We start from the raw sequence: 461373 nt of genomic DNA, 5'->3' as shown, positions 1-461373 counted from the left end.
GCATCCTAGGCACCCTGGCTCGCCGCCTGCAAGAATCAAACCAGCGCTGGGGCGTTGCCGCGATCTGCATTGGTGTCGGACAGGGTCTGGCCGTCGTGCTGGAAAACCCCAACGCAGCCTAATGCCCGCTAGGGGATGTGAACCCCTATCGCCCTGACCCCTTAGATTTAGGAGAGAACCACCGATGGCACCACGCATCGCCACCACGGCCGCAGAGGCAGTGGCCAACATCCACGATTCAGCCACCATCCTGATTGGCGGCTTCGGCAACGCCGGCCAGCCCATGGAGCTCATTGACGCGCTCATGGACTGCGGCGCCAAGGACCTCACGGTCATCAACAACAATGCTGGTCAGGCAGATGCCGGACTGGCCCTGTTGATCAAGGAACGTCGAGTCAAGAAGATCATCTGTTCCTTCCCGCGCCAGTCCGACTCCTGGCACTTTGATGAGGCCTACCGCGCCGGAGAAATCGAGCTGGAGCTTGTCCCACAGGGCAACCTGGCCGAGCGCATTCGCGCCGCGGGCGCCGGCATCGGTGGCTTCTTCACGCCCACCGGCTACGGCACGCTGCTGGCCGAGGGCAAGGAAACTCGCGTCATCGATGGCAAGGGCTATGTGCTCGAAAGCCCGATCAGCGCCGACTTCGCCTTGGTCAAGGCGCTGCGCGCGGATACGCACGGCAACCTGATCTACCGCAAGACCGCCCGGAACTTCGGTCCGATCATGGCTGCCGCGGCCAAGTCGGCCATCGTGCAGGTAGATGACATTGTTCAAACCGGACAGCTTGATCCGGAGGTCGTCGTGACCCCCGGAATCTACGTCGACACCCTTGTGGCACTCGGAGGAAAAAACTAATGAGCACCTTCACCACCACCGAAGCGGCATTGAACCGCGACGAAATGGCCAAGATCGTCGCCGCCGACATTCCGGCCGGCGCCTTCGTCAACCTGGGCATCGGACAGCCGACCAACGTGTCCAACTTCCTCACCGCCCAGCAGGGGGTCACCTTGCACACCGAAAACGGCATGCTGGGCATGGGCCCGGTCGCCACCGGGGATGATATTGATGAGGACCTCATCAACGCCGGCAAGATCCCGGTCACCGAGCTCCCCGGAGCCAGCTACTTCCACCACGCCGACTCGTTCGCGATGATGCGCGGTGGGCACCTGGATGTCTGTGTACTCGGAGCCTTCCAAGTCTCCGAAGCCGGGGATCTGGCCAACTGGCACACCGGCGCTCCGGGAGCCATCCCGGCCGTGGGTGGAGCCATGGACCTGGCCATCGGCGCCAAGGCCACCTGGGTCATGATGGGCTTGTTCACCAAGACCGGTGAGTCGAAGCTGGTCGAGGCACTGTCCTACCCGGTCACCGGGCTGGGCTGCGTATCGCGGATCTACACCGAATCGGCGATCTTCGATCTGTCCGGCGGCACCGTCACCGTGCGCTCGACTCACGGCATCAGCTTCGAGGAGTTGGCGCAGCGCCTGCCGATTGACCTGGCCAAGGCCGCCTAGGCAGTAGATTGGTGGGGTGCGGTCCGCGGGTTTTGAACCCTGGATCGCACCCCGTGGCTCGCGCACACACAACGGCGCGGGCCATTTCATTTTTGTCAATAAATCTCGGTAGGAGTCGGGCACGATGATTCAGGAAACCAGAACCCCGGCGGCGGGTGGATCCACCTCGGTCCAGTCACTGGCCCGCGGACTGGACGTCATCTGCGCCTTTGACGCCGAGCACCCCTCGATGACGCTCAGCGAGGTGGCCAAGCGCACCGATCTGTCCCGCGCCACCGCGCGGCGCTTCCTGCTGACCCTGCAGGAGCTGGGCTACGTCCGCGGGGACGGGAAATTCTTCGAACTCACCTCCAAGGTCCTGCAGCTGGGGTACTCCTATCTCTCCAGCGCTACCCTGCCCCAACTCATGGAACCGGTTCTGGAGGAGCTGTCCTCACAGGTGCACGAATCGGCCTCCGCCTCGGTGCTCGAGGGCAGCGAGATTCTCTACATCGCCCGGGTACACACCCGTTCGATCATGCGCGTCGGCATTTCGGTGGGCACACGTTTCCCGGCGGCCAACACCTCGATGGGTCGGGTGCTGTTGGCCTATCAGGCACCCGGTGTTCTGGAGCAGTTGCTGGCCGCGGGCATCAGCGCCCCGACCGGCCATGGGATCGGCACCGTTGAAGAATTGCGCGCGGAATTGGAGCGCGTACGTGCCCAGGGCTACGCGATTGTTGACCAGGAACTCGAGATCGGGCTGCGCTCGGTCGCCGTTCCGGTGTTCGCCTCCGACGGTTCGGTGGTCGCCGCCATGAACGTGTCCATGAGTGTGGGGCCAGCGTCACCGCTGAGCGCTCAGGATGCGGCGCGCGATATCTTGCCAGCACTGCAAAAGGCCGCCGCGCAGGTGCAGGACGCGTTGGCCGCGAGCCGCTAAGACGTCAGCTTTTCTACCACCTGGCGCCGTTGGCTAAAGGTTGAGCTTGCGATCTTGCGGCGTGCGGAGAATTTGGCAGGTGCCTTGCCACTTCCGTCGGCGAGATCGGCCAAGATGCGGCCGATGACTGGAGTGAACTTAAATCCGTGGCCGGAGAACCCGGCACCGATCACCAGTGGGCCGATCCGATCGAGGATGAAGTCCTCATCCTCGGTGTTGGTATAGGTGCAGCTGACGGCCGTGAACGAATCGGCATCAACACCGGGGAGCCAGATGCGGGCGTAGTCCTGCAGCGCCTGAACCTGCCGTTGCTCGGCGGCAAAGGTCCGGTGATCCGGATGCGTCACTACCCCTGTTCCGTGCCAGCCGGCCTTGATACCCTCACCGGGGGTGAGCATGCCGTAGACGGGGGAGTAGGCGTTTTCGAAACCCGGGGAGCCGGGCACCAACGTGTGGTTAAATCCTGGCCAGATCGCCGAGGCATCACGCTGGGCAAAGTGCAGGGGCTGCTCCTGCGTCACGGTTAGCGTGGGAAGTTCCACCGAGGAACCGAGCAGGTGCTCGGTCCACGCGCCGGCGGTGATCACCACGCGGCGAGCCTCAACTATTTCTTCACCGGATGCCGATTCAAGGACCAGACGCACTGTGTTTTCATCGAGGACCGTAAGTTCGCGAACCGTCACGCCGTGACGAATCTGGGCACCATGTGCCGCTGCCACCTTCTGAAAGCTGGGCAGGGCAAGATCCGGGTTCAGCTGCCCGCCATCGGGTAGATGTAACGCAGGACCGTTAAAACGCAGCCCGCTCCAGCGCTCGGCGGCTTCATTGGCAGAAACTTCTTCGGCTCGAATTCCAGCGCCCTTCAACGCTTGTAGGGTCAAGGCCTGGGTTTTCGGATCGCCGTGATTAACGGTGCCGGTGCGGGCGATCTGTTCTGTACCGCTTTGGGCGCTGAGCTTGTCCCATAACGTGAGGGATTCGGAAAGCATCCGGATGTAGGTTGGGTCCAGGTAACCCAGATTAAGATTTCGCGTGGTTCCATGCGATGCGCCCTGGGTGTGGCCGGGCGCAAACTGCTCCAGGAGAGTCACCTCACGGCCGCGTTGTGCCAGCTCCCACGCGGTGGCCGAGCCCATGGCTCCGCCTCCAATAACTACCGTGTCCAACCGTTCAACCATGTTCCGTGTCCTTCCCGACGACCTATTCCGATTTTAGGCCCGTCGGCTCTAAACACCGTGGTCATCTGTTACTTCACGAAACGTTGGTGCTGTGCGGGGGCAATTTTTGAGTCTAAATAGCGGCGTGATGCGCAGAAGCATTCCAGCAATCGGGGCTCTGACCATGCGCGAGACTCTGTTGAAATCCAGAGCTTAACTTGCGGTTCATCTCGGGGTGGTCGGCTGGTTGCTCTCGGAAGGGAACGTGGAGGGGTACCGACCACCACAGCGAGGGATCCCCCATGAAGTTTCGAACCATCACGCTTGGAACCTTGAGCTTGTGCATGCTTGCCAGCCTCTCCGCGCCGGCCGTGGCAGCGCCGGTTGCCGTTAATCAGGACGATACAGCGATCTTGATCGGGCACCGCGGTGCCGCCGGTGTTGCCCCGGAGAACACCTTGTCCGCGGTCATGGCAGGCAGCCAGTCAGGCGCAGACTTTGTCGAGATTGACGTGCAGCTGAGCCGCGATGGGGTGCCGTTTATTTTCCACGACGATACGCCGGCCCGCACCACCAACGTCGAAGATATTTTTCCCGAACGAGCGAATGACCCCATTACCTCGTTCAGCTGGGAGGAACTGCAGCAGCTGGATGCCGGTTCGTACTTCTCCGAGGCTTTCACCGGACAACGGATCCCGCACTTTGACGCGGTTGCCGATTCCTTGACCGGAAATACCGGTGTTTTCATCGAAATCAAGTCCCCGGCTAAGTCCCCGGGTGTCGAAAAGGTTGTTGCCGACGCACTGGTCCAAGACGCGGAATGGAACGCGCTGTTGCGCGGCGGCAAGATTGAAGTCCTCGGCTTTGATGCGAACTCCAATAAGCGATTCGCCGCGCTCGCCCCGGAGGTTCCGTTGCAGCAGCTGACCGGTTCAGTACCCAGCGCCGAGGTCCTCACCGACTACGCCAGCTACGCAGATTCCTTTGGTACTAGCTACCGGACGCTGACCGAAGAGGGTGCCGAACGGGTCAAGGCCGCGGGTCTGGGCCTGGGCGTCTACACCGTGAACTCCACCGAAGCCGTCGACGTATCGCTAGAGCTGGGTGCAGAACGTCTCACCGGGGACTTCCCGCAGCAGATCAACCGTCATTTGAAAGGACAAAAGGTGTTCCCGTCGAACAATGGTGTGATCATCTCCAACGCCGTGAATGACGTACCGGGCAACGACCTTCAGCCGGAAACCGGTGAGCACGTCATCCTGAAAAACACCGGTAACCGCGTCATCGACGTCAGCGGCTATGTCTTGCGCGATGCAGCGAACAACGTCATGCACATTGGTGATGGCTTTAAGCTGACACCCGGTGCCGAACTTCGGGTCTACTCCGGTGCAGGAACCGAAAGCGCCGAGGCGTTCTACCTGGGTGGTTCGGTGGCAGTGCTGAACAACGGCGGCGATTCATTGGCCCTCTGGAACGCCGAGGGCAAGTTGAGCGACACCTTCGCCAACTGATTCCGGCAGCATTTCCCGCCGGCCCACGACGGCCGTGCCCACCCCTATTCGCTCTACGGGTGGGCACGGTCTTTTGTGCTGTTTACAGCTCCCGAACATCGCGCCGGATCGGGTGGTTCTCGGGAACCTGGACAACAACGATCCGCGTCCCGTCTGGATCGTGGATCCACCCTTCGATCAGGCCCCAAGGCTCGGTGCGAGCCTCGCGAACGACGTCGACGCCGAGATCGGCCAGACGTCTTAGCTCAGCGTGCACGTCGCGGACCTGTATCCACAGCACCAGCGTCGAGGCGGTATCCGGTTCCCGGGTACCGGAAACCTCAAGCATTCCGTTGCCCAGGAAGAACACCACACCACGGTGCTCCCCGGAACCGAACTCGCGTGAGACGGCTAGGCCCAGCACGTCTCGGTAAAACGTTTGGGTTGCGGCCAGTTTCACGGGCCGCAACAACACCCTGCTTGAGAGAACCTCCATGCCGCCCAATCTACCCGTTGGCGCGGTACCTAGCGCCAGGTAATCTCGCTGGCCATGGTCTGGCCCTCGGCCACATAGTCAGCCATCTCGGCGGCCGGCACCATGGAACCACCCGTTGACCAGATGATGTGCGTGGCGTTGGCCAGGGCTGCTTCATCGAGTCCAAACGCCGCGCGGTAGCTCTCATCCTTGAGAATGCGCCACGGTCCGGCGAACCCTGCCGCGGCGGAGGGCTCCACATCGATGTTTTCGGTATCGTGCAGCAAGCCAACAAACGCCTTCATCCGTTCATCGGTGATAGTTACATATCCGTCGATCAGCTGCTGCAGGTGCTCGCCGACCAGCCGGGAGGGCCTACCCACCGCCAGACCATCGGCGGCGGTGAGCCCGCTCAGCCCAATGTCTGCCACGGAGATTCCATCGTGCAACCCGGTGCGCACGCCGAGCGACATGCAGGGTGAATTAACCGGTTCGGCAAAGACACAGTGCACGGCGTCTCCGAAGGCAGCCTTGAGCCCGAACGTCACGCCGCCAGGTCCGCCACCCACACCGCAGGGTAGGTGCACGATCAGCGGGTGGTGCGCATCAACGGTGATGTCCAACGCGGTCAGCTGGTCGGCCAATCGGGATCCGGCGACCGAATAACCGGCAAACAAACTCAGTGAGGCCTCGTCGTCAACAAACCAAACGCTCGGGTCGGCCTCGGCGGTGCGGCGCCCGGCGGCCACGGCATCGGAGAAGTTCCCCTCATGCTCCACGACGTTAACTCCACGGGCGCGCAACAGCTCCTTCTTCCAAGTACGGGCATCGAGGGACATGTGCACGGTGGTGTTAAAGCCGAGCTCGGAAGCGACGATTCCGATGGACAGGCCCAGATTCCCGGTGGAGCCGACGGCGATGCCGTGGGCCGATAGCAGCTGGCGCACCTCGGGGGCATCCAGTACCCGGGCATCATCACCAGGAGCCATCAGGCCGGCTGCGATGGCAAGTCGTTCGGCGACCTCGAGCACCTCGTGGATGCCCCCGCGCGCCTTGATGGAACCACTGACCGGCAGAGAGTCGTCGCGCTTGAGCCACAGCTTGCCGGGCAAGACGGCACCAAATCGACGTCCCAGTTCCGCCTGCATCGCGGGGATGTTGACCAGCGGGGATTCAAGGATGCCGTCGGTGGCCAGGGTGTCGGCAAAATGCTGCGCGAACCAGAGGGCGAAACGGCCAAAGCGTGCCCGGGCGTCCTCGATGATCGCTGGGTCGATGCCCGAAGCGTCGAGGCCCGCCGCGGTGTCGGTCGGCTTGGCGGCGAACCACGCGGTTTCCTCGGCCCGGGCCAGTGCCGCGACGATGGGGTCGGTGAGGAGTTGCTTTAGGTCGAAGGCTTGGTTCATAGTCGCTGGATTCTCCATGATTGCGGGCGGTCTGCTCCCCAATGTAGGGCACCGGATTGTCGGCGGCGAATCGGCGCTTCTCGGACCCGGCCGGAAGGATGTTCGTAAGGTCCCTGAGTGACGGGCGGACGAACCGGTGGGAACGACCGTGGAATTCTTAAGTGACAGCCGATAGCCTGAGTCCCGTGAAGAGTTTGCCCATCCAGCAGGAAGAAGGCACAACATGCGCGCGATAGTTTTCGAGGAATGGAAGCAGTTTCCGGCTCTCAAGGAAGTCCAAAAGCCCGAGCCAGGTCCCGGAGAAGTCCTGCTCAAGGTCGCAGGTGCCGGGGCATGCCATTCGGACGTGAGCATTTTCCAGGATTTCACGGCAGAGATTCCGGGCAACATGAAAGCGGGATTCACGCTCGGGCATGAAAACTCCGGGTGGGTGGAGTCAGTCGGCGAGGGTGTCAGCGGTATCAACATTGGCGACGCCTATTTGGTTTATGGACCCGTGGGCTGTGGCAGGTGCAAGGCATGTTCGCGCGGCCAAGACACGTACTGCGAAAACGCCGCGACCAATCCATATGCCGGGATCGGGCTGGGACGTGATGGCGGTATGGCCGAGTATGTCACCGTGCCTGCTCGCAACCTGATCCCGCTGGGCGATGCCGATCCGGTTGCCGCCGCACCGCTCGCGGACGCGGCTCTGACCCCCTACCACGCGATCAAGGGGGCACTGCCGCACCTGAACGCGGGCGGAAGATTTGCGTTGGTCGTGGGTCTGGGAGGACTGGGCCAGATCGCCGTGCAGATACTCAAAGCGCTCACCGGCGCCACCATCATCGCCACGGACACGAAGCCCGAGGCCATGGCCAAGGCCGAGGAGGCCGGAGCAATCACCGTTCCTTCCGGACCCGAACAAGTCCAGAAGATCCGAGAGATCACCGGCGGTCGAGGGGTTGACGCGGCGTTCGATTTCGTGGGTGTCACGCCCACCTTGGCGACCGCCACGGCTTCAATGGCGCAAGGTGGCAAGCTCGTTGTTGTCGGGATCGCCGGTGGCGTGCATGAGTGGAGTTTTTTCACCACTCCGTATGAGTCGGTCATTACCAACACCTACTGGGGAACCATTGAGGAGCTCCACGAGGTTGTCGATATGTATCGGGCGGGGCAGATCACTCCGGAAATCGAGACCTACTCGTTGGAGGACGGGCTGGAGGCCTACAGGAAAATGGTGGCTGGCAAGCTGAATGCCCGGGCGGTCATCGTTCCGCACCAGAATTAACGAATCGATGCCCCGTCGCTGACTGCGGAAGCTGCGACGGGGCATCCGTCATGGGGTCGTCGTTGATGCATGCCGCGCCAACGTGGCCCGGGCATGGCGCAACAGCGGCTCATCCACCATCTGCCCCTCAAACGTGAACACTCCGGCTGCATCCTTCGCCGCGGCAAGAATACGTGTGGCGCGCTCGACCTGCTCGGCCGAGGGCAAGAACGCCTGGCGGATCACGGGCATCTGGCCCGGGTGGATTGACGCTTTGGCCCCGAACCCGGAGGCCTGGGCGTCGATGGATTCGGCCAGCAGCCCTTCGTGGTCGGGAATGTTGATGTACACCGAATCAATGGCGAGCTTCCCGAAGGCACCGGCGGCCAGCAGTACCTGGGAGCGGGCGTGCAGCGCTACATCGCGGTAGTCGCCGGAATCGTGGCGCGAGGAGGAACCGCCTAAAGAAGCGACCAGGTCCTCTGCACCCCACATCAGGGCCACAACGTTGGGTGCTGCGGCAAGCTGCGGGGCATTAATGACACCCAGCGCCGTCTCGCACAACGCCACGACGTTGAAATCGCTGACCGCGGCCAAGTCGTCAAGGGTCTCGGTCTTGGCCAGCATGATGGTGCGGTACGCGGTCTGCCGGACCGCTGTCAGATCCGCGGCGAAATCTTCGGTGCCCGCCGGATTGACCCGCACGATGGTGCGTTGTGGATCCAGTGGGTTCGCCAGTAGTGCCTGCCGCGCTGTTTCCTTGTCGCCCGCGGCCACAGCATCTTCGAGATCGATGATCACGGCGTCGGCGCGTTGAAGCGCCTTGGCGTAGCGGTCGGGCCGGTCGGCGGGGCAAAAGAGGATGGCGGGTCCCATGCTAAAGCTCATCATGATGCCTCTGCTTCCGCGGTGTAGTCGAGGGTGGCGACGACCTGATTGGCCTTCACCAAGTCACCCACGCGCAATCGCCCGATGCTCACGGTACCCGCGCCGGGGGAGAACATGGGGTGCTCCATCTTCATGGCCTCGATCGTCACCAAGATTTCTCCGGCCCGGACCAACTGCCCATCGCTGACGCCCACCGCGATCACCGTGCCGGGCATCGGAGAGCGGACCTCCGGGGGCGCTTCTCCGGGAATCAGTGTGCGGTTAGCCAGTTCCCGGTGCAACAGTTCCCGCTGATCCAGGCTGCGCACTGCTCCGGCCCAGCCGTCGCGGCCGATCCAGAGGGTTGAATCATCACCAAATGCCGTGATCTGCTGCTCCTGCACTCCATTAATTGCGAAGTTGCCCCCGGGTAGCTGGGTCACCTCGAAGTCCTGCCCTTCCAGCGTGAAGCGTCGTCCGCCGGCGGTAGGCACCGAGGTCAGGGTCCAAAGCCTGCCCTCAACTTCGAGGGTGGTGGTCATGGCGGTGCGTGCTCCCAGCCGCCAGGAGTCACGGCTCCGCCAGGTTCCGCCACTCCCGGGAGACCGAGCGATAAACATGGCTGCCGCCAGCACCAGTTCGGTATGGGTAATGCTCCTAAAGATCATGTCCGGCATCTTGCGTTCGATCAGGGTGGTATCCAAATTTCCGGCCCGCACCTCCGGATCAATGAGTAACAGCCGCAGGTATTCGATGTTGCTCAGCACTCCCAGGATTTCGGTGCTGGCCAGCGCCCGATCAAGACGCGCCAAGGCACTGTCCCGGTCATCGCCCCAGGCGATGAGCTTCGCCAACATCGGGTCGTAGTGGGGGGAGATTTCCAAGCCTTCGACCAGCGATGAGTCCACACGCACGTGTTCACCGCCGGGTTCAAGAACGCGCAGCAGTCGCCCGGTGGAGGGCATGAAGTCGTGGGCCGGGTCCTCGGCGTACACACGGGCCTCGATGGCGTGACCGTGTAAGGAGACCTGGTCCTGGGTGAAACCCAGGGGTTCGCCGGCGGCAATGCGCACCTGCGCCGCCACCAGGTCCAGGCGCTCGCCGGCAACCCGCACCACTTCCTCGGTGACCGGATGCTCCACCTGCAGGCGAGTGTTCATTTCCATGAAGAAGAATTCGCCCGGGGCCTCGTCGGAAACCAAGAATTCCACGGTCCCGGCTCCCACATAGTTCACCGACTCCGCTGCGGCCACCGCAGCGGCGCCCAGCTGGGCACGGATGGAAGAACCGTCCTTGAGGTTTTCCAGCAGGGGAGCCGGTGCCTCCTCGATGACCTTTTGATGCCTGCGTTGCAGCGAACATTCACGTTCACCCAGATGTACGGTATTGCCGTGGGTGTCGGCCAAGATCTGCACCTCGATGTGCCGCGGGCTCCGCACCAGACGCTCGAGGAACAGCGTGTCATCACCAAAGGAACTCAACGCGGTACGCCTGGCGCTGAGTAGGGCAGCTGGGAGTTTCTCGGGCGAATCAACGGCCACCATGCCCTTGCCGCCGCCACCGGCCGATGGCTTGATCAGCACCGGGAACCCGATCGACTCGGCCGCGTCGATGAGTTCCTCGTCGCTGAGCTCGGGCTCGGCGATGCCGGGTGTCACCGGGACATCGTGGGCGGCCACGTGGTTCTTGGAGCGAATCTTGTCACCCATCAGCAGCAGGGCATCAATATTCGGTCCGATGAAGGTGATTCCCGCGTCCTTAAGCGCTCGGGCAAAGGCGATGTTTTCGGAGAGGAACCCGTACCCCGGATGCACCGCCCGGGCGCCGGATTGTCGGCACGCCTCGAGCACGTTGGTGATGTTCAGATAGCTATCGGGGGCTGCCGCCGAGCCGATCCTGATCGCCTGATCGGCCTCGCGCACGTGCCTGGCCCCCGCATCAGCATCGGAGTACACGGCCACGGATTTGATGCCCATGGCGCGCAGCGTACGGATGATTCGCACCGCGATTTCCCCGCGGTTGGCCACCAGCACGGTGGTAAAGAGTGTGTTTTTCATGGTGCATCACATCCTGAAGAGTCCGAAGGAAGTCTCCGGGAGTGGTTGGGTGGCACAGACATCCAGGGCCAGACCAAGGACCCTGCGTGTGTCGAGGGGATCGATGACACCGTCGTCCCAGAGTCGGGCCGTGGAGTAATACGGATTGCCCTGGTGCTCATATTGGGCCTTGAGTGGTTCCTTGAAGGCGGCTTCCTCTTCGGTGCTCCACGTGGAACCCGCGGCTTCGAGGGCATCGCGCTTGACGGTAGCCAGGACGGAGGAAGCCTGGGCCCCGCCCATGACCGAGATTCGGGCGGCCGGCCACATCCATAGGAAACGCGGCGAGTAGGCCCGCCCACACATGGAATAGTTGCCCGCGCCGAAGGATCCGCCGATGATCACGGTGAGCTTGGGGACCCGTGCCGTGGCAACGGCGGTGACCATCTTGGCGCCATGTTTGGCGATGCCGCCGGCCTCGTAGTCCCGACCGACCATAAAACCGGCGAGGTTCTGCAGGAAGATCAGCGGTACGCCGCGTTGATCGCAGAGCTCAATGAAGTGGGCTCCCTTGAGTGCGGATTCGGAGAAGAGCACCCCGTTATTCGCCACGATGCCGACCTTGTGACCGTGGATGCGGGCGAAACCCGTGACGAGCGTGGTGCCGTAGTTGGCCTTAAACTCGTGGAACTCGCTGCCGTCAACGATCCGCGCGATGACCTCGCGCACGTCGTAGTAGGCGTTCACATCGGTGGGAACAGCACCGTACAGTTCGCTGGGTTCCTGAAGTGGCGACGGATTATCGGTCAGGACGTCCCACACCGGTTGCGGGGTGGAGGGCAGGGTATCGATGATGTCGCGGAGAATCGAGATGGCGTGGGCATCGTTTTCGGCCAGGTGATCAACCACCCCGGAGGTCTTGGCATGCAGATCCCCGCCGCCGAGTTCCTCGGCGCTGACAATTTCGCCAATGGCCGCCTTCACCAGTGGGGGTCCGCCCAAAAAGATCGTGCCCTGGTTGCGGACGATCACCGTCTCGTCGCTCATCGCCGGAACGTAGGCACCTCCTGCGGTGCAGGAGCCCAGAACCGCGGCAAGCTGCGGAATCTTGGCGGCAGACAGGTTGGCCTGGTTGTAGAAGATCCTCCCGAAGTGATCGCGGTCCGGGAAAACCTCGTCCTGCATGGGCAAAAAGGCGCCGCCCGAATCAACGAGGTATACGCAGGGCAGGCCGTTCTCGAGCGCAATTTCCTGGGCCCTCAGGTGCTTTTTTACGGTCATCGGGAAGTACGTCCCGCCCTTGACCGTTGGATCATTGCAGACGACCATCACAAAACGATCGTGGACCAGACCGATACCGGTGATCAGCCCGGCGCCCGGGCACTGTCCGTCATACATATCTTCCGCGGCCAGTGGCGCGATTTCTAGAAACGGTGAACCCTCGTCCAGGAGTGCTTCGACGCGATCACGCGGCAGAAGCTTTCCTCGATCCACGTGCCGTTGTCGGGTTTTCTCCGATCCGCCGCGGGCTGCGGTGGCCAGACGGTTCTTGAGCTCGTTGACCAGCAGGTTTTGCTCGGCTGCATTTTTCAAGTAACCGGGGCTGGTGATGTCGAGTGTGCTGTCTAGCGCTTCCATGGATCCTCTTTCGAAGCAAAAACGGGGGAGGGAATGTCCTGTCAATCGGTGGATTAGGTGTTAACTCCCGGCGGCTCGCTGCCCAGCAGCACGGGCGGATCAATGAAGTCCACTCCCATCAGAGTGGAGGGATCGGCGGAGAGGATCTTGCAGGCCATGTCCACAAAGTTGTGCTGGACCTCGGAGAGCGTAAGTCGGCCATCGGGTCTATACCAATGGGCAACGCCCGTCCCCATTTCCATCAGCGCAAGACGGGCCATGGTGGAGTCAATGGTGGAAAAATCGCCGACGCGGATTCCGCGTTCAACAACCTGGGCGAAGAGGGCTTCGTAGTCATCGCGGAGCTGTTGCATCGCCGATCGATTTTCGGGTGCCAGTGCGCGCATTTCGTATTCGGCAACGCGGGCGGTCAGCGGGTTGGAGGCAGTAAAGCCAACATGGGATGAAACCAACGCCGCCAATTGGATGGTCGGTTCGGAGCTGTTGCGAAGCGCGGCCGAGCCCGAAGTGATCATGGATTCTAGGCAACCGCGCATGATCGCCACCAACAGCTGTTCCTTGCTGCCGGTGTAGTGATAGATCGTGGCGGAGTTGATGCCGACCGCCGCCCCCAGCTCTCGGATGCCGGTTGCGGCAAACCCCTGGCGGGCAAAGAGCAGAACAGCAGCCTGCTGGACTTTGACGATGTTCACCCGGGACTCCAATGTCTACTGAAAGTATCCGAGCCAATCAATCGATTGGTTCGGATACTCCAGCAAACACCGTGACGCCGGTCACTGTCAATCGTTTGATTGGAAATGATGCGGCCATCGCGATTAGGCGGCGACGGTCTGCTCTACCTCGGAAATCTTGGCATCCTCGTCGGCCAGGAGGGTCTTGCGATCACTCCACGTGTGGGTGAGGATCATCAGTGCGACACCGGCGATGAGCCATAGTCCCAATTTTAGGATGTCGAGACCGATTCCCTGACTCGGGAAGTAGGTCAGCGTTTGGACTGCGTGAAGCCACGCTGCGCCGTTCCAGAAGGCGTTGAGTGCAGCGAACAGGCCTGGCTGCACTTCTGGCATGAAGATGCCTCCCGAGCTGGTGAAGTTCAGTGCAACAAAGCAGAGCGTCAAGGTGGCCGTTGTCCAATGGCGCAAGATGGGGTGCAATCCCATGCCGATCGTTGTGATGGCGGTGGCGTATAGCCAGGAGATGAGCCAGATGGCAGCAAGGTTGTGGGTGAGGACCCCGTAGATGGGGCCGCTGATCGCCAGGGCGATCGTTGAAACCACCGCGCCGGATGCGGCAGCCATGACAAAGCGCGTGGGCAGTTTGACCTTTCCCATGAATCCGGAAAGCGGAACGGATCCCGCGTAGCCGCCAATGCTCAAGGCCACCAGAAGGAAGAAAATGCCCTGCCCGGTGCTGTCGTGTTCACCGGTGGGAACAACGTCTTCGACCTGGAAGGGCAAATGTTGGGCGTAGGCGATGGGCATGAAGATTTTTTGCGTGATGCCGGCGTTTGTCTCCGACGCGGCACTTGAGATAAATAGTGTTGCCGAGGATTTCTCCATGCTGAAGGCGGCGGCCACCTCACGGTCGGCTACCAATGCGCGGGCGGCGTCCGGCGTGGCAATCGTGCGCACGGACAGGGAGTCGCCGGCCTCATCCTTGAGGGATTGAGCGAACACCTTGGTCGCGGCCGTATCTCCAACGATGGCGACCTGCAGGTTGTGCGGTGCCGGCTGATGGAAGGCGCCCAAGTAGGCCAGACCCATGACCGTCACCAGAAAAAACGGAATCAGCATGGTGAGGCACAGCTTGCCCCAGCCGAGGCGTGGCTTCTGTTGGGGCGAGGATTTCTTGTGCGCGGATTTGGAGGGGCCCGAAGTTGGTGGGGCGATACTGGGTTTGGTGTTGGTGGAAGTCATCAACTTCCATCGTACGCTCAGTGTTGCATTATGCAACATTGAAAGTTGTTTGATGCAACACGGACTACAATCGACGCCATGGGAACAGACCAACGTGACGCGGACATTCAAGCGGTCTACAACCACATGCAGGTGATCACGCGCCGTGCGAATGCGCGATCGCGTCACCTCGCCGAGCCGCTGACCTTCGTGGAGCATTCGTTGCTGCGTTTCATCGCAGATACCCCGGGGGTACGCGCCATCGACATCGCCGAAGCGTTCTCGCTGAACCGATCAACGGTGTCGCGGCAGGTGGCTACGCTGATCGAACTGGGGTTAGCCAACTACGACGAGACCGATGCTGGACGCGGTCGCGTCTTGGTCCTGACCGACCACGGACATCAGCAGCTGGCGACGTCGGCGCAGGTGCACCGCGAGGTTGTCACCGACCGACTAACCGGCTGGAGTAATGCGGAGATCGCCTCATTTGCCGCAGCCTTAATTCGCTACAACGACGCCGACTCAAAATAGGTCGTTTGGCCCCGGTCGGGCGAGCTGACCTTTTCCAAGAGGCATTTACGACGCGAGGGCGCATCGCCATGTTCAAGACATCGACGACACGCCCTCGCGGGAGAGAACCGGCGGCTGTGCCGCCTATCTGGAGTTAGACGGCGCGCAGCACCACGGCACTACCCTGGCCGCCGCCGCCGCAGATGCCCGTGGCGCCAACGGAGCCGGACCCCAGTTCTGCTAGCTGGCGGGCGAGAGTACCAATGATGCGGGCACCCGAGGCACCGATGGGGTGGCCCAGCGCAATGGCACCGCCCTTGGTATTCACGATCTCCGCATCGATGCCCAGCTTGGCCACCGACTGCACGCCAACTGCGGCAAACGCCTCGTTGATTTCCACGGCCTTCAGGTCGGCTGCGGAGATTCCGGTGCCTTCCAATGCGGCAAGGATGGCGTTGGCGGGCTGCTCATGCAGCGAGACATCCGGGCCGGCAACCAGCGCGTGGGAAACGATTTCCGCGATCGGGGTCAAGCCCAGGCGATCGGCGGCAGCCTTGCTGACCAAGACAAGCGCGGCCGCACCATCGGTGATCTGTGAGGCATTGCCCGCGGTGATGGTGCCTTCTTTGCTAAAGGAAGGACGCAGCTTGGACAGCGACTCGGCCGTGGTGTCGGCACGGATGCCGTCATCGCTCGACACGACAACATCCCCGCGTCGCGAAGAAATGGTGAACGGCGCGATCTCAGCGGCGTGGAAGTCTGCCGCGGCAGCTGCCAATCGATGCGAACGGGCGGAGAATTCATCCTGTGCCACACGGGTGATGCCGTGGGTGGTGTTGCCATCCTCGGTGGAGGAACCCATCGAGCGCTTTTCAAAGGCGTCGGTCAGGCCGTCGTATTCCAAGGTGTCAATCAACTCAATGGCACCGTACTTGGTGCCGGCCCGGGCTCGCTGCACATGGGGTGCCAGTGACATGGATTCCTGGCCGATGGCCACCACCACGTCAACCTCACCGGCGGAAATCATTCGTTCGCCAGCGACCACTGCCTCGGTGCCCGAGAGGCAGACGGCGTTCAGCGTCATGGCCGGGACGCCATAGCCGATTCCGGCGCCGATCGCCGACTGGCGTGCGGGGTTCTGGCCGGCACCACCTTGCAAAACTTGTCCGGCGAAGACGCGCTGGACCTCTGCCGGATCGAGGCCGGCGCGTTCCATGGCTGCCGCTGCCGCGTGAGCACCAAGGGCAGTGCCCGGAACCGTGGCGAAGGCGCCGTTGAAGCGGGCGAAGGGAGTGCGGGCGTACCCGACGATTAATGCGCTCATGCTGCGTTTACTTCCTCAATCTCAATCGTGAATGGCGCGCCAGTTGCCTCGCGCAGATCTTCCATGGTGACACCAGGTGCCACGGAGCGCAGCACCAAAGCCTTGTTGATGACGTCAAATACCGCGCGGTCGGTGATGATCCTATCCACCACGCCGACTCCGGTCAGTGGCAGGTCGCAGGTCTCAACAATCTTGGGTGTGCCGTCCTTGGCCACGTGGTCGGTGATGACAATGACGCGCGGCGTTCCGGCAACCAGGTCCATGGCTCCACCCATGCCCTTAACTAACTTGCCGGGGATGGTCCAGTTGGCAAGGTCGCCATTGGCCGCCACCTGCAAGGCGCCGAGAATCGCGGTGGCCACGTGTCCGCCGCGGATCATGCCGAAGGAGGTGGCCGAGTCGAAGTAGCTTCCGCCGGGCAGCAACGTCACCGTTTGTTTGCCGGCATTGATCAAATCGGCGTCCTCTTCCCCTTCAAAGGGGAAGGGACCCATGCCCAGCAGACCGTTTTCGCTCTGAAGGGTGACGTTGACGCCCTCGGGTAGGTTGTTGGCCACCAGCGTGGGGATACCAATGCCGAGGTTCACGTATTGGCCGTCGGTGAGTTCGGAAGCGGCAATGGCTGCCATTTCATCGCGTGTCCACATGATTTATGCCTCCGTTCGGACGCGTACGGTCCGCTGTTCGATGTCTTTGACGCCATCCGTTGCTACAACGTGGTGTACAAAAATGCCCGGTGTGTCGACAAGTGATGGATCTAGGTAACCAGCGTGGATCACCTCGGCCTCGGCGAAGGTGAGGCGGCCCGCGGTGGCGACCAGCGGGTTGAAGTTCCGCGCTGTCATTCGGTAGCGCAGGTTTCCCTCCGGGTCGGCTTCAAAGGCTCGGACCAAGGATATGTCGGCGACGATGCCGCGTTCTAAGATGGCGGGGCGTCCGTTGAACTCCATGACTTCCTTCCCCTCGGCGACGGGAGTTCCCACACCGGTGGGGGTGAAGAATGCGGGAATGCCCGCGCCTCCTGCTCGCAGCCGTTCGGCCAACGTGCCCTGCGGGACGAACTCCACCTCGAGCTCCTTGTTGAGGAACTGCTGGGCGAACAGCTTGTTCTCACCCACATAGGATGCCAAGACCTTGGCCACCTGCTTGTTTTCCAGCAGGACCCCCAGACCCTTGCCGTCGACGCCCATATTGTTGGAAACGATGGTTAAGCCGGTGGCGCCGGAATCGCGCAAAGCGGTGATCAGGCGATTGGGAATGCCGCTGAGGCCGAAGCCGCCCACCGCGATGATCATCCCATCGCGTACGCTTTCGGCCAACGCCTCGGCGGCGTCGGCTATGACTTTCGTTGCCATGATGCTCCTTTGTGCGTCCACGATGTGGATAACGTCTTTGTTCTCCCTTGACGGTAGCTAATTGGCGTATTCACGGTCAATGAATACAGAAAACTTTCCCAATACTGACCGAGAGATGACCGAATGGCGATCAATAGTCCATAATGTGGTCATGACTTCTTCGTTTCCCGGAGCCCAGGTCGTGGGCCGTATGGCAGCCGTGTTGCGCGCTGTGAGCACCGCGATGCCCAGAGGCGCGTCGACCGCCGACATCGCCCGCGCCACCACGCTGGCCCGGCCCACCGTGCACCGTCTGCTCGCGGCACTGACGGCCGAGGGCTTTTGTGACCACGACAATAGTGAGGGACTGTGGCTGTTGGGTCCGGAAATGTATCTGCTGGGTACGGTGGCGGCGGAACGATACGACATCACCGAGATTGCGCGTGACCATGTTGCCGCTTTGGCCGAGGCCACCGGCGAAAGCGCCTTCCTCTCGGTACGACGAGGAGACGAGAGTGTATGTCTGCTGCGCGCGGACGGTGCCTTCCCCATCCGTTCCTTTGTGCTTTACGAAGGCAAAAGATTCCCACTCGGAGTGGCATCGGCGGGCCTTGTTATGCTCGCATTCCTACCCGAGACTGCCGTCGACAGGTATCTAGCTGAGAACGACTTGGTGCCCGAGCATGGAAGCGAACACAGCGTCGAGGCCCTGCGCGAACGTATTGCTCAGACACGCGAACGTGGCTGGGCAATCAATCCGGGGCTGATCGTCCAAGGAAGTTGGGGGATGGGTTCGGCGGTGTTCGATAAAGCGGGGCAACCAGCCTGGGCCCTGAGCCTGACTGGAATCGAATCCAGATTCGCTCCTGAGCGGCATAAGGAAATGGGCGATTTGTTGTTGCATCATGCCCATGAGCTGTCTAAGAAGTTGCGCGGCGAGACGGCATTGCCACTTCGCTAATTCCGGGTTGCTGCATGCTGCGGCAGATTGAGAGGGCCGTCCGGCCCGACACGGCCACCATGAAAAGAATCACTGAGGCGCTCAAAAGAGATGGAAGAAAGGTGCGCAGCAGGAATCACGTTGGGCGCAAAGCCTCTGCTAGAGGCTTGGCCGCAGCTTGCGAGGCGCTGGAGCTCAACTGCTGTGTACGAACCTTCCAGTGGATGGAGAACTCTGGCCAGGATGACCGGATATGGCGTTCCATAAGGCGCGTTCCGGCTGCGGAGGGATGTTTCACGCCGCAGTCTTTTCAGTATGGTGGCCCGGTAGCGATCGTCTCGAAGATGCGTCACGGGTGTTCATACCGAAAATGGAATTTCCCGGTTTTCTGCGTCATGAACCACAACTTCGGGAGTCTCTTCGTATGCCGCGAAAGCGGAAACTCAAGGGTTTTGTTCATGAAACACTCAGTTTCCATGCGGAGACTGCTCAAGCGACGTGGTGTTAAACGCCAATCGACGATAGCAAGCAACGACGAGAGGACAAGCGTGAATTTCACAGAACAGGGAATTTTCCCATGTGCCTCAGCGACGCTGTCTGTAAGGGACATCCAGAAGGTTTCCTCCGATTCGCTGAAACTAACTAATACAAGCAGCACTGCTGGGGAGTTACTTTGAGCGTCGTTGCAGTTGTTGCCATCGTCATCGTGGGATGGCTCCTGGTGGGCGCCATCTTGGCCTTTGCGCTCGGACGAACTGTTCAGCTACGCGAAAAGTATGAGACGCCCACTGCTGGTGTTCGTGACATCGCGCATGAAAAAGATCTGCGGGTCACGGGTGGCTCCGGAATCGACCGGGACAACGTTGTTTATGTTGGCGCCTCCGAGCAGAAACGATGCAGCTGAGCCGTTCGCTGCTAGCGGCTTGAAGGCGTCCCGTCGCTTCGAAGTGCCGCCGCTTGGGCATGCACCCTGGCTATCTGCGCACCGGCAGCGCGCATTCGAGTTTCATCCGTGGCGATAAGAACCTGAGCGAAGGCATCTTGCGGTGCATCCTCGGTGAGCGATCCGACCACCGCATAGATAGGTACGGATCCGCTGCGGGCCATGATCACCGAGATGATCTTGCCCTGCAGGGTTTGGGAATCTAAGCGACCCTCGCCGACTACCACCGCATCCGCATCCGAAACGGCAGCCTCGAAGTCCATGGCATCAAGTACGTAGTCCGCGCCGGAGGACAGGTGCGCATCGAATTGCGCCCAGAGTCCGCCGCTGAAACCGCCGGCCGCACCCGTGGCGGGAACGCCGCGAGGGTCCTTCGGCAGGGTGGCAGCGATCTTATGCAGACGTTCGGTCAGTAGCGTGACCTCATCTGGACGGGCACCCTTTTGGGGGCCGAAGACGACTGCAGCATCCTCGAAGGGGGTGGTGACGTCGCTGAGAATCGTGATCATAGCTCCACGAAGTCCCCCATTGTCGGTGATGGCCATGATGGCGCCCGCCCCGCCATCCGTGGTCGCCGATCCGCCCGCCGCAACCACCACTTGCTTGGCGCCGCGGGAGATTGCGTCAACCATGATCAGCCCGGTGCCATAGGTGTCGGCGGTGAGGGGATTGCGTCCACCCGGAGCGGGCAGCGTGATGCCGCTAGCTGCGGCAAGGTTGATGTAGGCGGTACCGTCACTCGTCAACGAATAAGAGGCGGAGACTGGATCTCGCCATGGGCCAACCGTAGGTACAAAGATCCTGGCGGCACCCAACGCGGCGCCGAGGATTTCCTCGGTGCCTTCGCCCCCATCGGCTACCGGCATTTCCTCTGCGCTCGCACCGGTGGAGCGGATGCCGCCGGCGATGGCGGCAGCAACTTCGGCTGCAGTAAAGGTGCCCTTGAAGCTGTCGGGAACTACCAGGATCTTCATGGTGCCTTTCTAGAAATTGACGTTTGCGCGGCCCTTGAGCGCCAGCATTTCGCGGGCCTCATCGGGGGTGGCGACCTCGAAGTTCAGGGCCTCGAGAATGGTGCGAGCTCGGGTGACCTGCTCGGCGTTAGACACCGCCAGCTGGCCGGGACCAATCCACAGCGAGTCTTCGAGCCCGACCCGAACGTGCGAACCCATGGCCGCACCGATGGTGGCCAGCGGCATCTGATTCTTACCGGCACCCAGGATCGACCATTCGTAGCTCTCACCGAAGAGTCGGTCAGCGGTGCGACGCATGTGCATCAAGTCCTCGGGGTGCGCGCCGATTCCGCCGAGCAGGCCGAAGACGGACTGGACAAAGAGCGGGCCGCGGGCCAGCCCACGTGCCTGGAAATGTGCCAGGTTGTTCAAATGAGAGATGTCGTAGCACTCGAACTCGAAGCGGGTATCGTTCTTGTTGCCAATTTCCAAGATCTTCTGGATGTCGGCGAAGGTGTTCTTAAAGACCAAATCGCGTGAGTTTTCCAGTCCCTCACGCTCCCATTCGTGCTCGAAATCCTTAAAGCGATCCAGCATGGGGTAAAGGCCGAAGTTCATGGAGCCCATATTCAGTGAGGCGAGCTCGGGGGCGAATTCGATCACTGGACGCATGCGTTCTTCCACACTCATATGCGGTGAACCGCCGGTGGTGATATTGATGATCGCGTCGGTGTTGGCCTTGAGCTTTTGCAGGATGGGCTCGAAGTGGGCGGGGTCCTGTGAAGGGCGCCCGTCCTCGGGATCCCGGGCGTGCATGTGAACGATCGAGGCACCGGCTTCGGCCGCGCCAATGGCTGCCTCGGCGATCTCGTCGGCGGTGACCGGAAGATGCGGAGACATGGTTGGGGTGTGGATCGCGCCGGTGACGGCGGAGGTGATGATGACCTTGCGTGTATTTGCCATGATGGTGTCGAATTCCTTAGTAGAGCTTTTCGGTATTGCCGTCGACGGCCATTGCTTGGCCGTTGATGCTGCGTGCCATGGAGCTGGCCAGGAAGATGGCCATGTCGGCAATGTCCCCGGCCTCGACGAGCCGATTCAGCGACGACTGTCGGTGGTAGAGATCCGAGACCTCCGCCAGCGGGCGGCCGAGCATCTCGGCCTTGGCTTCGATGACTGCCTCGATGCGAGGACCATTTACCGCTCCTGGGCAGATGGCATTAACGCGGATGCGCTCGTCACCCAGCTCGATGGCCAGGGTCTTGGTCAGTCCGATCACTGCCCACTTGGACGCCGAGTAGGCGCTACGGCCAGCCATACCCAGTCGCCCCGCGGCCGAGGACAGATTGATGATCGAGGCGTCACTGGCCTCGCGCAGCAGCGGCAACAGATGTTTGATGCAGTGGAACTGACCGTGGACGTTCACATCGAAGGTGGTGCGCCACGCCACGGTGTCCAGGGTGTCGATGGGCCCGGTGGGGCCCGCGATCCCTGCGTTGTTGACCAAGACATCCAGCCCGCCAAATTCGCGACGGATGGCTGCGGCAAGTTCGATGACCTGAGCTTCATCCGATACGTCATTCACCAGCGCGGTGAAACCGGCTTCGCTAGCTGCAGCAACGGCGTCGGGGTTGATGTCGGTGACAAAAACCTTGGCCCCGAGATCTTTGAAGGCCGTGGCGATGGCCAGGCCGATGCCGGCTGCTCCTGCGGTGACCAAAACGGAGCGGTTAGTGAAGTCGAGTTTTGGGGTTCCCATTGTGAGAATCTTTCCGATCGTAGGCGGGTTTAGTGGGCGGCGACGGAGGACTTAGAGGGGTCCTCGGTGCCGCGCTTGAGCTTTCGAGTCAGCAGTGCGCCGATGGCGCACATCGCAACGATGAACCAGAGGCCCGAGAGCTTGCTGCCGGTGGTTTCCTCCATGAATCCCATGACGTACGGGCCGAGGAATCCTCCGAAGAGGCCCACGGTGTTCACGAAGGCGATGCCGCCGGCCAGCGCAGCACCGGAGAGTCGGGTGGCCGGGTAGGTGAAGAGGATCGGCTGCAGCGCAAAGAAGTTGAATGCCGCCAAGCAGAACCCGATCATGCCTAGGATCGGTCCGCCCACGGCCCCGAGCGTGAAGCCGGCGACAATGCCGACCATCGTCGAGGTGGCGATCAGGCGGGAGCGCGATGCGTTGGTGGCCAGGCGCGGCAGCAGTAGGGCACCTGCCGCAGAGAAGATCCACGGGATGGAGGTTAGTAGACCGATCTGGATGGTGTTCAGGGTTCCATAGCTGCCGATGATCGAGGGAAGGAAGAAGCTCAGCGCGTAGACGGCGATTTGGTGGGTGAAGTAGATGGCCACCACCAGCAGGATCTGCTTGTCCTTCAGTACATGGCGCAGTTTCGAGTTGCCCGAAGCTTTTGCCCCGGCGGTCTCCTCGGCGAGGATGCGGGCCTCGAGATCTTCGGCTTCCGCTTTAGTGAGGAACGTGGAATCGGTGGGCTTGTTGGGCAGGTACTTCCAGATGAAGAAGGCCAGGAAGCACGCGGGGATGCCTTCGATGATGAACATCCACTGCCAGCCGTGCAGGCCGCCGAGACCATCGAGGGTCAGCAGCACGCCACCGAGCGGAGCTCCGACGATGTTGGCGATGGAGACTCCGAGCAGGAACATGCCGTTGGCCTTGGCCCGATGCTTAATAACAAACCACTGGGTGATGAAGTAGATGACTCCGGGGAACAGTCCGGCCTCGGCGATGCCGAGCAACATCCGCAAGATATAGAAGGACCATTCGCCCTGCACCAGAGCCATACACGCGGAGAGGATGCCCCAGGTGATCATGATCCTCATGATCCAGAAGCGGGCACCGACCTTGTGCATGATCAGGTTCGAAGGAATCTCGGAGAAGGCATAGGTGAGGAAGAATAGCCCGGCGCCGATGCCGTAGGCGGTGGCGGAGATCCCCAGATCAATCTCCATCCTGTCCTTGGCCATGCCGATATTGGTGCGATCGATGAAGGCCATGACGTATGCGGCAATCAGCAGCGGCATGACGCGGCGGAAGATGAGCTTGTTGACGACTTCGGGTGACCTCATCGTCGTTTGGTGCGAAGTGGCTGACATGTCTTTGCCTTTATTTGGGGGCGTAGCAACGGGAAGGCGCGTCGGCCCCTGGCTGCTGAAATGATGGAGGTAGTGCTTAGTGGGCGGAGCCCGGAACGCACCCGCAGGTCCGTCCAATGTGGATCCGATGCGTACACACCGAATGCGCGTAGGTAGTTCGTGGGTGGGTGATTTGGTCCAAGAGAAGTTCGAAGGAGCGCTCGGCCATCTCCTTGACCGGCTGGACGATCGTGGTCAAACCGATCAGTAGTGAACGGCTTCGCGGTAGACCGTCGCTGCCGACGACAGCCACATCCTCGGGAATTCGTAGTCCCAGGGACAGGGCGTGTTCCACGACGCCGATGGCTATCTCATCGGATCCGCAGACGATGGCCCGCGGGGGATGGGCGGAACCGAGGAGTTTTTCCGCGGCCACCCGTCCGCCATCGGAGTTCAGCCGAGTGCTGATTTTTCGCTCCCCGGTGATCACCACTCCCGCGGCGCTTGCGGTGCGGACAAATGCCTGCTCGCGTGCCATCGAAGCGGTGGAGAAGCGTGGCCCAATGACCGTGGCGATTTCCCGGTAGCCGTGTTCAAGGATGTGGCCCATGAGTTCGGCCGCCGCTGCATCGTCATCGATTCCCACAAAGTCCCCGGGCAAGTGGTCCGAGCGCCTCGAAAGGTAGACATACGGGATGCGCTTTTGGCGCAGGGTCCGTAGTGCCCGCGAATCTTCGCGCAGTGCGGCGGCAATGATGACGCCGTCGACATTGCGAGCAGCCAGTGTGCTGGCGACCTGGGCTAGAGATTCCGGGTCGTCTTGGGTTGTTGCGACGAAGACTTCGAAGCCCTCCGCCGCAGTCGCGTTAATAATGTGTTGCGCCCAACCGGTGTACATCTGATTAACGATGTTCGGAAGGATGAGGCCCACCACGCGGGTCAGTAGCGGGTCGCGGCCCGCCGAGTTCCCCGAGGGACGGAAGCCCATTTCGTTGGCGATCTTCACGACGTGCCGACGAGTTTCGGTGGACGCCCCGGGTCGACCATTCATGATGTAGCTGACCGTTGCTGCGGAGACACCCGATGCTCGCGCGACCGCCGCGGCGGAAACCCGGGTGGGTCGATCCGTCGGGGTGTTCAGGGTGCTCGGCATCTTTGCCTCCTTCGCGGTGTTGGTCCATGACTGGCAGATCGTTGGCGTGTGATCACCATTACAGTCCACGCTAGGGTGTTAAGCAACGTTAAGTGCGCCCGCTCATCGCCAGTGAACACTTCCGTTGGTGACTGGTCGTGCTCAGTGGCGGACGGGGTTGACCGCGCTCAAGCTGCTGGCCTATAGCGCTCAGTGCTGAATGGTCAAAGCGTCAAACTCTATCCGGGCGCGAAAGGGCCATTTTTGGTTTCGCTCTTAGTTTTTGGCGCAACGGAGTTCGGCGCTGATCGCTGAAATGATCCTCGGGTGATGGTGATTCACTTGACCTTCCGCTGCCTCACCTCGACCGGAGCTTCGCCTGTGGGCGAGGGAAGGATCTATTTGGTCTGCACCTCGGTGTGGCCCAGACGGGGGGGGCTCAGCTATTGAGGTCCGAGGCTTGTTCAATCTCAGCCGCCAGCAGTTCCCGCGCCTGAGCCAGGTGCTCATCGAGGGCGATGGCTGCACCTTCTGGATCTCCGGCCGCGATCCGTTCCAGAATCGTGGCGTGTTCGCTAGCGATTTTTGCGGAATCGAGCAGCTCTAGAGACTGTACCCGCGTCATGCAAAGGCGGACCTCCCCGAGCAGGGACCTGTACATGGCGCTGGTCCGCGTATTGTCCATGGCATCAACAAGGGCCGTGTGAAAATCCATGTCGGGGCCGATAATTGTCGTAGCCGGCAGCGAAATGCGGGCGCTAATTTCGGCATTCGCGTGCACTGCCGCCGCCGGGACTGACTTGGTGGTTGCCAATCGACGCACCACCTCTGATTCGAGGTAGGCCCGGGCAAAATAAATGTCCCTGACCGAATCGGCGCCCAAGGTCTTCACGCGCGCCGTTTTGTGAGCACCGCGCTCGAGAAGTGAATCCGCAACCAGTCGTTCGATGGCTGCCTTGGCCGTCGGGCGGGCAACCTCATAGGTGCTGGCGACTTCGGCTTCGGTTAGTGCTGTTCCCTGTGCAATGTCGCCCTCGTAAATGCGCCGGCGCAAATCCTGGACGATTGCGTCAATGATGGAAAGCGCTGTAACGCGATGGCTCATGGCGACGGGGTCCTTTGGCTGGCGGGCAGACGGAAATCAATCTTGACAGATTTTCTTCAAGCTATCTTGAAAGACATGTGTACTTGCTAGACAATCATAGTGTTGGTATGTTGTGGGTCTCAAGACCTTAAAGAGCTTGCCGACATCTTCATGCTTGATGAAACGGATGAGATGACCTTGATTTCCGCACTACGCGGCGCGATGAGCACCGATGACCAGCTCACTGATCGTGCCATCGACCTCCATGCTTATGCCAACGACGCGTCCCACTTTCTGCTGACACCGCAGGCCGTGGCGATTCCCAACAACGCGGCAGAAGTTGGTGCCTTGCTCAAGGCCAGCGCCGAGCTCAACATGCCGCTGACCTTCCGTTCGGGCGGAACCTCGCTCTCGGGCCAGGGCGTCACCGACTCGTTGCTGGTTGACGTGCGAAAAAACTTCAAAGACATCGAGGTCATGGACAACGGCGCACGAGTGCGGGTTCAACCCGGTGTCACCGTGCGAGCGCTGAACGCACGGTTGGCACTCTACGGGCGCAAGTTCGGGCCCGACCCGGCCTCCGAGGCGGCCTGCACCATTGGCGGTGTGGTGGCCAACAATTCCTCCGGCATGCATTGCGGCACGGTGGACAACGTGTACCGGACCTTGGAGTCCCTAGTCATCGTGCTCACCAGCGGCACCGTAATCGACACCGGTACCCCTGACGCCAATGAAAAACTTCGCACCCTTGAACCCGCCATCTTTGCCGGCCTCGAGGCCCTGACCAAGCGGGTGCGTTCAAACCCGGCCTCGGTGGCGATAATCAAGCACCAGTTCTCCATGAAGAACACCATGGGCTACGGACTGAACTCATTTGTGGACTACGAAGATCCCGCGCAGGTCCTGGCCCACCTCATTATCGGTTCCGAGGGCACCCTCGGGTTCGTGGCCGAGGCAACGTTTAGAACCGTGCCGGTCTACAAGCATGTCACCACATCCTTGTTGGTCTTTGATGACCTGTTCACGGCCAACGAGTCGCTCGAGGCGTTGGTGGGATCCGGGGCGGCAACCGTTGAACTGATGGATTCACTCTCGTTGAAGGTGGGCCAAACCCTGCAGGGAACTCCGCAGCTCATCACCGACCTCAACGTGCAATCACATGCCGCATTCTTGGTCGAATACACGGCCTCGAGCGCCGAAGAGTTGGCGAATCGTCAGGAACAAGGACTAGCGCTGACCAAGTCGCTGAAGCTCAGCGCCCCTGCGCAGTTCAGCCCGGATGCAAAGGTCCGTGCCCAGTTGTGGAAACTGCGCAAGGGCCTCTATGCCTCCGTGGCCGGTGCCCGAACTCAGGGAACCACGGCGTTGCTCGAAGACATCGTGGTTCCGGTTTCGGCCCTGGCTCGGACCTGCGCCGAGCTGTCGGTGCTCTTTGAGAGGTACGAATACGAGAACTCCGTGATCTTCGGGCACGCCAAGGACGGGAACGTCCATTTCATGCTCACCGACGGCTTTAACACTGAAGCCCAACTGAAGCGTTACTCGGCCTTCACCGAAGACATGGTGGATCTGGTGCTCGGTGAAGGTGGATCACTGAAGGCAGAGCATGGCACGGGGCGAGTTATGGCACCATACGTGCGCCGCCAATATGGTGACGAGCTGTACGGCGTGATGCGCGAACTCAAGTTGTTGTTGGACCCGGCCGGCTTGCTGAACCCCGGAGTCATCCTGGATGAAGACCCCACGGCCCACCTGAACAACATCAAGGTCACCCCGGCCGTGGATCCGGAAGTCGACCGTTGTGTGGCCTGCGGATACTGCGAGCCAGTCTGCCCCTCGCGGAACCTGACCCTGACTCCGCGTCAACGCATCGTCACGCTGCGCGCCATCGAAACGGCTCGGCTGGCCGGGGATACCAAGCTGGTGGCCGAACTCGAAAAGGACTACTCCTACGAATCGGTGGATACCTGCGCGGTGGACGGCATGTGCCAGACCGCTTGCCCGGTGGATATCAACACAGGCACCCTGGTGAAAAAACTGCGGGCCAAAAACGTGAACAAGGTTGAAGGTGTGGTGTGGGATGCCGCCGCACAGCATTGGTCGGCGGTGACCCAGGGTGCGGGCAAGCTCCTGAGTGTGGCCGATAAGGTGCCGCTTCACCTGGTGCTCGGCGCCAACAAGGTTGGGCGCGCAGTCTTGGGCGCGGACACGCTACCGCTCTATTCGGCGGAATTGCCCGCCGGAGGGCGCAAGCGTGCCCGTCCTGCACCGGCAAAAACACCAGTCGCGGTGTATTTCCCCGCCTGCGTGAACACCATGTTCGGCCCGGCAGACCCGCACCAAGCGGGAATCCAGGAGAGTTTTAGCGCCCTGGCCAAACGCGTGGGTGTGGAGCTGCTGGTGCCAGAGGGCATCGATTCGCTGTGCTGTGGCACCCCGTGGTCTTCCAAGGGCATGGCCAAGGGTCGCGAGACCATGGGGGAGCGTACCGTCGCCGCCCTGCGTGCCGCCAGCAACAATGGCGAGTTGCCGATTCTCTGTGACGCTTCCTCGTGCACCGAAGGGCTGCTCCACAGCATTGAAAACGAAGTGGTTCCCGCCGGAGCCAAACCGTTGCGGATCATCGACGTGGTTCAATACACCGCCGAGCACATCCTGCCGTTGCTGCCCGCTGGGCATAAGGTGGCCAGCCTGGCCCTGCACCCCACGTGTTCCTCCACGCGGATGGGCATGAACCCGGCGCTGCAGGCAGTCGCCGAGGCAGTTGCCGATACGGTGCAGGTTCCTGAAAGCTGGGGCTGCTGTGCCTTTGCCGGGGATCGCGGCATGCTGCACCCCGAGCTCACCGCCTCCGCTACCGAGGCGCAGGCGGCCGAAGTGCGCGAGTTCGGTGCGAGCACTCATGCCTCATGCAATAGGACGTGCGAACTGGGCATGAGCCGGGCGACCGAGCAGCCCTACGAGCATGTGCTCGAACTCCTGGAGCGCACCACCCGGGACTGATGCGATGCCGATGCTTGCGCTCACGCTGCAGGCATCGGCACTAACTGTCGTCGCGATCGGCAGATCATGGGCGGCACGCCAACCGTGGCAGATCATCGGATTGACGCGTTGGTCTTTCGCCGAGTTCCTCCGGGTTCTACGCTGGGTACATGTCGCAGGAAGACCCGTCCTCCGCGGACATCGAAACGACCGACAGGCAGGCCGCCACCCGTACGACGCCACCGAACGCGGGGCATCGCACGTTTCTGCATGTGCTGGTTAATACGGCCCTGGCCAATATCACCACCAGTTTCCTCTGGTTTGCCCTGACCTTCTGGGTGTATCTGGAGACCCGTTCGGTGCTCGCCACCGGACTCATTGGCGGAACGTACATGTTGCTGGTCGCCTTCTTCGGGCTGTTCTTCGGCGTGTTGGTGGACAGGTACCGCAAACACGCGGTGATGGTGGGTTCCACGCTGTTCACCGTGGCCTGCTTCTTGGTGGCAGCGGCCATGTTCTTGATGGTTCCCGAGGCCGAATTGATGAGCCTGAAAGGAGTATGGTTCTGGCTTTTTGCCCTCGTGATTCTCATCGGATCGGTAATCGAGCAGCTGCGCAACATTGCCTTGTCCACCACCGTCACGCTGCTGGTGCCAGCAGATCGCAGGGTCAACGCCAATGGACTGGTGGGCACCGTGCAGGGCCTCGCATTTATGATCACCTCTGTTTTCAGTGGCCTTTCCATCGGGTTTTTGGGCATGGGTGGAACGCTCCTCATTGCGCTGGTGGCCTGTGTGGCGGTGTTGGTGCACCTATTAGTCCTGCGCATCCCCGAGCCCAAGATCATCCGGGCGGAAGGACGCGAGAATTTCGCCGAACTCCGTGCCGGCATCGCTGCGGTTCGTGCGACGCAGGGGTTATTTGCGTTGATCCTGTTCACCACGTTTAACAACCTCACCGGCGGGGTCTTCATGGCGCTGATGGATCCTTACGGTCTGACGATTTTCCCGGTTCAGGCCTGGGGTGTGGTGCTCGGGGTGACGGCCACCGGATTCCTGATCGGTGGGGGATTGGTGGCCAAGTTCGGGCTGGGCAAGAACCCGATTCGCACCATGCTGATTCTGGTTGCCTGCACCGGGGTGCTGGGTGCATCCTTCACGATCCGCGAGTGGTGGTGGCTCTACGCGGTGGGCATCTGGATCTACATGATGCTCATCCCCGCGGTGGAGGCCGCGGAGCAGACGGTGATCCAGAAGGTCGTTCCCTACAAGGTGCAGGGGCGGGTGTTCGGCTTTGCCATGACCTTCGAGGCGGCGGCGGCTCCGATCACCGCTTTCATGATCGCGCCGCTGGCTGAGTTCTGGATCATCCCGTACATGAACTCCCAACCCGGGCAGCAAAGTTGGGGCTGGTTGCTGGGGGAAGGAAACGCCCGCGGGATCGCACTGGTATTCCTGGTTTCCGGAATCGCCTCGATCATCTTGGGTCTTGTGGCGCTGACTACTCGTTCCTACCGGCGGCTCTCGGTTGCCTATGCCACGGCGCCGGAGAGCTCGCCGGAGCCATGACCGCGCAGCGATCGCCAACCCGGATCCGGTGCGTCGCTGGTAGGAAGACCCGCCGCTTAACGAACCCGACGCCTCCATCTTCGAGACCGAGGGGCCGCCGAGTCCACCGACTTACCCGTTCATCCAGAACTAGACGGGACTCCGCCGGGGCGCTACCTGCTTAGCGATTGCACAAAGGCGAGGCTCGTAGCCGAAATTTCGGTGCGAGCGTCGTCGCGGGAAAGCGTTGGCTCGCCGTCCCCGGATTGCGTCCCGTAGTCACCAAAGTTTGCATGCACACCGCCTTCGATTTCCGTGAAGGTGGTGTCCTTCGGAAGCATGGCACGTGAGGCCTTGATTTTTTCCGGGGTGGTCAAGGCGTCATTGGATGCTGAGATCGAAAGCATGGGCACCTGTAGGGAGCTGATGTCCGAGGCTGGATAAGAGGCAAAGAACAGTACCCCGGCCACGGGTTTGCCGGGGTCCTTGGCGGCGGACTGCGCGTCGATCGCTGCCACGACCCCGCCGAGTGAATGCCCACCGAGCACCCACCGGTCGACCGGGCGATGCTCGGTGCGTGCGGTGTTGAAGGCCCTCGTGGACAGGAAGGCAATGCCAAGGGGCTGTTTCGGGATGACGACGATGTGGCCGCTCTCGGCCAGCGGCCGCAAGACCGCGGCATAGGCCCGGGCGTCAACTAGGGCTCCGGGCTGAAAAAACACCCCGACGTCACTGGGCGTGCCGGTAGGTGTCATCAGAATTTGCGTTGGGGACTCCGTGACGGTGATCGTGCCGTCGGAGACCATGGCCGAGCGTGCCGCGGGTTCCGCGCTGTACGGCACGAGCCAGCCGGCCAGGGCAAGAACCCCGCAGGAGACCAGCAGGCCGAGGACGCGCAGCACCTTGAATCTTCGGTGCCCGGGCGTGTGCCGTCGCCAGGAACGGATGGCGACCACCGTGCACACGATGAAAAGCAGCCCGAGCAGGACCGAGTACGCCGGGTGCCCGTGCAAGAGCATGTCACCTGTGGCGATTGCCGCCCAGATTACGGCAACCACACCGAGGGTCGAGACCAGACGTACTGCCCAGAACAGAATCGCATCGGTGTGGTTCGTTGCCCGGCGGCGACTCGCGGCAGGCTCTTTATCTGCGTTCGGTTCCACGGTGGTCATCTTTCGTTCAGAACTTGCGATCCATACTGGTTTTTTCGTACGTGCGTGCGCTCCTCGGAGCCACAAAAATCATTCCATAGATCCTTCCATGGTGGAACTATATAAGAGTAGTGTGGCACACGTGGAAGCAAACAACGAGCGATACCGCAGGCTGCGCTGGTTTGGACTGGGCGCCATCAGCCTCTCGGTGGCACTGATCATCATGGACAGCACCATCGTTGCGGTGGCGGTCCCGGCGATCATCAACGACCTGGCTCTGAGCACCACCCAGGTGCAATGGATCCAGGAGATCTACACCCTGGTGTTCGCCGCGTTGCTGCTGGTCTGGGGCAGGGTGGCGGACCGGGTTGGCCGGCGCCGGATCCTAGTGTTGGGATTGCTGATCTTCTTGGCCAGCTCTGCCCTGTGTGCACTGGCCCCCGAGGGCGGCTGGCTGATCGCCGCACGTGCGGTGCAGGGGGTCGGTGGCTCGATGATTCTTCCTGCAACCCTCTCGTTGCTCAATGCGACCTTCCGCGGCAAGGAACGTACCATCGCTTTTGCCGTGTGGGGCTCGACCATCGGTGGCATGGCCGCCGTTGGACCGATTGTCGGCGGATGGCTGACCTCCTCCTACTCATGGAACTGGGCGTTCTTGATCAATATCCCGCTGGGGCTGATCGCGGCAGGAGGTGTCCTGTACTTCGTGGCCGGCTCCAGGGAGAGCAACACCGTGAAACTCGATGACTACCTCGGTGCCCTGCTTTCCGTGGTCGGCTTTGGATCCTTGGCCTTTGGCCTGATCGAAGGGCGCCACTATGGGTGGTGGGGCGCCACCACCGATGCGCCCTTCTCCGTCTTTGGGTTTTCCCCGGCACCGGTGGCCTTTGCGCTGTCGGTCCTGGCGCTGGGCGGATTCATTCTCTTGGAGCGTTCGCGGTCGCAGGCCAAGCGCAGTGTCTTGCTCGATCTTTCCCTGTTCAACATCTCATCCTTCTCGCGCGGAAACGTCACCGCCTTGACGGTGAGCCTGGGCGAGTTCGGTTTGATCCTTTCCCTCCCGTTGTGGTTCCAAAACGTCTTGGGACTCAGCGCGCTTCAAGCAGGGGTGGCGTTGGTGCCCTTGGCAGCGGGATCCTTCGTGGCCTCAGGGTCGATATCCGCGCTGTCCAAGTCGCTACCCGCGGTGCGCATGGTGCAGCTGGGTGTTGGACTGGAGATTGTTTCGGTGGCAACCCTGGCCCTGTTGATCCGCCCCGATTCCTCCACCTGGATGACCTCGGCCATCCTGTTTGTCTATGGAATCGGGGTGGGGTTCGCCACCGCCCAACTGACCCAGGTGGTGCTGGCCGATGTCCCGGTGCAACAATCGGGACAGGCGGCCTCCACCCAGTCAACAGCGCGGCAAGTCGGTTCAGCCCTGGGAATCGCAATCCTGGGCACCGCGCTGTTCACCACCTTGAAGAACTCCACCGAGTCCCAGGTCTCGGGGTTGGTGGCCCAGTTCCCGCAGCTCCAGGGTGCCGTGGATTCGGTGACCCACAGTTCGGGCGGCACAATCTCAGCCTTGTCCCAAAATCCGCAAACCGCAGCCATCGCCGACGCGGCACGCAATGCATTAACACAGGGTGTCTCCGTGGCCGCATGGATTGCGGCCGGCGCCTTGGCCCTCGGTCTGCTGACCAGCCTCAGGCTAAAGCCTGCGGTGCCGCCCCACGAAGAGCCGCCGACTGCCGAGGAAGCCAAGAAAAAATAAGCCGCGGTACGCCAAGGTCGCCCGGCCTATCGTGTCCCCCAGCCCGTCGCACCGGGCAAGGGACTAAAACACCCCAGATCCTTAGACGGGAACCTCGGGCACCACCAAACGCCCATCAGGTGCTGAGCCATTGAGCGCACAGTAGCGTTTATTTTCCGGTGGTTGCCTTGGCTAGGGCTGCCCGCAATTGACTGCGCCCAGCACCCTCCCGCAGGGATTGGCCCAGCGAATGCAGCTCGTCGCGGGTGTCCTGCGGAAGCGACAGCATGGCACCCAGAGCATGCCGGAGCTCTTGGACGGTGGCGGTGTTGGGTGCCAGTGCGGCACCAAAGCCGATGTTCTCCAGGGCAGCGGCGCCGGCGAACTGGTCCGTGGAAAACGGCAGTACGACGGTAGGAACCCCGAAGGTCAGGGATTCGGTGACCGAGTTGTTTCCTCCGTGGGTCACCGCGGCCGCGGCGGAACCCAATAGCGTGACCTGGGGCAGGAATTCGCCAACGAGCCAGTTTTCGGGGACTTCGCCCAGGGACTCGGCGCCAGCGGAGCCATAGGCCACTGCGGCACGAATATTTGATTCTTTCAAGGCCGTGACAACTTTGTTCAGCACATCCCCGCGCACCGAGAGGAAGCTGCCGAAGCTGACATAGACAAATGGTTCGTCGCTCTCGGAGATCCATGCTTGGACGTGGTCCTCAGCCGCTTCGGCGCGAACCGATGACCCAATGAAGACATGCGGGGGAAGATGCCCGGCACGTTCTTCGCTCATGAGTTCACCGGGGTAGTTGAAGACCAGCACGTCCCCGTGTTCGGCAAAGGCATCGGGGGAGGGCTCAAGCTCGGGTGCCAACTGAGCCAGGACCGAATTCCACTCGGAGGTAAAGGATTCGGACACCCTGGTGCACAGATTCCGCAGCTCCTCCATTTCCTGGTCCTCCGGGGAGAAAGCCGCCGGCCACGCCGGGGGAAGGCCGTACACTTCGGCTGCTGCCGGAAGTGGGAGGGCAGTGGGGTGGCCCAACACCACGTCGATGTGTTCGATCCCGGCGGCCACCATGCCCAGGCGGGCGCTGAAGGCCAGGTGGTCCACGATGATCGTGTCCGGTGCGATCTCATCGATGATTTGCTGCACGGCCCTTGCGGTCTTCACCGGTTCCCACATGAGGTCATTCATGCGTTCCTCGGCCTGGAAAGCCAGCGTCTGGACCATGCCCAGGCGGGTGGCGGCAAAGAATCCACGCAAGGCGTCGTCCTCACCCTCGGGCTGTTCCTCTGCACGGATCACCCCCGGGTTCGACCCCCGGCTCAATTGCAGGTGGACATGTTCGAATCCAAAGGAATCCACGATTGACGCGGTCGTCTCGCCGGTGGCAACCACCACTCTTTCGCCCGCTTCAAGCCAGTTGGTGCCCAGCGCGGCCAACGGATAAAGGTGGGAGGCATAGTCGGGACTGATGATCAGCAACGTCATGGGGCGGAAACCAGCTCTCGTTGAAGTTCCACGTCTGCGTGGTGTACATCGGAATATACCTTGGCCAGGGCACGAGCCATGGCTTGGACCGTGTAATCGGCCTCAACAACGGAGCGCGAATACAAGGCACGCTCCTGGCTGATTTCGACCGCTGCGGACTCCAGCGCCTCGAGGATGGCGGCGCGCAGCCGAGCGGTGTCCCAGGTGGCGGTGAGGAACCCGGTGTGTCCATGCTCGAGGTAGGTCGCCGGCCCTCCGGAATCCGGGGCCACCACCAGCAGGCCCGAGGCCATGGCCTCGAGCAGGGCTATCCCGAATTCTTCCTTGAGGCTGCCGCAGACATAAACCCCGGAACCTGCGGCAAGGCCGGGAACCCCGGTGCGTGCCGCGGCGACCCAGCGGGCCACAGTGTCGTTGGGCTGGTGCCCGGACAGGATCAGTCCGCTCGGTTCCCGGGATCCGGGATCAATCAGCGCGTTGATCCTCTCGAGCTGTTCGAGTTCGTCGGGGGAGGGATGGCGCAGGTTCCCGCCGACCAGCAGCAGGTTGGCCCGCTGCTGCAACTCCGAACCGGCCCAGGCCTCCACGATGGTGGCCATGCCCTTGACGCGGTGGAACCGGCCCACGCTGATGAGCAGCGGCTTCCCGCGGCGTTCGGCGGGAAGCCGCGCCAACAGTTCGCGCAGCTGCACCAGCGGTTCAGTGGCCGGGTGCCCGGCGGCATGCTCTTGAGCTTCGTTCACGGCCCGGTCGACGACCTGCAGATCGATGCCCTCGGGGATAACGGTGTGACGCTCGGGCTCCAGGCTCATGTCCAGGCCCACCAGTTCCTTCATGTCCTGGGCAAGTTCCGGGCGCGGGAAGAACACGGTGTGTGCTGCCGTGGCTGCCATGCGCTGGACCAGACGCGCACGGAACCAGAAATGCTCGACCTCGTCGATGTTCCCGAAGTTCTCCCGCGTCAATTGTCCGGAAAGATCCATGGAGTTGATCACCGCGTGCGGGTCCGGTGCCACGGTGAATACGACAGGGATTTCGAGGTTGCGGGCGACGTCGAACGCGGCCAGGCTTCCTACGTCGGCCATGCGTAGGTGCAGTGCGTCGACCCGTCCCATGGACGAGAGGATGCGGTGGATGCCGCGGCGTGCTGCCACCCGCAACGGCCATGCCGTCGCGGACGGCATGGGGCCCTGCAACAGGGGAACGCGGCCGTAGACGTGGCCGGTGGCGGTCTGACGAAGGGCGTCCAGGCTCCGCACCGCTTCGTCCAGTCCCCCTCGGGAAAGCGTTACCACGCGGCTGACCGTGGAACTGCGGTCCGCCTCGGGCCCCGCGGTGCCGGCCGTCGGGTTGTCCCCGTGGCCGTGGACCAGCGCATCGCCCAAGCGCACCAGCAGGGTGGCGATCCCGCCGGTGTCCCCGCTGCCGGCGTGGCTCAGGTCCGCGTCAATGTCCGCATGCAGGAACAGCTGGGCGATCGTGAGCCCCTGCCCGGGAGCCCCGGGCGCGGGCCGCGGGGTGAGGGATGAGGCGAGGTCCGCCAGGGTGAGCCGGGCAGCCTGGCCCAGTAGGTCGTTTTCCTCCGCGATCGCTTCAAGGTAGGTCTTGGTGTCCTCGGAGCACGGGTGCTGGCCCAGGGCAATGACCGCAGCCACCCGGATAGTTTCAGCCTCGTGGGTGTCCCGCGCGATGCGTTCAAGCAGAAGGATGGCCGTCTCGTGCCCCACCAAGCCCAGCGTTTCGGCCAGCCGATAGCGTCCCGCCTCGTCAGTGACGCCCAGCAGGGCGCCCTCGAGCCCCACGGTGATCATTTCCGGCACGGTGGCCGCCCAGTCTTCGAGGGTTCGCTGCGCGAGCATCCCGGCGAACCCACCGGTGTGCACCAGGCCGATGAGTCGGCCCACGGATTTACTACGCGGGGTCCGGGAATCGTGGGCCCAGGCGGCATGTTCGCGGATGAACCCTTGGTCGCTGGAGAGCAGTTCGGCCAGGTGTTGGTCGGCTTCCTCGTCGCTGACCTGGGCGAGGGCGTGGATGGCGGCGATCGCCGTGACTTGGTCGGGTCCGGAGATGGTGCTGCGCAGCAGACGCAGGTTTCGCACCCCGCCGTCCCTGCCGGCTTCCACGGCCAGTTCGTCGGCCAGCCGCAACGCATCGACCAACCGGTCGGCCTTCTTTATGGCATCAAGACAACTTTGGATCCGCATGCATACACCTCGTCCAGGAATGGTCCACTTGGCACGGCTTGTGACCCGCGATTCCCACCCTACACAATCCCTAACCAAGCTAGCTATCTGTGTTGCGACCTTGGCATCCTTCACGCGGGACGCCGAGGACGCGGCAGCTCCGATCACCGCCTTCGTGATCGCGCCGCTGGTCACGTGCTGGATCACTGCCTCTATGAACTTCCAACCCGGGAAGCAACGTTGGGGTTGGTTTCTGGGGGAGGGAAAAGCCGGGGGGTGCACTTCTATTCCTGTATCTCCGGCATCGCCTCGATCTTCCGAGGGCTCTTTGCGCTAATGACCCGCTCCTAGTGGCGACTCTCGGCCGCCTGCGCCACGGCGCCGGAAAGCGCGCCGGCGGATGCCGCCGAGCTGGATCCCCATGAGTGGGGCTCGACGGGAGGGTGGCAGTCGAATCATCGGATCCGGCCGACCTGGTGCCATTGACGGGGCGGGGCCTCAGGCCGGCGATGTGGCCTTGGCGGCCCCGATGATCTGCCGCACGCCGGCCAAGAAGATCTCCCGGTGATCGAGGGCGAGGATCTCCTCGCGCAGCGAGGCAACGAGCGGGTGGCGCGAGGGGTCGGCAAATAGCGGTCCAGTGAACCACTCGTGGGAATCGGAGTCGGCCGATTCCGCATGGTCCCTAGCCAACCCGGCCGCACTGGCCAGTACGTAGGCGCCGAAGATCGCATACTGCTCGGCCAGGGCGCGTCCCTCCAGTCCGGCTTCGGAGAAGCAGGCAAGCATGAGTTCGATGCTGTCGAGTTCCCCTTGCCCCCTGGTGGTCAGCGAGGTCGCCGTCACGGCGATGGCCGGGTACTCAAGGAAGGTGTCGAGTGTTGCGCCGGCAAACTCCGTCAGGCAGTCTTCCCATTGCGCGGTGGGGGTTGTCATTCTGGCGTGGGCCATCTTGTAGAGCCGGTCGAGCAGCTCTTCCATGAGGCTTTCCTTGCTTTGGAAATGCCGGTAGATCGCCGTCGGGTCGACCCCCACTTCCTTGCCGAGATCGCGGTAGGTCAGGGTCAGCGTATGTGGGCGTGAAGCCAAGCGAAACGCCGCTTCGACGAAGACCTCACGATCCAGCGGCGCCTTCGCGGGCTTGCCGGTGGATGATTTGCCTGACACGCGGGCCTCCGTTCTACCCGCCGGGGCGGGAATTGTTGGTTTCTCCGTTCATCCTACATTCGATGGTGACAACGTCTATGTCAACACCATTGACAGCATGGTTGACTCGACCTAGTGTCATAGCTAGCCCTCAAAAGAGACGGGGGTCACAAGGTTGGCGATTCCGGGATGGGGCGCTTCGGACGGGGAAATCCCCGGCGATTCGCGGCAACGCGACGATGGGTCATTCAGATGCCATGGGTGGTCTTTGGACCCGCTTCCCGGAAGGTGTCCGTTGCGGCTGCCGGCCTCGGGCGGAACCCGCCGCAGGAGATGGGTGGCCCACTCATTGCCGTGTAGATCGTCGTGCTGTTTCCACCTGAACTAGGAGCCTGAAAATGAGAAACAAGTCCCTACGGCTTGCGCTGGCGGCAAGCGCCGTTTTGGCGCTTGCCGCCTGCTCTGCCTCGCCGAATGAGGGTGGGGCTGCCGCGACGCCGAGCTATGAGGTGACGGCGAATACTGCTGAGCCATCGGGCGAGCTGGACAAGCTGACGTGGTCCACCTACGCCGAGCCGTTTTCACTCGACTACGTCTACGCCTTCGACTACGCGGATAACCAGATCCTTTCCAACGTGTGTGAATCCCTGGTTCGCCTGGAGGATGACATGTCGATTTCCCCCGGCCTGGCCACGAAATACGAGAATCCGACACCCAAGACCTGGGTCTACACCATCCGCGAGGGAGTAAAATTCCACGACGGCACCACGCTGACCGCGGACGATGTGGTGGCATCCCTCAACCGGCACCTTGACCCGGCCGTGGGATCGTTCTGGTACTCGGTGTACCAGAACGTTGAAAGCATCAAGAGGACCGGAGCGAACCAGGTCACCGTGACGTCGAAGACGCCAGATGCGCTCTTCAACGAGTCAATGTCCGGAGCCGCGGGCGTCATCGCCAGTGCCGCGAGTATGAAGAAGCTCGGTGCCGAATACGGCAATTCCTCCGGCGGGGTGAACTGCACCGGTCCGTTCGAGCTGAAGAAGTGGCAGAGCGGCGAAAAGCTGTCCCTGACGCGCTTTGAGGACTATTGGGACGAGGGGCTGAGAGCCAAGGCCAAGGAACTCGACTTCGTGATCATGACCGATCCGGTGGCCCGCGTCAATGCGATGAAGTCGGGCGAGGTCGACGGTGGCTGGTTAGTTCCCACCAATGCCGTGGGAGAACTGAAGGCCTCGGGCGCAGGCCAAGTATTCTTCGGCATGAACACCGCAGTGCAGTCGCTGGTCGTCTCAAACCCCGAGGGTCCGCTCGGCAAGCCGGAAGTCCGCAAGGCACTGTTGATGGCCATCGACCGCAACGGACTGGTTCAGGCCGCGGCATCGGGGTACGGCAAGCGAACCAACTCGCTGACCGCCGAGTCGGTGTGGAGCCATGCCGATCCGGCTACCCGGGAGGCCGCCTTCAAGGATCTTGCGGACTACCCCTATGACGTGGCGGCGGCGGCCGAGATCATCAAGGAACAGGGTGTCGAGGGCCAAGAAATCACCATTACCACTGCGCCCATCAGCCATGACTTCGCCGTGATATCCCAAGCGACGGCGGCGGCCGCCGAATCGATCGGCCTCAAGGCCAAGATCAACACCGTAACTCCCAGCGCCTACACGGCGCTCTTCTCGGATCCGGAAGCCCGTAAGGGGACCGATCTGTACTTCACCAGCTGGTATCTTTCCGTGGCCGACCCGCAGGAGATGTTCTCCATCCTGCGCACCGAGGACTTCTCCAACTATGGCAGCTGGTCGAGTCCGCCATTCGACAAGTCCGTCAACGAAGCGGTGCAAACGATGGACCAGGATGAACGCTTCACTAGGTCCCTCGAGGCGCAGAAGATCGCCAATGCTGAGATCCCGTGGCTACCGCTCTATGAAAGCCCAAATCTGCTGTGGATGAACGACAAGATCACCGGAGCGTCGCCGTCGATCAACTTCATGTACTACCCCTGGGCGGCAAGAATCGGAGCCAAGTGACAGTACGTCAAAGTGGGCCCAGGTAGCGGCCCGGCAGGACGGCCTGCTGCTCGAGAGATTCTCGGGCAGCAGGCCTTCTTGTCGGCGGGTCACGGGTCGTGTTTTGCGCGCGGGGCGGGAGTATGGCGCAGAGGCCCCGCGCGTCATGCGGCGGGCTGCCTGGGCATTGGAGGTGAAGAGGGTCCGGAATGTTGAGCCTTTTCTTTCGCTGCGGCAACGATTTGCCCAACGCCTGCGAGGAAGATTTTCCTTTGTTCAAGGGCCAGGATGTGGTCGCGGCTCGAAGTTGCCAACGGGTGGCGTGTGGGCTCTGCCAGCATGGGTCCGGCAAACCAAGCGTAGGAACCGTCGCCCGCCGGGTCGGCCAGATCTCTGGCTAGCCCGGCGGCACCGGCGAGAGTGTAGGAGGCGAAGACCGCGTACTGTTCGACGAGGTCTCTGCCGTGCAGGCCGGCCTCCCAGAAACAATCGAGTGCCAGTTCCATGCTTGCCAGTTCGCCCGGCCCGCCGGTGGTCAGGGACGTGGCCGTCACGGCGATGCCGGGGTACTCCAGGAACGTATCAAGGGTCGAGGCCGCAAGCTCGATCAGGCGGTCTTCCCATGGTGCCGTGGGGTGTGCCGCCCTGGTGTGGGCCATCTGAAAGACCCTGTCCAGCAGCTCCCGCATGAAGCTTTCCTTGCCGTGGAAGTGTCGGTAGATCGCCGTGGGATCAACGCCGAGTTCCTGCCCGAGGTCGCGGTAGGTCAATGACAGGGTGCGTGTTTGCGAACAAATGCGCAGCCCTGCCGCAATAAAGGCATCCCGGTCCAGGGGAGCCTTGTGGCCCTTCGACTTCGAGGTTTCCGCTGCCATCCGTTCTCCATTCTTCCCGCGGTGGGCGGGGGCTGGTGCTGCGTCCATCAACCCTACAATTCTCGATGACAACATATCTGTCAACAGCATTGACAGGCCCGTTGACCTCCCTTACTGTTCTATCAGGCAGACTATGGAGACGAGGGTCACATGCAGGACATTTTGGAGATCGCATTCCGCGGGGGCAGTGTTTTTACCGGTTCCGGGGAACCGCTTACGGGGCAGGCCGTGCTTGTGCGCGACGGCCGCATCGCGGCCATCGTTCCCGAGGAGGAACTCGAATCACACGTGGGCTCCGACGCCGAGATCGTCGAGCTTGACGGCGCACTACTGGTTCCCGGATTCCAGGATTCGCACATCCACCCGACCGGTGGAGGGACCGAATTGCTCCAGTGCAATTTGTCGGAAGCCGGCAATGCCGAGGAGGCTGTCGCTCTCATCGCTGCCTATGCCGTGGCAAACCCCGAGGTCCCATGGATTCAAGGTGGCGGTTGGTCCATGGACCACTACGCGGGTGGAGCGCCCCTGGCCTCGTTGATTGACGCCGTGGTTCCCGACCGCCCCGTCTCGTTGGCCAGCCGCGACCACCACTCCATGTGGGCCAACAGTGCCGCCTTCCGCGCCGCAGACGTTGACGCCAACACCCCCGACCCCGCCGACGGGCGCATCGAGCGCCTGGTCGACGGATCGCCCGCGGGCACCCTGCATGAGGGAGCCATGGGCCTGATCGAAGCCCATGCCCCGGCCGCGACCGTCGAGCTACTGGTGGCCGGTCTTGCCCGTGCCCAGGACGAGCTGATCGCCCAGGGGATTACCGGCTGGCAAGATGCCATGGTTGGAGCAGGTTCCGCCATCCCCGATCCCAAGGACGCCTACTACCGCTTGATTGCCGAGGGCCGGTTGAAGGTCCGCGTCCGCGGGGCGCAGTGGTGGAAGCGTGAGGCGGGCCTGGAACAGGTCGATGCGATGATCGCCACGCGTGCCGAAGCCGAGGCGCTGGGACTTCCCGACCACTTCAACCTGGGCACCGTGAAGATCATGGTGGATGGCATCGCCGAGAACTTCACCGCTTCGATGATCGAGCCCTACCGTGACAAGTGCGGGCACAATACCCACAACAACGGACTGTCCTTCATCTCCGCCGCGGATCTGGCCACCTACGTGACCGCCCTCGATGCAGCGGGATTCCAAGTGCACTTCCACGCACTGGGTGACCGTGCGGTACGCGATGCGCTGGACGCCCTCGAGGCGGCCCGCGCAGCGAATGGACCCAGCACGCTGCGCCACCATCTGGCTCACCTTCAGGTCGTCTCCGCGAGCGACGCGGCGCGCTTTGCCGAACTCAACGCCGTGGCCAACCTGCAACCGCTGTGGGCCTGCCACGAGGAGCAGCTTGATACGCTCACCCTGCCGTTCATGCCCGAATCCGCCCAGGACCGGCAATACCCGTTCGGAGACCTGTTCAACTCCGGCGCCAGGCTGGCCGCAGGCAGCGACTGGCCCGTCTCCAGCGCGGACCCCATCGCCGGCTCGCACATCGCCGTGAACCGCATCTCCCCGGAAACGGAGAACGTGCCGCTGGGCGGCGACAAACAGCGCCTGGACCTGGCCACGATCCTGGCCGCCTACACCTCCGGAACCGCCTATGTGAACCACCGCGACGATGCCACCGGCAGCATAGCCCCGGGCTACTTCGCCGATTTCGCCGTGGTGTCCCCGAACCCGTTTGAGGTTGCGGCCCGGGACATCTTCCGCAGCCGTGTGATCTCCACCTGGATCGACGGAAAGTGCGTTTACGCAGCCACCGACGTTCCCGTTGCATCCAAGTAAGGCCCGGGAAGATGATGAATAAGCCCCTAAAACTTGCGCTCGCCGCGGGAGCCGTGCTGGCCCTTGCCTCCTGCGCGGTGACCCCGAGCGAGGACAGCGCCAGCGCCGCGAAGCCCAGCTTCGACCTCACGGTCAACACCGCGGCACCGTCGGGGGAACTCGACAAGCTGAGCTGGTCGCTGTACGCCGAACCGAGCTCGCTGGACTACGCCTACGCCTTCGACTTCTCCGACAACCAGGTCCTAGCCAACGTCTGCGAGTCGCTGCTGCGCCTGAACGCGGACATGAGCGTTGGCCCCGGCCTGGCCTCCAAGTTCGAGAACCCGAACCCGACCACCTGGGTCTACACCATTCGCGAGGGCGTCACGTTCCACGACGGAAGCACGCTGAGCGCGGACGATGTGGTGTTCTCCATGAACCGCCACCTGGATCCGGCCGTGGGCTCGTTCTGGTACTCGGCCTACGCCAATGTTAATGACATCAAGAAGACAGGAACCCACGAGGTCACCGTGACCACCAAGGTCCCGGACGCCCTGTTCAACGAGTCGCTCTCGGGTGCCCCGGGCGTCATCGAATCGGCTGCAACCCTGCAGGCTGCCGGCGGCGACTACGGAAACTCCACCGGCGGGGTGAATTGCACCGGGCCGTTTGAACTCAAGAGCTGGCAAAGCGGCGAGAAAATCAACCTCACCCGCTTCGACGGCTACTGGGACAAGAAACTTCTGGCCAAGGCCCAGGAAGTTGAATTCGTCATCCAGTCCGACCCCGTGGCACGGGTGAACGCCCTGAAGTCCGGCGAGATCGACGGCGGCTGGATGCTTCCCTCCAACGCCATCGGCGAATTGAAGGCCTCGGGCGCCGGCGATGTCTTCTTCGGGCTGAACTCGGCCGTCAATAGCCTGGTCGTGTCCAACCCCGAGGGCCCGCTGGGAAACGCCGAGGTCCGCAAGGCGTTGTTGATGGCCATTGACCGCAACGGCCTGGTGCAGGCCGCCGAGGCCGGTTTCGCCACCCGGACCAACTCGCTGACCACCGAGTCGGTGTGGGGATCGGCCGATGCCGCAACCAAGGCTTCAGCCTTCAAGGACCTCATCGACTACCCGTACGATATCGAGGCCGCAGCCAAGATCATCGAGGAACAGGGCGTGGCCGGTGCGGAGATCACCATCACCACCGCACCCATGGGCAACAACTTCGCGGTGACGGCCCAGGCCACCGCCGCCGCAGCCGAATCGATCGGCCTGAAGGCCAAGATCAACACGGTGACCCCAAATGCGTACTCCGCGCTCTTCTCGGATCCGGCGGCCCGGGAGGGGACCGACCTGTTCTACACCAACTGGTACCTGTCCGCCGGCAACCCGCTGGAGATGTTCTCGATCCTTCGCACGGGAGACTTCTCCAACTACGGCAGCTGGTCCAACACGGAATTCGACAAGGCAACGAATGCCAGCTTGCACACAAAGGATTCCGTCAAGAGCCTTTCCTTAGCCGTGGAATCGCAGAAAATCCTCAACAAGGAACTTCCCTGGTTGCCGCTCTATGAGAGCCCGACCAATCTGTGGATGAACAACAAGATCACGGGTGCTTCACCGTCGGTGAACTACCTGTACTACCCCTGGGCGGCCCACATTGGCGCAAAGTAACCTCGCCGCAGCAACCCCGCCGGCACCGGGGGCCGCCAAAGCCCCGCGGCAGGCGGCTACGGCACTGAAACTGGCGGCCGGCAAGATCGGCGCCTTCCTCTTCACCGTGTTCGTTTCCTCGGTGATCGTGTTCTTCTCCCGCTGGCTGGTGCCGGGGGACCCGATCAACTTCCTGCTGCGCGGGCGAAGCCCCAACCCCGAGGCCATCGCCGAGGTCACGGCCATCTACGGCCTGGACAGGCCGCCGCTGGAACAGTACTGGAACTGGATCACCGGGGTGGTGCAGGGCGATTTCGGCCGCTCCCTGCAGTACCGCCAGGACGTCACCGAGGTGATTCTGGGCCGCCTGCCCGTCACCCTGGGACTGGTGGTCATGGCAGGTGTGATGATCGCGATCCTCGGCCTGGCTGCGGGAATCGCGGCGTCACTGCTGCGCGGTACTTTCGCGGACCGGGCGATCGTGGCCTCCATGTCCGGGCTGGCAGCCATCCCGTCCTTCGTCGGCGCCATCGTGCTGATTGCGATCTTTGCGGTGCAGCTTGGCCTCTTCCCCTCCTTCGGGTCGGGAAACGGATTCGCGGACATGCTCTACCACCTGGTTCTTCCCTCCCTGGCCCTGGCACTGTCCTTCATTGCCGTGGTGGGCCGGGTGACCCGTTCGGCCATGGTCGAGCAGTTCGCCCGCGAACACGTCGAGGTGGCCCGTTCCCGCGGCATCACCCCGGTGGCCGTGGTGATCCGCCACGTGCTGCGCAACGCCACCGGCCCGATCCTCACGGTCTCCGGACTTCTGGTTGCGGGCCTGCTGGTGTCCTCCGCGATTGTGGAACAGGCCTTCGGCCTGGCCGGGCTGGGTTCGTTGCTGGTTTCCTCCGTGGACCGTTTGGATTTCCCGGTGGTGCAGGCCATCGTGCTGATCGTCGTCACCGCCTTCGTGGCCATCAACACCCTGGTCGATCTCCTGGGTCCCGTCATCGATCCACGCCTCAAGGCGGGGGAGGGAGCACGATGAGCATTCAAGCCGCTTCGCGCTTGCCACTGAAACACCTGTCCCTGAAAAACCGCAGGTGGGGGCTGATCTTCTCCACGAGCTTTTTGGCGCTGATCCTGTTGGCGGCGGTCCTCGCCCCGCTCATCGCCCCCTACCCGCCGGCCACCGTCGATTTGCTGCGGGTCAATTCGGGACCGACGGCCCAGCACTGGCTGGGCACCGACGCCCTGGGGCGTGACATCTTTTCACGCATGATCCACGGTTCGCGCACCGCTCTGGCCGGTCCGGCCTTCGTGGTGCTGCTCTCCACCATCCTGGGCCTGCTGTGTGGTTTGTGGGCGGGCTGGTCCGGCGGCAGGATCGATGCCGTCATCTCCCGCGCCTTCGACATCGTGCTGGCGTTCCCCGCGCTGCTGCTGGCGATCCTCGCCGTGGCACTGTTCGGCAAGGGCCTCATCGCCCCGGTGCTAGCCATGTCCATCGCCTACACCCCGTACATCGGGCGCCTGACCCGCCAACTGGTGGCCACGGAAAAGAACCGGCAATACGTCTCGGCCTACGCGGTGCAGGGGTTCTCCGCACCGTGGATCGCCACCCGCGCCGTGATGCCCAACGTGTTGGGCGTGGTCGGATCGCAGACCACGCAGAACTTCGGGTACGTGCTCGTCGAGCTTGCCGCCCTCTCCTTCCTGGGACTGGGCATCCAGGCGCCGCAGGCCGACTGGGGCAACATGATCAACGAGGGCCAATCCGCATTGGTCAGCGGCAACTTCCTGCCCGCCCTCATCCCGTCGGTGGCCGTGGTGCTCGTCGTTGTGGCTGTGAACACCGTGGGCGGTTGGCTTTCCGACAAGCTGGGAGATCCCTTCGCATGAAAATTCTCGACATCAAGGAACTGAGCATCCGGGTCGCTGCGGCCGCAGCGCCCCCGCTGCAGCTGCTGGAGAAGGTATCGATGCATATCGAGCGCGGGGAAACCGTCGCGCTGGTGGGCGAATCGGGATCCGGAAAGTCGTTGACCGCCCGCGCGGTGCTGGGCCTGTTGCCCTCCGCGGCCCAGGTCACCGGCGACATCGACCTCGGCGGCCTTGCGGTGCTCAAGGCCTCCGGTGCCCAGCTGCGCGCCATGCGCCGCGGTCGGGCAGCCATGGTCTTCCAGGACCCGCGCTCCTCCATCAACCCGGTGCGTACCCTGGGGGCCCACCTCATCGAGCCGATGATGCAGGTGCCCGGCGCTAACAAGGCGATGCTTGAGGCCCGCGCCGTGGAGCTGCTCGCCTCGATGGGGCTTAGCAACCCCGAGGCCCGCATGAAGCAGTACCCGCACGAGCTCTCCGGGGGCATGTTGCAGCGCGTCATGATTGCCGGCGCCCTGATGAACGATCCGGAGCTGCTGATCTGCGACGAGTCGACGACCGCGCTGGATGTCACCACCCAGGCGGCGGTGATCCGGTTGCTCTCGCGGGCCGTGTCCGAGCGCTCCATGGGCATGCTGTTCATCACCCACGATCTGGCTCTGGCCGCGTCGATCGCCGACCGCACCTATGTGCTGCGCCACGGCGTGCTCCAGGAGCACGGCGTGACCCGCCAGGTCTTCGAGCGGCCCGTCTCGGAATATACCCAACAACTTGTCGCGGCGACCCCCGGCATGCGCAGCGCGCCGCGGTCAGGCTCGCAGCCCAGCGGATCCGCCGGGGCCCCGGTGCTGAGCGTGGAGAACGTCTCCAAGACCTATCAGCTGCGGGGCCAACCGCCGGTTCGGGCGCTGAAATCCGTGTCGCTGGCCATCCCTGCCGGCGGCGGCTTGGCGATCGTCGGGGAGTCGGGATCGGGCAAGTCGACCCTGGGACGCATCGTTGCCGGTCTGGAACACGCCGACAGCGGGGAGATCACCCTGGCCGGCGGCGCGATCACCGGCGGTAGCGCCAGGGAACGCCGGCTGAAAACGGCCTCGCGCGTCCAGATGGTGTTTCAGGATCCCTACCAGTCTCTGGATTCGCGGCTCACCCCGGCCAAGGCTCTGGCGGCGGTCCTGAAACTGCACTACCGGCTCGACGCCAAGGCCATGAGGGCGCGCATCGGGCAATTGCTTGAATCCGTGGGTCTGGAGGAAAGGCACGCGAACCTCTACCCGCGCAAGCTCTCGGGCGGCCAGCGGCAGCGCGTCGCGATCGCCAAGGCCATGGCCCTGAACCCGCGACTGCTGGTGCTCGACGAGGCCACCAGCGCACTGGATGTCTCGGTGCAGGCGCAGGTGCTAGAGCTGGTCAACAAGCTGCGCAAGGACAGTGGGGTCGCGGTGCTGTTCATCAGCCACGACCTGGCCATCGTCGGGGAAATCTGCGACGAGCTGCTGGTGGTCCAGGACGGCGCCATCGTGGAGAGCGGCCCGACTCGGGCCGTGCTGGGTAATCCGCAACACCCCTACACCCAGACCCTGCTGGCCTCGGTGCCGCGCCCGCGGTGGGAAACCGACCCCGGCGCCGGCACCGATCCAGATCCCCGCCACGGGGACCTGGAACCCGCACGGAACAACAGATCCTAGAGAAAAAGGCCATGACAATTTCAACGCCGACGTTCTTCGAGAACGCCGAAAAGACCATCGACCCGGCGCTGTGCGCCGCTGCCCTGCGCGACACCAAGCGGGCCGTGTACTGGCTCGATTCTCCGCTGCGCCCCGGCATCCACGAACCGCTGCGCGACCGGATCGAGGCCGACCTGCTGGTGGTCGGCGGCGGCTACACCGGGTTGTGGACGGCGCTGCAGGCCAAGGAGCGCAACCCCGAAACCACGATGGTGATCCTGGAGGCCGGTTGGATCGCCTCCGAGGCATCGGGGCGCAACGGCGGCTTTTGCGAGGCCTCGCTGGTGCACGGCGAGTCCAACGGAGAGGCGCACCTGCCGAAGGAAAACGCGCGGCTGACCGAGCTCGGCATCGAAAACCTGGCCGAGCTGGTTCAGACGATCGAACGCTACGGCATCGACTGCGACCTGTACCGCGAGGGCGCGCTGGCCGTGGCGACCGAACCGCACCAGGATTCCTGGCTGCGCGAGGAATCCGATGGCGGGGACGCGCTCTACCTGGACCGCGAAGACACGTCCAAGATGATCAAGTCCGAGGCCTTCATCTCGGGCTCGTGGAGTCGCGGCGACACCGTCCTGGTGAACCCGGCGAAGCTCGCCTGGGGCCTGCTGGCGGCCTGCGAAGGCCTTGGTGTGCGCATCTTCGAGCAGTCGAAGGTCACCGGCATCGAGGAGGCAGAGGGTTCAATCGTGGCGAAAACCGCCACCGGGCAGGTTCTCGCCTCGAGGGTCGCGCTGGCCACGAACGTGTTCCCGTCCCTACTCAAGCGCAACGCGCTGATGACCGTCCCGGTTTACGACTACGTGCTGGTCACCGAACCGCTGACCGCGGCGCAGCGCGCGGCGATCGGCTGGGAAACTTTGCACGGGCTGGTGGATTTGAACAACCGCTTTCACTACTCGCGCCCGATTCTCGACGAGAACGGGGATTTCCGCATCCTCTACGGCGGCTTTGATGCGATCTACCGCTTCGGCGGCAAGGTTAACCCGGAGTTCTACGACAACGAGAGCACTTACAGGAAGCTTGCCGCGCACTTCTTCGCGACCTTCCCGGACCTGCGGGACCTGAAGTTCTCCCACGCCTGGGGCGGGGCGATTGACTCCTGCAGCCGCTTCTTCTCCTTCTTCGACCTGGCCTACGGAGGCAAGGTCGCCTCTTGCGCCGGCTTCACCGGCCTGGGTGTCGGGGCTTCCCGCTTCGGTGCGAAGGTCATGCTGGATCTGCTCGAGGGCAAGGACAACGAGCTCACCAACCTGCAGATGGTCACGAAGAAGCCGCTGCCCTTCCCTCCGGAGCCTGCCGCCTGGCTCGGCGTGAAGCTGATGACCGGTGCCCTGGCCCGTGCGGATCGCCGCGCGGGCCAGCGCGGACTCTTCCTCAAAACCATGGATGCCGTGGGCATGGGGTTCGACTCGTGAGCGGGGCCAGTAACCCGCAACCGGCCACGCTCGTCAGGCGCCCGCGTCGCACCGTGAACGCCCCGGAGGTCAGGCTCGAACACGAGTCGGTCCCGGCCGTGCAGGTCTTGGCGGGGAACCCGAGCACCGCAGCGAAGCGTCTGGGCGAGGTCTTCGGCGTCGAGTTCGGGCTCTGGGAAATGAGCGCCGGTTCCATGAGTGACGTGGAGGCCGAGGAACTCTTCATCGTGCTCAGCGGTTCGGCCACCGTACAGATCCACGCGCGGAACGGCTTCGAGGCCGCAGAGCTTCGCCTGCTTCCGGGCACCGTGTGCCACTTATCCGAGGGCATGCACACCAGCTGGACGCTGGATGGGCCACTGCGCAAGATGTACCTGGCCCCGGCCGGGTAGCGGCAGGGAAGCCAGAGCGCCCGGCCACTGTGTGGCACGGCAAGGTCCCTTCGTGGGGATCAGGTGAGAATCCGCCGTGGCCTTCTTTGGGAATGAACGACGCCGCCCCCGTCATGCGGGGGCGGCGTCCGATACATCGATTCTCGTGCCGGTATGGCGGCGGTCGACTTCGCACGCCGCACGACGGTTTCCCTAGAACGTCCGGGAACCAGCGGCCCGAGAACTCGGGACAGCAACCGAAGGTTACTTGTTCCCTGCGACGAACATTGATGGGTCCAATGGCGTCACGGTCAGTTTCTTCAGCTGTGCACTCCCGCCTTCGGCGAACAATTCCATCTTGTCTGCCCCGGCATTCGGGAAGACCTGATCGGTGATGGTCCGCAAACCATTTTGGGCGAAGACCTCCACCGAGGAGTGATCAAGATAGATCCGCATGGTGACGTTGCCGTCCTTGTCTAGGGCGATCGGGGCATCTTCAATGGAGGCGAAGGCGGAGTGGAATGCCGTGTTGCCGGAGTTTCTGCGATCAACAAACATCTTCCCCGTGGTGGAGTCGTAGCCGATGACCGTGGAGGATTTTTCATCACCCAGCACGGTGATGCCGGATTTTGTGGCGGTCCCGGGGTTGAAGGTGATGTCTACCTGTTGGACCTGGCCGTTGGTGGACGCCGGAAGGGGAGTACTTCCCTCCCGGATGACACTGGCTTTTTTGCTCGAATAGCTCGGCTTCTGTGCCAGCTTGTTGGTTTGTTGTACTGCGCTTTGTGTCAGTCGAGGCCCGTCGAGAGTTTGCGTGAGCTTTACTTGGCGCGGCAGTGCCATGGCACTGCGCCACGGGTTGGTAGGGATGTCATTGGCGTAGTCCCAGTTGTTCATCCAGCCCAGCATGACGCGTTTGTCATCTGGCATGTTGGCGAAGGAGACGGAGGCGTAGTAGTCCCGGCCGTAATCCAGCCAATCGTAGGTATCCAGTGCCGAGACCACGGGTTGGTCGGACAGCATGAATTCATCGGCGAGGATGTGTCCCCAGCCGTCCCTATTATTGTCCACGATGGTGATCTGTGCCTGCTGTCCGGCGAATTCCTTAACGTTCCAAGAGGCCAAATCGAGGGCTTCGCTATTGGCGCCGGTGGTCGTGCGGACGACCTTTCCGGCAACTTCTAGATTGACCGTTGTTTCATCCGAACGGAGAATTGCCGGGGCATCGGTCTGCATCAGGTGATCGAGGGTGAGGTGTCCCCAACCGCCGGTGGCTGCATCCACGATTCGCACTTGCGCAGGCTGGCCTTCGAATTCCGCCACATCCCAGGATTTCCAGTTCATCGCGCCCATATTGTCGCCGGTCACCGAACGGACAACCTTGCCGTCGATGAGCAGCTGAACTTCTAGACTCTGCGTGGGGTCATTGGTGCGGTGACCTCCACCGATGAGCATGCTGAGATTGTCCTTATTGATGGTGAACGTTGGTGAGGTGAGTGTGCCCTGTCGGTCATCCCCTCCACCGTTGGTTTCAAAGGTGTTGATCAGGTGGCTACCGATGGCTTGGTTGCCGCCTCCGCCAAAGGGCTGGTACTTCGATGCCAGATCTTCTGTTCCGGTCCATCCGGAGTCGGCCAGAGTTGTTCCGGCAGGCACTTCGAACCCGTCGAACAGCAGCTCTCCCTCGGGCGGAGTGTTATCCAATTTGTTTGATGTCCTTGGGTGTTTGCCGCCTCCGATGAGGAAGTTGATGTAGTCCTGCGAAATGGTGAAGGCAGGGGACTTCATGGTGCCCGTTGGCCAGTCTCCACCGTTAAACGAGTTGACTAGCCCCTCGCCGGTGTAGCCGGTGACGCCCTGCTGTCCGGGAAGAGCTCCGGATGCGGGAGCAGTACCAAACGGTCCTTTAGCCTCGTTGCCCGTTTCATTGTTCACGGTCCAGTCGGCGTAGTTGCCGTCGTTAAATCCTTCAAGGACGGTTCCGGCAGGAAGCTCGGGGACGGGTTTGGTGGTATCCGAGGTGAAGGTCTTGCCATCGAAGTCGCCGACAAAGTATTGTCCGGCCGAGCCGCCGGCGATGCCGCCCGGGTTGATGTTCACGACCATGACCCACTTGACGTTGTTCTTGTCTCCGTCCACGGCCAAGGGGAACAGGTCGGGGCATTCCCATATCCCGCCGGTCGCGTTGGCTGGCCCAAATTCGCTCAGGGCACTCCACTTCTTGAGGTCGGTTGACTTGTAGAGCACCACCTTGTGCTCGAGGGCTTCCACCGCGGTCATCACCCAGTAGTCGGCACCGGCGGGATTGTCATACCGGAACACCTTGGGATCACGGAAGTTGGCAGAGTTGCGGTTCAGGACGGGATTGCCGGAGTACTTTTTCCAGGTTTGTCCGGCGTCCACACTATAAGCTAGCGACTGCGCCTGCAGGCCACGATGCTCGGAAGCTTCCTTATAGGCGCTGGTGTAAATGGCGATTAAGGGTGGGTTCTTGGCCGTACCAAGTCCTGAGCTATTGGTTGAATCCACGACAACACTGCCGGAGAACACGTCTTCCTCATCGTCCGTGGAGATGGCCAGCGGCTGCTCTTCCCAGTGCAGAAGGTCCTTGGATGTTGCGTGTCCCCAGGACATGTTGCCCCAGGTGTTTCCGGAGGGGTTGTGCTGGTAGTACAGGTGGTAGACACCCTTGTAAAAGACCATCCCGTTGGGGTCGTTCATCCAGTTCTTTTCCGGCGTGTAGTGATAAGCCGGTCGGTGTTGTTCGTCCCCCAGTGTCACGGCCGAGGCGGGTACGGAACCTGCGAATGCTGCTGCCAGAGACAGGCTGGCCAGTGTTAAAACGGCGGCGCCTCGTGTCCGATACATCGTGGATTTTTTCAATTTTCGCTCTCACCCTTCATCGCGTGTGTCAGATAAATAGACAACGTTGTCAGTCAGTGCGTTGGACTCTAGGAGATGTCCGTCGGACAAGTCAATGACTTTAAAGGGACGAATTGTGCCGGGGCTATTTTCGCTCCGAGAGCAGAGCGCACCCCTGACCCCGCACCAGTTTGGGGCGGGGTCAGGGGGTCAAAAATTCAATGTTGGAGAACGCTCAAACGTCTCGGTGCCGGCAGGGGGAGCAATTACTGCAGCGGCGTCAGCCAGGTCAGTTGGGAGGCTGGCTCTTCGATATGCAGGGCCAGTTCTTCGTTAAATCGCGCGCCATAGGCGGCAGTGATGTGTTCCTGGAAGGCGGCGTCATCCCGGTAGACCTCAAAAACGAAGTATTTGCGGGGTTCTTCCTCACGCAGATACGGCAGGAACAGCTCGTTCCCGGGTTCTTGCCGCACGAGTTGGGTTAATTCGAGCATCATCTCGGCAACACGGGTTTCGCTGCCTTCCTTGACGGTGAACTCGGCAAATAACGTCTTGGTCATGGTGGTCCTTTCGAGGTACGAAGGTGAGAATAATGGAGGTTTTTTGGGCTAAGCCGGAGGGCGGATTTCGCCGGATCCGCGCTGAATCAGCTCGGAGGGGACAACATAGGTGCGCGGTGGTTCCTGATCGCCATCAATCCGTGCCAGCAGTCTTTCGGCCGTTCGGACGCCGATGCGATCGGGATGTTGGGCAATGACCGTCACGCCGGGATCCATCATGTCGGCGAGGGTGAAATCATCGAATCCGACCAGTGCCACCTCCCGGTTTTTGCCCAGTTCCTTCAGTGCGCGCATCGTTCCGAACGTCACGAGGTTCTGACTGGAGAAGATCGCGGTGGGAGGGTTTTCGGAGGTCAGAAGCTCAATTGCTGCCTGCCTGGCCGTTTCCTCGTCGTGCAGGTTTTCACGGATGGGCACCGAGGAGGAAGGAATTCCGGCTCGGCCGATTTCTTCGAGGAACCCTCGTTTACGTTCCCGGGCCGTTTGGATATCGGTGCGGTCGCCAAGATAGGCGATTTTGGTGTGTCCGTGGGCCAATAGGTGGGCGGCGGCCTTTGCGGCGCCAATGGCGTTGTCGGTGACTACCGCATCTGCATCCACACCCACGGGCTCGCGGTCAATGAAAACCATGGGCAAATCTCGGGAGTGCTCGGGGATTGTGTACGACTGGTTTTTGGCTATAGGCGTCAGCACCAACCCGTCGACGCGACGGCCGAGAAATGCCGCAATGATGGACTGCTCGCGCTGTGGGTCATCATCCAGGCTGGCAGCAAAAACTGCGATGCCCCGAGCGCTGAGTGCATCTTCGAGCGCCCTGTTGATCTCGCCGCTGAACGGGTTGGAAACGCTCGGCAGGAGCAACCCGACGGAGAGAGTTCGTCGTCCGGCGCGACGCAGGGACCCGGCCGTGACATCCAACTGGTAGTTCAGTTGGCGGGAGGCTTCTAATACTTTGGTGCGGGTTGCCTCCGATACGCCCGCCTCCTCATTCATCACCCGTGACACCGTTTTGATCCCGACGCCGGCAAGCGTTGCCACGTGACGCATGGTCGGCCGATTCGGGGATAGCGGTGGCTGGTAACGATTAGACATCGTTGTCAAAGAAATCGCTCCTTCAGTTTGAACCCTATTGACATTGTGGATGTGATCCTGCTTACATCGTACCTGACATCGTTGTCGAGGCCAGTCCGGCCGCAAACATCAGGAGATCGAATGTTGAGTTCCAAAGCCCCCTTTTCAAAGTCCACACGAGTTCTAGCTGCAGGCGCAGCTTTGACCTTCGCAGCGTTGAGCCTCTCGGCCTGTGGCTCAACGTCCGACGCTGCGGGTGCCAGCGACGGCGCTTCGGAAGAAAAAGTGGGGGTTTCGTTGATCGTCAAGACCACCACCAACCCCTTCTTCGTTTCCATGCAGGACGGAGCCAAGAAGGCTGCGGATACCGGCAACGTAGATTTGACGCTTGCCGCAGGAAAGGCCGATGGGGACGAAGAAACCCAAATTCAAGCCATCGAGAACGCCATCTCCAAGGGTGACAAGGGAATCCTGATCACACCCAACGGCCCATCGGTTGTTGACGCGTTGAAAAAGGCCAAGGACGCCGGACTCTTTGTGATCGCACTGGACACTCCTCCGGATCCGGCGGACGCCGCCGACATCACCTTTGCCACAGACAACTTCGCCGCCGGCGAGCTCATCGGCAAGTGGACTGCCGCACAGCTGGAAGGCCAAAAAGCCACCATCGCCATGGTTGACCTCTTCGACGACAAGATCGTCTCCGTGGACTACAACCGCGACCAAGGATTCCTCACGGGACTTGGAATCGACACCGCCGACGCCAAAAAGAATGGCGATGAGGCCAAGACCGGTAAATACACCGGCGGCAAGGGTGGGGACTACGAAATCGTCGGCAACCAGGCATCTCAGGGCGCCGAAGACGGCGGCCGAACGGCCATGGAAACCCTCTTGTCCATCAACCCGGACATCAACGTGGTGTACACCATCAATGAACCTGCCGCGGCTGGAGCCTTCGAGGCCCTGAAGTCGGCAGGCAAAGACAAGGACGTTCTGGTCGTTTCGGTTGACGGCGGCTGCACCGGCGTCAACAACGTCAAGGACGGCGTCATCGGCGCCACCGCCCAGCAGTACCCGGTGAAGATGGCCGAACTCGGTGTTGAGGCAATTGTTGAATTGGCGGCCACGGGCAAAAAGCCTGCCAATTCCGAGGGCCTGGACTTCTACAACACCGGTGTTGAACTTGTCACCGACAAGCCGGCCGACGGCATCAAGAGCATCGATACCACCGCGGCCGCAGATATCTGCTGGGGAAAATAACTCTCCCACTCCGCTTCCCGTGCTAGCTACGCGCTAGCAACCATCTTCGAAGATCAGGATCCATCGTGACTCAGCAACAGACCGCCGGCCCGCCCACCACAGGGCAAGCCGATCTGGCCGAGGAATTCCTTGACCGCCAGACCCCACTTAACCGGGTACGCAATGTATTGCACCGTTATCCAGCCGTCAGCCCCGCCCTGGTACTGCTCATTGCGGTGATCGTTTTTGGTCTCCTCAATGACAGGTTCCTTCGGGTGGAAAACCTCTCGCTGATTACTCAGCAAGTTTCGGTGGTTGGCACCCTGGCCATTGCTCAGACGCTCATTATTCTCACCGCGGGCATCGACCTGTCCGTGGGCGCGATCATGATCCTCTCCTCGATGGTGACGGCCCAACTCGCGGTCAACAACGGACTTCCCGCGGCTATGGCGTTGCTGGTGGGGCTGTTGGTTGGACTCGCGACTGGAGCCCTGAACGGACTGTTGGTGACCCGACTGAAGCTTCCCCCCTTCATCGTCACCCTGGGCACGCTGAACATCTTCATTGCACTCACGCTGCTCTACTCCAACGGAGCTACGGTGCGCGGTACCTCCATGCCGGGCCTGCTGACCTGGACTGGCACGACCTTCCCGGTGGGTCCGGTACGGATCTCCGTCGGTGTGGTCGTGATGATTCTGCTCTACGTTTTGATCGCGTTTATCCTTGGCAAGACCGCCTGGGGTCGCCACGTTTATGCCGTGGGTGATGACAAGGAAGCGGCACGTTTGGCCGGCATCGCCGTTAACAAGGTGCTCATGAGCGTCTACCTGGCAGCCGGCGCCGTACTGGCGGTCGGAGCCTGGATTCAGATCGGTCGCACCAATGCGGCCAGCCCCAACGGCGGAGTTGACCTGAACCTGGATTCGATCACCGCCGTGGTGATCGGCGGAACTAGCCTCTTTGGTGGCCGCGGATCCGTCTGGGGCACCCTGCTGGGCGCGCTGATTGTTGGCGTCTTCCGCAACGGCCTGTCGCTGGCCGGTCTAGACGTGCTCTACCAGACCCTTGCGGTAGGCGTTCTTATCATCCTCGCTGTGTCCATCGACCAGTGGATCCGAAAGGCGAAATCATGACCGAGACCCAATACCAGAGCGCTCACACAGAGACCCGCCAACCCATCATGCAGGCCCGAAACCTCGTCAAGACCTTTGGTCGCGTCGTGGGCCTGGATGGAGTGAGCCTTGATCTGTACCCCGGCGAAGTCTTGGCCATCATTGGCGATAACGGCGCGGGAAAATCCACGCTGATCAAATGCTTGACCGGTGCCGAGATCCCGGACTCGGGAGAGTTGAGAGTCTCGGGACAACTCGTCAACTTCAAACGCCCACAGGATGCCCGTGCCCACGGGATCGAAACCGTGTACCAAAACCTCGCCGTCTCACCGGCACTCGACGTGGCCTCCAACCTATTTCTGGGACGTGAAGAACGACTTCCCGGTCCGCTAGGAAAGTACTTCCGCGTGCTGGACACCAAGGGAATGCGACGCAAGGCCAAGCAGGAATTAACCACGCTGGGCATCTCCACGCTGCAGGATGTCACGGTCCCGGTTGAGAACCTGTCGGGCGGACAGCGCCAGGCTGTTGCCGTGGCCCGCGCGGCGGCCTTTGGCTCCAAGGTCGTGGTTCTGGATGAACCGACGGCGGCGCTGGGCGTGCGGGAATCCAATCAGGTTCTGCAGCTAGTCAGGGATCTGCGTGATCGCGGCCTGCCGGTGATTCTGATCAGCCACAACATGCCCCACGTGTTTGATGTGGCCGACAGGATTCACATTCAGCGCCTGGGCAAGTGCGCCGCCACCATCACGCCGCAGTCACACAGCATGACCGACGCCGTGGCAATCATGACCGGTGCTGCCACCGCCTAAACGCGGCATCGGCAGCACCAACATCCGACAGATACCGTCCGCGGGCCAGTAGTAGGCCCGCGGACGGACCCGTGAAAGGCCCCTCCTCATGTCCAAGCTTCCATCCACTGATCCTTCCGCCTCGATTCCAGAGGTGATCGTGATCGGCGAAGCACTGACCGATATTGTTGTTTCGCCCACGGGCACGGTGGGGCATCCGGGCGGATCACCGATGAACGTTGCCTATGGGCTGGGCAGGCTCGGTGTTGCTACGGCGTTGCTGACCAGTATCGGTGATGATGAGCGCGGCCTGGCCATCGAAAACCACCTGGGCGGCGTCGGCGTCGGGCTCTTAAGTGGTTCCAAGACGCCGGGGAAAACGTCCTCGGCCGTGGCATCGCTGGCAGCCGACGGTTCGGCGAGTTATGAGTTTGACGTCCGCTGGACATTGGAGCCGACGGCGCTCGAAACTCTGCCAAAGCTGATCCATACCGGATCGATAGCTACCTTCTTGGCTCCGGGTGCCACCACGGTGCGAACCCTTTTGCAGCAGGCGAATGGCCAATGTGTCGTGACGTACGATCCGAATATCAGGCCGGCACTTTTGGGTTCGCAGGCCGAGGCTTGCTCGATCTTCGAGGACCTCGTGCCGCTGACGGACGTGGTCAAGCTCAGTGATGAGGATGCCGCGTGGTTGTACCCAACGTTGGATGCCCAAGGCGTTGCCGCACGAATTCTGCGACTCGGCGCCGAACTGGTGGTGGTGACAATGGGCGCGCAGGGGTCACTTCTCGCCACCACCGCTGCCGAACTACATGTTCCAGCGGTTAGCTCAGTGGTTGCCGACACCATTGGTGCAGGGGATTCCTACATGGCCGCGCTGATTCATGGGCTGCTTGACCGCGGGAGGAGAGAACTTAGTAACGAGGCACTGGCAACCCTGGGTCGCGCGGCATCTGCGGCCGCAGCCACCACGGTGCGTCGTCATGGGGCTAACCCGCCCACCCTGCATGAGCTCAGCGAGATGCTCGTCTAGGATAGCCCGCATATATCGGGGAGCCGCGAGGCAGAGGCACTAGGAGATTCGGTTGCCTCGTGTCCAAAATTAGCCCTCAGCCTGCGCTCGAAAATTCCAAGTATCTCGTTGCCAGATATTGGCCGTTTGTCAGAATAATTCAATGCACAGATCCTCTTGAGCGCGCTTAAACGGCAACCCGCTGGAGGTCCAGTGGAAGCTCCTCCGCGGTGTCCATGTACCCCAAATAGGTAGCGGTGCGGCGGGAGAAATGGTCGTGGACCAACAACGATCGATCGCAACCCGCGCAGTCCGCCAACTGTCCGATACCAGCGGTGGTCAGGGTGATGGTGGTGCAGTGAGGGCAGTAAACGCGGCGATTTTCGGCCTCGGTGACACGCAAAAGCAACTCCGATTCGACGGCACCAAACTCGATGGCCACAGCACGTGCAGCAAAAACATCTGACTCCGGGCCGGCCAGCACGATGTGTACCGAGCCCGTGGCTCCGGCCAGCGAGGTGCGCAAGGCCCCAAGAGCCGAAGGATGTGCAGCAGGGATTGCGCTGAGGACGGCTGGTACGCCGTCGGCAGTCTCGGTCATAAATTGTTCTGCCGCGTTGAGCCCTTTGGTTCCAAAGGCCATGACCAGATAAGAGGTAGCGTCTTGGTGTTCTCCGCTGGCTGAGGGGCGCTGGATGCTGGAGAACTTTGAGACTGCCGATGTCGTTTTCATGTTTCCTTCGGGTGGATCACTAACGTATTTCTATCCTGCTAGAGGGTGACGCCCGGTGGGTTACCCCTTCGCTAAGACCTCGTTTCATTCTTATTAACCGCCCTTCGGTAGGGCCTTCGCGCAGGTCCTGCGCGCGATGCGGACCAGCTGAGTCAGCGAAAAAGGGCCGGTTGGCTGGTCACGAATAATGAGTTCGGGACCAACCAACCGGCCCTTGACCGAGCTACGAGGCAGGAAGAAATCGGAGACGAGACTCCGACAAATTCCTTCTCCGTTTCGGCCTCGGTTTCTTCGAGCTCAACCGGGGGAACTGCGTGGTGCATCAGCACCGGGATCTCGGTGCGAACCGGCTTGATCTTGTCGATGATAAAGACCAGTACCTAAGGAGATTGCTCCCCAGATGCCGAAGGCCAGCAGGTGGTGTCCCACGACGTCGCCATCAAAATAGCGGACCGAGCGGCTCGACTCCACAGCGGCAGGCATAGGCAGGAAGCCGAGCAGCCACGCGAAGAACGCCGGTTCCATGTGGATGGGCAGCACACCGTTGGACGCGGGAACACCCAGGAACATCATGATCTGTTGGTTGGTGATCTTGCTGCGACAGTGAACTGAAAGACCATGTTTTGTATTATTCTTTGTGGCACTGTTGATGCTTTTTTGTGGAACTACCCAGAGCGAATCGTCCTTGAATGGGGCTCAGGCCCACGCGCTTTCGCCGAGGCACGGACTGCGTGAAAACCCCACCGTAGTTCCCTTCTCAAGAGCTGTAGATATCAGCCGTCAACGCGTCGAATTCGACTAGATAACGTTCGGTAGCTCCGCCACGCTGCCCAAGACCCAGTCGTGCGGGTGCTCTTCAAGCTGTTCGCGGCTCAGGGCACCGGTGAGCACACCCAAGGTGTGCACGCCGGCATGATGTCCGGCGAGCAAATCGACCACCGTGTCTCCGCCGGCCACCACGGAGCGAACATCATGGACGCCGGTGGCTTCCATGACGCGGTGAATCATGTAAGGCGCAGGACGCCCGGCGGCGACCTCGTCGCTGGTAACGACGGCATCAAGCAGCTGGCCCTCGCCGATGCCCCAGCCCAGGGTCTCAAGGATTGGCGCAGCAACATCCCGGGAGAACCCGGTGGTCAACCCGATCTGGATGCCGCGAGCCTTCAGGGTCTTTAGTGCTTCTTCAACACCAGGGAGCGCTTCGGGAGGTGTTTTCGCGTAAAACGCCGCCAAAATTTCGCGGAAGAGGGCAAACTGCTTTTCCACTAATTCCGGGGTGGGGGTGATCCCACCAAGCTCCAAGAGCGCCGCGATGGCTTCGGTCTTATCCGCGCCCATCCAGCGCTGCAGGTCCTCGGTCTTCACCGTTGCACCGGTGGCCGTGACCGAACCTTCCAGCGCCTTGTACACGTCTCCGTGTTCATCCACGGTGGTGCCTGCCATATCCAATACAACTAACTTGATCATGTGATTTTCCTGTTCGATAAAGGGGTTGGGGGCGTCTTTATGACTGGTGATAAGTGATGGAGTTTCGCAGGATGCGCCCGGCCGGCGGAAGCATCAGCGTGCCGAGCTCGGCTGCCGGCTTCGGGGCCGCCACCAAGAATGCCCAGTCGTGGGTGAGGTTGGTGGCGGCGAGGAAGTCCATGGCTGCTTGCAGATGCCGGGGCTCATAGTTGTGCACCCCGGTGATACTCAGCAGCGAGCGGACCATGCGTTCGGGATCCAGGGCCATGGCGGGTCCCGGTGATACCGATCCGGCAAGGATCAGCGACCCGCCGATGTCCAGTGACTCAAAGGCAGCAACCACGGCTGGCTGTGCACCGGAGAGCTCCACAGCAATATCGAAGCTCTCGGCCGCGTTCTGGCCGCCGGCCACCGCGGTGGCGGTGGCCCCGAACTCGCGGGCAAGCGCCAAACGTTCCGGGTTTAGATCCCTGACCTCTACCGCCGCGGCTCCGCGATAAGCGGCCACGGCGCAGGCAACGATGCCCAGCATCCCCGCACCACTGACCAACACGCGTTTTCCCGCAACGTCTCCCGCGGCCTCAAATACGGCCATGACCGTGGCGGTGGCACAGGCTGCGGGGGCGGCCACGGCATCGGAGATCGAATCGGGAACCGAGACCAGAGTGATGCCCCGGGGCAGATGGATATGCGATGCATAGCCACCCGAGATACCCCAGCGCCCATCCAAGGGTTCGTGTCCGGTTTTGAGCAGGGACCGACATTTGGCGCTACGGCCGGCGAGACAGCGATCGCAGCTCCCACAGGCCACCGTGACGCTCCAAATGACACGGTCACCGGTATTCAGCGCCGTTCCGGTGAAATCCGTCAGGGTTCCGGGGCCGATGTCCTGAAGACGTCCCACGGCCTCATGCCCCAGGATGGAGGGGAAGGGGCCGGACCTGCGTCCGGACACGGTGTGGATATCGGATCCACACACGGTGGCTAAATCGATGGCTGCGATGGCCTCCCCGGCACCCGGTTCGGGTAGCTGAAGGGTGCGCGTGTCGAAGTCAGATCCGCCGTTCCACAACTCGGCGCTCAGACTCAGGCGACGTGTTTGCGTATCCACGCGGAGATCCTTTCGATCATAAAGACGATGGCAAAGATGAGCAGGATGATGGTTCCCGCCAGATTAAAGTTCAGCGTTCGTATGGATTCCATCAGCAGGAATCCGATGCCACCGGCGCCCACCACGCCCAGCACCGTGGAGGTCCGGATGTTCACATCCAGCATGTACATCCAGTGACCAATCAGTTGCGGTAGTGCCTGCGGGATGACCGCATTGCATAGTTGGTCCCACCAGCTGCCGCCCACGGCGCGCACCGCTTCGAGCGGGCCCACGGGGATTTCCTCGATGGAATCGGCCACTAGTTTGCCCAAAAAGCCAATGGTTTCCACGGCCAGAGCCATGGCACCGGCCATGGGGCCCAGCCCGATTGCGGCGACAAAGACTACCGCGAGGATCAGCTCGGGGATGGCGCGAACCACCAGAATCAGCATCCGTGCCGCGGCAAAAATGGGCCGCGCAGGCGAGATGTTTGATGCCGCCAGGATGCCCACGGGTATGGCAAGCAGTGCTCCGATAACGGTGGCAACCAAGCCAATGGCCAGGGTTTCCACGACGGCCGGAAGTAAGAGTTCCTCGGCACCACTTATGGAGGGCGGGAAGAGTCGGCCAAAGACGGCTGCCAACTCACCAAAGCTGGTGATCGGCACCAAGGGATTGATCCGTAGGTGAATCAGGGAATAGATGACGGCGCCGAGGAGTAGGAAGCCGGCGATGGTGCGCGTTCGCCTGTCCCCGCTCCACGGTGGCAGCAGGGCAGAGGAAACATCCGGCACGCGGGGTGCAGGTCCGGCGCTGATCGGATTCAGTAGGGTGCGGCGCAGCGCGATGGAAGCAATCTCCATAGCGGCGATCGCCACCAAGATGATCAGCACGATCCCCATGGCGCTTTCATACATCAGCCCGCGCAGAGAATCCTGCAAGGCAAAACCAATGCCACCGGCGCCCACAAAGCCGAGCACCACCGAGGTCCGCAGGTTGATGTCGATGCGATAAATGCAGGTTCCCAGCCAGGCGGCGATGACCTGGGGAAGTACTCCCATGATCAGTTCGCCCATGCGACCGGCACCGGTGGCTCGCACTGCCTCGCGCGGACCTGCCTCACTTTGTTCGATGGCGTCGGCAAAAAGCTTGGCCATCATGCCCACCGAGTGTAGGCCAAGAGCCAGGATTCCGGGCAGGACTCCAATGCCCAAGGCGCGGACGAAGAGCACCGCGAAGACCAGATCGGGGACAGCGCGGCACATGGTGATGAGCATGCGGGCGCCGCGGTGTACCAGCGGGTGCGGGGTGGTATTTGCTGCGGCCAAGAAGGCCAACGGAACCGAGATGATGGTGGCAAGGACGGTTCCTAGCAGTGCCATCATGAGTGTTTCAAGCAGTAGTTCAAAGACTCGGGGTGGGTCGTTGACTTCCGGTGGGAGCATGCGCGCCAAAAGGTTGGCCACGTCCCCGAACCCGCCGCCAAGCGCTCGCAGATCAAATTCGATGTGTTCGGCGCTGGCCAGGGTCAGTGGAATCAGTGCCGCGAGGATGATCCAGAGCGTCACCTTTTCGCGGGTGGGCCGTGGAATCAGAGATTCCGGGGTGCGCGGTGAGGTGGTGATTTTGCTGGGTTCCGGGTGGGCCTTGGTGAGCATCATGAGGTGGTGATTTCGGCATCGGGGTCCAGCTGCTGGTAGACCTCAAGCACCCGTTCCTTGCTCAGGCTGGCGGTGGACTCATCCAAGACCTTTTCGCCGCTGCGCAGTCCGACGATGCGGTTCGCCCATTGCAGGGCAAGATCCACCTGATGCAGCGTGCACACCACGGTGATTCCGTCTTCCCGACAGACTTGGAAGAGTAGATCCATGACGTTGGCTGCGTTCTGCGGGTCGAGGGAAGCGACCGGCTCATCGGCGAGGATCAGCTCGGGCTTCTGCATCAGGGCGCGGGCGATAGCCACGCGTTGTTGCTGTCCACCGGAGAGTGAATCTGCCCGCTGGAAGGCTAAATCTCCGAGTCCCACGCGTTCTAGATGTCCCAGTGCTTCACGGCGTTGGGCCTTGGTGTAGCTGAGCAGTCCGTAGCGGGGTCCGCGGATCCTGCCCGCGGCACCGATCAACACGTTTTCCAGACAGGTCAGGCGGTTCACCAGATTAAAGTGCTGGAAGATGAAGCCCACGCGTGAGCGCAAGGCGCGCAGCTTGCGGGCCTTGGCCACGTGTACCGCTTCGCCCAGGACCGTAACTTCACCGCTGGTGAGCTGATGCAAGCCATTGAGGCAACGCAACAAGGTGGACTTGCCCGAGCCGGAGAGCCCCAGCAGGACGGTCATTTCGCCCTTGGCCACCTTCAGGTCAACGCCCTTCAGTGCGTGGGTGGAACCGAAGCTTTTGTGCAGAGCGGTAGCCTCGATGGCGATGTCAGCCTGGATATTCCTGCTGTGGTGAGAGTCGATGTCAGCGTCAGCCTCAGTATTGGTGATTTGGATCAGGCTCATGATTCACACTTCTCGGACTTGGTGGAGGCGCAGACGCTACGGATACCGTCGTAGTCGGCATCCGTCGCTGGCACCACGCCCCACGCGTGTTCGCCGGTGATCAAGCAGTCTTCACCCGAGCAGTAGCCCTGGGATTCGAAGTAGTCGGCGTTGGCCTTTTCACTGAACAGGGTGGTGAGCTTGTTGGTGGTGTCTTCACCGACTGAGTTACGTACCGCGAAGACCGAGCCCGGAATCAGTTCCGAGGTCCATACCGATTTCAGCTCACCCTCTGCCACTTCACCCTTGGCCGGCAGCGTCTGCTCGACCATGGACTGCATCGCGAAACCGACCTCACAGTCACCGTTCTTGACCGAGAGAGCCGACGCGTCGTGTCCACCGGCGTAGATCGGCTTGAGGCCAGCGCTGATGTCAGATTCCTTGCCGCTGGTGACCACGCCGGCCTCGATCAGGCCCGCCGAGGGGTAGAGGAATCCGGAGGTGGAACCCGGGTCAACAAAGCAGGTGTCCTTGCCGGCGAAGTCCTTGATGCTGTTCACCGCGGTGTTCTTGCCCTGGGTGATTCCCAGTGCGTGGTAGCCGGAGGGCTCGCCCTTTTCTCCTGCCAGCGCGCCGAGCGGTTTGATGTCTGCCTGATTGGTGGTGGCGATGACGTAGGAGAAGGGGCCGAGGAAGGCGATATCAACGCGGTCGGCGATCATGCCTTCCACGATGCCCGCATAGTCGCTGGCTTGCTGCAGCTTGACCTTGGAACCGGTTTCGGCTTCGAGCATCTTGATTAGCGGTTCGTAGGTGCCGGTGAGGTCCGAGGAGTTTTCGTTGGGAATGGCACCAATGACAATTTCGGCAGGGAAACCCGCGGCAGTGGTTTCGGCTTCGGCCGGGGCACAGGCGGTGAGGAGGGCTGCTGCTGCGATGGCAGCGGTGAAGGCGAGTGTTTTGCGTTTCATGGGGGAGTACCTGTCTGCGTTGCGAGTGGTTTGGTGGCGCTTCGAAGTCGGGCTTCGGGACGCTCGTTCCTATTCAGCATGACCGGGGGGAAGTGAATTTGTCTAGACAGATTATGGTCGTTTGTTGATTGTTCATCTAAGGTTTGTTACCAGTATTCATAAGGAATTTTTGGGAAACTGAGTTAGGATCGGAAGATGCAAGCAGAAGCCACCTATCTCAAGCTGTCCCAACAGATCTTGGAGCAATATGCGGATCTCCCGCTACAGCGCCCACTGCCGTCCGAACATGAACTTGGCGCCCTCTTTGGGGTTAACCGCCAAACCATTAGGGCTGCTTTAGAGGAGCTGGAACGTCGCTGGTTGATTCGGCGCGTCAAGGGCAGTGGAACATTCCGCACGCGTCGCTATGAATACAGAATTGGGCCAGACATTGCCCCCTCCTTCACCGCGACGGTTCGAGCATCCGGTGGTGATCCGCGCACCGAAAACGCCAAACCTGTAACGCGCCCTGCCAATGCCAGCGAGCGAGAAATCCTGGGGCTGCCCGCCAACGCTCAGGTGACGGTGCTGGAACGTGTTCGCTTCATTGATGGGGCAGCGGTGAGCACCGCAACCTCGGTATTGCCATCGGCACGTGTGCCTCGCCTGGCCGCAGTCATCGCACCCGATGACTCGCTGGATGCGGTGCTGCGTAGACACTATGGCTATACCCCGGTGCGGCAATGGAGCCAGAGTCGGCTGGCATCTCCACCTGCCCAGATCGCTGAGGTGCTGCGCTTGCGCGGCCGACCCCCACAGATTCTGCTGCGAGGGCTTGTGTCCTGCTCCGAGACCGGGCAGAAACTCGAATACGTGGAAAGTTTTCTGCGCCCGGACGTCTTTGACGTCGTGACAGAGGTCGGAAAATGGTAACCACCTACATCCTGGGCCATGTTCGGGTGCTCAAGGATGAGCGGATGCTCGAAGACCAGATGATCAGCGTCGTTGATGGTCTGATTCAGGAGATCCGTCCGCACCGAGCTGGCCTCGGCGCAGATATCGACGGTGCTGGGAAACTCTGCCTACCGGGCATCGTTGATCTGCACAGTGACGCATTGGCGCGTGAATATCGGCCGCGCCCCGGTGCCTGCATGCCAGTGGACCTAGCCATGCAAGCGGCCGAGGGAAATCTCATGGCAGCGGGGGTCACCACCGCTTTTCATGCGGTGTCGTTCCAAACCAAGTCGGCCGTGGGGATCCCCATCGGTTCACCCCAGGCGCCCGATGTTCATCACGCCATCAGTCATTATGAAGAACCACGGATGGACCACCGGGTGTTGCATCGCCTCGATGTGCGCTGTCCCGACGGGGTTCACATGTTGCGCGATCATCTCGGTGGGGCAGAGGTTCCCCTGGTTTCCTATGAGGATCACACCCCCGGCCAGGGGCAATATCGCGACCGCACGGTGATGGAGCGATGGCTGCGCGAAGCCCAGCACATGGATCCCACACAAGCCGCCGAACATGTGGACAGATTGATTGCCGAACGCGATCAGCAGCTGACGTTTAAGCAACAAACATTGGGGTGGCTTGCCGAATTGGCCGCAACCGGAACCATCCGCCTCATGGGCCACGATCCGGTGACACCACAAGAAATTGATGAGCTCATCGCCCGCCATGCCGTGATCGCCGAATTCCCCACGACGTTGGAGGCGGCTCAGTGGGCCCACCTGAAGGGAGTATCCACCGTGGCAGGGGCGCCCAATGTACTGCTCGGAGGATCACATTCGGGCAATGTCTCGGCCTTGGAACTCGCTCAAGCGAAAGTGCTGAACATCTTGGCATCTGATTACCTGCCCTCGAGTCTGCTGTCCGCGGCTTTTGAGCTCGCACGGTTGGGCTACGCCACACTGTCCGAAGCCATCAATATGATCACCAAGAACCCGGCGGTCGCCGCGGGACTCAATGATCGAGGGATCTTGGCTCCGGGCTACCGTGCGGATTTGGTTCTCTGCTCGGATACCTTGTCGCGCCCACGCGTGCTCCAAACCCTGACGGCTGCACGCTAGACGGAGCTTGGGTGCTGTCGGTGCGCTGTAGCCTTGCACGCATGACACCAAGCCAAATCACCCTCGGAGCCATCAACCTCGAAGCCCGGAACCCGGCAGACCTCGTTGCCTTCTGGGCACAGGTCACCGGCGCGGAACCCGCAGCCGGCGGCGATAGCTACTACCTTCCGCCGAATGGTCCGAGCGGCTTCGGGATGTTTTTCCAGCCCGAAAGCGAACCGCGCGCCGCACGCCAGATGGCCCACTGGGACCTCACCGTGCCATGGGGCTCACGCGCCGCCGAAGTTGAACGCCTGATCTCACTGGGTGCCACCCACAAATGGGATGTCCTTGAGGAAGTAGCCCACGTTCGGTGGACCACCCTGGCGGATCCGGAAGGCAACCTCTTCTGCATCGCCGAACACCCGCCGTTGGACCAGCAACGCTGAGAACACGGCCTGCGCTCGCGGGCGGAAGGGACGTCATTTCTCGACATCATGGAATAGGGCATGAAGCGCTGAGGTTGGCACTCGTGGCGGCACCACCTTGCCGCAGCACGAATCGATCATCATCAACAAGGAGTGCGCATGAGTATCCTCGGAACCTCAAACCTCGATGTCTTTCCCCTCAACCTCGGAGGTAATACCTTCGGTTGGACCTCCGACGAAGCCACCTCACACCAGGTGCTGGATGCTTTCGTTCAGGCCGGCGGCAACTTCGTGGATAGCGCCGATGTCTATTCGGTGTGGGCACCGGGGAATTCGGGTGGCGAATCTGAGGCCATCATTGGCTCCTGGTTGGCCAAGGGGCAGCGCGAACGCCTCATTGTGGCCACCAAGGTATCGCAGCACCCAGAATTCCCCGGGCTCTCGGCGACCAACATCGCTGCCGCGGCAGCTGCCTCACTGCAGCGCTTGGGTACCGATTACATTGATCTGTACTACGCCCACCAACCCGATGACAACACCCCGGTCGCCGAAAGCGCTGCAGCATTTGACGCCCTAGTGCGCGCGGGAAAGATCCGACACATTGGGCTCTCCAACTTCTCGGCCGAGCAGATTGATGAATGGTTTGCGGTTGCCAACGAGCATGGTTTTGTCACCCCGGTGGCACTGCAGCCGCAGTACAATCTGGTGGCCCGTGCGGAGTTTGAAAACGAGTTGGCCGCGGTTTCGGCACGCCACCAGCTGGCGGTGCTGCCGTACTTCTCGCTGGCCAGTGGATTCTTGACCGGCAAGTACCGTTCTGAAGCCGATTTTGAGGGCAAGGCGCGCGCTGGCATGGCCGGCCGCTACCTCAACGAGCATGGACTGAGTGTCGTGGACACCCTGGTTTCGGTCGCGGCGGAGCTGAAGGTGGAACCCGCCACCGTGGCGCTGGCCTGGTTGCGCAGCCGCGAGAGCATCGTGGCCCCGATCGCCAGCGCTAGTTCTGTGGATCAGTTGCCGGCGCTCATGGACTCGGCCACCTTGGAGCTTTCCGGTGAGCAGCTGGAGATCTTGGATGCCGCCTCGGAGCCGGTACAAGTCAGCTAGCACCGAACGCCGGTGGCCAGTCGGTGTTCAACCTCATGAGAGCGAAAACCAACTGGCCACGGAGCGCAGTGAGTGAGGGAATGATGCGCTCAGTGTTCCGCCTCACCTTGGGTGCCCCGCGGGGAATACCTGAGTCGGAGGAGCGGTTAGCCCAACCAAGACACCTCTCCCCAACCCCCAGGAGTATGTTCCACCATGGACCTGTTTTCCCCACTCACCCTCGGTGACCTTCAGCTTTCCAACCGTGTCATCATGGCGCCACTGACTCGTTCGCGCTCCCGTATAGACGGCGTGCCTAACGACGATGTGGTTGAGTACTACCGCCAGCGTGCATCGATGGGCCTGATTGTCAGTGAAGGTGTTTACCCCAGTGCGGTCGGTCAGGGCTTTGTCCGCCAGCCGGGACTTGTCACCGACGAACAGATCGCCGGATGGAAGCGCGTCACCGACGCCGTCCATGCCGAAGGCGGACTCATTGTTGCTCAGGTGATGCACGCCGGCCGAGTCACCCACACCGAAACCACCGGGCAAGACATCGTGGTGGGCCCCAGTGCCATCGCGGTGGACGGTGTCACCCGCACCTACACCGGCAAGTACGACTACCCGGTTCCGCACGCACTCACCGAGGCGGAACTGCCGGGCATTATCGAAGAGTTTGTGCAAGGATCTCGCAACGCGATCGCCGCAGGGTTTGACGGTGTTGAACTGCACGGCGCCAACGGTTACCTGCTGCACGAATTCCTGGCCCCCAGCTCCAACACCCGCACCGACGGATATGGTGGATCCCCGCAGAACCGGGCGCGTCTGGTGATCGAGGTGGTCACCGCCGTGGCTGAAGCTATTGGCGCAGGAAAAACGGGCTTGCGCATCTCCCCGCAGCACAATATTCAGAGTGCGCTGGAAACCGATACCGCGGATGCTGCCGCCACGTACGGTGCTCTCATCGATGGGATCGCACCTCTGGGTCTGGCCGCACTGAGCATCCTGAACGCCGATCCGGCCGGGGAACTCGTCCAGGATCTGCGCTCGAGGTTCGGTGGACCGGTACTGCTGAACACCGGTTTCCAGAGCATCACCACACTTGAGGAAGCGGAGGCTGTTGCCGCCAATGGTTGGGGCGAAGCCGTGGTGGTCGGCCGTCCGGCCATCGCCAACCCCGACCTCGTGCGCCGCTGGAAGGAAGAATTGCCACTGAATGTTCCCGACGCCTCCACCTTCTACACCGAGGGCGCCGTCGGTTACACCGACTACCCGTTCTGGGCGAACTAACCCCCTAGGTTGATGGCTGCCATACACCTGATGGGTGTGCGGCAGCCGAAGCCTGTGCGGATCGTCCCCGTGGGTCGGTCGCAATGTTGCGAGGCTGAGTTAGGACCGGGTGCGCTTTCCGGCGCGCAGCGAAAACTCGTCCAGGGCTTCGATGACGGCCGGTGCGATCCATATTCTGCGGCCCTTGATGTGGCTGCTGGCTTTGAGTACACCGATGGACTCCAGGACAGTGATGTTGCGGTAGGCGGAGCTTGAGGATTGGCCCGTCATCTCAATGAGAGATTCTGCGCTCAGTGCTGGTTCCCGTACTAGACAGCGAATGCTTGCGCGCATGCTGTCGCTGGGCTTCTGCGGAAGTGCGGCATGAATGTCGAACTGGATTTGGTTGATACTTGCGGCCAGGAGTCTGCCATTCTCCGTGGCAGCAAAAGTTGATTCGGCGAACATTTCGGCGATCGGTTCAGGGTCTCCCTGTTGGTACGCGCCCAGAGCCTCGAAGTATGAAGCGGTGTTGGCCAGCAGCCCGGATGAGACGGGGATGGTGACTTTCTGGGTCACTCCCTTGTTTCTCAACAGCGCGCCGACCAGGGCCCTGCCGGTCCGACCGTTACCGTCAGCGAAGGGGTGGATTGTCTCGAAGTGAGCGTGGGCGATGGCGACCTGAGTCAAGATCGGCAGGTCATCGCGGCGCATGAAGTCGACCAGATCCACCAAGGCGGTTTCGATCCCTTCGTGGCGTGGTGGAACGAAGCTGGCGGTGTGCGGGGAATTGCCGCCAATCCACACCGGTGCTTTGCGCAATTCACCGGCGATCTGCGGGTGCGAGGACTGAAGCAGGGCTCGGTGCATGGACAGAATATTGGGCAGGGACAGGTCGTCGGACAGTGTTATGGCAGCGTTCATGGCCGAGACATTGGAGGCGATCAGTGATGCGTTTGCGCTGGATCGGTCTCCCAGTTGGGCCAGCGCGATTTTCTTGGCTCCCGCGGTGAGATTCTCGATTTCGGAGCTGGCTACGGACTCGCTACGCAGTAGCAGTGCCGCGAAGGGGGCGGCGCTCTCGCCCAGATCCCGGTCGAAACGGACCATGTCAATAGTTGCTTCCTCGGCCAGAGCGAGGACCCGGGTGCTGATGACGGGGCTGGCGTCCGCGATTGGCGGCACGATGGCAGCTTGGTATGGACCGCGGGCCCGAAGCCGCTGACGACGGGAAGCGCTGGCGTCGGCGGGCGCATCCCATTGGACTTCCTCGAAATGGATCGAGGGCCAAGCGGTGCTGTTGATGCTCATGGGTGCCTCTGGTGGTCCCGGTTATGTGGTTCGGTCCCGGAGGATGCTGGGAAACTAGAACCCCTGATTTCCCAATAGTATCCGATACTGGGAAAATGGGGCACTCCATTTGTCGCTGGATGCATATGGGGGCGACAGCGTTAGCAGGTTGCAAGGTCGGCACTTCGCAGTGTTCGGATCACCGGTGTGGGTTGAACGCGGCTGGACCACTTGGTGTGGCCACGTTGAGCATCCTGAACGCCGATCCGGCCGGGGAACTCGTCCAGGATCTGCGCTCGAGGTTTTATGAACGTTCCCGACGCCTGCACCTTCTACACCGAGGGCGCCGTCGGTTACACCGACTACCCGTTCTGGGCGAATTAAGTCTGAGGCTTTCCGGGCTAGCGGGCAATGAGGATCTTGACTCCCGCTGCCCGGAAAGCCTCCAGCTGAGCATCACTCGCCGCGGCGTCGGTGATCAGCGTCCACGCCTCGGGCAGTCTGGCCCAGGCGTGGAAGGGGGTGTGGTTTAGTTTGGAAGAATCGGCCAACACATACACGGTGTTGGCACGCGAACACATCACTTCCTTCAAACGCGTCTGGACCATGTCCGCCTCGCAAATCGCCTCGGGGGTGACCCCGTCGGCGCCCAAGAAGACGGTATCAAAGCTCATTCGTTCCAGGCAGTACTCGGCCAACGGTCCAACAAAGGCCGCGCTGCTGTGCCGCAACGTGCCACCGATGCATTCAACGTGAATCTCCTGGGCCTCGGCGAGTTCATCGAGCACCACTAGTGAGGTGGTGGCGAGCTTAAGCTCGCTGGCATCGCGCAGTTCGTGGGCCAGCGCCGCGACGGTGGATCCCGAGTCGAGCAGGATTGATTGCCCCGGTTTTACCAGGGCGCGGGCCCGTCGCCCGATGGCGCGTTTAGCAGCGGTGCTTTGCTTATTGCGCTGCCGGAAGGTTGACTCGACCACCTGCCCATTCAGGGCCATGGCCCCGCCGTAGGTGCGAGCGATCTTGCCCTCGGAGGTCAATCGGGTGAGATCACGCCGGATCGTTGAGGCTGTCACGTCAAAGCGTTCGGAGAGTTCCTCGACGCTTGCCAGACCGCTGGTGTGCGCGAGCTCAAGGATCTGTCCCTGGCGCACCCTGGCACTTGTTGACATGTTGACCTCCTTTAATGTTGTTGAGTTGCTCTTCGCCGAGTGTATCGGTGAAGCAATCAGAGTGCTGGAACCGAGGCCAGATTGACCGCCTGCGTCAGTGCCTCAATCATGCTGCCAACCTCCACCACGCCGGTGCCGGCGATGTCGAAGGCGGTGCCATGGTCAACCGAGGTCCGGATCACCGGTAGTCCCACGGTGATATTCACTCCGGCCTCGATGCCCAAAACCTTCACCGGTCCGTGGCCCTGATCGTGGTACATCGCCACAATCAAATCGTAGTCCCCGCGCCCGGCGAGGAAGAACGCGGTGTCTGCAGGAAGCGGACCTACCGCATTGATACCGTCGGCACGCAATTTTTCCAGCGCGGGAATGATCTTGGTTTCCTCTTCGCCGTACCCAAAGAGACCGTTTTCTCCGGCGTGCGGATTGATGGCGCACACACCGATCTTGGGGTTGGCATTTCCGGCCCGGACCAATGCGTCGTGCCCGCGGCGCACCGTGCGCTCCACTAGCCCCGGTTCGATCTTGTTGATGGCGTCAATGAGCCCGATGTGGGTGGTCACGTGGATGACCTTGACCTTGGGGGTGGAGAGCATCATGGAGACCTCCTCGATGCCCATGAAGTGGGCCAGCAGTTCGGTGTGGCCGGGGTAGATGTGCCCAGCGCTGTGCAGCGCCGCCTTGTTTAGCGGTGCGGTACAGATGCCCTGCACCTCACCCTTCATGCCCAGCTCGCAGGCAATACGGATGTAGTGGTAAGCGGCGTTTCCCGCCTCCGCCGATTCCTTGCCCCAGGGCAGGTCGGGGGACAGCAGATGCGGGTCGATGACATTGATGCGTCCCGGGATGAAGATGGCCTCGGAGATCGCCTCGATTTCCACGATCTCCACCGTGGCGCCGAGTGCAGTGGCGCCCAGACGCAGCCGATAGGCATCCCCGATAACCACCGGACGGCTGGTGGCGTAGGCACGTTCATCGATGAGAGCTCCGACGGTCACCTCGGGGCCAACCCCGGCGCCGTCGCCCATGGTCACGGCGATGTAGGGGCGGGTGTCCTGCAATGTTTTGGTCATGGGATCGTGCTCCTGGGGTGTGGTGGTGCGCAGTTCGCGCAGAGTTTTCAGGGATTGGGTCAGGATGCCGGTGCTGCCGAAGGTGCCGGGTTTGGTGCCGACGAGTCGCCCCGCCGGGGTGCGGCAGATGACTACACCGGGTTCGAGTTGAAGCAGGGGATACAGGATGTCGATGTTCTGGTCATCAAGGATGGCCCTGGCGGTTTCACCACCGGTGAGGAAAAGATCCGCGGACGGCTGGTCTTCCAGGAGCAGGGCAGCGTTGTGACGCAGCGTGGTGAGAGTCGCCGCGGGATCGCCCGGCGTCGCGGGGGCCGCGAGAATGGCGGGGTTTCCATCCAGCAGTTCGGCCGCTAGATCAGATGCATTTTCCCTGACCCTTAGTCCGGCCTTGCGAGCATGGGCAAGTTGTTCTCCGCTGCGGCCGGAGGCGGAACCGACCACTGCGAAGAGTTGGTGCTGCCCGCGGGCAGGTACTGAGGTTGACTTTGATATCGTCTTCTCGCTCTCGTTGGCATCGGGAACGAAGAGGGCGGCATACGCCGTGGCGATCGCTGCGTTCAGCGCACCGGTGCCCACCAGTGCAATGGGAGTGGATGCCGATGGCAGGCGCTGGAGACAAGAGGAGGCGATCGTGGCCAGATCCGACTCGGTTTCGCAGTCAATGATGATGACCTGGGCGTTGTTGAGGCCCGCGTCCAATTGTGTTTCCCACTGCTGGTCGTTGGTGCCGGGCATTGGGAGGTGCCTAGTGGAAAGACCAACAAGTAGATCACTGACGAGCACAGGCGGCGCCGCCGTTTCGATGTTCCACGCGTCCGTCGCCGCCAGAGGGATGCCCTGAATTAGCAGTGCACCGTCCCTGACCGAACGGTGAAGGTGCGGCAGTGCCCCGGCAATGACCAAACGATAACCCGACTTGACCAGCGCCAAAAGCTCGGCAGGAATATTGCCGCGCCAGAGAGAATCGATCTTTTTGATCAGCAGTCCCGTGGGCACATGTGAAGCCAATATCGAACGTGTGATGGTTGCGGCCTGCGTGGAAGGTAATCCGCGGGTATCGGTGTCGATGATATGAACCCGCGTGGTGCGGACCGCGCTGGCATCTAGTGTGATCGCCGCACCGTATCCGAGTGATTTCCAGGGCAGGGCCACCTCGCAGGCACCGGTGAAGTCATCGGCCAAGATAAGTACTTGTTGGTTCTCCGGGGACATTGCTGTTGTCGGTGGATCACTAGCGATTGGCTGCATGGCTGAATTTTCACCTCCTAGGTGGGGTCTAAGAAGGCCATGGACCTTCGACTGATGTCTTCATCATGACACAGTTGCGCGAAACGCGCTATTGGTATTGCGCATTACGCGCAATCGTGACAGAGTGACCTGAGTTACAAATGCTCAGGAGAGCAAGGTGCCCCAATGGGTTGGGTCAACGATGCTCCAATACGACGAATCGAGAGGTCAATCATGACCGCATCATTCCCTGGCCACGACATGTCGCGTCGGCAATTGCTGCGACTTGCCGGAGCGGCAGGACTCTTCGCGGGGATCGGATTAAGCGCCAGCGCCTGCGCAGGTCCCACCGGCCTGCCCGGTGAAGACACCCTGACCCTGGCACTGAACCGTTCGCTTGTCTCGCTGGATAACAAGCTGAATCAATTTGATGCGGCAGTCACGGTACAGCGCGCGGTGCGTGAAGGCTTGACGGCCATCGGGCCGGAGATCACTCCTATCCCCATGCTGGCCGAATCCTTTGTGATGCTTTCTCCGACGCGCTGGAAGGCCACACTGCGCAAGGGGGTCACTTACTCCGACGGTCGACCGGTAGAAATCAAAGACGTTTCCACCGCGCTGCAAATGTACCGCGAGGTCCAAGGTTCCTTTGTTGCAGGCTTCTTCCCAGAATTCCCGAGGATCACCGCCCTGGACGAACGCAGCTTCTATCTTGACTCCAAGGCACCGATCCCCATCCTTGACGCCCTCATGGCGCTGATCTTGATCACTCCGGCGGCGGATAACAAGCCTGAAGAGCTGCAGACCGGTGTCGGCACCGGTCCCTATACCGTTGAATCCTTTAACCGCGGCGCTGGCACCTACCAGCTGCTGCGCAACGAAACGTATTGGGGAACGGCCCCGGCCGTCCAGCGCGTGAATGTGCGCTTCCTACCCGAAGAATCCTCCCGCGTGATCGCTCTGCGCAGCGGTGAGGTCGACGTCATCGACTCGATCTCCCCAAACTCCATGGAACAACTCAGCGGTCTGCCGGGTGTCACCATCGAGACGGCGTCCTCTCTGCGTATGAATCAGATCTTCTACAATTTCCGCAAGCCTTCCTCCCACCCGCTCAGCGATGTGCGGGTCCGCGAGGCGTTATCCTTTGCCATTGATGGCCAAGCGCTGGTGCATGACGTGCTGATCGATTCTGTCGAACAGGCTCAAGGCGTCACGCCCGCCAGCCTCTTTGGCCACGCCAAGACCGGTGACTTTGTTTATGACCCGGCCAAGGCCAAGTCACTGCTCAAAGATTTGGGTGTCAGCGACCTAAAACTCAAGATCATTTGGGAAACCGGAGAGTTCCCCTCCGATACCGCCATCATGGAGGCGTTGGTGCAAATGTTCTGGGACATCGGCGTGCGCACCGAGTTGCAGCAATTTGAACCCGGCGGAAACATCCTGCAATGGCGACAGGGCAAAGAAGGCGACTGGGATTTGCTCGGAAACGGCTTCTCCAGCCCCACCGGATTGGCCATCACCATGCTGCAGGGCATGTATGCCGGAACCCCGGAAAAGGAAAAGACCCGCGACACCTACCAGGGCTACGTCAATAAGGCGGTTGCCGCGAAGATCGGTCTTGCCGCAGCGGAAGTTGATGAGGCCAAACGCGAGGTATACCTCAAGGATGCCCAACAGGGAGCCTGGGACACCTGGCCCTGTGCTTGGGCCTTTGTGCCCAAATCGATCCTGGCCCGGCGCAACCGGGTCCAGACACTCTCTCTGTCAGCGGCCAACTCATACCCGTTGTCCCACATCGGATTGGAAGCCTGAGAATGCTCACCTATCTCCCCAAACGACTGGGCCAGGGACTGCTGACCGTCTTCTTGACGGTCTCGGTGGTCTTCCTGCTCATCCGCCTCGCACCCGGTGACCCCGCTGCGGCCTTCGCCGGCCCGCTGGCCACCAGCGAAGAGTTGGCCGCGGTACGCGAACAATTCGGCCTCGACGCCCCGATCTTCCAGCAATACCTGATCTTCATTGGCCAACTTTTCACCGGCAATCTCGGCACCTCTTACTCCTTCCAGGCTCCCGCGATGACCGTGGTCATGGAACGCCTGCCGTACACGCTGACCCTGGCCACTTCCTCGATCCTGCTGGCCGCGCTGGTCGCGATCCCGCTGGGCATGTGGATGGCCCGCCGTGCCGACACCGGTGGCGAGGTCGGAGTCAATGTACTGACAGTTGCCGGGCAGTCCATGCCCGACTTCTGGACCGGCATCATGCTACTGACCGCCTTCTCGGTGGTCCTGCCGATCTTCCCCGCTTCCGGCTTCACAACCTGGGGTGGGTTGGTCCTGCCCACCATTACGGTGGCGATTCTGCAGGTCGCATTAATCTCGCGCATGGTGCGCCGGGAAATGGTCAACAACTTCAATTCTCCCTATCTCACCATCGCCCGCTCCCGCGGTGTCTCTGAACGCTTGCTGACCTGGCGTTACGCCCTGGGCAACGCCGGCATCCCAGTATTCACCGCCCTGGGTACACGCTTTGCCGCGATGCTCAACGGTGTGGTCGTGGTGGAAGTCGTTTTCGGTTGGCCGGGGGTTGGCTCGTTGATTGTCCGAGCCTTGGAAACCCGGGACTACCCGCTGATCCAGGCTACGGTGCTCATTACCGCTCTGCTGGCCGTCGCGGTTCAGCTGCTCATTGACCTGGCTTACCCCTTGCTTGATCCCCGCGTTCGACTCGGAAAGGCGGCATCGGTATGAGCACCGCAACGCACATCACTCAGGCACCTGCAACATCCAGCGCACCCTCGGCGGTGACCGCGAAGGCGCTCAAGGCTTCGGCTTCGGCTAGGCGCGCACGCTCCGCAAAAATCAAGCTCTGGGCAGGTGCCATCCTGACCCTCTTGGTTTTCCTACCGATCGTGCTGGCCAACTTCTTGCCGCTGGCCGATCCAAACGCTCAGAACTTGGGCGCACGGCGCCTGCCGCCGCTGAGCGACGGTTATCTCTTCGGCACCGACCAATTGGGCCGCGATCTGCTCTCGCGAATTTTGTTCGGTGGGCAGACCTCGCTGATGATCGGTGTGTTGGCCGTGGTGGTCTCCGGCGCCATCGGTGTGATCCTCGGATCGATCGCCGGCTTCTACGGACGCTGGGCAGATGTGCTGATCTCTCGCGTCTTAGAAGCCCAGATGTCGCTGCCGCTGCTGATGATGCTCCTGCTGGTCGTAGCCCTCTTTGGCCCATCCATCCCGGTGATCACCGGTGTCATCGCCATAGCGCAATGGCCTGAGGTCGCTCGGCTGACCCGCTCCCTGGTGTTGGTGGAACGCGAAAAGCCCTATGTGGATGCCGCCAAGACCCTGGGTCTGCACAAGATCTCCATCCTCATCAAGCACGTAATCCCCAACGTCTTCAAGCAGGCGAGCCTGGTGATCCTGCTGTTGTTGGCCCAGGCCGTACTGCTCGAAAGCGCGCTCTCCTTCCTGGGTGCCGGACCGCAGCGTCCCTTCGCCACCTGGGGCCGACTGATCTCCGACGGTCAGGACTACATCACCACCTCCTGGTGGATGGTGACCCTGCCCGGCCTAGTCATCGTGGCTCTGGTGGTCGGCGTCAACCTCCTCGGAGATGCCCTGCGTGATGGTCGTCCCCGCCGCAAGAACCGGAAGGAAGCCTGAACATGAGCACCCTTACCCACAACGAAGCGCCGCCGTATACCGCGGTGCTTGAGGTCAAGAATCTCAGCGTCGAATTGATGACCGACAACGGAGTCTTCAAGGCGGTTGATAACGTCAGTTTCAGCATCGGGCGCGGCGAAACCGTCACCATTATCGGTGAATCCGGTTCGGGCAAATCCACCACTGCCATGGCGCTGTTGCAGCTGCTTCCACGAGATCTGGCGGTGCTATCGGGTGCGGTCCGGATCAAGGGCAAGGACGTGTTGAGCGACCACCAAACCATAAAAAAGTTCCGCGGCCGTGGTCTGGCCCTGATCCCGCAGGATCCGATGACAGCTTTGAGTCCGGTGCTTTCGATTGGTTCGCAATTGCGCGAAGCCATCAAGATCACCGGCAAGGTCAAGGGCAAGGAAGCCATCCATGCCAAGGCCATGGAACTGCTTGGCCAGGTGCGCATTCCATTGGTGGAAGAGCAACTGAAGAAGTTTCCACACCAGCTCTCCGGTGGCATGCTGCAACGCGTCCTGATCGCCATCGCGTTGGCGAGTGAACCCGAGCTGCTGGTGGCCGATGAGCCCACCAGCGCCCTGGATGTCACGGTGCAAGCCGGAATTTTGGATCTGATGTTGGAAATCCAAGAAACTCGGGGCACCGCAATCTTGATGATCACCCACGATATCGGGGTGGCTCGATTGGTCTCCGACACCATCCATGTGATGCAGCGCGGGCGTTTTGTTGAATCTGGCGACGCCCGCCAGGTGGTTGAAGAACCATCCGAAGAATATACCCGCAAGCTCCTGGCGGCAGTGCCGCGTCTGGGAGACTGGGACGAATCGATGCCAGTGGAGGAATCCCATGTCTGAGACAACCAGCACGGCTGCCCCGTTCCTCTCGGTGAAGAATCTGGTGGTGGAGTACTCCACCCGCACCGGACCCTATCGCGCGGTGAATGATGTGTCATTTGATGTGGCTCGCGGCTCGACACTGGCGATCGTGGGTGAATCGGGTTGCGGCAAATCAACCGTGGCCAAATCGATCATGCGCCTGCTCAAGCCCACCAGCGGATCCATCCATTTGGACGGCACCGATCTGTTGACACTGTCCGAATCCGAGCTGCGCCCGCTGCGCAAGAAATTCCAGATGGTCTTCCAAGATCCCTACGGTTCCCTTGACCCTCGCCAAACGGCCGAGGAGATCATTACGGAGCCATTAAAGATCCAGAAGATGGCCTCGGCCGCCGAGCGAACCCAGGAGGCTAAACGCCTGTTGGATCGGGTGGGTCTTCCCGCCAGTGCGCTGTACCGCCGGCCCAACGAGTTCTCCGGCGGCCAGCGCCAACGCATCGGCATTGCCCGGGCGCTGGCTTCCAAGCCGGAGCTGCTGGTCTGCGACGAAGCTACCAGTGCGCTGGATGTTTCGGTGCAGGCCCAGGTGCTGCAGCTGTTGGCCGAGATTCAGGCGGAGACGGGGATTTCGTATCTCTTCATCTCGCACAATCTGGGTGTGGTCCAGGAGATCAGCGAGCAGATTGTGGTGATGCGCCGCGGTGAGTTGGTTGAGTCGGGGCCAACCCGCCAGGTGCTTTGTTCTCCGTCCGCCGACTACACTCGCTCGTTGCGCCGGGCGGCTCTGGATCCCAGCCGCATGCAGGGGATCAAACCGCGCCACCTGCTCGCCGGGCTCGCCGGTTAACAACCCTCGCGCCACCCCACTTCACCGCCACCTCACAAAGGAAGAACATGAGCACCACAACGTCAGCGGCCAATCTGGTCCTGGGAACGATGACCTTTGGCGATACCGCCGATGCCGCCACTAGCGCGCAGATCCTGCGGACCGCACTGGATGCCGGGATCCGGCACATCGACACGGCCAATGCCTACGTTGGTGGGGTGACCGAAGAATTGTTGGCCACACTGCTCGAGGGCAAGCGTGATGAAGTCTTCTTGGCTTCCAAGGCAGGCATGCCGCACGCGGATGCGGGGGACGATGCCCTGCTATCCCCGGCGGCGCTGCGACGCAGTGTGGAAGGGTCGCTGAAAAGGTTGAATACCGACAGGCTTGACCTGTTTTACCTGCACCAGCCGGACTACAGCACGCCGTTGGAAGAGACTCTCGCCGAGGTAGCCAAGCTGCATACCGAGGGCAAGATCTTGGCCCTGGGTGTATCAAACTTTGCCGCGTGGCAGATCGCCCAAATTCAACAGGTGGCTCACGCAGTCGGTGCACCCCAGCCGATCGTCGCCCAGCAGCTTTACAACTTGGTTGGCCGCCGGATCGAAACCGAGTACCTGCCCTTTGCCGCAGCTACCGGGGTGGAGACCATGGTCTACAACCCGCTGGGCGGTGGACTGCTCACGGGTCAGCACTCCTTCACGCAGCGGCCCACCGGTGGACGCTTCGGGGATTCACGTCTGGCCGAAATGTACACTCAGCGCTACTGGGACGCCGACCTCTTTGCCGCCATCGACAAGCTTTCGGCCATTGCCGCCGAGGCGGATATTTCCCTGATAGAGCTTTCGCTGCGCTGGTTGGCTTACCACCGTCAGGTGGACTCGCTCTTGCTCGGCGGATCAAAGGTTCAGCAGCTGCAAGCCAATCTGGTGGCGATTGCTGCCGGACCACTTGACCCCGAACTCGCCGACGCCGCGAGCGCTGCGTCTGCCTCCCTGCACGGCCCCATGCCGGCGTACAACCGCTAATAGCCGTTCCCTCAGCTTCGATAGAAAGAGAAACTCATCATGACCTCCGCAGTTGCCACCGAATTTGCCCGTAAAATCCGTGAGCGTGAACGCGCCATTGGCTACTGGGTTGTCCTTGACTCACCGGTCTCAACCGAACGCATTGCCCGTTTGGGTTACGACTATGTGGCACTAGATGCGCAGCACGGACTAATCGGATACTCCGGCATGCTGCATGGACTGCTGGCCATCGACGCCTCGGCCCAGGCCGCCGGTGTGGTCCGAGTGGAAGCCAACAATGCCACGGCCATTGGCAAGGCCCTGGATGCCGGAGCCGTGGCCATCATCGTTCCGCTGGTCAATAATGCCCAGGACGCGGCCGATGCCGTCCGCTATGCCAAGTACCCACCGCACGGAATCCGTTCCTACGGGCCCATGCGCTCGGCCCTGCGTGTGGGACCGGTGCCGGCCGAAGCCGACGCGACCACGCTGGTTTTTGCCATGATTGAAACACCGGGCGGATTGGACAACGTCGAAGAGATCGCGGCGGTGCCGGGCCTTGACGGACTGTACGTGGGCCCGAGCGATTTGGCCTTGGCTATTGGTGCGGCGTTCCCTGGCGACCCGGCCATCAAGGAGGAATTCGAGGCTGCCTTGGTGCGCGTCTCCGACGCAGCGCAGGCTGCGGGAATCGCCGCGGGTATCCACAACGCCAGCGGCGAGCTGGCCCACGGCCGATTGAACGAGGGTTATACCTTTGCCACCGTCGCCTCAGATCTCACGCACTTGGAAGCTACCGCTGCCGCGCATTTGCGATCGGCACGCACCACGATCGACGCCAAGTAGTCCAGAATTTCGCAGTCCTCCCAGCCTCACCGATTCTTCGAAGGATAAAGGTTTATGACTTCCGCAGCATTCTCCACCATCGCCACCGACGGGCTTGTTCAGCAGGACGGAGAAGTGAACTACGCCTATCTTCCGGCGCCCACCGTGCAGTCGCATGCTGCGAACCTGATGACGCTGGGGGATGGGGGGTTGGGCTGTGTGTGGTTTGGTGGCACCCAGGAAGGGGTGGCTGATATCAGCATCTACTTCTCCTCGTTGGAAAAGCTGGAAAACGGCGAATGGGCAGATCACTGGTCCGAGCCACTGCAACTGTCCTTTGACTCCACCCGTTCGGAACAAAACCCGATCCTTTTCCCCTATGGGGAAGAGCTCTGGCTTTTGTACACGGCCCAACATGCCGGAAACCAGGACACCTCGGAGGTGCGCCGTCGGATTTCACGCGATCACGGGCGCTCCTTCTCCGAAGCCGAGACGCTTTTTGCTGCTACGGAGCACGGCGGGGTGTTTGTTCGCCAGCCACCGGTTGTGGTCGGGGAGAACATCCTGGTTCCTGTCTTCCGTTGTGCCACGGTTCCCGGGGAGAAATGGGTGGGGGACGCCGATGATTCGGCCCTGATGGTTTCCGCCGATGGTGGCACAACGTGGCAGGAGCAGCTGGTTCCCGGATCCATCGGGTGTGTTCATATGAACCTTGCACCACTGAAAGATGGCGGGCTGTTGGCTCTGTACCGCAGCCGCTGGGCGGATTCGATCTATTCGTCGCGCTCGCAGGATGCTGGAGTGACCTGGTCCGAGCCGGTGCCCACCGAGCTGCCAAACAACAACTCCTCGATCCAATTCACCGCATTGGATGACGGGCGCCTGGCCCTGATCTACAACCACTCCCGCGCGACCGCAGAAACCGAACGCCGACTCTCGCTCTATGACGAGATTGATGATGAAGGTCTGGACGAGGCGGTGGATGGACCGGTGGCCTTTGAGCCCCTGATCGGTCGGGATCCCAACGAACGCAAGGCATTCTGGGGTACCCCGCGGGCACCACTCACCGTCGCCATTTCCGAGGATGAGGGTCACAGTTGGCCGGTGCGGCGCAATCTGGAAGTTGGCGACGGCTACTGCCTGTCCAACAACTCACGTGAAGGATTAAATCGCGAGTTCTCCTACCCCTCGATTCATCAGGGTGAGGATGGGGCGCTGCACCTGGCCTACACCTACTTCCGCCAGGCCATCAAGTACGTCCGGGTGGACCCGTCCTGGGTCTACAAGGGGGACACGGAGTAAATGAAAAGCGCACTTGTTACGGGTGTCAGCTCCGGCATTGGGGCAGCGATCGCTCTGGAATTGCTTGGTGCTGGTTACCATGTCACCGGACTGAGCCGGCGTCAACCGGAGATCCCCGAAGCACATTCCGCGTCTTTCCAGTGGGTGCAATCTGATCTGGGTGATCTGGAGACCTTGGAAGAAGTAGCCCTGGGCTTGGAGGCTCCGCAGGTATTTGTGCACGCGGCCGGCTTTATGCAGACCGGTGCACTGGGCGAGCTGGAGGCGGGGAACTTGGCGGGGATGTTTGCTGTGCATGTGCAGGCTCCGGCGGTGCTGCTTAATGCGTTGGCACCGTCCATGGAACCAGGTTCCCGCGTGGTGCTCATCGGCAGTCGCACCATGACCGGGGTGGCTGGAAAGAGCCAGTATTCGGCGACCAAATCGGCACTGAGTGGGCTCTCGCGCAGCTGGGCGATTGAATTGGCGGAGCGTTCAATCACCTGCAACGTGGTGGCTCCCGGTCCCACCGATACCCCGATGATGATCGATCCGCGCCGGGCCGGCGTGCCACCGCAAGTGCCGCCGTTGGGCGCGTTGGTGGACCCAAAGGATGTCGCCGCGCTGGTTGGTTTCCTCGCTGGTGAAAATGGGAAGTCAATTACCGGCCAGGTGCTGACTGTCTGTGGAGGGGCGTCACTGCGGGGCTGAAATACAAGGCCCCATAACAAACACTCCTTATTGCGCCTCGCCTAGGCGAGTGACAGAACCGGGCCGGCAGCGTCTCCGCTGCCGGCCCGTTCCCGTGGCTAGACCTTTTCGGGTGCTGCCGTATCCGAGGAAACTTCCTCGGCCTGAGGTGTTGCGTTGTCCGTATACCAGTCGGTGAGGGCGGGATCGTCGCTCTCGAAGTCCGCGCCTGCGCCATCCTGCTCCGCAACCTGCGAGGTGCCGAACACGAAGTCGTCACCGTGTTCATCGATGCCCATGCGTACGCCGCGCCTGATGGCCTCTTGCGCGTACCTGCGTCGAATCATCAGCGGATCGTTGCGCAGGTCCCTGGCCCAGGAGACCATAACGCCGATCAGGATGATGGTGAATGGCAAGGCGCAGGTCACCATGATCGACTGCAAGCCCGAGAGGGCGTTGCGGCCGCCAGCCAGCAACAGGAACATGGCAATCAACCCGAGCGCCGCTGCCCACGTGATGGTCACCGACTTCGAAGGCACGGGTCGGCCCGACTGCGACATCGAGCCCATGACGTTGCTGGCCGAGTCGGCGGCGGTGACAAAGAAGACCACGATGGCCAGCAAGCAAATGATCGACGTGACGTTGCTGAAAGGAAGGTTGCCCAGCAAATCGAACATGACGTTCTCGCCGGCGCCCTCCACGGTCATGGCCTTGCCGTTCATGTTCATCCAGATCGCGTTGCCTCCGAAGACCGTGAACCAGCCGATGGAGATCGCAGAGGGGACAAAGACAACAACCGTGACAAATTCGCGCAGGGTGCGGCCCTTGGAAATCTTGGCGATGAACATGCCAACAAACGGGGACCACGAGATCCACCAAGCCCAGTACAGGGTAGTCCAATTGGTCAGGTAATCCTGTTGGGCCGTGCCCTGGCTGGCAAAGACGGTGAGCATGTCCGGCAGATTGTCGACAAAGGCGATGAGCGAGGCCGGCAGCAGGTCCAGCAGGAAGAACGTTGGACCGGCCAGCAGCGCGAAGACCGCCAGCGCAATGACCAGAGCCATGTTGGCATTGGACAGCAACCGGATGCCGGTCTTGATGCCCGCCACGGCGGAGATCGTGAAGACGATGGTCAGCACGCTGATGACCACGACGACAAATCCATTGCCCAGCTCCTGGCCAGTGATGATCGAAGTTCCGGTGCGAATCTGCAGGGCCCCGATGCCCAGCGAGGTTGCTGTGCCGAACAACGTGACCAGGACGGCAAAGACATCGATGATCTTGCCCAAGATTCGGTTGTTGCCATCGGGGAAGACCGGCTCGAACAAAGAGGAGATCAGCGGTAGCCGCCCGCGCCGGTACGAGGCGTAGGCCAGCGCGCCGCCGACCAAGGCGTAGATGCACCAGGCGAAGGTGGCCTGGTGCAAGAAGGCGTCGGTCATGGCCGGCAGGACCGCAGCGGTGGTCCCGGCCTCGGCATCCGTGGACGGAGGCGGGGACAGGAAATGGGTGAGCGGTTCGAGCGGCCCGTAGAAGACCAGCCCGATGCCCAGGCCCGCGGCGAACAGCATGGAGATCCACGAAAGAGTGGAGTACTCCGGGGTGCTGTCATCGGCTCCGAGGCGGATCTTGCCGGTGGGGCCAAAGCCGACCACTAGCATGAACCCCACGATGGCGACCACGGTGGCGTTGAACAGCCATCCGAAGTGTGTGACCACCCAGCTCTGCATGGTGGTGCCGACCTCGTTGAGGTTAGCCGGGGCGAGGATGGCCCAGCCGAGGACCGCCATCGTGAGGGCCAGCGCTACGACAAACACGCTGCGCCGGGTGGGGAACTTCGCTCCGGTGTCTTCGACACTGATACCCGGAACCAAGCCGGGGTGGATGCCGAACGCCGGTTCCCTGGCGGCATGGCGCAGTGCGTTTCGCACGCGGCCACCGGGCCGACCCGGAGTTGATCCGTGCTCCCGGGGCCCGGCTACGGGTGCCCCGTCGGTACTTACAGTGGCTTGTTTTGGACGTGACGGTGGAGAATCCATAACATTCAACTTTAGTGGAAAGGGCCTCATGGCTCCGGGGTTCAGGCGGTTGTGGGGGTCTCGGGCGTGCAGCCGAGGGCGTGTTTTGTGTCGCAATCAGCACCGGATCCACGAAGGGTGAAAAACCGAGTTGTCGGTCAAAGCCGGGCCGTGAATCGCGGCTCCATCGCCCAGATTCGTCGAACCGGGATGGAGCGCGTGAAATAGCAGTCAAAGCCGGGGATTTGAGGGTTATCGCAATGCGCCCGGCGAGACCGAACGCCCCGAGCCGGCAGTCGCGTAAGGCGCGTGGTTGCGCGGCGCACAGCGTGTTGTTGGCTATTGGTGGTGCTGCTCGCACACTTGGACCGGACCTGTTGCTCAGGGGGAGCCGTCGTCGCATCAAAACCGATTGATGAACGGCTTGAGCGTATCCGCAGAGCAATGTTTCCAGCAAGGGATACTCCGTGGTGTGGGCAGGAGAATCAGCGGCGTTTCGAAAGCCTGCGGGCGAACACTACGGCAGAAAATGTGCGAACGGTGTACATCCGGGTGTGTCGGGCGCGGAACGCGGCGCCCAAGTTGGTGGAAACCGGAGTAGCTACTCCGTTGGTGCATCAACGCTGAGGCGCAGACCCAATCGCAAGCCCTAAGAGTCGGTGCCCGTTGGCGATTCTTGGAGGATATTCATCGGTAGCTGCGTGTCTTGCATCTGGGCTTGCCCGGATCCGCTTCGGCCCAGCACCGAGGCAAGCAGTTAACTACTATTGCACCTCGCGCAGGCATTCCATGAAGGCCTCTGCCGCCGGGTTCGCCGAACCGCGCGCCATGTACAAGATGCTTTGCGGGTTGGAGATGATGGGTCTGAAGGCAACGCCGGGCATTTGGAAGCGGGCGACCGAGGCGGGCAAAATCGACATGCCCAGCCCCGCTGCGACCAGCCCCAGAATGGTCTCTTGGTGGATGGCCTGCTCAACAATCTTCGGCTGTCCGTGACCATCGAAGAGTGAGTGAACCACGGAGAAGAACCCGCTCATGTGCTTATAGGGGAAGAGAATGAATTTTTCCCTTGCGAAGTCGTCAACCGATACCTTGGTCAGCGCCGCCAGTGGATGAGCTTCGGGCAGCACGAGGACCAAGGGTTCGGTATGGATCTGTTCCAGATTCATACCGGGTAGGCGCATCGGGTCGCGCAGGATACCGATGTCCAGTCGACCCTCAACCAGCAGGTCGACCTGTTCGTCGGTGGTGACGGGATTCAGTGCCAGCTCCACCAGCGGGCGACGTTCGCGGAAAAGACGCACCGCTTCGGGTATGACCGTATAGCTGGCCGAGCTGACAAAGCCGATGGTCAGCTTGCCACGGATTCCGGTGTTAACCTCCGAGACCTCGGAAACCACGCGACCCAAATCGGCGAGAACCGGCGTCAGTCCGTCGCGGAACATCTGCCCGGCCGCGGTCAGCTTCACGCTGCGGGTCGAGCGGTCAAAAAGGAGCACGTTAAGTTCTTTTTCCAGCTTTTTTACCGCCACCGTCAGTGGGGGTTGAGACATCGAGAGCAGTTCGGCGGCCCGGCCAAAGTGAAGCTCGTCCGCCACCACAAGGAAGTACTGCAATTGTCGAAGTTCCATGGCCTCATTCTTTCACGATCGCGAACAATATCCATGCAAATGATATTGGACGCAGACATGAATCTTGTGGATTACTTGAACCTAGGAGCGGCAAACGAGCTAGCCGCACAGTGATCCCAGGAGTTTTCATGAGCCAGCAGACACCACGTGAAACATCGGAATACGTCGTCATCGGGGCGGGTCTAGCCGGTTCCGCCGCAGCATGGAAGCTGGCTCAGCGCGGATATGAGGTCACGCTGCTGGAGCGCACCACCCCTGCCAATGCCACGAGCAGCTCCCACGGCTCGGCGCGCATTTTCCGCTACGCCTACCCCGAGCCGTTCTACGCGGATCTGGTGAAACAGGCGAAATCTGGCTGGGACGAACTGGAATCGATCGTAGGCACCCAGCTGATCAACCCCGTGGGGGCCGTTGACTACGGACCGACCCGCGATCCTCGCAATCTGGCCAACATTTTAGAGCAGGTCGGTATCGAACATGAGCTGTTGGGGGCTGCCGAGGCACGCGAACGATTTGCCGGCATAGCGTTTGATACCGAGGTTTTGTGGCAGCCGGGGGCCGGTGTCATCGACGCCGAGGCGTCGGTCTTGGCGATGGTTGCTCAGGCCAAAAAGCATGGAGCACGCGTGGAAAACAACTGGCCGGTGAAAAGTATCGAATCCACCGCCACGGGGTACCGGATCCACGCAGAAGACGGACGAACCCAAGACTGCGCCAAGGTCGTCGTTGCCGCCGGTGGCTGGTTGCCGCGGTTGTTGGGTAACCTGTCGCTGCCCAGCGGGTTTGTCTCGGGAATTCCCTCCTTTGAGGTCTTCCAAGAGCAGGCGTTCCACTTCCCCTATGCAGATTCCGTCCCGGAATCCATGGGTGCATGGCCCACTTACATCCATAAGGCAGCCGAGTTCCAGTCCTATGGACTGCCGGGAGGCCGTGACGCAGACTTCCGTGGACAGAAGGTTGCCGAATACAAGGGTGGACGCATTATGAAGGACGCCTCGGAACAGGATGGTGTGGTCAGCGCAGCTAACCGCGAGCGCGTGATCAATTACGTGAAGACCTTCCTCCCGGGTCTGATTCCGGTGCCCTATGCGGAGACTACCTGTATCTTCACCAGCACACCCACCGAAGATTTCATCCTTGATGAAACCAACGGCATCACCATCATGTCCCCATGCTCGGGGCACGGTGCCAAGTTTGCCCCGCTGCTCGGTGATCTGGCAGCAGATCTGGCCACCGGAGCTGCGGGTGTGCCGCAGGTCTTCCGTCCGGGTTCACGGGCCGCAAGCCTGCTGGTCTAACCAAGTAATCGCTCACCGCAGCCTTGCTCAATATCACCATCCCGGGAGAATTCATGCAGCAGTCAAACACCACCACGCTGAGTACCGTTACCGGGCTCATGAGCCAGATAGCGGAAACGGGTCGAGACACACTTCGCGGGGGATACACCCGCCCCGTTTACTCTCACGCGGAGATCGAGTTACGACAGTGGTTTATCGAACAGGCACAGAGCCGTGGTCTTAGTGTGGAGCAAGATGGCAATGGTGCACTGTGGGCTTGGTGGGATCTTCCAACGGGGGACCGCACCGATGCCGTGGTCACCGGTAGCCATCTGGATTCGGTTCCAGGAGGCGGACCCTTCGACGGACCGCTCGGTGTTGCCAGCGCACTGACCGCCCTGGACATGCTCAAGTCCCGGGTGCAAGAACGCACCAGAGCGCTCGCAATTGTGGTTTTCCCGGAAGAAGAAGGATCGCGCTTTGGCGTGGCCTGTCTCGGGACACGAATGATGACCGGTGCCATCAGTCTGGAGAAGGCGCTGAACCTACGGGATCAAGATGGCACCACTTTTGCCGATGTGGCGCGGAGCAACGGACTCGATACGCGTCTCATGGGACCTGACCCCACACGTCTGGCTCACATCGGCGCTTTTGTTGAGTTGCACGTGGAACAAGGACTCGGGCTGGGGGAGCTGGATCACCCGGTGGCCATTGGCGGTTCGATCCTGGGCCACGGTCGCTGGCGCCTAAGCGTCACCGGGCAAGGAAACCATGCCGGAACGACGCTCATGGCGGGGCGCCGGGACCCAATGGTGGCAGCAGCCCAAATGGTGGTGGCCATTCGAAACATCGCCCGCGAGCAGCCTCACGCCCGGGCCACGGTAGGACGAATCGAACCCGTACCCGGCGGCACCAACGTGATTGCCTCCGCCGTGAACTTCTGGCTCGATGTCCGCCACCCGGATGATGCGATCACCGCAGCACTGATCCAACGCATCCACGACACCGCCCTAGATCTTGCAGCATCCGAAGGATGCGAACTGAGCCTGAACCAGGAATCACTGAGCCCCACCGTCACCTTTGATGCAACCCTGACCTCACGCCTGCAAGGACCGCTGACAAACGCTCCGGTACTGGACACCGGAGCCGGCCACGACGCAGGAGTGCTTGCAGCCCACGTACCCAGTGCCATGATCTTCGTGCGCAACCCCAGCGGCATCTCGCATTCCCCTGAGGAATACGTCGAGGACGCTGACGCCGAGATCGGGGCGGCTGCGCTCGCCGATGCCCTGGCCGGGATGCTGAATTAGCCTCGGGTTGACGGTGGAATTTACGGAAGGGACAGTCGACTGAGCGACTGACTCTTGCTTCTTTTTGACCAGCGTAGTTCCTACCGGTGCAGGGGTTGACGCCCATGGGAGTCCGGAAATTTTCGGAGGAAAATCCGATGCACAGTTGCTGTGGCAAGAGCCAAGCCCCCATCGAGCTCAAGCTCGATGGGGGCTTCTCAAGTTAATGGGGTGAACCTATTTCTTGAGCTCAACCTTGGTCGTGGTTCCAAGCGCGGTAACTTTGTAGCTGATGGTTTCGCCATCATAGGTAAATTCTTTGGTGTCATCATTAGATGCTAGAAGTGCTGATTCGGTGGCTTTCACATCCCGCTTGGATGACCACACATAGGGCGCTGCCGCGTCCGTCGGAGCTTTAAATGTTCCGATCCAATACGTAGAGGTCGTATCGCCACCATCGGAAACCCACTCCACAGTGATCGTGTCGTCGGTGATCGTGGCGTGCTGGTAGGAATCTTCGCTGGCGGAGTTACTCTGCTTCCATTTGCCAGCCAGATTGGGAATCGTTTGTGTCTCCTCGGCGGGTTTGGCATCCGTAGTAACGGTCGGCGTGGCAGTTGTTCCGCCGCAAGCAGTCAGGGTGAGTGCAAAAGCGAGAACGAGTGGCGTGAGGATTCTTTTCATAATCGAATCTTGGCACACGCTTACGACGCAAAGTTATTTGTGGTTGTTCGACCAATACAAATATGACGGGGTATATGTTCGAAGGTCTCGTATAAGGCAATTGGCCACCAACAACAAAGTTGATCCCGGAATACTCGGGGGTGCTTCGCCGATGGATCACGGGGGATGTCCTTTCGGCGGCCGCATGCCAACTAATGGTCGAGTCGACTGAAAAGCACGAAGGGCTCGTGCACCACACCACGGGATGCACGAACCCTTCGAATATGTGGGGGACTACGCCATGACCGGTGCTGCCCAGAGGTTTAGCACCTGACCAATGTCCTTCTCTTCGGCGGTGCGGTACAGCTCGGTGGCCCAGGCGACGTCTTCGGTCGGCATGCCGCCGACCGAGTAGAGGATGATCTCCTCGTCGTTACGGCGGGCGGGAATGGCGCCGGTGGCAACGTCTGCGATTTCCTCGAGCTTGGATTCATCAAGCTTGCCCGCACGCATCAGGTCGTGGAAGTGAGTGCCGGGAATGCCCAACAGCTGGTAGGCCTCGGCCTGGTACTCCTCGGCCCACGCGTTGTAGAGGCCGCGGGCATCAAGGATCAGGCGGGCGTCGTTGATGATGAAGTCATCATCGAAGCGTGCCGCTGCCGGCAGCAGCAACAAAGCGCCGGGCTTGATTGCGTGCTTGGGGAAGTACGGGAAGGCATCGGAGCCGGCGATGTCTGTTGTGGTGGTCGCGATGACAATGTCCGCGTTGGCGATGGCAGCCTCAATGGAGTCGGCAATCTCGACGGTGGTGATCTGCGGGTACTTGTCCTTGACATACGCGGCGAAGGTTTCGGCACCGGAGGTGCTGCGTCCCTTGATCGTTACGGTGTGGATGCCCGGGCGCAGCGTCAGCGTTGCATCGATGACGGACTTGGCAATGACACCGGGGCCAACCACTGCAACAACTTTGGAGTCTTCCCTGGCCAGGTGCTTCACGCCAACACCCGGGACGGCACCGGTGCGGTAGGCGGAGAGCAGGTTGGCACTCATGATCGCCAGCGGGGCACCGGAATCGGTGTCATTCAGGGTGAAGAGGTGAATGGAGCGAGGCAACCCCTTCTTGCGGTTTTCGGCGTTGGAGCCGTACCACTTCACGCCGGTGGTGTTGAAGCGTCCACCGAGGTAGGCGGGCATGGCCATGAATCGACGGTCCGGACCATCCTCCGGCATACCTGCATGCTGCGGGACCTGCGGGAAGGTGATCATGGCACCGTGGGAATTGCCGTTCTCACCGGCCATCATGTAATCGCCCTTGCGCATCAGCACGAGGGTTTCTTCCATAACATCAACGCAACGGGCGATGTCCGTGACGCCAGCTTCGATCATGTCTGCTTCGCTCAAGTAGCGGAAGTCGATGTTGGTCATGATGGGGGTCCTTTCTCAAGACACGTAGCAAATCTGGCCCGTGGCTGGGCCGGTGATGATGAAAAGTTTTGGTGCTGCTGCGGCGGCCAATCGGTTTGGCGCAACCGGCGCGCCGCCGCAGCAGGAATGTGGGGGATGGAACCTAGATTGCTGCTTCGCCTTCTTCGCCGGTGCGAACGCGCACCACACGTTCAACCGGCGTGACCCAGACCTTGCCGTCACCGATCGCTCCGGCGTCTCCGGTGCGGGCATTGGCAACAATGACGTCGATGGCCTTGTCGACGTCTTTCTCGGCGACCAGGAGCTCGATGCACATCTTGGTGCGGAACTCGACGGCGAAGGCTTGGCCGCGGTAGTACTCCATGCGTCCGGCCTGGGCGCCGCGGCCCTGCATCTCGCTGACGCTCAATCCGGTGAAGCCGGCCTTTTCCAGTTCCTTGGATACGGTTTCCACCCGGATGGGCTTGATGATTGCGGTAATGAGTTTCATGATTTGATGTCTCTCACTCGGTGTTCGATGCTGCGGGTGGGATTTTAGAAGGTGCGGCCTTCATAGGCCGTTTCGACATGGAGGGCTCGGTCAAGACCAAGTTCCTCTTCTTCAACGCTGACACGGATGGGAACAATCTTGTTCATGGTCCACGCAATCGCGTAGGTCATGGCGAAGCTGTAAACCATGGTGACAATCAGGGCCAGGCCTTCACGCCACAGCAGATCCATCTCGCCGCCGCGCAGGATGCCGCTGAATCCGGCAGGTGCCGCAGCGTTGGCTAGGAAGACCGCGAAGAGTGAACCGGTGATGCCGGCAATGCCGTGGATGGCGAAGACGTCCAGTGCATCATCGATCTTGTGGCGGCGCTTCCACGTGATGGCCCAAGCAGCTGCGGCCGAGGCGAGGAAGCCGACAAAGAGTGCGCCGACCGGTCCAACGGCGTCGGCCACTGGCGTGATGCCTACCAAACCCGCGATGGCGCCGGTTCCGGCTCCAAGCATGGTGGCATGTCCATCACGGATCCGTTCAATCGCGATGAAGCCGAGGATGCCACCAGCCAGTGACAGGATCGAGGTCAACACGACGTACTGGGCCAGGAAGTTGGCGCCACCGGCGGTGCCACCGTTGAACCCGATCCAACCGGTGGCGATCAGGGCAACGCCCACGAGCATCAGTGGGAGGTTGTGTGGACGCCCGGCGGGAGCATTGCGGCGGCCAAGGACCATGGCCAGCGCCAAGCCTGCGGCGCCAGCGTTGAGGTGAATGGCGGTGCCGCCGGCGAAGTCGTGCAATTTGAGCTGGTTGCGCATCCAGCCGCCAACAACTCCTGTTTCTTCATTCGAGAAAGCGAACACCCAGTGGCCGAGCGGCCCGTAAACGAGCACCACCCACAGGGCCACAAACACGAGCCAGGAGCCGAACTTCATGCGGCCGGCGGCGCCGGAAGCGACCAACGCGACGCTGATTCCTGCGAAAAGAATGTAGAAGGCGCCCCAAAGCGGTCCGCCGCTTCCGTCATCTTCCATGAAGGAGGTGAAGAACGAGTACTCGAAGGGGTTGCCGATGATCCCGGCGCCTCCTACCGAGTCACCCAAAACTAGACCGTGACCGATGATCACGTAGACAACTGCGGTGACTGCCAGCGAGCTCATGACCATCAAGACCATGTTCAGTACGTTGCGTCCGTTAAGCATTCCGCCGTAGAGCATGGCGAGGCCGGGGAACATGAGTAGAACTAAGGCGATGGCTGTCAGTATCCAGGCGATATCTGCGGGTTCCATGTGTTGCTCCCTTCCCAAGAAATTCTGTGCGAGTAAGAACAACTTATCGAGGCCGGATGCCGCGCGTCTTTCCGATTTGTTTCGTGCAGAATAATCAGCACGGAAAGTTCTGATGATTATTTCTGGAATGTAAATTCATCGACATCCGAAGAGCGACTCGTGAATTTCGGTTGACGGTTCGAGGGTGGTTCGCGTAGTTGCACGCAGCGCGTGGGCTTCAGCTGATCGCGTGGTAGGCGTTTTTGTTTGGCACACGGCTTTTCCCCGGATCGAGCGGCAACTCGTCGAGGATTCTGATGCCCGTGAGGTTTCTTGGTGAACTGCGCTTTGCCAAGTCAAATGGCGCTGATGTTCGAATAGATTGCTCGTCTTGGGGATCCGAGTTACTGCCAAAGGAGCGGTGCGAGGGTAGGCACTGCGCCCTCGTTCGAAGTAGTGCGCGTCATTTCTCATTCTTAGCGGATTGCTAATTGTAGCGACACAGAAAGTATTGGACGCGAATATGTGGTTGACGATTTACTGGTGGTAATGATGCGCCTCGTGGTTCGATGGCGAGGCGGCTTGGGTGACTATGATGCCGTAGGTTGATTTCAACTATGCGTGACGAAACGTTAAATAAATCTCACAAACATTGCGTTGAATTTTGCGCCATTCTCTATTTTTGCAGAGTGTTGATCTCACAGTTCGCCGGGCAACGCTCATCGAAAAGCGAGAGAGTTGCGCCGGCCTACCGGTTGTTAAGGAGGCTCCGGGTACTGAGACTGTTATTCCCGAACGCACATCAGCAAAGATCCGGGAGGTGCCTCAATCCCCGAGACCATGTCACTAGGTCGAATTCCTAACCGGGAACATCCCACCCGCACCAACACACTCAGGTGCACCGGATGGGCCTCTGCACGTCTTCAGCGCAATAGTCGCATCGCACATCCACGAGCACGGCCGCATGCGCCCTGCATGAAAAGTGAAGGCTGCCCCGCAGATGAGCAATGACCTTCCTGCAAAGTTGTTTGAGCGCCCTTTGGGAAGCCCACAGAAATCAGGTCACCACGCCGCGGGTGGCTCTGCCGTTCTCATCCAACAGCCACCCCACGCGCTTCGGGTACGCCAACGCCACGGCACTCTCGGCAAACCGAATTTCCGGAATGCGCTCGGAGATCGCCAGCTCGACGTCCATAACCTCCGCCACGGAGCGAAGCCAGAGGACAAACGTGAAATTTGTCGTCCCGGTGGTGGAAGCGCAAAGACGCAGATTCCGGAAGGACCGCAAGATCTCCGCTGCCTGTTGATGTTGTCCCGGCGGGACCACAGCGAACCATTGGCAACTAACCGGAAAGGCGGAATCCAACTGCGACAACTCGCAGCGAAACGACAACACGCCACTGGCCAGAATGCGGTTCAACCGCCTACTCACCGTTGTGGGGTGCATTCCGATCTCGCGCGCGATCTGAGTGGAACTGGCCCGACCATCGCGAATCAGGCATTTCACCATGCCCTCATCGGAGGCGGTGAGCACATACGGCGGCCCCGTGATGGGCGCGGCCAGCGACTCCAGTTGGGCCTGTTGGCTTCTATTCAAAGCGTCGAGGCGCCAAATGTGACCCTCGGAATGCACCCGGGTGCAGATGGAGGCCTCGTACTTGGTGATTCCCGGGATTCGAGTCAGCATCGGCACGATCTTGCGCCCCAACTCGGCGAGGTTCGCGGTTTGCACCTTCAACAGCAGATCGCGGTTGCTAGCGGATTCAAGGATCGATACCACCTCGGGTATGGCGCACAGCTCATCGATGGCCGAGTGACGTTCGGTCACCGTGCATTCGACGTCGAAGAGGGAAAACGTCGACTCCATGGAGGTGCTGATGGCATTGGCCGTGACCCAGGCCAGCCCCGCGGCCTGAAGCCGTTGCCAACGCGCGGCCAACGTCGTCGGATGCGAATCAAGCACCCGTGCAGCGTCGATCCAGCTGACCCGAGGCGCAATTTGCAGCGCGTGGATCAGCATCAGATCCTCTTCCGATACGTCCGATGTCATGTACGACCTGCACCATTCTTCGATATTTCACGGTAGTTGCGCAGGATTCCAGCGACTCGGAGGCCCGCAAGCATCCAACATATACGCTCATCCGAAAGTAGATCTACAGCACGCAAAGGAAATCCATGTCACATCTGCACAATGCGCGCCAGTTGGAACCCGAGTTGATTCGGCTCCGCCATGCACTACATCAGGAACCCGAGATCGGGCTCGACCTGCCACGAACCCAAGAGCGGGTCCTGAGCGAACTCGAGGACTTGCCGCTGGAAATCACCCTCGGCCGACAGCTGAGTTCAATCGGTGGTGTGTTGCGCGGAACGGCGGATGCTGCCGGAACCCACACCTCCGATCGACCCGTGGTGTTGCTGCGCGGAGACATGGACGGCTTGCCGGTCCAAGAACGCACCAATGTGCAGTATTCCTCGCGCATCGACGGTGCCATGCATGCCTGCGGACACGATCTCCACACCGCCATGCTCGCCGGTGCCGCCCGGCTGCTCGCCGAGCGCCAGAGTCAACTGCCGGGCGACGTGGTGTTCATGTTCCAGCCCGGCGAGGAAGGCTGCAACGGAGCCGGCATCATGATCGATGAGGGGATCCTGGATCTTGCCGGTCGCCGCGTGGACGCTGCTTTCGGCATGCACGTCTTCTCCGGCCAGACCGACCACGGAAACTTCCTCACTCGTCCCGGCATCATGATGTCTGCCTCGGACACGTTGATCGTCACCGTTCAGGGAACCGGTGGCCACGGTTCTGCACCGTACAAGGCCCAGGACCCCATCGCGGTGGTCACGGAGATGATCTCTGCCCTGCAGGTGGCAGTCACTCGGCAGTTCGACATCTTCGACCCCGTAGTCATCACCGTTGGCTTGCTCCGGGCGGGGACCGCGTCAAACATCATTCCCGATTCGGCCTACTTCGAGGCCAGCGTACGCACCTTCTCCGAAGCCAGCCGAGATCGACTCAAGCGTCTTGCCCCGCAGCTGCTCGGCGGGATCGCCCGCGCCCACGGGCTGGACGCCGATGTCGAATTCCGGCCCCGATATCCAGCCACCGTCAACAATGACGCCGAGGCACAGGTTGTCATGGACACCGCGGCCGAATTATTCGGCACCGAGCGCATTATCCAGATGAAGCAGCCGTTGGCCGCCTCCGAGGACTTCTCTCGGGTGCTCAACCAGGTTCCGGGCGCATTTGTCGGACTGGGTGCAGCGGCTCCCGGCGTTGATCCGAATTCGGTTCAATTCAACCATTCCCCATTTGCGTCCTTCGACGACGGGGTCTTGGCCGAGGGTGCTGCACTTTATGCTCAGCTAGCGGAGAACCGGCTTCAGCAGCTGGCCCACGAACGCCGCGTTGTGGCGACCGCAGTGGAGGTCCATCAATGAGCACTCTGACCAAGCAACGCCCTACGAAGGTGATGGACAGGTTCCTGACCGGCGTGGAGAAGGTGGGCAATAAGCTGCCCGATCCTTTTATGCTCTTCCTGATTCTTTTCACCATTACGGCGGTTCTCTCCACCGTGATGGCCTGGATGCAGGTCAGTGTTCAGCTCCCGGGCAGCGCGGATGCCACGGCGATTCGGGGACTTTTCACTCCCGAGGGGTTGAGCTGGCTCACCGCCAACATTGGAACCAACTACCTCGGCTTTCCGCCTCTGGCCACGGTGCTTCCCATCCTGTTGGCCGTGGGCGTTGCCGAGAAGTCGGGCATGCTTGCGGCGATGATCCGCAAGGCCTTTGGCTCTGCACCACGGTGGGCGTTGCCCTACGCCGTGGGTGTTGTCGGGGTGGTCGGGTCCATCATGGCGGACGCGGCATTTGTCATCATTCCGCCGCTGGCGGCACTCGTTTTCAAGGCGGCGGGACGCCACCCCGTGGCGGGATTGTTGGGCGGCTTCGCCGCCGCCGGTGCCGGTTATTCCACGAACTTCCTGGTCACCAGCCTTGACGCCCTTTTTGCCGGCATTACCACCGCCGTCACCGACACCATGCCCAACGCCGGGGCGGCTGTCACTCCGGTCTCCAACCTCTTCTTCAACATCGTTTCCTCCTTTGTGCTGATGCTCTTGGCCGGATTTATCATCGACAAAGTTCTTGAGCCGCGGTTGACCCGTCAGGGTGTGCCGACGGTGGCGACCGATTCGGAAGGGAGTGAGGTCGAAGCGGCCGAGACGCTTAACCCGGAACTGACCCCGAGCGAAGCACGGGCGCTGAAATTCTCGGTGGCCGCTGGTGTTGGACTGGCCGCGCTGATGTTGGTCGCCGTCTTGTTGCCGGATTCGCCCTGGCGTAACGAGGACGGCGGTTTCCTGCCCAAGTCACCCCTGCTGAGCTCGATCGTTTTCATTGTGTTTTCCATGTTCATGATTCCGGGCTTGGTTTACGGAAAATTGGTCGGCATCATTCAGCGTGGAAGTGATGTCCCGAAGGTCATGGGTGAGTCCATCCGGGACATGGCTGGATTCTTGGTCCTGGCGTTTATCCTGGGTCAGTTCATCGCACTGTTCAACTGGTCGGGAATCGGACAGTGGATCGCCGTGACCGGTGCCACCGGCCTGGAAGCCATTGGCCTGACCGGTTACCCGGCCATCCTCGCCTTTATTGTGCTGGCCTCGTTACTGAACCTTTTCATTATCTCCGGCTCGGCGATGTGGACGCTGATGGCGTCCGTATTCGTACCATTGTTTGTACTACTGGGCTACGAACCAGCCTTCATCCAGGGCGCATTCCGAGTGGGTGACTCGGCAACTCAGGTCATCACCCCGCTGAACCCCTACATGATCGTTCTACTCACCATGTTGCGTAGGTACGAACCTCAGGCAGGGCTGGGGACCCTCATTGCCCGCATGCTGCCCTTTGTGGTCCCGTTCTGGCTGGCGTGGGTTGGCATCCTGAGTGTCTTCTTCTTCCTAGATCTGCCGCTTGGTCCGGGCAATGGCATCTTCCTGGAGCCATAATTACGTTCTTGGTCGAGCGTTCCGACCTGACATTTCGATTGCTCCGTAATGCACCCGGTGGGGTCGGTACGAACACAACGTGTTCCTATTGACCGCACGGGGTGCATTTTTGTGAGCATCTCATAGTTGGTCACCGAAGAATGGGAAAGGGGAGTGAAGCTACGCCCTTGACGGTGTTTCGGTTATTCCCAAGAGTCTTTGAACCCCGGCGGCAGGCAGCTGGTGATCTGGGGCGCGTGCGAGTTCAGCACTGCCACCAGGTCAGCGATTCGCTCCTCGGTCATGTAAACGCTGGGTGCGGACACCGAGATTGAGGCGACCGGCTGTCCACTCAGATCCGGAATGGGGATGGCCACGCAGATGATGCCGAGCTCATTTTCCTGGTTATCCAGCGAGTAGCCGCGTTCACGAACCAGGGTTAACTCGCGGTCAAAGTCCTCCACGGTTTTGAGCGAGAAATCGGTGATGGTGGCGGTGGGGTCAAAATGCGTCAGCGCCTCCGCACGCGGTCGGAAGGACAGAATCATCTTGCCCATCGCGGTGTTCTGAGCGCGCAATCGCCCGCCGGGTCGCGAGGCCATTTCTATGCCGCGACTGCCGCGGGCCTTAGCCAGGTAGAGGACGTCGTCGGCCTCCAGAATGCCCAGGTGTGTGGTGTCGCGGGTGGCGTCGGCGATTTCTGCCAGCCTGGACTGGATTTCCTCGGGCAAGTTCAGGCTGCGCTGGGTCTGGGCACCGAGTTCCATGAGTTTGAGACCGAGCCGATAGCGGTTATCCGGGCCCAGGGAGAGGTAACGCCCGGCCACCAAAGAGGTCAGCATGCGGTGAGTCGAGGAGCGGCTCAGTCCCGCCGCAGCGGCGATGTCGTCCAGCCGATCGACGCCGGCTGCCACGTGATCCAGCAGATCAAGGCCGCGCTCGAGGGTCTTGGCTCCGGTCGGTTTTTCCATGCAATAAGTCTTGCATGACTTCGGCGCTCACCTGCCGCAATACAAGATCGTGTGACGTGGGTTGCATTCGGAGGTGTGATGTGGCTTATAGTTGATTTATTGAAAGTGGGACGTCATCCCGATAATAGGTATGACTCAATTCTTTGGATTGGTAACTATGAACGAGAACAACGGAGTTCCCGCCGGCGGAACAGTGACGGCTGGCGCACAGCCAGCCGCGACGACGGCACGGCACGACCAGAAGAATGTCCGCCGGGCCGCTTGGGCGGGACTGGTCGGTACGGCGCTTGAACAGTACGACTTCGTGATCTACGGAACCGCGTCGGCGATCATCTTCAATACGATCTTCTTCCCCAACGTCAGCCCCGCGGTCGGCATCATCGCATCCTTCGGCGCCTATGCCGTCGGCTTTGGCGCACGTCCGCTCGGCGGACTGTTCTTCTCCCGCTACGGGGACCGGCTCGGACGCAAGTGGGTGCTGGTCTGTACCTTGATGCTCATGGGCGTTGCCACGTTCGCGATCGGCCTGCTGCCGACCTACGCTCAGGCCGGTGTCTGGGCGCCGATCCTGCTGGTGGCCTGCCGCTTCCTGCAGGGCTTCGGTGCCGGCGCCGAACAGGCTGGCGGCGTGGTGCTGCTGACCGAGCTCGCCGCCAAGGGCAAGCGCGGACGCTTCGCCTCGCTGGTCTTTGTGGGTGCCGCCGCAGGTACCGCCATGGGTGCCGTCGTTTGGATGCTGGTACAGCTAATGCCGCGCGAAGCTCTGCTGTCCTACGGCTGGCGTCTGGTCTTCTTCTCCTCGATCTTCGTTACCATTGCGGCCTGGTTAATCCGCCGCAATCTCAAGGAATCCCCGGTCATGGCGGAGCTCAAGGCAGAGGTCGGCATGGCCGAACGCCAGGCAACTCCCGCCGCCGACGTTTTCAAGAACGGTCGCCGCGGCCTGTTCAGTGTCTTCTTCATGAATGTGGGCGCCAACGCCCACTCCTACATCTTCCAGACCTTCATGGGCTCCTACCTGATCACCTACCTGGCCGTGGATTCCACCTTCATTCCCAAGGTCCTGTTCATCGGCGCCATGTTCGCCTGTGTCTCAGCCTGGATCGCCGGCAACCTCTCCGATAAGTTCGGACGCCGACCGCTCTACCTGAGCATCACCGGATTCCTGTTGCTCTTCCCGTTCCCCGCCTTCATGCTGCTGAACACCGGCAGCTTGTTCTGGATCGGCGTGGTCATCGTGCTCGGCTTCATCTTCGCCGCGCAGGGCACCGTTGGTGTGCAGGCAGCCTACTTCCCGGAGCTCTTCGGATCCCGCTACCGCTATGCGGGCGTGGCCCTTGGCCGCGAATTCTCCTCGGTCTTCGGTGGCGGTATCGCCCCGCTGATCTGCTCCGCCCTCGTCACCTGGGCCTCCGGATCCTGGATCCCGGTGGCCATCTACATGACCCTGATGATGGCTATCACCTTCATCGCCGCACTCAAGGCTCCCGAAACCCGGGACCGCGACCTACTCACGGAAGAAGACGCCCACAAATGAGCATCCGTATCTTGATCACCGACTGCGACCACGACTCGATCGCCGTCGAGCAGGAAGTCGCAGCAGCGGCAGGGATCGAACTGGTCCTGGCCCAGTGCCACACCGAGGAAGAAGTCATCGCAGCAGCAGCCGACTTCGATGGCATCGTGGTGCAGTACGCACCGATCACCGCACGCGTCATGGACGCCCTGCCCCAGCTCAAGGCCATTGGCCGCTACGGCGTGGGCGTTGACACCCTTGACATCGAGGCAGCCACCGCACGCGGCATTGTTGTCTCCAACGTCCCGGACTACGGCACCGAGGACGTCTCGGACCACTCGATCTGCCTGGCCGCCACCCTGGCCCGCGGGATCACCCGCCTGGACCGCGAACTGCGCGCCGGCTCCTTCTCCCTGGAATCGGTCAAGCCGCTGCGCCGCATCCGCGGACGCGTCTTTGGTGTGATCGGTCTGGGCCTGATCGGCGCCGCCACCGGACGCAAGGCCAAGGGCTTGGGCTACCAGGTCATTGGTTCTGATCCGGCCCGCGAAACCGGCACCAGAACCGAAGATGGCATCGAGGTGTTCACCATGGAGCAGGTGCTCGAGCAGGCAGATGTCATCTCCCTGCACGTGCCGCTGAACGCGCACACCCACCACTTGGTCAACGACGACTTCCTGGCCAAGGTCAAGGACGGCGCGGTACTGATCAACACCTGCCGTGGCGGGGTCGTCGAATCCGCAGCCGTGGTCCGCGCCCTGCGCAGCGGCAAGCTCTACGGAGCCGGTCTTGACGTCTTCGAGGAAGAACCACTGCCGGTGGATTCGGACCTGCTCACCGAGCCCAATGCGGTATTAACCCCGCACGCGGCCTGGTACTCCGAGGAGTCCTACACCGAACTGAAGTCACGCGCCCTGCAAAATGTCATTGACGTTTGTGCGGGCAAGGAACCACGCAACATTTACAACCCCGCAGCACTCGCTGCTTCTCGCTAGGAGCTCTACCGTGTCCACCAACACGACCCAGACCGGGGGAGTCTTTGACATCACCGGTCGCACCGCAGTGATCACGGGAGCCTCCCGCGGCATTGGACTGCATATTGCCGCAGGACTCATGCGCCAGGGCGCGAATGTCATCACCCTGCAGCGCGGGGAGCTGGCACCGGAACTTGAGCAGTTGGCCAAGGAAACCGGGCGCACCGCACAGGCCATCGCCGTAGATTTGAGCGATGAGGCCTCGGTCGCCAGCGCAGCCGCGCAGGCGCTGGCCCTGGGCCAGGTGGACATCCTGGTGAACAACGCAGGAACCCAGATCCGCCACGACGCCGTGGAATTCCCGCTGGTGGACTTCGATACCGTGATGAACGTGAACATCCGCGCGGTGTTCCAGCTCTGCCAGCTCTTTGGCGCACCGATGCTCGAACGCGGCAACGGCAAGATCATCAACCTAGCCTCGATGCTCACCTTCCAGGGAGGCTTCCGGGTTCCGGCCTATGCTGCCTCCAAGGGCGCTGTGGCGCAGCTGACCAAGGCCCTGTGCAACGAATGGGCAGGGCGTGGAGTGAACGTGAACGCTGTGGCCCCCGGCTACATCGCCACCGACATGAACGAAGCACTGCTGGCCGACGAAGCGCGCAACGAACAAATCCTGATGCGTATCCCGGCCGGACGCTGGGGCAACCCGGATGATCTGGCGGGAGCCGTGCTCTTCCTGGCCAGCGGTACTGCCGACTACATCCACGGCACGGTCCTCGCGGTGGACGGCGGGTGGCTGTCGCGATGAGCAAGAATACTAATCGCCCGGCCCCCGGTGCGCTGCTGCGTGAAACCCCGATCGTGGCCGTGCTGCGTGCCAAACACGCGAGTGAATACGCGCCGGTCATCGACGCGCTGGTCGCCGGAGGCGTCACCAGCATCGAGCTGACGCTGAGCACAGCAGGCGTCTTTGAGGAGCTACCCGTGCTGCGCGGCCGCTACGGAGCAAACGCAGATATCGGAGTTGGCACCATCACCACGGTTGAAGATGCCGAGGCCGCCATCGCCGGTGGCGCAGGTTTTATTGTCACGCCGATTACCGACCCACAAATCGTTGCCACCGCTGTAGCGGCCGGCATCCCGGTTTATCCGGGTGGCATGACGCCCACCGAGCTGTTCGCCGGATGGAAGGCCGGGGCCACTGCGGTGAAGATCTTCCCCGCATCCCAGGTAGGTCCCGGTTTCCTCAAGGACCTGCGCGGTCCCTTCCCGGACATCCAGGCGGTTCCTTCGGGAGGCGTCGATGTTGCCGAGGCAGTTGAATGGATCCGTGCCGGCGCGCTTGCGGTGAGCGTGGGTGGCCCACTGCTCGGAGATGCGTTTAAGGGTGGGGACTTAGCGGAGCTCACCGTCAGGGCGAAGGCTTTGGTGAACGCCGTGGCCGAGGCCAAGGACGGAGTAAAGGTATGAGTGACATCAAGTTCACCGATGTGGTGACTCTTGGGGAGACCATGGCGTTGATGCGCGGCACCAGTGCCGGTCCGCTGGCCCACGCCTCCACCCTGGGACTGGGCATGGGCGGCTCAGAGACGAACTTCGCCATTGCCCTGCGCCGTCTGGGCACCTCCGTTTCGTGGATCGGGCGCTTGGGAGCAGATGGCCTGGGCGATCTAGTGCAACGCGAGCTCCGAGCCGAAGACGTGAACACCGTGGTGGTTCGCGACGTATCAGCTCCTACGGGCCTGATGATCAAGGAACGCCGCACCGAAACCCACCAAAAAGTCTGGTATTACAGGTCTGGCTCCGCAGGGTCCAAGCTATCCGCCGCAGACCTTCCGGTTTCCTTGATCTCCCGGGCCCGACTGCTTCACCTGACCGGGATCACCCCCGCGCTTTCGGCCGAGGCCGCCGATGCGGTGGAGACCGCCATCGCGATCGCACACGCCGCCGGAGTATTGGTGTCCTTCGATCTGAACTACCGAGCGGCGCTGTGGAGCGAGCAAGAAGCGGGGAAGGCCTACCGAGGCATCCTGTCCAAGGCCAATGTGGTGTTTGCCGGGGATGAGGAAGCTGCCATTGCCGTGGGTCCAAGCGAGGACCCCATGGAGCTGGCTCGTTGCATTGCAGAGCTGGGTCCGCGCCAGGTCATCATCAAGCTGGGGGACGCAGGCGCCGTGGCATTGATTGACGGTAACGAATACCGTCGAGATGCGATCAAGGTGCCGGTGGTTGACACCGTCGGTGCCGGGGATGCCTTTGTTGCCGGCTACATCGCCGAACTGCTCAACGGTCTGGATCCGCACCAGCGGTTGGAAACGGCGGTGCGCACCGGGGCATTTGCCTGCATGGTTCCCGGAGATTGGGAAGGTATGCCGCGCCGCCACGAGCTCGGGATGCTCGAGCAAAGCGAGCCAGTGGCTCGCTAAGAAGTCCAGGCAAGGGCCAACGGGCAAGCCTAGATAGACATCAACTAAGGAGTTGTAGTGAAGGCAGTAGTGGTGCACGGACCCAAAGATCTGCGCGTGGAAGACGTGCAGGAATCCCCTCTTGGCCCAGGGGAGGTGGCCGTGGATATCGCCTATGGCGGGATCTGCGGCTCCGACCTTCACTATTGGCAACACGGCAGCAATGGCTCCTTCGAGGTTAAGGAACCGTTGGTCCTGGGCCATGAAGTGGTCGGAAAAGTACGCGAGCTCGGCGAGGGCGTCACCGGCTGGAGCATCGGGGATGCCGTGGCGATCCACCCGGCAAGTCCCTGCCCTGAACCAGGTGCCGAACCGGCCGGTATGCACCTGATCCAAGGGGGCACCTACCTGGGAAGTGCGAGCACTACGCCGCACACCCATGGTGGCTTGGCTGAGGTGTTGAACGTCCAGTCGCGACAGCTGCGCCGATTGCCCGAAGGCTTGGACCTGCGCACTGCCGCTCTGGCCGAACCTCTGGCGATTGCCTTGCACGGAATCGACCGAGCTGCAGGTCGCATAGAGGGCGCTCGTTGCTTCGTCAGTGGTGCCGGGCCGATCGGCCTGCTGGCAGCGGCAATCTTGAAGATTCGAGGTGCGGTATCGGTGGCAATTGCCGATTTGCAGCCTCGCGCTCTGGAAGTGGCTCGTTCCATGGGTGTTGACGAGACCTTCAACATCCTGCAAGGCGAAGGTCCTGAAGCACTCGGCTATGACGTGAGCGTGGAAGCGGCCGGTGCCGCTGCGAGCCTGCAGACCGTGTTGGATGCGACCCGTCGTGGCGGCACGGCGGTTCAGTTGGGGATCTTGCCCAAGGAAAAGGTGTCGATCTCGCTCTCGGAGCTGGGTCTGCGCGAGTTAACGGTGTTTGGTTCGCAGCGTTTTGAAACGGAGCTGGATGAAGCCGTTGAGTTGTTGGCTGAGCACCCGTTCCTGGGGAAGGTTATCAGCCATGACTACTTGATGGCCGAAGCCGAGAAAGCCTTCGCCATGGCCCTGGATTCGGCCGCGTCCTCGAAGGTTTTGATCAGGGTCGGCGATTTCGAGATGTAAATGCCGACGGCCCCTCGTTTTGCACGGGGGCATCATATGTTCTGAGTTCCCTAATGCCCGCCTTCGGAACAACAGTGCTCCTTAGTCCCGCACGCCGAGGAAGGTCTCATCGTCGCGCAGGTGATGCATGCTGGCCGTGTCACCCTCCCCGAGACCACCGGGCAGGGACAGATCGTGGCACCGAGGACCATCGCTGTGGACGGCGTTTCCAGGACCGACACTGACAAGCACGCCTACCCCGTCCCGTACGCCCTCGGGACGTATGAGCTGCCGAGCATCGTCGAGGAGTTCGTGAGCGGATTCCGCAATGCGATGGCCGCCGGCTTTGACGGCGTTGAACCGCAAGGCGCCAACGGCTACCTGCTGCACGAATTCCTAGCCTCCAACGCAAAAACCTGCACCGACGCCTACGGTGGGTCCCCGGAAATTCGGGCGCACTTGGTCATCGAGGTTGTCACCGCCGTGGCTGCAGCCATTGGTGCGGGAAGGCGGGCCTGCGCATTTCGCCGCAGCACAACGTTCAGGGTGCACTGGAAACTGATCCGGCCGATGTTGCCGCCACTTACTCGGCACTCATCGACGGGATCGCACCGCTTGGTCTGGCGGCGCTGAGCATCCTGCATGCCGACCCGGCCGGGGGAAATCGTCCAGGATCTGCGTTCTAGGTTCGGTGGACCAGTCCTGCTGAACACCGGTTTCCGGAGCATCACCACATTGGACGATTCGGTGGCGGTTGCCGCCAAGGATTGGGGCGAGGCCGTAGTGGTGGGCCATCCGGCCATCGCCAACCACGACCTGGTGCACCGTTGGCAAGAGGGCCTGCCGCTGAATAAACCCGATGCCTCCACCCTCTGCACCGGGGGAGCGGCCGGATATACCGACTACCCGTTTTGACAGAACTAGCGGAAGTTCTTATTTGTGTTTGGCGGTGGTCTCGTTGAGACTCAGTACAGCCGAAACCAGGCTGTGAGTGTGGGCAAACGTAGTATCCACCGCTTTCAGGTATTCGAATCCATCATCCGCGTGGCCTGGCAGGACGCCCTTACTTGAAAAGTTGTTCATCGCCCTTTCCGTTGGCATGGGCCAATCGAAATGCCCGGACTGAGATTTGCCGATTCCGATGATCAGATCTGGCGCTTGTATGCTTTCGGGCCACCCACTATGACCGCGTTCTCGCTCGGATGGCTGGAATGCGGCATAGATTTCCCCCAAAGTCGGCGACCTGTTGAGTCGTCCCCATTCCGCAGGTTCGGTCCAGCGTTTGAAGGGGCTCGAAGTATTGATGTGAGTGAAGATCAAATAGTTGTCACCAGAGAGCACCTCAATTCCAATCGTCTCGGAGACGTTGAAATAAGTTCCACTCTTCTTCAGTATTGTGATCGCTTCCTCGGCCTCATCCGGAAGTTCAAACAAGCTTCCCGTACCCCTATACAGGTGAGATCGCGTATCGTGCCATGCGGTGCGCATTTCCGTGAGCTGGTAGAAGGCGGTACAAAAAGCTGCTTCAACCGGTAGTGACAGCGCATGCGCATCTGCGCTTTTACTTATTGGTCTTAACCAGTGTCTTGATTCCATCTCACTCATTTCTTGATTATCTTTTTCGACGTAGCACCCTGCGTTGCTCGTGGGGAAGACTGTGTCGGCTCTGGCCCGGCCGCAGGTCCTGGCTGACCGAACCAGTCCTCGGGGCCCAATGCGAACGACGCTTTGGAAGTCTCGCCTATAAGGTGGTGCTTTCCGTGCCTATCAGCTTCTGCGCAGCAGACGAAAAGAGCGCGTATTCAAGACGATCTGCCCTCGGCACTGGATCAAATAGGCGACGGGTCTCGTCCATCACGGCCAAGTAGTCCTCGTATTCCGCGGTGCTCCACCAGGTCTTGGCGGGCCACCCAATGGCCTTGGCGATCCTCTGGTCCAGGATCAGGGGATGCCCGTTGTGGTCGGTTGTGGGTTCCCTGGCTGCGAAGTAGAGCAACTTGGTGAAGAATGCAGGCCCGAGCCCTGTCAAATAGGCGGTATCTGTACTTCTGAAAGCGTCATACCCCGCGATGGCGGATCCGCCTGGCCCCTGAAGTTTCTTGATCCCGCGCAGCAGGCGCTTTCCCGCATCCGGGTGCCTTAAGGGGGCGACACGTCGGTATACATCCCTGGCCTTGTTTCCCACTCCCCATGAGCAAACAGCAACATAGAACTCGATGGCGTCGGCGGCAGTATTGATTCTTTGCCCGAGAATGAACAGGTCTTCACGGGTGAGCCGTTTACGTCCGCGAGCGTCCAGCCCTACGCTTTCGAGTATCGGGGGGATCTGTGGCATGTGTGGACCGTCCCATTTCGAGAGCCAATGACGCGGGTAAAAACTAAACCCTTGGGAGCGGACGGCTTCCTCAGTGGGGAGGGGGCCGCTGGCGAAGAGGAGCTCTGCGATCTGTCCGGCGGTCTTGCGGGTTCTGGCCACGTAGTAGCTCCTGGAGGTTTCGTTGGGGCGTTGCGGGGAGAGCGCTCTGGACGTCGTTGTCAGAACGCGCTATCGGCGACCACCCAAAGTGTGGTTAATGGGATGAGCGCACGCCAACGTTCTGGAAGGCGCGCGTAGTGTTCGAGTACGAGCGAGACTATGTCTTCACCGGTTAGCAGGCGGATGCCTGGTCGTTGGCGTTCAAGGGCGAGAGCTTCGCGGCTGTAGGCGCCCAGGGTGACGAAGAGGGCGAGGTCCCCGGGTCCCTGGGTGCCGCTAAGCTGTTGGACGTCTGGCGCACCGATCGTGCCGGAGGTGTGTTTGCACTGCACCTTGATCAACGGCGGCTCCACGCCGAGGGGGTCACGGTGGGCGATCACATCCACGCCGCCGTCCTGGGAATACTGGGTGACCCTGGCTTGGTATCCGAGTGCACGCAGTAGGTCGGCGGTGAACTCCTCGAACTGGCGATGGGAGATCTTTTCCTGAAGTGCCTCGAGCACGAAATCGCGGGTGTGCCTCTCAATGCGTGAGGCACGGGGTTCCGCGGTGGATTCCTCGTAGACCGCATTCTTTGCGGCGACTTCTTCGACGACCTGTGTCACTTCTTCGACGGACTCGGCCCGAGTGGAAAGGGCTGCAAGGAATTCATGGTCATGGTTGCGAACACGAAACATGGTGAGCGCCGACCCGATCTCGTAGAGCGCGGGTTGAGTGAACACGGTTCGCGATAAACCGACCTTTTTCCATTTCACGCGGCGCCGATGCCGATGCGTGGGTTCGGAGGCGACGTATTCGTAGTTGCCGGAGACCACGCCAATATTGATGGTGCTATTTGGCTTGTACGGGGCGACGATCACGTCTCCCGGCTGGATCTCATCACGAAACCGTAGAAGGACGCCGGCCCATCCCGGGATCGCTTTGTAGTCCTCTTCGGAAACCTTGTCTGCAAGTGCCCGCTTCAGCCCCTCCCGACCATCAGAAATCAGGGTGAGGTCACCCATCATGTCCCATCCAATGCTGACGAAACTTTCATCGACCAGTTCAGTGGTCAACGTGTCATTGTGAATACCCCAAACGCGCACTTCACACGCCCTTCAGTTGTTTGCGAGATTTTTTCATTCTAGAGCCGGGGACCCACAAGTAAGCTCTCCATTGAAGTTCGTTACCACGCTTCGAGCATCGCAATTCGCGCCGTTTCTATCGACAGTAAACTCCTGGTCTCACCTATGACAATGAAACGCGTCGTAGTACAAACGAACGCAGCTACGATGTTGCAGACATCAGACTGTTCGAATGGGGCCAACGATGACTGGTCAGGCATCGGGCTCAGTTGGGGTTATTGCGGTTTCACCGTAGCCAAGAGCTTGGCGACGCTTTGCACGGAATTCAACGTTTTATCATGGGGCCCTGGTTTTTCCTTTAGCTCAGCGAGCGTGAGTTGTGCTAGTTCATCTTGGCCGAACATTGCCGTCATCTTATGACTGCTGACCGTGTTTCTCCGGCGACTGTCAGGGACGCGACATACATCTGCTTCGAGGATTTTGGCTGGGAAGGCTTGGCATGTGGAAGAATTCCATTTTCCATTCACGCTGAAGAAGATATCGACTTTGTCGCACGAAATGAGCCCTCGAACACGATCGATACCGTTCTCATCCGGTGAGTATGCGATGTATAAAGGCCTTGAAAGGTAATTGTCGCTGTTCTTGAATCCGGGTTTACGTTCGAGAATCAGTTCCTTGCTGGGCTTAGCCATGATCTCTTTTTCGGTTAAACCCATGTAGCGACCACCACGAAGGTTGCCGATGGACTTTTGGAACTTGAACGCCTTCTTTGCGTCTGCCCACGTGGCGTTCGGATTCGGCATCATTGCTGTTAGCTCCTTCGGGCTGAGTGGAGTAGTTGCTAAACGTAAGAATAGATGGAGCCGGCATAACCGGCCGGAAGGCCCCTTCCAGAAGCCCAACTCATGAGAATCTGTACGGCTTCCGCAGGGCTGAGCTCTTGCAATAACGTTGCCACTTCGTCTGGTCTGTTGGGTTCGCTTATGGCAGCCACACCTTTGCCGACGCGAAGGTTCAAAGCGCCGTTTGGCAAAAACATTGCGAGTTCGACGGTAAACTTTCCATTTTCCAATCGCATGGATTGTGCGTATCTGGTTTCAGGGTCGTCATCTTGGACAACCATGAAATCCTGATCTTCGGGTAAACCGTTGATGAGCTGTGCCAGATGGCTGATTCCTTGTAGTTCTTGCCATTCGGTGGCCTGGCCATTGATTGACTCGTACCAAAATAACGGTCGCTCCGGCTGCGGGTCTTCAAGCAATGCATTCCATGCCAGTGCATCGATCAGCGTGCCGTGTTCAAGTGTTGAGATGCTCTCCAAAGTAGTCATATCGTCACTTTATGGATTGCCGCCTACAGTTTGAAAAGTTTTCGAGTTGGAATTATCTGGTTCATCGAATTTTGGCTACGACGCCGTTCATCCGAAAAGTCGGCGAAGCGAACCGTCCAACAGCGCAGGTTGCCCCGATTCTGCAAGTCGGCCCTCACTGTTGGCAAGATATTGACTTCGTGACGAGCCCGGAAAAGAAGTTAGACAGACTTCCCGCAAATGAAGCTTGTGGAAACCCATCCAACAAACTTTTCGGTGACGGCAAGAAGGCGTCGCGCTTGGATTTGACCCGGAATCTAAGGCGCCGGACGATTTCTCAACGAAGTTTTGGAAATCGATGGACTCATAAGGTTCAACTGCAACACACCCATGAAAAGATCAACATAACGCTAAAGTTTGATCACGTGCATGCAGAACACAAAGGGGATTGATCCGGTGGGCGGAACGATGACAGCAACAACGGACCGTCCGGGTTCAGTGACAGGAACACAAGATTACCAATCCTTCTCGCGGGCTTCTGTGCCGGAAGCCTGCATCCCGGCCGTACGGGAAGAATTCATCCTTTGGTTGGGCACGAAAGGCATTGAGACGCCCGATTCGCCCAAGCCTGTAGGGGGCGGGAGCAGCAAGGCTTCCGTGGAGCTCCTACAAGACGGCAATCATGAACTCTTGTTGTGTCGCCTAATTGAAGAAACAAAGACCGGGCGATTCACGACAGAGATATACACGTCGTCGGAGGGCTGGATCAATATTTCAGTCCGAAGCAGTTCAGGCCAATTCGTAAGCGTGCCCCGCATTGCAAAGGCGTTGATGCGCAGGCTCGACCTCTTCGACGCCTCACTTCAACTCATTGACGAGCCAAAGGTCTGGGATGTCGACAAGGTCGGCGACCTGGTGAAGTTGCTTGAGGACTCTGATCGGCACGGTCTGGTGTTTGTCGCCGGCAGCCGGAAGGAAGAGCAAGCGCTCTTTGATCCGTTTGTGAATGTACTTCCCAAATGGGCACGAGAAGTGTATGGGCTGGCGCAAACCATCGCATTGACACCGGAAGCAACCCTGGAGCTCGGATCCCGGGTTGGCCACTACGGCGTTGGCCCGTGGAATCTGAGGACATACTTTCCCGGAGTCGACCATGAGAGCCCGGTCGACTCCGTACGCCACCGTTATCTCAAGACGGATAGGTTGGGCCGGCAACATCCCGCCAAGGTTTCCAAGTTTTTGGGCCAGGCAGCTCGAAAGCATGCGGCGACGCGGGCTGAACCCTTGGAGCTACTGCATGCCCGACGAGCCTTTACTCGCGCTGCTACGCGTCGACTCATCGATGGAATTGAACAATCCAAGTCTGTGGCGCTGCCCGCTGCAGTTACCGACGAAGCGCCACCGTCTGTAGTCAAGAGCCCGGTACCGCACACCAGAGAACCGGATGTTGTCAGTCCGAAGACCGAGAACGTTGACAAGCCTCCGACTACTTCAACGCCTCAGCCGGACCCAGCACTTACGGATATTCAGAGCCAGTTGGATCTCGTTCGGATCGTCTTGGGGATCCAGAACCTGAACGAGCAATCGATTCGTGATGCCGCAAGCAAGCTGACATCTGCTTCCGAAGCGCTAAACGACGAGGCAGCCGAGCTGATTGAAACGCAGCTGGTCCAAATTGAGCAGTTGGAGGACGACGCCAGGCAGCGCGCCGACGTCCTTGTCGACATGGAATTCGAGCAAGCCGAATACCAAGAAGACATCCAGAAACATCAATCCGAGATTCGTTGGCTGCGCGAGAAACTTCGGGAGGCTGACGACCACGCAAGCGCCAATGACTTGGCACCGGTCGACGAAGATTGGCAACGTCCGGAGTCTTGTCGCGAAGTATTGGAGAATCTCGATCCTGCGTCCGCGGTGGTGTTCACGGGCAGCTACGACCATGCTGATTACGTGGACAATCGGGACCAGCTGGGCCGAGCAGCATTCAACTTGATTCATGTGTGCTGGGCGTTGGATCGCTACGCAAGGCTAAAACTTGCTGGTAGCTTCACGGGGACAGTGGACGACTATTTGCGGAACCATCAGGATGGACGGGCATCGATCGGTGCTGATAAACACGCGATGAGTGAATCAAAGGTGACCATGGATAGATGGGGAAATGAGCGCATGTTCAAAGTGCCGAGAAATGTTGCTCCCGAGGGGAGCGTAGCCATGAAAGCTCACTTCCGGCTCACTCGAGCGGGAATGGGCAGCGCAAGGATGCACTATTTCGATGATGTTCAAGGAAGTGGCAAGGTCTACATCGGCTATGTAGGTGCCCACCTAACCAACACACAAAGCAACTAGACGGTACTCAAGCTGGGGGTGTACGGGCCTGGCGACTTCCAACAGCCTGTACGCGGGCAAAGTTCTGCCATGGAAATAGCGGTTGCTGTCAGGTGTTGTAGGCCCGGTGCATTAGATTCAAAGAAGGTTACTAAGGCTCACTTGCCGTGGGGTCGCTACGTTTTTGGGGGATGGAATATTGAGGTCCAGTCGGAGTTTTGTCGGATCAGCCGTCGAGGTCATGTCAGAGGCATTGGGCGGCTACATAGAGACGTACCTCGAAGGCCGCATCGCAACCGATGATTGGACCAGGTTGCTCGCTGCTCACGATGCGAACAACGGCAGACCGGCCTACCCCATAAAGAAGACAGACCTTGCGGCACAGCTTCGGATCATTACAACACCGTTCGGCAGCCGTGGCCACCTGTTTGACTTGTCCCGCCCCCAACAGCGTCTAGTTGGCGAACTCCGTGACTTACGGAATGCGTGGGCGCACGGGGGCGATTTCGATGCTGCCGATTTGTTCCGCGCATTGGATACTTGCCTTCGACTTCTGAAGTCCCTTGACCTTGCAGATGCGGCTGCCGCGATCGTGGGGCTTATCCAAGAGTCACGAGCTTCGGCTCTTCAAGCTGGAGAATCAGGAAGTGCTGGACCTACTGATCCCATTCAGGTTCCGGAACTTGGTACGACGATGCCTGCTGGTATCGCAACACCTGCAAGTTCCACAACGAGTCAACATGACCCCTCTGAAATTGTCCTGTCCATGGAGGGAAAAACGAGTAACATTGCGCTGACGGTTTCGCACAGCACTTCCATTAACTACGCAACGGTGCAAGCGCGCTTCCCAATTCTTGACCGTGTTGAACTTGACTACACGGGTGCTGCGCCGATTTCTGTCCTGGTGGATGCGTCGCTTACGAGCGATGGCACAGCAGTTTCTACCATCGCTGAACGTCGCATGGATCTTATTCCTGGTAAGACGCCGCTTCATGATTTCGAACTTGAATTGGACCCGGAAGTCTTCTCCAAGATTGATTCCAGGCGGAGGGGCAAACTCGTTGTTCGAGTCCGGAAGGGGGATGAAGAACTTGCGGTATCCGCTTCCCCCGTAGACCTCCTACCTGGAACGCATTGGTCTGGAGCCGGGACACAAGCAGATGCAGAGCTCTTGGCCGCTTTCGTGCAGCCCCAACATCCACAAATCTCCAAGATTCTGTCCGACACCAGTGACTTGCTGCTTGACCGCACTGGCGATTCTGCGCTGGACGGCCATCAAGCTGGCCCACAGCGTGTCGATGCGATCGTTGAAGCGGTATTCGAAGTTCTCAGCAGCCGCGAAATCAGGTATAGCAACCCTCCTGCAAGTTGGGAACTAGCGCATCTGGGCGGCCAGCATGTCAGGTCCGCAGAAGAAGTCCTGAACGAGCGTTTCGGAACATGTCTAGATACTTCGGTCCTGTTCGCTGCCGTTCTGGAGCAGATAGACATCAACACCACCCTGTGGCTTGTCCCGGGACACGCCTTTATCGCCTATTGGCGATTTGGAGATCGACCGTTGCCAAGCACGAGCCTCGACGGCGAAGCAGCCGGAACCCTTTTCAATATGGTCAATGCGGATATCCTGCGCATCGTTGAAACCACTGCCCTGACCAACGAGAAGCGAGCAACCATTGAGGCTGCATCCGACGGGACCAAGCGCAAGCACGCCCAAGGCACGGAAGCCGCGGCGGCACTGGAGTTTGTCATTGATGTCATGCAAGCTCGCCGCAGTGGTATTTTCCCGCTGCCTGTACGAAGCCTGGGGGAATCCGGCGATGTCACGGTGGTGGAATACCGCCCTGCCGCTTCGCAGACGCTGGCAGATTTTTTCAAGGAAAAATCGGCACGCCCGATTGCGGCACCTACGGGCACAGGTGATGTTGTTCCGCCTCGGGTGGTTCAGTGGAAAAACGGGCTGCTGGACCTCTCGCTGCGCAACAGGCTTTTGAACTTTACTCCTGGCGCCCGTTTCCCTCTCGCGATCCCTGACAGCGCCGTGGCTGGCTGCGAAGACCTCATCAACGATGGCAAAGCCATTGAGTTGTTGCCGGGAGATGCCATCGGCGCGGTGGATCTGGAACGTTACAAGACCGGCGGCTTGCTGCCGATCGAACGCCGAGTGGAAATGCTGCTTTCCAAAGGCCAAGCTTTCACCCAGGTTTCAGCCGCGACCTACAAGACCAAGCTCCGAAAGATGGCCGCTGACGCCAAGACCATCGTGGACCAGAGCGGGGCAAACAACATGTACCTGGCCATGGGAACGCTGTCGTGGTCTATGGACGGCAAGGAACTCAGATCTCCACTGATCTTGATTCCGGTGTCCCTGCAGCCGGCCGGCCGAGGTGGGCATTTCCGAGTGGTTCGTGATGAATCGGGTACCTCGACTCCGAACTATTGCCTCGCCGAGAAGCTGCGTGAACAATTCAGCCTGAGCATTCCTGCCTTTGAGAACCCGGAGCTGGACTCCTCGGGAATTGATCTTGAAAAGACGTTCGCCGCGGTCACCCAGGCGATCATGGCTGCGGATTTGCCGTTCCACGTGGAACAGACGATTGATCTTGCAATCCTTCAATTTGCGAAGTTCCGCATGTGGAAGGACCTTGACGAAAACTGGAGTACCTTTCTCAAGGCCCCGCTGGTCAAGCACCTTGTGGAGACGCCAACGAGCGGGTTTGCCGATCCAGTCAGCAGCGACGAACTTGATGAAGCTACGGATCTCGACGACCTGGCATCCCGTCTGCCGGTAGCCGCGGACGCCTCCCAGCTTGAAGCTGTGGCATCGGCCGAACGCGGGCGGACATTTGTGTTGGAAGGCCCTCCGGGAACCGGAAAGTCGCAGACCATTACCAATTTGTTGGCGCACGCCATGTCATCCGGGAAAAAGGTACTCTTTGTTGCCGAAAAGCGGGCGGCCCTGGAAGTGGTCCGCAAACGTCTCAACGACGTCGGGCTTGGGGCCTACGCGCTTGATCTTCATGACAAGGGATCAAGACCAAACGCGGTGCGCAAGCAGATCAAGGATTCCATCGATCATCTCGTTTTCGCAGACGATCAAGGCATGCAACTGGTAAAGAGCGATCTGCGCGCAGCCAGGCGAAAGCTAGCTTTCTACGCCTCGCAAGTACACGAGGAGAACGCCGCCGGTTACTCCGCCTATAGTGCCAACAACAGCATCCTCGTCGTTGATGACGATATTCCTGCGCTACCCGTGACTGAACGCTTCGCATCGGAAACGGATATTGCCGTCATTTCCGCAGTCCGTGATGCCATGAGCGAATTGCTGGAGACTGCGGAGTTTGCCCACCCCCAGAAACACCATCCCTGGGGATTCATCGATGCGCCGGTGGACATGGATGCCCAGACCGCCGTTCTGCAGGCAAATGTCGTCCTTGGTTCTACGCTGTCCAATGCCCAGTACCTGCTGGGAAACGAATCCGCGGGCAAGCTACTGTCATCCGCCACAGAGCCGCATCAGCTCCGTCTTTCCGCCCACTTGATCGGTGCACAGATGCCGGTGGCCATCTTGGATGAGGTATGTAGCGACGGCTGGAACCGGCGACTCGATGCCCTGCAAGCCGGAGCCGCAAACTTGGTCGGGACCATGGCGTGGATTCCTGTGACGGTGGATCCAAGCGTGTTGCTCGTCGACCACACCGTCGCCCGTGATGCCGCCGCCGAAGTGGAATCCTCAGGATTCTTTGGGCTCGGGCGCAACAAACGACGACTGCAGGTAATCGCAGAGCACTTTGGTGATGCCTGGCGTGGCAGCGAAGAGGACGTCAAAAACCTCGTATCCATTGTCGGCGGTCTGTCGGAGGCCAGAGCCAAGTGTGCTGAGCTCGTCGCCGGGCTCAATGAAGTCGCAGGAATCGAACTGCACGCCGCATGGAACCCATTCAATGTCCACGACCTTGAAAGCCTTGCTGTACGCCGTGCTGAACTCACGGAGCTGGCGTCAACGCTTCCCCGCGGTGCATCGAAAGAAGCTACCACCACGCAGCTTGAGGTCCTGCGCGCTGTTCTCGCGGAACCGCTGCAGGACGCACAACATGTAGCAAAGGAACTCTCCGCGATAGCCACTGCTTGGGAGGATCTCAACACGTTGCTTCCCGGCAATGCAAACGGAACACAGACTTGGGCTGGCGAGCAGGGCTTCCTGGACCGTTTCGCTGCGACACGTGCCGAACGCGAAGTCGCCGGTGTGGCGCTTCGGGGACTCAACCGGTGGGTGGCGTTCATTTCGGCCTTGGAGATCCTCCGGGAACACGGATTGTTCGGTGCCCGTGAGGCCCTCCTGAAGGGGGAATACCCGGCAGAGGACGCCTTGCGCGGATTCATGCGGGGAACTGGAGAGGCAGCATTGCGTGAGCGCTTGGGTGCCAGCGCCCTGGATGATTTCAGCGAAAGCGCGCACCTTCGGAACATTTCCCGGTTCACGACTGCATCGAAGGATATTCGCGGCCACTTGGTCAGCGCACTACCGGCCCAAATCTCAGAGCGTCGAGCTCCATTGCTGCGCAAGGCAGACATCCGGATGGGCGAATTGCAGCGGCAGCTCAATCGCCGCAGCGGCGGCCAAACGGTGCGCCAACTCATGACCAACTACGGGGACCTGATCACTACCATCATGCCGTGCGTATTGGTGAGCCCGGATTCCGCGTCAAGGTTCTTCCCACCGCGTGCGGGACAGTTTGACGTGGTGGTTTTCGATGAGGCCTCACAAATAAGTGTGGCAGATGCGATTGGCACCCTGGGTCGCGCCAATTCCGCGGTGGTGGTGGGGGACAGCAAGCAAATGCCGCCCACGTCGTTCGGCGGCACTGCGTTCGACACGGAATCCGCGGACGACGATGTTCCCGTAATAGCTGATGAAGAGTCCATCCTCAGTGAATGCGTCCAGGCCCGCGTACCGAGACAGTGGCTCTCCTGGCACTACCGCTCACAAGACGAGTCACTGATTGCCTTCAGCAACCAGCAATACTACGAGGGCAAACTCTCGTCCTTCCCTGCACCCCGCAATGGCCAATCCGGGGCAGGAAAGAGCGGTTATGGCATTAGCCTCGTGCGCGTAGACGGAAAGTTCCATCGCTCAGGTGCCGGGGCTCTGTTGCGGACCAATCCGATTGAGGCCGAGGCAATCGTGGCGGAAGTAAAACGTCGATTCGACAAGTCGCCGGGGGAGAACCCCTCCATCGGAGTCGTGACGTTCAACGTCCAACAAAGAAACTACATCGAAGGCCTCATTCGGGACCTTGCCGATGACCGGCTAACGGAAGCATTGGACACTGACGGAGAGGGCCTGTTCGTAAAGAACCTTGAGAATGTCCAGGGGGACGAACGCGACGTGATTCTGTTCTCGACAGCGTTCAGTGTCAATGAGGCCGGAAAGCTGCCATTGAACTTCGGTCCGCTCAACAACTCCGGCGGCGAAAGGCGACTTAATGTCGCCGTGACGCGGGCCCGGCGCCAGGTCATCGTGTTCTCCAGTTTCAACCCCGAAGACTTGCGAGCCGAGAACTCGACGTCTATCGGCATCAAGCATTTGCGTGCTTATCTTGATCTTGCTGCCCAGGGTACACGGATCCTCAACGACGGATCGCGCCGAGCGCTGGCGGAAGACCGCTATCGGGACCAGATCGCCGGGCAGCTCCAGGACCAGGACCATATCGTTGAAACTAACGTGGGGCTTTCGGAGTTCAAGATCGACCTTACGCTCTCGACCAAGGAGCGTCCTGGGGAGCCACTAGTGGCTATTCTTTTGGACAACGAGCCGTGGGCAGAACGTAAGACGGTAGGGGACCGTGACGGCCTTCCGGAGGAAGTCCTGCGCAACCTTCTGGGTTGGCGGTCCGTGGTGAGAATTTGGCTGCCTGCCTGGCTACAGGATTGTGCTGCGGTCCTGGAACGCGTCACCCAAGAAGTCCAGCGTGCCGACAAGGAACGAACAGCCGCGGAATTGCAACGAGAGCAAGAAGAAGAGGCCGAAAGCCAGCTCCATGGGGCCGGTGGTGAATCCGAAGCGGGCGTCGTGGAAGAAGTCGACCAGCCAGCGCCACAGAGGATCGACACCGAACCGGTTGAACCATCGATTGATATCGATCCGGCGGGAACTATCGTTGTGACCGACCCGGACACTTTGCTGGAAGAACCCATTCAGCTGGGCTCGGGTGGATTCAGATCGAATACCGCGGTGGTGGAGGTCGAGGACTTGGCTCCGGCCATAGAGGCAAAGGTACGTCCCCACAGCGCATGGAATCAGCGAAATGTGGGTACCCTTGACGAACTCGACGAACTTGAAACCCGCCGTGCACGAATGAAAGCTTCGGAGCTGCTGAGCGAAATTGCTGCCGCGGAGTGGCCTCTGCCTGTGAAGCGGCTGTCGAAATTGGCCAATGGCTCGTATGGGCTTTCTAAGGTCTTGGCTGCACGTGAACAAGCAATGGTCGTTTGCTTGGACCGTTCGACATACGTTGTGGACACCGATGGATTCGTCTGGCCGATGTCTATTGAACAAGTCGAGTGGATGGGTTGCCGGACCGGTTTCGCGGACAATGGGTTGGCCGTGACTGACGTCAGCCCGCGAGAAGTTTCGAATGCGATGTGTGAGCTGGTCGCGAAAAATGCCGGCCTTGATAGCGAGGGCCTCAAGAGGGAAACGATGGCCTTCTTCGGCTACAAGCGTTTCACCACGGGTATTTCCACGTGGCTGCAACAGGGTCTGGAGCTAGCCGTTCGGGAGGGCCGCCTGAGGACGGTTAACGGCCAAATCCTTCCGGGTTGAGTTCAAGCCCCGGCACAAGGTTGCCGTCCTCCAAAAATGGGGGACGGCAATCTTGTGCCGGGTGCCCGGGGATAAGCCCTCGAACGGAGAGTTTGCCAAGTCTGCCTTGGTTGGAATCCGCCGGTCAATGAAGCTTGCAGCCGAAGACCGGCCGGTACATGATAAGAAGTTTTGGGTAGGGAAATGTCGGAAGAAACCACATTAGTTGAATCGGTAATGGCCTTGGCTGCCGGAGCCCTGAGCGAGCATGTCGGCGAGTACCTCACGGGGGATCGGCACTCCGCCGAGTGGCATGAGCTCTCTGAAGCGCTCTTGTCTGACGAAGAATGGTCGAGTCAACCGACAGAGCTATACGATGTTCACGGTCTGCTCGCCCTTTTCTCCCTGGAGGTGCCTGGATACGGTCAGATCTTCGAAGTGTCCGGTGGCCAGCTAAGAAGAATCGAATCTGTCGGAGCCATGCTGCGGGGCTGGAATGGTTCTTACAACTTGATGGATGCTTCCGACGTCGATGTTCTTTGTGAACAGCTGGGGGACCTGCTGCTGAGCTTCAACTTGAAAAATGCGGCGTCGGAGCTGCGGACGTTGATCGCCGAGGAAGCCGTCAGGTCGGCAATTACCTCGAATGAGTCGTTTGAAAGAACGCCCGGAATAAATGACCTCGGGGTGGCTGGGCTCGGTACGCCGCCAGATCCGTCCTCAATTCGGATTGACATTCATGCCAGCAACGTCCTGACTCCAGAAACTCTCAGGAGCTCGGAAAACAAATTTAGCGCGAAGCACATGGTCGAGTGCGTGGAAATTCGAAGCCTTGAATGGTCGGGTTCCGCAACTCTGGGCATCAGCTACGTTGCAGGTGGGCGAATGATATCGGAGCCCCTCGAACGCGTTATCCAGGTGGAATACGGTGTAACTCGGGTGGACGGGTTTGCCATCGAATTTGATCCCAGAGAACTCGACGATATGGCTCCAAGCTTAGACGGCCAGTTGGTTGTACAACTCAGGCATGGATCATTGGTGGTCGCGGAATCGCGGCAATCGGTCCAGACTCTCGCTCCATCCCGGTGGCAAGGGGCGAGCGACACTATCGGTGCGGAGAGCCTGGCTGCGTTCGTTCTGCCGCAGGATCCGGAAATTCAAAAGTTGTTGGAGTCTGCGAATGCCATATTCACGCAACAGACAAATTCATCGATTTTCGATTTCTACTCCGCCGTGGATGCAAAAAGCGCTGCCGAACGAGTCGACCGGATCGTGGAGTGCATTTACGAGTCGGTCGCGCGGACTGACATCAGCTTGATCGATTCAAGTCCATCCTGGAGTGGTACGCCGTCGGAGGGAATCCCCATGGGGACCCCGACGGACGTTCTCGTTGGACGTCGGGGGACCCGGATGGACATAGTCCTCACTCTGGCCGCCGCTCTTGAGGCCGCTGGAATTAATTCCGCTCTCTTCCTGGATTCCAGTCGAGTATTTGTGGGTTATTTCCGAAACACAAGTCGTTTACGATTGGCTTCAGGTTTCGATTTCAGCGAGGCATTGGCAAAAATGCACAACGACTCCCTGAGAATCATTGATCCAGTGGGAATGACGTCGAGTGCCAGAGCCTCAATCATGGACGGTGCCGCTCAGGTCCGCTGGGAGATCGCGACGGCCGGATCGCAGACGCAACCCCAAGACACCAGGGTTGTCTTGGATCTTCAGGCGGCGCGACTGGCTGGCATATTCCCCGCGGCAGGGGTGGTGGCGAATGGTCGAAACGCGAATCGAGTAGCCAGTTACACGTCGATGCAACAGAACTTGCTAGGCAAACCGCAAATCACCGTGGCCTTCAACAACGCTCCCATTAAGATGCCCACACTTGCCAAGACGGCTTCGCGATTGGGTACAGCGCGGGCCGTAGGAGGCGTCGGTCAGGCATCACGGGTGGAGCAATGGAAGAAACAATTACTTGACCTGACATTTCGAAACAAACTCCTCAATTTCGCTCCGCGTGCGAGATTCCCATTGGCTGTCCCGGGCGATGCCTTGGCTGACTTCATTGAACTCTTGGAGAACGACAAACCATTTGCGTTGGTTCCGTCAGATCAACTCGATTCTGGCTCGACTGCTGAAAAGTGTGTAACCGTTTCTCAACCGCACGCCAGGCGCAGACAGTCACTGGTTAATGCGCGACGGATACAAGTGCCACTGGCCGAAGAAAAGTACGTCCGACAGCTGCGCAGCATTCAGGGGGCTGCCCAATCAGAAGCTCAAGAGGCCGGGGCGAATAGCCTGTTCTTGGCGGTTGGGACCTTGCGATGGATCTTGGGCTCGAGCACGTATGTATCGCCATTGATACTGGTTCCGGCTGCCTTGTCGACGTCGAGCGATGAGCAATTCAAGATAGAAATTGACTCTGCGGGCACCGTGCAACCGAATCTATGTCTCATGGAAAAGCTCCGGTTGGAGTTTGGCATCGAGACGCGTGAGTTGACGGAAGCCTCAACAGGCTCCGAGGGCTTTGACATCGAGGGCTTTTTTGCCGTATTCCGTGGAAAACTGAGTGCGGCTGGAGTGCAATTTGAGATTGAACGAACCGTAGACCTGGCCAATCTGCAGTTTGCGAAATTTAGAATGTGGAAGGACCTCGACGAACACTGGACGCAGATATCTAGAAACACGGTGGTCAGCCACCTGATGCAGGGAAAAGCCAGACCTTTCGCCGGTGATCGGCGCAATCGATTGAAGCAGCAAATCGTCGATCTTGATGTGCTGGCGGAAAATTGCCCGCTGCCGGCAGACTCGACGCAGCTGACGGCGATCTCTCGAGCTGTGAATGGTGAAACCTTTATTCTGGAGGGCCCTCCAGGAACCGGTAAGTCGCAGACCATCACCAATATGATTGCCGTCGCCATGGCGCAAGGTAAAAGTGTTCTCTTCGTGGCAGAAAAGCGGGCAGCTCTCGACGTCGTCAAGCGTAGATTGGAAGCCGCCGGACTCGACAAATACACGCTGGATCTTCACGACAAGCATGCCAGGATTTCGCACGTACGACGACAAATAAGGGTCGCCCTGGAACACAAGGGAGAAGGCACTGCAGGAATCGACGCGGGGCTTCCGGAGCAACTGCAACAGGTTCGGAGTGAACTGGCTACGTATGCCAAGAAACTCCACGAACCGAATTCCCTTGGTTTTTCGCTGTACAGCGCGCGGACGCAGCAACTAGCTATCAACGATACGGTTGTGGCGTTGCCGATCCCTGAACAATTCGTTCGGCAGCGTGGCGCACAAAGTGTTCAACGGCTGCGCCAGCAGCTAGACGATCTCGCCACGACCGCGGCGCCTGCAAAACCGGCTGTAAGACACCCCTGGGGCTTCCTTGGCACGTCCGTTCCCGACAGCTCGCTCTCAGGGATTTTCAAGGCTGCCGAAGCCTATTCCAAATCACTGGAAGACATCGTCTCCAGCGTTTCAGACCCTGATGTCGTTCAAATCGTCGAATTAAGTGTCACTCCGGGGAACTTCCGGTTGATTGCCAAAGTCTTGCGCGCCGGAGTGCCGATTCGGTTACTGGACAAAGTTTCGATTCCGAACTGGCAGGAAAAAACGCATTCATACCTATTGCGCTTCGAAGAAATCCTGGGTATGTCTTCCCCCATGTATGAAATCTTTACACACGAGATCCTTGACCTTGATCTCGACAGGCTCGTCTCAGACGCTGAAACGGCAGTCCAGAGCGGTTTCATGGGGATCGGCCGCAAAAAGAACGTGCGCGCGGTCATCGAATCGTTGGGAAATGCCTGGAGGGGGATGCACACGGATGAGGCCACCATTGTTGTGTCCTTGCGCAAGGCACAGACGTTGCATCGGAAGATCCAAGACCTGCGTCGTGACATCAACGCACACAGCGGATTGGAACTACCCGACGATTGGAGCCCCTTGGACGCCCAACACTTGGGCGATCTGAAAGGACGAGTTGAGAGCCTCACGGAGAGCTCAAGAACCTGGCAGGCGTTGAAGAAGTCTGAGAAGCTCTCAGTACTTGCACCAGTCGATCGACTCGTAGACAAGAGCAACGCTCGGCATCGGGCAGCTGATGATTTGCTTGCATTTGCCGCGAAGTGGCAGGACCTTCTCGAGCAGATCCCGGGCACGCAGGATGCTGTAGATGTGTGGGCAGCGGGACGTCCGTTGGCAACTAGCTGGTTCAAGACCGACTGGGAACGGCGCACCGATTGGAGTGGTGAACGTGACCTGCGAGCCTGGAATACCTTCCAACATGCACTGAAGCCGATCCATGACGCGGGGCTCGAACAGGCAGCCGATCTCTTGCGCACCGGGCGTTACCCGTTAGAGAACGCCGTAGTGGGTTTCGACAAGGGGCTCGCAAATGCCTTGGTCGCCGAGCGCCTAGGTGCGACCGAACTGAAAAGGTTCAATCCCGTGGATCACGAACGGAAGGTCCAGGCCTTCAACCAACGATCCAAGGAAATGCGCCAGCAATTGCGCAGAACTATTCCCGAGGCAATCATACGGAACAGGAACATCGCCTCGGCAGACCACAAGAGCCGGGCAAAACTGTTGAGGCAGGCGATCAAACCCGCGGGTATGGGCACCAGAGAGCTGATGGTTACCTTTCCCGACGTAATCACTCGCGTAATGCCCTGTACTTTGGTGAGTCCCGACTCCGTTGCCCGGTTTTTTCCTGCCGAGGCTGGAATGTTCGACTTGGTCATTTTCGACGAAGCTTCACAAATCCGTGTGGCGGATGCATTGGGAGCCATGGGACGAGCAAAGGCTGTTGTGGTCGTTGGTGACAGCCAGCAGATGCCACCGACATCCGTCGCGATGTCCTCTCTTCAAGACGAGAATGAGGGACTTGATGAGGTCGTCATGGACGAGGAATCAATCCTGCGCGAATGTGAGCAGTCCGGAATCCCCAGGCTTTGGTTGTCGGGTCACTATCGAAGCCAGTCTGAATCGCTCATTGCGTTCAGTAACCAACACTTCTATGAAAACCGACTGACAACGTTTCCGGCACCACGCGTTGATGGGGGCGAAGAGCAGGAAGCCGGATACGGTATTAGCTTGGTCAAGGTGGACGGACGCTTCTACCGGAGCAATGATTCCGGCATCGACGCCAAGCTCAAGCGCACCAACCCCGTCGAAGCGCGTGCCATCGTGAACGCCGTTAAGCTGCGGTTTGCAAAGTCTCGGAACGATGTGCCGTCCTTGGGCGTCATCACCTTCAACGCCCAGCAGCGTGACCTCATTGAAGGCATGCTCCGGGACGATGAAAATAGCCGACTGGAAGCGGCGCTCGAGGGTGATAACGGGCTGTTCGTCAAGAATCTTGAAAATGTGCAGGGCGACGAACGCGACACCATCTTCTTCTCGACAGCTTTCAGCCCCGATGAAAAAGGGATCCTGCCCCTGAACTTTGGGCCGTTGAACCACGCGGGTGGAGAACGGCGACTCAATGTTGCGGTAACCAGGGCCCGCAAGGAAGTGATCGTGTTTTCGAGTTTTGCCCCGGAACAGTTGCGTGCCGAGAACTCCGAATCGGTGGGTATCAAGAGATTGCGTGACTATCTCGACGTGGCGCAAAAGGGAACCAAGATATTGTCGAGCAATACACAGAGCGCCCACCGGGTCGACCGACATCGGGAGCAAATTGCGGAGCAATTGCGGGCGCGAGGATTCTTCGTTAAGACGTCAGTGGGATTATCGAATTTCAAGATTGATCTCGTAGTTTCTTCACCTGAACGACCGGACAAGCCGCTCGTTGCGATCCTGCTGGACGGAGAAGACTGGGCGGAACGAAAAACCGTCGGAGACAGGGACGGACTTCCTCAACAGGTCCTGGAGGGTGTTCTAGGCTGGCCCGCTACCATGCGCATATGGATGCCGGACTGGCACAGCAACGCCAACGCTGTGTCCAACCGGGTTCGTTCCAAGGTAGCTACCGCATTGCGCGAGGTTGGGCGCAAAGAAGTTCAACAGAGGCGGTCGGAAGAGGGCGTCTCCGTCGAGCCGTCTCCAGTCGAGAAGCGCGTCGAAGTCCTAGACGACGTGGACGTGAACCGTCAGCATCCTTTGACTAGGGAACAGAGACGGATTCCCGCCGGAATGGAGCCGCTCTTCTCCGAAGATCTTCTCGCCGGCGGAGGGCCTTCAAAGGGTATTGAATCCAGACCGGATGCCGTCCTGAACGTGCAGGAGCAGATGCACGAGCGAAAAGATGCCGCCGTGAGCGCATTCGAACCATGGCGACCAAGAATTGCTGGTAGTCGAGCAGAACTTGATGAGCTTTCGAGTAGAAAAGTCGCGGGCCGTGCCTGTGCGCTGCTCGGTGAGATCGTCGATGCTGAATGGCCAATCAATTCCAGCCGGCTCGGCACACTCGCCAACCGGGCATTCGGTCTGTCCAAGGTTTCAATGGCGCGCGAGCTAGCGATCGTTCGACTTCTGGACCGTACCAAATACAAACGCGATTCAGAAGGTTTTGTGTGGCCCAAAAGCATCGACTTTGGCCGGTGGCGGGGATACCGGACAGGTACGGTTTTGTGGCCTGACATGTCATTGGTCCAGATCAGCCCCACGGAAATCGCGAATGCAATGGAGGCGATTTTAACTGTCAATGGCCCAATGGCTAGGGATGATCTGTTTAGAGCGACGGCGCTTGAGTTTGGTGGCAGACGTCTGCCAACAAGCTGGAGTGCAACTTGGGTAGATAAAGGACTCGACGTCGCACGACAGCGGAAATCTATTCGACTCACTAACGGCTTCTACCAACTGGTGCAGTAAATGCGGTTCCGCTCCTCCGGCTTCTCATTCCCCCACCGCGATGGAAGAACACTCCTGCAACGAATGCCCTGGTATCTACGGCGCATTTATGGTTCAAAGTTGGGCAAACGGAAACGGGCGAACTGGTGATCTTATACGGCTGGAGTGAATTTCACTCATAGCGCGATTCATTTAGCGCGGCATGCAGTCAATGGTCGAAGGTTCAACCAGCCCCTGGCCTAGTATCTATAAGGGGGGCGATGCTGGAATTGCATGAGATTTCGCCTCTGTACATCGGCTAGATATTTATGGGGGAACCATGCCAGCAAGCGCGGTCGGGTTGAATATTGCACCAGGATCCGTAGTCCGGGTTCGGGATGAAGAATGGCTGGTAACAGCGACCGAACCTTCGGTGGACGGAACCCTGGTGAGGGTTCAAGGCCTGACGGAGCTGGTCCGCGATACGACCGCAGCTTTCTATTCGGCCCTCGACACGATTCATGTCGTTGACCCACGCATGTCCACTGTTGTGGCCGACGACAGCCCCGGGTACCGCAAGGCGCGGCTCTTTTTGGAGACCACGCTGCGCAAGACACCGACCCCGCAATTTGATGAGCACCTGACAGTATCCACCGGCATGCTCGCCAACCAGCTCAGGTACCAGCACCTGGCAGTACAGAAGGCGCTGGATCCAAAAAACATCCGTCCTCGCATCCTGATCGCGGACGCAGTGGGCCTGGGCAAGACGCTGGAGATCGGGATGATCCTCAGCGAATTGGTCAAGCGCGGACGCGGCGAGCGAATCTTGATTGTCACGCCCCGCCACGTGCTGGAGCAGATGCAGCATGAGATGTGGTGCCGCTTCGCGCTTCCGTTTGTACGGCTGGATTCTGCAGGCATCCAAAAGGTGCGGCAAAAGCTGCCGGCAACACGCAACCCGTTCACCTACTACAAGCGTGCAATCATCTCGATCGACACCCTCAAGAGCGCCCGATACCGCGCGCACTTGAGCAAATTGCGTTGGGACGCGGTCGTCATCGACGAAGCCCATAACGTCACCAACGTGGGTGTGCAAAATAACGAGCTTGCTCGTCTCTTGGCTCCCAACACGGAAGCTCTCATCCTTGCATCTGCCACTCCGCACAACGGCAAGAACGATTCGTTCGCAGAGCTCCTGCGTTTGCTTGATCCCACGGTGGTCCGCCCGGATGGTTCCTTCGAGGCCAAGGACGTTGAACGTCTGATCATTCGCCGCCACAGGCACAGCCCCGAAGTTGCGCAGGAAGTTGGTGCCGACTGGGCAGAGCGGAGCGAACCCGACAATCGCCTGATCCCTGCCTCCGGACCGGAAAACTCCGTTGCACAGGAGCTCTCGGCAACCTGGCTCTACCCCGAGCACGGTGCATCGCCCTATTCTGGAAACACCCCTGGACTCTTCGGCTGGACATTGGCCAAGGCCTTCCTCTCCAGCCCTGCCGCGCTAGCGGAAACCGTCAAGGAACGACTGAAGAAGCTGGATGGGAACCTAGCCTCGGAGGCCCGAGAGGTCGAAGCCCTCAAAGGGCTGCAGCGTCTTGCCGAAGCCTCGAACACTGGCGAATCAGCGAAGTACAACGAGCTCGTTGCTTACTTGAAGAGCATCGGGGTGAAGAAGTCGTCACCGATGCGCGCGGTTGTCTTCGCCGAGCGTGTGGCCACCCTCAAATGGCTCAAAGAGAGTCTCCCAAAGGCACTCGGGCTCAAGGCCGAGAACATCGAGATGTTGCATGGTGGTCTTAGTGATGTCGAGCAACAAGACATCGTCGATAAATTCAAGCGCGGTAACTCCGAGTTGCGTGTCTTGGTGACCGGCGACGTTGCTTCAGAAGGTGTGAACCTGCATTCCCAGTGCCACCACCTCATTCACTTCGATATCCCGTGGAGCCTGATCCGCATCGAGCAGCGTAACGGTCGTATTGACCGTTACGGGCAGAAGCACAGCCCGCAGATCACCACGCTCCTGCTGGATCCAAACGACTCACAATTCTCCGGTGACCTCAAGGTCATCGCCAGGCTCATGGAACGTGAGAACGAAGCTCATTCCGTACTTCAGGACGTCGCTTCGCTCATGGGCAAGCATTCAGTGTCCCAGGAAGAAGATGCCATCCGTGAGGTATTGCTTGGCCAGAAGAAATTCGAGGAAGTCGTCCACGAACCAGACGAGGTCGAAGGCTTGGACGCCTGGTTCAACGAATTCGACGTGGAAACGGAAGCAACGGAGCTGACCGCCGTCGGGGTCCCCGTCGCGACGCCCCTTGGCCTCTACAAATCGGACCTAGACTTCCTCGACGAGGCACTCACCCAGGCCTTCGCCGATCCGGCCAAGAAGATCGGATGGCAGGTCCACAAGGCCCACAGCATCGCGGAGTTGACGCCTCCGCGGGACCTCCAACACCGGCTCGGTCACCTACCGCAGGACTACCTTGGTGAACGCAACGTCACGGAGACGCTCAAGCTCGCCACATCGATTGACGCCGGTCAGCGGGAGCTAGACCGTGCGCGGGAATCCCAGGACAGCATGTGGCCCGAAGCCCACTTCCTGGGTCCATTGCACCCGGTCCTGGACTGGGCCAGCGATCGGGCCCTGGCGGAAATATCCCGCAGCCAGGTTCTCATCGTGCGTGGTGAAGTTGATGCCCCACAAGTACTGCTCATGGGGACGCTGATGAACAAGCGCGGCCAGGTGATTTCCAAGGCCTTCTACACAGTGGACTTCCCGAACCCGGCCAATCCGGACTTCCGGATCCCGACGCCGCTTCCGGACTTGGGAGCGCATCTGGCCGAGATCGGCCTTAGCGCCAGGGCCGCCAACCCCGGCCCCGTCGCCGACCTCAATGGTCTGCAAGCACTGATCCCGCTGGCAGTGGACAGCAGTGCCCAAGCCATGGAGCTGACGTTTGCGGCGGCTGAAGAAGCGGCTAATGCACGTCTCGACACCTGGCGCCAACGTGCACAAGGTTGGGAACAGCTATCCCTGGACCTGGCGCAGACCAACTCGGTTAAAACCCAACGAAAGCGGGTGTCCGATGAACAGAAGATCGTGGAGTCACTCGTGCCCGCGCAGCGGCTGATACGCCCGCTGCTGGTGATCGTCCCTCGCAACACTCCGGCCGCTGGCCTTTCGGAAGGAACCAACTAATATGCCGTCCTTTGACTCGATCATCGTCGGTGAAGACTGGATCAGCGAACATTATTTCACCACCGACTCCACGAAGGAATCCTTCCAGGGCGAGGTGCTCAAGCGCCGTAAAATATGGGATGAAGGTGGCAAGGCCGGTCATGAGACGGCATTGACCAGGTTCTCCCAGCACCGGGGAGAGCTGCAGGTCCGCCTGGCCGAGCTGGCCGAGGATCCAACAGGTGCCCATGACGCATACAAACTGCTGCGGACCGCGCTCGGATTCAACGGCGTCGTCTCGGCAATCACCGCACAGCGCAGCGGCACGGAGACCGTGGTTCCGTTTGTTTGGAACGGGGCCGGGGGAGAGATCCTGCTCCTTGAATCCGCGCCTGCGGATTCGATCGAGGACTTCCTGGGCGCTAGCAAGCCGCTCGGACGTGTCGTCGCCGACGGCAAGGAAGATACCGAACGGACGACTGCAAAGCTCATCTCCGAGCTCTACCTCGCCGACACGCCGCCAAAGTACATCGTTGCCATGGCCGGGAAGTGGCTGGTGCTCACCGAACAAGAACGCTGGGCAGAAGGACGGTACCTTGCAGCCGATGTGTTGTTGGTGGCGGACCGCAACGACGGGAAGAAGGGCCAAGAGATTGACCGCTTCCTGGCAGCCCTCGGCCGAGACGCGCTAATGCCCTCCCCTGACGGGACCATCTGGTGGGATGAAATTCTCGAGAGCTCCGTGAAGCACACGGTGGGTGTGTCAAAGGACCTGCGCGAAGGCATTCGCCGCTCCATTGAAATCATCGCCAACGATGTCCTCGCCCGACGTGCCCTAACAGATACCCAGCTCGAAGCAATCGACGGTCAAATGCTAGCGCGCCAGTCGCTGCGCTTCCTCTACCGCATCCTGTTCCTGCTCTACGCGGAGGCTTCGCCCGAGCTTGGAGTGCTGCCGGTGGGAGCCGGCGAATACAACGAGGGCTATGGCCTTGACCGACTGCGAGAACTGACGCTGGTTGAGATCCATGAGGACAGTTCGCTGCGCGGAACGCACATTTTCGAGTCCCTGAACGGTCTGTTTGAGCTCGTGGATAGCGGACACGACCCCGTTGCCGGTCTGGATGAGGGAACAGATACATCTGCCAATGAAGGACTGAGATTCGATGCGCTAAAGGCCGACCTCTTCGACCCAAAGGCCACATCGCTGATCAATGAGACCAAGCTCAGCAACTCGGAACTTCAGAGCGTGCTGCAGTACCTGCTGCTGAGCAAGGAATCACGGGGCAAAGACCGTGGCTTCATCTCCTACGCGGAGCTGGGTATCAACCAGCTGGGCGCCGTGTACGAGGGACTGATGTCCTACACGGGCTTCATCGCCGAAGCTGACCTGCATGAGGTCGCCAAGGATGGTGATGCTTCTAAGGGGTCATGGGTGGTCCCCACCGATCGGTCCGAATCGATCGAGTCCAAGCATTTCATCAAGGAACGAAATGAACGTACCGGTGAGCTTGAAACCGTCGTGCACCCGAAGGGCTCGTTCGTTTTCCGCCTCGCTGGCCGCGAACGTCAGCAGTCCGCGTCCTACTACACTCCCGAGGTCCTTACGACGTTCGTCGTGTCCCAGGCCATTGAGGAACTCTTGGACCAAAATGGAACGCCGACGTCGGCTGATGATATTCTGAAGCTCACCGTTTGTGAGCCTGCACTTGGATCCGGCGCGTTCGCGATCGAAGCGGTGCGTCAGCTTGCCGGGGAATACCTGAAGCGCAAGCAGGATGAGATAGATGTCAAGATCCCTGCCGACGAATACCCACAGGAACTTCAAAAGGTCAAGGCGCAGATCGCCTTGCACCAAGTGCACGGTGTCGACCTCAACTCGACGGCGGTTGAACTTGCAGAAGTCTCGCTGTGGCTCGACACCATGGCGAAAGACCTGCAGGCGCCGTGGTTTGGACTTCGACTTCGCCGTGGCAATTCACTCATTGGTGCCCGCCGGGCGACTTATTCGGTGGACGCGGTGAGGTCAAAAAGCCACCTCACCGATGAACCTCAAGCTAATCCGCTCAAGGGGCTTGTTGAAGCGCTTGAAAACGATTCTGTAGATTCTTCTGTCGACGGACGGATTCACCACTTCTTGCTACCGGGTGAGGGGTGGGGCGCTGCGTCCGATGCCAAAGAGGTCAAGGATCTCGCTGCTGAGGAGCAGAAAGCTCTCAAAACGTGGGCCAAGAGCACACGCGTGGCGCTGAAGAAGCCGCAGATCGAGCGGCTAAAGTCGCTGTCTGAGCGTGTTGAGGTGCTGTGGAAAGTCGCGCTTCGTCGACTTCAGATAGCTGAATCGCAGGCGAAACGATTCGTGGACTACTGGCCACACGAGCGCGCTGAGGAATCAACAACTGTCACGCGTGCCGAGATCGAGTCTGCGTTGAGCGATCCGAACGGCGCCTATCAGCGGCTCAAACGGGTCATGAATGCATGGAATGCACTGTGGTTCTGGCCGCTGACAGAAAGCGTCGTTGAACCACCCTGCATGGACGAATGGATCGATGCGCTCGAAGCCATCCTAGGTAAACCGATCGCGGAGTCGGCCAAGGGACCACGCAAGTTTGGTCAGAGTGCGGGGCAGACGAGCGTACTTTCTGCAGCTGGATGGAACGACTTGGCAATGTTTGAAGTCTACGATTTCCCGCTGGCCGGTATGAAGGACTCGGAAGAACTCGTCGAGTCCTTCCCATGGCTTGTTGTGTGCGATCGAATTGCCGAAGAACAGGGGTTCTTCCACTGGGAATTAGAGTTCGCTTCGGTGTTTGGCCGCGGTGGCTTTGATCTGCAGGTCGGTAATCCGCCGTGGGTTCGTCCGCGTTCTGATGAAGCCGCACTGCTGGCTGAGCACGATGCCTGGTGGCAGCTGGTGGAGAAGCCAACCCAGGCCGTCATCCGAAAGAAGCGCGAAGAGACTCTCGCGCTGCCAGGTGCCAAACGAGACTATATCGATGCCGCCGTGCCCACACCTGTCCTCGCCGAATTCCTGGGCGCGGCCTCGCAGTATCCCGTATTGTCAGGATTGCAGCCCGACCTGTATCGGTCATTCATGGCGAGAACATGGATGAGCGCTTCACCGGATGGCGTGGTTGCACTGATCCATCCGGAATCGCACTTTACGGAGAAGAAGGCCCATAATCTGCGGGCCGCAACATATCGCAGGCTGCGCCGTCACTGGCAGTTCCGCAATGCAATGCTACTTTTTGAGGTCCACGACAGTGTTTATTACGGTGTCCATGTTTATGGAGCGAGTCGGGAGAATCCGCATTTTCAGATGGCAGCATCGCTGTATCACCCGGATACGGTCGCGCGGTCGTTGGCCCATGAGGGCGGAACTGAAGTCCCAGGCCTGAAGACAGCTGAGGGTAAGTGGGATACCCGCCCGCATCCCGAACGAATCGTCAACGTCGACCTTGACGTCCTGAAGGTATGGGCCGACATCCTCGACGAGCCGGGGACATCGCCATTGCAGGCACGCATGGTCTATCCGGTCAATCGGGCCAGCATGAACGTACTGGAGAAGCTCAGCAAGGCACCACGCGTGCGCGAGCTGGGCCTTCAATACTCCCGGGGGTGGGACGAATCAATTGACCGTAAGAAGGGATACTTCGAAGTCGGGTCCAAGATTAATAACTCGTGGGACGACGTGATCCTTCAGGGTCCACACTTCACCGTAGCGAACCCGTTTTATAAAGAGCCGAATCCGACGATGAAAAGCAACCAGGACTACATCGAGGTTGACTTGGAAGCGCTCCCCGAGGATTTCATTCCGCGTACCAGCTACCAGCCGGTGCGTGATGGCAGCGTGAACTACGATCGTGACTATACGACCTGGGAGTTCGAGGGGGAAAAAAGGTCGGCTCGGGACCACTTCCGAATTAGTTGGCGTCTTATGGCAGCAACTTCAAATGTTCGTACGTTCTATCCGAGCATAGTGCCGCCTGGCACCGCTCACGTAAATGGTGTCATTTCAGGATATGGGACTGTCTTTGATAACAGTGCAACTATGCTGGAATGTGCCGGGCTTTTGGGATCGATAGTGGTGGACTTCTTGGCGAAAGCTGGTTCATTGGGTCACTTCTACGGCTCAGTTGTGGATGGTCTGCCTATTAAGCTCGGAGGTTTGCTTCAGCAACAGATCGTTAGCAGAACCGCCGCTCTTATTTGTTTGACGGACGCTTATGCGCATATCTGGAACGGTTCCATGGACAAGCCTTGGCGGCCGGAAATGGCTGTTCGTGTAGCTGCGCAACGTCGTCATCTGCAAGTTGAACTTGACGCTCTGGCGGCGATAACGCTCGAATTGACAGTCGACGAGCTCTGCACGATTTATCGCACCCAGTTCCCAGTGTTGCGTGGGTATGAACAAAATGATCTCTACGACGCCAACGGGCGCAAAGTGCCGGGCGAGATCAACAAGCTTTATCGACAGCGCGGAGAGAGTCTTAGCGTCGAAGAACGTAGCTGGGCCCACCCGCATAGCGGCGTCGAATACGTCTTTGAGTTCCCATTCCGAGGTTTTGATCGGGAAGAAGACATGCGAACGGCCTATGCGCACTTCGAACAGCTACTTGCAGAGAAGCAGATCGAGGAGCTCGTGAAGTGACCGAACTTCTGCCCACCTTCCAGGCTGCGGATCTGCGCCGTGGACTGTCAGACTATCTGGCAACCACGTTTGCGTTGACGGACGGCACAGCCCAGTCTGCGATCAAGGGCTTCCTGGGACATCCCGAGGACGGCTTATTCAAGGGACCCTATATTCGGTTGCGTCTGCCGTTCGAGCCGGCTCAAGTTGGATGGCGCGATTGCCTTGATTGGTACCAGGGATATGATCCCTATGGACATCAAGCGCGGGCCTTCGAACGGCTAAGCAGTAAGAGCTCGGAGGCAGGCGCTCGCCGTCCGCAGCCGACTTTGGTCACCACCGGGACCGGCTCGGGAAAGACCGAAGCATTCCTGTACCCGATCCTTGACCATGTCTTGCGTGCCAAGAAAGACGGCGTCACGGGAACCAAAGCGCTGATTCTGTACCCCATGAATGCGCTGGCGAATGACCAAGCAAACCGTCTGGCAGCGCTGTTGACGACTCACCCAGAGCTCTCGGGTATTACTGCAGGCATCTACACCGGCCAAATGGATTCAACACGGACCAGGGTGTCCGCGGACGGGCTGATCAACGACCGTGATGTGTTCCGTGAGGATCCGCCTGACATCCTGCTGACCAACTACAAGATGCTGGACATGCTCTTGTTGCGCCACCAGGACGCACCTATTTGGCAAAAATCCGCTACGAGCCTTCAATACGTGGTCCTGGACGAATTCCACACATACGACGGCGCCCAAGGCACCGATGTTGCGATGCTGCTGCGCCGACTCGGAATCACGCTCAAGAGCCACTGGCCACAGAATCTCGATGGCCATCGCTGCTTGACGGAATCCGATCTCCAACGCCCGCTGGGAATGATTACTCCCGTGGCAACTTCGGCCACTCTTGGTAGCAAGGGCGATCCTGAGGCAATGCTTCGTTTCGCCGAAACCGTGTTTGGTGAAACGTTCGACGACGCGGCTGTGATTACTGAATCCAGGATGGATGTCGCTACGTGGAGTTCGCTGGCAAACGTATCGGCGTCACCACGAACCCTGCGTGAGATCAACCAAAACCTTCTCGAACGCGTTCACGAAATTGCTGAGCTCATCGAAGCCACCGGGGATCTGCACTCGGCGCTGCCTACCATCGTCGGGCATCTATTCGCGACGGAACCAACCAACCTGCTCGATGGGCTGCGCCAGCACCCACTGATCTTGGCGCTTCTTGAGCATGCGAGCCAAGCCATCAGTCTCCCAGATCTGGCAGAGAAGGTCTTCCCCTCTCGCGCGCTGGCGCAGGGGACACGCCCCGAAGATGCCCAGGAATTTATCTCCCACGTCCTGGCCCATATCAGCCACGTGCGGACCGAGGAGGGGCGCATAGCCCCAACCGTGGAAACCCATCTGTGGATCCGAGAAATGTCGCGCGTCGATGCGGCAGTGGACCCGGCACCACGCTTCCGTTGGTCGGATGACGGTGTGGACCAGTCCGAAGATAGATTCTTCCCAGCCCTGTACTGTCGCCACTGCGGCCGAAACGGATGGGCGGTACTGCTGGCACCCACCGGAACCGATCTGGATCTGGATGACGCCAAGATCCGAACCGCTCGTCTGTCCAACAATGGCAGGTTCCGGGCCCTGATCTCAGCCGCCAACGAGGCGGACATGATCGAATACGGCAAGGAAGGCTCGGAAGCTGTTCAGGGACTGCGTTGGCTACATACCGTCAACCGCACCCTCTTGAAAGAGACACCTGCAGAGGATAATCCTGATCTCAGTGAGGGCCGGATCATGCCCGTGCTTATGCTCGACGGGCCAGACGCCGACGATTTGTCGATGCAAGACACATGTCCGTCTTGTTTGAATAAGGACGGCATTGCGTTCATCGGTAGCGCCGTGGCGACCATGCTTTCGGTCACTATTTCCAATCTCTTTGGGGCCGAAGCACTGGCAGACGGTGAGAAGAAGGCGCTGGTCTTCACAGACAGCGTCCAGGACGCTGCCCACCGCGCTGGATTCGTCCAGTCCCGTTCCCACACCATGACTTTGCGCACCGCTCTGCGCCGAGCCCTGGGCGACGGACCTGCGACGCTGGCAGAACTCGTAGACAGCGCAATTTCCAGTGCGGTGACACCAACTGATCGCTACCAAATCATTGCGCCTGAGTTTGTGGACCGCGATCTCTTCCGTCCTTTCTGGGATCCCCAGGCCAAGCCGGCTGCGCAGCTACCTGCCCGCCGCGCAGCCAAGAAGAGATTGCTCTTCGACGCATCACTGGAATTCGGCCTGCAATCACGCACCGGACGCACTCTGGAACTGACCGGCAGCGTGGTCGTGGAAACAGACGCCGGGAGTGCTGCACGCATCACCGCACTCGCCCGTCGTGCTTATGAATCCACCGCCCACCAGGTTGCACTCGACTACACGCCACCCACCGACGCGGAGCTCATCCATTGGGTCCGCGGCACACTGGAGCGTATCCGCATCCGCGGAGGAATCGCGCACCGGTGGCTGGCCAGGTACATCGCCACCGATGGAAAACGCTTTCAGATCTGGGGAGGCCGCCCTAAACACGAGGGCATGCCCGCTTTCCCGTCCGGACGGCCCGCCCCGGCTTTCCCACGCATGGGTAAGGCCGAAGCAGCGACCGAAAACCTGGACCCGGTAACCTCATCCGCCAGCTGGTACGCACGCTGGACCGAACGGTGCCTGCACGCCAGCCGCGCCGACAGCGGCTACATGGCCAAGGCCTTGATCCTGGCCCTGGCGGAAGACGGCGTGCTCGGCAGCTCGACTACGGATTCGGGTGCCGCCGCTTACTGGTTGGACCCGGAGAAGATCGTATTGAGCTCACCCGGCACTGCCGCCCTCGCCACGGGAAAGCACCTGCTGGCATGCAACACCTGCAAGGCGATCACGCCCGGCAGCGCTGCGGTCATCGACCAACTTGATGGTGCACCCTGCCTTCTCGTTCGCTGCTCCGGGACTCTGGCACGCAAGAACGGCGAGGTTCGCAACTACTACCGCGACCTCTATGCCTCGACGGACAGCAAACGCGTTGTTGCCCGGGAACACACCTCCCTATTGGATGACACGAAGCGGCTGCAGTACGAGCGAGAGTTCCGTGATGGCGCCGAGAATCCGGACGCTCCCAACGTCCTGGTGGCCACCCCCACCTTGGAGATGGGTATCGATATCGGTGACCTTTCCTGCGTCATGCTTGCCTCCCTACCGACGTCAGTTTCTTCCTATCTGCAGCGTGTCGGCCGTGCCGGTCGTCTGACCGGTAATTCGCTGGTCTTGGCATTTGTTCGCGGGCGCGGCGAGCACCTGCCGAAGCTGCACGATCCGCTTTCGGTCATCAATGGGGAAGTCCGCCCGCCTGCGACGTTCCTTGATGCCGAGGAGATCCTACAGCGACAATACGTGGCACACCTCGTGGACCGGTTTGCTCGGCGCAGCGACCGCCCGCACCCCAAAGATGCCATCCAGGCACTCGGCAAGGTTGATCCTGGCACTTTCATCGGGGACCTGATCGAGGACGCTACCGAAAATTCGAGCGTGTACCTTGCGGAGTTCTTCACCCAATTCTCCGGGCACCTCGCCCAGGAAAGCCTGGACCTACTCACCGGGTGGGCCACGGAACGAACCGACGGGGAACCTAGCGGGCTTTCACGCCACCTGATCCGGGCCTCGGGACTGTGGGTCGCGGACGTCGCTGAGTTGGTGGAACGCCGTAAGCAGATCGAGGCGGCACTGCCTGAACTAGAGGCAGCAATTGCCCGGACCCAGCAACTGGGAGACGACGAACGCGACGATCTCCAGGCATTGCGCACCGCCAAGGCGACGCTGGGCATGATCGGAGGACAGCTCAAGGAACTGCGCGGAGGCTACTGGATTTCCGTTCTCGAGGCCTACGGCATCTTGCCCAACTACACCCTGCTGGATGACACCGTCACCCTGGACGTCGGCCTCTCCTGGAAGGACGCTGACACCAATGAATTCCAGACCGATTCGCTAAGCTACAGCCGCGGGGCGTCCATTGCCCTGTCCGAGCTGGCGCCCGGCGCCACCTTCTATGCCCAAGGCATGGAAGTCTTGATCGACGCGGTGGACCTGGGTCCGCAGAACAGCCACATCGAGAAGTGGCAGCTGTGCCCAAATTGTGGCTGGGCCAAAACCGACGTGGCAACCAGCGCATCCGCTTCCACTTGCCTGCGCTGCGGCAGCGCAGGGATTGCGGACATGAGCCAGGTCCTGGACGTGGTGGTCATGAAGAAGGTCTCCGCCGAGGTCAGGCGCGATGAGGCTGCCATTGGCGACCGCCGGGAAAACCGTATCCGCGAACGCTTCAACATCCTGGCCGCAGCGGACATCGACCCACAACACATTCAGCGGACCTGGTTCCTCGAAGGCTACGATTTTGGTGCCGAATACCTCAACCGTGTCGATATCCGCTGGATCAATGCGGGCAAGTCGGTGGCGTCCGGTGGCACCCGGACCATTGCCGGTGAGGAAATCAAGGCTCCCTTGTTCAGGCTTTGCTCTCACTGCGGGCAGCTGGATCAATCAGCCAAGGAAAACAAACCCACCGAACACCGTTTCTGGTGCAAGTACCGCAAGGCCGAGCAGGAAAGTGTCCAAGAAGTTGCCCTGGCCAGGACACTGGGGACCCAGGGAGTGGTGCTGCACCTGCCGCTGGATGCCACGTTGGGAGATGACTTCTCTGTCCCGAGCCTGCAGGCTTCGATCCTTCTCGGCCTTCAAAAAGTGATCGGCGGTGCGCCGGACCATCTTGACGTCATCCGCATTAGTGACCCGTCGTTCGACGGCGGCCGGCTCGCCCTATTGCTACACGACAAGGTGCCCGGCGGCACCGGATATTTGGCGCGCTTTGGCGACCCGTACCGCGTCTGGGAACTTCTCGAAGCGGCCTGGCAAACAGTGGCCAATTGCTCTTGCCAGCACGAGGAAAGGCTGGCATGTCACAACTGCCTGCTACCGTTCGCCGATCCCTGGAACGTCGACAGGATTGCCCGGGCCACGGCGGAGCGCCTGCTGGGCAGGATCCTGCGTGCAGGCAAACAAGCTGTTGAAGGTGGCACGCTGCCTTCCTACGCTGTGGATTGGACGGTCACGGAGGATGCACCTGTCCACATCACCAACATTGAGTCGCTTTTGGAGCAGCGGTTCCGTCAGGCGTTCGTGAAGCGGCTCAAGGACTCCGGTGCGTTCCACAAGATCATCCCGGGGGCCGGGGCTGACACCATCAACTTCCGCATCCCCGGCCAGCCCTTTACTTGGCAGCTGCTCCCGCAGGTGGACCTGCACGGTACCCGGCCCGATTTCTTGCTCAAGGCACCGGACCCGAACATCCCGGACCTAGCGATCTACACGGACGGATACCAATTCCATGCCTCGCCGGAGCACAACCGGCTGGCCGACGATGCCCGCAAGCGCGACATTCTGCGTGCGCACGGAGTCATTCCGTGGGCAGTGACGTGGCAGGACGTTGAAGCATTCAGCTCCCCGGATTCGGTCAGCGCGCCGCCAGCCTGGGCAAATGCCCAGCTGAACATGAAGCTCCAGGCGAAGTTTTCACCCTCAGCTTCCCTCATGGCATTGCTCGGGCGCGACGCGATGACTCAACTGTGGCACTGGATCCATGAGCCGGATTCATACGCATGGGGGAAGTTCTCCGAGCTCGTACCGTTCATGCTGCGCACGACAGCCGGAGGGAACACCGATCCGGACGCCGTACCGCACTTGGCGCAGGAGCTGGCTCGAGGTGGTTCTCCAACCCTTCCGGCCGGTGCCGCCGTCTTCTGGACCAGGCAACTGGGCAGTGTGGCATTCGCTTGTGCGGCACCGGGCCAGTCGCCATCAACCTTCTCGGTGGGATTGAGCCTTGATGACCGAACCGAGACCGTGGAACGCGACAGCTTCGATGAGTCGTGGCGCGAGTGGCTCCGTCTGTCCAACCTCATGGCCTTCAAAACCATCGGTCTGTCGATTTCCACCGTTGGGTTGGAGATCGCGGAGAGCTCGATCGACGAAGCATCAACCCGCAAGGGACACGTGGATCTTCCATCAGGGTGGGAGGGACTGTTGGAGGAAGCCCTGGAGGACGAACGCGTGCTGCTCGTTGCGCTGGCGAACGCCGGGGTCGACACTCCACCGGACCTCGGCCTGGAATCAGTATCTGGGTATGTTTTGTCGCTGGCATGGCTGGATCGAAAGATTGGTGTGCTTCTGGATGACGATTCCGATGCACGCGAATCCCTGGAAGCCGAGGGGTGGACCATCATTGGTCCGGACGTTGCTGCCATCTTGCGAACTCTCGGAACCAAAAAAAACGATCCAGGCAGTGAGACAGACATTCTGCTCCCGGCCGGCTGGAAAGCTCTGCTGGTCGATGCCCTGGATGATGAACGTGACCTGATGCTGGAGCTTGCCGCGGCAGGGCTGGACCCCATGCCTGTCATGGGGATCGAGATCGGCGACGGGTATCCAATGCTCTTGGCCTGGCCAGAATCGAAAATGGCCGTGGCCTATGACGGCGACGAAGATCACGGCGATCTAGTGTCGGCGGGATGGACCATAGTGGGACCAAAGGCACAACAAATTCTTGACATGGTGAATGGGAAAGGACGATAGCAATGCCTGGAATAGTCTTCGCAAAAACTAAGGACAAGCTCGACAACTCGGTGAAATCGTTGGTCATGAACTTCCTTGAGAAGCTTCAGTCTGACGATACAACCCACGGGCTAAACATCGAGCCACTTAAGAACGTCTCGGACCCTCGAGTGCGCACCGGCCGTGTTAATGACATGTGGCGTGCCGTTTTGTTCAAGTTGAACACCGCTTCGGCCCCGACTTACGTCTATTACGGAACGTGGCCACACGACAAGGCCATAGACATTGCACAGCGCAGTGTGCTGCAGATGAACCCCGTCTTCGGTATTCCGGAAATCATCGAACAAACGATGCCGGAGAACGAGGAAGAGCGAGTCGAGTCGCAGGGGATCGCAAAGGAACCCTTTGCCGAACCGAGCGTTCCACGCACCGAACTTACCTGGACTAACGGACTGGCGGAACACGGGTACAAGCTCGATTTCCTGATCGAGTCCGCTGGCCTTGACCCGATCATTGCTCGTAAGGCGCTCTTGGCTCCAACGGCACAAGCCTTCCACAAGGTCACCGACAAGGCGCCGGATTGGCAAGGGCTGCTGATCCTCGACTTGGCTTCGGGCAAGAGCTTGGATGAGAGCAAAGAAGACCTGGGCCTGATCGACCAGCGGACACTTCCAGAGGAACTGGAGCAGGACAAGCACGAAGATGACGTGATCGCCGACGGCTTCGGTAAGGACGCCGCGAAACTGCAGTTTGCATTTATTGGAGACACACCGGACGCTCTGCGCGATGTCATCGAAGGTGGCAGTGCCGATGCCTGGCGCACCTTCCTTCACCCCGAGCAACGCCGCTATGCCGACGGTTCCTGGAACGGTCCGTTCAGGCTCTCCGGTGGAGCGGGAACGGGAAAAACCGTGGTGATCCTACACCGAGCCAAGACTCTGGCTGAGCGCAACCCGGCAGCTCGAATCATTGTTACGACCTTCACCCGCACTTTGGCTACCTCTCTTAACCAGAGCCTGCGCAAGCTCGATTCGAACCTTCAGCTGGCACAGACAGCTGGAACTCAGGGGACATTCACCTGCGGTGTTGACTCCTTGGTCTCGCAGGTCTTTAACTCTGCGACACCGGATGAACGTAAAGCAGCGCTGAAGGAAGTCTTTGGGGAAGCGCACGCATCTTCCAACTTCCGACCCAGCGGAGTGACTGCACAACAGTGGAAGGACGCGCTGGAAAGCACGGACCATGGACTGGACCCGGAACTGGCCAACCCCACATTCCTGGAACAAGAATACATATCCGTGGTCTTGGCGAATTTCGTTGCCTCACGGGATGCCTACGTCAAGGTGCCACGGGTGGGCCGCGGCACTGCCTTGACGCGTCCCAAGCGGCTTGGTGTCTGGAAGATTTTCGAGGCATTCCGGCAGGAACAACGCGTAGCAGGAAACATCTCGTTCCCCGAGTTGGCTGCCGTTTCCGCTGTGCTGCTGCGTCACCGCACCGATGCCGGAAAGCCTGCAATCGCCGACCACGTGCTCATTGATGAGGCACAAGATCTGCACGCGGCCCATTGGCTGTTCTTGCGAGCTCTGGCCGCCCCAGGACAAAACGACTTGTTCATTGCGGAAGATTCGCATCAGCGCATTTATGGACAAAAAGTTCCACTGTCCAGGTACGGAATTGCCATCGTGGGGCGATCACGCCGCCTGTCACTGAATTACCGCACCACCGCCCAGAATCTTGCCTATGCTGTCCGCCTCCTCAAGGGCGCCGAAATCGAAGACTTCGAAGGTACACCGGAAGAAGTCAACGGCTATCACTCGGCACGCAGCGGTCCGAACCCGTCTGAAGCCGGCGCCGCATCTCTTGCAGATGAACTGGACGACGTCCAGAAACACATCACGAAGTGGTTGGACCAAGATGTGCAGGGGAACATGATCGGTATTATCGCGCGCACCAAGTACCAGTTGCAGAAACTCCAATCCGGGATGGCCGAACGCAAGGTCGAAGTCAGGGATGTGGACCACCCCGGAGACGGCACCAAACCGTTATACATGACGATGCACCGCGCAAAGGGAATGGAATTCTTCAAGGTCATACTCTTCGGAGTTAATGAGGGCGCGGTTCCATTGTCATTGGCGACCGATGGTCTGGCCGAAGCCGAGAAGAATGACGCACTGCTTCGTGAGCGTTCTTTGCTATATGTGGCAGCCACTCGAGCACGTGACGAACTGGTGGTTAGCTGGAGCGGGAACCCCTCAGGGTTGTTGCCCGCGGCTTCCGGCAAAGTGTCGGCCAGTTGACGTAGCCTGGCCAAATAATTGAAAAACGATTCAAGGGGGAATTGAAAATGGGGGAAACCGGCTTCGGTCTGATGACTGGGGGTGTTCTGACTAGTGGTGTGGCAGCCAGCTATTCGGAATGGAATGAAGCGCTGAGCGCGGCATTTTTCAACGCGGACCGGGCCGGCCAACTTGTTTATTTGGACCACGATGATCGGGGTTTCGCGAGTGCCTGTGAGGCACTCGGTCTGCAACCAAATGCTGAGGCTGTGGAGTCCTTGGCCGCAGCCGTCAGATCGAAGTTATGTTGGAGAGAAAGTCATCGGGCAAGTTTTGCCGAATTCGACATGATGACCAAACGGTGGGTTTTTGGTCGTCGGGCGGCGGTAAAGGCCAAACGTGAAGTTTTGGCGCCTCCCAATATTGCTCTGCTGATGTTGCTGTCCATTGCAGCCGAGAGCATGGGCGCCCTTAGCGCCAAGGGAGAGCAACATGCCGGGAGTTACTACACCCAGCTGGAAAGAATCCTCCGAATCCCAGCTGGCGAGGGTCCTAGGCTGCGAATCTCATTCATGGAATCGAGCGAAGCCTACTGGGAGGCACTGAGCGTATGGCTTGAAGATAACGTTGGAGACCGGGGACTCCCAAGTGCCTATGCGTTAATGCACCGATACGTTGGCCTACCGATCTCACAGGCGCTGATTCGAGACACTGAACGTCGAAACCTTGAGAAGTTCTTCGACGAGCAAGGATTCGTGTCCGGTGCTGCCGTTTCCCATGCTGAAATGCATGCGTCTCTTGATATCTGGCTTCATGCGTCAGGAGGTAGCGCCAATCAAGCGCTTCGTAAGATATGGGCAGTCTCGGGAAACCAAGACCGTGTGACTGAACTGGCGTTGGCAGAGTTCTCCGCATGGGATGGCCCAGTAGGGCGGGCTAGTGGGGGTCGCACAAGCAATAGAGGTACCCGTTGCCTGTTGACATGGCGTTCGGAACGTAAGTTCCTGACATCGATATCTAAGTTCGGGCTCGTTGTCATGCAAGGTATCCAAAATGGAGGCTCGGGAACTGTTGAAGCCGAAGATGGGTCTCAACTTGAAGTAAGTTTTCGTCCGGCGGGGAACAACACGTTTGGAGTGAGTTTCGGGGACCACGAGGTTGATCCCCAATCAATGGTTGGCGCGGAAATCAGGATTACGACGTCGGATAAACAGGTGCTCCGGCGTGTACCCAGAAACGTTGCGATTTTTGCACATGACTCCATGACCGCGTCATATGTTGAAGTGGACCGAGCGCTGGCCGGAACAGAGACTCGAATCTTGGTCAAGGACACCCATGCTTTGGCATCGAGTGTGGAACGTATTCTCGATGATGCAGCACAACCGGGATTCTCCAAGATTGTTGGCGGATTCAAGGACGGGATCCCACCGGGTTGGATTGCTTATGTGGACGTGACGTTCCTTCGGTCGCCGGCAGATGAGCTATTAATCAGCCCCGAACTCTCGGCATTCCAACCTCGAATGACAACTCAAATGTCGCTTCAAGGGGGGTTGCGCCTGCCCGGTAGGACGCGTCGTTGGAGCGCCTACGCGCCGTTAACCCTCGTGATTACGACGGACGACAACTCGAAAGTTGATCTTTTCCGCGTCGATCGCAACCCTGACTCGCTACGCGCCACCGAGGTGTTGGTTCAAAGCGACCTTCAACCGCCAGTGGAACTCCGCGTGGATGACTTGCGGAATGGCCAAACGGACTTCACGCTGTCGTTGCGACGCAAGCTATCAACGCTGCAAAACTTGTCGATCAAGTTGCGAGGTGCCGACGAGGGTGAACCGAACACGATAGCGGAACCACGAGCACTTGCTCATGCGGTCGGTGAACCCCTGTGGCCGTTGAAAAGCATTGAACACAGCGACATCGCAATTGGTTGGATTGCGGGGACAACAGTTGATGTCGAGCCCTTCGACGACGATTCGAATAGCGCCCCGATTCCTATCCGAGTTCAGTGGTCTGGTCCCAACAGAGTTGCACAGTCCCGAAAAAAGCTTCGGCTCCCCGGTCCTGCCGAAAATTCTTGCATCATTACCGGCGCACATGTATTCGTATTCCCCAGCTTTGACGGAAAGTACCCTAAAACCGCGTGGATGTATGGGGAGTGCCGTGGATGCGGAATGAGTAAGCGGCAACCAACCAGAATCAAGAACGCCCAGAAACACGAACTTCAAGTTGCCGTTTCCCCGCAACGCGCGGCGCTTCCGCAGCCGGTCGTAAAAGCCACAGGTCCGGACCTCAGCGCATTCCTAGACGCCTTGATTTATTTGGGATGCGGTACGAGACGGGACTTTTCAGTATTGGCCCGTCAGCTTGAAGATTCGGCACTTTTTGAACGTCAATTGCTGATGTCACTCGAATCCATTGCATTCTTGGAAGTGGAGCGCGATGGGAATCTCGATGTGGTGGCATGGGAATCGGTATACCAAGGTATCGCGGGTCTGGACAACGGTGACTGGCTGTTGGCCGGCCCCTGGACCGAATCTGAGAAAGAAGAACTTCGAGAATCAGTAGTAGATGTCGGAGGAAAATTTCGCGTTACGGACGCTGAAACCCGCAGTTTCTCTTTCATCGAAGGAATCGGACCAGAAACCATGCCAATTGTGGCGAAAGCCCACGTCGATTCCGAGGTCATCACGCCTCATGCGGCTCACAAGCTGGCCGCGGCACTGCCTCCGCTTTCCCAGATCGTCGCGGAGCTGCCTCGGGCTCCATTCCCAATGGCTGCAACCTACGAGTATTTCAACGTAGGAAATGCGACCTGGGCAGAAATTGAAATTGCGGGCTTACCGGGCCTATATCGTTTGCCCCGGGTTCACGGTGCTGGATACTACCTTCGAACGGTTGAAGATATTGAATCCGGGACGGGTGCCCGCGTATGGGCCGAGCTTGGTAAGCACCTAGCGGCGAACATTCTTGGTCGCCTCCTGATTGCCTATGACCCGTTGACCAAGAACCTCAGAGTCCCGTTGGGGGCGGAGCTGCCCGGGCTCTACGGTCGAGTAGCAGTAACTGCAGCTGGACAACTGCCCACTGCCGAACCCCATTTCCATTCGATGACCTATGAGGGTTTGAGCCCCGAAACCGTATCCATCCTGAGCCGAAAGCTGACGTCATGACTTCTAAGCCGCACCCCATCAGCGTTTCAAATGATCTGCGGGAGGCTTTCCTCCGGTACTTCAATACGAATTATCGGCTCCGGTCCCCAGGCCTCACGGCAGATCGTGAAGACCTTGTCGGAAAAGAAGGACAGATTTTTCGGGAGCCACTCGTGGAACCCGTGCTTCCTTATCCAGCGGCAGATGACTTCATGGACGTGGCAACCCAGGCAGGCTACTCCGAAGAAGTAGCAAGCATTGTCGGTTCGGCATTCTTCCGGGACTACGTTGTCGACGGACAAAGGCTGGCTTTGCGACGTCACCAAGCCGAATCGATCCTCGTTAACCGAGGCAAGGGTGAGGCCGGCAAACACAATATCGTCGTAACTTCAGGCACCGGCTCAGGAAAGACCGAAGCTCTGTTGCTACCGATCCTACTCAGGCTGGTTGAAGAGTCCGAAGCTTGGTCGAAGCCCGGACCAGTTGAATGCTGGTGGCATGGAAACTCCGCGAAGTACCAGCGAATGCGGGCGGGCGAATCCCGCCCGGCTGCGGTTCGAGCGATGATCCTTTATCCGACTAACGCCCTGGTCGAGGACCAGCTGACTCGCTTGAGGCTCGCGTTCCGTCGAATCGCCTCCGACCGACCTCAAGCGCGCCTGTGGTTTGGTCGATACACCGGGGCGACGCTTGGTGCCAATCGCTTGCCCGCGGCCAAGGACAAATCGATGGTCTCGGCGGTCTGCCAGGAAATCCAGGAGCTTGAACAGGAGTTTGCAAGCCTCCGGGATTCAGCTGAGGTCAAAGAATCGGACCTGGCCTTGTTTACGGATCCAACTAGTAATGAAATGGTCACACGCTGGGACATGGTTCAAGACCCTCCCGACGTCCTTGTCTCAAACTTCTCGATGATTAATGCCATCTTGATGAGAAAGTTCGAGAACCCCATCTTCGAGCAAACCAAAGCGTGGCTGGAATCTTCTCCAGAACACGTCTTTACGCTCGCAGTCGACGAACTCCACTCGTATCGTGGAGCCTCCGGCAGCGAGGTCGCGTTGCTGTTGCGGCGGTTGCTCGACAGGCTGGGCTTAGAGCCGAACAGTCCTCAGCTGCGCATCGTCGCCGCATCGGCCTCGTTGGACGCAAATGAAGCTGGTCTTGAATTCCTTGAAGAGTTCTTCGGTGTCGATGGCTCTACGTTCGCTGTTACGGCTGGCCGACCGAAGGAGCTCGCTGACCGTCCGGCACTGAACCGCGATCAAATTCTGGCGTCCGCCAAACTTGGTACTCTGGCATCCCGTTCTTCGGAACTGTCGGAATCCGTAGCGCGTGCTTGCTATTCTCCTGCGGATGAACGATACCGTGCTCAGTATCTGACGACGGTTGCTGAGCGCCTATTCGAACAAGACGATCCCGGTCTCGAGGGGCTAACGGCTGTCTTCGACGCGATTAGCAACGGTGCCGACACCTCGGTACCGTTGCGAGGACACATTTTCGCCCGTGTTTTATCGGGCCTGTGGGCATGCACCAACAACGGATGCATAGGTGTAGCGACTGAACGCCAGGACGAACAACGGCGGGTGGGGAAGATCTTCGGTCAGCCATTGTCTGTTTGCGACGATTGCGGCTCGCGCGTCTTGGAACTCATCCTGTGCAGCGAGTGTGGTGATGCGAGTGTTGCCGGATACGTGCTGGCGTTGCCGCACCACACTGAGTCTCTGAGCGCAACACCCACGGGTGTTCTCGGCGATGCTCCGGGGCTGGCCACCAGGCGAGAACGTAAGAACTATCGATGGTTCTGGCCGGCGACTGACGAACAACCGGTAGGCGCCGGCAAGACCTGGCAGACGCAGGGGTTCACGGTTTCTTGGACGCCCGCAAGAATGCAAAAGTCTGGCTTGTTGGAAGTCGGAGCAATGGATGGGGTCAATGGCTGGGTCGTACAAGTCTCAGGGGGAACCACGTCAGGTGACGCTCCGGCTATCCCCTCTAAGTGTCCTCACTGCGGCCAGTCAAACCGACAAACTGAGGAATTCAAGCAAGGTCAGGTAAATTCCCCTCTTCAAGGCCACGCCACTTCACCGGCCCAGGCGACGTCAATCTATCTTCGCCAATTGCCTCGTACTCTGGGATCTCGGCCGGAAGACTACCGAACAATTGTCTTCACGGATAACAGGGATTCGGCAGCTCGCACGGCAGCTTCACTGGCAACGCGCCAGTATGGCGATATTTTGGTCCAAATGCTGCGACGGGGGCTTAAGGAAGCCGCTCAGTTGAACATCATTGATCTGTTGACGCGTTTTTCGGCCGACCCCGCTTCCCTCGCGGCGCAGGAACAAGCCCAAGCAAAGCATATCGTTGGCACGAACCCGATGCTCTTGATGGCCGTGATGCTCCACAACATGGGGAATGCGACACCGGATCAAGAAGCCATGATCGAAAAGGCTCGGTCAGAATCCGCGGATGGTATCGGCTGGGGAGACCTGCGGGCTCGAGTCGAGAACCAGATGATTGCGCTTGGGCTGAGTCCAGCCGGTAGCTCAATGGCGGCGCAACATGTTTCAGGTGAACCCTGGTACACGTTCTTCGCTCCGCCCGAGAAAGACCTGTGGATACAAGCCGACGCTGCATCGTCGGCGCAGGCCCAAGACCGATTCCGTAAGATGCTGGATGATGAACTTGCTCGCCAAGTATTTGACTCGGGTCGACGTGACGTTGAATCGACACACTTGGCTTGGTTCCCAGTCGATATCCCCATCGGAAATGTTGGACCGCTACCTTCCGAAGTGGGCTCGCAGATCCTAGCGAGTTGTGTCCGCATGCTCGGGCTGGAGAAGAGATACCAGGGTTCTTGGTCGGGAGACAAGCCGGAAGCCAAAGCCCCTACTGTCATCAAGTCGTATCTGACCAAGGTAGCTACCGTGCATTCGGTGGACCTGGACGCACTTGAAACGTGGGTCTATTCAATCCTGCGTGACACCGGTGTCTCCGATGGTTGGGTACTGCAACTCCATGGTGGAACGAGCAAGGTCCGGTTTGCCATGGCAGGCGGTGAAGCGTGGGTTTGCGTCAAGTGTGGATTCCAGCACCTACACGGGTCGGCAGGTGTTTGTGCGAACAAGGGATGCGAATCGTCGACTCTCGTACGCAAGCCCATTTCTGCAGATGCCCGTGACTACTATGGGTGGCTCGCCGAGCAGGAAGTTCGCCGCATTGCCGTTGCTGAATTGACCGCACAGACGAAGCCAGCCGCCGAGCAGCGACGTCGTCAACGCTGGTTCAAGGGCGTCCAATTGCCGGCGCCCAAAGAGAACCGGCTGACCTGTGAACTTGATGTCCTCAGCGTGACGACGACGATGGAAGTCGGTGTCGACATCGGCTCGCTGAATGCAACGCTCATGGCCAATATGCCACCGCAACGATTCAACTACCAGCAACGTGTGGGTCGAGCAGGTCGCGCGGGCCAGGCGTTCTCCTTCGCCATTACGTCCTGTAGGGACTCGGCGCACGATGAGTATTACTTCAACCACGCCTACCGCATGACAGGAGATATGCCGCCTCAGCCCTTCTTAGATCTTGGGCGAATCCGGATTCTCCAGAGGGTTGTCGCTGCAGAGGCACTCAAGAGGGCGTTTGATTCCCTTGTTGCACGTCCTGAGTGGGGACCCGACAGTCTTCACGGTACTTTCGGGACAGTGGAAGGATGGTCTGCCCGTAGATCTCAAATCGCTGCGTGGCTTGCGTCAAACAACCAGGTCAGCGGGATTGTGCATCGATTGTCTACGCATACGCGGCTCTCTGCGGCCGACGTGGATTCTGTTATTCAGTGGGTACGTGGTGAGGTTGTCAACGAAATCGACAGGATCATTGCGCAGCCAGATATTACGGAACCCGAACTCAGTAAATCGTTAGCACTAGGCGGCTTGCTGCCAATGTTTGGGTTCCCGACGCGGGTCCGAAACCTATACGGGGATAAGTTCCCCACGGCAAAGTCTCTCGAAAGTAAGATCGTGTCAGACCGGCCTTTAAGTATGGCCATTACTAACTATGCACCCGGTGCCGAAGTCGTCCGCGACCGGATGGTCCACGTCGCAGCCGGGTTCGTTAACTACGATCGTCGGGGCGGAAAGATTGTTCCCAGTGACCCACTCGGGAAAGGGCACCAAGTTTCCAGCTGTCCTCAGTGTTCCACAACACTCATCGACAAATCAGAGGTGGAAGTTTGTCCGAGTTGTCGGACGAGCATGGATCTCTTCACGCTCTACGAGCCTCTGGGATTCCGTACTACATACGTGCCTCGTCCGTACCGGATTGATCAGTCGCGTTCGCAGTCCAAGAGCTTGCCGACTTTCGTTTCCACGGGTTCTGAGCCTGAGGGTGAACACGTTGAAAGTGTTGAGCTGAGGCTTTATGAACAGGGAAAGCTCCTTCAGTACAACGATAATCGTGGACGGTTTTTCGATCTGGTCAAAACCGACGAAGACGAGTCAGTGGTAGCGGTTAATTCTGCACTCTATCGCGGAGGGTGGAGGGGAATGCCCACGGGACTTGAACTCGGAAAGAGCGCGATTGGCGAGATTAGAACTACGGACGCACTGACGGTGGATTTCGTCAGATTGGCTACAAATGGTGGCTTTATGCCAACGGCGCCGCACGTGGTGCCTGCAGGTGAGGCTGGCCTGTGGTCAATGGCGGAAGTCTTGCGAACCGCGGCCAAACATGCCCTGGATATCGATCCACAGGAAATGCAAGCGGGACTTCAACACAGAATGGTGGGGTCGGTGGCATCTGCGCGTGTTTTCCTTGCCGACACTCTCGATAACGGAGCCGGCTATGCGGCACAGATTGCCAAGCCGGACGTCTTCGGAAATCTACTGAGGGAAACACGAAAGAACCTTCAGGCAGAATTTGAGGATGCCGAGCACCAGGGCTGCTCAACTTCTTGCCCGGATTGCCTCCGATCTTGGGACAATCAGCGCTTACACGGAGTCTTGGACTGGCGGCTGGCGCTGGACATGTTGGACTTGTCCTCGGGACTCGAATTGAACCTTCAGCGTTGGTTCAGTAGGGACTCAGAAATCCGCGCCATCGCGAAGGGGATTCACGAGGACATTCGAGTTGAACTCGTAGGTCCGGATTCAGCACCCATGCTCCTACTCGACTCCGAAAAGGTAGGCGTACTCATCGGCCACCCATTGTGGTTCCGAGAGAGGGAGACTCCTATGCCGAAACAGCATGAGGCACAGGAAGCAGCGCTTGCGAAGGCTCCAGGCTATCGGGTTTATGAGAGCGATTTTGTGGAATTCGGGCGTCGGGCACTTCCTGTCCTGGATGCTGCGGTCAGCGGGCTTGCTCCGGCGCTGAAGGGACAAATTTAGAGTACTTTGTTCGCCGTGTACTGCTGCTTTCCATCTGGCTGGGATTGTAGGCCAGAGGTTCACAAAGCGGATGGCACTAGTCAATTCCCGAAACGACCACGGTACTCATACGCGAATCCTGAAATGGTGTAACGGAGCCGATTGGAGGGCTCGGAACTAGCAGGGCAATCAAAAAAACAAATCCGAGTCACAGTCGAGACATCAAGGAAAACGTGAAAGGCTATTTGCTGTCGATGATAAACGGCTTGGGAGGTTGCAAATAATGGCTGGACGTCTTTGGACCGTTGAACGCGATAGGCGATTACGTGAAGAAGCCATTGAATGGCTTAAATTTCGCACCGATGACGGAGCAATCCCGCTGACTCGAGCTGAAATTCGGGATTTCAGCTTCGAGGGTGAGCCATTTGCCCTGCAAGCAACCCAGCAAGGAATCCGGAAGCCACGTCAGCTTGAGGCTGCGCTCTCGATCCAAACTGTTTACCGAACTCCTGGGCAATCGAGACCGTATGAAGACACCGTGGGGTCGGACGGATTGATCCGTTACATGTGGCGAGGAGACGACCCCAACCTGCCTGAAAACCGTGCGTTGAAGTCCGCAATGGAGAATGATCTTCCGCTGATCTGGTTTATCGGTGTTGGCATGGACCCAGCCTTGTTCCAAGCTGTGTGCCCGGTGTATTTGATCGATGAGGAGCCTGAGCTCAAGCGATTCGTTATCGTCCCGCACGATGAAGAGGCTTTCTTCCCACGCGAGGCAGGGGCGAGCACTGTCATACAGGAAACCGTCAAACGGTTCCTGACTCGTGAGACAAAGATCCGTTTGCACCAGCCGGTATTTAGATCAACAGTTCTGAGGGCTTACGAAGACAGATGCGCCGTCTGCAACCTTGCGCATAGGGTGCTCTTGGACGCAGCCCATATCGTTCCGGACTCGCATGAGCTCGGCATTGCTTCCGTGGTGAATGGCATGGCCCTGTGCAAAATACACCACGCCGCTTTCGATTCATCCATCCTCGGAATTCGTCCAGATATGGTGGTTCAAATACGGCCCGATCTCTTGGAAGAGATTGATGGACCGATGCTTGAATACGGTTTGAAGGAAAGACACGGGCAGAAACTCATGATGCTGCCGACGAAGAAAATCGAACGACCAAGAGCCGATCTACTTGAAATCGCCTACGAACGGTTCCTCCACGCCAAGCCGGCGTAGCCATTGAACTTCCAGGATTCCGTGAGACGGATCCCTGGGCCCCCGTTACAAACGTTCTGCTCGTTCAATGCTATTTGGTATTTGTCATTGGCAGCTCATTCTCGGAGCGGTACTGCTCGACAGTTACAAATTCAGAAGGAATCAGATGGCAATCAATTTTACTCTGACAGAGCGTCCATCATTGGATGCTGCCCGGGACCCAATGGGCAGAAGCTGGGTCGGATGGGACTGTAATCGCACCGATGAAGAACTATGGGAACAGAACCGAGGAATCTGGAACCTGCGGTCAAACGTGGTTGACGATGAAGAATTTGCCACGCTATCTTTCGATGGGGTGATTCAAGTGGTTGCGCGGATTACTGGCTTGGAACAGGTGGCCGTCCCTGAATCGAAGTCAGGTTATAAGACAGCACTCAAGGGAGAAGTGCTGCCTCTCGGAGACAGCGTCAGAGATGCCCTCGTTGGGACGACCGTGCCGCCGGTTCGAAATCCAGTTCAGTACTTAGCAAAGGAACGGGAAACCGTACGTGAGGCGACTGAAGAGCTGATCCGTCGATCAGTTCTGCTGACTTATAATCCAGCTTCTTGGTCGTGGGAGCCGGGAATCCATGCTCAGTTGATTGCATCGACCGCTTCTGGCCTGCGCGTGAAAGACCGGTGGTCCACTGGAAATACTGTTCACAAGATTCGCCCCGGAGACAGGGCCTTTCTTCTTCAACAAGGTGTCGGTATCCGAGGCATTATCGCCTCGGGTTTGGTAGGGAGCCGAGTTTTCCAAGCGGAGCATTGGAACGACAGTGGAGACGAAGCAAACTACGCCCTCATCGAATGGGACACAGTTCTTGATGAGCAACATGCATTGTTGCATGAAGACCTTCTTGCGCTGACACCGGGTTTCGGATGGACTCCTAACTCCAGTGGGACCGAATTGAAAGCCCCCCATGCGCAGACCGTTGAACGGGCTTGGTCCTTGCACGCCGGCAAGTTACAGTCGACTCCGCCGGGTACGCCTGGAAGAGGTCAAAGCTGGTCTGACGATCCGGTCAAGCGAAAGCTCGCAGAGGATCACGGCCAGAAGATGCTTGAGCGGCACTATATTGATCGCGGCTGGGCGGTGCAAGACACCAGAATTGGCAATCCCTACGATGCTGTTGCCACGAAAGGGACAGCAACGCTGTACCTCGAAGCCAAAGCAACACAGACCACTGGTAATAAGGTTCTTGTAACGCCGAACGAGGTGAGGTTTGCTCGTGACAACCGTGGCCAATGCATCATTGGCATTGTTTCGGACATCCTCTTCAATCCAGATGGTTCCCTTGACGATTCTTCTGGCAGACTTCGGATCTTCGATTGGACAGCGCATGAGACTGAACTGAAGGCAACTGGATTCACCTGGACTCCTTCTGACCCTCCGATAGCCTGAGGCTGGGTACGCTCTACAAGCTTAGCCCGCGGAGATAAACTCCGCTGGCTGGGAACCTCCGGGCGTCCCCGACGGCATCATTCGAAGTGCTGTCGAGGTCATTAAGCGGAGTGAAGCGCCGGTTAGCCTGCGCGCCGCGCCGGAGACTGAGAGGAAGTTAGAAACCATGGATCGTCGCGGCACACGAGGTCTCCTATGCCATGATCGATTCCGGAATCTCAAGACGATTGATCAGCGACAGGCAGGTAGTCTCGGGTCGGCCAAAGACTCATCGGTCTGGGGGATCCGGACCTGATTTCCGGAAAGGCGCACCGTCGATCAACCACATACACGCCATCATCGTCCCTGGCCCCAACGATCAGCGTCACCTAGAAATGACCGAAAGAAATGCCCGTGGGCGTTTTTATCTCGGTAGATGCTGTTTCCCTCTAGATTACCTCGGCGGTATCGGCGAGGTTCGCGGCCAGCAAACGAACCGCGGAGCTGTCCTCTCCGTTCGGCAAAGCGAGGACCAGGTGGCCCTGCGGATGCACCTGGACTGGGGTGATATTTGAAGCCACCAGACGCAACGGTTCACCGGAGACCGACCGCAACTTCTCACCAATCTTGGAAACGTCAACGGCGCGCGTTCCATCAAAACGGGCTCTCGGACTTTGAGCGTGGTGTCATCAAATGAGTAAGGCTCGCAGCCCTACGGAATTATGGGTGTTGTCTAGACATTCATAAAACCAAGGACTACGAGCCGTGTTTAACAATACGGGGGCAGTTGATGCTGCGTCGACTCTGTTTAATCTTGATGACCATGTGGTGCTGAGCGTTGAAGGAACTGGTGATTCCCGCTCGGTGCTGGTTGAGCCCCTCAACCCTGAAGCGCCATGCCCTGAATGCGGAGTATTCTCCCGCCGGATCCAGGCCAGACCCGTGCACCGGGTCAAGGACATAGCCTGTGGTGGCCAGGGCCTGGAAGTGATGGTGAAGAAACGCCGGCTGGTCTGTCTGGAGGATGCCTGTCCCAAGCGGACCTTCGTGCAGGTCACCGACCAGATTCCGTTGCGGTCCAGACTGACCACCCGGCTGGTGGGTGAAATCGTTGAAGCGGCCATCCACGAGCTACGCGCTATCACCGGCATCGCCAGAGCCCACCGCGTTTCCTGACCGACCGTCATGCGCAAGCTCCTAGTCACCGAACAAATCGTCCTAGACGTAGACCAGCGTCTCGTGCGCCAGCTGGGCGTGGATGAACACCGTTTCCGTAGGGTGCGTTTCGTGCTGGGAACCACGGGCAAGATGATGCGGGTCGAGCCGTGGTCAATTGTATTCACGGACCTGAGCACCGGAACGATCCTTGATGTGGTGGACGGGCGCCGTGGCAAGGCAGTGACTACCTGGATGGCTCAACGTCCGGCGTCGTGGAAGCGGAATATCGAGTACGTGGCCATGGATATGTCCGCAGAATTTCGGAAGGCCATCCGTGATTCTTTGCCTGAGGTGCGGATTTCTGTTGACCATTTCCACATCATCCAAAGAGCGAACCAGATGATCAACGCGGTACGCCGACGCCGTTCACATGACCTCAATGACCGCCGCGGGAAGATGATCGACCCGGCCTACAGGTACCGGAAGCTGCTGGCCTGCAACATCGAGAAACTCTCCAACAAGCAGACCGATCGACTCCGAGATGTTCTGGCATCGGATGCAGAGCTCGGGGTCGTCTATGCCATCAAGGAACACGTCCGAGACCTTCTAAAAACTCGTGACCGGGACTCGTTCGCTACGGCTTGGGAAAAGCTCCAAGCCTCCGTGAAGGCCACCAGCATGCACGAAGCCAAGTCACTTTTCCGGACACTCACGGCTTGGAAAACGGAACTGGAAACCTTCTGCCTGACTCGGCTCACCAACGCCCGCAGCGAGGCTGCCAACCTCACTGCCAAGAACATGAAAAGAATTGGCCGCGGCTACGTCAATCACGAGAATTACCGATGGAGGATATTGTTATACACGGCACGCCTCCGGCCGTGCTGAACACCCGGTCACCACGTCGAAAGTCGGAGAGCCTCAAAACGAAGGATCAGATGTTCGCCCTGCTCGGTATCTCTACTCTGATGATCAGCAGAGGGCCGGACGGTGGCGAGGCGCCGCGCGATCTCTCATGGCGAGCTCCGCCTAAAGGACTCCGATAGGCTCACCGTTGTGGTGTGCTCGGGATTACTGAAGACCAACCACACTGGACCGTGCTCAACAACTTTTCCACCGTCGATCACGGCAACTTGATCGCAGATCTCCTGGATCATGCCCGTCTTATGGGTGATCAGCAAGATGGTGACTCTGCGTTCACGGTTGATGGCGCGCATCAAATCCAGGATGGAGCGTATGGTCTCCGGGTCCAAGGCGCTTGTGGCCTCGTCGGAGCGTAGGGTTTCCGGTTCCTGGACCAGCGCGCGGGCAATACCCACACGCTGCTTTTGCCCACCGGAGGGCTGCGCCGGGTAGGCCAATGCCCGATGCTCCAAACCTACGAGTTCCAACAATTCCGCAACCGCTGGTCGGTGATGGCATCATCAACGACGGCCAGGCGCCACGACAGAAGCACGTTCTCCCACACGGTCTTGGATGACATGAGGGAGAAATGCTGGAACACCATGCCGATGCGGCAGCGGGCATCCCTCCGCTCACTTCCCTGTACCTGCGTGATGTACTCTCCGTCTAGCAGGATGCGCCCTGAGGTGGGGCGCTCCAGGAGGTCGACGGTGTGAAGCAGTGTGGATTTGTCGGCGCCCGATCGCTCCGATGATTTGGCCAGCCGGCAACCCCAGTGATCTGTCCGCAAGCGCATGGACCGGGGCGCCACTGGAACGCTTCTTGACCGAATGGACCTTGCTGATGGACTCGAAGTCAACGCTTCCGCGTGTCTGCCGGGTATCGGTGACGTCCTTCTTATTGGACTGTGATTCCTCGGGTTCTTGAGCGTGATGATTTTTTGTTCCTCCAACAGAACCAACGCGCGTCCGCGTTTACCAGGTCATTCGGGACCGCAACGATTGATCCTTCGGCGACCTCGCCCAAGGCCTTGAACTTTGTGGTGTAGGCGCCAAAGGGTTCAATATGCAAGGCCACGGTCGAAGCCAGATAGTTGAAGTATGGTTGCAAGTCGCGACAACCATTGCCACAATCGGTCGGCATGTTGCCAAGTGCGGAACCCTGCTACCGGCAGTAAAGTCTCGTGGCGAGTGAGTGCCAACCCATCGATAACGCTTGAAGCTTAAACTAAATCGTGTATCGTAGAGGGAAGAGCCACAAACGCTCTTACCCCACTGATGCCAAAGGAACCGATCCCCGAATGATCCCCACTCTGCGCGACGTGCGCTCGACCGGCTGGACCACCAGTGAGGCTACCTCCGAGGTCGTCATCTTCCTGCACGGCTTCGGTTCGAACGAACAGGACCTCAGCGGCCTAGCGCCGGCACTCGGACTTGACCTTCCTTGGGCGTCGCTTCGGGCTCCACTTGAGCTTGGCAACGGCGGGGCAGCTTGGTTTGAGATCACCACGCCGGGCGCCCCGGATGCGGCCCCGGTCGAGGAAGCTACGGCGGCCATTTGGGCCTGGATCGAGGAAAATGTCGACCCGTCCACCCGTATCGTTCCGATCGGTTTCTCCCAGGGCGGACTCATGGCCAGCCAATTGCTGCGCACCCGCCCCGAGCGAGTGATTGCTCCGGTGATCCTCGGCGGATTTGTTCTCGGCGCAAGCCAGCCGGGCGACGAATCCCTGCGCGAAAACCTTCCAGCGGTATTCTGGGGTCGTGGCGCGGTAGACCGGGTCATCGCTCCGGTTGCGATCACCCGCACCACCGAATTTTTGCCGACCCACGCCACGCTGATCAAGAAGGTATACCCGGGCCTGGCCCACGGCATCAACGCCGCAGAACTCGACGACGTGCGCGACTTCATCACCGCTCAGCTCGGCGCCGAGGTGTCGGCCGGCGCATGAGTGCCGACAATCCGTTCGAGATCGGCATCTTCACCTTCGGCGAGCTGACCCGCAACGCTGAGGGTCAACCGATGGACGCCGCAACGCGTATGCGCGACATTCTCGAATGGGCCAGAGTTGCCGACGAGGCCGGCCTGGATGTTTTTGGCGTGGGGGAGCATCACCGCGAGGACTTCGCGGTGTCCTCACCACCGGTGGTTCTTGCAGCCGCTGCCGCACAGACGACGAACATCCGGCTGACCAGCACGGTCACGGTGCTCTCGAGTGCCGACCCGGTCCGCGTCTTCGAGGACTTCGCAACGCTGGATCTGATCAGTGGGGGCCGAGCCGAAATCACCGCGGGACGCGGCGCCTACCTGGAGTCCTTCCCACTCTTCGGTCAGGATCTGCAGCGGTACGATGAGTACTTCGATGACCGACTTGAGCTGTTGCTGAAGATCCGCGACGAAAATCCCGTCACATTCAGCGGCACCACCCGCGCGCCACTGCATGAGGCAGGGGTCTTCCCACGCCCGGTGCAGGAATCACTGCCAATCTGGGCTGCCGTCGGCGGAACACCAGCATCCGCGGTGCGCGCCGGAAAATTAGGAATGCCGCTCTATCTGGCCATCCTCGGGGACCCGCCGCGCTTCGCGCCGCTGGCCGAACTCTATCGTCGCTCCGCTGCGGCGGCCGGCCGGGAACCGGGGCAGATCGGGGTGACCTCGCACTTCTATGTCGAGGAAACCTCCCAGGGAGCAAAGAACACGTTCTTCCCGCATTACAGCTCCTATATCGGGCAGAACATGCCGCGTGCCGGCCGGCTGGACCGTGAGGCCTTCGACGCGTGGGCCTCAGCGCGTGGTGCCTTGTTCGCCGGAAGCCCGGGGGAAATCGTGGAGAAGATTCTCTGGGAGCACGAAATCCTCGGCCACACCCGTTTCCTTGCCCAGGTAGGCCTGGGAGGTTTGTCGCAGACACAAACGCTGCGCTCGATCGAGTTGCTGGCTACCGAGGTGCTGCCCGCGGTCCGAGCCGCACTGCAACACTAACGGCACTTAGAACGAGGCCGGCCCGTGCGGGCCAGCCTCGTTCCGCACCGTCACTCCACGCGCGAAGAACCCAGCTCATCGGGGATAATCTCCGGTGCTGCCTCAACCGCCTTGCGCGATCCGGGCATGAAGAACAGGCTTCCCGCGGCGAGGAAGCAGAGAACCGCGGCGGTGATCCACGCAATCAGGTAGCTGCCCGAAATGTCTCGACCGATTCCCGCCGTCAGCGCGCCAACTCCGGCACCGACCATGTGGAACGCGAAGACCCAGCCAAAGACCACCGATGCTCGCACCGGACCGAAGTATTCGCGGCAGAGAACCACCGTGGGCGGAACGGTGGCCACCCAATCCAAGCCATAAAACAGAATGAAAATCCACAACACCGGCTCCACCGTGGGGCCGAGCAACGAGTGCACCGTCAGCAGCGATATCCCGCGTAACCCGTAGTAAAAGACCAACAGCAGCCACGGACGAACCCGGTCGGTCAGCCACCCCGAGGCAATCGTGCCAATGATGTCAAAAACACCAATCAAGGCCAGAAGCCCCGACGCAGTGGTGGCCGGCATACCGTGGTCGTGAGACGCGGGAATGAAATGGGTTTGGATCAGGCCGTTGGTTGACCAGCCGCAGATCCAGAACGTGAACGCCAAAATCCAGAAGGCCCGAAACCTCATGGCGTGACGCAATACGCCCACAGTCTCGGCCATGGCGCCGCTGGAGGGCCGCGGTTTTGTCGTGGGTTGCTGCGTTACGGTTTCTTTGGTCGCCCCATAAGCGGTGGTCTTGGCCTCGGCGGGACTATTGGCAAAGGGCCAGAACAACAGCGGGACGATCAAAAGCGCAAACCCGGCCACCAGCAACGAGGCGATACGCCATCCGTGGTGACCACTGAGCTGGACGATGGTGGGAAGGAAGATCAATTGTCCGCAGGCATTGGCCGCGGAGAAGATTCCCATCACCAGACCACGTCGATGAACGAACCAGCGGTTCGCCACCACAGCACCAAAGACTAGAGCAATGGCGCCGGTTCCAATACCCACCAGCCCGCCCCACAACAGCCATAACTGCCAGATCTGGGTAATGAAGATGGCCAGGCCGGCTCCCGCCGAGACGAGGACCAACGCCGTTGCCGCAACAAAACGAGCGGAGAAGCGTTCCAGCAGGGTCGCGGCAAAGGGGGCTACCAAGCCGTAGACCACCAAGTTGATGGTCACCGCGGTGGAAAGCTGCGAGCGGGTCCAGCCGAATTCGGTTTCCAGCGGTTCAAAAAACGCGCCGGTGGTGGAACGGAAGGCAGCCGCCGCCACGAGGGCAAGCACCGTCACCGCGGCCACGAGCCAGGCCCGATGGATGAGAGGAGTTTTGCTTGGCACAGCGTTGCCGGTGGGATCAGCTGGTGGTGAAGGCAGTGTCAACGGTTCTGGCTTTCTCGCAAGGGCGGGCGGTCATTCAACGCTTACGCATCTGGAACAGTTCGTCGAAGTATGTCGTGCGGCTCCGGTGGAACCGGGTCTCTTCCGGGTCCCCAGACAGCACGCTCCAATGGACATCGCGATAAATCCGACACTGACCCGGGGATCAACGTTCGATTCTCTTTGCTGCGGGGAACGTACCGCTAGCTTAGAAGGAAACCGTCGAAATGTGCTTGCTGATTCTTGCCCTATTCCAACTTCAGAAAGTAGAAATATTCTTTCAGGACCTCTTTGGAGCGAGAATCTATCGACGTAGTGCGCGCCGGGGCGGGGCCGCGAATTCTCACGGGGACTCATCGCGGAAATACAGAGGTGGGGGATTGATGAATCGCACCCCCCACCTTGAGATGATTACTGCTGTTATGGCGCCTGAACCGGCTCCGCATCGCCGATGTGGCCCTCGGCGTTGGCGTCCAGGACGCGGGCGACGAAGGCGCCGAATTCGCTCATGTAGTGACCGAGGAAGTCTGCCGTCCCGCTGTCTGATACATTGCCTTCGGCGTCAAAGATCTCGGGCTTGAAGGCGATGTAACCCTCGGGAGAGTTCAGCTGCGGGGCGTCCAAGAAGCTGAGTACGCTGCGCATGGAGGACTGCATGACCGCGGTGCCGATGGCCCCGGGGGATGCGCCAATGATGCCGGTTGGCTTGCGGGCGAATGAATTGGTGCCCCAGGGGCGCGATCCCCAGTCGATGGCGTTTTTCAGGGCGCCAGGGATGGAGCGGTTGTATTCGGGGGAGATGATCAACAAACCGTCCGAAGCCTCGACGGCCGTCTTGAATGCCGTGCCCTCCGGAGGGTAGCTGGCGTCAAAATCGTAGTTGTACAACGGGAGATCCTTGATAGAGATCTCGGTGAATTGAAGGTTGTCCGGAGCCAGCTTGATCAACGCCTGGGAGAGGGTGCGGTTGATGGATCCGGTGGACAGGGAACCGACGATGTAACCAATGTTGTAGTTAGTCATGGGGACAGTCCAACATGGGGGCCACGGCATCGTCCATAGCTACTGGCCCAGTATCGGGTGAACGCGCACGCCTGCTGCATGTGTACCTTTCCCGGACGCTGGTGCCATACGATTTGGCGGCATTCACCGATTCGCGGATTCGAATGGCCGCCGTCAGCTGTCCGACCCTTGGATTAAATGCTCCGGGACCCGTCCGCGGAGCACAAGCAGGAATCCTTCACCGCGTCTCAAGTCGCCCGGAACCAAGCTTCTGGTGCCAGCGTCGCCACACCCCTGCCGCAGCGCCGTTGAGTTCCAAGGTCCGCAGCGCCACGCCAACGGAATCACGGAGACCGCCCTTTCTGGAGAAAATCCGTCCGGCGGCTCCAACCCGCAGCTTCCTATCGAATCTTGTGATCGCGCCGGGTTCGAGTTTGCAGGTGAACTCCAAGTCATCATGAAGATTCAGGTTCCCCAAATCCAGTTGCTCGCTCACCGCCGGCCAGATTTCGCGGCGGAACGCCATATTGGACCCCCAGAGCGGCACACGGGCGACGGCTCCGCCGATACCCAGGAAATATGCCGAAGCATAGAAGAACGAGGCCATTACACTGATGAGGCTAGGCAGATCATAGAAACGACCGGGACCTGTCAACGCATCCAGTTCGCCGCTACGCGTGAAATGTTCGTCGATCCGGCGCAGCCAGTCGCTTGGCGGCCGCGTATCGGCGTCGCAACGGATGATGAGATCGCCCGTCGCCGCCTCGTAGCCTGCAGCGGCAGCCGCCATGATTCCGGGTAGCGGTTGGTGGATCACTCTTGCGCCCGCGGCCTGGGCCCAGAACACGGAATCGTCGGTTGATCCGTTGTCGACGACGATGATTTCGTCCGGTGTCTTTGATTGCCGGGCCAGCAGGTCGAGGAGTACTCGCAGATGCTGAGCATCGTTGAGTACTGGGACCACCACGCTGAGTGTACTCATGATGCCCTGCTGCAACGGGACGAGCCGTGGAACCAGAATGCGGCGATTAGCGACCCCAAGGTGCCAGCGACCAAATCCCCGAGCGTGTCTTCATAACCGACTCCGACGTCCGGGTTGATGAAGGTGTGGCCAGCCCATTCGCCGATTTCCCAAAGCACGGCGAGCAGGACTCCCAATCCCGTCAAGGCCACCAGAATTCCTGCTGCCTGGCGCCGGGTTGAGGCATCCGGCAACATCGCATGATGGACCAGCATGTTGGCGAGCGTCTTGGTCAAGACCGCGAGCATCAGCAAGTGGACTAACAGATCCAACCATTCGACTACCTTGTAGGTGCCCAGCACGCTGAACGCCCCACCGAGAAGCAACACGATCTGGCCCGCGAGATCCTCACTCCGAGTCCGGGAGTAGTAGCGCAATGCCCACGTCCCGCCGGACACCAGCAGCATCGTCAGTGCCGAGAGCGGACCCGAAACGATCCACGCCGCGGGAATGGCCAACAGGGCAACCAACCTCAAGGCATCTCCGAGGTGTGGAACGAAGATTTGCTCGTACGCGCTTGCCGGTTCCTTGACGAGCAGCAGACAAACCCTCGGGTTAATGGCAGCGGGTAACCTACTCACAATGGTTCCTCCGTTGGACTGGCCTCGTGATGGCGTTGCCCGTGAGTTCGGCGATCTTCCTTCATTTGCGCCTCAAAAAGGTGACGACGACCCTCGACGAGCTGTTGGCGAATCTCTTCTTCCAGAGTCTTGAAATCTTTGTAGTACCCATCGTCGTATTCCTCCATGACCTGGAAGGTCCATCGTCCTTCCAAGACATTGCGCCCCACCATGGTGTCCTGCAATTTGCGGGCGATATCTTCGTATCCTGCTTCCTTGAACATGTCCACGGCTTCGCCCAGTGCCAGGTCTGCCCTGCCTGTCAGACGATGAAACCGATACAGACTTCCACGGGCATCTTCCACGACTTCGAGGGCTTCGGAGAGTTTTCCCAATGCATCGATGGTTTCCTTCGACGTGTTCGGTGGCGGCAGATGCCCGGAACTTGGATTTTCACGATTCTGGCTCATTGAAGGTCCCTTCCCCGATGGTTTCGCTACGTGGCGAGCTTAAACCACCACGTAGCAAAAGTCAGCCAATCGCACAGGGTGGTGCCCGCCAGCCCTGGGTCACTTCCTGCAGTGTGCCGGGGGAGCTCCCTGCTTCAGACAGACTTCCTGCCTTGCCGCCGGTGACTTTACGCGAGCGCAAGCGATTAGAAGGGTGCCACACTCTGGGCGCGGTCGAAGGTGTTGCTTGGTGGGCGTCCCTCGTTGAAGGCGTTGATGTTCTGCGCGATTTCTGTCGCGCGACGCACGAAGGTCTGGAGGGCGTGGCCGGAATAGTGTGGGGTGGCGATGACATTGGAGAGTGGGGCGAAGCGCGCCACCGATTCGGGTGCATCGGTCCCGTTGGGGGCATCCCACCAAACGTCCAGGGCGGCCCCACCAATGGTCCCTTCCTGAAGCGCCGAATACAGTGCCTGCTCATCAATGATCGCCCCGCGGGAAACATTGACTAGCAGGGCGTCGCTGCGCATGAGCTGAAATTGCTTGGTTCCCATCAACCCTTTGGTTTCCTCGGTGAGCGGCAGGCACAGCACCACCACGTCGCTGACCGCCAGCAGTTCTGGCAGGTACTCCATGGTCTTGACCCATTCGAGATTGGTGTCGGCAGTAGCCGTTTTTCCGGGATTTCGGCGCACGGCAACGGCCTTCATGTCCAGCGAAGTGCACAAGCGCACCGCCTCGGTCCCGATCCCGCCAAGGCCCACAAACCCGATCGTGAGTTCATCCAACGTACGGTGCATGGCCGTACTTGGTTCGGTAGCCACCGAACGCCAAATGCCTGCGCGCATCTGATCGGTCACGGACAACAACCGGCGCTGGTGAGCCAACACCACCATCAGGATGTGCTCGGCTATCGAGCGTTCGTGATGCGAAGTCCGCGTCACGATCGTATCGGCGGGCAGCTTTGCCACGGCTACCCGGTCGGCACCGGAACCGGTGATGTGGACCAACCTCGCGGGGCAGGATGCCGCATCCTCGGGGCTCAGTTTGGCACACACCAGCACTTCGGCCCGGGATATCGCCGCCGACTGCTCCTCGGGCGAAAGGTCGGCGACAAATTCCCAGTCGTTACCGGGAGTGGTCTCCTGCAAGAGATCGGCGAACCTAGAAATGATGGGGTCGGTGACAACGATGCGCATGGTACTCACCAGCGCGGGGTGGTGAGCTGGAAATCCGGCTGGATGCTTTGCATGTAGGTGGTGTCATCGCGTTTGGTCAGCCCGCACTTCAGATATTGCTGATGCATCCGCTCCAGCGCTTCCTCGTCGAGTTCCACACCAAGCCCCGGTTTGGTGGGGACCTTGACCGAGCCATCCTTGATTTCCAGAACTCCCGGGACGATGACATCATCGCTGGCCAGCTTCCAGGGCCAATGGGTGTCGCAGGCATAGTCGATGTTCTTGGTGGCGGCCGCAAGCTGAATCATCGCGGCGAAGCTGATGCCAAGGTGCGAATTCGAATGCATGGACAAACCAAGTTTGAAGGTCTCGGCGATGCTCGCTAGTCCTTGCGAGCGCCGTAGACCACCCCAGAAGTGGTGATCCGAAAGGACGATGTCCACGGCGCCCGCGGCGATGGCCGGCGGCACGTCGTTGAAGGAGACCACACACATATTGGTAGCAATCGGCAGATTGACTGCGGCGCGTACCGCTGCATTGTCAGCAATGGATAGGCAGGGGTCTTCGAGATATTCCAACACCGGTTCCAGCCGCTTCCCGACCTTGATGGCCGTCTGCACTGTCCAGACGCCATTGGGATCAATGCGCAGCGGCATTTCGGGGAAGGCTTCGCGTAGAGCCTCGATCGTGGCGGCTTCGATCTCCGGTTCGAAGACACCGCCCTTGAGCTTGAGCGCGGTGAATCCGTAGTCGTTGACCATCTTGCGGGCCTGGGCCACGATTCCTGCCGGGTCCACGGCCCCGCCCCAGGCATCCGGGCTCTGGCCCGGATGCCCCGCCCACTTGTAAAAGAGGTAGCCACTGAAGGCGACCTCATCGCGCACCGCACCACCCAAGAGCGTGCTGACGGGAACGCCTAGAATCTTGCCCTGAATGTCGAGGGCTGCCACGTCGAAAGCCGAGAGAACTCGATCCTGAAGGGAGGTGGTGGTGACCATTCCGCCAGTGCCGTGGCCACCGAGCCCCTGATCCTCGAGCAGAGATTCGGCGACCAGTGCGGAAATCTGATTGATATTGAACGCATCCGCGCCGATGAGCAGAGCAGCGGCTCGGTTCAAGCGTGTTACATGGGCTTCATCCCCATAGGTTTCGCCCAGACCGTAAACGCCGTCCGCGGTGCGTACGACCACGATGGCTCGCAGCGCGAAGGGCTCGTGCACGCCGACGGAATTCAGTAACGGGGGATCGGCAAAGGCCACCGGGGTCACGGTGACCTCAGTGATGATGGCGCGGTGCGTTGCTGTTGCGCGGGGTGTGAGGGTGGAGATCGTGACGTCTGGTCCAGAAGTCGACATGTTGGTGCTCCGTATCGGTGGGCGGTGGTTAGACTCACCCTAGGAGCTTGCATTGATGCCTGTCCAAGCTAAAAATGACAACCAATCATTCAAGGAGTGAATCGATGTTTTCGTTGATCCAGCTCGAGTCATTCGTCGCGGTGGCCGAGGAATTGCACTTCGGCGCGGCAGCGGACCGGCTGAACATGACCCAGCCGCCGCTGAGTCGGCAGATTCAACTCCTTGAGCGCGAGCTCCAAGCCCAGCTCTTCATCCGCAACTCCCGGCGGGTGGAGCTCACCGCCGCAGGCCGGGTGTTACTGCCCAATGCCCGGCGCATCCTGGACCTGAGCTCCAAGACCAGCCTGGAAGTCTCACGGGTCGCCACCGGAGATGCCGGAACCGTGGTCATCGGCTACACCGCTGTGGCGGGGCAGGCAGTGCTGCCGGATCTCCTAAGCCAGGCCTCCAAACACCTGCCACACGTCACCCTGGTATTGCGCGAGGCAGTTTCGGTGGAACAGCTAGATGCGCTGAGCAAGGGGGCCATCGACATTGGCATCCTGCGCCCGATCGTTACGCGCCCCGGTGTGGTGACGCAGCTGATCAAGAAGGACCGCTTGGTCGTGGCACTTCCGGAGGGCCACGACCTGGCCACGGGCAAGGGCGTGTTCATCAAGGAACTGGTCGGTCTTCCGTTGATGATGTACTCGACGGGGGAGGCTCGCTACTTCTATGATCTGGTGCTTCGGCTTTTCGACTCGGTTGGTGCCCGCCCAAACATCGCCCAAATCGCGAGTCAGATCCCTGCGCTCTTGGCCCTGGTGGCAGCCGGCTTGGGTGTCACGCTGGTACCGGCGACGGCCATGGAATTTACCCCGCGCGGCGTGGTTTTCGAGGAAATCGCCGGGGCCAACGGACTATCAAACCTGAACCATTCGGACATGTACTTGGCGTGGGAGGAATCTTCCGCCAACCCCGCGGCGGAGTTGCTGCGCACGATCTTCATCAATTCGCTCAGCCCCGAAGACGAGGAACCGCCTGCCCCACATGAAACTGCCTGATCTCAGACGGAGATCGTCAGCGAGCCGATCAGTCCGGTGCTGCCCTGAGTGAATTCATGGCGTAGATCCACCGGGCTGCCGGGAAAGTTGCCATCCACGCGTATGTTGGCGATGGCGCCCTGCGCACTCCGGCTACTTGAGATCAACGTTTTAGTGATGGTGAATTCGCTAGCGGGGCCGGTGAGCCAGTCGAGGATCTCACGGTGTCCGGTGTAGCCGTGGCCATCGTCAATCACCACGGCGTTGGGATCGAACACCGAGAGGACTTCGGTCTTATCGCTGCCTTCCATGAGATCGAAGTAGCTTGCTACTGCCGGGAAAAAGTTTTCATTGATCATGATCCAACCCTCGCCCTTCCCCTAAGGGGAGGGTCAAATACGCTCCGCCGGCGGTGAAGAGGTAGTGCTGATTGGCCAGCCAATTTCGGTGACGCTCTCCTGCGAGCCACCAGGTCGACCCTCGAGATACGTTTCGCGGATGGGCCCCGCAAGGCTGATGCCCTGACGCGTGACGTAGCGTCCGAGTTCCCCATAAACCTGCATGATCGTGTCATCGGTTCCCCGATGTGTGGCCACGGCAAGCTCAACCGCGGGCAAGAGCTCGGAGTGAGCTCGCCCGGGAAGTCTCGGCACAGGGGCATGAGTCGGTATGAAGAGTGCTGCACCGCCGTGCTCGTTGAGGAAAAGCTCGGTGTCCCAGATACCTCCGCGTGGTCCGGCGGGGGAGACCTTCGCGGTTGCCACCAGCGCATCCAACTCGTCCATGGCACCGGTGTACCAGGCTCCGAGATCCGCGAGATTAATGGTTTCGCGAATGATGACCACAAACTGAGGTTCAAGACTCCGCCGGATAACTTCAACGGGAGCGAGTGAGGGATAAAGCATGCCACGCAGGGAGACCACCGCGGAGCGGGTCGCTTCGAGTTGGGCTTCCATCCGAGCCAGATGCCCCGCGATCAGAAGATCGCGGTCGTGGGGACTCGGAGCCGAGAGGACGCCTCGAATCACCTCCACGGGCATATCCATTAAGCGGAAATTACGGATCACCTGTGCAGCGGAAATTTGTTCCGTGTCATAAAAGCGGTAGCCATTCACCGGATCCACCCGCACTGGTACGAGCAACTCGACCTGATGATAAAAACGCAGAGTCTTTGCACTCAATTTGGTGGCCCGCGAAAAATCGCCGATGGACATCGAAGCTTTCATGGAACCATCATGGACTTTCCCGTGGGGGAAAGGTCCAGCGGCAGGGGCGCGCCGATCGTGGCCATGCCCACGGTGGGGGCGCTGGTGGGATCGTTCAGCGGTTCGCGAGATACGTACGGACCACGCTGTAGCTGGTTCGCGCGATAAGTTCTTCCGTCTCCTCACTCAGTTCAGCCAGAGTGGCCGGACCCTGGGCAATGGAATAGGCGGCCAAGATTCCAGCGCCGGACAGTTCCTCGGGGCTGAGCTGAACGCTGCCGGCAATCACGATCACGTCGCTCTCCGGGCGACTGGCCAATCGCACCCCGTTAACCACCTTGCCGTTCAGGGACTGCGAATCCAGCCTGCCCTCACCGGTGAGCACCAGGTCGGCATTGCCCAGGATGTCACGGGCGTTGAGAATCTGGGCCACCAGCTCCCACCCCGGAACCAACTCGACCTCACAGAACCCGGCCAACGATGCAGGTAAACCGCCGGCCGCCCCCATGCCCGGAACTTCATCAAGTTGGCGTCCGGTGAGATCGCTAATGACGGTGGCTAGGCGCCGAAGCCCCACATCCAGCACGTCAACGTCCGTCTCACTCGCCCCCTTTTGGGGCCCGAACACGGCGGCGGCCCCGCGCTCGCCGACCAACGGATTGGTGACATCACAGGCAATCTTCCACGACACCGCGCGTGCTCGTGGATCCACGCCGGCAATGTTAATGGAGTCAAGCTTCTCTAGGGATCCGCCGCCTGCGGGAAGCTCATGACCGTCAACGTCTAGGAAACGTGCCCCCAACGCGCGCAACAATCCCGTGCCACCATCGGTGGTGGCCGATCCGCCGATGCACAAGACGATTTCCGTGGCGCCGGCATTCAAGGCGGCGGTGATGAGTGCACCAATGCCGAAGGTGGTGGCCTCCAGGGGTTGTAGCGGCACATCGCTGACGGCCGGCAGACCGTTGGCCTCGGCCGCCTCAATGATGGCGGTGGCACCGTCGGGCGAGAACCCAAAACGTGCGGTGATGGGTCGGCCGAGTGCATCGGTGGTGGGCACGCTATGAGCGGTCATGTCCCATGCATCCAGAACGGCATCCAGTGTTCCTTCGCCACCGTCGGCGAAGGGCAGGGTGCTGATCAAGACCTCCCGTCCCGCAGCCGCCGCGGCAGCACTGGCCCCGCGGGCCATGGATCGGGCAACGGCGCCGGCTCCGGCGCTTCCCTTGAACGAATCGGGAACAATCGCGATGGACAGCGGAGGCAGATCGTGCGGCTGATCGAGAGACATCGGAAGGCCTTTGTTGGTGGTGAGATGAGCTAAGGGAAGCGATTCCGCCATGCGGTCGTGCGCCGACGGTTATCCTAGCGGTGTGGCGCCAGACCTAGAGTCCGGCGAGGTCAACGGTCGCCGGGTCGCCCACAACCACTCGGTCAATCAAGTACTTTTCCAGCACGTCCAGATCCGGGGTGAATCCAAGACCGATGGAGTCCGGGAGATCAATCATTGCCCGGGCGGCATGCAGTGGATGCAGATGTTCGTCCCAGATCAGCAACGGGAATTCCAAGGAAACTTCCGTGGACATGGCGGCAATGAACTGGGCCGTGGCCACCTGCGCCGGTCCGTAGTAGAAGCAGTGCGGAACCACGGCAGCCGCATCGGTGCGCGGTTCCAGGTAATGCAACATGGAACTGATGCCGCCGATCTTGCCAAGACTCGGCTGGGCCACAGACAGTGCTCCACCCTCCAGCGCCGCATCCAGGCCCTGGACTCCCGAGGCATTTTCGCCGCCGGCCAATGGAATTCCGCGGGCACTCAGTCGACGGTGCGCGGCCACATCGTCCGGCGGCCAGAGCGGTTCCTCCAACCACGACAGGTTCAGGGGGAGAAACGAATCGATGGCGGCGGCCGCGTCGGCCTCGTTCCACCGGCAATTCACGTCCACCATCAGCGGTGCCTCGGCTCCCGCCTGCTTTCTGGCCGCGGCAATCGCCTCATAGCTGGACTCATGTAATTTGAAGGCGGTGAAGCCAAGATCTTGGCCGCGGGAAATCTGTGCGGCCACCTCGGAGGGGTCCTCGCCGTAGTGCACCAGGCTGGCATAGGCGCCAATGTTGTTCCGGGCCGAGGGCTTCAGCAATTGGCGCAGTGGCTTGCCGGCGATTTGTGCCTTGATATCCCACAGGGCAATGTCGAGGGCGGAAATGGCGTAGAGGACCGGCCCGGTGCGGCCAAAGGCATGAAAGGCGCGTTGCGCCTGATCGTTCAGGGCCTCGGGATCCACGGCTTTGTTCAGGTAGAACGGGGCAACAAGTGATCCAAGGGCGCTCCAGGTAACCTCGTTGACCTTGTGTCCGAACGCCTCGCCCCAGCCGATGAGTCCTCCGTCGGTTGTCACCTTAACCATCAGGGATTCCATGGAGGTGAAGGTACGTGAGGAGGCGTTGAATTCATCAATGCTCTCGTGCGTCGGTTCGGTGCTGCGGGCAGCGTTAAAGGGCATGGATACTCGCAGCAGCTCCACCGATCTAATGATGTGCTCGGGCTGCGGATCTGTCGCTGGCATGGGGAGGCTCCATCAGAAAGTGTGGTTTTTTATGTGGCAGATTGCCGGGCGGACATGGGGCGGCTTCCCACACCACCCGAATATAGGGTCGCGTCCATGCGCTGTCTAGAACCAAAAGTGGATGGGTCGATGCCATATGGGCATGGTCTCGATCCGCGCACCCGCATTACCTAGGCCAGTAGGGGCTAGACGGGTCCGGGATGTTGTGGAGACTGCGGAAATGGAGTCGTTCTTGAGCAAAAATCACTTTAGGGTGTTTGACGTCACATCGTGCTGCGTTTAGTGTAGATGCAACGCCGGAAACCGCTTTCCCAAATCAGGAGAACGAGTATGTTGAACGTCCATCGTCCGCCCAACAGGAGCAATGTTCCTGCCCGCGGCACCACAGCAAAGGCAGGTTCATGAGTGCTCTCGGAGAACTCTCCCAACTCAAAAGGAGTTCGGGGCGGACCAAGATCAAACACAAGGATAATAAGGCAGCCTATTGGTTCCTGTTGCCTTGGCTGATCGGGCTGGTGGCCATCACCATCGGTCCGATGTTCATGTCGCTTTACCTCTCCTTCACCGACTACAACCTCTTGCAGGCTCCGGTCTGGAGTGGCTTTGAGAACATTGAGCGGATGATGGGGGACGCGCGACTCCACAACTCGCTGAAGGTCACCTTCATCTACGTCCTGGTGGGTGTTCCCTTGCAGTTGGCACTGGCTCTGGGCGTCGCCCTGCTCCTGAACCGCGGCATGCGCGGGTTGGCCATTTACCGTTCGATCTTCTATCTGCCCTCGCTGCTCGGTTCTTCCGTGGCCATCGCGGTGCTGTGGAAGCAGATCTTCGGCACCAGCGGACTGGTTAACCAGTTCTTGGCCATGATCGGCATTCAGGGTCCGGGCTGGATCTCGGACCCAAACACCGCACTGGGAACGCTGATCCTGCTTAACGTGTGGACCTTCGGATCTCCCATGATCATCTTCCTGGCCGCCCTGCGCCAGGTTCCGGTGATGTACTACGAGGCCTCATCGATCGACGGTGCCTCACGATTCCGTCAATTTGTGACCATCACGCTGCCGATGATCAGCCCGATCATCTTCTTCAACCTGGTCCTGCAGGTCATCGGTGCCTTCCAGTCCTTCACCCAGGCGTTTATCGTCTCCGGTGGCAAGGGCGGGCCCTCGGACTCGACCATGTTCTTCACGCTCTACCTCTACCAACAGGGCTTCGGACGATTCGATATGGGCTACGCCTCGGCCATTGCCTGGCTGCTGGTGGTCATTGTCGGTGCGTTCACGGCTGTCAACTTCCTAGCTTCAAAGTATTGGGTGTTCTACGATGACTGAGCAAATCAAATCCCCTCTCAAGGACGACCAGAAGGCAGCCACGAGCGCGGATGAACAATTCGAATTGATCGCCGCGCAGGCAGCGCTGGATGAAGAACGACTTCCCCGCGAACAACGCAACCGCCTGCGGGCCCTGCGCCGCAGGGAACGCAAGGCCAAGTACTCGGTGCTCAGGTCGCTGCTCAAGCACCTGATGATCATCGCGGTGGCTTCGGTGATGATCTACCCGTTGCTCTGGATGGTGGTCAGCTCGCTGCGCCCCACCGACGTCATTTTCCGCGAACCGGGACTGTTCCTGCAGACCTTCGAATGGCAAAACTATTCGGAGGGCTGGAACTCACTTTCGCACCCGTTCGGGCACTTCATGCTCAACTCCGCGATTGTGGTCCTGGGCTCCATCATCGGCAACCTGGTCTCCTGCTCCATGGCCGCCTACGCCTTCGCCCGGCTTGAGTTCAGGTTCAAGGGCCTGTTCTTCGCGATCATGTTGATGACCATCATGCTGCCGATCCACGTGATCATCGTGCCGCAGTACATCATGTTCTCGCAGCTCGGGTGGGTCAATACCTTCTTGCCTCTAATCGTGCCCAAGCTGTTGGCCACCGATGCCTTCTTCATCTTCCTGATGGTGCAGTTCATCCGCGGCATTCCGCGCGACATCGATGAGGCGGCCCGCATCGACGGCGCCGGTCACCCGCGCATCTTCCTCCAGGTGATCCTGCCGCTGATGATTCCGGCCCTGGCCACCACCACGATCTTCACCTTCATCTGGACTTGGAGCGACTTCTTCTCCTCGCTGATCTACCTGACCGATCCGGACATGTTCACCGTTCCGGTCGCGCTGCGCGCCTTTGTTGATGCCACGAGCGAATCTAACTGGGGCTCACTGTTCGCGATGTCGATCGTGACCCTGCTGCCGGTGTTCATTGCCTTCGTCCTGGGCCAGAAATTCCTGGTCAAGGGCATCGCCACCACCGGCATGAAATAACCACGCACCTCCAGCAGACCCACCGACTGAACCACCGAGGAAAGGCCCACGTACGTGCAATTCGAGGACACACCCCAGGCACGAAGCCGCTACGCCATCGTTGGCACCGGTAATCGGTGCGAGATGTACATCCATGCCATTCTGGGTGAGCACGCCGACGTGGCGGAACTCGTGGGGCTGAGCGACACCAATCCCGGCCGCCTCGAATATTTCGAGGACCTCATCGAGCAGAGCTACGGCGAGAAAATCGAGGGCTTCGCCCCCGCGGATCTGGCCGATTTCATTCGCTCGAAGAACATCAACCGGCTCATTGTTACCACCCCCGATTTCACCCACGCCCAGATGATCTGCACCGCCCTTGAGGCCGGCGCCGACGTGGTGGTGGAAAAGCCGCTGACCATCAATGCCGCAGACGCCCAACGCATCACCAACACCGCCGAGGCGACCGGGCGCAAGGTGATCGTGACGTTTAACTACCGCTATTCCCCGCGGAACACCGCGCTGAAAAAGGCGCTGCTTGAGGGGCAAATCGGGAAGGTCACCTCGGTGGACTTCACCTGGATGCTGGACACCGTCCACGGGGCCGACTACTTCCGACGCTGGCACCGGCAGAAAGCGAACTCCGGTGGCCTGCTGATTCACAAGTCCAGCCACCACTTTGACCTGGTCAACTGGTGGCTCGATGATGTCCCGGCGCGCGTCTACGCCGCCGGATCTCTGGCCTTCTATGGCCCGGAGAATGCGGCGGATCGCGGGCAGCACCGCGAGCACGAACGCGGGACCTTTGAAGGTTCGCAAGCCGATCCGTTTGCCCTGGACTTGCGCAGTGACCCGAAGCTGAAGGGCCTCTACCTAGATAACGAACACCTGGATGGCTATCGGCGCGACCAGGACGTGTTCAGCGGCGAGATCAACATCGAGGACAACCTGGCACTGACCGTCACCTACGCCCGTGGTGCACTGCTCACCTATTCGCTGAACGCTCACAGCCCCTGGGAGGGCTACCGGGTGGCCATCAACGGCACCGAGGGGCGACTCGAGTTGGATGTTATCGAACGCGCAGCGGTGCTCCCGGCCGCCGGCGGATCCCCGGTGGACCCCTCGGTCTCGGTGGACGGGCAGGATTCTCTGGTGCGCCGCCGCGGCGAGCGGCTGGTGTTGCAACGGCACTGGGAAGCCGCGGTGGAACTGGAGATCCGCAACGGCGAGGGAAGCCACGGTGGTGGGGATAAGCTCCTGCTCGCCGACATCTTCCGCGGCGCCGTCGAAGATGACTACGCCCGTCCCGCGGGTCTGAGCGACGGGGTTGCGGCGATTGCCGTGGGCATTGCCGGCAACGATTCGCTGAGCACCGGATCTCCGGTGGACGTGGCGGATCTCGGGCTGGAACTGGGCATTGCGAAGAGTGCGCACCCGGTTCCGGCGGGGCGATAGGTTGGCGGACATGGGATATAGCGAACACATTCTGGTGACCGGCGGCTCGGGACGACTTGGACGCAGCGTGGTGGCAGGACTGCTGGCCGCCGGCCATAGAGTCACCTCTATTGACCAGCACCTGCCCGAGGCCCCAGAGCCCGGGGCCAACTACCTCGCCGTGGACCTGATGGACACCGAGAAAACCTTCGAGGCCTTTGTCTCGGTGCGTCCGGAGGCAGTGATCTCCCTGGCCGCCATCGCCGTACCCTTCAGCGCACCGGAACCAGTGATTCTGAAGACCAACGCGACGATCGCACACAATGTCACCGCCGCAGCGCTGGCTGCGGGATGCCGGCGGATCGTGCTGGCCTCCAGCCCCACCGTCATCGGTTATGGAGCACCTGCCGGGTGGTTACCCGATTCCTTCCCCATCACCGAGGACACCATCCCGCGTCCATGGAATGCCTACGGTCTGTCCAAATTGGTGGCCGAACAGGTCGCTGCCATGTTTGCCGCCGAGTACGGTGAGACGGCACGCTTCGCTTCCTTCCGTCCTTGTTACGTGATCGCACCGGAAGAATGGCAAGGGGCGCCGACCCAGCAGGGGCACACCGTTACCGAACGACTCGAAGATCCACAGCTCGCTGCACCCTCGCTGTTTAACTACGTGGATGCCCGCGATGTCACCGACTTCCTTTTGTTGCTGCTGGTGAAGATGGATTCAATTCAGAACGGGTCCACCTTCTTTGTGGGTGCAGCGGATGCCCTAGCTACCCGACCGCTCAGCGAATTGCTGCCGCACTATGTGCCGGGCAGCGAAACATTGGCGGCCGGATTAACCGGAGCCGCTCCCGCCTTCAGCATCGAGCGCGCCCGCACCGTCCTGGGTTGGGAGCCCAAGCGCAGTTGGCGCACTGAGCTGGTGAATCAGCCGAAGCCGGTGCTAAGCCACTAAGGCCAGGGAGGCACAGTAGGCACGTTCTCTTCACCCGTTCGCTAGGGTGAAGAGAACGTGCCTTTTCTGCTGTTCGGCGCTGGGGTCTGGTACCGGTAATGGGCTTCCATTGGCAAGTTGTAGCCCAGTCGCCAACGGGATCAGCTCGCCATTAACGTACGATTTTTCCGCTTTCTGCGGCGGTCCCGTTTCGACTTAGACCTCATCGTTTAGATTTCTGATCATCGGTAACTCTCTACATCTGAAGATGACGTTCAATGGAAGGGTTGAGAAGACGATTATCTGTGTTATTCGGAGAATATTGACAAATATTTCGATTTGACAATCTCCTCGCCATGGCCAAAAATTCTATACGATCTACATATCGTCTCTTGTCAGCGGGCAGTTCCGACGACAATCGATGCTCTAGTGGAATCAAGTTGGATAAAAACTTGGTGAACATAAAATTTAGCCAAACAATGGAGGCTGTCATGTTGGGCAAAAAGATTCGAACCGGCGCCCTGGTGGCAATTCTCGCGGGTGGGGCATCCATAGCCGCCGCAAGCCCAGCGATGGCCGAAGGTGACTGGCAGTCTAAAATCACAAATGCACTAACTGGCTTCAAATCCCGCTCATGGCAGGATAGTCACACCGACAAGGCTGCCACCAGAACGGTGCTAACAACCTGCACGGAGACATGGAGCACCCCAAAGCCCGTGGGCAGTGTGACACTGAACCTATTCAACGAAAAGGGGCTTTTTCCCGACCAAAATATGGGCGCGAAAACAAGCAACTGTGGCACATTCAATTGGGGAGAGATGCAGCGGTCCGATCGCTACTACTTTACGCTCTCCAAAGTCGCCAACCACGATAGCGGGGTAAAACTAACGGCGAAGTCAGTCAAACAGTACTTCTAATGAAAAAAATTGATATTTCCTCAGTAAATTTTTCTTATTCGTCTAAAGTGCGAATTTTTCAAAATCTGAACGTTAAATTCCTTCCCGGAAAAACAGCACTACTGGGTCCGAACGGTGCAGGAAAATCCACCCTGATTTCCCTGATGGCAAGCGTACTTTCCCCGTCAGCAGGAACCATTGAGGTAACCGACTCAAGCGGGAATCAGGTTAACTCTCGTCAGTTGCGAAAATTCCGCCGACGTGTGGCATGGCTACCTCAAGATTTCTCCCCTGTAGCCGGACTCAGCGTCATAGAGCATGTCAGCTATGCAGGCTGGCTCAAAGGGATGTCGCGCGCAGCGCTCAAACACAGAGCGCCCCATGCAGTCTCCGCCGTCGGGCTGGAGGAGATATCTCATAGGAAGGCCACTGAACTATCGGGCGGACAGCAGAGACGCCTCGGCTTGGCCGGTGCCCTAGTTCACCGGGCCGGCGTGGTTCTCCTCGATGAACCCACCGCAGGCCTTGACCCGGGACAACGCGAAAGATTCCGTCAAATCTTGGCCTCGCTCAACGACGATCACATTACCGTGGTTTCGACTCACCAGACAGAGGACATTGATGGCTCATTCAATCATGTCGTCGTGCTCGTCGACGGGAGCGTCAGGTTTAGCGGATCCGTCAGCGATTTCATGGCAGCGGCACCTGTCAGCGCCGTAGACCCCCGAGATCGGGTCCGCTTGGCCTATGCCGCTTTCGTGGAAGGTGAGATCTGAGGATGCTTCCCATCACACGTCGGCCCGCTTGGTGGCTGCTGGCTCCGGGAGTGATTCTGGCGACCCTCTATATACAGCAATATATTCCCAGCCAGCGAATCATTGCCCACAGGGAATCTGCGGTCGCGGCTTCGGCATTGCTGCTCATTTTTTCTGCGTCGCTAGTGAGCGTCACTGCCGCAATGGAAGCTGGTCGCGATCGTGCAAGCCGAGGGATGACCGAGGTTTCAGTACGCAGCAAGATATCGATCGTTGCAGCTCGGCTCTGGCCGTGTCTTACTGCAGGGGCCATTGTCCAAATAGTAGGCATTGTCCTACTGCTGAGCAAAGCTGGCCCCACACCGGACGGATTCCCTGTTCTAATCACGGCAGGATTGCTTGCTGCATTGTTCGTCCACGCCGGCATCGGGTTCTTCATGGGCACGTGGCTGCGATCGCTCTTTGCCGTCCCGCTTGCGTTGGCGATCTCTTACCTCTGGCTGGGGTTCGCGTGGAGCTTCGACTTTGTTCCGGTTCGGTACCTGGCCGGGGTGGCTTTGGAAGGGTGTTGTTCCGCGAACGAAACCATGGACGTTTCTGCTGTCATCTCTTTGATGACATTCTCTGTTGTGGCCTTCCTCGGGTTTGTCCTGATGGCAACGGGTATCACCGACCGGAAGTTGACGCCACGTGGAACAAACAAAAGAATGCGCGTAATCGCGGGCATAACAACACTTGGGCTGGCGACCTCGCTGGGGCTTTTCGTTGCCCGGGACATCGGAGTCGTCCCTACGATACCTCTCCCACTATCGGACGCGGAATGTTCAAACACATCGCCGGAGGTCTGCTTCCTTCCTGTCCAATTGGCCCGGGGCGATACACGGCAGGTGTACGCCGATACGTTCACAGAGCTAGCGGCCGTGGGGATGCCCACGATCGCTAAGGTCATTTCAGTAAGTGGTGACCAAGAACCTGTGTTGTCCGCGGCGGGAGTCGCCAATGTCGTCGCAACACCAGGACAGTCCCGTTCGAGTGCCCTCCAGTCAGCAGCCAGCACCTATGCGGTAGCTGTTTCCGAACATGAGTGCGGGGGGGATGCTTCCCCGGACCTCTATGGATGGAGCGAAGTGTTGAAAGTCTGGTTAGTTCATACCGCGGCACTGGAGGTCCTCGATCCTGATGAACGTGACGGGATTCCAGACACGAGCATACTTGAGGGCAACTCAGGTCCTGGTGAGATGGACTTTGCCGGACAATGGGAGATTTTGCAGGAGGCTGATGAACGGGCCCAAATCGACTGGGCAACGTCAGCTTTTAGCGAGCTGAGTATGTGTCGGGTTCCCGCGCCGATCAAGCCTGGGCAAAAGTGAAGTGGGCGATGATGGTTCGCCGGGGGTGGCTGACGTTCCCCACTGCAGCCCTTGCTGGAGTCATGGGAACGGCGTCTGGGAAGATCGACCTTCCGATTCCATTTCTGAGTTCACTTTTGGGCCCATCGACGATGCCTGCAGCCGTTATCCCTAGCCTGTTGGTCGCAGTCATTGCTTCCGGAATGATCCAATCCGCAGAAATGCCGTGGACCTCCGCATCGGTCAGGAACGTCATAGGTCATTCAGTGGCAACGGCTGTGGGCATAGTGTTAGTCGTATTCGCTGTATCTTCCTTGACCGGAGTGTTTGTCGATGACAACAATTCAGCTTGGCTTATGGTGCGAAATGTTACCGGCTTTTTGGCCCTTTGGTCCGCGGCTAAGGCACTTGGTGCGTATCGGTTTGCCGGGCTCGCCCCTGTTATCTACTTACTAGTTGCGGCTACTTTTGCGCGAAATCCGATGGGCGACGTGCGAGGGTGGGCCTGGATCCTAGGGAGAAACCCGGGAGATCCGTGGGGAATAGCAACTGTCCTCTTGGGTGGACTCTTGACTCTTGTCTATTTGCTTCGACGCCGGACACTAATAGGTAAGGCAAGGGGTTTGGGCACCTTGCCTTAGCACTTAGCTCTTAATCCGCCATAATCGGGTTTTGGAGGATTGATGACAGGTGACTTCCCCTTGCACAGTACCTTCCGAATCCCAGCAGCAACTGATTGCTCGCATTGCCCGATTCCACGTGCAATGCGGCCGATTGAACGCATCACCCACGGACTTTTTCGTCTCCTAGAGCGGCTCTTTCCTCTGATCGGCCGCGTCCTGCATTTCAACCAACTCGAAACCATCACCGACGACGTCTTCAAAGCGGTCGTCAGCACCGTCATCATCGGCAACCACAAAACTAAAGTTCGGCTATCTGACAGGTAAGGAGTGCCCAGTTAGGGTTCCTTTATGGAACGATCTGAACCGAGTGTCGATGCGTTTCTTGGTGTGACGTTTAGCGTTGGAAGCCATAGTTGTATGTCCATGGACGCGTCTGGATTCTCTGAGAGCTTTCATCAATTCGCCGTGGTGAGGCAAGTTCTCGATGCGACCCCGCAAACAAACGAACCCGTAGTTTCATCCTGCAAATGGCGCATAGGAATCGGCAGTGGACGACAGGCTCCAGCCGGTGCCGTCGGCCCGGCGAACAAAGTAATCCGGAACGTTCCAGATGTGGGGGCACGGGCATTTTTGGTGCGCTGCGTGAATCCAGCCTTCATGCCACCTTGCGCCCCCGGCGCTCGCTACCTGGTGCCTACCCACACCCTCCGCGTTGGACCGGGGGAGTCCGTTATTGGAACAAGTGTGCCGGTGTTGGTGGGCGCAAATGCGAGGACCGCCAATGCAGCGGCAATAATGCCTAGGCCGGTCCAACCCATCCCGCTGAGGCGCTCGCCGACAATGACCACCGCCAGGACCGCCGCAATTGCCGGCTCACTCAGCGTGATGGTGGTGGCAGTGCTGGCGCTCAGGCGGGCCAGTCCATACCCGAACAGCAGATAGCCCAGGAACATGGGGACTAGGGCCATGTAGGCCGCGACGCTGAACGCCTGTGGACTGGCGATCAGCGGTGCGCCGGTGAAGAACAGGACTGGCAGCAGCAAAATGCCGCCGGTCCCGAATACGGCACCCATCGATGCGGCGCGACTCACTCCCCGGCCCATGAGTTGTTGTGCGCACCAGGAATAGGTGGCATAGGTGGCGCCGGCGACCAGTCCGAGGCCAATGCCAATCAGGCTTGCTCCGGCACCGGCGGGATCGTGTGAAGTTTTGGAAAGGCACAGTATGAGACTGCCGGTGAGACCGAGTCCGGCGGCGAGCATCCACCAGCGGCTGAGCGCCACACGCTGCACAAACCGCTCCAGCAGACCGGATGCCAAGGGCGCAGAGGCCAGAGAAATTACGGATCCCAGCGCGACTCCGGCCAGATGCATCGAGCTGTAGAACGCCAGCGGATAAATGGCCACGGCCATCGCGCCCAGGACGATCAGGGGCAGATTGGCACGTAATTGCATGCGCCCGGCACGCAACGCGGGCAGTGCGATGAGCGCTTGCAGAATGCCACCAATCCCCAGTGCGGCGGCTCCGATCGCCAGTGGTCCGGCGGTGGGTGCGAACGTGGCGGCGGTGCCAGTGGTGCCCCACAGTATGGAGGTCAGGCTGATCGCACCGATGGCGAGCGCGCGTTCGCGCCTCACGCCGCGTCCAGAAGCGATGCGGTGATGGCGCGGGCATGGACTAACCGCTTATCCGAACCTTCCAGCCCGGCACGGGCCACCGCTCCCTCGAGGATGAACGCCAGTTGCTCCGCGAGATTCACGGCTCGGTCCGCGTCCATGATCTCGGTCAGTCCCTCGAGCAGGAGCGCTTCGACCTGCTCCTTGTGTTTGCGAACCGTCACCCGGCCCGGAACTCCGGCGGGCAACTCGGCCGCGGCATTAAGCAGCCCGCACCCACGGAACCCATTGATGTAGGCGGCATTGGCATGGTCAATATAGGCATCGAATACCGCCAGCACGCGGTCCCGTGGGCTCTGCGCCGTGGCTGCACGCAGCTCGTACAGAGCCAGCCACTCCCGGTGACGTTCCTCGATATAGGCAAGTATCAATTCGTCCTTGGACGAAAAATTGTTGTAAAGGCTCTTTCTTGCAACACCTGCCCTGGCGGTGATGGCATCGATGCCAGTGGCAGCCATCCCCTGGGCATAGAACAATTCCGCTGCGGCCTGCATTAGCCGTTCACGCGCCGGACGCTCCCGGCCCACATATTCACTCAACGTCGTCCCCGTCATTTGGTAGGTAGACCAGTCTACCTACCAAAGGACGGGGAGACTAGAAGCCCACCGTTCAACGTTGATTCCTGCCTCGAATCGGCGGTTAGAGCTTCAACACCGCTGGGCGCTGAAGACCGGCAACCGTCACACTGGGCCAGCGTAGATCAACACTGAGTACCTCAAACCCGTCATGACCCAGCAACATGGTGTCCTCCACCTTCACGCCGGGAGCCGAGGGGTTCCAGGCGAAAGCCTGCCCCGCGACGATGGTATCTTGCACTCCCGGCACTAGGCGCGGATCGCGGCCCGCGTAGCCGGTGGGCCCACCTTGGTGATGACGCATGATTTCATCCGGAGCAAAGCCGTGGCGCGGATAGGCCTGTTCGATCACCGGCAACAGCGATTCGAGGCTGACACCGGGACGAGTCGCGGCGAGGATTTCGGCTTCAACCGCAAGGATCGCCTCCTCATCACGCTGCTGCTTCGCGGTGTGTGGAGTGAAGGAGACCCAACGGGTCACATTCGCAATCAGGCCATCGCGCCTGGCACACAGCACCGCCATCATCCTGTTGCCCACCGGGGAATCGGTCGGCAACGGATGCCTGTTGCCCAGGCGCTGTTCTCCGGCGACCAGCACCACCAGCGGATCGCTGCCACTACCCACCACGCGGGCGGCAAGACGTGAAGCAATCTCTCGCTCACTGTGTTGCGGCGTGGCACCCTGGAGCACATCGGTCAGGATGCGGGCGGTGTCAACACACAGTCGCCGATAGCGGTCCTGCTCAACGTCAAGTAATGCTGCGCGGGCAGCCCGCAGCTCCAGCGCCACGTCCGCCTCCGCCAATACCTGAGCAAAACCACGTTCCTTCGCCAGATGTGCGCAGTACTCACCCAGCGACGCGTGCCAGGGTACGGAGTAGATTTCTAGTCCCGCCGGCAGCTCTTCGGCCACCAGACGTTCGGCTTCGTTGTTAAAGACCAGAAGGCAGGCACCGCCCCGGTGAATCAGCATGTGGGCCACAGGAGTACCGGCGAGTGAAACGTGGGTTCGGGCACCGGCCAAGAACCAACTCAGCGCCGCGGGGGAATCCAACACCAGGGCGTCGGCACCACGTGCTTCAAGGATCAGCAGCAGACGCTGGTGCTTGGTGGTGAGCTCGGGGTTCAATAACGTCGCCACGTGGCTCATGCCCGAATGCCTGCCCCGGATAAGAGCTCAAGTACCTCGTTGGCGCCCAGCCGGCCGTCGGCAACGATGACCCGCACTCCACGGGACACTGGGTTCTCTCGGGTGCTGGTCGCCGGGGTGTCCCAGGCCAGCGAGCGCCCAACGCCCGGGTATCCGGCGCAGCGCACAAACCACGGATCATCATCCGTGGCATGGAAAATCAGCGTCGCCGCGGAGCCGCCGAAGTCAGCCGCAAAGGCCAGCCACGGGGAGATGGACCCGTGCACGTTTTCCTCACCATGTGCATCGATGGTGAAGATCTCCGCGTGCTCAACCGCTGGCAGACGCCAGAAGAATCCGCCGTAGCCACCGGCCACCCGGCCATTGGAGCCCGGGCTACCCAGGGCCACCGGCGCGGAGCCGTGCGGCGTCAGGGTGAAGTCGTAGCCAAGTTCCCAGCTTCCGTTGGCACCGGGCGTCGCGGTGATGGTGCGTTCCTCGTCCAGGATGGTTTGTCCATCCGGCCCGATCCAGGCGAGGGTATCGTCTCGGCGCCCCTCATCGCCGGTGGAGGAGAGCAGCTCGATATGGCCGTGATCCTTGCGCCAGATGTAGCCGCCAGCCTCGCGAGTGTAGGTGCGACCGCCCCAGAAGTTCACCCCGTCAACGTCCTGAATGGCCACGCCAACACCCAGATGCCAGGTGTGGTCAAGCGGCTGCTGATCGGTGAGGACGGTGCCGGTGAGCGTGGACACCGGGTGCAGGAAAGGTCTCGGTGAGTTGGTGGGGGACAGCTCGGTGCCCAGTCGCACCCCTGCGACCTCCCTACCTGCTACCAGCAGCGGCTTTCCGGCGGGCGCGGGGTCAGCCCAGGGCGCGCCGAGTGAGGAGAATGTTGCGGGGGACTTGATGGCCCGTTGTGCCAGTTCTTCGATCCCCGGGACCACCACATATTGGGTGGGTCCCTGACCGACCACGTTCAGGTGCTCCGGATTGATGGCGGTTGGGTCCTCGGCGGTCCGGACCGCCTCCAGCACGCGCATGAAGGCACCGGTGCGCTCCAGCGCACTGAGCAGTTTGATGCTCTCATCACCGCGTGCGGCGATCAGGTTGGTGAGCAGATCAGTGCGACCATACGTGTGCACGGTGGTTTGCCCGTCGGCGCGCGTGATGGCTAATTCATCGCGGGTGTAGTGGAAGATCGCCTGCCCCTCGGTGCCGGAGATCGTGATGAAGGGATCCTGTTGTTCGGCGGCGGTGGTGGCCAGCACGCAGGTGACGGGTATGCCGTGTTTCGTTTGGATGCGGACCGTGGAGGTGTCATCTGCAGCGATGTCATTGGCGTGGAATAGCTCGGTCTCCAGCTGGAGGATGTCGGTGGTTTCTTGCGCTCCGGCAATATGTAGGGCGGTCATCACGGCATGGGCTAGGGGATTGGTGATCACCCCGTCAACCACCTGGACCCCATTCAGGACGCGTTTGCCCGCCCATGGGGAGCGGGAGTAGTAGGCGGCGTCGCGCTGCCACATGCCCGTGGCCCCCACGGCACGCAATTGACCAATGCCACCGGAATCCAACAGCTCCCCGACGGCACTCAGGGCGTGCGAGCCCAAGGACTGGAAGCCGACCTGGATGCGGGTCCCGGCCTGCCGAGAGGCTGCCAGCAATTCCTCGAATTGTGCCAGTGTTGCCGTTGGCGGCTTTTCCAACAGCAGATCCGCCCCCATGGAAACGGCGATCATGCCCAACTCGAAGTGCGTATTAATGGGAGTTGCGAGCACCACGATATCCACCGGTTCTCCGGATGCTGCGACGGCGGCCAGCGAGTTGTACATCCGCACGTTCGGACCCAGGGGTTGATCACCGTCCTGAACGCATTGATCTGCGGCGCAGCTCAGCACCACAAGTCCGCTGGCTTCCAGCGCACGGATGTTTTCCAGGTGGCGCAGGCCAAAACCGCGAATGCCCACGAGACAAATGCGTGTAGCGGGGGTACTCATGCTCGCTCCTTCAGATGTTGGGCGGAGATGATCCGCAACGCTCAAAATGATGCCGGGGGCAGCAACCGCGTTCGATCGATGCCCCCGGGTCAGGCGGTGTTACACCAGCGCGCTGGCAGTCTGCAATGACGGCAAGACCAATTGCTCGTAGCGTTCCTTCATGGTGGCCAGCGTGAGTGCCGGATCCTGGTTGTTGATTTCTTCGTTAAAGATCTCCACCTCAACCGGACCGGTGTACCCGGCCTGCGCTACAGCCAGGGAAATAGCGCTGAAATCAACGTAGCCATCGCCCATCATGCCACGGGACTTCAACGCGTCGCTGGCGATCGGCAGGTTGAAGTCACACACCTGGTAACTAGCCAACCTGCCCTCAAGACCTGCGCGCGTGATGGCCTGAGCAAGACGCGGATCCCACCACACATGGAAGGTGTCAACGACAACTCCCACGGCCGAGGCCGAGTGCGGAGCAGCGAGATCCAGAGCCTGATCCAGCGTGGAGAGCACGGCACGGTCAGCGGCATACATCGGATGCAGGGCCTCGAGGACCAAACGGACCCCGTGCTCTGCGGCGTAGGGCACCAGCTCGGCCAGCCGGTCGGCGACCCGGGCCCTGGCCGCCGCAACATCCTTGTCGGCGCGGTCTCCAGTGCCGCCCAGTACGTGGGCTGCCGCCGGCAGTCCACCGACCACCATGATCAATTCGCCGGTGCCCAGCGCCGCGGCTTCGCGGATGGCCGCCCGGTTTTCTTCCAGCGCGGCCGCCTGACCTTCGGCATCGGAGGAGGTGAGGAATCCGCCGCGGCACAGCGAGGAGACGCTCAGGCCCGCCGCCGATACTGCCTTGGCTGCTGCCTCCGCACCGTCCACCAGCAGGTGGCGCCAGAGACCGATGTGGCTCAAACCTGCCTCGGCGGTATAGCGAATCGCCTCATCAAGAGAAAGGTTCGGTGTGGTCCCGGTGTTCAGGGATAGTTCAAAACTCATTAGATGCCTCCGGTGGTGAGTAGTGCGCTCATCCGGCGTGCGGCATCCTCGGGGTCACGCAGTAACCCCGCCTCATCGGCCAGGGCAAAGGTGGTGGCCAGGTGTGTCAGTGAGCGCCCGGAGTGCAGACCGCCCACCAGCTGGAAACCGCTCTGGTGTCCGTTGAGCCAGGCCAGGAATGCGATGCCGGTCTTGTAGTAGAAGGTGGGAGCGGAAAAGATGTGTTTGCCGAGTTCCTGGGTGGAGGCCAAGATTTGGTATCCACGCTCCGTGTCCCCGGCGTCGAAGGCCTGCAGGGCGGTCGACGCAGCGGGATAGATGGCGGCGAAGATGCCCAGCAAGGCATCGGAGTGAGACTGCCCGTCGCCGCGGATCAACTCGGGATAGTTGAAATCATCCCCGGTGTACAGACGTACTCCCGCCGGCAGGGCTGCCCGCAACTGGATCTCGTGTTCGGCATCCAGCAGCGATACCTTCACCCCGTCGATCTTCTCGGGGTTCGAGTTGATCAGTTCCAGGAACGTCGCGGTGGCGACCGATACGTCGGCGGATCCCCAGTATCCGGCCAGAGCTGGATCAAACATGGTGCCCAGCCAGTGCAGGATGACCGGTTGGGAGGATTGCTTGAGCAGAGCGGTGTAGATCCGCAGGTAATCTTCGGCATTCCGCGCCACTGCGGCCAGGGCACGCGAGCACATGATGATGGTTTTGGCACCGGCTGCCTCAACCACCTCGAGCTGTTCAAGGTAGGCGGCCTGAACGGCATGAAGTCCGGCCTCGCCGGTGGGGAGGTTTTCCAACACCAGCTGGTCGGTGCCCACGCCACAGGAGATCAGATCCCGCACGCTTTTGCCGCGCAGCGCGGCCGGCGCGCTGTGCACCACGGAGGCTGCTTCCGCCGCCGAGCGGGAAATCAGTTCCTGAGTGGCTGCCCAGTCCAAGCCCATGCCGCGCTGCGCGGTATCCATGGCATCGGCAACGCCTAGACCCCAGGACCACAGTTCATGGCGGTAGCTCAGGGTGGCCTGCCAGTCTAAGACCGCCGGGGATCCGGGAGTATTTTCCGCATTCATCTGCGGCACCACGTGGGCGGCCGCATACACGTTGCGCGAGGTGATGGGCGCGGACGGCTTAGTCCAGGCGCCGGGGGCCTTCATGATGTGCTCGCGCAGTCTTCCATCGGATGAGGGCAGGAGCAGGGTCGTGCCGGTTGCCAGGCTCACAGCACAACCTCGGGGATGTCGATGGTGCGGCGTTCGGCGGCGGATTGCAGGCCGAGTTCCGCCAGCTGCACGCCGCGCGCGGCGGACAGCAAACCAAAGCGGTGCTCGCGGCCGTAGGCCACGTCTTCTAAGAATTCTTCCCACTGGCGCTTAAAGCCGTTGTCGAGTTCGTCGTTGGCCGGGACCTCAAGCCACTGATCGCGGAACGACTCGGTGACGGGCAAATCGGGGTTCCATACCGGCTTTGGAGTATTGGCGCGCTGCTGGGCCACGCACTTGTTAAGGCCGGCAACGGCCGAGCCGTGTGTGCCATCAATCTGGAATTCGACGAGTTCGTCGCGGTACACGCGCACCGCCCACGAGGAGTTGATCTGTGCGACCACCGGGTCCCCGGCGGGGGTCTCCAATTCGAAGATGCCGTAGGCGGCATCATCGGCGGTGGCAGCGTATTCATTGTTCTGCTCGTCCCAGCGCGCCGGGATATGGGTGGCAGTTTTGGAGGTGACCGACTTGACCTTGCCAATGATGCCCTCAAGCACGTAGTTCCAGTGGCAGTACATGTCAGTGGTCATCGATCCACCGTCGGCCAATCGGTAGTTCCAGCTGGGGCGCTGGGCCGCCTGGATGTCGCCCTCGAAGACCCAGTAACCGAATTCCCCACGCAGCGAGAGGATCCGTCCGAAGAACCCCTCATCAACGAGTCGCCGGAGCTTGACCAGACCCGGGAGGTAGAGCTTGTCATGCACCACGCCCGCGGTGATGCCCTTAGCCTTGGCGATCCGAGCCAGTTCGATGGCTTCCTCGAGAGTTTCCGCGGTGGGCTTCTCGGTGAAGATGTGCTTGCCGGCGTTGATGGCCTTGGTGAGCGTTTGTGAGCGCAGGGAGGTCATCGAGGCATCAAACACGATGTCGACGGTGGGGTCGTTAATGACCTCATCAAGGTCGGTGGTCCAGTGTTCGATCTTGTGGATGCGGGCGAGTTCTCGGATCTTTTCTTCATTGCGGCCGACCAAGATGGGCTGCACGGTGATCTTGCGTCCGTCGGCCAGAGTGATGCCACCTTGGTCACGAATCGGAAGGATCGAGCGAAGGAGGTGCTGACGGTAACCCATGCGACCGGTGATACCGTTCATGGCGATACGAAGTACTTGTGTTTCCGGCATGGTCTTCTGACTCCTGAAATCGGGTCGGTATATCTGGGGAAGTGGGTGGGAATGCGCTTTCCAAGATATATTCGTTTAGATCAGCGTGTCAACTGTCACAATGACGTGTGTGGTTTCGGCAGCGTGCCGAAATTATTGAAAGGTGGTTTTCCAGATGGTCGTACGGCTGGCAGATGTGGCCCGCGAGGCAGGAGTCTCTCCGGCGACCGCGTCCCGGGTCCTGAACGGCTCCTCGCGAAGCCCAGCGGAAGCGATTGCCGAGAAGGTTCGCCGTGCCGCCGAGCGCCTGGGATACTTCCCAAACGCTCAAGCCCAGGCGCTCGCCCGCTCCTCGGCGGGCCTGGTGGGTTTGATCGTGCACGACATTGCCGACCCCTACTTTTCCTCCATTGCCCACGGGGTTCAGCACGGGCTCCATGGCTCGGGATTGCGCGTCATGCTCTCGAGCACCGATCGGGATGGCGAGACCGAAATGGAAGCCGTGCGCGCCTTCATGTCCTACCGGACCGAGGGGATTGTGCTGGCCGGATCGCGCACCGTTGACGGCGATGAGCCGCTGATTGCTGCGGTGGAAACTTACCGAAAAAATGGCGGCAAGGTCATCATGATCGGCCAACCATTGCCCGGAACCCTGGGCCTGAGCGTTGATAACCGCGGCTCCGCGACCGAGCTGGTGCGCCAGCTGGTGGAGCTTGGACATCGACGCTTTGTGATCCTGGCCGGAGATATGAATCTGGTGACGGTGAAAGATCGTCATGCCGGATTTATTGAGGGACTAGATGAGGCCGGGCTGTCGGCCTTGGCGGTACTGCCAGGGGTCTTTACCCGCGATGGTGGGTTGGAAGTCATGACCGAATACCTTGATGCTTCGGGTGCTGAAATAGCTCAGGGACAGATCTGCGTCCTGGCCGCCAACGACGTGATGGCCCTCGGCGCGCTGACCGCTGTGCGCCGCGCCGGTTTGCGGGTTCCGCAGGACGTGGCGCTGGCAGGATTTGATGACATCGCCACGCTTGAAGACATGATTCCTTCGATCACCACCGTCCAGCTGCCCCTGGATTCCATGGGGGAGCAAGCGGCGCTCATGCTATTGGGTGCCGAAGACGCTGCCTCCGTTCGAGTGATTGACGGGACCCCGGTTTTGCGCGAAAGCACCACTTTCTGTCCCTGATTTCTATGATTGCCAATTGTGTATTGATGCATGCGCAAAAGGAATCATGAAGATCGCTAGGGCACTTGACGAGTGATTCCAATCACACATACGGTGTTGGAAACCGCTTTCCCAAGAGCGGGCGACCGTGCTCCACCACAAGACTTGAGGATTCGATGATGAAATTCGCTCGACTGGCAAAATTTACGGCGGCGGCCTCCATAGCCGCGCTGGCGCTCACCGGCTGCGGCGGCAACGGGAATGCCGCAGACGCCAATGGAGACGTGACGTTGCGCTTCTCCTGGTGGGGTTCTGAGTCGCGGTCAGCGGCAACCCAGAAGATTATCGATGCCTTCGAAGCCAAGAACCCGGGCATCAAGATCCAGGGTGAATATGGAGATTGGGGTGGTTACTGGGACAAGCTGGCGACGCAGGTTGCTTCCAATGATGCGCCGGACATTATTCAGATGGACGACAAGTATCTGCGTGAATACGCAGACCGTGGAGCATTGCTGGACCTCTCGGACATTGATGTCTCCAAGTTCGACGAGGCAGCCATCACCAATGGCACCACCGAGGACGGAGTCGTCGGCATCACCACCGGAATTAATGCCATGGCGATGATGGCCAACCCGACGCTCTTCAAGGAAGCCGGCGTCGAATTACCTGATGACAAGACCTGGACCTGGGATGACTACAGTGACATCTCCGCGAAAATTACGAAAAATACCAAGGTATTTGGTGCCACCGGACCCAATGAGCCAGCCGGTTTCCAGTTCTGGCTGCGTCAGGACGGCAAATCGTTGACTACCGCCGAGGGCACTCTCGGATTTGAACCAGCGGATGCCGTCTCGTACTTTGAAATGCTCAAGGGACTCATGGAGGCCGAAGCCATTCCGAGCGCCTCGGGAATCGCCGAGGACCAGAGCCCAGGCCCGGACCGGTCGTTGACCGGTACCAACGGTGCAGCCATGGGCATGTGGTGGACCAACCAACTCACCGCCCTTTCCGGCGCCTCAGGTGAGGACCTTGTCCCCTTGCGCATGCCGGGTCGCAGCGGAGAAGCCGGTGGATCACAGACCTTCTTCAAGTCATCGATGTTCATGTCCGCCACCAAGGGCACCAAGCACCCCGAAGAGGTCAAAAAGTTTATTGACTTCATGGTGAACTCCGAAGAAGCTGGCCTGCTCAACCTGGCAGACCGCGGACTTCCCTCTAACCTCGATGTACGTAAAGCAGTAGTTGCGGCCCTTGATGGAGCGGACGCTCGCTCGGCCGAGTTCATGGCCGACATCGAAGACGAAATTGCCGCCGCCGAGCCGGTGCCACCGCGTGGGTTTAGCGGTCTGCAGGACATCCTGTACCGCTACGGACTGGAAGTGTTCTTCGGACGTCTGAGCACCGAGGACGCTGCACAGAAGATGTATGAGGAAATGAAGATCGAAATCAGCTAGTTCGCACTGGCGCTGTGGTGGAGGTAAGGCCGTCGGTCTTGTCTCCACCACAGTTGTTTAATACCGTTGTCCGGCAGATGACGACTTCCGTGATCATTCCTTAGCGCTTCTGCGGCCGATTCAGTGCGATCAGGCTCAGCGACGTGAGAACCCCGGATCCGAGCGCTAGGGCGGCCACGACCCACCACTGGTAGCCGGTGGACCAGAACCACGCTAAACCGCCACAGAGGCACAGCAACATAAAGAAGACCACGAAGAAAATTATCGATAGCCACATCGAACCCTTGTTCATGCCTCAAGCGTCGCACAAGGAACCGTGCCCCGCGGAGCGAATTGGCCCGTGGCGTGGAGCAGTTCGAGCGAGACGGCGGCATCCTTCTCCGGAATGACGCGACTGCCGTAAATACGAGGGATAGACAGCTGCCGTGATTACCCGAGTAGCAGCGTAATCACCAACGTCACCGGCAACGCCAGCAGGGTGCTGCAGAGGATGACCTCCCGGGCGACGGTGGTTTCCAGGCGGAACTGTTGGGAAAAGAGCAGCACGTTCTGGGCGGTGGGCAGCGCCGCCATGAGTACCACCCCGAGCAGTGCGGTTCCCTGCAAACGGAAAACAAAAGCGGCAAACACCCAGGCCACCAGCGGCATAAAGAGCATCTTGAATCCGGTCGCCAGGAATACCTCGCTGCGCAGCGACTTCTGTGCCAGCGGCCGCTGCCCATAAAGCGAGAGGCCAAAGGCCATGAGCAATAGCGGGATGGAGGCCTGTCCCAACATGTCCAACGGGATGTGAATGACCTCGGGCAGGCGAAGATCAAAGGCTGCGAAGAGCGCACCGATGAACGTGGCAATGGTGACGGGGTTGGCGATGGAGCGAAGGATGGTTTTACCCAGCGGAGTCTTGTTCGCTTGGCTTCCGGTCGCACGAGCTGCCAGGGCAAAGAAGCACAGATACACCGGAGCGATCATCAGCAACTGCGCAATGAGGACCGAGACCACCGGGTCGGTACTGCCCACCGCGTAGAGTGCCAGCGGCACACCGATGTTTCCGGCATTAACGTAGCTGGTGGACATTGCTGCGCCCGGGAGTCGGGTCGTGGGGACCTTGAAGAATAGTTTGGCGCTGAGCGCATAGAGCCCGCCGGTCAGCGCGGCGGTGATCAGGGCTATCGGAGTGAAGACGCCGATGACCGAGCGCAGATCGGTCTCGGCCAACAGCGTGAACATCAGCGCCGGATTGGTGATGTAGTAAATCAGCGGGGTCAGTCCGGTGGCGATGGATTCACGCTTGCGCGGCAGGAACCGTGCCGTGGCCAATCCGATGAAGATCAGGATCAGTACGATCGTGAACCCCTGGAGCACTCCTTGCATATTCTCTTCCTCGGTTGGTCCTTGATGATCGTGGTCGCGGACCAGACCTGAGATTAAGCACGGCAGGGACGCCGAGATCGTTCTGTTAAACGATTCCGGCGTCCCTACTGCTACCTACTACTATTCAAATCATGGTGCTAGCGAACCAGCGCCGGGGACTTCGCGTTGAATTCCCATCCCGGAATCAGGTACTGCATGGAGGCTGCATCATCGCGCGAGCCCAGCCCGTGCTCCAGGTAGAGCTCGTGAGCCTCGGCCAGACGGGTGCGATCCAGGCTCACGCCTAGACCAGAACGATCCGGCACCTTGATCTCGCCGTCACGAATCAGCAGCGGTTCCTCGGTCAACCCCTGACCGTCCTGCCAGATCCAGTGTGTATCCAGTGCCGTGATTTCGCCCGGCGCCGCGGCAGCAACCTGGGTAAACATGGCGAGGGAAATATCGAAGTGGTTGTTCGAATGTGAACCCCAGGTCAGCCCGAACTCGTTGCAGAGTTGAGCCACACGCACCGAACCAGCCATGGTCCAGAAGTGCGGATCGGCCAGGGGGATATCCACGGCATTGGTGCGGATGGCATGGGCCATTTCGCGCCAATCGGTGGCGATCATATTGGTGGCCGTTGCCAGGCCGGTGGCCCGACGGAACTCGGCCACCACCTCACGTCCGGAGAACTTGCCCTCGGCGCCACAGGGGTCCTCGGCGTAGGCCACAATTCCTTGCATCCGCTTGCCCAAACGGATGGCGTCCTTGAGCAGCCAGCCACCATTGGGATCTAGGGTGATGCGTGCCTCGGGGAAGCGCTGCTTCAGCGCGATGACGGCGTCAACCTCCGCATCCCCGGCCTGCACGCCACCCTTGAGCTTGAAGTCCTTGAACCCGTAGCGCTTCTGAGCTGCCTCGGCGAGCTTCACGATGGCCTCCGGGGTCATGGCTTCCTCGCGGCGCACCTTCTCCCAGTCATCGGTGCCGTGTGGCTCGCGCAGGTAGGGAAGATCGGTGTCGTCGGGGTTGCCCACGTAGAAGAGGTAGCCAAGCATCGGCACGGCATCACGCTGTTGTCCGTCGCCCAGCAGCTCCGCTACGGGAACGCCAAGGAACTGGCCGTGCACATCCAGCAGCGCCGACTCGATGGCCGTAACCGCGTGCACCGTGGTGCGCAGGTCAAAGGTTTGGGTGCCACGTCCACCGGCATCCCGGTCGGCAAAGCGGGTGGCCACCGCGCGCAGCAGCGTACGGTATTTGGCCACCGGTGCACCGATGAGCAGTTCCCCAGCCTCTTCAATGGTTCTGCGGATCGCTTCGCCACCGGGTACCTCACCGAGGCCGGTGCGGCCATCGGAGTCGGTGATGATGGTGATGTTGCGAGTGAAGAACGGGCCATGGGCGCCGGAAAGGTTCAACAGCATCGAGTCGTGCCCGGCGACCGGAACCACCTCGATGCTCGCGATGGTGGGTTGTGTCGGGCTCATGCGGTCTCTCCGGCGTTCTTCAGGGTGCCGTCGATGCGGCGGGTCAGCTTCCACGGGTTGGATCGCTGCAACGCTGCCGGCAGCAAGGCGTCGGGGATGTTCTGGTAGGCCACCGGGCGCAGGAAGCGTTCGATGGCCAGGGTGCCGACCGAGGTGGTGCGGGTATCCGAGGTGGCCGGGAAGGGTCCGCCGTGCACCATTGCGTGGCCAACCTCTACTCCGGTGGGCCAGCCGTTGACCAGGATGCGTCCGGCCTTGCGCTCCAGGATGGGCAATACCGCAGCGACTGCCTCATGATCGGACTCGGTCAGCTGCAGGGTGGCGGTGAGCTGCCCCTCTAGCTTGGACAGGGCGGTGGCCAGCTCGGCAGCATCCGCGTAGCGGATGACCAGTGAGGCGGCACCGAAGATTTCCTCATGCAGCACCGGGTTATCCAGCAGTTGCTCCACCTTGGTGGAGAAGATCGACGGGGCCGGGGCATTCTCGCTGCTTCCCTCGGCGCCGCGGCCCAGAAGTTCGACTCCTGGCTGGGAGCCAAGATTCTGCACACCTTGGACCCAGGAGTTGTAAATGCCCGCGGTGAGCATCGTCTGGCCGGCGGCGTTTGCGGTTTCGGTGCGAAGTGCGGCGGCGAACTCGTCACCTGCCGCACCGGCGGGAACAAAGACCAGCCCCGGGGCGGTGCAGAGCTGTCCACTGGAGCCGACCACCGATCCCAGGTAGGCCTTGGCATGAGCAGTCGCGTCCTGGGCCAAAGCACCGGAGAAGAAGATCACCGGGTTGATGGAGCTCATTTCTGCGTAGACCGGGATGGGTTCCGGACGCGCCGCCGCGGTAGCCATCAGCGCGGTGCCGCCGGAACGGGAGCCGGTGAAGCCCACTGCCTTGATGCGTGGATCGGAGACCAGCGCCTGACCGATGCTTGCGCCGGGTCCGTAGATCAGCGAGAAGATGCCCGGGTGCAGGTTCAGCTCGGTGATGGCGGCGGTGATGGCCCGGCCCACGATTTCGCTGGTGCCCGGGTGGGCGTTGTGGGCCTTGAAGATGACCGGGCAGCCGGCTGCCAGCGCCGAAGCGGTATCCCCACCGGCGGTGGAGAAGGCCAACGGGAAGTTCGATGCACCAAACACCGCCACCGGACCCAGCGGGATCTTGCGCTGACGGATATCCACCCGCGGCATCGGAGCACGATCCGGTAGTGCCGGATCAATCCGCACCCCGTGCTGATCACCTTGGCGAACCACCGTGGCGAAGAGCCGCAGCTGATTCACGGTGCGCCCGCGCTCGCCGGTTAAGCGTGCCTCGGGAAGTCCCGTCTCTTCCATGGCGCGGGCCACCAATTCGGTGCCCACTGCCTCGATGTTTGCCGCGATGGTCTCGAGGAATGAGGCGTGGGTTTCCGGGTCAAGAGCACGGAAGGAATCGAAGGCATCCTCCGCCGCCGCGGTGGCCAGTGCCAACTGATCCTTATCGATCAGCGAGAAGGCCGGTTCCAGGGGCTGATTGGTGGCGGGGTTAAAGCCGCGCACCTCGCCGCCGTTGCCGTGGGAAGGGATTCCGGCGAGGATGGACTGGCCGGTGAGTTGCTGGGTATCCGTGGACATATGTGCTCCTGCGTCGGAAGATGGGGGAGGAAGGGGTGGTGCTTTAGACGGTTGCGGGGGCGGGCATGAGGCCAGCCTGGGCGATCAGTGCGCCCAGATCTGCCAGGTCGGCCTCGGTGAGGTCCTGAAGCGGGGTGCGAACAGATCCTGCATCGCGGCCAACTGCCTTCAGGCCACCCTTGACGATGGAGACGCCGTAGCCGGCCACACGGTCACGGATGTCCAGGTACGGCAGGACAAAGCGCTTGAGCTTCTCGGTGACCGCGGCGTTATCCAGGTTGCGCACGTCCTGGTAGAAGTCCAAGGCGAACTCCGGAACGAAGTTGTACATGGCCGAGGAGTAGGTGCTCATGCCCAGCTGCAGCAACGGCAAAGCGAAGGTCTCGGCGGTGGGCAGACCACCGAGGTAGAAGAGCCGGTCGCCATTCTTGGCCACCACCTTGGTGATGTGCTCAATGTTCCCGGTGGCGTCCTTGAAGCCGATGAAGTTCTCATGCTTATCGGCCAGTCGGGCCACGGTGTCGGCCGAGTAGATGGCATTGGCGCGGTTGTAGACGATGACGCCGGTGGTGGTCGAGGAGCAGACGGCCGAGACGTGAGCGAACAGGCCCTCTTGGTCGCATTCGGTCAGGTACGGGGGAAGCAGCAGTACACCCTGGGCGCCGGCGGCCTCGGAATCCTGCGCATTTTGGATGGCCTGCTTGGTGGACCCGCCGGCCGAGCCGAGCACTGGGACGCGGTCTCCGGCTTCTTCCACTGCCATGCGCACCACGCGGGACGCTTCCTCCGGGGTGAGTGTGAAGCCCTCGCCGGTGCCGCCGGCGGCAAAGAGGCCGGCAACGCCGAAGCTGGACTGCCAGTCGAGGTGCTTGCGGTAGCCCGCCTCGTCAATCTCTAGGTTGGCATCAAATGCCGTCACCGGGAAGGAGAGCAATCCGTCTTTGAGCTTGTTGGCAAGTTCGGCGGGGGTGTAAGTGGCCATGAGGTGATACTCCTAAAACTTTGGGGTGCCTCCACGACAACGTCGGTGGGTGTGGCGGTGGACGATGGTGTTGTTCGTTGACCCCAGCCTAGGGAGCACCGTTGATGCATGTCCAAGCCCATATTTGTATGGTTTGATACCCGGCGGGTATCGCTCCGTCGAGTGCAGGCGCGCATCCATGAGCATTGTTGCCTCAGGCCCGCAGCGAACTGCGCACAATCTGCGCAAGTTTGGCCAAGGCCGGATTGCGCGTATCCCTGTTCCAGATCGCATGTAACTCCACGGCGTCCTCCGCGACATCCTCGAGCCGTAGGTAGGAGACCCCGTCAACACCTAAGAGCTTGGCGCTTTCGGGGACAAAGGCGATGCCGCGTCCTGCCGCGACCAGCGTGATCATGGTCAGGATCTGAGAGACGGTGTGAATAACGTTCTGATGCTCGATATCGATCTGCCGCACCACGAGGTCATAAAAATAGCGGGCCTTGGTGGGCGAGTGCATGATGAGGGCTTCGCCTGCGAGGTCTTCAATGAGGACCTCGCGCGGAAGCAGGTCCAGCCGATGTCCGGTGGGCACCGCAAGGCAAAGTGACTCGGAGAAGAGTAGTTGGGATTCAAGGGTTTTTTCATCAAAGGGCGGGCGTGCCAACCCCATGTCAATGTCCCCATCCTGCAATGCGGCGACTTGTTCGCCGGTGACCATTTCAAATAGTTCAAGATGCACGTTGGGTAGGTTGGTGGAGATTTCCGAGAGCAAGGGACCGAGCAGACTGAAGCCCGATGCGGCGGTGAATCCGATGCGCAGTTCCCCGAACTGTCCCGAGGCAATGCGTCGAGCATTCAGGGGAGCGCGTTCGGCGGAAATCACCAACCGTCGCGCGTCGGTGAGAAAGGCCTGCCCGGCCGCGGTGAGAGATACCTTGCGGTTGTCACGTTCAAGCAGCTCTACCCCGACACTGCGCTCAAGCTTTTGGATTTGTCGACTCAAGGGAGGCTGGGTCATATTCAGCCGTTCGGCGGCTCGCCCAAAGTGCAGCTCCTCGGCAACGGCGACAAAACTGCGGGCTTGGTCCAAGGTGAACAATTGATACCTTTCGGGAATCACTCTATGCATAGATGGGGTTGGACAAGCATCATAACTTTTTTCTAGGCTCAGGCAGAAGCAAAAAACGTGTTGTGACTCACTCGCAGGGCGGCATTGCCCCACAACACGCCTCGCTAACAAGGAGATCTCGCAATGAAGCAGAAAATCACCCGACGTGTCATGCTGTCGCTTGCCGCAACCACGGCCGCACTGTCCTTGGCCGCCTGTGGAGGAAATGTCGGCGGCGGCTCGGCCGACGGCGCGACCTTCCCTAGCGGCCCGGTCACCTTCACCGTCGGTCAGGCTCCGGGCGGATCCACCGACCTGATCGCCCGCGCAGTGGCCGAAGGCATGGCAGAAAAGTTGGGCGTTGCCATCCCGGTCGTCAACAAGCCAGGTGCCAACGGCGCCCTGGCCACCGAGGAAGTCGCCGCCATGAAGGCCGACGGCCAGAACCTCGTGCTGCTTAATGCCTCGCTGATCACCATCACGCCGCTGGCCGTCGCGGCCGACGAAGCAGTTTCTCTGGACAAGCTCGACGTCATCGCGGGCCTGTCCCAGGACGACTACGTCATGGTTGCCAGCACCAAGTCCGGGGTCAAATCGGTTGAGGATCTGACCAAGAGCACCTCCAAGCTGTCTTTCGGCACCACCGGCGTGGGCACAGGCTCGCAGTTGGCTCAGGCACTGTTGTTGGCTCAGGCCAAGGTCGAGGGCACCATCGTTCCCTTCGACTCCGGCTCCCCGGCGCTGACCGCAGTCATGGGCAACCAGGTCCAGGTTTCCACCGTCCAGCTCGGCGAAGCCAAGCCACAGATTGATGCGGGCACCGTGACCCCGCTGGTGGTCTTCTCCTCCGAACGCAATGAATTCCTTCCAGAGGTGCCGACCGCCATTGAAGCCGGCTACGACGTTCCGGTTTCGCAGTACCGCGCGATTGCAGCACCCAAGGGTCTGAGTGCCGAGACCAAGACCGCCCTGGTCGAATCGGTCAAGGCTGCGGTTGCTAAGGACACCTACAAGTCCTTCAATGAGTCGACCCTGTTGACCCCGAAAGAAATCTCCGGTGAGGAAGTTGTCACCGAGTGGAACGCGCTGGCCGCGAAGTACAAGAAGCTGACCGAGCAGTACAACATCTCGCTGGCCTCGAACTAACATCTAGCCCGTTCCCCACCCCATGCGCCACTCAGGTGGCGCACTCCAGATCAAAAGGAAGCACGTTATGCGAGCAGATCATGCGCCGCACGTCGAAGAAGCCGCGGTTCAGGAAGAAGAGATCCTGACACCCGAGCAGCTTGCGGAGGTCTGGGCCGCCGAGGCGCCCGAACCCGCCGGCCCGGTGGCCAACCTGCTCTCCTCCTTGGTTGCCTTGGCCCTGGGTATGGGCGGATTGGTGCTCTCGCTGAAACTGGGATTGGGAACGCCGGCCGAACCACGGCCGGGCATGTGGCCCTTTGTCGTCAGCCTGGTGGTGGCCGTGCTCTCGGTCGTCCAGATCGTCATCGGGCGCACCGGCGGGAAGGACGGAGAAAAGTTCTCCGCCTATTCCTGGTACGCAGCCATCGGTTTCGCCACCCTGGTGGGCATGGTGTTGCTGATGCCGGTGATTGGCTTTGAAATTCCGTCGCTGCTGTTGTGCTTCATCTGGATGAGGTGGCTCGGCGGTGAGCGCTGGCGCTCGGCCACCATGTACTCGATCCTGATTGTTGGCGCGTTCTACGCGATCTTTATTGCCGCACTCGGAACCACCATCCCTCGACTTTTCTAAGTCACAGACCTAAAGGTAAAACGGCATGGATTTCTTCGGCCCGGTCTTGGACGGCTTTGGTGTTGTCCTGGACCCAACCAATCTTTTGTACTGCCTGCTTGGCGTCGCCATCGGCATGCTGATCGGCGTGCTGCCGGGCCTCGGCCCGGCAGCAACCATCGCGATTCTTCTTCCCATGACCTACGGGGTGGAGCCGGTCACCGCGATCATCATGTTGGCGGGCATCTTCTACGGTGCCCAGTACGGCGGCACCATCACCTCGGTGCTGCTGCGAATTCCCGGTGAGGCCAGCTCCGTGGTCACGGTCTTTGACGGCTACGTCCTCGCCAAGCAGGGCAAGGCCGGCACCGCCCTGGGCATCGCCGCCATCGGTTCGTTCATCGGCGGCACCGTGGGCATCATCGGCCTCACCTTCTTGGCCCCGCTCGTGGCGGGATTCGCCCTGGACTTCGGACCTCCCGAATACACGGCCTTGGCCTTGCTGGGCATCCTGTTGGTCGCCACCATCTCCGGTGGATCGAAGATCAAGGCGCTGATCGCCGCAGCCTTCGGCCTGTTCCTGGCCACGGTGGGGCGCGACATCTTCACCGGGGCCGAGCGCTTCACCTTCGATAACCTGTCCTTGGCAGACGGCATCGACTTCGTGCCGATCGCCATGGGCCTCTTCGGTCTCGGCGAGATCCTTTACAACCTCGAGGAACGCCACCGCGCAGCGGCCGCCCCGGTGGCCGTGGCCAACGTCTGGCCCTCACGCAAAGACCTGAAACAGTCCTCCGGCGCCATCGGGCGCGGCTCGGTCTTGGGCTTCTTCCTGGGCATCCTGCCCGGGGGAGGCGCCACCATCGCCTCGCTGGCTGCTTACGCAGTGGAAAAGAAGCGCGCGAAGGACCCTTCACGCTTCGGTAAGGGCGCTATTGAGGGTGTTGCGGGTCCGGAATCCGCGAACAACGCCGCCGCGACCAGCTCGTTTATCCCGCTGCTGACCCTGGGCATCCCGGCCAACGCCACCATGGCCATCATCTTTGGTGCCCTGCTGATTCAGGGTGTGACCCCGGGTCCACAGCTGATCACTGAGCAGCCCGAGCTGTTCTGGGGCGTGGTGAATTCCATGTACATCGGCAACATCCTGTTGCTGATCATGTCGATCCCACTGGTGGGATTGTTTGTCAGGATCTTGCGGATCCGTGGCGCCATCCTGGCCCCGATCACGGCATTGATCACCATGCTCGGTGCCTACACCATCCGCAACTCGATGTTCGATGTGATGCTCGTGGTGCTCTTCGGCGCACTGGGCTACCTGATGAAGAAGTTCGGCTTCGAACCCGGCCCGCTGGTGCTGGCCTTTGTGCTCGGCAGCCTGCTCGAGTCATCGCTTCGCCGTTCGCTGCTGGTGCTCGAGGGTGATCCAACGGGGTTCTTCACCCGTCCGATCTCCGGCACCCTGCTGGTCATCTTCGTCATGGTCGCGGTGTGGCCAATGGTCAAGACCGTCATGAACAAGCGCAAGAAGGCAAACGCCCTCTCGCTCGAAACTAAGGTTAAGGAAAAGGTATGAGCATCCTAGTGGGATACGTTCCGACCAAGGTCGGCGAGGCGGCGGTCCGTGCGGCCATCAAGGAGGCCAAGCTCCGCGACGAGGAATTGCTGATTGTGAACTCGGTGCGCGAGGGCGCATTGGTGGATAAGTCCGTTGCGAGCCCACAAGACATCGAGCGCGTCACGGCATCCACCGTGGATGCTGGCATCAAGGCCAGGATCCTGGAGTCGGTTCATCGCGATGACCTCGCCGAAGAGATTCTGGAACTGGCAGAGAAGCACGATGTCTCACTGATTGTCATTGGACTGCGTCAGCGTTCCCAGGTCGGCAAGTTCATCATGGGTTCCCACGCCCAGCGCATCCTGCTGCAGGCAGAACACCCGGTGCTAGCCGTGAAGGCCGATCAGGTCTAGTAAGACTGCGGCAACCTATCGATGGCCGCGTTGCCCCTGCCGCTTTTGCGGTGGGGGCAACGCGGCCCTTTTTCTGGCCACACGTCGCGATTACCAGTATTTGTCACTCGGCATCTGGCAAAGGGGGCATTGATGCCCCGTCTGTGGTTTCGAACCATGCCCGTCCGTGCCGGTACCGGATGGCAAACCCTTTAAGTCCTGCGGGTGTGAGGTCAATCCGGTCCACGATCCCGCCAATCGGCGGCTGGGGGCGGTCCCACTGTGATTCGTTTACATGCGGATGGCTTTCGTCAATCATGAAACCCGCGTCGGGTTGGATTTCTGCTGTGCCATTCGTGAAGCGTGCAGGCAGGCCGATGAATGTCTTGCCCGCATAGCCAATGAGTAAAGTCCTGTCTGCTTCGGCCTGCATGGACATTGGCAGCAGGGAATCTTCGTCCCAGAGCCAGGTACCGGTGGCGTTGGAACGAAACTGTTCGGAAGTAAGGGAATTAATCTGCTCGATCCCATGAACTGGACAGTAAGCGGCAGCCGTAATGCCCATGTCCCCGTACAGGTCCCTTTCGTCAGGGTTTGCGCGCATAAATTCGTCGATGCAGGTACACGAGGGTAGTGATTGAGCGTGATCAAAAGGCACCGTGCCGGCGTCTTCGGAAAGCGATGACCATAGCCCTTGTATCGGGCCGCCAACAATCGGGACATGCCACACCATATTGCCTACGCGTCTGCGCGCTAGGAACCTCCAGCCGCAGCGGTGCCACTGGGCTAGGGCCAGAACACTCACGGTTGCGGCAGCCGTTCCCAGATAGTCGGATAACACCAGATCTTCGAGTTCCTGATAGGTGCGACCGATTGCGGTGGGTAGCGCCATCGCAGTAGCCAACCAACCGAAGATAGCGATCGCGCTCAAACCCGTAGCCCAGTGCGTGCTGCGTCGTTTCATGCGGTTCAGAGACTTGCGCGCAGCCGGGCCTAGCTCAATTGTCATGTCTACGTTCGACTTTGTGGCGAGATCCCGGACTGCGTGAATCTGTCGTAGAGAGAACTTTGTCTGGATAAGCCACCAAAGGGCTGCTGCCATGGTGCCGGCCCACCAGATGGCGGCATTATCGGTGGGGTCGAGTGAATACGCTACGGCCGCGTAGAGCAAAACGATGGGTGCGATCGCAACGGCCATACGACCAAAAAACCAGCCGATAAGAGAAAAGAATATGGCAACGAGCGTCGCAGAGAGCCCGAACATGTCCGCGATTTGGTAGGTGTGTTGCCAATATTCCGGAGGCAGGTCCTCCCACGCCCGGGCATCAATGAATGAGGCAACCGTTGTCATCAAGACAATCGCACAAGCCGCAAGCATTTGTCGCCACGTGCGAGGGCAGAGAGGAAGGGCGGCCCATTCCTGGGAATCCGGCCTGACTAGGAAGTAGGTTTTGCTCACGTTGAAACCACGGTGTTCATGAAAAACATTCTCGCACCGAAATGTGAGTCGGTTGGTCTCGGTTCCCGGTGGTCTCCAGTGCCTGGTTAGTTAACCTGCAACGACGAATCTACGCTGAGTCTTCGAAGCGAGCCTGGTTGTTGGATGGAGCATCTCACGACGCGGGGTGCTCCCTGTAGACGGGGCGGTTCAGGTAGAGGGCTCCCTTTGTGGAGTGGTGGGCAGCGATCTTCTCAGGGGGTGGGTGGTGAAACTCCTGCTTCGATCTCGAGCCGGTGCAAGGAATTGGCCAAGTGCACGCGCATGGCCGCCGCAGCGGACATGGCATTGCCCGAAGCGATGGCATTGCGGATGCTCAGGTGTTCCTCCGCGACCTGTTCCAGCCGGGGGAGTCGGACCGATTCGGTTGAATCGAGGCGCTGGCGTGGCATGGCAATCATGGCCGGGCCGAGGTGGCGCACCGCGTCCAGAAAGTAGGGGTTTCCACTGCCGGCGGCCACGGCCGAGTGGAACTCGAAGTCGCAGCTCATGGACAGTGCTGCGTTAGTTCCCGCGTTGCGGAAGGCTTCGAGTGCCGTATCTAGCGCGGGCAGGGTATCGGAGCTCCCTGCAATTGCGGCAGCGGCGGCCGCCTCGGACTCAAGCCCCATCCGGAACTCGAGCAATTGCCGGCGCTCGGACAAGGTCCTGGGGACCCTAGCTTGCGCACCGGTTTCCGGGGCTGGGGGAGTGAGGGCAAAACTGCCAGCCCCGCGGCGCGTATGAACCAATCCTTCGGCCTGCAGCCGGGTCACCGCCTCGCGCACCACGGTGCGCGAGACTCCATGCTCGGCGATCAGGGAGTTCTCGCTCGGGAGCTTGTCTCCCGGGGCGATTTCTCCGGAACTGATCTGCTCACGCAGATGTTCAACCAGGCCGGTCGTCAGATTGGGTTTCATAGAAGGAATGCTTTCATGCGCGCCGCGGTGAGGAGCTTAGGCTCGGCCGAATTCGACGGTGTCGGTGGTCCAGGCGCGGGCCTGGTCGCTGAAAGTGAAGCCGAGTCCCGGACGGTTGGGGACCAACATGCGACCGTCCTTGGTCTCGAGGCGCTCGTTGAACAACGGATCGAGCCAGTCGAAGTGCTCCACCCAGGGTTCGCGAGGGTAGGCGGCGGCGAGGTGCAGGTGGATCTCCATGGCGAAGTGCGGTGCCAGGTCCAAACCCGCCTGATCAGCGAGCGTGGCCAGACGCAGGAACTGGGTGATGCCGCCGATGCGCGGGGCATCGGGCTGGATGATGTCGCAGGCGCGGGTGGCAATCAGACGTTCGTGCTCGGCCACGGAGGCGAGCATTTCGCCGGTGGCAATCGGGGTGTCCAGGGCTGCGGCGAGTGCGGCGTGGCCCTCGGCATCGTAGGCATCAAGCGGTTCCTCGATCCAGACCAGATCGAACTCCTCTAGCTTGCGGCCCATGCGCAGTGCAGTGGCGCGGTCCCACTGCTGGTTGGCATCCACCATCATGGGCACGTCCGGGCCGATGTGCTCGCGCACCGCGGTGACTCGACGCAGGTCCTCGGAGGAATCGGGCAGACCGACCTTGATCTTGATGCCGCCGATACCTTCTTCGATGGACTGGGTGGCGCGGTCCTTGATCTCGGCGATGGAGGCGTTGAGGAATCCGCCGGAGGTGTTGTAGGTTCGCACCGAATCGCGGTGGGAGCCGAGGAACTTGGCCAGCGGCAGGCCCGCGCGCTTGGACTTTAGGTCGTAGAGGGCGATGTCGAGTGCGGCGAGAGCCTGGGTGGCGACACCCGAGCGTCCGACCGAGGCGCCTGCCCACAAGAGCTTGGTGTAAAGCTTGGCAATGTCGTTGGGATCCTCGCCGATCATGGTCTCGGCGACTTCCTTGGCGTGAGCGAACTGTGCCGGCCCGCCAGCGCGCTTCGAGTAGGAGAAGCCCAAGCCTTCGTGGCCTTGCTCGGTGGTGATCTCGGCAAAGAGGAAGATGACCTCGGTCATCGGCTTCTGGCGACCGGTGAAGACCTTCGCGTCGGAGATCGGGGTGGCCAGGGGCAGCCGCGCGGTGGACAACTTGACGTGGCGAATGGCATCGGGTGTGTAGCTCATGGCGGGTCTGTGCTCCTGGGAGTGAATGGCGAGGCTGTGGTGCTGAACACAACTTATCGTATAAGTCTAAGACTTATTACACAAGTGATTTCGAGTAATCGGCTCAACAAATTTCCCGGACGGTCATGAACGTGGGGCCTCACTTGGGTAGTTGGTCATTAGGGGGTGGGATTGACTGATGAAAAGTGCCGCCTTGTACCGAAGGTGCAGAGCCGGTGATAGATCGCAGACAATCTTTGCCGATCCCGCGATCTCGCACCGGCTTCTTGCTGTTTAGGCGGTGGGGGAGGCAATCTGAATAGCGTTCCAGGACGCGCAGAGTGGTGACACATGATCGTTAACGAAGGCCACGTGTGCGGGAGCCTCGATGTATGCGCGCCATGACTGCTCGTCAGCGAACTCCGCAATGATGACAACTTCGGAATTTCCCGAATTGAGACCGAGATCGGATCCCGACTTGAATGAGGCGACACCCTCGATCTGCGAGGGGAGGGCCGCCATGGCGGTGCCGAACGCTGCACGCTGTTCGGCCGTGCTCTGTTCGGTGAAGGTCATGCTCCATACGTGGGTAATCATGGTGGTTCCTTTGTTCGTGAGGGTTTTTGGGTTTACCTGTGAAAATCTGGTGACGGCATATCGGGAAGACATAGGGTGTCCGGGTCCAGACGGGCTGCCATTTTTCGGATCAGTGGTTCCAGGGCAGGACGACTAGTTTGCCGCGAGCCTCGCCCGACTCCATCAGCGTGTGAGCCTCACGGATCTGGTCGAGTCCGAAGACTCGATCGATGGGAACTGTCGCCCGCCCGGAGGCCGCATCGTCAAGGAAAGATTGGAGCACCTCGGGGGGCAGGTTCTCCGAGGACCCGGAATAGGCGGTCAAGCGCACTCCCTGTGGCAGGTAATCGATGGGATAAAAGCTCTCCACCGTCCACTGGTTGGAGAGCATCCCGGTGAAACACACGGTGCCATGGACGCGGACAGAAGCTAAGGTGTCCGGCAGCGTGGGGGTTCCCACGAGCTCGATGGCACCATCAACGCCATCCGGCAGGATCCTGCGGACCTGATTGGCAACCTTGCCATCGTCCAGAAGGACGTGGTCAACGCCCAAATCTTTGAGTGCCTGAACCTTCGAGGGGTCGCGTGTTGTGGAGAGCACCGTCGCGCCGAGGCGTTTGGCCAGTACCGCTGCGGCCATCCCGACCGATGATGTGCCGCCACGCACCAACAGGCTTTGGCCGCCAGTGAGATCCAGCCCGATGCTCAGCGACCCGTAAGCGGTCTGCAGCATTTCGGGAATGGCGCCAAGGACGTCCCAAGGAAGATCCGAGCTGAAGGGGATCACCTGAGACGCTGGGACGCACGTGTATTGGGCGTATCCGCCATCAAAGGTGCGACCCATCCCTCCCATCATGGTCATCACCTGTTGCCCGGGCGCGAAGGTACCGGAGGGATCGAGATCGACCACGCCCACGGCTTCAATGCCCAGGACGCGTGGATAACTCACCGAATCCCCGGCAAGACCGAGTCGGGTGTGAAGCTCGGAGCGGTTCAATCCGAAAGCCTCGATCTTGATCCGGACGTCGCCTGGGTTCGGAGTAGGAACCGGTAATTGCCTCAGGTGCAGATTGGTGACAGGTCCCGGTTCGTCGATCATGATGGCGCTCATGCTCTGGTTCACGTGGTTTCCTCCTGTGCTGTGGTGGCCTTTAGGACCCCATGGATCCAGTCTCGCTCGGCACGATTTGTTGCCCGGGCCGAGATGAGGATGCCCTGGCGGTAGGGGTCGGTGAGTTCTGCAGCGCGCAAAGGCTTTTGGCCGTCGTAGAAGAAGCTCGCGGGCTGTTCAAGGTAGTCCAGGCGCCTTCTCAGGACGGCGTTGCGCTCGGTCTCCAGCGGCAGCATCGAGAGAAAGCTGAGCACCACAAAAAAGCGGCTACCGTCGGTGATGTCATGATCGGTGGCGTCCCGTAGTCGGGCCATGAGTCGTTCCCTGCCGGCGTCGGTGAGGTGCAGGGTCTGTCGTGGCGCACCCGACTTGCTAGCCTCGGACTCGCGGGTGATGAAGCCCGACTTCACCAAGCGGGCGATCGCCGGGTACAGCGTCCCGTCACTGATGGTGCGGGCGTAGCCATGAAGATGCTCCATCTGGCGGCGAAGTTCATAACCGTGCAGTGCGCCCTCGGCCAGGAAACCTAAGATCATTGTTTCAATCACTCTTCCAGTGTAGTACCTCGATTCGCTATACCTCGAATCGAGGTACTAGGATGAATTTCTGCCAGCGCTGACGCGGTAGCAGAAGCCAACAGTTTGTCAGGGAAAGAAGAATTGATGATCGAGTTCAGGGCGGTAAGCAAGTCCTTCTCCGGTGGTGCAGTCGCGGTGGAGGAATTCTCCTATGTGCTGCCCTCGCATCGGACGGTGGCCCTGGTGGGGTCCTCGGGCTCCGGCAAAACAACATTGCTGCGGATGGTCAACCGCATGCTGGAACCAGGCTCGGGTACCGTGCTCATCGACGGACGCGATGTGCGCGAGTTCAACAAGGTCGCCCTGCGCCGGTCCATCGGCTATGTGATGCAGGACGGAGGTCTGCTGCCACACCGCACCGTGGCCGAAAATATCTCAACCGTTCCGGTGCTTAACCGCGTTTCGCGAAAAGAGGCCAGAGTAACCGCCCTCGAACTCCTTGAGCAGGTTGGCCTCGATCTCACGCTTGCCGACAGGTATCCAGCCCAACTCTCCGGTGGACAGCGCCAACGCGTTGGAGTGGCCCGTGCTCTGGCCGCGGATCCCAACATCCTGCTCATGGACGAACCCTTCGGAGCAGTGGATCCAATCGTGCGCCGTGAGCTGCAAAACCAGCTCCTCGCATTGCAATCTCGCCTCGGCAAGACCATGGTTTTTGTCACCCACGATATCGACGAGGCGCTGTTACTGGGCGATGAGGTGATAGTTCTTCGTTCCGGTGGCCGCATCGCTCAGGTGGGACCACCGGCGGAGATTCTCGCGGCACCCGCCGATGCCTTTGTACGTGACTTTATCGGAGCTGACCGTCCCGAGCGTGTGCTGCGTATCGTCGAGACCCAGGGGCGGAAGGTAGTTCTTGATCAGGCCGGCCGCCCGGCCGGAGTACTGGCCTCATGACCTGGTTGTCAACGAGTTGGCCTCGGGTACTGGAGCTCACCTGGTCTCACCTGTTATTGAGCCTTCCCGCAATTCTGCTCGGAATCATGGTTGCCGTTCCGCTGGGCAGGATCGCCTCGCGGTGGCCGCGGCCGGGCGGCATCGTTTTGGGTGCGGCGAGCCTGCTTTACGCGATCCCCGCGCTGCCGCTGCTGATCATCATTCCCTTTCTCTTCGGATTCCCCCAGCGCTCGCCGACGACATTGGTGGTGGCGCTGGGTGTGTATGCTGCTGCCGTCTTGGTACGCACCTCGGCTGACGCGTTCACCTCGATCGACTCGAAGGTTCGAGAATCCGCCATCGCGACGGGGCATTCCGCCGGTGCGATGTTCTGGCGAGTGGATTTGCCGCTCGCCGTTCCCGTCTTGGTTTCGGGCATCCGCGTCGTCACCGTCAGTACCGTCGGACTGGTGACCATCTCGGCTTTAATCGGCGTGCCGAGCCTGGGCACGCTGTTCACGGATGGCTTTCAGCGCGGCATCACCGCCGAAGTCATCACCGGGATCCTGGCGGTCATCGTTGTGGCCTGCGTCCTTGACGCGATTTGTGTCGTCATTGGCCGGAAGCTCACTCCATGGTCACACACAAGATCCCAGCCCAAACGCACCCACGAACCGGCCGGGGAGGCCAAGGCATGAGCATGTTTCTCGAAGCATTCACTTGGCTCGCAGACTCTGCCGCGTGGATGGGGGCAACTAGTATCGGACATCGACTGGGACAGCACCTGATCATCACCATGATCGTTGTGGGCATCGCCGCCGCCATCGCCCTACCGGTGGGCATCGCCATTGGCCACACTGGCCGCGGCCGTGGGTTTGTTATCGCCGCAGCGGGTGCGGCCCGTGCCGTTCCAACGCTGGGTTTGCTGACGATTCTTGCTCTCGCCATGGGCATCGGCATCACAGCGCCCATCGTTGCACTTATTGTTTTGGCCGTCCCGCCTCTGCTGGCCGGAACCTATGCCGGCATCGAGAACGTTGAGCGGACAACGATCGATGCAGCCCGGGCTGCAGGTATGAATGAATTCCAGATCATCGTTCACGTCGAGCTCCCACTCGCCGCTCACGTCATTCTCGGGGGATTCCGCTCGGCAACACTGCAGGTGATCGCCACCGCCACGCTTGCTGCCTATGTCTCGGACAGCGGCCTGGGACGATACATTTTCGCCGGCCTCAAATCCCGGGACTACCCCCAGATGCTGGCAGGAGCGCTCTTGGTTGCCGCCCTAGCGATCCTCATCGATCTCGGTCTTTCCGTTCTACAACGAATGGTCCGTCGCTCCGTTGAACCACGTATGCCCCGGCCGCGCTCCCGCGTTGCCGGTCCTTCCTTGAAAGGAGCCTCATGAGGCACCGAAAAATCCTGGCAGCACTAGCACTCTCCAGCTTCCTGCTGCTCACTGCCTGCTCACCCGGTGCGCAGAATTCCGTAACTTCAGATACTGCCGACAACAAGAACACGCCCATCGTGATCGGGTCCCAAGATTATTACTCGAGCGAGATCATCGCGGAGATCTATGCCCAGTCCTTGGAATCCAAGGGATATTCGGTGGACCGCCAGTTCCGCATCGGTCAGCGCGAGATTTATGTCCCGGAGATCGAGGCCGGCAGCATCGATCTCTTCCCGGAATACAGCGGACCGCTGCTTCAGTACTGGGTGCCGGATACAACCGCGCGGCTCGCGGATGACGTATACGCCCAACTTGCTCAGTCCACGCCGGACGGCCTGCGGGTGCTTGACCAGTCCGGTGCCACCGACCAAAATTCGTACACCGTGACTCGCTTGTTCGCCGAGAAATGGGGGCTAGAGACCCTTGATGATCTGGCCAAGGTCACCGACCCCTTGATGCTCGGTGGGAACTCGGAGGGCGCGACCCGCCCGGACGGACCTGTTGGTATGAAAAACCTGTACGGCGTTGATCTTGATTTCACGCCCATCGAAGATGGTGGGGGACCGTTAACCGTCAAGGCCCTCAAGGACGGTGCCATCAATCTGGCCATCATCTACTCTGCAGATCCTTCCATCGGGCGAAACGATCTTGTACCGCTCAAAGACACCGAGGGCCTGTTCCTGGCCTCTCATGTTGTGCCACTGGCCAGTGACAACCTAGACGCCAATGCCACGGAAGCCATCAATCAGATCAGCCAAACGATGAGCGACAAAGAACTTGTCGCCCTGAACTCCCGCAGCCTCGACGAGGAGCTGCCAGCAGAAACCATTGCTCGCGACTGGCTGAGTGATAAAAACCTTCTCTGATTCATAACCATCAGCGGATCTTTAGTTTGAAGTGGGGCTGAAATCCCTATCTTCAAGACCCGGCTTGCCCATGGTTGCTTTCGTCTCGAGCTGACTGCTGGATGCCTTATCGGGAAGTGCCGTGGCGAGTCGCTGGTGTCTTCATTCGCACTTTTCCATCGTGGCTGCCGAACGTAGCCAAGATGGAAAAATCGGCACTGCCGGAGGCAAGGTCGTATAAGCGAGTTGTACGGTGATTTCATCGGTCCCCGGTGTGCCCGAGTGTGTTTAACAAGAAAGCCGTGCACCCGGAGCAGCTGCAGATCTATCTGCCAGCCTGCTGGTTTCAGCAACAGTTCGGAGAGGTCAAATCCTCAGGTTGGCACTCACCCATACTTCATGGGGTGGCTACACGGTGTCTTGTGCGAGCAATTCACTGGTGCGCACGATGGACGCTCGCCGCCGTTGTAGATCGGGTGCCCCGGTAAGTACCAGGTGGATGTTGGGTGTCGACACCCAGGCGTTGCAAAGGGTCACGATGGTCAGGAGCAGGTCTTCGGCTTCCCTCATGGTGGCCGACGGTAAAGCGTTCTGGATTTCGGCCACTTTGCCCGTTGAGCGCAGGGCCCTCTGCTCGGCACCGACTGGGTAACCACGCTCCAATCCTTCCCACACGGTGAGTCGCGCAAGCGCGGTACGCGTGGTGGAGAAATCAAAGTAGCGGCCCGCGAAATCGGCGACGGCCTCCGGACCTGTGCCCCGAACAGGTACGTCATCCAGGGCGGTGACCAGTTGTTGAACGAGGGCAGCTTCAAAGAGCCCGATCTTGTTGTCGAAGTAGAAGTAGATCCGCTCGCGGTTGCATCCGGATTTCTTGGCGATCTCCTGAATTCGAGCTCCGGCAAAGCCGCGCTCGGCAAACTCGTCGATTGCGGCATTCAGCAGTTTCTGCTTTGTTGCTTCCGTGTCCCAAGCCATGGCACCATCCTATCTCCAACTAAACGTTTGGTTAGGCGCAGTGTTGTGTCGTAGGCTTTCTCCAACTAAAAGTTTGGAGATTGCGTGGATCACGAAGGAAAAGCACTCGCCGCAGATGAGGTTGATGCACACCACGAGAGAATCGTCGGGTTAGCTTCAGTCCATGTAAGAGCAGTGGTGACGTGGCTGGCAATTTTTCCGCTTGTCGCACTGGGCATGTGTCTGTTGTCTCTGATCGGGCCGCGCTGGAATCCGGTCTTACGGGCGCTCGTACTAACTCTCATTGTTGTGCCCACAACGGTCTACTTCGTCGTTCCGCGACTACTATCCCTCTACGCGAGAGCAGCGTCGATCAATCGACGAAAAAAGGGTATGCGAGCCATGAAAAGGCAGCTCAAGGCCAACCACTAGGCCAAGGCAAACTTCATCCCGCATGGGTGGAAAGACGGGAGCCTCGTAGCCGGCCAAGCGATGAGTAGCTGGAATCAGGTGTCTCTTCCAATACCCTAATCTGGCCTCAGTCGAGCGGGGTTCCGCGACTGAGGCCAGAGTGTCCATGGGGCAACGGCCAAGGTGCACATGATCCGGATACTTGAGGGGATCTGTCACCTTCCACCAATTGCTCGCCGTTATCAAACGCGCGAGGGCAGGTGATCATCTCCCTCATATGTGAGCTTATGATCGCCACGAAATGTCATCTTTGAAGCCACACGATTCTGCTAACAATGGGTCGTCACCGTTTAGACTCACCGTCTAAATGCACGTATCTAATCGCAGCAGCCCCATTTGGCTGCGTTGGATTTAGGGGTGGCGGATGAGTTTCTTGTTGGCGAATTCATTGAGTCCGAACTTTCCCAGTTCACGGCCGATGCCAGAGGCCTTGACGCCGCCGAATGGCAGGTCGGGGGCGCTCTTGATGGTGGTGTTGATGCCGACCATGCCAACTTCTAAGCGGTCGCTCACATATGCGGCTTCCTGTTGGTCGTTGGTGAAGACTGCTCCACCTAACCCGAACGGTGAATCGTTGGCCAGCTCGATGGCTTCTTCGGCGGAAGCAACGCGGTGCAGGACGGCGACGGGCCCGAACAGCTCCTCGTGGAACGCTCGCATCTCGGGGGTGACTCCGGAGAGTACCGTTGCTGGGTAATATGCGCCCGGGCCTTCGGGAATCTGTCCACCGGTATGGACGGTAGCGCCCTTGGTGATCGCGTCGGCAACCTGGGCCGATAGGTCTGTCCTGGCTTGGAGTGAGGCCATGGGGCCCATTTTTGTGGATTCCGCCAACGGGTCGCCGGTGGTGAATTCCTGAGCGTGCTCCACGAAGGTCTCCACGAACGTTTCCCATTGGGATTCATCGACGATCATGCGCTTGGAGGAGGAGCAGATTTGTCCGGCGTTGCGGAAGCGGCCCTCGGCTGCGGCCTTGGCTGCGGCGGTGGCATCGGCGGAGGAGAGGACGAGGAACGGATCGGAGCCTCCGAGTTCCAGCACGCACTTCTTCATGTATTTTCCGGCCTGCGCTCCAACGATGCTTCCGGCGCGCTCCGAACCGGTGAGTGAGACGCCTTGGAGTTTGGGGCTGGCAATCAGATCAGCGATTTGATCGGAGGTGGCGAAGATGTTTTGGTAGACGCCTTCCGGGGTTCCGGCCTCACGCAGGATTTGTTCGATGCGTAGGGCCTGTTGGGGGCAGCTGCTCGCGTGCTTGAGCAAGATGGTATTTCCCAGCAGTAGGTTCGGTGCTACGAAGCGTGCCACCTGGTAGTAGGGGAAGTTCCAGGGCATGATGCCCAGCAGTGGGCCGATTGAGGCTGTTCGCACTACGGCTTGACCGGAGCCGGCAATTTCGAGTTCTTCGTCGGCTAGCAGGGTGGTTGCCTCGCGTGCGTAGTATTCGTAGATGGAGGCGGAGAGCTCGATTTCGCCCTTGGCTTGGGCTAGGGGCTTGCCCATTTCTAGGGCTGTCAGGTGTGCCAGCTCGGTGCTGTGGGTGCGGTGTGCTTCGGCGATGGCGAAGAGTACCTTTTGGCGTTCTTTTAGGTCCTCGCGGTGCCAACTGCGGTAGGCCGATGCCGAACGCTCTAATGCCGCTGTGGCCTCGGCGTCGGTGAGGCTGTCGAATTCCTCGAGAACTTCACCATTGGTCGGGTTAACGGCGGCATATTTCTTCAATCGAATCTCTCCTGGGTCGTTGCAAGGCCGCAGGGAGGCCGACAGTATTGTCGGTCTCCCCGGGGTTCGGATCTTTGGGTTAGACGCCCACGGACAGCTGGGAGTCGGTGGTGAAGTTGGGGAAGCCCAGTTTCAGTTCTTCGCTCACCACGGCGCGGTAGTTCTTCAGGCCGCCGAGGTAGAAGAGGACTGAGGGTTTTTTGCCGGGAATGTTGTGTCCGAAGATCCACGAATCAGCCTTCGGGAACAACGTTGCGTTGGCAATCTCGGTGCAGGTCTCGGTCCACTTCGCTTCTTGCTCGGGCTTAACATCAATCCACTGGGTGTCGCTGCCCTCGATGATCTTAATGGCCTCGCCGATCCACTCGACCTGCGACTCGATGGCCGGAACTAGATTGGTGAAGGGGCTATTTGGGCCCAGGATCATGAACATGTTGGGGAAACCACTAGTGGCAATGCCCATGTAGCTGGTGGGGGCGTCCTTCCAATGCTGCTTCAAGGTTTCGCCGCCTCGTCCGGCGATGTCGACGCGGACGTAATTACCGTCCACCGCATCAAAGCCGGTAGCGAAAACCAAGACATCCAATTCATGTACGGTGCCATCTGCGGTGACGATGCCATCCTCAGTGAGTCGGCTAATCGGGTTCTCCTTGATGTTCACCAGGCTGACGTTGGGCCGGTTGAAAGCTTCGTAGAAGCCGGAGTCGCACTGTGGGCGGCGGGCATAGAGATCGGTAGGTGTCAGGTTCTTCCTGGTCTCCGGATCCTTGACGATCTCGGCGATCTTCTTGCGGATGAATCGTGCTGCCTCTTCATTGGCGTCCGCGTCGGTGGCCATGTCAGAAAACGTCTCAAACATGAAGCGGAAACCGCCACCTTCCGTCCAAGCCTCCTCGAAGACGCGCTCACGTTCCTCGGCCGAAACACTGAAGGTCGGGACCGCACTTTCGGTGAAGCCGAAAGCCACCGACGAGTTGCGCACCTGTTCCCAGGTGCTGTCGAATTTCTCCTTATAGGCCTTTTCCTCATCGGCGGACAAGGAACGGTTCCCCGCCGGGACGCTGTACTGCGGCGTGCGCATGAAGGACGTCAGGTGACCCGCGATCGGGGCGGTGGCGGTAATGACCTGGTTGCCCGTCGATCCATTGCCAATGACACCGACTCGCTTGCCGGTGAGGTCCAAGTCCTCGGGCCAAGCGCCGGTGTGCACCACGGTTCCCTTGAATGATTCGATGCCATCGATCTGGGGCATGTGGGTGGCAGAGAGCAGACCCAGGCCGGTGATTAGATACCGGACTTCGTAGGTGATTCCACGATCTGTGCTGACCGACCAGGTTCCGGTTCTTTCGTCAAAGGATGCTCCGGTCATTCCGGTTTCGAGTCGAATGTGCTCGCGCAGTTCAAAACGGTCAACGACTCCATTGATGTAAGAGAGGATCTCAGGTTGGCGCACGTACTTGTTTCGTAGCGGCGCATCCGTGTACAGGTCGCGGTCGAAGGAATACTGGTAGACAAAGGCTTCGGAGTCGGACAGTGCTCCCGGGTACTTGTTCCAGTACCAGGTACCACCGACTCCGCCTGCTCGATCGATGGCCACGGCGTTCATGCCGAATTCGTTGCGCAGCTTGTGCAACGAATAGATGCCACCAAAACCAGCACCAACTACGAGTGCATCGAGCTTGTACGTTTCCGCTGAGACGACGTTGTCCATGGGTCAATCCTCCGAGTTATTCGAGTGATGCAGTTCACTTTGTTATTCAAGTGTGTGCCGAGCACCCTCGGTTCATGCGTTCCACTTTGGAACACAATTAGGCCTCTCAGTGGACGACTATTGATGCCTCTGGCGCAATAATCTGGAATGCGTTGGATCCACTAGTAAGATCTTGATTCCAGTGGAAAATCAGGGGCAATGGGGGTGGGAGTGAACGATCCAATTCGTGAGGCGCGCGACCGCCTGATCCACGAAGGGCTGCAAAGTGCTCTACGTGGTGTCCACGGTGTGCCGGAATTGGTTGAACGAAGCTGGCGTAGGTCGGTGGGCAACGCCGTTGAAAGCTCCAAGCCACCGAAATTTCGTGAAGAAATCGACCTTGAATCGGTGTTGCGACGTGCAGCCGTTCCGGTACTTGAGCATTGGCAAAACCAGCTGGCTGATACCGGGACTACGCTTTTCCTCAGTGATCGCGGTGGCCAAATCGTGGCACGACGTTCCAGCGACCCGGGCGAGTTGCATCGCCTCGACCGGGTCCACGCGGCCGAAGGGTTTGACTACTCCGAGGATTCAATTGGGACCAATGCGTTGGGAACGTCGCTCGTTGAAGCCGTCCCGCTATTTATCAAAGGAAGCGAACACTTCAGCGACGCACTGATGGTCAACGCTTGCGCTGCGGCACCACTGTTCGCCCCCAACGGTTTAGTAGTTGGCTCGATTGCCCTCGGCAGCTCGCGTGAAGCGGCCAATCCTATGATGCTCTCGATGGTCAAGGAGGTCGGACGGCAGATCGAGAGTCGATTGCGTTCTTCCTCGCGCCCTCAAGATCTTGCCTTGGCGCTCTCGTTCATGCGCTACAGCAGCGCAGCGCGACCCACGGTAGTCATGGATCAGGAAACGGTTCTTGCCAACACCCCTGGCATTCCCTATGTGACAGTGGCAACCCATGTCATGCTCTGGGAGCTGTTTCGATCGCACGATTGGTCGCGGCGGCCGCATTTTAGTTACGAGATAGAAGCCGCCGCTCTAGAAGTAACCGCCCGCCGCGTCACCGACGCCGCGCACGAACACTACATCGTGCATTTTACCGATATGGCGAGCTCAGCGCAGATCCTTTCCGTAACGCCGGGCAGCGGCACGACATCCTTCAACGCTGCTGCCGGGCTTCCCCCAGCCCGCCGGACCATCGGCGCGGTGGGCCTCGTCGAAGGCCCTCGAGGTTCAGGACGCTCCATGAGGATCCAACGGTTGCGGCGGGGGCTGCCCGTCGTTCTCCGTGATGATTTCGTGGCTGCTGCAGGCGAGGATCTGCCGTGGGACAAGATCAACAGCTCGCTGGGCAACGGCCGGGATGTTCTGATCCGCCGTTGCGAGGAGCTAGGGCCGGATGGGGCCCTGAAATTCTCGGATGTGTTGAAAAAGCATCAACAGACCTGGGCCGTCGGAATGCGCTCGAGTACCTTGTGGATCACGGTGTCAATGGATGCAGCAGTCCCGGCCTTGCGCTCCGTTGTGAGGGATCTGAAACCTCTTGAGCGCACGTTTGCCCTCGACGCCGCCCCGGAAACAATCCCTGGTCTGGTCAAAGACATCTTGGAAACCGTCGATGCCGAGGCCAGGCATACGATCTCTCCAGCCGCACTCCACGCAATGACCCGGTGGAACTGGCCGGGCAACATCGTTGAGCTGAAACAGGTTGTCACCAGCGCCGTCCAGCAAATCCACGGCTCGGTCATCGAGCGGCGCCACCTGCCCAGCCACATCCAGATGGCTGCGCCACGCAAAAAATTGGGAATGATCGAATCCGCGGAACGCGACGCGATCGTCAAAGCGTTGGCGGCCACGGGAGGCAACAAGTCCGAGGCCGCGGAAATCCTGGGCATCGGACGCACCACTTTGTATCGACGGATCCGTCAGCTGCATCTGGAAACAGACGAAAAATCGATCTGAGCTAAGACTCTGCGGGACCTCGGCGACCTCGGCGACCCCGAGCACCGAGCGGCACTGACTGTTCGCTGACTGTCTTGCCCGCATTCGCCGGGCCAGATCGCCGGCAGCAGCCAGCCGCCCCGGCACCTGTGCTTAGGCGTCGGGGCGACTGGCGGCTCGATATTCGAGATGCCTTTATCCATGAAATATGCGCGCGATTCGCGGGAGAAGCATGACCTTCTACTTGGTGTTGTCAGCTTTTGCGGCTGCCAACGAGCATCGCCGACAAGAAGCAGCTGGGCTCTAGACCAGGACCATTCCGCCGTCGATCATGATGATCTGGCCGGTCATGTAGTCGGAGTCCGCGGAGGCGAGATACAGGGCGGTGCCGGTGACGTCGTCCGCTGTGCCGGGGCGGCCGAGGAGGATTCCACTAGAGAACTCGGAGAACGCCTCGCCCGGTGCCTTGCTGTCGCCTAGTTCCATCAGATCGAGATCGAGTTTTTTCCACAAGGGAGTATCCACGACACCCGGTGCGAAGGCGTTGCAGGTGATGCCGTGCTCGGCCAAGCCGCGGGCGGCGGCCTGGACCAACGCGGTGACAGCGAATTTGCTGGCGCTGTAGGGAACAAAATTCGGGTAGCCCTGCCGTCCCGCGATGGAGGAGGTTAAAACGAGCTTGCCGCCGGTGCCCTGGGCGATCATTGCCTTGGCCACCTCCTGCTGGCAAATGAGGGACCCAAGACCATTGATGTCGAGGGTCGTCCGCCAGTTTTCCTCCGTGACGTCGAGGAAATGCATGGGTTTGATGATGCCAGCGATGGCGAAGAGGACATCGATGCCGCCGTACTCATCAACGCTGGCCTGGACCGCAGCAGCCACGTCCGAGCGCTCGGTGACATTTCCGGCGACAACGATGGCTTGGCCTCCGTTGCCCGCGATCTCCTCGGCCACGGTTTTGGCGGCCACCTCGTTGAGATCGAACAGAGTCAGGCGGGCACCCTCGGAAGCCAAACTCAACGCGATGGCTCGTCCCATCCCGCTGCCCGCTCCGGTAACGAGGATCCTTTTGTTTTCGATGCGTCCAGTCATGATCTGTGGTGACTCCTTGGTCTCGGTGATGGGTAATTCCCCTGGCCGTGGAACAGCATTGCGACGCACCATGGCGGTTCGGGTTTTATCAATACTGTGACGACAGGCACACTGGTGACAGGATGTGTTCAAAATCTGAACAGCTTCTTTCCCTCCGCCCACGCGGCCACCCCCTCGGCTTTATCCGGTCCGCAGGAATGGAATCGTGAGGAAAAACTTCGCTCAGACCCAGAGGATCACCATGTCAGTGACGGCCCCGGAACGGGCGCCCTTGGCGCGCATTGCCACAAAATCGCTAGCCTCGGCCCGCCAGGCGCTCGAGGACACCACCACGTGGTTGGCAGTGAGTGACGTCGACGGGCGTGTCGTATACCAATGGTCCTCCACAGCACGGCTGCGGCGGCAGCTCGAGCGCGCCGATGTCTCCACCGGCACTCAGTTGGCGCTGAAATCAGCGGGTGCTAATGGAATCGGAATGGCACTGGAACGCAAGGCGCTTGCCATTATCCGCGGAGCAGACCACGACGATGAACGCTGGCAATCGCTGACCTGCGCCGCGATCCCGTTGCTGCATCCGCTGAACAGGCAAATGCTCGGAGCGGTCAATGTCACGTGTCTGGATACCGAGGCCAACCCCTACCTGAAACTGACCTTGAAGCACGTCACCGAGGCAATTCAATCCACCTTGATGCGCGCTTCCCAAGCTCGCCACGGCCGTTTGCTTGAAAAGCATTTACGAGTCAAATCCGGGACTCGTGCGGTGGTGCTCACTCTTGATCGGTACACCATGATCGTTGATGACGGTGCTGGCCAAGGCACCATTGACCGCACGAAGATCTGGGCGCTCGTGGAGGCAGCAGGAATTGGCGCGGCTGAACTGGTGCTGCCCACCGGGGAACATGCCCAGATCCTGCCGATTGACCCAGCGGATCCGGCCAGAGGATGTTCCTTGGTCATGAATCGTTTTGATCCGGGGGCTTTTGTACAGCTTGGTCGCCGCGCTGAGCGCGCGTGCGACCCGACGGCATCGAACAGCCCACTTCAGATGGCTGAACGTGAAGTCATCGCAGAGATGCTGCGCGAATGTAGTGGCAACAAGTCGGAGGTCGCTCAGAAGCTGCAGCTCTCGCGGGGTACCTTGTACGAGCGGATTCGCCGCTACGGACTCTGATACCAGACTGCCCCCGGACTTGTGCCAGGTTCAGCGACTCGGCGTACTCTTCACGATACGGGGCAGTGCAGGAGTTTCGCTGTTTACTCTTCCGAGTCCGGTTGCGCGTTCTCGATTCACGCGATGGCCATAATGGGGCCGTGGCCAGTTGGCCACCACACGGGTTTTTCCTCCCACTATTGCGCAGGGTGCATCAATCGGGTCAAAACCAGTATTGGACGTGACTCGATTGCGGGTGCAACGCTGAGGTCTACCGGTTACGCAATGTGAAATATGGGCGATCGTGCGCCCCTGCATCAGCTGTCTTGAGAGTCGCTTCGCGACCAGTGGCCGTGACCACCCATTGGCCGCAGCAGTATCGGCATTCGATGCAACGAAGCTGCTGGCCACAACACCTAGTGAAAGGAATTCCATGCGCGCAGTCATTTACAACGGAGTAGGAAAGATTGATGTGCAGGACCTGCCCGTGCCAGAAATTGGTCCCAAGGATGTCCTCGTGAAGAATATGCGTGCCGGGCTCTGTGGCACCGACTTGGGTGCGTACCTGCACGGTGGTGACGATGTTGGGATCTTGGTGGGGAACCAGATTGGTCATGAGTTTGCCTCTGAGATCATCGAGGTCGGCCCCGGCGTCTCAGACCCGCGGATCGTTCCAGGTCTGCGCGTGTGGATCAATCCGTCGAACTCCGCCCGTTCGGGCGAGGGACGTTCCTTCCTAGAAATTACTGACTCTGCTGGGGGCCTTTCGCAATTCATAGCGGTGCAGGAAGCAGAAATTGGTTTCAACCTTTTCCCGCTCCCGGAGAACGTCACCTGGGACCAAGCGGCCCTGATCGAACCTCTGAGTGTTGGAAACCACGCGGTGAACACCGCGAATGTAAAGCCAGGCCAGAAGGCATTGGTCTTCGGTGCGGGAGCTGTGGGACTTAGCGTGCTGTGCAACCTACGGGCACATGGCGTTGACCAGGTAATCGTTTCGGACATTGAGGAAAACCGGCTCAAGGTCGTGGAACAGCTCGGCGGCATCCCCGTTAATGGACTTCAGACCGACCCGATTCAGTTCGCCATAGACCAATTTGGTGCCGTGGAAGATATGCAGGGCAACAAGAAGCCCGACATAGACGCATACTTCGATTCCTCCGGGGCACCCAACTCCATTCCAGACTACGTCCGTGGCGGCAAACCAGGCTCCGCCATGGTTGTTGTGGCCATTGGCCACAGTTCGATTGAAATCCCACACTCTGCATTTGTGCTCTCGGAACTCAAGGTGCTCGGATCGCTGGCGTATTCGGTCGAGGATAATGCCGAAGTCGTTGCGTTCCTCGCTGAGGAAAAATATGATCCTACGCCGATCATCACCCACCACTTTGCCCAAGAGGACGTTGCCGAGGCCTTCGAAACGGCCGTGCGAGACAAAGGAAGCGCGATCAAGGTCGTTGTTAACGTCCACGCCTGAACCTTATTTAGTGGCATCGCGGCAACGGCTCCGGTGGCAGAGAAATCAGCTGGACCAACAATAAATACGAAGGAAGTAAAGAACATGGCACGGATCGAAAATGGCAAAGTTGCACTCGTTACCGGTGGCGGACAGGGCATTGGGCAGGCTACCGTGGAGCGGCTGCATGCCGATGGATTCAAGGTGGCCATCGCCGATTTGAATTTGGAAACTGCGGGCCAACTCGCCCAGAAGTTGGGCGGAAAGAAAGGCGGGGCGATCGCCGTCCACGTTGACGTGGCTGATCGCGATAGCGTGTTCTCGGCCGTCGAGCAGGCCATGTCCGAATTCGGTGGATTTGACGTCATCGTCAACAACGCAGGCATCGCACCGCAATCCCCGATCGAGGAAATTACACCGGAGAGCATTGCAAAGATCTTCTCCATCAACTTCAACGGTGTTGTATGGGGCATCCAGGCGGCCACCGAGGCGTTCAAGAAACTGGGTCACGGCGGCAAGATCATTAGTGCTGCCTCGCAGGCTGGCCATGTGGGCAATCCGGGTATTGGCCTGTATTCCGCGACGAAGTTCGCCGTGCGTGGTTTGACTCAAACAGCGGCCAAGGATCTGGCCAAATATGGAATTACGGTCAACACCTATGCTCCGGGTATTGTCCGGACTCCACTGATGGAGGACTTGGCGAAAAAGACGGCAGAATCCGCCGGGCAGCCAGAAGCCTGGGGCTGGGAACAATTCACCCATGGGATCACCCTTGAACGCCTCTCGGAGCCATCGGAGGTCGCAGGCATTATCTCGTTCCTGTCCGGACCGGACTCGAACTACATCACGGGGCAGTCGATCCTGGTCGACGGAGGAATGGTCTTTAACTAATCTTCAGCTTTGCCCGCTGGCCAGTGCCCCGTTGACCGAACGTCAGTCAACGGGGCATTTGTCATGGCCCCGAATCCCGGGAACGCCCAGATCCTCAGCCTCAGGTTTAGGTTCAACCCCGATAGGGAAACCGAGACTAAATTCTTGCCCATATTCGTCAAATTCACCGCGGTTGGTAACGCTCTAGGCTATGGCGTGAACGTTTCGGGGGAATTAACAGGAACAGAGTAGGTATTGCCTCCATCCGCAGTTCTGGGTTCAACCTCCGTAGGGTGATCCCAGATGGACTTGGCCTCGTTGACTACCCGCGGCAGGGCGGGATTTTTATTGCCGGACAGCCATGCCATCCGCAGCTCAATGGGGGTGGTAACGTCCGTAATGGGCACGAACCGCAGATGTTCATCCTGCACATTCTCCTGCACCGAGTCGAGCGTGAGTAGGACTCCGATTTCGGCGGCAACTAAGGCCAGAGCGGTCCAAGTATCGGGTGCCCGTTGCACGATGTTCGGTTCAAAATTTGCCGCGTGTGCCAACCGGATGAGCCGATCGTGAAGGACAGACTTGGTATCCGTTAATTCGACGAACTGCTCCGTAGCCAGAGCCTTGAAGTTGATGGCCGTGGCCTCGGCCAGTGGGTGGCCCCGAGGTACCGCAAGGACGAGGGATTCCGTGCAGACCAGACACGATTCGACGTCCGGTGGCAGGAAGTCCCAGCGGCCAAGGCCGATGTCGACCTCTCGTTTGAGCAAGCGGTTCAGGGCGTCCTGAGCAAAGCCCTGGCTGTGGAAAGTTGTGCTGATTCCGGGATAGGACTGCCTGAGTCCACGCGAAAGCTTTCCGACTAGGCGGTGCGTGGAAGCGCCAGCAAAAACGATATCGATGTGTCCGCTTGCTCCGTCCACCGCAGACTTCACATGGCTTCTTGCTTCCTCGATCGCCTCGAGAATCTTGCGTGTGGAGGCCAAGAGGCTCACTCCAGCAGCCGTCAATTCCACCCTGCGGGTGCTGCGTTCAAAGAGTTTGGCGCCAAGCGATTTTTCAAGCTGTGCCACAGCCCTGCTCACTGGAGGCTGGGCCATGTGCAATCTTTCCGCGGCACGCCCAAAGTGTAATTCCTCTGCGACGGCCATAAATATCGATAGCTGGTTGAAGTCCATAACATCCCTTCAAAATAGGTATGAATAATTCCCATATTAGGTATTGGACGCGCACTAATCAACAGTGGGAGAGTGAAGTAGCCGACAGCTCAACGCACGACGTGTACATCTTAGGGAGCACCCATGAACAACCAGCCCCACGACATCAGTGACTTGACCGGGCCGATGGACTCTACGTCGGGCCCGCTGTCGGGCATTGTGGTTGCCGATTTGAGCCGTGTGCTTGCCGGCCCATACGGAACCATGCTTCTAGCAGACATGGGTGCCACCGTGATCAAGATCGAAAGCCGGCAGGGCGATGACACACGGGCTTGGATGCCGCCGGTGCTCGATGGGAAGTCGACATACTACATGTCAATTAACCGCAACAAGCGCTCCGTGGCATTGGATTTTAATGACCCCGAAGACCTAGAAACCGCTCGACGCATCATCGGTCGCGCCGATGTAGTGGTGGAGAATTTTAAACCCGGCTCGCTGGCGAAGTACAACCTTGACTACGCCACCATTGCCGCAACGCAACCCGAGGTCGTTTACGCTTCAATCACAGGTTTTGGAACAGCCGGGGGAGGAGCCCTACCCGGATACGATCTGATGGTCCAAGCGATCTCGGGACTCATGGACCTCACCGGCAGCCCGGAAACCGAAGGGTTCAGGTCTGGGGTGGCGATCTTTGATGTCATCACGGGATTGCACACCACGATCGGTATCCTGGCTGCCTTACGCGAGCGCGAGCACACCGGTAGGGGTCAATTGGTGGAAACGAACCTTCTGTCCTCGGCCCAATCCGGGTTGGTTAACCAGACTGCAGGGTACCTGCTCAGTGGATCCGTTCCCGAACGTATGGGAAACGAACACCCGAGCATCTATCCATACGAGCCGTTCCCCACCGCCCAGGGACCGCTGATCATTGCCGTGGGCAACGACGGACAATTCCGACGGCTTTGCAACGTATTGGGGATTCCCGGGATCGCCGCCGACGAGCGTTTTTGCACCCCGCCGCTGCGCAGCCGCAACAGGACCGAGCTTCGGCCAATCCTGGTGGATGCACTGTCCACGAACGATGCGCAGTCATGGTTTGACCTGCTAACCGAGCAAAACGTCCCGGCCGCACCAATCAACAGCATTGCACAGGGAATTGATTACGCCGAGTCGATTGGGCTAGATCCCGTCGTTCGGGTGGGGCCAGCGGGGGAGATGCCCGGGATTCGCCATCCAATCGGATTCTCCCGCACGCCGGCGCGCTACGACTTACTCCCTCCGGACCTTGATGCTGACCGCGAACACATCTTGAACTGGCTGGGGGCCGAAAGCCGCCTAGCTGCGCAATCTCGGGCCTAAGCCCAATCCACATCGCTCGCCTCCACCAATTCCTTAGGAGCCATTATGACTGCGATTGCAGCCTTCGAGGACATCAACTCTGATTTCCTCAAGATCGACCAACTGCTAGGCGGCGACGACCGTACGCTGGTACTGAAGCTCCGCGATTTCGTCAACGCAGAGGTCCTACCGATCATCAACGAACACTGGGAAACAGCGGATTTCCCGTACCATCTGATTCCGAAGATCGCGCAGCTGGGCATCATCGGAACTTCCATCAGCGGCTACGGTTGTCCCGGGCTGACTCGGATGCAAACCGGTCTGGTGGCCATGGAACTCTCCCGAGGCGACGGCTCCTTCAACACCTTTAATGCGGTGCACTCGGGTCTGGCCATGGGCACGATCTATCTCCATGGCTCCGAGGAACAGCGTCAGCGTTGGCTGCCCCAGATGGCTCGGTTGGAGAAGCTTGGCGCCTTCGCATTAACCGAGCCCGACCATGGATCCGACACTGTCGCATTGGAAACCTCGGCAAGATTCGAAAACGGGGAATGGGTACTCAACGGTGCGAAGCGTTGGATCGGACTTGGACACGTTGCGGATCTGGTCATCGTATGGGCCCGCGATGAAGCCGATGGCAAGGTCAAGGCCTTTGTCGTGGAGAAGCAGGACGGGCAGTACCCACAGGGCTACTCCGCTGAGGCCATTACCGGAAAAATCGCCAAGCGCGGCATTCAGCAAGCTGCTATAACCTTGGAGAACGTCAAGGTGCCGGCGGGCAATCGCTTGGAAAATGCCCGTGGCTTCCGCGCTGTCACCGCGGTACTGAATCGGACTCGCACCACGGTTGCGTGGGAAGCACTGGGGCATGCTCAGGCATCCTACGAGTTGGCCGTCCGATACTCGCAGCAACGCAAGCAATTTGGCCGGCCCATCAGCCACAACCAACTCGTGCAGAACAAGCTAGCAACTATGCTGGCTGACCTGACCGCTATGCAGCTGATGTGTGTGCGTTGCGGACAGCTCCAAGACCAGGGAGACCTGACCCAACAGCAGGCCTCGCTGCAGAAAATGTTTGTCTCCGACAAAGCCCGCGACTTATGCAGGGATGCTCGTGACCTGATGGGCGGCAACGGCCTGCTTCTGGAAAACCACGTGGCACGCCACATGCTGGACATGGAAGTGGTCCACACCTACGAGGGCACACACTTTATTCAGTCGCTCATCGTCGGTCGAGAAATCACCGGTCACAATGCCATTTCATAAGACGCGGGAACCACACGAGGTGTCTGCAGTAGCCACACGACAGGTCGAGGAAATGAAGCAGTGACAGGAGAACAGGATTTGATGCCGTCGGTTGAACACGTGACTTCAGCTGAGTACTCGGCTTTTGGGAATTTTGAGGCTATTCGAGTAACCGAATTCGAGGACCGGCTCATCGCCCAGCTTGATCGTCCTGCTGTGCGTAATGCTATTGATCAGGGCATGGTTGCTGAGCTGCATGCCATCTGCGGGTACCTCGAATCGGCGCCAAAAATCCTCATTATTACTGGAACGCCGGCTGATCCGGTCGCCGGTACCAAAGCATTTTTTGCTTCGGGTGCGGATATTTCTCAGCTGCGGGACAGGCGCCGCGATGATGCCCTGCGCGGGATCAATTCCACGATCTTTTCTAGGGTCACGGCGCTGCCGATGCCTGTGATCGCGGCTCTGGATGGCTTTGCATTGGGTGGTGGTGCGGAATTGGCTTATGCCGCGGATTTCCGTATTGGTACTGCGCAGTTGCGCGTTGGTCAGCCCGAGGTGGGACTGGGGATCATGGCCGCCGCTGGTGCGGTGTGGCGGCTTAAGGAGTTGGTCGGTGAATCGTTGGCCAAGGAAATGTTGATGACCGGAAGAATTCTCTCCGGGACGGAGTGTCTAGCGGCCGGGATTATTTCCGAATTGGTGGAACCAGACTCGTTGATCGAGGCTGCCGGGGCTTTAGCTGATCGGATTGCCAAGCAGGATCCCTTGGCGGTGCGGCTGACAAAGCTCGCTTTTCATGCCCCGCGGGAGGCTCATCCCGTTATAGACACACTTGCTCAGGGAATCCTTTTCGAGTCTGATGCCAAATTCGAGCGAATGGATGGTTTTCTTGCGCGCAAGAAAACCTCGTAGAACAGAAAGAGGATGATGAGAGCTTTGCAAGATGACAATGTGGTGAAAAACCTCCCGGTGAAGGTTGGTGTGCTTGGTGGTGGTCGCATGGGGGCGGGTATTGCTCATGCCTTCTTGACCAACGGTAGTTATGTCACCGTGGTGGAACGTGATGCTGCCTCGGTTGATGCTGCCCGAATCCGTATCGAAGACGCTGTGAGCAAATCTTTGGAGCGTGGGCTCGCTGGCGAAGCCGGAGACTATCTTGCTCGTCTGTCGGTCACGGAAGATCATCAAGCGTTTGCGTTGATGAATCTGGTGGTTGAGGCCGTGCCGGAGGATTGGAATTTGAAGGTTGCTTCGTTGCGCAAAATTGAAGCTGTGCTCTCCGCTGATGCGGTACTTGCCTCCAATACCTCCTCATTGTCGGTCACAGCGTTGGGCAATGAGCTGCAGCGTGCTGAAAACTTTTTTGGGCTGCACTTTTTTAATCCCGTTCCGGCTTCGACATTGATCGAGGTTGTTATTGGTCAGCGGACGCGGCCCGAGTTAGTTGAGACTTCCCGTGGGTGGGTGCATGCCCTGGGTAAGACCGCCGTGGTAGTGAACGATGCTCCGGGTTTCGCCTCTTCGCGTTTGGGTGTGGCCATCGCTTTGGAAGCGATGCGCATGCTTGAAGAGGGTGTGGCTAGTGCCGAAGATATAGATAACGCGATGGTGTTGGGCTACAAACACCCGACGGGACCGTTGCGCACCACGGATATTGTGGGTCTTGATGTGCGCTTAGGGATAGCTGAATATCTGACCGAGACACTGGGTGAGAGGTTCTCCCCACCTAAGATATTGCGGGAGATGGTTGATCGTGGGGAGCTGGGCCGGAAGACTGGCAAGGGGTTCTACGACTGGAAGTAAGATGCCCGCAAGGGCTGCTCGGAGCCACCGTTCATTTCCCCCAATGGGTTCTTGATTCTCCCTATGTACTACCAAGGGATGGGCGACCAGGAAACTGTTGCCCCACAGTTGCTGTTCGCAAGGTATCATTTGGCAGCCCATGTCGATGATGCGTGGCACCGGTGGAAGCAGGGGTAGCGCTCCGCCCCTGATGCATGGAGGTTTCAGTTGACGTCGGACAGTGTTGTCAGCAACGAAATGGTGATGGATTTTTCATCCAGCCATTTGCCGTGGCGCCTAGATGTGGGGCGTCATGAAGCGTTGCGTCATAAAACTCGGACACTCGGGGAATTCTGGGCGGTCGGATGCACATTGGGCGGGATATCCGGGCGCCGCGGCGCCACCGAACTTCGTCGGACCGAAGGGGAATATCTGGGCGTCTTGCTGGTACGGAAAGGTTCCGAGATCTTCACCCAAAACGACAAAACGGCGCTGGTCGGAGAGGGATGCGCAGTGATCTGGGACGGTGTTAAGTCCGCAGAATGCCACAGCGCCGGATCCTTGGAGAAGTTCACTTTCTTCTTGCCACGGGAACTGGCCCGAGAGGCATTGCCCGGATTCGAGTCCCTTATCGGCAGGCCGCTTGAATCCTCTCCCAGCCTTCGCTTGCTCTTCTCCTGGATGGAAACCTCCATGGGAGCCGCCGACATGGACGACACCGCCGCGTCGACAGCCGGCCGTGTGGCCGTCGACCTGTTGACATCAGCGATCGGATCGTCGTCAAACATGGTCTTAGATGCCCGATCTATCCGGCTGATGGAGGTGCGCGACTTTATTGATGCACACCTCCGTGACGCTGCATTGGGCGTGGTAGAGATCGCTCAGGCAAATGCGGTGTCCGTCCGATACCTGCACCTGCTGTTCAAAGAATCTGGAGAGACTTGCGGGCAGTATCTCTTGCGTCGGAGGCTTGAGGTGGCACAGCGGCTGCTCACCGTTCAACCTGGCCTGTCGGTCACCGAAATCGGGCTGCGCTGCGGGTTTTCTAACCCCTCATCGTTCAGCCGGGCGTACCGAGTTTCCTTCGGAATCTCCCCCAGAGCCGCGCGAAGATCGTAGTCATAATCGAGGTTGTGCACTTCAGGCGAAGTATCGTGCACCTAGCGGCATGCATGTGAGCTGCGTTACAGACATAGTGGAGGAGACAACAAAAGCCACGAGGAGAATCTAGATGACTTCCAACGCCTCCACCACAGCATTCCAAATCCCAATGGGCGATGCCTCGCCACAATCTCACGCCGCATTGTTCCAGCCCGGCGCGATCGGACGGATGAAACTGCGCAATCGTTTTGTCCAGTCCCCGATCTTCACGCAGTACGCGGGCACCTTTGGCGATGTCAGCGAGCGCATGATCGACTACTACCGGGCCCGCGCTCGGGGTGGTGTCGGCCTGATCATCACAGAAAACACCTCCGTCGACTGGATGGTGGGTCGCACGGTTGGTCACCCGATGCGGATTGACCACGACCGGTTCCGCTCCGGGCTGGCAGCCCTGACCGAAGCTGTCCACAATGAGGGTGCGAAAATCGCCGTCCAGCTACACCACACCGGACGCCAGAACTCACAGGGCAACACCGAGCGGAACGAACCGCCGATCGCACCGACCGCCGGCATCACCAGCGCCTTCGGCACACCGCCCCGGGCCATCGAACTCGATGAAATTCCGGGCCTGATCGACATGTATGCGCAGGGAGCGCGACGTGCCGTCCAGTCGGGATTTGACGCAGTGGAACTGCACGGAGCACACGGGTACCTTTTGGGTCAATTCCTGTCCCCGAAGACCAATAAGCGCACCGATGAATACGGCGGATCCCTAGAAAATCGCGCACGATTCGCCCTTGAGGTTGTCCGTGCCGTGCGGGACATTGTTGGCCCGGATTTCCCGGTCATGTATCGGCTGAGCGTGGAGGAGCCCTATGAGGGAGGCTTGCCGCTGGAGGAGGGCCTCGCGTTCGCGCAGATGCTCGAGCAATATGTCGACGCGCTGGATGTCTCGGCCGGCAACTACGATACCGCCGACGTGCTGCTGCCCATGTACCCGCCGGGCAACCTGGTGCACTACGCCAAGGCCGTGAAGGAACGCGTGTCGGTGCCTGTCATCGGCGTCGGACGGTTGACGTGGCTGCTCGACGAGATGGACGAAGCGGTCGCCGCCGGCGAATTAGATTACGTTTCCCTTGGCCGAGCACAGCTCGCCGATCCCGAGGCGGTGGCCAAAACCCGCCGCGGGGACCACGCCCACGTGCGTCGCTGCATCGCCGTCAACGAGTGCATTTCACGCTGGATGTTCAATGGCCAGCGCACTCAGTGCGTCATCAATCCCGCACTTTCCCAGGAAGCACGCGCAAAAGATGCGCTGCGCCTGGCGGACGTCGCCAAGCGCGTACTGATCATCGGGGCCGGACCGGCCGGTTGCGAGGCGGCCATCGTCGCAGCTGAACGCGGTCACGCGGTCACCCTGATCGAACGCGAACCTGAGTTGGGAGGCCAGCTACGTGCGTGGTCAGCAGCAAGCTTCTTGAACGCCGAAATGACCAGCATGATCACCTTCTACCGGGTCGAACTCGAGCGGCTGGGAGTCAGCGTGCGTCTCGGCAGCGAAGCCACGCAGGAAGATCTTGACAGCCACGATGCCGTTCTGTTGGCCACCGGCACCAAGGCCGCCGGGATGCCCGAAGGTGCCGTGGATGCGGTCGATATGCTCACCACAGGAAGCGCACCCGAGGGCCAGGACGCCACCGTGCATGGAGACACCGAAATTGCGATGTTCGCCGCACTCTGGCTCGCCGAACAGGGCCGGAACGTCACGTTGAGCTCGCCGTCAGGAGACGTAGGGCTGGACACCAACGACATGCAGCGCGCCCGGCTTGCCCAATTGCTCAGCGAAGCCGGTGTCACGACCCTTACCGGGCAACAGGCGCCGGAGAGCGGCGTGGTGGTGTGGGCTCAGGAACGCATCGCCAGCGATCTGCTCGAAGGCCAGATCGACGACGAGAAGGTCCGTGCCATTGGCACGCGGATACGTGGTGGTCGAATGTACGAGGCCACCCAATCCGGGTTCTGGGCCGCGGCAGAGATTTAAGGGGATATAAGCCATGAGTATCCGTGCCATTGAACATATCGGCATCACCGTTCCAGACCTCGAGCAGGCCACCGATTTCTTCACCCGGGCCTTCGGCGCCGAGAAGATCTACGACATGCTTGATGAACCCTTGTCGGGTCCTGAGGTCGAGGCCGGTCTTGGCATTCCGGCCGGGGCCACCATCGAATCCATCAGGATGATGCGCCTAGGTGAGGGGCCAAACCTCGAGCTCTTTGTCTACTCCGGGGTGGCGCAGCGTGAACCGGTTGTCCCCAGTGACTACGGTCTGCAGCACTTCTGCGTCTACGTCGATGACATTGATCAGGCGGCAGCCCAACTTCAGGAGGCCGGCGGGACACTGTTGAGTCAGCCCAATGATCTACCCGGAGGTGACGCGGGAGCGGGAAACCGCTATTTATACGCCCGTACCCCCTGGGGAAGCACGGTGGAACTCGTGAGCTACCCGTCGTCGCAAGCCTACGAGGCAGGAACGCAGCTGCGCCGTTGGCGTCCTTCACGGGTTTCCGATGGGACCAAGCAGGAACGTTGAGCAACTCGAACTAACTCCGGAGGCAACCTGAACTGCCCCAATGGATCATTGGCCATCCATCCACTGAAAGTCTTCCGGCGGATGGATGGCAAGTTGAATTTGTTGGACCTGTTCCGCAGGTGGGCAGCGCCTGCAGAATGGCGAACCATGTGCTAGAAAATGTGAACTTTTCAGTACACGGGGCCGTCGAGAAAGATGGGTGCCTTCCGAAAAGCACCACTATGGTCGGATCAAGAAATCAACCGCCCCGCTGCAAGCCCGTGTTTCACCCAGAAAACCGGGTGAAACACAGGCTTTTGGCTTTACCCGGAACGGAAAGCCTGGAGCGCGCTAGCCATAGAAGCTGCTGAGTTCTATGTGTCCCATGGGGATGAGAAGATGAACCCTAGCGATCGAGCCCTTTATGAGGAATTGATCGATGTAATTAATGAGGCTACTGACGGACACGGTCGTGTGCGAGAACAAAAGGACGATGACTAAGCTTGAATGCAGGATCTACTGTGACTGAATGGATTTCAGTAATAATTGCTGGGCTGACCTTCTTGACCGCAGCAATCGCCTTGGGCTATGCCAAGAGTCAAATAACGGAATCGAAGGCGTCCCGAAAACAAGTCGATGACATAGAGCTGAAGAAGGCAGAGCCTTTCGTCGTCGCCCATATGGAACAGGGTGCTGCTGCTTACGTCCAGGATTTTGTCATCAAAAACTATGGGCAGACCCCTGCCTATGACGTGGTCGTTAAGAGTAATCCGTCTCTGATGAGATCTGCTTCAGCAACGGGAAGTGAAGTTGAACTAGTAGCGATTCCAAAAATCATCCCGTACTTGGCTCCAGGCCAGGAATGGAGGACTTTGTGGGACGTAGTGCACTCCCGTGTGAAAAACCCCGCTCTTACCGAAGCACATGATGTGACTGTTTCGTTCAAGGGAACAGATGGCACTGACTTGAAAAGTACCGCAATATTGGACTGGGGCCTCATGAAGTCCAAGCGGTTCCTGCAAATCTACGGAATGCATGATCTCGCAAAAGCCATGAGAGATATCAACAAGCGTACGAAAAAATGGACAGATTTCGATGGCGAATTTGGCGTGCTAGTTCGTTCGGGCGCCAAGAAGGACAAGAAATGGCGTAAAGAGATGATGCGGCTACATGCATTGAATGAGCAGACGACCGAGTTCGAGGAGCGCGGTTCTGCCGACCGGGCTAATGACGGTTCAACAGGCGTGTAGCCTCAGCAGAAGAACTAGAGGCATCAATCTTGAGAGGGACTCCACTTGCGGCCGCGGATACATTTACGTTGTTGTGTAGATTGAAAAATTTATTAATTTACCTTCTATTATATTAATAGATAGATTTTGGTAAATAACAAAACACTCACCCGTGTGAATTGGTCTGATTATGTCCGGCGAAACAGCCTTCCATCAAGCCACTGTTGATAAGCTTGTTCGAGTATTCATTGCAAGTAGGGGGCCCGTTGAAGGTTTTTGTAAGTTGGTCAGGTAAGAAAAGTCATGCAGTGGCTGAAGTGCTGCATGAATGGTTACCAACAGTCATCAATTCTGTTGAGCCCTGGATAAGCTCTGAAGGGCTTCGCGCAGGGTTGAAATGGAACCAGCAACTGGAGAAGGAGCTGAACGGCACAAGTTTTGGAATCATCGTGGCAACGCCACGGAACCAACATGCGCAATGGCTCAATTTTGAAGCGGGTGCGCTGTCAAAGAAAGTGGGTGGGGCAGAGTCCCGAGTTGCGCCGCTGCTGATTGACTTCAAAAAGGCTACTGATCTTGTAGGCCCGCTTGCCAGCTACCAAGCAACAATGCCAACCCGTGAGGGGTTTCATGACCTGGTCGCCTCGATCAATGAGGCGTTAGGTGAAGACAGTAGAAGCGTTGAACTGCTGGACCGCGGCTTTAACGTATGTTGGCCAGCGCTGGAATCGAAGTTGGCCGAAGTGAATGATAAGTATGAAGATGAGGCCGACCTTGTAGCGCTTCCGGACCCCGTAGTGCCGCGATCACCTGAGGATATGTTGTCTGAGATACTCGAGACCATTCGCGACATGAACCGCTCAGATACGAGGCTGAAGAACGCAATTGATGATCGGAGAATATCCTCGATCTCTCACAACGTCAGTTCAGCAAAATCTCGCAAACGTGGGGGACGGCTGGGCGCAGTTACTGAAGCACTGGAGTCTCTTGGCTACAGCACCATGGGTGCTCAACAATTACTTGATGGAACCACCGTTATCTTCTTGCCTCAAAAGATGTCGGACGACGAAGAAGGAACCGTCTTCGATTTCCTCAGTAATCGCGATCTTGTTTCGGGTCCGGTCAGGTTTGAATACATAGATCCTTCTGGGCCCTCGAATCAGCGATTGAGAGTTCCAACGGATCCTACGAGCTAGATTTCATCTGCCGGGTGCAGTTTTCAGGTCAGGAATATCTTTTGATTATTCTAGAATATTAATAGTTTTGATAAAACTACGTGAAGTCTCATAGCCATGCGCAGAAGCGACCGCACCCAGTGATTGCTACGCATATGTAAGTCGGTGATTGAAGTGGGTTGGAAGTCGGTAAGAACTTCAGACATCAGTGGTGAAGTTCTCGCTGATGACAAGGTGATCACGGTAGTGATCAGGAGTGAAGGAAAGCTGTTCGACGTTTGGGATGAAGAACTTATCGGACTCATGCGGCTGACGAACGTAGTGGAGATCGAATTCCGCCACGCGGACGGTTCGACGGAGGTGATCATGGTGAACAAATCGGACTTCGACCAGATCGTCACCCCTGAGGTGTTGGCCGTCGATGACAACATTCGAGGACGCAGAAAAGGATTCAAACCCACGGCCGACTGACCGAGTTCGTCGATCTATGCGGACATCCGCATAGATCGACGAGCTGGGGTATCTCGCGCTTCCTGGGGAAGCGGCGTCGGCGTTGTCCCAAGTCATCAACCATCGGTATTTGAAACCCAGCATTGTCATCACGACCAATCGGCCTGTTGGTACTTGGGGTGAGATCCTCGGGGACACCACTGTTGCCGCGGCCATGCTCGACAGGCTGTTGCATCGGTCGGTGGTGCTGAATCTTGATGGCGAATCGTGTCGGCTGCGTACTCCTCAGGCTGCTGCCGAGCAACTCCGGAAGGTCACTACCGGGACGCCAGCAAATCTGCTAATTCAGCTCTAGCGAGTTGGGGATTTTCGGTAAGCAACTCTGAGGAATTTCCATGAGCGCCATCTTTACTACGAGATGGGAGTAACGAGTTCCCCGGATTCCACATAACTGCGCAGGTTATCCAGCACCAATGAGGCCATATCGGCACGGGTCTCGTGCGTACCGCTGCCCAGGTGCGGCAGCAGGACCACGTTCTCCAAGCCAAAGAGTTCTTCTGGAACGTGTGGCTCGGAAGCGAACACATCCAGACCGGCTCCGGCGATGGTGCCAGCCTGCAGGGCCGCGACCAGCGCCGGCTCGTCCACCACGCTGCCGCGGGCAATGTTGATCAGGAAGCCCTTCGGTCCGATCGCCTCCAGCACCGCTGCATCAACCAGCCCCGCCGAATCTGGGCCGCCAGCCGCTGCCACGATCAACACATCCGTGGCCTCGGCCAGCGCGGTCGCCGACGGGTGGTACGTGTAGGGGCTGCCGGTGATCTCCGAGCGGTTGTGATAGTGAATTTCGCAGTCGAAACCCTCCAGGCGCTTGGCAATGGCCGCGCCGATCCGACCCAGACCCAAAATGCCCACACGCTTTGAGCTGGCGCGGGTGGCCAGCGGGAAGTTTACCCCCGTGGCCCAGGTGCCATTGCGGACAAAACGCTCCGCGGCGCTCAGCGTGCGCAGTGTGTCGAGGTACAGGCCCAGAGCGGTATCGGCGACGCAGTCGGTCAGGACATCGGGAGTGTTGCTGATCGGAATGCCGCGCTCGGTGGCCTGAGCCACGTCGGTGGCGTCGTAGCCGACACCAAAATTCACGATGGCTTCGAGGTTTGGAAGCCGCTTCATGGTCTGCGTGTCAACGCCGATCTTTCCCGAACATACGGCAACCCGAATGGATGAACCGTGTTCCGTGAGGAATGCCTCGCGCTGCGCCCCGGCATCGGGCAGGACCAATGAAGCGTAGTTTTCAAGCAGCGCCTGGGCGACCGTTGGGTTGACCGGGCCGACGCGCACAATGGCGTTCCCGGAGATGGGGCTGTGATCGCGTCGCGTGGAGGCGCTGGTATCTGTTGACATACCTGCATCCTAGGAAGTCTCAAGCATGCACGTCCAACACGGAGAACGCATTGATCAATACCGTTGAGGCATTGATGCTCTTTCAGCCGCCAAATGTAGCGGAAGTCACATTCCCTGTCTCGTTCGGTTCGATGCCGTGCACCCCAAAACCGCGTGTTCATGCTGAAGCAATGCCTTGACGCGCTTCGGCCCGGCCGTCAAAGCTATGTGAACACGACCGGCAGTTCCCCTCGCATTGGTCGTCCACACTCGTCCAATTCGCTCACCGCAGAGGAAACACCGATGTTTTTATCCAGCAAAGCAACGACGCCCGTGACCCGCACCCGTCGACTCTCCATGGCCGTGGCCGCCGGTGCCCTGTTAGGCGTCACGGTGCTCTCGGGCTGCTCCGTAGCCAACTCCACCGAAGCTTCGAGTTCCGGTGGATCCGGAGCTCCGGCAGCGGGGGACACGCTGCGGGTCGTCCTGCAGCAGGAACCACCAACGCTTGAAGCCTGCGAGTCGAACCTGACCAGCACCGGAGTGGTGGTGCGCTCAACCATCACCGAACCACTGATCGAACGTAATCCCACCACCGGTGAGCTCGAGCCCAAGCTCGCCACTGAATGGACCAGCACGGATGACACCAACTGGACGCTGAAGCTGCGCGAGGGCGTGAAATTCCACGACGGATCAGACTTCACCGCCGAGGATGCCGCGGCAACCATCGATCGTGCAGTCAACGGCAAACTCGGCTGCAACGTCGAAGGTTATGTCTTTGGCGATGATGACCTCAAGGTCAAGGCAGTTGACGCCACCACCCTGACCGTGACGGCTCCCAAAGCCGATCCGATCCTGCCGCTGCGCCTCTCCTTCCTTGAGGTCGTGCCCTCCGAAACCTCCGCCACCGAGAAGGTACGCGAACCGATCGGCACCGGCCCCTACAAACTGGATAAATGGGATGCCGGCCAGTCCATCAATGCATCGGCCTTCGCCGACTACTGGGGCGAGGCCCCCGCCTTCGACAAGGCCAACTACCAGTGGAGAAGCGAGGGCAGCGTCCGCGCCGCCATGATCACCTCCGGAGAGGCAGACATCGCCACCGGCCTGAGCCCCGAGGACAACATCGGGGATCTGGGCGTCTCCTACCCGAACAACGAAACCGTTGCCTTGCGCATGCACGCGGATAGGGCACCTTTCACCGATATCAAGGTCCGCCAGGCCGTGAACTACGCCATCGACAAGGAAGCCATCGTCGCCTCGCTCTACGGCGGACGCGATAAGGTCGCCGCCCAGCTGGTTCCCGAGGGCGTTGTAGGACACAGCGATGAGCTGGCCGCCTGGCCATATGACCCGGAAAAGGCCAAGGCCCTGGTTGAAGAGGCCAAGGCCGCAGGCGTTGACACCTCCGCGCAGATCAGCCTGATCGTGCGCACCGCCCAGTTCCCCAAGATCGAAGAACTCGGCCAGGTCATCCAGGAACAGCTGAGCCAGGCCGGTCTGAATGTGAAGCTGAAGATGCTTGAGACCAGCCAGCACCTGACCTACCAGGTCCGCCCGTTCCCCACCGATGATGAGGGAGCGATCATGCTCATGACTCAGCACGGAAACCAGGCAGGTGATGCGGCCTTCACCGTCGATCAGTACATGACGTCCAAGGGAGCCCAGTCGGCCTTCGGCACCCCCGAACTCGACAAGCTCATCGCTACGGCGGATGCCGCCACCGGCGATGACAGGCAGGGTGCCTTCGAGAAGGTCTTCTCCTACCAGAACGAGAACGTGGTTCAGTTCGCGCACATCGCCCACCAGACCGGCATGCTCGGTATTGCCGGGACCGTGGCCTACACGCCGAACTCCTCCTCGGGCGATGAACTGCGCCTGGCAGAAGTCACCGCCAAGTAGCTCCCATCCAAAGGCCCTTCGCAAGGAACTGGCAATAATGAATTCGACGGAAAGCAACTAAGGATCATGCTCACCTATTTGCGTAAACGGATTATCTCCTCCGCACTGCCGCTGGTGGTTGTGGTGGTGGGTGTCTTCGCCCTGGCCCGGATGACCGGTAACCCGGCAAGCCTCTACCTACCACTGAACGCCACCGACGCCATGCGCGCGGACTTCATTGCCAAGAATGGCCTGGACCAGCCGGTCCTGGTGCAGATGGCCGACTACTTCGGTGGTCTGCTGCGATTGGACTTTGGAACCTCACTGCGAACCGGGGAGGATGCCGCGGCCATGGCGCTGCGCGCCTTCCCGGCCACGCTGCAACTAGCGGCAACAACCATGGTGATCGCCATCATTCTGGCGATCATCGTGGGCTCCGCCGCCGCGCTGAAGCCCAACGGGCTACTGGACCGCCTGGCGTCCTTCGTCTCGATGGCAGCAGCCTCCATTCCAGACTTCTGGTTGGCCATCGTGGGTATCTGGGTCTTTGCCATCTACCTGGGCTGGCTGCCCACCTCCGGGGTCATGGGCGCAGCGGCCTGGGTGCTGCCGGTGGCCACACTGCTCATGAGGCCCTTCGGGGCACTGGTGCAAGTGATCCGCGGAGCCATGGTCACCTCGCTCTCCGAGCCCTACATCAAGCTCGCCCGCTCCAAGGGCGCCTCCGAGTACCGCGTGGTCACCGCCCACGCACTGCGTAACGCCGCGGCGCCAGCACTGACAGTGGCCGGAGACCTAACCGTCGGGTTGGTCAACGGGGCGGTGGTGGTCGAGACGATCTTCGGCTGGCCAGGCATTGGCAAGCTGATGATCGACTCGATTCTGCAACGTGACTTCGCCGTCCTTCAGGCGTGTGTGTTGATCACGGCCATCGCCATCTTCATCCTGAACATCCTGATTGATCTGGGTTACGCGCTGCTTGACCCGCGGGTTCGTCCCACCGCCGGGGCTAGGGGTAAGCGCAAGGCGCGAACCATCACCTCCACTACCGAGCCAACCACGCCGAGTGAGCCCACCGTCCCTGCCGTCACCGGCGCGAACGCCTAGGAAAGATCATGACACAGACATTAAACGCGCCCACCGGGCAGCAACGTGCGCCGAAGCCGTCCAAGGTGCGTCTGGGCGGGCCGAGCATGTTCCGGATGCTGCTGCGCGATAAATTCGCAACAATCGGCGCCCTGATCCTGGCCGTGGTCATTTTGGTGGCGCTGATCGGTCCCACTCTGATGGGCGAGCTGGCCACTAAGCAAAACCTGATGTTCATGAACAAGGCACCCTTTGATCCAGCCAACGGTTGGGCCTACATTCTGGGCTCCGACTCGCTGGGCCGCTCGATGCTCGCTCGGTTGATCGTCGCCACACGCACCACCTTGATGGTCGCCGTTCCAGCGGTGTTGGTGGCTCTGCTCGTCGGTTCGCTCTGGGGAGTCTGGGCCGGATATCACCGGGGGCGACGCGAAAACATCTCGATGCGCATCGCCGACATCATCATGTCCTTCCCCTCGCTGCTGCTGGCGGTGGTGGTGCTCTACGTTTTCAGCCCCTCGGTCGCCAACATCGTGCTGATCCTGGCGCTGACGCGTATCCCGATTTATATGCGTACCGCCCGCGCCGAATCCGCCGAACTGCAGTCCCGTACCTTCGTGGACGCGGCGCGCACCTTCGGCACCAAGCCCAATTCGATCATCGCGATGCACGTGATTCCGGTGGTCACCCCGACGCTGCTGACCCTGGCCACCCTGGAATTCTGCTACGTGATGCTGGCCGAATCCTCACTCTCCTTCCTGGGCATTGGCATCCAGCCACCGGATGTGAGTTGGGGGTTGATGGTGGCCCAGGGACGCCAATACCTGCAGACCGCTTGGTGGCTCTCGATCCTGCCCGGCGCCGCCATCGTGATCACCGCGATTGCCGCGAACCTTTTGGCCGCATGGCTGCGCATCGCCACCGATCCGGCCCAGCGCTGGCGCCTGACCCTCGAAAAGCCTGCTCGCAAGGCTCTGAAGTCCCTGTCCAAGGAGGCAAAGTGATGATGGAACTACTTGATTCCCAAAGAGCGGCCGAAAAAACCCTGACCACGGTGCTGGCGGTGACGGGTCTCGACGTGGATATCCGCACCCCCACCGGCACGGTGCGAGTGGTCAACAAGGTCAGCTTCACCGCCTACCAGGGCCAGACGCTGGCACTGTTGGGCGAATCCGGTTGCGGTAAGTCCATGACCGCCAAGGCCATTGCCGGTCTGCTTGACCCGGTGGCCTCGGTGGCCGGGGGAGTCGTGGCCCTGGAGGGCAAGGACCTGAACACCATGAGTGCGCGGGCACGCCGGGCCGTGGCAGGTCCTTCGTTGGGTATCGTCTTTCAGGACGCACTGACGGCCCTGAACCCCGTATATACGGTGGGGACACAATTGGGTGAGGCCTTTAGGATCCACCGCGGGATGAACAAAAAGCAGGCGCGACTTCAGGCCATCGAGCTGATGCGCCGGGTCGGCATCCCGGAACCCGAGGTTCGCGCCTCGGCCTACCCCCACCAGTTCTCCGGCGGTATGCGCCAGCGCATTCTCATCGCGATGGCCGTGGCGCTGAGCCCGCGGCTACTGATCGCCGATGAACCCACCACCGCACTGGATGTCACGGTGCAGGCGCAGATCATGGCCCTGTTGCGCCGGCTGCGCGAAGAAGAGAACATGGCGGTTGTGCTGATCACGCACGACCTGGCCGTGGTGGCCGAGGAAGCCGACAACGTGGTCGTCATGTATGCCGGCAACGTGGTGGAACGCGGGCCGGTGGCTACGGTGTTCTCCGCCCCCACTCATCCCTATACCAAGGGCCTGCTCGAATCCGTGCCCACCCATGCGGTGCGCGGGGATGAACTGTCATCGATTCCCGGCAGCCCGCCGGAACTCAAAAACATCCCCGCCGGTTGCGTCTATCAAGACCGCTGCCCGATGGTCGCGGCGATCTGCCGCGAAACGCGTCCCGAGCTGCGCCAGACGGGTGAGAATCAGTTCTCCGCCTGCCACTTCTCCGATGTGTTGGTCACCCAGGCGGGGAACCCAACGAATGATCATTCACTAACCTCTCCACAGCTTGAGGACAACCAATGAGCACCCACACCATGGCGAACCCGGGGAAAAACGTCCTCGAGGTTCAGGATCTCTCCAAGTCCTTCACCGTCTCGGCCGGTTCCGGCGGATCACGCAAGCTCAAGGCCCTGGATGGGATTTCCCTGTCCGTGGGCAAGGGGGAGACCCTGGGCCTGGTGGGGGAGTCCGGCTGCGGCAAATCCACGCTGGCCCGCACGCTGATGATGCTTGAGACCCCCGATTCGGGCTCGGTGCGCTTTGACGGGGCCGACCCGTTTGCCTTCAAGGGCAAGGAGCTACTGGCCTGGCGCCGGCGGGTGCAGATGGTTTTCCAGGACCCCTTCGCCTCGTTGAATGCGCGGATGAGCGCTGGTCAAATCATTTCCGAACCCTTTGCCACGCATAAAGATCTGTACCGCGGATCCGCGGCGCGTTCCAAGCGGCTGAACGAGTTATTGGATCTGGTGGGGTTGCGCAGCACCGATGCGTATAAGACCCCGCAGGAGTTCTCTGGCGGCCAGCGCCAGCGCATCGGCATTGCCCGCGCGCTAGCGCTGGGGCCGGATCTGTTGATCCTGGATGAGCCGGTGTCCGCGTTGGATCTCTCGGTGCAGGCGCAGGTGCTGAACCTGCTTAACGAGCTGCAGCAGCAGCTGGGTGTCAGCTACATCTTCATCTCCCACGACCTGTCGGTGGTGCGCCACGTGACGGACCGGGTAGCGGTGATGTACCTGGGACGAATCATCGAAACCGGTGTGACCGAGGATGTTTTTGATCGGCCGTTGCACCCGTATACCGCCGCGCTGATGTCTGCCTCGCCGAAGTTGGATCCGGCCATGCGCCCCGCGAAGCGGATTGTGCTGAAAGGCGAGTTGCCCTCACCTCTGGATCCGCCCAGCGGGTGCAGGTTCCGTACGCGTTGCTGGAAGGCCCAAGACATTTGCGCCTCGCGCCGGCCCGAGGCCACGGGGCTGGGTGCGGACGGCAATATCTCCCTGGGGTTGCCCACCATTGGTCCCGCCGAGCGCGCGCACATGGCCGAATGTCATTTTCCGGTCTCCAGCCCGGCCGAGGCCGGGTTGGTGCCGGCCTGAGACAAGGTGTGGCGCGGCTTTAGGGCCGCGCCGGTTCGGCTGCCCCGCTCTGGGTATTAGCCAGCAGTTCGCGGGTGCGTCGCTGAGCATCGGAGTCGCGAATTTCCAATCGATCCACCAGCTCGGAGAGCGCCTGAATTTCGGCAACATAGGCGGCATTCAAACGCTGGGCCAGCGGTCGGGCGGCCAGATCATCGGCCGTCCGCCAGGCCACGGCCAGGGAACGCTCAAAGATGCGCTGGTCGGCCTCGCGACTGCTGGCCGCGGGGCCGGTGCCGAGCACCAGCACCGTATTTAGTCGGGATTCGTCCAAGCCCAGGGCCAGTGCGTCGAGCTTGCGACGTAGCTGGCGCAGTAGCTTTCCGCCGCGTCCAAAGCGACCCAGCTTCATGGAGATGGTGCCGCCAAAGATGAGGATCTGGATGAGCGTTGTCGCACCGAGGGCGAAGGCCAGGCTGAGCAACCAGAACAGGAGTGTGGAATTCACATCGGTTTCCACAATTCCATTTCGCTGCAGCCCGCGAGCCAACGACTCGATGGTCGTGGCCATCGCAGGTTCATCAAAACTTGAGAGCGAGTAGCTGCCGTATTCCCAAGCACCTCGGGATAGTTTGCTGTGGTCCCCGGAGGCGGGGGTGCTACTGAGCCAGGTGGGGGTGGTGACGGTGCCGTTGTCAAAAAGATACACCGGGACGAGGTACTGGTTGGGGTTCAGTTCCTGGGTGATGGCATTGCTCAGCTCGGGGAACTCTGCCTTGAGTCGCCACAGCGAATCAACAAGCACCGATGGATCAAGATCTTCATCCGGAGCGCCGCTCAGCGGGTCAAAGCTTCCCACGGTATCGAGGTAGTCCTCGGCATCGCGTACCGCGAGCGTGATGTCAACATCGTGGCTAAATCCGTCCTGCAGGTAACCGCGGAGCTGATCTTCATCGAGGGTTCCGCTGGGGTCATCAACGGTGAGCGAGTGCACCGGCAGGCTCCCGGTCAGATCCCAGCCGGGGCGCTCGGTGATCTTTTCTTCCGTGACACCCCCGAAGATCAGCGCGCTGATTCCTATGACAATCCCCAGCGTGATCCACATGGCCCGGGGCGGCGCCTGGAGATTCCAGGTACTCCAGCGATGCCGGGCACGCGGTACCTCGGCGGGTTCCGTGGAGCCGGGCAGTGGACCGAACAGTGCCCGTGCCGCGGCGTTGGCATCGTCTAAGACGTAGAGGACTTGTTTGGTTCCACCCGCCGCCAGACCCAAGCTCATTCGAAGCGCAGCCGTATCATCTCGACCACGGGAGGCTCCGCGCACCCGAGCGCGCCGATCATGGCGCAGGGCGTTATAGACGGAGTGGGCGGTACGTTCGAGCTTTTTCTCGGCCTTGGCCCAGGTCTTGAGTCCGGCGGTGGAATCCCCATCCCGTGCCCCGGCTGCCAGGAATTCTTCCACTGCCTGCTCGAGTGCGGTGACGTGCTTGGGCGATATTGCGCCCTGCGGGGCAGCGTGTAGCCGGGCAAGTAATTCACGGGCGGCCAAGAGTGTTGGCGCGGCTAGCCTGTCCAGAACCCTCGCTCCGCCGGCGAGCTCGCCGAGTATGGATCCGGCACCCATCAGGGCATCGGACGAAGTCACCATGGCGTGCGCCTTCGTCTCGAAGGTAGCGACGAGTTTGGCGGTTTTCGGTGAAAGTGATGTCGAGGAGTCGTAAACGGCGTTGATTACCGCTTGTTCGGTCTTGGCCAGCGACAATGAATCATCGCGAATTTGTGTCCAGGACTTGGTGAATCCGGCGGTCCGCTTCGCCTGGTCCGTTCCGAGGTAAGTGACTTCCAGCGCCTCTAATTCCAGCACCACGCCTGCCAGTTGGCGCTGCGCGGCGGTGAGTCGACGGAAGATCCCTTCGCGGCGTCGGCGACGGCGCAGTGAGAAGGCGAATGCGAGCACCGTGAGCAGCAATCCGGTGGCCGTGCCGGCCACCCAGAATTCGGGAGATCTGATGCGCCCGCCATCTAAGACATCCGCGGCGCGTTGGGCGGCAGCGGCAACGGCCAACGGACCGTGACCCAGCCCGACATTGTCGAGATAGGCGTTAGAAATGGCGTATCGGTCCGAGAGGTTCTCGTCTTTATTCGGCTGCGCGGGATAGATGCCCGCGCCGGTAAAGCGCTGTTCCTTTTCGGTTTCGAAGGTATCGCTGTCGATAAGCGTGGTCAGGATGACGTCGGCTCCGGGATCCGTCCGACCTTGGAGTTCGTCGTAGCTCAGGGCCCGATCCGTCACTCGAATCGTGAGGGGCTCCCACGCCAGGATCGGCTCGGTGATCACTGCATCGAGCGTTTCTTGGGAGATGTTGTAGGGGTTCTGCCCCTCGATCATGATCTGCACCGGCGCCGTGGGCTCGGCGGTGACGGCGTTGAATCCGATACCGGCAAAAATGCTGGTGCCAAGGCCTAGCACCACGGCAACCCACGGAAAGCCGAATCGCGGTTTGTTGCGTGCTCGGATCAGTGGGACGTCAGCGGTATCGGAAGTTTGGTTCGGGGCCACAAAACATGATTCTAATGCTTCTGGACTAATCTAGTCCCACGTATGTCGTTGTACTTAAGTGCACGCGTGATCCCTCCACGGAGTTTGCGTCCATGGCGCTATTGCTCGGGAATCATCGGGCGATGCGGGTGCGCCTGGCTTTTAGCAGGCAAACGGCCAGATCCTTAACCCGAGGGGAGGATCTGGCCGTCGAGATAGTGCTTCTTCTACTTGCCGACCTTCGAGAACAGCGCGCGGACAGCCGCCTGCACGCCGGTGCTCAGCGTCGGTTCGATGACCGGGGCGAAGAAGGGCGAGTGGTTGGCCGGCGGGTGGCCAGCGGCCAGGGTTTCGGCGGAGTTGCCACCGAAGAACCAGAACACACTGGGCACATCGATCGCCGCGGCCAATGCACCGAAGTCCTCGCTGCCCATCACCGGGGAGCCGGGCAGTACCCGCTCCTCGCCGAACTCGGCACGGAATTCCTCGGTGAGCTTCTCGGTCTCCGTCGGGTCATTAAACAGCGGCGGGAAGTTGGAGATGTCCTCGATCAGCGGCTCCGGAGCCCCCGAAGCCTCGGCCTCGGCGGCGATGATGCGACGGATCGAGGAGAGCACGATCTCGCGCACCTCGGTATCAAAGGTGCGCACATTGATCGTGAACACCGCGCGGTCCGGGATGACGTTTTCCTTCAGCCCGGCGTGGAAAGACCCGATGGTCACCACGGCGGCGGACTGCGGAGCCACCTGGCGCGAGACGATGGTCTGCAAACGCAAGACCATGGAGGCGCCAAGCACGATCGGATCGATGGAGTGCTCGGGCATGGAGCCATGCGAACCCTGCCCGAAGACCGTGACCTTAAACGAGTCGGCGGTGGTCATCGCGGCGCCGGCCAGCAACGTCACGGTGCCGCTCAGTCCGTTCATCACGTGCTGACCGAACATGATCTCCGGCTTCGGAGCCTTGTCCCACAAGCCGTCCTCAACCATGGCGCGGGCACCTGCGGCGGTTTCTTCACCGGGCTGGAGCACAAAGACGATGGTCCCGGCCCACGCGTCCTTGGCGCCGGCGTAAAGCTCGGCGGTCTTCAACGCTGTGGCCATATGGGTGTCGTGACCACAGGCATGCATCGTGGGGACCTCGGTGCCGTCATCCAGGACGCCGGTGGCGGTGCTGGCGTAGTCCAGACCCGTGTCTTCGAGGACCGGCAGCCCGTCGGTGTCCGCACGCATGCCGATGACCGGGCCCTCGCCGTTGCGCAGCACGCCCACCACGCCGGTTCCACCACAACGGAACACCTCGAGCCCCAGCTCTTCAAGGCGCTTGGCTAGGTAATCAGCGGTCTTGTGTTCCTGCATCGACAGCTCGGGATTCGCGTGCAGATACTTGTAGGTTTCGCGCATTTCCGCTGCCGAGTCGGTGCTCAGGCTCAGGGACTTCGGAATGGTGGTGTTGGTCATGGGGTGCTATTTCCTTAGCTTTTCGGTGGCGGTGGCACCGAGGGGTGCCACCGCCTATTTATGCCATGTTGCTGTGTAGCTAGGCGCTGTGGGGCGCCGGCTCACGCGGAGCGGTTAGTAGACCGGGCCCTCGGGGAGGGCATCAGATTCCACGTTTTCCGTGGCACCCAGGGTCTTGCGATCACGTAAGACCCAGGCGAGCACCGCGGTGGCGATCACTGCCACTGCAGTGGCAAATAGGTTCATCCCGGGAATCAGCGGAACCAACACGAAGATCACGATCAGGGAGACAGTCAGTGCGATGATCGCCGAGCGTGGGGCCTTCTGGCTCACAATGGCCTGTACGATCACGGCGCCCAGAACGGTGGGCAGGATGTAGAACTGAACGGTCTGCACGATGTCGGTCGGGATCACGCTGACCAGCCAGGTGCCCAGCAGTCCCACGAAGACGAACAGCGAGGTCAGGTGGACGGCTGCGGCACCGCAGATGGCGGCGACCGCGGCAAGTTCACCCTTGCGGGTACCGGGCTTCACTCCGATGGTCGCCTGCGCGATCATGGCCGCGGGCAGCAACTTGTTGGAGATATTGCCGATCATAAACGCCTGGTACATCGAGGACGCGCCAAGGATCGGGAAGTAGGTCAGCGGCTCCACAATCCAGATGACGCCGAAGACCGCGGCCAGCGCGGCGAAGGCCGCCAGAACCGAGGCGACTTCAATGTCCAACCCCGAAAAGAAGACCAAGTAGGCCGGGGCGGCCAAGGAAAGGATCAGGCCGATGATCATGGTGATCCGGCCCCAGCGGGAGGTGGTTTTGTCGAAGGCGCCTAGCGCCTCGTGCATTTCTGTTGCTTTGCTCATCATGTGCTCCTGGAAGTCTCGGCGGCGCTAAAGGCGGGTTGCGGCGTAGGTGATGGCCAGGGCGAGAATGATGGCGATACCCAGAGCCCATTCCTTGATCCACGGCTTGTTCACGCGTTTGGCGATGAGCATCAGGATGGTCATGATCCCCGCGGAGGATAGGAAGGCGACTACGTGTATCCATGATTTGGGCAGTTCTGCGATGCCCAACACCATGAATGCGGCAATCATTGCCGCTCCGGGGACCACCAGCATGATGGCGGGGTTGACCTTACGCAGCGCCGAGTCGCCACGCTTGAGCAACGGAGTCAGGATGAGTGTGGCGATCATCCACATGGCTCCACCTAGGCTCATCGCGGCCAGGGCCAGGCCGAAGACGGCCTGGGTATAGGTGGGGCCGCCGAGCTCGGCACCAGCGGTTTTTGCGGCGATGGCAGCGGCGGCCGTTTCGTAGGAGACCGACCCGATCAACCCGATGCGCACCAGCACCGCGGGGGTGCCGAAGATCGTCAACAGGGCGACGGCGACCATGACCACGGCCAGTGAGGGTCCCAGCGCCGAGATAGCACCGGCGCGGAAACTGGTCTTGATTTCATCCTGCGTCATGCCGATGTGGGGTGCGGCAGTCTTGGCTGCCTTCATGTAAATAACGCTCTGGACGATGATGACCAGAAAAACGCCAATCGCACAGGCCCAGAGGACCGGTGAGTTGGCGATAGCGAGGATATCTGTGGAGTTGGAATCCGCCGCTGCGGGCAACAAGGCCGGGATATTCATGGGAAAATTTCTACCGTTCATCGAGGGAATCAAGTAGGGGAGCGAGGACCTTGTGTGATGCCGGTCGCTACCGTGCCCGCTCTGTTCCTGAACCTGAAAGATAAACCGTTGCGTAGGGGCAACGGCGTGCTTCGTCGGTGAGCCGCATAAAACGACTGCTCTCCAGAGTTTCCTTGCGCAGCTGTCCTTGGTACCTGAGAGATTGCGGGTGCTTGCCCCTTCGGTGCCCGATTGATGTTCGAGGCTCTCCAGCTGCGCGTGATCGGAAGACTATTTAGTTTTTTCCGGTGGCTCCGTGGCCACTTGTTTCTCACGATATATGACACAGATTACAAGCGCATTACCAAACCTGGATAATGTCTTCCGACCGAACGGTCGTGAATCTGTATTTCGGATGCGGAGCGCGGTGCCTTATATGGACTGTGGGCCGAGTGTGCCTAGTCCGGACGGACCACCGAGAGGCAGAAGGGGTGCCCTGCCGGGTCCAGCAACACGAGCCATTGCTCCGGGGAAGCCTGATGATCGGCCTTCGAGGCACCGAGAGCGAGGGCGGCGGCGCTCGCCGATTCCAGATCGTTAACGGCGATGTCCAGGTGGAGTTGCTGTCGCTGAGGTCCTTCGGGCCACGAAGGCGGCACAAAGCTAGCTACTCGCATCACCGTCAGCATCGGCCCCGCACCGGCCAACGCGATCACACCACGATCCGGGGTGGCAAAGACGTCTTGAAGCCCCAAAAGTTGCGAGTAAAACCTCGCCAATTCGTCGGTGTCTAGGCAGTCTATGGAGATGGACGCAAGGGTTCCCACTGGTTCGCTCATGGCTCTAACACTAGGGTGGCGCGCCGACACTCGGGCTGGAGGTTGGCAGTGAGGCGATCGTGCCTTTGACACCACGGCGTGATGGTGATTACTATGAAATCGATTCCATGGAATCGATTTCATAGATAAGCAAAGGGGCTTATTCGTTATGAATGCCGTCACCATCAAAGACGTCGCATTGGCCGCAGGGGTATCGCCTGCGACAGCCTCGCGCGTGCTCTCCGGAAACCCGGCAACCTCCCCAGCGGCACGCACCCGGGTTGAGGCAGCGGCAAGGGAACTTCACTTCCTGCCCAACGCCCAAGCTCGTTCCTTGCGCTCCACCAAGACCGACTCCATCGCACTGCTGATCTCCGACGTGCGAAACCCCTACTTCTCGGATCTCGCCCACGCCGTTGAACAACATGCGCGCGCTGCTGGCCTGATGACGTTTATGGGCAACGCGAATGAATCCACCGAACAGCAAGATGAATTTTTGGCCACGGTGCTCTCGCGCCGCGTTGACGGAATGATCGTTGTTCCGCAAGGTCTCAGCGAGCAAGACGGAAACGCCACCGAGATGCTGCGCCGGGTAGTGGACTCCGGCATTCCAATGGTCTTTGTTGACAGGACCCTGGCCGATATCCAGGTCCCACGCGTCATCGCACGCAGCCGCGAAGCACTTGAAGAGGCCATCGCTGAGCTAAAGTCCCACGGACATGAGCGCATCGCCTTCATCGGTGGACCCAAACATGCCTCCACCGCCATGGAACGCCATCAGGCCTTCGACGCGGCCATTGCCGCCAACGGTCTTGTCACGGCGCCTGAGCTGCACTTTGCCGGTGACTTCCGCTTCGCTTCCGGTGCGCAGGGTGCTCGCTGGTTCCTAGAGAACCCGCTGGCACCCACCGCCGTGATCATCGCCGATGCTCCCATGGCCATCGGAGCACTTTCCGTCTGGCGCGAACGTGGTTTGAACATCGGGACGGATTTCTCGGTGGTCTCCTTCGATGAGGTCGACGCGCTGCTGCTGCACAATCCACCCATCGCCACCATCTCCCATGACCTCGAATTGATGGGCCGCGCAGCGGTCCAGGCACTGCTCGCCGTCATGAAGAACGAGTCGGTTGCGCCAGTTGAACTCCTCAGTACCTTCACCCCCCGGCCCTCGGTGGGCCCCGCCCCGGACAAAGATGTCCACTCGGAAGGAATGCCACGCGCATGAGCAAGAACCCCTTACTGGTCCTGGAGAAGGTCTGTAAGTCCTTCGGTGCCATCCAGGTCATCAACGAGGTCACCGTCGAGGTACACGCCGGAAAGGTCTCGGTACTGCTGGGCGAAAACGGCGCCGGCAAGTCCACCCTGATCAAGATGATCGCCGGCGTACACCCGCCGGATTCCGGCCGCATCCTGCTGGACGGTGAAGAAGTGAAAATCACCGATACCAAGTCCTCCGAGGCACTGGGCATTGCCACCATCCACCAGGAACTCAACCTGGTGCCCTCCATGACCATTGCCGAGAACATCACCCTCGGCCGGGTCCCGCGCCGCTTCGGCATCATCAACCGTCGCGAAATGCGTGCCGTCGCTCGCGCGGCCCTTGACCGCTTGGATCTTGATCTCCACGTGGACACGTTGGTGGGGGAGCTGGGTCTGGCTCAGCAGCAGTTGGTGGAAATCGCCAAGGCCCTGTCCATGGATGCACGCGTGCTGATCCTCGATGAGCCGACGGCGGCGCTGACCAATTCCGAGATCAGCCAGCTCTTCGCGGTCATCAACCAGCTTAAGGCCAAGGGTGTTGGCATGGTCTTCATCAGCCACCACCTCGATGAAATCGCCGAAATCGGTGACTTCGTCAACGTGTTGCGTGATGGTCAGTTCATCGCCACGGTTCCGGCCGACACCCACGAGAACGAACTGGTTCGTTTGATGGTGGGCCGCGAAATCGACGAGCAATTCCCCCGCGCGCGCACCGACGTTGCGGACACTGTCCTGCTCTCGGTCAAGGATCTCTCGGTCGGCATGCTCAATAACATCAGCCTCGATGTCCGTCCCGGTGAGGTGGTGGCACTGGCCGGTCTGATGGGTGCCGGACGCACCGAGCTGATCCGAGCGATCGCCGGAGCCGACGCCTATACATCGGGATCGGTCACCGTTGCCGGTGCCCCACTGGCCGGGCACGACGTGGCCGCGGCAACCCGCGCCGGCATCGGCCACGTTCCCGAGGACCGCAAAACTCAGGGTCTGGTGCTCGACGCCTCGGTGGCCGAGAACATCGGATACGCCACCATGGCCTCGAGCTCCAAGCTCGGCCTGGTGGACCGCAAGGGCCAGCGCAAGCGTGCCGAGGATATCGCCGCACGCCTGCGCATCCGCATGGGTTCGATTGATCAGCCCATTCGTTCGCTCTCCGGAGGTAATCAGCAGAAGGCAGTGTTCGGGCGCTGGTTCACCGCCGGATCCAAGGTCTTGCTGCTTGATGAACCCACCCGTGGCGTGGACGTTGGCGCGAAGGTGGAAATCTACGAGCTGATCAATGAGATCACCTCCTCCGGAGGCTGCGTATTGATGGCCTCCAGTGAATTGCCCGAAGTGCTGGGCATGTCAGATCGCGTACTGGTCATGAGCCAGGGCCGCATCACCGGCGAGCTTCTCACCGCCGAAGCCACCCAGGACAAAATCATGGCCATGGCCGTGAGCAATGTGCACCGTGAAAACGAATCAGGAAACAACTAATGAGCAGCGTAGCCATCAAATCCAAGGGCTTTGACTTCAAGGCCTTCCTTGCCAACAACGGCGCTCTGGTGGGCCTGGTGATTCTCTGCCTGGCCCTGTTCATCGCCACCCCGCGATTCCTGACCGCAGCGAACCTCGTGAACGTTGGCATCCAGGTCTCCACCATCGCCGTGATGGCCTTTGGTCTGACTTTCGTTATTGTTGCGGCCGGCATCGACCTCTCGGTGGGTTCCGTCGCGGCACTCTCGGCCATGGTCTCCTCCTACTGGGTGTCCACCGCCGCATTGCCCGGCGGCCTAGCCATCGTGATCGGCCTTTTGGTGGGTGCCGCCTGCGGTTGGGTCACCGGCGCGATGAGTGCCTACGGTAAGTTGCCCACCTTCATTGCCTCGCTGGCGATGCTGACCATCGTGCGCGGACTGACCCTGGTCATCTCCGATGGGCGCCCGATTCCCACCGGTGATGCCGTCTCCTTCCTCGGCTCCGATGTGGGAGTCATTCCGGTGCCGATCATCGTGTTGGTGCTCTCGGCGATTGTTGCCGGTTTTGTCCTGAACTACACCGTCATCGGCAAAAATGCCTTCGCCGTGGGTGGCAATACCGAGGCGGCCCGTCTCTCCGGCATCCCGGTCAAGCGCGTACTGGTCACGGTGTTTGTCATCTCCGGCATCTTCTCGGCCCTTTCGGGCATGATCCTGGCCGGCCGCCTGGACTCGGCCCAGCCGACTCTGGCCTCCGGCTACGAGCTCGACGCCATTGCCGCGGTGGTCATCGGTGGGGCATCGCTCTCCGGTGGAGTCGGACGCATCTCCGGCACGCTGATTGGCGCACTGGTTCTTGCCGTCATCCGCAATGGCCTGAACCTGCTCTCGGTCTCGGCCTTCTGGCAGCAGGTTGTTATTGGCCTGGTCATCGCGATCGCCGTGGGCTTTGATGTCTTCCGCCGCAAGAACGTCAAGCACTAATAGTTTTCGTTTCATCCCCCTCGCTTCACCCCCCCATCACGTTCAAAGGAGAACACCTCAGATGAAGAACATCGTTCGCAAAACCGCAGCACTTTCCGTGGGCCTGGCCCTGGTGTTGACCGCCACCGCCTGCAACCGTGGCGAGGCCTCGGCCGACGGTGGCAAGGTCACCATGGCCATCTCTACCCTGAATAACCCGTTCTTCGTTGATCTGCGTGACGGAGCTCAGGAAGAAGCCACCAAGGCCGGCCTCGAGCTGACCATCGTGGATGCACAAAATGACTCCGCCACCCAAGCCAACCAGCTGGCCACCGCCGCCACCGATGGTTCGGTGGGCGTCATCATCAACGCCGTCGATTCCGACGCGGCCGTCGCGGCATTGGCTCCGGTGACCGGTGCGGACCTGCCGATTGTCTCGGTTGACCGCTCCGTGGGCGATGTTAAGGTTGCCTCGTTTGTTGCTAGTGACAATGTTGCAGGTGGCGAGCAGGCAGCCACCGCGCTGGCAGAAAAGCTGGGCGGCAAGGGCAAGATCATCGTCCTTGAGGGCGTCCCCGGCGCATCCTCGACCAACGAACGCGGCGAGGGTTTCACCAAGGGTCTGGCAGCCTTCCCGGACATCGAGGTCATCTCCTCGCAGCCGGCCAACTACGACCGTGCCAAGGCACTTGACGTTTCCACCAACCTGCTCCAGGGCAACCCGGATGTCGCTGGCGTGTTGGCCATGAACGACGAAATGGCACTTGGCGCGATCCAGGCTCTGGGCGACAAGGCCGGCAAGTCGGTCTCGGTGGTCGGCTTTGATGGCACCGCCGATGGCTTCACCGCCGTCACCAAGGGCACCCTGTTGGCCACCATCGCGCAGAACCCCGCCGAGCTGGGCCGCCAGAGCGTGCAGATCATCTCCAAGTCGCTGGCCGGCAAGGACGTTGAGGCCACCGTCTCCGTCGCAGTGAACACCGTGACCTCCAAGAACGTCGGCGAATTCACCAAGTAATACCCCGGTGCGGAGTCCTTGATAGCCAGGGGCTCCGCACCATCGCTTGAAAATACGCACCATCACCCAAAGGACAGAGACATGGCAACGACGACGCAAGTAACCATCGTGGGATCTTCCAATGTGGACATCACCGCCATGATGCGCCGACTGCCTTCCCCGGGTGAGACGGTCCTTGCCGATTCGTACCGGCTAACTCCCGGCGGTAAGGGGGCCAACCAGGCTCTCGCGGCCGCTCTTGCCGGTGCGACCACCGAATTCATTGGCGCGGTGGGCAACGATTCGCATGCCGAGATTGCCTTAGGTCAGCTCGCCGAGGCTGGCGTTGTTTTGGATCGCGTGAAGCATATTGATGGCGCCACCGGTGTGGCCATCATCAGTGTTGACGCACAAGCGGAGAACAGCATTGCGGTGATTTCCGGTGCCAACTCCGCCATGGATGAGGTTGCGGTTCGTGCCGCCGGCGCCCTAGCGGGTGTGTTGGTGCTGCAGGGAGAAATTCCAGCCTCGGGCATCCGCGCAGCCATCGATGCTGCCACCGGGCCCATCGTCTTGAATCTGGCCCCGGTGATCGAGCTGGATCGTGACTACCTCTGCCGGGCCAACCCACTGGTGGTGAACGAGCATGAGGCGGCGTTGATTCTGGCTCAGCTTGAGGGCACCGCCGAACTGAGTACCGATCCGGAAGCCGTCATCGCGCAGCGTTTGTGCGACCAAGGGCTCGAATCGGTGGTCATCACCATGGGTGGCGACGGCGCGCTGGTGGCGCAGCGTGGTGAAGATTCCGCCAGCATCACCACCGTGGCGGCCAGCAAGGTCACCGCCGTCGATACCACCGGTGCCGGCGACGCCTTCACCGGCGCCTTGGCCGCGCGACTGGCTATCGGTGAAACGCTGATCGACGCCGCAGGATTCGCTTCTCGCTTTGCAGCACTGAGCGTGCAGGGACATGGGGCTCAGGCTTCGTACCCCCGCTCGCTCGAAAACCTCTAGACCTTAGACCCATAGATTCCGAAAGCCCAGGACCTCCCGTGCTCAAAACAGACATCCTTAACGCTCCGCTACTCAGCGCCTTGGCCACCCTGGGTCATACCGACACCGTAGTCATCGCCGATTGTGGTCTGCCGATTCCGGCCGGACCCATCCTGATTGACCTTGCCTTGGTGCGCGGTACTCCCAGCTTCACCGACATCCTCGAAGTCCTGAGTCGGAACCTCGTCATCGAGTCCAGCACGCTGGCCAGCGAAGCTCGCGGTACCGGAGTTCTGGAGATCTGCGTGGAGCAGGGACTGAACGCCAGCTTCATTTCCCACGAACAGCTCAAGGCCCACCTGCCGAAAGCCAAAGTTGTCGTCCGCACCGGTGAAGTGACCCCCTACGCCAACGTGATCCTGCACTGTGGAGTCGATTTCTAACTCCATCGTGAGCCGGCCATGTCCACTTCTTCCTGTTGAATCAGGTGCGAAGCGGACATGGCCTTTTGTTTTCACAGTTAGATCCGCAGTGGGGGCACTTCCCCAAACTGGCTTGTTATCACACTGTCGAATCTTTTTCCTAGCATTGTCAGGTGGAAGTCCAAAGTGTCGTTGGGGTTTTCTATAATAGAGGTATGGCAACGACGTCATCACCTCAGACTCCCGGCACCCTCTGTGCGGTGCCCGGTGAGGATGCCTCCAGCACTGCGTTAATACAGCGTGGGGTAGAGATCGGTGCGCTCGTGGCTGAGTATCTTGCCACGGCAGGGGCTGCCGCTCTGCGAGTCTTGGCCACAGTAGTTAATGAGACTCCAATAGAGGGGACGGCCTTTGATCAGGTCGAGGCGTTGGGTGCCTTCGAGTATTTGAAGTCTGCGGCCAGTGCCCGTCAAGCGGATCTTGCGTGCGCTCATGAGGATGCTGTCATCGCTTCGCGCAAGTCGGCGGGGGTTCGGGAGAAGAATCCTTCCTGGGGTATTGGCGCTGAGGTGGCGTTGGTGTTGCGGCAGCCGCGTTGCTCGGGGGTGGAGTTTTTGCATCTCTCACGGGTTATTTCTCGAGATTTACCGCTCACGCGGGCTGCGGTGGGTGATGACACGATCACCTTCCATCAGGCCGAGATTGTGGCCCGTGGGGTGCGGCATTTGAAGAAGGAAAACCAGCTTCTCATTGAGGAGCTGTTGCTTACCGACTGTCCACGGTGTTTTAGCGGTGGGGATGCCTTATTGCGTGAGTCGATTCATCAGTGGGCGCTGCTGTTAGAACCTGAGCTGGAAGAAGATTCGGAGCAGAAGGCTCTGGCGGGTCGTTATCTTCATGTGTATCGCTTTGATGCGTATCGGATGCGTATCGACGGTTTGGTGCCGGTGGAGTACGGGGCGGCGATACTGCAGGTTTTGGCTAGGGAAGAAGGACGAGGACAAGCGGCTGGGGATGAACGTAATCGGGGGCAACTAGCCGCGGACTATTTCTTGACGTCGATGACGGGTTTCAAGGATCACGAGAATATGCGGGTGCGGTTGAATCTGGTGATGACGGAGGGAACGTTCTTCACTGGGGGAGGGGAGCCGGCATTGATTCCTGGTTATGGATATATCAGTGCGGATCGCTCACGCAAGCTCTTACTGGGAACGTGGCAGCATCCGGAGGATATTGAGGTCGTTCGGCTCTATACGGCACCGGGTACGGGGGATTTGGTGGCCATGGATTCTAAGGCCCGGGTGATTAGCGGGAAACTGAAGTGGTTTGTGATGTTACGGGATCAGCATTGTCGAACCCCGGGGTGTAATGGTTTGATTCGGGAGATTGATCATGTGGTGCAGGCAGCTCGGGGTGGGCTGAGTTCGGTGGAGAATCTTGATGGTCGATGTCGTAGTTGTAATGCGACGAAGGAGTCTCCGGGGTGGGTTGAGGAAACGATTCCGGGTGTGCGGCATGGGCTGCGGGTGACGACGAGTAGTGGGCAGATGTATGAGTCGGTGGCACCGCGGTTGCCTGGGTTGGTGGAGCAGCTTTTGTGGCGACTGACTGCTGATCGAGCAGCGAGTCCAGTGGCGAAAGACCGCGACAAAGCATGAGCCACAGCCCACCCGATATCCTTGCACCTTCTGTGCAGAGACTGGACTGCGAGGATAATCAAATAGTTGTTGCTCGGTTCCAGAATGTACTGATGGGACCGGGCAACAACCATTTGTATCGGGCGATATGAGGAAAGCTAGACGCTGGTGGTGGCAGCGTCGACAAGTCCAGCTTCAATGACCACTTTGACCGTTGCCTCATAATGTTCACGAAGTAGCTGAGCCAGGTCGTCGGCATTTCGATTCAGCGCGGCTTCAAGCAAAAGTTCGTGCTCACGTTCAACATTGCGACCACCGGCTGCGCTGGAGGGTGCCGCCCAACGACGGTACAGCTCAGTGGAATCTGCCAAGTTTGACGACAATCTGACCATAGGGGCGCAATCGCACGCCTCAAGGAGCTTGAGGTGGAATTCGCGGTGCGCCTTGGACCACTCATCATTGACGTGGTCCGGGTCCTCGGGTCGGCGTCGGGCGGTCTGCGCCAGTGTGTGATGGGCAGCAATGAGGTCTGCTTCCCAGGCTAGAGTCCCGCGTTCTATCGACAAGCGGGCAGCCAAAGCCTCGGTGACGCAACGCAATTCGGTAATATCGGCCAGCTCGCGCAAGTCGAGCTCCGTGACGAAGAAGCCGCGATTGGGCCGAATCATTACTAAGCCTTCGCCCGCCAATCGAGTCAGCGATTCACGGATCACGGTAGTGCTGGTCTCGAACCGAGTGGCCAAAGTGATCGGCTGTAGGCGTTCGCCGGGGGACCACTCGCCTCGAAGGATGGTCCTGCGGATGCCCTCAATCGAGAGGGTTGATGCTTTTGCCACGATTCCAACCTCGTATTCGATGTGGTGGTTTGAGCCCGAAAATATTATCCGCAACCACTCTCAATAAACGAGAATAGTACGAATCTTCAAAGCCTGCGCTTCATTGGTCACTGGAGCTGGGCCGCATGTCATTGAATAAGCGAGTGTTCGACGGCGGGGTTTACTGCTCGCTGCGAACTGGTGCCCGGGTGAGCAGTGGAACCTTCGCACCCATCGATGCCAGCATTGCTGCCCGCTCTGCAATAGGGGCGATGCCTCCAACGTAACGGTCGGGACGAACCAGTAGGACCATGCCCACCGCGGTCGCGAATACTCCCTCAATATCGGTTGTTGTGGTGCGTTTTCCCTCAAGGTCCTCAAACACCAAACGGTTGCCGCTGGTGACTTCCAGCAGCGTCCAGTTCTTACTGAGCAGTTCGTCCAAAGCCCGAGCGCCGGTTTTGGTTTGTATCACTGGTTGTGGCAGTGAGCGGCCTACTAAATTCGCAGCCGCGGCAGGAACTGCGGAGGGAATCGGGGCCACGGTCCCGGTGGTGTAGTGGGGTTGCTTGAGGAATCGCATCTGGGTGAGCCAAGCGTTTAGCGGCGGTAGCGCCCGCGTGGCTAAGACGATGGCATCACGGACGCGAGTGATCACCGGGTTGGTATTCATTACGACCCATCCGATGCGCTTGGACAGCTTGACCATGTCTTCGGCGTGGGGCCGGCGCTCGGCGGCATAGTCGTCAATCAGGGCGTCAGTTCCCTCGCCAGCGATGTGTGCGTCAACGCGCCATGCGGCGGCTGCGGCATCACGGATACCCGCGTTCAAGCCTTGTCCGGCAAAGGGCGGCATGAGGTGTGCTGCATCGCCGGCGAGTAATACCCGACCCACACGATACTTTTCGGCGATGCGCTGGTGGGCGGTGTAAACGGTCGCCCGGCGCACGGTAACGGTGGAAATATCTTGGTACGGCGACACGAGCTTGGTGATCGACGCGGCGGAGATCATCTCCTGCTCATCTTCACCCTCAAAGAGCATGAATTCATAGCGGCGTCGTCCCTTAACACCCGGCACTACCACGGTGGGGCGGGTGCCATTGCAATGGAAGGAGGCAAAAGGTTCGGGGGTACCTGGCACATCGAGCAGATCCACCACGATCCACTTTTCCACCTGAGTCGATCCGCTGAGCCCGATGCCCAATTCGCGCCGGGTGAAGCTGCGCCCACCATCACACGCGATGACCCAGGCCGCATTGATAGTCAGCTCGGTTCGCTGGGCATCAGCGGCGGGAGTGTGGTCACTCTTGGTGTTCCCGGCAATGACGCCAGAAACACCGCGACTACGATCCCCGCGACGCACCGCGTTGACGATGACGCCGGTTTTGTGCTGGACGATTGAGGTCGCCTCGGTATTAAAGTGCAGCTCAATGTTTTCACGTTGTGCTGCGGCTTCGAAAAGCAATCCCTCCATGACCGGCTGGTCGAACTGGGACTTTCCGGGATGCCCCAATCGGGGACTGCCCGGTCGGACCTCGGCGATGATTTTACCGCCGCGTCCGTAGTATCGAGCCCCGGTGCCCATGAGCATTTCGGGAGCAAGAGCGTCAAGGATTCCGATCTGGTGCATCACGCGCAGCGTTTCATCGGTGGCACTGATGGCGCGCGGCTCATCGCCGGATCCCCAGTGCTTCTCGATCAACGCAACGCGCAATCCTTGGTCAGCGAGCAGGTTCGCCGTGCTCAGACCGGTCGGACCGGCCCCGATGACCAATACATCGGCATCAATGTGCTCCGCCATGCTCTTGCTCCCTTGCCCCGGAGGGTCCTTAGTTGATTTCGTTTGCGACAGTGTTGCGCAGGATGCCCAGACCGGTGATCTCAACCTCAACAACATCGCCGGCATTCAACAGGCCACCCTCGCCCCAGAAGAGACCAACGCCGCCCGGAGTACCGGTGACAATGACGTCTCCCGGGTTCAACTTGGTGAAGCCGGTGACATAGGCCATGAGCTGCGGGATGGTGAAGACCAAATCCGAGACCGAGGCCTTCTGGCGGGTCTCGCCGTTAACTCGGGTTTCGAGGGTGAGTTCGTTGACGTCGCCCAGATCTGCTGCGGGAACCAAGTACGGGCCGAATCCACCGGTGGAGGGGAAGTTCTTACCTGGGATCCATTGGCTGGCGGCCTTCTGCCAGTCGCGCACGGAGAAATCGTTGTAGGCGCCGTAGCCGGCGATGTAGTCCCAGGAATCTTCCTCAGTGACGTGCCAGGCGTCCTTGCCGATGACCAGCGCCATTTCACCCTCGTAGTCGAATTTGGTGGTGGAAGCCGGCTTCACGGCATCGGCCAAGTGGCCCATCTGGGAATCGGCGAAGCGGGTGAAAACGGTGGGGGCGGTCTGCCCGGTCTTGCCCGATTCTTCCTGGTGCGCGCGGTAGTTCACACCGATGCAGATGATCTTGCCCGGGTTGTGCAGCGAAGGAAGGAAGGTGAGTTCGGCTTCGGCGTAGGTCGGCGCACCGGTGAGATCAAGGTCGGTGCCGAAGATCCCCTTTTCGATGGACTCACGGATGGTGGCTGCGAGGTTCAGACCGCTGGGTCCAAGATCGTGGGCGACTTCGTCGATGACAACGCCCCAGGTCTCGGAGCCATTGGGAGCAAGGAAGGATGCATACTGCATGATGAGGTAGGGCCTTTCGAATCTGCGATGGTGGGGGAAATGCTATTCAGGGGAATCAAGTTCCCCGCGGGTTTTAGTGGAACGTCTTGAGTTCGGTGACCGAGCGGATGCCGAAGGTACGGAAATCATCGGTGCGGCGGTTGGACCACATGTTCCACCAGTTCTCGTCCTCCGCCCAGATCACCGGTTCGCGCTCGTCGTCATAGATCTGCTCGAGGTCGGTGTAGAGCTCAACCACCGCACCGGAGGTTTCGACGTAGTAGGCGGCGATGTTGTGGCCGGCCCCGTGACGGACCGGGCCCCAAATCAATTCGCGGCCCGCGCGCCCCAGACGGTCGCCCAACTTGGCCAGATCGGCAATGGACTGGACCTGCCAAGCGTGGTGGTGAAAGGTGCCGCCACCGGCGATGAGCGCGATGCCGTGATGATCGGGGTTGCAGCGCATGAAGTAGGCGTAGTCGTCGCCGATGACATCCGAGAGTCGGAAGTCAAAGATTCGGCGCAGGAACTCCATCATGGAACGCGGGTCCCGTGGGTGGAAGTTGATATGCCCGTAGCGGTCTGGGCCAAAGCCCTGCAGCCCCGGATCGCTTTTCTGCATTCCGGTGTAGATCTCGAAGATCCACCCTTCCGGACCGATGAAGCTGAAACCGTCTTGCACGCCGGCGCTGACGGCGGTGTGTGAAACGAACTTGAAGTTCTCACTTTCGACGCGGCGGCGGATTTCCCGCAGAGCGTCGCCGTTCTGCGCGATCAGGCCGATGGACTGAATGCCGTTGACCTCCGACTCGACGTACACCAGTTCGTGGTGCACCGAGTTGGCCGCCAGATAGACCTCGTTCGCCGTACGTTCGGTGACTCGCAGCCCCAGAAGCTGTGTGGCATCGAAGATCGAGCCTTCGACGTCATTGGTCTGGATGGACACATGGCCCATCTCTCTAATCAAACCCCAGGCCATGGCCCATCCTCTCGCGATGAATACTTGAAAATACATTATCACGACAAAATATGATTATCCATACTTTTTGTGATCCAGCCTACGCTTGAGCTTTTCCGCCAGGTGGGCCCTCGCGGGCAATCGCGGCTCGAACGGAAGGCTCGAATGGTGCTAAGTCGGGAGTTGAAGTGAAATATGCTCAAGTAACTTGATCAAGTTGGTTGTAGACTTTTTTCATGACTAGTGAAATATCGCCGGACCCGCAGTCGGTGCATGAGTTTGTTGAGGTCTTGTACCCGTTGCTCGCAGCGATCCGCTCAGAACGCACCATTTCTCCGGGCAAAATTGGGATTCTGCATCACCTCTCGGTGCACGGGCGCGCGACCACGTCGGAATTGGCGACTGCCCTCCGCGTGAGCCCTCAGGGAATTTCACTCGGTGCCAAGGAACTTGAGGGATTGGGATTCATCGAACGTGTTCCGGATTCTAACGATCGGCGTAAAACGTGGCTGGTCCTGCGTCCGGCGGGCAAGGAAAAACTGGCCTCCGAGGTGATGGCCGGGGAAAAGCGAATCGCCAGAGCCATTTCCGAACGCCTGACGGATACGGAGCGGACGATTCTCCAGGCAGCTTTGCCGGTCCTGCGGAAAATTGGGACGGATGAACCGCGTGGCTGAAACTCGCTCAGCGATGGTTCCGGCATTGATCTACGCGGCTCTATCCACGGCGATCGTCTCATCGTTGGGCATGCTGCTGGTGCCCTCGATTTCCTTAGAGATGGGAGTTCCGGTCAGTACCGCGCAATGGATGCTGACTCTGAACCTCCTAGCGGGCGCGATCGCCACCCCGGTCATGGGCAGGCTCAGCGATGGCCCGCACAAGAAGAAACTTCTCTTGGTTTCACTCACGATCATCTTGGCCGGTTCCATCATTGCCGCGGTGGCCCCGAACTTCACCATCTTTCTGATCGGACGGGCGCTCCAGGGTCTGAGCTACGGCATTGTGGCGGTGACGATCTCGCTGGCGCGCCGCTACGTGGCCGAACATCAAGTTCAGGGCTCGATCTCAAGCCTCTCGGTCACCGTCGCTACAGGTATTGGCATCGGCTACCCGCTCACCGGCATCATCGCCGGCATGACCGGGTTCCGGTTCGCCTTCTGGTTCGCCGCACTATTTGTCCTCACCGCCATCATCGTTGTCATCCGCGTGATCCCTGACGGGCCCGATGAGCATGCACTCAAGACTCCCTTTGACTCGAAGGGAGCGACACTTCTGGGTCTGGGACTCGGTACGCTGCTCCTGGGAATCAGTGAAGGCCCGCACTGGGGTTGGTCCTCGCTGTCCACCATCAGCGTCCTGATACTGGCGGCCGCTCTGCTGCTGGTCTGGATTCGTGTCGAATTGCGCAGTGAGCATCCGTTGATCAATCTTCGGGTGTTCCGCAACGGGGACGTGCTACTGGCCAACCTCACCGCCATTGGCTTGGGAGCAGCGATGTACATCGGCCTCTCGGTAGCCAGCCTGGTAGCCCAGTCACCGGCAACAACCGGATACGGGTTATCTCTTCCGGTGTTCTGGGCGGGCTTTGTGATGTTCCCACTCTCGGTGGGCAGCTTCACCGCCAACCGCCTAGTGCGTCGGCTGGGCCGCCGCATCTCACTGGCAACGCTGCTGCCCGTCGGTGCCGCCTTCATGGCCAGCGCTGGAACATTGTTGTGGCTAGCGCACACCCAGCTATGGGAAATCCTACTGGGGATGTTGGTCTTTGGGCTGGGCATGGGCGCTGCCTACGCCGCTATGCCCGCACTCATTGCGCGCTCGGTAGCGACACAAGAACTCGGCAGCTCGGTGAGCTTCAACCAGGTGCTGCGCACCATTGGTAGCTCCTTCGGTACGGCCATTTCCGGAGCCGTCATCGCGGCCCATACCGGTAGTGACCACCACGCCACCGGTACCGGCATCAATCTGAGTTTTGAGATCGGTGCCGTGCTCTGCCTTGTGGTTTTTGTTTCCTTGCTGGTGAATGCAGGTGTGAAGCGCTCGCATCGGGCAAGTTAGGTCTATCTGCGGAGGTTCCTCCGGGAACTGAAGTGGTCGGGTTAAAGGTTTGAGCACCGGCTGGAAGATTCGGGGGAAAAATCTTGGTTCCAGCCGGTGCTCGCATCACTCGCACCTACATGAGGTAATAAAGACACTACGGGCGGTGCCTATGGATTTGATGTGTCTGGCCATCGCGTTCCATGTGAGGTGTGGAATTTGGCCACAAGTGACGGGTTAGGCTGTGACGCGCACCCTGATTTGGGTGCCCCACGGGTCGCTTGTCACCAGTGTCCCGGTGCTACTCGTGAATGGAGCGTTGATGGCGGATAGTCGCGCGGCGAGCGACTCCAACTCGGTCTCGCTTGATAGCAAAATGGTGACAGTTCGAAGCCCGAGGGTCTCGGGTCGTTGTCCAGCTCCGGAGGAGGACCAGGTGTTGACGGCAAGATGGTGGTGGTAGCCATTGGCCGCCAGGAAGATCGCTCCCTGTGAGCGGGCGCTCACCGCGAATCCCAGCCCGTCTTCGTAGAACCGCTCGGCCTCGGTCAAATCGCCACCGCGCAGGTGGACATGTCCCATCGATACTCCTGAAGCCTGAGTGGCCGGGGCGCGGTTGCCCAGGTGCTCGGCGATGAAGGCATTCGGGTCTAGGGCTGCCGATCCCATCGTGACAAGTCCATCGTTCCATTCCCAGGTGTTCTCGGGGGTGTCAACGTACAGTTCAACGCCGTTCCCGTCTGGGTCGGCAAAATAGAAGGCCTTGCTCACCTTGTGGTCGCTGGATCCTTGGAACGAGGCGGGTGTCAGGGTCGCGGTGCGCAGCACTGCGGCTGCCAGCTCTTCCTCTTGGTCAAACAGGAACGCTGAATGGTAAAGGCCGGCCTGGGTGTAGTCATCCGGGGCGGCGTCGGGGGAGTCGGCGGCAATTAGGCGAAAGAGCTCGGTGTTCTCGATGCCCAGGACGACATCGTCTTCGTCGCTGCTGATGATGCTCAGGCCAACACCTTCGGTGTAAAAGCGCTGGAGTCCGTCGAGATCCGATGTCACCAATTCGACGGGGCCCATGCGTAATCCTGGACCCAGCGCACTGGTTGCGGGACCGCTGCCCGTGGCCGTAGTGGTGGGGTTTGTTCCGCAGGCCGCGAGGATAAAGGCGAAGGCGGCAAGCATCGCAGCGAACACCCATGGTGTGCGTCGAGTTCGGTGGGGGCCGCGCGCTAAGACTTTGACCATGGTGGGATTCCCGTCGTGGTTGAGATCAGAAAACTTTACTCTTCAACTAAATTCTACCTGATCTGTTTCTCATGAGGGTTGTTCGCTGACTGAGGTGTCCGCCATGGTGCGTCCGGAAGGGCGTTGTGGTGGGCATGGGAAGCTCGCCAATGCAGTGGTGAGTTTCCCGGCGGTGCGGACCGAGTGAGGCAATGGCCGGGGGTTATTGGCCCGCTGCCGTAGATGACTTGATGCGTTTGGTGCGGGACCGCAGCAGGAGCAAAAGCGCGATAACCGAAAGAACTACGATGAACGCCGCGTATCCGTAGACCATATTCTGCAGACCAATCGTGGGTATCAGTAGCCCTGCCACCAGGGTGGGTCCACCAAACGCCACGTAGCTGACGAGGTAGACCGAGGAGAGAGTGCCGCCGCGCTGGGTTGCGGGAATAACTTTGCATCGAAAAGTGGCTCTTAAATGTTTGAGCACCGGCCGGAAGATTCGGGGGAGGAATCTGGTTTCCAGCCGGTGCTCGCATCACTCGCACCTTCATGAGGTAGTAACTACTCTAGGGTCAGAGCCTATGGATTTGATGTGCTCAACCATGGGGTTCGGTGAGAAGCCTGTTGATACCTCGGATCGCCGGTGGATCTATGTTTTGTTGGGGTGTCAGTTCAGACAACTTCGCACTAATCGAACGTTTCATAGGCCGTCAATAAGAGTGCGGAAGGACGGCCTCCACGGTGTCCTCGCCAATTCATGGATGAGATCCAGAGCGTTGCTGCCGCGGAACGCAAACGTTGTTAAAAGCGTGAGCACCGGTCGGTTCAAAATCATGGGAAAGATTTTGAACCGACCGGTGCACTCATCACTCGCACCTTCAAGAGGTAATAACGACTCTAAGTGCCATTGCTGTGCAGACCATATGCGCAACCATCAAGTTTCATGTGTTGGTGTGCAGGATAACAAGCGGCCCGGGGAATCAGTGACTACCGGTGCGAAAAGCTCACCGAGTTCTGCCGGCTAAGCAAGACCGTGGCCATGACGATGCCGACTGCTGCGAAAGTGCAGGTCATCCACCAAGTGGCTGACCATCCGCCAGTGGCCGTGGCCAGCCAAGCGACGATCATAGGACCGGTGAAGTTTCCGATGTTGAAGATCTGTTGCATCAAACCCATGGCAGCGGGAGCCGAGCCACCCTCCGGGGCCAGATCCACTGCCATGCGTGTCATTGTTGCGGGGATCATGGCCCCAATCAGCGAGAAAAGCCCAACGCAGAGCAGCTGCCACCCCAACCCGCCGGGAACCGAGGTCCATTCCACAGCGAAGGTCAGTGTACTGAAGAGTGCCATCAGGCCGAAGGAGGTGTAAAGCAAGGTGCGGGCCGGGGCGCCGCGCTGCAACAGCATGCCGGTGAGGATCGCACCGACCCCGTTGAGCCCTCCGACCACCGCCGAGAGCACACCGGCGTGTGCACCGTTGAGCCCACGTTCGGCATAGATCGTGGGTAAGAATCCCACCACGGCCATCCATTGGATGGTGTAGGAACCAAAGACCACACCGGCGATCCACACCTTGGAGGATCGGGCGGTGACGAAGATCCGCCCCGCAGCGGATCGGCTCCCGCCGGGTGCTGCCGGTAAATCCTTAGGTACAAGCGACAAGATCAGCGGCACGGGTGCCAGCGTGACGGCGGCCATGACCCACCACCACATCTGCCAGGTGCCGATCTGCAAGAAATAGGCGCTGGCGATCAATCCCACGAAGGTGGCTGTTCCCTGATAGGCGCTCCAACAGCCCACTGCCAAGTTCACCCGACGAAACGGCGTATGGCGCCGAATTAGTCCGGGGCTCACGACCGTGGCCGCAATAAACCCGACGCCCTCGATGGCTCTCGAAGCCAAGAGAGTGTTCGCTCCCGTCGAGAGGGCTCCCAATGCCGACCCTAGGCTGAGCAGGGCCAGACCCAGGATCAGGGCGCGACGCTCACCGATGACTTCGGCCAACATCGAGACTGCCAGTCCGCCGACCATTCCCGCCACCTGCACAATGCCCAGCAGCACACCTGCGGACACCAACGACAATCCAAGGTTCTCTTGGATCAGTGGGAGTGCGGCGGGCAGCTTCCAGATATGCAGGGCCGCGGTGATGCCCGCAATGACGAGAACAATCCATACCCCGTCGCCGCCGGTAGTGCTTCTGAGTTTTGGCTGGATCATGGTCACGTCAGTCGGTCCTTCGTTGGGCAGATGATCGGATTCTTCCATGTCAGACTCGCGAACACGAAGATATGTCGAAGTGAGGGGGAAAGAGTAGGCCCGCTGCCATCAGTCACGGCACGGTGGGAGATTGCTCAAGCGGTTGTCGGGTTCCTTCAAGACCACGTCCATGCGAGAAGTATTCAATGGAAAAGCAATCAACGATCCAGACCGATGAAGGATGTTTAGCATGTCCACGGAACCAAAAACCCAGGGCGCGACCGGAGAGCACACGAACCAAGGTGTGCCGCACGGATACACCGCGCTGACGCCGTTCATTGTCGTTGACCCGGCCCAGGCGGCGATCGAGTTCTATCGAGCAGTGTTCGGTGCCAAAGTGCTCTCGGTGATGCCCGGCGCCCCGCGAGAGGATGGCAGCGGAACCGTCGCACATGCCGAACTCGATTTTGGCAATGGCATTCTGCAGCTATCGGACCCCCAAGCCTCCTACGGGTTAGTGGCGGCCGATGCGCAACACACCAACAATTCCATTGCGGTCTACGTTCACGACGTGGATGCGGTCTTTTCCCTGGCGCTTGAACACGGGGCCACCGCGGTGGAACAACCGGCCAACTTTGTCTCCGGGGACCGCTTTGCCACCTTCGCCGATGCCTTTGGGCGGCGCTGGAACGTCATGACACGCGTGGAGGATCTTTCCCGGGAGGAATCCGAGCGCCGGGTCACCGCTTGGCTGGCGAGCTTCAGCGCGGCCGAAACCCCCTAGGGGCGGTGACCCAAATGTCAGTCGCTGGTGGGTCCGGCCTGAACCTGGCGTACATATTCGCCGGGGCTCATCCCGGTGACACCAGCGAAATCCCGCGTGAAATGCGCCTGATCCGCATAGCCGAGCGCGTGGGCCAGGCGTGACAGATTCGGGCCCACGCCCTGGCCCATTAGCACCGCAGCTTCCTGGAGACGATGGCGCTGTAACAGCCATTTTGGGGTGATACCCATGCGGGTTCGCACCAACCTCTGCAAGCTGCGCTCGCCGATTCTCCACCGCTCACAGAGCTGCGTTACGCGCTGGAGCCCCGGCGTGGACTCGATATCCGCACAAATTCGGTTCATCAGGAGCCCTTCTTCATCCGCCCCGTCGGGGAGTCGAAGGGACAGCCAGTGCTCAAAGATCTGGATCGCCGTCAGTTGTCCTTGCTCCGCGGTCGCCCCCGCATTCAGGGCAGCGTGGATGGATTCGGCATCTCCCAGCCCACAGTCGAGGGCAGGGACCGAACCGTCCACCAACTCCGCGATAGGCACCGGGCTGAGCAGAAACGCGGTACCGGGTCTGAAGAGCACTCCAAAAGCGCGTCCCGAACCAGTGAGCCGCTTGAGCGACAACTGCGTGACCGGCCCATAGAGCGTCCCGACACCGTCTTCGATCCCAAGGTTGCAGCCGGGAAAGGTGAGGATCCGCTGTTCGTGACTGGCCCCTGCCGGAATATGCCACGTGGGCAGCCAATAGTGCACCACGAGATCACGCAGTGTCACCGACGGCTCGCGTCGAATCACCTGCGCGGTTCCTTCGCCGGTCGGCATCAGTGGGCCGCGTGGAGTATCCATGGAAAACAGTATGACCTTATTGCTGGTCCGGCTGGGGTGACCGAACGCCATGGGCAGGCGAATCATCCCGGGATTCGTGGTCCAGTTCAAACCCCGGGACCATCGTTGATGCTGCCTTACTTGGTCACGAAGGCCAGCAAGGCAGCGTTCACTTCCTCGGCGTGAGTCCACAGCAGGCCGTGTGGCGCGCCTTCCACTTCAACGTAGTCGGCCTCGGGGACCGCCTGGTGGAAACGTCGGGCCGTGGCGTCGATGGGCAGGATGTTATCCGCCGTCCCATGCAGGATCAAAACGGGTTTTCCGCTGGCCCGAACCGCCTCAACGTCGCCACGGAAGTCCTCAATCCAGGCCGGAACCACCGCGTAGGCTGCCACCGGCGCACTGGAGACGGCGGTGTTCCAATTGGCGGTGACCGCTTCCTGGCTGATGCGCTCTCCGAGGGTGTCGCTGAGGTTGTAGAAGTTGCTAAAGAAGTTGGTGAACCAGGCGAAGCGATCATCCTTGGCGTGGGTGATGATGTCATCGAAGACCTGTTGGGGGACGCCGTCGGGGTTATCGTCGCGCGCGACCAGGAATGGTTCGAGCGAGGCGAGGAAGGCCAGCTTGGCCACGCGCTGATGGCCAAAGGTCGAAACGTAACGCGCCAGTTCTCCGGTACCCATGGAGAAACCCGCGAGGATGACATCTCTCAGGTCGAGGGTCTCGAGCACGGTGTTCAGATCGGCGGCAAAGGTGTTGTAGTCATACCCGGTGCCCACCTTGCTGGAGGCTCCGAATCCCCGGCGGTCGTAGGTGATGACGCGGTAACCGGCCTCGAGCAGCACGCGGGTCTGGCGTTCCCAACTGTGGCCATCAAGCGGGTAGCCATGGATCAGGACGACCGGTTGGCCGGACCCCTGGTCTTCGTAGTAAAGATCGATCGACGTGGAGTTCTCGGTTCCAACGGTGATGTAGCCCATGGTGCGTTGCCCCTTCGGTCAGGCGGTGAGACTGGTTGTTCTCACCCTGTGTTCCTTAGCCTAGGCAACGGACCTAACCGTTGGGTGAACATGAACGAAGGTGAAGCCTAGAGGTACACCAAAGATGCAGCACAAAAAGCGCGGGCCCCGGGTTCATCGTGAATGATCCCTCAGGAGCCCGCGCTTGATGTTGGTGTCCGCCGTCTAGTGAACCTAGGCGCCGGGAGCGCTTGCGACCTTGTGTGCGGTGCGGCCCAAAAGGTGCGTGGGCACCTGGTAGGTTTCCTTGGCGGTCAGTGCCGAGACCGTGGCGATCAGTGCGATCGCGGCGGTGAACAGGCTGATGACAACCCAGCCGCCGGGCTCCAACCCGCCCAGGGCCGCAACGATGGACGGGGCGAAGCCCGCCATCAAGAATCCGAGCTGGGTGCCGATGGCCAGGCCGGAGAAACGGACCTGCGAGGAGAACATCTCGGCGTAGAAGGACGGCCAGACTGCGTTGGTCGCCGCATAAGCGCAGGAGAAGACCAGCAGTGAGAGTGCGAATTGCAACACGGTGTTGCTGGTTTCCATGGAGCGCAGGTAGAAGGGCATGAGGGCCGCCGAGCCCAGCGCACCGTAGATGAACACCGGCTTGCGGCCGATCCGATCGGCCAGCTTTCCGAAGAGTGGCTGGGTGAACAGCGCGCCGATATTGCCGGCAACCACCAGCCACAGGGTGACGGATTCATCCAGGTTTCCGATGTTCTTGCCGTAGGAGATGGCCAGGGTGCCATAGACGGTGGACACCGCGGCGATGAAGGCGCAGAAGACCACGCGCAGCACATCGCGCCAGTGGAAGCGGATCAGCACGCCCAGGGGCAGCTTGGCGATCTCGTTGTTCTTCTTGGCGTTCTCGAACTCTGGGGTTTCGTGCAGCGTGCGGCGAATAAAGAAGGTAATGAGGACGACCACCGCGGAGAGCCAGAACGGGATGCGCCAGCCAATGCCGAACTTGAACTCGTCGGGCATGGCCACCACGGGGATGAAGATCAGGGCGGCAAGAATCTGCCCGCCTTGGGTGCCGGTCAGCGTCCAGGAGGTGAAGAAGGACCGGCGATTATCGGGAGCATGTTCTAGGGTCAGCGATGAGGCCCCTGCCTGCTCGCCCGCGGCGGAGAGTCCCTGCAATAGGCGTGCGAATACCAGCAGGGCCGGGGCCCACCAGCCGATCTGGTCGAAGGTAGGCAGGCAGCCGATGGCGAAGGTTGCGGCGCCCATCAGTACCAGGGTGAACATCAAGACCTTTTGCCGCCCGATCCTGTCCCCGAAGTGGCCGAGGATCACGGCACCGATGGGACGGGCGACGTAGGCGAAGCCGAAGGTTGCCAGGGACATGACGGCGGCGTTGGTCCCGGCGTCGGGGAAGAATACGTGCGGGAAAATCAGGGCGGCTGCGGCGCCGAAAATGAAGAAGTCGTAGTACTCAACGGCGCTACCCATGAAGCTGGCAAGCGCCGCCTTGACTGGCGTCCTGCCTCCGGTGCCGGGCGCTTCCTGCGCCGGCGAATGATCGGTGTTGGGCATCGGATGCTCCTAAGGTGTGGCGTGAAATCTGGGGGACGGGCACTTCTTTGTGCGCAAAGCGTACAGTTGTACGAATTCCGTACAACCATTAGAGTAGAGCTAAATCACATTCAAGACAATCCATACGAGAAATAATCTCAAGGACTGGAGCAGTCATGAGCACCACCACGCAGTCGTATCTTGTTGGCCTGATTGGTGATGGGGTCATCCCATCGCTGACTCCACCCATGCATGAGCGTGAGGGCGACGCCCACTCCTTGCGCTACCTTTACCGTCCGATCGACCTCACGATCATCGGCAAGGAAGCCACCGACGTCGGAGAGTTGTTGTCTGCCGGAGCGGCCCTGGGGTTCAACGCCTTTAACATCACCCACCCCTGCAAACAACTGGTGCTTGAACACCTAGATGAGATCAGTGATGAGGCCAAGGCGATCGGTGCGGTGAACACCGTGATCATCAAGGACGGCTCGTTCCACGGCTTTAACACCGATGCCTCGGGCTTCGCCTGGGCACTGGCCAACGGGTTGCCCGACGCCACCCTGGACACCGTACTGCAGCTAGGTGTGGGTGGGGCCGGTTCGGCCGTCGCCTACGCGCTGCTGGCCTCGGGAGTCAAGGAACTGTTCCTGGTCGATCCGGAAGCCACCCGCGCCGCGGAACGCGCCGCGACCCTATCCATGCAATTTCCCGAGTGCACGATCCTGGCCTGCGACATTGACCAGGTCCCCGTCCTGCTGCCCAAGGTGAACGGTGTACTGAACGCCAGCCCCGTGGGCATGCACCATCACCCCGGATTGCCCTTTGACATCAGCGGACTGAGTGCAGAACACTGGGTGGCCGATGTGGTCTACCGGCCCGTGGATACCGAACTCATCACCGCCGCGAAGGCCCTTGGCTGCCGCACACTAGATGGCGGGAACATGGCGGTGGGTCAGGCAGTTGACGCCTTCGAAATCATCACCGGCATCACCCCGGATACCGCACGCATGCATGCCCACCTGCTGGAAATGCTGGAGGCCGGTCTCTAAATGCGCACCTCCATCGCCACCGTCTGCATTTCCGGCACGCTTGAGCAAAAGATGCTGGCCTGCGCCAAGGCCGGATTTGACGGCATCGAGATCTTCGAGCAAGACCTCACCGTCTCGCCCATGTCGCCCGAGGAAGTTCTGGCCCTGGCCAACCGACTCGGCCTGAGCCTGGACCTCTTCCAACCCTTCCGCGACTTTGAGGGTGTTGACGAGAACACCTTCGTCGCCAACTTGGCCCGTGCCGAAGCCAAATTCCAGCTCATGAACCGCCTGGGTATCAGCACCATGCTCCTGTGCTCGAACGTGGGCACGGCAACCATCAATGACGATGAACTTTTTGTCACACAGATTCGCGCACTGGGCGAATTGGCCGCCGGCTATGGAGTAAAAATTGCTTACGAGGCCCTGGCCTGGGGCACCTTTGTTAACACCTACGGGCACTCCTGGCGCATTGTTCAAAAGGTGAACCACCCCAATGTGGGGCTCTGCCTTGATTCCTTCCACATCCTCTCCCGAGGAGATGACCCCGCGGGAATCGCGGCGATCCCGGCGGAAAAGATCTTCTTCGTCCAGCTGGCCGATGCCCCGGTACTCTCCATGGACATCCTCTCCTGGTCGCGCCACTACCGGGTGTTCCCCGGCGAGGGTGCCTTCGAACTCGACGCCTTCATGGGGCATCTGGTGCGCTCGGGTTATGACGGAATCGTCTCGCTGGAAATCTTCAACGATGTCTTCCGCCAGTCCAATGTGGAGCGCACCGCCGTGGATGGGATGCGTTCGCTAATCTGGCTTCAAGACAAAACCGCAACGCTGCTGGGCGCCGGCGCGACCACCTACCCGCTGGGTATTTCCGCGCTGCCCGGTGCCCAAGAGGCCTCCGGATTCGACTACGCGGAAATCCGCACCGAGGATCCCGAAGCGGTGGCCGGAATGCTGGCCCAGCTGGGCTTCAGCTTCCGCGGCCAGCACCGCCGCAAGCCGGTCACGCTGTGGAGTGCGGGGAACGCACGGATCATCATCAACACCCAGCGCAGCCGCGGAATTACCGCCGAGGTCTCCGGCTTTGGCATCCAGGTTCCGGACGCGACACTGGGCACGATGCGTGCCACAGCGCTGAAGGCACCGGTGGTGCCACGCCACCACACCGTGGGTGAGCAACCGCTGCACGGCTTCACCGCACCGGATGCCACCGAGGTCTTTTTCGGGACCACCGCCACCGAACCGGCCTGGACCGCGGAATTTGGTGACGGCTCCGCGCTGAGCGATACCGGGTCCATCACCGGCATTGACCACATCAACCTAGCCCAGCCGTGGCAGGCCTTTGATGAATCGGTGCTCTTTTATACCTCCACACTGAACCTCGCCGCCCGCCCCGGCACCGAGGTTCCCAGCCCCATGGGCCTGGTGCGCTCCCAGGTGCTGCGCACCACGGACGGTGCGGTACGGCTGGCGCTGAACATCGTGCCGCACGGACTAGAAGGCACCGGCGATCGCGCCCCGAGTTATCCCGAGCATATTGCTGTGCACACCGATGACATTATTTCGCTGGCTCGGCAGGCCGTGGCGGCGGGCATGGAATTCTTGCCCGTGCCCAACAACTACTATGAAGACTTGGCGGCGCGGTTCGCACTGAGCGGGGAGACCCTCGTGCAGTTGCAGGAACTGAACCTGCTGTATGACCGCGACGAACATGGCGAATTCCTGCATTTTTATACCGAAACGGTAGGCTCGATGTTCCTTGAGGTTGTTCAGCGTCGCGGAGGCTATGACGGTTATGGGGCACCGAATGCACCGGTGCGTCTGGCCGCCCAATTCGAGCGCAACCGTTTGACCACGTATTAGCAACAAACAAGGGGACGAGTGGGGCCATGGCCGAGCAGCCTGATTACTATGTGAAATCGGCGGAAAAGACGCTGGCGGTGTTGCTGGCCTTTGACGCTGCGCATCCGCTGCTGACGGTGACGCAGGTGGCCGAGGCCATCACCGTCTCGCGGGCTGCGGCCCGCCGTTTCCTGCTCACCCTGGTGGATCTGGGATACCTAGAAACCGACGGCAACGCCTTCCGGCAGACCCCGCGGGTGCTGGACATTGGGGCTTCTTACCTCTCCGGACTCACGCTGCCGCAGGTTGCCCGCCCGCACTTGCAATCCCTGGCCGTCGAGCTCGCCGAGACCACCGCGCTGTGCGTGCTTGATGACCAGGACATCCTCTACGTGGAGCGCATCGCCGCCCCGCGCATGCACTCGATGAACGTGAGCATCGGCAACCGACTCCCGGCCTGGGCCACCTCCATGGGCCGGGTGCTGGTCGCCGAACTGCCGGAGATGGCACGCGAGGAATTTTTGCGCAAGACCAAGCTGACCCACTTCACCGCCAAGACGGTGTCAAGCATCGATGAGCTGCGTACCGAACTGGACGCCGTGCGGGCCCAGGGCTGGTCGCTGGTCGCGCAGGAACTTGACGAGGGGTTGCGTGGGTTGGCGGTTCCCGTTTACCGCGGCGCGCAACTACTGGGTGCGCTGAATGTCTCGGTGCAGCCAGGGCGCATCGGTTCGACCTCGATCACCGATGAGATGCTGCCGCTGATGCGTCGGGTCGCCCAAGACATTGCCGATGACTTCGGTGGTCGCACCGCTGCGCGGACGTAAGTAGCGCAGAGAACGGACGAGCGCACCACCGTGCTCCACGGGAATATCCGATCGGCTTTTTCGGGTTAAAACACTCGGTGGGGGAATAGACTGGCGTGAGTTTCCGTCGAATCGAGGCGTTCGCCATGCGCGGGCATTCCACCGTCAATCCTTTTGCCGTAACACGTCTGGCACTGCTACTGGTGCTCGTCGTGGCCACCACTGCCTCACCACTGGGGCCACCTTCGGCGGCCCAGCGCCCGGAGAGTCCTTCGGCCCCCGTGAGCGCACCGCTTGAACGCACGGCCGTGAACATTTCGGCGCTAACCCCCACCCAGACACTGAAAACGCTGAGTCTTGAGCAGCGCGTGGGTCAGGTGCTGATGATGGGTCTTCCGGCCACCGGGGCCAGCGCCACGGACCTATCGATCCTCACCAAGTACAAGGTGGGCAACGTTTTTCTTAAGGGCCGTAGTTATGCGGGAGTCACCATCACCAAATCCGTGGTCAACAAGCTCAACGCCACCGTGTCGCTGAGCAGCACCGGTGGTCAAAAGCGCTTCATCGCCACGGATCAGGAAGGCGGCTACGTCCAGGTTCTTCAGGGGACAGGTTTCTCCGACATGCCCACGGCCCTGCACCAGGGCACGTGGTCAACCACAACGTTGCGTTCCAAGGCCACAGCGTGGGCCAAGCAGCTGCACTCCGCAGGACTCAACGTGAATCTGGCGCCGGTCGCCGACACCGTCCCCTCCGCCGAGTTTGCGCCCTACAACTCGCCCATCGGCTACTGGCACCGCGAGTTCGGCTACACCTCCTGGAGCGTCGCAGATGATGTTGGTGCCTTCGTGGCGGGAATGCGTGCCGGCGGCATCGCGCCGGTGGCCAAGCATTTCCCCGGTTTGGGCAGGGTCACCAAGAACACCGATACCTCCTCCAACGTTAAAGACACCATCACCACGCGCTATAGCGTCTACCGCCGCCCCTTCATCCGGGCCATTGCTGGGGGAACCCGCTGGGTGATGATCTCCAACGCGATTTATACCCAAATCGAACCGAACCGTGTTGGGCCATATTCCTCCATCATCATGAAGTCCATGCTGCGCCACGATTTGGGCTTCACCGGGATCGTGATCTCCGATGACATGTGCAACGCCAAGCAACTCGCCGCCTGGAGTTATGCCTCGCGCGCCAGGGCCTTCTTTAACGCCGGTGGCACCATGATGCTCTGCGTGAATGCCGCGGAGATCCCCACCATTCACAAGTCCATGGTGGCTCTGGCCAAGTCCAGTCCAAGCTTCCGGGCCAAGATCGATGCCGCCGCCCTGGAGGTACTGCAGACCCGCGCCGGGCAGTAACCGCCAAGGCCTGACACTCGGCAGAAGTGCGTGGGCGTTGGTGCCGGGTGCACCGCGAGCTAACGGCTACGTGCCGAGTCCGGATTGACGTAACCATGCCTCGATCGCCGGTGCGGACTCGGCGACCAGCTCACCGCGCACGGCTAACCCGGTGCGGACCTCAGCAGTTGGCAGCGACGCGCGGTACTCAGCTTCGACGCTACCCATGCCACTGACGGCGTAGCTAACAAACGGCAGGACGGTCTTGCCGCTGAGATCGACCGCGTCAAGGAACGTGGAAAGGATCATCGGTGCCCGCACGTTCCAGACCGGGCTGCCGAGCAATACCGTGGTGTAGCGGCCGAGCTCCGGCAGCGGGCCGGCAATGGCCGGCCGAGCGTTGGTGTTTTGTTCCTCGGCATTGCGCTTCACGGTGTTGTCGTACGACTCGGGGTAGGGCTCGGCCTCAAGGATCCGGTACACATCGGTCTTGATCCGATCCCGGATCATCATCGCCAAAACCTCGGTATTGCCCACCTGAAGATCGCGCCGTCCGCCGTTGTAGTAATTTTCGCCGGCTCGCGAAAAATAGACCACCAGCGTTGTGGCGCCGGTTTCATCCTTCGGCCGTGTGTTGGGCAACGGCTCGTCAGCTGCGCAACCGCTCAGCGCGCCCAACAGCGCTCCGCCGCCGACCAGCGCGGTGCCAAGTACGGCCCGTCGATTCACGTTTTTGGCCATACGAAGTATCCGATCCATTAGTTGGAGTGACTACGCGGTGCGCTGCTTGCGGGCGGCCAGCTCGGCCGGGAGGACCAGCACCAGCGCGGAAGCCAGTGCCATGACCATCATCAGGCTGCCGCCCGCGTAGGCGTCAGCCACCCTGCCGGCCAGGCTGCTGGCGCCGGCGGCGACGGACGTTAACACCGCGACGCCCAGCGTGCTGCCCAGCTGGTGGGCGGTGTTGACCAGCCCGGATGCCGCGCCAGCGTCCTGCGGCAGGGCCCCGGAGATTCCGGCGGAGGTCAACGGGCCAAAGGCCAGCCCCTGCCCCAACCCGATGACCAGCAGGGGGCCCACCATCCCCACGAGGTAGGAGGTCTCCGCACCGATCTGGGCAATCCACAGCATTCCGCTCAGCACCAGCGCGAAGCCCACCGTAAGCACCGGGGCATGACCGAATTTGGGCACCAAGCGTGAAACCGCCAGTGAGGCAACGAACTGGATCACTGTCATCGGAAGGAAACCGAGACCTGCCTGAAGCGGGGTAAAGCCATAAACGCCCTGGAAGAATTGCGTGGTGAAAAAGAAGAAGCCGATCATGGTGCCGGCAAAGAGCAACCGCGAAATGGCCGCCCCACTACGTTCCCGGCTGCGGAAGAGCCGCAACGGCAGGATCGGCTGGTTAACCCGCCATTCGTTGAGTACAAAGACCACAAGAACCAGCGCTGCAAGCACCAGTGATCCGATGGTTAACGGAGCCAGGAAGCCCTGTTCGGAAACATTGATGATCCCGTAGACCAGGGCGCCCATCCCAATCGTTGAGGTCAGCGCGCCCACCACATCAAAACGCCCACGCGCGGTGGGGAACCTGGGCAGGAACTTGGCCGAGGCGGTGATCATGAGGATGGCGATCGGGACGTTGATAAAAAATCCTGCACGCCAGGAGATCGCGCCGGCTAGGGCGCCCCCGGCCACCAGACCGAGGCTAGCCCCGAGCCCTGCGGTGGTCCCATAGGCGGCAATCGCGCGGGAGCGCTGTGGGCTGGCCGGGAACAATGCGGTGATTAACGACAGGGATGCCGGAGCAACGATGGCGGCGCCAATGCCCTGAAGGGCACGGGCCGCGATGATCCAGGTCGCATTCTGGGCGGTGCCGACCAACAACGAGGCCACGGCAAAAAGTACCAAACCCACCACAAAGACTCGTTGGCGCCCCAACAGGTCTCCCACCCGAGCCCCGAGCAGCAACAGCCCGCCAAAGACCAAGGTGTAGGCGTTTTGCACCCAAGCCATGGCCGCCGGTGAGAGATCCATACTCGTGCGGATCTGCGGAAGACCGGTGAAGATGATCGAGTTGTCCAGCACGATCATGAAGTAGCTCACGAGCACGATCGCCAGGATCATGCCACTGTGCGCCGGGGCGGCGGGGGTGGTGCCGAGTGGCTGCGCCGATGTTGTTGTTGATTCCATAAACACCAGTTCACCGGGCGGGCGAAAGTTCAGGAAGTCTCTGATGTTCCGGGTATTGCCAGTACCTCTCTGAGATACAAGGCAGCGCTGAACCTACTGGGTGGCTTCGGCGTGCTCCTGCCGATGTGTCGCGGCCCAGATGGAAAGCAGGCGCAGGCGTTCCTCGGTCACCGAGCCGGGTTCGGCACCGTAAACGATCAGGGCTTGTCCGCTATCGGCCGGCAAGTCCATGACCTCAAAACTCAAATCCAGATCACCGACCATGCTGTGGTGCAGTGCCTTGGATCCGGTGTCGTGATACCGCACATCGTGGGCGGCCCAGAGTGTGGCGAACTCGCGGCTCTGCGTGCAGAGCTCACCGATCAGCTCCTGAAGTGATTGATCGTGCGGGTCACGCCCGACCTCGGTGCGCAGGTTCGCCACAATGTCTGCCGCTGCCTGATCCCAATCTCGGAAGAACTCCCGGGCACCACGATTCAGGAAGAGGTAGCGCACGGTGTTGATCGTGCCATCCGGGGCTGGCTGTGCATACAGCTCGGAGTACAGGGCACGTCCCAGGTCGTTAGCGGCCAAAAGATCCCGGCGATTATTGCGCACAAATGCCGGGGCCTCCGCCAGACCGTCCACCACGCGCTGCACCGCTGGCCGCACGACGGACGATACGGTGCGTCGGCGTCCGGGCTTGATGGTGGCCATATTGGATGCCAGGTGGAAAAGGTGTTCCCGCTCCGGCTCGTTCAGTTGCAGCGCCTGGGCCAGGGCATGGAGCACACTTTCGGAGACGCTGCCGAAATTGCCGCGCTCGAGCTTTGTATAGTAGTCAACGCTCACCCCGGCAAGCATCGCCACTTCTTCGCGACGCAGGCCGGCGACGCGGCGGTTGCCACCGTAGGCCGGCAGCTTCGCCTGCTGCGGGGTGATCTTCGCACGGCGCGAAGATAAGAACTCTCGTATTTCATCGCGTGGATCCATAACATCCAACGTTACGCCGTCGCGATGCACCTAAAGAGGCCCTGACAGTACCTCCCCACCGCGGGTGTAAGGCCCTAAACCATGCGCAATACGATCTTTCCCATCGCCTGACCGCTGCCCAGCCGTTCCAGGGCCGCGGCCGCCGAGGCGAGTGGCACCACGCTATCAACCACCGCCGTGAACCGGCCCGTGGCCAGGGCGGGAAGTACCTGGGAGGCGAGGTCGCCAAGCAGGTCCCCAATGACCTCCGGCGGTGTGAAACCGTAGGAAACTGCGTGCAACGTGACCCGGTGGCGGGCGAGTGCAAACAGATCCACCGTTGCCATGGAGCCGCTCAACCGGCCAACACTGATCACCTTCCCGCCATTGCTGGTGGCCGGAATCGTTGCAGCGATCATGTCTGCGCCTACGTGGTCAAGCACCGCGGTGGCACCCCGACCATTAGTGACCGCCAACACCGTGGAAACCACGTCTTGCTCGAGGGTGTTGATGACAATATCGGCACCCAGTTGTTCCAGCAATTCACGCTTGTGTGCCGAGCGCGTCGTGGCGATCACCGGTGTAACACCGCGCAACCGGGCCAGCTGCACACCGATCAGTCCAATGCCGGAGGAGGCGGCGGTGATCAGCACCGAATCACCCGGGCCGATACCCGCCACGGACAGGGCGCCGGACTCGGTCAGCAGGGCAGTGGGAAGTGATGCGGCGTCCTCGAAGGACAGCGCGTCGGGCAGCGTGATGACGTGGCGGTGGTGGACGCTCACGTATTGGGCAAAGGCAGCGGGCGCGGTACCCGCGACGCGCGTCCCGATCAGGGAAGGATCCAGATCCGCCCCGGCGTCGATGACCTCACCGGCAAATTCGTAACCGGCGATGCGTTCAGCCCCGCTGCGGTCTAGGTCGGCGTTGTTCAGTGCCACCGCTCGGGTCCGCACCAGCAGCTGGTCGGCCCCGGGTGCGGGAATCGGGCGGAGAGCGGGGCGCAGCGTGCGATCGTCTCCGGTTAACAAAACGTCCATCGTGCCCAACGACATTGGCATTATGCGCTCGCCTTGCGCAGCGTGTCTAGGTCCCGGCGTACCCGCTCGGGTTCGGATCCCAGCGGCATGTTCTCGCGGTCCCGCACCCCGTCGAAGGACCCGTTTCGATCCTTCAGCGCGGCTTCAAAGAGGGGAGTCAGATCCGCCGGGGCAGCGCCGTGCTCGGCCACCAACTCAACTGTCACGTTCTGTGCTGCAGTACTGGAGAGACTATCGATGAGCACGCGGGCAATCTGGTGCCGGGCAATGACGCCGTCGGCGGGACTGCCGGCCCGACGATCATCACCCTGAAGCAGGGTGATGGCCAACTGGTTCTCCTCGTTGTAGTCAAACCATCCCGGACGCACGATGGTGTAGCTGTTGCCGCTGGCGCGCACCAATCGTTCGCCGCGGCGCTTCCAATCGTGGGTACCGCCAGGAACCGTCACGCCGATGGAGGTCATCAAGGCAATACGCACCCGCCGACCGTTGAGTGCTGTCAACACGTTCTTCACCGCGCCGTAGTCAACGGCTTCGGCGGCCTTGGCATCACCGTAGGCTGACCCGTGGGTGAAGATGACCGCATCGACGCCTGCCAGTGCCGCATTCAGGCTCTCTGGAAGGGTCAGCTCACCCACCACCAGCTGGGCCGCTTGATCGAGGCGACTGGCCCGTGAGGCATCACGGACGAGGGCGCGCGTTTCATACCCCTGGTTTATGGCCTCGGCCACCGCGTGACGGCCCACGCTGCCGGTGGCCCCGATGACCAGGACGGTGCCGATCTTCGCTGCGTTGTGTTCCATGGTGCTTATTCCTTTGGTGTTCGTGATGGTTGGCCGGTGATCCGCGCGGCTATGGTGGCTCAAGCCTCGGGAATGTCTCGGCCGAAGGTTTCGAGGGTGATCGATTCGGGGGCCGGACCGCCGCGTACACCGGTTTCGAGGGTGCCCATGATCAGCATCTGCTCCGGAGTCAGTTCGAAGTCAAAAACATCAAAGTTTTCCTTGATGCGCTCGGGGCGTACCGACTTGGGGATGACCGAATGGCCGAGCTGTAACTGCCAACGCAGCATGATCTGTGCGGCAGATTTGCCGTGAGCCTCGGCAACGGACAGGATCACCGGATCAGTGAACGTGCTCTTCTGGCCATCTCCGCGATAGGAGGTGATGCCGCCGATCGGCGACCAAGCCTGGGTGAGGATGCCGGACTCCGCGTTCGCCGCGCGCACCTCGGGCTGGGAGAAGTAAGGGTGCACCTCGATCTGGTTGACGGTAGGCACGATGCTGGTGGCCTCACGCAGCTCTGCCAGATGATGTGGCATGAAATTGCTGACGCCGATGGCCCGCACACGGCCGTCGCTGTGCAGCTGCTCGAGGGCCCTGTACGCGGCGATCGTCTTGTCGAATTCGCCGGGAAGTGCCTGGTGCAAGATGAACAGGTCCAGCGTTTCAACGCCGAGCTTGGCGGCGCTCTTATCGAACGCGTGCAGGGTTTCAGCAAAGCCGTAGTCGCTGATCCAGACCTTGGTCTCGATGAAGATCTCCGAGCGCGGGATTCCGGAGCGCCGGATGCCCTCTCCGACCTCGCGCTCGTTGGCGTACGCGGCCGCGGTGTCGATGTGGCGGTAGCCGACCTCGAGGGCCGTCGCGACGGCATCGGTGGTGGTCTCGGGTGGGGTTTGGAAAACGCCGAGCCCGATGGCGGGCATGGAGACACCGTTGTTCAGGGTGATGTTCATTGTTTTTTCCTTTTCCTCGGAGTTAGGGGCGGACAAGTACTTTGAGGGCTTCGCGGGCGGCCATGGCCGCATATCCGGCGGGAACCTCGTCCAGGGTGATGGTGCGATCAAAGACCTTGCCGGGGTTGATGCTTCCGTCAAGGACGAGCGGCAGCAGCTCATCGATGTAGGCGCGGGCGGGTGCCACACCTCCGGTGAGGGTGATGTTGCGCATGAATTCGCCGAAGCCCAGCGGCACCGTGGAGAACTGTGGTGCCCCGACGCGGCTGATGGTGCCGCCGTCGCGCACCGCTCCGATGGCCATCTCGAGGGCGGGTGCCAAGCCCACTGCCTCGAGCACCACGTGGGTCCCATCGCCGTTGGTTAGTTCCCGCATCTTTTTGATGCCGGCTTCGCCGCGCTCGGGAACCACGTCGGTGGCACCAAACTCGCGGCCAAGGTTGGTACGGGACTCATGTCGGCCCATCAAGATGATGCGTCCTGCACCCATGAGCTTCGCCGAGATGACTGCGCACAGTCCCACCGCTCCGTCGCCGATCACGGTGACCCACTGACCGGGGACGATGCGGGCCTTGGCGGCCGCGTGGTATCCGGTGGCCATGACATCGGAGAGTGCCAGCAGGGAGGGGAGCAACGCCACATCGAAACCGGCCGGAACCTTCACCAGGGTTCCGTCGGCCTGTGGGACGCGGGCCATTTCGCCCTGGCCGCCGTCCGCGGACCCGCCCCAGTGTGCGCCGTTACGGCAGGAGGTCTGCAGTCCCTCACTGCAGAAATCGCAGCTGCCGCAGGAGGCAACAAACGGTGCGATGACGAAGTCACCCACCGCCAGGGACGTAACAGCGGAGCCGAGTTCGGTGATCACGCCAACGAACTCATGTCCCATCCGGGAGCCTTCGACGCTCGCGGGTCGCGAGGCGTAGGGCCACAAGTCGCTACCGCAGATGCAGCCGGCGGTGATGCGCACGATCGCGTCGGTGGGTTCGGTGATGGTGGGGTTGTCTACTGTTTCTATGCGTACATCGCCGGCTCCGTACATTAGTGCTGCTCGCATGTTCCAACTCATTTCTGCTTGTTTGATCCTTGGCTTCCAGTCAATACCGTCTCGTGTCGTTGGGGGAGTCCCCGCTATTCCGGGTACTGGCAGAGCCCCCTTTGCCCGCGCGGTACATCCTTGAGCGTAGAGCTCGGAACGTTGTGGGGCTCAGTACGTGGTGGCGCGGGAGAACGCTGGTTCCCAGTTGCCGCCCCGCAGGGCGAAGGTGGTGCGCATCTTCAGCGGCCAGATCGCTTGTGAGCCCCAAATGGTGGCGTCAACGAGGTTTCTGGCAACCAGCTCGGCGCGTGTCCCGTTCACGCTCACGCTCACTTCCTCTTCGGTGATGAGGTGGTAGCTCATCTGTCCCGAGCCAATATGCTCCAGCCACTCGGCCTTGGACTGCTCATAACCGGTGATATGTACCAGGACGAAGCCGTCGGCCAACAAATCGTTAAGCCCGTCGGTGTCGCCCGCAACCATCAACCGGTTTTCTTCGGCGTTGACGGCGCGGATGGCGGCTTCCGCCGCATCGGTATTCGGCTGTGTCATCGTTTCATTTCCGTTCGTACGGGCCACGGAATGATCCGTGGCCACGGTGGTTTTACTCCGTGAGGTCTTCCGGTGCCAATCGGAGTTCCTCGGCATCCATGGTGCTTTGGAGTTGGCGCAGCACCGTGTCGTCGATGTGTTCCTCGTTGCGCAGTCGCACCATGGTGGCCCGCTTGTTCTCGAGGACGGCCAAACGCAGTGCCGTGTATTGCTGGTGGTGGCGCAACTCTTCCTCGGCCTCGACAAGACCTGCTCCCGCGTCTAGAACTCGCAGGTGGGTTGCGTATTCCTGGCGAAGCCGTTCGGTGACTGGCGCTTCGGTGTTCAGCTGCGCGGCAAGGCGATCAATGTCCATCAGCACTTCTTCGGCCGCGGTTCGCTGGGCCAGCAGCTTCTCCTGCTCGATCGCGGTGTCCCGGGCCAGGGCCGCCCAGCGCAGTACCAGCGGCAGCAGGATGCCCTGCACCACGATGGTCACCACGATGACGCCGGCCGTGACGAAGACCAACATGTCGCGCTCGGGGAAGGGCTCCCCGGAGGAGAGCAGTAGCGGAACACCGAGTGCCGCGGCCAGGGATACGGCGCCGCGGAATCCACAGAGTCCGCTGACGATTCGGGCCCGGTAGCTCATCCGCCGCAGGCGTTGAGCCGGGCGTCGATCGAGCAGGCGGATCAATTGCGTGCTGGTAAAGAGGAAGACGATGCGCACCACGATCAATGCGACGGAAACCAACGCGATCAGCAGCAATCCACGAATAATCAACGGAGCTTCCAGAGCTCGTATGGCGGCCTGCAGTTCTAGGCCCACCAACACAAATAGCGAGGCGTTCAGCAGGTAGGTGGCCAGTGACCAGAAACCGTCTGACTGTCGTCGTGTTCCGGCGCGGGCTCGACGCGGTGCCGCCTGACTCATGATTAGTCCGGCGGTCACCACCGCCAGTACTCCCGAGGCCTCGATCATTTCCGCCAGGAGGTAGGCCAGGAACGGGGTCAGGATGCTCAGCACGGTTTCCTGCACCGGATGATCCAACCTGGCGCGCGTCTTGAGGACCAACCACGCCAGCGCGGAACCGACGAGGATTCCGCCGCCGTAGGCCAGCAGCACCAGCCAGGAGATGTGTGCCGTGGTGATCGCTTCTTGACCGAGGGTGAAGGTGACAGCGATGCCATAGATCACCAGGGCAGTGCCGTCGTTAATCAAGGACTCGGCGCGCAACAGGGTCACGTTGCGCCGCGGCAGGCTGCGGGTCAATGCACCGACGGCCGTCGCATCGGTGGGAGCTAGTGCCGCACCCAGGACCCAGGCCGGACCCCATGGCATCCCAAGGAAATGGGCGATCACCGCCACCACGCCGGCGGTGGCCACCACCAGTAGCGTGCTGGTCATCACGATGCCACGAAAGTTCGCACGAATCTCACGCAGTGAGGTGGTCAGGGATTCCCAAAACAACAGGGCAGGCAGGAAGAGGAAAAGCACCACCTCCGGGGGCAGCGACACCTCACGCAACACCGGCACAAATCCCAGCAATACCCCGCCAATCAGCAATATCACCGGCGGGGCCACCCGCAGAGAATGGGCAAGACCTGTGCCAACAAAAATGGTGACACCCAGAATCACAACGATCTCTAATCCGAACATGGGGAGGCCTTTCATGTGGAGGGGGAGTGAAGCCCCGAATCAAATTCGGAGAACTTCATCGGCCCCCAACCATCACGTGGTCATTTCCATAGGAACACGCCAGTGGCGCGCAGCGGAAGGCTCTGCTTATACCGGTACCCGCACTACCTCTTTATGACGCTGCAACGTGCCAACGGCCCGGGAACTGGCAGCACTGCGCGCACCGAGCGTGGAGTGTTCTTAGGTCTGTGCCTAAAAGTTGATCCGCATGACCAGCCGACGGGGTGTCGGATGGCTGACCTCGCTAAATCCCGCGTCGGCAAAGATGGAGAGGCTGCCCACGTACATCTCTCCCCACATCGCTGCCTTACCCTCGGGCAAAAGTATCGGGTAGCCCTCCAGTGCGCTGGCTCCGCGCTCTCGGGCAAAGTCCACCGCAGCGGGGACCATGGCCCGGCTGATACCCCTGCGCCTGTAGCCGGTACGCGTGACAAAACAGACCAAGGCCCACACGCCCTCATCGTCCGGATCTTCCTCGCGCCCGCTCCACGGGATACGTGAGGTGCGCAAACGAGGGTAGGCGGTGCGGGGCTCAATCGCGCACCAGCCAACCGGCTCATCCTCCAGATATCCGACCAGCCCGCTGGTGGCCGCGGCCCGCGGATTTCCGCACGCGGTCGCAACGCGCAAGCGCTCGGTCCGCTCCTCATCGGTGAGGGCTGCAAAGCTCTTTCCGGGATTTTGGAACCACTGGCATTGGCAGTGCCCGGGCTCGCCCCGGGTGCCGAAGATCAGCCCCAGCTCCTCGCTGCTGGCCTGATTGGCAGGAACTATGCGCAGGGCAGCGGCCATGGTGGTCGCGGGGATCGGTTCCATACCTGTGTTCTCCTGCCGGGGTCCGGGTGCGTGCCGTTGAGCCGTGGGTCCTTCCGGTGTTGAGACTGCCACCGCGGCGCGGGGCGGTCAAGAGCATAAAGAAGGGGCACGGAAGAGTGTGCTCTTCCGTGCCCCTTGGCAGCCGATATGGCCGGTATTACTTGGCCTTTTTGGCCGCAGCTTTTTCGGTGCGGGTGTCCTTGTTGGCCAATTCGCCCTCGTTGTTTTCCAGATGCGAGCGCATGAACCACTGGAATTGCTCCAGCTCACCGGTCTGGCCAATGAGGATGTCCTCGGTGATCGGGTCCAGCTTTCCGACCTCCTCGATGGTTTTGCGCATCGCGGTGATGATCCCGGTGTAGACCAGATCGAGCGCGGCGAGGTGTTCGGTGGTGCTGGCCCGGCCGATCTCGTAGTCGTCCCACGCTCGTGCCGCAACCAGGGCACCGGGCAAACCATTAGGTGCCACACCCATGGTTGCCATGCGTTCGGCCAGTGCGTCGATCATGGCGCGGACCAGATCGATTTGCGGGTCAAGCATTTCGTGGACGCCAATGAAGTCGCGTCCCACCACATTCCAGTGTGCGTGCTTGAGCGTGAGTTGTAGGTCGTTGAATGCGTGGATCCGCATCTGCAGAGCGCTCGCAACCTCGTGGCCGTTGCTCAGGCTCAGTCCCGGAACCGTGAATCCTGCTGTGTTTGGTGTTTTTGCTGCCATTTCGGCCTCCTCGATCTTCGACTGCTGGAGTCGTGCGTGGATACTCCTGTAATGAAGCTGTGCCAGAAACGTATCACGCACCGAAGGCGAAACGCCCGGGGATTTCGCGAAGAGAAAACATTGCGCCGGTGATGCCGCTCAAGTTTACGGAGCGCAGTTTATTGATCCGGAAGCGTTGAACGAGGGGTGACGATCCGCGGCAGGATCAGCAGCAGGAAGAGGGCAGCGGCCATGAGGATGCCGCCGACGATCAGGCCCGTTAGCCAGCCGTGCAGCACCTGGAGGACAAACCAGACGCACCCTGCCACCAGCACCCCCACGCCCACAACAACCACCCGAGAAATGTTGTGGCCCAGGTGGACGGTGGTGGCCTTGAGCTGCTGCCCGAAGAAGTGCCGGTGCACCGCCACCGGTGTGATAAGCAGCAGAATCACCAGCGCCGAGGCGACCAGCAAAGCCAGATAGAACCGTTCATCGGGAACCTCTAGGGTGTCGAAGCGGGACTGGAAGGGCAGGACCACCAGAAAAGCCGCAAGGATCTGCGCACCGGTTTGCATCACGCGCATTTCTTGGAGCAACTCGTTCCATTTACGGTGCAGCTCCTCGTCGTTGTCCTCGGTTTTCTGAGTGGTGCTGTTGTGCTTGGCCATGACTGCTCCTCGTGCCGGGAATGGTTTGTTAAAAACATAAGGGGATGCAGCCGTGCAGGTGGCGGCAACAGGCCGTACGGCGATGCCGAATCGGTCACTCGGGTGGAATTGATGCGAGCGCCGGGCCTAGGGTGGATAAGGTGAACAGCTATACGCAGGACACCGAATACACACCGATTCCCAGCACTCATGACGGATTTGTTCATGTGCGAGGCGCGAATGAGAACAACTTGCGGGACGTGGAGGTGCGCATCCCCCGTGATGCCATCGTGGCGTTCACCGGGGTCTCCGGTTCGGGGAAATCCTCGCTGGCCTTCGGCACCATTTTTGCCGAGGCGCAGCGCAGATTCCTGGAATCCGTGGCACCCTATGCCCGCCGGCTGATCGCCCAGGGTCATACGCCGAAGGTCGAGTTCATCTCCGGCCTGCCGCCGGCGGTTGCTCTTCAGCAGCGCCGTGGCACCGCCAGCTCCCGCTCCACCGTGGGCACGCTGACCACGCTGTCGAACTCGGTGCGAATGCTCTTTTCCCGCGCTGGCGATTACCCCCAGGGTGCGCCGCGGTTGGAATCGGATTCGTTCTCACCAAACACCGCCGTCGGTGCCTGCCCGATATGCCACGGTCTGGGCATTTCCCATGCCGTCACCGAGGATTCTCTGGTCCCGGATGCGAACTTGAGCATCCGTGAGGGGGCGATCGCCGCGTGGCCGGGAGCCTGGCAGGGCAAAAACCTGCGCGACATCACCTCGCATCTGGGCTACGACGTGGATGTGCCTTTCCGCCAGTTGCCCAAGAAAGAACGCGATTGGCTGCTGTTCACCGAGGAACAGCCGGTGGTTGAGGTGACGCCCGAACGTGACAGGGTGGCAAAACCCTACAAGGGTCGATTCTGGAGCGCCCGGCGCTACGTCCTGCACACCGTGGCCGAGTCCAAGTCCGCATCGATGAGGGCCAAGGCACTGCAGTTCATGCACACCGGGCCCTGCCCAGAATGTGCTGGGACAGGTTTTCGCCCCGACGCGCTGGCCGTCACCTGTGCGGGGCTCAACATTGCCGAGTTCAACGCGACCGCCCTCGACGGCCTGGCCGTGCTGCTGCGCCCGCTGGCCGAGGCCCGGAACAAGGAATCCGGGGGTATGAGCGGTGAGGTGGCAGCCTCGATCGCCACAGATTTATTGGAGCGCATCACGGTGCTCACCGGCCTCGGCCTGGGTTACCTGAGCCTTGACCGGGGTACTCCCACGCTGTCGCCGGGCGAAATGCAGCGCCTGCGCATCGCCACCCAGCTCCGTTCGGGTCTCTTTGGGGTGATCTACGTGCTCGACGAACCCTCCGCCGGCCTGCACCCCGCCGACGCCCAACCACTGCTTGAGGTGCTTGAGGCACTGAAAGCAGGTGGCAACTCGGTCTTTGTGGTGGAACACAATATGGACGTGGTCGCCCGCGCAGACTGGATCATTGATGTGGGTCCCGGGGCCGGCGCGGGAGGCGGCAAGGTGCTCTACAGCGGACCGGTGGCTGGGCTCGCGGACGTCAACGAGTCGGTGACCCGGCAGTTCCTGGAGCCCCGCGACTCAGCCAACGAACCGCGAACACCCCGCGTGGCCGAGAAATGGCTCGAGCTGGACGGCATCAGGCTGCACAACCTGGTGGGCCTGGATGCGCGGTTCCCACTGGGGGTGCTCACCGCCGTCACCGGCGTCTCCGGATCCGGCAAGTCCTCCCTGGTCAGCCAGGCACTGGCAGTGGGCCTCAGGGACCAGTTGCGCGCCGGCGGGTCAGTCACCAGCAGTGAGCCCACCGAAGCCGATGGCACGGATCCGGACACCGAAATGGCGCGGGCAACACTTGGTGAGGTCCGTGGGGCGCAGCGGATCGATCGGATCGTGGCCATGGACCAAAAGCCCATCGGGCGCACCCCGCGCTCGAATCTTGCCACCTATACCGGCCTCTTTGACGCCGTGCGCAAGGCATTCGCCCAGACGCCGCTGGCCCTCGAGCGCGGTTATGGCGCCGGTCGGTTCTCCTTTAACGTCGCCGGCGGGCGCTGCGAGACGTGCCTGGGCGAGGGGTACCTGGAAGTGGAACTCCTCTTCCTGCCCGGAAGTTATGGTCCCTGCCCGCAGTGTCACGGCTCGCGCTATAACCCCGAGACCCTCGAGGTCAGCTATGCGGGCAAGAACATCGCCGAGGTGCTGGAGCTGAGCGTTGATGACGCTGCAGAATTCTTGGCCGAGATCCCTGCTGCGGCGCGTTCGCTGCAGACGCTGCGCGATGTGGGCCTGGGTTATCTCTCCCTGGGCCAACCGGCACCCGAGCTTTCCGGAGGTGAGGCCCAGCGCATTAAGTTGGCCACCGAGCTGCAGCGCGCCCGGCGCGGGCACACGCTCTACCTGCTCGATGAGCCCACCACCGGCCTGCACCCGGCGGATGTGGCCCTACTTCTGCAACAACTGCACCGCTTGGTCCAGGAGTCCAACACCGTGGTGGTCGTTGAGCACCATATGGATGTGGTGGCTGCCGCCGACTGGGTCATCGATCTGGGCCCCGCCGGGGGAGATCAGGGCGGAAAGATCATCGCCACCGGGACACCTCGGGAATTGGCGCTGAACCCGACATCCAAGACCGCACCCTACCTCGCCCGACGCCTGGGGTTGGCGGGATCCAACCCGGTCTAGCCGGCGAGCGCGGGGAGATAAGGATGGCAGAATCAAAGGCGTGGAAAATCAACCCGTACCGCGATACCCCCTAGCGCCTCCCGAGGTGCAGCTTCGCACCGAAAGCTGGGCCCTGTGGGTGGGACTTGGCGCCACGGTACTCGGCGGCTTGGTGGGGCTGATCGCCTTCGCCGGATATCGACCGGATCTCTCCGGGACACGTTCGGTGGCCGTGACCGCCGCGGTACTGGCCGCGATCGCCGCCACCGGTGGCAGTGTGCTGGGTTATGTGCAGTTTTTGGCCAAGAGCCAGCAGTGGCTATCGGAACTGCCGATCTACCGGCAGATCACCAATGCGGTGGCCCTGGTGATCCTGCATGGTGCGATGTCCTCCATGGCAGCGCTGGTGAGCTTCCGGATCATCCAGAACGCGTTTTTAGGTCTCACCGTTGATAGTTATGCGGCGGCGTTGATGGTCGGTGTCTGTGCGGGTATCAGCGGGTACATAGCACTGGTCTCCGCCGCACGGATGAGCGCCCAATCTCTGTCTACCCTGCTGGCGGTATTCATGGCCACCGGAGTGTTCATCTCCATGCAGGCGGCGGAGAACCCCTATTGGTGGCAGTCGATGTTCTCCGCACTGGGCACCCGGGCCGCCGGGCCCACTTCCTTTTGGACCTTTAACTTCACCCTGGTGATCTCCGGGCTGGTGCTCTCGATGCTCACCGCATTTATCGTCCGGGATGTGGGCCTCTTGGCCAGTATCCGTGACGAGTATGCCGATGTGATCGGAAAACCACGAGCCACCATCATCCGGCCCAGACCGCTGGTGGTGCGTATCTGCCTGTTGGGCCTCGGGCTCTGTGTCATCTTTATTGGCTTGATCCCGGTGAGTCTCTCGCCCACGGTGCATTCGGGGGTGGTGCGCATCGCGGCGGGATTCATTGTGGTGCTCCTGGTGGGTGCGGCACTCTGGCTCCCGGGATTCCCCGCCATCTTCCACCTGCTGTCCTTTGCCTGTTTCCTGGGGCTGGTGGGCGCAGCCCTGCTCTGGCAGCCGCTGGCCTACTACAACCTCACGGCCTTTGAACTGGCGGTGGTGGGCATCGTCTTCGGCTGGTTGGTGGTGTTCATCCGCACCACCGCCGCGGCGCTCGCCGTGAAGGAGAAGGAACTCTTTGACGTGCTGGCGGCCAGAAGCTCGGCGCTCTAGGCGCTGGCCACTTCGAAGTGGGCCACAAACATATCCGGGCGCACCAGTAGCACCGAACCATCGGGTAGCGAACGCTTGGGGGCCGGCGCAAACTCGTGCAACGGCACCGAGTATTCATCGGCCAACGTCTGACCGCGCTTTCTGCCCAGCGGCCCGTAGACGTGGACCTGCCAGCTCGCGTCGTTGAGCACCTCGAAGTTATCCGGATACTCCCCGCTGCGATTGGGCACCCAGGGAAGTCGGCGGCCCAGCACCGCGCCGCGTCGTCGGGTTCTGGCGAAGCCGGTGGCCAAGGTGGCGCGGTCCGCTGCGCCGTCGTCCATCCAATAGTGGATACGGATCTGCGAGAGGTAGCCGAAGGCCCGGCGTCCCGCGGGGATCCGCCCCATCAGGCGGATGGCAATCGGCCAGATCATGGGCAACAGCCGGGTGCGTACCAAGCGGGCCAGGGTGGTGTTGGCTGTTGCCGCGGCGAAGAGCTTGTCGGTGGTGGCCACCAGGCGTAGGGCCACCGGGCGTCGTTCGGCCTCATAGCGCGCCAGATAGGACTCCGGCATGCGCCCGGTCAGGACGTCGGCGAGCTTGCACACCAGATTGTGGGCGTCCTGCAATCCGGTATTCATGCCCTGCGCGCCGATGGGTGAATGAATGTGGGCGGCGTCCCCGGTCAGGAAGACTCGACCCTTGGCGAAGTGCTCGGCCACCCGGTGGTGCACCCGGTAGGTAGTAAACCACGCGGCCGAGGAATAGCGAATGCCAAATTCTTCGCGCAGGTTATTTCGGGCGCGGTCCTCATCGATGTCGGGCCTCTGGGACGCGGTGGCAGGATCGTGCAGGATACCGAGCAGACGGCGGCGTTGTGCCCCATCGGCACCCGGGCCCATGGGGAAACCGAGCATGAAGTTCTCTTCGGAGAAGCGCAGATTGATGCCCGATCCGGTGCCGGTGACCCCTTGGGCGTCAAGGACGTAAAAGACCTCGTCGTTGGTGTTGCCTTCGAAATTGATGTCCAGAGATTCACGGACGGGGGAGGCCGCCCCATCCGCGGCGATCACGTAGCTCGCGGTGATATCCACCGGGCCGTTGGGCCCGGTGCACTTGATGAGCAGATGTTCCCCGGTGTCCTGGAGTGAATCAAAGCCGTGTCCCCAGAGGACTTCGTGGCCGCCGGCAGCCAACTGTTCGGAGAGTAATTCTTCATTGGCGCTTTGTTCCAGCATGGTCAGCCCGGCATAGGCCGTCTGAGAGTAGCCGAGTCGGTTGAGCTTGATGCTCTTGAAACTGCGCGCTCCAATGCCGGGGCGCAGCTCACCGGCGGGCACGGCACGCTCCTTGACCTTCTCTGCCAGCCCCAGCTGCCGGTAGATCTCCATGCTGCGGGCCTGTAGCGCCAGCGCGCGCGATTCGCGGGTGGGGCCGGACTTCGGGTCAATCACCAGGGCGGGGATCCCGAATTTTTGTAACCAGGCCCCTGCCATGAGTCCCGTGGGACCTGCGCCGATAACCAAAACGTCTGTGTGAAGTAGCGTCGCGTCCATGGTTCTCACGCTACGCCCGAAAGCTGTGCAAATCACCGGTGTACGCCGAGTGGCGGGTAATCATGGGGCAAATTCCGGGTCCTGTGGATTTCTAGGGTTAGGGGCACGAGCGGATTTAGCGGCCCAGAACGTAGAAGATTAGCAGCATGGTCACCAGGAACCCCGTGAGGTAGTTCAACCAGAGGAAGCGCCGCCATCCGGTGTTGGCTTCGGCGGAATTCTCGTTGGTCAACCGCGCGTAGGGCAGCACATTGGCAATGTAGGGCAGCGCCAGGGCCGCGGCCAGCGGGCCGGGCCAATCGGTACTCAACAGCAGTAGACCGGCACAGAGATAGGCGGCGGCTGCGAAGCGGACGGTCCATTTGGCACCGAGCACCGTGCCGATGGAGCCCAGGGATGCGGCGCGGTCGGGCACGATGTCTTGCACCGCACCGAAGGCATGCGAGGCCATGCCCCAGAGGAAGAAGGCCAGCAGGATCGCGACCGCGGCGAAATCCAGGTGCGCCCCGGCCAACACCAGGCCGTAGAGCGCGGGGGAGACAAAGTGTGTGCTGGAGGTCAGCGAGTCTAGGAAGGGGCGCTCCTTAAAACGCAACTTCGGGGCACTGTAGGCGAAGACCGCCGCCATGGAGGCCAAGAGCACCAGGTTCGCTTGCCAGGAACCTGCCACCCCCAGCACCACCAGGAACGGGACGCAGAGCACCGCGCAGGCCAGCAGGATTCCCCGGTGTCTGCTTCGATCCACCACCGCGCCCTCCGCCCCGCCCTTGCGCGGGTTCAACAGGTCCGATTCGTAGTCAAAGACGTCGTTGATCCCGTACATGGCCAGGTTATACGGGATGAGGAAGAATAGGGTTCCCACAAGCCAGATCCAGTCGATCCGCCCCGACGCTAGTAGATAGGCGGCGGCAAAGGGGTAGGCGGTGTTGACCCAGGAGATGGGTCGGGACGTCAACAAGAGTTCGCGCAGCATTTCTAGGCGTCCTTTCCGCGGCCGGGTTGGGGCGGCAGAACCGGCTCGGGTGTGTTCCCGGAGAAAGCGCCCCCGGCCAGTAGCCACAGGGCCGGGACAAAAAGCGCCGCACAGATGGGGTAGCTGAAGTCCTCCAGTGGGGCCAGTCCCACGCGGATGCCGAGCAGGGTTTGGTTGTTGTAGTCGAAGAGTCCCGAGCCGATCATGACGTTGTCGAATACCGCGGTCAGCACCAGCAGTACCAGCATCGTGAGCCCGATCGCGGGGGCCACCTCGCTCAGTCTGCGGCGGCGCACGCGTAGTGCCACGGCGAAGAGGAGCAAGGAGCCAAGCATGAAGTAGCTGGATAAGTGGGCGAAACTCATGAGCGTTCCTCCAGATTCGTTACGGGTGCTGAACGGTGGCGCCGCGCGTCGCGGCGTATCTTCAGGGTCATGGCGCCGGTGAACACGATCATTGCGTTGTAGCAGAGGAAGAAGAGGAAGAAGGCCTCCTCCAGTGGCAGCTGATGACCGAGCATGAGCCCGGTCATCAGGCCCGACTCGCGGTGCAGAAAGATCCCGAAATCGATGGCGATCACGTCCCACAGCAGGAACATCGCGGTGCCGCCGAGCAGCGCCAGTGCTGCGGGCAGGGGATTGGCGAAAACGAAGAGTCGGTATTTGGCATCGATGGCGGCCATGCAGGCGATCAGGAACAACAGGATCAGCAGGTAGGTCACGGGCGTGCCTCCGGGGCCGCCGTGGTGGGCGTGAGCGACCATGCCGGATGCTGGGGGTCGATGGGTCCCTTGTCCGCGATCCCGTTGATCTTCTTGGCGATGATTTCCGCGCTGATTAGGCACATAGGAATGCCGATGCCGGGGCGTACCGAGCTGCCGGCATAGTGCAGGCCGCGGACCTTGGTGCTGTGGTTCGAGGGACGGAAGAAGGCAGACTGGCCCAGCGTATGGGCCAGCCCCAGGGCCCCGCCCTGCCAGGCATTAACGTTCTGCACAAAGTCGCCGGGGCCAAAGCTCTGGCGCACCACTACACGCTCGCGCAGGTCATCGATCCCGACCCAGGCGGCCAATTGCTCCAGCGCGGCATCGGCAACCGCCTCCACCTGTGCCGATCCGGTGCCGTCCGGCCCACCGGTGCCCCACGCGGGAAGCGCCGGTGCCGGAATGAGGATAAAAAGGTTCTCGTGGTCCGCCGGTGCCACGGAGGGATCCGTGGCGCTGGGCATGCAGACATACAAACTGGTTTCCTCCGCGAGGTCTTCCCCGCGGTGAATGCGCCCGAAGTTGTCATCCCAATCGGCGGTAAAGAGCAGATTGTGGTGGTTGAGTTTCGGGAGCTTACCCCGGATGCCTAGGCAGAGTAATACGGCGCTGGGCCCCGGATCGCGCCGCTTCCAACTGGCCGCTGAGGAGGAACGATGTTCTGCCGGGAGCAGCTCGGTCTCCAGATGGTGCAAATCTGCGGCTCCAATGACCGTCTGCGCCTCGAGGTGCCGCTGCGCGCCGTCTTGCACCCAGCGCACACCCCGGATCTTGGCCTTCGCACCGGTGCCCGAAACATCGATTCCGGTGACCTTGGCCCCGGTGATGATCTCTACCCCAGCATCCCTGCAGAGTGCGGCCATGGCATCAACCAGCGTGGTGAAGCCGCCCATCGGGTACTTCACGCCCTGGGTAAGATCCAGGTGGCTCATCAGGTGGTAGAGCGCCGGGGTGCGCTTGGGGCTCGAGCCCAGGAAGACCGCGGGATAGCCCAGGATCTGGCGTAGGCGCGGATCGCTGAAGCGCTTGGCCACGAAGTTCGCTAGGGATCCGGCCAACAGCGGTGCGAGCTTGGGCAGAAGCGGCACTAGCCGTGGATCGAGCACGGAGGCGGGGGAGGAAAGATCGGCGTAGAGGAAATGCTCGAGGGCTAGATCGTGGCTTTCGGCGGCCTTTTTCAGGTAGTCATCCAGTGCTTCGCCGGCACCTGGCTGCAGGGATTCAAAGGCATCCCGGGCCCCTGCACCGGACGGCATATCCAGCGGGGTGAACTCGTTCTGGAACCAGGTGCGGTAGCCGATGGGCAGATCCACCAGATCCAGGGCGCGCTCGGTAGAGGTCCCCATGAGGGTAAACCAATGCTCAATGACCTCGGGCATGAGATACCAGGAAGGACCGGTATCGAAGCTGAATCCGTCGCGCTGTAGCCGTCCGGCGCGACCTCCGAGATCGTCCTGCTTTTCCAGCAGGGTGACTCGGTGTCCGGAGATCGCGAGCAAGCCGGCGGTGGCCAACCCGGAGAATCCTCCGCCGATGACCACCACCTGGCGTTGCGCCGGCAGGGATGCCTTTTTCATGGTTGTCCTTTAGTTGCCGGGTCGGTGGTGGTGATCGAGGGGCGTCGGCCCAGCGCGGTACGCAGCGCGATCATGGCCTTGTATCCGTTGGGCACCGAGATCCGCCGGGTCATGAGCTCGGCTGCGGGGGTGCGTTCGAGCCGGTGGTTGAGTTCGCTAAATAGTCCGTGGGCCATGGCCACGGCGCGGGCGGCGCGTGGAGCCAGATGCGCGATGCCCAGCGCGGCGGCGTCGAGGTCGGCGCTGATCTCCCGCACCAAGGCGTTTTTGTGCTCGTCGGAGAAGGCCTTCGGGTCCAGTCCGGGGAAGTAGCTGCGGCCCAGCTCCGAGGTGTCGGTGGCCAGGTCGCGCAGGAAGTTCACCTTCTGGAAGGCAGCGCCTAGGCGGCGGGCGGCGGTTTCGGTTTGCGCCTCGTGCCCGGCCGGGGCGTCGGGCATACAGCGGAACACCGCTAGGCACATCAGTCCCACGACTTCCGCCGATCCGTAGATGTATCCCTTGAGGGTGGCGTCGTCGTGGCTGGTGACCAAAAGGTCGCTACGCATCGAGGCGAAGAACGGGCGAGTCAGCTCCGTGGTGATGCCTTGGGACCTCGCGGTGCAGGCGAAGGCGTGCACGATCATGTTGGTGCTGTAGCCGCTGGCTAGCGCTGCCTCGGTTTCGGCCTCGAGGTGCTCCAGAGCGGCTGCCACCTCTTGAGCTTCCAGGCCCGCCTCGCGGGCGACTCCGTCGACGACCTCGTCGGCCAGCCGAACCAGGGCGTAGACGTTGGAGATATGCTCGCGGGCCGGGCTGCCCAGCATGCGGCAGGCCAGCGAGAATGATGTGGAATACCGGGTGATGACCACCCGGGCGCTGCTGCTGGCGGTGGCGGAATAGCGCTGCAGGGCGGTGGGGCCCGCGGTGCGCGCTAGGGTATGTCCGTTCATAATCTAAGCACCCCGGTTCAGGATCAAATCGGCAAAGCCCTCGAGCTCGGAGCTGACCCGGTCCGGTAGGTTCAGCGTGCGCGAGGCCGACGTGGCGCCGGCGCACAGGTCCTGCGCCAATTGCCGGGCGAAACGCTCGGCGCCGGTGGCTTCCAGGGCCGAGCGCATGGCGGGCACGTTCGCGTCCGGATCGCGGAAGAGCTGCAGGTGGGCCGCGAAGCCGGGAGTGGCGGCGGCCATGGCCGTGAGGATGGTACTTTTGCCCTCACGCAGGTCCGATTCGATGGATTTGCCGGTCTGTTCGGGATCTCCGAAGGTCCCGAGGATGTCATCGATGAGTTGGTAGGCGACGCCCAGCTGGCTGCCGATGTTGGCCAGAGCCGCGGCCTCGGCGGCATCGGCGCCGGCGAGCAGTGCTCCGGTATGCAATGGCACCTGGAAGGAATAAGCGGCGGTCTTGAGCTTTTCCATGCGCAGCACCTCGTGCACCTGTGCCGGGACGGGGTCCAGTGAGAAGAGCAAGTCCTCGAGCTCTCCGGCGCCGGCATGATGGATCCCTTGGTGGAACGAATCTTCAATGGCGTCGGCCGCGGGAAGTGAATCCGCGGCGCGCCGCGCCAGCTTGATAGCGGCTGCCAGCAGCAGATCGCCGGCGATGATGGCCGCCGAGTGTCCAGCATGCTCGGCATCCTGCGCGGACTTGCCACGGGCCAACGCATCGTCGCGGTACAAGGCCGAGAGTGTGGGGCGCCCGCGGCGGGTGAAGTCGCGGTCAATGACGTCGTCGTGCATCAGCAACGAGCCGTGGAGCAGTTCGAAGGCGCAACCCATCTGGATGACACGTTCCAGGCCATCCTCGGGGGCGGTTCCCTGCTCGGTCCGAGCCGCAAAGGCCTCGTGGCCCAGCAGCACCAGTCGCGGTCGGGTGAGTTTGCCGCCCTCCAGGGCCAATTCGATCCGGGACCATAGTGTTTGGGTGGCCGTCGAATACGCTCCGGCGGCATCCCGGTGTTCGTGGATGATGGCGACGAGGCGGCGTCTGACTCGCTGCTGGAGAGCGCCAGATTCCATGGAGGCTGGCGGGCTGCTAGTCTGCGCGGGACTGTGGCTGGGCAGGCTCATGATCGTTCGTTCCGTTTCTTGGTGGCGGCGGGAGGAGTCAAGGTGTCGATACGGTTCTGCATGGCGGCGAGGATATGTTCGAGGTAGTGCACCACCGATCGCTGCCCCTCAGGGGAGAGCCCGTGGATGCCGTGTTCCGCATCGGCAAATAGGGGGCGCAGGGCCGTCATGGTTCGAGAAACGGCCAGGGGGCTGGGGTGAAGCAGTAGGCTGCGCCGGTCCGTGGGGTGGGCCGAACGGATGACGAACCCGTGCCTGCTCATCCTGTCGATCAGGGCGGTGGTGGCGGCGCTGGAGATGTTCAGCTTCGCGGCGAGGTCCCCGGGCGTCATCGGGTGATCCAGCATCAGGTGCTGCAGGGCGTGGAAATCTGTTTCGTTGATTCCAAGATGGAGGCACAATGCATGCTCCAGGACATCGTTGAGCCGCAGCACCGAGTGCAGCAGCATGGACGCCGTGTGTGGGTCCGATCTCTCGCCCGGGGGGAGCTCCGTCATCTATTCCTCGATAGGTTGATTACTAGTTTAGTTAGATACATGATGGATTACCAAGCACCGATTTGTCGAGAGGTGCAGATAGATTTAGTGGATATTCCCCGGAGCAATAACTTCCCACGTGAGTTTCTCTGTGGGTACGAGAGTGAATAGCGCACGATCAGAGCCAGCCGATTCGGGCACTGCGCCCTTTTCTACCTGAGCCATATCGCGGCCGGAAGCGGCCTTGGTGCCCCGCCGAGCCGCCGTAGCGCCTGACCGGTCGAGGACTCGGTGTTCAGCGTCCCGGGGCCTGCACGATTCGACATGGCCTGCCACCTCGGAGACACGTTTTTGGGCATGTCGGCCCTCAGCTCGGTGCCGCATCGGGTCCACTCCAGTGCGCACTATCGCGGTAAAGCGGTGGTCGGGCACTCAATGGTGCACGAACGTTCAGCGGCGGGAGCGGAGCTGGATGGTGGTGCCCAATCTCACCGCACAGATAGCAGATACCCGTGGGACAATGGAAACGATGACTTCCCCCGAAATTACCCCAGAGACCGTACCTTCCGCTGCCGAGCCCAATGCAGCCGAACGGGCAGCACGCCGAGCCGAGCAAGCTGCCGCCCAGGGCGCCCAGCAGATGCGTATCTCCGAATCCCGGGCCAAGGCAGAGGGCCGCGCTCAGGTGCGCCCCACCGCCGAAGGGTGGAAGCAGGCCATGGGCGAGGACGGCCGCCCGCAGCTTCAGTTCACCGCCAAGGCTCGCGTTTCGCAGCCACCGGTGCACCTTGCTGACCTCACGTTGGCCGAACGTGCCGACAAGCTCAAGGAAATGGGCCTGCAAGGTTTCCGTGCCAAGCAGCTTTCCGTGCATTACTTCCAGCACTACACCACCGATCCCGAGCTCATGAGTGACCTGCCCAAGGAGCGTCGCGCCGAATTGGCCGCGGCCATGTTCCCCAAGCTGCTCACCGAGGTCAAGCGTCTTGCCACCGATGATGGCAAGACCATCAAGTTCCTGTGGCGCCTCTTCGACGGCTCGCTGATCGAGTCGGTACTGATGCGCTACAGCAATCGCATCACCCTGTGCATCTCCAGCCAGTGCGGTTGCGGCATGAACTGCCCCTTCTGCGCCACCGGACAGGCGGGGTTGACCCGCAACATGTCCACCGCCGAAATCCTGGACCAGATTGTCCAGGCCAACCGCGTGATCGCCGAGGGCGGCCTGGGCGGTCAGAAGCACCCCGAAGAGCGCGTGGGCAACATCGTCTTCATGGGCATGGGTGAACCCCTGGCCAACTACAAGCGCGTCATGAACGCCGTGCACCGCATGGTGGCAGAAGCCCCCGAGGGTCTGGGCATGAGTGCCCGCGGCATCACGGTCTCCACCGTTGGACTGGTGCCCGCCATGAAGAAGCTGGCCGAGGAAAATGTCCCGGTCACCTTCGCCCTTTCGCTGCACGCGCCGGATGACGAACTGCGTGATGAAATGATCCCGGTGAACTCCCGCTGGAAGGTCGACGAAGCCCTAGATGCCGCACACACCTACTATGTGAAGACCGGGCGCCGCGTCTCCATCGAGTACGCGCTGATCAAGGACATGAACGATCACGGCTGGCGCGCGGACCTGTTGGCCCGCAAGCTCAACGCCCGCGGCCGCGGCTGGGTGCACGTGAACCCGATCCCACTGAACCCGACCCCGGGCTCGGTCTGGACCGCATCGGAGCCGGACGTCACCGCCGAATTCATCGACCGCCTCGAATCCGCAGGCGTCCCCACCACGCTGCGCGACACCCGCGGCAAGGAAATCGACGGCGCCTGCGGTCAGCTCGCCGCGGCTGAGTAGGCTGTAACCACCACGTTGGGGCGCCACGCGCCATTGATGAGATGAGTTTTTGATGTCGCTGTCAGCACCGTTCTTCCTCGACAAGTCCGACACCGCCAGCTGGAAGGCCCTGAACGGGCTTTCGCTGAAGGTCAAGGAAGCAACGGCTGCTGCAGGGCTCGAGACGCGCCTGATCGAATTGCTGAATGTGCGCATCTCCCAAATCAATGGGTGCTCGTTCTGCTTAGACATGCATGCACGCCTCGCGCTCGAGGCTGGCGAGACCACTCAACGCCTGGCCGTGCTCACCGCGTGGCGCGAAACGTCGCTTTTCAGCGAGCTGGAAGCTGCTGCGCTTTCCGTGGCAGAGGCCGCTACGGTGCTACCGGACTCCGAGACCCGGATCGCGGAACTTGCCGCTTCCCGCCAAGTCCTTGATGATGCACAGTTCTCCGCGATCCAGTGGGCAGCGATCGCCATGAACGCCTTCAACCGGGTCTCGATCCTCTCCCAGCACCCGGTGCGCCCGCGCTCCAACTAGGGACAGCGCGCTTCGGTGCCAGAAGACTCGGATAAACCCGATCTCCGGGCTTAGCGTGGTGTAACTCCCGTTTCTTGTTCGGAACTCTCGGCTCGAATCCGACAGAAGTAGCTCAGAAACTAGGTAATCTTAATTCACGGTTGTGCGAAATGCGCCGCCTTCCGATTGATGGAGGAATCAAAATGGCCGGCGGTCTAGTAGCACTTCTTGATGACGTCGCTGCACTGGTGAAAGTCACTGCAGCTTCTCTGGATGACATTGCCTTGGGTGCCGCTAAGGCCAGCACCAAGGCGGTAGGTGTGGTCATCGACGACGCGGCCGTCACGCCGCAGTACGTTGACGGTCTCTCTCCACAGCGCGAGCTCAAGGTGGTGTGGAAGATTGCGGTGGGTTCCATCCGCAACAAACTGCTCTTCATTCTGCCCCTGGCCCTGGTCCTGTCGCAGTTTGCCCCCTGGGCACTGACTCCGATTTTGATGCTCGGCGGATGCTACCTAGTCTTCGAGGGCGCCGAGAAGATCCTCGAAGCAGTGGGACTCATCGGGCATCACGGTGGGGAGGCAACCGAAGTTCGAGATGAGAAATCCATCATCAGGGCCGCGGTGCGCACCGACCTGGTGCTTTCTGCCGAAATCATGGTGATCTCGCTGAATGAGGTTGCCCACGAGAGCTTTATCAACCGGACCTTGATCCTTATCGCCGTGGCGATCGGTATGACGATCGCTGTCTACGGTGCGGTGGGCCTGATCGTGAAAATGGATGACATCGGGCTGCACTTGGCACAACGCAAGTCAAAGTTTTCCCAAGCCTTCGGTCGCGGACTGGTCAAGGGAATGCCGCTGGTGATGTCGTTCCTGAGCAAGGTTGGCGTCATCGCCATGCTGTGGGTCGGTGGACACCTGCTGCTGGTTGGCCTGGATGAACTCGGCTGGCATGCTCCATACGGCTTCGTTCACCACCTCGAAGAAATGGTTGTTCACGCGACCGGGTCCTTCGGCGCATTCCTCGGCTGGTGCGTCAATACCGCGTTGTCCTGCGTGGCCGGTCTCATCATCGGTTCAGGGATCACCGGCATTGTCATGGGAATTGGCAAGCTGCGTAAAAAGCACTAAAACCACCGGTGGTGGGCTGCCTTCAAAGTGCTGGCCCACCGCGGCGCGTGGGGCGCAGTGAGTCTGGGGCTCGGAGCTAATTCGCAGACCGAGCTGGGAGAATAGAGTCATGAAACAGCCCAGCGAGCAGGGAATTCTTGCCCACTACGCCCCGGAGAGTGTGTATCTGTTGGGCGGTGGACGCGCTATCCTGTTGCAGCTGGCGATGCCCGGAGTTGGCCATGGGGTGGCGCAGCATTCAAACTTTGCCAGCAACCCGTTGGGCCGACTGAACGGCACCCTGACCTACATTTATGCCTTGAGTAACGGCACCGACGAACAGCGTGCCAAGATTCGCGCGATCGTGCACGCGGCCCACGCGCCGGTTAAGGCGCCGGCCGCCAAGGACGGATCGCACCCGGCCTACTCGGCGCGTGATCCGAAGCTGCAGTTATGGGTGGCCGCCACCCTGTACGACTCGGCCATGACCATCCAGCGGGCGGTATTCCCCGCGCTTGATGATGACACGGCCGAGGAACTATATCGAGACTATGCGCGCCTTGGCACCGAGCTGGGGATGCCAGCGCACCTGTGGCCGGCCACCCGCTCCGACTTCGCCATCTATTGGTCTGAGGCCAGCGCGAAGCTGGAAGTTGATGCTCGTGTGCGTCAGGTCGCTCATGATCTGCTGGCTGCCAAGCAGGCACCGCTCTGGATCCGTGCGGTGATGCCGCTGGCCAGATTCGTCAGCATCGGTCTATTGCCGCAAGAAGTTCGCACCATGTATGGGTTCAATTTCAGTGACCGTCAGCAACGCCGGCTGGAATGGGTGCTGCGCTGCGCCGGTGGCGCCGTGCGCGTACTACCGCGCGCGATTCGACACCTTCCCATGAGGTACTACCTCAAGCGGCTAGACACTCACTAAGAGCAGGTGAGCTTCTTGTTAATTCCCAAGAGCCCTGCTGTTCCGTGGACCGAATCGTAGATAACTGGGGCCGACTCCCATGAGCCGTAAACCGCCGAAATTTTCACGGTGAACCTGTTGTCGAACCCAATCAAGAGATTCAGCAACGAACCCAGCAGGCCCGTATCGGCCGAGATCGAGGTTCTGTAGCTGAGGGTTCCGGCCGGCAATGTATCTGTCTTTGGTGCTGTGGCTGATCCGTTGAGTTGACCCGTTACCTTGTAACTAGTGGGGGCAGGGTTTGCCGCGGCCCAATCAAAACGGATCGTCTGGGCGTTTGTCGCGTTATTTGTGCAGGTGACCCCCGTGAGCGGAACTGCCGTCAAAGTGGTTGCGGACGCGCTTGCGCTAGCGGACCCAGAAAAAGCTGCATCGGTCCGTTCCGCTCCGGCATTACCCCCCCCGTAGGCATCCCTATTCGTAAAACCTATTCGTTGGGAATCAGCCCTTCCTGTAGAAGATTCGGAAAATTTAGCATTATCGATTACTTTTTCGCTAAATTGTTGCCCTTGGTCATTTGCGACTAGAAACCGTACGCTTGGCGGAATATTCTGCGAACGAGACCGGTCTTGACCCCCATGAATCTTGGTGAAACGTGACAAGGTTGTGACTTTAATCGAGGTGGGACCTAACGATGGAACCTGAATTTTGTGTCCAGCATCAGTGGAAGTCTCGAGGACATCAGCCGAATCGTCACGCCGCTGACAACAACCTCGTGAGAACGCGAGTGGGGCCCGGCAAAAGCCGGGCCCCACTCGAGGAGAAATGTTGACTAGTTGCAGGAACAGCGATCCGCAATGGCAACATCACCAAGAGCATCTTCAATGTGCTCGCCGCAGCCTGCCCAAGTTGGCTTGGCACAGCTGTCGCAGGTGACTTTTTTACACATGTGGTGACTCCCTCAAAGGTATAAAGATACTGATCGGAATTTTACCCCCGCGGGTATCGTTATGCCATTTGAGGATTCGATACGGAGTCCGCGGACACCTCTCTCGAAGGGACAGAACATCTATGGCTTCCATGGAACTGACAGCAAAGAACTTTGAACCGACCATCACCTCTCCGGGTACCGTCTTCGTGGATTTTTGGGCTGCGTGGTGCGGCCCCTGCCGCAATTTCGCACCCGTTTTTGAAGCAGCAAGCGAAAAGTACCCTGACATTACCTTCGGCAAGATCGACACCGAAGCCGAGCAAGGGCTAGCTGCAGCAGCCAACATCACCTCGATTCCCACCCTGATGGCATTCCGCGACGGGATCCTCGTTTTCTCGCAGCCCGGCGCGCTGCCTGCTGAAGCGTTGGAGGACCTGATCGGACAGGTTCAGGGTCTGGACATGGACGCCATCAAAAAGGACATCGCCGCCAGCGCCACCGCATAACTTAAGGCACCAAGAAGACTCCTGGGGCCCCGCCGGCAATTGTGCCGGCGGGGCCCTCGGGCGTTAAAAGGTTTTGTTGAGCAAGTAAACGCACTCGCCTTGAAGGTGACACCAGTTTCCCCATCGGCGACCATGCGAATCGTCCCATCGCCGCAGCGAACTTCAAGGTAGAGGAAACCACCACCAACCCGCGATTGCACTTGCCGACCATACCGGCACAAATTGACTCCAAAGAAAAGTCGATGAAATCAGTGGGTTTCAGTGGCAACCGAGAAACCCATGGCTACGAATAACCATCAGAAAGGCGACATCTTGACGAGCAAGGTACAAACCATCCGCACCCATCCTCCACCTCCGGCAGGAACACACCATGCAAACCCCAATCCACACCATCGTCCGCAAAAACCCCTACGCTAGCCCCTCTTGGCTCGTCTACCACGGCAGCATCTGGATCGGGTCAGCCCATAGCATCCACATCGCCCAAACTGCTGCCGACATCACTGCCCGCCATGCCCACGGCATCAACCCCTCCAACTGTGGCAGCCAATATCTGATCGATAACGTCTACACGGATATGACAACCCGCGGTTTCCACGAATATTGGACCCCTGCGCCTTTACTCCCTCAGAAAAACCAAGAACAAATTGCCGCTTGACCCTCCTTGGGTGACGTTGAGTGATGTGGCGTTTTCTGAACCGTTCTCGGGCTCCGATATTTTTGATGCACTACTTTGGCCGCCAACATTCGGCGAAGGCTCGGGGGACCGCTCCGAAGCATTGGATTGGTTCAGGATGTGGACTGACTGCTAACGCTCGAGGGACACGTGCGAAGCGACCGCCCTTCGGATTGACCGAGCTGGTTGAAGGGCTCCAGTGAGTTGGATGTTGCCTCAAGTTTGGTCATTAATGGCCGTGGCTCGTGATGTCCATGGCCCACGCGCCGACTAGCCGACTACGAGTCCAATGTGTTCTATTCGAATGGACGCTAAAGCTTGACGCGTATCGTGTGCGAATCAATGCAATGGCGTCCGCACTCGCCGTACACGATCCATGCGACCATCAGTCCCTTGATATTAACGGGAAGAATTCCTGGTTACCGGGTGTGTACTCTTCGGACCGAGAATCGGGACAACGTCGGATCCTTTGCTTTTCACTATCTTGTTAATTTCGACGCCTGTGACACGCTTGATCAAGAAGCTAGTGATTCGGAGGAACAATGCAGCGTAGTTTGAAGGTCGCAGACCGGGCCAAGGTTCCGGCCTTTGAGGTCATGAATATTCTGGACAGGGTGGCCCAGCTGCGCGCCCAGGGCAGAGACGTCATTTCCCTGTGTGCAGGTGAACCAAATGCTGGAGCGCCCGCCGCAGTTTCTCAACGCGCGGCCGAAATTCACGGCTCGGGCTCACCCATGACCTACACGCCCGCTCTGGGAATCCTCGAACTGCGTGCGGCAATTGCCGGGCACTACAAACATTGGTACGACATTGATGTTCCGGCTCGCAACGTCGCCGTGACAACGGGCAGCTCTGGTGCCTTCATGCTCACGTTCCTCACGGCTTTCAACGCAGGTGACAAAGTGGCGTTGGCTCGTCCCGGGTACCCCGCCTATGCCAATATTCTGCGCACGCTGGGCATTGAGGTCATTGAACTGGACGCCGGGCCGCTCTCGCGATACCAGCCCACTGTTGCGTTGTTGGAAGCGGCCTGGCAAGAACATGGGGAGCTGGACGGACTGATGCTTGCCTCCCCAGCAAATCCGACCGGAACGATGGTCACCGGCGCCGAACTGGCAGAGCTCACAGCGTGGTGCAGGGCCAGAGGTGTGCGACTGATCAGCGATGAAATTTACCACGGCATCGATTACCCGCAGCCCGGGATCGAAGCCAGACGCTCGGTCTGCGCCTGGGAGCTGGACACCAACGCCATCGTGATATCGAGCTTCTCCAAATACTGGGGCATGACCGGCTGGCGGTTGGGTTGGTCGCTGGTCCCGGACGATATGTTGCCCACCGTTGACGCGTTAGCGGGCAACGTGGCACTCTGTCCTCCGGCCCCCGCGCAATACGCTGCGCTGGCCGCCTTCAGCGAAGTCTCCTACGCCGAGGCCGAAGAAAGGGTTGCCGAATTCGCGCGGACCCGGGCCGCTGTGCTTGGTTCGATTCAGCGGCTGGGGTGGGGTGAGCATGCGCCGGCTGACGGGGCCTTCTATGTCTACGCGGATCTGGGTGAGGCACTTGGCACCTATGAAAACTCAACTCAGTATTGTGCCGCATTATTGGAAAATGCCGGGGTGGCGATCGTCCCGGGCACCGATTTTGATCCAGTGCATGGGGCCCGGCATGTGCGGTTGAGCTTTGCTGCCGGCTACGACGCCGTCACCGAGGCCATCGAGCGCATCGTGCGATTCCAGGCCAACATCGAAAAAGACGACTAATCAGCGCTTCCCCGCACCACTGCTGCGTCGACGCTGCGGCTATGCACCGTAGGGAGCAGCGCAGCTGCTAGCCGTAGCGCATCGGTTCCATGATGAAGACTCCACCGATTCAAGGAGCCTTCATCATGGAGCAATACACGGTCGACGAACTTGAGGACGCACTCAAGGTCGTAAAAATGCTGATTCCACAGCGTTACGAGTGTTTGGCGTGTTACCTGAACCGCATGCTCAGCCACGGGTGCACTGGCCTGAAGTGGTGCACCACGTACAGGGATCTGCGGGCGCCTAGGGCCACCGCTTTGGAGCGAAAATTCCCCGCGCTCGGCGGGCACTGTGATTGCGAAGTCATGATGAACGTGTTCAGGGCCAACGAGGCATTCTGGCCTCGAGAAGCTGAGAATCCAAGCGATGACAGCTACGTTCCGCCATGTCACAAGGTGCGGCTGGGTACCATCAAACCTTGCGAACTGTGGGTGATGCGCACCGGAATCCAATGGGGCGCCGGAGTCTTCCGAGCTGAGACCAAATGCGCTTAACCCGGACTAGGCGTGGATGCCTTGTAGTGAACCGGAGGTCTTCACGCCCGAAGGGTCGCCAATCAGGCACTGAACGATCTTGTCGCCGTCCGCCCAGCTCTCGACGGTGGGCTGCATGACCGTGAAATCAAGCGCGGATTCCTAGTAAGGAACGCCTACGAAGGTTGTGAAGGCGTTCATGCAACCTGACTCCGTTAGCTCATCCATGGCTTCGACGGTCTCCGGGAACTTTTCTTGATCGATGGTGAACTCGTGAAAGACCTCAAATTCGTGTGGTTTTTCGCAAGGGACCACTGGGACCCGGTCCAGATCGCCTTCGCCGGGATCATTGATGCAATCGCCAAGGCGGATGGAGAACGCGTCAGCGTTTGCTTCCTCACTAATCGTTCCGTCATCGCCTCGAGGTGCTTCCTTAGGGGGAATCAGAGAGCAACCACTCAAGGTCAGTAGCCCCGTGAGAAGTAACAATCCAGCGGCCGTAGATTTAATCATCTTTTCCTTCACAGGGACGAATTTGTAAATGAATCCTAGTGGAAAATATCATTCCTGTCTTCGCAAAATTTCGATAAATGAGAAAGTTCGATTGATGCTCCTCGCTGAAGTTTAATAAGATTCCGATCCGGAGTTCTCGGCACGGCGGAACTGCTGATCGCGTTGATGTCGGCTTCGGTATGGATTGCCCTGGCCTCGTTTGGTCCAGCAACGCAGGACTAGGTGGCAACCGGGGGACACGATCGCCGGTCGCTCGCCTGCTGCAATGTTCAGCCTTCTGCTGTATGGCGTCCGAAATCGCTGCCGGGGCACTGATTCGGAGTTGCGTTCTGCCCTCCACCTGCCGGGACGCAATATCTCACGATTTTGACGAAGTGTTGTTAACCAAACCAAAGATGACGTTTCCGTCGCGTCACGGAAGGTGTTCAACAGGAAACATAAGGTTCATATAAAGAAACGTGACGACATGCATCCGGAGCGTATTGCCCACGCCACCTAGCGTTGAACGCGCAATTATTACCCACGCGCTCGGAGCACCAGTTATGCAGCACGAATCAGCGACCACGACCTCTAGGCGAAGAGAGGTTTCCGGCTTTGGTCCAGCTGCTCAAAGATCGCAGGCTTCGGATTCAGAATCTTCGTCCGGACTGCAGCGCACCATGGGTCCTCGTCACCTCATCATGATCGCGATGGGCGGTGTCATTGGATCGGGGCTATTTCTCAGTTCGGGTTACACCATCGCACAGGCCGGTCCGTTAGGTGCCGTGTTGGCGTACCTCGTCGGCGCGTTTGTGGTTTATTTGGTGATGTCGTGCCTCGGCGAGCTGGCCATTGCCTACCCGGTGGCCGGAGCTTTCCACATTTACGCAGCCAGGTCCATTGGACCGGCAACCGGATTCACGACCGCGTGGCTCTACTGGCTATGCTGGGCCGTTGCGCTGGGCTCGGAGTTCACGGCCAGCGGTCTGCTGATGCAGCGCTGGTTCCCGGACGTGGCGGTTTGGGTGTGGTGCCTGGTGTTTGCCGCTCTGGTATTCGGGCTTAACGCTTTCTCCGCACGCCTCTTTGGAGAGGCAGAATTCTGGTTGTCCCTGGTTAAGGTGGCAACGATCATCGCTTTGATCATCTTCGGTGGCGCCGCTTTGGTGGGATTCCAACCCTTGGCAACCGACGGTGGAACGCCGCAGCTGCTGAACAACTTTGTCACGAGTGAGGGCCTGTTCCCGCAAGGATTCTCAGGCGTCTTGGTTACCACTCTTGCCGTGTTTTACGCGTTCTCTGGCTCGGAACTGATTGGTGTTGCCGCAGGCGAAACGAAGGATCCGGCGCGCTCCATTCCTAAGGCCTTGCGGGCCACGGTCTTTAGATTGCTGATCTTCTTCGTTGGCGCCATTACGGTTATCGCCGCCACCGTGCCCTATGAAAATGTGGGACTGGATGAAAGCCCGTTCGTAACGGTGTTCGGCAGCTTGGGAGTTCCCTACGCGGCGGACATCATGAACTTCGTCATCATCACCGCGTTGTTGTCCGCGGGCAACAGTGGACTCTATTCCTGCGCACGTATGCTGTTCTCCTTGGCCGATGAAGGTCACGCGCCGAAAATGTTCCGAAAGCTCACCCGTCGTGGCGTTCCGTTGATAGCGCTGAGCATCAGCATGCTCGGTGGGCTGGCTTCACTTCTTTCCAGCGTCATGGCGGCCGAATCTGTATATCTGGTCTTGGTATCGATTGCCGGTTTCGCCGTGGTGGGTGTGTGGATGTCTATTTCCGCTTCGCACTTCTTCCACCGCAGAAACTTCGTCCGCGCAGGCGGAGACGTCGCCGCCTTAGTCTACAAGTCACCGCTCTACCCGGTGGTGCCGATTCTTGCCTTCACCCTGTGTTTCATTTCGGTTGTCGGGCTTGCCTTTGACCCAAATCAGGTAGCCGCGCTCTACTTCGGCGTCCCGTTTGTGGCCGCTTGCTACCTCTTCTTTTATCTCCGCCATGGTCGCCGTTCCGCGGCCAGCCTGAACGAAAGCGTCACGATTCGATGAGCAATTCATCCCCTTATCCACTTCTCTTTTCCCTTTACGAGCAGGCCAGCGTTGGTTGCGGCGGCGCACCGAGCCTTTGGACTCACCCGCTGGATGACCGTCTTCAGGTCAATTCCCTGGATCGATGGAAAAACGTTGCCATCACCGCCGAAGAGGCAAACCTTGACGCGCTCTTCTTCGCCGACGTGCTGGGCCTCTATGACGTTTATGGCGGGTCAGCCGATGCCGCGCTCAGCTGGGCAGTGGAAGCTCCGGCGAATGACCCCTTCGTTTATGTACCTGCCTTGGCCGCACTGACCGAACGTCTTTCGTTCGTGATTACCGCATCAACGACCTACGAACACCCGTTCGCTCTCGCCCGCCGATTTGGCACCTTGGACCACATCAGCAACGGCCGTATCGGCTGGAACATTGTGACCTCCTATCTCTCCAGCGCAGCGCGCAACTTCGGCATGGACGAGATGCTTAAACACGCAGACAGGTATGAGCGGGCCGACGAATTTATGGACGTCATCTACAAGCTTCTTGAAGGCAGTTGGGCGGCAGATGCTGTTGTGGCAAATAAGGCAGAACGGGTATACGCACGTCCCGGTTCGGTCCAGCCCATCAACCACGTTGGCTCACATTTCCGTGTTGACGGGCCATCACTCACCTCCCCGTCCTCGCAGCGCACACCCACCCTCTACCAAGCAGGTTGGTCGCCACGTGGTCGTGAGTTTGCGGCTAAGCACGCCGAAATGGTGCTCTTGCCCAAGAAAGACCCGAACGAAATTGCCACCGGTTTGGCAGACATTCATCGGCGTGCGGCCGAACGCGGACGGCCCGCGGGCGAGATTCGCTCAATGGCCTTGGCCAGAATTATCACCGCACCCACCGCTATCGAGGCGCAAAAGAAGTACGACGACCTGCAAAGCAATTACCACCTGGAAGCACAGCTGGTGAGTTATGCCGGGGACACAGGGATCGACCTGAGCAAGTATGCAGACAACGAACCGCTCACCACCGAGAGCAACGGTCTGACGTCTTACGTAGTTAAGGGTGCTCCGGCGGACAAGCCGCTTACCGCCGGCGACGTTCGCCGGAAGTTCGAGAACGTCACCCGAGGCACCGACCTGTTATTCATCGGGACACCGGCCGATGTTGCAGACCAGATTCAAGCGCATGCGGCAACCTCTGGTCTTGACGGTTACATGATCAATCCCTTGGTAAGTCCGGGAACGCTCAACGATTTTGCTGAATTCGTGGTTCCGGAGCTGACCTCTCGCGGGCTCTACGATTCGGAACCGAAATCTGGGACGCTGCGGTCCAGGCTCCGCAGCGATAAGTCAGATCTGCTGGCATCAACGTCGTACGGGGCATCGTTCCGGCAGACCCTGAGCTAAATCAACGGGTCCTCGGGGATAACTAGAGTCCGAGACTGATGAACTGAATCCAAGGTGTTTCGACTGCGGCTGACCGATGCTATCGGTCGGCCGCAGTCGGCTATTAGCAGTCTTCTGGTGGAACGATCTTGAGGTGTTCGCCGGGAATGCGGTCGCGATCGTAGGTAATTTCCGAATAGCCGTGAGCCGCCGGACTTCCGTCGGATCCGATGTTCACAAAGACGATTTTCTCGATGGTCAGGATCGACTGACGGGTGAACATGTTGCGAACTTCGGCGCGCATGGTCAGTGAGGTGCGGCCGAAGTGGGTTGCCGTCAGACCCATTTCAATGAGGTCGCCCTGTCGGGCCGACGAGACGAAGTTGATTTCGGACATGTATTTGGTAACGGCGAATCCGTTGCCCAGTTGGACGATGGCATAGATTGCCGCTTCCTCATCGATCCAGCGCAGCAGACTTCCTCCGAAGAGAGTGCCGTTGGCATTGAGGTCTTCGGGCCTGACCCATTTACGGGTGTGGAATGTGATGTCGCCGGTGTCCATGTACCGAGTCTATGGCGTTTGCGGTTGTCGGGGACCTATTCGTGATGCGAACCATGCCGCATGATGGGTAACGATGCGCGGGCGCTGCCATCGGCACTTAGCCGAGGTGGTCCATTGCTTCGCAGGGGTTGGCTCCTGGCTGTGCACCATGGACGGCCATGGAGAGTTTGGAAACGAGCCCCGCAAGCTGAGCGCTTTCTCTCGCGTCGAGCCCGGTCAGTAGCGTCTGCTCTGCGGCGGCCACGCGAGCTTCCATCTTTTTGAGCAGATCTAGGCCCTGTGCCGTGGCAACAATTTTCCGGGCCCTGCGATCTGTAGGTGCGGGAATGCGCTCGACAAGTCCGGCGGTGACCAGATCGTCCAGTAGATAGGTCAGCACCGTGCGGTCAATACCCAGATGAGCTCCGAGGGCCTGCTGGTTGGCTGGATCGTGATGCACCACGGTGGAGAGCATCTGGTAGCCACGCACCGAGCACGGCATTTCCGCCACAGCATCGGCAAAGAGGGTTTGATGCCCACGCAGGATCATACCCAAGTGCCAGGCAAGGTCGCCCGGGATGAATCCCGGTAGGGGTTTCTCGAATGTGACAGCTGCAAGTTCCGATGGGGCCATGGCTACATCTTACCCGATGTTATGGAGTTGCACAGATGATCTGTTGAGAATATAGTCTGTAATACAACATAAATTTTTGGAAGGCAGTGAACATGGATAACCGCGATTTGGCGCAGGGTGAGTCCCAGCAGACCATTGGCATCTTGGGTGCTGGCCGCGTGGGTACTGCCATTGCCCGACTGGCGGTCGCCGCCGGTTATCAGGTCAAGGTCGCCACATCGAAGGCCGCAGCCGAAAATGAGTTGATCATCGAGATCGTCACCCCTGGTGCGATCGCCGTTGAAGCACTCGAAGCGGCCACTGCGGATTTGGTCGTTGTGGCGATCCCGCTGCATAAGTACAAGTCACTGAGCGCCGAGGCCCTCAGCGGGCGAACGGTCATTGACGCCATGAACTACTGGGCGGCGACGGACGGCGATATCGCCGACTTCGAAAACACCGAGCTGTCCTCTAGCGAGGTCGTGGCCGCTTATCTGTCCGGATCGCACGTCGTAAAGTCCTTCAACCACATCGGTTACCACGAGATGGAACCCGACGCAGCTGTTTCCGGATCACCCGGCCGTCGCGCCTTGGGCGTCGCCGGGGATGACGTCGGCACCAAGGAGCGCGTTGCTCGGTTCCTAGACGCAGTGGGCTTTGATTCCATCGATACGGGTGATCTCGCCAGCGGAAAATTCTTCGAACCTGGTACCCAGATCTTCAACGGTAGCTTCACCAGTGCCGAGTTTTCCCGGGTGCTCAAGACTGGTCTTGTCGCGGTCTAACCACCTTCCTCCACCCACTCTGACGTAAACAAAGGACTGCCCCCATGGAAATCGGTGCCTACAGTTTTGGCGACACCCAACGCAACGCGGATGGATCCCTTCGATCCACCACCGAAGCAATTCAAAATCTCTTTGCTGCCATCGTCCATGCGGACGCGGTTGGACTGGATTACTTCGGGGTCGGGGAGCACCACACGGCAACGATGCCCGCGTCATCTCCCGGAGCATTAATTGCCGCTGCGTCAGCTGCCACCAACAACATCGTTTTGGGTAGTGCCGCGAGCATCATCAGCACCGATGACCCGGTCCGCATTTTTCAGCAGTTTGCCACGGCTGACGCAATTTCCGGCGGCGGGCGCATCGAGATCACTGCCGGGCGTGGATCCTCCGTCGAGACGTTCCCACTCTTTGGCTACGATCTGGGCGAGTACGACGATCTGTATACGGAAAAGCTCGACCTGCTGATGTCTATTAACAACGCGGGCAGCGAGACGGTTTCCTGGTCCGGCACCAAACGCCCCAACATTGACGCCCTCGCCGTGGTCCCGCGCCCTGTTGCCGGAAAGTTGCCACTGTGGATTGCCACCGGCGGCAATGCCAGTTCCTCGGCGCGTGCGGGAAAACTGGGATTGCCGGTGTCTTACGGAATTATCGGGGGAGAACCCCACCGTTTTGCTCCGCTGGCCGAGCTGTATCGACGCGCTGGAGCTGCCGCGGGCCATGCTCCCGAAACGCTGAAGGTGTCGGTCGCAGCACTCGGACTTGTTGCTCCGACCAAAAAAGAAGCACTCGAGCGCTTCTACCCGGGATGGCACAACCTGAATGTAGAGATGGGTAAGTTGCGCGGGTGGCCGGCACCGGATAAGCGGGCCTACGACGCGCAAGCGCAGGCACCCGGGGCATATTATGTGGGCTCACCCGATGAAGTCGCCGAGCGCATTGTCCATCTTCATGGGTACATGGGACACATGCGCCACTTCTTGCAGACGGATATCGGTGGGATCCCTCAGGAACACCTGCTGGAATCCATTAGCCTGCTAGCGACCGAGGTCAAGCCCCGGGTTGAGCGTCTCCTGGCACATAAGTAGCCCTCGCGCCTTCTCGCTCGGAGCGGTAATTTTCATACTGTAGCAGTCGGGTTGACCATGAATAATGGTCGGCTCGACTGCTAGTTTGTGCCCAGAATTTTTATGCCGCATCGGTTCGGTGTCGGGGGGCGTCAACCACTGAGAGCAGTGGTCGACCAGCATCGGTCGAGCGCAGATCCAGATGCCTTGCTGGGGAAGGAGTCGACCCCGAAGCACTGAGTCTCCTAGCGTTTACCGAACGTCTGCACGGGGCTGAGGTGTTCTCCGCTGGAGTTTTGGTGAGCCGGTGGCAGGAAGCTGGGGCACCGGATGGCGTGAAATGTCGAAGCTGTGGCGGAGACTTGGTGATGCGTTTAACGACTGAAGCATCGCCCACCACAGGTGGACGATGCTTCAGTAAAATTCGGAGGAGCTTAGCTCTGTGCTGCGAGCACGAAGGCCGAATCGATGTTGATGGTGACCTTGTCGCCAACCAGGACGCCGCCGGCTTCGAGGGCAGCGTTCCAAGTGATGCCGAATTCCTTGCGGGAAATCTGCGTGGTGGCGGAGAATCCTGCGCGGGTTGCGCCGAACGGATCAACGGCTACGCCGCCGAACTCAACCTTGAAGATGACAGGCTTGGTGGTTTCCTTGATGGTCAGGTTGCCTTCGAGCTTGAAATCTTCGGGGGAGCCGGCAACACCGGTGGATACGAAGGTCATTTCCGGGTACTGCTCGACGTTGAAGAAGTCGGCACCCTTGACGTGGGCGTCGCGGTTGTCGTCGTTGGAGTCGAAGGATTCGGTCTTGACGGTTGCTTCGACCTTGGAGCCTTCGATCGATTCGCCTACGGTCAGCGTTCCTTCAACTGCGGTGAAAGCGCCGCGGACCTTGGAGATTCCTGCGTGGCGAACGGTGAAGCCAACTTCGCTGTGCGAGGTGTCGAGGGTCCAGGTGCCGGGGGTGATTTCAATGCTCATGGGGAAACTCCTTAGTGAGGGAAGCCGGTGTGTTCAACCGGTTTGCATGCTTATGAATATAAATATGTCACAGGTTGATTGACGTGTCAACCATTATTTTCGGCGATGCAACATTTCTCAATATTCCATGCGTTGACCAAGCCTCGCGGAAGTGGATGTGAATTGGCGATGAACGCATTGTGCTCCAGGTGGCCAGATGGTGCGTCGAGTTCACGGGATGAATTTCTCAATCCTCGCCCATTCCTCACACTCGCAAGCACTTTCGGCACGCCCGGCACTGGTGGGCGTGCGGGGGATTGGTGACTCTGCCTAATCGAGTGTTACGCGCGACTGAGCGGCCTTAGGATTCCGTGTGCGGCTGGCGACGATTCTGCTTCGATGACCCGTCGCGGCTAAGCTGGCTACATGAGTGACATGGTGATACGCATCACGAGGGTGTGAAGCTGAAGACCAAACGGAAGGCAGGATATGAACGACGTAATCGCCGAAGCACTCGATGTGCTGAGTAAAACTGACACCGACGACTCGAGCCCGGAGGCTCGTGGGCGCCGCGCGCATGCCCGAGTTTTGGCCATGATTGAGATGGCGCGTGAGACGGCTCGAAGCCGCCGGGAGCAGCGGATCGCGAACTTGCTCCTGCTGGCTCAGCTGGACAAGAAAGACTCCTCCGAGGCGCTGAAGGAAGCACGTCGTCTGATGGCATTGGGCGACGATTCGGCGGACTGGGTACTTAAAGCAGCCTGATCTCGCGTTCCGGAGATCTCGGATCTTCAACGGAACAGCAGGTCACCCAAGACCCCGAGTGGTCTTGACGCATCGGGCCCAAGGTTCTTTGGAACGTTTGGCCCTACTTATCCCGAGACCAGCACGGGCGGAATAGCTGGCTCCCCATCATCCAGAACTTTGTACCGAGAAATGTGAGATCACCTTGACCCAGATCGTAACGGCACGGCACCTCTTCGGCCCCGGACCATGCAACCCTTACCCGGAGGCTACCGCGGCACTGGGTCTGCCACTTCTGGGGCACCTTGATCCGCTATTTATCGCCCGCATGGATCGAACGGCCGACGGGTTGCGCACCCTCTGGGGAACAAAGAACTCACGTACCTTGCCGCTCAGCGCTACCGGTTCGGCGGGCATGGAAGCGGCCTTCGTTAATACCGTGAAGGCCGGGGATGTCGCGGTGATCGCCGTCAATGGTCTTTTTGGCGAGCGTATGTGCGACGTTGCCTCGCGCGCCGGTGCCGAGGTGGTACGGGTGGACCACGAATACGGCACACCCGTTGACGCTCAGCGCGTGGCAGACGCGCACCCGAACCCGACGGTGATTGCCGCCGTGCATGCAGAAACCAGTACCGGCGTCGTTTCTGACATCGCTGCTCTCGGAGCCATCAAGGGAGATGCGCTACTCATCGTCGACGCCGTCACCTCGATCGGTGGCATGCCCGTTCTGGCCGACGAGTGGGGGATCGATGTGGGGTACGCCGGAACGCAGAAGTGCATCGGTGTGGCCCCGGGTCTTGCCCCGTTCACGATCTCGGATCGCGCCTTCGATCGCCGCATCGAAAAGCCACAATCTTGGTACCTCGATCTTGGCCTGCTTGGTGGGTACACCACCGGGGGAGCCGGAGGTGGGCGCACCTACCACCACACTGCACCGGTTGGGATGGTGGCCTCACTAGAGGCCGGCATCGACCGGATCTTGGCCGAAGGCCTGGACGCCGTCACCCTCCGGCATCAGGCAGCCGGCAAGGCGCTGCAGGATGGACTTGAAGAGATGGGACTGCGGCTCTTTGCCGCCGAGGGTCACCGGCTTGCGCAGTTGACTACCGTGTATGTTCCCGAGGGAGTCGATTCAGCCAGGGTGCGCGGCTACCTGCTTGAACGCTTCAACATCGAGATCGGTGGCGGCGTGGGCAAGTATGCGAGCACCGTCTGGCGCATCGGACTGATGGGCCCCAATGCCAACCCGACCTCGGTGGCACTGATCCTGACGGCACTGAAGGAAGCCATCGCCAAGGCCTAGTGCTCAGCACCGCTGTATTGCCATGCAGTGAAGATGCTTCAACGTCCACGCCTGGGAACTGCAACTAACCCCTCGGGTTACGCCGTAGTGGCGTAGTTTCCTCGTTCGAGCAGGCGGGAGACGATGTAACCGATCAGACCCCCCCACGCAGCGTGGATATTGAGCAGGTTCATGTCCGAGACCGTGACGACAAAGGTCGCCATAGATCCCATGGTGCAGGTCGTGGAAAACGCGGTGACGAAGGTCTGCTGGAGTGCCTTAAGCATGGCAATGCCAATTGCCGGTGGCGGACCACGTCCGCGGATCAAACAGGCGAATGACAGAAACTCCCCTAAAAACTATTGCATCCGGTTCACCGCAGCAGTAACCTACAACCAAATGGTTGTATATGAATTGAGCGAAACCGAGATCGACCGCATCTTCCAGGCCATGGCGGATGCGACCCGGCGCGACATCATCAAGCAGGCGATGCGCCGGGAGCAATCGGTCTCTGAGTTGGCGAAGCGCTATGACATGAGCTTCGCAGCCGTGCAAAAGCACGTGGCGGTGCTCGAAAGGGCAACGCTGATCACCAAGGAGCGACGCGGAAGGGAGCAAATCGTGCACGGGAACCCCGAATCCCTGCGCCGTGCCACCCGGCTGCTGGAAGCCTATGAGGGCATTTGGCGCCAACGTGTCGGCAGGATCGGAGATCTTCTCTCCGAAGAACTCAAAGGAGTAAAACCATGAGCGTCATCAGCGTTCAAACCGACCCAGAAAACCTCACCCTCACCCTTGTTGCCGAATTCGCGGCGAAGAAGGAGCGTATCTGGCAGATCTGGGAAGACCCGCGCCAGCTCGAGCGGTGGTGGGGTCCACCGACTTGGCCCGCCACCTTTGTCCGCCACGAACTTGTCGAGGGCGGGGAGTGTAGGTATTACATGAGCGGACCAGACGGTGAGAAGGCCCGCGGCTGGTGGAAGATCGTCTCCGTGGATCCGCCCAACGGCTTCGAGTTCCAGGACGGATTTGCCGGGGATGACGGGGAGCCGAGTGGATTCCTGGGCATCACGCAATGCGTGGTGAGTCTTGAAGAGCAGGACGGGACGACCCGCATGAGTACGGTGTCCTCGTTCGAAAGTGCCGAACAGCTTGAAGAAATGATCAAGATGGGCATGGCGGAGGGCATGCGCGAGGCAGCCGGGCAGATCGATGCGATCCTCGCCGAGACCTCAGACCGCTAAATCTCGCTGTGACAAGGAACGTCAAGAGATAGGGGCGGGGCCGACATGGCCCGCCCCTATGACGTCCCGCTGGCGGTTGCGGCGGTTTGGCGCCTCGACATAGGACAGGTTCACCAGCAAGGAATATTTTCTCCTGACACTGGTTCTTGGACGCCCGGCAGGCAACAATGGGGAAATGGACATCGTCGCTTGGCTACTTGACTCCGATCCATCCATCCGCTGGCAGGTTCTTCGCGATCTGCTTGATGCACCGGAAACCGAGGTAACCCGGGAACGGGAGCGCGTAGCCGTCGAAGGTTTCGGCGCGCAGCTGCTGGCGCTGCAGGATCCAGGCGGCTACTGGGACAACGATGAATACGGCGAGAATCAAAGCCGCAAATCGGTTCTCTGGTCGCTCGCGCTGCTGCGCCGCCTAGGTGCCGTCCCCGCGGATCCAACGGTGCACACCGCGGTGCAGAGCGTGCACGAGTCGGTTATCTGGAAGTACTGGGACAACCTTCCCTACTTTCATGGCGAGGTCGAGCCGTGCATCAACGGCGGCGTCCTGACCCAGAGCGCTTACTTTGGGATGATCGGGGCGGGTAGCGAGCGGATCATCGCGCGTTTGCTCAGCGAACAATTGCCGGACGGTGGTTGGAACTGTGAAGCCCCCGATTCCTCCAAGGTCTCGTCCTTCGATACCACCCTCTGTGTGCTTGAGGGATTGCTCGAGCATGAACGCGCGGTGGGAAACGTGCCGGCGGCGCTCGCCGAGTCCAGGAAACGCGGCGAGGAATACCTGCTCAAGCGCTCGTGCTTCAAGCGGCTGAGCACCGGGGCGGTGGCCGAGGGCCGCTACCTGAACTTCTCCTTCCCGCCGTACTGGTTTTACGATGTGCTGCGCGCTCTCGACTACTTCCGGGACGCCGGAGGCGCATTCGATCCGCGCTTGGAACCGGCGGTTGCGGCGCTGCTTGCCAAACGAAGCATGGACGGACGCTGGGTTTCCGGGATCACTTGGCCCGGAGACACCTATCTCGACGTCGACGCTCCGGAGGGTGAAGCGAGCCGCTGGAACACGCTGCGTGCCCTGCGGGTGCTGCGCTGGGCAACCGCGCTGGGCCCGATGTGAGACGTTCGTGAAGAATTAATGCCGCGCTGGTGAACCGTTGGGTTCGATGCTGCAAGGTGGGAAACCTGTGGGCGTTGGGGAAACCGAACCACGTCTGCCCCATCGCACCTAAGGACAGTCGAACCATGCCCAACAAACCGTTGCTCACCACTGCCTCCCTGGCTATTGCCATCGGCTTGATCGCCGGCGTCGGCATCCCCGGCACTGCGTTTGCCGCCGGCTCCCATGATCAGCAGAGCCTGCCCGTGCACGCGGCACCCGAGAAAGCTATTGACGGATACCCGCAGATCATCGAATCCGGATCCTGGGATGCCGGGCACATCCAGGGCATCGCTATCGATGAAAAGGGCGGCTTCGTCTACCACTCCTTCACCAACATGCTGGTGAAGACGGATTTGTCCGGCCATGTCATTGGCACCGTCGAGGGATTCACCGGACACCTCGGGGACCTAGACTTCAACACACGCGATGGCCAGGTCTACGGTTCACTTGAATACAAAGCAGCCAAGTCCTTCTATATCGCAATTTTCGACGTGAAGAAGATTGCCGCTGTCGGCATGGATGCTGAGGACTCAGGCATCGTCACGGCCGTGCACCTAGAGGAAGTGGCCGAGGACTTCACCGCAAACGTGGACGGCAATGGAGTTTTTGATGGCGACACCGCCAACACTGCCGATCACCGCTACGGTTCAAGCGGCATCGACGGCGTATCCTTTGGCCCTGCGTTCGGCTCCGCCAATGGCAAGCAGCAGTTGATGGTGGCCTACGGGATTTACCGCAACCTCGATCGGGACGACAACAATCACCAGGTCATCCTCCAATATGACGTGTCCACCTGGGGCAAATTCGCCCGTCCCCTGACCCAGAAGGACCCGCACACCTCCGGTCCCGCCAGCGTGGATGAGAAATACTTTATCCACACCGGCAACACCAATTTCGGTGTGCAGAACCTTGCCTACGACGCACACACCAAGAACTGGTATCTCGGGGTCTACCGCGGTTCCAAGGCGGACTTCCCCAACCGCACCCTCTACGTCGTGGACGGCACCGCCGCCCCGGCCGAGGGAGTCCTGGAGGGGCAGCCCGGAAACGAATCCGGGCTGCTGATGCCGCTGCTCCAGGCACGGATCCCGGATCCGGCCACCGGCATCTTCGGTTGGGAGTTCAAAGCAGATGTCGGCATCGAACCGGTCGGCCATGGCTACTTCTACGTGGCGCGCGACTTCGACGATTACTCCAGCGGCCATAAGCAGGAAGCCGCCACCTTGGAGTTGTACCGGTGGACGGGCGCCGGCAGTGCCGGATTTGAGCGAGTGGTCCGCTAAGGACGTCAGTCAATTCATCCGCAGGCGGGAGCGCACACCTTGTGCGCTCCCGCCTGCGGTGTTTTAACGAAGCGAAGTCACAATCGGCACACGTCTCATGGCATACATTGCTGTCAACCCGGAGTTGGCCGACGCAAGTCCCGGCGCGGTGAGGTAAGAAGTGACCAATGCGGTAATAGTGGCTATGGTTTGCTCTATTGGTTGGATTAGTTGAAGCTTTGGGGAAATCATGACTTGGGATAGTAATTCAGCGCCTCCGAAGAGGCGCGTAAGCAAACGCTGGATTTGGTGGGGGATTGCTGCGGTGGCCCTCATTTTGTTGGTCCTCTCCGGTGCGCTGCCGGGATTGATGATCCTTGTGGGGATCATTGCATTGATTCTTGGCCTCGTGGCGTTGCTGGCCAACGGCATCAAATGGGCAAGAATCCCCAACCGCAAGATCGGTGCCGGTGTCGCAGGAGCAGCGCTGGTCCTCACCTTTGCCGGGGGCGCGCTGAGCGGAACGGAGGGAACAGGCAGTCCGGAGACATCGCTTGAGGAACCTGCCGTGGCCGAAACCCTGCAGAGCGATCTCGCCAGCTTTGTGGGCCAGCCCTGTGAATTCGATTATCAGGTCATGACGCAGGCTGATGCCAACAACTATTGCGACGAGGATTCAACGGGCACCCTTCTCTGGGTGGACCAAGACACTCATGATCGCGCCGAAGCAGATCTCGCGGCAGCCCGCGAAGTTGAGGCCGAGAAGGCTGCCGAGGCCAAAATGAAATCGGAAGAGGCTGCAGCGGTCAAGGCGAAGGAATCCGCCGCCGCCAAGAAGGCGGAAATTGCCGCCGAAGCCAAAAAGAAGGAAGAGGCGGCAGCATCGAAAGCGAAGGCAGAAGCCGCAGCCAAGGCCAAGGCAGAGCGAAAGGCTGCGGATGCGCAGGCGGCCAAGGTCCGTGAACAGGAAGCCGCATCGGCACGCGCCGCCCAAAAGGCCCGCGAAGAACAGGAAACGGCAAAGCCCAAGATTCAAACATTCACCGACAGCAACACCTATTACGCGAACTGCACAGCGGTAAGGAACGCCGGAGCTGACCCGATCTACAGTGGCGATCCCGGCTACAGCCGCAAATTAGACCGGGACGGCGACGGTGTCGCCTGTGAGTAAAAGCGATAGACCGGTATCAGCCACTGCAGGGGCGAGGAAGACCCAGATTCCCCGCAACAGGATTGGAACTCGCGGTGCGCTATCGGCCATGGTGCTGGCATTGGGCCTAGCACTGACGTCATGCGCGGGAACCGGGGTGGAGCCGCCCGCCGTTGCGGCCCCCGTCATCTGGTCCGAGGCGCCCACCGCCGAACCCCTGGTGATTTGGTCAGAGGCTCCGTCGACCGAACCAGCGCCGACCATTGCCGAACCGGTGCCCAAAACCGGTGCGGAAGAAACACCCACGACGGTCGATCCGTCGAAGAGTACTTCACCCGCGTTGACGGCTTCGGCCACACCGTCCGGGACGGGTGATGGTGCGAATGCGAAGCAGGGAACAACCTTGCACCAGTTGGCTGAAATTCCCATCAAGGGGCGGGCACCAAAAACTGGCTACGAGCGAGGCCTGTTCGGCAGCGGATGGAAGGATCCGGACCGCAACGGGTGCGATGCCCGCAACGACATGTTGCGCCGGGACTTGGACGGGATCGCCGTGAAGCCTGGAACTTACGGCTGCGTCGTCACCAGCGGTGTGCTCTCCGACCCGTTCACCGGTCAGCGGATTGATTTCGTGCGCGGCCAGGGGACCAGCACCGAGGTCCAAATCGACCACGTGGTTGCCCTGTCCGATGCTTGGCAAAAGGGTGCGCAAAAGATGACCGAGGACCAGCGGGTGGACTTTGCCAACGATCCGCTGAACCTCTTGGCGGTCGACGGTGGATCAAATGCGTCTAAGGGCGATTCGGATGCGGCCAGTTGGCTCCCGCCGAACAAGTCGTTCCGTTGCTCCTACGTTGCACGCCAGACCGCGGTTAAGGCCAAGCACGGATTGTGGATGACAAAGGCCGAACATGCGGGCATCAAGCGGATCATTACTACTCAATGCCCGAACCAAACGATTCCCGGTGGCTAGGGGAATCGTCTCGTTCGACAGCCTCAAATCCTGCTCCGGGTGACTGTTGCCAAGAACCCGAACTGGTGCCACGGTTGAGGTATTCGAACCCTTCTCGGGAGGCAGACGATGGGCAACAACCATCATGAGGACGAACGCTACAAAAACTTCTACGATCGCCCACCGCACGGCGAGGTGCCCAAAGACCCGCGGGTCAAAGAGGCCAGAGAAGGTGGATCCGATCCCGTTGGGGCCTCGGCGGCGGTGAGTCCGGAACCTGAGACGTCCAATAGCTGAGCAGCGCGTGGATCGGTGCGCCAGCCAAAGACAAACGTCCTGACTTCCCTTGTAGGGAAGCCAGGACGTTTGTGGTTGGTGCTCGGTACTACTTGGAATCGCTCACCGACGTGCGGTGACGGCGCCAGAGCAGGAACCCGCCCACTGCCATCAGCAGTAGGCCGGCCCCAGCAATGGTGCCGACAGTGGCCCCGGTGCTGGCGAGATCACCGTTTGGTTGGGGTGCAGACTCCGGCTCGTTGCCGCCGTCATTGGCCTGAGGTGCAACGGGTGCAGGGCTTTGGCTTGGAGCCTGCTCTTCGCCGCCTTGCTCGGGTGCTTCACTCGGCGCCGGCGTCTCGCTCGGTGATGGAGTCTCGTTTGGAGTCGGGGCTTCGCTTGGTGCCGGGGTCTCGCTTGGTGCAGACACCGCTGCAACCTCGACATCCAGTGCGATGTCCTCTTTGCCATCGGTCGAGACCAGCAGCGTGTGGGTGCCGGTCTCGAAGTCGGCCGGAACCTCAATCTCGAAGGTGGTTTCGCCCTCGGCATTGGCCGCGGGGATCTGAAGGGCCTCGATCGGGTCCGAATGCAGGACCGCTGTGATCTGCGTTCCCTCGTCAAGACCGGAAACGTCCGCCTTCAGGGTTTCGCCCTGTTGGACGGTGTTGTTCTCCAATGCGACTTTTGCCCAGCCGGTGCCTGCCACCACGGCGCGACCCAGCGGTGCTGGATCCACGGTGGGGTGCGCCTTGAAGTACTCCACCGCGGCAACCAGGTCGATCTGGCCGCTGTCGGCGACGTTGGTGCCCTCGGCGAAAGTGGTGAAGTTGTCTCCACCTTCGGCCAGGAACGAGTTGGCAGCGACACGGAAGACCTGATCCTTGTTAACCTCTTCACCCTTAAACAGCACACTGGTGATGTGTTCTCCGCGCGGGGCGTCGGGGTCGTAGGTGTAGGAAAGATTCGCGGAGATACCCAGGTGCAACTTGGGACGTGAGGATCCCGCCGGCTGCCATTGCTCTTCCAAGATCTCCTTGAGCTGCGCTCCGGTCAGATCCTTGGTCACCAGCGTATTGCCGAAGGGCTGAACCCCCGCGGCAGCCTTATAGCTGACGGTCCCGTCCTTGCCGAAGAGCAGGTCCGCGCGCAGACCGCCGGGGTTCATGATGCCGATATCGGCCTTTTCGCCGCCGAAGGAATCGTTCGAGGTGGACCACAGGTGCATGTCCGCTACCAGGTTACCGAGAGCTGATTCGACACCGCGGTCCGAGCCTTCGGTGCCGCCGCGGAGGATATCTGCGCTGATCTCGCCGACCTGCACCTCACCGGCAACCTCTGCTGCGGCCGAGGCCTTCTCCACGATCTTGCTGACGCTCGGTAGAGCCGGGTAGTTCGCGGTAGTTTCTTCACTCGTTTCGTCGGTGGTGGTCAGCGGAAGCAGCTCGGTCGCAAGGGACACAACGTCCTTGGTTTCCGGGTCAATTTCCAATGCCAGGGCGCCGAGCGTGGTGCCGTATTGGTGACTCTGGATGACGGGGCGTTCAAGGCCCGCTTCCCAGCCCTTGACAGGGAAGGAGCAATCGTAGCTCTGGTGGGTGTGGCCGGAGAAGATCGCTTGGATCTTCGGGGAGGCCTTGCGCACCAGTTCACCGTAGGTGGTTTTCTCGGTGGCGATGGTTTCGCAGGTATCAACTGCCGATCCGTCGTGGGTCAGCAGCACGATGGCGTCTGCCTCGCCGTTGGAGTCCTTGCCATCGGTGAGCTGCTCGGCGACGCGGTTGGCGGCCTCGAGCTGATCACCGAATTCGATGTCTTTGATCCCGGCGGGGGAGACCATGGCGGCGGTGGATTCGGTGACGGTGCCGATGAATCCGACCTTTACCCCGTCAACCTCGCGAATGGCGTATTCGCGCAGGGCCGCAGTCTTGGTACCCGCCTTATAGACATTGGCCGCGAGTGCGTAGTCGGCGCCGTCATTGCCGGTGGACTTGGCGAAGCGTGGAATGACGCGTGAGCGGAGGTCCTCGAAGCCCGCGTCGAATTCGTGGTTTCCCACGACCGAAACATCCAGGCCCGCCGCGCCGAGGGCGTCAATGGTCGGGTTGTCCTGCTGGGAGAACGAGGTGAAGGTCGAGGCGCCGATGTTATCGCCCGCCGAGACGAGAAGCGTGTTCGGGTTCTCTTCCTTCAGTTCCGCCACAGCTCCACCGAGGACCGCTGCACCGGCCTCGGCGCCGTTGGCCTCGATGCGGCCGTGGAAGTCGTTGATGCCCAGGATCTTGATGCTCGTGGTCTTCGGCGCTGGGGCCGGAACCGCGTCGCCGGTGATGGAGAAGAGCGTGGTGGTGCCCGATACTTCATTACCGACCGCGAGCATGGGGGCTCCGGTGGGAGAGCCATCGGCGGGGATGAAGCTCAGACCCTCGGGGCCCAAGTCTCCTGCCGTGGCGAGGTCTCCGCCATCCTCGACCGACTGGGAGAAGTCGCGGTTGTTGAGGTAGGTGACAAATGAGGCGGACTTTGGATTGGTAACGTCATAGACCATGACCCCGCCGACTCGTTCGAGACCAACAAAGGCGTAGGTCTGCTCCCCGATGGTGCCCAGGGTCAGATTCTCGGGCTCCGGGCCCTTGTCGTCACTGCGACCCTCGAGGTTCGATTCGGAGTGGTTTGAATTGAAGAACTCGGGATTTGCTGCGGCGGTGATTTTCTCGAAATCATTTCCCGAGTCAAAAACCTGTTTGCCGTCGGTGCTCCAGATGGAGAACGAGCGCGAACCGAAGGCGACCAATTCTTCGTAGCAGCTGCCATCCGCGTTCAGGCCCGAAGCCGTACTGACGTTCAATCGGCCAAGATCTTCACTTCCATTCAGTGCAGCCGCTGGGCTGTCCTCGCAGATGGGGGCCAGTGAGTCGGTGCCGAGATCTTTAACGCGGGCGCCTTCGGTGTAGTCGCCCCACTCGCGAGCATCACCCTCGTTGGCGGTGACCAAATACGTGGTGGCACCAACGGTGTAGGCATTAATGCCGTCGGGCATGTAGGCACCCTTGAGACCATCAAAGGTCCGGATGTCGACTGCCTCATCCTTGTCAGAGGCGTCTAGCCCCTGCCCGGAGACCGAATGGTCCTTCAGACCCAGCGCGCGAATGGTGGTGACCGTGGCACTGGGCAGATCGATTTCGGCCACCGCGTTCGCCTCTTGCAGCGCTGCATAGGCGGTGTTGCCGTCGATCGCGATGTACTCGGGCTCGAGGTTGCGTGAGACGGGCTTGTCATCACCGTGCGGGGTGGGGCCAAAGACTCTGACACCCTTGGCCAGTTTCTTGGATCCGCCGGCCTCAAATTCGTGGAATTTAGCGGTCTTGACTGCCGACTGTTTGGGAGCCTGGAGCGAGTCCGGCAGAGTGACAATGCTGATCGAGCCCTCGGGATCGGAAGAGAAGTCATCCGCAGGCTCGCCCTCGTTGGCCACCACGGCGTAGCTGCCGTCCTTGGAGATGGAGACCATGTCCGGCAGGGCGCCGACGGTGATGCTGCCCAGCGTCGATGCGCTCGCAGCATTGGCATCAAAGAAGAGTAACGAGCCCGGAGCAGTCTTGTTGGTCGCTTCCAGGGCAATGACACCTAGCCCGTCGGCACGTACAGCGACCGAGTTAGCCACGCCCGCGCCGGCGATGGAGTAGAGCTTGGTGGGCTTGGTCGGATCGGCAATGTCCAGGACGTCGACGGATCCGGCCTGCGCGTTGACCACAAACAGGCGCTTGCTGGCTGCGTGGTAGGTGACGATCTCGGCCGCGGATTTGTCGAAGGTTCCTGTTTCGTAGGAGCCGATCGCATTAAGCTTCAGCCCGGCTCCCTTCGCCGAATGGGAAACCGGATCGGGGACGATATCTGCGACGGCGCCGGTGGCATAAAACGCGGAACCGGCAATCGCGAGGGCGGCAACGGCCGCCGACGCACGGGTGAGGCGGCCAAATGGCCTAGTGGATCGAGGCATAAGCAGAGGTTTCCCAACGGATAGCGAGTGATCAGGGAATGGTGACCCTAGATGTCTATCGTTGGAAGGTTTCTAACTGGTGAACACCACGCAACGGGAGGGGGCGCCGCGCGTCCGAAAAGAGGGAGGCAGGTGACGTGCAGCGCCGGGGTGGTTCAAACCCCGGCACAATTCACCGCGGTGTGCCGGGGCTAGCGCGTGGACATGCCAGGGCGGATCGGCACAAATTCGACGATCTTGTTGCGGGCCACCGGTTTGCCCTTGTTGCGGTCAAAGCCCTTGGCATCGAGGGAGTTGGCCAGCCGGAATGCGGCATTGGCTGCCTCACGCAGTTCATTCAGGCGCTGGCCGGTGAATTCTTCCTGTGTGCCATCGGTAAAGATGACATTCACCCGGACACCCTTGGGGTAGATGGCACGCATGCGAACGTTGCCATCGGCGTCTTGCTGGAGGTTGCTCATGTGGGGCTCGCCTTCGTGATTGTGAATGCCCAGTATTTCGCATTCTTTACCCAAAAGCATGTCAGGGACTACCCATGGGCAAACATCACGGAAAAGGTGGGTGAGGGATAGATGTTCAAGATCCCTCACCCACCTGCGACTACCTAGTGTCCGGCGGCGATCAGTGCCGCTGCGGCGCGCTCGCCAATCATCACCGAGGGGGCATTGGTATTGCCCGTGGGGACCAACGGCATGATCGAGGCATCGGCAATGCGAAGTCCGCTCAGGCCATGGACGGCGAAGGACACCGGGTCCACCACTGCCAACTCGTCCACACCCATCTTGCAGGTGCCAACCTGGTGGTGATAGGTGACCACCGAATCGCGAACGTACTGCTCCAGATCCTCGTCCTTGACCTCGGGGCCCGGATAGATTTCGGTCGGAGCCCAACCGGCGAGCGCCCGAGAGCGGCCGATCTCCCGGCACTGACGTACAGATGCCACCAGTGCGTCAACATCTGCCTGTTCGCGCAGAGCGCCCAGATCTATCAGGAGCGGATCGTCCTCGCCGGGACCCGAGAGCATGATCTGCCCACGGCTGGCCGGGCGCACCAGCCCACCAAGCAGGGAGAAGCCGTTATTCGGCCCCGTCATCTCGCCCGGTCCGTAGTCCTGGGAATACATGGGTACCGAGAAGAACAGCGGCTGCGTATCGGGGACCTGAAGATCCTCGTGGCTCTTGGCGAAGAAATGAACCTCGGCCGGGGCGACATCTCCCAGCGGTACCTCCGCGGTGCCGGTGGTGTAGATGACCGGGGAGAGCAGATGGTCCTGCAGGTTCTTCCCCACCCCGGGCAGATCGTGCACCGCGGTGATCCCCAGTTCCTCTAGTTCGGCCCGCGGCCCAATGCCGGAACGCAAGAGAAGCTCGGGGGAGTTGATGGCACCTGCGGCCAGCACCGTCTCGGTGGCGCGCAGGGTTTTGCGCTCGCCGGCGTGCTCAAACTCGATTCCGCGTACGATCCCGTCCTCAATAATCAGTCGGCGCACCAGTGCGTTGGTGAGCAGCGTGAGGTTTGGGTGATCCACCACGGGTTTGAGGTAGGCATGCCAAGTGTTAAAGCGCAGGCCATCACGCACATTAAGTTGCATGCGGGAGACTCCTTCAACGCTCCCGGAGTTGTAATCGGCGTTAAACGGGATCCCGGTTTCTATGGCACCGGCCAGCATGTCTTCCTGAATCGGATTGCGCGAAAAATCCTCACTCACATCCAAGAGTCCGGAATCACCGCGAGTGCTGGAGGCTCCACCATCAAAGTTTTCGATCGACTGATATACCGGCAGCACGTCCTCCCAACCCCAACCGGCGCAGCCTTCCTTCTCCCAGGTATCAAAATCCCATTTGTCGCCGCGTACCCAGATGGTGGCATTCAGCGCGTGGGACCCGCCCATGACCTTGCCGCGCGGTAAATGCAGGCGGCGGTTGGAAGCGCCGGCCTGTTCGGTGGTGTAGTAGTTCCAGTCTTGGGCACTGTGCCACAGTGCGCCAAGGGTATAGAGGTGGGTAATGTCGGGATTAGTATCAAAATCTCCGGCCTCCACCACCGTGACGCGAGCCCCGGCATCGAGTAAGCGGCGGGCCATCACGTTTCCTGCTGACCCCGCGCCGACGATGATGTAATCCTGTTCCATGGTCATGATCTTCCCGTCTGATTAGTAGCTGATGATCTGGGGCTGGCCCAGGTGCTTGAGGCCCTCCACGCCGAATTCCAGACCGTAGCCCGAGGACTTTGCGCCGCCGAAGGGAACCCGCGGATCTACTGCGCCGTGTTTATTGATCCAGACCGTGCCGGCTTCGATGCGGGCGGCCACGGCGCGTGCGGCATCCTTATCGCGTGACCACACCGAGGCACCCAGACCTACGTCGAGCCCGTTGGCCATGGCCACCGCATCGTCGATATTGGAGTATTTGATGATGGGAAGGGCCGGCCCGAACTGTTCCTGAGCGACCAGCGGGTTGTTGTTATCGATGTCGGCGATCAGCGTGGTGGGGTAGAAGAATCCGGGCTGATCGTTCACCGGGTTGGCGCCGGTGAGCACTCGGGCCCCGGAATCCACGGCGGCTTGAACCAGGGAGGCGACGATGTTGTACTGTGCCTGGTTCTGCAGCGGGCCCAGCACGTTGGCCTCATCGAGTCCCACGCCCATGGGCATCGCGGCCGCCACCTCGGTCAGCGCCGTGCAGAGTTCCTCATAAATATCCTCATGCACGTAGAGGCGTTTGAGCGCCGCGCAGGTCTGGCCGGTGTTAATGAAGGCTCCCCAGAAGACGTCGGTGACGATGGCCTTCACATCCGCGTCCGGTAATACGATGCCGGCGTCGTTGCCGCCGAGCTCCAGGGTCAGTCGCTTCACCGAATCGGCGGAGGAGCGGATGATGGCCTTGCCGGTGGCCGTGGAGCCGGTGAACATGATTTTGTTGATATCGGCGTGCGTGCTGATGGCCTCGCCCACATCGCGTCCGCCGGAGATCACGTGCAATAGATCCTTCGGCAGTACCGAATTGATGACGTGCACCAGGGCGAGCACCGAGAGCGGAGTGTATTCCGAGGGCTTGAGCACCACGGTATTGCCCATCCGCAACGCCGGTGCCAGCTGCCAGACCGAGATCATCATGGGCCAGTTCCACGGGCCGATGGCACCGACAACACCCAGCGGGCGGTAATGCAGCTCGGCCTTGCCACCCTCATCATCAACCAATACCTCGGGCTCAAGTTCAAAGCCGGCGGTAGTGCGTAGCCAGGCGGCGCAGGCGCCGACCTCAAAGCGGGCATTGGGACCGTTCAGCGGTTTGCCCTGTTCGCGCGAGAGTAGTACCGCCAGCGCCTCGGCGTTGGCTTCCACCGCGTCGGCAGCCAGGTTCAAGAGATCACTGCGCTCGGCGTGCGAACGCGCTGCCCATCCGGGCTGCGCGGCGCGGGCGGCGGTGATGGCAGTTTCAAGATCGGCGGTGGTGTGTTCCGGGGCCAGGGCAACGAGGGCACCAGTCGCGGGGTCAAAAATCTCCCGGCCGCCGGAGTTCGGTGTGATGGCAGCCAGCAGTTCTGCGTCGGTGGCAAAGCTGGAAGTGATTTGGGTGGTCATGATCGGGCACTCCTGAGGACTGGGGAAATTAGGCTCTCATCCCAGTGTGTCCCAGACCACATGTCAGTGGCTTGTCTTTGCCCGTACGCTTCTTGTTCCCCAGCGCCCCCTTTGGCTCATCGGTGGGGTACGCGCTGGTGTTTTTAATGTTCCAGTGCGCGCCGGTATGCGGTGGGGGAGGTGCCGAATGCCGCACGGAAGATCCGGCTGAAATGTGCCGGGTCAACCAGTCCCCAGCGGGCGCCGATTTCCCGCACCGGAAGGTGGGAGCGCAGCGGGTCGGCCAGGTCGCGGCGGGCGGCCTCAAGTCTGCGTTCGCGGATCCACCCGCTGACCGTCAATGACGATTCGGCGAAGATCTTGTGCAGGGTGCGCGTGGCTATGTGGTGTGCCGCGGCGATCGTATCCGGGCTCAGGTATGGGTCCGCCAGTTGTGCCTGAATATGGTGCTGGATGCGCCGCAACATCCTGGCATGGTTATCGGACCCGGACAGGGGCTGCGCGTGGATTTCATCGGCCAGCAAGGTGGAGAGCAGGTCAACGATGTTCATCGCGAGGCGGTGTCCAATGGGGCTGCGCAATCCCGGGAGCTGGTCGGCAATAGACACCACAAACGGGGAAATTGCCTGGGCCAGGAGGTTATCGCGTCCCATGGAGCGTGCGGTGAGTTCGGAAACGTCCTGCGGGGAAAGCCCCAGTAAGTGTTGCGGGAACATCAGCACGAGGGTTTCGAAGTCCTGCTCGAAGTTCAGCGTGTAGGGACGTTGGGTGTCATAGATGGCAACATCCCCCGGTGCCAGCACCGCTTCGCGGCCATCTTGGAGCAGCAACCCATGGCCCTTGAGTTGAAGGCTGAGCTTGTAATGGCCCACGCCGTTCCCGGCCTTGATCAATGCGGGGGAGCGCAGGACCGTCTGTGGGTTGGCCTCGATGCGCATGATGCCGACGTCGTTGAGCTGCCGTCCGCCCAGACGCCCGGAGAAAGATCCGCTGCGCACGGGTTCTGCATCTAATGGCACAAAGGTGGAGGAGATCAGTCGGCGCCATTGGGCGAAGGAATCGGCTTGCTCGAATGTGTACATGATCCGCCCCCCTGATAACTGATCGAGGGGGCAGCGTCGCGCCCTCGCCGCTAGCCTACTGCACGGTCACAGCGACGGGGGAGGGCTATCGGCATCCAGACGCGTTCGGACGCGCAGATTTAGCAGCGGTAGGTGCTCCAGAAGTGATCTTCGGCCAGATCCCGTGCGGCCAAGCTGGCACCGATCAACGGAGCGTCGGCATCTAAAGCGCTGGGGAGCATCTGAAGATCGGCATTAACAAGTAGTGGCTTGAGTGCTTGGCCGAGCATCCGAATGAAGGGGGGATTATTCGCGATCGGGCCGCTGAGTACCAGGGCCTGAGGGTCGGTGATCGCAGCAATGTTGCTGATTTGCTGGGCGACTGCGGCAACAAATAGTTCGGCGTTGTGCGGTGCCGGTGTGGTGGCAAAAAGCGCAAGGCACCCCGGGACATCCAACCTATCGGTGCCCGGGGCCGCCACGCCGTGTTCCAGCAGCTGGCTGATCAATGTGCGTCCGCCCGAACGGAGGTAGCTCAGCTCTCCGGCGGCGCCATGTCGGCCGCGCTGAACCATGCCGGACATGACCAATCCTGCGCCGATACCGGGTCCCAGATAAACATTGATGAGCTCATCAATTCCGCGGGCGACACCCATGCGCTGTTCGGCCAGGGTTGCCCAGTTCACGTCGTTATCCAGCCGCACCGGTCCATCGCAAAAAGTGCGTAGGAGTGCGCCGACATCCCCTCGGCCTTCCGGGAAGGCCGAGGCCGGTAGGACCACCGGACGCTGAGACAAAGGATCTACCGGGTTGCCCTGCGACGCTGTTGCCGCAAGACATGGGGATCCGGTGGTCTTGACGGCGGCGCTGATGAGCTCGCGCAGGGTCGAATCAAATTCGCCCGGGGTGATCGAATGTGGCAGATCCACACTGGTGTCGTGAAGCAGCGTGCCACGCAAGTCATGGGTTTGGACCCGAGTTTGGCCGGCCGCTGCGGCCAGCGAGAGCGTGTGTCCGTAGGCGGGATCCAGATCGTAAATCTCCGGTATCCTGCCCCGTTTATTGCTTGGTGGGGTTTGGATTATTCGCAATAATCCGGTCTCCGACAAGCGCGTGGCGGCCTCCGAGGCGGTGGGGCGTGAGAGTCCGGTGGCAGCGGCAATGGCGGTGCGTGAGCTGGGGCCGTTGCGGAGCAGTTGGTCCAAGAAGCGTCGGTCGGTTCCGATGGCAAGACTCTGCGGCAGGGGCCTGTCGGGGGTTCCGGAGGCGGCTGCGGTGATCATGCGATTGTTCCTTTGGGTAGGAGGTCTTTCGGATTCCTACCGTAGTGCCATATGCTGGATAACGCTATGTTTAGGCTCCTTTACTAATTGAGTCTTACCAATGAATCAAAGGAGATCTCAGCGTGTATCGAAGCCATGACCTGCCGCAAGTAACCCGCGGTCACTCTCGAGTGGGAATCGGTGCCTGAGATGACGCGAAATACACCTGAGATTCAGAACGACGGACGGGTCACACCTCGGCTTGTCGCCATGGCATTAACCGCAGCGCTCGGCGGCTTCCTCTTCGGTTACGACAGCGCGATCATCAACGGAACAGTTGATGCGGTGCGCGAGCAGTTCTCGCTGAGTTCGGTCATGTTGGGCTTCACCGTTTCTTGCGCTCTGTTGGGAGCCGCACTGGGTGCCTGGTTTGCTGGCGTGTGTTCACAACGCTTTGGCCGCGTGCGCACCATGCTTGTGGCCAGTGTCCTACTTGCTGCCAGCGCTTTGGGCTGTGGACTCGCCTTCGGCGTGTGGGACCTGATCTGGTGGCGGCTTATCGGCGGCATCGGCGTGGGGTTCGCTTCGGTGATCGCTCCGGCTTACATTGCCGAAATCGCCCCCTCGAAACAACGCGGTCGCTTGGCCACCCTGCAGCAGCTCGCACTGGTTATCGGTATCTTCCTCGCCTTCCTCATCTCGGCCATGATCGCTTGGCTGGCCGGTGGAGCATCCCAGAGTGCGTGGCTGGGTCTTGAAGCTTGGCGCTGGATGTTCCTCTCCGGACTGGTGCCGGCCGTCGTCTATGGCATCTTGGCATCTCGGTTGCCCGAGTCCCCGCGCTACCTCGTGGAGAAAAACGATGACGAGGGCGCCCGCCAGGTGCTCATCAACATGGTGGGAATGACTCCGGGAGAATCGACGGAGAACAAGATCGCCGAAATCAAGGCGACGGTTAACTTGGAACGACGCCAACGCTTTGCCGACCTCTTTGGAGGCAAATTCGGCTTCAAGAAGCTGGTCTGGATCGGCATCCTGCTCTCGATCTTCCAGCAGCTCGTGGGCATCAACGTGATCTTCTACTACTCGACCACGATGTGGAAGTCTGTCGGATTCCAGGAATCTGACTCCTTCATGATCTCCGTGATCACCTCGGTCACGAACATCGTGGCAACCATCGTGGCGATCTCGCTGGTTGATGTTCTGGGCCGCAAACTGCTGCTGCTCATCGGCTCTGGCATGATGACCCTGTCGCTGGGAACCATGGCCGTGGCCTTTGCCCAATCGGTGACCGTCAACGGAGAAGTGAGCCTCCCGGGCTCCTGGGGCATGATTGCCCTGATCGCAGCGAACCTGTTTGTTATCGGCTTTGGCGCCAGCTGGGGTCCGGTCGTCTGGGTATTGCTCGGGGAAATGTTCCCCAACAACATCCGCGCGCTCGCCCTGGGGATCGGTGCCGCAGCACAATGGATCGCCAACTTCGTGGTCAGCACTACTTTCCCGACACTCGCGGACCTGGGCCTGCAGCTTGCCTACGGCATCTACGCCGGATTCGCGTTGCTCTCGTTCCTCTTCGTCTGGCGGATGGTGCGCGAGACCAACGGGCGCCAGCTGGAAGACATGACGCTCTGATCTCGCTAAGATCCCTGAGCTGGCGCTAAACCGCCCTCAAAAATCGCTCCGTACGTGTTGACCCTCGAAGGCCACGGGTACGGAGCGATTGTCTTTTCCCATCGGTGCCAGGCCGTTGGGGCTCGGCTAGCCGTGGAGTTCGCGGTAGGCGGCCGCGGCGGCGGGGTGCAGCGGGATATCAGCGGTGTTGATGAGGGTTTCGGAGCTCAGGAACTGCACTCCAGCGCTGGATTGCGGAATCAGCTCATCCCCGTGCCCGACCAACAGCTTTACTGTGGCCTTAACCGTGGCGTCATCCAGATCCGAGCGGCAGAGCAGCAAATTGGCCACACCGATGCTCCAAACCGCATCCATGCCCGCATAAGAATTGGCGGGGATCAGTACCTTGTCGTAAAAGGTCCCATATTCTTGGCTCAGGCCGGGCAACAACGCCGAGAGATCCAGTAGCGAAAATGGCGTTGTGGCATGCGCGTTGGCAATGGAGGCGGTGGGTACCCCGCCACACCAGAACAGCGCATCCACACTCTTCTCCGCCAGCGCGGCCAGTCCATCGTTCAGGCCCAGTGGCAGGACCGTGACGGCCTTGTTGCTGGAACCGGCCGTGATGGTGGATAGTTTGGCCACGTCAAAGAGCCGCGGGGTAATCAATGAGGTGCCAGATCCCTCGGTGCCCACCGCCACGGTGCGTCCAACCAGATCATTGATGGATGAAATGGGACTGTCCTTGCGTACCAAAGCATGGACATAGTTCTCATACACCCTGCCCAGGGCCACGATTTTTCCGCCGTGCTGGCTTTCCCGCCCGACGCTCAGCGACGCGGCATCCGCCAGCGCCACCGCCAACGTGGCCTCACCGCTGAGTAACTTTTTGACGTTATCCAAACTGCCACCGGTGATTTCTACTGATGCCACCGATGCCACTTGGTGCCGCTGCAGGGAATCGGCCAGCAGGGTGGCGAACTCCAGATAGAAGCCACCGCTTTCGCCACCTGCCACCACCATGGAAGCTGCCCGCGGGGTGGGAGTACACGAGGCGAGTACCGGGGTGAGCGCCGAGGCGGCACCTGCCGCAAGCAGCGCGCGCAGGAGATTGCGCCGCGTGAGGCCATCGCGTCTCATGAGCGGTGCTCCGTTTCTCCCGGACCCGGTGGGGTGACAAAGGTGAGGCTGGCGCGCAACCCGTGGGGTTGGTTGGCACTGAGGTTAAGCCGTGCGCCATTGACGGTGGCGAGCTTTTCCACGATGGTCATCCCCATGCCCGTGCCACGAACGGTGGCGTGTTGCTCGGCCCTCCAGAAGCGTGTGGTCGCGTTCGCCAACTGCGCGGTGCTCAGCCCCGGGCCAGTGTCCGTGATCTCGATGATCGTGTTGCCCGCTGCGATTCGCAGGGTTGCGGTGATGGCGGCCCCGGGGGCGTATTTGATTGCATTGTTCAGTAGCTCGCCGATCATCTGAGCCAGCTCAATTCGATTGCATTTGAGCTCGAGTCCCGGATCTTCCGGGGTAACAGGCCGCAGGATGCACCCGGCCGCAAGAGCCGCAGGTTGTGCCCGCTCCACCTCCTCACCCAGGACCACCGCGGGGTCCACGTGGGTGTCGACGGCCGCTGCTCCCTCGACGTTCTTGGTGCCAAGTGAATCTTCGAGCGCCCGGTGCTCCGCCACCGCCAATTTCAGCACCGAATCCAAGATTTCTTCCACACGTTCAAGCTCGGCGAGCACCCCGTCCCCGGCGGCCCGTGCCTTTGCGTCCTTGAGTTCGAGCTGCAAAAGATCCACCCGCAGCCGCAGCGCACCAATGGGATTACGCAGATGGTGAGAGGTGTCGGCAATCAGCTGGCGCTGGGACTCGATGAGCTCACCGAGTGTCGTGGCCATCTCGGTGAAGGAGCGTGAGAGTTCGCGTAGTTCCGGCGGCCCGGCCTCCGGAACCTTGGTGCTGCGCCCCGTTTCCTTGAGCTCACGCACTGCCATCCCCAGACGCTGGACCGGACGGAGCACCCAGCCGGTCACCCGGCCCGCTGCCAGCAACAAAACGATGGCCAGCATGGTGGCAGCGGCGCCGGTGCTTAGCCAGCGCAGGCGCAGTTTCTCCCGGGCGGCATCCACATTTACGTCCATGACCACCGCACCAAGGACTTGGCTGGCGCTGCCGAAGGATCTGGAGATCACCTGAGTCTCGGTACCAAAGGGGGTGAGCGGTCGCAGCGTGGTGTCCGAGAGATTCAGCGATGCCCGCGCCAGCGCATCACGGATATCCGCACGTTGCGGGTCCACGGAGCCGGAAATCAGGGTTTGGGTCTGCATGCGCACCACCAGAGCCTCGCCGTAGAGCCCGGAGTAGGTGTCCATATCTCGCTTGAGTACCGCGGTTTCCCCTTCGGATGCGGCATCATAGGCGAGCTGGGCGATGCGATTGAGTGAGGCGACCCGGCTGATCTGCAGCTGCGCGGTGAGCTCGCTGCCCGCCGAGGAGAGGATCACGTTGGAGACCAGCAGGACCAGGGCCACGACCAGCACACTGAGCACCCCCAGCACTCTTAGCTTCACTTCGGGTCGGCTTCGATCCGGTATCCGACGCCGCGGACATTAACGATGAAGCCAGGTAAGGCCAGCTTGGAGCGCAGAGCGGTCAGGTGCACATCCAGGGAACGTGAGGAGGCCATAAAGGCGTCTCCCCAGAGCGAATCGAGGATTTGTTCCCGGGTCACCACCGACCCGGCGTTTTTAGCCAGCAGCGCGAGCAGGTCGAACTCGGTGGGAGTGAGCGACACCTCGCGAGCGGCAAGAACCACCACGCGGCGATCCAGATCGATGGAGAGCTCGCCCAGGGTGATGTGGGTGTTCTTCGTTCCGCCGGAGAGGTTGGTGCGGCGGGTGACGGCCTCGATGCGGGCCAATAGCTCAACAAGTTTCACCGGCTTGATCAGGTAATCATCGGCGCCCGAGCGCAGGCCCAGGACCACGCTGCGTTCATCATCACGGGCGGTGAGGATCAGCACGGGAGAGTCGGTGACCTGACGCAACTTGCGCAGTACGTCCAAGCCGTCCATGTCCGGGAGCCCCAGATCCAGCAGGATCACATCGAAGTCCCGGTGGATGAGCAAGGCATCGGAGCCGCGGGCCACACGGGTGGCACCATGGCCGGTGGATTTGACCGCCGCAAGGAGGGCAGCGGCCATGGAATCGTCGTCCTCTACGATGAGTACGTCCATTCTCCGGTCCCTCGCCTTGGTGCAGTAAGTCGTAAAAAAGTGGTGGTCAGTGGTCAAGATTGGGTATGGTGCCCGTCTTGGAGGGTATCATTTCTGCGCGCTGGATGCCCCTTGAGCCTAGGTCCCGGAATCTCGGGGAAAGCCTCGGGAGCAATCCTAAGGAAGTGTTAGGAATTGCTTCCCACGTTGGTTGTAACGTGTCTCACGATTACCTTGGTTGAGGCCCCAGTCGTATATGGGAGCCGCCAACGTAGGAGGAGGAACACCCCATGGGCCAAGCTGCCGTGGATAACATGAAGAAGGCGCCGCGTCCTGGCGCTCGCGTTAAAAACCCCGTAGAGGCCGCCGCGACTCGTCGCGCCGTGAGTAACATCCTCAAGGGCTCGGCAGGAAACCTCGTGGAGTGGTTTGACCTCTACGTGTACACGGTCTTTGCCGCGTACTTCCAGTCGCACTTCTTCAACTCGACCAATGAGCTGCAAGCCGGGCTCGAAGCCATGGCCGTATTCGCGACCTCGTTCCTGATGCGCCCCGTGGGTGCCTGGTTCTTCGGACGCTATGCTGACCGCCACGGCCGCAAGGCCGCGCTGACGCTCTCGGTGACCATGATGAGCGCCGGTTCCTTCGCCATTGCGTTGCTGCCGACCCAGGAAGCCATCGGCATGTGGGCCATGGTGCTGTTGGTCTTCGTTCGCCTGTTGCAGGGCTTCTCCGTGGGCGGCGAATACGGCACCAGCGCCACCTACATGTCAGAGGCGGCGACCTCCAAGCGTCGCGGCTTCTTCTCCTCCTTCCAGTATGTGACCCTGATCGGCGGCCAGATGCTGGCCCTGCTGGTGCTGGTCATCCTGCAGAACACCATGAGCCACGAAACGCTGACCGCGTGGGGCTGGCGTATTCCGTTTGCCATCGGCGGCGTCGCGGCCCTGGTGGTCATGTGGCTGCGCCGCACCATGGAAGAAACCCTCTCCGCCGAGCAGGTTGCGGCGGCCAAGAAGCCTGCCGTCGCGGGCGAAGCTCAGCCGGGCACCATGAAGCTGCTGTTCACCCAGTACTGGAGGCCGCTGCTGATCTGCATCGGCATCACCCTGGGCGGCACCGTGGCCTTCTACACGTACACCAACTTCATTCTGAAGTTCATGAACGATACCTCGGGCATCGAAAAGACCCAGACCTCGGTCATCAACTTCTGGGCGCTGTTCATCTTCATGCTGCTGCAGCCGGTTTACGGCATCATCTCCGACAAGGTCGGGCGCAAGCCGTTGCTGCTCTGGTTCGGCATCACCGGGGTCTTGTTCACCTGGCCGTTGCTGTCGCTGCTGGCCAAGACGCAGAACCCGGTATTGGCCTTCGTGCTGATGATGGGTGGTCTGGTCATCGTTGGTGGTTACACCTCGATCAATGCCCTGGTGAAGTCGGAACTGTTCCCGGCCTCCATCCGTGCCTTGGGCGTGGGCCTGGGCTATGCCATCGCGAACTCGCTCTTCGGCGGAACCGTCCCGCTGATCGGTGCGGCACTGCAGAAGGCCGATCGCATTGATTTGTTCTTCACCTACGTCACCGTCGCCATCGGCATTTCGCTGCTGGTCTACATCTTCGCGCTGAAGAACAAGACGACCACGCACCTGGATGACGAACAGGGCCATGCCTGGAAGGGCGCAGTTCAGACGCAGAATGCTGAAGCAACTGTGCAGGAACGCAAGGACCTGGACGACGAAAAGAAGGACGTTGTTAACGTCTAGCTTCACCACTGTCACCGGGTAACTCCCGAACACTAAAGCCACCGCAGTTAACACGCGTCCCAACGTGTTAACTGCGGTGGCTTAGTTGTGTCCGGCGTACGGAGCCTCTTAGCGGGAAACGACCCGTGGTCCTTCCCCGCCAACAGGCGAGGGAAAGGTTTTAGCCGTTGAACGTACCCGGGAACGGTCCGGTGCGTCCGTCGCGCTCGAGCAGATCCAGTGCCGCGATCTGGCCGGCGTCCAGGTCGAACCCGAAGACATCCAGATTGGATGCCATGCGTGAGGCGGTGACGGACTTCGGGATCACCACGTTGCCCTGCTGCAGGTGCCAGCGAAGGACCACCTGTGCCGGGGTGACGCCATGGGCCTCGGCCGCGGCCAGCACGGCCGGATCATTCAAGACCGCACCCTGAGCCAGCGGGCTCCAGGCCTCGGTGGTGATGCCGTGGGCGCGGTTCACCGCGGTGGTTTCGCGGTTCTGCAGGAACGGGTGCAGCTCCACCTGGTTGACCGCGGGGATGGCACCGCCAAGTCCGATGATGTTTTCCAGCTGTGCTGGCAGGAAGTTTGAGACTCCGATGGAGCGGGTCAGGCCCGCGGAGCGAAGTTCTTCCAGTGCCTGCCAGGACTCGAGGTAGGCAGCGGTATCGGTACCCGGCCAGTGGATCAGGTAGAGATCTACATGATCCAGACCCAGCTTCTCCAGACTGGCATTCATGGCGTCGTGGACCGAGGTCCGGCCCAGATCGGCGATCCACAGTTTGGTGGTGACAAAGAGTTCCTCACGCTTGATCCCGGAGCTGGCCAGGGCTCGTCCGACCCCTGCCTCGTTGCCGTAGATGGCGGCGGTATCGATGCTGCGGTAGCCGGTCTCCAGTGCCGTTTCAACGGCCGCGGTGGTCTGGGCATCCGGAACCTGGAAAACGCCGTAGCCCAAACGCGGCATGGTGTTTGAGTCGTTGAGGGTGATGGTGGGGATGGTGTTGGTTGCTGTGCTCATGAGGATAAATCTCCTTGGTTGTTAGGTGGTTAGGTGGTTAGTGGGTGCCGAGAGGGGCGAGGGTTTTGGTGCTGACCGTCGCGTATTCGCCGCCGCGGACGCGGGTGGCGATGAGCAAAACGGCCAACCCGGCGAGGGTGATCACCGCTCCTGCCCACAAGGGGGAGGTGTAACCCAGGCCGGCGGCGATGGTCAGTCCACCGATCCAGGCACCAAGTGCGTTGCCAATATTAAAGGCAGCAATGTTGGCGCCCGAGGCGAGGGTGGGGGCGTGATCGGCGTGGTTCATGATGCGCATTTGCATGCCGGGAACCGTGGCAAATCCAAATCCACCCATCAGGACCAGTGCCGCGATGGTGGCGATCTGGTTGCTGGCGGTCAGTGCGAAGCCCACGAGGATCAGCGTGAGGATGATCAGCAGCGTGATGAGAGTTTTGGGCAGGTTCTTATCTGCTGCCTTGCCACCGACGATGTTGCCTGCGAAGAGTCCGACACCGAAAAGCACTAGCAACCAGGGAACGGTGCTGGAGGCAAAGCCGCTGATTCCGGTCAGGGTGAAAGCGATGTAGGTGAAGGCACCAAACATGCCGCCGTAACCCAGGATGGTGATGAACATCGAGAGCCAGACCTGGGGGTTGGTGAAGATGCCGAACTCGGAGAGGATTCCCTTGCTGGCGGAGCGGGGCAGGTTGTTCGGAACCATCACCAGGATGCCGATGAAGGCAATGACGCCGATGGCGGTGATGGCCCAGAAGGTTGAGCGCCAGCCGGTGGCCTGGCCCAGCAGGGTTCCGAAGGGAACACCCAATACATTGGCGATGGTCAGCCCGGCAAACATAAAGGCAATGGCCCCGGCACGCTTGTTGGGAGCGACGAGGTCTGCGGCAACCACCGATCCGATGCCGAAGAAGGCCCCGTGGCAGAGGGCGGCGACGATGCGTCCCACCATGACCAGTTCATAACTGGGGCCGGTCGCGCTGAGCAGGTTCCCGATGATGAAGAGCACCATCAAGAACAGCAGTGACTTCTTGCGGTCGAGCCGGCTGAGCACGGCGGTGAAGATGATGGCGCCGATGGCCACCGCGATGGCATAACCGGAGATGAGGTACCCGGCAACGGTTTCGGAAACCCCGAAATCGGCGGCTACCTCGGGGAGGAGGCCCATGATGACGAATTCGGTGAGACCGATTCCGAATCCGCCCAGGGCGAGGGCGTAAAGTGCTGCTGGCATGGTGAACCTTCGTTGTGTGAGGGTTGAAATTTGCTGCCTCAGGATTCCTTGGCAGCAATTCGTTGCGTGTGCATTAGTTGCTTACGCAATGATTGCACACGCGCTATATCGGCGCAAGGTGCTATGCTGGGACTACCAAAACGGAGGAGTATCACCATGGGGATCAAGGACGATGCCGTGCAGATCCGCGCGCAGGGATGGCGCACACTGGCCGCGCTGCACAATCTGATTGAGGGCGAACTCGAACGCGCACTGCAGGCTCAGCATGGGCTGTCGGTAGTTGAGTTCACCGTGCTTGATGCCCTCAGTCGCCAGGATGGATGGCACATGCGCATGGCGCAGTTGGCGCGTGCCGGCGCCCTGTCGAGCAGTGCCACCACACGCTTGGTGACCCGGCTCGAAGACCGGGCGCTACTGACCCGCATCCTGTGTATGGATGACCGACGCGGGATCTATACGGAGCTCACCGCCGCGGGGGAAGCCCTGCTCGCCGAGGCACATCCGACGCATGATGCAGTGCTACGCCAAGCGTTGGAAAATGCCGCAAAGGTTCCCGAGCTTCACGATCTTGTCACCGCGGTGGACGCCGGCACGCGAGTCGAAGCGTAACCGTTCCAGAACCACGAAGAGCTTCGGATCCCCACCTCGTGGTGTGGGGATCCGAAGCTCTTTAATTTATTGTCAGGGACGCGTTCTAACTCGTGGAGCCGAGGTATCCGAGGTCTTCATCCAACTCGTCCTCGTAATCAACTTCGAGGCTGGACGGTTCGGCGATGAGGTGGGCAATGATCTTCTTCAACACCGGCGGAATCCGATAGTGCGCGCCCGTCTCAATGAGGCCTTCCTGCGCTAGGGTGTGCAACAGCTCCCGGGCCACCAGCAAGTCTTTCTGATCGCTGCCTTCGAGGGTTGACAAAGCATTCTCCAGCGAATCGGCGGGGTACCCCTCGTCCATCCCGGCTTCCAGCAGCAGGGTGCTCATCCACATACCCACCACGTCGTGATCTTCGAATTCTTCCTCCGAAAGATCTTCGTCGTCTTCATCCTCGAATTCGACCTCGATGAGCCCCTCGTAGATGGCCAGCGCCATGTCCTTGGTCAGATGCATCCACTGCTGATCAGTATCGATCTGGGGGTCGTTCTCAAATAGATCGTTGACGCTGGCACGCTTGGCGCTCAGGCTGATGATCCCCACCTGGATCAGGGCGTCCCAGAACATATGCAGGCGGGGGAGGTCCTTGGCACTGGTGACCCGCACAGGTTCGCCAGCCTCTGGCGCAACGAGCGAGGGCGCGGAATTGACGCCGATTGCGCTGATACCAAGTGCTGCTGCAGCGCCCTCAATGTCCTTGCGGGTCAGTATGCCGGTGGAAGTGATGTCGCGGGTGGCGCCAAACCAGGCCAGGAATGTTTGAAGGTGTTTGGCCAAGGGCAGGGCGAGCAAAGCCTCACGCTTTTGGTCGAACGTCAACGCCGGCACCTCAAAAATGCCCTCGTCAAAATCCTGATCCGACTGTGCGTCCAAGATCTCCAACACCAATTCTTGGGCCTGATCAAACTGCTCGTCGCTTCCGCTCCAGAGGCCGCTGTCGCCCAGGAAGAGTAGATAACCCATGACGATCTGCAGGGTGTGATCGAATTCCCGATCCTCAACTTCAGCGGCATAACGCAAGATGGCGCTTTTCATCGAAGGCCATTGCTGGATGGTGAAGTCCTGATTGCCCACCTCCTGTGAGTACAGCTCGAGGTAGGACTGCAAGATGGGCAGGGTCTTTTCGTTGGCCAGCAACGGTGCGTTGATCCGCAGCCACTTCATGAAGCGCGGCGAGAGATCATCACCCGCGGCGCGTGCCCGAAATTCATCGATGCTCACGATCTTTGCCGACGCCGCACTTCGTGCCGGATGACCAGCCTTCGACTTTGCGGTGGTCGATGGCTTTTTCTTCTTGGACACGAAATCTCTCAATCGGTGAGGCGCGGTAGTGCACTGTCGTTTCACAGTACCGCGAGCTCCGTGATCCGCTCACTTATTAACCATCGCTGGGTTTCCGAGGTAAACAAAAGCCGGGTTGTTCCTCGCCTCGGTGGCGAACTGAGGCGAGGAACAACCCGGCGTGGGGAGAACTATTAATCGAGTTTGACGGTCACCGATTTGATGGAGGTGTAGGCCTCGATGCCTTCGCGACCATTTTCATGTCCCCAGCCGGACTGCTTAAAGCCACCGAATGGCATGTTGGCATCCATTCCCGCGCCGGTGTTCACCCGAACGTTGCCGGCCTGAATACGCTTGGCAAAGAGTAGCGCGCGGGAGATGTCCTGAGTGAAGATGATGGAGTTCAGTCCATAGTCGCTGTCGTTGGCACGACGCAATACCTCGGCGAGTGAATCTTCGTCGCTAAAGGTGCTCACCGAAAGTACCGGGCCGAAGATCTCTTCACGCACGATTGACATGTCGGCGGAGACGTTGCGCAGTACGGTTGGTGCCACGAAGAAGCCATCGCCGGCGGCCTTGACGCCACCGGTGACTAGTTCGGCACCATCGGCAATTCCCGCCGCGATGTAGCCGAGCACGCGTTCGCGCTGTACTTCGGAGATGAGGGGGCCGAGCTGGGTGGAGGGATTCAGTCCTGCCCCAACATTCATTGATTCAGCGAACTTGGAGATGCCAGCGATGACCTCCTCGGCGACGTCCTCATGGACGTAGAGCCGTGAACCTGCGGCGCACACCTGACCGGAGTTGGCGAAGATGCTCATGGCGGCACCGGGAATGGCCTTAGCCATATCTGCATCCGGGTAGATCACGACCGGGGACTTACCGCCAAGTTCGAGGCTCAACTTCTTGAGATTCCCGGCGGCGGAGGCCAGCAGACGTTTACCCACGGCGGTTGAGCCGGTGAATGAAACCTTGTCTACATCCGGGTGATCGGCCAAGGCCTGACCTGCAACCGGGCCCAGGCCCTGAACGACGTTAAGCACGCCGGCAGGAATGCCAACTTCCAGGGCGATCTGAGCAACGCGAACGGCCGTCAGCGGGGTGAGCTCGGCCGGCTTCAGTACCACGGTGCAGCCCGACGCCAGCGCCGGGGCGATCTTCGAGAGGGCAATGGTGAAGGGTACGTTCCAAGGAACAATGAGGCCAGCAACGCCCAGCGCCTGACGCAAGGTGTAGGCGTGCCACTGGCCGGGAAGGGAAATGTCGCGAGTTTCACCGTTGAGCTTCGTCGCCCAGCCCGCGTGGTAGCGCAGAATATCGATGCCGGTGGGCAGCTCAAAGTTTCGGGCCACGGCGTAAGGTTTTCCGCAGTTCAAGGATTCGAGGGTGGCCAGTTCGTCCAGATTTTCCTCGAGGGCGTCGGCAAATTTGTGCAGCAGGCGCTGGCGCTGTGAGGGTGTCATTGTTGACCACGGGCCGGTTTCGAAGGCAGCTCGTGCGGCGCCAACTGCTGCATCAACATCTTTGGCGGTGGCCGAGGCGCTAGTGGTGAGTGTTTGGCCGCTCGAGGGATCTGTGACAGTCAGCAGCTCGCCGCCGCCGGAAGTCTGTTCCCCATTGATGATCAGTGGGAGCACCGTGCTGGAAAGCTGTTCAAGCAGCCGGGCAGCGATCGGATTGGCAGGCGTGTCGGTGATTGTCATTCTCGTGCGTTCCTAGCTTCGTGGGGCGGCCCGGTGGTTGTTCGGGGAAAGCGACTACTTCTTGATAGCTATGTGCTCTGCAACACAATCATACTGAAGATATATTGTTACGCAAGGAATATATTGTAAGTTTCCCCCTGTTGCGAGGCCCCCCCCTTGCGCGAGTGGCGACCGCTGCACCCCTAGCGGCCGCCCGTTGATCGCGCGTTGGCGGCGGTTGTGAGCCTAGGGCTTTTGGGGCAAAAGGCTGGGCGCGGGTCTGGTTGTGAGAGATTGTTGCCCTGTGAGCCTTGCCACAAAATCATAGTGAAGATATATTGTCTCTCAAGGAATACATTTTTATTTCCGGTCACCGTGGGATCATCCCACCGCCCCAAGGGTTCGACGGGGCAATAACACTCGCCGGCCATTTCTGGCCAAGATCTCACTCAGGAGACTTACTGTGGGCATCAAACGACGTACCCTCTTCACTCGGGCCGCTTCCGGTCTGGCCATTGCATCGCTGGCAGCTCTCAGCCTCACCGCCTGCGGTGGTGACAGCACCGCCGGGGCCGCTAACTCCGCCGAGGGCGGGGTGACGAAGCTGCGCGTTGCCGTGGCTCCAATCCAGTTTGAAACCGCCCACGTGGCCAAGGAACAGGGAATGTTCGAGAAGCAGGGACTCGACGTTGAAATCGTCAATGGGGCAGACCCCGCCGCACTGCTGGCCCAGGTGGTCTCCGGTGATGTAGACATCGCCATCGGATCGTGGATCAACGTGGCCACGTCTGTGGCTCAGGGAGTCCCGGTCAGCGTTATCGGCGCCAACGGCATGGTGGATGCCGAGGCGCAGAACTCCGGCGTCTTGGTGACTAAGAAGTCGGGAATCACCGATCTTGCCGCACTTAAGGGAAAAACCATCGGTGTTGTCGGCGTGAAATCCGGTGGAGATATCCCCGTTCTGCAGGCACTGGAAGGTGCAGGAATCAAGCTCGACGAAGTCAAGGAAGTAGCAATTCCGTATGCGGGCATGCAGGCAGCCCTTGAACAGGGCACCGTCGATGCAGTGGTTCCCGCAGACTCCTTCTACCACCAGATGCTTGATGCTGGCTTCGTCTCCATCTCTAACCCGGTGCGCGAATACCAGGGCAACATGCCGGTGACCGTCTGGACGGCTAAAACGGATTGGCTGGCAAAAAATGGTCCGGCGGCCGAGAAATTCACCGCGGCAATGACCGACGCGGTGGCCTTCTACCAGGACCCGGTAAACCTTGCCGCTATCCAGAAGATCAACGCCACGGCGAACCAGATCGACATAGCTAAGGCACCGAAGGAATTTGTTCCTGCAGATGTGACCTTCAACGTCAAGGAAGCCCAAGACGGTATCGACGCAATGGTCCACTTCGGCCTGCTGGCCAAGCCCATCACCGTAGATGAGGTCCTCTGGGATAAGGCCCCGCGCCGCGATTCGGCAGCAGCCAAGTAAGCACTTACCCCACCGGAGAGCCCGTGCCGGCGCCGAAACGAGAAATTCTTTTCAGCGCCGGCACGCGGTGTCCACAACGATCTTGAGGTAGACCATGAAAGAGACCACGACCGCCCCGGGTTGGCTATTGGTCCAGCGGGTCGCGGCGATCGCGATCCTGTTGGGCCTCTGGTCGCTGCTGATTGCCAGCGGCACCATGCCGTCGATGCTCCCGGGCGTTATCCAGATTTTCAGCGGTATCGGTGAGGCCCTCACCAGCTCCATCTTTTGGGCTGCCCTGAGCCGGACATTACTGACCGCACTGGCGGGATGGGCCATCGCTTCGATCATTGGGGTGCTATTTGGCCTGATCATCGGATCGATCAAGTTCCTTGACCGCTCAACATCAATCCTGATCGACTTCGGACGTTCCTTCCCGGTGCTGGCCTTGATGCCGGTGGTGATCATGCTCCTAGGCTCCAACGCCCGCATGGAGATTGTTGTTGTCTCCCTGAGCTGCCTTTGGCCGGTACTGGTTCAGACAATTTACGGGGCGCGACGCCAGGAAGCTGCGGTGGCCGATACCGTCGCCGTGTTCAAGATTCCGGCGCTGTTACGGTTCCGCCGAGTGTTGCTTCCCTCCGCGCTTCCGTTCGTCGCAACCGGAGTTCGTATCTCCGCTTCGATCGCACTGCTGGTAGCAGTGGGCGTTGAGGTCATCAGTCAGGCCCCTGGCATCGGACGACAGATCACCTTGATGCAGCAGGCCCAGCGCTGGGATTTGGCCTTCGCTTACCTGATTTTCACCGGTCTTGTTGGCTGGTGCCTGGCCGTCGCGCTGCAACAAGTTGAGAACCGCCTGCTGATTTGGAAGAGGCAAGAAAATGACTAGTACCACCTCTATCCTCGCCACCCGGCGCGGAACCGTGCGCAAGGCACGGCCCCGTAGCGGGGACAGCTTTGGCCGTAGCCTGCTGAGGGCCACCTGGCTGATCGTTGTAGTGCTCGTGGCCTGGTGGTTCCTCTCGGCCAACAGCACCAACTTCTTCATCCCTTCCCTTGAACAGATCCTCACCACGTTGGGCCGTGACCTAGCCAATGGCGTGATCGTCGCCGGAGCCATCTACTCGCTGACAAACCTCTTTGTTGGTCTGCTGATCGCCGCGGCTCTGGGAATTATTCTTGGTCTGCTGCTGGGAGAACTGGGATGGCTGCGCCGCATCGTCGATCCGATCATCCACTTCTTCCGCTCGGTTCCTCAGGCTGCCCTCGTCCCGATGATCATCGGCGTCTTTGGCATGGGCCAGGGGCCAAAAATGGGAACCATCGCCTTCGCCTGCATGTGGCCGATTCTGCTGAACACCATTGACGGTGTGCTGGGTGTTGAACCCACCATCCGAAAGTTCTCCAAGGTCTACCGCATCCCACGTTCACTGCACTTCCGGAAGGTAGTCCTGCCCGCAGCACTGCCGCAGATTGTGGCGGGCATTCGGGTGGCCTTGCCCATCGGCATCACCGTCATGGTGGTTTCCGAAATGTTCGCCTCGATCGAGGGTCTGGGCTTCTACATCCTGAATTCATCGGCAACCTTTAAGGTTCCCGAGACCTGGGCAGGTGCGCTGTTGGTCGGAGTCATTGGCTACGTCATTTCACTGCTCTTTGTCCTGGCCGAACGGCGTCTGCTGCGCTGGTACCACGCCTCCGGATCTCAGTAAGGAGCCCGGCAATGAGCACATTTCACACCCCACAAGACCAAGGAGACGCCATGACCATGCAACTTCAAGCCGACGCACAGCCGGAAGCGGGCACACAACTGATGAAGGTTCGCGGCATGTCCATGAGCTATGGATTCGGTGCCTCGGAAAACAAGATCCTTGAGGACCTGAATCTGGATGTGGCCTCCGGCGAATTCATCTCGATTGTTGGACCCTCCGGTGTTGGTAAGACCACCTTGCTGCGCTGCCTTTCCGGTTTGTTGCGACCCAAGGCCGGGACCATTGAGGTCAGCGGCACCGTGATCAGCGGGCCACACCCCGATCTAGCCGTCGTATTCCAGGACTACAGCCGATCCCTGATGCCGTGGATGACCACGCGTGACAACGTGGCTTTCCCGCTACAGGGCAAGGGCATGGGCAAGGTTGAACGTAACCGCGTGGCAGATGAAAATCTCGCCGCCGTGGGCCTCGAAGGCCAGGGAGACAAGTTCCCGTGGGAGATGTCAGGTGGCATGCAGCAGCGTGTGGCCATTGCTCGTGCACTGGCCTACAACGCCAAGGTGCTGCTAATGGACGAGCCATTCGCTTCGGTTGACGCCCAGACCCGCTTTGATCTTGAAGACCTGGTGATCAAGCTGAAGCAAGAGTTGGGCGTGACGATCCTTCTGGTCACCCACGATATCGATGAAGCGCTCTACCTAGCGGACAAGGTCGTAGTGATCGCCGAAAAGCCGGCCACCGTGGTTGATGAAATCATCACCGGATTCGGCGAGGACCGTGACCAGCTGGCCACCAAGGCAGACCCACGCTTTGCCGATGCCCGGGCACGCATCATGCACCGGCTGCGCAAGGACTAGAGGTATGGGGCGACAAAACGTACGCGCGGCAGTGGTTCGCGACTTTGATGGGAGATTTGCCATCGAGGGGATCGAGATTGATTCACCACTGGGTGCCGAGGTACTCATCGAGGTGCGGGCCGTTGGACTGTGCCACTCAGATCTCCATCTGGCCTCCACCAATATGGGTATTCCGGCCCCGCTGCTCCTTGGCCATGAGATTTCCGGGGTCATCAGTCAGCTTGGCGATCGGGTTTCGGGGTTGGCGGTGGGGGAGCACGTGGTGGCGACGCTGATCCAATATTGTGGACGTTGCTCCGAATGCCTTTCCGGTGCTGGCCACCGCTGCAAACAAGGCGCCCAAACGCTGCGTACTGCCAGCGCTCCTGCCCGCGTTGAACAGGCTGGCTCCGGGGTAACTCAGATGTTCGGTCTGGGCGGATTCGCCGAGCTGGCGTTGGTTCACGAGAATCAGGTCGTGAAGATTCCGGCGGAAATTCCCTTCGCCCAGGCGGCAGTGATGGCCTGTTCAACACTGACCGGCGCCGGCGCCGTGTTTAACTGTGCCAAGGTCGCGCCGGGTGAGAACGTGGTGATTTTGGGTGCCGGAGGTGTGGGGCTTAATGCAATTAATGCCGCCCGCATCGCCGGGGCGCAGCGCATCATCGCCGTTGATCTGGCCGAGGACAAGCTGGAACTGGCCCGCCGCTTTGGCGCCACCCATACCGTGAATGCAGCATCGCAGGACCCCGTCGATGCTGTGCTGGAGCTCAGTGGTGGGGGAGTCCATCATGCCTTTGAAATGATTGGTTTCCCCGCCACAAGTTTGCAGGCGTTGCGGATGACACGCACCGGTGGACATGCGTACCTGATTGGATTGCACCGTCCCGGAAGTACGTTGGAAATCGACGTGATGGCAGATGTTATTGGTCCACAGCGTTCACTGCATGGGCTGTACATGGGCTCTTCGGCCCCTCAGCGCGATGTGCCACGCTACGTTGATCAGTACCTTTCTGGAACCTTGGAGCTGGATGCACTCGTGGCCAACGAGCTGTCCCTGGATCAGATCAACGACGGTTTTGCGGCGATGGCCTCCGGTGGTGGAGTTGACCGAGGGGTTATTACGTCGTTCTAGATAAGCCACACATAGCAAAGGGAGCGGATCCTGGCGGATCCGCTCCCTTTGTTGTGGGTGGAAGTTAGCGCCTAGAAGCTCGTGATCACGTTGCGAGCGACGGCGCCACCACGCAGTGAGTTGTAACCTTCTTCGATCTGGTCCAAGGAAATATGGGCGGAGACCAACTCGTCGAGTTTGAAGCGCCCCTGTAGGTAGAGGTTCGCGTACATGGGAATATCCACGGCGATGTTGCTTGACCCCATAGCCACACCGCGGATGCCCTTCTGCTTGCCCATCAGGTCGCCGAACGGGGTGATATTGATGGAGGATCCGGGCTGATGCACGCCGATCAGGTAGGCGGTGCCGCCTACCTCGAGCATGGCTACTGCCTGCTCGGAGGTCGGCTTCAGGCCGATGACTTCAAAGGAATGAGTGACGCCACCGCCGGTAAGCTTCAGCACCTCGGCCACCGAATCGGTGTCGGCTCCGTTGATCACGTCGGTGGCACCAAATACCGTGGCAAGTTCAAGTTTGGCGGGCGACAAATCGATGGCGATGATGCGCGCGGCACCTGCCAACCGAGCACCTTGAATCACGTTTAGGCCAACGCCTCCGGCGCCGATGACGGCAACGGTGTCACCTGGGCGGATGCGTGCAGTATTTACGGCGGCTCCGGCTCCGGTGACCACACCGCAGCCCAGTAGTGCCGCGCGGTCAAACGGGATCTCGCGGGGGACAGGCACCACGGTGTTCTGGTGGACAAGTACCTGCTCGGCGAATCCGCCGACACCAATGAATTGGGTCAGCGGGGCACCATCGAGGCTCAGCCGTGGCTTGGAACTCGGGGCGCGCGAGGTGTGGGAGGGGACGCGGCACTGGTAGGGGCGGCCGGTGCGGCAGCCGATGCAGGTGCCACAGCTGTGGACCGGTGAGGTGACCACGTGGTCACCGACCTTCACCTGAGTCACCGCGGAGCCCACCGCCGCGACAACTCCTGCAACCTCGTGACCGAGGACCGCGGGCATCGGGAATCCTACGTCGTTGCTCGCCACATGCAGGTCCGAATGGCAGAGGCCGCTGGCGCGCACGTCGATGAGCACTTCCTGCGGTTCTGGGTTGTCGATGGAAATATCGAGCACTTCAAAAGCGCCTTTGACCTCGGAGACTACTGCGGCTTTCATGGGAATCCCTTCAAGACTTATTTGCTGCTGGGGGTGACGTAAGCCACCTTTTAAAATATACTAGTTGAAATTATGCATTATTTATAGGTTTCTGGACAAGGGGAGCAGCATGCGGGCAGCAGTCATCAATACCATCGGTGCAGGGTTTGAAATCCAGAACGTGGAGTTTGATGAACCGCGCGGCGCTGAAGTCTTGGTCAAGGTCGAGGCGGCTGGGCTGTGTCACTCGGACATGATTGTTGCCTCGGTGGATCGAGGCCGCCCGTTGCCGATGGTTGTGGGGCACGAAATGGCGGGTGTTGTGGTGGGCCTTGGTCCCGATGCGACAGACTTTGCTGTTGGTGATCACGTGATCGGCAGCGAGATCAGCTTTTGCGGCACGTGTGAGGAATGTGTTCATGGTGCAACCTTCCGCTGCTTGAAGCCGGGTGCCGTCATGCGCTCACCTCAGGATCCCGCGCGGCTAACCCGCAGCGGGGAACGCATTGAGGCGTTTGGTGTGGCGGGTTTTGCCGAGTACACCGTGCTGCACCAGAACAAGTTAGTGAAGATCCCTGCCGAGATTCCGTTCGCCCAGGCCGCGGTGCTTGGCTGCGCGACGGCCACCGGCGTGGGCGCGGTGTTGAACTCGGCCAAGGTGGCCCCGGGGCAAAGTGTCGCAGTGGTCGGTCTTGGTGGCATTGGCCTGAATCTCGTGGCCGGTGCCCGGCTCGCCGGCGCCCGCACCATCATCGGGATTGATCTGCAGCCCGAGAAATTGGAGCTGGCCCACAAATTCGGCGCCACCCATGTGATCAATGGTGCCGAGGAGGATGTCGCTGCCCGCGTTCTTGAAATCACCGGTCGAGGTGTACATCATTCCTTTGAAGCCATCGGGCTGGGCGTTACCCAGCGTCAGGCCATCGAGGTAACGCGTACCGGAGGCGATGTGTACTTCATCGGTATCCCGCAGGGTAAGCCGCTGGAACTGAACGTCATGATGGATCTGTTGGTGAAGCAGCGTTCGCTGCACGGCATCTATATGGGTTCCTCAAATATCCGTAAGGACATCCCCTACTACGCGGAGCTCTACCTGCAGGGCAGACTGAACCTTGATGACCTTATTGCTCAGGAAATCAAGCTGGACGATATCAATGAGGCCTACGAGCGCCAAGAAACCGGAGCGATTGCGCGGAGTATTATTCGCTTCTGATTAGTCAGAATGTGGTCTTGGTGCTCGCGGACGGTACTTGGTGCGTGGCGAATGGATCAGGATCGCCAGGTCGGGGCGGGCAGCTGGTGTGACAAAGCGGTCTGTGAAAGTGAAGCCCAGCGGTATCTATGGAGCCGCTGGGCTTCTCTGTGCCTGGAAGTAAAAGGGTCCGCGGGATCCTGGGATGAAGCCATATGAATCATGAACGCCAGGGTATCTTTCCAGCGACGAGAAATGGGAAAGCCGCATGGGGGATTAGGCGGTCCGTCGGTAAACTTTGATCCGCTGTTTTTCCTAACGTGGAGTCTTCGGATCGGGGCAGCGTCGCCGAACTTTATGCGGGATATTCCCGTGGATACTTGCGACAACCATCGGGCACGAGGGTGTCCCAGTGTCGGTTCGAATGAACGGCTTCGTGCTGCGGTCCTTGCTGTGTAAGGCGGCAGTGCGAACCCGGTATGACGCCGGTTCATGTCACGCATTCCCATCCGTGGCTACGAAGTGGGAGACGACCTCTAGCTTGCTTGACGGATCGGTAACTGAGCTACCTCCTGCGTTTGAGTTCTTCGATCTATATTCGACAAAAAAGTTCTTTTGTTAACCTCTTGCACTCCCGGTACTCGGTGATACTATTTAGTGGTACTCAGTAATGCAGAGTAGTAGATGGGAGGGTCCAATGAGTAAGCAAATGACCGAGATGCTCAAGGGCACGTTAGAGGGCATAGTTCTCGCCACCGTGGCCCTACGACCAGCCTACGGTTACGAAATAACTGCCCGGCTGCGCGAAGAAGGATTCTCCGACATTGTCGAAGGAACCGTCTACGCACTACTAATCAGGATCGAAAAACGCGGCCTGGTGGACGTCGAAAAGGTCCCGTCCGAAAAGGGACCACCACGCAAGGTCTATTCGCTCAATGCACTGGGCATCGAGTATCTCGAGGAGTTCTGGGGAACATGGAAATTCCTCACCGAACGCATCGAAAGGCTGCATCAGGAAATCGACAATCAGCAAAAACAAGGAGACTAATCATGGCACCAAAATGGATCGAACAGGTCACCGGATCGTTCGAAGACAAGAAACGCTGGAAGCAGTACAAGGCCCGCAAGGCACAGCTCCCCACGGGCTACCGAACGGCAATCGACGGGATTGAGCGTTACTTCATGTACGCGGGAGCCGTTGTCAACGGCGACATTATGATGCAGATGCTGGAAGACCTCGCCGACCTCATCGAAGGCGCGGCCGCCGACCAGACGCCCATCCGCGACATTGTCGGGGCTGACCCGGTGGAATTCGCCGAAACCTTCATTGCAAACTACTCCGACGGCCAATGGATCAGCAAGGAGCGCAAGCGCCTGGACGATGCCATCAACAAGTCAGTCGACGAAACCTGAGAGAACCACCGGAAACGGAGAAATAGTCATGGACACCACCCCAATATTTGGGCCCGCACTTCAGGTGCGGGGAATTGAGAAGTCGTTCAAGGATCTGCACGTGCTGCAGGGTGTCGACTTCGACGTGCAGGCAGGAAGTATCTTCGCGCTTCTTGGCTCAAACGGTGCCGGCAAGACCACGCTGGTAAGGATCCTCTCGACACTACTTTCTCCCGACGCGGGCATCGCGACTGTCAACGGGTTTGATGTTGCTACCGAGCCGAAGGACGTGCGCGAGTCGATCAGTCTGACCGGCCAATTCGCCGCAGTGGACGAAGTGCTCACCGGCAGGGAGAATCTGGTGCTGATCGCCAAGTTGCGCCACCTCAAGCATCCAGGGACCATCGCCGATGAGCTCTTGGCACGGTTCTCGCTCACCGAGGCAGGGAATCGCAAAGCGGGAACGTACTCCGGTGGCATGCGCCGCAGGTTGGACATCTCGATGAGCCTGATTGGCAATCCGCCGATCATCTTCTTGGACGAACCGACCACCGGATTGGATCCGCAGGCTCGTCTTGAGGTGTGGCAAACCATCAAGGACCTCGCCAACTCTGGCACCACGGTGCTGCTGACCACGCAGTACCTCGATGAGGCCGAGACCTTGGCGGACAGGATCGCGATCCTGCACAAGGGCGTGATCATCCAGAACGGCACCTTGAAGGAACTCAAAGCACTGTTGCCAGCAGCGGAGGTCGAGTACGTCGAAAAACAGCCCTCCCTTGAAGATGTCTTCCTGACCCTAGTGGGCGAGGACGCCGCTGCTGCACCGGACGAAAATACCGACGCCGCGACCGCGGTGCCAGCTGGAAAGGAATCGAGATGAGCACCCAGGTCCTGTCAGACACCCGCGTCCTCACCGGACGGTCGCTGCGCCATATCCTGCGCAGTCCCGACACCATCATCACCACCGCGGTCACGCCAATCGCCCTGATGCTGTTGTTCGTTTACGTCTTTGGCGGTGCCATCAACACCGGCAGCGGAGAATCCTATGTGAACTACATGCTCCCGGGCATTCTATTGATCACCATCGCCTCCGGTGTTGCCTATACCGCCTACCGGCTGTTCTTGGACATGCAGGGTGGCATCTTTGATCGTTTCGCCTCGATGCCAATTGCCCGATCGAGTGTTCTCTGGGCCCACGTGTTGACATCCCTGGCAGCGAACATGGTCTCCGTTGCGCTCGTTATTGGTGTTGCGCTCATGATGGGATTCCGAACCAGCGCGTCACTTAGCGCTTGGCTAGCTGTGACTGGCATCCTGGTTCTCTTTACCCTGGCACTTACATGGGTGGCGGTGATCGCTGGCCTTTCGGCAAAGACTGTTGATGGGGCGAGCGCGTTCAGCTACCCCCTGATCTTCCTCCCGTTTATTTCCTCCGCCTTTGTACCCACCAGTTCCATGCCAGGCCCCGTTGCGTGGTTTGCCGAGAACCAGCCGGTGACCTCGATCGTGGACACCATCAGGGCCATGTTTGCCTCAGAATCCGTGGGTAATGGCATTTGGATCGCGCTGGCCTGGCTAGTTGGCATTCTGCTGATCTCCTACGCAATAGCGATCGCCAAGTACCGCCGCAAAATCCGCTGAGTTACCTAGCCCCCCGGCTCCAAATAACTAGGATGCGTTACTTCCGCCCAAACGATGGGGAAGTAACGCATCCTTTCGGCGTCTCCTCGCGTGGACACTATTGCCACGGGACCTGAGCCTTTATATGCTCTGCCCATGACGGCTCTCATGGTTTATGTCAGTTTCCCCGGCACTGCGCGCGAAGCGCTCGGCTTCTACTCGGACATTTTTGGCGGGAAACTTGCCCTTTATACGTATAAAGAGTTCAGTCGCGAGGACGGTCCGCCGGAGGCCGTCGCCCATGGCCAGCTTTCAGGAGTGGTCGCCCTGGCCGGATCGGATGCAGCCGAGGGCGAGGTAAGTTTCAAGACCGAAGGCATGAAGCTTTCGTTGCTGGGCACGGCCGATCCCGCCACGCTGCATGAGTGGTTTAACAAGCTTGCGGTGGGCGGTACGGTGCTGGGTCCGCTGGAACCCAAACCATGGGGCGCCTCCGACGGCGAAGTAATAGATCGCCACGGACTTCATTGGCTGATCGGTTACGAACCAGAAGCTTGAGGTTCCGTGCTCTCGCACGGAACCTCACTCCGAAATCTTTCAGATTTAGTCGGTGAGCTGCAATTGATCAACAACTTTTGCCACCAGTGCCCGCTGCTCAGCGTTCAAGCTCAACACGGGACGCGGCAAACAATCGGCCGCAACAAGAGATAAATACTCAGCAATTGCGGCGGTGACTCGGTAGCTGCCGTGGGCAGCAAACAACGACCACAAGGGTTCTAGTCGTGCCGATTCACTGAGTGCCGATGCACTGTCACCGCCGAGCGCTGCCCGACTGATCCGCAAGGCAAGCTGCGGCAACGTGCCACCAATGACCGAATACCAGGCGTCACACCCGGCAATGAGCCCGTTCGCCGCTGTTGCGTCACCCGAGACACCCACCGTGACACCGGTTCGGATGTGTTCGCGAATAGAGCGCACCCGGGCGGAAGCTTCCTTGGGGTCGGTGGGAACACCCGGAATCTTGATTGAAGCAACATGTTCCAGCGTGGTGATGCGCGCGTAGAGTTCCTCGCTGAAACGTACGTGAGTGGTCCCGGGGTTGTCATAGACGACCAAGGGAACCGAGACCTGAGCGTCAACGTCTTGAAAAAGAGTAAACACCTCATCGTCGCTCAGCCCTTGATAGGTGACGGGAGCCAGCAGCAAACCGCTGGCTCCCGCTTCCTGTGCATCGTGAGCAAGCGCCTGCACCGCAGAGGTTCGCAGCGCACCGATGCCCACCAGAACCGGAATGTTCTCCGCGTGCTGCACGGCAGAACGCGCAACCCGGCCCCGCTCGGCCCGATCCAAATACATATAGGAGCCGGTGGAGCCCAAGGCGGTGATCGAATCGACCTTTGCCTCGACTAATCGAGAGATCAGCCTGGCATAGGTCGATTCGTCGAAGGCGTCATGATGCAAGGGAGTGAGGGGAAACGCGCTGAGACCGGTGAACATTTACGCTCCTGTGACAGTTGGGGAGAAGAAGAGTTAGGATGCGGAGATCAAACGCTGGGCCACCACAACGTCGGGACCCAACTGTTTCAGGTGGGACACCAGATCGACGGCTGCGGCAGTGAGCGCCGCGTCATCGAGGGGTTCAAGGGCATCAAGGATGAAGAAGGCGCTGGTGGTTGAATCCGTGAGTTGGGTGCGTTTGCCCTGCCGCCAGTTCCACCGGCGGCAGGTAACTCCCTGCTCATCGCCCCACACCACTTCTCCGACGTCGGGAGTATCGACAGAATCTTGCCCGCCCGCGGTGGTATCAAATTCCTCGGAGCCGGTAGCCCGGATCAATCGCGGTGAGCCGATGTAACGCTGCAGGTTTTCGCCGCCCAATGGCACCTGGTGCAGTACCGAGATTCCGTTATAAATGTCGGTCAATCGGTTCACGCGTGGCAGTCCCGACTCGGCACGACGCAACAACGCTTCGAGGCTGTTACGTGTGCGCTGTGGCTTGGATCCGAAGGCGCGGTAGGCCTCGCGCCAGGCCGCGACGTGGGCAATGTCCTCTACGGGTTGCTCCTGTAGTGCCGTGCGGGCCGAGGTCTCGGCCGCGGCGAGCAAAGCCTCGCTAGCTGCATCGGATTCCCCTGCTTCGATGCCGTCAACGGCAATGAGCAATGCGCGGTAGTCGGGCCTCAGCGCAAAGACCTCGGCATCGACGGTGGCACCGTCGAGGAAATTCTGCAATGTCTGTGTCTTACTCATGGGTGTCCTTCCGTCCGTGGGCGGCGCCCACCTGGGGTTCATAAACGGTCAAAGAAAATTGTGTGGGTTCGTTGCCGTGGTTTGCATAGGAATGCGGCATATCGCCGGTAAACGAGATGGCGTCACCTTGGCTCAATTCAAAGGACTCGAAGGCCACTGTCAGCGTCAGCGTCCCTGAGCGAACATGCAGCAGTTCGTGGGTTCCTCCTTGGTGAGCCTTGCTTTGATGCGACTCTCCCGGGAACATCCGCCAGTCCCAAAGTTCCACCACGTCGGGTGGTTGGGTTCCGGCCAATAGCCTGCCGTGGCCACCGGACTCCCCGCTCCACAGCGTTGCCGCCTCGCCGGCGAGAGTGATCTTGACCGCCTGACTTGAGGGCGGTTCGACAAGAGCTGGAAGGCCGATTCCGAGCGCATCGCTGAGCCCCAGCAAGGTTCCAATACTGGGGTTCGCCTCACCCTGCTCGACATTAATCACTTGGCGGCGGCTGACTCCCGCGGCTTCTGCCAATCGGTCGAGGGTCCACTGGCGTGCCAAACGTTCCCGACGAATGCGCCCGCCAATAGTCACGGCGAGTTTTGAGGTGTTCACGTCCATAAGTGCATCATAATGCACTATGTGTGAATCGAACAAGCATGAGGCTATGGGACGTTAAACCATTGTTGGACCGTTCCCCAGCAGGGGAACGGTCCAACAAAGACTGGTGTGGAGAGTTTGCTTAGACGCTGCCGCCGTGGCGCAGAACCACTTCGCGGGCTAAGGATTTACCAAACGCGGTGTGGGCGGTGAGCGCGTCTTGCGCGGCCGTGGCGTCACCCGAAGCCAGAGCCTCGGTCAGTGCTGCCACGTGAGTGTGGTCCAGGTTTCGGGACCATTCCTCGCGGGTCAAAGCCTGACGCCACACCGTTCCGATGCCCAGCCGGCGGAATGCGTCGGTGAGCTGAGAGGAGCCAGCAACGCCCACCAGAGCATCGTGGTATGCGACGTTCAGGGCCAGGAAGTCATCCAGATCTGCCTCAGATTCGTCGCGCAACCTGCCCAGCTCGACGGTAATGCGGCGTAGTTCGGCAATCACCTCGTCGGTGAGCTTATCTAAGTGCGAGGCGATGATGCCCGACTCGATGGTGGCCCGAGAATCGTAGGCAGAATCGGTGAGCTCGGCAGTAATCGGGCTGGGCTGGAAGACGCCGCTCGGGGTGCGGAAGACCAAGTGCTCACTTTCCAGCTTGACCAGAGCGTTGCCCACATGAGCTGCTTCCGATCGAGTGGCCTCGGCGATGGCTTCAATGTCGAGATCGGAACCCAATGGGCTCTTGCGCAGCAGTACCCAGTTGCGGGTGGCGGTGTAGGCAGAAAGTTCCTTCACCGGTTCCAACTTGCCCATTGAGCCGCGGTAGTAGGCCAATGGCTGGCGGTTGTGTGCCTCGGCACTGGTGGCCAAGCCCAAGAAAACGGTGTGGGTGCCGCCGGTTGCCGTTTCATCAACCTTGCACACGATGGTAGCTAGCGCACCATCAATCAACGGGATGCCCTCGGGGGAGATGGTGTGGGGAACCGAAGCGAACTTGTCCTCGCCCTTGCGCCCGAAATGGAAGGCCAGATCACTCTGGTCGTCGGCCAGGATATTGATACCAAAGTACCCGGCGGAGACCACTCGGTCATGGGTTGATGAGGATCGGTTGAGGCAGGCGAGCATCATGGGTGGTTCCATCGACAGCGAAGAAACTGCCGAAGCCGTGGTTCCGTAGAGGACTCCGTCCACTACGGTGGTGATAACCGTGACGCCCGAGGCGAAATGGCCCACCACGTTGCGGAAGATTCCGGCGTCGACGACAGTGGTCTCGGCTGGCGTATTTTGCGTATTCATCGTAACTTCTCCTAGGCAATCGGGGTGGTGATCATGGCGGTGGGGTTTAAGGATCCAAAGAACCCTTCGAGTGATTCGGCCAGCTCAAGGCCGGAAACCAGCTCGATCAGTCGTGGTGCGCGCTCGGCAAGCTCCGGGAGTCCGAAGGCCACATTGAGCTGGAATTTCTCTTCAATGACACTGTTTTCCAGCGGAGTTGAGGCGAAGTCGCCGGCAGGATATTGAACCCGCACGTGTCGGGTGCTCCCGTCCTTCAACGTGGCTGTTGCTTCTGCGGTGAGGCGCTGATTATTGGGCAGCGAGCCAATCAACGTAATGCGCTCGAGCAATGCGGCGATGCGCTCATCTCCCATCGCCTCGGGTGTGAGGTGCTCGGGACGAACGGTGCCGTGAAGCAATCCGGCTGCCGCAGTGAAGTGGATCGAAAAAAGCCCGGCTACTACTCGGCGTTCTGCCGGATCAAAGCGAGCTCCAACAAATCCGTTCAGAGTCCGCTCGGTGATGTGAATGCTCACGTCCTTGATCTGCTCCACCTCAACACCCTCCTCGGTGACCAGACGAATACAGGCCTCGAGGGAGGGATGTGCGGCACGGCAACTGGACCACGGCTTGATGGTTGTATCCCCGTAGAACTCCCGCCCCAAACACACGCCGGCGAGTGCCGGCTTTGGATCGGTGCAGTACATCTGGAAGTACCCATGCTTTCCTTCCAGCGGATCATTCGCTCCGGTAAACCCGGCCGCTGCCAGCTGGGCGGAGGTGATGGCCGTATGGGCAGCAAGGGCGATCGGTAGTTTGAAAGCACTTGCCGCATCAAAGATGTTGGCCACGGTGCCGCCGAGTTGATTCGCCGCAATACCCAGCGCGTGTTTGGCGGTTGGCGCGTCAAGTCCCAACATCCGTGCTGCCATCAACGTGGCACCCAGGGCATTTACTGTTCCGGTGTTATCCGCTCCCGAATAGACGTCAAAGCCGCTGGCTACCGCCAGCCGTGCGGTGATGTCATCTCCGACAGCCAGCGCGGTGAGTAATTCTTCCCCGCTGGCCCCGGTGAGTTCGGCTAGTGCCAAGGCCACCGGGACGGTGGTACCGGAAATATGTGCCGCCACCCGAGTGCCTTCCGGTCCGTCGGCCTCCACAGGTTCGAAGTCAAAGGACCTGGCCAAGACGGAATTGGCGAAGGCAGCGGAGGCGGCAGGTAACCGCAAGCTGGTCCCCGGAATGCCGGCGTCATCGCCGGATCCCCAGGCTGCAGCCACGCGAAGCACCGCTGGTGCATCCTGGGACCCGTGCCCGGCCGCCATCGCGCCGAGGGTATCAAGGAGTCGGGTTTTCACCCGGATCAACGTGTGTGGATCTAGATCCTCGAAAGTGATCCCCAAGGCGTGGGTAACAAGCCTGTCCACGAGGGGAATTGCGGTTTCCATGGCGGGAGTGTCCTTTTAGGCGCGGGTGGGGACGGTGACGGCTGTCAGATTCAGATCGTCAGGTGCGTTAATCACCGGGTAAATACCCAGCTCGGCGAACATCGCATCGAAGGCTCCGCCAACCCCCTTGGCCTGGGCTTTCTTGTGGTCCAAGGCGCGGGCGCGCCCAATGGAACCGAGGTAGAAGCGTTCGTAGAGTTCATTACGGCTGCCCAAAGCAGAACCGGCAAAGTCCCAGGCGGTGCGGAAGATCTTGGCGCGCTCCTCCGGGGAGACGCCGCCGGCGCCCGGCAAGTACTTGCGCAGCAGCGGGCCAAGGCGCGGTTCATCGAAGGCAGCGGCGGTGGGGGTGGCGAGCAGGTTGTGTGAGCCCATGGACTTGATGATGTCGTTCACGCGAGCCATCCACAGGGGCATCATCGTGCGCAGTGCGGAGATGTCGTCGTGGCAGAAGAAGGCTCCGCCGCCCCAATCGGAGGCGTTGACCTCGGCGGAGTGGATCACCGAGCGAGCGATGCGCAGGTAGGAGTAGATTTCACCGAGCATGGTGGCGGTGTCGGGCTTGGAATCGGTGCCGGTGACCTTGGCCATCTGGGTGCACAGGTCGTAGGCGAACTCGAGCTTGACCGAGGCGCGGATGGCGGTCTGCTGCTGAGTGTTGCCGGTGGCGGTTCCACCATTTAGTGCGTTGTAGACATCCAGCTGACCGTCGATGAATACCCGGTCCCAGGGAACCAGCACGTCATCAAAGATGATGACGGCATCCTGCTCGTCAAAGCGTGAGGAGAATGGCTTGTCAACAACGTCCTGGTCCACGCCGTAGTGGTCGCGGCAGACCGAAACGACACCCTTGGTGGCCACCGGGATGGCGAAGGAGAGAGCGTATTCTTCATAGCCCTTCTGGATCGGCACGGCCGGGTAGACGTAGAGTTCATCGGCGATCGGGCCCAAGGTTGCGAGCATCTTGGCACCGCGAACAATCAGACCGGCTTCGGTGCGTTCAACCACGCGCAGGGTAAGTTCCTCATTGATTCCCTGCAGTTCGCCGACGGACTTGTCGATGGCCGCGTGCACGATGGTGTGAGTCAGTGCGAGGTCGTGCTTCTGTACGTGCTTCCAGTAGGCCTCGAGACGTTCGAAGTAGACCGGGTCACCGGAGCGGTCGAAGATATCCTTGCGCGAGGCATGGCCGGCGAGCACCACATTGACGTAGTCCGGGGTGCGGCCGAGCATGCCATTGGAGTAGCGGGCCAGGCGGTCAAAAGCGCGGTGGCGGCGGGCAATGTCGTCGGCGTTGTGTGGACGCAGCAGCGAGACGTTGTGTTCCTCGCCGGTGTCGGCGTCCGTCATGAGGCAATCATCAGCGTACTTGTGCTGGTAGTCGAAGTATGCGGCCATGCCGTTGATCGAGCCCTTGAATGCGGGGTGTTCGGTGACGTCGATGCGCTGATCGCCAAGCCAGACCTCGCGGGAGTCCTTCAGGCCTTCTTTGTATGCTGCTCCGTTGCGTGCGCTCACGGGATTCTCCTTAGCTGACTGGACTTGCCCTATGGAGGCAAGAATATATTCTGTGTGTAAGTTTATATACCTGAACGTGATTTGCGCAATACCGACGGGACTGGTTTTGAGAAAGTTTCCCAGACGGGCAGATGCTCCGATTGGTTGAATAAAATATTCTGATGTTAAAAATGCGTAAAAATTGACGTTGTGGTGTGAGGTGAGTCATCATGGCTTAGGTCACAATTTTGGTTCCAACGGAAGTTTGCGAGTCCATGAAAAATTCACCCGCCACGGTCAGCGGCAGCAGCGAGTCATTGAACACCAAGGACATGCGTCGTGTCTTGGGGTCTAGCCTCCTGGGCAGCATTATTGAGTACTACGACTTCATCCTCTATGCGACAGCTGCTGCGCTGATCTTCGACAAGGTCTTTTTCGGCAACCTCGACCCGGGGCTGGCGCTCTTTGCGTCCTTCGGTACACTCGCCGTCGGTTACGTGGCCCGCCCGCTCGGTGGCATCATTTTCGGTCACTTCGGTGATGTTCTTGGTCGCAAGCGGATGCTGGTGCTCTCGATGATGATGATGGGCATCGCGACGATCGCGATTGGCCTGTTGCCAACCACCGCCAGCATTGGCATCGCCGCGCCGATCATTCTGGTGCTCCTACGCATGGTGCAGGGAATTTCTGTGGGTGGAGAGTGGGGCGGAGCAACGTTGATGGCGCTCGAGCATGCTCCCGCTTCAAAGCGCGGGTTGGCCGCCTCATTCGCCAATGCGGGCGCCCCGGCCGGTGGCCTGCTGGCAACATTTGTGGTCTCGGGAGTTTCTGCGCTCACGGGTGACCAGTTCCTGGTGTGGGGTTGGCGCATCCCCTTCCTCTTCTCCGCCGTCTTGATTGTTGTGGGTATGGTGATCCGCCTCAAGGTGGCTGAATCTCCGGTTTTCAAGGAGCTTGAGTCCAAGGCCGCCGTGGTTGAGAAGAAGCGTCGCACCCCGATCATGCGCGTGCTGCGAAACCACCCGCGCACCGTGGTTATTACCCTCGTGGCATCGTTGGGTTTCTACACCATGCAGGGCATCTTGACCTCGTGGGGTGTTTCGGTGGCCGTGGCGGAGGGTGTTGAGCGCTCGACCGTCTTGAACATTAAGGGCATGGCCGCCGTTGTCACCATCGTTGTCTGCTTCGCGGCCGCCCGGCTATCGGACCGTATCGGCCGTCGTTCGGTACTGACCCTGGGTGGTGTGCTCGGCGTTCTCTGGGCCTTCCCGGCCTTATACCTGATGCACAACGGAACCGCGTGGGGCTTCATGTTGGCGGTGCTCGTGGGCAACGGCGTTATTCAAGGCATCCTGGCCGGTCCGATCGGCGCCTACATCTCCGAGCTATTCCCCGCCGATGTCCGCTACACCGGAGCTTCGCTTTCCTACCAAGGCGCAGCCACCTTGGGTGCAGGATTTACCCCGATGATCGCCACCGCGCTGACGCTGGCCGGCGGTTTCGTATGGGTTGGCGTTTTCTGGGCCGCCGTCCTGATTCTGGGACTGATCGCCGTACGCATGAGCCCCGAGGGCGCGCAGTCCCAGCAAGTGGTGGCACCCTCCAAGAAAGAACTCCAGCGTCACTAGTTCTTACCCAAACTGATTCTGGCGACGGAGCGACATTTTTTTTGGCGAATGCAGCGCCGGAGGAATCGTCGTGGGCGATGCCCAACATCAGAAATATTGAACATAATGTTCTGAAAGTTCTCCATTTACGATCTTTCAAGACGTTGGCACGATGTACCTAAGCATCCACAGAAGAATTTGCCCCGGCGCACCGCTGCGCTGGGCATCGAGCGAAAGGAGCCTGATCTCATGGCACCCAAGAACCCCAAGCACATGGTCCTGACGACCTTCATGTTGCCGGCCGGATACCACAAGGACTCGTGGCGTATGGATGGCAGCCGCTCCGAAGAGCTCGCCAACCTAGAATTCGTCTACGACCTGGCCCGCATGGCAGAAGACGCCAAGCTCGACGCCATCTTCTTCGGCGACATCGTGCACGCCAATACCGTGATGCGCGGCGACATCAAGATGAACGGCTTCTACGAACCGATGACGGTGCTGGCAGCATTGGCGGCGCGTACCAAGAATATTGGCCTCATCGGCACCGTTTCCACCTCGTTCAGCGAGCCCTACAACCTCGCTCGGCAGATGGCAGGACTAGACCACATGTCAGGCGGCCGCGCCGGATGGAACATTGTTACCTCCTCCGACGGCTTCCAGAACTACGGCATCACCGAGGCCCCGGACCCGGCGACGCGTTACCGCCGAGCCACCGAATTTGTTGACGTCGTTCAGCAGCTGTGGGATTCGTGGGAAGACGACGCCGTCACCAACGACAAGGCCAGTGGCTGGTACGTTGATCCGTCTAAGATCCACCCGATCAACCACCGCGGCGAATTCTTCTCCGTTGACGGCCCCATCAATATGCCACGCAGCCCGCAGGGACGCCCGGTCATGGTGCAGGCAGGTTCCTCGGGACCCGGCATGGAGCTGGGCTCCTCGGTTGCCGACGGTATCTACACGGCTCAGCCGCTGAAGGAACCATCGGTGGAGTTCTACGCCAAGTTCAAGGCCATGGCAGCTGCCAAGGGGCGCAACCCCGAGGACATCAAGATCATCCCCGGGATCCTGCCGATCCTCGGTGATACCCAGGCCGAGGCCGACGAATTGGCCGAACACCTGGCCAACAACATCCACATGGACAACGGTCGTGTGCAGGTCGGTGCGGATTTGAAGATGGATCTGACCCGTCTTGACCTCAACGATTCCATCCCCGAAGACTGGTTCTCCGATGATCCGGCATTGGGCTCGCGCTACCAGATCTACCGTCGCAAGTCGGTGGACCAGGGCATGAGCCTGCGCGAGCTGATCGTTGATCTGGCCCGCTCCACCGGACACCAGTGGATGGCCGGAACTGCCTCGGCGGTTGCCGACCGGATGATTGACTGGTTTGATTCCAAGGCCTGTGACGGTTTTAACCTCAACGCACCGTTTAACCCCGGAGGGTTTGAACTAATCTGCAACAAGCTCGTTCCCGAGCTGCAGGAGCGCGGATACTTCCGCACCGAGTATGAGGGCACCACGCTTCGCGATAACTTCGGTCTGGCTCGTCCGTCCTCGATCCGCTCGAATACCCTGGTCTAAACGGGCGGTGTGGCGTGGGCGAACAGTTCCGAAGCAACCTCGACCCAAGCCTGGGCCCGCGCGTTGAGTCGGGTGCTGCGTGGCCACACCACGGACACCGGTACCGGAGCTGCCCCGGGCATCCCCGGGGCGTCCAAGCGTTTGAGTACCACTCGAAGCTCCTGGTAGGGAGCTTCGAGTTCGGGCTGCTGGAACAGCAGAGCAACACCGCGTCCGGATCCCACCAGAGACCTCACCGTTGCGTAACTGCGCGAGCGGTGCCGCACGGTGGGGGTCATTCCCGCTTCCTCGAACAATCCCAGGATGCGCCGGGAAATCGGGTCAGCGTCAAAGAGCACCAACGGTTCCTCGGCGATATCGGCCAGCGAAACGGAGTCAGCATCTTTGAGGGCGTGTTCGTTGGAAATCAGGACATAGAGCTCGGAGTCGGTGACGGGTGCGCTGGAAAGGCTGGGCGAGATCTCAGCCCCGTACAGGAAGGCAGCGTCGATGGACCCATCCAACAGAGCTTGTTGCAGGTCGGCGTGGTAACCCTCGACAAAATCGACTTCCACCTCGGGGCACTGTTCGGCGAAGGCACGAAGCATGGTGGGAATGATCGTGGGGCCAAGGCTCATGAAACAACCCACGGTCAGCGGTCCACGCAACGAGGCGCGGGTTCCTTGGCCCAGGGTTTCGAGTTCTCCGGCCAGCTCCAGCAGGACTCGGGCTTGGCCCAGCACGGTTCGTCCGGTGGCGGTCAGTGTCAGTCCCTTGGCACGACGCTTGATCGCCAAGTCGGATCCGACGATGCGTTCAAGTTCGGCGATCGACATCGAAATGGCAGACGGTGCCATGTGCAGACGGCGCGCAGCCTCCGCCATGGTCCCGGCCTCGGCGGCGACAACAAAGTGCCATAACTGGCGCAGGGTGAGCCGGGGATGCGAATCGAGGTTCATGGGATCAATCCTATTGATAAAGCCTATGAATCAGTACAAGACAATTGATTTTTGAGATAGTTCCCGGGCACCAAGCCGGGAACCAGAAGGGTGAGTTATGGATCGTCGCGAAGAATTCCTGAAGCAGGCCGAGCAGATTGTCGGCAAGGAAAACGTGGTGTCGCTGGATAGCTCAGAGGGATATCTTGATCCCTATCCGCTGAACCCGGGGCGTAACCCGTGGCCCGGTGTACGCCCGGCCAACACCGCCGAGGTGCAGAGCCTGGTGAAGCTTGCCACCGAGCTAGAAACTCCACTCTGGGTCTTCTCCTGCGGAAAAAACCTGGGCTACGGAGGACCAGAGCCACGTGATTCTGGCATGGTTGCCCTGGACCTGAGCCGCATGAATCGGATCATTGCCGTTGATGACAGGCTTTGTTATGCAGTGGTGGAACCCGGAGTCACCTTCTTTGACCTCTTCGAATACATCAAGGAACGCGGGCTCAACGTCTGGATCAGTGTTCCCGCGTTGGGCTGGGGATCGGTCATGGGAAATATGCTTGACCGCGGCTACGGTATGACCCCGCATGGCGACCACGTGAAGCAGCTGTGCGGAATGGACGTGGTACTTCCCGACGGTGAACTGGTGCGCACAGGTATGGGCGCCATGGAGGGCACCGACCTGGGCCCACTCTTCCAGGGCGGCTTCGGTCCCACCCTCGACGGACTCTTTACCCAGTCCAACCTCGGAGTCGTGACCCAGATAGGGCTCTGGTTGCAGCCGGCTCCGCAAACGTACGTTAATGGCGACATTGCCGTGGAGCACGAGGAAGATCTGCCACAGCTGATCGACATCCTCACCACGCTGCGTCGCGAGGAGATCATCCAGAACAACGCCCTCTGTGGCAATATCGTTCGGGCCGCGACCATGCGCGGTAACCGCGCAAAATTCTGGGATGGCGAGGGGTCGATTCCCGACTGGCGTCTGGAAGAAATGCGTCAGGAATTCGGACTGGGCCAATGGAACGCAAAGTTCGCGCTTTATGGTGACCGCGGCCTATGTGAACGACGGCTGGAAATCATCAGGGAACGCATCACCGTCATTCCCGGTGCCCGCATCGACGCCCGTTTTTACTCGGGTACCGAGGGACTGGCCCTGCAGCACGATGACATTAGCCCCCTAGACCGTACCCAAATGGCCGGGGTTCCCACCTTGAAGCCACTCTCCACGGTGGGGTGGGCGGCAGAAGATGGTGGACACATTGACGCTGCCCCGATCATTCCTGCGCGCGGTGAAGAGGTTTATGCCTTCTACAAGGAAGCCAAGCGGCTCTACGCCAAGTACGGCTTTGACCTGTACATCGGCTACCACCTCTACCCACGTCATATGGTCCACGTGACGATGATTTTCTTCGAACGCGGCAATGAGGAAATGCTGGGACGGGCTCGCGCCCTCTATGCCGAATTACTAGATGTTGCCCGGGCCAAGGGCTATGCGCCGTATCGCAGCCATGTTGACTACATGGATCGCATCGCCGACGGGTTCGATTACAACAACCATGCGCTACGACGTCTACAGGAAAAACTCAAGGATGCCCTGGATCCGGCGGGCGTTATTGCCCCGGGCAAGCAGGGTGTGTGGCCCGAGCGGTACCGCGAGGAGCGTTCATCAGCGACTGAAGCACTGGCCATCGGCTAGAGGCGAAGGGGCGGATATCCGGCGTTTGGGCCGGGCACCCGCCCCTTTCCTAACCTGACGTACCTTAGGACGCTGCGGCGTCGTACAGCGAGCCAGACATCCCTACCTCGCCGGCCTTCTTGACCGCATTGAGGGTGGTCTCGTAGTGAGTGCGCAGCAAGTCGCCGGTCAGAGTGGCGTCTCGAGCCAGCGCAGCATCGAGGATGTCGCGGTGTTCCTTATCAACGTCGCGTTTCACATCGCGCGTTGCGGATCCGGCCCAGCGCCCGTAGAGCTGGGTGAGATCGGAGAGAATGCAAGTCAGGTTGAGCAGCAGGGGCACTCCGCAAGCTTCAACTAGTTTTGCGTGGAAGAGCTGGTGGGCGTGGTTCCATGCCTCGGTGTGCACGTCGGGATTTTCCGCCGAGCGGCGCTCGGTGCGTTCGAGGGTGTGATGGGCGGCGATCAGTTCGCTTTCCCACGCAATGGAGCCGCGCTCGACGGCCAGAGCGACGGCAAGGGATTCGTTGACGCAGCGCATCTCGGTGATGTCACTGAGCTCCGCCAGCGATAGCTCGGGAACAAAGAATCCGCGGTTGGGGCGAAGCGTCACCAATTGGTCACCGACCAGACGGGTGAGGGCCTCGCGAATCACGGTGCTTGAGGTCTGGTAGTGATCGGAGAGCCGGGTGAGCTGCAGCTTTGCGCCGGGAGCCCATCTGCCCTCAAGGATGTCATTCCGTAGGGCGTCCCTGATGTGCTTGGACAGGGTCTCTGAATCGGTCATCTTAGCCATGTGTGAATCATACCAAACGCCATAGAGAATACATTTTACGTTGACTTATGCATAACTTGTGCGTGACACTAGTCTCAAGCCTTCGAGCGTTCCCGGGCAGGGAAACGCCATCGTCCAGCAGCACAAGGAGTGAAAATGACCGAGACCCTGACCCAGGACCAGTCGCAGACCAAGATCGACGATCTGTATTGGCGAGCCGAATACGCGCCCATTACCGAGGGCGACGACGAACTGCTCCGCATTATTCAGAATGCCGATCTTCCGGCCCTCATGGTCGCGCTGGCCACCGTGACCGGGGACTACTCCATACTGCGTGAGGACCTGCGTCCACCTCAGCCTCCGGTGGACACCGTGGGCACACCTCACGGCGGATTGGACGCAGCCGCCCAAGAACGCGCTCGTGAGCTGGCCTTCAACGCCCTGCGTCGAGTCCGCGACGAAAAGCTGACCAGCGTTTCCCCACTCTCCGATGAACAGGCCGCTCTCATCCTTGACTGGATGACCAACGGGGCCACCCGCGACTACCACCCGATGCTCATGCACGACATGGCGTTGGTACCCCAGCACAATGGCACCCCGCGCCACCATGCTAAGGAATTGGCGCCCACGCGAGAATTCACCGTTGCGGTGATCGGCTCGGGCGTGGCCGGAATGGCCGCCGCGTACCGCCTGAAGCAGGCCGGGTACGACTACACCGTTTTTGAAAAGGGCCACGAAGTCGGCGGTACCTGGTGGAAGAACACCTACCCGGGTGTTCGACTGGACACCCCCAACTACGCCTACTCCTTCTCCTTCGCGCAGCGCGATAACTGGCCGCAGCAGTTCTCCGAGGGACCAGAAATCCTCTCCTACACCCGTGAGGTGGCAGCGCGTTCCGGCATCAGTGCCAACGTTCAGCTCGGTGCGGAGGTGCGCAGCGCCACCTGGAATGAGGACACCGGACTCTGGGCGGTAGAAATGAGCATCGACGGTGCAGCTCTCGAGGTGCGCCACTTCAACGCGGTGCTCTCGGCCGTGGGACAGCTCGATCGCCCCAAGTTCACCGACACCCCGGGCCGGGAGAAATTTGCTGGCATCCAGGTGCACTCGGCCCAATGGGACCCGGCCATCGATTTGCGGGGCAAGCGGGTGGCGGTCATCGGTTCTGGCGCCTCGGCCTACCAGATCGTCCCGGCCATCGTTGATGAGGTCGCAGAGCTGAAGATCTTCCAGCGTTCCTCGCCATGGATGCTGCCCACCCCCTTCTACTACGAGGACATGCCCGAATCGGTGCTGTGGCTCGCCGAGCACCTGCCACAGTACGGTCAGTGGCTGCGCTTCTGGCAGCACTGGTTGGGTGTCGAGGGACGCCAGCACACCACCGCGGCTGACCCGAACTGGACGACCCCCGGTTCCGTTTCCGAAACCAACGCCCGGGTGCGCAACCAGCTGATCGAGATGCTCAAGAAGCAGTACGCCGACCGCCCCGACCTATTGGAAAAGGTCACCCCCGACTACGTGGTCGGCGGTAAGCGCATGCTCCGCGATAACGGTGTCTGGTCAGCGAGCCTGAAGAAGCCGCAGACCTCGCTGATCACCTCCGGGATGACAGAAATGTGCGCCGAAGGCATCATCGATGGCGAAGGCACGCTGCACGAGCTCGACGTCATCATCTACGCCACCGGCTTTACCGCTTCCGAATTCCTGGAGCCGCTGAAGATTACCGGGCGCGAGGGCAAAGACCTGCACGAGCAGTGGGCAGGCAACGCCACCGCGTACGCCGGGATTACCGTACCGGGCTTCCCCAACCTGTTCATCGTCTCGGGACCGAATACCGGACACGTGGTGAACGGTTCACTCTTCTCGATGATCGAATACGGACTGAACTACATCTTTGATGCCCTGCGCATAGTGCTCAGTGAGGACCTCAAGGCCCTGGACCTGCAGCCAGAGGTGCTGGAGTCCTTTGTCGCTGATCTTGATGAGGCCAACCGGGCCAAGGCCTGGGGTCACCCAGAGGTAAAGACCTGGTACAAAAACAAACAGGGTCGGGTCTCACAGATCTGGCCCTACCCGATGCTCGACTACTGGAACATCACCCGCGCGGTGGACCGTAGCCAGTACCAGGACGTGCGCTAGGTGAAGACCTTTAGTTATGGCACGTTGGCTGCGGGGCGCTATAGCGCACTGCAGCCGGTGGATTCCCTCATCGTGGCCGAACCCGCGGCCTTCCCGCAAAGCCCCGGGGCTCTGGACTGGCTGCTCGGCGGAGCGCTGGGCGAATTGGAGCAGTCCGAGCAAGCGTTCCAGCTCTCGGTGTTCGCACCCGAAGACGCCACCAACCTACCGGTCATGGTGTTTTTGCCCGGCGGCGCCTTTGTCTCGGGAGCCGGCGCAGTGCGCTGGTACGACGCCACCCATTTCGCTCAGCAGCAGAATTGCGTGGTGGTCGTGGTGAACTACCGCATCGGTCTGCTGGCCCATGGCGGCGAAGTGGGAGCAGGGAACTTGGTTCCCCGCGATCTGCTGCACGCCCTTCAATGGGTACAGACGCATATCGCTACCTTGGGCGGAAACCCGGCAGATGTCAGTCTGGTGGGACAGTCGGCCGGTGCCTTCTGGGCCTTTGTCATGGCGCAGCTGCCGGCTGCTCGGGGATTGTTCCAGCGTGTGGCACTGATGTCGCTGACCTATCAGCCGCCCTTGGATCAGGACGCCGCGGCCCAACGCCAGAGCATTATTGATCTGGCGCTCGCCGGCAAGAGTGCCGCGCTGGTGCCCATCGCTGAGCTGCTTGCGGCTCAGGGCGAGGTGGCCCGGGCGTGGGCAGGTCGTGGTCTGGGGCTAATGCCGAGCATCGATGAAAATGTCCCGGCCGATCTTTTTGACGTGGATGCGGCCATGACTCGGTTGCACGTTGAACAGATTTTGCTCACACACACCAAAGACGAGGCACAGGCCTTCATCGGCCAGGCTCCGGAAATGGCCTTTACCGAAGGTGCGGTCGCGGGATTCATGGGTGCGCATTTTGAGGATCCCGAAGCCAGCGGCGAGAAACTTCGCCAGGAGCTTCCGGGATCAACACCGAAGACCCGCATGGCTAGGGCCATGACCCTGCATCAGATCGAGCTCTACGCCACCGAATTTGCCGATGCTGCGGTTGCTGCGGGCAAGAACGTGAGCACGGTTCGATTCGACGTTGAATCGCTATTGTCCAACGCGGGTGCCGCGCACTGCTTCGAGCTGCCGTTCCTCTTTGGCAACCGCCAGCAGTGGTCCGACGCCCCGATGCTTGCGGGCCTTTCTCAGAGCATCTTTGATGCTGCTGCTGCCGAACTCGGTGCGGTGCTCGGTGGCTTTGTGCGAACAGGCGTGCCCGTGACGGCAGCAGGGGAGATGATTCCTGCATTCTCCCCACAGTCGGCATCGCTGCAGGTGATCAGCGAGGATGGAACCGATCTCCGTGAGCCGGAGCGCGACCTGGTGGCACGTCGATCGGCACCCGCCCGCGCCTGATTTAAGTTCGCGAAGTCGAGGCGCTGCGCTGCCCCACCGGGTTCACCGGTGAACTGGATACGGTGGCAAAGCTCTTGGATCCGGCCCCTGGGCTACGTCCGCGCCACCGGGCGCCACGACATTGCGCAGACTTTGCTGCTGCGTCATAGAGAAACCACGGATGTGGCCCTGGAGCTCCGGAGCGCTCTTGTGCTCGAGCTGGGCAACAAACCGCCTGCGCAGACGGCGAAGGCCATACGCGAGAAAGACCAACGTACCAAAGCTTGCTGGCGGTGAACCATGACAATTTGCACTTCTGTCCGGCACCCGGGCTGATGAAGACTTGATCCATGGACATCATCAGCCCGCAGCGGATCGAACCCGCAGCAACACCGTCGGCCCAACGTTTGGCACTCAAACTGGAAAAAGTGCGCAAGTCTTTCCACACCAATCAGGGCCCGCTAGAGGCCGTGGCGGGAATCGATCTGAGCGTCGGCACCGGTGAAATCGTCGCATTTCTCGGCCCCAATGGCGCAGGAAAAACGACCACCATCGACATGATGCTCGGACTCACCGCACCCACCTCGGGAACCATCACGGTATTTGGCAAGAGCCCACGCGCGGCGGTGGAGGCCGGGGAAGTCTCAGCCGTCTTGCAAACCGGTGGGCTACTGCGTGATCTCACGGTGCGCGAAACCGTCACGGCGATCGCCGCGCTGCACGGAGCCCAAGACCGCATCGCCACGGTCATGGAACGCACAGACATCATGTCACTGGCCAAGCGCAAGGTCTCCAAATGTTCGGGCGGTGAACAACAACGGCTGAAGTTCGCCCTCGCCCTACTGCCCGATCCGCGCCTGCTAATCCTGGATGAACCCACCGCCGGCATGGACGTCGCTGCCCGCCACGGGTTCTGGGAGACCATGCGACAAGATGCGCTCGAGGGACGCACCGTCATCTTTGCCACTCATTACCTCGAGGAAGCCCAAGACTTCGCCGAACGCACGGTGCTCATTGGAAAGGGTAAGGTCCTTGCCGATGGCCCCACCGCAAAGCTGCGTTCCATGACCGGCGGTCGCGTAGTGAGCGCCACGCTGCCCATCGGAAGCCCCACCGCTGTGGCCATCAGCGCCCTCGAACAGCTGGACCAGGTGTCCTCGGTGCGGCTCAAGGGCCAACGGATTCAGGTCACCGGTCCGGACTCCGATGCCGCGGCGCGGATGCTGCTGGGTCAACTAGCGGCAACGGACTTAGAAATCACCGCACCCACCTTGGACGCAGCCTTCATGGAATTGACCGGAGAGAACTCATGAACCCCACCTACGTACGCATCGAACTGACCCGCCAGTTCCGGGACGTCGGGAACCTGATGTTCACCGTTTTCATGCCGGTGCTCATGTACCTGCTTTTCGGGAACATGTTTGGTGGTGGGGGAGAGAGTGCGGGGAACGGCAACGTGAAGTTTTACATTATGGCTTCCATGGCTGCCTATGGGGCGGCGGTGGCCACCACCTCGATCGCTGGAACTGCTGCCACCGAATCCCTGCTGGGTTGGGGACGCCAGATTGCCCTGACCCCGATGAAACCTGCGGGCTTTGTGGGGGCAAAGGTCTGCGTTTCGTTGATCATTGCCGCATTCTCCGCTGGCGCAGTGTTCGCCCTGGGAGCGATGACCGGAGCCCAAGCAGATGATTGGCGCATCTGGACTGCCAGTTACCTGATGGCGGTGTTCGGGGCCTCAATCTTCGCGCTCTACGGCATGGGGGTGGGTATGAGCTTCAAGTCGGAGACGGCCATCGGCGTCGCCAGCGGAGGCATGGTGTTCTTCGCCTTCTTCGGCAACGTGTTTTTGCCGTTGAGCGGCACCATGTTGGATATCGCCCGCTTCACCCCGATGTATGGGTACGTGGGGCTGGTGCGCTGGCCGTTGCTTCAGGGGTCAGGTACCGGCGCCGATGCGCCCACGGACTCGATCGGGCTGCTGATCGCTAATCTTGTTGCATGGGCACTTCTCTTCGTAATCCTGGCGCTGTGGGCGGTCCGCCGCTCGCAGGCTCGCAGGTGAGCTCGAACCAGGCAGAAACGCATTCCTTCTGGTCGCGTTATGGGTGGCTGCTGGCGGCGGTGTGGATTGTCTTTCTGACCTTCCCCGTCCTGACCATCGCCCAATCCGCGCTTCCAATGCCCGCGCGGGTGGCCGGCTACGGACTGATCCTCGCCTTTGCCGTGATCTACCTGAGGTCCTTCTATACCTATAGCTCGGAACTCGGAGTCAGCGCCAGCGGGTTCGCTCGGGCCTGGATCCCGTTCTTGTTGCTGGTGCTGGTCGTGGGGGCCACCATCCCGCTCCTCGGGGCAGATATCATCAGCTTCGGGCCGTTTCTCATCAGCTTTGCCGCCTATCTGCTCTCGGTACGTAGCATGTGGATCGTCAACGCCGTGGTTCTCATCGTTTCCCTGGCGATCGCCATATCGTCGGGACCACTGAGCGACTACGTCTTTTTGCTTGGATTATTGGTGGTGCTGATCGTCGTGAATGCCGTGAACACCGTGCTGATCCGCAGGAGCATCGTGGCAGATGATCTGCGACTGGACTTCGCGGTACTCACCGAACAGGAGCGGATGGCCAGGGACGTGCACGACGCGTTGGGGCATTCGCTCACCGCTGTGGGACTCAAAGCCCAACTAGCCGAACGCCTATTGGATACCGATATTGACTCCGCCCGCGCCGAGCTGCAGCAGATCCAGAAGCTCACTCACGAGGCCATGGATTCGATCCGGGCCACGGTGGAAGGATTGCGCCGCACGACCCTTGCCGAAGAATTGCCGGCGATTCGTTCTGCTCTCGACGACGCGGGGATCACCACGGTGTTCATCGGCAATCCGTTACTGCTCGACCCGGCGCGCTCCACAGCCCTGTCGTGGATCCTTCGGGAGGCGGCGACCAACGTGTTGCGCCACGCGCACGCCACCACCGCCTGGATCTGCATCGGTGAACACGCCCTGAGCATCGAGGACGATGGAGATTCGCTGGCCGGCTTCAAGGAGGGCCATGGCATCAGGGGCATGCGTGAACGCGCCCGACTCAGCGGGGCGGCCTTTGAGATCGGGGACTCCGAACACGGAGGAACCAAGGTGGAGCTGTCATGGTGATGCCCAAAAATCACCAAATTACCGAGCCCATCCGGGTGCTGTTGGCCGATGACCAAGCGCTGGTCCGCGGGGCACTTGCCGCCCTGCTGAACCTGGAAACAGACATCGAGGTGGTGGCTCAGACCGGGGACGGACGTAACGTGGTGGCGCTCGCCGAAGAACACGGCGTACAGGTGGCCCTGTTGGATATCCAGATGCCCAACGTGAACGGGCTGGAAGCGGCCAGCAGATTGCGCGCCCAACTTCCGGACTGCAAGGTCCTGATGGTGACAACCTTTGACCGTCCGGGTTACTTACGCGCTGCCTTTGAGGCCGGGGCCAGCGGCTTTCTGGTGAAGGACACTCCTTCTGCCGAACTTGCCGCAGCGGTACGGAACGTGTTTGTCGGCGGACGGGTATTTGACCCGTTGGTAACGGCCAATACGTTGGGAGACGGCGCCAACCCACTCACCGAACGTGAACGTGAGGTACTGTCCCACGCCCAGGCGGGGACGCCGGTGGCCAAGATTGCTGCGGGGATGTTCCTGAGCGTTGGAACGGTGCGCAACCACCTGTCCAACGCGATCGGTAAGACCGGGGCGGCTAACCGGATTGAGGCAGCCCATCTAGCTCGCGAACAAGGGTGGATCTAACCGTTCGACCCCGGTAGCGACGTTTATGGGCGCCGATTTTCAGGTGCGAGGTGTGCTGCCGTGGAACGCTGCGGTGAGCAGCTCGGTGAGATTTTGAGCCGTGACGGCTCTGGGGTTGTTGGCGGGAATGACGGGCAAGATCATTGAGACGGCCTCGGGGATGTTCGCCAGTTCAAACCCGTAGTCCTTCAGCGCAGAAGGGGCACCAAGGCGCTTGCGCAAGGCGTTCAGCCCCGTGACGGCATCCGGTGAGCCAAAGGCAGCAGCAATCCGCTCGGCTGCCTGCGGTGCGAAGGGCGCGTTGAAAGCCAAAACGTGGGGCAATATGATGGCGTGCGTCTGCGCGTGCGGCATGTTGTAGCTGCCGCCGAGGACATGGCAGATCTTGTGGTGCATCCCGGATCCTGCAGAGGCAAAGGAAACGGCAGATAGGTAGGCCCCATAGAGGGCTTGCTCGCGGCCATCGAGGCCTGGTGGATCGGAGATGATGGCCGGCAAGCCAGCGGCCAGAGCGCTAATGCCCTCGGCAGCAAGGGTCGCATTGATCGGATCGGCACGTGGTCCCCAGAGAGAATCGATGCAATGCGCCATGGCGTTCAGCCCGGAAGCGACGGAGAGCTCCACGGGAAGCATGCGGCTCAATGCAGCATCGTAAATCACTGTCACCGGCAGCACCCGGGCATCAATCCCCGTCGTTTTGCGGCCAGCTTCGGTTAACCCCCAAACATTAGTGGCTTCGGACCCCGCGTACGTGGTGGGAATGGCGATGACGGGCGTTGTGGTGTCTAAGGCAATCGCCTTGGCCAGGCCGACAGCTGAGCCTCCACCGAGACACACCAAGAGATCAACGTTGTTTTCTCGGGCAGCGGCGCGCGCACGTTCGGCACTCTCGAGCGGCACGTGTTGGATGATCTCGGAATAATGCAGTGCCACCGGAAGCACCGCGGTAAGAGCACTGACGGTGTCGGAATCGCGATGGCCAGCGATCACCATGAGCCGCGATGCACCGAGCCGGCTGACCTCGGCGGCGAGATGCTCTGCGGCCAAACCCGTACCAAAGAGCACCCGTTGGGCCAGTGTTTCGTGAGAAAAATTCAAACCCACTGTCGTGTTTCTCCATTCAAGATGCCGGCTCGTCGCTGAACCTCATCGAAGTATAAGTGGCGATGCCTTTAGCAAGGGGCATGGTGAGGACCTCGGCGGCAGAACCGACGCCCGGTGAGATCAAGGTACGCGGGAAGTTGTACACCGAGCTCGCTCTGTAGACTCGTAGGCATGTCGGTTTCGGAACTTTCCATCAGCACACAAAACTATTTGAAGGTTATCTGGGGTCTTTCCGAATGGACAGATGCCCCCGTCACCGCAACAGACATCGCGCAGAAATCTGGGCTCAAGGTTTCCTCCGTTTCCGATGCGGTGCGCAAGCTGACCGCGCAAGGGCTGGTCAGCCACGCCCGCTACGGGGCTGTGGAACTCACCGAGCTCGGCAGCAAATACGCCTTGGACATGGTGCGGCGGCACCGACTGCTGGAGACCTTCTTGGTCAGAACCCTGGACTATGACTGGGACCAAGTCCACGACGAGGCCGAGAACCTGGAACACGCCATGAGCGATTTCATGGTGGAGCGCCTCGACGCTTTTCTGGGGCACCCGGACCGAGACCCACATGGAGACCCGATCCCCAGTGTTGATGGGGTCTTGACCCAGCCCAACGCGGTGCTATTAAGCACCGTGGAACCGGGAATCAAGGTTCGGGTCGAACGGATCAACGATGAGGATCCGGCGCTGCTGCAATACCTCAGCGCACAGGGTGTTGTGCCCGGGATGCTCCTGCTGATTACCGAGGCCGCCCCGTTCTCCGACTCGGTGCAGCTGCTGGTTGCCGATTCAGTCTTGCCCATCAGCCTGGGGCGCCAGGCGACCGAGGCACTACACGTTTCACTCGCCTAGATCGGCAGCGGCGTAGAAAATACCGCACGTCCAGCTTCCGCGCCGAGTCATCAACGAAACGACATTTCACTCAAAGCCATGACTCACGCCACATTGCTCTCGTGGCCCTCGGCTGAGGCGGCAGGGCGTGGAACGAAGGGTGGATTTAGGGGAATGGTGTGCGCCACACTACTATTGCTGAGGCGTGGGCTGCGACACAACACATTTGCCCATTCCCACACGCTGAAAACTCGTCGACTTGAGGACAACCCCCAATGAAGCTGCTGAAATCGATCCCCCTGCTCGGTTGGATTGTCATTGCCATTATTCTTGGCATTCTGACAGGACCGGTGATGCCCACATGGCTCGGCGGAGTGTTCCTGACCTACAACTCGATCTTCTCGGGTTTCCTTGGCTTTATTGTGCCTCTGATCATTTTGGGTCTTGTCGCGCCGGCCATTGCCGAGCTGGGTAAGGGCGCGGGCAAGTGGCTCGGCATCACCGCACTGATCGCTTACGGCTCCACGCTCTTTGCCGGATTCCTCGCTTACTTCGTGAGCCGCTGGTTGTTCACCTCCACGATGTCCGGCGGGGGTCTTGAAGCCCTCGGCGATGAAGGCGGATCGGGTTTTGAGCCGTTCCTGACCGTGGTCAGTAGCGCGGGCGACTCGGCGACCGAGATCGTTCTGGCGCCGGTCATCGATGTGATGAGCGCCCTGGTGCTCGCCTTCATCATCGGCATTGGCATTACCGCGTTCCACAGCAAGGTCATCTTCCGTGGAACCGTTGAATTCCGGACGATCATCGAATCGGTGATCCGTCGCATCATCGTTCCGGCGCTTCCACTGTTCATCTTCGGTATCTTCATGGACCTCTCCGCGAGCGGTGCCGCGGTGACGGTCGTGACCAAGTTCCTGCTGGTGGCCCTGGTGTCCTTTGCCTTGACCTTTGTTGTGCTGCTGGTGCAGTTCACCATCGCCGGCTCGATGAACGGGCAAAACCCGTTCAAGGCCCTGTGGAACATGCGCGATGCCTACTTCACGGCGCTTGGCACCTCGTCCTCGGCCGCAACGATTCCTGTCACTCTGGCCTCAACCAAGAAGAACGGTGTCTCCGACGCAGTGGCTGGCTTCGTGGTGCCGCTGTGCGCCACGATCCACCTCTCCGGATCGATGGTCAAGATCACCTGCTTCTCGATCGCGGTGCTGCTACTGACCGGCGGAGATGTTAGCTTCGCGTCGTACCTGCCATTCATCCTGATGCTCGGCGTCATGATGATCGCCGCCCCGGGTGTTCCGGGTGGCGCGATCGCCGCCGCAGCTGGCCTGTTGGCGCAGATGCTCGGTTTTGGCGAGGTTGAGGTGGGACTCATGTTTGCCGCCTACATCGCGCTTGACAGCTTCGGCACCGCAACGAACGTGACCGGTGATGGTGCCCTGGCCATGATCATGCACAAGCTCACCGGCGGTAAGCTCGGCGCGCAGGTGCAGGATCCGGAAGACGAAACGGTTGAAGCGGCCCCGGGAAGCGCCGCCGTGTCACACCAGCTGCCCCAGTAATTTCGGCAACGGCTCACTAAGCTACGTGTTCACGACCTGCTGTACAGCAGGTCGTGAACACGTAGCTTTTGTGTTTGCCAGTGATTGGGAGAAAAGTGTGCGGCCCCCCGGCTTAGTGCCTAATGCTCGGCAGCCGCTTCGTGTTTCGAGCTGGCCGCGTCGCGGCGCAACGACCGTACGATCTTGCGCCCCAGCAACCCCTGAGTGGGGCTGAAAAGGTAGACAAGCGCAAACACTGCCCCCTGAGTCAGCACGATCATGCCACCGGAGGCAGTATCTAGGTAGTAGCTCACGTAGAGTCCAATGACCGCGCAGCTCACCGAGATGAGCGGGGCGATCAGCAGCATCCGACCAAAGCGATCGGTGAGCAAGTGTGCGGTGGCGCCGGGAATGATCAGCATGGCCACTACCAGAATCACGCCCACCGCCTGCAGAGCAACCACACTCGTCAGTGCCAGTAGGCCCAGCAATGCGGCGCCCAGCAACCTTGGGTTCAGGCCGATGGCGTGAGCATGGGTGGCATCAAAGGCAAAGAGCGTGAAGTCCTTACGCTTGAGCAGCAGCGCGCCAAGAGCCAGTACGCCCAGGATCACGATCTGGATGAGTTCGGCCTTGGAAACGCCTAAGAGGTTTCCGAAGATGATGTGGCCCAAATCGGTCTGTGAGGGTGTGACGGAAATTAGCACCAGGCCTAGGGCAAAGAGCGTGGAAAAGACGATGCCGATGGCCGCGTCTTCCTTGATGCGGCTGGTGTCGCGCACCGCTCCAATCAGTGCCACGGCCAGGAATCCGAAGAGCAGTGCGCCGATGGCAAAGGGCACGGAGAAGACATAGGCGAGCACAACGCCCGGCAGCACCGCGTGCGAGACGGCATCACCCATCAGGGACCAGCCGATGAGTACCAGCCAACAGGAGAGCACCGCGCAGACGCCCGCGGCCGTGACGGCGGTGGCCAGGGCGTTGATCATAAATCCGTAGCCCAGCGGTTCCAGTATCAAATCGATCGGGTTCATGCGTCTTCTCCTCTTCCCAGGACATCCAGGCCGAAGGCTAGAGCAAGATTCTCGGGGCGCAGGACCGTCTGCGGATCCCCGTGCATCAGTACCTTTTGCATCAGGAGCACTGCCTCGTCGGCCAGATTCGGTAGGGCATGTAGGTCATGGGTTGAGATCAGGATTGCTGCTCCGGACGATGCCTGCTCGCGCAGCAGCCGGGTGATGGTGGCCTCGCTTCTCTTATCGACCCCCGCGAACGGCTCGTCGAGCAGCAGGATCGTGGCGTTTTGGGCGATGCCGCGCGCCACGAAGGCACGCTTCTTTTGTCCGCCGGAGAGCTGCCCGATCTGCCGGTGTGCGTAGTCGGTGAGTTCCACGCGTTCTAGGGCCTCGTCTACCGCCAGTTTGTCGGCCTTGGAGGGACGACGGGTAAAGCCCATGTGGCCGTAGCGGCCCATCATGACCACGTCGTGTACCGAGACCGGGAAGGCCCAGTCCACGTCCTCACTCTGTGGAACATAACCAATTGCTGCTGATTTGCGGGCCTGGGCGGGGGTTCCGCCATTGATGTGTACCGTCCCGGAATCGGGTTTGACCAAGCCCATGATGGCCTTGAAGAGTGTGGATTTGCCAGAGCCGTTCATGCCGATCAGACCGCAGATGCGCGAGCTGTTTAATTCGAGGGAGGCAGATTTTAGGGCCAAGACTTCGCCATAGCGGACGGTGAGGTCCTTGACGGTGACCGCGGGTGTACTCATTGCTTTTTCCCGGTAAGGCCCTCGAGGATCACGGTGCTGTCGTGCTCGATCATCTGCAGGTAGGTGGGGACCGGGCCATCGGCCTCGGAGAGTGAATCGACAAACAAGGTACCGCCGTATGCAGCTCCGGAGCTCTGCACTACTTGCTGCATCGGAGCATCCGAGACAGTTGATTCGCAGAAGACCGCGGGGACCTGGTTTTCCTTGACGAACTCGATCACCGAGGCGATCTGACGTGGGGTGGCCTGTTGCTCGGCGTTGACAGCCCAGATGTACTTTTCCTCGAGGCCCGCGTCACGAGCTAGGTAGGAGAAAGCTCCCTCACAGGACACCAGCGCGCGTTCGTTTTCCTTGAGCCCGGAGAGACCCTCGATCAGATTTTGGTTGAGCGCTTCGAGCTCTGCGGTGTAGGCGCGAGCATTGTCGGTGTAGTACTCGCCGTTTTCCGGGTCGAGTTCGATGAAGGAATCGCGGATGTTCGCCACGTAGTGCTGCACGTTCACTGGGCTCATCCAGGCATGCGGATTGGGTAGTCCGGCGTTGGCGTCCTCGGTGATATCCATGACGTCGATGCCGTCGCTGACCACCACGTGGGGCACGTCTAGTTCGGCAATGAACTGTTCGAACCAGGCCTCGAGGTGTAGCCCATTGTCCAGAATGAGTTGTGCCCGTGAGGCCTTGGCAATGTCCTGAGGCGTGGGTTCGTAGCCGTGGATTTCGGCACCGGCCTTGGTGATCGATTCGACGGTGATCTTGTCGCCGGCAACGTTCTGGGCAATGTCGGCCAGCACGGTGAAGGTGGTCAAGACGACCGGGCGTTCGGAATCGCTGGCGCCGGAGATCGCTCCGGGGGAGTCGCACCCGGTCAGGGCCGTGGCCAGCGCGATAGTGGCCACGGTGGCTGCGATGCGGCGGCGCCAGTAGGAAGTGAGGGCGCGGGCAGGAGTCGTCATTGAGGTCCTATACGGTGCGGTGGGTAGATCGGCGAGAAGGGCGGTTAGTTCATAGTACGACATCACGTAGTTCAATGTACGTCTAGACGTAACTATGTTCATTCTTGTGCGCAACAACGGTCCGAAGGGAACCGCCGGAGCCATTGCCGGCGGTTGCCTCTGGGCGGGCGATTCTCATGGATCGGAGCAATTCTCGACCTACTGCAGGGTATCGGGACCCGGTCCATTGCTGTGCCGTCTCCACGGGCATAGAATCACGCCTGAACCTAGGTCTACACACCCCACTTCCCTCATTGGAGACATCATGCCCAAGCCCGACCTCACCGTTGGTTCGCCTTGCTGGATCGACCTGCTGACCTCGGATCCCCAGAAATCTCAGGAGTTCTACGCGGCGCTCTTTGGCTGGACGTATGAAGCCGGGGACCAAGAAAAATATGGCGGCTACATCACCGCATCTAAGGACCAGAAGATGGTTGCCGGGATCATGAACAACGACGGTTCCTCGGGCTCCCCGGATGTGTGGACCACATACCTGCGGGTGGATGACATTGACGCAGCAACAAAGGCTGCGGCCGAGCATGGTGGGCAGGTCTATCTGGAACCCATGGAAGTGCCGGAGCAGGGCAAGATGGCGATGTTCGGTGACACGGGAGGCGCCGCCATCGGCATCTGGGAGTTCGGAGGCCACACCGGTTACCAGCTCGCCGCGGAGGATGGCGCTCCTGCATGGCACGAGCTCTTTACCCGCGACTTTGCCCCGACCGTGAAGTTCTATGAGGACGTCTTCGGATGGGACACCGCCGTGGTGGGCGACACCGACGAATTCCGGTACACCACCCTCGGCGCAGGGGATGATTCAAAGGCCGGGATCATGGATGCCAGCTCGTTCCTGCCGGAGGGTGCACCGGCCAGCTGGCATGTGTATTTCGCCGTTGCTAACGCGGACGCCACCATCGAAAAGACCGTGGCCCTGGGCGGGTCGGTTATCCAGCCCGCGGAGGACACACCCTTTGGGCGCAACGCCGCACTGAAGGATTCAACTGGCGCAGAATTCTGGATCACTCAGGAAATTCCGCAAGGCTAAGCGTGTCGTAGCTAGGCACTTGGTTCTACGGCAACTTGAGGAAACCACTGACGCCGGCGCCACACATCGTGGGGAATGTGGGGTGCCGGCACCAATGCTGTGGCGATTGAAGGTTGGCACCGGCCACGACTAGACCGGGATAGAAACCCGCAGCATGGCCTCAATAGTTTCGCGGCAACCACCACATCCGGTGCCGGCGCGGCATGCCGCGCCAACCTCGGCAACGGTGGTGCAGCCATCGGTAACGGCATGGGCTACCTGACCATGCGTGGCACCGCTGCAACGGCACAGTTGATCATCGGCACTGGGAACAACCAAAGAATCGGGAGCCGCCGGATCATCAAGGCGCAGCAACGCCGAACGGTCCTCCGGCAGCACCGTACCCCGTTCAAACGCCAACACCATTTCGGCACCGGTGCGTGGCAACCCGATCGCCAGAAATCCGGTCAGAACATCGTGTTCGGTGACCAGTTTGAGGTACCGTCCGGCCTGCGGATCGGCAAACACGCTAACGCGCTCCTGGCCCTCGTCCCAGGGACCGGCCATCACGTTGCCCGCAACCACCAGCTCCAGGGACTGGCCCTTGAGCATCAACACGTTGGTTCTCTCGACTAGCGGTGCTGCGCTGGCCGGATCCAAGGCGGTGGTGGCCAGATCCGGTGCCGGAGCCCGGTGGGTGAGCAGGAAATCGGCCAACCACCCCGCCTGCGCCCAGCCCGGCGCCAACAGGCCGGAGGGGGCGGCCCCGGCCACCTCGGCACAGTCACCGAGAGCAAAAACGCGGTTCTCGGTGTCGGCCACCAGATGCTCATTGGTCTTGATGCCGCGGCCCACCTTGAGCCCACAGCCGGCCGCCAGTTCGGTGCGAGCACGAACACCACAGGAGAGTAATAACGCATCGCCGGTGATTTCCCCGTGGTCCTCGGTCACCAGCGCGCTAAACCCGTCGGCATCCCGGCGCACCGCCGTGGCCCGGACTCCGGATATCACTTCAACACCCGCCGCGCGCAGCGAACGTGCCAGCAGAATCCCACCATCACTATCCACCGAACGGCCCAACGGGGCATGGCCGTGGTGCACCAGCACCGGGCGGTGTCCAGCCTCGGCCATCGCCAATGCGGCCTCAATGCCCAAGATACCGCCGCCAAGGATCAGCACCCGACCTCCGGAATTCAAGACCCGGTTCAGCGCCATGGCATCCTCTAGGGTGCGCAAGGCCATGACTCCGGCGGGCAGATTGGCTTCGGCATGCGGGCTAAAGTCCAGACCGTTAAGCGTTGGCACCACCGGGCGAGCTCCCGTGGCAAAGATCAACCGTTCATAACCAAGTGTCTGCCCCGAACCTAAATGAACCTGTCGACGTGAGCGATCGACCCGCGTGACGGAGGCACCTAGGTGCAGACCCACGCCGGCAGCCAGCAATCGGAGCGGATCGATCATCGCCAAGTGCTCGGCGGTGGTGGCGCCGCTGGCAACTTCGGCAAGCAACACTCGGTTATAGGCGGCGTGCTGCTCGGCGGAGATCACGTCGAGGCTGAAGAGGCCGGCCTCGAGACCCGGCAGCAGACCCTCGATCAGCGAGGCCGCCACCGGTCCAAAGCCAATGATGAGAATGCGTTCGAGCTTGTGGTGCTGCGTCATGATTCATCTCCCAAGGGGTGCAGGGACACCGATGCGTTCTTGAATTCGGGCATGGCGCTGATCGGATCAACGGTGGAATCGGTGAGCAGATTGGCGTTCTGCTCGCCGGCAAAATGGAAGGGCAAAAACACCGTATCTAGCCGCACCGCAGTGCTTAACGTTGCCCTGGCCACGACCTCTCCGCGTTCATTGCGTACGGCAACACGTTGGCCGTCTCTGATCCCGTGGGCACGCGCGGTGCCGGGGTGAATTTCCAGCCGGGCCTCGGGTGCCGCGGCATTCAGCTCGGCGACACGTCGAGTCTGCGTACCGGATTGGTAGTGCTCCAGTAACCGACCGGTGACCAAGGCCAGTTTTCCCGGCGCGTGCAGTGCCGGTCGACTTGTTCCAGGGTAGAGCGGGATCAGTCGGGCGAGGGCGTCGGGATAAGCAAAGCCATCAAGGAAAAGCCGCGGGGTGCCCGAACGTTTCCCCGGGGTATGGTTCAGCGTCTTCGAGCTGGGGCAGGGCCAGTAAATGGCGGCGCCTTGATCAAGGTCATCCCAATCAATCCCGGAGTAATCGGCCAGTCCGCCGGCGGAGGCCAGACGTAATTCCTCAAAAACCTCGCGCGCATCGGCGGAGAAACTCCCCGGGGCATCCAAGCGCTTGGCAAGTTCGGTCAGGATCCACAATTCGCTCCGTGCCCCGGCCGGCGGGCGCAGTGCGGCACGTCGACGCAGCACCCGTCCCTCCAGATTGGTCATAGTGCCTTCCTCCTCGGCCCACTGCAATACCGGCAACACCAGATCCGCCTCGGCGGCCGTTTCGGAGAGGAAGAAGTCGCAGACCACCAGGAAATCCAGTCGGCGTAATCCGGCGATGACCTTGGAGGCGTCGGGGGAGGAAAGTGCGGGGTTGGACCCGTGCACCAGCAACATCTTGGCCCCATCTGCGGTGCCCAGGGTGTGCAATAGTTCGGTGGCGGGAATGCCGGGGCCCGGAATGATCTCTGGGTCAATGCCCCAGACTTTGGCCACATGCGCACGGTGGGAGGGATCGGTGATCTTGCGGTAGCCGGGCAGCTGGTCGGATTTTTGCCCGTGTTCGCGTCCGCCCTGCCCATTGCCCTGTCCGGTGATGGTGCCAAATCCGCCGCCGAGGGTCCCGGGCAGCCCCAGCAGTAGAGCGATATTGATGGCCGCGGTGGTGGTGTCGGTGCCGTTGGCATGTTGTTCAACGCCGCGGCCGGTGAGGATATAAACCGGCCCGCCACCGGTCTTAGCCTCGCTTGCGGCGGCGGCCAAAGCGCGGGCGGTGCGCCGGATTTCACTCGCCGGAACCCCGGTGATGGTGGCTACCCGCTCGGGCCACCAGGGGTTCACCGAGGCTCGCAGTGAAGCCAGCCCAAGAGTTCGGGTGCTCAGATAGTCCTCGTCGATCAGGTTCTCGGATAACAGCACATGGGCCAGACCCAACAACAGCTCCAAGTCGGTGCCGGGAGTCGGCTGCAGGTGCCAGCCCGAACCCTCGGCGCACAGCTCGGCGGTCAAGGAGCGCCGCGGGTCAACCACCACAAGTCCGCCGCAGTCCCTAGCGTTGCGCAGGTGCCGAACAAAGGGCGGCATGGTCTCGGCCACGTTGGATCCGAGCAACAGGATCATCGATGCGTTATCCAGATCCGCTAGCGGGAAGGGTAGACCACGGTCCAGACCGAAGGCTCGGTTTCCCGCCGCCGCCGCCGATGACATGCAGAAGCGGCCGTTGTAGTCGATGCGGGAGGTGCCCAGGGCGAGCCGAGCAAACTTACCCAGTTGATAGGCCTTTTCGTTGGTTAGTCCGCCGGCGCCGAAGACCGCCACAGCATCGGCACCGTGCTGCGTGCGGATGCGTGTCGCTTGCTGCGCAATTTCATCAAGGGCATCCTCCCAGCTCACCGGATCAAAGCCGCCGTCCGTGCGGCGGCGCAGTGGGGTACTGATTCGCTCGGGGTGGTTCAGCAGGTTCCCCGCGCTGTAGCCCTTGCGGCACAGCGCACCGCGATTGGTCTCAAAGTCTCGACCGCTCAGTAGTACCGGTTCCCGGGCCTCAGCACCCGGGCTGGGATCCAGGGTGATGCCACATTGCAGGGCACAATAGGGGCAGTGCGTGTCGGTAGTTTTGAGGCTTTCGACGGTGAGCGTCATTTAGATGCTCCGCTGTGCAAAGGCCGTGCCGCGGCGGATGTAGAAGAACCAGACCAGGAACATCATGGCGGCGTAGAAGGCGACGAACAGGACAAAGGCTGCGCTGTAGGAGCCGGATTTAGACAGCGAGAGACCCAGAGCCTGCGGGATCAGGAATCCGCCGTAGGCCCCGATGGCTGAGATCAGCCCCAGTGCTGCTGCACCCTTGCGGGCAGCCGAGACGTTGCCGTCGCCGTTCTCGGCGCGCAAGGCAAAAACGATGGGGATCATCCGGTAGGTCGAACCGTTGCCGATGCCGCTGGCGGCAAAGAGGATGAGGAACAGGGCCAAGAAGACCCAGAAGTTGGCCGCGGGCAGGATCAGCACCACCGCCAAGGTCACCAGACCCATGACACCCAGTGCGGTGAGCGTGATGCGAGCTCCACCGTGTTTGTCGGCGAGCTTACCGCCGGCGGGTCGGGCCAGGGATCCAACCAGGGGGCCCAGGAAGGCCAACGAAAGCGCCGCGGTGCCCAGAGTGAAGGAGGAATAATCGGGGAAGGTATCGCGGATCAGCTTGGGGAAGACGGCAGAGAATCCGATGAATGAACCAAAGGTGCCGATGTACAGCGAGGCGATGATCCACAGGTGCGGTTCCTTCAAGCAGGCCAGTGCGCCGCGGACATCGGATCGGGCGTTGGACAGGTTGTGCATATTGCGCTTGGCACCCCAGGCTGCCAGCAGGATCAGCGGGATCCAGATCAGTCCGGCCAGCGGCAGCTGCAGGGATCCTGCGGCGAAGACGGTGATAGCGATGGGTACCAGCAACTGGGCGACTGCCGCACCCAGGTTGCCACCGGCCGCGTTCAGGCCCAGCGCCCAACCCTTCTGCGAGGCGGGAAAGAAGTAGGTGATGTTAGCCATCGAGGAGGCGAAGTTACCGCCACCAAAACCGGCCAGCCCGGCCAGCGTGAGCAAGACCCAGAAGGGCGTGGCGGGGTTGGATACGGCCAGGGCCAGTCCACCGGCTGGAATCAAGAGCAGCAGTGCCGAGACGATGGTCCAGTTTCGCCCGCCGAAGCGGGCCACCATGAAGGTGTAAGGAATCCGCAGCGTGGCGCCGACCAGGCTGGGCATCGAGATCAGCCAGAAGAGTTGATTGTTATTCAGGTTGAAACCGGCGGCCGGCAGATAAACGGCGACAACGGCAAAGAGTTGCCAGATGACGAAGCCGAGGAACTCGGCGAAGATCGACCAGTAAAGGTTGGTCTTGGCCGTGGTGCGCCCAATTGCGTTCCAGAACACCGGGTTTTCCGCATCCCAGTTGTGGATCCAGCGACCCGGACCCAGCTCGAGTTGGGGCTGTTGCGTTGTGGTGCCGGTGCGATGCTGTTCCTGCTCTAGCTGTGCGCTCAAGACGGATCGTCCCCTCTTACCTGGTGGTTGATGCATTAAGCATCGCGGGGTGAGGTTTCACCGGGCCGCACTTGAGATTGCGCTGAGCATACAAGTGCGTCACGAATAGCTACGGTGGTGTGCAGAAGTTAGAAACAAGCCCGAAACAGAGAACGGGCCAGGGATCGAAGGCACCGGTGTAGTGCGCGGCAAGCTGCATTAACGAGCTGTGGCCTGTGCGGATCCATAAGGATCCGCACAGGCCACAGCGGCTCGGAGTCTTATTGCGCTCCGGCGGTGTTAGCTAGTACTACTTCTTCAGGTGGTCAACCAGCGTGGAGGCGATACCGGTGTAGGACCCGGGGGTCAGTGCCAGCAGGCGTGCCTCGGCCTCGGAAGAGAGGCCCAGTGAGGAAACGAATTCCTGCATGCGGGCCGAATCCACGCGCTGTCCGCGGGTCAGGTCCTTAAGGCGTTCGTACGGGTTTTCCATGCCGTCAACACCTGCGATGGCCTCGGCGCGCATCACCATCTGGATGGCTTCGCCGAGCACCTCCCAGTTGTGGTCCAGGTCGTTGGCCAGCACGGCTTCGGCAACGTCAAGGCGGTCAAGGCCCTTGGCGACATTCGAGATGGCCAGCAGCGAGTGGCCGAAGGCCGTGCCGATGTTGCGCTGGGAGGAGGAATCGGTGAGGTCGCGCTGCCAACGGCTGGTCACCAAGGTGGAGCCGAGGGTATCGAGCAGACCGTTGGAGATTTCCAGGTTAGCTTCGGCATTCTCGAAGCGAATCGGGTTGACCTTGTGCGGCATGGTCGAGGAGCCGGTGGCACCCTCAACCGGGATCTGTGCGAAGTAGCCGATGGAGATGTAGCTCCACACATCGGTGCACAGGTTGTGCAGGATCCGGTTGAAGCGCGCCATATCGGCGTACAACTCGGCCTGCCAATCGTGGGATTCGATTTGGGTGGTCAGCGGGTTCCAAGACAGGCCCAAGCCCTCAACGAAGGAGCGCGAGACATCCTGCCACTGCGCGGACGGAACCGAAGCGTAATGGGCGGCGTAGGTGCCGGTGGCGCCGTTGATCTTGCCGAGGAATTCGGTCTTTTCAATGCGGTCCAGCTGGCGGGTCAGGCGCCAAGCCAACACAGCCAGTTCCTTGCCCAGGGTGGTCGGGGTGGCCGGCTGGCCGTGGGTGCGCGAGAGCATTGGCACTTCACGGGATTCTTCGGCCATGGCGGTGATCTGTGCGACCAGTGCGCGGGCTGCGGGCAGCCACACGTTCATGACCGCATCCTTGATGCCCAGAGCGTAGGAGAGGTTATTGATGTCCTCGGAGGTGCAACCGAAGTGAACCAAAGCGGTGAGGTTGGCAATGCCAATGCCCTCGAGGCGACGGCCGATGTAGTACTCCACTGCCTTCACATCGTGCACCGTGATGGCTTCGATTTCGGCCAGCTCGGCGACGGAGGCGGCGTTGAAATCGGTGACGATCTTACGCAGCGCGCTGCGCTGGGCCTCGGTGAGCGGGGCGGTGCCTGGAAGCACGGAGTTATCGGTCAGGTGGAGCAACCACTCGACTTCCACGTGGACACGGTCGCGGTTAAGTGCCGCTTCGGAGAGGTGGTCGACCAAGGGAGCAACTGCTGCACGGTAACGACCGTCCAGGGCACCAAGGGCGAGGGGTTCGGATGCAAGTGAAATGCGCGCGGAATCAGCCATGATGCCCATTCTTTCATGATTCACCCCACCTACCCTCAGCGGGTGACGGCCAACACGTCGCAGAAGCGTTAATAAACCGCCTTGTGCCGTTATCCACACACTGCATTGCACCGCGGTTTCGAGGCTGCCGACCGGTGTCACGGTTGGTTCTAACGAACCGTTGGGTGGTTCGGGTTTAACACGGAAGGAAACGGTGAGGCGGAGCCATGTTGGAAGCAATTGCCGACGAAATGCTGATGCGTGTAGTGGCCACACAGGCGGCCGTCTATCGTGCCCGCGGGCAACTCGAGCAGGTGCTGCATCTGCAGTGGGAGTCACCCGCAGGTCGGGCCTTTAGGGATCGTGCCGCGGAGCTTGCTGGAAAGATCACCGAATTGGACGGCAGGTTAGAGGCCGCCCGGGGAGAAATCTGGGCTGCGCGCGCAGATCTTGCGCAGCTGGAATCGAGCATCCTTTCCGGCCTGGGACCCCTGGGTCCCATCGTGAGCCCCGGCGGGCTGCCGCGCGGACTACTTGATGCGCTCTGAGCCGGAGGGAACCGCGGCCATGGGATATGAAGTGCGTGGTGGACCCGGATCCATCAAGTATTCGATTGACGAACTGGAACGAACGCACTTGATGCTGGTGCGGGCGGGGAGCGAGCTGGCCGATGGTGTGACCTATTTGGCCAGTGCCCCTCGCGTTCCGGCCGCGGTACTGGCACTGGGCACCTTCGGCTTGGCGGCACGAGTTCGGGGCGCCGAAGCATCAATCATAGACACGGGGAACTTCTGTGCGCAAAGCGCCAGAGAAACCGGAATCATGGCAGCGAAGGTCAGCACCGCTCGGATGATCTATGAGGAGTCGGAGCAATCGGCGGTTGCCGCGGTACGTTCGGCCCACGATGACCTGGCGCCGTTGGCCATCATGATGGGGGATCTGGTAACCAATAAGGGGCGGCCGCGAACTCAAACCACCGAGGACCTGATCAACCAGCTACCTGGCTACTTGGGCTTTCCACTGGAAATGTTTGGCGACATTGAGCATGGAGGAATTTTTACCACTCCCTTTCCGCAGCGTTTTTATCCGCTACTGACCTCGTATCTGAAAGATCAGAACCTGATCAACCTGAGTCCGATCGACGTGATTGGGCAGAGTCAAGAACGCGCGATCGATTTTGATGGATCCATTCAGACCTTGACTCATTTGCAGAATCTTGCCGAGGCGGAGCCACCGGGGAGCGTGTTGGTGACCCGGATCCACGCCCCAGATGGCCCGCTCTACATTCTTTCGATCCCCGGAACACAAACGGCGCCACTGAAGGACTTGCAAACTAACGTTCGCAAGGTCCGGGGCGGGGACGGTGAGGGATGGGGAAATCCTTGGGACGGAACAGGGATCATCGAGGGCATGGGCAATGAGTCGAAGAATCTCATGCCCTCCATCGAGGAATCACTGAAGAGATCGGGTGCGCAAAACGGCGACCGGGTCATCGTCACCGGATACAGTCAGGGCGGCATCCACGCGGTAAACATCGTGAACGACGAGCGACTAAGGAAGCTCTACCGGTTCTCCTACCTATCAACCTTTGGCTCTCCTACGGGGAACGTTCCGGTTCCGCCCGATACTCAGGCCCTGCATGTAGAAGACAAGAATGATCTGGTGCCGGGGACCGATGGAGCCAGGAACCCCGATGAAAAGAACAGGCTGACCGTCATTTTTGATGGCCCCGATAGAACTCTTCAGTTGGGAAACGACGGATTTGGTGAGGCGCACAAGCTAAAGAACTATGAGTCGCACGCCAAGGAATTGGAAGGTAGCTCGGATCCTGGAGTCGTTGAATCCCTGGGGTTGCTGGGATCGTTATTGGGGCGCTCGCCTCGAGGGAGAGCTCGATCCTTCCAATTGGCGCGCACGCCCAAGCCTCGGATCAAGGTCCCTGCCCCGAACTCAAAACGCGACAGAATAGCTAAGATCACCCCACGACACTAAGCGTGCACCGGATATCTCAGCGCCGCGAGTGGCCCTAACGCTTGGACGGCGAGAACCATCCCAACAGTGCAGAGACGATGGAAATAATCACTGCACCAATGACGGCGTCCCAGAAGAAGGTGCCCACGTGTAACCCGATGGGGAGGTACTGGGTGAGCCAGGAGGTGAGAAGCAGCATTGCCGCGTTGATGATCAGCGTGAACAGGCCCAACGTCAGACAGGTGATGGGCGTTGATAGCAGGCTCACGATGGGCCGGACCACGGCGTTGACCAAACCGAAGACAAGTCCCACCACGAGATAGGCCAAAACCACGCCGAGGGTCGCGTCCATGGACGGTGCCGAGGTGACGGTAATGCCCGGAACGATCCAGGTGGCTGCGGCAAGGGCTAGGGCGTTAATGACGACCCGGAAGAGAAACGCAATCATGGATCCCATACTCGCATACCCGCCGTGGAGGTAACTGTGCAAAAACTCGATTTTCAGCAGGTTGGCAGATTTGAAAAACGGAAGGGCAATGGGACGCGTTCAACCGATAGGCTGTGGTCATGACCACCGAAAACACTTCGCCCCACGATCCGGTTCAGCCTCGCACCGTCATTGGTCGGATGCCGAAATACGCTGCGGGTAAGCCGCCGCGTGAGGTTCCGGGCCTGGAATCGTTTAAGCTCTCCTCGAATGAGAATCCGCTCCCGCCGCTTCCGGAGGTCGTAGCCGCGATTCATGCTCAGCTGGATTTCAACCGGTATCCGGATCCGCTGTCCACGAAGCTACGAAATGCTCTGAGCGAATTTTTATCCGTTCCGGCCGACGATGTTGTCACGGGTGCCGGATCCTTGGGTGCACTCACGCAGATCCTGGCCACCTTTGCCGGTCAGGACGATGACGGTGTGCAGGACGAAGTGATCTTTGCCTGGCGTTCCTTTGAGGCCTATCCGATCGTGGTTCAGACAGCTGGCGCGCTTCCGGTGCAGGTGCCCCTGCGCGACGGTGGACGCCACGACCTGGACGCGATGGCTGCTGCGGTGAATGAGCGCACCTCGGTGATCCTGCTTTGCTCACCTAACAACCCCACCGGCCCGGCGCTGCACCGTGCCGAAGTTGAGGCTTTCATCCACAAGGTGCCCTCCAACGTACTGATAGTCATCGACGAGGCCTACATGGAGTTTGTGCGCGATCCGGAGGTGGTGGACGGGATCGAGATGTACCGCAAATACGCCAATGTTGTGGTGCTGCGGACCTTCTCGAAGGCCCATGGACTGGCTAACCTTCGTGTCGGGTACTCGGTTTCGCACCCGGAAATCACTGCGGAACTTCGCATAGCCGCCACGGCCTTTGCCGTGTCTTCGATCGCGGAAGATGCAGCGGTAGCCTCGCTTGCCCACTACGACAAGGTTGTCGAAAGGGTACAAAAGATCGTTGATGAACGTACTCGTGTCGTTGCGGGCCTCCACGAGCTGGGATGGAACATTCCCGCGGCCGACGGTAACTTTGTGTGGCTTCCATTGGGTGAGGATACGGCCGAGTTCGTGGAGCTTGCCGCGGGCCACGCCCTCTCGGTGCGTGGCTTTGAAGGCGATGGAGTCCGGGTGACTATTGGTGAGGTCGAAGCCAACACCCGCCTCCTCGAACTTTGTGGGAACTATCCAAAAGGCACGAAGCTTTCCTAGGTAGGGATAAGTCGTGGTTTGCGGCTTCCCACCGCTAGGCTAGAACAGATAATCCCGCTATATGCCCGATGCGGAATATATTCCGCATCGGGCATATTTCATGTACGTAAGGACGCCCTCGGTATGACCAACACCGTGCACGAGACCTCGGAGCAAGCGCTGGTACAGCTCCTTACCCCCGAGGGGGAACGTCGCTCGAATGCCGAGTACGACAGCTTCATCCAGGATGTCGACGCCGAAATGTTGCGTGGGTTCTACCGCGACATGGCGCTGACCCGCCGTTTTGACCAGGAAGCTACGGCTCTGCAGCGCCAGGGACAGCTAGCTCTGTGGGTACCGCTGCGTGGGCAGGAAGCCGCGCAGATCGGCTCGGGCCGCGCCACGCGTCCCAACGATTACATCTTCCCCACCTACCGCGAACACGGCGTTGCGCTGACCCGCAACGTGGACTTCCCACAAATGCTGAGGATCTTCCGCGGCATCTCCAACGGTGGTTGGGATCCGCGGGAAAACAACTTCCACATGTACACCATGGTGCTGGCGGCGCAGATGCCTCATGCCACCGGATATGCCATGGGTGTCCAGCGTGACCAGGCCGGCTGGGATGCCGAACGCCTGGAAAAGGACGGAACCGCTGTTGTTGCTTACTTCGGTGATGGTTCCTCCAGCGAGGGCGAAGTCCATGAGTCAATGGTCTTTGCCGCCAGCTTTAATTCTCCGGTGGTCTTCTTCTGCCAGAACAACCAGTGGGCCATCTCCGTTCCCTTCCACGTCCAGTCCAAGGTAGCTCTGGCCGAGCGCGCCGCTGGCTACGGATTCCCGGGGATCCGGGTGGATGGCAATGACGTCTTGGCAGTTCTGGCCGTCACTCGTTGGGCTCTTGACCGTGCTCGTCGCGGCGAAGGTCCGGTCCTCATCGAGGCAGTTACCTATCGGATGAGTGCGCACACCACGGCCGATGATCCGACGAAGTACCGGCTCGATGCCGACGAGCAGGCCTGGGTGACGCGGGATCCGATGCTCCGTTTGGAAAAGCACCTGCGGGACAACCAGCTGGCCGATGACGCATTCTTCGAACAGGTTGTTATCGACGGTAATCAGATGGCCACTCGCGTCCGCGAAGAAGCGATGGCGTTCCCCGATCCGGAACTCTCCCAATCCTTCGCCAACGTTTATGCCGAGGCACACCCCTTGATCCAGGAAGAGCTGAAATGGCATCTGGAATACGAGGCCGGATTCGCCGATAACACCGAGGAAGGGGCCACCCGATGAGCACCACCACGATGACTTTGGCCAAGGCCATTACCGCTGGACTTGATGCCGTCTTGGCTGCCAACCCCAAGTCACTGCTCATAGGTGAAGACATTGGACGCCTGGGCGGCGTTTACCGCGTCACGGACGGTCTTATTAATACCTACGGTCCCGACCGCGTGATCGACTCCCCACTGGGTGAGGCCGGAATCGTCGGCACCAGCATTGGTATGGCGATTCGCGGCTACTCGCCGATCGCCGAGATCCAATTTGATGGTTTTGTCTTCCCCGCGTTTAACCAGATCACCACACAGTTGGCCAAGATGCGCGCCCGCTCCGAGGGCCGCTTCGGCGCCCCGGTCGTCATCCGCATCCCGTATGGCGGTGGCATCGGTTCCATCGAGCACCACTCGGAATCACCCGAAGCCCTCTTTGCCCACACCGCGGGTCTGCGCATCATGGCACCGTCCAATGCGCATGATGCCTACTGGATGATTCAGCAGGCAGCAGCCTGCCAGGACCCGGTCATCTTCTTCGAACCCAAGCGCCGTTACTGGCTCAAGGGCGAGGTTGATACCGAGAACCCGGCCGCCGACGCCTTCAAGGCCCAGGTCATCCGCCCCGGCGAAGATGCCACCATCGTCACCTACGGCCCGCTGGTTCCCGTTGCCCTGGCCGCTGCCGAGGCAGCACGCGAGGACGGACGCAGCGTGGAGGTCATTGACCTGCGCTCGGTCTCGCCGATCGATTTTGACACCATCACCGAATCGGTGGAAAAGACCGGCCGACTCATCATTACCCATGAGGCTCCGACCTTCGGTGGAATTGGTGGAGAGATTGCTGCCCGCGTTTCCGAACGCGCCTTCCTGTCCTTGGAGGCCCCGGTCATTCGTGTTGGCGGATTCCACATGCCCTACCCGGTGGCCAAGGTCGAAGAACAGTACCTGCCGGATATCGACAAGGTCCTCGAAGCACTCGATCGGTCCTTCGCTTACTAATCATTGGTGAGCACTCGCGCCACCGAAACGCATCAGCATTGTTCTAAAAGGAGTCAGAGGATGAGCACCTTCAACCTTCCCGATGTCGGCGAAGGCCTCACCGAGGCCGAAATTGTCACGTGGAAAGTCAAGCCCGGTGACACCGTTGTGGTGAACCAGGTCTTCGTCGAGATCGAAACGGCAAAGTCGCTGGTCGAGCTGCCCAGCCCCTACGCCGGTGTGGTCAGCGAACTTCATGCCGCCGAGGGTGAAACGCTGGCCGTTGGCACACCACTGTTCAGCGTCACGGAGGCCGGTTCCACCCCTGCACCGATGCACAACGTGCCGGACGTGGCGGAAATCGCCGAATCCGACACCCCGGTGGCCAGCGAGGAACCAGGTCCGCTGGTCGGCTCCGGCCCCAAGGCCGACGCCGTCAAGCGCCGTGCCCGCGTCTCCCGTCCGGCCGTCGGAAAGTCAGGCAAAACCGCGGCACAATCCGGAGGCTCCCCGGTGATCCCGGCGGCGCTGTCCGATACTATTTCGCGCCGCGCCAGCGAATTTTCTCAGGCATCAACCCGCCTCACCGCTGCAGCCAAGCCAGCCGTCGCGGCGTTTGTTGACCGGGTACTGGCCAAGCCGCCGGTGCGCAAGGTCGCCAAGGAACTCGGTGTGGATCTGCGTCAGGTCATCGGTACCGGTGGACAGGGCGAGATCACGCGCGATGACGTGCTGTCCTACAAGGGTCAGCGCGAGGTAGAACGCGACGCGGCCCCGACCTTCTGGTCACCGCAGGGTGTGGAGCTGGACTCGCGCATCGTGCGCACCCCGGTTCGTGGCATTCGTAAGGCCACCGCCAAGGCCATGGTCGAGTCGGCCTTCAGCGCCCCGCACGTATCAATCTTTGTTGACGTGGATGCCTCACGCACCATGGAGTATGTGGCCCGCTTGAAGAAGAGCCGCGACTTCGAAGGCATCAAGGTTTCTCCGTTGCTGGTCCTGGCCAAGGCCGTCATTTGGGCAGCAGCGCGGAACCCCTCGGTGAACGCCTCGTGGGTTCCCACGGAAACTGGTGCCGAGATCCAGACCAAGCACTTCATGAACCTGGGCATCGCAGCCGCCACCCCGCGTGGTCTGCTGGTACCCAACATCAAGGAAGCGCAGGATCTGTCCATGCGCGAACTGGCGATCGCCCTGAACGATTTGGCCGAAACCGCCCGCGCCGGCAAAACGTCCCCGGCCGACATGACCGGCGGCACGCTGACGGTGACCAATATTGGTGTGCTCGGCATTGATACCGGAACCCCGATCATCAATCCGGGCGAGGTAGCCATTGTTGCCTTCGGTACCATCAAGCAAAAGCCGTGGGTTGTTGACGGTGCTGTGGTTCCGCGCTGGATCACCACCTTGGGTGGTTCCTTCGATCACCGGGTGGTGGATGGGGATCTGTCCGCTCGCTTCATGGCGGACGTCGCCTCCATCATGCAGGAGCCCGCACTCCTGCTGGACTGATAGTTATCATGTTGTGATGCCCGGTACGTCACCGGGCATCACGCGGTGGACATAACAGGGGTACTGGCACCTTCCGGCAAATCGTCGGAGCCAGAGCCCAAGGAGCACACCGTGAGGAACGCACCGAAATTATCCACCCTCTCCACCCACCCACCATTCCGCCGCCGACTCCTGTTGGCCATCGGCGCGGTGGCCTCCGCGTTACTGATTGGCGGCACGGGAATAACCCCCGCCTTCACCGCGCCCGGCGCCGCCCCGGCAGTTGCCGTCGCGCCGAGAACATCCATCAACACCTCGGACTGGCAAACCTTCGACAAATCCGGGATCGCCTTCGAGTATCCCGCCGACTGGGCCATCGTGCCCTACACCTGCGACGGCTGCGAGGTGGATGATCCGCCGCTGCCGGAAAACGAGTACTCGGCGTGGAACATCGTGGATCAGAACGGTGTGTTGGTAGCCAACGTGTTCCCGAACTTCGTGGGGGACACCGACGGGAACATGGGTATCTATAGTCGCACCGACCTGGACACCGCTGTGGTCCAGGGGATCGACTACGAGCCGACCAGTTTGGTCTTCGAACACGTGCGGATCGATTATTCGCAGGGGGAACCGACGGTAACCGAACGGAAGGCACAGCAAGCGACACTGATGCTTTCCTCGGATGCGAACCTGGCGACGCGTGATCAGAACCCCTTCCTCGTGTACTTCCATCCGCGGGCAGAAGTGGCAACCTGGATTCAAACCACGCCGGAGTTTATGGAAACCGGTGGAATGGATAAGAACCACGTTTCCAAGGGCAAGGCCAAGCAGTTTATGAAGACCGAGAGTTACCAAAGAATGAAGACGGTTTTGCTTTCGGTTCGGGCGAGCTCCTTCTAAGTCTCGTCCACCGAGGTGCCTCGTCCGCGCCGATGGAGATGTCGGCTCGGACGACGGCGGATGTCGACGCGATTATGTCCAGAGTCGGGACTGCTGATTAACTGTCTTGCGTGTTGGAACAATCAAATAGACGCCCGGCACCGATACAGCGTGTAACGCGCCCATCGGATGGCGCCTTGGCAAGTCTGTACTCGATGGGGCACAGTGGGATCGTTATCGATGTCCGAATCGGCACTCGCGCCCAGGAGACCACCGATGAGTAATGGCCCCGAAGTGAGAACCCCCGCCAAGCCGACGGCTTTAGCCAGGGTATTTGGTCTCGCTTCACTGCTTTGCCCGCTCTTGCTCTCCGGATGTGCCGATGTCTTGCCATGGGCACCGCAGGATTCGCGCACCATTGATTCCACTACCATCGGACCTCCGCAAGATCCGTCCGAACAACGTACGGCGGGGGACAGCGGTACATCGACGACCAGTGCGTCCCCGAACCCTGAGAAGCAGATCAACACCGCGGACTGGAAGACTTTCACCACCCAGGGCCTGAGCTTCAAATACCCTCCCGATTGGAACATCGAGGAGGATGACTGCCGCGACTGCAACGCCACGGCCAAGCCGCTGGCCGACCCGTTCACCAAGTGGGATATCGAGGACGCCCACGGCAACGAGATCGCCGAGTTCCGCGCCGATTCTGCCACCGGCACCGGCACCGACGGAGACCTCAGTACCTACCAGCGCACCGTCCTGGAGTCCACGCCCGTGGACGCGAACTTCCTCGCCCCCGCTGCGGTGGTTTTCGAACACTTCGTCCTGCACACTCCCGGCAAGGATCCGGAACAAAAGGTGCTGCTGATGCTCAATGATGCTGCAGCAACCGAGGTGCGTGAGGCGAACCCCGCACTGAGTTTCTTCCGACCCAAAAAAGACTTTAGCGCCCAGCTCGCTAGTTCCGACGACCTGGCGGAGGAACTGGGGTTCAACGACGACCAGGTGAGCCTCGCTGCCGCCCGGAAGATCATGCAGAGCCGGGACTACCGCTTGCTACGGGAAGTGATGCTCAGCATGGACGTGGAGAAGTAGCATGGAAACAAAGGCAACTACCGAGCCGACGCGGAAGAACCGAGTGAATCACGAACTGTACGTAAAGATCTGTGGCTTGAGCACACCCGAGACAGTGGCCGCTGCCGTTACGGCGGGGGCCAACGCGGTGGGCTTCGTCTTCGCCCCCGGCAGTCCGCGCACCGTCGGCCCCGACCTTGCCAAGGAACTTATCGCGAACGTCCCGGGACACATCGAAACGGTGGGAGTCTTCCGCAACCAACCGGTGGATACGGTACTCGAGCTGGCTCGCCGCTCGGGTGTTGACACCGTGCAATTGCACGGGGACGAATCTGTCGCGGACAGCGAAAGGATTCAAGCCCAGGGATTTGGAATTTTGCGGGCCTTGAGTATTAATAGCTACCGCGCGCTCGATGATGCTCAGCGTTCACGCTGGGAAACAGGCAGGATTCTGCTTGATGCAGTTGAACCCGGCGCGGGGGTCACCTTTGACGCCGCTGACCTTGTTGACGCACCGCCAGCTGGTACCTGGATCCTGGCCGGAGGTTTGAACCCGGGAAACGTTGCGCACTTGGTGGCGACGCTGAACCCGGCCGGAGTGGACGTGTCCTCGGGGGTGGAGTCTAGTCGCGGCATCAAGGATAGCGAACTGATTCGGGCCTTCATTACCGCAGCACGCTCGGCCACCGATAGCACGTCTTAAACCCGCCAACGCCCGCGAACTCGTGCCCTGCGTCACCAATGTGGGCAAGGAAATGCGCGACTAATACTTAAAAGCTCCTAATCGAGCCGGAACATGTATTTCCCATAAGTAATCTTTGCGTCCTAATCTGGCAGTGGTGCACATCCGTGTCCCACGACCGGAGGGTGGACGACGTGGAAGTACGTCAAATGCGTTACTTCATTGCCGTGGCCGAGGAAAGGCACTTCGGCCGCGCTGCTCAACGTTTGCACATGGCTCAGCCCCCGCTCTCCCAGCAAATCAAGGGGCTCGAGGAACAGCTGGGTACACAGCTGCTGGTCCGCACCACCCGCAAGGTTGACCTCACCGCGGCCGGTGAATTGCTCTTGGCTAGAGCTCGGCTACTGCTGGCCGAGATCGATAAGCTCGAACAAGACGTGAAGCTCGTGGGCCAGGGTGCCAGCGGGGTGCTGCGGGTCGGGGTTTCCGGCACCGCCACCTACAGATTGATGCCCATGATCGTGCAAGCCGCCCGGGTTCACATGCCCGGTTTGCGCCTGAACGTTCAGGGGGAGATGCTCACCCCCGAGATGGAAATCGCTTTGGAAGAACAACGTGTGGATGTCGCAGTGTTGCGCCCACCGATCCGTTCAAACCAACTGAGCCTGAAGTTCTTGGAAAAGGACGAACTCGTGGTTGCCCTTCCCGAAGATCACGAGCTGGCCTCTCGAGGGTTGCTGGATCTCTCGGACCTCGCCGAGGAACCCTTTATTACCTACCCGCTGACCTCCGCTGTTAACACCATCTCCACAGAGGCCTGCCGTCAGGCGGGTTTCAGCCCCCACATTGTTCAAGAAACCCAGGAAACCTCGACCCTGTTGTCATTCGTCGCGGCAGGGATGGGTGTTGCCTTGGTCCCCACCGCACGGCGCATGTTCGCGCTTCAGGGCATCGTCTTCCGCCAGTTGCGCAACGCGCCGGCGGTCGATCTTGCTGTCGCCTGGAAAACAGATAACGAAACTGCCCTGCTGAAAAAGTTCTTGGACCTCTTTGAGGCTCCAGCCCCCACGGAAGGAAACCCGGCGTGAAGATCCTACGCATAGAAGCGATTCCCTATTCGATTCCCTATAACCATGCGCTGAAATTCGCTAGCGGTCAGGTCACTGACGCCGAACATGTTCTGGTGCGGATCCACACCGACGAGGGAATCGTCGGGGAGGCAGACGCACCGCCGCGTCCGTACACCTATGGCGAAACCCAAGCATCAATCATCACCATTATCGAGAGCATTTTTGCTCCGCAGATCATTGGATTGGATCCCTTTGACCGCGGCAAGATTCACGAAATCATGGCCCGCACGATTCACAACCAGGTGGCTAAGGGTGCGCTGGACATCGCGCTGTGGGACCTGATGGGTAAGGCACTGGGCACCCCGGTTCACAAACTGCTCGGTGGCTACACCGACTCGATGCGCGTTTCACACATGCTCGGTTTCCGACCGGCCCAAGAACTGCTCGACGAAGCGCTGCGCTTTGGCGAGCAGTATGGGATCACCACCTTCAAGCTGAAGGTGGGGCGTCGCCCGTTGACCCTAGACATTGAGGCCTGCCACGTCTTGCGCGCTGGACTTGGCGACGAGGTTGAGCTGTATCTAGATGCCAACCGCGGTTGGAGCGCCAATGAGGCCATGGAGGTGCTGCGCCGCACCGAGGGTCTGGGGCTGACCGCTCTGGAAGAGCCCTGCGATGCGAAGGAAGCCATGAGTCGCCGTCGACTCGTGGAGAATTCCCCGATCCCGATCGTGGGCGATGAATCGGTGCCCACCGCGGGAGACGTTTCACGCGAACTGCTTTCCGGCGGCTCGAACGCCATCTGCATCAAGACCGCCCGCAGTGGATTCACCGAGGCGACAGAGATTCTGGGCTTATGCACCGGTCTAGGTGTGGACGTCACCATGGGAAACCAGATCGACACGCAGGTTGGTTCGTTGGCTACCGTCACCTTTGGCGCCGCCCACGAGGCCACCACCCGCCGTGCCGGTGAGCTGTCCAACTTCTTGGACATGGCAGATGACCTCTTGGCCGACCCCATCCGCATCAGTGGCGGCCGCATTTCGGTGCGCAACGTGCCAGGTGTCGGCGCTGGCATCGATGAAGCCAAGCTCGCCCGTTACCGTCAGAACTAGAAATTCCTACCTCGAAGCCCTCACAGGAGACGCAATGATATTCCTCGCCCGCATGGACGTAACTTTTCCGGCCCACCTGACGCAAGAGCAGATCACAGATTTTACTGCTCGTGAGAAGGAATACTCAGGTGGCCTCCAGCGCAGCGGCAAGATGGCTGGCATCTGGCGCATCGTTGGCGAATATGCCAACCACTCGATCTTTGACGTTGAGTCCAATGACGAACTGCACCAGATTCTCAGTGGCTTCCCGATGTACGCCTACATGAAGATCAAGATCACGCCGCTGGCTAAGCACCCTAACTCGATCCGTTAGACGGCCCGGCGACACGATCGTCGCGAGAGCACCATGGCCGTGGGTCGCATCATCACGATGCGGCCCACGGCCATTTTTGCCCGCTACGGACAGAGAATTCCGCGTCGAATGTTTATTTGATGGACACGGCCTCCGTGGAGGGCCGACTAGGATGTTTTCCATATGAATAGAGCCGAAAAAAGTATTTCCCTCTTCTCAATAAGGGGCATAGATTGAATGCATAACAAGTCGCTGTGACAGTCATCACCGCATCATGTGACATCGAACCAGCGCATCAACACCCCTCCAGTAGGAGATAGAAGGAGTAACTCGTGAGCACCGAAACCACCGCCAGCGCAGCCGCCTCAGGCAACGCAGCCACCGACCGTTTCCGTCAGTCCGGAAAGACCACCTCCATCGCCGCCGATGTCGAGCGCGTCAATCTCTTGGCAAGCAAGCTGATCAAGGCCGCCAATGACATCGTTCTCGAAGAGCGCGTGAGCTACGACGAGTTCAACGCACTGAAGGCATGGCTGATCCAGGTCGGCGAAGACGGCGAATGGCCGCTGTTCATGGACGTATGGCTCGAGCACTCCGTTGAGGAAGTCGCTACCGACCACCGCGAGGGCAACAAGGGCTCCATCGAGGGCCCGTACTACATCCCCGAAGCACCGGAGAAGAAGTCCCCGGCCAAGATCGAGATGCGCGACGACGAGAAGGGCACCCCGCTGCTCTTCCAGGGCCAGGTCCGCAGCACCGACGGCAGCCCGCTGTCTAACGCCAAGGTCGAACTGTGGCATGCCGACGAAGACGGCTTCTACTCGCAGTTCGCCCCGAACATCCCGGAATGGAACCTGCGCGGCAGCTTCATCGCCGACGAGGAAGGCAACTTCCACATCGACACCATGCAGCCGGCCCCGTACCAGATCCCGACCGACGGCGCCTGCGGTCAGCTGATCGCCGCCGCCGGGTGGCACGCCTGGCGTCCGGCCCACTTGCACCTGAAGGTCTCGGCCCCGGGCCACGAGCTGCTCACCGCCCAGCTGTACTTCCCGGGCGACGCGCACAACGACGACGACATCGCGACCGCGGTGAAGCCGGAACTGCTGCTCGAAATCAAGCCAGCCACCGAAGGCTCCGGCGTGCAGACCACTTACGACTTCGTGCTTGACCCCGAAGCCAAGTAGGTCCTCACCACCTCGTTACGGCGGGGCTCCACGGATATTATCCGGGGACCCCGCCGTTGTCGTACCACCGCACTACCGGTGATGCCGCGCGCGGCGTCGCTGCCGGGTACCAAGGCAAGGCCTCAATCACCTTTGTCTCCCGGTACCTCTACGTGAAAGTGAACCCGAAATGTCCCAGGAAACCATGTTGAGCCCGTTGAACACGAGCGATCTGCATAGCGCCTTTGGTCAGTTTGCCAGCGGCGTCACGATAGTGACCACCCAGGGGACCGACGGCAACCCCTACGGGGCCATGGTGACTGCGTTCGTCGCGGTGTCGCTGGATCCGCCGCTGGCGCAGATCACCTTGACGCGCAGCTCACGAGCGGCCAAGCACTTAGATGGGTCGGCTTTCGCCATCAACATCCTTTCGGCGGACCAACTAGGGATCGCCAAGCACTTCGCCGGCGACGCAGGCGAGGACGAGCCCCAATGGTTGTTCAACGGAAAAGTGCCGGTACTGGTAGGCAACGCAGCCACGTTGGAATGCCGGGCATGGAACAACTATGACGGCGGCGACCACATCATTGTGGTCGGCGAAGTTTGCTCGCTCACGGTGGGACAAGCGGACCCTCTGCTCTTCCACGAGGGCGCGTTCCACCGAATGGGTGAGCCTCTGGAAATCCGTCGGGATGGAAGTTGGTTCGCCGGCGCCAAGACTTTTCAGCCGTTGATCCCATAACACCCCCGAGCCGCGTTCCTCAAGGGAGCGAAGCACCTAACACCTCAATTGATCAATCCATGCACTACTTGGCCACAAAGGAGAACACCATGTTTATCTCAACACGGCGAAAGACCGCAGGAGAACACCGGTCCGCGACCAACTTGCGAGCCACCGCTGACACCGTCCAAGAATCGAACCACTGGGCCTGGACCGGTTGGATGCCCGAAATGGAGCGCGAACTTTCGCAACCCACACTGCAGTCCAGCGAACACTTCACCTCAATGCTTGCCGCCTAAAACTTTCGTCCCAAGCAGCACGGACACCCGACCAGAGGCTCAAGTCAACAACGACGCTGACTTGAGCCTCTGGTCTTTGTATTGCATATTCATGGCGCAGCACTCGGGCGTCTACCCGGGCGGTCCGCAGTGGTCCAACTGATGAATAGCGGGATCCAGCCTCAACGTCGAGCTGGGTTGCCGCCGTTTGTCACTAAGCGCAGCGGTCCTGATGGATGCATGTCTGGGGCCGTGGAGCGGCACGAGGCATCGGTAGCACGGCCGTCATGGAGCTCGCATGGATGACATGTCGCAATATAGCCATTTGGTCGATAATCCGGAATGATGGGCGGTATCAAGTTTTCGATGCGTCAGCAACGGAAACGCTGGCTGTCGAACCTGAGACCCTTTGGAGTCATTATGCAACGGACCTTCCCACTCTGTGTGGCAGGCATCCTCACCCTGTCCGTGCTGACCGGTTGCAGCTCTCCAACGGGGGAGCCTGCAACAAGCGCCACGGCCACCGAAGGAGGTACGGTGTCCTCAGCCGCACAAGCCTCCGGGAATGGAACAGATGCACCGGTGATCAAGGTCGATACCGAGAACGTTATCGCCACCCAGGAGTTTACGGTCCCCGGGTCTAAAGACAAGGTCAATGTGGGCATTCAGTCCCTGACCGTGGAGGGAAAAACCATGACACTCCAATTTGTCCTCACCCCGGATTTCGCCTCCTCCAGTGATTCCTCCGACATCTCGATCTACGATATGTTCGGGATGACGTCGCCGAAACCGACCCTTGTCGATCGAGAAAATCTCAAGGAATACTCGCTAATTTCCGCACCGGGTCGGACCTGGTCGGCGGAAGTCGTGAATAACCGGACCACTAATCACGAGCCCATCATTTGGTGGGGTGTTTATGCGGCTCCCGAGGATGAAAATGAAACCTTTGACGTGCGCGTTATCGATTCGATGGCGGAGTTCGCCGACGTCCCGGTGACGCGATGATCACTGAACTTGGACGACTAGTGGCGACCGGAATGCTGATTGCTGCTCTTGGATTGCAGATTCCTGCGGCCCAAGCCACCGGGGTTGACGCGCAAGACCTGCCCGAGCCAACGAGCGAGATGCTGGCTCGCTCCGTGACGGTTTGGGACCCGGCCTCCAGCGTCCAGGTCTGGGATCCGGCTACGTCGGTGAAAGCCGTCGAACAGGTCGAGACCAAGGATGGTGAGACAACCATCAGCCTCGCGACGGACATCCTTTTCACCCCGGATAGTTCGACGCTTCCGGCCAGCGCCTCCGCCAAGGTGGAATCGCTGCTGAGCAAAGTACCCAAGGGAGCAGAAGTTGAGGTCAACGGGCACACGGACTCCGTCAAAGGGTCGATAGACAACAAGGCACTATCCACCGACAGGGCCAAGGCCGTATCGTCCGTGCTGAAGAAGGTGCGCCCCGACCTGAAGCCGAAGGTCGCGGGACTGGCCGCCACCCAACCTGCCGTTCGCGAGGACCCCAAAGACCCGGCGAGCTTCGCGGCCAACCGCAGAGTGGAAGTCATTTACGCCAACTAACTTAGGTCCGCACGATTCTGGGGACCTAAGTTAGTTGGATCCTAGCGCTCGTTATCCCGGTACCGTGCGGCAAGCTCGGTGCGTGAGCTGACCCCGAGCTTCGCGTAGATCCTGGTCAGGTGGTACTGGACCGTCTTGGCGCCGATGAACAGCTCCTCAGCGGCCTTTTTATTGCTGGCCCCGGCGCAGACAAGATCGGCGACGGCCTTTTCCTGGGAGGTGAGCGATGACCAATCGGCCGGATCGCGGCGCGGAACGCTGATGCCCGTCGCTTGTAACTCTCGGTTGCAGCGATCGATGTAGATGGCAGCGCCCAATTGCGTGAAACCAGCCAGTGCCCGGGTCAGTGGACCCGCAGCATCCGCGCGTTTCCCAGACCTGCGCAGGGATTGCCCATAGGCGTACTCCACGTGGGCCCGCAAGACCGGAAGCGTGAGGCCCTGCAACAAGGCCAGGGCCTCCTCGAAGGCGGCGCGTGCACCGTTCTGGTCACCGCGCGCGCCACAGATCTGACCACGCACCACCAAACACCGTGCCACGGAGGAACGGTGCTTGCATTGGCGGGCCACCTCCTCAAACGGATCCAGGAACGCCTCTGCTTCCTCCAATCGGTCCTTGCGTACCAGCGCATCGGCGTAGGTGTCCTGCCATGGCCAGAAACCGGGTTCGTCAATGCCCCCAGTACGGTCAAAGGTCAGCATGGGTTCGAGTGCCAGGAGCACTTCGTCATAGTCGGCTCTGGCCCTGGCCGCCGCCGCCCTAGCCATGCGGTAGGGCACCTGCATGACTTCGTAGCTTCCGGTCCGTGCCCAGGCCTTGGCCAGATGGGCCTCGACCTCTTCGCGTTCCCCGCGCATGGAGTGGATCAGGACAGCGGTGTGGTGCAGCAAGGGGCTGACCAATTCGATTCCGGAGCGCTCCTGAATCAGGACGCCAGCTCGCACCGTTTCCAAAGCCTGATCCCAATCGCCGGCGGAAAATTCGGCTCGGGCCAGCCAACCCCTGGCCCACAGGGCAATGCGGTGGGAACCCTCGGAGTAATCCGTGGAGCTGGAACTGGCTAATTCATGGCGAGCCAGTTCTATTTGATCCCCGGCGATATGTAACCAACCCATGGCCATTTCGGCGCGTTGGCGCTGGGCTCCGGTGGGCAGGGTTTTCAGTAGGTTGGCGAGCATTTCCTCGCCCTCCCGGCTTTGGCCCAGCATGCCCAAGCCCAGACCGTGAATCACGGAGGCCTCCACGGCCACGGTGCTTCCGGTCGGGGCGAGTTCCCGAGTTTTTGCCGCCCAGCTGGATAAGAGACGACCGTCGAGCTTGCACAGGGAATGAAGGACTCGGCGTTGGGCGACGGTCGCCATGATTCTGGTTAACGAGGATTCCTTGGCACCTGTCCACGAGCTGGTGAGCCAGCGGTCGGCGGTGTTGGCTCGGCCCTGGAGGATGGCAATGTACCCGGATAGTAGATCGCGTTCGGGGCTGGCCGGTAGGCTTGCCAGCTCGTCGGAGAAGGCCAGAGCGCTGGGCAAATCGCCGGCTGCCACCGTGGCATCCACTGCCCGCAGAAAAAGCGGTTCGCGTTGTGTAGGCTCGGGCTCCAGGCTGGCGGCCCGATGCAGGGCAACTGCTGCAGCTGCCCATGCGCTCTTCCGCGACTGCTTTTCCGCATAAAGTTCCAGCTGGTGCGACAGCGCCGGGTCAGAGAGCAAGGTGGCATCGGCGCGGTGAGCCAGGGCCTCGCCCTCGTCGTCGCTCAGGGTTGCCGCGGCGCCGTGCAAGGCTAGTCGCCGCGAGAGTGGGATCAGATGATAAATGGCCATCTGTTCTAGAGGACCGGGGAACACCAGCGTGAGGTTCCCACCGCTGCCGGCCACCGATACCAATCCGGAGGCCACACATTCTTCAACCAGCGGCAAGGGGTCATCCGCTTTGGTGAGATCCACCACGGCGTCCAGCCTGACTCCGGGTTGAAGTATGGCGGCCGCCTCGATCAGCGAACGGGCGGCGTCGGAGACACCGCTTAATCGCGTGGCGGCTTCGGCGCTGAGCGCCCGGGGAGCCGGAAAACGATGGTTGAGGTGGTTCCATGTTTCGTCAGGATTTTCCCGAATGAGGTTCAGGACGGTATGGATATTGCCGCCGGTATAGGTGGCCAGCTGATCGGCGGCGGCGGCGGAAAGTTCCACGCCGAGCCGGGTATTGGAAATTTCCTTTAGTGCCGCGGGGCTGGGCGGATCCAACTCAAGGGTGGTGCTGTTGGGCGTCCTAATCAGTTCCTCGGCGCCGGGCGGCAGGAACGCGGCATCCTCCTGTCGGAGGGTGAGAATCAGCAGTACGCGTTCACCACGCAGTCGACGCCAGGCGAAGAGCAAGGCAGCGAGGGAATGGGTATCGGCCCACTGCAGGTTTTCCACCAGGAAGATACCCGGGCGCTTACCCACGGCCTTGAGGAAGGCCATCAGTCGCTCGGGAAGTGACACTCCCTCGGCGATGTTAGAGGTATCAAGCATTTCCTGCAGGGCGGATCCTGGCAGGTCTTGTTCCCAACGCGCGCCGGCGGAGGAGAAGGACGCCACGTGCTTGTTGTTTTCCATGAAGCGCCGCACCGTGGTGCTTTTGCCGCACCCCGAGGGGCCCTGCACCACCACCAGTTGAGGCGCTCCACCTTCGGCAGACTGCAGCAATCGAGCCAAAAGCGCCGTTGCTCGTTGTTGATCCATGGATCCGCGACTACCAACCTTTCAATGTAAATAGCCGGGGCCGCGTGAACAACGACGTTCACGCGGCCCCCTGATCGCCGGGGTTCAACCTCGGGACGTGGTACTTATTTTGCGACAGTAGCCGATTCCGCGGCGAGCGTCGCCAAATGGGTTTCGGAATTGCGCAGCGGCACAAAGGCTGTCACCAGTGCACCAACAATAGCAACCGCTGCAAAGACGTAGAAGGCGATGTGGTTCTGCACTCCCGCGGCAATCAGCAGCCCGCCAATCAATGGTCCGAAGATGCCACCGAGACGGCCGAATCCGGCACACCAGGCCACACCGGCGCCGCGTGCGGCGGCGTTGTAGTAGTTAGATACAAACCCGTAGATCAGCACCTGGGTGCCGATGGTACCCACGCCCGCCACGGCCACCAAGGCCAGCAGGATGCCGAAGGGTAGGTGCAGCGTCAGCATGACCATGGCCACCGCGGCCAAGAAGAACGTTGTGGAAACCACGCGCTTGGCACCAACACGGTCGGCACCCACGGAGGCAATCAATCCGCCAAAGACGGCACCGGCATTAAGCACCAGCAGGAAGGCCAGTGAGTAGGACTTGCCGTAGCCGAAGGTGGACATGATCTGCGGCAACCAGGTGTTCAGGCCATAGGTCAGCATCAAGCCGGCGAAGCTCATCAGGCCCAGCAGCAGAGTGGGCAGGGCGTACTTCTTGGAAGCCAGGGCACGGAAACCGATCTTCGTCTCGGGGACCACCGGCGCCAAAACATGGGCGCCACCGGTCGAGGCGGGAGCGATGATCGGGACACCGGTGCGCAGCGAAACGGCCTGGGCTTGCTCGGTGCGGCCGCGGGCCATGAGCCATTCGGGAGACTCGGGCAGCTTCACCAAAGCCATTGGCAGCAGGAAGAGCAAAGGAGTTGCACCGATGAGGAAAAGCCCGCGCCAGCCGACGTGGTCCAGCAGTACGATGGCCAGCAAGGAGGCCAAGACGCCGCCCACCGGGACACCGGAGTACACGATGGCGTTGTAGTAGTTGCGCTTGCCCTTGGGGGCGAATTCGGCAACAACGGCACCGGCGGTGGCAACCAAGGCCCCGACGCCGAGGCCGGTGAAGAAGCGCAGGCCGCCAAAGGCCGTGACAGTGGTGGCCAAGGACGTCAGCGCCATACCCACGGAGAACCAGATGATGCCCGCAATCATGATTTTGCGGCGGCCGAGGTAGTCACCGATCGCGCCGGTCACCAGAGCACCGACCATGACACCAAAGAGTGCCCAGCTGCCCAGTAGGCCCGCCGTGGCCGGGCCGATCGCGCCGAGCTGGGTTGGGTCGTTGAGCAAGGTCGAGACGACGGTGCCGTAGACAACCAGATCGTATCCATCAAAGATCAGGGCGATCGCCGCGATGGTGACGACCCAGTGGACGGTGGTTTTTTGCTTCAGGGTGGCGCTTGACTGCGGTGATTTCACGATGTGCTCCGTTTAACTTATGGGCCCAGTGCGCACGACGGTGTGCGGTTTTTGGGCACGAACAAGTACCGCAAATTATGGCTTGCGGGGGTGTTAGCCGTGACCTAAGGAAATTCGGGTCACTGACCGTGGAACTGCAAGGGGTGGAACCTGTTCGGGGCGGCGGGTGTGCCGCCCCGAACGTCAGGGTAATAAAGGGGGAACGGCTCTAGCCGAGGTCCCCGCCTGCCACCGGCAAGGTGCTGCCGGTGATGTAGGAGGCCTCATCGGAGGCTAGGAACGCGATGGGACCTGCCTGTTCGTCGAGGGTTCCGTAGCGCTTGAGCAGGGTGGAATTGATGGTCTGGTCCACGATCTGCTGGTACCAGGCCTTCTCCTGCTCGCCCTCGGGGGAGGGACCGCGCTTGACTTGGCGTTCGGGTGCTTCGGTGCCGCCGGGCGCGGTGGCCACCACACGGATTCCGTGGGCTGCCCCCTCCATGGCCAGGGCCGAGGTGATGGCCTTAACCCCACCCTTGGCTCCGGCATACGGGACCCGGTTGAGTCCGCGGGTTGCCACCGATGAAACGTTCACGATGGTGCCGGATGAGGCCTTGATCATTTCGGGGAACGCCGCACGGCACATCCACAGGGTCGGGAAGAGCGAACGCTGGATCTCCTTGCCGATTTCCTCCGGGGAGTAGTGCTCAAACGGCTTGGCCCAGATGGTGCCGCCAACGTTGTTGATCAGCACATCAATGCGGCCATACTCGTTCACCGCGGCGCTCACCGCCGACAACGCGCCCTCAAAGACCTCGAGGTCGGCCGTCACGCTCAGGGCACTGACACCGTGGCTACGCAATCCCTCGGCCACGTCGTGGACCAACGGGGAGCGGTCCACTAAAACCAGCGATCCACCCTCGGCAGCGATCCGCCGAGCCACTGCCCAGCCGATGCCCTGTGCGGCACCGGTGATCAGGACAACCTTGGAAGCGAAGCGGTCCGCATGGAAGGAAAGCGGTAATCCTGCCTCTGCCGTTACGTTCACGCCCTGCTCTTGCGTGCTCATGCGATGGGGTTCTTGGAAGCGGCTGCCATGGTGGCCTTGGCATGCTCGTTGTGGGAGATGATCGCCTTGCGGGCTTCGGCCAGATCCTGATTCTCGAACGCGGAAACGATGGCCAGGTGATCGGCGTCGACGGCTCCGTCAATCCAGTGCTCCTGGCGCAATACCTTGGCCATGATGGCAGGAACCTCGAGGCGGTTGTACGCCTGGAGCAGGTGTTCGTTGCCAACGCATTTGAACAGGAACTGGTGGAAGGCCTCGTTGGTGACGGTGAAGGCCTCGGAGCTGACAAACTTCTCGCCATCTAAGGTCTTGCCGGCCAACTCGGCCAGGACCTTGAACTCAACAAGCTGTTCGGGCGTCAGCTTGCCCATGGTCAGTTCCACGATGGCCAATTCCAGGGCCATGCGGGCGTCGAACTGCGCCTCGAACGAGGCGTGCTCTTCGCCGATTTCGTAGGCCGGCAAGGACGCGGGAGCCGCTTCGGTGACCGTTGCAGGCGCCTCGGCGGCGGCTTCTGCGGCCGGGGCGTCGGTTGCGGCGGGGGTCACGGCCAGCGCGAACTTCTCGAAGTAGAAGTTTTGTGGCTTCAGGCCCTCGGCCTCGAGGTGGCGGCGGACGCCCTCAACCATCGGCGGGGGACCGCAAAGGTAGATATCCACGTCGCCCTCGGCCAGGTGGTGCGGCTCGAAGTGGTTGGTGACGTAGCCCTTCTTTTCCGCGGCGCTGTTCGGGTCTCCGACCACGGTGTCGAAGGTGAAGCCGGTGATGCGCGACTTGTAGTTCTCAAGCACATCAAGCTCAACCAGGTCGGTGTCGGTGTTGACGCCGTAGATCAGGTGGGTCGGGTGGGGAGTCTCCATGCCCGAGAGCTTTTCCAAGATGGCCAGCAGCGGGGCCAGTCCGGTGCCGCCGGCGAGTAGCAGCGACGTGCGCTTGGGATCACGCAGGAAGAAGCTACCCATCGGCCCGGTGAAGTTGATCGTATCCCCAACTGCCGCAACGTCGCGCATGTAGGTGGACATCAGTCCGCCGTCGGTGATGCGGATCAGGAAGGAGAGGGTGGAGATGTCCGGGCCGGAGCTGAAGGAGTACGAGCGGGTCTGACCATTGGAGCCGGGAACTTCGATGTTCACGTACTGGCCGGGCAGGAAGGAGAGCTCGTCGCGGTTCTCGATCTCGAGGTTAAACGCGTAGGTCGTTTCGGAGAGACGGCGGATCTCGGTCAGCGTCGAGGAGTAGGTGGTGGCGGTCGTCTTGGCGACATCCGAGGTGGTGGGGATCTGCAGCACGAGGTCCGATTCCGGGACCATCTGGCACGGGAGGCAGAAGCCCTTTTCGGCTTCGTCGTCGGTCAGTGCTTCCTCGATGTAGTCACCGCCGTCGAACTTGCCGGATTCGCAGAAAGCCTTGCAGGTACCGCAGGCGCCGTCGCGGCAGTCCAGCGGGATATTGATCCGTGCCTTGTAGGAGGCGTCGGCGACGGTTTCACGGGGTCCAACTTTGATGAACCTGGTGATACCGTCCTCGAAAGCGAGGGCAACCTGGTAGGTCATGAGGGGGCTCTTTTCAAGAAATGGGGGCTGGGGGAACGCAGCAGTTGGTGCGTAGCGCCGTGGTGCGAGAGCGTCGTTGCTCCCGCACCGGGCGAACCGTTGGGCCCACGTAATGGGCCGCGTGGGCACTAGATGTGGTAAATATCCACCACGTGGTGGATGTAGTCGTTTTTCAAAACGACCTTCTTGGCCATGATGACCGGCTGGGTGCCGGAGTAATCGATGGTGTAGTACGAGGTGCCGAAGTAGGTATCGACGTTCTGGTAGCGGTAGTACAGCGTGAACCAGTTGAAGCGAATATCAACCTTGTCACCGTCAACCGACACGATCTCCACATTGGAGATGTTGTGCCCGGTGCGTGGCTCCGGCAGCGACGTGGCCGAGGAACGGTCGGTCTTGATACGGAAGACGCGGTCCTCGATGCCACCGCGGTTCGGGTAGAAGATCAGCGAGATCTCGCGCTGCGGGTCCTCGGTGAGCTTGTCGTCATCGGCCCAGGCCGGCATCCAGAAGGTGGCCTCGGGGTGGTAGCAGTCAATCCAGCGATCGAAGTCGCGGTCATCTAGGAAGCGTGCCTCGCGGAAGAGGAACTGCTTGATCTCTTCGATGCTGAGCTCACCGGCACCGGTGGTGACCGTGGTGAGGATGTCGTTAGTGGTTGCAGTCATGGTGGTTCCCCTGTTCGGTGGTGCCGGTGGTGGTGGATGCGGCCTCGGCGGCAACGGCCTGACGCATGGTGTTCAGCCAGTAACCGTGCTGGATCGGGTACAGGCCCTCGTCCTCGGTGCGGGCACCGGAGGAGATGGGCTCCAGGCCGATCTTCTTGGCGTTATCGTCGGCACCGGTGATCTGGTGTGCCTGGCCTCGGGAGAGGTCGTTCCACTTGGCGGCGGTGGCCATGTAGGTCTTCTGGCAGGAACGGAATTCCTCCAGGTCATCCGGTGTGGCCATGCCCGAGGCGTTGAAGAAGTCCTCGTACTGGCGGATGCGGTTGGCGCGAGCCTCGTCGGATTCGCCGACCGGGGCGATGCAGTAGATGGTGACCTCGGTCTTGTCCACTGCCACCGGGCGGAAGACGCGGATCTGCGAGGAGAACTGATCCATCAGGTACACGTTCGGGTACAGGCAGAGGTTCCGCGAGACACCGATCATCCAGTCGGCCTTGGCCTCACCGTGGGCGGCGACCAGCTCGTCGCGCTTTTCGGCCAGCGGGCGGTTGGCCGGGTCCAGCCATTCGGTCCAGAGCAGCAGGTGGCCGTTCTCGAAGGAGTAGTAGCCACCTTCCTGCTTGTCCCAGCCGCCGGCGTCCATGGTCTTGGTTTCGTTGGACGATTCGCCGGAGGCACGGCGGGCCTGGGTGGCTGCGTAGTTCCAGTGGGTAGCCGAGACGTGGTAACCGTCGGCGCCGTTTTCGGCCTGAAGCTTCCAGTTGCCGTCGTAGGTGTAGGTGGAGGAGCCGCGCAGAACCTCAAGGCCGTCCGGGGACTGGTCCACGATCATGTCCATGATCTTGGTGGACTCGCCCAGGTGCTCGGTCAGCGGCTTGACGTCGGCGTTCAGCGAGCCGAAGAGGAAACCGCGGTAAGACTCAAAACGAGCGACCTTGGTCAAGTCGTGCGAGCCGTCCTTGTTGAAGCCCTCCGGGTAGCCGGCGCCGCGGGAGTCCTTGACCTTGAGCAGCTTGCCGGAGTTGTTGAAGGTCCAACCGTGGAACGGGCAAGTGAAAGTGGTGCGGTTATCCGTCTTGCGGCGGCAGAGCATGGCGCCACGGTGGCTGCACGCGTTGATGAGGGCGTTGAGCACGCCTTCCTTGTTGCGTGAGATCACGATCGGCTGGCGGCCGATGTTGGTCGTGAAGTAGTCGCCGATGTTGGGGATCTGGGACTCGTGGGCCAGGTAAATCCAGTTGCCCTCCCAGATGTGCTTCATCTCGAGTTCGAAAATCTCTTCGTCGGTGAAGATATTTCGGTTGGCGCGGAAGACTCCGGTCTCCGGGCTGTCAACGAGTGCATCATCAAGCAGGGTCGAGACGGTATCAAGTATTTCTGTCATGGAGTGCTCCATCCTTCGTAGGGGGCGCAAGCGCCCTGGTCCACCCGGTGGGTGGCGAAACCATGAGATACACCATGTCAGCATGTGCGTGACCTCACACTGGGTATATGCCTAGGGTTGACCTAGGGCCTATTCCATTGATTCCTTGGGCATATCAATCACACTCTTCTAGATATTTGTCAGAGGCCATTTGTCCCCGTATCGTGAGCATTTCGACGGTTTTTTCCCTGCCGCAGGGCTTACCCCCGGCTAAAGCGCTGCCGTCTTCCCACCACCTGAAAGGCGGCCACCGGCGTGCCCAAGAGTCACCATGCGGCAGATCAGACCAATCGGTCCGGGGTGCATCTTCCTGGGGTGCTTGGGGATGTTTCGATCAGTGCGATCTGTGCTGGATTTATTGCCGTGGCCGTTTCTTATGCCGGGCCGATGCTGGTCATTATTCAGGCGGCCCAACGGGCGGGACTGAATTCGGACCAAACGGCCTCGTGGGTATGGGCGGTCTCGGTGGGCAGTGGAATCGTCGGTTTGGTGCTCAGCCTTTTTACTCGTCAACCCGTCGTGGTGGCCTGGTCGGTACCGGGCTCCGCCTTGTTACTGACGGTGCTGGGGGACTATGAATTCTCCGACGCCATCGGAGCCTACATTGTGGCCGGTTTGCTGGGCCTGGTGTTGAGCCTCAGTGGGCTCTTTGGGCGCTTATTGGCGGCCGTTCCGCGCCCGATCTTGGCCGCAGTATTGGCCGGGGTCCTGCTGCCATTTGTCCTCAATGTCACCGGAGCGGTTCTGGCCTCCCCACTGGTGGCCGGCGGTCTGGTGGTCGCATACTTTGCTGGCCGGCGCCTATTCCCCAAATACGCGGTGCCCGGAGCCCTCGTGGTGGGTGTTGTCTTATCCATGATCGCCGGGCAGGCCCAGAGCCCCGAGCTGTCATTGGCCGTGACGGTTCCGCTGTTCACCGTGCCCACGTTCTCGATCCAGGCCATCATGGGCATTTCAATCCCACTGCTGATTGTGACCATGGCCGGACAAAACGGGCCGGGGCTGGTCATGATGCGTACCAGCGGTTATGCGCCCAATGACCGGCTGTTACTCACCGGAACCTGCGTGGCCAGCGTGATCTTTGCGCCGTTTGGATCCCATGCCATCAACCTCGCCGCCATTACCGCCGGTATCTGTTGCGGGCGCGAGGCTCACGAGGACCCGGCCAAGCGCTACATCGCGGGGGCTGCTGGAGGTTTGTTCTTCATTGGTTTTGGGCTGTTCAGTGCCACGATCCTTGACCTCTTTGCCGCGGTTCCCGGCGAGCTGATTACTGCCATGGCCGGGGTGGCGCTGCTCGGCGCCTTGCAGGGGTCGATGCTGGACATGCTCGATACCGGTTCGCACGGTCCCGCTAGCATTGAGGCTGCAGTTGTCACCCTGATTATCACCGCCTCGGGCATCGCGCCGCTGGGCATTGTCTCCCCGTTCTGGGGTGTGCTGGCGGGCACCGCGGTGTACCTGCTGCTGAGCGTGGGCCGGGGACGCCGCACAGTGAAAACCACTGCTGGGAAGGTACCGGCGGTGGTTCCCACACCCTCGACAAAACGTCGATGAGCCGAAGTTCGTACTTTTGCCACTGAATCGTGGTGGTGCCGGGGTTCGGGGACGCTCCCACCTCGGATCTTGTCCTACGGTTGTACGCTGGGGATACCCAGCACGATAGCGAGGAACGTCATGGCAACGAAACCACCGGTTATGTCGCCATCGGACCGGCCAGTTGCGTCGGTCCTGGACCGCGCCACGGGTCCACGGCGTACGGAAGCCGAGGAACTACTTGCGCTCTTTAGTGAGATCAGCAATGAAAAGCCTGTTGTATGGGCCGGGCGCATCATTGGATTCGGCGAATGCGCGTACCGCTATGAGAGCGGACATGGGGGAGTAGCTCCCTTGCTCGCCTTCGCCCCGGGGCCCAAACAGCACACCATCTACCTGGTCAACGATTTCTCCGAGCGCTGGCCCGAGTTGCTCGCTCGGCTCGGCAAATACCGAGCCTCAAAGGTCTGCCTGTATCTCACACGGTTGACGGGAGTGGATCGTGGCGCGCTGCGCGAGCTGCTGGAGCATTCGCTGGCCGCGACTTAATGGATCTGATCCCAGGGCCCAGAGCCTGAATTCAAGGCGGTGCCCGACCACGACAACGTGCTTCCCCATAGCTGCCGGGGCTTAGGCTGAGCGGCCGGGCACCATCGTTGGCGCTGCGGCGAGCAATGAACGCGTGTATTCGTGTTGAGGGTTGCTGAACACCAACTCGGTGGCTCCCGATTCCATCACCGCACCGGCACGCATCACCACCACCTGATCGCTCATGTGCCGGATGACCGACAGATCGTGGGAGATCAAGAGGTAGCTCAGCCCCAGACGTTGCTGTAACTCATCCAGTAGGTCGAGGACCTGGGCCTGCACGGAAACGTCAAGGGCGGAAACCGGCTCATCACAGATCAGCACCCGGGGATTTGGAGCCAGGGCGCGGGCGATCGCCAGCCGCTGACGCTGCCCTCCGGAGAGCGTTGTGGGGTTCCGCGAAGCGAGCACCGGATCTAAGCCCACCATGTCCAGCAGCTCGGCGATCTTGTCCCGATAGTTGCGGGGATTGCGCGTGCTGCCCTGACTCAACGCGTCCGCCAACAACGCGCCGGTCGATAGTCGCGGGTCGAAGGAGGCCAACGGATCCTGATAGATGGCGCCCAAGGAGGAGCGGCGTGCGCGGCGCTGAGCCTCGGGAATTGACGACCAGGGCTCACCAAAAAGTGTCACGGTTCCGCTATCCGGTGCCAACAGTCCCAGTGCCATGCGTGCCGTGGTGGTTTTGCCCGAACCCGATTCGCCCACCACTCCCAGCGTCTGCCCGGGGTGTAGCTCAAAGTCCACATGTGACACCGCAGGGAAGGAATCAGCCCCGTCAACGGCAAAGCTTTTGGACAGGCCCCGTGCGACTAATACCGGTGAGTGCTCTACGGAGGTCAGATCCGGAGTCGCTTCCGGTGCGCGGAGAACCGGTGAGCTGTTGGCCGGGACTGTGGGGGATAGCTTGGTGAAGCGGGGCTTGCCGGCGGGAACTGCGGCCAACAGAGCCCGGGTATAGGGATGCTGCGGGTCATAAAGAATCTGATCCCGGGAGCCATACTCAACGATGCGCCCGTCCTGCATCACCGCGATGGAATCGGCGACGGAAGCCACGGCCGCAAGGTCGTGACTAATCAAGAGCATGGCCGAGCCGGAGTTACGCAACGTTCCCAACAGATCCAGCACCGCGGCGGCAATCGTTGCGTCTAACGCTGTGGTCGGCTCATCGGCAATGATCAACATCGGGTCAAGGGCAATCGCGGAGGCAATCAGGGCACGCTGGCGCATGCCACCGGATAGTTCCCCGGAGCGTTGTCCGGCTCTGGTCACGGGGTCATCCAGACCCACCGATTCAAGCAGTTGAACAACACGTGCCGCCCGTTGTGACCCGGAACCCGTGGAATGCAGGCGCAGGGCATCATCAATTTCCTTGCCAACGAGCCGCAACGGATCCAGTGAGCTCAGCGCATCCTGCAGGATGAATCCAACCTGAGCGCCGCGAATCGTGCGCCAAGCGCGTTGGCTGAGACCTCGAACATCTCGTCCACCGATTTCCAGACTCTCTGCGTGCACCGTGGACCCGGGACCCGCCAACCCGATGAGCGAACGCGCGGTGACAGATTTTCCAGACCCCGATTCACCCACCAACGCCAGACATTCGCCGGGGGTAAGCGTGAAAGAGACGTCGGAGACGACTTCGGAATTGCCGAAGGCCACGGAGAGCTTTTTGACCTGAAGGATCGGAGTCGGATTGCTCATCGTTTGGCTCCTGCGCTGAGGGTACGGGAAAGCACGGTGGAGGCGGCTGCCACCAGCACGATCGCCAGACCGGGGAAGAACGTCATCCACCAGGCCAATGCCAAGTAGGTGCGACCGGCGGAGAGCATGGCTCCCCATTCGGGTGCCGGTGGCGGTGAGCCAAGTCCCAAGAAGCTCAGCGACGCAGCCCAGACGACCGCCTGGCCCAATCCCAAGGTGCCCAGCACAGCAATCGGGGCCAGTGCATTGGGCAGGATATGCGTGGTGAGGATACGCGCCGGGGAGCGGCCAAGCACCGTGGCGGCCTCCACCATGGGGGAGGAGCGCAGCGCAATAATCTGCACACGGATCATCCGCGCATAACCCGGTGCGGTGGTCAATCCCACCGCCACCACGGTGGTCCCCACGCCGGGTCCGGCCAACGCAATAAATACCAAGGCCAGCAATAATCCGGGCAGCGAAAACAGCACTTCGAGGATGCGTCCTACCCAGCTGTCCATCCAGCGTGAACCAAATCCGGCGATGGTGCCCAGCACCAGCGCCAGGAAAAGTCCGATGGCCGTGGCCGCGGCACCGATGAGCAGCGAGTCCCGGGAACCATGGATGATCCGTGAATAAATGTCACGCCCAGATTCGTCGGTGCCGAGCAGATGGCCGGCACCGGGGCCGGAAAACGCATCAACGGGGTTGATGGCCAGCGGATCAAAGGGGGCTAGTATTTGCGGTGCGATGGCCGAAAGGACAAAAAAGGCCAACACGGCTGCCGAAATGATCAGCGGCAGCCGGGCAACGATGCGCCGCATTCGGCCGCCACCCCTAGGCGCGCGGGGCGCCGGGCGTGGGGTGAGCAGGGGATCGCCCAGACTCAGTTGTGGTTTCGGGGTGCTCATGAAGCTTGGATTCTTGGGTCGGCGAGGCGTTCTGCGATATCCGAGAGAGCCATGATCACCACATAGGCGGCAGCCGAGATCAGCGCGACGCCGGTGACTAGGGGAATGTCTCGGGCGGTGACAGCCGAGAGCAGGGAACGTCCCAGCCCGGGGCGGGCGAAGATGGATTCAACAACTACCGCACCGGAGAGCAGGGAACCGAAGGCCCAGCCGGAAAGCGCGATGCCCGGCAGTGCTGCGTGGCGCAGGGAATGGCGCAGCAGGACTCCGATCTCCGACTCACCTCGAGCTCGCGCCGAGAGGGCAAAGGCCGAGCGTTGGGCACGGGCCATGGTGTCGCGCATGACCTGACCCAAGAAACCAGCTAACGGCAGGGCCAGGGTGATCACCGGTAAAACTAGTCCTGCCGGCGTGCTGGTACTTACCGGTGGGAGCCAGCCCAGTGCCGTGGCAAAGAGCATGATCAGCACACTGGCCAGCCAAAAATGCGGTACCGCTGCCGAAACGATCTCCAGCCCCGAGGCGATGGCCGTCCCCACCGCACCGCTGCGCGTGGAGAGTACCGCCAATACCAACGCCAACGCCCAGGCCACCACCAGGGCGAGTACCGCAAGGACTAGGGTGGGCGGAATCAGCTCACCGAGTACCTCGGCCACCGGGGTCTTGAGCGAATAGGAGGTACCCATGTCCCCGGTGGCCAAGCGCCATAGTTGCGAGAAGTACTGAACGTAGAGCGGCTGATCCAGACCGTATTCGGCGCGCGCAGCAGCCAATGCCTCGGCCGAGGCTTGGGACCCTGGTCCGCCCATGATCGCTTCGGCAGGGTCTCCGGGAATCATGCGGATGCCAAAGAAGATCGCGGTGGCCACTGCCCACAACACGAAGATGCCCCCACCCAGCTTGCCCAGCACCCAGCGAGCGGTGCGCCCCAAAATCGGGGCTAACCGCTGGCGCGAGATGGTGGATGTACTCATGGATGGGGGTCCGTCTCCGCTAGCTGATTAGTTAGCCAGCCACGAATCAAAGAAGGTAGGAGTCGCTACGGCTGTGGTGGCTCCGACGTTGCGCAGCTTTTCCGAATAAAGGAAGTGGTTCTGCTGGTCATACAGCGGTAAGAGGTAGTACCCCTCGAGCACCTTCTTCTGGGCCTGCGAGTACAGATCCTTGCGTTCTGCCTCATCCTTGGTGGAACCGGCAGTGTCTAACAGCGCATCAAGGCTCGGGTCCTTGACCTGGGACAGGTTCGCAAAGTAGCCAGATGGTGCGGGAATCGTGGAGTCGGAGTGGAACAGCACGCTCAAGACGCTCGGGCCAACCTTGGTATAGGGGGCCGAGACGAGGTTGTAGTCATTCTTGAACAATTCTCCGTACCAGCTGGAGAGGTCAAGCAGCTTGATCTTGACGTCAAAGCCCGATTCCTTGGCGGTAGCTTGTAATTGCTCAAAGAGTGATTGCTCGGCGGGGATCGACTGGCTGGTGCTGACCGGGAAGGTCAAAGTCAGACGAGTGCCGTCCTTAACGCGGTAGCCCTCGGCATCGCGTTCACTCCAGCCGGCCGCATCGAGGAGTTCGGAAGCCTTGGCGGGGTCATAAGCGAAGAGAGATTCCGCGGAGTAGGCCAGTGGTTCGGCGCTGGAGAGCGGGGAATAGGAACGTGGCGCGGTCCCGAAGAAGAGCGAATCGATGCTCGCATCCACGTTCACCGCATGGATGAAGGCCTCGCGGACCGATGCGTCGTTGAACGGGGCCTTGGAGGAGTTCAGCTCAATGCGGTTCGACGCTCCGGGACGCGGGGCATCCAAGTGCTTGATGGTCTGAGTTTTAGCCGCAGCGGCGATGGTGTCTGGCTGGGCGTTGTCGATAATCTGCACCTCGCCGGACTGCAATGCGGCGTAGCGGGTAGCTGCCTCGGGGATAAAGCGCCAAGTGATGGCGTCCAGGTAGGCTGCGCCATCATGTCCCTCGGTGGCCACCGGCTGGACGTAGTCGGCGTTGCGCACCAGATTAACCGCATCCTGTTTCTTCCAGGATTCAACCTTGAACGGACCTGTTCCCACCGGAGCTGCGCAGTTATCTTCCTGGCTGCGCTTCAGTGCGGTCGGAGATTCGATCGCAACCCAAGGCATGGAGAAGGATTCGAGCAACGAGCTATCGGGGGTCGAGAGCGTGAGTTCCAGCGTCGTGGTGTTAACGACCTTCATCGATGCGATCTTGCCCAAGGCAAGGAAACCGGTGGAAGAAGCTGTCTCTGGATCTAACAGATGCTCGAAGTTCGCTTTCACGGCGGCAGCGTCAAGCGCAGTGCCATCGGTGAAACTGATTCCCTCACGGATCTTCAGGGTACGCAGCAGCCCATCTTCCGAGACGGTGGAGTCTTCGGCGAGCCATGGGATCAGCTGTCCGGAGGCGTCCTTGGTGTAAAGCGTCTCCAAATATTGAGAGGCGACCAATGCTTGGGGATAGTTGCCACCCACGTGCGGATCTAGGCAGGTGGGTTCGGCATCGCCGGAGGCGTAAACCAGGGTGCCGCCGGTGACCGGGGTGCCGGCTTCGCTGCCGGACTCGGGAGCCGGGGAAGCCGGGGCGCAGCCAGCGAGCACAAGCGCTGCGGCTACGGCCGCTGCGGCCGAGAATAGTCTGGTTGCCTTGGGGCGAACGTAATTCATGAACTTCTTCCTGCGAACCGATGAAGTGATGTTAGGAGTGGAATGCTCAGCCATTTGCCTCGTGACTAAGGATCACGATTCACACGGCGGCGACCACCGCAATCAACCATAGTCGCCGCGGCGGAATCGATGAAGCTACTTGTGCTTCGGCTCATACGCCAGTGAAAATGATCAGATGCGCCAACGGGTGTGGCGCAACCCCGGATTGGGGTTCCGCCACACCCGTCTTGAGGTGCGAAGACGCATCGAGCGCCTGTGTGATCCTTAGGCGCTGGCGACGGTGAAGCGGCGGTGCTGGTGCGCCGGAGTCTCGATCTCATCCAGTGCGGCAACGGCGAAGTCGCCGGTGCTCACGTGATCTCCGGCGGGGGAATCGTTGCCCAAGACAATATTCCCAGTCGGCTCACCCGGTGCGATGACCGGTGCCGGTGCCAACATGGTCCAGTCAAGGCCCGAGGCCGAGGTGTAGAGGTCAAGGACCTCACCCATGGTGCGGGCCTCTGGCTTGTACTCCTCGGGGAAGCCCGGGATGTTGAAGAGACGGACGCCGTCAACCTCGGTTGCGCCGGCACCGCCGACGATAAATACGCGTGCAGGCACGAGGGTCTCGGAGATTGCCTCGTGGGCATCGATGAAAGGCTGGTGGGATTCACCGGTGCGCGATGGCGGAACCGAGAAGATAACCACATCATTTTCAGCGGCAAGGGCCCGGTATGCAGCGGCGTCCCCGAGCTGCGCGGCGGCGTTCGAGGATGCTCCGGCAACCTCGCGGCCGGTGCGGGAGACGGCTGTGACCTGGTGGCCACGCTTGGCGGCTTCGGTGACAAGCTGGCTACCGACCATTCCGGTGGCTCCGTATACGGCAATCTTCATGTTCTGCTCCTCTAATATCGCTGCGGTGCTTCGGTTCGAGTCGGCGGTTGCTTTCCTCGTTGTCACAATAGTATCCAATTGATATCGAGTACCTCAACGTAATATGGTTACCTCATGGATACTGAGCAGCGGGCCTTTGACGTCATGAGCCCGGACTGCCCCTCGCGCTCGATCATGCAGCGCATGGGGGACAAGTGGACGCCGTTGGTGTTCCTTGCCCTTGAAGCGGGACCCCGCAGGTTCTCAGCGCTACGGCAGGACATTGGCGGCGTCACACCCAAGGTTCTCACCCAAACCTTGCGCTCCCTAGAACGTGACGGGTTGTTGACCCGGACGATTTATCCCGAGGTGCCGCCGCGGGTGGAATATGAACTCACCGAACTCGGTGCCACCTTGCTGGGACCCCTTGAAATCGTTCGAGACTGGGCGCAGGGGCATGCGGAAAAGATCATTCGTGCCCGGCTCAATTACGACGAAATCAACGAGGGTTAAGTCGTACCGAAAGATTCTTTACCCCGCGGGCAATCCGTCGGCACAGTGGTTCCGAATATCTGCTGTCAGCAACGCAGCGGCGTTGAAAATCGACAGGAACCCAAGGAGCCCACCATGGCCTCGACACACACGAACACACACCGTTCCCTAGTGCAATACGTTGCACTGGCCGTCGGCGCGGTATTTCTGCTGGTTGGTGTCCTGGGATTCATTCCCGGCATCACTAGCAATACCGAACACCTAGGGATGGCCGGACACCACTCCGGCTCAATGTTGCTTGGCATCTTCCAGGTCTCGGTCCTTCACAACGTTGTCCACCTACTCTTCGGTGTCCTTGGAGTCACCCTGTGGCGCAGCGCAGCAACGGCAAAGACCTTCTTGGTTGTCGGGGGTATTGTCTACCTGATCTTGGGCTTCTACGGAGTCTTCATTGACCAGGCCAGTGCCGCAAACTTCGTCCCGGTCAACACCGCAGATAACGTCCTGCACTTCGCGCTGGGCGTGGGCATGGCCGGACTCGGCCTGGCCTTGGGTAGGAACCTGACCCCGGCCCGCCGTATCGCCTAGGCATGGCCGCAGCAAAAAACTGAATCCGATCCCGGGAACCGCCGTACATTCACTTGGTGAAATGTGCGGCGGTTCTCGTTTGTCGCCAGTAAGGGCCAAGCGCCGCAACTAAGTCGTTGTTCCGTCGACGCCCCGGTATCGTCAATCGCAGCAGAACACGCCGCGTGAATCCCCGAGCGGTGCCCCGAACAAAGGAACCGCCAACATGCTGGCATTGGCTGCCGCCTCCCCGATCGTGGTGGCCATGACCCTGTTTCTGGCCCGAACAAAGGCCACCACGATGGCCGTCTATTCCTTGCTCACCGGTGTCCTCGTAGCCATCTTTTTCTTCCCCACTCCTGTTGGAGAGCTCCTGCGGGCTGGAGCCATGTTCGGCCCCACCATTCTTGAAGTGCTGCTGATCCTCTTCGGCGGCGTGCTGCTCTCGCGCATCACCGCCGAAACCGGAGCCATGGACCGTATCTCAGGCTGGCTGCGCCAAAGCGCCTCAAACCGACAAGCTGGAACCGTGCTGGTGATCTTCGGGCTGGTTCCCTTCGCCGAGTCGGTGACGGGGTTCGGAATCGGTGTCACCGTGGGCGTCCCGCTGCTGATGCAACTGGGGCATTCGGTGAAGCACTCGGCGATCCTGAGTCTGCTCGGACTCGTGGCCGTTCCCTGGGGAGCGCTGGGCCCGGGAACGCTGGTGGCAGCGGATTTGGCCGGACTTTCCCTCTTCGACGTGGGTGTCCGCTCCGCGCTGCTGACCCTGCCGGTGGTGCTCGGTGCGGGAATCGCCGCGTGGCTCGTGATGCGCGGGGAATCGCCCAAACCCGGTCGGCTGCTGGCGCACTTAGTGGGCGCCGCGGTGCTGCTCAACGCGGGAATCCTGGTCGCCAACTTGCTCATGGGCACCCCGCCGGCGGGCATCGTCGGCTCGCTACTGGTGTTGGTCGTGCACCTGTTGGCCTTCAAGATCGGCGGGTCGCTGGTGCCGGCCGGACGCGCGGTAGCGGTGGCATTGCTACCCTATGCGGTGCTCACCCTGGGACTGCTGGCGGCCCGCGCGCTCAGCTCACCGATGGAGTCCTCCCTGCTCAAGCGCGCACTCACCAGCGGCGGGATCTGGCTGATCGTGGCCTGCTTCATCGCCCAATACGGCTCCTCTTCCCTGGGCGGCGGAACCTCCGGCCTGCGCGCCCGCGCATCCCTGGCCTACCGCAGCTGGGTTCCGGTGGGAATCGCCACCGGTGGATTCACCATCCTGGGCGCGCTGCTCGCGGCCACCGGCATGGGCCGGGAACTGGGTGCGGCGCTGGCAGGAATAGGTGCCGGGTACTTGGTCCTGGGGCCGGTCCTCAGCGGATTGGCCGGATTTATTTCCGGGTCCAACACCGCGGCAAACTCCATGCTCGCGGCAACTCAGGCGCAGGCGGCCACATCCATGGGCTCATCGGTGCTGCAGCTCGTCGCGGTCTCCAACGTCACCGCGTCGATGGCCACCATGCTGGCTCCCTCGCGGATCCTGCTGGCCTACGAAATGGCTCTGAGTCCCATCGCTGCAGTCCCCGGCCCGGATGCGGCGCCGCCCACCGAAGGGGAGGTTACCGCATGGATTGCCCCTCGGCTCGGCATCCTCCTGGCCGTTGTCTGCACCCTGCTGGGCCTGATCACCTGGGTGATCCACTAGCAGCCGAGATGGGCCGCACACCTACTCGTCCTCGGAGGATCCCAGGCGGCGGCGGGCGCTGAGCAGTTGCACTTCCGGGCGTGCCGCGACGAGGCGCTCGATGCTGTCCAGCACCTCGATCACGTGCGCGGCGTCCGCCGCGACGAGTCCCGCCGCTAGCCCGGCGCGGCGGTGAAGGTCCTGATTTCCGCTCTCCGCGACGGAGACCTCGAACCTGTGCCTGATCTCGGTGAGTATCGGGCGCACCACGTCGCGCTTCGCCTTGAGCGAATGCACATCACCCAGCAGGAGGTCGAATTCGATCCATCCAAACCACATGGATACATCATGCGCCAGGCGTCGTCGGATTGCTGCGAAAGACGGAGACGTTTCTAGCGGACGCCGTTTTCGGCGATGGCCGCCGCTAGCACCGGGGCGAGGCGTTTGACGCCCTCGCGGATCTTTTCTTCGGGCACCGCACTGAAGGCCAGGCGCAGCCGGTGGCTTGGCCCGTCGTGGGGGCTGAAGGCAGCTCCGGGTATGAAGACCACGCCAGACTCGATGCCCTTGGACAACAGCAAGTAGGTGTCGATTCCCTCCGGCAGCGTGACCCAGATGAAGAAGCCGCCCTCGGGCCGGGTGTAGCTCACGGCCTTCGGCATGTACTCATCCAGGGCTTCGAGCATCGCTTCGCAACGCGCGGCGTAGAGTTCGCGATAGGTCTGGATCTGCCCGCGCCAGTCATGCTCCTGTAGGTACTTGCTGATCAACATCTGGTTGAACGTTGCCGGGCAGAGCGTGACGGCCTCGGCGGCCAGGTAGAAGCGGCGGAAGAGGTGTGCGGGCACCACCGCCCAGCCGATGCGCAGGCCGGGGGCCAGGATCTTGGAGAACGATCCCATGTAGATGACGTGCTCGGGGTAATCGGCGCGCAGCGGCCTGATCGCTTCCCCGGAGTAGCGCAGCATGCCGTACGGGTTGTCCTCCAAGATGAGGATGTTCTCGATGATGCAGATCTCGGCGATCTCCGCACGGCGCTCGGCGGCCAGGGTGATGCCCGAGGGGTTGTTGAAGTTGGGGATCGTGTAGAGGAACTTGATCCGCGCGCCGGCCTGCCGCAATTCGGCGATGCGAAGACGTAGCGCCGAGGGGATTAATCCATGCTCATCGGTGGGGATGGGCTCGGCATTAACCTGGTAAGCCTCGAAGGTGTTCAGTGCGCCCACATAGGTGGGGTCTTCACACAGCACTGTGTCCCCGGGGTCGCAGAAAACCTTGCAGGCGACGTCCTGTGCGGCTTGTGACCCGGTGGTGATCACAATGTTATCTGGGTCGACTCCGGTGATCCCTTCTTCGGCCATCACCTCGCAGATCTGCGCTCGCAGAGTGGCGGTGCCTTGGCCGCTGCCATATTGCAGAGCCGTCATGCCTTCCTCACGAATCAGATCGGAGGCCATGGACCCCAGCTTTTCTAGGGGCAGTGACTGCAAGTACGGATTGCCTCCGGCCAGCGAGACCAAGGACGGGTCCAGCGAAAGTTCAAAGACATCGCGCACAGCGGATTGCTTGATGTGCGAGGCCCTTTCCGAGAAGAGCGCCGCATGACGTTCGGCTCGATCGAGGTCGGCTTCGGTTGGGTTACCAGTGGCTGAATCTGCAATGTGGGTCACACGGCTACTTTAGCAACGCCTGTTGCCTATGAGTCAACAAGTAGTCAATTTCCGCTCAGTTGGAAGGCAATTTCTTTGCCGTTGATGAGGATCTTCGCCTTCGCTACAGCTGCCGCAGTCATCGCGGTGTATTCAAGTTGGGCGATGATTCGTGGATTGTCGCAAATACCGCCCGAGCGTAGCTGCCCGGAGAGCTCAATTGTCACGGTGCCGCTAGCTACGGAAGATGAAACATAGCTCAGATCGGAATCTGCCAAGGAATTAACGAGTCCGGACTGCCCATAGTGCGTGTTCTTGTTATCTAACAGGCTGCTGATGGCCGCTTCGACCCGATCGGTGTAAATCACCAGACCGGTCGTTGTCGCCACGATGCTATCGCCGCAACCAATCATTGGCCCGGAAGCACCCTGATCGTTGATGGCCACGTAGAAGGTGCTCAGTGTTGACGTTGTTGTTGAGGGAAGGACGGGCAGCGAGGGCGTTATAAGGGGCGCTGATGACACGCTGCTGGCCGGGGCCCCGGTGGTCTTTGGTGCCGTGGGAGTTCTCGCGGGATCTGGATTTGAAGGTGTTGGTGAGGGGGCGGTTGTCAGCGGCGCCGAAGGTGCAGTTGTTGTCGCGGGTGCCGGTGAAGTCCTGCTGGTCGGGGCCTCGCTCACGGGCGTAGCTGTGACGGGTGCTGGCTCCGAAAGTGTTGGAGTCCTCGGTGCTGCCGGGGCCGTCGTTGTTTTCGGTGAGGGCACAGTTTTGCTCGGGGTGCTGCTGGCCTCGGGGCTCGGTGCGATAGTGCTGCTTGGCCTCCAGCTCGTTGTTGTCATCGGTGCCCCTGCAGTTTCCGCCGCGCAACCGGACAGCGTCAGTAATAGATAGGCTGCGCCAATGCCGGAAATGCCGAGCCGGGTCCATCGCGAGCGGATCATGGCGGCGCCCCTCTCGACCGACAATCGCATGCAGCATGTGCTGCAGCTACTTCCACGATAGGAAGATCTCGAGTGCCAAATCCAGCACGAGTATGTTGCGGTTGTATCTACTCCGGACCGTCGGTCGGCTGCTCACTGCGGCTATCAAGCCATGCCTGAACGGAAGCCGGTCGGATCCTGCGGTGGGTGCCCCGGTACTCCACGGGAATGATGCCCGAATCGGTGAGTTTGCGCAGGTAGCTGGGGGAGATTCCGGCCATCGTGGCGGCCTGAGAGGTATTCAATAACGATTCCATGGTGCTCACGCTCACCTCATCACCCCGTGCCATGCGCGAGAGTACCTCGATGAGCGCCGCGTGAGCCACCGCGGGAAGCTGCAGCGTGGTTCCGTTGACAAAAATCGTGGTGTCCGCGGAATCTTCTAGGGCCGCGGCGAGCCGCTCAGCTGCCTTGGATTCCAGTGCAGGGAAGGTGCGGACCTTACTCAGGGAGGAGGTGGGAGACGCCATAAATACATCGTAACCTTCGCGCGGGCAGTTGCTTTCAACTCTGCTCGCACCAGTAATTAGGGTTACCTTCTGATGTTAGGATCAATAACGAAAGACTACACTTACCGAATTAGGTTTCTCATGGCATCAGCATCCCTGGCCATCATGGCCGAACGTCGGGCGCCGGAAGACGCTGCGCCGACGTGTTCAGATATCTCCTGCCCCAGTTTTTACCGGGTGCACACCAGCCTCATCTCCACGCCGTCCGGCCAAGCATGGGAGTCGCATTGGCACCAAAACTTTCACGAGGTGTTGTGGGGCAGTCGCGGTGTGCTGACGGTGGAAACCGCGCGAGGGGTGTTCATGGTTCCGCCCGGCCTGGGACTCCTAGTGCCCGCGGGCGAGGAACATGCGGTTCTGGCCGGACCCCGCGCCGAATTTCGCTGCACCTTCTTCCATACCCAGCTGGGTGCCGCACCGGGTGACGGTCCCGGCGCCATTGCCATGCCAACGGTCCTGCAGGAATTGCTCCTGCATTTTGAGCGCAACGATGCCGATCTATCGCTTCGGCGTGACAGTGAAAGTGTTGCGTTCCGCATGCTCCGCCCGAGAGATCTCCGTGTCATGGGTATCGTGCTGCCGCAGGATGATCGATTGCGCACCGTTGCCCGGGGCATCCTCGACGACCCGGCCGAGGACTGCACGCTTGAACTCTGGGGCTTCCGCGTGGGAGCGAGTCCGCGCAATTTGTCGCGCCTCTTCATCCGGGAAACAGACATGACGTTTGCGCAGTGGCGCCTGCAAGCCAGGCTGCGCATCGCCTTGGGCTTGCTACTTGAAGGACTGCCCGTCGGGCGGGTCGCCCGGAGAGTTGGCTATCTTTCGGTAAGCGCTTTTGTGGCGGCATTCCGCAAGGAAATGGGCCAGACACCCGGTGCCGTCCAGGGGGAACTGCTCGAAGCTTAGCGCGGCGCGGCCCGCTCCGCCCGAGTCTGTCGCGTGCGCGCCATTGACTGTCCGATTTGCGGCATGGAGGCAAATTAGTCTGGAAATGCAAGATAGGTAACCCTAACTTCCCGTCAGGATCATTGATAGGTCGGGGTTGCCGAATGATGTACTTCCACTCCACTCGCAGAATCGGATTCCCATGAAAACCATGTCGCCCAAGCACCTCAGCGTTGTTGCTGCCCTCGGGGCCTCACTCCTGCTCTCCTCGTGTGCCTCCGGGGCCAGCGCCACGGCAGAACCACCGGCCGAGGCCCAAGTTATCAGCATCAGCAATGAGTACGGAACGGCCGAAATTCCGGCAACACCCGAGCGGGCTCTGGGCTTCTACACGACCGACACGGACATCCTGATCACCCTCGGCATCACGCTGGCCGACCAGCAGCCGATCCGCGGGGATTCGGGCTTTACCACCTTCCCCGATTTCTTCCCCCAGGAAGCCTTGGCCAATGTGACACCGTTCGCGAACTACCCGGAATTCAACTACGAGAAAGTTCTCGAAGCTAACCCCGACTTCATTCTCAGCGGGCTAGCCTATGACACCGAGATCCCCAAGAAGCTGAACCCGATCGCGCCAACCTACAACTACAACGGCTTTGACGGCGAAGACTGGCGTGTGCACTTCAAGAAGACCGCCGAGACACTGCACCGAACCGAGCAGTACCAGGCCTGGATGGACAAGTACCAGGCTCGCGTCGATGAGATCAAGGCAAGGATCAAGGAAGCGGGGATCGAACCCGTGGTCGCCAACATGTCCTTCTACGACGGCAAGATCGGAGTGGACTGCTACGGCATCGCCTGCCTAGTCTTTGACGACCTCGGCCTGAAGATCACCCCGTTGGCCCGCGACAACGGCGGCGACGGCACCCAGCTGAGCCTCGAACAGCTCGACAAGCTCAAGGACATCGACGAGGTGTTCACCAGCGTCGGGGTCGGCGAGGACCGCTCGCTGCTGCAGACCTCGGACCAGCTCAACGCCAGCACCGTCTGGAAAGGCCTGCAGTTTGTGAAGGACGACCAGATCCACAGCTTCAACATGGAAATGGTCTACGGCTCGCCCAGCGGCCACATGGCTCTGCTCAACGAGGTCGAAAAGGCACTGCTCCCATGAGCGCGGCAACCGTGAAGACCGGAAAATTGCCCAACCGCATCTACCGAGCAGTGGTGATCCGCACCGAACGCCTGACCGAGGGCATGATGCGCATCGTGCTGGGCGGTGAGGACTTGGCCGCGTTCATCTCCACGGGCATCGGCGACGAATACATCCGCCTCTTTTTGCCCGAGCGCGGCCAAGACGTTCCGGTATACCCGCACCCGGAGGGCGACTACTGGGAATACGCACCCGAGCAGGTCGCTGGCCCCATGCGCACCTACACGATCCGCGCCGTCGACCCGGAAGCTGGCGAAATTAGTGTCGACTTCGTGGTGCACCCCGGCGGTATCGCCGCTGACTGGGCGCTTTCGGTCCGGCCCGGGTCTCAGGTCGGTTTCAATACCCCCACTGGACTCTATGAGCTGCCTGCCGATGCCACCTGGCAGGTCCTGCTGGCCGACGCCACGGGACTGCCCGCGGCAGCCCGCCTGTTGGAGAACACCCCGGCCGGCATCCACACCACCGCCATTCTGGAGGTCTCGGGCCCAGCCCACGAACAGGCGCTGGAACTGGGCGAGGACACCCAGCTGCGCTGGCTCCACGGAGGCAATGGGGATTCGCCCAGCCGCCTCGCCCAGGTGTTGCGCGAGCTCGACTTGCCGGAGGGTCCAGGCTACGTCTGGGTCGCCGGCGAGGCCCGGGTGACCCGCGAAGCACGCAAGTACCTGCGCAAGGAACGCTCACTGCCCGTGACCCACTTCAAGGTGGTCGGGTACTGGACCGACAAGGCCGAGGAATGGAACGAACGCTACGAGGCTCTAGGGGAGGACTTCAAGAAGTGGCTCGATGAACTGTGGTCCACCGACCTGGACCCGGAGCTCATCCAGGATGAAGTCGCAGATGCCTTCGACGCCCACGGTCTCTAAGGCCGCTCTGCCGTCCGGGGAAGGGGTACCGGAGGCCGCACCGGGGCTGATGCGCGTGAACTCGCGCCGCATCGCCGGTGCGGTGGCCGCCCTAGTATTGCTGGTGCTCATCATGACTGCGAGCCTGCTGCTGGGTGCACGCGAGGTCAATCCGATGATCATCATCGAGGCGCTGACCGGGGCGGGGACCGGTCCCGACCACGCTGCCATCATCGACTTCCGGGCCCCGCGCACGCTGGCCGGGCTGCTGGTGGGCATTGCGCTGGGCATCTCCGGTGCGCTTATCCAGGCGCTGACCCGCAACCCGCTGGCCGACCCGGGCATTCTGGGCGTCAATTCCGGTGCCGCTTTCGCCGTGGTCATGGGAGTGGCGTTCTTCGGTGCCCGGGAAATGGGCCAGTTCGTCTTCTACTCCTTCGCCGGCGCCCTGCTGGCAGTCACGGTCGTCTATTTCCTGGGCTCGCGCGGCCGCTCCGGCGGAACCCCGATCAAGCTCACGCTGGCCGGTATCGCCTTCGGGGCGGTGCTCTCCGGGATCACTCAGGGATTTATCCTGCTTGATGAATCCACGTTTAATGCCATGCGCTTCTGGGGAGCCGGATCGCTGGCCGCAACCCCGTCCGGCGCATTGGGCTGGCTCAGCGGCACCGTGCTGCTCGGCGTGCTGATCGCGCTACTGATATCCCGGTCGCTGAATGCCACGGCGCTGGGAGATGATCAGGCCGCGGCCATGGGCGCACATCTGGGCCGCACCCGCGTGTTGGTCGTCATCGCCGTCACGCTGTTGTGCGGGGCGGCGACGGCCGCCGCCGGGCCCATCGGATTCATCGGCTTGATGGTCCCACACATCGCCCGTTGGATCAGCGGTCCGGACCAACGCTGGATCTTGCTCTACACGATCCTGCTGGCCCCGTCCCTACTGGTTGGCTCCGACATCGTTGGCCGGCTCATTATCCGCCCGGACGAGCTGCAGGTCGGCATTGTCACCGCATTCGTCGGTGCCCCGGTGCTCATCTGGCTGGTGCGGCGGAAGTCCGCAAGCACCCTGTGAAAAGAGAAGACACGCTCATGCCCACCTTTCTGGCGGCGAAGCCCGCAGCACACGAAGAACCCGCAGCACCGCAGAGCCCCTCGGAGGCTCTGGCACCCGCGGGCCGTTTGCCGATCAATTTCGGGGAACGCGTCTGGCGGCTGCGAGCCGGGGACAGAGGCCCCTCCCTGCTGCTGCGCGCTCGCCCCGCACTGACTGGCGCGGTCGCAGTGGCGCTCATTGGTGCCCTGGCCGTGGCCGGGATGGCCATGGGCAGCTTCACCCTCACCCCAGCCGAGGTCCTCCAGACGCTTTTGGGACAGGGCACGGCGAAGACCGAACTGGTGGTCATCTCCTGGCGCCTGCCGCGGGTGCTCATGGCGATCGTGATCGGCGGGGCGCTGGGCATCAGCGGCGCGATCTTCCAGTCGCTGACCCGCAACCCGCTGGGCAGCCCCGACATCATCGGCTTTAATGCCGGAGCCTATACCGGAGCGCTGATCTCCATGCTGCTGCTGGGCGGCGGATTTCTTTCCACCACCATCGGCGCGTTTGCCGGTGGCTTGGCCACCGCGGCGGTGGTCTACCTGCTGGCATTCAAGCGCGGCATCCACGGCTTTAGGCTGATCATCGTCGGCATTGGCATCAGCGCGATGCTCGGCTCCATCAACACCTGGATGATCATCAAGGCGGACCTGCAACTGGCCCTCATGGCGGCGATATGGGGGTCCGGCTCGCTGAACACCGCCGGCTGGGAGCGCGCGGTTCCGCTGCTGCTCATTGCCGTGGCCCTGGTGCCGGCGCTGATGCTGCTATCGCGACCGCTGCAGGGTCTGGAAATGGGGGATGACGCCGCCGCGGCGCAGGGCATTAGTACCGAGGGCGCCAAGCTGTGGCTGCTGGTGATCGGCGTGTGCCTGACCGCGATCTGCACCGCCGCCGCCGGACCCATCTCCTTCGTTGCGCTGGCGGCCCCGCAGATCGCCCGGCGCATGACCGCCAGTGGGCGGGTGTCCATGGTCTCAGCAGCCGTCTTTGGCGCCCTGTTGCTGCTGGCCAGTGATCTGCTGGCCCAGCACGCCCTTGCCCCGATCCAGCTGCCGGTCGGCGTGGTCACCGTGAGCCTCGGCGGGATCTACCTGATGTTCTTGCTCTTCCGCGAGGCCAAGCGCAGCTAGCGAGAACCGCTGCAGCCCCGGGTGCACGAGGCTGCAGGAAGCGTGCTGGGCCGCCAACATGGAGAAGATCTCTATGCACGCGATGGGGTTCGACCAGCCACAGGAGACCGCCGTGTCGATCATCGAAACCCCGTCGGCCAGCAATCGGTCATCGGAGGGCTCGGGCCAGTGCAGCGGCTGTTCCGGCGCAGAGACCTAGTCTTCGATGAACACCTCTCGGAGGCGTTGGCGAGCATCCGGCGAGCGCAAGCGGCTTTCGGTCAGCATCAATGTTGCGCCCCTGACCAGCGCGCTGACGACAAGAACCGGGGGTGCGCCGGGAGTCTTCCGGCCAACATGGGGTCCAAGGACATGAGCGCATATCTGTCGGGCCGTGGGCTCGGAGTTGGTGCTGGAAGCCCGCGGGGATCCATACCACTCGGTTCGAAGGGGCGATCCACAAACACTGCTGCGTGACAAGGGACAGCACGCCGGTGGCAGGGTAAACGAGGTGGAAGTGGGGTGCAGGTGTATCTGTTCGGGGCGCAGGTCATCGTGGCGGATTTCAAGCATTTTCAGGCAATTCAGCAGTGGTGCGCCGAAATTCGTGGGTGTGGACTGGACGGGAGGCAAGAACACTGCATCCCTGAAAGAAGAACCCCTGACTTCACAAGGTTCTCCATTGGCCGTCTACCGGCGCACGGCCGCCCACCCGGCGCAGCCCACCCGGAATCCCGCGAGACGGGATCGCCTCACCGGGCACTCCAGGCCGCCCACAAACTCGCGTAGGTTCCGCCGGCGGTCAGCAGCGCGTTGTGGCTGCCCTGCTCGACGATCCGCCCGTCCTCCATGACCAGAATACGGTCGGCCTGGGCCGCCTGGGAGAGCCGGTGCGCCACCACTACCGCGGTCCGGCCGCGGGTGATGCGCAGGGCAACGCGTTCCATCAGCGCGGCGCTTGCCGATCCGCCCTCCGCTGTGGCCTCATCGAGCACCACTAGGCCGGCTCGGTTCAGCAGTGCCCGCACCAGTGCTAGATGCTGTGATTGCTCGCCGGTCAGCTGCAGCGCACCGTGACCCACCATGGTCTCGAGCCCCTCGGGCAAGGCCATGACCCAGTGGGCTTCGGCCTCGAGTACGGCCTGGATCAGTTCTTCCGCGGTGCTTGTGGGTGCGGCCAACAGCAGGTTTTCGGCGATGGTGCCGCTGAAGACGTGCACCTCCTGGCTGACCAGCAGCGTGCTGTGGCCCAGCCGCGGGGCCGCGGACGCATCAAGCAGCACAGTACCTGCTCCGGGTTCTAGGCTTCCGGCCAGCACGCGGGCCAGCGTGGTCTTGCCGGCACCGCTGGATCCGACCAGGGCCACCAGCTCGCCCGGGGCAATGCTCAGCTCGAAGTCGGTGATCACTGCCGGTGCATCCTGGTAGCCGGCGGACAGTCCGCTGACCACCACACCCGGGGCGCTGCCTGGGTGAGTGACGGCGGCGGGGTCTTGCCGCTCGCGGTCCGAATCGATCAGGCCGACCAGGCGTGCTAGCCCGGCCCCGGCCTTTTGCAGCTCGTCGACGTTGGCCAGCAGGGCGCCGATCGGCCCGAACAGCCGGTGGAAAAACAGGGCGGCCGCGGTCGCCGCACCAATGGTGACGGCATCGGCGCGGACCAAGAAGAACCCGGTGGACAGGATCGCGGCCATGCCCAGCAGCTCGGCCATGTTCAGCCACCCGTAGAACCGCGAGGAAACCACCACGGCCTTGAGCATCAGGGCCACGGCGCCGCGGCTGGACGCGGCTACCGTCGAGACGTGGTGCTGTTCCACGCCCAGCGCCCTGATGGTGTCTGCGCCGCCGGTGGCCTCGAGCAGGTGCTGGCCTCGTTCGGCTTCCGCCACGCGCATCGCCCGGTAGATCGGGCCGCTGCGGCGCAGGAAGGAACGCAGCGCCAGAGCGTGAATTGGGACGCACAACAGGGTGACGGCCGCGAAGCGCCAGTCGAGCACCCCGAGCCCCAGCAGGGTCAGCGCAATCGTGAACAGCGCGGAGATGAAGGTCGGCAAGATTCCGCCGATGGCCTCGTTGGTGGCGTCCACGTCACGGGAGACTCGCGAAATCAAGTCCCCACTGCCGGCACGCTCCAGGCGTTCCTGGGGCAGCTCCATGGCGGATTCGAAGACTTCCTCGCGCAGCTGGGCCAGGCCGCTTTGGCCCAGCTTGGCCAGCAGCACCTGGGAAATACCTGTCAGGATCCCTGTGGCAAGCGCCGCAAGGAACAGCAGCCCCAAGGAATTGAGCAGCGCCTGGGACCCCCGTTGAGCGGAGACGACGTCAACGATCACGCCGAGCAGCGCGGGAATCGCCAGTCCGGTGACCGCAACGCAGAGTAGCGTGAACGCCGTCAGCGCCACCAGCCAGCGACGGGCCCCGAAGATTCGGATCACGTGGTGCCAGGTGGACCGGCCGTCGGCGATCGGCAGCCGGTCGGCCGCGGGAACCCCGGTGGTTGATTCGCTCATGGGTTTACTCCGGCCGTGTGCAGTGAGGTGGTGTCGATGACGGTGTCGCAGGCCCCCAGTAGCATCGGGGAATCCGAGATGACCAGCAGGGTCGCATCCCGCAGGGAGCCAAGTGCCACGGCGATGCGAGCCTCGCTGACCGAGTCCAGGGCCGTGGTCGGATCGGTGAGCACAATGACCGGCTGTCTCTGGTGCAGGGCCCTGGCTAGCAGCAGCCGCTGGCGCTGGCCGCCGGAAAGTGCACTGCCCTGCTCGCCAACCCGTGCATCCAGGCCCAGCGGGAGCCTGGCGCAGAGCTCGGCCAGGCCGGTGGCTTTCAGCACGGACTCCAGTAGCCGGGGCGCATGCAGGTTCTCACGGAACGATCCCGTGAAAATCGCCGCGTCGTGGTCGGCCACGAACACCGTGGAGCGCAGCGTCGCCAGCGAGTCGGCGGGGGCGCCGTTGATCAGCAGCCGCGCACCGGCGTCACCGGTGCGCCCGGCCAGCAGCATGCCCAACTCACGTGCGCTTCGTGCATCGGTGCGCAGGCCCGTCATGCTTCCTGGCAGCAGCCGGACATCGGGGCGCTGCCCCTCGCCGCGGACCAGCAGCTCGCTGAAGGCCACCTGGTCGGTGGGTGTCGGGTCGGCGCGCACCACCACATGCGCACCGGAACCAACCTCGGTGTTCAACAGCGTGGCAATGCGCTTGGCCGCCGCGCGCTTTTGAGCCAGGGCTGCCGGGTAGTACGCCAGGGAGCTCAGCGGCTCCTGGATGAATTGAGCCAGGCCCACCACGGTGACCAGCTGGCCGATGCTGATCTCGCCGGCCAGTGTCATGGACGCGGCAGCCCAGGTGATGGCGGCCAGGAACATGGCACTGAGGCCAAGGGTGACGGTGGAAAAGAGGGCCTCGGATTTTGCGGTGCCAAGTGCCGCCTGCAGCGAGGCCCTGCTGGTGTCGCGGTAGCGTTCGGTGGCCGTGCGGGTGGCGCCCAGGCCCTGGAGTACGCGCAACCCGGAGACCAGGTCGGTGGCCAGGCCCGTTGCCTCGGCGGCGCGTTCCTGCTGCAGGTGCGTGCGCCGCTCCAGTGGGGCGGTGATGAAGTGCATGAGCACCAGGAACACCACTGTGGCAACCAGCACCAACAGGCCCAGCTGCCAAGAAATCAGCAGCAGCGCTGCCGCGGCGGTGATGAGTGCCGCGAGGCTCGCGCTCATCTGAGAGATGGTCCAGCTCAATCCGGCGGTGATTGCCGTGTCGGAGGTGGCGATGTTCAGCGTTCGTCCGGCACCGAATTGCTTGCCGGTGGCCCGCGGATGGAGCACCTTGGCGATGACCATTTGGCGCAGGGAGTGGTCGCCGAATCCGTAGACCCGATTGGTCAGCCGGTAGCCGTGCCGCCAGCTGTAGGTCAGCATCAAAAAAAGGCCCGCTAGCGCGCCGAGTATCCATAGCAGGGCGCTTAAGTCCGAGGGGCCGATGGCCTTGTCGATGCCCACCCCGATCAGCACCGGCACCAGCGCCTCGCAGACCTGGTGGATCATCAGTAGGGCGGTCGAGGCGCCCAGTTGCAGGCCGCGTCCGTCGGCGAATGCGCCATGGCGCAGGGCATGTTTGCCCGCCGCGATGGCGGAGAAATCCGGGGTCAAATCCCGGTCAACGGTGCGCTGGTTCTTGTTTATATTGGGGGCCACCTCAAGAGCCTATGCAATGCCCGTGGGTCGGGCTGGACATGCTGTATCGCCAGACGGACAGATCGGCGAAAAACTGCATGTTTCGGCGATTTCTCCTGCTTTGCTTGTGTTGTACCCAACGCCGGGAACAGTGTGATTTCCCCGGTCCCGAGCAATTGCTCCCCGCAGGGGGAGCCGACCAACAGCGAAAGTAACGCTCCATGGCACTTGCAGCAGAGACCCTCACCTTGGCATACGACGAACGCGTGATCTCAGAGAACCTGAGCGTCAAGATTCCCGAGGGCGCCTTTACCGTCATCGTCGGCCCCAACGCCTGTGGAAAATCGACGCTGTTGCGCGCCTTCTCCCGCTTGCTTAAGCCCCGGACCGGGTCGGTAGTGCTCGACGGGCGCACCATTCATTCCTACAAGGCCAAGGAAGTGGCGCGGAAGCTCGGGCTGCTGCCACAGACCTCGACTGCTCCGGACGGAATTTCCGTGGCGGACTTGGTGGCCCGCGGCCGCTATCCGCATCAATCACTGATCCGCCAATGGTCGACATCGGACGAGGCGGCAGTCGTGGCGGCGATGGCCGCCACGAACGTCGCAAACCTTTCCGGGCGACAGGTCGACGAGCTGTCCGGCGGGCAGCGCCAACGAGTCTGGGTAGCCATGGCCCTGGCCCAACAAACCCCGACGCTGCTCCTGGACGAGCCGACAACCTATCTGGACATTGCGCACCAAATCGAATTGCTAGAGCTTTTTGGCCGACTCAACCGCGAGAACAATCAGACCTTGGTGGCAGTGCTGCATGACCTGAACCATGCGTGCCGCTATGCAACGCACCTGATAGCCATGAAAGAGGGGAAGGTGGTTGCTGCAGGGGACCCATCGGAGATCGTGACAGCTGAACTGGTTCAGGAGGTGTTTGGTCTGCCGTGCATGATCATCCAGGATCCTTTGACAGGTACTCCCTTGGTGATTCCATGGGGTTCCGCGCGGAAATAGCCCGAAACAGCGCAGCTCCCGCGGGCCCGTGATCCTACGATTGGCTCTGTCCTCGACAGCGCGGAGGACCGGTTCTGGAGTCCACCCGGTGGCTGGGAGTTTTGCAGTCGGTTGCGCCAAATGGTGGCACGCGTGCGGCGAAATGCAGTAGAGTACGGACTACGGTCTAAAGAAAGTACTGACCAGTGCGACGTTGCCGCAGCCATCACCCCCGGCCGGCAGACGCACAGCGAGGCAAGAAACCAGGCAATCACCACATAGAAGTGGAAATGCCGGAATCTTCGTCGTCTGCGATCACGGAATCGCCCCTCGCCTCGAAACACTTCAGAACTTTCAAGGAGACCATTATGTCCATCGATACCTCTCTTAACGCTGCCGCATCCATCACCGACGCAGACATCTTCGACGCCCACATTGGCGGCAAGCTCACCGTCCAGTCCAAGATGCCGCTGGCCACCAAGCGGGACCTCTCCATTGCCTACACCCCGGGTGTCGCCCAGGTGTCACGCGCGATCGCCGCCGACCCGAAGATGCATGCCACCCACACCTGGGCCTCACGCCTGGTGGTGGTCGTTTCCGACGGCACCGCCGTGCTGGGACTGGGCAATATCGGTGCCGCCGCCTCGCTGCCGGTCATGGAAGGCAAGAGCGCACTCTTCAAGGAATTCGGCGGCCTGGATTCCATCCCGTTGGTCCTGAACACCACCAACGTTGATGAGATCATCGAGACCCTGGTCCGCCTGCGCCCTAGCTTTGGTGCCGTGAACCTCGAAGACATCTCTGCCCCGCGTTGCTTCGAACTCGAAGAACGCCTCATTGAGGCTCTTGACTGCCCGGTCATGCACGATGACCAGCACGGTACAGCCGTGGTGGTTCTTGCATCATTGATCAACGCCGCCAAGGTGGCCGGCAAGGAACTGGGCGCAATGCGCGCGGTGATTTCCGGTGCCGGTGCTGCCGGTATCGCCATCGCCGAGATCCTCATCAACGTCGGACTAGGCGATGTGGTGCTGGTCGACTCCAAGGGAATCATCCACCGCGACCGCGACGACCTGAACGCAGTGAAGGCCAAATACGCCGCGGTGACCAACAAAGACGGACTGATCGGCGGCATCCGCGAAGCCCTCGACGGCGCCGACGTTGTCGTGGGTGTCTCTTCCTCCAAATTCGTGGAAGAGGACTTGTCGAGGATGAACGAGAACGCCATCATCTTCGCGCTGTCCAATCCTGACCCGGAAGTCATGCCGGATGTTGCCCGCAAGTACGCCGCCGTGGTGGCCACCGGACGCTCGGACTTCCCGAATCAGATCAACAACGTCTTGGCCTTCCCGGGCATTTTCCGCGGTGCACTTGATGCCGGCGCACGCCGCATCACCGGTGCCATGAAGCTGGCGGCGGCTCACGCCATTGCCGAGCTGGTGGGCGATGACCTCGCCGCTGATCACATCGTGCCGTCGCCGCTTGACCCCCGCGTCATGCCGGCCGTCGCTGCCGCCGTAGGACACGCAGTACAAGAGAAGTAGCCTCGGCTTAACGCGGAGCAATACTACATACGGCTGAGGCCCGATCACCTGCTAAAGGTCATCGGGCCTCAGCCGTATGCGTCTCAAAGCCCCGGTAGCACCGGGACTCCGCTGCTTTTAGTCTTCAGCGCCAACGATGGCAGCGTATCAACGGTTAAGCTCGCTCAAGACTCCACCCCGGCGCGCTGCACCTCGAGGCCGCGCGTGGTCTCGGCCTCTTCCCAGCTGGTTGGACCCGAGGTGAACGCGCCGCGGTAACCGGCCGCGGGGTGGCGATCGTTGAGCAGCGGACCGTCACCAAACAACTTCTCGCGCAGGGTTCCTTTTGCGTATTCGCTTTGGGCCAGACCCCGTTCACGCAACACGGGAAGAACCTTGTCGGCGAACTCCTCAAAGGAACCCGGAATCACCCAGTTGATGACATTGATGCCATCCACGCCCGCGGCCTGCCATTTCTCGATCTCGTCCGCGATCTGCTCCGGTGTTCCCACCACGCGGGTGTTGCGGGCCTGAAGCCAAGCGATGTCCGCGACAACCGGCTCACGATCGGTGATGTGCTTGGATACCCATTCGGAGAAGCCCTTGCCGGTGTTGGTGTCCAGATCGGCAATCCGAGTTTCGGGCGGGTAGACGCGTCCGGTCTTGTCCACGATGGCCGAATGGGCCAAGTAACCGTCGACGCTCACAAACTGGTCGTAGTACGCCTCCTTCTCCTTGGCCTCTTCTTCGGTGTCGCCAATGATGAAGGACAAGCCCTGGAAGAACTTGATGTCCTCCGGATGACGGCCAAATTCCCCGGCCAGCCGGCGGGTATCTGAAATCAGCTCGGCGGCGATCGCCGGCGACGGGGCAATGATGAAGGTCGCCTCGGCATTACGCGCGGCGAAGGCACGGCCCGAAGCCGAGGACCCGGCCTGGAACAATAACGGAGTGCGCTGGGGTGAGGGCGAGGGCAGATGCGGCCCCTCGACCCGGTAACGCGGACCCTCGTGGTAGATCTTATGGATCTTGGCAGCATCGGAGTAGACCCCGTTCTCCTTGTCCTTCTTCAGTGCCTCGGCATCCCAGGAACCTTCCCAGAGCTTGTAGGCAACATCAACGTATTCGTCGGCCCAGGCATATCGTTCGGCGTGGTCGGTCAGCTGCGGCAGGCCATAGTTGCGTGAGGCATTGTCGTTGATGCCGGTCACGATGTTCCAGGCGATTCGCCCGTTGGAAATATGGTCAAGCGTGGAAATTTGCCGGGCAAAGTTATACGGGTGGTTCTGCACCACGTTTGAGGTGGTGGCCAGGCCGATGTGTTTGGTGCTGACCGCGAGGGCACCTAGGAGCACGGTGGGATCGTTGGACGGGATCTGTAGGCCCTCGTTCGCGTAGACGTCGAAGTCTGCGTCCGAGTCCCCATAAAGTCCCGAGACATCGGCGAAGAACATGGCGTCGAACTTTGCCGCTTCGAGGGTATGCGCCAAATCGATCCAGGTATTAACGTCGTTGAACTCCGTCTGGCCGGCATCCGGGCGACGCCATTGGCCGTGGTGGATGTGGCTGGTCGTATTCATGACAAATGCGTTGAAGTGAAGTGGCTTGCCCACGGTGTTACTCCTTTTGTTCCACGAAAAATCTTGAACGTCGTTGTTTTGGCGTTTCCGTTGTGTCCCCGGCAATGCTGGTCTGCATCGATGCTGGCAGGGGAAAAACCGGGCCCCGAAGATTACGTAGCGCGGGGTCGTCACATGTCCTCCTGTGACGATGTGACGTGTTCGTGAAGCGTCCTGGATGTCGCCATGCGACGCAACGTTGAGTGATGCGAACCCCTGCAAAGGGCTCAGGTCTTGGTGCTGGCGCACGCCAACCGGACGCCGGTAGACATGTCCTACGACAACTCGCCTTTCACGTTCCGATTCCCGGAACTAGGGCCGAGCACCCCACAACCAGCAGGAGCAGCACTGTGAAAAACCGCCAGCCGGCGTACCGGGACGAGCCAACAAGCTCCTCCCGTGCCGTGGACAGGACACCCGCACCAACCGCCAAGAACCTCAAGAAGCGCGTGCCGTTCGCCTTCGCCGCGGTCGGCGCGTTGTTGGCTTTAACCGCCTGTGGTGGTGCTGTCCACGCGGACTCGGCGAGCGGACCGGGCAGTGAACCGGTCTCCGGCGGTACCCTGGTGTACGCCACGGGCGATACCGAACCCGCGTGCCTCGACCCGATTGTCTCAGGCAATGTCCCACAGGCTCTGGTCTCCACCCAATACCTGGAACCACTGTTCTTCCAAGATGAAAAGGGCGAAATTGGCCCTTGGCTCGCCAAGAGCTGGAAATGGTCAAATGACCGGTTGGCCCTAGACATCACCGTGCGCAGCGACGTCCATTTCACCGACGGCCAGCAACTCAACGCCGAGACCATCATCAAGAACGTCGCCTACATCAAGGATCCCAAAACGCTCTCGAGCACCGGCATCTTGGCCGTAGAAAAGGTGGCCTCCGTCGAAAAAATCGATGAGTTCACCGCGCGGCTGCACCTCTCGGAACCCGACAACGCGCTTCTTGAGCACTTTGCGCAGGTCTGGGTCCCGATCCAATCCCAGAAGGCGTTGGCACGCGGAGCCGAGGCAAATTGCCTCTCACCGGTGGGTACCGGCCCGTTTAAGGTCGAGAGCTGGTCAAAGCAGCAGGAAGTTGTACTCACTCGCAACAACGAGTACCACACGCCCTCACCCACGGCAGCTCATGCGGGGCCCGCGTATCTTGAAAAGATCATCTGGCGCTTCTTGCCCGACCACGCTGCACGCTTCGCCGCCCTGCAGTCCGGGGAAGTAGACGTCATCGATGTATTGCAGCCGCAGAATGCCGTGGCTGCGGATGCCGACCCGGCGCTGGACACCTTGATTGGTTCCCGGCCCGGACACGTGGTGAACCTGACGCTGAACACCACCGAGGGTGTCTTCACCGACGTGCGGGTGCGTGAGGCATTTGTGCGCTCGGTGGACGTTGATGCTGCCCTGAAATCCATCTTTATGAGTACGGTACCGCGCTCGAATTCGGTGCTGAGCAGCATCACGAAGTTCAACCGGCAAAACCCGGAAGCCTATTCCACCGATGTGGCCAAGGCCAACCGGCTTCTGGATGAAGCGGGATGGACCGCGCGGGACGCCGAGGGCTACCGGATCAAGGACGGAGTGCGGCTTTCGACCACCGCTATCCAGACCGAGGCCGTCCTCGTCCCGGTCTCGGTGCTGGAGCAATTCCAGCACAGTGCCAAGGCCGTCGGTTTCGAGCTGGTCATCAGCCAGGAAGAACCGGCCAGCTTCAACGCCAAGCGTTATGCCTGGGAGTACGGACTTTCGCCGCTGTACTACACGAAGAATTCACCCTCCGTGTTGAACATCGTTTACGACTCCGCACACATCCCCTCGGTCATTAAGGGCGGCTACCACGCCAATAACAATGGCCTGACCGGGCCGGAGGCACAAGACATCGACAAGGCCCTGCGCCTGGCCGCCACCACCGGCAGCGAGAAGCAGCGTGGCCAACTCTATGCCAAGGCCCAGCAGCTCATCGACAAGCAGTACCTCTCGCTCCCGATCTTCGACCAGCAGACGCGCCTTGGCTTCCGCTCGGACGTTGAAGGAGTCAAGCTCCTTTCCCCGTTGGGCATGCCCACCTTCTACGACACCTGGTTGGACCGATCATGAGCCTCGAAACCTTGAACCCCACACCATCAAACCCCGCCGCAGTATCCGAGACCACCGATTCGACGGCGAGCAGTTCACGACTGACGTCGGTACTTCGGCTCAGCGGTCTGCGTATCCTCGGAGCCGCAGGCGTCCTGTGGGCGGTTGCCACGCTCGCCTTCTTCGCGATGCGCCTAGTCCCGGGAGATCCGGTGGACGCATTGCTCGGCGGACCGGGTAACAACGCCACCGAAGAGGTGCGCGAGTTGACCCGGGAATTGAACGGCCTCAACGAACCGATCCTCCTCCAATACGGCGCCTACCTCGGCAAGCTCGTGACAGGTGATCTCGGTGATTCCTACCAGCTGCGGGAACCAGTAGCCCAGGTGTTGGGCGATCAGCTAGGCAATACCCTGGTACTCGCGATCCTCGCGCTGGCCACGGCATGGGTCTTGGCCCTTGGACTGGCCTTGTGGTCGGCACGCGGTGGCAGGACCGCCACCCTCGTGGGAAACCTGCTGGAAGTCGTTTCCGCCGCTGTCCCGCACTTCTGGCTAGGCAGCCTGCTCATCCTGGTCTTCAGCGTGAGCCTGCAGTGGCTTCCGGCCACCAGCGGAGCACCGGGGATCAACGGTCTGATCTTGCCCGTGCTCACCCTGGCCATTCCGTTGGCCGGATTCCTGGGCCAGGTCATGCGCGAATCAATGCTCACCGCCATGAATTCTCCGTTCGCGATTTCCTCCCGGGCACGCGGCGAATCAGAGGTTTCGCTCAGCCTGCGCCACGCTCTGCGGCACGCAGCGCTTCCGGCCATCGGGCTTTCGGGCTGGGCCATGGGTTCGTTGATCAGCGGGGCAGTGGTTGTTGAAACCGTTTTTGCCCGCCCGGGCATCGGGCGGACCTTGCTGCAGTCGGTGCTGGTGAGAGACGTGCCCGTGGTGCTCGGCGTGGTGGTACTGGTTGCCGCCATCTACATCATCGTCACCCTGCTCAGCGACCTGGCCGAGCGCCTGGCCGACCCGCGGCTGCGTGCGGCATGAGCACGCCGAGATCACTGCCCACGACCGTCACCGACCCGGAAGAAGCCATGACCCACAGCATTCAAACCACCGTCCTGGACACGCCTCCGGTGCGGGATGTGCCGCCTACCCCAAGGGCTGCTGCCGACCCGTCGTTTACCTCCACACTCGTTTCCACCATAGGTTCGTTGGGACCCAGCATTATCGTCCCGCTGATTTTATTGCTGGGGCTGATCGCCGCGGCAGTGATTCCCTCGGTGCTCACTCCCAGCGGACCGCTGGACATGAACCCCGCGGAGGCCTTCACCGCACCGGGTGCCGCGCACTGGTTCGGCACCGACGAATCCGGGCGCGACGTCTACTCCCGAGTCATCCACGGTGCCCGCAGCTCGCTGCTGATCGGCATCCTTGCCACGGTCATCGGTCTCGGCTTGGCCCTGGTGCTCGGTGCCATTGCCGGGCTCGGGACCCGCGCCGTGGACTTCGGAGTATCGCGCTTCTTGGAAGTCCTCTTCGCCTTCCCCGGCCTCCTGTTGGCTCTGCTGGTCATCACCATCCTAGGTCCAGGCGTCGTGACCACCACGATTGGCGTCGGTTTGTCGGCGGCTCCCGGCTACGCCCGGATGATCCGCTCGCAGGTCCTCTCGATCCGCGGCTCCGGCTACGTGGAGGCATCAATCGTGCAGGGCAAGTCCCGCGCCTTCATCATTCGCCACCACATCCTGCCCAACGTCGCGGCCCCCTTGTTTGTGCTGGCCACCCTCGGGGTCGGACAGGCCATCGTCTGGGCATCCTCGCTGAGCTTCCTAGGCCTTGGTGCCACGCCGCCGGATCCTGAGTGGGGCTCAATGCTTTCCCTCGGTCGGCTCTACATCGGCAACGCCTGGTGGCTGACGGTCTTCCCCGGCCTCTTTATTGTGCTCAGCGCCGCCACCACCACGCTGCTGGGCCACGGTATCCAGCGCAAGCTCAAGGACAAATAATGTTCTCACCCAACGACACCCCTTCCACTCAAAACGAACCCATCATCACGGTCAGGGACCTGAAGATCGCCTTCGGCTCCAAGACCCAGGCAACCCCCATCGTCCACGGAATCGATTTCGAGATCCACGCCGGGCAATGCCTGGCCATCGTCGGTGAATCCGGATCCGGTAAATCGGTCACGGCACGCACCCTGATCGGTCTCACCGGCGCCAACGCGGTCATTCAGGCCCAGACTCTGCAGCTGCGGGGCAAGGACCTGCGCCGCAATTCAGACCGCGCTTGGCGCAAAGTCCGCGGGGCGGACATCGGCTACGTGCTGCAGGACGCGTTGGTTTCCCTTGACCCGTTGCGGCCCATCGGCCGTGAGATCGCCGACTCGCTGCGCATCCACACCAATCTCTCTCCCGCGGCACGCACCAGTAAGGTGCTGGAATTGCTTGCCGCAGTGGGCATCCCGGAACCCGAACAACGTATCAACCAGCGCTCCGGGGAACTCTCCGGCGGGCTGCGCCAGCGCGCGCTCATCGCTGCCGCCATCGCCCTGGACCCGGCACTGCTGATTGCCGATGAACCCACCACGGCACTGGATGCCACCGTCCAGCAGCAGATCCTGGACCTGCTCGCCGAACGCAAGGCCGCCGGCACAGCGCTGCTGCTGATCAGCCACGACCTCGCGGTGGTGGGACAGTTGGCCGACCGCATAGCGGTGATGCGTCAAGGCGAAATCGTTGAGACCGGGCCAACGGCCCAGGTGCTGGGCAACCCACAACACGAATACACCCAGCGACTATTACGTGCCGTGCCCACCGACAAGCCGCGTGGCACCCGGCTGGCACCGGCCGGGGCAGGGATCTCGGCGCGGCAGCACGCGTTGATTGGTGCGCAGCGTGCGAAGAGTGAGACCGGGGACCCGACGGTTCCGGTACTCGTGGCACAAAACCTGCGCAAGACCTACCGCAACCCCGACGGCACACCACGAGTTGCCGTCCAGAATGTCTCTTTCGCGCTGAACAGGGGACAAACCCTGGGGATCGTGGGGGAATCCGGATCGGGCAAAAGTACCGTGGCGCGCATGGCACTGGGCCTGACGGCTCCGGATGCGGGGGACGTGCGGCTGCTGGGCCTTCCGTGGAGCACCCTGAGTGAGAAGCAGCGCCGCCCGCAGCGCAAGCACATCACCTCCATCTACCAGGACCCGTTGGGCTCCTTCGACCCGCAATGGGACGTGGCCCGTATCCTTTCCGATGCCCTGCCCGACTCCGAATCGCTCACCCGAAGCGAGCGTCGTGATGAGGTGATCCGGCTGCTGGAAACCGTGGGGCTAGATGCCTCCCTCGAAGCCAGGCTGCCGTTGCGGCTCTCCGGTGGACAACGCCAGCGCATCGCCATTGCCCGCGCTTTGGCCCCGGGACCAGAGGTGATCATCTGCGACGAGCCGGTCTCCGCGCTAGATGTCTCCATCCAGGCTCAGGTGCTGGATCTGCTTGATGAGCTACAGCGCGAATTTAAGCTCAGCTACCTCTTCATCTCCCATGACTTGGGCGTGGTGCAGCACGTGAGTGACGAAATTGTTGTCATGGAGGCGGGCCGAGTCGTGGAAGCCGGACGCACCACCGAGGTATTTTCCAACCCGGCCGAGGAATACACCCGCAAACTACTTGCCGCAGCGCCGCGGTTACACACCGTCCCGATCGGAGAAAAAGCATGACCATCAGCCTCGAACGCACTGTCACGTCTGTGCCTGGAAGTGCACAACCGCCGAGAACCAAGGATCTGCTGGAGCGCTTCGCTCCGGTGTTTGGGGCCATCACCGCCACTACGATCGAGTCCGAGGCTACCCGCACGCTGGCACACCAAGCCGTCGCGTTGCTGAAGGACTCGGGCTTCACCGCGATCCGTGTCCCGCAGGAATTTGGCGGAGCCGGAGCCACCCTGACCCAGTCGCTGCGCCTCTTGCGTGAACTGGGCGCGGCCGATTCGAACCTCGTCCAGGCGCTGCGAGCGCACTTCACCACCGTGGAAACCTTGGTCTCCGGCAGTGACGCTGAAGCCCGGGAACATTGGCTGCCACGCGTGGTCGCCGGGGACGTGTTTGGCAACGCCACCACCGAGAAGGGCAACAAACCGGGAACCAACTCCACGGTGCTCAGCAAGGAAAAGGGCCGCACGGTGCTCAACGGTACCAAGTACTACAGCACCGGCAGCCTCTACGCCGACTGGATCAAGGTCAGCGCCGATACCAGCACCGGCGAATCGGTGCGGGTCAGCGTGCACCGCGATACCCCCGGCGTGGAACTGGTGGATGACTGGGACGGCTTCGGCCAGCGACTCACGGCCTCGGGGACCACCCGATTCACCAACGTCGAAGTCAACCCCGAAAACATCGATGCCTCCGGCGGAGTAGAAGGCGTCGGCTATGGTGCCGCCTATGTCCAAGCGATCCTGCTGGTGGCCCTAGGCGGGATTGCCCGCGCCGTTCGCCGCGACGCGGTGGACTATGTCCGCGGGCGCGAACGCGCGTTTTCCCACGGCGTTGGAGATTCCCCGCAGCGCGACCCGCTGGTGCAAGAAGTTGTCGGCCGGATCAGCTCCACGGTATTCGCCATCGACGCGGTCCTCGACACCGTGGGCGCACACCTCGCAGAAGCGGCGGTGCTCTCGACTGCCGGCCAACTAGACGCCGAAGCCACGGCCGAACTGGACACCAAGCTCTCCGAGGCTCAGATCTTCGTGGTGGAGCAGACCCTGGATGTGGCCAATCGACTCTTTGAGGTCGGTGGGGCCTCCGCGGCCTCCGAGACCCGCAGGCTGGACCGGCACTGGCGCAACGCCCGCGTGCTGGGACAACACAACCCGGTGATCTACCGGGCCCGCGCCGTGGGACAGCAACGGCTCACGGGGGACCAGCTCACCACTCCCATCTATGTCGGAACCAGCACCACGAACGGAGCCAACGCATGAGCAAGCCGCTACTGTTTAACGCCTTCTTGATGAACACCGCCAGCCACATCCACCACGGCCAGTGGCGCCACCCCGAAGCCCGACAGCACGAATTTAACGACGTGAACCTGTGGATCGATGTGGCCAAGACCTTGGAGGACGGCCTCTTCGACGCGATGTTCTTCGCCGACGTCACCGGGCTCTACGGACCGGCCGACGGTCAATACGTGGACAACGTTCACGAGGGACTACAGATTCCGTCCAACGACCCCGCGGTGTTGCTCGGAGCCTTGGCGGTGGCTACCAAGAACATCGGGCTGGCCTACACCTCCAACGTCATGCAGAACCATCCGTTTAACTTCGCCCGCCAGGTTTCCACCCTCGACCACATCTCCGCAGGCCGCATCGCGTGGAACATCGTGACCAGCACGCAGGAAAATGCTGCGCGCAACTTCGGCTATGACGCTCTGGCCGAGCACGATGCGCGCTACGACTGGGCGGACGAGTACCTGGATGTCGCCTACAAGCTCTGGGAGGGTTCCTGGGACGAGGGCGCGGTGCTGGTGGATAATGACGGTGGGCGCTATGCGGATCCGTCCAGGATCCACAAGATCAACCATGTTGGGGCCCGTTACAAGGTTGAGGGTCCGCATCTGCCTTCCCCCTCACCGCAGCGCACCCCGCTGCTCTTCCAGGCCGGAGGCTCGCCGCGCGGCATTCAGTTTGCCGCCAAGCACGCCGAGGCGGTATTTATTGCCCCGCCGGATCCGGCGGGGGCTCGGCTCCACACCCAAAATGCCCGCGCCGAAGCGGTGCGCGCGGGCCGCCGGGCGGAGGACATTAAGTTCTTCCAAGGCATGAGCTTCATCGTCGGCTCGACCCACCGGGAGGTTGATACCAAACGCGAGGAAATCGCGCAGTACTCCTCGGTGGTTGGGTACCTGACCCATACCTCGCTCGGGATCCTGCCAGATGGAACACGGCTGCCCGAGGACACCGAACTGCGCAATATCCCCAACAATGGGGGACAGGGACATGTGGACTGGCTACGCGCCGCGAACCCCGACCGTGAACCGACCTTGGGGGATCTGGCTCAAAACCGCATAGACCGTGGCGTCGTGGCGGGAACGGCCGACGAGATCACCGACCAGCTTCTCGCTTGGCAGGATGCGGGAATCGACGGGGTCAATGTGATGAATTGGCGGCTTCCCGACACCTACCTCGAATTTAACGAACGCATCCTGCCCACGCTTCAGAAACGTGGATTGGCAAAAACCGCCTACGAGCCGGGCACCCTGCGCAAGAAAATCTTCGGGCACGATCAACTGCCCGAAAACCACCCCGGCGCCAACTACCGCGGTGCCTTCGGTTACACCCAAAGCGCCAGCCGGGCCGAAGCGGTGGTCGCTGGCGCCTAGCAGCTGGGGAACATTCACCACGGACCGGATGGGGAGAGTTATCCACAGATTGTGAAAACCGCCCCATCCGGCCTCGCCGCGGAGAACACTTGAATTGTCAGCAAGCACTAGTGCCAATTCAAGGAGCGGGAACCATGTGCCTCATGTGTGATGGATGGTCAGCCGAGGAAGTGCGGCAGCACATCGACAACCTTATTGAGCGGCACGGCTGGGCCATCCCCTACGTGGAAAGCCCTAACCCGCGCAAGATTTTTGGCTACACCGTGGGTCTCACCAAGATTGGGGCGCCGGAGTTTTTGGTCCGCGGCCTAGACATGGACGACACCGTGGAGATGCTGAACAGTTTAGCTTCGGCGGTTGCCCTGCGGCACGAACGCTTTGCTCACGGGCATACCTCTGATTGGCGCAACGGACGGACCCTGTATTTCTCTCACATGCACGGGGCAACCAACTTTGCCCTCAATGCCTCTAGCCGTTACGGCAATGCAGTTAGTGTCTTGGAGGTTCATTTTTTGGATCAAAAAGTTCCGGAACTCTCCTCGGCCATGAAGCTCAGGGGGCAATCCGCATCGATTGGTTTGGGGCGCGGAAACCATCTGAACTAATGCGCATCCAGTATCTTTGCCCGAGTCATAAACACCGTCAGCGCAGAGAAGAAATCACCAACTGTGACTGGTCGAGTAGGAAAATGACGACGAGTTGGTCACACGCCACGACTCGATAGCGGGTGTTTCATGGATTTGCTACTACTCACTCACCGCGGCATTGGGCGGCCGACCCGTGGAGTCGGTAGGCTGGGGGCATGGCATTTCGTAACCGTCGCGCAGCTAACCTTCCCGCAAAACTATCCCGCTCTTGGTTGTTAGTAAATGCAGCCAAGCCCGAGGACTTTGCGCCGGCTTTGGCCTCCGAGGCCGACTCGGTCATTTTCGACATGGAAGCGGCAGTTCCCGACGATAAGAAAGATGCCGCACGCGATGCCGTGGTCGAGGCGCTTTCCACCGGAATGACCGCCTGGGTGCGTGTTAACGGTATTGATACCGATTTCTGGGCCAAGGACTTGGCTGCCCTCTCTAAGGCGCCGGGACTTCGCGGTGTCATGCTGGCCATGACCGAAAAGCCCGAGCAGGTCACCTACACGGCCATGCGCCTTCAGGCCGGTACTCCGGTGCTCGCCCTGATCGAATCCGCTCTGGGTATCGAAAGCGCTACTGCCATTGCTTCGGCCCCCGGCACCTTCCGACTTGCCTTCGGAGTTAATGACTTCCGCAAGGACACCGGCGTCTCCGGTGACCCACTTGCTCTGGCTTACGCCCGAGGCAAGCTCGTGGTCGCATCACGCGTTGGCAAGCTCCCCGGTGCCATCGACGGACCGTCTGCTCCCGGTGCCGACGCGGCAGAGGTTCTCGCGGATTCCGCGATCACCGCATCCATGGGCATGACCGGCAAGCTGTCGCTCTCACGGACTCAGGTTGATGAGATCAACTTGGGCCTTTCGCCCAGCACCGACGAGCTGTCCTGGGCTCACGACATGCTTGACGCCCACGCGGCCGGGGCCACCGTTGGTGACGGTTCGTACCTGCCGCGTCTGGCCCGCGCCCAGAAGATCGCGGATCTGGCTGACTCCTACGGATTGTGGAACGCCTAAAATTTTTTCTCACTCTTAGGTGAGTACAAGCCGGGTAGCTGCGCGTCACGTGCGACTGCCCGGCTTTTTTCTGCCCTCATTCACCGAACGGGATGGGCGCCGTTGCCTTGTACAGACGGGGCTTCCGGCAGAGACTGGTGGCATGGGAGTCCAAGGATCGCCTCCGGTTGAGGCCAATACCTGATGGTTAACCTTTACGAGAAGTATGTTGTGCCGCGCCTTGTCGCATTCTCCTGCTCGAATGCGTCCCTGGCACCGCTGCGTGAGCGAGTGTGTGCCGGGTTGAGCGGGCGCGTCCTTGAATTGGGTTTTGGATCCGGCAGCAACGTGGGGCACTACCCGATGGGCGTGAGCGAAATTGTGGCCATCGAACCCTCCGACACCGCGTGGCGACTTTCAACACCCGTGCGGGAGTCCTCGAGGATACAGATCGTTCGCGGGTCACGTGATGGGCAGGTGCTGAACGAGCCCGATGCCCACGTTGACGCGGCGCTGAGCACCTTCACGCTGTGCACCATCCCCAATGCCCTTGCCGCTCTGGCAGAGGTCCGCCGGGTCCTTAAACCCGGTGGACCTCTGCACTTTCTGGAGCATGGGCTGGCCCAGGATGCTGAGGTTCAACGATTCCAACGCAGACTCGAACCCATCCAGAAGGTACTGGCCGGCGGCTGCCATCTCACCCGCTCCACCGCCGAGATGCTGAGGGAAGCGGGATTTGAGATCACCGAACTTGATACGTTTTACCTTCCCGGGGCACCTAAATGCGAGGGCGCGCTGAGCCTTGGAATCGCGCGGCGAGCGTGAGTCCTCGGCTCTCTTCCTACTCGCGGGTGTAGCGGGTCACCAGCTCGCGCTTGAGAACCTTTCCACTGGGGCCCAGCGGGAACTCGGCAAGAATTTCGATCAGGCGCGGGTACTTGTATGCGGCCATCCGTTCCTTGGCGTATTCTCCAATGCTGTGCGCATCTAGGGTGCTACCTGACACCAGCGTCACGGAGGCCACGATTTCTTGGCCGTGCGTGTCATCGTCAATACCGAAGACCGCGGCGTTGGTGATTTCCGGGTGGCCAACCAGAACCTCCTCAACCTCACGCGGGTACACGTTGTAACCGTTGCGCAGGATCATGTCCTTCTTTCGGTCCACGATGGTGATGTAGCCGTCGGCATCCTTGGTGCCTAGATCCCCGGTGCGGAACCAACCATCCACTACAGCCTCGGCCGTGGCCTCGGGGCGATTGAGGTAACCGGAGAAGAGGTTGTGCCCTCGAATCACCAATTCGCCCAGTTCCCCGGTCTCCAGTAACTCGATGCTCGAGAAAACTTCCGGGCGGGCGACCTCCACCTCAATACCCCAGACCGGCTGGCCTACCGTCCCGGGTCGCGGCTCGCTTCCTACCTGGTTGAAGGAGGCCACCGGCGAGGTTTCGGTCAGACCGTATCCTTCATGAATTTTCGCGCCGAAGTGCTTATTAAAGTCCTCGAGGATGGCCAACGGGAGGGCGGCACCGCCGGAGACCGCATAACGCAGCGCGGGGGCCGGCTCCGGGCGTGCCTTGGCCGCGGCGAGCAGCCCGACGTACATCGTGGGAACTCCCACGAAGATGTTGACTCCCTGATCCAAAATCAAGGAGAGGGCGGCCTCGCCGGTGAACTTGGGCAGCAGCATGATCTCCGCCCCTGCGCGCAATCCGGTATTCAGTGCCACTGTTTGCCCGAAGGTGTGGAAAAGCGGCAGTCCGCCGAAAATCTTGTCGCCCCTGCGCATGTCGAAGGTGTTCAACAACAGCACGTTGACCTGCTCGATGAGGGCAAAGTGGGTGCCGAGCGCTCCCTTGGGTTTGCCGGTGGTTCCCGAGGTGTACAAGATGGTGGCAATGTCTAGTGGAGAACGCGGCAGGTAGGTGTCAATGGGCGTCGCCGCCGCGGCGAGGTCCTCCAGCCGCTTGTGCTCCCCGGGCTCTGGGGACATGACCGTTAGAACGCGGGCCCCGGCGGCGGTTGCCCCCGGGCCTCCCTCTGCCAGCAGCGGAGCGGCGCAAATGAGCAGGCTGACCCCTGCATCGGTGAGCATGTACTGAATCTCGTGACGCTTGAGTAGCGCGTGTACTGGCACCGCAACGGCCCCAAGAGCCAACACCGCATAGTAGACACGAGCGAAGTCGGGAACGTTGGGGATCAAGATGGCTACTCTGTCGCCCTCGGTCACTCCGGCATCGCGCAGCGCACCGGCATAACCTCGGGTCTGATCCCATAAGTCACGGTAGCTGGTGCTTGTCCCTGCCAGCGTGATGGCTGGCAGATCGCCATGGCGTCTGGCGCCCTCGGCCAGAATCGCGGCAACGGACATGGTGGCGTTCGGAACTGCATCGTTCACGGTGGTTCTCCCAAGACAGATGATTGATCAGGCCTTTGCCAATCGTGCTGTCACGCTCATGATCTGTCAATGCCACCGAGCACCGGTGCTGATGCTCGGGGCTTGATCAGGGTTAGTTGCTGGCGCCCATGACCGCGGCGATAGGGGTTTGTCCATCAACGAAGTTGATCGTCCGACCGATGCTTGCGGCAGAATCCAACGTAGCCACGATGGCCAACGCGGTATTGGCTCGGGAGGTGGAGGTATCGGCGGCCAGATCGGGGTCGCCGTTGATGAGGCCGGTGGCTTCCTCGAGGGTCAGGGTACCGGGTCCGAGGATGGTGTAGTCGAGGTCGCTGCCACGTAGGTGATCATCGGCGGCAATCTTTGCGGCCATGTAGGGGTAAAACGGGTCATCCAGGGGCACCAGATATTCGGTGCTTGCGCTGGCGAAGGACACCATCACGAAGCGCTTGATCTCGGCGAGCTGCGCCGCGTTCATGGAACGAATCGCTGCATCGCGGTCCACGGCATAGGTACGGTCGGGGTTTCCTCCGCCGGCCCCAGCTGACCAAACGATGGCGTCGGATCCTGCAAAAGCCTCGGCCATTTCGGTGGCTGTCGCATTTTCCACATCAAGCACCACGGCGCTGGCACCGGTGGCGGCCACATCGGCGGCGTGGTCAGGATTGCGGATAATCGAGTTGACGCTGTCGCCGCGTTGGGACAGAAGATTTGCCGCTAATAGTGCGATTCGTCCGTGTCCGCCAATGATCGTGACCTTCATGGTTTCCCTGTTCTCTCGCGCGGTGCCGAATCCTCCGGGAAAAATGCCCGGTATCAGCTATGTTTTGAGCCTACACATAAAGAGCTTCCGCGGTGCGGCCAACCGCGTTGATTGCCCGTTGGGCGCAGTCGGGAATATTTCCGCTGACCAGCACCATCAAGCTCAGCAACTGCCACTGCTTGCTTCGGCCCAGCAAACAGAGATTAGGCGGAAACCAGAATGCCATCCTCGTCCGAATAAAGCGTCGCCCCCGGGGTGAACGTGACGCCTCCGAAGGAGACTACCAAGTCCACGGCACCAACCGAGTCCTTGGCGCTCTTGCGTGGATTCGAGCCGAGGGCCTTGATGCCGAGGGGCGTTTCGGCTAGCGCCACACGGTCACGGATCGCGCCGTAGATCACGACCCCTGCCCAGCCATTTGTCACCGCTGCCGCGGCGATCATGTCGCCCATCAGCGCCGATTCCAGTGAGCCGGCTCCGTCAACCACCAGTACTGAACCATCGCCGGGGGAGTTCAAAAGCGACTTGACCAGTCCGTTGTCGCGGTAGCAGCGCACCGTACGGATAGGTCCGCTGAAGCGCGGGTGGGCACCGAGGTTCTCGAATTGCAGGGAAACCGATTGCAGGGTTTCGTCGTCGTCGAAAAGATCGCAGGTCGTGAATGTCATGCGCCCCAGCATACGAGTCTTGGGGTCAATACCCATGTGGTGTTACGGCATCCAGTGTTTTGACGAGGAGTTCGGGGTGTCCGCTGGGATTGAAAGCTTGCTCTGCCTCTCATTTTCTCTCATGATTTTGGCCGGACTCGACTGTGCGTCTATTCCGTAGCTGGATTGGTTGCGTCGGGACGTACCGGCACATGGTTCCTCCCGCACCGCTTCGGGGCACGAGCTTTCACGGGGAACATTCAGCTTTCCGCGCCACAAAAACACGGCCACCGGCCCTATGGCCCCCGTATAGTTGTTCGTACTATGGATGACCCCCCTTCACATATGCCCTGGCCCTTCTCCTTATCTGCCGGATTGATTCCGACACCCACCGGAGAGGGGCGCCCCAATGTATGAATGGATCATGATCGGCATTGGCCTGGTCCTCACCGTGGGCACCGGCCTGTTCGTTGCCTCCGAATTCGCGCTGGTCAACTTGGACCGCAACGACCTTGAAGCCCGCGCCGCGCGCGGCGAAAAACGCCTGGGCACCACCATCAAGGCCCTGAAGATCACTTCCACGCACCTCTCCAGCGCCCAATTGGGCATCACCCTGACTACGCTGCTCACCGGCTACACCTTCGAACCGGCCATCAGTTCGCTGCTGCGCGGGCCGTTGCTGGCCGTCGGGATTCCTGAAGGGATCGTGCCGGGCATCGGTGCGGTGATCGGCATCTTTATCGCCACCGTCTTCTCCATGATCATCGGCGAGCTGGTCCCCAAGAACTTCGCCCTCGCTCTGCCGTTGGCTACCGCCAAGATCGTCGTTCCTTTCCAGGCCCTGTTCACCACCGTCTTCAAACCGGTGATCCTGCTGTTCAACAACACTGCAAACTCGATCATCCGGTCCTTCGGCATCGAGCCCAAGGAGGAGCTCTCCGGGGCACGCAGCGCCGAGGAACTCAGTTCCCTGGTGCGCCGCTCTGCATTGGAAGGGGTCCTTGACCAGGACCACGCCACGCTGCTGCACCGCACGCTGCGCTTTTCCGAACACAGTGCCGCCGATGTCATGACCCCGCGCGTGCGCATGGTCGCGGTGGATGCGGAGCACAACGCCGAGGACATCATCTCCCTGGCCATCCAGACCGGTTTCTCCCGCTTCCCGGTGATCGGCCGGGACCGCGATGAGATCCTGGGCGTGCTGCACGTCAAGCAGGCCTTTGCTTTGCCCATGGAACAACGAGCGACACGGCTCGCCACCGACCTGATGCATGCACCGTTGCGCATCCCCGAATCCATGGGCGTCGAATCCCTCCTGGGACTGCTGCGCCAGCAAGGCCTGCAGGTCGCTATCGTCTCCGACGAGCACGGCGGCACCGCCGGTATCGTCACCCTTGAAGACCTCGTCGAGGAGATTGTCGGGGAACTCGAGGACGAACACGACAAGGTCCGTGTCGGCGTCGTGAAAACCGGACGCTCAGTGACTTTTGATGCCTCACTGCGGCCCGACGAACTGCTGGACCGCACCGGGATCAAGGTCCCGGACGGCGAGGAATATGACACCCTCGCAGGTTTCGTCACCGACCGACTCGACCGGATCCCCGAACTCGGCGACGAAGTGTCCCTCCCCGAGGGCACCCTGCGCGTCGAACGAGTGCTGGGCACCCACATCGAACGCCTGAAATTCACTCCGGATGACCCCTCCCGGAGCGAACACGACCAGATCATCGAGAACATGACCCAGGACCTGACCCATGAGTGAATATCTTCCCGGAATCATCTGGCTCGTCGTGCTGCTGGTCATCAACGCGTTCTTTGTCGGCGCGGAATTCGCCGTCATCTCCGCCCGGCGTTCGCAGATCGAGCCGAAGGCGGAGGCCGGTTCCAAGGCGGCGAAGACCACCCTCTGGGCGATGGAACACGCCACCTTGATGCTGGCCACCAGCCAGCTGGGCATCACCGTGTGTTCCCTGGTGATCCTGAACGTCTCCGAGCCGGCGATCCACCACCTGCTCGAAATCCCGCTCGGCTTCACCTCCCTGAGCGCCGAGGCGATCGGCATCATCGCGTTCATCGCGGCCTTGCTGCTGGTCACCTTCCTGCACGTGGTGATCGGCGAAATGGTCCCGAAGAATATTTCCTTCTCGGTGCCCACGCGTGCGGCACTGATCCTGGCTCCGCCGTTGGTCATGGTGGCCCGCATCGTCAAACCGGTGATCTGGAGCCTCAACGGCATCGCCAACGCCATCCTGCGCCTGTTCAAGGTGGAACCCAAAGACGGGGCCACCAGCGCCTACACCCTAGATGAGGTGGCAGCCATCGTGGAACAATCCACCCGCGACGGGATGCTCAACGATGCCAGCGGCACGCTGAGCAAGGCGTTTGAGTTCACCACCAAGAAGGTCTCCGATGTGGAGGTTCCGCTCGGCGACATGGTCATGTTGCCGGAGGGTTCTTCCCCAGCCGACATTCAGTCCGCGGTGGCCAAGCACGGGTACTCCCGTTACATCCTGGTGAACGCCGACAGGGAACCCGTTGGTTACCTGCACCTGAAGGACGTCATGGACCTGACCACGACGCAGAAGCTCAACGAGGCGGTTCCTGCGAAGCGTATTCGGGCACTGGCCTCCACCTTCAGCGGTGGCGAGTTGGAAGACGCCCTGGCGGTCATGCGCCGCACCGGTGCCCACGTGGCGCGGGTGTTCGATGCTGAGGGGAACACCACCGGTGTGCTCTTCTTAGAAGACATCATCGAGGAACTGGTCGGCGAGGTGCAAGACGCCACCAGCGCCTGACCCGCACAGGTGGGAACCCAGCGGGGCTGCATCCTTCGGGGTTGCAGCCCCGCTCTTTTCGTTCTATTCCCGCTTGGCTCTTGCCAAGTCCCGGCGGCTGTCAAATAGTGAGGAACCAACACTTGAGGAGCCACACGAGAATCATTCGGGTCGAGAATCCCCAGTGACGGACACTCTTAGGGGTTGTGCGCCTTCCCTGAAACGGCAAGTAAACCCATCCAGGCTTAGAGCCGATGGTCCATCATTTCAAGACCAGCAGCAGATCGTTTCGTCGATTTCTTCGCCCTCCGCAATTCTTCCCAGGCAGGGTCGCTTTCGGCCGACCGGACGACAGTAGCGAGTCCCACGCTTGCAGATCCTAGGCGTTCGAAGGTGCTGCGTTTCACGACGTAGAACAACCATTGGCCAAGATCCACGGGGTTGTAATTTTCGAGTCATTGCGGCCAAAGCGCAAAAGACGAACACATGGGCATTCAGGCTCTTTCCACCAAGGTCGTAACTATGGCGGGGGTGATATCGGGTGCCTCGCAAGCCGCCGAAGCTGATCCGGCTCGGCCTACGCTTTTCCCTCGTGGCGGACCCGCCGAAGGAAAGACACTTTGGAGGCCCGAGGGTCAGGAAAATGATGGGTCACATCACAACGGATCAACATCGAGCCTGCCAATGGATACTAAGTTTGCCAAGAACTATTGGAGGAAGATGGCACTTTCTGGAGATCGGCGAACATCAATAGCATGATTAAACATCATGTGATGTTTAATCATGCTATGCTGATTCCATGATCAAGACATACGCCACCGTTGCAGCAGGGTTCACCGTCTACTCGGACGCCATCTCGATGAACTTCCCCGCCGGAGAGCAGCACATCAAGGTGTCCGAAGCCAGTACTCAGACACCCTCCCACGTACTGGTTACCGGCACTGACGCCAACGACTACGTTGCCGCGGCCATGTGGATTGATTACGCCCACCAACTCGGGCACAAGGTCGCTGCCCTCATTCCTTACCTGCCCGGAGCACGTCAGGATCGCGGCAACCCCTTCGGCGCTCAGGTGTACGCAAATCTCATCAACTCGATGAAGGCCGATCGCGTCGTCTGCTTCGACCCGCATTCCCCAGTGATGCCCGAGCTCATCAACAACCTCGTAGTGGTTGATTCCGATTCCGTTATCAGCGCCGCGTTGCGCGTTAGTACTCGGGCCCACGTTGGAGTGATCGCCCCCGATGCGGGTGCCGTAGCTCGAGCCCAGCGAGCAGCGACCGCACTGGGCGTGCCTCTCTATCGTTCGGTGAAGAAGCGCGACTTTGCCACCGGAAAACTGTCGGGGTTCGACTGTGAAACGCTCCCGGCCGAGGGCCGACTGTTGGTAGTGGATGACATTTGCGACGGCGGTGGAACGTTCATGGGCCTGGCCACGGCGACCGGGCTACCCGCTGATCGTCTGGATCTCTGGGTCAGCCACGGAGTATTCTCCGGCCGCGCAGGCAACCTCACCGAAGCATACGGCCGGATCTTCACCACCGATTCCCATCCCGGACATGAGAACCCGGCGGTTGCAGCGACCATCGTGCCCCTGATGGCACACCTGGTTCAGGCGGCCAACGCCACCGCCTGCCAATCCTAGAAAACCAGCTACCCGCCGCCTTGAAAGGACAGAACATCATGAATACGCTCACTAGCCCCTCGGTCACCGCCCCACTTTTTGAAACCGACGCCTACAAGCTCGGCCACCGAGGCCTGTACCCGGCCGGCACCACCGGGGTGCTCTCGAACTTCACCAACCGTGCCAGCCGCATCCAAGGCATTACCAAGGTCGTCCACTTCGGATTGCAAGCCTTCCTGCAGGCCTATTGCATAGAGTCCTTCGCACCCTTCTTCGCCGCCGACGAGGAGACGGCGGTGGCCGAGTACAACACCATATTGGAAAGCATTCTGGGCACCGAGCACTCAATCGCCACCGACCACATCCGCGAGCTGCACCGCAAGGGATACCTCCCACTGATCTTCCGTTCCTTGCCCGAGGGAACCCGCGTCCCCTTACGAGTTCCCTCCTTCACCGTGGAGAACACCGAACCCGGGTTCTTTTGGCTGGTCAACTACATCGAAACAGTTCTCTCCGCAGCGATCTGGCAGCCGTCCACTTCGGCTACGCTGGCCGACGCCTACCGCGGAATCCTCGACGCAGCGGCACAACGCACCGGAGGCTCCCGCGCGGGAGTGAACTTCCAGCTGCACGATTTCTCCTTCCGCGGGATGCCCGGCGCCGGTGCTGCGGCGGCAAGCGGTGCGGGACACCTACTCTCGTTCAGCGGTTCGGACTCGCTGGCCACGCTGGACTGGGTCCGGCGCTACTACCCGGGGCAGAACAATACGCCGGTGCTCGGTTCGGTCCCGGCCACAGAACACTCAGTCATGTGCGCTGGCATCAGTGAATCCTCGGAACGTGAAACGTTCCAGCGGATCTTAGATATCCACCCGCGTGGCATTGTCTCGGTGGTGGCCGACACCTTTGATTTATGGAAAGTCTGCACC

At 60.6% G+C, this 461373-nt stretch carries 384 protein-coding genes, 4 pseudogenes and 2 riboswitches (2 of these 390 running past the window's edge); of the genes and pseudogenes, 209 read left to right on the top strand and 179 right to left on the bottom strand.

The annotated features are described in order from the left end of the window. From HED64_RS04560 to HED64_RS04545, 4 genes are all read left to right on the top strand, one after another. On the top strand, positions 1-122 hold the final stretch of the coding sequence (locus HED64_RS04560; protein WP_168150866.1) for a thiolase family protein. 1087 nt of this gene lie to the left of the window's left edge; the window shows 122 of its 1209 coding nt (coding positions 1088-1209); the start codon falls outside the window, past its left edge; its stop codon occupies positions 120-122. A 62-nt stretch (positions 123-184) separates the two neighbouring features. Continuing rightward, a complete protein-coding gene (locus HED64_RS04555; RefSeq protein ID WP_168150865.1) occupies positions 185-856 on the top strand; it encodes a 3-oxoacid CoA-transferase subunit A in 672 nt (223 codons plus the stop codon). Then, complete coding sequence (locus tag HED64_RS04550; protein WP_168150864.1) at positions 856-1515, top strand: 3-oxoacid CoA-transferase subunit B; 660 nt, start codon at positions 856-858, stop codon at positions 1513-1515. Before HED64_RS04555 ends, HED64_RS04550 begins: the two co-directional genes overlap by 1 nt. 124 nt (positions 1516-1639) lie before the next feature. Further along, positions 1640-2437, top strand: coding sequence for an IclR family transcriptional regulator domain-containing protein (locus HED64_RS04545; protein WP_168150863.1), 798 nt, complete (start codon positions 1640-1642; stop codon positions 2435-2437). On the opposite strand, the gene HED64_RS04540 is transcribed toward HED64_RS04545, so the two are convergent. After that, positions 2434-3615 (bottom strand): FAD-dependent oxidoreductase, encoded by a 1182-nt coding sequence (locus HED64_RS04540; RefSeq protein ID WP_168150862.1) that lies wholly within the window; start codon positions 3613-3615, stop codon positions 2434-2436. The two genes, HED64_RS04545 and HED64_RS04540, sit on opposite strands and share 4 nt — an antisense overlap. Positions 3616-3896: 281 nt before the next feature. Between HED64_RS04540 and HED64_RS04535 the strand changes: the two genes are divergently transcribed. Beyond that, the gene (locus tag HED64_RS04535) at positions 3897-5105 is read left to right on the top strand and encodes a glycerophosphodiester phosphodiesterase family protein (RefSeq protein ID WP_168150861.1); all 1209 of its coding nucleotides are present in this window, start codon (positions 3897-3899) and stop codon (positions 5103-5105) included. 82 nt (positions 5106-5187) lie between these two features. Here the strand turns inward: HED64_RS04535 and HED64_RS04530 are convergent, their stop codons facing one another. Beyond that, entirely contained in the window at positions 5188-5580 is a 393-nt protein-coding gene (locus tag HED64_RS04530; RefSeq protein WP_168150860.1) for a VOC family protein, read from the bottom strand. 29 nt (positions 5581-5609) lie between these two features. After that, a complete protein-coding gene (locus HED64_RS04525; RefSeq protein WP_168150859.1) occupies positions 5610-6965 on the bottom strand; it encodes a D-serine ammonia-lyase in 1356 nt (451 codons plus the stop codon). 223 nt (positions 6966-7188) lie between these two features. Here HED64_RS04525 and HED64_RS04520 point away from each other — a divergent pair, with 223 nt between their 5' ends. Then, positions 7189-8235 carry an NAD(P)-dependent alcohol dehydrogenase gene (locus HED64_RS04520; protein WP_168150858.1) on the top strand — a complete coding sequence of 349 codons (1047 nt, stop codon included), beginning with the start codon at positions 7189-7191 and terminating at the stop codon, positions 8233-8235. A 48-nt stretch (positions 8236-8283) separates the two neighbouring features. Here HED64_RS04520 and HED64_RS04515 read toward each other — a convergent pair whose 3' ends face one another. The 5 genes from HED64_RS04515 to HED64_RS04495 form a co-directional block, all read right to left on the bottom strand. Further along, positions 8284-9102 (bottom strand): HpcH/HpaI aldolase/citrate lyase family protein, encoded by an 819-nt coding sequence (locus HED64_RS04515; protein WP_168151138.1) that lies wholly within the window; start codon positions 9100-9102, stop codon positions 8284-8286. Further along, on the bottom strand, positions 9102-11138 hold the full coding sequence (locus tag HED64_RS04510) for an acetyl/propionyl/methylcrotonyl-CoA carboxylase subunit alpha (protein ID WP_168150857.1): 2037 nt from the start codon (positions 11136-11138) through the stop codon (positions 9102-9104). Before HED64_RS04510 ends, HED64_RS04515 begins: the two co-directional genes overlap by 1 nt. A 6-nt stretch (positions 11139-11144) precedes the next feature. Then, positions 11145-12755 carry a carboxyl transferase domain-containing protein gene (locus HED64_RS04505; RefSeq protein ID WP_168150856.1) on the bottom strand — a complete coding sequence of 537 codons (1611 nt, stop codon included), beginning with the start codon at positions 12753-12755 and terminating at the stop codon, positions 11145-11147. Positions 12756-12808: 53 nt separating this feature from the next. Continuing rightward, positions 12809-13447 carry a TetR-type transcription factor C-terminal domain-containing protein gene (locus HED64_RS04500; protein WP_168150855.1) on the bottom strand — a complete coding sequence of 213 codons (639 nt, stop codon included), beginning with the start codon at positions 13445-13447 and terminating at the stop codon, positions 12809-12811. A gap of 123 nt (positions 13448-13570) precedes the next feature. Then, the gene (locus HED64_RS04495) at positions 13571-14671 is read right to left on the bottom strand and encodes a hypothetical protein (protein WP_168150854.1); all 1101 of its coding nucleotides are present in this window, start codon (positions 14669-14671) and stop codon (positions 13571-13573) included. 78 nt (positions 14672-14749) lie between these two features. Between HED64_RS04495 and HED64_RS04490 the strand changes: the two genes are divergently transcribed. Then, the gene (locus HED64_RS04490; protein WP_168150853.1) at positions 14750-15181 is read left to right on the top strand and encodes a MarR family winged helix-turn-helix transcriptional regulator; all 432 of its coding nucleotides are present in this window, start codon (positions 14750-14752) and stop codon (positions 15179-15181) included. Between the two features lie 133 nt (positions 15182-15314). Here the strand turns inward: HED64_RS04490 and HED64_RS04485 are convergent, their stop codons facing one another. From HED64_RS04485 to HED64_RS04475, 3 genes are read right to left on the bottom strand one after another with little or no spacing between them, the layout of a single operon-like run. Then, complete coding sequence (locus HED64_RS04485) at positions 15315-16484, bottom strand: acetyl-CoA C-acyltransferase (protein WP_168150852.1); 1170 nt, start codon at positions 16482-16484, stop codon at positions 15315-15317. Continuing rightward, positions 16481-17131 carry a CoA transferase subunit B gene (locus HED64_RS04480; protein ID WP_168150851.1) on the bottom strand — a complete coding sequence of 217 codons (651 nt, stop codon included), beginning with the start codon at positions 17129-17131 and terminating at the stop codon, positions 16481-16483. Before HED64_RS04480 ends, HED64_RS04485 begins: the two co-directional genes overlap by 4 nt. Before the next feature lie 3 nt (positions 17132-17134). Continuing rightward, positions 17135-17839 (bottom strand): CoA transferase subunit A, encoded by a 705-nt coding sequence (locus HED64_RS04475; protein ID WP_168150850.1) that lies wholly within the window; start codon positions 17837-17839, stop codon positions 17135-17137. A gap of 151 nt (positions 17840-17990) precedes the next feature. Between HED64_RS04475 and HED64_RS04470 the strand changes: the two genes are divergently transcribed. Both HED64_RS04470 and HED64_RS04465 read left to right on the top strand, forming a co-directional pair. Then, positions 17991-18779, top strand: a complete 789-nt coding sequence (locus tag HED64_RS04470; RefSeq protein ID WP_168150849.1) for an IclR family transcriptional regulator — start codon at positions 17991-17993, stop codon at positions 18777-18779. A gap of 652 nt (positions 18780-19431) precedes the next feature. After that, positions 19432-19662, top strand: a complete 231-nt coding sequence (locus tag HED64_RS04465) for a hypothetical protein (protein ID WP_168150848.1) — start codon at positions 19432-19434, stop codon at positions 19660-19662. 11 nt (positions 19663-19673) lie between these two features. On the opposite strand, the gene HED64_RS04460 is transcribed toward HED64_RS04465, so the two are convergent. The 6 genes from HED64_RS04460 to HED64_RS04435 form a co-directional block, all read right to left on the bottom strand. Continuing rightward, entirely contained in the window at positions 19674-20675 is a 1002-nt protein-coding gene (locus HED64_RS04460) for a glycerate kinase (protein WP_168150847.1), read from the bottom strand. A gap of 9 nt (positions 20676-20684) precedes the next feature. Further along, a complete protein-coding gene (gene kce, locus HED64_RS04455; protein WP_168150846.1) occupies positions 20685-21617 on the bottom strand; it encodes a 3,5-dioxohexanoate:acetyl-CoA acetone transferase in 933 nt (310 codons plus the stop codon). A 16-nt stretch (positions 21618-21633) separates the two neighbouring features. Further along, entirely contained in the window at positions 21634-22413 is a 780-nt protein-coding gene (locus tag HED64_RS04450) for an SDR family oxidoreductase (protein WP_168150845.1), read from the bottom strand. Positions 22414-22442: 29 nt separating this feature from the next. Continuing rightward, entirely contained in the window at positions 22443-23765 is a 1323-nt protein-coding gene (locus tag HED64_RS04445; RefSeq protein ID WP_245325622.1) for an MFS transporter, read from the bottom strand. 76 nt (positions 23766-23841) lie between these two features. Further along, the gene (locus HED64_RS04440; RefSeq protein ID WP_168150844.1) at positions 23842-24897 is read right to left on the bottom strand and encodes a LacI family DNA-binding transcriptional regulator; all 1056 of its coding nucleotides are present in this window, start codon (positions 24895-24897) and stop codon (positions 23842-23844) included. A 418-nt stretch (positions 24898-25315) separates the two neighbouring features. After that, positions 25316-25981 (bottom strand): GntR family transcriptional regulator, encoded by a 666-nt coding sequence (locus tag HED64_RS04435; protein WP_168150843.1) that lies wholly within the window; start codon positions 25979-25981, stop codon positions 25316-25318. 171 nt (positions 25982-26152) lie between these two features. Here HED64_RS04435 and HED64_RS04430 point away from each other — a divergent pair, with 171 nt between their 5' ends. Both HED64_RS04430 and HED64_RS04425 read left to right on the top strand, forming a co-directional pair. After that, complete coding sequence (locus HED64_RS04430) at positions 26153-28963, top strand: FAD-binding and (Fe-S)-binding domain-containing protein (protein WP_168150842.1); 2811 nt, start codon at positions 26153-26155, stop codon at positions 28961-28963. A gap of 149 nt (positions 28964-29112) precedes the next feature. Next, positions 29113-30510, top strand: a complete 1398-nt coding sequence (locus HED64_RS04425) for an MFS transporter (RefSeq protein ID WP_168150841.1) — start codon at positions 29113-29115, stop codon at positions 30508-30510. 152 nt (positions 30511-30662) lie between these two features. Here HED64_RS04425 and HED64_RS20145 read toward each other — a convergent pair whose 3' ends face one another. Further along, positions 30663-31652 carry an alpha/beta hydrolase gene (locus HED64_RS20145; protein ID WP_168150840.1) on the bottom strand — a complete coding sequence of 330 codons (990 nt, stop codon included), beginning with the start codon at positions 31650-31652 and terminating at the stop codon, positions 30663-30665. A 97-nt stretch (positions 31653-31749) separates the two neighbouring features. Here HED64_RS20145 and HED64_RS04415 point away from each other — a divergent pair, with 97 nt between their 5' ends. Next, entirely contained in the window at positions 31750-33396 is a 1647-nt protein-coding gene (locus HED64_RS04415; protein WP_168150839.1) for a DHA2 family efflux MFS transporter permease subunit, read from the top strand. Between the two features lie 148 nt (positions 33397-33544). Here the strand turns inward: HED64_RS04415 and HED64_RS04410 are convergent, their stop codons facing one another. The 3 genes from HED64_RS04410 to HED64_RS04400 form a co-directional block, all read right to left on the bottom strand. After that, complete coding sequence (locus tag HED64_RS04410) at positions 33545-34864, bottom strand: glycosyltransferase (protein ID WP_168150838.1); 1320 nt, start codon at positions 34862-34864, stop codon at positions 33545-33547. Further along, the gene (locus tag HED64_RS04405; protein WP_168150837.1) at positions 34861-37071 is read right to left on the bottom strand and encodes a glycosyltransferase; all 2211 of its coding nucleotides are present in this window, start codon (positions 37069-37071) and stop codon (positions 34861-34863) included. The genes HED64_RS04410 and HED64_RS04405 overlap by 4 nt, the downstream gene beginning before the upstream one ends. A gap of 477 nt (positions 37072-37548) precedes the next feature. Beyond that, positions 37549-38217 carry a TetR family transcriptional regulator gene (locus tag HED64_RS04400; protein ID WP_168150836.1) on the bottom strand — a complete coding sequence of 223 codons (669 nt, stop codon included), beginning with the start codon at positions 38215-38217 and terminating at the stop codon, positions 37549-37551. Positions 38218-38594: 377 nt separating this feature from the next. Here HED64_RS04400 and HED64_RS04395 point away from each other — a divergent pair, with 377 nt between their 5' ends. Beyond that, the gene (locus HED64_RS04395; protein ID WP_168150835.1) at positions 38595-40223 is read left to right on the top strand and encodes an ABC transporter substrate-binding protein; all 1629 of its coding nucleotides are present in this window, start codon (positions 38595-38597) and stop codon (positions 40221-40223) included. Between the two features lie 143 nt (positions 40224-40366). Here the strand turns inward: HED64_RS04395 and HED64_RS04390 are convergent, their stop codons facing one another. Beyond that, entirely contained in the window at positions 40367-41077 is a 711-nt protein-coding gene (locus HED64_RS04390) for a TetR/AcrR family transcriptional regulator (protein ID WP_168150834.1), read from the bottom strand. A 150-nt stretch (positions 41078-41227) separates the two neighbouring features. Here HED64_RS04390 and HED64_RS04385 point away from each other — a divergent pair, with 150 nt between their 5' ends. Genes HED64_RS04385 through HED64_RS19780 form a run of 7 tightly spaced genes read left to right on the top strand, consistent with a single transcriptional unit; the run spans position 41228 to position 49935 of the window. Continuing rightward, positions 41228-42907 (top strand): amidohydrolase, encoded by a 1680-nt coding sequence (locus HED64_RS04385; protein ID WP_168150833.1) that lies wholly within the window; start codon positions 41228-41230, stop codon positions 42905-42907. Between the two features lie 11 nt (positions 42908-42918). Next, positions 42919-44550 (top strand): ABC transporter substrate-binding protein, encoded by a 1632-nt coding sequence (locus tag HED64_RS04380; RefSeq protein WP_168150832.1) that lies wholly within the window; start codon positions 42919-42921, stop codon positions 44548-44550. Then, positions 44537-45562, top strand: a complete 1026-nt coding sequence (locus HED64_RS04375) for an ABC transporter permease (RefSeq protein WP_168150831.1) — start codon at positions 44537-44539, stop codon at positions 45560-45562. The genes HED64_RS04380 and HED64_RS04375 overlap by 14 nt, the downstream gene beginning before the upstream one ends. Further along, on the top strand, positions 45559-46416 hold the full coding sequence (locus tag HED64_RS04370; RefSeq protein ID WP_168150830.1) for an ABC transporter permease: 858 nt from the start codon (positions 45559-45561) through the stop codon (positions 46414-46416). The genes HED64_RS04375 and HED64_RS04370 overlap by 4 nt, the downstream gene beginning before the upstream one ends. Beyond that, a complete protein-coding gene (locus tag HED64_RS04365) occupies positions 46413-48086 on the top strand; it encodes a dipeptide ABC transporter ATP-binding protein (protein WP_168150829.1) in 1674 nt (557 codons plus the stop codon). Before HED64_RS04370 ends, HED64_RS04365 begins: the two co-directional genes overlap by 4 nt. An 11-nt stretch (positions 48087-48097) precedes the next feature. Continuing rightward, complete coding sequence (locus HED64_RS04360; RefSeq protein WP_168150828.1) at positions 48098-49543, top strand: NAD(P)/FAD-dependent oxidoreductase; 1446 nt, start codon at positions 48098-48100, stop codon at positions 49541-49543. After that, entirely contained in the window at positions 49540-49935 is a 396-nt protein-coding gene (locus HED64_RS19780; RefSeq protein ID WP_210149198.1) for a cupin domain-containing protein, read from the top strand. The genes HED64_RS04360 and HED64_RS19780 overlap by 4 nt, the downstream gene beginning before the upstream one ends. A gap of 243 nt (positions 49936-50178) precedes the next feature. Here the strand turns inward: HED64_RS19780 and HED64_RS04350 are convergent, their stop codons facing one another. From HED64_RS04350 to HED64_RS04340, 3 genes are all read right to left on the bottom strand, one after another. After that, complete coding sequence (locus HED64_RS04350) at positions 50179-52782, bottom strand: GH32 C-terminal domain-containing protein (RefSeq protein ID WP_168150827.1); 2604 nt, start codon at positions 52780-52782, stop codon at positions 50179-50181. 260 nt (positions 52783-53042) lie between these two features. After that, the gene (locus tag HED64_RS04345) at positions 53043-53336 is read right to left on the bottom strand and encodes a putative quinol monooxygenase (RefSeq protein ID WP_168150826.1); all 294 of its coding nucleotides are present in this window, start codon (positions 53334-53336) and stop codon (positions 53043-53045) included. Between the two features lie 48 nt (positions 53337-53384). Continuing rightward, positions 53385-54383, bottom strand: coding sequence for a LacI family DNA-binding transcriptional regulator (locus tag HED64_RS04340; RefSeq protein ID WP_168151135.1), 999 nt, complete (start codon positions 54381-54383; stop codon positions 53385-53387). A 165-nt stretch (positions 54384-54548) separates the two neighbouring features. Between HED64_RS04340 and HED64_RS04335 the strand changes: the two genes are divergently transcribed. From HED64_RS04335 to HED64_RS04320, 4 genes are all read left to right on the top strand, one after another. Beyond that, on the top strand, positions 54549-55667 hold the full coding sequence (locus tag HED64_RS04335; RefSeq protein WP_168150825.1) for a substrate-binding domain-containing protein: 1119 nt from the start codon (positions 54549-54551) through the stop codon (positions 55665-55667). A 65-nt stretch (positions 55668-55732) separates the two neighbouring features. Next, on the top strand, positions 55733-56779 hold the full coding sequence (locus HED64_RS04330; RefSeq protein ID WP_168150824.1) for an ABC transporter permease: 1047 nt from the start codon (positions 55733-55735) through the stop codon (positions 56777-56779). After that, on the top strand, positions 56776-57570 hold the full coding sequence (locus HED64_RS04325; RefSeq protein ID WP_168150823.1) for an ATP-binding cassette domain-containing protein: 795 nt from the start codon (positions 56776-56778) through the stop codon (positions 57568-57570). Before HED64_RS04330 ends, HED64_RS04325 begins: the two co-directional genes overlap by 4 nt. 88 nt (positions 57571-57658) lie before the next feature. Next, positions 57659-58585 carry a carbohydrate kinase family protein gene (locus tag HED64_RS04320; protein WP_168150822.1) on the top strand — a complete coding sequence of 309 codons (927 nt, stop codon included), beginning with the start codon at positions 57659-57661 and terminating at the stop codon, positions 58583-58585. A gap of 166 nt (positions 58586-58751) precedes the next feature. Here the strand turns inward: HED64_RS04320 and HED64_RS04315 are convergent, their stop codons facing one another. The 7 genes from HED64_RS04315 to HED64_RS04285 form a co-directional block, all read right to left on the bottom strand. After that, positions 58752-59297 carry a dimethylamine monooxygenase subunit DmmA family protein gene (locus HED64_RS04315; RefSeq protein ID WP_168150821.1) on the bottom strand — a complete coding sequence of 182 codons (546 nt, stop codon included), beginning with the start codon at positions 59295-59297 and terminating at the stop codon, positions 58752-58754. A 297-nt stretch (positions 59298-59594) separates the two neighbouring features. Beyond that, positions 59595-59870 (bottom strand): ABC-2 transporter permease, encoded by a 276-nt coding sequence (locus HED64_RS04310; protein WP_168150820.1) that lies wholly within the window; start codon positions 59868-59870, stop codon positions 59595-59597. A gap of 225 nt (positions 59871-60095) precedes the next feature. Continuing rightward, positions 60096-60764 (bottom strand): phosphonatase-like hydrolase, encoded by a 669-nt coding sequence (locus tag HED64_RS04305; protein ID WP_168150819.1) that lies wholly within the window; start codon positions 60762-60764, stop codon positions 60096-60098. Positions 60765-60801: 37 nt separating this feature from the next. After that, complete coding sequence (locus HED64_RS04300) at positions 60802-61875, bottom strand: zinc-binding dehydrogenase (protein WP_168150818.1); 1074 nt, start codon at positions 61873-61875, stop codon at positions 60802-60804. After that, entirely contained in the window at positions 61851-63515 is a 1665-nt protein-coding gene (phnE, locus tag HED64_RS04295; protein WP_210149196.1) for a phosphonate ABC transporter, permease protein PhnE, read from the bottom strand. Before phnE ends, HED64_RS04300 begins: the two co-directional genes overlap by 25 nt. Then, positions 63512-64354 carry a phosphonate ABC transporter ATP-binding protein gene (gene phnC, locus HED64_RS04290; RefSeq protein WP_168150817.1) on the bottom strand — a complete coding sequence of 281 codons (843 nt, stop codon included), beginning with the start codon at positions 64352-64354 and terminating at the stop codon, positions 63512-63514. Before phnC ends, phnE begins: the two co-directional genes overlap by 4 nt. Then, a complete protein-coding gene (locus tag HED64_RS04285; protein ID WP_168150816.1) occupies positions 64351-65304 on the bottom strand; it encodes a phosphate/phosphite/phosphonate ABC transporter substrate-binding protein in 954 nt (317 codons plus the stop codon). The genes phnC and HED64_RS04285 overlap by 4 nt, the downstream gene beginning before the upstream one ends. 195 nt (positions 65305-65499) lie before the next feature. Between HED64_RS04285 and HED64_RS04280 the strand changes: the two genes are divergently transcribed. From HED64_RS04280 to HED64_RS04260, 5 genes are all read left to right on the top strand, one after another. Then, complete coding sequence (locus HED64_RS04280) at positions 65500-66216, top strand: GntR family transcriptional regulator (RefSeq protein ID WP_168150815.1); 717 nt, start codon at positions 65500-65502, stop codon at positions 66214-66216. Continuing rightward, on the top strand, positions 66210-67352 hold the full coding sequence (locus tag HED64_RS04275) for an alpha-D-ribose 1-methylphosphonate 5-triphosphate diphosphatase (RefSeq protein WP_168150814.1): 1143 nt from the start codon (positions 66210-66212) through the stop codon (positions 67350-67352). The genes HED64_RS04280 and HED64_RS04275 overlap by 7 nt, the downstream gene beginning before the upstream one ends. Positions 67353-67393: 41 nt before the next feature. Then, positions 67394-67780, top strand: coding sequence for a VOC family protein (locus HED64_RS04270; protein ID WP_168150813.1), 387 nt, complete (start codon positions 67394-67396; stop codon positions 67778-67780). A gap of 138 nt (positions 67781-67918) precedes the next feature. Next, positions 67919-68866 (top strand): aldo/keto reductase, encoded by a 948-nt coding sequence (locus HED64_RS04265; protein ID WP_168150812.1) that lies wholly within the window; start codon positions 67919-67921, stop codon positions 68864-68866. Between the two features lie 195 nt (positions 68867-69061). After that, the gene (locus tag HED64_RS04260) at positions 69062-70135 is read left to right on the top strand and encodes an alkene reductase (RefSeq protein ID WP_168150811.1); all 1074 of its coding nucleotides are present in this window, start codon (positions 69062-69064) and stop codon (positions 70133-70135) included. Between the two features lie 99 nt (positions 70136-70234). On the opposite strand, the gene HED64_RS04255 is transcribed toward HED64_RS04260, so the two are convergent. The 3 genes from HED64_RS04255 to pdxA form a co-directional block, all read right to left on the bottom strand. After that, a complete protein-coding gene (locus tag HED64_RS04255) occupies positions 70235-71425 on the bottom strand; it encodes a Fic family protein (protein ID WP_168150810.1) in 1191 nt (396 codons plus the stop codon). 380 nt (positions 71426-71805) lie between these two features. Further along, positions 71806-72573 carry a DeoR/GlpR family DNA-binding transcription regulator gene (locus HED64_RS04250; protein WP_168150809.1) on the bottom strand — a complete coding sequence of 256 codons (768 nt, stop codon included), beginning with the start codon at positions 72571-72573 and terminating at the stop codon, positions 71806-71808. Positions 72574-72629: 56 nt separating this feature from the next. Next, the gene (pdxA, locus tag HED64_RS04245; protein WP_245325621.1) at positions 72630-74897 is read right to left on the bottom strand and encodes a 4-hydroxythreonine-4-phosphate dehydrogenase PdxA; all 2268 of its coding nucleotides are present in this window, start codon (positions 74895-74897) and stop codon (positions 72630-72632) included. Positions 74898-75110: 213 nt separating this feature from the next. Between pdxA and HED64_RS04240 the strand changes: the two genes are divergently transcribed. The 9 genes from HED64_RS04240 to HED64_RS04200 are packed head-to-tail and all read left to right on the top strand — an operon-like array spanning position 75111 to position 84041. Then, on the top strand, positions 75111-76688 hold the full coding sequence (locus HED64_RS04240; protein WP_168150808.1) for an ABC transporter substrate-binding protein: 1578 nt from the start codon (positions 75111-75113) through the stop codon (positions 76686-76688). A 2-nt stretch (positions 76689-76690) separates the two neighbouring features. Further along, a complete protein-coding gene (locus tag HED64_RS04235) occupies positions 76691-77626 on the top strand; it encodes an ABC transporter permease (protein WP_168150807.1) in 936 nt (311 codons plus the stop codon). After that, complete coding sequence (locus tag HED64_RS04230; RefSeq protein WP_425351778.1) at positions 77617-78546, top strand: ABC transporter permease; 930 nt, start codon at positions 77617-77619, stop codon at positions 78544-78546. The genes HED64_RS04235 and HED64_RS04230 overlap by 10 nt, the downstream gene beginning before the upstream one ends. Before the next feature lie 2 nt (positions 78547-78548). Continuing rightward, positions 78549-79409, top strand: coding sequence for an ABC transporter ATP-binding protein (locus tag HED64_RS04225; RefSeq protein ID WP_168150805.1), 861 nt, complete (start codon positions 78549-78551; stop codon positions 79407-79409). Beyond that, complete coding sequence (locus HED64_RS04220; RefSeq protein ID WP_132360337.1) at positions 79402-80238, top strand: ATP-binding cassette domain-containing protein; 837 nt, start codon at positions 79402-79404, stop codon at positions 80236-80238. Before HED64_RS04225 ends, HED64_RS04220 begins: the two co-directional genes overlap by 8 nt. 47 nt (positions 80239-80285) lie before the next feature. Next, complete coding sequence (locus HED64_RS04215) at positions 80286-81245, top strand: aldo/keto reductase (RefSeq protein WP_168150804.1); 960 nt, start codon at positions 80286-80288, stop codon at positions 81243-81245. Positions 81246-81284: 39 nt separating this feature from the next. Then, on the top strand, positions 81285-82070 hold the full coding sequence (locus tag HED64_RS04210) for an HpcH/HpaI aldolase family protein (protein ID WP_168150803.1): 786 nt from the start codon (positions 81285-81287) through the stop codon (positions 82068-82070). A 54-nt stretch (positions 82071-82124) separates the two neighbouring features. Then, a complete protein-coding gene (locus HED64_RS04205) occupies positions 82125-83351 on the top strand; it encodes a sialidase family protein (protein ID WP_168150802.1) in 1227 nt (408 codons plus the stop codon). After that, on the top strand, positions 83352-84041 hold the full coding sequence (locus tag HED64_RS04200) for an SDR family NAD(P)-dependent oxidoreductase (protein ID WP_168150801.1): 690 nt from the start codon (positions 83352-83354) through the stop codon (positions 84039-84041). 98 nt (positions 84042-84139) lie between these two features. Here HED64_RS04200 and HED64_RS04195 read toward each other — a convergent pair whose 3' ends face one another. Then, a complete protein-coding gene (locus HED64_RS04195; RefSeq protein ID WP_210149194.1) occupies positions 84140-86059 on the bottom strand; it encodes a BCCT family transporter in 1920 nt (639 codons plus the stop codon). A gap of 743 nt (positions 86060-86802) precedes the next feature. Next, positions 86803-87669: a LysR family transcriptional regulator gene (locus HED64_RS04190; RefSeq protein ID WP_168150799.1), complete on the bottom strand. Its 867-nt coding sequence runs from the start codon at positions 87667-87669 to the stop codon at positions 86803-86805. Between the two features lie 128 nt (positions 87670-87797). Here HED64_RS04190 and HED64_RS04185 point away from each other — a divergent pair, with 128 nt between their 5' ends. Together HED64_RS04185 and HED64_RS04180 are read left to right on the top strand one after the other, a co-directional pair. Next, positions 87798-88967 (top strand): FAD-dependent oxidoreductase, encoded by a 1170-nt coding sequence (locus HED64_RS04185; protein ID WP_168150798.1) that lies wholly within the window; start codon positions 87798-87800, stop codon positions 88965-88967. A gap of 53 nt (positions 88968-89020) precedes the next feature. Beyond that, positions 89021-90256: an allantoate amidohydrolase gene (locus tag HED64_RS04180; protein WP_168150797.1), complete on the top strand. Its 1236-nt coding sequence runs from the start codon at positions 89021-89023 to the stop codon at positions 90254-90256. Positions 90257-90472: 216 nt separating this feature from the next. Here the strand turns inward: HED64_RS04180 and HED64_RS04175 are convergent, their stop codons facing one another. The 5 genes from HED64_RS04175 to HED64_RS04155 all read right to left on the bottom strand — a co-directional run bounded on the left by HED64_RS04175 (position 90473) and on the right by HED64_RS04155 (position 96125). Continuing rightward, on the bottom strand, positions 90473-90919 hold the full coding sequence (locus HED64_RS04175) for a hypothetical protein (RefSeq protein WP_168150796.1): 447 nt from the start codon (positions 90917-90919) through the stop codon (positions 90473-90475). 273 nt (positions 90920-91192) lie between these two features. Beyond that, the gene (locus tag HED64_RS04170) at positions 91193-92323 is read right to left on the bottom strand and encodes a tyramine oxidase subunit B (RefSeq protein WP_168150795.1); all 1131 of its coding nucleotides are present in this window, start codon (positions 92321-92323) and stop codon (positions 91193-91195) included. Between the two features lie 142 nt (positions 92324-92465). Further along, entirely contained in the window at positions 92466-92813 is a 348-nt protein-coding gene (locus tag HED64_RS04165; protein WP_168150794.1) for a P-II family nitrogen regulator, read from the bottom strand. 44 nt (positions 92814-92857) lie between these two features. Then, positions 92858-94096: an ammonium transporter gene (locus tag HED64_RS04160; RefSeq protein WP_132360288.1), complete on the bottom strand. Its 1239-nt coding sequence runs from the start codon at positions 94094-94096 to the stop codon at positions 92858-92860. A 1036-nt stretch (positions 94097-95132) separates the two neighbouring features. Beyond that, positions 95133-96125 (bottom strand): Lrp/AsnC family transcriptional regulator, encoded by a 993-nt coding sequence (locus tag HED64_RS04155; RefSeq protein ID WP_168150793.1) that lies wholly within the window; start codon positions 96123-96125, stop codon positions 95133-95135. 125 nt (positions 96126-96250) lie between these two features. On the opposite strand from HED64_RS04155, the gene HED64_RS04150 reads away from it, so the two are divergent. Continuing rightward, the gene (locus tag HED64_RS04150; RefSeq protein WP_168150792.1) at positions 96251-97513 is read left to right on the top strand and encodes a M20 metallopeptidase family protein; all 1263 of its coding nucleotides are present in this window, start codon (positions 96251-96253) and stop codon (positions 97511-97513) included. After that, positions 97510-99084, top strand: a complete 1575-nt coding sequence (locus tag HED64_RS04145) for an AbgT family transporter (RefSeq protein WP_168150791.1) — start codon at positions 97510-97512, stop codon at positions 99082-99084. The genes HED64_RS04150 and HED64_RS04145 overlap by 4 nt, the downstream gene beginning before the upstream one ends. Before the next feature lie 182 nt (positions 99085-99266). Here the strand turns inward: HED64_RS04145 and HED64_RS04140 are convergent, their stop codons facing one another. Next, entirely contained in the window at positions 99267-100034 is a 768-nt protein-coding gene (locus HED64_RS04140) for an IclR family transcriptional regulator (RefSeq protein WP_168150790.1), read from the bottom strand. Positions 100035-100191: 157 nt separating this feature from the next. Between HED64_RS04140 and HED64_RS04135 the strand changes: the two genes are divergently transcribed. The 8 genes and pseudogenes from HED64_RS04135 (at position 100192) to HED64_RS19770 (ending at position 106933) form a co-directional block, all read left to right on the top strand. Then, positions 100192-101571 carry an MFS transporter gene (locus HED64_RS04135; RefSeq protein WP_168150789.1) on the top strand — a complete coding sequence of 460 codons (1380 nt, stop codon included), beginning with the start codon at positions 100192-100194 and terminating at the stop codon, positions 101569-101571. Then, complete coding sequence (locus tag HED64_RS04130) at positions 101568-102545, top strand: C-terminal binding protein (protein ID WP_210149192.1); 978 nt, start codon at positions 101568-101570, stop codon at positions 102543-102545. The genes HED64_RS04135 and HED64_RS04130 overlap by 4 nt, the downstream gene beginning before the upstream one ends. Positions 102546-102555: 10 nt before the next feature. Beyond that, entirely contained in the window at positions 102556-103332 is a 777-nt protein-coding gene (locus HED64_RS04125; RefSeq protein WP_342590650.1) for a glucose 1-dehydrogenase, read from the top strand. Beyond that, positions 103329-103994 (top strand): bifunctional 4-hydroxy-2-oxoglutarate aldolase/2-dehydro-3-deoxy-phosphogluconate aldolase, encoded by a 666-nt coding sequence (locus HED64_RS04120; protein WP_168150787.1) that lies wholly within the window; start codon positions 103329-103331, stop codon positions 103992-103994. Before HED64_RS04125 ends, HED64_RS04120 begins: the two co-directional genes overlap by 4 nt. Continuing rightward, entirely contained in the window at positions 103991-104950 is a 960-nt protein-coding gene (locus HED64_RS04115; protein ID WP_168150786.1) for a sugar kinase, read from the top strand. The genes HED64_RS04120 and HED64_RS04115 overlap by 4 nt, the downstream gene beginning before the upstream one ends. Before the next feature lie 57 nt (positions 104951-105007). Beyond that, complete coding sequence (locus HED64_RS04110) at positions 105008-106039, top strand: alcohol dehydrogenase catalytic domain-containing protein (RefSeq protein WP_168150785.1); 1032 nt, start codon at positions 105008-105010, stop codon at positions 106037-106039. 102 nt (positions 106040-106141) lie between these two features. After that, positions 106142-106651: pseudogene (locus HED64_RS19775) on the top strand (oxidoreductase); the annotation flags it as partial. A 9-nt stretch (positions 106652-106660) separates the two neighbouring features. Then, complete coding sequence (locus HED64_RS19770; RefSeq protein WP_245325620.1) at positions 106661-106933, top strand: hypothetical protein; 273 nt, start codon at positions 106661-106663, stop codon at positions 106931-106933. Between the two features lie 18 nt (positions 106934-106951). Here the strand turns inward: HED64_RS19770 and HED64_RS04100 are convergent, their stop codons facing one another. From HED64_RS04100 to HED64_RS04080, 5 genes are all read right to left on the bottom strand, one after another. Continuing rightward, a complete protein-coding gene (locus HED64_RS04100) occupies positions 106952-107623 on the bottom strand; it encodes a hypothetical protein (RefSeq protein ID WP_168150784.1) in 672 nt (223 codons plus the stop codon). A 136-nt stretch (positions 107624-107759) separates the two neighbouring features. Then, positions 107760-108494: an 8-oxoguanine DNA glycosylase OGG fold protein gene (locus HED64_RS04095; protein ID WP_342590649.1), complete on the bottom strand. Its 735-nt coding sequence runs from the start codon at positions 108492-108494 to the stop codon at positions 107760-107762. A 59-nt stretch (positions 108495-108553) separates the two neighbouring features. Further along, positions 108554-109501: a restriction endonuclease gene (locus tag HED64_RS04090; protein ID WP_168150782.1), complete on the bottom strand. Its 948-nt coding sequence runs from the start codon at positions 109499-109501 to the stop codon at positions 108554-108556. Positions 109502-109833: 332 nt separating this feature from the next. Beyond that, a complete protein-coding gene (locus HED64_RS04085; protein ID WP_168150781.1) occupies positions 109834-110364 on the bottom strand; it encodes a hypothetical protein in 531 nt (176 codons plus the stop codon). Positions 110365-110399: 35 nt separating this feature from the next. Then, positions 110400-110888, bottom strand: coding sequence for a hypothetical protein (locus HED64_RS04080; RefSeq protein ID WP_168150780.1), 489 nt, complete (start codon positions 110886-110888; stop codon positions 110400-110402). Positions 110889-111296: 408 nt separating this feature from the next. Here HED64_RS04080 and HED64_RS04075 point away from each other — a divergent pair, with 408 nt between their 5' ends. From HED64_RS04075 to HED64_RS04020, 13 genes and pseudogenes are all read left to right on the top strand, one after another. Beyond that, positions 111297-113213, top strand: coding sequence for a hypothetical protein (locus HED64_RS04075; RefSeq protein WP_168150779.1), 1917 nt, complete (start codon positions 111297-111299; stop codon positions 113211-113213). A 220-nt stretch (positions 113214-113433) separates the two neighbouring features. Beyond that, positions 113434-113745 (top strand): annotated as a pseudogene (locus HED64_RS20250) (Swt1 family HEPN domain-containing protein); the annotation flags it as partial. A 630-nt stretch (positions 113746-114375) separates the two neighbouring features. Then, positions 114376-120015, top strand: coding sequence for a DUF4011 domain-containing protein (locus tag HED64_RS04070; RefSeq protein WP_342590648.1), 5640 nt, complete (start codon positions 114376-114378; stop codon positions 120013-120015). Positions 120016-120198: 183 nt separating this feature from the next. Beyond that, positions 120199-126801 (top strand): DUF4011 domain-containing protein, encoded by a 6603-nt coding sequence (locus HED64_RS04065; RefSeq protein ID WP_168150777.1) that lies wholly within the window; start codon positions 120199-120201, stop codon positions 126799-126801. Between the two features lie 298 nt (positions 126802-127099). Then, entirely contained in the window at positions 127100-129958 is a 2859-nt protein-coding gene (locus HED64_RS04060; protein WP_168150776.1) for a helicase-related protein, read from the top strand. A 94-nt stretch (positions 129959-130052) separates the two neighbouring features. After that, entirely contained in the window at positions 130053-134588 is a 4536-nt protein-coding gene (locus tag HED64_RS04055; protein ID WP_342590647.1) for a DNA methyltransferase, read from the top strand. Next, positions 134585-141226, top strand: coding sequence for a DEAD/DEAH box helicase (locus HED64_RS04050; RefSeq protein WP_168150774.1), 6642 nt, complete (start codon positions 134585-134587; stop codon positions 141224-141226). Before HED64_RS04055 ends, HED64_RS04050 begins: the two co-directional genes overlap by 4 nt. Before the next feature lie 2 nt (positions 141227-141228). Continuing rightward, positions 141229-143505 (top strand): 3'-5' exonuclease, encoded by a 2277-nt coding sequence (locus HED64_RS04045; protein ID WP_168150773.1) that lies wholly within the window; start codon positions 141229-141231, stop codon positions 143503-143505. A gap of 47 nt (positions 143506-143552) precedes the next feature. Continuing rightward, the gene (locus HED64_RS04040; protein ID WP_168150772.1) at positions 143553-146654 is read left to right on the top strand and encodes a hypothetical protein; all 3102 of its coding nucleotides are present in this window, start codon (positions 143553-143555) and stop codon (positions 146652-146654) included. Beyond that, positions 146651-152011 (top strand): DEAD/DEAH box helicase, encoded by a 5361-nt coding sequence (locus tag HED64_RS04035; RefSeq protein ID WP_168150771.1) that lies wholly within the window; start codon positions 146651-146653, stop codon positions 152009-152011. Before HED64_RS04040 ends, HED64_RS04035 begins: the two co-directional genes overlap by 4 nt. A gap of 262 nt (positions 152012-152273) precedes the next feature. Then, complete coding sequence (locus HED64_RS04030) at positions 152274-153221, top strand: HNH endonuclease (RefSeq protein ID WP_168150770.1); 948 nt, start codon at positions 152274-152276, stop codon at positions 153219-153221. 145 nt (positions 153222-153366) lie between these two features. Further along, a complete protein-coding gene (locus HED64_RS04025) occupies positions 153367-154644 on the top strand; it encodes a protein NO VEIN domain-containing protein (protein ID WP_168150769.1) in 1278 nt (425 codons plus the stop codon). A 744-nt stretch (positions 154645-155388) separates the two neighbouring features. After that, positions 155389-156666: pseudogene (locus HED64_RS04020) on the top strand (ISL3 family transposase). Between the two features lie 125 nt (positions 156667-156791). On the opposite strand, the gene HED64_RS20020 reads toward HED64_RS04020, so the two are convergent. The 3 genes from HED64_RS20020 to HED64_RS20240 all read right to left on the bottom strand — a co-directional run bounded on the left by HED64_RS20020 (position 156792) and on the right by HED64_RS20240 (position 157824). Continuing rightward, on the bottom strand, positions 156792-157172 hold the full coding sequence (locus HED64_RS20020) for an ATP-binding cassette domain-containing protein (RefSeq protein ID WP_210149190.1): 381 nt from the start codon (positions 157170-157172) through the stop codon (positions 156792-156794). Further along, positions 157157-157477 (bottom strand): ATP-binding cassette domain-containing protein, encoded by a 321-nt coding sequence (locus tag HED64_RS20245; protein ID WP_168151131.1) that lies wholly within the window; start codon positions 157475-157477, stop codon positions 157157-157159. The genes HED64_RS20020 and HED64_RS20245 overlap by 16 nt, the downstream gene beginning before the upstream one ends. A 101-nt stretch (positions 157478-157578) precedes the next feature. After that, the gene (locus HED64_RS20240) at positions 157579-157824 is read right to left on the bottom strand and encodes a MetQ/NlpA family ABC transporter substrate-binding protein (RefSeq protein WP_425351770.1); all 246 of its coding nucleotides are present in this window, start codon (positions 157822-157824) and stop codon (positions 157579-157581) included. A 157-nt stretch (positions 157825-157981) separates the two neighbouring features. Between HED64_RS20240 and HED64_RS04000 the strand changes: the two genes are divergently transcribed. Next, positions 157982-158632, top strand: a complete 651-nt coding sequence (locus tag HED64_RS04000; protein WP_168150767.1) for an alpha/beta hydrolase — start codon at positions 157982-157984, stop codon at positions 158630-158632. After that, the gene (locus HED64_RS03995) at positions 158629-159663 is read left to right on the top strand and encodes an LLM class flavin-dependent oxidoreductase (protein ID WP_168150766.1); all 1035 of its coding nucleotides are present in this window, start codon (positions 158629-158631) and stop codon (positions 159661-159663) included. Before HED64_RS04000 ends, HED64_RS03995 begins: the two co-directional genes overlap by 4 nt. A gap of 50 nt (positions 159664-159713) precedes the next feature. Here HED64_RS03995 and HED64_RS03990 read toward each other — a convergent pair whose 3' ends face one another. From HED64_RS03990 to HED64_RS03960, 7 genes are all read right to left on the bottom strand, one after another. Continuing rightward, positions 159714-161078: an MFS transporter gene (locus HED64_RS03990; protein WP_245325619.1), complete on the bottom strand. Its 1365-nt coding sequence runs from the start codon at positions 161076-161078 to the stop codon at positions 159714-159716. Positions 161079-161495: 417 nt separating this feature from the next. Further along, positions 161496-162098, bottom strand: a complete 603-nt coding sequence (locus tag HED64_RS03985) for an NADPH-dependent FMN reductase (RefSeq protein ID WP_132360198.1) — start codon at positions 162096-162098, stop codon at positions 161496-161498. 217 nt (positions 162099-162315) lie between these two features. Next, positions 162316-163059, bottom strand: a complete 744-nt coding sequence (locus HED64_RS03980; protein WP_168150765.1) for a glycosyltransferase family 2 protein — start codon at positions 163057-163059, stop codon at positions 162316-162318. Further along, entirely contained in the window at positions 163056-163679 is a 624-nt protein-coding gene (locus tag HED64_RS03975) for a DUF2238 domain-containing protein (protein WP_168150764.1), read from the bottom strand. The genes HED64_RS03980 and HED64_RS03975 overlap by 4 nt, the downstream gene beginning before the upstream one ends. Further along, positions 163676-164128: a vWA domain-containing protein gene (locus HED64_RS03970; RefSeq protein ID WP_168150763.1), complete on the bottom strand. Its 453-nt coding sequence runs from the start codon at positions 164126-164128 to the stop codon at positions 163676-163678. Before HED64_RS03970 ends, HED64_RS03975 begins: the two co-directional genes overlap by 4 nt. A 185-nt stretch (positions 164129-164313) precedes the next feature. Next, the gene (locus tag HED64_RS03965) at positions 164314-165306 is read right to left on the bottom strand and encodes a 2-hydroxyacid dehydrogenase (RefSeq protein WP_168150762.1); all 993 of its coding nucleotides are present in this window, start codon (positions 165304-165306) and stop codon (positions 164314-164316) included. Between the two features lie 5 nt (positions 165307-165311). Beyond that, positions 165312-166640, bottom strand: a complete 1329-nt coding sequence (locus HED64_RS03960; protein WP_168150761.1) for a glucarate dehydratase family protein — start codon at positions 166638-166640, stop codon at positions 165312-165314. A gap of 104 nt (positions 166641-166744) precedes the next feature. Here HED64_RS03960 and HED64_RS03955 point away from each other — a divergent pair, with 104 nt between their 5' ends. After that, on the top strand, positions 166745-167683 hold the full coding sequence (locus tag HED64_RS03955; protein WP_168150760.1) for a LysR family transcriptional regulator: 939 nt from the start codon (positions 166745-166747) through the stop codon (positions 167681-167683). 2 nt (positions 167684-167685) lie between these two features. Here the strand turns inward: HED64_RS03955 and HED64_RS03950 are convergent, their stop codons facing one another. From HED64_RS03950 to HED64_RS03935, 4 genes are all read right to left on the bottom strand, one after another. After that, positions 167686-168021, bottom strand: coding sequence for a nuclear transport factor 2 family protein (locus HED64_RS03950; RefSeq protein WP_168150759.1), 336 nt, complete (start codon positions 168019-168021; stop codon positions 167686-167688). 33 nt (positions 168022-168054) lie between these two features. Then, positions 168055-168888 (bottom strand): MerR family transcriptional regulator, encoded by an 834-nt coding sequence (locus HED64_RS03945; RefSeq protein ID WP_168150758.1) that lies wholly within the window; start codon positions 168886-168888, stop codon positions 168055-168057. Positions 168889-168982: 94 nt separating this feature from the next. Beyond that, complete coding sequence (locus HED64_RS03940) at positions 168983-170158, bottom strand: glycerate kinase (RefSeq protein WP_168150757.1); 1176 nt, start codon at positions 170156-170158, stop codon at positions 168983-168985. A gap of 94 nt (positions 170159-170252) precedes the next feature. Continuing rightward, the gene (locus HED64_RS03935) at positions 170253-171434 is read right to left on the bottom strand and encodes a mandelate racemase/muconate lactonizing enzyme family protein (RefSeq protein WP_210149184.1); all 1182 of its coding nucleotides are present in this window, start codon (positions 171432-171434) and stop codon (positions 170253-170255) included. A 401-nt stretch (positions 171435-171835) separates the two neighbouring features. On the opposite strand from HED64_RS03935, the gene HED64_RS03930 reads away from it, so the two are divergent. The 8 genes from HED64_RS03930 to HED64_RS03895 all read left to right on the top strand — a co-directional run bounded on the left by HED64_RS03930 (position 171836) and on the right by HED64_RS03895 (position 180050). Further along, positions 171836-172765: a carbohydrate ABC transporter permease gene (locus HED64_RS03930; RefSeq protein WP_132360178.1), complete on the top strand. Its 930-nt coding sequence runs from the start codon at positions 171836-171838 to the stop codon at positions 172763-172765. Then, positions 172758-173753: a carbohydrate ABC transporter permease gene (locus HED64_RS03925; RefSeq protein WP_168150756.1), complete on the top strand. Its 996-nt coding sequence runs from the start codon at positions 172758-172760 to the stop codon at positions 173751-173753. The genes HED64_RS03930 and HED64_RS03925 overlap by 8 nt, the downstream gene beginning before the upstream one ends. Positions 173754-173876: 123 nt before the next feature. Further along, positions 173877-175187: a Gfo/Idh/MocA family protein gene (locus tag HED64_RS03920; protein ID WP_168151128.1), complete on the top strand. Its 1311-nt coding sequence runs from the start codon at positions 173877-173879 to the stop codon at positions 175185-175187. 10 nt (positions 175188-175197) lie between these two features. Next, positions 175198-176124 carry an NAD-dependent epimerase/dehydratase family protein gene (locus HED64_RS03915; RefSeq protein WP_168150755.1) on the top strand — a complete coding sequence of 309 codons (927 nt, stop codon included), beginning with the start codon at positions 175198-175200 and terminating at the stop codon, positions 176122-176124. A 470-nt stretch (positions 176125-176594) separates the two neighbouring features. Then, positions 176595-177020 carry a hypothetical protein gene (locus tag HED64_RS03910; RefSeq protein WP_168150754.1) on the top strand — a complete coding sequence of 142 codons (426 nt, stop codon included), beginning with the start codon at positions 176595-176597 and terminating at the stop codon, positions 177018-177020. After that, positions 177020-177775 carry an ATP-binding cassette domain-containing protein gene (locus HED64_RS03905; RefSeq protein WP_168150753.1) on the top strand — a complete coding sequence of 252 codons (756 nt, stop codon included), beginning with the start codon at positions 177020-177022 and terminating at the stop codon, positions 177773-177775. The genes HED64_RS03910 and HED64_RS03905 overlap by 1 nt, the downstream gene beginning before the upstream one ends. Positions 177776-177777: 2 nt before the next feature. Further along, complete coding sequence (locus HED64_RS03900) at positions 177778-179124, top strand: hypothetical protein (protein WP_168150752.1); 1347 nt, start codon at positions 177778-177780, stop codon at positions 179122-179124. 662 nt (positions 179125-179786) lie between these two features. After that, positions 179787-180050: a hypothetical protein gene (locus HED64_RS03895; RefSeq protein WP_168150751.1), complete on the top strand. Its 264-nt coding sequence runs from the start codon at positions 179787-179789 to the stop codon at positions 180048-180050. Between the two features lie 359 nt (positions 180051-180409). On the opposite strand, the gene HED64_RS03890 is transcribed toward HED64_RS03895, so the two are convergent. The 7 genes from HED64_RS03890 to HED64_RS03860 all read right to left on the bottom strand — a co-directional run bounded on the left by HED64_RS03890 (position 180410) and on the right by HED64_RS03860 (position 188476). After that, positions 180410-181363, bottom strand: coding sequence for an EamA family transporter (locus tag HED64_RS03890; RefSeq protein WP_168150750.1), 954 nt, complete (start codon positions 181361-181363; stop codon positions 180410-180412). Then, on the bottom strand, positions 181360-181896 hold the full coding sequence (locus HED64_RS03885; RefSeq protein ID WP_425351777.1) for a TetR/AcrR family transcriptional regulator: 537 nt from the start codon (positions 181894-181896) through the stop codon (positions 181360-181362). The genes HED64_RS03890 and HED64_RS03885 overlap by 4 nt, the downstream gene beginning before the upstream one ends. Positions 181897-182041: 145 nt before the next feature. After that, a complete protein-coding gene (locus tag HED64_RS03880; protein WP_168150748.1) occupies positions 182042-183127 on the bottom strand; it encodes a M24 family metallopeptidase in 1086 nt (361 codons plus the stop codon). Next, positions 183124-185106 carry a DUF6807 family protein gene (locus HED64_RS03875; protein ID WP_168150747.1) on the bottom strand — a complete coding sequence of 661 codons (1983 nt, stop codon included), beginning with the start codon at positions 185104-185106 and terminating at the stop codon, positions 183124-183126. The genes HED64_RS03880 and HED64_RS03875 overlap by 4 nt, the downstream gene beginning before the upstream one ends. Positions 185107-185205: 99 nt before the next feature. Further along, positions 185206-186090 carry a sugar phosphate isomerase/epimerase family protein gene (locus HED64_RS03870; RefSeq protein ID WP_168150746.1) on the bottom strand — a complete coding sequence of 295 codons (885 nt, stop codon included), beginning with the start codon at positions 186088-186090 and terminating at the stop codon, positions 185206-185208. After that, positions 186090-187313 carry a dihydrodipicolinate synthase family protein gene (locus HED64_RS03865; protein ID WP_342590644.1) on the bottom strand — a complete coding sequence of 408 codons (1224 nt, stop codon included), beginning with the start codon at positions 187311-187313 and terminating at the stop codon, positions 186090-186092. The genes HED64_RS03870 and HED64_RS03865 overlap by 1 nt, the downstream gene beginning before the upstream one ends. Continuing rightward, positions 187310-188476, bottom strand: coding sequence for a Gfo/Idh/MocA family protein (locus tag HED64_RS03860; RefSeq protein ID WP_168150745.1), 1167 nt, complete (start codon positions 188474-188476; stop codon positions 187310-187312). Before HED64_RS03860 ends, HED64_RS03865 begins: the two co-directional genes overlap by 4 nt. A 154-nt stretch (positions 188477-188630) precedes the next feature. On the opposite strand from HED64_RS03860, the gene HED64_RS03855 reads away from it, so the two are divergent. Both HED64_RS03855 and HED64_RS03850 read left to right on the top strand, forming a co-directional pair. Then, positions 188631-189647, top strand: a complete 1017-nt coding sequence (locus HED64_RS03855) for a LacI family DNA-binding transcriptional regulator (protein WP_168150744.1) — start codon at positions 188631-188633, stop codon at positions 189645-189647. 158 nt (positions 189648-189805) lie between these two features. Next, entirely contained in the window at positions 189806-191080 is a 1275-nt protein-coding gene (locus HED64_RS03850) for an ABC transporter substrate-binding protein (protein ID WP_245325618.1), read from the top strand. A 100-nt stretch (positions 191081-191180) separates the two neighbouring features. Here the strand turns inward: HED64_RS03850 and HED64_RS03845 are convergent, their stop codons facing one another. The 6 genes from HED64_RS03845 to HED64_RS03820 all read right to left on the bottom strand — a co-directional run bounded on the left by HED64_RS03845 (position 191181) and on the right by HED64_RS03820 (position 197587). Further along, positions 191181-191372, bottom strand: a complete 192-nt coding sequence (locus HED64_RS03845) for a hypothetical protein (RefSeq protein WP_168150742.1) — start codon at positions 191370-191372, stop codon at positions 191181-191183. Between the two features lie 137 nt (positions 191373-191509). Beyond that, the gene (locus HED64_RS03840; RefSeq protein WP_168150741.1) at positions 191510-192451 is read right to left on the bottom strand and encodes an AEC family transporter; all 942 of its coding nucleotides are present in this window, start codon (positions 192449-192451) and stop codon (positions 191510-191512) included. A gap of 137 nt (positions 192452-192588) precedes the next feature. Then, the gene (locus HED64_RS03835) at positions 192589-193920 is read right to left on the bottom strand and encodes an enolase C-terminal domain-like protein (protein WP_168150740.1); all 1332 of its coding nucleotides are present in this window, start codon (positions 193918-193920) and stop codon (positions 192589-192591) included. Beyond that, the gene (locus HED64_RS03830) at positions 193917-195524 is read right to left on the bottom strand and encodes an aldehyde dehydrogenase (NADP(+)) (RefSeq protein ID WP_168150739.1); all 1608 of its coding nucleotides are present in this window, start codon (positions 195522-195524) and stop codon (positions 193917-193919) included. Before HED64_RS03830 ends, HED64_RS03835 begins: the two co-directional genes overlap by 4 nt. Positions 195525-195567: 43 nt before the next feature. After that, positions 195568-196506, bottom strand: a complete 939-nt coding sequence (gene kdgD / locus HED64_RS03825; RefSeq protein WP_168150738.1) for a 5-dehydro-4-deoxyglucarate dehydratase — start codon at positions 196504-196506, stop codon at positions 195568-195570. 193 nt (positions 196507-196699) lie between these two features. Continuing rightward, positions 196700-197587, bottom strand: a complete 888-nt coding sequence (locus tag HED64_RS03820) for a LysR family transcriptional regulator (RefSeq protein WP_168150737.1) — start codon at positions 197585-197587, stop codon at positions 196700-196702. A 153-nt stretch (positions 197588-197740) separates the two neighbouring features. Here HED64_RS03820 and HED64_RS03815 point away from each other — a divergent pair, with 153 nt between their 5' ends. From HED64_RS03815 to HED64_RS03800, 4 genes are all read left to right on the top strand, one after another. Then, positions 197741-198742 (top strand): tripartite tricarboxylate transporter substrate binding protein, encoded by a 1002-nt coding sequence (locus HED64_RS03815; protein WP_168150736.1) that lies wholly within the window; start codon positions 197741-197743, stop codon positions 198740-198742. Between the two features lie 67 nt (positions 198743-198809). After that, on the top strand, positions 198810-199355 hold the full coding sequence (locus tag HED64_RS03810) for a tripartite tricarboxylate transporter TctB family protein (RefSeq protein ID WP_168150735.1): 546 nt from the start codon (positions 198810-198812) through the stop codon (positions 199353-199355). Between the two features lie 25 nt (positions 199356-199380). After that, positions 199381-200910 carry a tripartite tricarboxylate transporter permease gene (locus HED64_RS03805; RefSeq protein WP_168150734.1) on the top strand — a complete coding sequence of 510 codons (1530 nt, stop codon included), beginning with the start codon at positions 199381-199383 and terminating at the stop codon, positions 200908-200910. After that, complete coding sequence (locus HED64_RS03800; RefSeq protein ID WP_168150733.1) at positions 200907-201305, top strand: universal stress protein; 399 nt, start codon at positions 200907-200909, stop codon at positions 201303-201305. Before HED64_RS03805 ends, HED64_RS03800 begins: the two co-directional genes overlap by 4 nt. 103 nt (positions 201306-201408) lie before the next feature. Here the strand turns inward: HED64_RS03800 and HED64_RS03795 are convergent, their stop codons facing one another. The 6 genes from HED64_RS03795 to HED64_RS03770 all read right to left on the bottom strand — a co-directional run bounded on the left by HED64_RS03795 (position 201409) and on the right by HED64_RS03770 (position 207053). Beyond that, complete coding sequence (locus HED64_RS03795; RefSeq protein WP_168150732.1) at positions 201409-202743, bottom strand: hypothetical protein; 1335 nt, start codon at positions 202741-202743, stop codon at positions 201409-201411. A gap of 233 nt (positions 202744-202976) precedes the next feature. Next, entirely contained in the window at positions 202977-203681 is a 705-nt protein-coding gene (locus tag HED64_RS03790) for a FadR/GntR family transcriptional regulator (protein ID WP_168150731.1), read from the bottom strand. Positions 203682-203717: 36 nt separating this feature from the next. After that, entirely contained in the window at positions 203718-204851 is a 1134-nt protein-coding gene (locus tag HED64_RS03785; RefSeq protein WP_132360119.1) for an L-talarate/galactarate dehydratase, read from the bottom strand. Between the two features lie 273 nt (positions 204852-205124). Then, positions 205125-205427, bottom strand: a complete 303-nt coding sequence (locus HED64_RS03780) for a Dabb family protein (protein ID WP_168150730.1) — start codon at positions 205425-205427, stop codon at positions 205125-205127. A 109-nt stretch (positions 205428-205536) separates the two neighbouring features. Next, entirely contained in the window at positions 205537-206529 is a 993-nt protein-coding gene (locus HED64_RS03775; RefSeq protein WP_342590643.1) for a zinc-binding alcohol dehydrogenase family protein, read from the bottom strand. After that, a complete protein-coding gene (locus tag HED64_RS03770; RefSeq protein ID WP_210149182.1) occupies positions 206526-207053 on the bottom strand; it encodes a PadR family transcriptional regulator in 528 nt (175 codons plus the stop codon). Before HED64_RS03770 ends, HED64_RS03775 begins: the two co-directional genes overlap by 4 nt. 126 nt (positions 207054-207179) lie before the next feature. On the opposite strand from HED64_RS03770, the gene HED64_RS03765 reads away from it, so the two are divergent. Genes HED64_RS03765 through HED64_RS03750 form a run of 4 tightly spaced genes read left to right on the top strand, consistent with a single transcriptional unit; the run spans position 207180 to position 210287 of the window. Further along, complete coding sequence (locus tag HED64_RS03765; RefSeq protein ID WP_168150728.1) at positions 207180-207992, top strand: ABC transporter ATP-binding protein; 813 nt, start codon at positions 207180-207182, stop codon at positions 207990-207992. After that, entirely contained in the window at positions 207989-208669 is a 681-nt protein-coding gene (locus HED64_RS03760; protein ID WP_168150727.1) for an ABC transporter permease, read from the top strand. Before HED64_RS03765 ends, HED64_RS03760 begins: the two co-directional genes overlap by 4 nt. Beyond that, entirely contained in the window at positions 208666-209379 is a 714-nt protein-coding gene (locus tag HED64_RS03755) for an ABC transporter permease (RefSeq protein ID WP_168150726.1), read from the top strand. The genes HED64_RS03760 and HED64_RS03755 overlap by 4 nt, the downstream gene beginning before the upstream one ends. Further along, positions 209376-210287 carry an ABC transporter substrate-binding protein gene (locus tag HED64_RS03750; RefSeq protein WP_168150725.1) on the top strand — a complete coding sequence of 304 codons (912 nt, stop codon included), beginning with the start codon at positions 209376-209378 and terminating at the stop codon, positions 210285-210287. Before HED64_RS03755 ends, HED64_RS03750 begins: the two co-directional genes overlap by 4 nt. A 387-nt stretch (positions 210288-210674) precedes the next feature. Here HED64_RS03750 and HED64_RS03745 read toward each other — a convergent pair whose 3' ends face one another. From HED64_RS03745 to HED64_RS03735, 3 genes are all read right to left on the bottom strand, one after another. Further along, a complete protein-coding gene (locus tag HED64_RS03745; protein WP_168150724.1) occupies positions 210675-211244 on the bottom strand; it encodes a TetR/AcrR family transcriptional regulator in 570 nt (189 codons plus the stop codon). Positions 211245-212045: 801 nt separating this feature from the next. Then, positions 212046-213416 (bottom strand): NAD-dependent succinate-semialdehyde dehydrogenase, encoded by a 1371-nt coding sequence (locus tag HED64_RS03740; protein ID WP_168150723.1) that lies wholly within the window; start codon positions 213414-213416, stop codon positions 212046-212048. Positions 213417-213495: 79 nt separating this feature from the next. After that, a complete protein-coding gene (locus tag HED64_RS03735; protein WP_168150722.1) occupies positions 213496-215127 on the bottom strand; it encodes a flavin-containing monooxygenase in 1632 nt (543 codons plus the stop codon). 210 nt (positions 215128-215337) lie between these two features. Here HED64_RS03735 and HED64_RS20140 point away from each other — a divergent pair, with 210 nt between their 5' ends. Further along, a complete protein-coding gene (locus tag HED64_RS20140; RefSeq protein WP_168150721.1) occupies positions 215338-217077 on the top strand; it encodes a helix-turn-helix domain-containing protein in 1740 nt (579 codons plus the stop codon). A 282-nt stretch (positions 217078-217359) separates the two neighbouring features. Here HED64_RS20140 and HED64_RS03725 read toward each other — a convergent pair whose 3' ends face one another. Continuing rightward, positions 217360-218148 carry an SDR family NAD(P)-dependent oxidoreductase gene (locus tag HED64_RS03725; RefSeq protein WP_168150720.1) on the bottom strand — a complete coding sequence of 263 codons (789 nt, stop codon included), beginning with the start codon at positions 218146-218148 and terminating at the stop codon, positions 217360-217362. Positions 218149-218389: 241 nt separating this feature from the next. Here HED64_RS03725 and HED64_RS03720 point away from each other — a divergent pair, with 241 nt between their 5' ends. The 3 genes from HED64_RS03720 to HED64_RS03710 all read left to right on the top strand — a co-directional run bounded on the left by HED64_RS03720 (position 218390) and on the right by HED64_RS03710 (position 221645). Continuing rightward, on the top strand, positions 218390-219319 hold the full coding sequence (locus HED64_RS03720; RefSeq protein WP_168150719.1) for a helix-turn-helix domain-containing protein: 930 nt from the start codon (positions 218390-218392) through the stop codon (positions 219317-219319). A gap of 412 nt (positions 219320-219731) precedes the next feature. Next, on the top strand, positions 219732-220775 hold the full coding sequence (locus HED64_RS03715; protein WP_168150718.1) for a zinc-dependent alcohol dehydrogenase: 1044 nt from the start codon (positions 219732-219734) through the stop codon (positions 220773-220775). An 84-nt stretch (positions 220776-220859) separates the two neighbouring features. Then, positions 220860-221645: a (S)-acetoin forming diacetyl reductase gene (locus tag HED64_RS03710; protein WP_168150717.1), complete on the top strand. Its 786-nt coding sequence runs from the start codon at positions 220860-220862 to the stop codon at positions 221643-221645. Positions 221646-221833: 188 nt separating this feature from the next. Here the strand turns inward: HED64_RS03710 and HED64_RS03705 are convergent, their stop codons facing one another. After that, positions 221834-222802, bottom strand: coding sequence for a LysR family transcriptional regulator (locus tag HED64_RS03705; protein WP_168150716.1), 969 nt, complete (start codon positions 222800-222802; stop codon positions 221834-221836). Between the two features lie 123 nt (positions 222803-222925). Here HED64_RS03705 and HED64_RS03700 point away from each other — a divergent pair, with 123 nt between their 5' ends. The 11 genes and pseudogenes from HED64_RS03700 to HED64_RS03650 form a co-directional block, all read left to right on the top strand. Next, a complete protein-coding gene (locus HED64_RS03700) occupies positions 222926-224140 on the top strand; it encodes a CaiB/BaiF CoA transferase family protein (protein ID WP_210149180.1) in 1215 nt (404 codons plus the stop codon). A gap of 45 nt (positions 224141-224185) precedes the next feature. Next, complete coding sequence (locus HED64_RS03695) at positions 224186-225385, top strand: acyl-CoA dehydrogenase family protein (protein WP_168150715.1); 1200 nt, start codon at positions 224186-224188, stop codon at positions 225383-225385. An 81-nt stretch (positions 225386-225466) separates the two neighbouring features. After that, entirely contained in the window at positions 225467-226279 is an 813-nt protein-coding gene (locus HED64_RS03690) for an enoyl-CoA hydratase/isomerase family protein (RefSeq protein WP_168151124.1), read from the top strand. 15 nt (positions 226280-226294) lie between these two features. Further along, on the top strand, positions 226295-227170 hold the full coding sequence (locus HED64_RS03685; RefSeq protein WP_168150714.1) for a 3-hydroxyacyl-CoA dehydrogenase family protein: 876 nt from the start codon (positions 226295-226297) through the stop codon (positions 227168-227170). A 243-nt stretch (positions 227171-227413) separates the two neighbouring features. Then, on the top strand, positions 227414-228268 hold the full coding sequence (locus tag HED64_RS03680) for a helix-turn-helix domain-containing protein (RefSeq protein WP_168150713.1): 855 nt from the start codon (positions 227414-227416) through the stop codon (positions 228266-228268). Between the two features lie 112 nt (positions 228269-228380). Continuing rightward, a complete protein-coding gene (locus HED64_RS03675) occupies positions 228381-230291 on the top strand; it encodes an NADH:flavin oxidoreductase (RefSeq protein WP_210149178.1) in 1911 nt (636 codons plus the stop codon). 13 nt (positions 230292-230304) lie between these two features. After that, the gene (locus HED64_RS03670; RefSeq protein WP_168150712.1) at positions 230305-230841 is read left to right on the top strand and encodes a VOC family protein; all 537 of its coding nucleotides are present in this window, start codon (positions 230305-230307) and stop codon (positions 230839-230841) included. Between the two features lie 500 nt (positions 230842-231341). Then, on the top strand, positions 231342-232070 hold the full coding sequence (locus HED64_RS03665) for a hypothetical protein (protein ID WP_168150711.1): 729 nt from the start codon (positions 231342-231344) through the stop codon (positions 232068-232070). A gap of 203 nt (positions 232071-232273) precedes the next feature. After that, a complete protein-coding gene (locus HED64_RS03660; protein ID WP_342590642.1) occupies positions 232274-233245 on the top strand; it encodes a TIR domain-containing protein in 972 nt (323 codons plus the stop codon). Between the two features lie 144 nt (positions 233246-233389). Next, positions 233390-233695 carry a hypothetical protein gene (locus HED64_RS03655; RefSeq protein ID WP_168150709.1) on the top strand — a complete coding sequence of 102 codons (306 nt, stop codon included), beginning with the start codon at positions 233390-233392 and terminating at the stop codon, positions 233693-233695. 34 nt (positions 233696-233729) lie between these two features. Beyond that, positions 233730-234029: pseudogene (locus HED64_RS03650) on the top strand (ATP-binding protein); the annotation flags it as partial. A gap of 56 nt (positions 234030-234085) precedes the next feature. Here the strand turns inward: HED64_RS03650 and HED64_RS03645 are convergent. Further along, complete coding sequence (locus HED64_RS03645; protein WP_168150708.1) at positions 234086-235078, bottom strand: 2-hydroxyacid dehydrogenase; 993 nt, start codon at positions 235076-235078, stop codon at positions 234086-234088. Positions 235079-235360: 282 nt separating this feature from the next. Here HED64_RS03645 and HED64_RS03640 point away from each other — a divergent pair, with 282 nt between their 5' ends. The 5 genes from HED64_RS03640 to HED64_RS03620 all read left to right on the top strand — a co-directional run bounded on the left by HED64_RS03640 (position 235361) and on the right by HED64_RS03620 (position 241177). Beyond that, positions 235361-236959: an ABC transporter substrate-binding protein gene (locus HED64_RS03640; protein WP_210149176.1), complete on the top strand. Its 1599-nt coding sequence runs from the start codon at positions 235361-235363 to the stop codon at positions 236957-236959. Between the two features lie 66 nt (positions 236960-237025). Continuing rightward, a complete protein-coding gene (locus HED64_RS03635) occupies positions 237026-238045 on the top strand; it encodes an ABC transporter permease (RefSeq protein ID WP_168150707.1) in 1020 nt (339 codons plus the stop codon). Between the two features lie 8 nt (positions 238046-238053). Then, positions 238054-239028, top strand: a complete 975-nt coding sequence (locus HED64_RS03630) for an ABC transporter permease (protein WP_168150706.1) — start codon at positions 238054-238056, stop codon at positions 239026-239028. Beyond that, complete coding sequence (locus HED64_RS03625; protein WP_168150705.1) at positions 239028-240104, top strand: ABC transporter ATP-binding protein; 1077 nt, start codon at positions 239028-239030, stop codon at positions 240102-240104. Before HED64_RS03630 ends, HED64_RS03625 begins: the two co-directional genes overlap by 1 nt. Continuing rightward, positions 240101-241177, top strand: a complete 1077-nt coding sequence (locus HED64_RS03620; protein ID WP_210149174.1) for an ABC transporter ATP-binding protein — start codon at positions 240101-240103, stop codon at positions 241175-241177. The genes HED64_RS03625 and HED64_RS03620 overlap by 4 nt, the downstream gene beginning before the upstream one ends. A 19-nt stretch (positions 241178-241196) precedes the next feature. On the opposite strand, the gene HED64_RS03615 is transcribed toward HED64_RS03620, so the two are convergent. From HED64_RS03615 to HED64_RS03595, 5 genes are all read right to left on the bottom strand, one after another. Beyond that, positions 241197-243716, bottom strand: coding sequence for a hypothetical protein (locus HED64_RS03615; protein WP_168150704.1), 2520 nt, complete (start codon positions 243714-243716; stop codon positions 241197-241199). 206 nt (positions 243717-243922) lie between these two features. Further along, positions 243923-245155 carry an amidohydrolase gene (locus tag HED64_RS03610; RefSeq protein ID WP_168150703.1) on the bottom strand — a complete coding sequence of 411 codons (1233 nt, stop codon included), beginning with the start codon at positions 245153-245155 and terminating at the stop codon, positions 243923-243925. 114 nt (positions 245156-245269) lie between these two features. Beyond that, the gene (locus HED64_RS03605) at positions 245270-246016 is read right to left on the bottom strand and encodes a hypothetical protein (RefSeq protein ID WP_370630924.1); all 747 of its coding nucleotides are present in this window, start codon (positions 246014-246016) and stop codon (positions 245270-245272) included. Positions 246017-246043: 27 nt separating this feature from the next. Beyond that, positions 246044-246793, bottom strand: coding sequence for a DUF5058 family protein (locus tag HED64_RS03600; RefSeq protein ID WP_168150701.1), 750 nt, complete (start codon positions 246791-246793; stop codon positions 246044-246046). Positions 246794-246872: 79 nt separating this feature from the next. Then, a riboswitch (glycine riboswitch) is annotated at positions 246873-246961 on the bottom strand. A 3-nt stretch (positions 246962-246964) separates the two neighbouring features. Continuing rightward, positions 246965-247055: riboswitch (glycine riboswitch) on the bottom strand. 175 nt (positions 247056-247230) lie between these two features. Further along, positions 247231-247611 (bottom strand): VOC family protein, encoded by a 381-nt coding sequence (locus HED64_RS03595; RefSeq protein WP_168150700.1) that lies wholly within the window; start codon positions 247609-247611, stop codon positions 247231-247233. 148 nt (positions 247612-247759) lie between these two features. Between HED64_RS03595 and HED64_RS03590 the strand changes: the two genes are divergently transcribed. The 7 genes from HED64_RS03590 to HED64_RS03560 all read left to right on the top strand — a co-directional run bounded on the left by HED64_RS03590 (position 247760) and on the right by HED64_RS03560 (position 255340). Further along, a complete protein-coding gene (locus HED64_RS03590; RefSeq protein ID WP_168150699.1) occupies positions 247760-248815 on the top strand; it encodes a LacI family DNA-binding transcriptional regulator in 1056 nt (351 codons plus the stop codon). Beyond that, on the top strand, positions 248812-250326 hold the full coding sequence (locus HED64_RS03585; RefSeq protein ID WP_168150698.1) for a sugar ABC transporter ATP-binding protein: 1515 nt from the start codon (positions 248812-248814) through the stop codon (positions 250324-250326). The genes HED64_RS03590 and HED64_RS03585 overlap by 4 nt, the downstream gene beginning before the upstream one ends. Then, positions 250326-251291, top strand: coding sequence for an ABC transporter permease (locus tag HED64_RS03580; protein WP_168150697.1), 966 nt, complete (start codon positions 250326-250328; stop codon positions 251289-251291). The genes HED64_RS03585 and HED64_RS03580 overlap by 1 nt, the downstream gene beginning before the upstream one ends. A 61-nt stretch (positions 251292-251352) precedes the next feature. Further along, positions 251353-252288 (top strand): substrate-binding domain-containing protein, encoded by a 936-nt coding sequence (locus tag HED64_RS03575; protein ID WP_168150696.1) that lies wholly within the window; start codon positions 251353-251355, stop codon positions 252286-252288. 81 nt (positions 252289-252369) lie between these two features. Then, on the top strand, positions 252370-253281 hold the full coding sequence (locus tag HED64_RS03570; protein WP_168150695.1) for a ribokinase: 912 nt from the start codon (positions 252370-252372) through the stop codon (positions 253279-253281). 38 nt (positions 253282-253319) lie between these two features. Then, complete coding sequence (gene rbsD / locus HED64_RS03565) at positions 253320-253703, top strand: D-ribose pyranase (RefSeq protein ID WP_168150694.1); 384 nt, start codon at positions 253320-253322, stop codon at positions 253701-253703. 194 nt (positions 253704-253897) lie between these two features. Continuing rightward, positions 253898-255340 carry an HNH endonuclease gene (locus tag HED64_RS03560; RefSeq protein ID WP_168150693.1) on the top strand — a complete coding sequence of 481 codons (1443 nt, stop codon included), beginning with the start codon at positions 253898-253900 and terminating at the stop codon, positions 255338-255340. A gap of 137 nt (positions 255341-255477) precedes the next feature. Here the strand turns inward: HED64_RS03560 and HED64_RS03555 are convergent, their stop codons facing one another. The 4 genes from HED64_RS03555 to HED64_RS03540 all read right to left on the bottom strand — a co-directional run bounded on the left by HED64_RS03555 (position 255478) and on the right by HED64_RS03540 (position 259773). Further along, positions 255478-256155, bottom strand: a complete 678-nt coding sequence (locus HED64_RS03555) for an FCD domain-containing protein (RefSeq protein ID WP_168150692.1) — start codon at positions 256153-256155, stop codon at positions 255478-255480. A gap of 160 nt (positions 256156-256315) precedes the next feature. After that, positions 256316-257935 carry an FAD-dependent oxidoreductase gene (locus HED64_RS03550; RefSeq protein WP_168150691.1) on the bottom strand — a complete coding sequence of 540 codons (1620 nt, stop codon included), beginning with the start codon at positions 257933-257935 and terminating at the stop codon, positions 256316-256318. 28 nt (positions 257936-257963) lie between these two features. Then, positions 257964-258815 (bottom strand): fumarylacetoacetate hydrolase family protein, encoded by an 852-nt coding sequence (locus HED64_RS03545; protein WP_168150690.1) that lies wholly within the window; start codon positions 258813-258815, stop codon positions 257964-257966. 73 nt (positions 258816-258888) lie between these two features. Then, positions 258889-259773, bottom strand: coding sequence for a VOC family protein (locus HED64_RS03540; RefSeq protein ID WP_168150689.1), 885 nt, complete (start codon positions 259771-259773; stop codon positions 258889-258891). 215 nt (positions 259774-259988) lie between these two features. Between HED64_RS03540 and HED64_RS03535 the strand changes: the two genes are divergently transcribed. Together HED64_RS03535 and HED64_RS03530 are read left to right on the top strand one after the other, a co-directional pair. Next, positions 259989-260429, top strand: a complete 441-nt coding sequence (locus HED64_RS03535) for a MarR family winged helix-turn-helix transcriptional regulator (protein WP_168150688.1) — start codon at positions 259989-259991, stop codon at positions 260427-260429. After that, positions 260422-261810, top strand: a complete 1389-nt coding sequence (locus HED64_RS03530) for an MFS transporter (protein WP_342590641.1) — start codon at positions 260422-260424, stop codon at positions 261808-261810. The genes HED64_RS03535 and HED64_RS03530 overlap by 8 nt, the downstream gene beginning before the upstream one ends. A gap of 216 nt (positions 261811-262026) precedes the next feature. Here HED64_RS03530 and HED64_RS03525 read toward each other — a convergent pair whose 3' ends face one another. From HED64_RS03525 to HED64_RS03515, 3 genes are all read right to left on the bottom strand, one after another. After that, entirely contained in the window at positions 262027-263025 is a 999-nt protein-coding gene (locus HED64_RS03525) for a VOC family protein (RefSeq protein WP_168150686.1), read from the bottom strand. A 202-nt stretch (positions 263026-263227) separates the two neighbouring features. Continuing rightward, positions 263228-263494, bottom strand: a complete 267-nt coding sequence (locus HED64_RS03520; protein ID WP_168150685.1) for a hypothetical protein — start codon at positions 263492-263494, stop codon at positions 263228-263230. 500 nt (positions 263495-263994) lie between these two features. Further along, complete coding sequence (locus HED64_RS03515; RefSeq protein ID WP_168151120.1) at positions 263995-265224, bottom strand: MFS transporter; 1230 nt, start codon at positions 265222-265224, stop codon at positions 263995-263997. A 229-nt stretch (positions 265225-265453) separates the two neighbouring features. On the opposite strand from HED64_RS03515, the gene HED64_RS03510 reads away from it, so the two are divergent. Beyond that, the gene (locus HED64_RS03510; protein ID WP_168150684.1) at positions 265454-265987 is read left to right on the top strand and encodes a VOC family protein; all 534 of its coding nucleotides are present in this window, start codon (positions 265454-265456) and stop codon (positions 265985-265987) included. 17 nt (positions 265988-266004) lie between these two features. Here the strand turns inward: HED64_RS03510 and HED64_RS03505 are convergent, their stop codons facing one another. The 3 genes from HED64_RS03505 to HED64_RS03495 form a co-directional block, all read right to left on the bottom strand. Beyond that, on the bottom strand, positions 266005-266889 hold the full coding sequence (locus HED64_RS03505; protein WP_168150683.1) for an AraC family transcriptional regulator: 885 nt from the start codon (positions 266887-266889) through the stop codon (positions 266005-266007). Positions 266890-266939: 50 nt separating this feature from the next. Further along, positions 266940-267782, bottom strand: a complete 843-nt coding sequence (locus tag HED64_RS03500) for an alpha/beta fold hydrolase (protein ID WP_168150682.1) — start codon at positions 267780-267782, stop codon at positions 266940-266942. 213 nt (positions 267783-267995) lie between these two features. Then, positions 267996-269348 carry an MFS transporter gene (locus tag HED64_RS03495; protein ID WP_168150681.1) on the bottom strand — a complete coding sequence of 451 codons (1353 nt, stop codon included), beginning with the start codon at positions 269346-269348 and terminating at the stop codon, positions 267996-267998. Positions 269349-269503: 155 nt separating this feature from the next. On the opposite strand from HED64_RS03495, the gene HED64_RS03490 reads away from it, so the two are divergent. The 4 genes from HED64_RS03490 (at position 269504) to HED64_RS03475 (ending at position 274361) form a co-directional block, all read left to right on the top strand. Beyond that, positions 269504-270376 (top strand): shikimate dehydrogenase, encoded by an 873-nt coding sequence (locus tag HED64_RS03490; RefSeq protein WP_168150680.1) that lies wholly within the window; start codon positions 269504-269506, stop codon positions 270374-270376. Further along, positions 270377-272218 carry a bifunctional sugar phosphate isomerase/epimerase/4-hydroxyphenylpyruvate dioxygenase family protein gene (locus tag HED64_RS03485; RefSeq protein WP_168150679.1) on the top strand — a complete coding sequence of 614 codons (1842 nt, stop codon included), beginning with the start codon at positions 270377-270379 and terminating at the stop codon, positions 272216-272218. A 26-nt stretch (positions 272219-272244) separates the two neighbouring features. Continuing rightward, a complete protein-coding gene (locus HED64_RS03480) occupies positions 272245-273024 on the top strand; it encodes an IclR family transcriptional regulator domain-containing protein (protein ID WP_168150678.1) in 780 nt (259 codons plus the stop codon). A 95-nt stretch (positions 273025-273119) separates the two neighbouring features. Continuing rightward, a complete protein-coding gene (locus HED64_RS03475; protein ID WP_342590640.1) occupies positions 273120-274361 on the top strand; it encodes a glycoside hydrolase family 3 N-terminal domain-containing protein in 1242 nt (413 codons plus the stop codon). A gap of 66 nt (positions 274362-274427) precedes the next feature. On the opposite strand, the gene HED64_RS03470 is transcribed toward HED64_RS03475, so the two are convergent. From HED64_RS03470 to HED64_RS03415, 12 genes are all read right to left on the bottom strand, one after another. Beyond that, positions 274428-275081: a flavodoxin gene (locus HED64_RS03470; protein ID WP_168150677.1), complete on the bottom strand. Its 654-nt coding sequence runs from the start codon at positions 275079-275081 to the stop codon at positions 274428-274430. 30 nt (positions 275082-275111) lie between these two features. Further along, a complete protein-coding gene (locus HED64_RS03465; RefSeq protein WP_168150676.1) occupies positions 275112-276533 on the bottom strand; it encodes an MFS transporter in 1422 nt (473 codons plus the stop codon). Between the two features lie 93 nt (positions 276534-276626). Next, positions 276627-277505 (bottom strand): helix-turn-helix transcriptional regulator, encoded by an 879-nt coding sequence (locus HED64_RS03460; protein ID WP_168150675.1) that lies wholly within the window; start codon positions 277503-277505, stop codon positions 276627-276629. A 74-nt stretch (positions 277506-277579) separates the two neighbouring features. Continuing rightward, a complete protein-coding gene (locus HED64_RS03455) occupies positions 277580-278545 on the bottom strand; it encodes a quinone oxidoreductase family protein (RefSeq protein WP_210149173.1) in 966 nt (321 codons plus the stop codon). Continuing rightward, a complete protein-coding gene (locus HED64_RS03450; protein WP_168150674.1) occupies positions 278545-279327 on the bottom strand; it encodes an SDR family oxidoreductase in 783 nt (260 codons plus the stop codon). The genes HED64_RS03455 and HED64_RS03450 overlap by 1 nt, the downstream gene beginning before the upstream one ends. Positions 279328-279386: 59 nt before the next feature. Then, complete coding sequence (locus HED64_RS03445; protein ID WP_168150673.1) at positions 279387-280262, bottom strand: aldo/keto reductase; 876 nt, start codon at positions 280260-280262, stop codon at positions 279387-279389. Positions 280263-280284: 22 nt separating this feature from the next. Further along, complete coding sequence (locus HED64_RS03440; protein ID WP_168150672.1) at positions 280285-281316, bottom strand: zinc-binding dehydrogenase; 1032 nt, start codon at positions 281314-281316, stop codon at positions 280285-280287. A gap of 150 nt (positions 281317-281466) precedes the next feature. Beyond that, on the bottom strand, positions 281467-281850 hold the full coding sequence (locus HED64_RS03435) for a nuclear transport factor 2 family protein (RefSeq protein WP_168150671.1): 384 nt from the start codon (positions 281848-281850) through the stop codon (positions 281467-281469). A 52-nt stretch (positions 281851-281902) separates the two neighbouring features. Beyond that, complete coding sequence (locus HED64_RS03430; protein WP_168150670.1) at positions 281903-283489, bottom strand: Na+/H+ antiporter; 1587 nt, start codon at positions 283487-283489, stop codon at positions 281903-281905. A 231-nt stretch (positions 283490-283720) separates the two neighbouring features. Further along, positions 283721-284344 carry a GNAT family N-acetyltransferase gene (locus HED64_RS03425; RefSeq protein WP_245325614.1) on the bottom strand — a complete coding sequence of 208 codons (624 nt, stop codon included), beginning with the start codon at positions 284342-284344 and terminating at the stop codon, positions 283721-283723. Positions 284345-284501: 157 nt separating this feature from the next. Further along, the gene (locus HED64_RS03420; protein WP_168150669.1) at positions 284502-285062 is read right to left on the bottom strand and encodes a Dps family protein; all 561 of its coding nucleotides are present in this window, start codon (positions 285060-285062) and stop codon (positions 284502-284504) included. 158 nt (positions 285063-285220) lie between these two features. Beyond that, complete coding sequence (locus HED64_RS03415) at positions 285221-285712, bottom strand: DUF6328 family protein (protein WP_168150668.1); 492 nt, start codon at positions 285710-285712, stop codon at positions 285221-285223. Positions 285713-285756: 44 nt separating this feature from the next. Here HED64_RS03415 and HED64_RS03410 point away from each other — a divergent pair, with 44 nt between their 5' ends. Further along, a complete protein-coding gene (locus tag HED64_RS03410) occupies positions 285757-288390 on the top strand; it encodes an excinuclease ABC subunit UvrA (protein ID WP_168150667.1) in 2634 nt (877 codons plus the stop codon). A gap of 40 nt (positions 288391-288430) precedes the next feature. Continuing rightward, on the top strand, positions 288431-289582 hold the full coding sequence (locus HED64_RS03405; protein ID WP_168150666.1) for a hypothetical protein: 1152 nt from the start codon (positions 288431-288433) through the stop codon (positions 289580-289582). Here the strand turns inward: HED64_RS03405 and HED64_RS03400 are convergent. From HED64_RS03400 to HED64_RS03365, 8 genes are all read right to left on the bottom strand, one after another. Next, positions 289579-291120, bottom strand: coding sequence for an FAD-dependent monooxygenase (locus HED64_RS03400; RefSeq protein WP_210149172.1), 1542 nt, complete (start codon positions 291118-291120; stop codon positions 289579-289581). The genes HED64_RS03405 and HED64_RS03400 overlap by 4 nt on opposite strands. 115 nt (positions 291121-291235) lie before the next feature. Beyond that, complete coding sequence (locus HED64_RS03395; protein WP_168150664.1) at positions 291236-292093, bottom strand: prenyltransferase; 858 nt, start codon at positions 292091-292093, stop codon at positions 291236-291238. 2 nt (positions 292094-292095) lie between these two features. Beyond that, complete coding sequence (locus HED64_RS03390) at positions 292096-292458, bottom strand: lycopene cyclase domain-containing protein (RefSeq protein ID WP_168150663.1); 363 nt, start codon at positions 292456-292458, stop codon at positions 292096-292098. Then, a complete protein-coding gene (locus tag HED64_RS03385) occupies positions 292455-292814 on the bottom strand; it encodes a lycopene cyclase domain-containing protein (RefSeq protein ID WP_168150662.1) in 360 nt (119 codons plus the stop codon). Before HED64_RS03385 ends, HED64_RS03390 begins: the two co-directional genes overlap by 4 nt. Then, positions 292811-294433 (bottom strand): phytoene desaturase family protein, encoded by a 1623-nt coding sequence (crtI, locus tag HED64_RS03380; RefSeq protein ID WP_168150661.1) that lies wholly within the window; start codon positions 294431-294433, stop codon positions 292811-292813. Before crtI ends, HED64_RS03385 begins: the two co-directional genes overlap by 4 nt. Then, positions 294430-295362 (bottom strand): phytoene/squalene synthase family protein, encoded by a 933-nt coding sequence (locus HED64_RS03375; RefSeq protein WP_168150660.1) that lies wholly within the window; start codon positions 295360-295362, stop codon positions 294430-294432. Before HED64_RS03375 ends, crtI begins: the two co-directional genes overlap by 4 nt. A 3-nt stretch (positions 295363-295365) precedes the next feature. Beyond that, positions 295366-296484, bottom strand: a complete 1119-nt coding sequence (locus HED64_RS03370; RefSeq protein WP_168150659.1) for a polyprenyl synthetase family protein — start codon at positions 296482-296484, stop codon at positions 295366-295368. Further along, positions 296481-296981 carry a MarR family winged helix-turn-helix transcriptional regulator gene (locus HED64_RS03365; protein WP_168150658.1) on the bottom strand — a complete coding sequence of 167 codons (501 nt, stop codon included), beginning with the start codon at positions 296979-296981 and terminating at the stop codon, positions 296481-296483. Before HED64_RS03365 ends, HED64_RS03370 begins: the two co-directional genes overlap by 4 nt. Before the next feature lie 619 nt (positions 296982-297600). Between HED64_RS03365 and rlmN the strand changes: the two genes are divergently transcribed. The 8 genes from rlmN to HED64_RS20235 all read left to right on the top strand — a co-directional run bounded on the left by rlmN (position 297601) and on the right by HED64_RS20235 (position 305727). Beyond that, positions 297601-298806: a dual-specificity RNA methyltransferase RlmN gene (rlmN, locus tag HED64_RS03360; RefSeq protein ID WP_245325739.1), complete on the top strand. Its 1206-nt coding sequence runs from the start codon at positions 297601-297603 to the stop codon at positions 298804-298806. A gap of 52 nt (positions 298807-298858) precedes the next feature. Next, positions 298859-299326 (top strand): carboxymuconolactone decarboxylase family protein, encoded by a 468-nt coding sequence (locus HED64_RS03355; RefSeq protein WP_168150656.1) that lies wholly within the window; start codon positions 298859-298861, stop codon positions 299324-299326. 182 nt (positions 299327-299508) lie between these two features. Next, complete coding sequence (locus HED64_RS03350) at positions 299509-300438, top strand: DUF808 domain-containing protein (RefSeq protein ID WP_168150655.1); 930 nt, start codon at positions 299509-299511, stop codon at positions 300436-300438. Between the two features lie 109 nt (positions 300439-300547). Further along, the gene (locus tag HED64_RS03345) at positions 300548-301342 is read left to right on the top strand and encodes an oxygenase MpaB family protein (RefSeq protein ID WP_168150654.1); all 795 of its coding nucleotides are present in this window, start codon (positions 300548-300550) and stop codon (positions 301340-301342) included. 1050 nt (positions 301343-302392) lie between these two features. Further along, positions 302393-302758: a thioredoxin gene (trxA, locus tag HED64_RS03340; protein WP_132359983.1), complete on the top strand. Its 366-nt coding sequence runs from the start codon at positions 302393-302395 to the stop codon at positions 302756-302758. 370 nt (positions 302759-303128) lie between these two features. Then, positions 303129-303413, top strand: coding sequence for a hypothetical protein (locus HED64_RS03335; RefSeq protein WP_132359981.1), 285 nt, complete (start codon positions 303129-303131; stop codon positions 303411-303413). Between the two features lie 560 nt (positions 303414-303973). After that, positions 303974-305191 carry a pyridoxal phosphate-dependent aminotransferase gene (locus HED64_RS03330; protein ID WP_132359979.1) on the top strand — a complete coding sequence of 406 codons (1218 nt, stop codon included), beginning with the start codon at positions 303974-303976 and terminating at the stop codon, positions 305189-305191. An 89-nt stretch (positions 305192-305280) separates the two neighbouring features. Next, positions 305281-305727, top strand: coding sequence for a DUF2695 domain-containing protein (locus HED64_RS20235; protein WP_132359977.1), 447 nt, complete (start codon positions 305281-305283; stop codon positions 305725-305727). Between the two features lie 141 nt (positions 305728-305868). On the opposite strand, the gene HED64_RS03320 is transcribed toward HED64_RS20235, so the two are convergent. Beyond that, positions 305869-306219: a septum formation family protein gene (locus HED64_RS03320; protein WP_168150652.1), complete on the bottom strand. Its 351-nt coding sequence runs from the start codon at positions 306217-306219 to the stop codon at positions 305869-305871. 542 nt (positions 306220-306761) lie between these two features. Between HED64_RS03320 and HED64_RS03315 the strand changes: the two genes are divergently transcribed. Continuing rightward, the gene (locus HED64_RS03315) at positions 306762-308255 is read left to right on the top strand and encodes an amino acid permease (RefSeq protein WP_425351769.1); all 1494 of its coding nucleotides are present in this window, start codon (positions 306762-306764) and stop codon (positions 308253-308255) included. Further along, complete coding sequence (locus tag HED64_RS03310) at positions 308252-309637, top strand: NtaA/DmoA family FMN-dependent monooxygenase (RefSeq protein ID WP_168150650.1); 1386 nt, start codon at positions 308252-308254, stop codon at positions 309635-309637. The genes HED64_RS03315 and HED64_RS03310 overlap by 4 nt, the downstream gene beginning before the upstream one ends. A 103-nt stretch (positions 309638-309740) precedes the next feature. On the opposite strand, the gene HED64_RS03305 is transcribed toward HED64_RS03310, so the two are convergent. Both HED64_RS03305 and HED64_RS03300 read right to left on the bottom strand, forming a co-directional pair. Then, on the bottom strand, positions 309741-310178 hold the full coding sequence (locus tag HED64_RS03305) for an acyl-CoA thioesterase (RefSeq protein WP_168150649.1): 438 nt from the start codon (positions 310176-310178) through the stop codon (positions 309741-309743). Between the two features lie 97 nt (positions 310179-310275). After that, positions 310276-310791, bottom strand: a complete 516-nt coding sequence (locus HED64_RS03300) for a MarR family winged helix-turn-helix transcriptional regulator (protein ID WP_168150648.1) — start codon at positions 310789-310791, stop codon at positions 310276-310278. Positions 310792-310883: 92 nt separating this feature from the next. Here HED64_RS03300 and HED64_RS03295 point away from each other — a divergent pair, with 92 nt between their 5' ends. Both HED64_RS03295 and HED64_RS03290 read left to right on the top strand, forming a co-directional pair. After that, on the top strand, positions 310884-311555 hold the full coding sequence (locus HED64_RS03295) for an NADPH-dependent F420 reductase (RefSeq protein WP_168150647.1): 672 nt from the start codon (positions 310884-310886) through the stop codon (positions 311553-311555). A gap of 44 nt (positions 311556-311599) precedes the next feature. Beyond that, positions 311600-312643 (top strand): LLM class flavin-dependent oxidoreductase, encoded by a 1044-nt coding sequence (locus HED64_RS03290; protein WP_168150646.1) that lies wholly within the window; start codon positions 311600-311602, stop codon positions 312641-312643. Positions 312644-313056: 413 nt separating this feature from the next. Here HED64_RS03290 and HED64_RS03285 read toward each other — a convergent pair whose 3' ends face one another. Then, entirely contained in the window at positions 313057-313602 is a 546-nt protein-coding gene (locus HED64_RS03285) for a YceI family protein (protein ID WP_168150645.1), read from the bottom strand. Positions 313603-314070: 468 nt separating this feature from the next. Between HED64_RS03285 and HED64_RS03280 the strand changes: the two genes are divergently transcribed. The 7 genes from HED64_RS03280 (at position 314071) to HED64_RS20135 (ending at position 320437) form a co-directional block, all read left to right on the top strand. After that, positions 314071-314346: a hypothetical protein gene (locus tag HED64_RS03280; protein WP_168150644.1), complete on the top strand. Its 276-nt coding sequence runs from the start codon at positions 314071-314073 to the stop codon at positions 314344-314346. 184 nt (positions 314347-314530) lie between these two features. Next, a complete protein-coding gene (locus HED64_RS03275; protein WP_168150643.1) occupies positions 314531-315628 on the top strand; it encodes a pyridoxal-phosphate-dependent aminotransferase family protein in 1098 nt (365 codons plus the stop codon). A gap of 378 nt (positions 315629-316006) precedes the next feature. Beyond that, positions 316007-316357 (top strand): ArsR/SmtB family transcription factor, encoded by a 351-nt coding sequence (locus HED64_RS03265; RefSeq protein WP_168151116.1) that lies wholly within the window; start codon positions 316007-316009, stop codon positions 316355-316357. Then, a complete protein-coding gene (locus HED64_RS03260) occupies positions 316354-316851 on the top strand; it encodes an SRPBCC family protein (protein WP_168150641.1) in 498 nt (165 codons plus the stop codon). The genes HED64_RS03265 and HED64_RS03260 overlap by 4 nt, the downstream gene beginning before the upstream one ends. A gap of 175 nt (positions 316852-317026) precedes the next feature. Continuing rightward, entirely contained in the window at positions 317027-317962 is a 936-nt protein-coding gene (locus HED64_RS03255; RefSeq protein WP_168150640.1) for a hypothetical protein, read from the top strand. A gap of 125 nt (positions 317963-318087) precedes the next feature. Next, positions 318088-319287 carry a hypothetical protein gene (locus tag HED64_RS03250; protein WP_210149170.1) on the top strand — a complete coding sequence of 400 codons (1200 nt, stop codon included), beginning with the start codon at positions 318088-318090 and terminating at the stop codon, positions 319285-319287. 304 nt (positions 319288-319591) lie between these two features. After that, positions 319592-320437 carry an excalibur calcium-binding domain-containing protein gene (locus tag HED64_RS20135; protein WP_342590638.1) on the top strand — a complete coding sequence of 282 codons (846 nt, stop codon included), beginning with the start codon at positions 319592-319594 and terminating at the stop codon, positions 320435-320437. Here HED64_RS20135 and HED64_RS19745 read toward each other — a convergent pair. Further along, complete coding sequence (locus HED64_RS19745; protein ID WP_245325613.1) at positions 320402-320845, bottom strand: hypothetical protein; 444 nt, start codon at positions 320843-320845, stop codon at positions 320402-320404. The genes HED64_RS20135 and HED64_RS19745 overlap by 36 nt on opposite strands. Here HED64_RS19745 and HED64_RS19740 point away from each other — a divergent pair. Beyond that, positions 320829-321389: an HNH endonuclease family protein gene (locus HED64_RS19740; protein ID WP_245325612.1), complete on the top strand. Its 561-nt coding sequence runs from the start codon at positions 320829-320831 to the stop codon at positions 321387-321389. The two genes, HED64_RS19745 and HED64_RS19740, sit on opposite strands and share 17 nt — an antisense overlap. A 364-nt stretch (positions 321390-321753) precedes the next feature. Here the strand turns inward: HED64_RS19740 and HED64_RS03235 are convergent, their stop codons facing one another. The 6 genes from HED64_RS03235 to HED64_RS03210 form a co-directional block, all read right to left on the bottom strand. Beyond that, positions 321754-325644, bottom strand: coding sequence for a choice-of-anchor I family protein (locus tag HED64_RS03235; protein WP_168150638.1), 3891 nt, complete (start codon positions 325642-325644; stop codon positions 321754-321756). Positions 325645-325835: 191 nt separating this feature from the next. Then, complete coding sequence (locus HED64_RS03230) at positions 325836-326105, bottom strand: peptidase associated/transthyretin-like domain-containing protein (RefSeq protein WP_132359943.1); 270 nt, start codon at positions 326103-326105, stop codon at positions 325836-325838. 143 nt (positions 326106-326248) lie between these two features. Beyond that, on the bottom strand, positions 326249-327775 hold the full coding sequence (locus tag HED64_RS03225; protein WP_168150637.1) for a GMC family oxidoreductase: 1527 nt from the start codon (positions 327773-327775) through the stop codon (positions 326249-326251). Positions 327776-327796: 21 nt separating this feature from the next. Next, positions 327797-329227 carry an aldehyde dehydrogenase family protein gene (locus HED64_RS03220; RefSeq protein WP_168150636.1) on the bottom strand — a complete coding sequence of 477 codons (1431 nt, stop codon included), beginning with the start codon at positions 329225-329227 and terminating at the stop codon, positions 327797-327799. 143 nt (positions 329228-329370) lie between these two features. Then, entirely contained in the window at positions 329371-330309 is a 939-nt protein-coding gene (locus HED64_RS03215; protein ID WP_168150635.1) for an AraC-like ligand-binding domain-containing protein, read from the bottom strand. A gap of 119 nt (positions 330310-330428) precedes the next feature. Then, a complete protein-coding gene (locus HED64_RS03210) occupies positions 330429-331571 on the bottom strand; it encodes an ROK family transcriptional regulator (protein ID WP_168150634.1) in 1143 nt (380 codons plus the stop codon). A 189-nt stretch (positions 331572-331760) separates the two neighbouring features. Here HED64_RS03210 and HED64_RS03205 point away from each other — a divergent pair, with 189 nt between their 5' ends. Further along, a complete protein-coding gene (locus HED64_RS03205) occupies positions 331761-333182 on the top strand; it encodes a sugar porter family MFS transporter (protein WP_168150633.1) in 1422 nt (473 codons plus the stop codon). Between the two features lie 126 nt (positions 333183-333308). On the opposite strand, the gene HED64_RS03200 is transcribed toward HED64_RS03205, so the two are convergent. The 3 genes from HED64_RS03200 to HED64_RS03190 are packed head-to-tail and all read right to left on the bottom strand — an operon-like array spanning position 333309 to position 336396. Further along, positions 333309-334301, bottom strand: a complete 993-nt coding sequence (locus HED64_RS03200) for a TAXI family TRAP transporter solute-binding subunit (RefSeq protein WP_168150632.1) — start codon at positions 334299-334301, stop codon at positions 333309-333311. Then, positions 334298-335731 carry an ATP-binding protein gene (locus tag HED64_RS03195; RefSeq protein WP_168150631.1) on the bottom strand — a complete coding sequence of 478 codons (1434 nt, stop codon included), beginning with the start codon at positions 335729-335731 and terminating at the stop codon, positions 334298-334300. The genes HED64_RS03200 and HED64_RS03195 overlap by 4 nt, the downstream gene beginning before the upstream one ends. Beyond that, entirely contained in the window at positions 335728-336396 is a 669-nt protein-coding gene (locus tag HED64_RS03190) for a response regulator transcription factor (RefSeq protein WP_168150630.1), read from the bottom strand. The genes HED64_RS03195 and HED64_RS03190 overlap by 4 nt, the downstream gene beginning before the upstream one ends. A 293-nt stretch (positions 336397-336689) precedes the next feature. On the opposite strand from HED64_RS03190, the gene HED64_RS03185 reads away from it, so the two are divergent. After that, complete coding sequence (locus tag HED64_RS03185) at positions 336690-338138, top strand: MFS transporter (protein ID WP_168151114.1); 1449 nt, start codon at positions 336690-336692, stop codon at positions 338136-338138. A 160-nt stretch (positions 338139-338298) separates the two neighbouring features. On the opposite strand, the gene HED64_RS03180 is transcribed toward HED64_RS03185, so the two are convergent. Both HED64_RS03180 and HED64_RS03175 read right to left on the bottom strand, forming a co-directional pair. Next, positions 338299-339138 (bottom strand): aldo/keto reductase, encoded by an 840-nt coding sequence (locus tag HED64_RS03180; RefSeq protein WP_168150629.1) that lies wholly within the window; start codon positions 339136-339138, stop codon positions 338299-338301. 37 nt (positions 339139-339175) lie between these two features. Next, complete coding sequence (locus HED64_RS03175; RefSeq protein ID WP_168150628.1) at positions 339176-340369, bottom strand: MFS transporter; 1194 nt, start codon at positions 340367-340369, stop codon at positions 339176-339178. A 156-nt stretch (positions 340370-340525) separates the two neighbouring features. On the opposite strand from HED64_RS03175, the gene HED64_RS03170 reads away from it, so the two are divergent. Further along, positions 340526-340978 (top strand): MarR family winged helix-turn-helix transcriptional regulator, encoded by a 453-nt coding sequence (locus HED64_RS03170; protein ID WP_168150627.1) that lies wholly within the window; start codon positions 340526-340528, stop codon positions 340976-340978. Between the two features lie 85 nt (positions 340979-341063). Here HED64_RS03170 and HED64_RS03165 read toward each other — a convergent pair whose 3' ends face one another. Continuing rightward, a complete protein-coding gene (locus HED64_RS03165; protein WP_168150626.1) occupies positions 341064-342323 on the bottom strand; it encodes a hypothetical protein in 1260 nt (419 codons plus the stop codon). 173 nt (positions 342324-342496) lie between these two features. Next, positions 342497-344005, bottom strand: coding sequence for an aldehyde dehydrogenase family protein (locus HED64_RS03160; RefSeq protein WP_168150625.1), 1509 nt, complete (start codon positions 344003-344005; stop codon positions 342497-342499). A 442-nt stretch (positions 344006-344447) separates the two neighbouring features. Here HED64_RS03160 and HED64_RS03155 point away from each other — a divergent pair, with 442 nt between their 5' ends. The 5 genes from HED64_RS03155 (at position 344448) to HED64_RS03135 (ending at position 349135) form a co-directional block, all read left to right on the top strand. Further along, a complete protein-coding gene (locus HED64_RS03155) occupies positions 344448-345470 on the top strand; it encodes an ABC transporter substrate-binding protein (RefSeq protein WP_168150624.1) in 1023 nt (340 codons plus the stop codon). A gap of 94 nt (positions 345471-345564) precedes the next feature. Beyond that, a complete protein-coding gene (locus HED64_RS03150) occupies positions 345565-346341 on the top strand; it encodes an ABC transporter permease (protein WP_168150623.1) in 777 nt (258 codons plus the stop codon). Further along, positions 346334-347164, top strand: a complete 831-nt coding sequence (locus tag HED64_RS03145) for an ABC transporter permease (protein WP_168150622.1) — start codon at positions 346334-346336, stop codon at positions 347162-347164. Before HED64_RS03150 ends, HED64_RS03145 begins: the two co-directional genes overlap by 8 nt. 11 nt (positions 347165-347175) lie before the next feature. After that, positions 347176-348021, top strand: a complete 846-nt coding sequence (locus tag HED64_RS03140) for an ABC transporter ATP-binding protein (protein ID WP_245325611.1) — start codon at positions 347176-347178, stop codon at positions 348019-348021. A gap of 4 nt (positions 348022-348025) precedes the next feature. Next, a complete protein-coding gene (locus HED64_RS03135) occupies positions 348026-349135 on the top strand; it encodes a zinc-binding dehydrogenase (protein WP_168150621.1) in 1110 nt (369 codons plus the stop codon). A 71-nt stretch (positions 349136-349206) separates the two neighbouring features. On the opposite strand, the gene HED64_RS03130 is transcribed toward HED64_RS03135, so the two are convergent. After that, the gene (locus HED64_RS03130) at positions 349207-350298 is read right to left on the bottom strand and encodes a Zn-dependent alcohol dehydrogenase (RefSeq protein WP_168150620.1); all 1092 of its coding nucleotides are present in this window, start codon (positions 350296-350298) and stop codon (positions 349207-349209) included. Positions 350299-350407: 109 nt separating this feature from the next. On the opposite strand from HED64_RS03130, the gene HED64_RS03125 reads away from it, so the two are divergent. The 6 genes from HED64_RS03125 (at position 350408) to HED64_RS03100 (ending at position 355042) form a co-directional block, all read left to right on the top strand. Next, the gene (locus HED64_RS03125; protein ID WP_168150619.1) at positions 350408-351490 is read left to right on the top strand and encodes a zinc-binding dehydrogenase; all 1083 of its coding nucleotides are present in this window, start codon (positions 350408-350410) and stop codon (positions 351488-351490) included. 676 nt (positions 351491-352166) lie between these two features. Then, on the top strand, positions 352167-352517 hold the full coding sequence (locus tag HED64_RS03120) for a PadR family transcriptional regulator (RefSeq protein ID WP_168150618.1): 351 nt from the start codon (positions 352167-352169) through the stop codon (positions 352515-352517). Between the two features lie 2 nt (positions 352518-352519). Next, positions 352520-352882, top strand: a complete 363-nt coding sequence (locus HED64_RS03115; protein WP_168150617.1) for a DUF1048 domain-containing protein — start codon at positions 352520-352522, stop codon at positions 352880-352882. Between the two features lie 28 nt (positions 352883-352910). Then, positions 352911-353744 (top strand): ABC transporter ATP-binding protein, encoded by an 834-nt coding sequence (locus HED64_RS03110; protein WP_210149169.1) that lies wholly within the window; start codon positions 352911-352913, stop codon positions 353742-353744. Further along, positions 353741-354505: an ABC transporter permease gene (locus HED64_RS03105; RefSeq protein ID WP_168150616.1), complete on the top strand. Its 765-nt coding sequence runs from the start codon at positions 353741-353743 to the stop codon at positions 354503-354505. The genes HED64_RS03110 and HED64_RS03105 overlap by 4 nt, the downstream gene beginning before the upstream one ends. A gap of 135 nt (positions 354506-354640) precedes the next feature. After that, positions 354641-355042: a VOC family protein gene (locus tag HED64_RS03100; RefSeq protein ID WP_168150615.1), complete on the top strand. Its 402-nt coding sequence runs from the start codon at positions 354641-354643 to the stop codon at positions 355040-355042. Positions 355043-355087: 45 nt separating this feature from the next. On the opposite strand, the gene HED64_RS03095 is transcribed toward HED64_RS03100, so the two are convergent. From HED64_RS03095 to HED64_RS03070, 6 genes are all read right to left on the bottom strand, one after another. Further along, positions 355088-355981 carry a dihydrodipicolinate synthase family protein gene (locus HED64_RS03095; protein ID WP_168150614.1) on the bottom strand — a complete coding sequence of 298 codons (894 nt, stop codon included), beginning with the start codon at positions 355979-355981 and terminating at the stop codon, positions 355088-355090. A gap of 33 nt (positions 355982-356014) precedes the next feature. Continuing rightward, positions 356015-356734, bottom strand: a complete 720-nt coding sequence (locus HED64_RS03090; RefSeq protein ID WP_168150613.1) for a B3/B4 domain-containing protein — start codon at positions 356732-356734, stop codon at positions 356015-356017. Then, positions 356727-357332, bottom strand: coding sequence for a helix-turn-helix domain-containing protein (locus tag HED64_RS03085; protein ID WP_168150612.1), 606 nt, complete (start codon positions 357330-357332; stop codon positions 356727-356729). The genes HED64_RS03090 and HED64_RS03085 overlap by 8 nt, the downstream gene beginning before the upstream one ends. 121 nt (positions 357333-357453) lie before the next feature. Then, positions 357454-358602: a flavin reductase gene (locus HED64_RS03080; RefSeq protein WP_168150611.1), complete on the bottom strand. Its 1149-nt coding sequence runs from the start codon at positions 358600-358602 to the stop codon at positions 357454-357456. Positions 358603-358613: 11 nt separating this feature from the next. Next, positions 358614-360029, bottom strand: a complete 1416-nt coding sequence (locus tag HED64_RS03075; protein WP_168150610.1) for an MmgE/PrpD family protein — start codon at positions 360027-360029, stop codon at positions 358614-358616. A 15-nt stretch (positions 360030-360044) separates the two neighbouring features. Continuing rightward, positions 360045-361547, bottom strand: a complete 1503-nt coding sequence (locus HED64_RS03070; protein WP_168150609.1) for a 4-hydroxyphenylacetate 3-hydroxylase N-terminal domain-containing protein — start codon at positions 361545-361547, stop codon at positions 360045-360047. Between the two features lie 254 nt (positions 361548-361801). Between HED64_RS03070 and HED64_RS03065 the strand changes: the two genes are divergently transcribed. After that, positions 361802-363154 carry an MFS transporter gene (locus tag HED64_RS03065; protein WP_168150608.1) on the top strand — a complete coding sequence of 451 codons (1353 nt, stop codon included), beginning with the start codon at positions 361802-361804 and terminating at the stop codon, positions 363152-363154. A 228-nt stretch (positions 363155-363382) separates the two neighbouring features. Beyond that, the gene (locus HED64_RS03060; protein ID WP_168150607.1) at positions 363383-364717 is read left to right on the top strand and encodes an LLM class flavin-dependent oxidoreductase; all 1335 of its coding nucleotides are present in this window, start codon (positions 363383-363385) and stop codon (positions 364715-364717) included. Here HED64_RS03060 and HED64_RS03055 read toward each other — a convergent pair. Then, positions 364714-365655 (bottom strand): LysR family transcriptional regulator, encoded by a 942-nt coding sequence (locus HED64_RS03055; protein ID WP_168150606.1) that lies wholly within the window; start codon positions 365653-365655, stop codon positions 364714-364716. The genes HED64_RS03060 and HED64_RS03055 overlap by 4 nt on opposite strands. Positions 365656-365752: 97 nt before the next feature. Here HED64_RS03055 and HED64_RS03050 point away from each other — a divergent pair, with 97 nt between their 5' ends. Next, positions 365753-367333, top strand: coding sequence for an FAD-binding oxidoreductase (locus HED64_RS03050; protein WP_168150605.1), 1581 nt, complete (start codon positions 365753-365755; stop codon positions 367331-367333). A 64-nt stretch (positions 367334-367397) separates the two neighbouring features. On the opposite strand, the gene HED64_RS03045 is transcribed toward HED64_RS03050, so the two are convergent. Beyond that, positions 367398-368108 carry a GntR family transcriptional regulator gene (locus HED64_RS03045; RefSeq protein WP_168150604.1) on the bottom strand — a complete coding sequence of 237 codons (711 nt, stop codon included), beginning with the start codon at positions 368106-368108 and terminating at the stop codon, positions 367398-367400. 135 nt (positions 368109-368243) lie between these two features. Here HED64_RS03045 and HED64_RS03040 point away from each other — a divergent pair, with 135 nt between their 5' ends. The 6 genes from HED64_RS03040 to HED64_RS03015 all read left to right on the top strand — a co-directional run bounded on the left by HED64_RS03040 (position 368244) and on the right by HED64_RS03015 (position 375367). Beyond that, positions 368244-370226 (top strand): flavin-containing monooxygenase, encoded by a 1983-nt coding sequence (locus HED64_RS03040; protein ID WP_168150603.1) that lies wholly within the window; start codon positions 368244-368246, stop codon positions 370224-370226. After that, positions 370227-371603, top strand: a complete 1377-nt coding sequence (locus tag HED64_RS03035) for a carboxylesterase family protein (protein WP_168150602.1) — start codon at positions 370227-370229, stop codon at positions 371601-371603. Between the two features lie 329 nt (positions 371604-371932). Beyond that, positions 371933-372895: an ABC transporter ATP-binding protein gene (locus HED64_RS03030; RefSeq protein WP_168150601.1), complete on the top strand. Its 963-nt coding sequence runs from the start codon at positions 371933-371935 to the stop codon at positions 372893-372895. Beyond that, positions 372892-373647, top strand: a complete 756-nt coding sequence (locus tag HED64_RS03025; RefSeq protein ID WP_168150600.1) for an ABC transporter permease — start codon at positions 372892-372894, stop codon at positions 373645-373647. The genes HED64_RS03030 and HED64_RS03025 overlap by 4 nt, the downstream gene beginning before the upstream one ends. After that, positions 373644-374735, top strand: a complete 1092-nt coding sequence (locus HED64_RS20130) for a histidine kinase (RefSeq protein ID WP_168150599.1) — start codon at positions 373644-373646, stop codon at positions 374733-374735. Before HED64_RS03025 ends, HED64_RS20130 begins: the two co-directional genes overlap by 4 nt. Next, positions 374735-375367 carry a response regulator transcription factor gene (locus tag HED64_RS03015; protein ID WP_168150598.1) on the top strand — a complete coding sequence of 211 codons (633 nt, stop codon included), beginning with the start codon at positions 374735-374737 and terminating at the stop codon, positions 375365-375367. The genes HED64_RS20130 and HED64_RS03015 overlap by 1 nt, the downstream gene beginning before the upstream one ends. Before the next feature lie 39 nt (positions 375368-375406). Here HED64_RS03015 and HED64_RS03010 read toward each other — a convergent pair whose 3' ends face one another. Then, entirely contained in the window at positions 375407-376471 is a 1065-nt protein-coding gene (locus tag HED64_RS03010; RefSeq protein ID WP_168150597.1) for an iron-containing alcohol dehydrogenase, read from the bottom strand. A gap of 171 nt (positions 376472-376642) precedes the next feature. On the opposite strand from HED64_RS03010, the gene HED64_RS03005 reads away from it, so the two are divergent. Both HED64_RS03005 and HED64_RS03000 read left to right on the top strand, forming a co-directional pair. Then, entirely contained in the window at positions 376643-377317 is a 675-nt protein-coding gene (locus HED64_RS03005; protein WP_168150596.1) for a metal-dependent transcriptional regulator, read from the top strand. 254 nt (positions 377318-377571) lie between these two features. Next, positions 377572-378855, top strand: a complete 1284-nt coding sequence (locus tag HED64_RS03000; protein WP_168150595.1) for a dicarboxylate/amino acid:cation symporter — start codon at positions 377572-377574, stop codon at positions 378853-378855. Between the two features lie 119 nt (positions 378856-378974). Here the strand turns inward: HED64_RS03000 and HED64_RS02995 are convergent, their stop codons facing one another. From HED64_RS02995 to HED64_RS02985, 3 genes are read right to left on the bottom strand one after another with little or no spacing between them, the layout of a single operon-like run. Beyond that, complete coding sequence (locus HED64_RS02995) at positions 378975-379868, bottom strand: metal ABC transporter permease (protein ID WP_168150594.1); 894 nt, start codon at positions 379866-379868, stop codon at positions 378975-378977. Next, entirely contained in the window at positions 379865-380608 is a 744-nt protein-coding gene (locus HED64_RS02990) for a metal ABC transporter ATP-binding protein (protein WP_168150593.1), read from the bottom strand. The genes HED64_RS02995 and HED64_RS02990 overlap by 4 nt, the downstream gene beginning before the upstream one ends. Beyond that, a complete protein-coding gene (locus HED64_RS02985) occupies positions 380605-381561 on the bottom strand; it encodes a metal ABC transporter substrate-binding protein (protein ID WP_168150592.1) in 957 nt (318 codons plus the stop codon). The genes HED64_RS02990 and HED64_RS02985 overlap by 4 nt, the downstream gene beginning before the upstream one ends. A gap of 304 nt (positions 381562-381865) precedes the next feature. Between HED64_RS02985 and HED64_RS02980 the strand changes: the two genes are divergently transcribed. Continuing rightward, positions 381866-382645, top strand: a complete 780-nt coding sequence (locus HED64_RS02980; RefSeq protein WP_168150591.1) for a VOC family protein — start codon at positions 381866-381868, stop codon at positions 382643-382645. 129 nt (positions 382646-382774) lie between these two features. Here the strand turns inward: HED64_RS02980 and HED64_RS02975 are convergent, their stop codons facing one another. The 4 genes from HED64_RS02975 to purB form a co-directional block, all read right to left on the bottom strand. After that, positions 382775-384286, bottom strand: a complete 1512-nt coding sequence (locus HED64_RS02975; RefSeq protein WP_168150590.1) for an FAD-dependent oxidoreductase — start codon at positions 384284-384286, stop codon at positions 382775-382777. Then, positions 384283-386451, bottom strand: a complete 2169-nt coding sequence (locus HED64_RS02970) for a molybdopterin oxidoreductase family protein (RefSeq protein WP_168150589.1) — start codon at positions 386449-386451, stop codon at positions 384283-384285. The genes HED64_RS02975 and HED64_RS02970 overlap by 4 nt, the downstream gene beginning before the upstream one ends. Next, on the bottom strand, positions 386452-387882 hold the full coding sequence (locus tag HED64_RS02965) for an MFS transporter (RefSeq protein WP_168150588.1): 1431 nt from the start codon (positions 387880-387882) through the stop codon (positions 386452-386454). It lies immediately after the preceding gene. A 253-nt stretch (positions 387883-388135) separates the two neighbouring features. After that, positions 388136-389545 carry an adenylosuccinate lyase gene (gene purB / locus HED64_RS02960; RefSeq protein ID WP_168150587.1) on the bottom strand — a complete coding sequence of 470 codons (1410 nt, stop codon included), beginning with the start codon at positions 389543-389545 and terminating at the stop codon, positions 388136-388138. A gap of 206 nt (positions 389546-389751) precedes the next feature. Here purB and HED64_RS02955 point away from each other — a divergent pair, with 206 nt between their 5' ends. Together HED64_RS02955 and HED64_RS02950 are read left to right on the top strand one after the other, a co-directional pair. Beyond that, entirely contained in the window at positions 389752-390072 is a 321-nt protein-coding gene (locus tag HED64_RS02955; RefSeq protein ID WP_132359838.1) for a hypothetical protein, read from the top strand. Between the two features lie 19 nt (positions 390073-390091). Next, positions 390092-391516 (top strand): alpha/beta hydrolase family protein, encoded by a 1425-nt coding sequence (locus tag HED64_RS02950; RefSeq protein WP_168150586.1) that lies wholly within the window; start codon positions 390092-390094, stop codon positions 391514-391516. Positions 391517-391550: 34 nt separating this feature from the next. Here the strand turns inward: HED64_RS02950 and HED64_RS02945 are convergent, their stop codons facing one another. Next, entirely contained in the window at positions 391551-391943 is a 393-nt protein-coding gene (locus HED64_RS02945; protein WP_245325609.1) for a phage holin family protein, read from the bottom strand. A gap of 119 nt (positions 391944-392062) precedes the next feature. Here HED64_RS02945 and HED64_RS02940 point away from each other — a divergent pair, with 119 nt between their 5' ends. From HED64_RS02940 to HED64_RS02870, 15 genes are all read left to right on the top strand, one after another. Next, complete coding sequence (locus HED64_RS02940) at positions 392063-393184, top strand: histidinol-phosphate transaminase (RefSeq protein ID WP_168150584.1); 1122 nt, start codon at positions 392063-392065, stop codon at positions 393182-393184. 123 nt (positions 393185-393307) lie between these two features. Then, positions 393308-394456, top strand: a complete 1149-nt coding sequence (gene pdhA, locus HED64_RS02935) for a pyruvate dehydrogenase (acetyl-transferring) E1 component subunit alpha (RefSeq protein WP_168150583.1) — start codon at positions 393308-393310, stop codon at positions 394454-394456. Beyond that, positions 394453-395433 (top strand): alpha-ketoacid dehydrogenase subunit beta, encoded by a 981-nt coding sequence (locus HED64_RS02930; RefSeq protein ID WP_168150582.1) that lies wholly within the window; start codon positions 394453-394455, stop codon positions 395431-395433. The genes pdhA and HED64_RS02930 overlap by 4 nt, the downstream gene beginning before the upstream one ends. Positions 395434-395493: 60 nt before the next feature. Then, the gene (locus HED64_RS02925; RefSeq protein ID WP_168150581.1) at positions 395494-396924 is read left to right on the top strand and encodes a dihydrolipoamide acetyltransferase family protein; all 1431 of its coding nucleotides are present in this window, start codon (positions 395494-395496) and stop codon (positions 396922-396924) included. Positions 396925-397035: 111 nt separating this feature from the next. Continuing rightward, positions 397036-397803, top strand: a complete 768-nt coding sequence (locus tag HED64_RS02920; protein ID WP_168150580.1) for a hypothetical protein — start codon at positions 397036-397038, stop codon at positions 397801-397803. Between the two features lie 255 nt (positions 397804-398058). After that, a complete protein-coding gene (locus tag HED64_RS02915) occupies positions 398059-398880 on the top strand; it encodes a hypothetical protein (RefSeq protein WP_168150579.1) in 822 nt (273 codons plus the stop codon). A 1-nt stretch (position 398881) separates the two neighbouring features. Beyond that, positions 398882-399562, top strand: coding sequence for a phosphoribosylanthranilate isomerase (locus HED64_RS02910; RefSeq protein ID WP_168150578.1), 681 nt, complete (start codon positions 398882-398884; stop codon positions 399560-399562). Between the two features lie 173 nt (positions 399563-399735). Next, positions 399736-400629 carry a LysR substrate-binding domain-containing protein gene (locus HED64_RS02905; RefSeq protein WP_342590637.1) on the top strand — a complete coding sequence of 298 codons (894 nt, stop codon included), beginning with the start codon at positions 399736-399738 and terminating at the stop codon, positions 400627-400629. Beyond that, a complete protein-coding gene (locus HED64_RS02900; protein WP_168150577.1) occupies positions 400626-401726 on the top strand; it encodes an enolase C-terminal domain-like protein in 1101 nt (366 codons plus the stop codon). The genes HED64_RS02905 and HED64_RS02900 overlap by 4 nt, the downstream gene beginning before the upstream one ends. A 34-nt stretch (positions 401727-401760) precedes the next feature. Then, positions 401761-402039, top strand: coding sequence for a muconolactone Delta-isomerase (gene catC, locus HED64_RS02895; RefSeq protein WP_132359818.1), 279 nt, complete (start codon positions 401761-401763; stop codon positions 402037-402039). A 311-nt stretch (positions 402040-402350) separates the two neighbouring features. Beyond that, on the top strand, positions 402351-403205 hold the full coding sequence (gene catA / locus HED64_RS02890; protein ID WP_132359816.1) for a catechol 1,2-dioxygenase: 855 nt from the start codon (positions 402351-402353) through the stop codon (positions 403203-403205). A 169-nt stretch (positions 403206-403374) separates the two neighbouring features. Next, positions 403375-403926, top strand: a complete 552-nt coding sequence (locus HED64_RS02885; protein WP_132359814.1) for a flavin reductase family protein — start codon at positions 403375-403377, stop codon at positions 403924-403926. A gap of 89 nt (positions 403927-404015) precedes the next feature. Further along, positions 404016-404204 (top strand): hypothetical protein, encoded by a 189-nt coding sequence (locus HED64_RS02880; RefSeq protein WP_132359812.1) that lies wholly within the window; start codon positions 404016-404018, stop codon positions 404202-404204. A gap of 516 nt (positions 404205-404720) precedes the next feature. Then, positions 404721-405188: a hypothetical protein gene (locus tag HED64_RS02875; protein WP_168150576.1), complete on the top strand. Its 468-nt coding sequence runs from the start codon at positions 404721-404723 to the stop codon at positions 405186-405188. Then, entirely contained in the window at positions 405185-405754 is a 570-nt protein-coding gene (locus HED64_RS02870; RefSeq protein ID WP_168150575.1) for an OmpA family protein, read from the top strand. Before HED64_RS02875 ends, HED64_RS02870 begins: the two co-directional genes overlap by 4 nt. Positions 405755-405795: 41 nt before the next feature. On the opposite strand, the gene HED64_RS02865 is transcribed toward HED64_RS02870, so the two are convergent. The 6 genes from HED64_RS02865 to benA all read right to left on the bottom strand — a co-directional run bounded on the left by HED64_RS02865 (position 405796) and on the right by benA (position 414593). Further along, positions 405796-408474: a helix-turn-helix transcriptional regulator gene (locus tag HED64_RS02865; RefSeq protein ID WP_168150574.1), complete on the bottom strand. Its 2679-nt coding sequence runs from the start codon at positions 408472-408474 to the stop codon at positions 405796-405798. A gap of 104 nt (positions 408475-408578) precedes the next feature. Beyond that, positions 408579-409940 carry an MFS transporter gene (locus HED64_RS02860; RefSeq protein WP_255557104.1) on the bottom strand — a complete coding sequence of 454 codons (1362 nt, stop codon included), beginning with the start codon at positions 409938-409940 and terminating at the stop codon, positions 408579-408581. A gap of 208 nt (positions 409941-410148) precedes the next feature. Next, the gene (locus HED64_RS02855) at positions 410149-410988 is read right to left on the bottom strand and encodes a 1,6-dihydroxycyclohexa-2,4-diene-1-carboxylate dehydrogenase (protein ID WP_168150573.1); all 840 of its coding nucleotides are present in this window, start codon (positions 410986-410988) and stop codon (positions 410149-410151) included. Next, positions 410985-412541, bottom strand: a complete 1557-nt coding sequence (gene benC, locus HED64_RS02850) for a benzoate 1,2-dioxygenase electron transfer component BenC (RefSeq protein WP_168150572.1) — start codon at positions 412539-412541, stop codon at positions 410985-410987. Before benC ends, HED64_RS02855 begins: the two co-directional genes overlap by 4 nt. A 128-nt stretch (positions 412542-412669) precedes the next feature. Then, positions 412670-413209, bottom strand: a complete 540-nt coding sequence (benB, locus tag HED64_RS02845; protein WP_132359800.1) for a benzoate 1,2-dioxygenase small subunit — start codon at positions 413207-413209, stop codon at positions 412670-412672. Continuing rightward, the gene (gene benA / locus HED64_RS02840; RefSeq protein ID WP_168150571.1) at positions 413193-414593 is read right to left on the bottom strand and encodes a benzoate 1,2-dioxygenase large subunit; all 1401 of its coding nucleotides are present in this window, start codon (positions 414591-414593) and stop codon (positions 413193-413195) included. The genes benB and benA overlap by 17 nt, the downstream gene beginning before the upstream one ends. A gap of 294 nt (positions 414594-414887) precedes the next feature. Between benA and HED64_RS02835 the strand changes: the two genes are divergently transcribed. Both HED64_RS02835 and HED64_RS02830 read left to right on the top strand, forming a co-directional pair. Further along, entirely contained in the window at positions 414888-416189 is a 1302-nt protein-coding gene (locus HED64_RS02835; protein WP_342590636.1) for a benzoate/H(+) symporter BenE family transporter, read from the top strand. Between the two features lie 120 nt (positions 416190-416309). After that, on the top strand, positions 416310-416717 hold the full coding sequence (locus tag HED64_RS02830) for a DUF1801 domain-containing protein (protein ID WP_168150570.1): 408 nt from the start codon (positions 416310-416312) through the stop codon (positions 416715-416717). A gap of 81 nt (positions 416718-416798) precedes the next feature. Here HED64_RS02830 and HED64_RS02825 read toward each other — a convergent pair whose 3' ends face one another. The 5 genes from HED64_RS02825 to HED64_RS02805 form a co-directional block, all read right to left on the bottom strand. Continuing rightward, a complete protein-coding gene (locus HED64_RS02825; RefSeq protein WP_168150569.1) occupies positions 416799-418457 on the bottom strand; it encodes a dipeptide ABC transporter ATP-binding protein in 1659 nt (552 codons plus the stop codon). Continuing rightward, entirely contained in the window at positions 418454-419347 is an 894-nt protein-coding gene (locus tag HED64_RS02820) for an ABC transporter permease (protein WP_168150568.1), read from the bottom strand. The genes HED64_RS02825 and HED64_RS02820 overlap by 4 nt, the downstream gene beginning before the upstream one ends. Further along, on the bottom strand, positions 419344-420321 hold the full coding sequence (locus tag HED64_RS02815) for an ABC transporter permease (protein WP_168150567.1): 978 nt from the start codon (positions 420319-420321) through the stop codon (positions 419344-419346). The genes HED64_RS02820 and HED64_RS02815 overlap by 4 nt, the downstream gene beginning before the upstream one ends. A 27-nt stretch (positions 420322-420348) precedes the next feature. After that, the gene (locus tag HED64_RS02810; protein WP_168150566.1) at positions 420349-422013 is read right to left on the bottom strand and encodes an ABC transporter substrate-binding protein; all 1665 of its coding nucleotides are present in this window, start codon (positions 422011-422013) and stop codon (positions 420349-420351) included. A gap of 264 nt (positions 422014-422277) precedes the next feature. Then, a complete protein-coding gene (locus HED64_RS02805; protein ID WP_168150565.1) occupies positions 422278-422886 on the bottom strand; it encodes an NAD(P)-dependent oxidoreductase in 609 nt (202 codons plus the stop codon). A 114-nt stretch (positions 422887-423000) separates the two neighbouring features. On the opposite strand from HED64_RS02805, the gene HED64_RS02800 reads away from it, so the two are divergent. The 3 genes from HED64_RS02800 to HED64_RS02790 all read left to right on the top strand — a co-directional run bounded on the left by HED64_RS02800 (position 423001) and on the right by HED64_RS02790 (position 425614). After that, on the top strand, positions 423001-423378 hold the full coding sequence (locus HED64_RS02800; RefSeq protein WP_168150564.1) for a winged helix-turn-helix transcriptional regulator: 378 nt from the start codon (positions 423001-423003) through the stop codon (positions 423376-423378). 114 nt (positions 423379-423492) lie between these two features. After that, positions 423493-423945: a DUF4383 domain-containing protein gene (locus tag HED64_RS02795; RefSeq protein ID WP_168150563.1), complete on the top strand. Its 453-nt coding sequence runs from the start codon at positions 423493-423495 to the stop codon at positions 423943-423945. Between the two features lie 205 nt (positions 423946-424150). Further along, positions 424151-425614, top strand: a complete 1464-nt coding sequence (locus HED64_RS02790; RefSeq protein WP_168150562.1) for an L-lactate permease — start codon at positions 424151-424153, stop codon at positions 425612-425614. 21 nt (positions 425615-425635) lie between these two features. Here HED64_RS02790 and HED64_RS02785 read toward each other — a convergent pair whose 3' ends face one another. From HED64_RS02785 to HED64_RS02775, 3 genes are read right to left on the bottom strand one after another with little or no spacing between them, the layout of a single operon-like run. Continuing rightward, on the bottom strand, positions 425636-425932 hold the full coding sequence (locus HED64_RS02785; protein ID WP_168150561.1) for a DUF503 domain-containing protein: 297 nt from the start codon (positions 425930-425932) through the stop codon (positions 425636-425638). Between the two features lie 53 nt (positions 425933-425985). Next, positions 425986-427263 (bottom strand): aminotransferase class I/II-fold pyridoxal phosphate-dependent enzyme, encoded by a 1278-nt coding sequence (locus tag HED64_RS02780; RefSeq protein WP_168150560.1) that lies wholly within the window; start codon positions 427261-427263, stop codon positions 425986-425988. 44 nt (positions 427264-427307) lie between these two features. After that, positions 427308-427688 carry a GerMN domain-containing protein gene (locus HED64_RS02775; protein ID WP_342590635.1) on the bottom strand — a complete coding sequence of 127 codons (381 nt, stop codon included), beginning with the start codon at positions 427686-427688 and terminating at the stop codon, positions 427308-427310. A gap of 7 nt (positions 427689-427695) precedes the next feature. On the opposite strand from HED64_RS02775, the gene HED64_RS02770 reads away from it, so the two are divergent. After that, complete coding sequence (locus tag HED64_RS02770; RefSeq protein ID WP_168150559.1) at positions 427696-428133, top strand: hypothetical protein; 438 nt, start codon at positions 427696-427698, stop codon at positions 428131-428133. Between the two features lie 157 nt (positions 428134-428290). Here HED64_RS02770 and HED64_RS02765 read toward each other — a convergent pair whose 3' ends face one another. Beyond that, the gene (locus HED64_RS02765) at positions 428291-428692 is read right to left on the bottom strand and encodes a helix-turn-helix domain-containing protein (RefSeq protein ID WP_168150558.1); all 402 of its coding nucleotides are present in this window, start codon (positions 428690-428692) and stop codon (positions 428291-428293) included. Between the two features lie 120 nt (positions 428693-428812). Here HED64_RS02765 and HED64_RS02760 point away from each other — a divergent pair, with 120 nt between their 5' ends. The 5 genes from HED64_RS02760 to HED64_RS02740 all read left to right on the top strand — a co-directional run bounded on the left by HED64_RS02760 (position 428813) and on the right by HED64_RS02740 (position 433903). Further along, positions 428813-429637 (top strand): helix-turn-helix transcriptional regulator, encoded by an 825-nt coding sequence (locus HED64_RS02760; protein ID WP_168150557.1) that lies wholly within the window; start codon positions 428813-428815, stop codon positions 429635-429637. 181 nt (positions 429638-429818) lie between these two features. Further along, positions 429819-430787, top strand: a complete 969-nt coding sequence (locus HED64_RS02755; protein WP_245325608.1) for an ABC transporter substrate-binding protein — start codon at positions 429819-429821, stop codon at positions 430785-430787. Further along, the gene (locus HED64_RS02750) at positions 430784-431695 is read left to right on the top strand and encodes a siderophore-interacting protein (RefSeq protein ID WP_168150556.1); all 912 of its coding nucleotides are present in this window, start codon (positions 430784-430786) and stop codon (positions 431693-431695) included. Before HED64_RS02755 ends, HED64_RS02750 begins: the two co-directional genes overlap by 4 nt. After that, positions 431670-432746: an iron chelate uptake ABC transporter family permease subunit gene (locus HED64_RS02745; RefSeq protein WP_168150555.1), complete on the top strand. Its 1077-nt coding sequence runs from the start codon at positions 431670-431672 to the stop codon at positions 432744-432746. The genes HED64_RS02750 and HED64_RS02745 overlap by 26 nt, the downstream gene beginning before the upstream one ends. 17 nt (positions 432747-432763) lie before the next feature. Beyond that, positions 432764-433903, top strand: a complete 1140-nt coding sequence (locus HED64_RS02740) for a FecCD family ABC transporter permease (RefSeq protein ID WP_168150554.1) — start codon at positions 432764-432766, stop codon at positions 433901-433903. A gap of 731 nt (positions 433904-434634) precedes the next feature. Here the strand turns inward: HED64_RS02740 and HED64_RS02735 are convergent. Beyond that, complete coding sequence (locus HED64_RS02735; protein ID WP_168150553.1) at positions 434635-436392, bottom strand: ABC transporter ATP-binding protein; 1758 nt, start codon at positions 436390-436392, stop codon at positions 434635-434637. Further along, the gene (locus HED64_RS02730; RefSeq protein ID WP_168150552.1) at positions 436389-438071 is read right to left on the bottom strand and encodes an ABC transporter transmembrane domain-containing protein; all 1683 of its coding nucleotides are present in this window, start codon (positions 438069-438071) and stop codon (positions 436389-436391) included. The genes HED64_RS02735 and HED64_RS02730 overlap by 4 nt, the downstream gene beginning before the upstream one ends. A gap of 200 nt (positions 438072-438271) precedes the next feature. Between HED64_RS02730 and HED64_RS02725 the strand changes: the two genes are divergently transcribed. Beyond that, positions 438272-439057 (top strand): ABC transporter ATP-binding protein, encoded by a 786-nt coding sequence (locus HED64_RS02725; protein ID WP_168150551.1) that lies wholly within the window; start codon positions 438272-438274, stop codon positions 439055-439057. Positions 439058-439404: 347 nt separating this feature from the next. Beyond that, the gene (locus HED64_RS02720; RefSeq protein WP_168150550.1) at positions 439405-440580 is read left to right on the top strand and encodes an NAD(P)-dependent malic enzyme; all 1176 of its coding nucleotides are present in this window, start codon (positions 439405-439407) and stop codon (positions 440578-440580) included. A 164-nt stretch (positions 440581-440744) separates the two neighbouring features. On the opposite strand, the gene HED64_RS02715 is transcribed toward HED64_RS02720, so the two are convergent. Beyond that, complete coding sequence (locus HED64_RS02715; RefSeq protein ID WP_342590634.1) at positions 440745-442172, bottom strand: NtaA/DmoA family FMN-dependent monooxygenase; 1428 nt, start codon at positions 442170-442172, stop codon at positions 440745-440747. A 356-nt stretch (positions 442173-442528) separates the two neighbouring features. Here HED64_RS02715 and HED64_RS02710 point away from each other — a divergent pair, with 356 nt between their 5' ends. From HED64_RS02710 to HED64_RS02670, 9 genes are all read left to right on the top strand, one after another. Continuing rightward, positions 442529-444271, top strand: a complete 1743-nt coding sequence (locus HED64_RS02710; protein ID WP_168150549.1) for an ABC transporter substrate-binding protein — start codon at positions 442529-442531, stop codon at positions 444269-444271. After that, positions 444268-445290 (top strand): ABC transporter permease, encoded by a 1023-nt coding sequence (locus tag HED64_RS02705; protein ID WP_168150548.1) that lies wholly within the window; start codon positions 444268-444270, stop codon positions 445288-445290. Before HED64_RS02710 ends, HED64_RS02705 begins: the two co-directional genes overlap by 4 nt. Then, entirely contained in the window at positions 445287-446252 is a 966-nt protein-coding gene (locus tag HED64_RS02700; RefSeq protein ID WP_245325607.1) for an ABC transporter permease, read from the top strand. The genes HED64_RS02705 and HED64_RS02700 overlap by 4 nt, the downstream gene beginning before the upstream one ends. After that, the gene (locus tag HED64_RS02695; RefSeq protein ID WP_168150547.1) at positions 446252-447961 is read left to right on the top strand and encodes a dipeptide ABC transporter ATP-binding protein; all 1710 of its coding nucleotides are present in this window, start codon (positions 446252-446254) and stop codon (positions 447959-447961) included. The genes HED64_RS02700 and HED64_RS02695 overlap by 1 nt, the downstream gene beginning before the upstream one ends. Next, the gene (locus tag HED64_RS02690; RefSeq protein ID WP_168150546.1) at positions 447958-449214 is read left to right on the top strand and encodes an acyl-CoA dehydrogenase family protein; all 1257 of its coding nucleotides are present in this window, start codon (positions 447958-447960) and stop codon (positions 449212-449214) included. Before HED64_RS02695 ends, HED64_RS02690 begins: the two co-directional genes overlap by 4 nt. After that, positions 449211-450611, top strand: coding sequence for an NtaA/DmoA family FMN-dependent monooxygenase (locus HED64_RS02685; RefSeq protein WP_168150545.1), 1401 nt, complete (start codon positions 449211-449213; stop codon positions 450609-450611). Before HED64_RS02690 ends, HED64_RS02685 begins: the two co-directional genes overlap by 4 nt. 134 nt (positions 450612-450745) lie before the next feature. Further along, positions 450746-451216: a DUF4262 domain-containing protein gene (locus HED64_RS02680; RefSeq protein WP_168150544.1), complete on the top strand. Its 471-nt coding sequence runs from the start codon at positions 450746-450748 to the stop codon at positions 451214-451216. 197 nt (positions 451217-451413) lie between these two features. After that, a complete protein-coding gene (locus tag HED64_RS02675) occupies positions 451414-452259 on the top strand; it encodes an HpcH/HpaI aldolase/citrate lyase family protein (RefSeq protein ID WP_132359736.1) in 846 nt (281 codons plus the stop codon). A gap of 210 nt (positions 452260-452469) precedes the next feature. Beyond that, entirely contained in the window at positions 452470-453063 is a 594-nt protein-coding gene (locus HED64_RS02670; protein WP_342590633.1) for a class I SAM-dependent methyltransferase, read from the top strand. Between the two features lie 16 nt (positions 453064-453079). On the opposite strand, the gene HED64_RS02665 is transcribed toward HED64_RS02670, so the two are convergent. The 3 genes from HED64_RS02665 to rraA form a co-directional block, all read right to left on the bottom strand. Further along, the gene (locus HED64_RS02665) at positions 453080-454606 is read right to left on the bottom strand and encodes a long-chain-fatty-acid--CoA ligase (protein ID WP_168151106.1); all 1527 of its coding nucleotides are present in this window, start codon (positions 454604-454606) and stop codon (positions 453080-453082) included. A 139-nt stretch (positions 454607-454745) separates the two neighbouring features. Beyond that, a complete protein-coding gene (locus HED64_RS02660; RefSeq protein ID WP_168150542.1) occupies positions 454746-455399 on the bottom strand; it encodes an SDR family oxidoreductase in 654 nt (217 codons plus the stop codon). Positions 455400-455602: 203 nt separating this feature from the next. Next, positions 455603-456067, bottom strand: a complete 465-nt coding sequence (gene rraA / locus HED64_RS02655; RefSeq protein ID WP_168150541.1) for a ribonuclease E activity regulator RraA — start codon at positions 456065-456067, stop codon at positions 455603-455605. Positions 456068-456455: 388 nt separating this feature from the next. Here rraA and HED64_RS02650 point away from each other — a divergent pair, with 388 nt between their 5' ends. From HED64_RS02650 to HED64_RS02635, 4 genes are all read left to right on the top strand, one after another. After that, positions 456456-457808, top strand: coding sequence for a hemolysin family protein (locus HED64_RS02650; protein WP_168150540.1), 1353 nt, complete (start codon positions 456456-456458; stop codon positions 457806-457808). Next, positions 457801-458841, top strand: a complete 1041-nt coding sequence (locus HED64_RS02645) for a hemolysin family protein (RefSeq protein ID WP_168150539.1) — start codon at positions 457801-457803, stop codon at positions 458839-458841. The genes HED64_RS02650 and HED64_RS02645 overlap by 8 nt, the downstream gene beginning before the upstream one ends. Before the next feature lie 778 nt (positions 458842-459619). Then, the gene (locus tag HED64_RS02640; protein WP_168150538.1) at positions 459620-460465 is read left to right on the top strand and encodes a ribose-phosphate pyrophosphokinase; all 846 of its coding nucleotides are present in this window, start codon (positions 459620-459622) and stop codon (positions 460463-460465) included. Between the two features lie 38 nt (positions 460466-460503). Further along, positions 460504-461373 carry the 5' portion of a nicotinate phosphoribosyltransferase gene (locus tag HED64_RS02635; protein ID WP_168150537.1) on the top strand. Its footprint extends 651 nt past the window's final position, so only the first 870 of its 1521 coding nucleotides appear in the window; it begins with the start codon at positions 460504-460506; its stop codon lies beyond the right edge, outside the window.

This window comes from Paeniglutamicibacter terrestris, assembly GCF_012271785.1.
Lineage (GTDB): Bacteria > Actinomycetota > Actinomycetes > Actinomycetales > Micrococcaceae > Paeniglutamicibacter > Paeniglutamicibacter terrestris.
Note: the sequence above shows the minus strand (reverse complement) of the source record. Positions and strands in the feature narration are given on the sequence as shown.

Bases quoted from the DNA above. Each gene is read 5' to 3' on its own strand.
- HED64_RS04115 (WP_168150786.1), top strand. From the start codon at position 103,991: ATGAGTGACATCAAGTTCACCGATGTGGTGACTCTTGGGGAGACCATG.
- HED64_RS03900 (WP_168150752.1), top strand. From the start codon at position 177,778: ATGCTTCCCATCACACGTCGGCCCGCTTGGTGGCTGCTGGCTCCGGGA.
- HED64_RS03300 (WP_168150648.1), bottom strand. From the start codon at position 310,791: ATGGCCCCATCGGAACTTGCAGCTGTCACATTCGAGAAACCCCTACCG.
- HED64_RS04360 (WP_168150828.1), top strand. From the start codon at position 48,098: ATGACAATTTCAACGCCGACGTTCTTCGAGAACGCCGAAAAGACCATC.
- HED64_RS19770 (WP_245325620.1), top strand. From the start codon at position 106,661: ATGCCGACCCGGCCGGGGGAAATCGTCCAGGATCTGCGTTCTAGGTTC.
- HED64_RS04435 (WP_168150843.1), bottom strand. From the start codon at position 25,981: ATGAGCCATCGCGTTACAGCGCTTTCCATCATTGACGCAATCGTCCAG.
- catC (WP_132359818.1), top strand. From the start codon at position 401,761: ATGATATTCCTCGCCCGCATGGACGTAACTTTTCCGGCCCACCTGACG.
- HED64_RS02885 (WP_132359814.1), top strand. From the start codon at position 403,375: ATGTCCCAGGAAACCATGTTGAGCCCGTTGAACACGAGCGATCTGCAT.
- HED64_RS02810 (WP_168150566.1), bottom strand. From the start codon at position 422,013: ATGAATTACGTTCGCCCCAAGGCAACCAGACTATTCTCGGCCGCAGCG.
- HED64_RS02735 (WP_168150553.1), bottom strand. From the start codon at position 436,392: ATGAGCGAATCAACCACCGGGGTTCCCGCGGCCGACCGGCTGCCGATC.
- HED64_RS03755 (WP_168150726.1), top strand. From the start codon at position 208,666: ATGAGCATGTTTCTCGAAGCATTCACTTGGCTCGCAGACTCTGCCGCG.
- HED64_RS03170 (WP_168150627.1), top strand. From the start codon at position 340,526: ATGGGGATCAAGGACGATGCCGTGCAGATCCGCGCGCAGGGATGGCGC.
- HED64_RS03390 (WP_168150663.1), bottom strand. From the start codon at position 292,458: ATGAGTTTCGCCCACTTATCCAGCTACTTCATGCTTGGCTCCTTGCTC.
- HED64_RS04065 (WP_168150777.1), top strand. From the start codon at position 120,199: ATGTCGGAAGAAACCACATTAGTTGAATCGGTAATGGCCTTGGCTGCC.
- HED64_RS03950 (WP_168150759.1), bottom strand. From the start codon at position 168,021: ATGATCAATGAAAACTTTTTCCCGGCAGTAGCAAGCTACTTCGATCTC.
- HED64_RS04130 (WP_210149192.1), top strand. From the start codon at position 101,568: ATGAGCATCCGTATCTTGATCACCGACTGCGACCACGACTCGATCGCC.
- HED64_RS03995 (WP_168150766.1), top strand. From the start codon at position 158,629: ATGAGTGCCGACAATCCGTTCGAGATCGGCATCTTCACCTTCGGCGAG.
- HED64_RS04035 (WP_168150771.1), top strand. From the start codon at position 146,651: ATGACTTCTAAGCCGCACCCCATCAGCGTTTCAAATGATCTGCGGGAG.
- HED64_RS03140 (WP_245325611.1), top strand. From the start codon at position 347,176: ATGAGCACATTTCACACCCCACAAGACCAAGGAGACGCCATGACCATG.
- HED64_RS04310 (WP_168150820.1), bottom strand. From the start codon at position 59,870: ATGATGTTCCTGGGTGTTCCCGCGTCCAACGGTGTGCTGCCCATCCAC.
- HED64_RS02740 (WP_168150554.1), top strand. From the start codon at position 432,764: ATGCCCACCTTTCTGGCGGCGAAGCCCGCAGCACACGAAGAACCCGCA.
- HED64_RS04100 (WP_168150784.1), bottom strand. From the start codon at position 107,623: ATGAGTGAGATGGAATCAAGACACTGGTTAAGACCAATAAGTAAAAGC.
- HED64_RS03180 (WP_168150629.1), bottom strand. From the start codon at position 339,138: ATGAGCACAGCAACCAACACCATCCCCACCATCACCCTCAACGACTCA.
- HED64_RS03495 (WP_168150681.1), bottom strand. From the start codon at position 269,348: ATGCCCAACACCGATCATTCGCCGGCGCAGGAAGCGCCCGGCACCGGA.
- HED64_RS04320 (WP_168150822.1), top strand. From the start codon at position 57,659: ATGTCCAAGCTTCCATCCACTGATCCTTCCGCCTCGATTCCAGAGGTG.
- HED64_RS04450 (WP_168150845.1), bottom strand. From the start codon at position 22,413: ATGGGAACCCCAAAACTCGACTTCACTAACCGCTCCGTTTTGGTCACC.
- kdgD (WP_168150738.1), bottom strand. From the start codon at position 196,506: ATGGCCACTTACACCCCCGCCGAACTTGCCAACAAGCTCAAAGACGGA.
- HED64_RS03350 (WP_168150655.1), top strand. From the start codon at position 299,509: ATGGCCGGCGGTCTAGTAGCACTTCTTGATGACGTCGCTGCACTGGTG.
- HED64_RS03845 (WP_168150742.1), bottom strand. From the start codon at position 191,372: ATGAACAAGGGTTCGATGTGGCTATCGATAATTTTCTTCGTGGTCTTC.
- HED64_RS03735 (WP_168150722.1), bottom strand. From the start codon at position 215,127: ATGGACAACGTCGTCTCAGCGGAAACGTACAAGCTCGATGCACTCGTA.
- HED64_RS04160 (WP_132360288.1), bottom strand. From the start codon at position 94,096: ATGGAACCCGCAGATATCGCCTGGATACTGACAGCCATCGCCTTAGTT.
- HED64_RS02925 (WP_168150581.1), top strand. From the start codon at position 395,494: ATGAGCACCTTCAACCTTCCCGATGTCGGCGAAGGCCTCACCGAGGCC.
- HED64_RS04490 (WP_168150853.1), top strand. From the start codon at position 14,750: ATGGGAACAGACCAACGTGACGCGGACATTCAAGCGGTCTACAACCAC.
- HED64_RS03260 (WP_168150641.1), top strand. From the start codon at position 316,354: ATGAGCGTCATCAGCGTTCAAACCGACCCAGAAAACCTCACCCTCACC.
- HED64_RS03135 (WP_168150621.1), top strand. From the start codon at position 348,026: ATGGGGCGACAAAACGTACGCGCGGCAGTGGTTCGCGACTTTGATGGG.
- HED64_RS04460 (WP_168150847.1), bottom strand. From the start codon at position 20,675: ATGAAGATCCTGGTAGTTCCCGACAGCTTCAAGGGCACCTTTACTGCA.
- HED64_RS03465 (WP_168150676.1), bottom strand. From the start codon at position 276,533: ATGGAATCAACAACAACATCGGCGCAGCCACTCGGCACCACCCCCGCC.
- HED64_RS03000 (WP_168150595.1), top strand. From the start codon at position 377,572: ATGAAGCTGCTGAAATCGATCCCCCTGCTCGGTTGGATTGTCATTGCC.
- HED64_RS03285 (WP_168150645.1), bottom strand. From the start codon at position 313,602: ATGAGCATTGAAATCACCCCCGGCACCTGGACCCTCGACACCTCGCAC.
- HED64_RS03345 (WP_168150654.1), top strand. From the start codon at position 300,548: ATGAAACAGCCCAGCGAGCAGGGAATTCTTGCCCACTACGCCCCGGAG.
- HED64_RS03635 (WP_168150707.1), top strand. From the start codon at position 237,026: ATGCTCACCTATTTGCGTAAACGGATTATCTCCTCCGCACTGCCGCTG.
- HED64_RS04380 (WP_168150832.1), top strand. From the start codon at position 42,919: ATGATGAATAAGCCCCTAAAACTTGCGCTCGCCGCGGGAGCCGTGCTG.
- HED64_RS04235 (WP_168150807.1), top strand. From the start codon at position 76,691: ATGCTCACCTATCTCCCCAAACGACTGGGCCAGGGACTGCTGACCGTC.
- HED64_RS02815 (WP_168150567.1), bottom strand. From the start codon at position 420,321: ATGAGTACATCCACCATCTCGCGCCAGCGGTTAGCCCCGATTTTGGGG.
- HED64_RS03230 (WP_132359943.1), bottom strand. From the start codon at position 326,105: ATGAGCAACCTCCAGCAAGACGCCGATGGCAACGTTCGCATGCGTGCC.
- HED64_RS02685 (WP_168150545.1), top strand. From the start codon at position 449,211: ATGAGCAAGCCGCTACTGTTTAACGCCTTCTTGATGAACACCGCCAGC.
- HED64_RS02830 (WP_168150570.1), top strand. From the start codon at position 416,310: ATGGCAACGAAACCACCGGTTATGTCGCCATCGGACCGGCCAGTTGCG.
- HED64_RS03410 (WP_168150667.1), top strand. From the start codon at position 285,757: ATGCAGCCGTGCAGGTGGCGGCAACAGGCCGTACGGCGATGCCGAATC.
- HED64_RS03295 (WP_168150647.1), top strand. From the start codon at position 310,884: ATGGATAACCGCGATTTGGCGCAGGGTGAGTCCCAGCAGACCATTGGC.
- HED64_RS03425 (WP_245325614.1), bottom strand. From the start codon at position 284,344: ATGGAACCGATCCCCGCGACCACCATGGCCGCTGCCCTGCGCATAGTT.
- HED64_RS03060 (WP_168150607.1), top strand. From the start codon at position 363,383: ATGGCACCCAAGAACCCCAAGCACATGGTCCTGACGACCTTCATGTTG.
- phnC (WP_168150817.1), bottom strand. From the start codon at position 64,354: ATGAGCCTGATCCAAATCACCAATACTGAGGCTGACGCTGACATCGAC.
- HED64_RS20240 (WP_425351770.1), bottom strand. From the start codon at position 157,824: ATGCCGACCGATTGTGGCAATGGTTGTCGCGACTTGCAACCATACTTC.
- benA (WP_168150571.1), bottom strand. From the start codon at position 414,593: ATGACAGAAATACTTGATACCGTCTCGACCCTGCTTGATGATGCACTC.
- benB (WP_132359800.1), bottom strand. From the start codon at position 413,209: ATGACTGCAACCACTAACGACATCCTCACCACGGTCACCACCGGTGCC.
- HED64_RS04240 (WP_168150808.1), top strand. From the start codon at position 75,111: ATGACCGCATCATTCCCTGGCCACGACATGTCGCGTCGGCAATTGCTG.
- HED64_RS03670 (WP_168150712.1), top strand. From the start codon at position 230,305: ATGAGTATCCGTGCCATTGAACATATCGGCATCACCGTTCCAGACCTC.
- HED64_RS03255 (WP_168150640.1), top strand. From the start codon at position 317,027: ATGGACATCGTCGCTTGGCTACTTGACTCCGATCCATCCATCCGCTGG.
- HED64_RS03005 (WP_168150596.1), top strand. From the start codon at position 376,643: ATGTCGGTTTCGGAACTTTCCATCAGCACACAAAACTATTTGAAGGTT.
- HED64_RS03980 (WP_168150765.1), bottom strand. From the start codon at position 163,059: ATGAGTACACTCAGCGTGGTGGTCCCAGTACTCAACGATGCTCAGCAT.
- HED64_RS02650 (WP_168150540.1), top strand. From the start codon at position 456,456: ATGTATGAATGGATCATGATCGGCATTGGCCTGGTCCTCACCGTGGGC.
- HED64_RS04195 (WP_210149194.1), bottom strand. From the start codon at position 86,059: ATGGATTCTCCACCGTCACGTCCAAAACAAGCCACTGTAAGTACCGAC.
- HED64_RS02660 (WP_168150542.1), bottom strand. From the start codon at position 455,399: ATGAAGGTCACGATCATTGGCGGACACGGACGAATCGCACTATTAGCG.
- HED64_RS02910 (WP_168150578.1), top strand. From the start codon at position 398,882: ATGGAAACAAAGGCAACTACCGAGCCGACGCGGAAGAACCGAGTGAAT.
- HED64_RS03840 (WP_168150741.1), bottom strand. From the start codon at position 192,451: ATGCAAGGAGTGCTCCAGGGGTTCACGATCGTACTGATCCTGATCTTC.
- HED64_RS03970 (WP_168150763.1), bottom strand. From the start codon at position 164,128: ATGAGCCAGAATCGTGAAAATCCAAGTTCCGGGCATCTGCCGCCACCG.
- HED64_RS04535 (WP_168150861.1), top strand. From the start codon at position 3,897: ATGAAGTTTCGAACCATCACGCTTGGAACCTTGAGCTTGTGCATGCTT.
- HED64_RS03515 (WP_168151120.1), bottom strand. From the start codon at position 265,224: ATGATCCAGCCAAAACTCAGAAGCACTACCGGCGGCGACGGGGTATGG.
- HED64_RS03600 (WP_168150701.1), bottom strand. From the start codon at position 246,793: ATGAATATCCCGGCCTTGTTGCCCGCAGCGGCGGATTCCAACTCCACA.
- HED64_RS03705 (WP_168150716.1), bottom strand. From the start codon at position 222,802: ATGGACTTCAACCAGCTATCGATATTTATGGCCGTCGCAGAGGAATTA.
- HED64_RS04185 (WP_168150798.1), top strand. From the start codon at position 87,798: ATGAGCCAGCAGACACCACGTGAAACATCGGAATACGTCGTCATCGGG.
- HED64_RS03045 (WP_168150604.1), bottom strand. From the start codon at position 368,108: ATGGCTAAGATGACCGATTCAGAGACCCTGTCCAAGCACATCAGGGAC.
- HED64_RS04250 (WP_168150809.1), bottom strand. From the start codon at position 72,573: ATGTCAACAAGTGCCAGGGTGCGCCAGGGACAGATCCTTGAGCTCGCG.
- HED64_RS02870 (WP_168150575.1), top strand. From the start codon at position 405,185: ATGATCACTGAACTTGGACGACTAGTGGCGACCGGAATGCTGATTGCT.
- HED64_RS03835 (WP_168150740.1), bottom strand. From the start codon at position 193,920: ATGAGCCCGACACAACCCACCATCGCGAGCATCGAGGTGGTTCCGGTC.
- HED64_RS03280 (WP_168150644.1), top strand. From the start codon at position 314,071: ATGAACGACGTAATCGCCGAAGCACTCGATGTGCTGAGTAAAACTGAC.
- HED64_RS03200 (WP_168150632.1), bottom strand. From the start codon at position 334,301: ATGAGACGCGATGGCCTCACGCGGCGCAATCTCCTGCGCGCGCTGCTT.
- HED64_RS03415 (WP_168150668.1), bottom strand. From the start codon at position 285,712: ATGGCCAAGCACAACAGCACCACTCAGAAAACCGAGGACAACGACGAG.
- HED64_RS19745 (WP_245325613.1), bottom strand. From the start codon at position 320,845: ATGGGAATTTCAGCCAACTGGTGCAAGGTTGTTCCCTGCTTCGCATTC.
- HED64_RS02790 (WP_168150562.1), top strand. From the start codon at position 424,151: ATGCTGGCATTGGCTGCCGCCTCCCCGATCGTGGTGGCCATGACCCTG.
- HED64_RS03680 (WP_168150713.1), top strand. From the start codon at position 227,414: ATGGATTTTTCATCCAGCCATTTGCCGTGGCGCCTAGATGTGGGGCGT.
- HED64_RS02805 (WP_168150565.1), bottom strand. From the start codon at position 422,886: ATGAAGATTGCCGTATACGGAGCCACCGGAATGGTCGGTAGCCAGCTT.
- HED64_RS03320 (WP_168150652.1), bottom strand. From the start codon at position 306,219: ATGATTAAATCTACGGCCGCTGGATTGTTACTTCTCACGGGGCTACTG.
- HED64_RS02725 (WP_168150551.1), top strand. From the start codon at position 438,272: ATGGCACTTGCAGCAGAGACCCTCACCTTGGCATACGACGAACGCGTG.
- HED64_RS02795 (WP_168150563.1), top strand. From the start codon at position 423,493: ATGGCCTCGACACACACGAACACACACCGTTCCCTAGTGCAATACGTT.
- HED64_RS04060 (WP_168150776.1), top strand. From the start codon at position 127,100: ATGCCAGCAAGCGCGGTCGGGTTGAATATTGCACCAGGATCCGTAGTC.
- HED64_RS04120 (WP_168150787.1), top strand. From the start codon at position 103,329: ATGAGCAAGAATACTAATCGCCCGGCCCCCGGTGCGCTGCTGCGTGAA.
- HED64_RS04255 (WP_168150810.1), bottom strand. From the start codon at position 71,425: ATGAGCATCAACAGCACCGCTTGGCCCTCGATCCATTTCGAGGAAGTC.
- HED64_RS04440 (WP_168150844.1), bottom strand. From the start codon at position 24,897: ATGCCGAGCACCCTGAACACCCCGACGGATCGACCCACCCGGGTTTCC.
- HED64_RS02785 (WP_168150561.1), bottom strand. From the start codon at position 425,932: ATGTGGTTTGGATGGATCGAATTCGACCTCCTGCTGGGTGATGTGCAT.
- HED64_RS03130 (WP_168150620.1), bottom strand. From the start codon at position 350,298: ATGAAAGCCGCAGTAGTCTCCGAGGTCAAAGGCGCTTTTGAAGTGCTC.
- HED64_RS03545 (WP_168150690.1), bottom strand. From the start codon at position 258,815: ATGCAGTATGCATCCTTCCTTGCTCCCAATGGCTCCGAGACCTGGGGC.
- HED64_RS03085 (WP_168150612.1), bottom strand. From the start codon at position 357,332: ATGGACGTGAACACCTCAAAACTCGCCGTGACTATTGGCGGGCGCATT.
- HED64_RS02680 (WP_168150544.1), top strand. From the start codon at position 450,746: ATGTGCCTCATGTGTGATGGATGGTCAGCCGAGGAAGTGCGGCAGCAC.
- HED64_RS04340 (WP_168151135.1), bottom strand. From the start codon at position 54,383: ATGCGTCACGTGGCAACGCTTGCCGGCGTCGGGATCAAAACGGTGTCA.
- phnE (WP_210149196.1), bottom strand. From the start codon at position 63,515: ATGATGCTCACCAAGGCCCACCCGGAACCCAGCAAAATCACCACCTCA.
- HED64_RS03500 (WP_168150682.1), bottom strand. From the start codon at position 267,782: ATGGGCTACATCACCGTTGGAACCGAGAACTCCACGTCGATCGATCTT.
- HED64_RS03225 (WP_168150637.1), bottom strand. From the start codon at position 327,775: ATGGAACAGGATTACATCATCGTCGGCGCGGGGTCAGCAGGAAACGTG.
- HED64_RS04430 (WP_168150842.1), top strand. From the start codon at position 26,153: ATGACCTTGATTTCCGCACTACGCGGCGCGATGAGCACCGATGACCAG.
- HED64_RS03570 (WP_168150695.1), top strand. From the start codon at position 252,370: ATGGCAACGACGACGCAAGTAACCATCGTGGGATCTTCCAATGTGGAC.
- HED64_RS04190 (WP_168150799.1), bottom strand. From the start codon at position 87,669: ATGGAACTTCGACAATTGCAGTACTTCCTTGTGGTGGCGGACGAGCTT.
- HED64_RS02950 (WP_168150586.1), top strand. From the start codon at position 390,092: ATGGGATATGAAGTGCGTGGTGGACCCGGATCCATCAAGTATTCGATT.
- HED64_RS03945 (WP_168150758.1), bottom strand. From the start codon at position 168,888: ATGAAAGCTTCGATGTCCATCGGCGATTTTTCGCGGGCCACCAAATTG.
- HED64_RS02825 (WP_168150569.1), bottom strand. From the start codon at position 418,457: ATGAGCAATCCGACTCCGATCCTTCAGGTCAAAAAGCTCTCCGTGGCC.
- pdxA (WP_245325621.1), bottom strand. From the start codon at position 74,897: ATGCAGCCAATCGCTAGTGATCCACCGACAACAGCAATGTCCCCGGAG.
- HED64_RS03930 (WP_132360178.1), top strand. From the start codon at position 171,836: ATGAGTGCTCTCGGAGAACTCTCCCAACTCAAAAGGAGTTCGGGGCGG.
- HED64_RS04085 (WP_168150781.1), bottom strand. From the start codon at position 110,364: ATGATGCCGAATCCGAACGCCACGTGGGCAGACGCAAAGAAGGCGTTC.
- HED64_RS03780 (WP_168150730.1), bottom strand. From the start codon at position 205,427: ATGATTACCCACGTATGGAGCATGACCTTCACCGAACAGAGCACGGCC.
- HED64_RS03480 (WP_168150678.1), top strand. From the start codon at position 272,245: ATGGCCGAGCAGCCTGATTACTATGTGAAATCGGCGGAAAAGACGCTG.
- HED64_RS04275 (WP_168150814.1), top strand. From the start codon at position 66,210: ATGGTAACCACCTACATCCTGGGCCATGTTCGGGTGCTCAAGGATGAG.
- HED64_RS03580 (WP_168150697.1), top strand. From the start codon at position 250,326: ATGAGCAGCGTAGCCATCAAATCCAAGGGCTTTGACTTCAAGGCCTTC.
- HED64_RS04520 (WP_168150858.1), top strand. From the start codon at position 7,189: ATGCGCGCGATAGTTTTCGAGGAATGGAAGCAGTTTCCGGCTCTCAAG.
- HED64_RS03355 (WP_168150656.1), top strand. From the start codon at position 298,859: ATGTCGCTGTCAGCACCGTTCTTCCTCGACAAGTCCGACACCGCCAGC.
- HED64_RS02750 (WP_168150556.1), top strand. From the start codon at position 430,784: ATGAGCGCGGCAACCGTGAAGACCGGAAAATTGCCCAACCGCATCTAC.
- HED64_RS03125 (WP_168150619.1), top strand. From the start codon at position 350,408: ATGCGGGCAGCAGTCATCAATACCATCGGTGCAGGGTTTGAAATCCAG.
- HED64_RS03185 (WP_168151114.1), top strand. From the start codon at position 336,690: ATGAAGAAGGCGCCGCGTCCTGGCGCTCGCGTTAAAAACCCCGTAGAG.
- HED64_RS04080 (WP_168150780.1), bottom strand. From the start codon at position 110,888: ATGACTACTTTGGAGAGCATCTCAACACTTGAACACGGCACGCTGATC.
- HED64_RS03785 (WP_132360119.1), bottom strand. From the start codon at position 204,851: ATGAGCTACACACCCGATGCCATTCGCCACGTCAAGTTGTCCACCGCG.
- HED64_RS03190 (WP_168150630.1), bottom strand. From the start codon at position 336,396: ATGGACGTACTCATCGTAGAGGACGACGATTCCATGGCCGCTGCCCTC.
- HED64_RS04165 (WP_168150794.1), bottom strand. From the start codon at position 92,813: ATGAAACTCATTACCGCAATCATCAAGCCCATCCGGGTGGAAACCGTA.
- HED64_RS03800 (WP_168150733.1), top strand. From the start codon at position 200,907: ATGAGCATCCTAGTGGGATACGTTCCGACCAAGGTCGGCGAGGCGGCG.
- HED64_RS03685 (WP_168150714.1), top strand. From the start codon at position 226,295: ATGAGAGCTTTGCAAGATGACAATGTGGTGAAAAACCTCCCGGTGAAG.
- HED64_RS03745 (WP_168150724.1), bottom strand. From the start codon at position 211,244: ATGGCTTGGGACACGGAAGCAACAAAGCAGAAACTGCTGAATGCCGCA.
- HED64_RS04225 (WP_168150805.1), top strand. From the start codon at position 78,549: ATGAGCACCCTTACCCACAACGAAGCGCCGCCGTATACCGCGGTGCTT.
- HED64_RS02880 (WP_132359812.1), top strand. From the start codon at position 404,016: ATGTTTATCTCAACACGGCGAAAGACCGCAGGAGAACACCGGTCCGCG.
- HED64_RS04075 (WP_168150779.1), top strand. From the start codon at position 111,297: ATGCAGAACACAAAGGGGATTGATCCGGTGGGCGGAACGATGACAGCA.
- HED64_RS03875 (WP_168150747.1), bottom strand. From the start codon at position 185,106: ATGAGTACCCCCGCTACACGCATTTGTCTCGTGGGCATTCGCGGTTTT.
- HED64_RS02970 (WP_168150589.1), bottom strand. From the start codon at position 386,451: ATGACGCTCACCGTCGAAAGCCTCAAAACTACCGACACGCACTGCCCC.
- HED64_RS04505 (WP_168150856.1), bottom strand. From the start codon at position 12,755: ATGGAAGCGCTAGACAGCACACTCGACATCACCAGCCCCGGTTACTTG.
- HED64_RS02675 (WP_132359736.1), top strand. From the start codon at position 451,414: ATGGCATTTCGTAACCGTCGCGCAGCTAACCTTCCCGCAAAACTATCC.
- HED64_RS02665 (WP_168151106.1), bottom strand. From the start codon at position 454,606: ATGTCCGTTGCCGCGATTCTGGCCGAGGGCGCCAGACGCCATGGCGAT.
- HED64_RS03315 (WP_425351769.1), top strand. From the start codon at position 306,762: ATGCAGCACGAATCAGCGACCACGACCTCTAGGCGAAGAGAGGTTTCC.
- HED64_RS02700 (WP_245325607.1), top strand. From the start codon at position 445,287: ATGAGCACGCCGAGATCACTGCCCACGACCGTCACCGACCCGGAAGAA.
- HED64_RS03470 (WP_168150677.1), bottom strand. From the start codon at position 275,081: ATGGCCAAAAACGTGAATCGACGGGCCGTACTTGGCACCGCGCTGGTC.
- HED64_RS03430 (WP_168150670.1), bottom strand. From the start codon at position 283,489: ATGTTCGGATTAGAGATCGTTGTGATTCTGGGTGTCACCATTTTTGTT.
- HED64_RS03690 (WP_168151124.1), top strand. From the start codon at position 225,467: ATGCCGTCGGTTGAACACGTGACTTCAGCTGAGTACTCGGCTTTTGGG.
- HED64_RS02985 (WP_168150592.1), bottom strand. From the start codon at position 381,561: ATGACGACTCCTGCCCGCGCCCTCACTTCCTACTGGCGCCGCCGCATC.
- HED64_RS04040 (WP_168150772.1), top strand. From the start codon at position 143,553: ATGGGGGAAACCGGCTTCGGTCTGATGACTGGGGGTGTTCTGACTAGT.
- HED64_RS03645 (WP_168150708.1), bottom strand. From the start codon at position 235,078: ATGTCAACAGATACCAGCGCCTCCACGCGACGCGATCACAGCCCCATC.
- HED64_RS03090 (WP_168150613.1), bottom strand. From the start codon at position 356,734: ATGAGTAAGACACAGACATTGCAGAATTTCCTCGACGGTGCCACCGTC.
- HED64_RS03715 (WP_168150718.1), top strand. From the start codon at position 219,732: ATGCGCGCAGTCATTTACAACGGAGTAGGAAAGATTGATGTGCAGGAC.
- trxA (WP_132359983.1), top strand. From the start codon at position 302,393: ATGGCTTCCATGGAACTGACAGCAAAGAACTTTGAACCGACCATCACC.
- HED64_RS03505 (WP_168150683.1), bottom strand. From the start codon at position 266,889: ATGATTCGCCTGCCCATGGCGTTCGGTCACCCCAGCCGGACCAGCAAT.
- HED64_RS04555 (WP_168150865.1), top strand. From the start codon at position 185: ATGGCACCACGCATCGCCACCACGGCCGCAGAGGCAGTGGCCAACATC.
- HED64_RS03560 (WP_168150693.1), top strand. From the start codon at position 253,898: ATGGCAACGACGTCATCACCTCAGACTCCCGGCACCCTCTGTGCGGTG.
- HED64_RS04315 (WP_168150821.1), bottom strand. From the start codon at position 59,297: ATGAAAACGACATCGGCAGTCTCAAAGTTCTCCAGCATCCAGCGCCCC.
- crtI (WP_168150661.1), bottom strand. From the start codon at position 294,433: ATGAAAAAGGCATCCCTGCCGGCGCAACGCCAGGTGGTGGTCATCGGC.
- HED64_RS03305 (WP_168150649.1), bottom strand. From the start codon at position 310,178: ATGGACACCGGCGACATCACATTCCACACCCGTAAATGGGTCAGGCCC.
- HED64_RS03210 (WP_168150634.1), bottom strand. From the start codon at position 331,571: ATGATCACCGCAGCCGCCTCCGGAACCCCCGACAGGCCCCTGCCGCAG.
- HED64_RS03550 (WP_168150691.1), bottom strand. From the start codon at position 257,935: ATGGCGGAGCACATTGATGCCGATGTATTGGTCATCGGGGCCGGTCCG.
- HED64_RS03150 (WP_168150623.1), top strand. From the start codon at position 345,565: ATGAAAGAGACCACGACCGCCCCGGGTTGGCTATTGGTCCAGCGGGTC.
- HED64_RS03160 (WP_168150625.1), bottom strand. From the start codon at position 344,005: ATGACAATCACCGACACGCCTGCCAATCCGATCGCTGCCCGGCTGCTT.
- HED64_RS04395 (WP_168150835.1), top strand. From the start codon at position 38,595: ATGAGAAACAAGTCCCTACGGCTTGCGCTGGCGGCAAGCGCCGTTTTG.
- HED64_RS04540 (WP_168150862.1), bottom strand. From the start codon at position 3,615: ATGGTTGAACGGTTGGACACGGTAGTTATTGGAGGCGGAGCCATGGGC.
- HED64_RS04285 (WP_168150816.1), bottom strand. From the start codon at position 65,304: ATGAAACGCAAAACACTCGCCTTCACCGCTGCCATCGCAGCAGCAGCC.
- HED64_RS03830 (WP_168150739.1), bottom strand. From the start codon at position 195,524: ATGTCCACGGATACCCAGCAACTCACCGGCCAGTCCATCCTCGCCGGA.
- HED64_RS03220 (WP_168150636.1), bottom strand. From the start codon at position 329,227: ATGACCACCCAAATCACTTCCAGCTTTGCCACCGACGCAGAACTGCTG.
- HED64_RS03365 (WP_168150658.1), bottom strand. From the start codon at position 296,981: ATGACGGAGCTCCCCCCGGGCGAGAGATCGGACCCACACACGGCGTCC.
- HED64_RS04220 (WP_132360337.1), top strand. From the start codon at position 79,402: ATGTCTGAGACAACCAGCACGGCTGCCCCGTTCCTCTCGGTGAAGAAT.
- HED64_RS02955 (WP_132359838.1), top strand. From the start codon at position 389,752: ATGTTGGAAGCAATTGCCGACGAAATGCTGATGCGTGTAGTGGCCACA.
- HED64_RS03030 (WP_168150601.1), top strand. From the start codon at position 371,933: ATGGACATCATCAGCCCGCAGCGGATCGAACCCGCAGCAACACCGTCG.
- HED64_RS03065 (WP_168150608.1), top strand. From the start codon at position 361,802: ATGAAAAATTCACCCGCCACGGTCAGCGGCAGCAGCGAGTCATTGAAC.
- HED64_RS04485 (WP_168150852.1), bottom strand. From the start codon at position 16,484: ATGAGCGCATTAATCGTCGGGTACGCCCGCACTCCCTTCGCCCGCTTC.
- HED64_RS03205 (WP_168150633.1), top strand. From the start codon at position 331,761: ATGACGCGAAATACACCTGAGATTCAGAACGACGGACGGGTCACACCT.
- HED64_RS03675 (WP_210149178.1), top strand. From the start codon at position 228,381: ATGACTTCCAACGCCTCCACCACAGCATTCCAAATCCCAATGGGCGAT.
- HED64_RS04210 (WP_168150803.1), top strand. From the start codon at position 81,285: ATGACCTCCGCAGTTGCCACCGAATTTGCCCGTAAAATCCGTGAGCGT.
- HED64_RS03370 (WP_168150659.1), bottom strand. From the start codon at position 296,484: ATGAGCCTGCCCAGCCACAGTCCCGCGCAGACTAGCAGCCCGCCAGCC.
- HED64_RS04370 (WP_168150830.1), top strand. From the start codon at position 45,559: ATGAGCATTCAAGCCGCTTCGCGCTTGCCACTGAAACACCTGTCCCTG.
- HED64_RS03915 (WP_168150755.1), top strand. From the start codon at position 175,198: ATGGGATATAGCGAACACATTCTGGTGACCGGCGGCTCGGGACGACTT.
- HED64_RS04495 (WP_168150854.1), bottom strand. From the start codon at position 14,671: ATGACTTCCACCAACACCAAACCCAGTATCGCCCCACCAACTTCGGGC.
- HED64_RS03955 (WP_168150760.1), top strand. From the start codon at position 166,745: ATGTTTTCGTTGATCCAGCTCGAGTCATTCGTCGCGGTGGCCGAGGAA.
- HED64_RS03535 (WP_168150688.1), top strand. From the start codon at position 259,989: ATGACTAGTGAAATATCGCCGGACCCGCAGTCGGTGCATGAGTTTGTT.
- HED64_RS04405 (WP_168150837.1), bottom strand. From the start codon at position 37,071: ATGCGGATCCAAAGTTGTCTTGATGCCATAAAGAAGGCCGACCGGTTG.
- HED64_RS02760 (WP_168150557.1), top strand. From the start codon at position 428,813: ATGGCATCAGCATCCCTGGCCATCATGGCCGAACGTCGGGCGCCGGAA.
- HED64_RS03640 (WP_210149176.1), top strand. From the start codon at position 235,361: ATGTTTTTATCCAGCAAAGCAACGACGCCCGTGACCCGCACCCGTCGA.
- HED64_RS03110 (WP_210149169.1), top strand. From the start codon at position 352,911: ATGGACACCACCCCAATATTTGGGCCCGCACTTCAGGTGCGGGGAATT.
- HED64_RS03985 (WP_132360198.1), bottom strand. From the start codon at position 162,098: ATGACTAACTACAACATTGGTTACATCGTCGGTTCCCTGTCCACCGGA.
- HED64_RS03455 (WP_210149173.1), bottom strand. From the start codon at position 278,545: ATGCCAATGTCGTTGGGCACGATGGACGTTTTGTTAACCGGAGACGAT.
- HED64_RS03630 (WP_168150706.1), top strand. From the start codon at position 238,054: ATGACACAGACATTAAACGCGCCCACCGGGCAGCAACGTGCGCCGAAG.
- HED64_RS03335 (WP_132359981.1), top strand. From the start codon at position 303,129: ATGCAAACCCCAATCCACACCATCGTCCGCAAAAACCCCTACGCTAGC.
- HED64_RS03265 (WP_168151116.1), top strand. From the start codon at position 316,007: ATGGTTGTATATGAATTGAGCGAAACCGAGATCGACCGCATCTTCCAG.
- HED64_RS04135 (WP_168150789.1), top strand. From the start codon at position 100,192: ATGAACGAGAACAACGGAGTTCCCGCCGGCGGAACAGTGACGGCTGGC.
- HED64_RS03075 (WP_168150610.1), bottom strand. From the start codon at position 360,029: ATGGAAACCGCAATTCCCCTCGTGGACAGGCTTGTTACCCACGCCTTG.
- benC (WP_168150572.1), bottom strand. From the start codon at position 412,541: ATGACCTACCAGGTTGCCCTCGCTTTCGAGGACGGTATCACCAGGTTC.
- HED64_RS04270 (WP_168150813.1), top strand. From the start codon at position 67,394: ATGACACCAAGCCAAATCACCCTCGGAGCCATCAACCTCGAAGCCCGG.
- HED64_RS03435 (WP_168150671.1), bottom strand. From the start codon at position 281,850: ATGACACAGCCGAATACCGATGCGGCGGAAGCCGCCATCCGCGCCGTC.
- HED64_RS03935 (WP_210149184.1), bottom strand. From the start codon at position 171,434: ATGCCAGCGACAGATCCGCAGCCCGAGCACATCATTAGATCGGTGGAG.
- HED64_RS03375 (WP_168150660.1), bottom strand. From the start codon at position 295,362: ATGAACGGACATACCCTAGCGCGCACCGCGGGCCCCACCGCCCTGCAG.
- HED64_RS04385 (WP_168150833.1), top strand. From the start codon at position 41,228: ATGCAGGACATTTTGGAGATCGCATTCCGCGGGGGCAGTGTTTTTACC.
- HED64_RS03115 (WP_168150617.1), top strand. From the start codon at position 352,520: ATGGCACCAAAATGGATCGAACAGGTCACCGGATCGTTCGAAGACAAG.
- HED64_RS03025 (WP_168150600.1), top strand. From the start codon at position 372,892: ATGAACCCCACCTACGTACGCATCGAACTGACCCGCCAGTTCCGGGAC.
- HED64_RS03765 (WP_168150728.1), top strand. From the start codon at position 207,180: ATGATCGAGTTCAGGGCGGTAAGCAAGTCCTTCTCCGGTGGTGCAGTC.
- HED64_RS03905 (WP_168150753.1), top strand. From the start codon at position 177,020: ATGAAAAAAATTGATATTTCCTCAGTAAATTTTTCTTATTCGTCTAAA.
- HED64_RS03420 (WP_168150669.1), bottom strand. From the start codon at position 285,062: ATGGCAGCAAAAACACCAAACACAGCAGGATTCACGGTTCCGGGACTG.
- HED64_RS04445 (WP_245325622.1), bottom strand. From the start codon at position 23,765: ATGTCAGCCACTTCGCACCAAACGACGATGAGGTCACCCGAAGTCGTC.
- HED64_RS03050 (WP_168150605.1), top strand. From the start codon at position 365,753: ATGGATCGTCGCGAAGAATTCCTGAAGCAGGCCGAGCAGATTGTCGGC.
- HED64_RS03460 (WP_168150675.1), bottom strand. From the start codon at position 277,505: ATGGATCCACGCGATGAAATACGAGAGTTCTTATCTTCGCGCCGTGCG.
- HED64_RS02930 (WP_168150582.1), top strand. From the start codon at position 394,453: ATGAGCACCACCACGATGACTTTGGCCAAGGCCATTACCGCTGGACTT.
- HED64_RS04425 (WP_168150841.1), top strand. From the start codon at position 29,113: ATGTCGCAGGAAGACCCGTCCTCCGCGGACATCGAAACGACCGACAGG.
- HED64_RS03445 (WP_168150673.1), bottom strand. From the start codon at position 280,262: ATGAACATCACCCTGAACAACGGTGTCTCCATGCCCGCCATCGGGCTC.
- HED64_RS02755 (WP_245325608.1), top strand. From the start codon at position 429,819: ATGAAAACCATGTCGCCCAAGCACCTCAGCGTTGTTGCTGCCCTCGGG.
- HED64_RS03120 (WP_168150618.1), top strand. From the start codon at position 352,167: ATGAGTAAGCAAATGACCGAGATGCTCAAGGGCACGTTAGAGGGCATA.
- HED64_RS02800 (WP_168150564.1), top strand. From the start codon at position 423,001: ATGGATACTGAGCAGCGGGCCTTTGACGTCATGAGCCCGGACTGCCCC.
- HED64_RS03400 (WP_210149172.1), bottom strand. From the start codon at position 291,120: ATGGACGCGACGCTACTTCACACAGACGTTTTGGTTATCGGCGCAGGT.
- HED64_RS20235 (WP_132359977.1), top strand. From the start codon at position 305,281: ATGATGAAGACTCCACCGATTCAAGGAGCCTTCATCATGGAGCAATAC.
- HED64_RS03885 (WP_425351777.1), bottom strand. From the start codon at position 181,896: ATGCAGGCCGCAGCGGAATTGTTCTATGCCCAGGGGATGGCTGCCACT.
- HED64_RS04415 (WP_168150839.1), top strand. From the start codon at position 31,750: ATGGTGGAACTATATAAGAGTAGTGTGGCACACGTGGAAGCAAACAAC.
- HED64_RS03625 (WP_168150705.1), top strand. From the start codon at position 239,028: ATGATGGAACTACTTGATTCCCAAAGAGCGGCCGAAAAAACCCTGACC.
- HED64_RS03760 (WP_168150727.1), top strand. From the start codon at position 207,989: ATGACCTGGTTGTCAACGAGTTGGCCTCGGGTACTGGAGCTCACCTGG.
- HED64_RS04545 (WP_168150863.1), top strand. From the start codon at position 1,640: ATGATTCAGGAAACCAGAACCCCGGCGGCGGGTGGATCCACCTCGGTC.
- HED64_RS04175 (WP_168150796.1), bottom strand. From the start codon at position 90,919: ATGAAAAGAATCCTCACGCCACTCGTTCTCGCTTTTGCACTCACCCTG.
- HED64_RS04150 (WP_168150792.1), top strand. From the start codon at position 96,251: ATGTCACATCTGCACAATGCGCGCCAGTTGGAACCCGAGTTGATTCGG.
- HED64_RS03770 (WP_210149182.1), bottom strand. From the start codon at position 207,053: ATGATCTTAGGTTTCCTGGCCGAGGGCGCACTGCACGGTTATGAACTT.
- HED64_RS04025 (WP_168150769.1), top strand. From the start codon at position 153,367: ATGGCAATCAATTTTACTCTGACAGAGCGTCCATCATTGGATGCTGCC.
- HED64_RS02855 (WP_168150573.1), bottom strand. From the start codon at position 410,988: ATGAGCACGCAAGAGCAGGGCGTGAACGTAACGGCAGAGGCAGGATTA.
- HED64_RS03175 (WP_168150628.1), bottom strand. From the start codon at position 340,369: ATGCCAGCAGCACTTTACGCCCTCGCCCTGGGCGGATTCGGAATCGGT.
- HED64_RS04325 (WP_168150823.1), top strand. From the start codon at position 56,776: ATGACCGAGACCCAATACCAGAGCGCTCACACAGAGACCCGCCAACCC.
- HED64_RS04045 (WP_168150773.1), top strand. From the start codon at position 141,229: ATGCCTGGAATAGTCTTCGCAAAAACTAAGGACAAGCTCGACAACTCG.
- purB (WP_168150587.1), bottom strand. From the start codon at position 389,545: ATGGCTGATTCCGCGCGCATTTCACTTGCATCCGAACCCCTCGCCCTT.
- HED64_RS03235 (WP_168150638.1), bottom strand. From the start codon at position 325,644: ATGCCTCGATCCACTAGGCCATTTGGCCGCCTCACCCGTGCGTCGGCG.
- HED64_RS03810 (WP_168150735.1), top strand. From the start codon at position 198,810: ATGCGAGCAGATCATGCGCCGCACGTCGAAGAAGCCGCGGTTCAGGAA.
- HED64_RS03940 (WP_168150757.1), bottom strand. From the start codon at position 170,158: ATGTCTCTCGATCAGCCGCACGATCTGCCTCCGCTGTCCATCGCGATT.
- HED64_RS02645 (WP_168150539.1), top strand. From the start codon at position 457,801: ATGAGTGAATATCTTCCCGGAATCATCTGGCTCGTCGTGCTGCTGGTC.
- rraA (WP_168150541.1), bottom strand. From the start codon at position 456,067: ATGACATTCACGACCTGCGATCTTTTCGACGACGACGAAACCCTGCAA.
- HED64_RS02640 (WP_168150538.1), top strand. From the start codon at position 459,620: ATGATCAAGACATACGCCACCGTTGCAGCAGGGTTCACCGTCTACTCG.
- HED64_RS03720 (WP_168150719.1), top strand. From the start codon at position 218,390: ATGTCAGTGACGGCCCCGGAACGGGCGCCCTTGGCGCGCATTGCCACA.
- HED64_RS04200 (WP_168150801.1), top strand. From the start codon at position 83,352: ATGAAAAGCGCACTTGTTACGGGTGTCAGCTCCGGCATTGGGGCAGCG.
- HED64_RS04145 (WP_168150791.1), top strand. From the start codon at position 97,510: ATGAGCACTCTGACCAAGCAACGCCCTACGAAGGTGATGGACAGGTTC.
- HED64_RS02945 (WP_245325609.1), bottom strand. From the start codon at position 391,943: ATGATTGCGTTTCTCTTCCGGGTCGTCATTAACGCCCTAGCCCTTGCC.
- HED64_RS20245 (WP_168151131.1), bottom strand. From the start codon at position 157,477: ATGCGCTTGCGGACAGATCACTGGGGTTGCCGGCTGGCCAAATCATCG.
- HED64_RS03700 (WP_210149180.1), top strand. From the start codon at position 222,926: ATGAACAACCAGCCCCACGACATCAGTGACTTGACCGGGCCGATGGAC.
- HED64_RS02965 (WP_168150588.1), bottom strand. From the start codon at position 387,882: ATGCATCAACCACCAGGTAAGAGGGGACGATCCGTCTTGAGCGCACAG.
- HED64_RS04155 (WP_168150793.1), bottom strand. From the start codon at position 96,125: ATGACATCGGACGTATCGGAAGAGGATCTGATGCTGATCCACGCGCTG.
- HED64_RS03960 (WP_168150761.1), bottom strand. From the start codon at position 166,640: ATGTCGACTTCTGGACCAGACGTCACGATCTCCACCCTCACACCCCGC.
- HED64_RS03095 (WP_168150614.1), bottom strand. From the start codon at position 355,981: ATGTTCACCGGTCTCAGCGCGTTTCCCCTCACTCCCTTGCATCATGAC.
- HED64_RS04350 (WP_168150827.1), bottom strand. From the start codon at position 52,782: ATGTATCGGACACGAGGCGCCGCCGTTTTAACACTGGCCAGCCTGTCT.
- HED64_RS04550 (WP_168150864.1), top strand. From the start codon at position 856: ATGAGCACCTTCACCACCACCGAAGCGGCATTGAACCGCGACGAAATG.
- HED64_RS03015 (WP_168150598.1), top strand. From the start codon at position 374,735: ATGCCCAAAAATCACCAAATTACCGAGCCCATCCGGGTGCTGTTGGCC.
- HED64_RS03510 (WP_168150684.1), top strand. From the start codon at position 265,454: ATGTCCACGGAACCAAAAACCCAGGGCGCGACCGGAGAGCACACGAAC.
- HED64_RS03965 (WP_168150762.1), bottom strand. From the start codon at position 165,306: ATGCGCATCGTTGTCACCGACCCCATCATTTCTAGGTTCGCCGATCTC.
- HED64_RS03620 (WP_210149174.1), top strand. From the start codon at position 240,101: ATGAGCACCCACACCATGGCGAACCCGGGGAAAAACGTCCTCGAGGTT.
- HED64_RS03855 (WP_168150744.1), top strand. From the start codon at position 188,631: ATGGTCGTACGGCTGGCAGATGTGGCCCGCGAGGCAGGAGTCTCTCCG.
- HED64_RS04215 (WP_168150804.1), top strand. From the start codon at position 80,286: ATGAGCACCACAACGTCAGCGGCCAATCTGGTCCTGGGAACGATGACC.
- HED64_RS03525 (WP_168150686.1), bottom strand. From the start codon at position 263,025: ATGGTCAAAGTCTTAGCGCGCGGCCCCCACCGAACTCGACGCACACCA.
- HED64_RS02995 (WP_168150594.1), bottom strand. From the start codon at position 379,868: ATGAACCCGATCGATTTGATACTGGAACCGCTGGGCTACGGATTTATG.
- HED64_RS04390 (WP_168150834.1), bottom strand. From the start codon at position 41,077: ATGGCAGCGGAAACCTCGAAGTCGAAGGGCCACAAGGCTCCCCTGGAC.
- HED64_RS02705 (WP_168150548.1), top strand. From the start codon at position 444,268: ATGAGCCTCGAAACCTTGAACCCCACACCATCAAACCCCGCCGCAGTA.
- HED64_RS04345 (WP_168150826.1), bottom strand. From the start codon at position 53,336: ATGACCAAGACGTTATTTGCCGAGTTCACCGTCAAGGAAGGCAGCGAA.
- HED64_RS03145 (WP_168150622.1), top strand. From the start codon at position 346,334: ATGACTAGTACCACCTCTATCCTCGCCACCCGGCGCGGAACCGTGCGC.
- HED64_RS02720 (WP_168150550.1), top strand. From the start codon at position 439,405: ATGTCCATCGATACCTCTCTTAACGCTGCCGCATCCATCACCGACGCA.
- HED64_RS03850 (WP_245325618.1), top strand. From the start codon at position 189,806: ATGAAATTCGCTCGACTGGCAAAATTTACGGCGGCGGCCTCCATAGCC.
- HED64_RS02745 (WP_168150555.1), top strand. From the start codon at position 431,670: ATGCCTTCGACGCCCACGGTCTCTAAGGCCGCTCTGCCGTCCGGGGAA.
- HED64_RS03215 (WP_168150635.1), bottom strand. From the start codon at position 330,309: ATGTACACATTCGAGCAAGCCGATTCCTTCGCCCAATGGCGCCGACTG.
- HED64_RS04030 (WP_168150770.1), top strand. From the start codon at position 152,274: ATGGCTGGACGTCTTTGGACCGTTGAACGCGATAGGCGATTACGTGAA.
- HED64_RS03880 (WP_168150748.1), bottom strand. From the start codon at position 183,127: ATGAGCCACGTGGCGACGTTATTGAACCCCGAGCTCACCACCAAGCAC.
- HED64_RS03080 (WP_168150611.1), bottom strand. From the start codon at position 358,602: ATGAATACGCAAAATACGCCAGCCGAGACCACTGTCGTCGACGCCGGA.
- HED64_RS04140 (WP_168150790.1), bottom strand. From the start codon at position 100,034: ATGGAAAAACCGACCGGAGCCAAGACCCTCGAGCGCGGCCTTGATCTG.
- HED64_RS04480 (WP_168150851.1), bottom strand. From the start codon at position 17,131: ATGTGGACACGCGATGAAATGGCAGCCATTGCCGCTTCCGAACTCACC.
- HED64_RS03485 (WP_168150679.1), top strand. From the start codon at position 270,377: ATGCGCACCTCCATCGCCACCGTCTGCATTTCCGGCACGCTTGAGCAA.
- HED64_RS04170 (WP_168150795.1), bottom strand. From the start codon at position 92,323: ATGACCAACATCGACTTCCGCTACTTGAGCGAAGCAGACATGATCGAA.
- HED64_RS03870 (WP_168150746.1), bottom strand. From the start codon at position 186,090: ATGAGTTTTGAACTATCCCTGAACACCGGGACCACACCGAACCTTTCT.
- HED64_RS02975 (WP_168150590.1), bottom strand. From the start codon at position 384,286: ATGACGCAGCACCACAAGCTCGAACGCATTCTCATCATTGGCTTTGGA.
- HED64_RS02690 (WP_168150546.1), top strand. From the start codon at position 447,958: ATGACCATCAGCCTCGAACGCACTGTCACGTCTGTGCCTGGAAGTGCA.
- HED64_RS03590 (WP_168150699.1), top strand. From the start codon at position 247,760: ATGAATGCCGTCACCATCAAAGACGTCGCATTGGCCGCAGGGGTATCG.
- HED64_RS03575 (WP_168150696.1), top strand. From the start codon at position 251,353: ATGAAGAACATCGTTCGCAAAACCGCAGCACTTTCCGTGGGCCTGGCC.
- HED64_RS04335 (WP_168150825.1), top strand. From the start codon at position 54,549: ATGTTGAGTTCCAAAGCCCCCTTTTCAAAGTCCACACGAGTTCTAGCT.
- HED64_RS03585 (WP_168150698.1), top strand. From the start codon at position 248,812: ATGAGCAAGAACCCCTTACTGGTCCTGGAGAAGGTCTGTAAGTCCTTC.
- HED64_RS03920 (WP_168151128.1), top strand. From the start codon at position 173,877: ATGTACATCCATGCCATTCTGGGTGAGCACGCCGACGTGGCGGAACTC.
- HED64_RS03250 (WP_210149170.1), top strand. From the start codon at position 318,088: ATGCCCAACAAACCGTTGCTCACCACTGCCTCCCTGGCTATTGCCATC.
- HED64_RS02980 (WP_168150591.1), top strand. From the start codon at position 381,866: ATGCCCAAGCCCGACCTCACCGTTGGTTCGCCTTGCTGGATCGACCTG.
- HED64_RS04365 (WP_168150829.1), top strand. From the start codon at position 46,413: ATGAAAATTCTCGACATCAAGGAACTGAGCATCCGGGTCGCTGCGGCC.
- HED64_RS04305 (WP_168150819.1), bottom strand. From the start codon at position 60,764: ATGATCAAGTTAGTTGTATTGGATATGGCAGGCACCACCGTGGATGAA.
- HED64_RS03725 (WP_168150720.1), bottom strand. From the start codon at position 218,148: ATGACTGGACGCATCGAAAACAAAAGGATCCTCGTTACCGGAGCGGGC.
- HED64_RS03310 (WP_168150650.1), top strand. From the start codon at position 308,252: ATGAGCAATTCATCCCCTTATCCACTTCTCTTTTCCCTTTACGAGCAG.
- HED64_RS03860 (WP_168150745.1), bottom strand. From the start codon at position 188,476: ATGCCGGAAACACAAGTACTTCGTATCGCCATGAACGGTATCACCGGT.
- HED64_RS03440 (WP_168150672.1), bottom strand. From the start codon at position 281,316: ATGCGAGCAGCACTAATGTACGGAGCCGGCGATGTACGCATAGAAACA.
- HED64_RS03055 (WP_168150606.1), bottom strand. From the start codon at position 365,655: ATGAACCTCGATTCGCATCCCCGGCTCACCCTGCGCCAGTTATGGCAC.
- HED64_RS04530 (WP_168150860.1), bottom strand. From the start codon at position 5,580: ATGGAGGTTCTCTCAAGCAGGGTGTTGTTGCGGCCCGTGAAACTGGCC.
- HED64_RS03925 (WP_168150756.1), top strand. From the start codon at position 172,758: ATGACTGAGCAAATCAAATCCCCTCTCAAGGACGACCAGAAGGCAGCC.
- HED64_RS04515 (WP_168151138.1), bottom strand. From the start codon at position 9,102: ATGAGCTTTAGCATGGGACCCGCCATCCTCTTTTGCCCCGCCGACCGG.
- HED64_RS04410 (WP_168150838.1), bottom strand. From the start codon at position 34,864: ATGACGTTGCTGATCATCAGTCCCGACTATGCCTCCCACCTTTATCCG.
- HED64_RS04180 (WP_168150797.1), top strand. From the start codon at position 89,021: ATGCAGCAGTCAAACACCACCACGCTGAGTACCGTTACCGGGCTCATG.
- HED64_RS02765 (WP_168150558.1), bottom strand. From the start codon at position 428,692: ATGGCGTCTCCCACCTCCTCCCTGAGTAAGGTCCGCACCTTCCCTGCA.
- HED64_RS03695 (WP_168150715.1), top strand. From the start codon at position 224,186: ATGACTGCGATTGCAGCCTTCGAGGACATCAACTCTGATTTCCTCAAG.
- HED64_RS03815 (WP_168150736.1), top strand. From the start codon at position 197,741: ATGAAGCAGAAAATCACCCGACGTGTCATGCTGTCGCTTGCCGCAACC.
- HED64_RS03105 (WP_168150616.1), top strand. From the start codon at position 353,741: ATGAGCACCCAGGTCCTGTCAGACACCCGCGTCCTCACCGGACGGTCG.
- HED64_RS03750 (WP_168150725.1), top strand. From the start codon at position 209,376: ATGAGGCACCGAAAAATCCTGGCAGCACTAGCACTCTCCAGCTTCCTG.
- HED64_RS03540 (WP_168150689.1), bottom strand. From the start codon at position 259,773: ATGGCCTGGGGTTTGATTAGAGAGATGGGCCATGTGTCCATCCAGACC.
- HED64_RS04090 (WP_168150782.1), bottom strand. From the start codon at position 109,501: ATGATGGGTGACCTCACCCTGATTTCTGATGGTCGGGAGGGGCTGAAG.
- HED64_RS03450 (WP_168150674.1), bottom strand. From the start codon at position 279,327: ATGGAACACAACGCAGCGAAGATCGGCACCGTCCTGGTCATCGGGGCC.
- HED64_RS03710 (WP_168150717.1), top strand. From the start codon at position 220,860: ATGGCACGGATCGAAAATGGCAAAGTTGCACTCGTTACCGGTGGCGGA.
- HED64_RS04525 (WP_168150859.1), bottom strand. From the start codon at position 6,965: ATGAACCAAGCCTTCGACCTAAAGCAACTCCTCACCGACCCCATCGTC.
- HED64_RS03790 (WP_168150731.1), bottom strand. From the start codon at position 203,681: ATGAAACCCAATCTGACGACCGGCCTGGTTGAACATCTGCGTGAGCAG.
- HED64_RS03330 (WP_132359979.1), top strand. From the start codon at position 303,974: ATGCAGCGTAGTTTGAAGGTCGCAGACCGGGCCAAGGTTCCGGCCTTT.
- HED64_RS03100 (WP_168150615.1), top strand. From the start codon at position 354,641: ATGACGGCTCTCATGGTTTATGTCAGTTTCCCCGGCACTGCGCGCGAA.
- HED64_RS04470 (WP_168150849.1), top strand. From the start codon at position 17,991: ATGACTTCTTCGTTTCCCGGAGCCCAGGTCGTGGGCCGTATGGCAGCC.
- HED64_RS02820 (WP_168150568.1), bottom strand. From the start codon at position 419,347: ATGAGCACCCCGAAACCACAACTGAGTCTGGGCGATCCCCTGCTCACC.
- HED64_RS04000 (WP_168150767.1), top strand. From the start codon at position 157,982: ATGATCCCCACTCTGCGCGACGTGCGCTCGACCGGCTGGACCACCAGT.
- HED64_RS03595 (WP_168150700.1), bottom strand. From the start codon at position 247,611: ATGAGCGAACCAGTGGGAACCCTTGCGTCCATCTCCATAGACTGCCTA.
- HED64_RS03805 (WP_168150734.1), top strand. From the start codon at position 199,381: ATGGATTTCTTCGGCCCGGTCTTGGACGGCTTTGGTGTTGTCCTGGAC.
- HED64_RS03605 (WP_370630924.1), bottom strand. From the start codon at position 246,016: ATGAGCAAAGCAACAGAAATGCACGAGGCGCTAGGCGCCTTCGACAAA.
- HED64_RS04280 (WP_168150815.1), top strand. From the start codon at position 65,500: ATGCAAGCAGAAGCCACCTATCTCAAGCTGTCCCAACAGATCTTGGAG.
- HED64_RS04205 (WP_168150802.1), top strand. From the start codon at position 82,125: ATGACTTCCGCAGCATTCTCCACCATCGCCACCGACGGGCTTGTTCAG.
- kce (WP_168150846.1), bottom strand. From the start codon at position 21,617: ATGGCAAATACACGCAAGGTCATCATCACCTCCGCCGTCACCGGCGCG.
- HED64_RS03290 (WP_168150646.1), top strand. From the start codon at position 311,600: ATGGAAATCGGTGCCTACAGTTTTGGCGACACCCAACGCAACGCGGAT.
- HED64_RS03040 (WP_168150603.1), top strand. From the start codon at position 368,244: ATGACCGAGACCCTGACCCAGGACCAGTCGCAGACCAAGATCGACGAT.
- rlmN (WP_245325739.1), top strand. From the start codon at position 297,601: ATGCGTATCTCCGAATCCCGGGCCAAGGCAGAGGGCCGCGCTCAGGTG.
- HED64_RS02990 (WP_168150593.1), bottom strand. From the start codon at position 380,608: ATGAGTACACCCGCGGTCACCGTCAAGGACCTCACCGTCCGCTATGGC.
- HED64_RS04475 (WP_168150850.1), bottom strand. From the start codon at position 17,839: ATGGCAACGAAAGTCATAGCCGACGCCGCCGAGGCGTTGGCCGAAAGC.
- HED64_RS04510 (WP_168150857.1), bottom strand. From the start codon at position 11,138: ATGAAAAACACACTCTTTACCACCGTGCTGGTGGCCAACCGCGGGGAA.
- HED64_RS02915 (WP_168150579.1), top strand. From the start codon at position 398,059: ATGAGTAATGGCCCCGAAGTGAGAACCCCCGCCAAGCCGACGGCTTTA.
- HED64_RS03610 (WP_168150703.1), bottom strand. From the start codon at position 245,155: ATGACCAACACCACCATTCCGAAGTCCCTGAGCCTGAGCACCGACTCG.
- HED64_RS02695 (WP_168150547.1), top strand. From the start codon at position 446,252: ATGTTCTCACCCAACGACACCCCTTCCACTCAAAACGAACCCATCATC.
- HED64_RS03910 (WP_168150754.1), top strand. From the start codon at position 176,595: ATGTTGGGCAAAAAGATTCGAACCGGCGCCCTGGTGGCAATTCTCGCG.
- HED64_RS03395 (WP_168150664.1), bottom strand. From the start codon at position 292,093: ATGCTGCGCGAACTCTTGTTGACGTCCCGACCCATCTCCTGGGTCAAC.
- HED64_RS02940 (WP_168150584.1), top strand. From the start codon at position 392,063: ATGACCACCGAAAACACTTCGCCCCACGATCCGGTTCAGCCTCGCACC.
- pdhA (WP_168150583.1), top strand. From the start codon at position 393,308: ATGACCAACACCGTGCACGAGACCTCGGAGCAAGCGCTGGTACAGCTC.
- HED64_RS02865 (WP_168150574.1), bottom strand. From the start codon at position 408,474: ATGGATCAACAACGAGCAACGGCGCTTTTGGCTCGATTGCTGCAGTCT.
- HED64_RS03490 (WP_168150680.1), top strand. From the start codon at position 269,504: ATGAGCACCACCACGCAGTCGTATCTTGTTGGCCTGATTGGTGATGGG.
- HED64_RS04260 (WP_168150811.1), top strand. From the start codon at position 69,062: ATGGACCTGTTTTCCCCACTCACCCTCGGTGACCTTCAGCTTTCCAAC.
- HED64_RS03895 (WP_168150751.1), top strand. From the start codon at position 179,787: ATGACAGGTGACTTCCCCTTGCACAGTACCTTCCGAATCCCAGCAGCA.
- HED64_RS04265 (WP_168150812.1), top strand. From the start codon at position 67,919: ATGAGTATCCTCGGAACCTCAAACCTCGATGTCTTTCCCCTCAACCTC.